We start from the raw sequence: 460,003 nt of genomic DNA, 5'->3' as shown, positions 1-460,003 counted from the left end.
GAACGTTGGGCCGCGGTCGCGCGCGAGCAGCAGGTCCACTCCACCATCCTGACGCCGGCCGAGATCGCCGAACGCATGCCTGGCAATGCCGACAAATGGGTCGGCGGCCTGCACACGCCGAGCGACGGCCGCGCCGAGCCGTCGATGGCCGTGCCCGCGCTTGCCACCGCCGCGCGAAAGCATGGCGTGACCATTCACCAGGGCTGCGCCGCGCGCGGGCTGGAGACGCAGGGTGGGTGCGTCAGTGCCGTCGTCACCGAGAAGGGCACCATCCGCACGCAAGCCGTGCTGCTGGCGGGCGGCGCGTGGTCGTCGCTGTTCTGCCGCCGCCACGGCATCGAGCTGCCGATCGGTCTCGTTAACGCCACGGCATGCCGGACCACCCCCGGACCGGAGATCACCTCGGGCGCGCTCGGCACCGATTTCTATTGCATCCGCCGCCGTCTCGACGGCGGCTTTACGCTGGCGCTGCGCAACCGCGGCACGGTCGAGCTGTCGCCCGACCTGTTCCGCTACGCCCGCACCTTCTGGCCGACCTATCAGCATCGCAAGAACGGGCTGAAATTGTCGTTCGGCAAGTCGTTCTTCGACCAGATCGTACGCGGCACCAGCTGGAGCTTTGATAATCCGTCGCCGTTCGAAGCCGATCGCGTGCGCGATCCGGCCCCCGACATGTCGCTGGTCAATGCGGCGCTGGCGTCGCTGATCCGTTCGAATCCGGAATTGAAGGACATCGAGATTGCGGAAGCCTGGGGCGGCACCATCGACTGCACGCCTGATACCATCCCCGTGATCTCGCCGGTTGATGCCTTGCCCGGCTTCTTCCTCGCCACCGGCTTCTCCGGTCACGGCTTCGGCATTGGTCCCGCGGCCGGCAAGCTCGCCGCCGATATCGTGACCGGCTCGACACCACTGGTCGACCCGGTGGCTTACAGCCACAAGCGCATGATCGACGGCCGGCGGCTCGCGCCGGTCAGCCCGTTTTGAGGCGGCATGACGGTTCTCTACAAGGCCAATATGGTTCGCGGCGCCGAGTGGGCGCGCTTCTTTGCGGAGCGCGCACCCGATCTGCCGTTTCGGCTCTGGCCCGACATCGGCAATCCCGCTGATATCAGCTATCTGGTGGCGTGGGTGCCGCCGGAGGATATCGCCACGACGTTCCCGAATCTCGAACTGGTCTTCTCGGTCGGCGCGGGTGTCGATCAATTCGACGCCACAAAGCTTCCCGCGCATATTCCTCTCGTCCGCATGCTGGAGCCCGGCATTGCCGAGACCATGGTCGAATACGTCACCATGGCGGTACTCGGCCTGCATCGTGATCTCCTCCACTTCATCGCCCAGCAGAGGGAGCAGGTCTGGCGCGAGATCCGGATCACGCCGGCGAAGCGGCGGCGTGTCGGCGTGATGGGGCTCGGCCAACTCGGCCAGGCCGTGCTCGATCGGCTCAAGGCGTTCGGCTTTCCGCTGCTCGGCTGGAATCGCTCGCCGCGCGAGATCGAGGGCGTGACCTGCTATGCGGGCGCGGGCTCGCTGCCGGACTTTCTGTCGCAAACTGACATCCTCGTCTGCCTGCTGCCGCTGACCGACGAGACCCGCTGTATCTTGAACGCGGACCTGTTCGCGCGCCTGCCGCGCGGTGCCTCTCTCGTCAATGTCGGCCGTGGCGCGCATCTCGTCGAAGCCGATTTCCTCGCCGCGCTCGACAGCGGCGCGCTCGCAGGCGCCGTTCTCGACGTCGCCGAGCCGGAGCCGCTGTCCGCGGGCCATCCGTTCTGGAGCCATCCGCGCATCCTGCTGACGCCGCACAATGCCAGCATGACCACGCCGGACACGGCCGTCGATTTCGTGCTCGACGTCATCGCACGCCACCGCCGCGGCGAAGATCTGCCGGGATTCGTTGACCGTAGCCGCGGTTATTGAGGTTGAGATGGTGATGGGAACATCGGCGCAGCCACGAGCTCAGTCCACCTCTCCCGCTTGCGGGAGAGGTCGGCGCGAAGCGCCGGGTGAGGGGTCTCTCCTCTTGAGGGTCCTTCATTGTGGAAGCACCCTCTCCCCAGCCCTCCCCCGCAAGCGGGGGAGGGAGCGCACCTTCCTTGCGGCACGATCCAGTCTCATCTCGCAAAGCTCCTGGTGCTTCGCATGAGCACCGGCGCAAACGCACCTGATCAACTCGTTGCCGAAGCGCAGGCGCCGGTGCTGTCGGTTGCCGGCCTCACCACGTCCTTCATGCTCGAGCGGCAGTGGATTCCCGTCGTCCGCAACGTGTCGTTCGACATCGCCCCCAAGGAAACCGTCGCGATCGTTGGCGAGTCCGGTTCGGGCAAGAGCGTCACCGCGCTCTCGATCATGCGGCTCATTCCGCAGGAGATTGGTCGCGTCGAGGGCCGCATCATGCTGGCCGGCCGCGATCTCCTCGCGCTGCCCGAAGCGGGCATGAAGGACATTCGCGGCAACGACGTCGCGATGATCTTCCAGGAGCCGATGACGAGCCTCAATCCGGTGCTCACCATCGGCTTCCAGATCGCCGAGGCCTTGATCCAGCATCGCGGCCTGTCGCGCGCGGCGGCGGAGGCCGAGACCATCCGCCTGCTCGATCGCGTCCGCATTCCCGCGGCGACATCGCGCTTCCACGAGCATCCGCATCGCTTCTCCGGCGGCATGCGTCAGCGCGTGATGATCGCGATGGCGCTGGCCTGCAAGCCGAAGCTTTTGATCGCGGACGAGCCGACCACCGCGCTCGACGTCACCATCCAGGCCCAGATCCTGGAACTGCTGAAGGAGCTTCAGCAGGAGGAGGGGATGTCGATCCTCTTCATCACCCACGACATGGGCGTGGTCGCCGAGATCGCTGATCGTACCGTGGTGATGTATGGCGGGCAGGCGGTCGAAACCGACGCGACGTCGCGCATCTTCGCCGCTCCGTCGCATCCCTACACCCGCGCACTGCTCGCCGCCGTGCCGCGCCTCGGCTCGATGGACGGACGTGAGCGGCCGATGCGTTTTCCCATCGTCGACAAGGTCACGGGCACCTCGGATCAGCCGATGGAGACGCCCGACACGGTCTCGACCGCCGAGCGTCCGTTGCTCGAAGTCGCCAATCTCACCACGCGCTTTCCGATCCGCTCGGGCCTGTTCGGAAAGGTCTCGGGCCGTGTCCACGCGGTCGAGAACATCTCCTTCACCCTGCGCGCCGGCGAGACGCTGGCGCTGGTCGGCGAATCCGGTTGCGGCAAGTCGACGACAGGCCGCTCGATTCTCAGGCTGCTCGAGCCGGACAGTGGCACCGTCCTGATCGACGGCCAGGACGTGCTCACCATGAACGGCCGAGCTTTACGCGATTTCCGCAAGCACATGCAGATCGTCTTCCAGGATCCGTTCGCGAGCCTCAATCCGCGCATGTCGGTGGGAACGGCGATCGCGGCTCCATTGCTCGCCAACGGGCTCGCGTCGGCGTCGCAGGCGCGCGACAAGGTCGCCGATCTGCTCGTGCGCGTCGGCTTGACTGCCGACATGGCCGCGCGCTTCCCGCATGAATTCTCCGGCGGCCAGCGCCAGCGCATCTGCATCGCGCGTGCGCTTGCGCTGGGGCCGAAGCTGATCGTCGCGGACGAGGCGGTCTCGGCGCTCGACGTCTCGGTCAAGGCGCAGGTCGTGAACCTGATGCTCGACCTTCAGGCCAGCATGGGCCTTGCCTATCTCTTCATTTCCCACGACATCGCGGTGGTCGAGCGCATGAGCCACCGCGTCGCGGTGATGTATCTCGGCGAGATCGTCGAGATCGGTCCGCGCGCGGCAGTGTTCGGCAATCCGCAGCATCCCTACACGAAGAAGCTGATGGCTGCCGTGCCGGTGCCCGATCCATCGCGCCGCGGCACCAGGCGCGAGGCTTCCAACGACGAGATCAGAAGCCCGGTGCGCGCGCCGGACTACCAGCCGCCTCGCCGGCAATATCGCGAATTGTCGCCTGGCCACGTCGTCCAGGTCTGGGGCGAGGAATGGTTGGCCTGATCGAGGGCACCTTTCAGCTCCTGCTCCTGCTGCCGAGTGCGCGACGATACAGGCTCCTGAAATCGTGACTGGATGGAGCGACAGGGAACTGCGGCATGTGAACCGTCTCATATTCCATCAGTTTCTTTTCGAGCTATTACTCCCGCAAGAAATTGCCACACCCGGAGCTAACTGACAGACACGGGTGAGATGCAATGCCTGCGAAGCCGGATGCTCGCAGCTTTGGATTGGCTCTCGTCTTGGTCACGAGCAAGCCAGTCCCAACACTCAGCACAGATCTTTTCAAAAATTGGAATCAGGGCATCGCGAAACGTGTTTACGCAGCTTCTGTTCGGGGTCGGCCGGTAGGCTGCTACTTACCAAGGAGCCCCCAATGAAGATCAGCAACGAAGTTTCCAGTGCATTTTCGCCGACAAGACACGCCGGCAATTATCGGATCGCCCGTTCGAGCCTTATCAAGGCGGCCCATCTTCTTGAAAGAATTGGGCTCGCAGCCGTTGGGGCCACTTGCGGCCTCTATGTGGGGGCGACCGTATTACGTCAGAAAGGCGGACTGTTTGAAAGCGGCTGGATCGTGCTGCTCATGATGATCTACGGAGCCGTTAGCTTCTATATTGGAATTGATTTGTCTCGTACGTTCGCTCGGAAGTCGATTTCGAGCACCCCGGAGCAATACAATGGGTCCGAGGCGATTGAGATCATGAGTGCGGCCGGGACGTTCAGCGCGGCGATCGCAGCAGCTCTGTCCGTCAGCATCCTTGTCCTTGATCAAAGCCTTCCCAATGGCCTGGTCGTCTTTGTTGCGGCCTGTTGGATCGTCGGTTCTTCGCTTCAAGTTGCGGCAGGAGCGATGGCGCGCAGCTACGAAGTGACCATGGACAGGGAGTGAAGACGACTGTCCTCGCGGAAAAAGCGCATGCCGGGCATCTTGGCGTGGGCAAAAGCCCGGGTGCCGGATTCGGCTTCAGATCTGAAGGAGTCATTGACGATCGCAACCTCTGTCGTTCGACGCTACGTGCAGACGATTTTTAGTAGCGCAGACGTTCGCATCGAACGACTTTCCTGCTTGGACGCGTATCGGTCCTGCGCAACCTAAGTTGTCGCGCAACAAACAAGAGTGCCATCATGGTGGCGTTGGGATATTGTCCCTGCGTGCCGTGGTCCAAAATTCTGCTAACCGCCAACCACACGATCGGTGGAGCCAATGCAGATTGCGGAGTGGCTCGAGAAGCTGGGGCTTGGGCAATACGCAGAGCGTTTTGTCCAAAATGGGATCGACATGGGTGTCCTTCCCGAACTGATGGATGACGATTTCGAGAAGCTCGGAGTGCTGCTCGGCCATCGCCGCAAAATGCTCCGTGCTATTGCCGACCTCGATCCAGCCGCGCTGATCGCATCGCCCGCTCCTCCTCAAGACGCCGAGCGGCGTCATCTCACCGTTATGTTTTGCGATCTGGTCGGTTCGACCGCGCTCTCGGCGCGGCTCGATCCCGAGGATATGTGGGAAGTGATCCGCGCCTACCGCGCCGCCTGCGCGAGCGTCATCGCTGCTTACGACGGCAGGATAGCCAGGTTCGTTGGTGACGGAATACTCGTCTATTTCGGCTATCCTCGCGCCCACGAGGATGATGCGGAGCGGGCAGTGCGAGCGGGCCTCGACATCATCTCTGCGGTCGGGCAACTCAAAACAGGCGCGGACGAAAGGGTCGAACTGCGGATCGCAATCGCGACCGGACTTGTGGTGGTCGGCGACCTCGTCAGCGGAGATGCGTCAGAGGAGCACGGAACGATCGGCGATACACCGAACCTCGCTGCGCGGCTCCAGAGCCTGGCGGAGCCGGGAGCGGTCGTCGTTGCCTCGTCGACGCGCCGGCTGCTGGGCGATCTCTTCGCGCTTCGCAATCTCGGCCGCCGCGAGGTCAAGGGGATAGCCGAACCCATTGCGGTCTGGGCGGTCGAGGGAACGACCGCATCGGAGAGTCGCTTCGAGGCGGTTCGTGCTGCGCGCTCGATCGGCTTTGTCGGCCGCAAGCAGGAGATCGAATTCGCGCTCTCACGCCAGCAACTGGCATGGCAAGGGCGAGGCCAGATGCTGTTGATTTCCGGCGAAGCGGGCATCGGCAAGTCGCGCATGGTCGCAACGCTGTCTGAAAGTCCCGCGTTGGGGGTGCACCGCCGGGTGCGATATCAGTGTTCGCCCTACCACACCAACAGTGCGCTTCATCCCTTTGTCGCGCAGCTCGAGCGCGCCGCCGGCATCCGCTCGGATGACACGCCCGGGCAAAAGCTCGACAAGCTCGAGGCTATGCTGGCGCTTGGAACGCAGCAGGTCGCCCGAGCGACACCGCTGATTGCGGCTCTCCTTTCGATTCCAACCGGCGACCATTGTCCGCCGCTTGGTTTGAGCCCGGCGCAGCAGCGGCGACAGACATTTGCCGCCCTGCTCGATCAGCTCGAGGGGCTGGCGCGAGAGCAGCCGCTGTTGATCATCTGCGAGGATATGCACTGGGCCGATGCCACGACACTTGAACTGCTCGATCTTGCGGTTGATCGGATCAGGGGACTGCCGATACTCGTGCTCACGACATCCCGGCCAGAGTTCGAGCCCTCATGGTCGGGCCTTGCCAACGTCAGTCTGTTGCGGCTCGACCGACTAGACCCGCAGGACACGCGTGCGCTGGTCGAGCAGGTAACCGTCGGCCGCCAGCTGCCACGGGAGATGATGAAGCAGATCATCGACAAGACGGATGGCGTCCCGCTATTTGTCGAGGAACTCACCAAGATGGTGCTGGAATCCGGATTGCTCGTCGAGGACGCCGGGCGTTATCGCCTCGATAGTCCGCTCCCGCCGCTCGCTATTCCCGCGACGCTGCAGGATTCGCTGATGGCGCGGCTCGACCGGCTGGCTCCAGTCAAGGAGGTGGCGCAAATCGGCGCCGCGATCGGCCGCGACTTTTCATATGCGCTGCTGAGATATGTGGCAGGACGCGATGATCTGACGCTGACCGCCGCGCTAGCGCAGCTCGAAGAGGCGGAACTGCTGGTGCGTCACGGGGCTCCGCCCGAAGCAAACTACAGCTTCAGGCACGCTCTCGTTCAGGAAGCAGCCTATGAGGGCCTGCTCAGGAGCAAACGGCAGCTGCTTCACAAGCGCATCGGTGATGTCCTGCGCGAGAAGTTTCCGATCGTGGCCGAGACTGAGCCGGAAGTTCTGGCGCATCACTTCACCGAGGCGGGGCTGAGCGAGGTCGCGCTCGAATGGTGGCACAAGGCGGGCCAGCAGGCGCTAAAACGCTCGGCCTATTCCGAGGCGATCGCGCATCTCGGCAAGGCGGTTGCGACGGCGGATCAACTGCCCGATGAGCCCCGCCGGGTGATGAGCAGGCTGCATCTTCAAATCGCATATGGCCGTGCATTGCGGGGCAGCCTCGGGCACAGCGCTCCCGAAACGGTCGCCGCATGGACGCGCGCCCGACAGTTCGCCGCCGACATCAATGATCCCGTTGAACTTGCGCCGATCCATTCGGGCCTCTTCAATGCTTGCCTGACACACGGCGAGCTCGCTCCGATGCGCGAGCTGGCGGATGCCATCATGAGCGCCGCTGAACGACGGCCGAACTCACCGGTGGCCGCCATCGTTGCCCATTGGACGGGCGGGGTTACCTGCTGGTTCGGCGGTGATTACTTGAATGCGCGGGGGCATCTCGAGCAAGCACTGGATATCTATGGTGCCGAGCCGGATCCGGCGATGTTCAGGGCTTCGGCGCTGGATCTTCCGTTCGTGATCGAGAGGTTTCTTGCCTTGGTACTCTGGCCGCTGGGCAGCATCGGCCGCGCACGCCAACTCGCCGCCGAAGCGGTGCGCGCTTCCGGAGAACAACGGGCGCTTTCCCAGGCCAATGCGCTTGTTCATCGCGCTGTGTTCGACGGACTGTGCGGGGGCTTGTTGCAGCAAACAGAGACGATCCTGGCGCTCGGTCTCGCGCGCGACCACACGATGCCGCTCTATGTGGCCGCCGGCACCTACCTGAATGGCCTCGCCAAGTGGCGTGCTGGCGAGCGAATGGCCGGATTGGCAGAAATGCGCCGCGGCTGGACCTTGCTGCACGAGAATGACTGTTACCTCTGTGAACCGTTTTGGGGAATGCACGTCGCCATGGCGGACGCAGAGGTGGGCCAAGTCGAAACCGGGCTCGAAATCTTGAGTGAGCTGATTGCGTGGGCGGAACAGTCCGGTCAGCGTTGGCTCGATGCCGAGCTGCACCGCGTCCACGGCGAGCTTTTGTTGCGCCGTGACCCTCCCGACGATTCCGGTGCCGAGAATGCCCTCAGGCGAGCGCTGGACATCGCACGAAGCCAGCAGACGAAGACTTTCGAGCTGCGCAGCGCCCTTGGACTTGCGCGCCTGCACAAGACGCATGGTCGAGCGTGCGCGGCATCCGAACTGCTCGTTCCCGTCCTCGCCGAATTCGATGTGGAGCGAAATCTTCCCGAAATCACAGAAGCGAAAGAGCTGCTCAAGCAAGAGCATTAGAGCACGTGCCGTTACCCCGGCTGGCGCCTTGGGGGCCAGGCAATGATGGTCATGAATTGACGTGCACGAAATCCCGCAGCAGCGGATAAATCTCGTTGTTCCAGCGCTTGCCCGAGAACACGCCGTAATGGCCGACGCCGGCCTGCATGTGATGGACGCGGCGATAGGCGCGTACGCCGGTGCAGAGGTCCTGTGCGGCGAGGGTCTGGCCGATCGAGCAGATGTCGTCCTTCTCGCCCTCGACCGTCATCAGTCCCATGCGGCTGACGGCTTTGGTGTTCACCGGGCGCCCGCGATGCATCAGTCTGCCCTGCGGCAACAGGTGCTCCTGGAACACGTCGCGCACGGTCTCGATGTAGAACTCCGCCGGCAGGTCCATCACCGCGAAATATTCATCGTAGAAGGTTTTGATGCTGGCGGCCTTGTCCTTCTCGCCCTTGGCGATGTGGTTGGCGAGGTCGAGATGCTGCTTGATGTGGCGCTCGAGATTCATCGAGACGAAGGCGGTGAGCTGCACGAAGCCGGGATAGACTTTGCGCAAGGCGCCGCGGCACTGCATCGGCACGTAGTTGATCAGGTTGCGCTCGAACCACTCGATCGGCTTGCTCTTGGCGAAGTCGTTGACCTTGGTCGGCTGGATGCGGGTGTCGATCGGCCCGGCCATCAGCGTCAGCGTCGCCGGCCGCGAGGGGTGGTTGTCCTCGCACATGATCGCGGCGGCCGCGAGCGCGGAGACCGACGGCTGGCAGATCGCCACCATGTGCGGGCGCGGGCCGAGCTGTCCGAGGAAATCGATGAGATGCTCGGTGTAGTCGTCGAGCCCGAAGCGGCCCTCGCTGCGGGGAATGTCCCGCGGATTGTGCCAGTCGGTGATGTAGACGTCGTGGTCCTGGAGCAGCGTCTTCACGGTGCCGCGCAACAGCGTGGCGAAATGGCCCGACATCGGCGCCACCAGCAGCATGCGCGGCTGCTCGCCCACGCCGTCCTTGCGAAAGTGCAGCAGCGAGCCAAACGGCGTCGCGTAGGCGATCTCCTCGGTGACGGCGATTTCGCGATTGCCCACCATCACGCTGTCGATGCCGTAGGCGGGACGATCATAGGTGAGGGTGGAGCGCGAGATCAGCTCAAGCGCTGCCGAGAGCCGGCCGACCACCTGATGCGAGACGCCCTGCGGTACCAGGTTGAGGAATTTGAGCGCGGACGAGGCCCCCGCCCGCCATGGCGCGGTCAGGTCCATATGGTTCTGGAAGGCCTGATAATACATCGACATCATACTGAAACGCCCACCTGTCCCCCGGCGATTATGCAATATCGAAGCCAAGCGGGAGCGGGACCGCTCTCGAAACTGGCACATCGCTTGCTCCTCAATTTCGCGGCAAGCACAGCTCATGGGCACGCCCGCGGGGCGAGCGGGTGTCGAGATCAGGCGCAGGGAAGGGCCAAATGGCGAAGGCGACACTGACCATCAGCAGCAAGAACTACTCGTCGTGGTCGCTGCGTGGCTGGCTGCTGACGAAATTTTCCGGGCTCGATTTCGAGGAGATCGTCACAGCGCCGGATGATCCCTCGGCGCGCGCCGAAATCCTCTTGCTGTCGTCCTCGATCCTGGTGCCGTGCCTGCGGCACGATGGCGCCGTGGTGTGGGATACGCTGGCGATCGCCGAATATCTCCACGAGGTGATGCCGGACGCCGGGCTGCTGCCTGATGACCGCATTCAGCGCGCGCATTGCCGCTCGATCTCGGGCGAAATCCATTCCGGCTTCACCACGCTGCGCGCCTCGCTGCCGGTCAACCTGAAGGGACACTTTCCCGGCTTCAAGATCTGGTCGCGCGCGCAGGCCGACATCGACCGCGTCTGGTTGATCTGGCGCGATTGCCTGGAGAAATCGGGCGGTCCGTTCCTGTTCGGCGCGCAGCGCACCATGGCGGATGCGATGTACGCCCCAGTGGTGACGCGCTTCGTCACCTATGACGTCAAGCTTGCGCCGCCGCTGAAGGCCTATGCTGACACCATTATGGCGATGACCGAGATGCAGGAATGGATCGCGGCGGCGCGGGAAGAGCCGGCCGAGATCGAGGAGCTCGAGGTGGAATATTAGGCAGGTCTCGCGCTGTCCTGCCCGTTTCGAGGGCTGGAGCCGTCGCCCGGCAGGCACATGGCGTGCCCCCGCCATGCCCTTGATGCGGTTAACTTTTGCCGCCAATACGCGGCCCAGATCCAATCCTGCGCTGCGCAGATATTGTGCGCGCGGGGGGCCGGCTGGCGACATCTAGCCGTGAACAGATGCGTACGAAGCCCTATGGCCGATTCGGACGTGATTTGTTCGGGCCGCGTTCCGAAGGTTAAAGCGGAAGCGCGGCTCCGTCGCATTTTGAAATACAGATCGCCGTCAGGCGGCGCCGCGCTGCTTCACGCGCGGCAGACGCCAGCCGATGACGGTCGCTTCGACCGCGATGCCGGCCTCGTGGTTGCGCCAGCGTCCCTCCACATAACGGCAGGCGAACGGCAGCTGATACGTTCCGCTGTGGTCCTCGCACAACACTTCGACCGCAAGGCCGGGTGGTGGTTCTCCGGTGCCATCGAATTCCGCCAGACGTCTATCCCGCGTTGCCATTCCAAAAATCTCCCCTAAACAAAGCCGCGGAAAGAACGCCCACTTCTTTCCGCGTGCCGATCATCGTTCCCCGTCCCAGGGAACAGGCGCAAGCTCACGCGAGAATGCGGTACGAGTGTGGTAGCCTCACGCGCTTGCGCGCAAAAAGCGCACATTGATGTGATCGATTGACGAGGAACCTTTCATGCTGATCCGAAGCGCCGGCGTCTGTTTCGCAATGTTGCTGCTCGCAGCGCTGGCGCCGCTGTCGCTCCGCGCGCAGGACGTGCCCGGCATTGAGATCTGCACCGTCGAGAAGACCATGGAGCGGCGCACGAGCTGTCTCCAGAGCAATGTCGACTTCCTGCAGAAGACTATCACCAAGCTCACGCTCGATCATCAGCAGAAGCTGGACGCAGCCAATCGCCAGATCGACACGCTGAAGACGAGTCTCGCCGGCTTGCAGAAGACGCTCGCCGATCTCCAGGCCGCGCAAGCGAAGCCGGCCGACGATGCGAAGAAGAAGCAGGACGCGCCGGCGGCGGCGAAGGACGCTGCGAAATAAGCGCGGCGATCACGCGACGCGATATCGCTCCATCACGCCGCGATCGGGCTCGTAGCCAAGTCCAGGGCCATTCGGCACCGCGACATGGCCGGTCGCATCGACATCGGCGCGGCCGCCCCAGAGGCAGGCCTCGCGTTTCAAATAGAAAATCTCGACGAGCCCGTCCTCGCGCAGTGCCAAGAGATGCAGCGTCGCCAGCAGGCCCGGACCGAAATAGGGAGAGTGCGGCACGATCTTGACGCCGAACTGATCGGCCAGCGCCGCGACCTTCAGGAACTCCGTGATGCCGCCGACCTTGATCACTGAGGGCTGGGCATGGCTCACCGCGCCCGCATTCATCATCTGGCGAAATTGATACTCCGTGCAGGCATTCTCGCCGGCGGCAATGTCGAGCCCGCCCTTGCTGCGGACGTCGGCGAGCGCAGCAAAATCCTCCGGCGGCCAGACCGGCTCCTCCAGGAACATCGGTTTCGCGTCCGCACATGCCTTCGCAAACGCGATCGCCTGATCGGCGGTGAGAGGACAGTTCATGTCGACCATCAGCGGAATGGTTGGCCCGATCGCCTCGCGTGCAGCGAACACCGCAGGTGTCGTGGTCTCGTGCAGCTTGATGGCGCCATAGCCGAGCGCGAGCGCCTTCCTGCATTCGGCGGCGATGTTGTCGGGCGAGCCGATCCGCAGCAGGCTCGCGTAAGCGGGAATAGCTGTGCGCCTGGTCTCGCGGAGCAGGCGATGCACGGGCACGCCCTCCACCTTGGCGGCAAGGTCCCACAGCGCGATGTCGAGTCCAGAGATCGCGAACATGGTGATGCCGTAGCGGCCGAACAGATGCAGATTGCGCTGGATCTGCTCCATGACCCCTGGGATGCCGGCCGCATCAGGTACCTTCAGCCCACGCGCCTGCGGCGCGATCATCTCCTCGACGGCGCTGCGCGTGGTGCGGGGGCAGACATAGGCGAAGGCATCGCCCCAGCCGGTCAGCCCGGCATCGGTCGTGACCTCGACCAGCACCATGTCGAGCGCGGTAATTGCGGAAGCGCCCTGGCGAAAGCTGGCGACACCGGCGTCATAGGGGATGCGGATATGGTGCGCCCGCACATCTGTAATTTCCATGACGCGGTTCCTCCGTGCTTTCTGGTGAGCGGTTTCAGCGACCCCGGGAGTGTAGCCACGGATGCCCGGATGTTGCCAGTAGCCGTTGCCCGGCTATCCTCATGTCAGGACCGCAATGCCGATCAAGCGGGCCGGCGGCATTGCTGCGCATCATGACCGCGCTTCGAACGAGGACGACCACCGTGAACCCAGCCCAGCGCGCGCTCTGGTATATCGAGAGCCATCTGGCCGAGCCGATGACGCTCGACGAGATCGCAGCGATCTCAGGCGTGTCGCGGTTCCACATCGTGCGCGCGTTTGCCGCAGCCACCGGTCTTCCGGTGATGCGCTACGTGCGCGCGCGGCGGCTGACGGAAGCCGCGCGCAGTCTTGCGAACGGTGCGCCTGACATCCTGTCACTGGCGCTGGAGGCGGATTACGGCTCGCACGAAGCATTCACCCGCGCGTTCCGCGACCAGTTCGGCACCACGCCCGAAGCGGTGCGGGCCGCGACATGCGCCAGCCACCTCAAGCTTCAGGAGCCGATCCTCATGGACTCCACCATGCTCGACCATCTTGCCCCGCCGCGTTTCGAAACCGCAAAGGCCTTCCTGGTCGCCGGTCCCGCCGAGCGCATCTCCTGCGACAATGGCGCCATGATCCCCGGTCTATGGCACCGTTTTCACCAGGAGGTCGCCGACATTCCCGCGCGCGTCGGTAACGTCGCCTACGGCGTTTGCTGCAATGGCGATGATGCCGGCAATTTCGACTACATCGCCGGCGTCGAGGTCGCCGATTTCTCGGACCTGCCGCGTCGCTTCGGCCGCATCCGCATCCCCGAGCAGCGCTACGCCGTCTTTACCCACACCGATCACGTCGCCTCGATCCGCCGCACTGTCAACACGATCTGGAATCAGTGGCTGCCGGCCTCCGGCCTCAAAGCCGCGGACGCACCGAACTTCGAGCGCTATGACGAGAAGTTCGATCCAGCAACCGGAAATGGCGGCTTCGAGATCTGGATGCCGGTGAGGGAGTAGGGGGCTTCCGCAACGCTGGCATACCGTCCCGCTTGCTTGGCAAGCCCCGGCGACTTTGTCATAACCGCAGGCAAATCTTGCGTGTGGGCCCGTGCCGGACATCCCGTGCAAGTCATAACAAGCAGCCGGGAGGGTCCCAACATGTCCAACGTCCGCGTTCTCGCCACCGACCTCGAATTTCCAGAAGGGCCGGTCGTGATGCCGGACGGCTCGGTCGTGCTGGTGGAGATCCGCGGCCAGCGCCTGACCCGCGTTCATCCCGACGGCCGCAAGGAGATCGTCGCGAAGGTGCCGGGTGGCCCCAATGGCGCCGCGCTCGGGCCCGACGGCAAGATCTACATCTGCAACAATGGCGGCTTCTCCTGGCTTCCGGCCGGCAAGATGATCATGCCGGGCCCGCAACCGGACGATTACCGCGGCGGCTCGATCCAGCGCGTCGATCTGCAATCCGGCAAGGTCGAGACCGTCGTGACCAGATGCGGCGAGCACGATCTGCGCGGCCCCAATGATCTGGTGTTCGACAAGCAGGGCGGCCTCTGGTTCTCCGACCTCGGCAAACGCCGCGCGCGCGAAATGGACGTTGGCGGCATATACTATCTCAAGCCCGGCATGAAAGAGATCGTCGAGATCGTGCATGGCGTGCTGCCCGCGAACGGCATCGGGCTCTCGCCGGACGAGAACACGGTCTATATCGCAGAGACGCCGACGGGCCGGCTCTGGGCCTATGAGCTCTCCGCGCCGGGCACGCTGAAGCCGCGCGAGGTGATCTATCGCGGCGAGCGTGGCAAGCCGATCTGCGGCCTCGGCGGCTACCAGATGTTCGACTCGCTCGCGGTGGAGGCCAACGGCAATGTCTGCGTCGCCACCCTCGTCTCCGGCTGCATCTCGGTGATCGCGCCTGACGGCACGCTGGTGGAACAGGTGCCGACCGGCGACCGCGTCACCACCAACATTGCCTTCGGCGGCCCCGAGCTGAAGACCGCCTACATCACCCTGTCGGGCAAGGGCGAGCTGATCGCCATGGACTGGCCGCGCAGCGGTTTGCCGTTGAATTTCTTGAATAAGTGAGCCAAGCCGTCATTGCGAGGAGCCCGCGACAAAATTGCGAAGCAATTTTGCCCTGGCGACGAAGCAATCCAGGCTGCCTCCGCCGTAAGACCCTGGATTGCTTCGCTTCGCTCGCAACGACGCAAGGAGAGACTTTCAATGCCCTGGCCCGATCCCGTCACCCTGCGTGGACAGCACGCCCGTCTCGAGCCGCTGTCGCATCAGCATCGGGAGAGGCTGGTCGAGGCCGTCAAGGACGGCGAGCTGTCGAAACTCTGGTACACGGCGATCCCACTGCCGGAGAACATGGGCAAGGAGATCGACCGTCGCCTCGGCCTTCAGGCCGCAGGCTCGATGCTGCCGTTCACCGTGTTCGATGCCGGCGGCAGGATCGTCGGCATGACCACCTACATGAACATCGATGCCGCCAATCGCCGCGTCGAGATCGGCTCGACCTGGTACGGCAAGAGCGCGCAGCGCGGCCCGCTCAACACGCAGTGCAAGCTCCTGCTGCTGCGGCACGCCTTCGAAACCCTGAACTGCATCGCGGTCGAGTTCCGCACGCATTTCTTCAACCACCAGAGCCGCCGCGCCATCGAGCGCCTCGGCGCCAAGCAGGACGGCATCCTGCGCAGCCACCAGGTCGGGCCGAACGGCACGCTGCGCGACACCGTGGTCTACAGCATCACCGCCGCCGAATGGCCGACGGTACAGGCGCATCTCGAATTTCAACTCAACGACAAGCCGCGCTAGCTATAATGTGCTCCAGATTTGCTGTTTGCTCGGTCACCTCTCCCATGGGGAGAGGTGAAGAGCGCCCGCTTCCGGCACCGATTCAACTGAGACTCATTGCGCGCCAAGGACGCTGCCACCATGGACAGATTTGATTATGTGATCGTCGGCGCGGGCTCTGCCGGTTGCGTGCTCGCCAGCCGGCTCAGCGAAGACCCCAACACGAGCGTCTGCGTGCTGGAGGCAGGCCCTTCCGACTGGCATCCCTACATCCACCTGCCGGCGGGCTTCATCAAGACCTTCCACATGAAGAGCATCAACTGGGCCTACCAGCAGGAGCCGGGGCCCTGGACCGGCGGCCGCAGCATCTATGCGCCGCGCGGCAAGACGCTCGGCGGCTCGTCCTCGATCAACGGCCACATCTACAATCGCGGCCAGCGCATGGATTTCGACACCTGGGCGCAGATGGGCAATCGCGGCTGGGGCTATGCCGACGTGCTGCCCTATTTCCGTCGGCTGGAGAAGCGCGTCGGCGAGGGCGAGGCGCTCTATCGCGGGCGCGAGGGCAGCCTCACCGTCACCACGATGGAGTGGCGCGATCCGCTCTGCGAAGCCTTCATGGAAGGCGCGGTCTCGCTCGGCATCCCCCGCAACCCCGACTACAACGGCAAGACCCAGGAAGGTGTGTCCTACTGCCAGCGCACCATCAACAACGGCCTGCGCGTCTCCGGTGCCACCGCCTTCCTCAGGCCCGCGATGAAGCGCCCCAACGTGCATGTGCACACCCACGCGCATGCGACCGAGATCATCTTCGAGGGCAAGCGCGCCGTCGGCGTGCGCTACATGAAGGGCGGCCGTGGCGGTCATCCTGTCGAGGTGCGCGCCAACAAGGAAGTGATCCTGTCTGGCGGCACCTATAATTCGCCGCAGCTCTTGCAGCTCTCCGGCATCGGCTCGCCCGATCTGTTGCAGGCCCATGGCATCCAGGTGCGCCACGCGCTGCCGGTCGGCGAAGGCCTGCAGGACCATTACGCGCCGCGCACGGTGGCGCGGGTGAAGGACATCAAGACCATCAACGAGCTTCGCCGCGGCTTCTCTCTGTGGATCGAGGCGCTCAAATGGGCGACCGCGCGCCGCGGCCTGCTCTCGCTGTCGCCGACCATGGTCTATTGCTTCTGGCACTCCGGCGAGAGCGCCGAGAGCTCCGATCTCCAGCTCACCTTCACGCCGGCGAGCTACAAGGAAGGCGTGCAGGGCCAGCTCGAGGACGAGCCCGGCATGACGGTGGCCTCCTGGCAGCAGCGCCCCGAGAGCCGCGGTTATGTCCGCATCCGCTCCAATGATCCGTTCGCGCCGCCGATCATCCAGACCAACTATCTCGACGCCGAGCTCGACCGCCGCGTCATCGTCGGCGGCATGAAGCTCGCACGGCGCCTTTTGAAGTCCGCGCCGTTGTCGCCCTACTACGCCTACGAGGATTTCCCCGGCCCGAACGTCAACACCGACGACGAATTTTTGCACGCCGCCACCCAGCGCGGCACCACAACCTTCCACCCCGGCTGCACCTGCCGGATGGGCCCGGCGGAGAGCACGTGGGCCGTCGTCGATGACCAGCTCCGCGTCCACGGGTTGGAGGGCCTCCGCGTCATCGACGCCTCCGTCATGCCGCGTATGATCTCGGCAAACCTCAACGCCTCCACCATGATGATCGCCGACCGCGCCTCCGACCTGATCCGCGGCAAGCAGCCGATGGAAGCGGCAAGGATTCCGGAGACTGCGGTGGGCACAGCAGCGTAGGGTGGGTTAGCGGGCGGCTGCGCAAAGCGCAGTCCGCTGGCGTAACCCACCATTTCTGTCAGTGTGGAAACGAAAGAGGTGGGTTACGCTGACGCTAACCCACCCTACGAATTTTGCTGTGTCGCTCGTTCGTCAACCCCTCCGCATAAGAATATTCCACTTTACCGAAATTCGGAATTGCGGCATAAGTCGAAACAGCCCGGCCCCGAGGAAGAGGGGCGGTTCGCGAGGTCGTTCGAAACGCGGGCCGGGTTGCGGTGGACGCGGCAGCGTCGTGTGCGAGATGTGCGGGTAGGGCGGATTGCTCTCCGTGAGCCCGAGGCTTTCGTGCGGACGAGCGGCGCTGTCAGGTTCGTCTCGCCAGCAAGTTTCCGGCTCCGTCGACAGGGTTGGAAAAACTGCGGCGCATAGCGAACCGTGCGTACGGCAAAACCGTGTGGTCCTGGCCGTCGTTGCTACGGTCAAGCCTTGGCGGATGCGGCATTGGCGTCAACCGGCGCGATGCCGGCGACTTTCGCTGGGGTGAGGGAGGCCAGAACGAACTCGGCTCCCGGGAGAGCGCGGCATAAGCCGTCCAACCACTGCGCAGGGAAGGCCGTGTGTTGGGCTTCACCTGTATGCCGCTGTGCAGTTTTTCTGCGTGTGCCTTCGCACAGCGGACCGTGGGTGCCAGCCGGCACCCGGCCTTCCCTGCGCCCTCTTTCTTTGGGGGCGATGGAGAGAGCAAAGCTCGGGCGAAATGCGCCGCGAGGATGCGAAGCCGTGTCTGCAACGCAGATGTGAAGTGGAGAACGGCGCCGTTGCCCCTTGCTCCGTCATTGCGAGGAGCCCTTGCGACGAAGCAATCCAGAATCGTTCCGCGGAGGGATTCTGGATTGCTTCCGCCTACGCCAAGGCTTCGGCGGACAAGTCGCTACGCTCGCAATGACGAAGGGGAGAGAACGCGAATGCTTCTGCGACGTCGTCCTGGCGAAAGCCAGGACCCATTACCCCAGGAAGTGGTTTTACCCCAGGAAGTGGTTTTGCGAATATTGGTAGTTCGGTACGCCGACTATCCGCAATCGACAGATCACGCGGTATGGGTCCTGGCTTTCGCCAGGACGACACCGAGAGTGTGGTCGGCAGCGAGGTCTACAGTTCCCTTCGGCTCAAACTACACTTCCCGGCGGCTCAAAAACGCCAGCCGCTCGAACAAATGCACGTCCTGCTCGTTCTTGAGCAGCGCGCCGTGCAGCGGCGGGATCAGTTTTCGCGGATCCCGTTCCCTCAGCTGCTCGACGCTCATGTCCTCGTTGAGCAGCAGCTTGAGCCAGTCGAGCAGCTCCGACGTCGATGGCTTCTTCTTCAGGCCGGGCACCTCGCGCACTTCGAAGAAGATGCGCAGCGCCTCCTCGACCAGGCGCTTCTTGATGCCGGGGAAGTGGACGTCGACGATGCGGCCCATCGTGTCGGCGTCGGGGAATTTGATGTAGTGGAAGAAGCAGCGGCGCAGGAAAGCGTCCGGCAGCTCCTTCTCGTTGTTCGAGGTGATCATCATGATCGGGCGCTGCTTGGCCTTGATCGTCTCGCCGGTCTCGTAGACATGGAATTCCATGCGGTCGAGCTCGAGCAGCAAATCGTTCGGGAATTCGATGTCGGCCTTGTCGATCTCGTCGATCAGCAGCACCGGGCGCTGCTCGCTGGTGAAGGCTTCCCAGAGCTTGCCGCGCTTGATGTAGTTCTTGATGTCGGAGACGCGGGCATCGCCGAGCTGGCTGTCGCGCAGGCGCGACACCGCGTCGTATTCGTACAGGCCCTGCTGCGCCTTGGTGGTGGACTTGATGTGCCAAGTCAAAAGCGGCGCGTTCAGCGCCTTCGCCACTTCCTCGGCCAGCACGGTCTTGCCGGTGCCGGGCTCGCCCTTGATGAGGAGCGGGCGCTCCAGCACAATCGAGGCATTGACGGCGACCTTGAGGTCCTCGGTCGCAACATAGTCCTTGGTGCCGGTAAATTTCATTGCGTGTCCTTGGGTATCGTCGGCGTGAGGCGCAGGCCCCGGTCGCGACAAGGGAACGGCCGCGCGTGGCGGCCGTTCCTGGTTCGGTCAGGCTTTCAGACCCGTCTTATCAGCGAAAGGATGACCAGCACAATCACCGCGCCGATCGTGGCGTCCACGATGGCGCCGACCGTGCCGGTGGCGAGCGCGATATGCAGCTGCGGCAGCACCCAACTCGCCACCAGCGCGCCGATGATGCCGACGACCATGTTGCCGATCAGCCCAAATCCCGCCCCGTGGACAATCTTGCCCGCCAGCCAGCCGGCGATCGCGCCGATGATGAGCGCTGCGACAATTCCCATTGCAAACGTCCCCCAAAACAGCCCCTTGAGAGGGCCAATTCTAGAGCAAAAAGCCTCCCGGTCCAGCGCGGAGCAATGGCCTCCGCCCCTTGACGTTCGCCACCCGACGGGCAATCTGTCATCCATGTTCCTGCAATTCTTCACCTCTCTGCGCGACGCGCAGGTCCCTGTGACGCTGCGCGAATACCTCACGCTGATGGAGGCGCTCGACGCTGATCTCGCGGACTACACGGTCGAGAATTTCTACTATCTGTCGCGCGCCTCGCTGGTGAAGGACGAGCGCAACCTCGACAAGTTCGATCGCGTCTTCGGCACGGTGTTCAAGGGGCTGGAAAATCTGCTCGACGCCATGGAGAAGGCGGAGATCCCCGAGGAGTGGCTGAAGAAGCTCGCCGAGAAGTACCTCACCGAGGAAGAGAAGAAGCAGATCGAGGCCATGGGCTGGGACAAGCTCATGGAGACGCTGAAGAAGCGCCTCGAGGAGCAGAAGGGCCGGCATCAGGGTGGCTCGAAATGGATCGGCACCGCCGGCACCTCGCCGTTCGGCGCGCACGGCTACAACCCTGAAGGCGTGCGCATCGGCCAGGAGAAGAACCGCAACAACCGCGCCGTGAAGGTATGGGACAAGCGCGAGTTCAAGGACTTGGACGGCAATGTCGAGCTCGGCATCCGCAACATCAAGGTGGCGCTGCGCCGCCTGCGCAAGTTCGCGCGCACCGGTGCGCCTGACGAACTCGATCTCGACACCACGATCCGCGAGACCGCCAATCACGGCTATCTCGACGTGCACATGCGCCCCGAGCGGCGCAACGCGGTGAAGCTGCTTGTGTTCTTCGACATCGGGGGCTCGATGGACGCGCATATCGAGCAGGTCGAGGAGCTGTTCTCGGCGGCGAAGAGCGAGTTCAAGCACATGGAATACTTCTACTTCCACAACTGCCTCTATGAAGGCGTGTGGAAGCAGAACAAGCGCCGCTTCACCGACCGCACGCCGACCTGGGACGTGCTGCACAAATACCCGCACGACTACAAGGTCGTGTTCGTCGGCGACGCTTCGATGTCGCCTTACGAGATCATGGTGCCGGGCGGCTCGGTCGAGCACGTCAACGAGGAGCCCGGCTCGGTCTGGCTCGATCGCATCATCCGCACCTATCCACATGCGGTGTGGCTGAACCCGGTGCAGCAGAAGCATTGGGACTATTCGGAATCGACCACCATCATCAAACGCATTTTTGCGGGCCGCATGTATCCGATCACGATCGAAGGTCTGGAAGGTGCGATGAAGGAATTGACGCACTGATGCATAGTTAGTCCGGCTCGATCGGCGACGGGACTGCGCTCCCTCCCCCGCTTGCGGGGGAGGGCTGGGGAGAGGGTCTCTCCACGAGCGAGGCTTCCCCAAGAGGAGAGAGCCCTCACCCGCCGCGCTCGGGACGATGCTTCGCATCGCCCGGGGCGCGTCGACCTCTCCCGCAAGCGGGAGAGGTGACCTCCACCTCCGGCAGATCGCTTGGGGTGACGACGTAACAAGAGGGAGAACCATATGCCCCAGACCATCACCCGCGGCATCAAGGCGCTGATCGACGAGGCCAATGCCGAGATTGAGACGCTCAGCGCCAAGGACGCCATCGAGATCTCCAAGAACGGTGACGTCGTCATCGTCGACATCCGCGACCCCCGCGAGATCGAGCGCGAGGGCCGCATCCCGGGCGCGTTCGCCTGCACCCGCGGCATGCTCGAATTCTGGATCGATCCGCAGAGCCCCTACGCCAAGCCGATCTTCCAGGAGGACAAGAAGTTCGTCTTCCACTGCGCCGGCGGCCTGCGCTCCGCGCTCGCCGCCAAGACCGCGCAGGACATGGGCCTCAAGCCCGTCGCCCACATCGCCGGCGGCTACGCCGCCTGGCGCGATGCCGGCGGGCCGACCGAGCAGTGGGAGCCGAAGAAGAAGGGGTGAGGGCGCACACCACTCTCTCATCCGTCATTCGGGGCGCGACGAAGTCGCGAGCCCGGAATCCATTCATCCACCAACGCCGTCGCACGATGGATTCTCTGATGCGCAATTGCACATCAAAGCTCGTGCTGCGCACGCCCCGGAATGGCAAGGAAGACATCGCATGACCACCCCCACCGACCCCCTCGTCTCCACCGAATGGCTCGCAGCGCACATTGGCGAGGCCAACGTCAAGGTGCTCGACGCCAGCTTCAAGCTCCCCGGCGTGCTGCCGCTGCCGAAGGACGACTATCTCGCCGCGCATCTGCCCGGCGCCGTGTTCTTCGACGTCGATGCGGTGTCGGATCATTCCAATCCGTTGCCGCACATGTTTCCGAGCGCCGAGCAGTTCGGCCGCGACATCGGCAATCTCGGCATTTCCAATGCCGACACGGTCGTGATCTACGATGCCGGCGGTTGGGTCGCGGCGCCGCGTGCATGGTGGATGTTCCTGTCCTATGGCCACGGCAATGTGCGCATCCTCAATGGCGGCCTGAAGAAGTGGCGCGCTGAGGGCCGCCCCGTCGAGAGCGGCGAGGTGAAGCCAAAGCCCGCGACGTTCAAGGCGAGCTACGATTCAAAACGCGTGCGCAGCATGCAGCAGCTGATCGCCAACGTCGCAAGCCACGCCGAGCAGGTAATCGACGCACGCGCCGCCGATCGTTTCGAGGGCCGCGCGCCGGAGCCGCGGCCGGGCATCCGCTCCGGCCACATCCCCGGCGCCCGCAACGTGCCCTACAATCTCCTGTTCGATGCCGCGACCGGCACGATGAAGCCGCTCGACGATTTGCGCGCCGCCTTCACGGGCGCCGGCGTCAAGCTAGATGCGCCAATCGTGACGAGCTGCGGCTCGGGCGTCTCGGCCGGCGTGCTGACGCTCGCGCTCTATCGCCTCGGCATCACCGACACCGCGCTCTATGACGGCTCGTGGTCGGAATGGGGCCAGGCCGGCGGCCCGCCGATCGCAACCGGGCCGGCGTAACCTCGTCGCCATGGCGGCGGTGCGCTCCCTCGCCCCGCGCGGAGAGGCGAAGAAGGAGCGTCAGCGCGTGCGCGCGGTCGTTGTTGTCGCGAAGGCCGGCTGCTGCTGTCTGAACGGATCGAGCTGCTGCTGCAATTGCTGAGGCGGCGGACGCTGCACCACGCGGTGCCGTTTCTTGGCCTTCGCCTTGCGCTTGGTCGCCTTGCTGTCCGCCTTGATGTCCGGCTTGGCTTTCGTCGGTGTGTCCTTCGTCGCCGCCGGATCGTTCAGCGCGGCCATCTTGGCCGCGGCGGCATCGAGCGCCGGGGAGGCCTGGGCAACACTGGCATCAGGGGCAACACTGGAATAAGCCGGCGCCGGCTCGCTGGCGGGCGCGGCGGCAGCAGGCTGCGTCTCGGGAATCGATGCCGTGGTGTCGGCCGGGGTGAGCGTGTCAGTGGCTGCTGGCGCTGCAGCTTCCGTCGTCGGCTCGGGTGTGGCCGGTTCGGTGGTCGGAGCCTGGGCTTCAGGCACGGCTTCAGTGACCTGAGGCTGAACGTCGGTCTCGGTCGTCGGCGTGGCGGCTTGCTCGGGCCCGTTCGCCGGCAAGCCGATGGTCGGTATCTGGTCACGCAGCGACGGCGTGGGCTCGGCGGTCACTTCCGGCTCCGGCTGTAATACCGCGAGCACCGGTTGAGCCGGCTCGGGAGCCTGCGCAAACACCTGCTCCTGGGGGCCGTTCCGCCAGGTGGGGTTGCTGACATACTGCTCATGGCTCGCCCGGAGCAGCGCGGCGGCGCCTAGGCCGAACACCAGGATGGAGGTTGACAGCAGGATCGCGGCAAACAGGAAGCGAAAGCCGGGAAGCATCGGTCGGGTTACGAATTTCCGCCCCGGGTTGGGGCCAGGGCCCATGAGCCATCTGAACGCGGTGACGGTACTGATTGCCGCGTTCGCCACGCCGGGATCGGAGCTCAAAGCGGTGACGAATCAGGCTGATTCGACCATATCGCAACGCCTCTCCGCCGTTCCCTAAAATTCGGTCCCGAAGACTCCGGCAATTGACGGTGCGATGCGATTTCTGCCCCGTGATGCAATGGGGCAACGGTAGTCTTGCGGATCACAAATCGGCAAATCCGGCGCAAATACGCCTGATATGTCTTGAATGTGCCGCTATCTTCGGTCATCTGGCCGTTAACGGTCCGGTCGGGCTTGGGGACTATACAAGAGCGATGATGATCAAACATTTTCTGACGATATGCGCTGCCGCGACAGTCGCTGCGGCGGGAACCTCGCTCGCGCAGGCTCAGAGCTATCCGGTCCAACAGGCGCCGAGCTATGGCGCCCCGGCGGAATATCGCCCAGGCGACCGCACGCCGAATTTCGACGCGCTGGACGAAGACGACGACGCAATGCCCCAGACCTCGCTGCCGGCGCCCGGCCCGGCCGACGATCCGCGCTACGGCCGCCCGGCCGGCGCGCCTCCGGTCTATTCGGCGGCCCCGCCGCAGGGGCCGGTGATGTCACCGGATGATCCGCGTTATGGCCGTCCGGCTGGCGCTCCGGCCTATTCGGCCGCGGCGCCGCAAGGCCCCGTGATGTCGCCCGACGATCCCCGCTACGGCCGGCCCGCCGGTCCGCCCCCGGTGATCTATGCCGATCGTCCGGCTCAGGGCCAGGCACCGGCCAATGACGGCCTGCGTCCGCCGGAGGCCGTCGGTGGTCCCGCCGCGACCGGTACGGTCCAGGCCGGGCAGCCGCCCGTCGGCGCAGACGGTCGGCCGATGACGGTCGCGTCGCTGCCGCCCGAGGAGCAGCCTGATGCTGCGCCGGCACAGTTGCCGCCGAACCTGCGCCGCCAGGAAGTCGCGTTCCAGACCAAGGAGCCGGCCGGCACGCTCGTGGTCGATACGCCCAACACCTACCTCTATTACGTGCTCGGCAACGGCCGTGCGATCCGCTACGGCGTCCGCGTCGGCCGCGACGGCTTCACCTGGACCGGCGTACAGAAGATCACCCGCAAGGCCGAGTGGCCGGACTGGCATCCGCCGACCGAGATGATCGAGCGTCAGCCCTATCTGCCGCGCTTCATGGCCGGCGGCCCCGGCAATCCGCTCGGCGCTCGCGCGATGTATCTCGGCTCGACCGTCTACCGCATCCACGGCACCAACCAGCCCTCGACGATCGGCAAGTTCGTCTCCTCCGGCTGTATCGGCATGCTGAACGAGGACGTCTCCGACCTGTTCGACCGCGTCAAGGTCGGCACCCGCGTGGTGGTGCTGCCGGGCGGCCCGCAGCCGGGAACGGCGACCGCCTCCGCCGCGCCGACACCGGGAGCTGCTGCGCCCGGTGCTGCTGGTCCAGCTCCGATGGCCGCCCAGGCTGGCCCGGTCCCGGGCACGCAGCCGACGGTGGTGCCGCCGTTGCCCGCGCCGGTCACCGTGCGCTAAGCGCTTCGAGAATACTCAGATTGCAAAAGGGCGTGCCGTTGGCGCACGCCCTTCTTCATTCAGGTCAGCTTCCGCGGCAACTCGCCGCCCTTGGTAAAGGCGTCAATTGCTTCGACCATCTGGCCGTAATGGATGCGCAGTCCGTCCGCAGTGGCGTAGCCGAGATGCGGCGTCAGCACGAGATTGTCGAGCTTGCGGAAGGGATGGTCGACCGGCAGCGGCTCGACCGAGAACACATCCAGGCCTGCACCTGCAATCCTCCTCTGCTGCAAGGCCTCGAGCAGCGCCTGCTCGTCCACGATCGGCCCGCGCGCGGTGTTGACGAGGAAGGCGGTCGGCTTCATCCGTGCGAGATCGGCGCGGCCGACCAGCCCGCGCGAGCGATCGCTCAGCACCACATGGATGGTGATGATATCGGCCTTGGCGAACAGCTCCTCCTTGCTGGCATAGCCGACGCCGGCCTCCTTGCACTTCTCCGGCGTGAGGTTCGGGCTCCAGGCGATCACGTTCATGCCGAATGCCTTGGCGATCCCAGCCATCTTGCTGCCGAGCTTGCCGAGCCCGACGATGCCGAGCGTCAGTCCCTCGATCTCGACGCCAGCAAAGGTCTGCCAGGGCTCGCCGGCATGCATGCGCGCATTCTCGCGGCCGATGCCGCGGGTCAGCTCCAGGATCAGGCCCATGGTGAGCGGGGCGGTGGGATCGCGCGAATATTGCGTGCCGCCGATGGCGACGCCACGCGCCTTCGCGGCCTCCATGTCGATGGAGGCGTTGCGCATGCCTGACGTGAGCAGCAGCTTCAGCTTCGGCAGCTTGTCGAACAGGCCCTTGGGGAATGCCGTGCGCTCGCGCATCGCGCAGATGATCTCGAAATCGGCCAGCGCGCTCGCCGCGGCCTGCTCGGAAGCAAATGGGTGGCTGAACACGGTGACGTCGATGCGGTCGGAGAGCTTTGGCCAGTCGGCGACGTCGAGGGCGAGGTTGAAATAGTCGTCGAGAATTGCACAGCGCAGGCGCGTCATCAGCGTTCATCCATGGCGAGAGGTGATGGCGCGAGCGGGGGCGCCCTCGTCGGAACCGGGCCATGGTTGCGCGCAATCAGCCTCGCGCGCAAGCAGCCTGCGTCTTCAAAAATCCGATAGGGGCGGGCTCAGAGGTCGCGGGGCTTCAGGCGGAACGGTGCGTCCATGCCGTGCTTGGCGCGCCAGGCCGGACCGGGGCCGCGCATGTAGTGCAATTCGGGCCGGTATGGGTTGAAGGCGGTGGCGAAGAAGCGTTTCCAGAAGCTCTGGATCTCGGAGACGAATCCGGAGACGCGGCCGGCTTCTGCCGGAACATGAAAAGAGTTGGTCTCGATCAGAGCCATGGTGCGGCCTCGCTGTGCTCCCGTTCGTTCTGATCGGGTGGCGCTGTTTCCGCGCGAAACCGAGCTTTGGCCTGATTTATTAAAAGATGGTTTCAATTGTCCGGATCTGAGTCCGGATGGTGTCCGAACCGTATTCATCCGTGGTGAACGGACGGAAAACATTGCCCTTTGGGGGCGGGATCGCTACATCGGCGGCAAGCAAATTTCCTCAAATCGAAGGTTTCACGGGACCGATGGCGCGCCAGTTCATCTATTTCATGCAGGGCCTGACCAAGAGCTACCCGACCCGGAAGGTGCTCGATAACATCCATTTGAGCTTCTATCCGGACGCCAAGATCGGCGTGCTCGGCGTCAACGGCTCGGGCAAGTCGACCCTGCTCAAGATCATGGCCGGCCTCGACAAGGAATACACCGGAGAGGCCTGGGTCGCCGAAGGCGCCCGCGTCGGTTATCTCGAGCAGGAGCCGCATCTCGATCCCAAGCTTTCCGTGCGCGAGAACGTCATGCAGGGCGTCGCCAAGCAGAAGGCGATCCTCGACCGCTACAACGAGCTCGCCGTCAACTACTCGGACGAGACTGCCGACGAGATGACCAAGCTGCAGGACGAGATCGAGGCGCAGGGCCTCTGGGATCTCGACAGCAAGGTCGACCAGGCCATGGACGCACTGCGCTGCCCGCCCGACGATGCCGACGTGACGAAACTCTCGGGCGGTGAGCGCCGCCGCGTCGCGCTGTGCCGCCTGCTGCTTGACCAGCCCGAGCTCTTGCTGCTGGACGAGCCGACCAACCATCTCGACGCAGAATCGGTATCCTGGCTCGAAGGCCATTTGCGCAACTATCCCGGTGCGATCCTGATCGTCACCCACGACCGCTACTTCCTCGACAATGTCACGGGCTGGATCCTCGAGCTCGATCGCGGCCGCGGCATTCCCTACGAGGGCAACTATTCGTCCTGGCTGGTGCAGAAGCAGAAGCGCCTGGAGCAGGAAGGCCGCGAAGAAGCCGCGCACCAGAAAACGCTGGCCCGCGAGCAGGAATGGGTGGCGTCCTCGCCAAAGGCACGCCAGGCCAAATCAAAGGCGCGCTACCAGCGCTATGAGGAGCTGCTCAAGCAGGCGAGCGAGAAGCAGACCCAGACCGCGCAGATCATCATCCCGGTCGCCGAGCGCCTCGGCGCCAACGTGGTCGATTTCGAAGGCCTCAGCAAAGGCTATGGCGATCGCCTCTTGATCGACGATCTCACCTTCAAGCTGCCGCCCGGCGGCATCGTCGGCGTGATCGGTGCCAACGGCGCCGGCAAGACCACGCTGTTCAAGATGATCACCGAGCAGGAAACGCCGGACAAGGGCACGATCACGGTCGGCGAGACCGTGCATCTCGGCTATGTCGACCAATCGCGCGACGCGCTCGACGGCAAGAAGACCGTCTGGGAGGAGATCTCCGGCGGCAACGAGCTGATCCTGCTCGGCAAGAAGGAAGTCAATTCGCGCGGCTATTGCTCCTCGTTCAACTTCAAGGGCGCCGACCAGCAGAAGAAGGTCGGTGCGCTCTCCGGTGGTGAACGCAACCGCGTCCATCTCGCCAAGATGCTGAAGTCCGGCGCCAATGTGCTGCTGCTCGACGAACCGACCAACGACCTCGACGTCGACACGCTGCGTGCGCTCGAAGAGGCGCTGGAGGATTTTGCCGGCTGCGCCGTCATCATCAGCCACGATCGCTGGTTCCTCGACCGCATCGCGACCCACATTCTGGCCTTCGAAGGCGACAGCCACGTCGAATGGTTCGAGGGCAACTTCCAGGATTACGAGAAGGACAAGATGCGCCGTCTCGGCCAGGACAGCATCATTCCGCACCGCGTGAAGTACAAGAAGCTGACGCGGTGATTTCGGCATGATGTGGGGGGCGCTCATCGCCGCGGTGATCGCGATCACCTGTGCCCTGTCGCCCGCCCGCGCCGCTGACGCCGCGTTCACGCAGTTCATCGCCTCGCTCTGGCCGGAGGCGCAGGCCGAAGGCGTGTCGCGCGCGACGTTCGACGAACAGACGCGCGGGCTCGAGCTGGACTACAAGCTGCCCGATCTGATCCTGCCGGGGCGGCCCGCGACCGGCGCACCGTCGCAGGCCGAGTTCGTGCAGGTTCCCGCCGACTACGTCAAGGAAGGCTCGATCGCGCGGCTTGCAGGCGAGGGGCAGCGACTGCTGCAAAAAAATCGCATCGCGCTGACCGAGATCGAGAGGCGCTCAGGCGTACCTGCGACCGTCATGCTCGCAATCTGGGGCCGCGAGACAGACTATGGCCGCTACACGCTGCCTTACGATCTCGTTCGCGTGTTGGCGACGCAGGCCTATGTCGGACGCCGCAAGGATCAGTACCGCAACGAGTTCATCCTCGCTCTCAAGATCCTCGGCGAGGGTGTGGTCACGCGCAAGGACATGCGCTCGTCCTGGGCCGGCGCGACTGGTCTCACGCAATTCCTGCCTTCCGAATATTACAAGCACGGCGTCGACTTCGACGGCGACGGTCGCATCGACATCTGGCATTCGGTGCCGGATGCGCTGGCGTCCGCTGCGCAGCAGCTCGTCAACAAGGGCTGGCAAAGCGGCGTGCGCTGGGCCTACGAGGTGCAGGCGCCGGCGAAGGTCGATTGCACCGCCGGTGTGCCCGAGGTGACGAAGCCGATCGGCCAGTGGCTGCGCGAGGGTTTTGTGCCGGTGCGTGGGCAGAAGCTCAGCGCCGCCGAACAGGCGCAGCTCGCTTCGCTGCTGCAGCCGGAGGGCATCTACGGGCCGTCGTTCCTGACCACGAAGAACTACTTCGTCATCAAGGAGTACAATTTCTCCGATCTTTACGTGCTGTTCGTCGGCCATCTCAGCGACCGCATGATGAGTCCGCTGCCGTTCGTAACGCCCTGGTCGGCTTCGAAGCAGTTGCGCACGAAAGACGTCGAGACCATGCAGCGTGGGCTCACGCGTGTCGGACTTTACAAGGACAAGATCGACGGCAAGGCGGGCATGCAGACCCGCGCCGCGCTCGGTGCCTATCAGAAGTCGGCGGGCCTCAAGGTCGATTGCTGGCCGAGTGAAGAGGTGCTGCGATCGATCCAGGCTGCGCGATAACTGTTCTCGACTTCGGCCAAAAGAAAAAGCCCGGCCGAGATGCTCGGCCGGGCTTCGATCGCGGCGCGAATGCGCGCGTAACGATCAGATCAGTAGCAGACGCGAACCGGCCGGCTGACCCAGCCGTAGCCGTCCCAATACCGCTCACGACGCCAGTAGCAGGGCGCCGGCGGCGGGGGCTCGGCCACGTAAACGGGGCCGCCATAGGCGGGGCGGCTCGACGCGATGGCGCCGCCGACGATCGCGCCGCCGATCAGGCCGGCTGCGATGCCGGCGCCGACGCCGTCACCGGCTTTGGCGGGCGGAGTGGCGGTCACCAGCGAACCGGCGACCGTCGCAACCGTGAGGGCGGCAACTAAAGTCTTCTTCATGCTCTGGGCTCTCCTGGGAGATGGGCTCCCCTTGTTAGAGGTGCCCGGGTTTCAAAAGTTCACGCACACTCTGATGGAATTGGCCGTTGGGCTAGCAAGCGCGCAAATGGTCAATCCACGGTAAACGCACACGGAGCTGTGACGAGAAAAAGCGGTCTTTTTCAGGCCCAGAGATGAACGGCGCATCCGTAGTGAACCGGTTTCAGGGGCGACTCAGCCGCAGACTCTGACGCGGCGGACGCGCCAGGCGTAGCCGTCCCAGAAGCGCTGCTTCTGCCAGACGCAGCCGCCGCCGTAATAGTCGTCGACAACATAGCCCGGGCCAGGGGCGTAATAGCGGGGCGGATAGTAGCCGGGTTCGTAATAGCCAGGGCCCGGTCCGTAATAATACGGAGAAGCCAGCGCGCCACCGACAATGGCGCCGCCGATGATCCCGGCCGCCACGCCTGCAGCGACGCCGCGCTGCGCATGGGCCGGTGTTCCGGCCGTCAGGGCCAGGGTGACGATGGCAGCAATTGCCAGGAGCGACTTCTTCATTGTTGACCTTTCACGCAATCACGCGGGAACTCTTTGGCAGCAGAGTTCCATACTTCGCTTGAATGATCAATGAACGGCACCCTTGCCGGGTACGACAGATTGGTACGGACCGCAGCTCCACCCAGGAGACGATGATGGGCAACGCGATGGTCAATGCATTGATTGCTGCCGGGATCGTTTTCGCGATTGGCTACGGCTGGATCACACACCTCCAGAACCGCGGTCGGCGCTCCCGCGCCGCGGCCGGCAACGACGGAGGGAGTAGCGGCGGCGACAGCTATTCGGGGACGAGCGATGGCTTCTCGCTGGGAAGCTGGTTTTCCAGTGACAGTTCGGGGAGTTCGACTGATGGCGGCAGCTGTTCCAGCAGCGATAGCGGCAGCAGCGGCGGGGATTGCGGGGGAGGCGGTGGTGGCGGGGGAGGCGGTGGTGGCGACTAGGTCCGCCGCAATCATGATCCAGCGCAACGCTCTATTTTAGAGTCGTTCTAGGTTGTTTGCGGGCCAGTTTGGAATAGCTTCAAATACCGGTTTTTCCTTTTGCATCCGGCCGGCCCCTTAAATATCGATGATGGTGCATCACCGAAGGGCCTGCCGCTTCCATGATCGTTTGTTCCTGTAACGTGCTGAGCGATGACGACATCCGCGCCGCCGTCGCCGAGTCCGACGACGCCGTGCGCCATGCCAAGCAGGTTTATGGATGTCTCGGTTGTAGCGCCGAATGCGGCCGCTGTGCCCGGACCATCAAGACCATCATCGACGAAGCGCTTGGCCCCTGCGCCCAATCCTGCTGTGCCGGCTGTCCGCACAGCCACGCCGTGGCCGCCAACGACGAGACGGCCGAACCGGCCCAGTTCGCGCTCGCGGCCTGCTGAAAACTTCCTCAACGCTGGCTGAGCTTCCCCCGGCTGTATCCCCCCAGCCGGTTGCCGTCGTCCGCAAATTCATTTAGAAGCATTCTAAATTCGGTTTGGGGCCGATTTTGATTGCAAGAGCTGGAGTGAACCATGCAGGCCGACCCAAAAGTCATCGACTATCTCAACAAGGCGCTGCGTCATGAGCTGACTGCGATCAACCAGTACTGGCTGCACTACCGTTTCCTCGATAACTGGGGCCTCCTGGACATGGCCAAGGTCTGGCGCAAGGAGTCCATTGAGGAGATGGAGCACGCCGACAAGCTCACCGCGCGCATCCTGTTCCTCGATGGCTTCCCGAACATGCAGGTGCTCGATCCCCTGCGCATCGGCCAGAACGTCAAAGAGATCATCGAATGCGACCTCGCCGCCGAGATGAGCGCGCGGGCGCTCTACCAGGAAGCGGCGACCTACTGCCATGGCGCCAAGGACTACGTCACGCGTGACCTGTTCGAGAAGCTGATGAGCGACGAGGAGCACCACATCGACTTCCTCGAAACCCAGCTTGACCTGATCGGCCGTATCGGCCTCGAGCTCTACACCCAGAAGCACGTCGGCGGTCTCGAAGGCGAGGGACACTGAGCCCTGGCACTGGCCGCATACTCCCTTGTCGTCCCGGCGAACGCCGGGACCCATAACCACAGGAAGTGGTCGTAGCGCGCAACTGGTAACTCCGAGTCTTCGCCAAACCACTCCCTATGGCTATGGATCCCGGATCTGCGTTGCGCTTGTCCGGGACGACACTGTGGTTGTCGCACCGCCTACAACTGCGTCTTGTAGAGTTCTTCCACGCTCTCCTGACTCTGCGGTTCACCCAAGCCCGTCTGGTCGTGAATGACCTCGATGATGCTTGGCATCACCGAGCGCTGCACCTTCTCGGACGACCATAGCTTCGAGCGCATCAGCGCCTTGCCGCAATGGAAATAGACCTCGCTGACGGCGACACTCAGCACCGCGCGCGGCGGCTTGCCGAATTCCACCATCGCGGCGAGCAGATCCGGATCGGCCGACAGCGTGCCGCGTCCGCCGACGCGCAGTGTCTCGTCGATCCCTGGCACGAAGAACAGCAGATGCACGAAGCCCGAGCCTTCGACGACGTTGCGAAAACTGTCGATCCGGTTGTTGCCGGAGCGGTCAGGCATCAATAGCTGGTTGGGACCGGCCACGTGGACGAAGCCGATGCCGCCGCCGCGCGGCGATGCGTCGACGCTGCCGTCCACTCCCGATGTCGCGAGCACGCAGAACGGCGACATCTCGATGAATTTCTTCGCATGGGCATCGATCGCCGGGCGCGCTTTCGCAATGACGCGCGGCGACGGTTTGGCAATAGATGGTGGCGAGGTCTTCGGCGCTAAGATCGGTCAACGGCGTGCCTCCGCTTTCGGCTTGGCCCCAAGCTAACCGATCGGGCGCCTGCAGCCAACGAAATCCAGCGCGCTACACCGCATCGGCTGGCACGAAGCAGCTGATGATGATGGCGCCGCGGTGGTGGACGTACCACACCACGGCCTGACCGACCGGATTGCCGCGGTCGCGGATGATGGCGCGCTCGGGCACCTCCATCCATTGTCCTTCGATCGGGACCCAATAGGCGCCGCCGCGCACGTCGTATTCGGTACGATGGCCGTCGGAGATGTCGCAGCAGGGCACGCCATTCGGCGCGATCACGCTCTTGAACCAGGCGCGGATGTCGGGCGGGACGTGGTCATATTGTCCATTGTCGAACGCAAACGCGGCGCTCGTCAGCGCGGCCAGCCAAACGCACAGTGCGAGCCTGTGCATGCGATCCTCCTCATCGCGTGTGTACCGATGGCGCGCGATTGTCCCCGCGCATCGATTCGTTTCGTTGGCGCGATTAAGCCCGAGCCGTCAGCGCAATGCATGCTCAAATAATATGCGGCGTCGAGCGCTGCATATGATGCGTTGCGAGATGGCGCGCGTGGTGCTCCTACATGGTCCGCTGCGGCGCGGTCTTCAGCAATTGCCGAATCTGCTCGCTGTAGAATTTCGCATTGCCGGTGGTGCCGTGGCCGCGCGTCTCGGCGCTTGCGGGGATCAGGAAGAGGCGGCCGTTCTTGACCCGCTTCATTGCAGCGTCCGTGATGCCGGTCTCGGGCGGATTGCGCTCGTCATCGGCGGAATTGATCAGCAACAGCGACGCTTCGATCTGCTCCAGCTTCTCGCTGGCATTGTAGTCGTGCGAGGATTCCCACTGATAGACGAAGTCGTTGGCATCGGCCGTGATCGGCGTCGCGAGCCGATCGTCGACGATCTTGTCGGCCTTCGCTGCCGTCGGCGCCTGCGATTGATAGGCCAGCGTGCCGCCGATGCTGGCGATGCCATAGGCCGTGATGGCGTATTTCATCATGCGCGGCTGGCTGGTGTAATTGCCGCCATTGTAGTCGGGATCGTTGCGGATGGTGTCGAGCATGATCCGCCGCAGCATCCAGTTGCGCGAGGCCATCTCGGTTGGCTGCGAGGCCATCGGGATCAGCGCGTCCATTGCTTTCGGATATTTCTCGCCCCACAGCCAAGTGTGCATGCCGCCCATCGAATTGCCGATGACGAGCCGCAGATGCTTGACGCCGAGGCCTTCCGTCACCAGGCGATATTGCGCCTCGACCATGTCGTCGTAGTCGTATTTCGGGAAGCTCGTCTTCATGCCGTCGGACGGTTTTGACGATTTGCCGTGGCCAATGCTGTCCGGAATGATGATGTAATATTTGGAGGCGTCGAGTGGTTGCCCGGCGCCGAACAGCTCGCCGGCAAAAGCAGGCGACAGCATGCTCGCGCCCGAGCCGCCTGTTCCGTGCAGCACCAGCACAGCCTGGCCGCTCGGCTCGCCGACGGTGGTGTAGTGCAGCCGCAGTTCGGGCATGGTCTCACCGGTGTGGAACTTGAAATCCTTGGCGATCCAGTCGCCCTGCTTTGGCGCCGGATAGTCGGCTGCCCATATCGACGTCGAGATGGATAGCAGAACGGCCGACAAGGCCGCGCAAGAAGTTCTCATGTTCCTCTCCCCGTGCGGCTCGTATTCGGCGGCCGCGTTGCCGCGGAACTTAACAGAAGTGCGGGGAAGGATGTAGGATTTCGTCGCCGCCGATCGTCCTTGGACATATCCGGAGAGACTGCATGTGCCGTAACATCAAGACGCTGTTCAACTTCGAACCACCGGCGACGGAGGACGAGATCCACGCCAGCGCGCTCCAGTTCGTGCGAAAGCTGTCCGGCTTCAACAAGCCGTCACAGGCCAATGAGGAGGTGTTCGAGCGCGCAGTGGCGGAGGTGTCGGAGGCCGCACGCCGGCTGTTGAGCTCGCTGCACACCCATGCGCCGGCGCGCGACCGCGAGGTCGAGGCGGAAAAGGCCAAGGAGCGCTCGCGGCTGCGGTTCGGTTAGCGATCCCAGAGAGCCCACTCCGTGATCTGGCTCACGGAAGAGGGCCCACTTACTGCGCGATGATGTCCGCCGGGGTTTTGATAACCCGGAGCATGATCATGAGCCGCCCCCTTCTTCCCTTGAAAGCAGGTGCCGTCACCCTCACGGTACTGTGGACCGCTTGGATGATGTGGTGGAGCGGCTCCTTCTCGAGCGTGAACACGATCATCCTCGCCCTGTGCGGCGCCGCGGTCGGCTATCTCTGGTATCGGGCCATGCGTTGGCAGTTCGAGCGCATGGGCATGCTCCCGCGACGCGAAAACGAGGAATAGGCTCGTCTGCTAGCCCTTGTTGCCGCGCTTCTTCTTTTTCTTCTTCTTCCTGAGATCGTCGCCTTCGCCTTCGTCGCTCCCATCATCGGCGATCGGTTCGTCAGTCTCCTGCACGGCGGCCTCCAGCGCCTCGCGCTCGGCGGCTTCACGCTCGCGCTGGCGGCGCCGTTCATCCCAGGCGTCGAACAGCTGCTCGAGCCATGGCAGCACCTGTTCGATCGACGGCAATTGACCGGGCGGCCCGGCTTCGCCGCGCGGGCCTTGCGGCCCTGCGGGCCCCTGCGGTCCGACAGGCCCCTGCGCGCCAGCCGGTCCGCGCGGACCGGCTTCGCCTTGCTTACCTTGCGGACCGGGCTTGCCTGGCGGCCCGGCCTTTCCGATCGGTCCCGGCTTGCCTTGTGGACCCGGCTTGCCGCGCGCGCCGTCGGGGCCGCGCCGGCCCGGATGACCCTGCGGTCCCGGCCTTCCCGGTTCGCCCTGCCGCCCGCGCGGTCCCTGAGGTCCCTGCCGTCGTCCCTGATCGTCCGCCACGCCACTGCTCCCCTTTCACGGAAGCAAGCTACTTAGCGGCGTTTGACGACAGCAGCAATTCCGCCCGCCCATCGCACGGGATCGCTCAACATCGATCGGCACCGCGCGCTAATCCTGATAGGCGGGCACTTCGATTCCGGAGGCGGCATAGAGCCGGATCTTGTTGCGCAGCGTGCGCACCGACAGGCCGAGCACGCGCGAGGCGCGCGTGCGGTTACCGTCGCATCGCGCCAGCGTCTGAAGCACGAGCTCGCGCTCGACCTCGTCGACGGTGGCGCCGATCAGCAACGGAACGATCTGGTTCGGTGCAAGGAATTGCGCGCCCGGCTCGGACGCAGCGACGTGAACAGTGGTCATCAATACACTCCCCGATCAACGCCCGCTTCCACCGTTGGAAGCGGATCGAGAACAAACGACCCCCAAGCCGTGAATCTACGGTGGTCCGGTTTGGTTAATGAAAAGTTAACCGCGGGCGATCGCACCAATTGACCTCAGGAATGCCGCGAAGCCGCCGCGATTGGCGCGCCTCTGGGATACTGGATCGTCCGCCTGCGCGGACGATGACACTGAGCCAGTGGTAAGAGCTTCCGCGCTCGCTCACACCGTCCGATATCCGCCGTCCACCATCACGATCGTTCCGGTGACATAGGCCGACAGATCCGAAGCCAGGAAGATCGCGGGGCCGACGATGTCCTCGGGCTTGCCGGTGCGCGCCAGCGGAGTGTGATCGACGAAGGCCTGCACCAGCGCCGGATTGGTCGCGCGCACATTGGCGTTGATGTTGGTCTCGATGAAGCCGGGCCCGATCGCATTGACGCGTACGCCTTCCTTGCCGAGCTCGACCGCGAGCGCCTTGGTGAAGCCGAGCACGCCGTGCTTCGAGGTCGTATAGGCCGCCGAGCTCGGCGTGCGCAGATGCACGAAGGACTGGATCGAGCCGATATTGACGATGCGCCCCTTGCTTGCGCGCAGGGGCGCGAGGAACGCCTGCGTCATGTTGAAGACGCCGTTGAGGTTGAGCGAGATGATGTCGTTCCAGTCCTTCGCCACCGTCTCGGTCTCGGCGGTGAAGGCGTTGCGGCGGGTGATGCCGGCATTGTTGACGAGGATCGAGACCTGCCCGACCTTGTCCGCGACTTGCTTTGCCAGTGCGAAGCAATCGTCACGCCTGGTCACGTCCAGCGCAAAGCTCTCGGCCTTGCCGCCAGCCTTGCGGATCTCCTGGGCGGCCTCCGCCACCGTGTCGGCATTGACGTCGAGCAGCACCACTTGCGCGCCTTCCCGCGCATAGCCGGCTGCGATCGCCCGGCCGATGCCGGAACCGGCGCCGGTGACGACGGCGATGTGGTTTGCGAGCAATGCCATGACAGTTTCCTCCCGTTTTCGTTTCGAAGTTTCACGAAAAGCTAACTCGAAATTAAGGGGTCGGAAACGGCGGCCTTGGCATACTGATCTTCATTGCTAAACGTTGCGCGCATGATGGAACGGCTTGAATCCTGGAAACTCGCACTCGAACGCCTGCGGTCGGCGCAATCTGCCGATTGGGCCGAGGCCGGCCGGCTCGTGGCCGAGATCGCGCGGATGAGCACTGATGTCACGCTGCGCCAGGCGGCGGAGCAGGCGCTACCGGTGCTGCGCCAGGCCGTCGACAATGACGATCACAGCGTCGCGCTGGCAGCCCAGCGCCGCATCAGCGTGGTGCTCGAGGTCATTCATGATCTGACCGCGCCGCGCTTCGGTCGCCGCAGTGCCATGCCGAAGAAGCTGTCGAGCGAGGATCGCGCCCGCAAGGTGCTCGGCCTGCCGCTCGCTGTGCAGCTCACGTGCGAGGATATCAATCAGGCCTATCGCCGCGCCGCCAAGGGCATGCATCCCGACCATGGCGGCAGCGCGCAAGCCTTCATCGACCTCGCCGCCGCGCGCGACATCCTGATCCATCCCGGCGCGCACAAGGACGCGTGAGAGCGCCTGGCGATATCTCGTAGGGGTGGGCAAAGGCGCAAAGCGCCGTGCCCACCATTTTCTTCACGGATGGAATCGGTGGGCACGCTTCCGCTTTGCCCGCCCTACGATCTCTGTTCACGCAGCTCGAAAAAAAGCGCGGGCAAGGACGCGAGGTCCTTGCCCGGCTCTTCGTCCGCCGATCTAATTGTTACCAGGTGCAGTGGCCGTTCATGAGCGCCTGATCCTTCAACATCAGCGCATCGCCGAAGGTCGGCACGGTCGCGCTGACGCGGGAATAGTCGGACGGCCACGGCGTAGTCGGGATGCTCTCGTCCCAGATCTGGCAGAAGCCGGTGTCCTGCCAACGGATCAGGTGATAGCTGGCTTCGGCAGGGCTCGCAGCGACGAACGCGGTGACGGCAAGACCGACGGCAGCGCAGAGCACGGAAATACGATGCATGATCAGCTCCTCAAAATGAAAGGTGGGATGCGCCTCCCGACAATGATGGGAGGGCCGGTGCGGGACGCTTTTGGGCCTGCGCCCCGGACAAGATGTGAGTAGTTCCGCCGGCCGGTCAGGTTCAAAGCGGGCGCGCGGGAAAATGCGCAAAACGCCAAGACCGCCGCAAAAGGAAAAGAGCGGATCGCTCGCGCGACCCGCCCTTCAAATTCGATCCGTTGCGTCAGCTCAGAGCGTGCAGCGTCGCTCCGACCGCATCTTGATCTGGAGGTCCGACGCCTCCTGGAAAGTCGGGAGCGGCTTGCTGACGATCTTGTAGGTCGACACCCCCCACTGGAACGGCTTGTACTGCAGGTCCTCGTTCCAGACCTGGCAGATGCCGGTGTTGTCCCAGCGGATCACGTAATAGCCGACCTTCGCCGAGGCGGGCACGGCGAACACGGACGAAGCGATGCCGGCAACGGCACAGAGCGCGAGTGCGCGACGCATGAAATATCTCCTTGTGGGGAAGTGGGATCCGAAAATTCGTGCGGGAAAAGCAGGGTCTTTGCAAGCCGGGGAGCGGCCGTTCACGGACATGTCAGTTGCTGCCGCGCATTTGGTTTGGCCGCGTGCCCGACAAGTCACACGTGCTTAAGCGTTGCTCACTTCGAAAGCGACGCCACCGCCTCGATCTCGATCAGCATCTTCGGATCGGGCAGCGCCTGCACCACGCAAGTCGTGCGCGCGGGATAGGGCGGCGGGCCGAAGGCGCCGGCATAGAGCGCGTTCATGGCGGCCACGTCCGAGGCGCGGGTCAGGAGCACGTTGACCTTGACGAGGTCGTGCATGCTCGCGCCCGCATCGACCAGCACCCGCTTGATGTTGACGACGACGTTGGCGAACTGCGCCTCGAACCCATCGGGCAGCGCGCCATTGGCGTCGAAGCCGGGAATGCCGGAGACGAACAGGAGATCGCCAACGCGGGTGGCAAAAGACAGCGGCGGCGCCTTGACATGCGGCGGGGGCGCGAAATGCTGGATCGGCATGGCATCACCTCGGGGATGGTCGATACACGCATGAGCGTAGCGGCAGGCCGAAGCCGCTCAAAACAAAAAATGCGAAAACAACCCCATGCACAGTAGAAAAGGCCAAGCTTATCAGCGTTTTCGAAAAGTCCGAAATAAAAAGTTGACTCGTCGGGCAAAACACTGGCAGAATTGCATCATGGCGCAGTGCCGGCTTGCTGCTCCAAACTCCGTCGTCATGCCCCGCGCAGGCGGGGCATCCAGTACGCCGCGGCCTCTCGGTTCAGCCACAACCGTCTCGGAGTACTGGATCGCCCGCCTGCGCGGGCGATGACAGTTGAATGCGTTGCCGCATTTCACGCCTCACGCCTCGTGCCTCACTCCTCACGCGCCGCAATCATGTTGCCGCCGCGATCGATCGGATAGATTTGTCGCGTCTGATTCGATTCCTGCCTTGAAAAATAGCCCCCGGAGATCCCCATGAAGCTCGCATCCACCTTCCGCGCCGCGCTGGTTGCCATCGCCGCCCTGGCTGGTCTCTCGACGGCGGCACGGGCCGACAGCGGTTTCGTGACGCTGACGATCTACAAGGCGGGCTGGATCATCGGCGGCTCGGGCGGGAGCGGCGTGCTCAATTTCCGCGGTCGCACCTATGGGCTCTCCACCGGCGGGCTCGACTACGGCCTCGTGTTCGGCGGCTCGAAAACCGTGCTGCGCGGCCGCGTCTCCAACATCAATCGCCCCTCGGATGTCGCCGGCGTCTACGGCGCCGCCGGTGCCGGCCTTGCCGTCGGCGCCGGCGCCCGCGCCATCGTGCTGACCAACCAGAAGGGCGCCGTGCTGGAATTGACCGGCCGGCAGGTCGGGTTGATGGCGAATGCGGATCTCAGCGGGCTTGCGATCACGATGCGGTAGGGCACGCCGCTTCAACGCCGTCATTGCGAGCGAAGCGAAGCAATCCAGTCCGTCCCCGCGGCGAGATTCTGGATTGCTTCGCTGCGCTCGCAATGACGGAATAGTCTACGTCCTGCTCACCGCCGCATGAATCCGCTCGCAATGCGCGACGAGGTTTGCGTGCGCATCGACGAAGGCTTTCAGCGGCGTCGGGATCGGAAAATAGTGGATGTTGGCGATGAAGCCGTAGATGCCGGCATCGATGCTGGTGGGCGCCGCGCCATGCATGTAGCCGGCAGCCGGCACGATCTCGGCCAGCACCTTGAGATCGGCAAGCCCCCGCGCGTAAGCCTGCTCGGGCGTGTAGCGGCCGATGCCCTGGTAATGATAGCGCTGCGCGTTGTAGGCCTTGGCCTTCTCGAAGCCGGCCGCGTCGATCTGCGGGTGCTGCGCGATGAAGGCATCGCGGAACGCCGGATAGAAGCGCTCGTCCTTCCAGCGCGAATACGACATCACCCAGTAGAGATCGTCCAGCATGCGCGTCACGAGATGATTGGTGCGCCGCTGTTCCGGTGAGAGCAAGGCATCGATGGTGAGGAGATATTTCGCGATCGCATGCGCGATGATGGTCTCGCTGTCGCCGATGGTCTCGCCGTCGTCGACGATGTAAGGCAGCTGCCCGCGCGGCGCGGCGGAGGCATCGAAGACGTGCTCGTGCACGAACGGCACGCCCGCGAGCTTAAGGAAGGCATAGACCTTGAGGCCGTAGCCGTTGTTGTCGGCGACGCCGAACAGCTCTGGGTAGGAGTAGAGGGTCAGCATGGGCGGCGGCTCGTCTGTGTTGGCGGAGGCCAGCATGCAGGGGCGCCGTGGTGGACGCAATGGGTGGGCGGGATATCGGTTGCGAACAGTCGCAGTACCGGACCACCAGTCTTCGCCAAACTTTGCGCTGGGGTAATGGGTCCTGGCTTTCGCCAGGACGACGGCTGAACGCGGAGCGGCGCCCCCTACGAACGCGACGCCGCGTTGAACACTGCCAGCTGCGCATCGAACGCCCGCTTGAAAGCCGGCCGCGCCTCACCGCGGGCGACATAGGCGGCGATTTCAGGATATTCACCCAGCAGGCCCGACGTGTTCAACCTCCGCAGCACCGTCACCATCAGGAGATCGCCGGCGCTGAAGGCGCCATCGAGCCAGTCGGCCTCGCCGAGGTGGCGGGACAGTTCGCCGAGCCTGATACGGACGCGATCTTGAAGCATGGGCAGGCGCTCCGCGTACCAGCTCTTGTCGCGCTCGAACAGCATCGCCATCGCGAGCTCGACGATCGGCGGCTCCAGCGTGCTGAGCGCGGCAAACATCCACGCGATCGCACGGCTCCTCGCATTCGCCTCGACTGGCAGCAGTCCGGGATGACGCTCGGCGATATGGAGCACGATCGCGCCGGACTCGAACAAGGCGAGATCGCCGTCCTCAAAGGTCGGGATCTGCCCGAACGGATGCAGTGCGCGGTGCGCCGGCTGCTTCATCTGCTCGAACGAGAGGAGGCGGACGTCGTAGGGCTGGCCGACTTCCTCCAGCGCCCAGCGAACCCGCATGTCGCGGGCCTGCCCGCGGCCGCGGTCGGGGGAGTTTTCGAAGGCGGTGATGGTGGGCATCGGGGCGCTCCGGGCGTGATGTATCCAGAGGACGAACGGGTGGGGCGGATTCCGACAGGGCACTTCATAGAACCTGTAGCCCGCATGAGCGAAGCGACATGCGGGTCAACCGCCGACCCCGGATATCGCTTCGCTCATCCGGGCTACGAGTTGCCAGCCAATCCACCGGTGTCGTCCTGGCGAAGGCCAGGACCCATACCGCGGAATCTATCGATTGCGCACGGTCGCAGTACCGGACCACGAGTCGTTACCAAACTTTTCCCTGGGGTAATGGGTCCTGGCTTTCGCCAGGACGACGAGTGGGCCTGCGGGGTGAGCTGCCCGCCTCGCAAACGGTCTCGTAGGGTGGGCAAAGGCGCGTTCCTCGCGCGCCGTGCCCACCGTTCTACCGTAGGGCTATCGCATATGGCGTGAATAATGCTTCGGCATCGGCAGTGGGCTCCCTCTCCCGCTTGCGGGGAGGGCTGGGGTGGGGGGTGCCTCCGCGTCGGGATTGTCGAGAATTGCGGAGGCGATGCCGGTGCGGTGAGAGCCCTCACCCGCCGCGCTCGGGACGATGCTTCGCATCGCCCGGGACGCGTCGGCCTCTCCCGCAAGCGGGAGAGGCGGAGCAAACTCGCGGGTGGTCCCCGCGAAATCCATATGCGATAGCCCACCGTTCTACCGGATTGCGTGGAGAGATGGTGGGCACGGCGCAAGAGCGCCTTTGCCCACCCTACGACTTGATCCACGCCGCCAGCTCGCGCCACGGCTCCAGCGTCCAATGCCCCGACGCCGCACCCGACGGCGACGGCAGCACGAACACCTCGGCCGGACATTCATCCCGCTTCTGCCGCCCCAGCGCAATCCCACGCGACGGTCTGCCGTAAAACAAGCTCGCCGCCTTCTTGCTCGTGAACGCAATCGTCCTCGGCCGATATTTTTCGATCTTCGCCCTGAAGCCGGGCAGGTCGATCGTCTCCGTCGCGATCTGGTGATCCATGCCGGCGCCCGACTTGGAGAGATCGGTGAAGCCGATCCCGAGCTCGATCAGCGATGCAAACTCACCCGGCTGATAGCGCCGCGGCGTGATGCCGGCCTCATGGATCGCGCGCCAGAAGCGGTTGCCGGGATGGGCATAGTAGTGCCCGAGCTCCGCCGAGCGCGTGGAGGCGGCGGTGCCGACGAAGACGAGGCGGAGGTGGAGGCGGAGCTGGTCGGGGAGGCGGTCCGAGGCGTAAGCGAACAATTCCAACGTCCCAAGAAAGTTAGTTAAGCCGCGGGGCACGCTAGGAGTAGTCCGCCATGCCTCCAAGGAAGTTGCCAACCCATGGATCGGAATTCTTTGGATAAAACCGGACAACCAAACCTTCACGAAACTCGTGCTCACCGCGCTCGGTCAAAGAGATCGCCGGCGGGCCGTACGAGGGCAGTCCTGGCAATATTTCAAACCGCATGGCCGGTTCACACTGCTTTTCCAGCTTTGGGGACGACGGTTGTCGTCCCCAAAGCCAGCATCAGGCGCCTCACAGCACCCGATTGCTCTCCTTCACCTTCTCCGCATCGAGATACACATTGCTGCCCATCTCCTTGAACTTCGCGCTCATCTTGGCCATTCCGTCCTCGACGGTGCCGGCGATCGACATCCCCACCGAGTTCGGATCGTTCAGCGTCGCCGCATAGTCGCGCACGTCCTGCGTGATCTTCATCGAGCAGAACTTTGGGCCGCACATCGAGCAGAAATGGGCGACCTTGTGGGCTTCCTTCGGCAGGGTCTCGTCGTGGAAGTTCTTGGCGGTATCCGGATCGAGGCCGAGGTTGAACTGGTCGGTCCAGCGGAAGTCGAAGCGGGCGCGCGAGAGCGCGTCGTCGCGCAGTTGCGCGGCAGGGTGGCCCTTGGCGAGATCGGAGGCGTGCGCCGCGATCTTGTAGGTGATGACGCCGGTCTTGACGTCGTTGCGGTCGGGCAGACCGAGATGCTCCTTCGGCGTGACGTAGCAGAGCATGGCGCAGCCGAACCAGCCGATCATGGCGGCACCGATGCCTGACGTGATGTGGTCATAGCCCGGCGCGATGTCGGTGGTCAGCGGTCCGAGCGTGTAGAACGGCGCTTCGCCGCACTCCTTGAGCTGCTTGTCCATGTTGATCTTGATCTTGTGCATCGGCACGTGGCCGGGGCCTTCGATCATGACCTGGCAGCCCTTGTCCCACGCGATTTTTGTCAATTCGCCGAGGGTCTCCAGCTCGGCGAACTGCGCGCGGTCGTTGGCATCCGCGATCGAGCCCGGACGCAGGCCGTCGCCGAGCGAGAACGAGACGTCATACTTGCGCATGAGGTCGCAGATCTCGTCGAAATGCGTATAGAGGAAGCTTTCCTTGTGATGCGCCAGGCACCACTTCGCCATGATCGAGCCGCCGCGCGAGACGATGCCGGTGACGCGGTTGGCGGTGAGGTGGATATATTGCAGGCGCACGCCGGCGTGGATGGTGAAATAGTCGACGCCCTGCTCGCACTGCTCGATCAGGGTGTCCTTGTAGAGCTCCCAGGTCAGCTTCACGGGATCGCCGTTGCACTTCTCCAGCGCCTGGTAGATCGGCACGGTGCCGATCGGCACCGGGGAGTTGCGCAAGATCCATTCGCGGGTGGTGTGGATGTTGCGCCCTGTGGAGAGGTCCATCACGGTGTCGGCGCCCCAGCGGATCGCCCACACCATCTTCTCGACCTCTTCCTCGACCGACGAGGTCACCGCCGAGTTGCCGATATTGGCGTTGATCTTGGTGAGGAAGTTGCGGCCGATGATCATCGGCTCGAGTTCGCTGTGGTTGATGTTGGAGGGGATGATGGCGCGGCCGCGCGCGATCTCGTCGCGCACGAATTCCGGCGTGATGAAGGCGGGCACGGAGGCGCCAAAGCTTTCGCCGTCGGCGAGGGCCGCTTCGGCGCGTTCGAGCTGTGCCTTTCGGCCGAGATTCTCGCGCGCGGCGACGTAGATCATCTCCTTGGTGATGATGCCGGCGCGGGCGAATTCGAGCTGCGTCACCTTGTGGCCGTCGAGGCCGCGTAAGGGCTTGTGATAGGCCGAGAAGGCGCGCGCGGCCTTGTCGGTGGAGACGCTGCCATTGTCCTCCGGCTTGATCTGCCGGCCCTCATATTCCTCGACGCCGCCGCGCTCCAGCACCCATTGCTTGCGGTTGCGCGCAAGGCCGGCGTTGACGTCGATGGTCACGCTCGGGTCGGTATAGGGGCCCGAAGTGTCATAGACCGGCAGGTTCGGCTCGCCGGCACCTTCGGAGAGGATGATCTCGCGCAAGGGCACGCGCAGGTCGGGCGCGGCGTCAGGGGATGCGAAGATTTTTCGCGAGGAGGGAAGCGGGCCGGTGGTGACGGCGGGGATGGTCTTTTCGGGGTTGGAGCGGATGTTCATGGGGGCCTCCGTTTAATTCTGTTGTGCGTGCGTCTGGGCGACGCTGGCGACGAAGTTCTCCGTCATTGCGAGCGCAGCGAAGCAATCCAGAAATGTTTCCGCGGAAGCAGTCTGGATTGCTTCGTCGCAAGGGCTCCTCGCAATGACGGGCGGAGAGAGCGGGACATGCATCACGCAGCCTCCACCGTTAGGCCGAGCCACTGCCGCGCGCGGGCATCGGGATCGGCGTTTTGGGTGACGTCGGACACGACGGCGATGGAATCCGCGCCCGCCGCAAAGATCTCCGCGGCGTGCTCGAACTTGATGCCGCCGATCGCGACCAGCGGGATATTACCGATGCGCTGCTTCCACTCCGTGATTTTTGGAATGCCCTGCGGCTCGAAGCGCATCGATTTCAGCGTGGTGAAGAAGATCGGACCGAGCGCGACATAGTCGGGTTTGGCTTCGAGCGCCGTCGCAAGCTCGTCGTCGTCATGGGTGGAGATGCCGAGCGACAGCCCGGCCTCGCGGATCGCCTTGAGGTCGGCGTCGGCGAGATCCTCCTGGCCGAGATGCAGATATTTTGCGCCGGCGACGACCGCCGCGCGCCAATAGTCGTTCACGACCAGCTTGGCCTGGGTGTCCTTGGTGATCGCCAGCGCATCCGTGACGATCTGCAGCGCGTCGGCGTCGTTCAGCTCTTTGGCGCGCAGCTGAATGGTGCCGACGCCGAGTTTCGTCAGGCGCTCGACCCATTTAAGGCTGTCGACGACGGGATAGAAACGATCAGGATACGCGTGGCGATCAGGATACGGCATGCCAGAACGGGGTCCCAACGACAGGGGTGGAAGGGGAGGCGAAGTCGCGGGCGTTCATCAGCCCGGCCTCGTAGGCGGTGCGGCCGGCCTCGACACCGAGGCGGAAGGCGTTGGCCATGGCGACGGGATCGGCGGCTTTGGCGATGGCGGTGTTGAGCAGCACGGCGTCGTAGCCGAGCTCGAGCGCGTGCGCGGCGTGGCTCGGCGCCCCTAAGCCGGCGTCGACCACCAGCGTGATGTCGGGCAGTCGCTCGCGCAGCAGCTTGAGCGCATCGCGATTGATGATCCCCTTGGCGCTGCCGATTGGCGCCGCCCACGGCATCACCACCTTACAGCCGGCATCGACCAGGCGGTTGGCCACCGAGAGATCCTCGGTGCAATAGGGGAAGACCTCAAAGCCGTCTTTGATCAGGATGCTGGCGGCCTCGACCAGGCCGACGACGTCGGGCTGCAGCGTGTCGTTGTCGGCGATGACTTCCAGCTTGATCCAGCTCGTGCCGAACAATTCGCGCGCGAGTTTTGCGGTCGTCACCGCCTCGCGCACGCTGCGGCAGCCGGCGGTGTTCGGCAGCACGGTGACGTCGAGCTCGCGGATCAGCTTCCAGAACGCGTCCCCGGTCTTGCCGCCGGCGGATTCGCGGCGCAGCGACACCGTGACGATGTTGGAGCCGGAGGCGCGGATCGCGGCCTGCATGATCGCCGGCGAGGGATAGAGCGCGCTGCCGATCAGGAGGCGGGAAGCGAAGGTCTTGCCGTAGAAGGTCACCATGAAGGTGTCTCCTCAAATGCAGTGCGCTCCCTCGCCCCGCTTGCGGGGAGAGGGTCGGGGTGAGGGGGAGCCTCCGCGGGGACGGTGAGAGCTGGACTCGCGGAGAGTCCCCCTCACCCGGAATTTGCTTTGCAAATTCCGGCCTCTCCCCGCAAGCGGGGAGAGGCGAAGGAAGGCGGCGACCGCATTCACCATCTCCTCACCCTCCCTGCCGCGGCGTGATGATCTCGATCTCGTCGCCGGCTTTCAGCGCTGTCTCAGCCCAGCGGCTTTTCGGCACGACGTCGTAATTGAGCGCGATGGCGAAATGGGTGCCCTCGTAGTCGAGCTCGGTGAGCAGCGCGTCGACGCTGGCTGAGCTCACCTCGCGCTGCTCGCCGTTGACGATCACCCGCACTGCATCACCTCGTTGTCGATCTGGCCGCGCTGGACGTAGGCAAGCGTCAGCTCGGCGAGCGCCGGCGCGAGCAGGAAGCCGTGACGGTAGAGCCCGTTGACGCTGATCTTGCCGTCGCGAATGCCGATGCGCGGCAAATTATCGGGAAAGGCGGGACGCAGGCCGGAGCCGAATTCGACGATGCGGGCTTCGCCGAAGGCCGGATGCACGGCATAGGCGGCCCCTAACAGCTCCAGCGCCGAGCGCACGCTGACGCCGGTGTCCTCGGCCTCGATCGAGGTCGCGCCCAACATGAACAGATTGTCCTCGCGCGGGATCACGTAGAGCGGCCAGCGCGGATGGATCAGCCGCACCGGACGCGCAAGCTGCACCTCGTCTGTCTCGATCAGGATCATCTCGCCCTTGACGCCGCGCAAGTCAGTCTGCTCGTCGCGCGCGGAAAGGCCACGGCAGTCGATCACGATGCCGTCGAGGTCTTTGGCTGAAACGTCGCTGGAGAATTTGATGGTGCCGCCGGCGGCGCGGATGCGCTCATGCAGCTTGGGCAGCACGCGGCGCGGCTCGACATGACCCTCGCTCGGGAAGAACAGGGCCTCGCGGAAGCGGCCCTCCAGCGACGGCTCCAGCGCGGCGAGGCCGGCGGCATCGAGCCGCTCGTGGCCCTCGGTCATCCGGGCGAAGCGCTCGAAATCGTTGCGCTCGCGGGGATGGGCGACGACGAGCGAGCCGTTGAACGGCGTTTCCGGCAATTCGCGGCGCCAGATGTCGAGGGAGCGCAGGCCGAGGCGGCTGATGATGGGTTCGGCGACCTCCGCCTCGCAATAGGGCGCGAGCATGCCGCCGGCCCAATGGCTGGTGGCGTCGGTCATGGCGGCGTCACCACGCTCGTGTAACGTCACGGCATGGCCGGCCTGCGCGAACAGCAAGGCCTGCCAAGCCCCTGCGATGCCTGCGCCGATGATGGATACCAGTGAGTCCGGTCGCTTGGTGGTCTGGTACATCCCTGTCCCTTCGCCGGCATGACCCGGATCAGGTTCAAAGGGTCACCGCGGTCCTGGGCGGTATTGCCCATTTAGCGGTATCTCAGCTCCTCCTCGGAGCACCCCTCGGAACGGCTCTAATGTATGCCAGTGGGAGCTGGTGTCAACGCGTCAGGCGGGAACCGGGCCGTTCGTGGCGCTTCGAAGACGCGCGTGAACGCGCTCTTGGCACGCTGCAGCGCGTCCGGGACACGCGGAGTTACTTCAAAGCCTGCGCCCGGGCGTTGCGGACGCGCTGGGCGAGCTTCCTGTGCGGGGCGGTGCCGAACATCGGCTGCGGGTTGCCGTTCGGCTCGAGCCAGGTCGCGCCCATATTGGTCTCGCCCATCGTCGCGACCTGCACGGCCTCCTGGCGCTGCCGCTTTGCAACGTAGTAATAGCCGCCCGCGAAATAACGCACGGCTCGGGCGTGATCGCCATTGGCGGCGCGATAGGCGCCGGCGAGATATTTGACCGCATAAGTGAGATTGGTGTTGGGATCGCGCAGGCCGGCGGCATCGCCGGTGTAGCCGACCCCGCGGGCGGTCGCGAGCTTGATCTGCATCAGTCCGATGGTGCCGCCGCGGCCGACGAGGCCGGGTTGATAGCGGCTCTCGCGCATGATCACGCGGTGGACCAGCGCCTCCGGCACGCCGTTGGCGCGGGCATGGGCCGCGACCATCTCGGCATATTCGGCTTCGCCGGCGAATGCGGCCTGCGGCAATGTCAATCCGGCCGCGAGCAGCGCGGCAACGCGTAAAATCTTCATCGAAATATTCCTTGGCAGAGCGGACCTGCACCCGTGCGGGTTAGGCCGTGGGAACACGGCGATGATGTGGCGAAACGCCGCCTCCGGCGATTTTCGTCGGGCCGTCGCTTTTACGACTCAAACCTAGGTTAGGTTTGGAGTTGGCGGGGCGCCTTACGCGACAGCTGGTCTGTCCATTCGTGTCTCCGCCCAAAAATCGCTCGTCAAAACAGCATGCGGGAGGACGTCCATGACCCCGGCAGACATCGACGACATTCCCACACAGAACCCCTGTGCACAGTGCGGCACGCCAATTCCGTTCCCGGACTGGATCGAGCCGGGCGAAGGCCGCGTTTCCTATCTCTGGACCTGCCACGCCTGCGGCTACCGCTTCGAGGCGGTGGCGATCTTCGAGCGTGAGGCTGTCGAGCACCCGCCGCTCGCGGCTTGAGCTAAGCTGCCAGCCGCGGCTCCTGCCAGATCGGCAATTGCATCCGCACGATCAAGCCATGCGGCTCGCGGTCGTGCAGCGACAGCTCGCCACCATGGGCGAGCGCAATCGCGCGCGCGATCGACAGGCCGAGCCCGAAGCCGGTGGACTCGTCCATGGTCCGCGCATCGTCGCCGCGCACGAACGGCTCCAGCATCTCCTGCTTGCGCGCATCCGAGATGCCGGGGCCGTCGTCCTCAACGTCGATGATCAGTGTCGTGCCCGAGACGTCGAGGCGGATCGTCACCTCGGCGCCGAAGCGCACCGCGTTCTCGACGAGGTTGGTGACGCCGCGATGCAGATCGTCGGGCCGCGCAGCGGCGGTCGCGGACGCCGGCCCGTCATAATGCACGACATGGCCCATGTCGCCGAACTGGTCGGCGACGAGCTGCAGCGTGCTGGCGATGTCGACCAGCGTCACCGCCTCGATCTTGCGGTCGTTGCGCAGCAGCGACAGCACGGATTCCAGCATCGAGCGCATCTGGTCGAGGTCGATCAGCATGCGCTTGCGGTTGCCTTCGTCCTCGATGAACTCGGCGCGCAGCCTCAGGCGCGTGATCGGCGTGCGCAGATCGTGGCTGATCGCGGCCAGCATCCGCGTGCGATCCGACATCAGCCGCGCGATCCGCTCGTGCATGCGGTTGAGCGCGCGCGCGACCGAACGGATCTCCTCCGGGCCGCGCTCGGGCAGCGGCTCGGCGGTGCCGTCCAGGCTGAAATTCTCCGCGGCCTTGGCGAAGGACGACAGCGGCGCGGCCAGCGCACGCGCCGCCCACAGGCCGAGCACGGTGATACAGATGAAGGCGGTCATCAGCGTCACCAGCCATGGTGCGCCCCAGAACCACGGCCGCGGGCCGCCGTCGACGCGGCCGGCGATCACGGTGCCGTCGGGCAATTCGACGGCGACGCGGTGTGCGCGACCCTCAGCGGCGAGCTGCATCACCTTGTAGCCGCGCCCGAGATGACGGCGCATCCCGAACAGGTGGGCGCCGTCGCCTGACTCGATCACCGACCCGGAGGCGAGCATCTCGACGCCGAGCCTTGGGAAGGCGCGCGCGAGATCGGCGACGAGGCGCGCTCGCTCGCTGGCATCGGCCGCGCCGAGCAGCAGCGCAGCATCGGTCAATTGATGGGCGCCGTCCGGCGGGGCGTCTGGGCGGTCCGGCCGGCTGATCAGGAAGGCGGTGGTGACGACGAGATGCAGCGCGACGGTCGAAGCCAGCACCAGCGCGGCGATCTGCCCGCCGATCCCCTTGAGGTGCAAGAATCCGAACGGCTTCATCGTCGGCGCGCCCTTCAGCTGCTCAGGGGTGCGGTCACCGCTTCCGTCCTCGGCGTGAACAGATAGCCGCCGGAACGCACCGTCTTGATGATGATGGGATCGGCCGGATTGGGCTCGATCTTGCGGCGGATGCGGCTGACCAGCACGTCGATGGAGCGTTCGAACGAGCCGGTGTTGCGGCCCTGCGTGAGGTCGAGCAAGCTGTCGCGCGACAGCACGCGGCCGGGCCGCTCGCAGAACGTCCTGAGCAGATCGAATTCGGCACTGGTCACCGCGACGCGCGCGCCTTCCGGATTGCGCAATTCGCGCAGGCGCAGGTCGATACGCCAGCCCTCGAATGCGAGCGTGGAGGCGCCCTCGATCGAGCTCGCCGCCTGCGCTGCGGCCTGGCGGCGCAGCACCGCGTTGATGCGGGCGAGCAGCTCGCGCGGGTTGAACGGTTTCGGCAGATAATCGTCCGCGCCCATCTCGAGGCCGACGATGCGGTCGACGTCCTCGCCGCGCGCGGTCAGCATGATGATCGGCGTCTGCGCCTCCGCGCGCACCTTGCGGCACAGGCTGAGGCCGTCCTCGCCCGGCAGCATGACGTCGAGAATGATCAGGTCGACGCGATGGTCGGCCATGGCGCGCGACATCTCGCGGCCGTCGCTCACGGCGGTGACGTTGCAGGCGTTGTTGCGCAGGTACTTCGCAATCAACGTCCGGGTTTCGCGGTCGTCCTCGACGACCAGGATGTTGGGATTGGGAATGGCCATGCGCTTTGTTTGTCCAAGATTCGGGCCAAATGGCGAAGATTTTTGTTTCGGAGTGTTTCCATCAGCCTCGTCGCAATGCCGGGACATGACCGGGCAGTGGAGCGGCAAGATCTCGTTAAGGCCGTTAACCATACCGTGGTGCCGTTCGCCACGAAACCCCGCAAGATCCACGGAGCCATCATGACCTCGATTTCGGCGGCCTCCGCCGGCAGCTATCAGTCGCCGCTGCAGCGGCTGCAGCAGGAATTGCAATCGCAAGTCTCTGCCGGCACGATCTCGTCGTCGGACCAGTCCGCGCTGTCGACGGCGCTCACCGACATCGACACCGCGCTCCAGCAGAGCCGGTCGAGCGACCAATCGAGCGGCACGCGTCCTTCCAAGGACGAGATGCAGTCGAAGATCGACGACCTCATCTCGAACGAGGTGTCGAGCGGGACGCTGACCTCGGATCAGGCCGAGGAGCTGAAGGGCGTGTTTCAGTCCGCCTTCGCCAATGGTCCGGGCGGGGCGGGTGGCCCCGGTGGGGCAGGCGGACCGCCGCCCGGCCCGCCGCCGGATGATGCTAATTCGGATTCGTCGACGACCACGGATTCGACCAACGGCACGTCGGCTGACGCAACGACCGCGGAAATCCTCCAGCAATTGCTCCAGGCGCTGCAGCAATCGCAATCGTCGGCGTCGTCCTACGGTGCCAATGGCAGCGCGTCGAGCGGCTCGAGCTTCTCCGCGCTGCTGATCGACTACAAGAGCTGACCTGGCGACGCTGGGTCGGCGCGTTCCCCGCCGCGATGATGCTTCACCCAGGGCGCATGATCGTCGGCGGGGAACCGTGCGCCGCAACATGTTCCTGGGTGACGCAGGAACGTGCCTTGCCGTCATTTCGGCTCGCGCATTGCGCGACGAAATTGCCGCCCGCACGGAACCGCGCGTGATCAGCGCTGTTTTCTCCGCACGAGGTTTCTGAAGGAGAGGACAACATGATGAAGACGATTGTTGCCGGCCTCGCCGGCACAGCACTGCTTGCGACCGTGGCGTTCGCGCAAGCGCCGACCGCCACCACCGACAAGGCGCCGACCGCGGCCACCGCCACGACGACGAGCGCGTCCGACCAGTGGCGCGTGTCGAAAATGTCGGGCGTCAAGGTCTATAACGAGGCCAACGAGAACATCGGCTCGATCAACGACCTCTTGATGGACAAGAACGGTAACATCAAGATCGCCGTGATCGGCGTCGGCGGCTTCCTCGGCATGGGCGAGCATCTGGTCGCGGTGCCCTACGAGAAGCTGAAGTTCACCAACGAGGCCATCGCCTACAGCGCCCCAGCCACCAGCCCGCCCGGCCGGCCGGCCTCGACCACGACGACTGGCGCAGCGACCGGAACCGACAAGACCGCGACAACCTCGTCCGCGTCGAAATGGTATCCGGATCATGCCGTGTTCAACGCCAGCAAGGACGAGCTGAAGAGCATGCCCGAGTTCAAGTACTCGGAGTAATGCGGCTCGCGTAACTGCCTAGACGAAGCGCGCCCGGTTTTCACTGGGCGCGCTGTCGTGTCTTTTCGTCCCGTCATTGCGAGGAGCTCGCGACAAAATTGCGTAGCTCGCAATGACGACGAGCGCAGTTCAATGCCCCGTCACCATCGGGCAGCCGCCCTTGTCGAGCGGACGGAACGCCTCGTCGCCGGGCACGGTGGCGATCAGCTTGTAGAGGTCCCACTCGCCCTTGGATTCCTCGGGTTTCTTGACCTCGAACAGATACATGTCGTGGACCATGCGGCCGTCGATGCGGATCTTGCCGTTCCTGGCGAAGAAGTCGTTGATCGGTGTCTTGCGCATCTCTTCCATCACCTTCGGCGCCTCGTCGGTCTTGATGGCGTCGATCGCCTTCAGATAGTGCATGGTCGCCGAATAAAGGCCGGCCTGGATCATGGTCGGCATATGCCCGACCTTCTCGTTGAAGCGCTTCGAGAAGGCCCGCGTCTCCTCGTTCATGTCCCAGTAGAAGGCGTCGGTGACGATCAGGCCTTGCGTCGCCTTGATGCCGAGCGAATGCGTGTCGGTGATCTCCTGCAGCAGCGCGATCATCTTCTGGCCGCCCTGGGTCAGGCCGAACTCGGAAGCCTGCTTCAACGCATTGGTGGTGTCGCCGCCGGCATTCGCCAGCGCGACCACCTTGGCCTTGGAGGCCTGGGCCTGGAGCAGGAAGGAGGAGAAGTCCGACGAGTTGAGCGGATGGCGGACCTCGCCGAGCACCTTGCCGCCGCTCTCCTTGACCACGTTGGCGGCGTCGCGCTGGAGCGCCATGCCGAAGGCGTAGTCGGCGGTGACGAAGAACCAGCTGTCCTCGCCGCGTTTGACCATCGCTCTGCCGGCGACGTTCGACAGCGCATAGGTGTCGTAGGTCCAGTGCACCGTGTTGGGCGAGCAGGCGATGCCGGTGATGTCGGACGAGCCTCCGCCGGAATTGATGTTGATTCTGTTCTTCTCGCGCGTCAGCGCCGAGACCGGCAGCGCCACCGAGGAGGTCGGAACGTCGAAGATCGCGTCGACCTTGTCGTTGTCGTACCAGTTGCGGGCGATGTTGACGCCGACATCGGGCTTGTTCTGGTGATCGGCGGCGACGACCGCGACCGGCTTGCCCGCGACCTTGCCGCCGTAGTCGGCGACCGCCATCTCGACGGCGGCGAGCGAGCCCTTGCCGGTCGCATCCGCATAGAGGCTCGACATGTCCGTGAGCACGCCGATTTTGACGATGTCGTCGGAAATCTGCGCCTGCGCGGCGCCGGATGTTGCGGCCAGAGCTAGGCCAGCTGCGATCGCGACACTGAGTTTTTGCATGTTGTTTCTCCCTGTGTGTTGTTGTTTGGGTTTTGTTGCGGGAGGAGTTTTAACGGCTATCTGCAGGCGCAGCTAAGCGATCCGCGCCATAGCAGAATGCAAAAAAGAAAGGGCGGGTGGTGTTCCCGGGAGGAGGAATATCGCAACGTCACGATGGCGCATTGCTGTGCCCTCTCTCCTTGCGGGAGAGGGCAGCGACGCTCGCGGGAAAAGGAAGACGAACGTCGCCTAGGCGCTGCTGCCCTTGAGCCGTTCGTTCCGTCGGCGCAAGCCTTCCATGGTCGCGAGCAGGATGATCGATACCGTCGTCAACATCACCGCCGCGGCCGTGATCGTCGGGCTGATGTTCTCGCGGATGCCGGCGAACATCTCACGCGGCAGGGTGCGCTGCTCGGGACCTGCCATGAACAGCACGATCACCACCTCATCGAAGCTGGTCGCGAAGGCAAACAGCGCACCCGACGCGAGGCCGGGCAGGATCAGCGGCAGGATCACGCGACGAAACGCGTAGAGTGGCGAGGCGCCGAGTGAGGCGGCGGCGCGCGCCAGATTGGTGTCGAAGCTTTGCAGCGTCGCGCCGACCGTGATCACCACAAAGGGCATCGCCAGCGCGGTGTGGGCGAGGATCAAGCCGAGATAGCTGCCGGTCAGTCCGATCGGGGCGAAGAAGAAATACAGACCGACCGCGGTGATGACGCCGGGCACGACGACCGGCGACAGCACGAAGGCCAGCACGAGCGGTTTGAACCGGCTCTTCCACTGCGCCAGCCCCAGCGCGGCCAATGTGCCGAGCACCATGGACAGCAGGGTCGAGGCGACGCCTATGATCATGCTGTTCTTCAGCGAATTCATCCAGCGCGGCGAATTGATGAAATCGTCGTACCAGCGCAAGGAGAGGCCGGGCAGCGGATAGGTCAAGTACGAACCGGAGCTGAAGGACAGCGGCATGATCGCCAGGATTGGCGCGATCAGGAAGATGAACACCAGCGTGGAGATGACGATGGTTGCAGTCCACGCGGCACGCTGGCTGGGCGTGCGGAGGGAAGGATCATCGCTCAATTCTTCATCCCTCCCGTGACCTGCTGTCCCTGCACCAGTTTTCCGTAGAGGAGAGCGAGCAGAACAGTGGCGAGCAGCAGCACCGCACCCAACGCCGAGGCGAGGCCCCAGTTGGCCGTCTCGGTCGTGTAGAGCGCGATGAAGTAGCTGATCATTTGATCGGCGGCGCCGCCGACGAGTGCCGGCGTGATGTAGTAGCCGAGCGCCAGGATGAAGACGAGCAGGCTTCCCGCACCGATACCGGGCAGCGTTTGCGGCAGGTAGATCCGCAGGAAGGCGGTGACCGGCGGCGCACCGAGCGAGGCTGCGGCACGCATGTAAGCTGGCGAGATCGCCTTCATGCTGCTGTAGAGCGGCAGGATCATGAACGGCAGGAGAACGTGGGTCATCGCCACGCAGACACCGAAGCGGTTGTAGATCAGGCGCAACGGCTCGTCGATGATGCCAAGCCAGTGCAGGCTGTCATTCACGACGCCCTTGCTCTGCAACAGTACGATCCAGGCGCAGGTGCGGACCAGAAGCGACGTCCAGAACGGCAGCAGGACGAAGATCATCAGCAGGTTCGACCGGCCGGGCGGCAGCGTCGCCAGCAGGTAGGCGACCGGGAAGCCGAGGATCAGGCAGAGTGCCGTGACGCTGAGACTGATCACGAAGGTACGGGTGAATACGTTGCGGTAAATGGCCTGATCCGGCGGGGCCGCGACGATCGCGCCGTCCATGTTCCGGGTGAGGTCGAGCGCCGCCAGCAGGTAGAAGCTGGTCAATGGGCCACTGGCGTCCTTGATCGTCGTCCAGGTGGCGCGTTCGCGCCAGGCCGGATTGATCTTGCCCAGCGTCTCCTTGGCCGTCCCTCGCTCCGGCACCGCCTTCAGATTGCGTGCCGTGCTGGTCAGGATGGTGCGGAAGCCGTTCAGTGCGTAGTTCAGCCGCTTGGCCGCAATGGCCATGGTGCCGGAGGCGCGCGCCGCCAGGATATCGCTTGCCAGCGCAGCAAAGGCCTTTTCGTCCGGCAGGTCCTTGCCATCCCAGTCGGCGAGAGCAGCTACGGTTTGGGGCAGGATCTGGCGTACCTCCCGATCGTCGACCGAGCGCCACAGCATGCCGGCGATCGGGCCTGCGAAGGTGAAGAGCAGAAACAAAAGAAGCGGCAGAACCAGTGCCAATGCCTTGACCTGGCGCGCCCGCTCTGCACGTCTCAATCGGCGCTTGAGCGGCACCTCGGTCTGGGCATCTGCGCCGATCGCGGGTGTTGCTGTCATGCTGCGAGCCTCTTTGACTGCACATCCTTCGCCACTTCAGGCCGGGCAATCGCATGTGGCCTTGTCGATCGGCCTGAGAAGCGCCTCGTCCTTCGAGACGACCGCTTCGCGGTCTCCTCAGGATGAGGCTCATCGACATCGGCGCCTGCCGTGACACTGCTGCCGCACACTCCGTCCTCATCCTGAGGGCCCGCCGTAGGCGGGCGTCTCGAAGAATGCGTCACGGGCGCGTTGTCCGCGACGCACCCTCTACCTGCGCCGCACGCCGGTTCGACGGCACGCTATTTTGCTGCCCATTTGTTGAAGCGCTCGGTTAAGCGGTCGATGTTCTCGAGCCAGAAGCCAACGTTGATCTCGACCGCGTTCTTGATGTTATCAGGTGCTGTCGGCAGGTCCTTCAGAACGGCGGGCTGCAGCCGGGCGGCTGCGTCCTTGTTCGAGGTGCCATAAGCGATGTTCTCCGATAGCTTGGACTGGTTCTCCGCCTTGCCGACGAAGTCCAGGAACTTGTAGGCCGCGTCCTTGTTCGGGCTCCCCTTCAGGATGACCCAACTGTCGAGGGTGAACAGCGCTCCATCCCACACCATGCCAAAGTTCTTCTTCTCGTTCTTGTTCGCGGTGTCGATGCGGCCGTTGTAGACCGAGGTCATCGCCACCTCGCCGGAAGCGAGCAATTGCGGCGGCTGGGCGCCGGCCTTCCACCAGACGATGTCGCCCTTGATGGTGTCCAGCTTCTTGAAGGCGCGATCGATGCCCTCGTCGGTCGCTAGCACTTTGTAGACGTCCTTCGGTGCGACGCCGTCAGCCATGAGAGCGATCTCCAGCGTGGTCTTCGGGCCCTGACGCAGGCCGCGCTTGCCCGGAATCTTCTTGGTGTCGAAGAAGTCGGTCCAGCCGCCCGGGGCCTGCTTCAGCTTGTCCTTGTCGTAGCCGAGAACGAAATCGTAGAGGATGGCGCCGACACCGCAGGGATTGACTGACGGCGGGATATAGGCGGCCTCGCCGCCGATTTTGGAATAATCCATCTTCTCGAACAGGCCCTCCTCGCAGCCGACCGCGAGTTCGTCGCTCTCGACCTGGACGACGTCCCAGGTTGCGGCGCCACCCTGCACCTTGGCGCGCAGCACCCCGACGCCGCCGTCCCAGGACTCGTCGTTCATCGGAATTCCGGCCGCCTTCTTGAACGGCTCGAAATAGACCTTCTTCTGGGCATCCTGATACGCCCCGCCCCACGACACGACGGTGAGGTCACGCGCCTGCGCGACCGTGGCCAGCGCAGCGCTGGCGGTGAACGCCGCGGCGAAACCCAGAGCAATCTTGCCAATGTTGCGCTTCAGCATGGTCCTTGTTCCTTCTTCATGTGCGTTGCGTTGAGGTTGATCGATGCCGGTCTGCTTGCGCCAAAGACATGCTGCAGGATTGGATCACACGGGATCAAGCGCCAGGCAGTCCTCGGGGCGGAAGGTGATGAACACGCTGTCGCCATGTCTCAGGCTGTCATATGCCCCCGGCTGAAGCTTGACCATGAACTCCCCGTTGCCGGCGACGTCGAGCACGGCAAGCGCGTGGTCGCCGAGATAGATGGTGTTCTGCACCTTGGCCGGCAGGCGGTTCGGTCCCTCGCTGGAGGTGCCATCCGGGACAATGGCGATCCGCTCCGGCCGCACCGACAGGGAGGTCGATGCGCCGCCGCCCGATACGTTGACCGCCCGCGCGGTCACGGCACCGCCACCAGCCAGCGCGACGCGGCAATAGTCGTTGTCGACCGTTTCGACGGTGCCGGCCAGCACATTGTTCTCGCCGATGAAGTGGGCGACGAAGCTGTTCACCGGATGCTCATACAGCGCGTCGGGTTTGTCGATCTGCTGCACGATGCCGTCATTGAACACGGCGATGCGGTCCGACATGGTGAGCGCTTCACTCTGATCGTGGGTGACGTAGACGACGGTGATGCCCATCGTCTCGTGCAGTTGCTTGATCTCCAGTTGCATCTGCTCCCGCAGGCGCTTGTCCAGGGCGCCCAAGGGCTCGTCCATCAGCACGAGTTGCGGGTTGAAGACCAGCGCGCGGGCCAGCGCGACGCGCTGCTGCTGACCGCCGGACAACTGCCCGGGCCGCCGGTGCGCCAGGGTTTCCATCTTGATCATGCGCAACGCCGCCCTCACGCGCTCCTGCGCTTCCGCCTTGTTGATTTTGCGAACGGATAGCGGGAAGGCGATATTCTCGGCGATCGTCAGATGCGGAAACAAGGCATAGTTCTGGAACACCATGCCAATGTCGCGCCTATGTGGCGGCACGTTCTTGATCGGCCGGCCACCGAGGTAGATCTCGCCATGGGTCGGAACCTCGAAGCCAGCCAGCATCATCAGCGTGGTCGTCTTGCCCGAGCCCGACGGGCCGAGCAGGGTGATGAACTCGCCCTTCCTGATTTCGAGGTCGAGGTTCTTCACCACGAGGTGCTCACCATCGTAGGTCTTCTGAATGCCGGAAAAGCGCACCAGTGCCGGCGCAGGTGTGACCATGCCGGCTTCCATGTCGTCCTCGCGTTGTCCCCTACAGTGGTGCGAGATTAGCATCCTCCGGCGAGAATGCCAGCGGTGCAAGCGACGAAGGCGCGCACGAAGCCGGTGAGTGAAAGCGCGCTACATCCCCGACAGCTTCGTCACATAGACGTTCAGCGAGCCGCCGGCTTCGGCGACCACGCGCAGGGTCTTGGAATCGAAGGCGATGTCGGCAAGCGTCAGGCTGTCGATCTTGGCTTCGACCTTGAGGCCGTCCTCGCTCTTCTGGTAGTCGGCGATCGCGGCGGCAATCTTCTCGCGGGCGTTGGCGGCGATCGGCTTCAGGTCGAGCGTTGCCTTCTGCAGCAGGGCCTGCTGCATCTGCGGCACCACGGCGCGCGCCGCTGCGCCTAACAGGCCGAACGCGGCCTCGGATTCCACAGCAAGCTGGATGTCGGCGAGCCGCAGCGTCTGCTGCGCCTGGTCGAGCATCGGCCGGCCCCAGATGTGCACGGTCGCCTCGGCGCCGAGGCCGAACCAGCTTTTCTTCTCCTTGGCGCGCACCAGCAGCGAGATCAGCAGGCGGTCACCCGAGGGTATCACGTTGACGGTCTTGACGGTGACGTCGACCGGACCGGAGCCGTCCTCGGGATAGGTATGGCCGACCATCTGCGCCGCGATCAGCTTGTTGATCTCGGTGAAGGGCACGTCAATCGGCACGCCGATGTTCACGCCGGTGCCGGTCGGCGGCACGATCGAGATCTTGTCGGGAAACGGACACTCCGGCTTGGTCGGGGCGGAGGTCACGCGTGTCTCGGCCTCGAGGCCGAGGAGCAGCGTCACCGCTTGCGCATCGACCCGCGGTTGCGCCGCGATCGCGCGCACCGGCTTCATCTCGAGCCAGAGTGGCGGCAGTGTGGCCGATGAACTCGAGCCTTGCAGCGGGATCGAGCGGCACGCCTTGGCCCATTGCACCCTGGCGTTCTCCCGCAGCGAAGGATCGTTGCGGATGCGTTCGGAGACGGCGTTGATCTGCTCGCCGACATTCTTGTCGATCAGCGGCTTCACCTGCGCCGGCACGTTGACCTTGGCGCCGGAGACGTTGAGGTTGGTATCGCCGAGATTGACCTGAGCGCCGAGATTGGGCTCGAGATGCCAGTTCGCCGCGAGCTTCGGCCGCGAGGTGACGACGACGTTGCCCTTGATCTCGGCGCTGGCATTCAGGTTCTTGATGTTGACCGCGCCGATCCGTTTCGCTGCGTCACCGCCGAGCACGCTGCCGAGTGCGTCACCAAGGGCGCCTGTGGCCTTCGAGGACAGCGAGCCCGTCACGTTGAGCTTGCCGGTGAGCGGCGTCGACAGCGTCAGCACGTCCTTGTCGCCGTTCGCCGCCATCGGACCGCGGGCTGCGGACCAGCCGATGTCGGCGTTCTCCAGGATCTGCGAGATCGGGTTGTCGGCCTTCCCTGCGAAATTGCGCGGCGAGGCCTTCTCCGCCTGCTCGCGGATCGCCGACAGCGCGATCGCGACCGGCGCGATCACGATCGAGCTCTTCGAGACCGGCGGCAGCGGCGGCAGTTGCGCGACCGGCGGCGCCGAATTGGTCGGCTGCGGCGACAGCAAGTCCATCGCCTTCAGGCTGATGAAGAACGACGCCGCGAGCACCACGACGGCGATCAGGATAGTCTTCAAGTTCAGCGTCAGTCCCATCAATCCCCCAGGCCGCCCCGGGCAGAAGTCTATAGGGCAGGCGAGAAGGGCGCTAGAGCGCAAGGATGGGGTGGAATTGGGGCGAACAGGTTAACAGATGCGAAACCGTCGTTGCCGCGCATTCAAACCGTGATCGCGAGGCTAGCTGCGCCGGGGACGGCGGACCGCTCTCACATTGCCGCGACCACCGCCGCCGCAGAAGAAGCGATCGCCGCCATCGGACTCCAAACCCGAAACCATCGTCCCGGCGGGCAGGTCGAGCTGCTCGAGCACCTTGCCCGTATCTGGGTCGATCCGCCGCACGTCGCTCTCTTCGTTCTCCCAGGTGCCATGCCAGAGCTCGCCATCGACCCAGGTCACGCCGGTGACGAAGCGCTTGCTCTCGATAGTGCGGAGGACCTTGCCTGTTTCGGGATCGACCTGATGGATCTTGCGCTCGCGATATTGCCCGACCCAGAGCGAGCCTTCGGCCCAGGCCAATCCGGAATCGCCACCAGCGCCGGGTGAAGGTATCGTGCTGAGCACTTTGCCGCTGGCGGCGTCGATCTTCTGGATGCGATCCTCGGCGATCTGGAACAGGTGCCGGCCGTCGAACGCCGTGCCCGCATGTGCGGCGACATCGATGGAGCGCGCGATCTTGCCGTCGGCCGGATCGACCGCGTTCAGCTTGTCGCCGGATGCGAACCAGACATGCGTGCCGTCATAGGTGACGCCATGCACGGCTTCGACGCCCGCGAAAGGCCCATACTCCTTGATGATCTCGGCGGCTGAACGCTTCATGTGCTCGATCCCTGTGATGTGACCTCACCTTACGTCTTCAGGAGCGGCGTGGGGAGTAACAAGCCTGTCGGGAAACCCGGGACGGGCGGGGTCATCCAGCGCCGCGCCCTTCCGTGTCCGAAGGATTGCACCTTGTGCGATCGCGCGAGCTCTTCGAGCGCGCGCTGCACGGTGCGCGCGCTCGTTCCAAGCGCCAGCGCGAGCGCCGAGCTCGACCAGGGTTCGCCGTCGGAGAGGAAGGCGAGCACCGCGGCGTGCTTCTCCTCGACCGGCCGCGCCAGCACAAGAACCTGTCGCGTCTTGCGCGGTGTCAGCGCAAAGCCGTGCTTGGTCGCGCTCACACCGGCAAGAGGCTTGAGCTTGGCGCGGAGCCGGCCGATCTCGACCCGCAGCCGGGCGCGATGCGATTCATCGACGTGTTTCGCCTGAAATGCCGCGGTCATCAGTGCCTCTCGGGACACGTCCGCGGGCCACGCCTGCGCCAGGGGGCGGGCGAGCGCGAACAGCACCGGCCGGGTCCCGAGTGACACGACGATGCCTCCCTTGCGAATGGTGTGATGGAACGTGTCCACGACAAGCGCTTGGGATGCCGCCAGCGCTTCGATCTGTCCAAGCAACAGCGGATGCTCCTTGCCGCGCGCGATCAGGCGCGCCGCGGGCGTATCGAGCACGAGCTTCGCACTTTCGACTTCGGCCGTGAGCGCTGGAATCCCGGCTAACCGCGCCGCGTCGGCGGCGCGGTCGAGCGCCGCGCGCGCATCCTTGGTCTTGAGCCGCCTGATTGCGATGCCGGCGACCACGAGTTCGCGAATGACCAGAGATGCAGGCGGGAGTGGTGATGCGCCGAGCTCCGCCAGCGTGCGCTCGGCCTCGTCGAGGCGCCCGACCAGAAGAAGGCGACGGGCCTCGATGTGACCGGCATGGGCGGCATTGCCGAGATCGCCATGCTTTGCGAGTGTCGCCCGCGCGGCCGCGAGCGTTTTCACCGGCCAATTCAGCTCGCGCGAGACGAGCGCGATCTCGGCCTCGGCCACGATGCACCTTGCGCGCGCCACCGCCTCTCTCGGACCGAAGGCACGTGCGGCGCTCCGCAGCAGCGTCTTGGCCTTGGCGAGATCGCCGAGCTGCGCCATCGCGATGCCGCGCAGCGCCAGCGACGGTGCGTCGTTGCGCAAGGCGACGCGGTTCAGCGCACCGAGCGGATCGCCCGCTTCGAGCGCGCGCGCCGCGGCCGTGATCAGCGACTCCATGCAAATCCCGCCACACTTGTTACTCCCACCGCGCAACCGTCCGGTGCCAGAAACAGTTTACGACCGACGATGTGCGGTGAGGGGCGAACTGTTCCGCGTCTGTCATAACGCGACGCGGAATGACCGCCCAGGCAAGAGGTTTGGAGAGCCATGATGACATCAGTTGAAAACGCAGGGAATAACGGACATTCCGCCATGCAAACACCGCCAGTGGTATCGCCGCAGGACTGGGAGGCAGCTCGTCTGCAACTGCTCGTGAAGGAAAAGGCGCATACCCGTGCCCGCGATGCCCTGGCCGCCGAGCGGCGGCGTATGCCGTGGATGGCAGTGGACAAAACCTATGCGTTCGAGGGCCCCGGCGGCAAGGTCAGTCTGGTCGACCTATTCCAGGGCCGGCGGCAATTGATCGTCTACCGGGCCTTCTTCGAGCCGGGGGTGTTCGGCTGGCCCGATCATGCCTGCCGGGGCTGCTCCATGGTCGCCGACCAGGTCGCCCATGTCGCGCACCTCAATGCCCGCGACACCACCCTCGTCTTCGCCTCGCGCGCGCCGCAGGCCGATATCGCGCGGCTCAAGAAGCGGATGGGCTGGACCATGCCCTGGGTCACCATCACCGACAGCTTCGATGCCGATTTCGGCGTCGACGAATGGCACGGGACCAACGTGTTCTACCGTGACGGCGACCGTGTCTTCCGCACCTATTTCGTCAAGAGCCGGGGCGACGAGCAGATGGGCGGTACCTGGAACTATCTCGACATCACGCCGCTCGGCCGGCAGGAGGTCTGGGAGGATTCGCCGAAGGGCTATCCGCAGACGCCGACCTACAAATGGTGGAATTGGCATGACAGCTACACCGAAGGCGCGGCGCCCGACAAGAAATGGGTCGAGATCTCGGACGCCGGCGAGAAAGCATTTCGCGAGGAGGCCGCGGGAGAAAGGAAATGACCTCTCCCGTCAGCGCGGCCGCCAGCGTCAACCGCGACAGCGTCGCGGCCGCGCGTCACCTCGCCAGATGGCTGGGGTTGGCGGCCACGCCGACCTTCGCGATCATGGCCCTGCTGACCGCCGTGCTCGGCGGCGGTCAGGCGGACATGCTCTGCTCCGCCGGACATGGATCCGTGCTCGCCGGCATGGTGCCGATGTATCTGTTGATGAGCGCGTTTCATTCCGCGGCGTGGTTTAGGTTGATTGCGGAGCGAAGGCGCGGGGGCGAGGCATCCTGAAGGCGCCGGCCAACGGCGAGCGTCTCGAAGGATGCGCCACACCAAAATGGCGCGGTGTGTCCGGCCTCTTATTGCGAGCCGCCCGCCGCCTGCAGATAGGCAACCACCTTGGCCGCTTCCTCCGCCGAGATGCCGCCATAGGGCTGCATCTTGTGGCCGGACACGACCTCGTCCGGCTTGACCATGAAGCGGGTGAGCTTGTCCTGGTCCCAGACGAAGCCGGCTTCCTTCATTGACGACGAGTAATTGTAGTTCGGCAGCGAGCCGGCCTTGCGTCCGACGATCTTGTTGAGGTTGGGACCGAGGCGATTGTCGCCTTCTTTCACGGAATGGCAGGTGCGGCAGGAATTGTTGAAGGCCTGCTGGGCTTCGTCGCTCGCCGGCTGCTGCGCGAACGAGAGGAGTGGTGACAAGAGCAGCGCCAGCGCCACGGTGCTGATCGCGCGCAGCCAGGCGCTTGACGAACGTTGCAGGCGTGCTCGCATCTGCGCCTCCATCGGGGATCGCGCCGCAGCAAGCGCGCTTCGGGATGTCGAGGGCAAACGAAAACGGCCCCGGTGGGTTCCGGGGCCGTTTGCGTCACAATGTCCTGTCGCTCAGCGCGTCGCGGCTCCGAGTTCCGCTCGCCGCTCCGTCATTGGCAGCACGATCACCTTGGTGCCGACGTTGACGCGGGCGTAGAGGTCGGTGACGTCGTCGTTGGTCATCCGGATGCAGCCGGAGGAGACGTGCTTCCCGATGGTCTCGGGCGCGTTGGTGCCATGGATGCGGTAGATGGTGCCGCCGAGATACATGGCGCGGGCCCCTAACGGATTGCCGGGACCGCCGGCCATGTGGCGCGGCAAATAGGGTTGGCGGGCGATCATCTCCGGCGGCGGGGTCCAATCCGGCCACTCGGCCTTCTTGCTCACCGACTGGATGCCGGACCAGGTGAAGCCGTCGCGGCCGACGCCGATGCCGTAGCGCAGCGCCTGGCCGTTACCGAGCACGTAATAGAGATAGGTGTTGGGCGTATCGATGATGATGGTGCCCGGCGCCTCGCGCGTTGCATAGGAAACGGTCTGGCGGCGGAAGCGGGCCGGCATCTCGACCGCGTCCTGATCCTCGGACGGGGCGGCCTGGTAAGGCGTCGTCTGGTAGGGCTGATAGGGCTGAAGCGGCTGCGGCGCGGTCATCGGCGGCAGCGGCTGGAAGAACGGGAAGAGCTGCACCGGCGCGGCGTTGGCTGCACCTGCGAACGCGAATGCGGAGAACGCCACTGCGCCAAAAGCAACGGCGCGCGAATAATTCTTGAACGTGTCCAGATTGAACATTGATCGCCCCTGTTTGCTCGGTGTTTTGCTCACCGCGGCACCGCTACCGGTGCTCCGTTGGGTAGATCACTTAACGGCAAAACGTTTCGGGACATTTGCGCGGAAAACCGAAAACGGTTTCACGGCGGCAAGGATTGTTTCATGACAGTTTCGTGGCTCCGCGAGGCCATTAACGAACAAAACAGTGGGCCGACACTTCTGTGACGTCATACGCCTGAAATATCCTTCGTTGATGGTCGGAAACCGAGAATCATCAAACTCTCGGGATTTCCCCATGCGGGTATTAATCGCGACCGACGCCTGGCATCCGCAGGTCAACGGTGTGGTACGGACGCTGACCTCGCTGGCGAACGCGGCCAAGGCTCTCGATGTCGAGATCGACTTCCTGACCCCGGACGGCTTTCCGTCATGGCCGCTGCCGACCTATCCAGGCCTGTGCATCGCGCTGCCTACGGGTAAGGAGATCGCGCGGCGGATCGAGAAGGCCGCGCCGGAAGCGCTGCACATTGCGACCGAAGGCCCGATCGGCTGGGCCGCGCGGGCCTATTGCCGGCGCAACCGGCTCGCCTTCACCACCTCCTATACGACGCGCTTTCCCGAATATGTCTCGGTGCGGACCGGCATCCCCGCGAGCATCGGTTATGCCGTGCTGCGCCACTTCCACGATGCCGCCGCCATGACCATGGTGGCGACGCCCTCGCTGCGGCAGGAGCTGTCCGAACGCGGCTTCAAGCGCCTGGGCTTCTGGACGCGCGGCGTCAACACCGAGCTGTTCCATCCCGACAGCCCGGCAGCTCTCGACCTGCCGCGCCCGATCTTCATGACGATGGGGCGCGTGGCGGTGGAGAAGAATCTCGAAGCCTTCCTTTCGCTCGACCTGCCCGGCACCAAGGTCGTCGTCGGCGACGGCCCGCAGAAGGCCGCGCTGGAAAAGAAATATCCCGGCGCCGTCTTCCTCGGCGAGAAGAAGGGGGCGGATCTCACCGCGCATCTCGCCGCGGCCGACGTCTTCGTGTTTCCGAGCCTGACTGACACTTTCGGCGTGGTGCAACTGGAGGCGCTCGCCTGCGGCACGCCGGTTGCGGCCTTTCCGGTGACGGGCCCGAAGGACGTCATCGCCGATCATCCGATCGGCGCGATCGACCAGGATCTGCGCTCCGCGTGCCTGCGCGCGCTCACCATGTCGCGCGAGACCTGCCGCAACTTCGCGCTGGAGCGCTCCTGGGAGAACAGCGCTCGGCAGTTCGTCGGCAATCTCACCTCACTTCAGCCCAGTCGCGTCTTGCGCGCCTCGCCTCGCATGGCGCAGCGACCGGTGCGCGGTTGATCGTCCATTTGAACCACAGCGAGAACCTCACCGATGGCTAAGATCATGAACCTTGACGGCACCCAGCAGCTCGACCTCACCCGCGGCACGGTCGAGCAGGCCTATGACCGTTGGGCGCCGGTCTACGACCTCGTGTTCGGCGGCGTGTTCGCCAAGGGCCGGCAGGCGGCGATCGCGGCCACCAACAAGATCGGCGGCCGGGTGCTCGAGGTCGGCGTCGGCACCGGCATCTCGCTGCCGCTCTACGCCCCGAACCTGCGCATCTTCGGCACCGACATCTCGGAAGCGATGCTCGACAAGGCGCGCCGCCGCGTGACGGAGCAGAAGCTGAAGAACGTCGAGGGACTCGCGGTGATGGATGCCGAGAAGCTCGAATTCCCCGACAATTCCTTCGACGTGGTGATGGCGCAATATGTCGTCACCGCCGTGCCGAACCCGGAGAAGGCGCTCGACGAATTCGCCCGCGTGCTGCGCCCGGGCGGCGAGCTGATCATCCTCACCCGCGTCAGCGCCGACACCGGCATGCGTCGCTTCATCGAGCAGAAGCTCCAGCCGGTGGTGCGTCCGCTCGGCTTCCGCACCGCCGAGTTCGCCTGGTCGCGCTATGCGAAGTGGCTGGCCGGCGCCCACGGCATCGAGCTCGCCGAGCGCCGTCTGATCCCGCCGCTCGGGCACTTCTCGCTGGTACGCTTCCGCAAGGTCGAGGTCGCCAAGGCGGCGTGAGCTTACGCGACCGCGTGCGTCATCGCGCCGCTGCAGATCGTCACATGACAAAATGATGATGTCACACGGCGTACATCGAATCCCTTTAAATCCCGTACCCGAAAGCATTTTGGGGAAGAGCATGATCAAGAATTATCTCGAGCAACTGCGCATCCAGCGCTGGGACGACCATCGCTACTATCACCACAGCCGCATCAATCAGAGCCTGCACTTCGTCAGCGCGCTGAGCTTTCTCTTTGCCTATGTCTGGCTGTTCATCGATCCCGTGGTCTCCGGGCTGGTCGGCTGGCTGGTCTCGATGACCTCGCGCCAGGCTGGTCACTTCTTCTTCGAGCCGCATGATTACGACCACATCAACCAGGCGACGCACGAGTACAAGGAAGAGATCAAGGTCGGCTACAACCTTCAGCGCAAGGTGGTGCTGATGGCGATCTGGGCGCTCTCGCCGCTGGTGCTGGTCGCCGATCCCACGCTGTTCGGCCTGTTCACACCTTGGGCGAGCGCGACCGATTTCATGCGGCAGGTCGCCAAGATCTGGCTCGTGGTCGGCGGCGGTGGCCTCTTGTTCCGCACCGTGCACCTGTTCTTCATCCGCGACGTCGAGACCGGCCTCGTCTGGATGACCAAGATCCTGACCGACCCCTTCCACGATCTGATGCTCTATCACAAGGCCCCGCTGGCGCTGATGCGTGGCGAGCTGATGGACCCCGGCCTGCACCTCAACCCCGAGCACACGCTGGGCCTCATCGGCGAGCCCACGCTCGAAGAGCAGCACGCCTGAGCGCGCTGCGCATATCCAATACTGCGATGTCGATTGGTTGCGTCATGCCCGGGCTCGTCCCGGGCATCCATGTCTTGGGGGCTTCTACGCCTGTCCCCGCGCGCGGGGAGGGGCCGGAGCGCATCGTAGATGTGATCCGGGTGAGGGGGAGTCTCCGCGCGGACGCTGCCAGAGGTTTATCCGCCAACTTTCACCGCACTCGCGGAGAGCCCCCCTCACCCCAACCCTCTCCCCGCAAGCGGGGAGAGGGGGAGGAGAGAGCTCGCCCTGGAATGACGGAGAATGTGCTTGGAGTGTTGGCCTCAGCGCCCGAAGCGCTTCGCCAGCATCTCTTTCAGGATCTGCCGTTTGATGTTCTTGTTGGTGAGCACGCCGTCGTGCCACCAGAAGCCGTCGGCCTTCATTTTTTCGGCCGCGCGGACGAAGCGCTCGGCGACCTCGGTGAAGTCGGCGTCGGTGTAGTTGAGGCTGAAGATCAGCCGGCCGGTGCCGACCCAGCTCAGCGCCAGGCCCTCGGCACGCAGGTAGTATTGCAGCATCCAGTTGTAGCGGGACGGCGTGGTGTATTTCACCGTCCAGATCGACGACAGATTGGCGAACCGCACCGGCAGGTCGGCATCGGTCATCATCCGGTTGAGCTTCTGGACGCGGCCGTTCCAGGTTTCCTCCAGCCCGTCATAGATGGCGCGGAAGTTGCGGCTGGCGAGGCGGCTCAAGAACTCGTCCATCGCCGTCATGACGTAGGGATGCGAGTTGAAGGTGCCGCGGGCAAAGCAGATGTCGGCAGGACGGTCGTCGCGGAAGCGGCGCATCAACTCGCGTTTGCCGCAGACCACGCCGACCGGCAGGCCGCCGGCGAGGCTCTTGCCATAGGTCACCATGTCGGCGCGCACGCCGAAATATTCCTGGGCGCCGCCGGCGGCGAGGCGGAAGCCGACGAATACCTCGTCGAAGATCAGCACGATGCCGCGCTCGGTGCAGACCTCGCGCAACTTCTTCAGCCACTCCGTATACGCTGCGCGGTCAAAGTTGCCGCCGCGGGAGGAATCGACCAGCGAGGAATCGCCGGGCGCATTCGCGTTCGGATGCAGGCCCTGGAGCGGATTGACCAGCACGCAGGCGATGTCCTTGCGGGTGCGCAGCACGTGCAAGGTCTTCTCCGACATCTCGGCGAGGGTGTAGGTCTCGTGCGCGGGAATCGGATTGCCGACGCCGGGCTGCACGTCGCCCCACCAGCCGTGATAAGCGCCGGCGAAGCGGACCAGATGCGTGCGCTTGGTGTGGTAGCGCGCCAGCCGCACCGCCTGCATCACGGCCTCGGTGCCGGACATGTGGAACGAGACTTCGTCGAGACCCGAGATCTGGCGGAGCCGGCTCACGTTCTCGAGGATGACCGGGTGGTAGGGGCCGAGCACGGGACCCAGCGCATGCGCGCGCTTCTCGGCGCCCTCGATGCACTCCTTGTAGAAGTCGTTGCCGAAGATGTTGACGCCGTAGGATCCGGTGAGGTCGTAGGAAGTGTTACCGTCGACATCGGTGACGGTGACGCCGCGCGAGGATTCCATGAAGGTCGAGGTGCCCAGGTGCTCGCGCACGAGACGCGAGAACTGGAATGGCACGCGGTAGCTCTCGGTGAAGTTCAGGTCGGAGATGGTCTCCGCCGCTTCCTTCGTCATCGCGCGGCCCTTGGGGTAGCGCTCGGCGTAAAGCCTGGCGAGGCGGAAGAAGGCGTCCTGGCGCTGGGCCACGATGTTCGCGGGCGCGCCGTCGCAGCCGAAGTACTTGTCGCCCTCGAACTCATAGAACGGGAGCAGCCGCGCCACGCGGCGCGACATCTTGGAATGCCCCGCGAGCGAGCGGTGCTTGGCGCGGGAGAGTTCGACCCGCGCCTTGATCTTCGGGAGGACGGCGGCAGCAGAAGCTGCGGCGGCCACGGACATCGAGAGAATCGGGAGTGTCGTTTCCATGACAACAAGCGCTAATACTGCGAGCTGACAGATTCATGACAGTCAAAGCCCTCATCGCCTCTTTCACCCAGCAGGAAGACCTCAACTTCCTGTTGACCAACCGTATCCCCCGGGCAGCGCTGACCCGCTTCATGGGCTGGTTCTCCAAGGTCGAGAACCCGCTGGTGCGGGACGTCTCGATCGCGCTGTGGAAGCTGTTCTCCGATCTCGATCTGTCGGAGGCGCGCAAGACGCATTTCCAAAGCTTGCACGACTGCTTCACCCGGGAGCTCAAGCCGGGCCTGCGGCCGTTCGATCCGGACCCGGCGATCGTTGCCAGCCCCTCGGACGGCATTGTCGGCGCCCATGGACGGATCGCCGACACCGAACTGTTTCAGGTCAAGGGTGCACCATATTCGCTGCTCGACCTCGTCGGTGATTCCGCTCTGGTCGACCAGCACCGCAACGGCTCCTTCGTCACGCTGCGGCTGACCTCGAGCATGTATCACCGCTTCCACGCGCCTTATGATGCGCATATCGAACGCGTCACGCTGATCCATGGCGATGTCTGGAACGTCAACCCAATCGCGCTGAAGCGGGTCGAGCGTCTGTTCTGCAAGAACGAGCGCGCGGTGATCCGCACGCATTTGTCGACCGGCGAAGCCGTGACGCTGGTGCCGGTCGCCGCCATCCTGGTCGCGAGCATCCGCCTGCACTTCCTCGACATGGTGCTGAACGCGCAGACCCGCGGTCCGGTCAATTTCCCTTGCGACGTCAACGTGACCAAGGGCGAGGAGCTTGGTTGGTTCGAGCATGGCTCGACCATCATCATCCTGGCGCCAGGCGATTTTACGTTCTGCGATGGTATCACCGAGGGCACGCGCATTCGCGCAGGCCAGGCGCTGCTGAACAGAAAGTAGCCTTCAATCCGCCGCGCCCGCCGCCTATATCGTGCGCGGGGATAACGATACTGGATACGAGCGATGGCGCGGGCGCCGGTGATGGCGGCGGGTGGTATCGTGCTGCGGCGTGGTTCGACGCCGCTGATTGCAGTCGTGCGCCAGCGCAAGCGCAATGAATGGGTCTTGCCCAAGGGCAAGCTCGACGACGGCGAGACGCCCAAGGAGGCCGCGCATCGCGAGGTGCTGGAGGAGACCGGCCACGATGTCGCCGTGCACGAATTTCTGGGCACGCTCGTTTATCAGTCCGGCGGGCGCTCCAAGGTCGTGCATTTCTGGCGGATGGAGGCTGACGGCGGCCCGGTCCGCAAGCTGATGAATGACATCAAGGCGGTCGACTGGCTGACGCTGGACGATGCGATCGCCCGCCTCTCGCGCGAGTATGAGCGCGCGTTCCTGACACACGTTGGTCCGATCGCCCTCGCGACTGCGGGGCTGGCGGCCGCTCCCGAGCCGACGCCGCCTGTGCCCGACGGTATCGATGCGGCCCTGCAGAAGCTGACACCTGTCGAGGCCGCGTCGGTCGATGAATTGCGGCATGGTTTGTTGCAGAAAGTGAAGGCGTGGCTCCGCGGCGACGCATGAGCGCGCCGCGTGCTGGGCAAAACGGTATCTGCAAGTTAGGGTGGTTGCGGTAACGCCAGCTCGTTCCAAGTCGTCATTGCGAGCGCAGCGAAGCAATCCAGAATCTCTCCGCGGAAAGATTCTGGATTGCTTCGTCGCAAGGGCTCCTCGCAATGACGGGGAGGCGGCGGAGCGGGCTTCTTTCGCACGATTTCCTCAGAACCGCCGCCGCGCTGACGATGCAGCTTCGCGCACACGAAGGGGAGAAGGAAGAGTCACCGTCGCTCCTTCTCCTTCGGCGCCGGTTTGCGCGGCGCTGCGGGGCGTTGTGCGCCAGGGAGGTGCTGCTGGAAGCCGCCTTGGCGCTGGATGTCGCCTGGCTGTTGGGCCGCAGGTGGCTGTGCTGGCTGGCCAGGCCGCAATCCCGTGCGCGGTGCTTGCGGCTGCGGCTGCTGTACGCCACCGGGCTGCATGCCTTGCTCGGTGCGTGGCGCTCCTTGCCGCGGACGCGCGCCTTGCTGGTCTCGATGTAGCGGTCTCTGTTGCTGCTCGCCTTGTCGCTGCTGTTGCCCCTGACCCGCGCGCTGGCCGCCCGGCTGTACCGTGCCGCCCTGGCCCTGCCGCTGCGGCGGCTGCGCGCCTTGCCGGCCCGGCGTACCCGGCTGCTGTTGACCTGGACGGTTGTTCTGGCCGGGCTGGCCTTTCGGCCTCTGCGGCTGCTGGCTTGGCGGCGTGGTCGGCCGCAATTGCTGCTGTTGCGGCTGGAGCGGTCGCGGAATGCGGCTGAGCGCACCGGGATTGGCGCGGCGGAAGTCGCGCTGCTCGGTGACGATCTGCCGGCCCGTGGTCTGCGCCAGATGCACCTGGCTGACGAAGCCGCGGTCGCGCGCGATCTGCTGCGGGGGAATCGTGATCGGCACCGCGGCAAAGCGCATGACGCCGCCGGCGCCGCCTGCACCCGGCCGGATCGCAAAACCGCTTGCTGCTTGCGTCAGCGCGCCGAGCCGCGCGCCGCTGCTGCGGTCGTCGACGTCGATGTGCCCGACCCGGCCGTCGGCGTCGGGATAGAGCTTGATGTTGACGTTGCTCGCCCTGTTCGCCGCCGCGCCTTCCGGCACGTCGACGACGCCAGTGGTGCCGCGGATGCCGAGCGTCGCGGTCGGCGTCGTGATCTTCATGTCGCCGGTCTTCGCCACCGCTGCGGCAACGAAAGCGACCGTGCCCTTGCCGACGTCGAAGATCGCGGCGTTCTGCTTGCCGCCGTCCTCATAGACGTAATTGTCGATGGTGATCCTGGCGCTGGCCGAGAGGTTGAACGTGGTGGCGTCGTTGAAGGTGATGCCGAGCGAGGAGTTCGACGAGGTCTGCACGACGTCGTTGAGATAGATGTCGTTGCGCACGCGCAGCGGATACGAGTTCTTGTCGCGGATCACGGTCGCGATGCCCGTCACCGTCGCGACGTTGCCGATCGGCTCGACGGCGGCGGGCTGCGCGTCTGTCGCGGGGCTAGGCGAGGCCGACGGTGTCGGGGAGGGTGTGGGTATCGGCTGTGCTTGCGGCTGCGCCTGCGCAAACTCCATCGCATCGGATGCGAATGCCGCGCCCGCGCCGGCCAGCGGCAAGGCCAGCAGGGCGAGCGCAAACACGAAGCGGCGCCAGGCTGCCAATGAAGTCACGAGGAGATCCCGGTGAGAACGCGAGGCGAGAGCTGCGGATTTCAGCCGGGGACAGCTGAATGGCGGATGAACATGTGTGGCAGGGGGGAGCGAATGCTCGAACGTCGTGTCCACAAGACCAGGTCGCGAGCAATGCCAGTGTTATGGGCTCCGGCATCTCCTCACCGTCGTGGCCGGGCTTGTCCCGGCCATCCACGTTGGCGCGCGGTTCGAAGAACGTGGATGGCCGGGACAAGCCCGGGCATGACGATGACTTGTGCTTGCCTGTCGGTGTGACGCCTTCAGTGTCAGCTCACGCGTTTCCAGGTCTGCCCGCCGCAGAACATGCCGCCGAAGGCGCAGCCCTGCACGCGCATTGCATTCGGGCCCTTCATCGCGATGGTCGAGTCGTAATTGCGGCCGGAATCGGGATCGTGGATGCGGCCGCTCCACTTCGAGCCTTCGGGCTTCATGTTGATCAGGATGCGCGCGTTGGTCTTTTCGGCGTAACCACAGAGATTGGGACCGCACTGCTCGACACGGACATTGCCCTTGTTCTCTTCGGTCGCCCACACGCCGATCGGCGAGTTCGGTGCCGCCACAGGCACTGCGGCAGCCGGAGCCGGGGCCGGCGCGGGAGCAGCAGCGACGGGAGCGGGCGCGGCAACGGGAGCCGGCGCGGGCTGCGTATTGTCGACGCCGACGGACGGAGCGGCGGCAACCGTTGCTGCGGGAGCTGCGGGGGTGGCAGGAGCAGTAACGGCCGGCGCGGCGGGCGCAGCCGCCTGGACCGGCGCCTGCGGCACGGGCTGCTGCTGCACCGGAGCCGGCGTGGGCTGCGCAGTCGTGGTCGCCGGAGCCGGCGTGGTGTCGACCTCATCGTCGGTGGAGCCGCCAAGGCCCTTGAGGTTGATGTTGTTCAGCTTGATCGGCTTGTCCGACAGGCCCGGCGCGACGATGGTCACGCAATTGAGCGAGGCGCAGTTGCGCGGCGTCTCGATGCGGATGTGCTGGCCTTCGAACTGGAACGAGATCGAATTGCCGGCATGCGCGGCGGCGGTCGAAGCAAGGAAGAGCGCGGTGGCGGCGATGGCCAGCTTGTTCATGACAACCTCCGAAAATGGCCTGGTCCCGGTATGGACTGATGTCGCTGGTGACTGAGCGTGGTTCGACCCTACGACGGTGCCGTCCTGTCTTCCGTGACAAACGTCACGCCGGCTTGCGGCGGCTTGCGTGAGCCGGCGCACATTCGGCCATCGTTCTCCCGCGTAACGTCGCCGCGACACAGAGGGAGGCGTCGATGCAGCGGCTTGCGACTTCGCTTGGCACATTGATCGCCTTGATGGCGATTGCGCCCGCCGCCCAGGCCGGTTCCTATTCTTTCTCTATCGGTGGCCACCGGATTCATGTCGAGGCACCGCGCAATTGCCGATCTGCTTCCTGTGTTTCGATGTCCAGTCGCAGCCTCCGGCCGACAGAAGACGTCAGCATGACCTCGGCCTCGCGCCCGGCGTCCGCGCCGATGGTCCAGGCACCGCAACCGGTTTGTCCGGCGGCGCCGGTCCGGCCGCCACAAGCGACTGCAGTCGTGCCGCCACCGGCGCCTCCCGTCCTTGCCGCGACGACGTCGCAGCCCGTTGTGTTGCCGCCGGCGCCAAAACTCGAGGCGTCGAGCACTCATATGCCGCGGGTAGATCTCCAGCGCGAAGATCTGCCGAAGATCGTTGCGCTCGATCCGCCGCGCATCGAGCCGCCGGTCATCGTTCCGAGGCCCGAGATCAAGCAGACCGCAACACTCGCACAGCGCAGCGACGACGAGGGCTATACGCCGCTCGGCGAATGGGAGAGCGCCGGCGCCAACGGCACCGTCCGCATCGAGCGCTGCGGACCGGCATTGTGCGGTTACGCGCTGACCGAGGCCTCAAACCGAGGCGAGAGCGTTCTCGTCAACATGAAGCCGAAATCGCACGACGTCTGGAGCGGCAGCATCTATAGCCGCTCCAGCGGCAACACCTATTACGCGACGATGATGCTGAAGAGCTCCGGCAAGCTGCACATCGAAGCCTGTGCGCTCGGCCGCTTCTTCTGCTCCGGCAACGACTGGACGCGTGTTGAGGAGCGGCAGGAGCAACTGATCACGACGTCGCGGCAGTGGAGTGAGCGGTCGTAGCTCTTCGCGATATGCCGTTATCCCTCCCCTCTTGCGGGAGAGGGGGCTGCGAGTGCGGTTGATGAGTCTCTAAATCATGCCGAGCACGATGGCGCCGACGAAGGCTATGGCAAGGTACGCGGCGATAACGCTCAGTCTGCCGGCGAACGTCATGAGATCGCTCCCGCAGTCGCGCCGCTTTGCGCGCGAGTGCTTTATGGTTAACAGAAAGTCTCTTGCCGAAAAAGGCAGTCTTGCTGTCGCTCAGTCCTTGCAGCATTTCGGCGCGCGTGGGCCGGCATGGTTAAGGAAGGCTGAAATCGACACGTTGAAGAGTCTTTAAGTAAATTCGCCGAACGTGCGTTCATGACGCGCGGAGTTCGTTTGTATCTCGTCGGCTCCATCGTCCTTGTTTCGCTAGCGGGTTGCGGACGCGGCTTCTTTCAGGCCGAACGCGAACCGTGGCGGGCCGAGGCGGAAGCGGCGTGCCTGAAATCGGGAGCGGTCAAGGAGAGTGCGGACATCGTCCGCATCGATCCGATCTCCGGCCCCGGCCAGTGCGGCGCCGAATTTCCGCTCAAGGTCGGCGCCATCGGCGAAGCCTCCAGCAGCTACGGCTTTGCCGACGAGGAACTACGTCCGCCGGGGAATATCGGCAACCAGCCGCGCTGGCCGGTGACGCAGCCGCGATCGAACTATCCGCAGAGCCAGAATTATCCGGCACCCTCCTATCCGCAGCGATCGAATTACCCCGAGAGCGCGGTGCAACAGCCTTCCGGCTATGGCAGCTCAACCGGACCGATGTCGCTGAGCGCGCCCGGCGTGGCACCGCAGGAAGACGAGATCGACCTGCCACCCGAGGGCACTGATGCCGCGGGTGCTGCGCGCTACATGAATGCGCCGAGCTATCCGGCGCGGCCCGCCGGTCGGGCACCTTACTCGCAGGCGCCCGCGCAGCAGCCGCTGCCGCGTCTTGGCCCGGCGCAGGGTAATCCCGTCACCGCCGTCGGTCCCGTTGCGATCAAGCCGACTGCGACGCTGGCCTGTCCGATCGTGTCCGAGCTCGACCGCTGGCTCGCCGACACCGTACAGCCCTCGGCCATGCGCTGGTTCGGCGTCCGCGTCGCCGAGATCAAGCAGATCTCCGCCTATTCCTGCCGCGGCATGAACGGCAACTCGCGCGCCCACATCTCCGAGCACGCCTTCGGCAATGCGCTCGACATATCCGCCTTCGTGCTCGCCGACGGCCGCCGCGTCACGGTGAAGGACGGCTGGCGCGGCATGCCGGAAGAGCAGGGGTTTTTGCGCGACGTGCAGTCCGGCGCCTGCGCGCATTTCACCACGGTGCTCGCACCGGGCTCCAACGTCTATCACTACGATCACATCCACGTCGACCTGATGCGCCGCGCCAGCCGTCGCCTGATCTGCCAGCCCGCCGCCGTCTCCGGCGAAGAGGTCGCCGCGCGTGCGCAGTCACGTAGTCCGTATGCGAACGCGCGCGATCCTTCCGTGACCGGTTCGCTCGGCCGCAAGAGCACCGCGCACAAGCGCGAAGAGGACGAGTACGCCGACGATTGAGGCTTGCAAAACCCTGTAGCCGGATGACGCGCAATCCGGGACAGGTATCCCCGCATTCCGCTTCGCTCCATGCGGGCTACGATGGGCGTAGTTCGACCTAATTAGCAGATCATTTCGAAGTCGGCTTCGACAGCACGGGGACCAGCCCCATGCACCGCTGCACCTCGCCGGGGACGTTGTAGGTCCGCATGATGTGGCGGCTGTCGCGCAAGCCGGACGCCTCCCGTTGCACCACGAACATCCAGAGCGCCTGGCCGGCTTCCGCGACCAGCTTGCGCCTCGCCGGTTGCAACGAGGCCGGTGTGTCCGAGAGCGCGTGGGCGGCGTCGAACTCGCGCAGGCGCGTCAGCGTCTGTTCGAGAGCGCGGCCCATCCGTCCGAGCGCCGAGGCCTGTTCCTGGACGATCTCATAATGGAGGATATCGACCGGCGGGCGAAGATCACGAGACATGGCCGCAATATAAGGCCGCGGCGCCGGCCTGCGCAACGCGCCGCCTGCTTGCCGTTACTTCCGGTACGCCGCCAGGAACATCCGCGTCGCGCTGTCGACCACCTCGGTCATCCGTTGTTCCGATGGTGCAGGTGCGGCCTGGAAGACGAAGGGCAGGAAGAGTGAGGCCTTGCAGAGTTCCATGAATTGCGAGGCAGCAAGATCGCAATCGTCGATCTCGAGATCACCGGAGGCGACATGGGCTCTGAGATACTCGGAGAGGCGGTTGATGGTCTTGTCCAACACTCGCCCATAGTAGCGGCGGCCGACGTCGGGCATACGCTCGGCGATCGCCATCACGGTGCGGATCGCCGATCCACCGCCTGGGCGGCAGAGCAGATGGATGTAGGCCCGGCCGAACTCCTTCAGCGTGATTTCGGCATCGCGCGCGGGATCGAAATTGAACACGACCTGGCCGTGCTGGAGCGCCTCCTCTTCGAGGATGGCTTCGAACAGCGCGCATTTGTCGGCGAAGTAGACATAGAGCGTGCCCTTTGAGACCTGCGCGGCGCGCGCGATCTCGCCCATGCTGGCCCCGTCGAAACCGAGCGCCATGAACACCTTGCGGGCACCGTCCAGGATCTGGCGGCGCTTGGAGCTGTCCTCCTCATGGACGACGTGCAGATGTTCGCTGGCAGCTACAACCATTGGTTTAGGGTCTCGGAAGGTTTCTGGATCGGGTCTGACGCCATGAAGCGCAAATAAAGGATTCGAGCCCTTAGGTCCCGGGACAGGAATTTAATGTAGATTGACCGAACGGTTCGGTCAATGATACTTGAGATGAGCGAGAGGGAACAGGCCGCAGGACGGCCTGCCCTTGGGTCGCGCTTTTTTGGGGAGGCCTTTATGGCCGTATCGAGAGACCAGGCCGCGCGCGTTCTTCGCCAGGAAGCGGTGGACGAGCAGACCGGCGGTGACGCTGCGACCGAGAAGCCCGCCGTCCTGGCCGAGCAATTGCGCGCTCATGTGGCCGAGGAAACCAGGCGCCGCACCACCGAGGTGTCCGAGAAGCCCGCCACCGACAGGGCGGCCCCGGCTGTACCTGCCGATAGCGCTGCTGCCGGCGTGCCCAAATCCGGCAAGCGCAAATTCGTCCTGATGGGCGTCGGCTTGCTGCTGGCGCTCGGGGTCGCGAGCTATGCCGGCTACTACACGCTGGTCGGCCGCTTCTACATCTCCACCGACGACGCCTATGTCCGCGCCAACAACACCATGCTCGGCGCGCGCGTCGCCGGTCACATCTCCTCGATCCTCGCCGGCGACAACGCGCCGGTTCGCGCCGGCGACGTCGTCTTCCGCATCGACGACGGCGACTACAAGATTGCGGTCGATGCCGCCGCGACCAAGATCGCGACCCAGCAGGCCACGATCGATCGCATCGGCCGCCAGGTTGCCGCGCTCGAAGGCCAGGTCGCGCAGGCCAAGGCGCAGCTCGTCTCGGCTGAGGCGGGCCTCAAGCGCGCCGATCTCGATTATGAGCGTCAGCAGGCGCTGAGCAACAAGGGCTTTGCCTCGCGCGCCACCTTCGAGAGCTCGGAAGCCGGACGCGATCAGGGCGCCGCCGCGGTCAAGGCTGCGCAGGCCGCCTACGACGTCGCGGTCAGCAATGTCGACGTCGCCAAGGCGCAGCAGGCCGAAGCGCAGGCGCAGCTCGCCGAGCTCAAGACCACGCTCGCCAAGGCCGAGCGCGACCTCAGCTTCACCGCGGTCCGCGCACCTGTCGACGGCACGTTCTCCAATCGCCTGGTCAGCGCCGGCGATTTCGTCGCGGTCGGCCAGCGCCTCGGCAACGTCGTGCCGCTCGATGCCGTCTATATCGACGCCAATTTCAAGGAAACGCAGCTCAAGCGCATCCGTCCCGGCCAGCCGGTGACGATCAAGGTCGATGCCTACGGCATGCGCAAGTTCTCGGGCGTGGTCGACAGCATCGCGGCGGGCGCAGGCTCGGTGTTCACGCTGCTGCCGCCTGACAATGCCACCGGCAATTTCACCAAGATCGTGCAGCGCGTGCCGGTGCGTATCCGCGTGCCGAAGTCAGTGGCGAAGCAGAACCTGCTCCGCGCCGGTATGTCGGTCTACGCCACCGTCGACACCAACAAGGGTGCGGCCGACGCCGACAGTGAGGTCGATCTCGACGATCCCACCGCGATCCACCCGCAGTAGGATTGATCACTCATGAGCCGCGACACTCTAGCTCCGAGTGCAGCTGCGCTCCCTCTCCCGCTTGCGGGAGAGGGCAGGGGAGAGGGTGCCTCCGCAACGGGACAATCCCCTAGAGGAGAAAGCCCTCACCCGCGCCTTCTACGCGACCTCTCCCGCAAGCGGGAGAGGTTCACCGACCTCGCACCCTGCTCGAGCCCGAACTGACACCATGGCTAACGCCACCACCGCTTCGCCTGCCATGATGGCGGATCCCGCTTCGGAGCGCATCGCGCCGAAGCGGCTGTTTGCCTTCATCATCATGGTGTTCGGGATGTTCATGTCGATCCTGGACATCCAGATCGTCTCGGCCTCCCTGAGCGAGATCCAGGCCGGCCTGTCGGCGAGCTCCAGCGAAGTCTCCTGGGTCCAGACTGCCTATCTGATCGCCGAAGTGATCGCGATCCCGCTGTCGGGATTTCTGTCGCGCGCCTTCGGCACGCGGCTGCTGTTCGCGATCTCGGCCGCCGGCTTCACCTTCTCGAGCCTGCTTTGCGGCTTCGCAACCACGATCGAGGAGATGATCCTCTGGCGCGCGCTGCAAGGCTTCCTCGGCGCAGGCATGATTCCGACGGTGTTCGCCTCGGCCTACACCGTCTTCCCGCGCACGAAATTCCACATCGTCGGTCCCATCATCGGTCTCGTCGCGACGCTGGCCCCGACCATCGGGCCGACCGTCGGCGGCTACATCACCGACCTGATGTCGTGGAACTGGCTGTTCTTCATCAACGTCGTGCCCGGCATCAGCATCACCTTGGGCGTGCTGGCGCTGGTCGATTTCGACGAGCCGCATTTCGAGCTGCTCGACCGCTTCGACTGGTGGGGCCTGCTGTTCATGGCCGGCTTTCTCGGCACGCTCGAATATGTGCTGGAGGAAGGTCCGCAGTATGAGTGGCTGCAGGACACTTCGGTGGCGATCTGCGCCTGGATCTGCGCGATCTCGGCGATCGCCTTCTTCTGGCGCGTCTTCACGGCGGCCGAGCCGATCGTCAATTTGCGCACCTTCTCCAACCGCAACTTCGCGATCGGCTGCCTCCTGCAGTTCTGCATCGGTATCGGCCTCTATGGCCTGACCTATATCTATCCGCGCTATCTCGCCGAAGTGCGCGGCTACAGCGCGCTGATGATCGGCGAGACCATGTTCGTCTCCGGCATCACCATGTTCCTGGTCGCGCCGCTGGTCGGCCGTCTCATGGTGAAGTTCGACATGCGCTACATGATCGCGTTCGGCCTCGTCGTGTTCGCGATCGGCTCCTACCAGATGACCTGGATCACCCGCGACTATGATTTCTACGAGCTGCTGGTGCCGCAGATCCTGCGCGGCATCGGCATGATGTTCGCGATGGTGCCGACCAACAACATCGCGCTCGGCACGCTGGCGCCTGATCGGGTGAAGAACGCGAGCGGCCTGTTCAATTTGATGCGCAATCTCGGCGGCGCGGTCGGGCTCGCCATCATCAACACCGTGCTCAACGATCGCACCGATCTGCACATCACGCGCCTCCAGGAGCGCGTGACCTGGGGCAATGCGACCGCGACCGAAACCCTGACCATGTTCATGCAGAAATTCCAGGGGCTCGGCGATTCCACGCTGATGGCGATGAAACAGCTCTCCCAGCTCGTGCACCGCCAGGCCGTGGTGATGAGCTTCGGCGACGCCTTCTTCATGCTGACGCTGTTCTATCTCGGCCTCAGCCTGCTGGTCGCGTTGCTGAACAAGCCGGCCGCGATGACCGGCGGCGGCGACGCGCATTGACGCGGCACTCTCGATGTCATCGCCCGCGAAGGCGGGCGATCCAGTACGCCGCGGCTTATCGATTGAAACACTACCGCCTCTGGAATACTGGATGCCCCGCCTCCGCGGGGCATGACGGCGTTGATGCGCACCAAAGCCGCACCAAATTGCAACACTCATCCGTGATCTCGCGCGAGCCCCGTTGCAAATCGCGAACGACACATCTATAAAGCGCACTTCATTCATTCGAACCGGGGAGAGATTTGCATGATTTCGTCGCAATCGCAGATCGTACGCCCGCGCTCGATGATCTCCTGGCTCGGTATGTACGCGGCCTGTTAGAGGCCTCTTCCGCCAGCTTCGATTGGGCCAAGGTTTCGACCAAGCGCCCCGATCGCTTCGCCTCCCAAGTCAAAATCAGTCTTACGTGACGCCGTTGCGGCCTTCGGCCGACTTGCGTCCATCGATGGAGCCGGCCCGCGCGAAGCGGCCGGATGATGCCATGACCGCTCTGTCCAAGAAGCCCGCCGCGATTCGCGTTGTGCTGCCCTTCGTATTCCGGCACTGGCTGAAGCAGCCGGGGCGCGGCCTCGTCGTGGCCGGCGGCCTATTGGGCGCAACCGGCGCCGATTTGTTCATGCCGGTCTTCTCCGGACACCTGATCGACGCGCTGACCCGCGGTCCGACCGATCCCGATGCGCGGCAGGCGGCGCTGGTCGCGTTTGGCGCCATCGTGGCGCTCGGCGCGGCCTCGGTGGTGCTGCGGCTCGCAGGGCTCCAGGCGATCGTGCCGTTCACGCTGAAGATCATGTCGGACGTTGCGCAGGACGCGTTCACGCGCGTGCAGCGCTTCTCGACCGATTGGCACGCGAACTCCTTTGCAGGCTCCACGGTGCGCAAGATCACGCGCGGCATGTGGGCGCTCGACCTGCTCAACGACACCATCCTGCTGGCGCTGGCGCCCTCGCTGCTGGTGCTGATCGGCTCGATGGTCCTGATAGGCGTGCACTGGGCCTCGCTCGGCCTGGTGATCGCGCTCGGGGCGATCTTCTACGTCACGATCACGGTGGTGTTCTCGACCCGCTACATCGCGCCGGCGGCCCGCGTCTCCAATGCCTGGGACACCAAGGTCGGAGGCACGCTGGCGGATGCGCTGACCTGCAACGCCGTGGTGAAGTCGTTCGGTGCCGAAGCGCGCGAGGATGCGCGGCTCGCCCGCGTCGTTGGCCGTTGGCGCGTGCGCGTGCGGCGGACCTGGCTGCGCTACAATTACACGGCCATGTCGCAGCTTTCCTTGCTGCTGTGCCTGCGCGCGTCCGTGATCGGCGGATCGGTGCTGCTGTGGATGTCAGGTCACGCCTCGCCCGGCGACGTCACCTATGTGCTGACGAGCTACTACGTCATCCACGCCTACTTGCGCGACGTCGGCATGCACATCAACAACCTTCAGCGCTCGGTCAACGACATGGACGAGCTGGTGGCGATCCACGACGAGCCGATCGGCATTGCGGATGCTTCCGACGCGCGGCCGATCGCGATCGAGGGCGGCGAGATCGTGTTCGACGACGTCACGTTCCATTATGGCGGCCATCGCGCGCCGCTATATGACGGGCTGTCGCTGACGATCCGCGCCGGCGAGCGGGTCGGTCTCGTCGGCCGCTCCGGCTCCGGCAAGACGACCTTCGTCAAGCTGGTGCAGCGGCTTTACGACGTCTCCGGCGGCCGCGTGCTGATCGACGGCCAGGACATCGCGCTGGCCACGCAGCAATCGCTGCGCAGCCAGATCGCGATCGTGCAGCAGGAGCCGATCCTGTTCCACCGCTCGCTAGCCGAGAACATCGCCTATGGCCGTCCGGGTGCCAGCCTGCAGGCGATCGAGCAGGCGGCGCGGCTTGCGAATGCGCACGACTTCATCCTGCGCCTGCCCAAGGGCTACGGCACGCTGGTCGGCGAGCGCGGTGTGAAGCTGTCGGGCGGCGAGCGGCAGCGCGTGGCGCTGGCGCGCGCGTTCCTGGCGGATGCGCCGGTGCTGATCCTGGACGAGGCGACCTCAAGCCTCGATTCGGAATCGGAGGCCCTGATCCAGGAGGCGATGGAGCGGCTGATGAAGGGCCGCACCTCGATCGTGATCGCGCACCGGCTGTCGACGGTGAGGAGCCTCGATCGCATCCTGGTGTTCGACCGCGGCGAGATCGTCGAGCAGGGCACGCATGCTCTGCTCGCGGCCAAGCCGGGCGGCATCTATCGCGGCCTGTTCGAGCGCCAGGTGGTGGAGCTCGGGCAGATCGCAGCAGCGGAATGAGGCGCGCGGCCGGGGCGAACGTCCCAATGTTACGGCGCCAAGGATGGACTGACATGAAAGACCTGACAAACGGCTCCATCGTGAGCCACATCCTGCACATGGCGCCGCCGATCATGGTCGGCATGGTCACGATCATGGTCTGCCAGCTGGTCGATCTCTACTTCGTCTCGGGACTGGGCGATGCGGCGGTCGCGGGCGTCGCCGCGGCCGGCAACGCCGGATTTCTCGTCAACGCGCTGATGCAGGTGCTCGGCGTTGGCACCGTTGCGCTGATCGCACATGCGGTGGGACGCAAGGATCGGCAGGACGCCAATTTGATCTTCAACCAGGCGATCGCGCTGTCGGTGCTGTTCGGCTTGCTGACTCTGGCCATGGGAGCAGCATTGTCGCGCCTCTACATGCGTTCGATTGCCGCGGACCAGGCGACGATCGAGGCGGGGACCATCTATCTGTTGTGGTTCATGCCGGCGCTCGCGTTGCAATTCGCCACACAGGTGATGGCGTCTGCGCTGCGCGCGACCGGCATCGTGCGTCCCGCCATGCTGGTGCAGGCGCTCGCGGTCGTCATCAACATTGCGTTGGCGCCGGTGCTGATCGCGGGCTGGGGCACGGGCTACGCACTCGGCGTTGCCGGCGCGGGGCTGGCAAGCTCGATCGCGGTGGCGATCGGCGTCCTGATGCTGCTGGCGTACTTCCGCAAGGTCGAGCGCTACGTCGCGTTCGACGCGACGCAGTGGTGCCCGCAGCCGCGCCATTTGAAGCGCATCCTCAATGTCGGGCTGCCCGCCGGCGGCGAATTCGCGATGATGTTCATCCTCATGGCGGTGGTCTACTACGTGCTGCGCGATTTCGGCGCGGCGGCGCAGGCGGGATTCGGCATCGGACAGCGCGTGCTCGGCCTGATCCAGATGCCGGCGCTCGCGGTCGCGCTGGCGGCCGGGCCGATCGCCGGCCAGAACGTCGGCGCTGCAAACGGCGCGCGCGTGCGCGAAACCTTCGTCAAGGCGGCGCTGATCACCACCGTCGTGATGATCGGCTTCATGATTCTTGCGCAGCTGAAGCCGGAACTGCTGCTCGCCGGATTCTCGAACGACAGGGAGACGATGGAGATCGCCTTCCTGTTCCTGCGGATCATCTCGCTCAACATGGTGGCGCAGGGTCTGATCTTCACCTGCTCGAGCATGTTCCAGGGCCTCGGTAACACCAAGCCGGTGCTGTTGAGCTCGGCGACGCGCGTGTTCACTTATGCTGCCGGCGATCTGGCTGTCGACGCGGCCGGGCTTCCGCATGGAGCACGTGTGGTACTTGTCGATCGCTGCGACGACGCTCCAGGCTGCGCTGAGCTTGTGGTTGTTGCGCCGCGAATTCATGAAGCGACTGGTATCGCCCCGTCCGGAGCAACCCATGGAGCAGGCGGGGGCCGAGCCAGTCGCGCCTCCCGCACGCGTGCCCGCCTAAAGCGCGATGAGATTAGGATGAATCGTCATCGCGCTTTAGGTTGTTGTTTGAGCATGATCCTTTCGGAAAACCGTTACGCACTTTTCCGGATCATGCTTTAGTGCGTGCCAACACTATTCCAGACGAGGCCGAGGCCCGACAGAAATAGGAGGCCGAGCACGACATCGCCAAAATGCTTGTCGCTCAGGGCGTGATAGACCCGCGCGCCTGCCCATGCGCCGATCAGTGTGCCCGGAAACGCGACCAGCGCGAGCCAGACCACTTTGAGTTCGACAAGGCCCGACGCGGTCTGCAACGCGAGCGCGGTCGCGAGCACCGTGAAATTGAAGAGCTGGAAGATGCCGCGTCGCTCGTGCTTGCTCCAGCCGCGGATGTTGGCCCACAGGATCGGCAGCGGGCCCGACAGTCCGGCGAGGCCGCCAAGAATGCCGCCGGCAAAGCCGATCGCGCCGTCGGCGATCCGGCCGCCGAACTTGATCGCGAGCGGCCTCTTATTCAAGTACAGCGCGCTCGAGAAGATCAGGAGCAGCACGCCGACGCTCAGCTTGAACACTTTTGGATCGGCCGAGGCGACCATCATCGTTCCCAGTGGCACGCCGATCAGTCCGCCGATCAGGAACGGCCAGACCAGCGAGAGATCGAAACTCTTCCACATCGACGGCAGCGTCGAGGTCTGCGCGATCACCGAGCAGATCAGCACCAGCGGCACCGCGAGCGATGGCGGCAGCACATAGAGCCAGATGCCGAGCGCCATCAGCGCCGTGCCGAAGCCGGCCAGTCCCGAGACGAAGCCGCCGGCCAGCGCGCCGAACAGCAGCAGCGCGTAAGTGGACGTTTCCACCAATCATTTCCTGTCGTTAGCGGCGATGCCGAGCGCGATCCCGCTTTTGATCGTCATCTGGCGCATAGCACAGATGCGGCCGCGAAGGTCAATTTCAAAACCGCACGCAAGCGTGATCCCCAGCGGCGGGCGTTCGCGGAAGACGTGCCTACATGACGCTCGTACTTTAATCTTGGGGCCTGCCGGGCGTCACGCCGCACCGTCCCTGATGAGATGATGGAGCATGATCATGACCCGCATGAACATTGCCGTTGCGGCCGCGCTGTTATCGGCCGCCGCCCTGACGCCGACATTGGCGCAGGCGCAGTTTTCCGAGCCTGCAGCCTATCAGGCCGCGCATCCCGACCGCGATGTGCTCAATGGCGGCCAGCTCACGCCCGCGGGGCGCGCAGCCCGCGGCGAGGCGGTGGCCCCGAGCGAGGCCTATGCGGCTTATCCTGCAGCCGTTGCGCCGGTGGTTCGCCCACGCCACCGTCGTCATCATCAATAAAGAGTCTAGACGATCTGCCTGGTGTCGGTGCGCTTTTGCAGCGCGCTGACCAGGATGTGCAGCGCCTCGGTCAATTCCGCCCGGTTGCGCGCTGCGCCCAGCGAGAGGCGCGCCGCATGAGGCGGTGTTCCGTCCACGGTGAAGGCTTCGCCGTCGACCACCGCGAGTCCATTCCGCAAGAGATGCCCCACGACATCGGACCGGGCCTCCGGCAGCCGTAGCCAGAGATGATGAGCGGCCGGCTTGGCCAGGAACTGAAACCCCTTCAGCGCCCGCTGCGCGAGCTGTTGGCGGCCGACTGCCTCGTTGCGGATGGCGGTGATGATGCGGTCGGCAATGCCGGTCTCGATCCAATGCGTGACCAGCGCGACCATCAGCGGCGCCGGCATCTGCACGGTGGCCTGCAGATGGCTGCGCATCGTCTGCTGCGCGTCGTTGTCGGGCGCCAGCAAATAGGCGACGCGCAGCGCCGGCGCGATGCATTTTGACAGCGTGGTCGCGAGATAAGTCCGCTCCGGAATGAGGTTCGCGATCGGCGATGCCGAGCGATCGAGCAGCCCGTAGGCGTCGTCCTCGATCAGCGTCGTACCGGCATCGCTGATGATCTTTGCGATCGCATTCCGCCGCTCGGCGGACAATGTCGCCGTGGTCGGATTGTGCAGCGTCGGAATGAGATAGACGGCCTTCGGGCTGTGCGCGCGGCAGGCCTTCGCCAGCGCGTCGGGCAGGATGCCGCCGTCATCCATGGCGACACCGACGAGCTTGACGCCGAGCCGTGCGGCGGCGGCCTTGATGCCGGGAAAGGTGAGCGCTTCCGTCAGCACGATTTCGCGGGGCCGCGCGAGATGGGCGAGCACGTTGAACAGGATCGTTTGCGCGCCCGGAAAGATCACGAGCCTGTCGGCATGTGCATGCGGAACGCGTGCGCGCATCCAGCGCGCTGCGATCTCGCGCTCATGCGCGCTGCCGCCGGGCGGTTGATAGTTGAGATGCGCCGTCAGGCCCGATTGCGCGCGGATGGACTCCATTCCGGCGATGATGCGCTCGTCGAGCTGCGCCTCCAGCGGATGCGGCGGCACATTCATCGAGAGATCAATCGCGACGGGATGCGGCATGTCGACCGCACGGCGCGCGCTGGTCTCCGACACGAACGAGCCCTGTCCGACCCGGGCTTCCATGATGCCGCGGCGCCGGGCTTCGGTGTAGGCGCGCGTCACCGTGGTGAGATCGATGCCGAGTGCTTTTGCGAGTGCCCGCTGCGTCGGCAATTGCTGGCCGCGCACCAGCCTCCCTGCGGCAATGTCGGCCTCCATGGCTTCGACGATGCGCTGGTAGCGCGGGCCCGAGAGCTCCGAGATTGTAGGGGTCCAATCCATGCAATATAGGCTCACATCCTTTGAATGTATGGATGCAATATATTATTGTATGGACCGTTGAAAAGGAAGAGGTGTGGTCATGGCGACGGTCTCTCTGGCAAAGGCGATGTGGCGCGGTTTCGGCGGCAAATGTCCGAATTGCGGGGAAGGGCACCTGTTCGGCCGCTTCCTGAAAGTGGCTCACGCTTGCGACCACTGCGGCGAGGAGCTGTTCCACCAACGCGCCGATGATTTTCCGGCTTACCTCGTGATGGTCATCGTCGGCCATCTCGTGGTGCCGGCCATCCTCGCGGTCGAGACGGCCTACGCGCCGCCGGAGTGGCTGCAACTCGCGGTGTGGCTGCCGGTGACCCTGTTCGCGTCGCTCGCATTACTGCAACCGACCAAGGGCGCCATCGTCGGGCTGCAATGGCAGCTTGGCATGCACGGTTTCGAGGCGAGCAAGCTGCGGCGCGAGGCCGGCGAGCTCGCACCCGTCCTCGTGAAGGCGAATACGGGCGCGGCCTGACGCGGCGACAGAGTCTACATCGCGCGGTCGGCCGCTACATCGTCATTCCGGGGCGTGCGCAGCACGAACCCGGAATCCATTCCTCCACCAACTGTGCCGTCCGATGGATTCCGGGCTCTCGCTTCGCGCCCCGGAATGACACCATTTACCCCGGAATGACACCATTTAAATGGCTGCGCTTGCCCCTAAAATGGTGAGGGGCCCGGCGCATTCACGCCGAACCCCTCGTTGCTTCCTTAGCAAGACGCGTTTTCTTCACGCGAACCGGAAACCCACTTCGCTCGAAAACGCTTTAGAACATCAGCCGGCCTGTAAGCCGGGTTCTGTAGGGCACCGTCCGCTTGCGCGAACGGTACGTGACGGCCATTCCTCTGGGGTCATGTTTGCACATGGCCTCGGGCAACCTACCCGGACGGCGGGCCTGACATCGCCCCGCGGCGTTATCGCTTGCGCGAACAGCCCGCTGCGCCGTCCCTATTCGGTTTTGCTCCCGGTGGGGTTTACCATGCCGGCTCCGTTGCCGGATCCGCGGTGCGCTCTTACCGCACCTTTTCACCCTTACCCGCCTATGCAGCTTGCGCTGCTTCGGCGTGGCGAGCCTCGCGGGCTTGTCACGCCATAGCCCCGAAGGGGCGAAGGCGGGCGGTTCGTTTTCTGTGGCACTTTCCCTGGGGTTACCCCCGCCGGACGTTATCCGGCACCGCATGTCAAGGGAGCCCGGACTTTCCTCCCCGGCGGCCTTTCGGCCCCTGCCGGAGCGGCCGTCCGGCCGACTGACGGTCTACGCATGGAGCATTTGTGACGGTTCCGTCAAGCCGATATCGCCGCGCACGCTTGGCCCGAAATAATTTATCCTGAAGATGTCGTTTGGAGCGTGCCCCGTTCGACTGGATGCCGGCGAGAGAGCCGAACAACAGGAGTGAAGCGATGCAGTATCTGCTGATGATCTACCAGAACGAGGCCGAGTACGCGAAGATTGACACGGGAACCACTCAGAAGATGTCGGCGGAATATGAGGCCTTCACGCAATCCATCATCCGGAACGGCAATTTCAAGGCCGGCGATCGGCTCCGGCCGACCACGACCGCGACCACGGTGCGCGTGCGCGACGGCAAGACGCTGACGACCGACGGCCCGTTCGCGGAAACGCGCGAGCAGCTCGGCGGCTACTATCTGATCGAGGCCAAGGATCTCGACGCCGCGATCGAGATTGCGGCGCGGATTCCCAGCGCGCGCATCGGGTCGATCGAGGTGCGGCCGATCTGGGTGTATGAGAAGTGACAACTCTCACCTTCGTCATTCCGGGCTCGTGGCCTTGCCGCGCCCGGGAATGACGGGAGGAGAGTGATCGTGTGACATGACCCCTTCCGAGATCGAAGCCATCTTCCGTGACGAGGCGGGGCGGGCGCTGGCCACGCTGATCCGCCTCGTCGGTGATTTCGATCTCGCCGAGGATTCGCTTCAGGATGCGTTTGCCGTCGCGCTGGAACGCTGGCCGGCATGTGAGGCCCCCGACAATCCGCGCGCCTGGCTGGTCAATGTCGCGCGCAACAAGGCGATCGACCGCGTTCGCCGCCAGGCCATCTTTCGCGGCAAGCAACAAGCGCTGGTGCACGAGCTCGAGCTGAACGCGCAAGCGCCTGACGAGCCGCCGGCCATGCTCGACGACGACATGCTCAGGTTGATCTTCACCTGCTGCCATCCCGCGTTCGCAGCCGAAGTCCAGGTCGCGCTGACGCTGCGCACCGTCTGCGGGCTGTCCACCGCGCAGGTCGCGCGCGCCTTTCTCGTCAGCGAGGAGGCGATGGCCCAACGCCTCGTTCGCGCCAAGCAGAAGATCCGTCTCGCCGGTATTCCTTACGAAGTGCCGGAGCGCGACGCGCTGGCGCTGCGGCTCGACGGCGTGCTCGCCGTGATCTATCTCGTCTTCACCGAAGGCTACGTGGCGACCTCGGGGACGGGCCTGATGCGGCCCGATTTCGCCGTCGAGGCGATCCGGCTCGGCCGCCTGCTCGACCGGTTGATGCCCGATCGTGCCGGCATCAAGGGCCTGCTGGCGTTGATGCTGCTGCACGATGCGCGCCGCGGCGGGCGCGAGACACCGGCCGGCGATATCGTGCTGCTAGAGGAACAGGATCGCTCGCTGTGGGATCGCGCGCAGATCGAGGAGGGCCTGCTCCTGGTGGAGGACGCGCTGCGCCTGCCGGGCCGGCCGCAACCCTATGCCGTGCAAGCCGCGATCGCGGCGCTGCATGCGCGCGAGATCAGCTTTGAGGAGACCGATTGGCGGCAGATTGCCGGGCTCTATGAGGTTTTGCTGCGCATCAGTCCCTCGCCGGTGATCGAGCTGAATCATGCCGCGGCGGTGTCGATGGTCGATGGACCTTCACGTGCGCTCGCTCTTGTCGACGCGATCACCGCGCGCGGCGGGCTTGATGGCTACGAGCTGTTGCCCGCGGTGCGCGCGGATCTGTTGCGGCGGCTCGGCCGCAAGGACGAGGCGCGCGAGGCGTATCGGGCGGCGACGGAGGCGACGCAGCTGGAGCCGTTGCGGCGGCTGTATGCGCGACGGGTGAGGGAGATGGGATAGTCGCCACGAGCTCCGTCATTGTGAGCCAACGGGTCCGCGCGACGCGCGGCCCGATGACAGGCTCCGCGAAGCAATCCAGCGTCTCTCCGCCGGAACAGTCTGGATTGCTTCGTCGCAAAAGCTCCTCGCAATGACGAGGTATGTGGCCGTCGTCGTCACTTCGACGCGACAGGCGTCCCCTCTTGCGGAAGGCTCGCCAGCAACGCCTGCAATGTCGACAGCGTCGAATGATCGGCGACGCCATCCAGCCGCGCCGGGCGGAAGTGGCGCTGGAAGGCGGTGATGACTTCCATGGTCGCGGCATCGTATTTGCCGGTCAGCGGCACGCCGTAGCCGTATCTGGCGAGCGCCTGCTGCATGCTCAGCACGGCGTCGCTGATGGTGCCGAGCATCAAGGTCTCGCCGCGCACGACCGGGGCGGGCGTCACCCAGTGGCCGACGCCGGAATTGGCAAGCGAATGCCACGGAAATTTTTCGCCGGGATCCTTCTTGCGCGCGGGCGCGACGTCGGAATGGCCGAGCACCCGGTGCGGCGGCACCTTGCGGCGGAGCATGATGCCGCGGCACAGCGCGATCACGGCGGCGATCTGGCGCAGTGGATACTCCGGATAGCCCCAGTCATGCCCGCGATTGATGATCTCGATGCCGATCGAGCAGGAGTTGATGTCGTCCTCGCCGGCCCAGGACGAGACGCCGGCGTGCCAGGCGCGCCTGGCCTCGGGCACGCATTGCACGATGCGGCCGTCCTCCAGCACGACGTAATGCGCCGACACGTCAGTCCCCGCCGTGCACAGCCGCGCCAGCGCGCCCTCGACATCGGGCATGCCGGTGTAGTGCAGCACGATCATGTCCGGCTGCCGTCCCTTGGCGCGCTCGCCATGGTTCGGCGAAGGGATGATATCGGAGACGATCGAGGAATCCGGATCGAACGTCCGCATGCCTGCAGCGGCCTTGGGAACCGGCAGAACGCGTTGACGCTTCGAATCAGATCCAGACGGCGTGGACGAACCGGACGGCATGGACAGCTCGAGTTGGACGGAGAGTGTGGGCCAAGCCCTTCTCTTTACTATTCCTTTACCCTCGGCCGCGCGCAATCGCGCGCCGCGGTTAACGAATGCATTTTGGCGCATGTGTGTGGATGAAGCATCACCACGACGTCACCTTTTAGACTTGTCGCGAGCCGATCAACGCTTTCTTAACGCTAAGGGCCGTTACTGAGAGATGAAGTGCCGACCCGCGTCCGGAGGCGGCCAAAGCGTATTTTTGGCTCGAAATCCCATGGCTGCCCGACAAAATTCGCTGGGAACACTGGGTTTGCCGCCCGGGACGACCGGACTCGGTAATCATGTAGGACGAGGGCCTTGTCGTGGAACCGCCGCGACGCAGAATCATTCGAGGCGTCATGGGCTGTTTCGTTCCCGATCTGGCATCGACGTCAGGCTGGGCGTTCGGCAGGCGTGGCGCATGAGCTCGGCTCCGCACATTCCGGTTCTCGGCCGCGAGGCCATCGACCATCTCGCCCCGCGCGAAGGTGGCATCTATGTCGATGCCACTTTCGGCGCCGGCGGCTACAGCCGTGCCATTCTCGACGTGCCGGGAACCCGGCTCATTGCGATTGACCGCGATCGTACTGCGATCGCTGGCGGTGCCGAGCTCGTCGAACGCTCCGCCGGCCGGCTCACGCTGGTCGAAGACCGCTTCTCCAACCTCGCGGAAGTCTGCGCGGCGCAGGGCGTCGACACCGTCGATGGCATCGTGATGGATGTCGGCGTGTCCTCGATGCAGCTCGATCAGGCCGGCCGCGGCTTCTCCTTCCGTCTCGACGGTCCGCTCGACATGCGGATGGGGCAGGCGGGCCCGACCGCGGCGGACGTCGTCGCGCGTGCCTCCGAAGGCGATCTCGCCGACATCATCTATCTCTTCGGCGAGGAGCGGCATTCGCGGCGCATCGCCCGTGCCATCGTTGCAGATCGGCAGGAGAGGCCGTTCACGACCACGCGCGCGCTCGCCGATCTCGTCGGCAGGGTCGTGCGCTCGAAGCCCGGCGACATTCACCCGGCGACGCGGACGTTCCAGGCGCTGCGCATCTTCGTCAACGAAGAGCTCGAGGAACTCCAGACGGCGCTCGCTGCGGCCGAACGCGTGCTCAAGCCCGGCGGCCGCCTCGTCGTGGTCTCGTTCCATTCGCTGGAAGACCGCATCGTCAAGAATTTTCTCGCCTCACGTTCCAAGAGCGGCGGCGGCTCGCGGCATCTGCCGGAAGTCGCGCAGGCCGCGCCGAGCTTCCAGCTGCTGACGCGGCGGCCGGTCGTCGCCGGTGAAGACGAAGTGGCGCATAACCCGCGTGCGCGCTCCGCAAAGCTGCGTGCCGCCGAGCGCACCTCGGCGCCCGCACATGAAGATGGCGAGCCATCGTCCTGGCCAAGGCTCTCCGACGTCATGAGGGGTGGCTAGCGCATGCGCTTCATCCACCTCCTCGTCATCGGCGCGCTGGTCTTCGCGGCGGCCCATGTCTACCGGATCAAGATGGACTCCACCGCGCGCACCGAGAAGGTGCTGCGGCTGCATGCGGAAATCCGGGAGCAGCGCGATGCGATCGCCTCGCTGCGCGCCGAATGGGCCAAGCTCGATGCGCCCTTGCGCCTGCAAGGATTGTCCGACCGGCATCTGTCGCTGAAGCCGGTCAACGGCACTCAATATGACTCGCTGAAGAACCTGCCGGAGCGCCCGCCGCGGATGTTCAGGCCGGGCGAGCCCGACCCGATCGGAGCGATGCTCAACACCATCGAAGCCGCGAGCGATCCCGAGACCGTGACGGGCTCCGTGCCTCAGCCGGAGGACAATCAATGAGCGCTCCGATCCCGGCAAAACCCATGGAAAAGCCGACCGAGCCTTGGCGGCAGCGGCTGATCCGCAGCCTTCTCTATGGGCGCAATGTCGATCGTGCCGCAAAGGCGCGCGCGCGCGTTGGCCTCGCAATGCTCGCCTTCGCCTCGGTCTATGCCCTGATCGGCGGCCGCCTCGTGATGTTCGCGATCGGCGCCGACGCCCACGGTGCCCGCCGTGCCGCGGCGCAGGAAGTGGTCGCGACCGCGCGGCCTGACATCGTCGACCGCAACGGTGCGATCCTGGCAACCGACGTCAAGGCGGCGAGCCTGTTCGGCGAGCCACGCCGCATCATCGACAAGGACGAGGCGATCGAGCTTCTGACCGCCACCGTTCCCGACCTCGACGAGGCCGAGGTGCGCGAGCGTCTGAAGACGCGCAAGGGCTTTGTCTGGCTCAAACGCGAGGTCACGCCGAAGCAGCAGCAGGACATCCACAAGCTCGGCATTCCCGGCATCGGCTTCCTGCGCGAGAACAAGCGCGTCTATCCGACCGGCAACGAAGTCGCCCACCTCATCGGCCTCGTCAATATCGACAACCAGGGCATCGCCGGCCTGGAGAAGTGGCTCGATAATCAAGGGCTCGCCGATCTCCACCGCGCCGGCTTTGCCACCGACCGGTTGCAAAAGCCGATCGAGCTCTCGGTCGATCTGCGCGTCGAACACGCGCTCCGCGACGAGCTGTTGAAGGCCAAGGACAAGTTCCACGCCAAGGCCGCCTCCGGCATCGTCTCCAACGTCAAGACCGGCGAGATCGTCGCGATGGTCTCGCTGCCGGACTTCGATCCCAACAATCCGAAGGAAGCGCACGACCCCGACCGCATCAACCGTCTGACCACGGGCGTCTATGAGATGGGCTCGACCTTCAAGGCGTTCACGCTGGCGATGGCGCTCGATTCCGGCAAGATCAACCTGAATTCGTCGTGGGATGCGCGCGGAAATCTGCACTACGGCAAGTTCACCATCCACGACAGCCACCCGCTCGGGCGTTTCATCAACACCAAGGAAGTGTTCACCTACTCGTCTAACATCGGCGCGGCGCGGATCGCGCTCAGCCAGGGGGTCGAGGCGCACAAGGCGTTCCTCGCCAAGATGGGCCAGTTGACGCGGCTGCGCACCGAACTGCCGGAGAGCGCGGCGCCGCTGATCCCGCGCCGCTGGAGCGAGCTGAACACGGTCACCGCCGCATTCGGCCAGGGCCTCTCGGTGGCGCCGCTCCAGGCGGTGATGGGCATCAACGCGCTGGTGAACGGCGGCTATCTCATTCCGCCGACATTCATGAAGCGCAGCGAAACCGAAGCGGCGGCGCTGGCCAAGCGCGTGATCAAGCAGGATACCAGCGACAAGATGCGGTATCTGATGCGGCTCAATGCCGAGATCGGTACCGCCAAGACCGCGGACATCAAGGGCTACTACGTCGGCGGCAAGACCGGCACGTCCGAGAAGGTCATCAACGGCCGCTATGCCAAGAAGCGGGTGCTCAACTCCTTCACCGCGGTCATGCCCTGCGACGATCCGAAATATCACATCCTGATCATGCTGGACGAGCCGCAGGCGATTCCTGAAACCAAGGGTTTCATCACGTCCGGCTGGAACGCGGTGCCGACCGGCGGCAAGGTGATCGAGCGAATCGCGCCGCTTCTGGGCGTCGAGCCGCGGTTCGACCTGCCGCCGTCCGACCGCCTTATTCTTGCAGCATCCAGGACAACCCAGTAATCAACCGGGTAGGCCGTTGCCGCTGCTGAGTCGGGACTTTTCCGAAGATTCGGCTTTCCGGCACGGCATGTCGACTGGAACACCATGAAGCTGCGCGAACTGCTAGGCAATGATGCCGCAATCGAGCCCACTGCCGCGGCGCTCGATGTGAGCGGTCTTGCGCTCGACAGCCGGCAGGTCGGGCCGGGCGATCTCTTCTTCGCACTTGCGGGCAGCAAGACCGACGGCACGCGCTTCATCGATGCTGCGGTCGGCGCAGGTGCGGTGGCCGTCGTCGGCGACCATGCGCCTGACGGCAGCAAAGTGCCGTTCGTCACGGTCGCCAATCCACGCCGTGCGCTGGCGCTGGCCGCGGCAAGATTCTTTCCTGCACAGCCCGCGACGATTGCCGCGGTGACCGGCACCAGCGGCAAGACCTCGGTCGCAGCCTTCACGCGCCAGATCTGGGAGCGGCTGGGGCATGCGTCCGCCAGCATCGGCACCATCGGCCTCGTCTCGCCCAAGCGCACCGTCTACGGCTCGCTGACGACGCCGGATCCGATCGCACTGCACCGGCAGATCGACGAGATCGCGCGCGACGGCGTGACGCATCTCGCCTTCGAGGCGTCCTCGCACGGGCTCGACCAGTACCGCCTCGACGGCGTGCGCGTCTGCGCCGGCGGCTTCACCAATCTCTCGCGCGACCACATGGACTATCATCCGACCGTCGCACACTATCTCGCGGCCAAGATCCGTCTGTTCCGCGAGCTGGTCCCGCCTGACGGAGCAGCGGTGATCTCGGCCGATCATGATTGTTCAGTGGACGTCATCGACGCGGCGAAGGCGCGCGGTCTGCGCGTGATGGCGGTCGGCCGCAACGGCGACGGCGCAGGCGAGGGCATTCGTCTCGCCGATGCGGAGGTCGAGGGCTTTTCGCAAGCGCTCGCGCTCGAGCATCGCGGCAAGCGTTACGCGGTCCGTCTCCCGCTGGTCGGCGAGTTTCAGATCGAGAACGCGCTGGTGTCGGCCGGCCTTGCCATCGGCACCGGCAGCGATGCGGCAAACGTGTTCGCGAGCCTCGAACATCTCGAAGGCGCCAAGGGCCGGCTCGAGCGCGTCGGCGAGCGCAACGGCGCGCCGATCTTCGTCGACTACGCGCATAAACCCGATGCGCTGGCGAAGGCTTTGCAGGCGCTCCGTCCCTACGCCAGGCGCAGGCTGGTCGTCGTGTTCGGCGCCGGTGGCGATCGCGATGCCGGCAAGCGGCCGATCATGGGCGAGATCGCGGCCGAGAATGCCGACGGCGTCATCGTCACCGACGACAATCCGCGCAGCGAGAAGCCGGAGGCGATCCGTGCCGCGATCCTCGCCACCGCGAAGGGCGCTCGCGAAATCGGCGACCGCGCTGAGGCCATTCGCGTCGCGATCGAGGACTTGCAGGAGGGCGATGCGCTCCTCATCGCCGGCAAGGGCCACGAGACCGGGCAGATCGTCGGCGGCGAGATCTTGCCCTTCAGTGATCACGAGGCGGTCGCCGCCGCACTAGCATCGAGGGTTGCATGAGCGCGCCGATATGGACGGTTGCCGAGGTGGCGCGCGCGCTGGGTGTCGGCGGATCATTCCCGGATACGCCGATCGATTTCGTCACCCAGGACAGCCGCCTGGTGAAACCGGGCAGCCTGTTCGTCGCGCTGAGCGGCACGCCAAGCGGTGGCTTCGTCTCCGCCTTCGCCAGCGCGCGTGACGGCTGGGAGTTCGCGAACAAGGCGGAGGCCTCCGGAGCGGTCGCGATGATCGTGCCGCACGAGATCGCGGGCATCCGCATTCCCCAGATCGTCGTGAAGGACACACTGATCGACGGCCTGTGGGGCCTTGCGCGCGCCGCGCGCGCGCGTTTTGGCGGTCCAGTGATCGGGCTCACCGGCAGCGCCGGCAAGACCAGCACCAAGGAGTTTCTGGCCGCTTACCCCAACGCCTATGCCAGCCCGTCGAGCTTCAACAATTTCTGGGGCGTGCCGCTGACGCTGTGCAACGCCAGGCCGGACGCCAGCCTCTGGGTCGTCGAGATGGGCATGAACCAGCCCGGCGAAATCGCGCGGCTCAGCGAATTGACGCGGCCGACCGTCGCGCTCGTCGTCAACGTCCAGCCGGTGCATCTGGAAAAGCTCGGCTCACTCGAAGCTATCAGGCGCGAGAAAGTATCGATCGCGCTCGGCCTGCCCGAGGACGGCGTGCTGGTGCTGCCCGCCGGGATCAAGGCGCCGGATTGGAAAGGCACGGTGGTGCGCTTCGGCGAGCATGCCGAGGTGCACGAGATCGCGCACGCCCCGCATGGCGAGAGCTGGCAGGTCGTGGCCAAGCTCGGCAAGAAGGAGATCGCCTTCAGCCTCACGCCGGGCGCGCCGCACCGCGTACAGAATGCGCTGGCCGCGCTCGCCGCGATCCGTGCGGCGAACCTCGATGCGGCAACGCTCGCGATCAAGCTCGACCGGGTCGGCATCATGACCGGCCGCGGCGTCGAGCAGGCGGTCGGCGGCATCACCGTGATCGACGACAGTTTCAACGGCAATCCGGCCAGCGTCGCTGCTGCGCTGCAAAGCCTTCAGGCGCGCAACATGTCTGGCGGGCGCCGCATTGCGGTGCTCGGCGACATGCTGGAGCTGGGTGCTGACGCACCAAGCTACCATACCGGCCTTGCCAAGCATCTCGAAGGTATCGACGGCGTCTATTGCGTCGGGCCCCTGATGCGCCACCTCTTCGACGTGCTGCCGTCAAGCAAGGGGCTCGGCTGGCACGACGATCCCGTCACGCTGAAGCCGGACGAGGTTGCGCGCCTGCTGAAGGCAGGCGACGTCGTGGTTGTCAAGGGCAGCAAGAAGATGTTCTGGGTCAACAAGTTTGTGCCGGGCCTGGTGGCCGCCTTGCAGGCAAAGGCGTAAACTGCTTGGAAGGCGCTGTTCCCGAATCCCCCTTTTGCGGCACGAAGCCGTCCGTTTCCCCAGAGGTCGCGTCCGACCCGATGATGAAGACCAGCGAATGCGCGTGAGGCACGTTGAGGCCAAAGATAAAGGCCGAGAACAAGGCCAAGGCTGCGCGTGCAAAGGCGCCATAGGACCGTCTGAATGTTTTACTGGCTGATCGAGCTCTCCAACACATTTCCGGGCTTCGGTGCAATTCGCACGGTCCTGAACGTCTTCCGCTACATCACTTTCCGCACCGGCGGCGCCGTCGTCACCGGCGCGCTGTTCGTGTTCCTGTTCGGACCCTGGATCATCGATCATTTGCGCATCCGTCAGGGCAAGGGCCAGCCGATCCGCACCGACGGTCCGCAATCGCATCTCGCCAAGAAGGGCACGCCCACCATGGGTGGGCTGATGATCCTGTCCGGCCTCACCGTCGGTACGGTGCTGTGGGCCAACCCGCTCAACCCCTATGTCTGGATCGTGCTCGCAGTGACGCTCGGCTTCGGCTTCGTCGGCTTCTATGACGATTACCTCAAGGTCACCAAGCAGACCACGACCGGATTCGGCAGCAAGCTTCGCCTGCTGATCGAGGCGGCGATCGCGCTGGTCGCCTGCTACGCGCTGGTGCGGCTGAACCGCGATCCCGCGTCCACTGCGCTGACGATTCCGTTCCTGAAGGACACGGTGCTGCATTTCGGCTGGTTCTTCGTCATCTTCGGCGCCTTCGTCATCGTCGGCTCCGGCAACGCGGTGAACCTCACCGACGGTCTCGACGGCCTCGCCATCGTGCCGGTGATGATTGCGACCGCGAGCTTTGCGATGATCGCTTATCTCGCCGGCAACGCCGTGTTCGCCGAATATCTCCAGATCAAATATGTCGCGGGCACCGGCGAACTCGCCGTGCTCTGCGGCGCGCTATTGGGCGCCGGCCTCGGCTTCCTCTGGTTCAACGCGCCGCCGGCCTCGATCTTCATGGGCGACACCGGCTCGCTCGCGCTCGGCGGCATGCTGGGCGCGATCGCGGTCGCGGTGAAGCACGAGATCGTGCTCGCGGTGATCGGCGGCCTATTCGTGCTGGAGGCGGTCTCCGTCATCGTGCAGGTGGTGTCGTTCAAGCTCACCGGAAAGCGCATCTTCCGCATGGCGCCGATCCATCATCATTTCGAGCAGCTCGGCTGGACCGAGCCGCAGATCGTGATCCGCTTCTGGATCATCTCGGTGATGCTGGCGCTCGCCGGCCTGTCGACACTGAAGCTGCGGTGATCGATCGATGATCCCGGTCACGTCCTTTGCCGGCAAGACTGTCGCTGTGTTCGGCCTCGGCGGTTCGGGGCTCGCCTCCTGCCATGCGTTGAAAGCCGGTGGCGCCGAGGTGATCGCCGCCGACGACAATGCCGAGAACGTCGCCAAGGCGGCGCAGGCCGGTTTCGTCACCGCGGATTTGCGCAACATCTCCTGGGCGAATTTTGCCGCGCTCGTGCTGGCGCCCGGCGTGCCGCTGACCCATCCGGTGCCGCACTGGAGCGTGCTGAAGGCCCGCGAGGCTGGCGTCGAAGTGATCGGCGACATCGAGCTGTTCTGCCGCGAGCGGCGGCGCCATGCACCGGATGCGCCATTCGTCGCCATCACCGGCACCAATGGCAAGTCGACCACGACGGCACTGATTGCGCATCTGACGAAAGTCGCCGGCTACGACACCCAGATGGGCGGCAATATTGGCACCGCGATCCTGTCGCTGGAGCCGCCGCGCATGGGTCGCGTCCACGTCATCGAGATGTCGTCCTACCAGATCGACCTCACGCCCTCGCTCGATCCCTCCGTCGGCATCCTGCTCAACGTCAGCGAGGACCACATCGACCGCCACGGCACGGTTGCGCATTACGCCGCGGTGAAGGAGCGTCTTGTTGCGGGCGTGCAGGACGGCGGCACCTCGATCGTTGGCGTCGATGACGGTTTTTGCCGTGACATCGCCGACCGGCTCGACCGCGCTGGCAAGAACGTGGTGCGCATCTCCGTCAAGAATCCGCTGGCCACCGGGATTTACGTCGAGCACGGCAACATCGTGCGCACCTCGGGCGGTGCGCGCAGCGAGATTGCCGCGCTCGGCGGCATCGGCTCGCTGCGCGGCCAGCACAATGCGCAGAACGCGGCCTGCGCCGCCGCTGCCGCGCTTGCGATGGGCATCGGCCTCGACGTGCTGCAGAACGGCCTGCGCAGCTTTCCGGGCCTCGCGCACCGCATGGAGCAGGTCGGCCGCCGCGGCAACGTGCTGTTCGTCAACGATTCCAAGGGCACCAACGCGGATGCGACCGCGCATGCGTTGTCGTCCTTTGCGGATATCTTCTGGATTGCTGGCGGCAAGCCGAAGGCCGGCGGCATCACCAGCTTAACCTCCTTCTTCCCGCGCATTCGCAAGGCCTATCTGATCGGCGAGGCCGCACAGGAGTTTTCGGGAACGCTAGGCAGCGAGGTTGCGCACGAGATCAGCCAGACGCTGGACGTTGCCGTCGAACACGCCGCGCGCGACGCAGAAGCCTCAGGGCTCACCGACGCCGTCGTGCTGCTGTCGCCGGCCTGCGCCTCGTTCGACCAGTACCGCAACTTCGAGATCCGCGGCACCAAGTTCCGCGAGCTGGTGCAGGCGCTGCCGGGTGTGAAGCCGGTGGTGTAGGGAACACGTGCGTCACACTCCACTGTCGACGCCCGGCTAGACCGGGCGATCCAGTATCCCAGAGACGGTGCTTTAGCCGAGGTGCCGCGGCGTACTGGATGCCCCGCCTTCGCGGGGCATGACAGTGTGTTTTGTGGCGGCAGCGAAGATCATCTCCAAACGCCCCCACTTCCTTAACCCCCCGGTAACCAACCTCGGCGACCAATGGACGGACCTCTGTCCGAAAGCGGCCGCCCATGCTCTCCCGTGAAGAACGCACCCCCTTTTCCGAGTGGTGGTGGACCGTCGACAAGCCGCTGATGGGCGCCATCCTGGCGCTGATGCTGACCGGGGTGATCCTATCGCTGGCGGCGAGCCCGCCGGTTGCGACCCGTATCGGGCTCGATCCCTTCCATTTCTTCAGCCGCCACGTGATGTTCCTCCTCCCGTCCTGCCTGGTGCTGCTTGGCGTCTCGTTCCTCTCGCCGCGCGCGATCCGCCGCAGCGCGCTGATCATCTTCACGGTCAGCATCATCCTGATCGTGGTGACGCTCGCGATCGGTCCTGAGGTGAAGGGCTCGCGGCGCTGGATCACGCTGCTCGGCGTCAACATCCAGGCCTCCGAGATCGCAAAGCCGTCGTTCGTCGTCATCGCGGCCTGGCTGTTCGCAGAATCGACCAAGCGGCCGGAGATGCCGGCGACCTCGATGGCGCTGGTGCTGCTCTTGATGTTGGTCGCGCTGCTGGTGATGGAGCCGGACTTCGGCCAGACCATGCTGATCCTGATGGTGTGGGGCTCGCTGTTCTTCATCGCAGGGATGCGCATGATCTGGGTGTTCGGCCTTGCGGGCGCCGCCGCGGCCGGCCTGTTCAGTGCCTACCTTTTTGTTCCCCACGTAGCGGGCCGCATCAGGCGCTTCATGAACCCGGCCTCCGGCGACACCTTCCAGGTCGATACCGCCATGGAAGCCTTCTACAATGGCGGCTGGTTCGGCCTCGGACCGGGCGAGGGCATCGCCAAGCGCAGCCTGCCGGACAGCCACACCGATTTCGTGTTCGCTGTTGCTGCCGAAGAGTTCGGAATCATCCTGTGCCTGGCGATGCTGGCGCTGTTCGCCTTCGTCGTCATCCGCACGCTGTCGCGCGCCTATGCCAATGAGGACATGTTCTCGCGCTTTGCGGCCTCGGGCCTTGCGATCCTGTTCGGCGTGCAGGCGGCGATCAACATGTCGGTGAACCTGCAGCTCATCCCCGCCAAGGGCATGACGCTGCCGTTCATCTCCTATGGCGGCTCCTCGATCGTGTCGCTCGCCTATGGCGTCGGCATGATGCTGGCGCTGACACGGCTACGCCCGCGCACCGAAGTGGAAGCGAGCGGCCGCGCCGAGGCGATGCGGAGTTACGCGTAATTCGTCGTCATTGCGAGGAGCTCTTGCGACGAAGCAATCCAGACTGTCTCCGCGGAGGTAGTCTGGATTGGTTCGCTTCGCTCGCAATGACGAGAAAGACCTTGTAAAAGCCTCCGTCATGGACACGTCCCCCCTGATTCTTCTCGCCGCGGGCGGCACCGGCGGCCATCTGTTCCCGGCCGAGGCGCTCGGCGTCGAATTGATCCGGCGCGGCTTTCGCGTCCGCCTCGTCACCGACGAGCGCGCGCTGCGCTATAGCGGGCTGTTCAGCAAGGACATGATCGACGTCGTCTCGAGCGAGACTGCGCGCGGCCGCAATCCGTTCCAGCTTGCCTATGCCGGCCTCACGCTCGCCGTCGGCACGCTCTCTGCCTACGCTCTGATCAAGCGATTGAAGCCTGTCGCTGTCGTCGGTTTCGGCGGCTATCCGACGCTGCCGCCGCTGGTCGCGGCGAAATTCGCCGGCGTGCCCGGGATCATCCACGATGCCAACGCCGTGCTCGGCCGCGCCAACCGGTTCCTGTCGAGCCGTGTCCGCGCCATCGCGACGTCCTTGCCCGGCGTGCTCGACCGCGATCCGGCGCTATCGGCTAAGACCACGACCGTCGGCACGCCGATGCGGCCGGCGATCCTCGCGGCCGCTGCGGTAAAATATATCACGCCTGAAGTGAACGGTCCGCTCCGCTTGCTCGTCGTCGGCGGCAGTCAGGGCGCGCGCATCATGGCCGATATCGTGCCGGGCGCGATCGAGCGGCTCGAGCCTGCGCTGTGGAGCCGCCTCGTCCTGACCCAGCAGGTGCGCGAAGAGGATATGAGCCGCGTGCGCGCGGTCTACGACAAGCTCAAGATCAGGGTCGAGCTCGCACCCTTCTTCACGGATTTGCCGGCGCGGCTTGCTTCCAACCATCTGGTGGTGTCACGTTCCGGCGCGGGCACGGTCGCCGAGCTTGCCGCGATCGGGCGGCCCTCGATCCTGGTGCCGCTGCCGGGCTCGATCGACCAGGATCAATTCGCCAATGCCGGCGTGCTGGTCAAGGTCGATGGCGCCATCCGCATCCCGCAGACCGAGTTCAGCTCGGAGCGCCTTGCCGCCGAAATCTCCACCTTCGCCGCCGAGCCGGCGCGTCTTGCCGCCATGGCCGAAGCCGCCCGCGGCGCCGGCCGGCTCGACGCGGCCGAGCGGCTGGCGGATCTCGTGGTCAAAGTCGCGGGAATCTGACGCGAAAAAGCCCTTGTCATCGCCTTCTAAAGCGGGGCATCCAGTAGGAAAGGCGCGCGGCTGATTTGGCCGTGACCTTCGCCAGATGCCGCCTTCGGGGGCGGCGAGGTCAGGGAACAGAGTATGAGACTGCCGCGCGAGATCGGACCCATCCACTTCGTCGGAATCGGCGGAATCGGCATGAGCGGCATCGCTGAGGTGCTGGTCAATCTCGGCTATGCCGTGCAGGGTTCCGACGCCGCCGACAATTACAATCTCGACCGGCTGCGCAAGAAGGGCGCGAAGGTCTCGGTCGGCCACAAGGCGGAGAACGTCGACGGCGCCGAGGTCGTTGTGGTCTCTACCGCGATCAAGCGCGACAATCCGGAATTGATGGCGGCGCGCGAACGGCGCATTCCCGTGGTGCGTCGCGCCGAGATGCTGGCCGAGCTGATGCGGCTGAAGAGCTGCGTCGCGATTGCCGGCACCCACGGCAAGACCACGACGACCACGATGGTCGCAACGTTGCTCGATGCCGGCGGGCTCGATCCGACCGTGATCAACGGCGGCATCATCAACGCCTACGGCTCCAACGCGCGGCTCGGCGCCGGCGACTGGATGGTGGTGGAAGCCGACGAGAGTGACGGTACGTTCCTGAAGCTGCCGACCGATGTCGCGATCGTCACCAATGTCGACCCCGAGCATCTCGATCATTTCAAGACCTTCGATGCCGTGCAGGATGCGTTCCGCCATTTCGTCGAGAATCTGCCGTTCTACGGCTTCGCCGTGATGTGCATCGATCATCCCGTGGTGCAGAGCCTCGTCGGCAAGATCGAGGATCGTCGCATCATCACTTACGGCGAGAATCCGCAGGCGGACGCGCGGCTGGTCGACCTCACGGCGGGCGGCGGTGGCTCGAAGTTCAAGGTCGTCATCCGCGATCGCAAGAGTGGGGCTGTGCACGAGATCGCCGACCTCGCGCTGCCGATGCCGGGCCGGCACAACGCCTCGAATGCGACGGCAGCAATCGCAGTTGCGCACACGCTCGGTGTTTCCGACGACAAGATCCGCGGCGCCATCGCAGGCTTCGGCGGCGTCAAGCGGCGCTTCACCAAGACCGGCGAGTGGAACGGCGTGACCATCATCGACGATTACGGCCACCACCCCGTCGAGATCGCGGCCGTGCTGAAAGCGGCGCGCGATTCCTACACCGGCAAGGTGATCGCCGTGGTGCAGCCGCATCGCTACACGCGCCTGCAATCGCTGTTCGAGGAATTCTGCACCTGCTTCAACGATGCGGACGCGGTGATCGTCGCCGAAGTCTATGCCGCCGGCGAAGTGCCGATCGCGGGCGTCGATCGCGATCATTTCGTCGCGGGCCTGCGCGCCCACGGCCATCGCGAGGTGATCCCGCTGCCGGCGGCTTCGGCGCTCGCGGGCATCGTCAAGGGATTGGCGAAGCCAGGTGATCTCGTCGTGTGCCTGGGGGCCGGCAACATCACGCAATGGGCGTACGCGTTGCCGGACGAATTGAAGGCGCTGGGGTAGGGCGGTGAGCTTCCCCGACATCATCCCTTCGCTCAAAGCCGCGATGCCTGATCTTCGCGGTCGGCTGCTCGCCAACCAGTCGCTCGCCGAGCTCACCTGGTTTCGCGTCGGCGGTCCGGCACAGGTGCTGTTCACCCCGGCTGACGAAGACGACCTCGCCTACTTCCTCGCGCATCTCGCGTCCGACATTCCCGTCTATGTCGTCGGCGTCGGCTCCAACCTCATCGTGCGCGACGGCGGCATTGCGGGCGTGGTGATTCGTCTCGCACCGCGCGCCTTCGGCGAGACGAGCGCGAGCGGCGATGTCGTCACCGCGGGCGCGGCGGCGCTCGACAAGCGCGTGGCGGAAGTTGCGGTGTCCGCCAATATCGGCGGGCTCGAATTCTATTTCGGCATTCCCGGCACGATCGGCGGCGCGCTGCGCATGAACGCGGGCGCCAATGGCGGGGAGACCAAGGACGTCCTGATCGAGGCGAGGGGCGTCGGGCGCGACGGCGGCAAGCACGTGTTCTCCAACGCCGACATGAAGTTCGTCTACCGCAACAGCGGCGTCGATCCCTCCATCATCTTCACCTCCGCGCGCTTTCGCGGCGAGATCAGGGATAGTGATGCGATCCGCGCGCGCATGGCAGAGGTGCAAACCCATCGCGAGACCGCGCAGCCGATCCGCGAGAAGACCGGCGGCTCGACCTTCAAGAACCCGCCCGGCCATTCCGCCTGGAAGCTGATTGATGCTGCCGGCTGCCGCGGCCTGCGCGTCGGCGGCGCTCAGGTCTCGGAGATGCACTGCAATTTCCTGATCAACACGGGCGAGGCCACCGCGCACGATATCGAGACGCTGGGCGAGACGGTGCGCGAACGGGTGAAGGCCAATTCTGGAATTGAGCTACACTGGGAAATCAAGCGGATCGGGGTTTCATGAACACCGTCATTCCGGGGCTCGCGAAGCGAGAGCTACGATGCGCAATTGCGCATCGGAGAATCCATCGGGCGGCGGTGTTCGTGGATGAATGGATTCCGGGTTCGCGACTTCGTCGCGCCTCGGAATGACGAATTGGAGAGATTGCGAACTATGAACATGCGCATCACCATCCTCTTCGGCGGCTCCAACCGCGAACGTCTGGTTTCGGTCGCCTCAGCCCAGGCGCTGCATCAGGCGCTGCCCGAGGCCGATCTGTGGTGGTGGGACGTCGAGGACAAGGTGCATGTCGTGCAGTCGAAACAACTGCTCGAACATGCCCGTCCGTTCGAGGACGAGTTCAAGCCCGGCACGCGTGGCATTCCGCTGGCGCAGGCGCTCGACCAGGCCAAGGCGGAAGGCCGGGTGCTGGTGCTCGGCCTGCATGGCGGGCGCGCCGAGAACGGCGAATTGCAGGTGATGTGCGAGGCGCGCGGCGTGGCCTTCACCGGATCGGGCTCGGCCTCCTCGCATCTCGCCTTTGACAAGATCGCGGCCAAGCACTTCGCTGCGCTCGGCGGCGTGACGCCGCCGGCAAACGTCGCGCTCGACAACATTGACGAGGCTTTCGCCGAATATGGTCGGCTGATCGCAAAGCCGGCGCGGGACGGATCAAGCTACGGCCTTATCTTCGTCAACGCCAAGCAGGATCTCGTCGCCGTCCGCAACGCGGCGAAGCACGAGGAGTATGTCATCGAGCCCTACGTCGCCGGCGTCGAGGCGACCTGCGGCGTGCTGGAGCGCACCGATGGCTCGATCATCGCGCTGCCGCCGATCGAGATCATTCCGGGCGAGGGCAATTTCGACTACGCCGCAAAATATCTTTTGAAGTCGACCCAGGAGATCTGCCCCGGCCGTTTCGCACCCGAGATCACCGCCGCGCTGAAGGAGCAGGCGATGGCGGCGCATCGGGCGATGTCCTGTGTCGGCTATTCCCGCTCGGACTTCATCGTCTCGGACAGGGGCCTCGTTTATCTCGAAACCAACACGCTCCCCGGGCTGACGAACTCTTCGCTCTACCCCAAGGCGCTGAAGGCCGAGGGCATCGCGTTCGTCGACTTCCTGCGTGGCCTGATCGAGCTCGCCGAGCAGCGGGCCCGGAAATAATTAGGACTGGTTAACGGCCGAAAGGCCGAAACGGTCCGATTTGGGGTCCAAAACCGGTAAAATGCCGGATATCGCGGCATAAACGCCAGATATCGCGGGGCAAAAAGCATCCCGCGTTAACGAATTTTACCTTTTGTTTACCAGGACGTCCGAAGGTTAACGCTGGCGGCGCATATGGCGCTTCGGCTGCCGGCGCGTGAGCTGTTTGCGGTGATGTCACCTCCAGCGAACGCTTTGAAGGGGAGAGGTTTTCTTCTGCTGAAGACCAGCACCCGGCCCGGCAAGTCCGAGACGTCATGTTCGCCAGGACCCGCGCGATGTCGCGGCCAAACTTGTTGACGAGCTCGTGCAATGGATGGTGCAGGAAGCCTCACCCGGTCGTTTCTGAGATCGCTGAGGCCCCAAGCTGACCTGAAGGCGGCCGCTATCGGAGCGGTCGTGCTTCTGCGCGAGTGGGTGCAGGACAAGCGCGCCGAGGCGCGCGCCGCCGCCAAGGACAAGGCCAAGACCAAGGCCAGGGCCGTCGTCGAGCGCGAACCACCGCCGCGCATGGTCGCGCTGGTCGAGCGCTATCTGCCGCGCCGGGTCGGGATCAGCATGACCGTGCTGCTCCTGATCGGAAGCTGCGGCTTCGGCATCGTCAAGGGCGGCCATCTCCAGGATTTCATCACCGCGGTCAACGACGCCCGCAATGCGCTGGCCAATTCCGCCGGCTTCCGCATCACCTCCGTCGTGATCAACGGCCGCAAGCAGCTCACCCAGGACGAGATCCTCGCGATCGGCGGCGTCAGCGGCCGCTCCTCGCTGCTGTTCCTCGACGCCGACGCGGTGCGCGACAAGCTCAAGGCCAATCCCTGGATTGCGGACGCGACCGTGCTGAAGCTGTATCCGGGCCAGCTTATGATCGAGCTCACCGAGCGCAAGGCATTCGCGCTGTGGCAGGAGGCCGGCCGGCTCTCCGTCATCGCCGATGACGGTGCCGTGCTCGAACCCTATGTCTCCCGCCGCTTCCTGTCGTTGCCGCTCGTGGTCGGCAAGGGCGCCGACACCCAGGCCCGCGATTTCCTCGCCCTGCTGGCGCGTTACCCGCAGGTCAATTCGGTGACGAAGGCCGCAATCTTCGTCGGCGAGCGGCGCTGGAACCTGAGGCTCAAGGACGGCCTCGACATCCGCCTGCCCGAGCAGGATGTCGGCAACGCCCTTGCGATGCTGTCCAAGCTCGACAAGGACGATAGGCTGTTCTCCCGCGACATCGTCGCCGTCGACATGCGCCTGCCCGATCGTCTGGTGGTGCAGCTGTCCGACGACGCCGCCAAGGCGCGCGAGGAGCAGTTCAAGGATAAGAAGAAAAAGAAGGCCGGGGATTCCGCATGACCGGTCTCGATCGCACCCAGACGCCGAAGACACGCCCGATGCCGCACAAGCGCGGCGGCATCGTCGCCTGCCTCGATATCGGCACCAGCAAGATCGCCTGCATGATCGCGCGGCTGAAGCCGTCGCCGCCGAGCGATGCGTTGCGCGGCCGCACCCACGCAGTGGAATTGATCGGCTACAGCCAGATCCAGTCGCGCGGCATGAAAGCCGGCGCGGTGATCGATCTTACCGAATGTGAGCAGGCGGTGCGCCAGGCCGTCGGGCTCGCGGAGAAGATGGCCAAGGTGCGGGTCGAGTCCGTGCTGCTGTCCGTGTCCGGTGGCCGGCTCTCCGGCCAGCTGGTCGAGGCCGCCGCCGACATCCGCGGCGGCGCCGTGACTCAGGCGGACGTCAGCCGCGTCACCTCCACCGGCATGCGCCATGCCACCGGCGAAGGCCGCACCGTGCTGCACGCCCTGCCGGTCGGCTATACGCTCGATGGCGTCAAAGGCATCCGCGATCCCCGCGGCATGGTTGCGCACCAGTTCGGCGTCGACATGAACGTCGTCACCTGCGACGCCACCGTGGCACGGAACCTGATGCTGGCGGTGGAACGCTGCCACATCAATGTCGAAGCGATGGCCGCGAGCCCCTATGTGGCCGGCCTGTCGGTGCTGACCGACGACGAGGCCGATCTCGGCGCCGCCGTCGTCGAGATGGGTGCCGGCACCACCACGATCGCGGTCTATTCCGGCGGCCGTTTCGTGCATGCGGCCGGTTTTGCGGTCGGCGGGCAACACATCACGATGGATCTCGCGCGCGGACTCTCCGCGACCATTGCCGATGCCGAGCGAATCAAGACTTTATATGGGACCGTCATCACCGGCGGATCGGACTCGCGTGAGCTGATGTCTGTGCCGACAGCCGGTGACGAGCAGGATCTGCCGCAGATCGTCTCCCGCGCCACTATCGCGAACATCGTCAAGCACCGTGCCGAGGAAGTCTTCGAAATGGTTCGGGACAAGCTGAAGGATTCGCCCTTCGCCTCAGAGCCCAACGGCCGCGTCGTGCTCTCGGGCGGCGCCTCGCAGCTGACCGGCCTCGTCGAGCTCGGCACCCAGATTCTCGGCCGGCCCGTGCGGGTCGGACGTCCGCTCGGTTTCGGCCGGCTGCCCAACGAGGCGAAGAACGCCGCGTTCGCGGTGCCGGCCGGACTTCTCGTCTACCCGCAATATGTTCACCTCGAACATGTCGAACCGCGGCATACGCGGCAGCAGGTCAAGACAGGGACCGGCGGATATTTTGGAAGGGTCGGACGATGGCTACGCGAGGGCTTCTGATGACCGCTTTCCGCAATTGTCGATTTTCACCAACTCCCGCGGCCACCGGCCGGGGCGAACTCACGCGCGCGTGATCGAGAGGCAGCAACCATGACCATCAGCATCAATGTTCCTGATATTCACGAACTGAAGCCCCGGATCACCGTGTTCGGCGTCGGCGGCGCCGGCGGCAACGCCGTCAACAACATGATCACGGCGGGCCTCCAGGGCGTCGACTTCGTGGTCGCCAACACCGACGCGCAGGCGCTGACGATGTCGAAGGCGCAGCGCATCGTGCAGATGGGCACGGCGGTCACCCAAGGCCTCGGCGCCGGCTCGCAGCCGAATGTCGGCGCCGCGGCGGCGGAAGAGGTGATCGACGAGCTGCGCGACCATCTCTCCGGCGCCAACATGGTGTTCGTCACCGCCGGCATGGGCGGCGGCACCGGCACCGGCGCTGCACCCGTCATCGCCAAGACGGCGCGCGACATGGGCATCCTCACCGTCGGCGTCGTCACCAAGCCGTTCCACTTCGAGGGCGGCCGGCGCATGCGCACCGCTGAAGCCGGCATCAACGAGCTTCACAAGGTGGTCGACACCCTCCTGATCATCCCGAACCAGAACCTGTTCCGGGTCGCCAACGAGAAGACCACCTTCGCCGACGCCTTCGCGATGGCCGACCAGGTGCTCTATTCGGGCGTTGCCTGCATCACCGACCTGATGGTCAAGGAAGGCCTGATCAATCTCGACTTCGCCGACGTCCGCGCCGTCATGCGTGAGATGGGCAAGGCGATGATGGGCACCGGCGAAGCCTCCGGCGACAAGCGCGCGCTGACCGCCGCGGAAGCTGCGATCGCCAATCCGCTGATCGACGATAGCTCGATGAAGGGCGCCAAGGGCCTCCTCATTTCCATCACCGGCGGCAAGGACCTCACTTTGTTCGAGGTCGACGAAGCCGCGACCCGCATCCGCGAGGAAGTCGACCAGGACGCCAACATCATCGTCGGCGCGACCTTCGACGAAGCCCTCGACGGCCTGATCCGCGTCTCGGTCGTTGCCACCGGCATCGAGCAGGCTGCGATCGCCCGCAACAGCCAGGCGACCTCCGCTCCCGTCGCGAACCCGGCACCGCAGGCGCAGCAGGCTGCCGCTCCGGCCGCTGCTGCCGAGAGCCGCCTCGCCGACCTGACCGCGCGGCTCCGTGCCGACAATCAGCGTCTGGCCGAACGCGCCCAGAAGCTGGAGGGGCAGGTCCCGGCGGCCGCGCCGGCTCCGGCCGCTGCCGCGCCCCGTCCGAATGTCGAGCGTGCTGCGCTCGCCGCCATCGCCGCCGCCGTCGCGGACGTCCCGCAGGCGCCCGCGCCGATGCAGACCTACGGCGACGTCACCGTGCGCCCGATCGCGCAGAAGCCGACCCTGTTCCCGGAGCCCGAGCAGGCCCCGCTCGCCATGCAGGAGCCGATGACGCCGGAAACCTTCATCCCGCCGCAGGCCGAGCGTGCACCGGTCCGTGCGCCGCGGATGCCACGCATCGAGGAACTGCCGATGCCGGCCCAGGCCGAGCTTCGCCAGGCTCGCGGCGAGGTCGAGGAAGAGACCCCGCAGAAGACCCGCCTGTCGCTGCTCCAGCGTCTCGCCAATGTCGGCCTCGGCCGTCGCGACGAGGAGAGCGAAGCGCCGATCGCCGCCCGCACCGCCGGTCCCGCGATGCCGCCGCTGCCCGATCGCCGGCCGCAGAAGACCGTGGCGCAGCAGATCGCGCCCAGCGAGCCGGTATCGGAGTATGCCCGCCGGCCCGCGCCGCAGGGCCTGGACATGCATGGCCGCCCCGCGCCTGTTGCGCCGGCGCCACAGGGAGACGACCATCTTGATATCCCGGCCTTCCTACGGCGGCAGGCGACCTGAGGATTGTTACAACAAGGCAGGCGAAAAAAGGTCCCGGCAATAAGCTTGCCGGGACCTTTCCTTTGGTCCCGTGCATATCCGGGTTGCCCAGCCAAGCAACTGATTTTAAATCATTAATTACGCATTCGGTGGTTCAGTAAAACTGCCGATGACGACCCCAAACCTCGGCGCAATTTGGTTAAGCCTTGGCGCGAATACGGCAGGTTTGGGGTAACAATCGGTAAAAAAGCGTGAGTTGGCGCTGTTTGGGGCAGTCACTATGGTTTGCCGTGACTTGGGGATACGGATTCGCGGGACGTCGGCACTGACCGGCCAGGCGGGTCTCGTATAAGTCGCAGTGGTCGTAGTGGGGCGGTTCCTGATGAAATTTAGCCGGCAAACAACGCTTCGTGCGCAAGCCTCCGTGGCAGGCGTAGGCGTTCATTCCGGTCTTCCCGTCACTCTCACGCTTGGGCCTGCGCCTGTCGACGCAGGTTTTATTTTTGTCCGCACCGGGCTCGAGGGAAGTGACCGCGAAGTTCAGGCCACCGCCGAGCAGGTAATTGCGACCGACTTCGCCACCGTCCTCGGCGATCGCGACGGCCCGCTGGTCTCCACCGCTGAGCACGTGCTCGCTGCACTGCGGGGCATGGGTGTCGACAACGCCACGATCGAGATCGACGGGCCCGAAGTGCCGATCATGGACGGCAGCGCCGCCGCCTTCATTGCGGCGATCGACCAGGCCGGCATCGTCACCCAATCGGCCCAACGCCGCTTCATTCAGGTTTTGAAGCCGATCTCGGTCAAGATCGGCGATTCCTTCGGCGAGATCAGGCCCTACGCCAATGGGTTCCGCGCTGAGGTCGAAATCGACTTCACCAACCCCGTCATCGGCCAGCAGAGCTACGCCTTCGACCTCAGCGCCGAGCGTTTCCGCCGCGAAGTCGGCCGCGCCCGGACTTTCGGCCTGATGGGCGATGTCGCGCGGCTCTGGAGCGCGGGTTATGCCCTCGGTGCCTCCTTCGACAACACCGTCGTGTTCGACGATGAGCGGCTGCTCAACACTGAGGGCCTGCGCTACGCCGACGAATGTGCCCGCCACAAGGTGCTGGACGTGATCGGCGACCTCGCGCTGGCCGGCCTGCCGCTGCTCGGCGCATACCGCTCGGTGCGTGGCGGCCACAAGCTCAACCACGCCGTCCTGACCGCGCTGCTGGCCGACCGTACCGCTTGGCGGGTGGTCGAGGGCGAAGCGGCCCGCCGCACCACGCGTCCCCAGGGCGACGTTGGTCGCGGCATCGTCGGTGGCCGGATCGCTGCGGCCTACGGGCCGGACGTGTCCTGACGGACCTGTTGTCGCAGGTACGGGTTGCAACTGACCCCGGGAAATTCCTGGTAACCATGATCGACTAGCATTGCGGCAGTTTCGCCTTAATCCGGGCGAAATGCCTGCCTATCCGGTTCGTTAAAGATCGTTTTTCGGATAGATCGGCGTGGTCGCATGGCAGGCACCACGGTCACATTTCGCGCCCATGACGGGGTTCATGGGCTGGCGGGCACCGCATCACAGGGCGTCAAGGCAAAACTCATGTCGGCACAGCGTATGACGCGCGGATATCTCCCGATCTCGTCTCGAGCCCGCGGTCTGCTTCACGCCGTCACCTTCATCCTGCTCGCGCTGCCGCTAGCCGGCTGTGGCACCGGCTCGCTCTGGGACAAGTTCACCGCCAAGGACGACACCTTCGTCGAGGAGCCCGCCGACAAGATCTACAATGAGGGCCTGTACCTCATGAACGAGAAGAAGGACATGAAGGCGGCGAACAAGAAGTTCGAAGAGGTCGACCGCCAGCATCCTTATTCCGACTGGGCCCGCAAATCGCTGCTGATGTCTGCCTATGCGTCCTACCAGGGCGGCGACTATGACGGCTGCATCGGCGCCGCCACTCGCTATGTCACGCTGCATCCCGGCAGCCCGGATGCGGCCTATGCGCAATACCTGATCGCTGCCTCGCATTACGACCAGATCCCGGACACCAGCCGCGACCAGGCCCGCACCGAGAAGGCGATCGCCGCGCTAGAAGAGGTGGTGCGCAAATATCCGAACTCGGAATATGCCACCTCGGCCAAGGCCAAGATCGAGGGTGCGCGCGACCAGCTCGCCGGCAAGGAAATGAATGTCGGCCGCTACTACGCGCAGAAGCGCGACTACACGGCGGCGATCAACCGCTACAAGACCGTCGTCACGCAGTACCAGACCACCCGCCATGTCGAGGAAGCGCTGTTCCGGCTCACCGAGGCCTATATGGCGATCGGTATCGTCGGCGAAGCGCAGACCGCGGCGGCCGTGCTCGGGCACAATTTTCCTGACAGCCGCTGGTACAAGGACGCCTATAATCTTGTAAAATCGGGCGGTCTCGAACCGAGCGAGAATCAGGGGTCTTGGATCAGCCGGACCTTCAAGAAGATGGGTCTCGGCTAGGAAATTTGGTTCCATGCTGGCGCGTCTGTCGATCCGTGACATCGTCCTGATCGAACGGCTCGATATCGAATTCGCCACCGGCCTTGCGGTTTTGACCGGCGAGACCGGTGCGGGCAAATCCATCCTGCTCGATGCCTTTGCGCTGGCGCTCGGCGGCCGCGGCGATGCCGGCCTCGTGCGCCACGGCGCGGAGCAGGGGCAGGTTACCGCCATGTTCGATGTCCCCAAAAATCATCCCGCGACGAAGATCCTGGCCGAGAACGGCCTGGACGACACCGGTGAGATGATTCTCCGCCGCGTGCAACTCGCCGACGGCCGCACCCGCGCCTTCATCAACGACCAGTCGATCAGCGTGCAGATGCTGAAGGCGGTCGGCGCCGCCCTGGTCGAGATCCATGGCCAGCACGATGAGCGCGCGCTGGTCGATGCCGCCACCCACCGCCGCCTGCTCGACGCCTTTTCCGGCCTCGAAAAGGACGTCGCCGCCGTGGAAGCGCTCTGGGACGCCCGCCGCACCGCCAATACCGAGCTTGAGGAACATCGCGCCGGCATGGAGCGCGCCGCGCGCGAGGCCGATTATCTGCGCCATGCCTCCGACGAGCTGAAGCAGCTCGCGCCCAAGGACGGCGAAGAGACCTCGCTGGCTTCGCGCCGCACCACCATGATGCAGGGCGAGAAGATCGCTTCCGATTTGCGCGAGGCGCAGGAGGCGGTTGGCGGCAATCATTCGCCGGTCGCGGCGCTGTCGGCCGCAGTGCGCCGGCTGGAACGGCGCGGCGTCAACTCGCCGGCGCTGGTCGAGCCGGCGGTGAAGGCGATCGACGCCGCGATCAACGCGCTGGAGGAAGCCGACCAGCATCTCCAGGCGGCCCTGGCCGCAACCGATTTCGATCCCGCCGAGCTCGAACGCATCGAGGAGCGGCTGTTTGCTTTGCGTGCGGCGTCTCGCAAATATTCGACGCCGGTGGATGGCCTTGCCGCGCTGGCCGCCAAATATGCCGCCGACGTCGTGCTGATCGATGCCGGCGCCTCGCGGCTGAAGAAGCTGGAGCAGGCCGCGATCGAGGCAGATAGCCGCTATGCGGCCGCCACCAAGAAATTGTCGCTGGCGCGGCAGAAATCGGCGGAGAAGCTCAACAAGGCCGTCAACGCCGAGCTCGCCCCGCTCAAGCTCGAACGCGCAAAATTCATGACCCAGGTCGAGACAGACGAGGCCGCGCCGGGGCCGCAGGGTTTCGATCGCGTCGAGTTCTGGGTGCAGACCAACCCGGGTACCAAGCCGGGGCCCATGATGAAGGTCGCCTCCGGCGGCGAGCTCTCACGCTTCCTGCTGGCCCTCAAGGTCGTGCTGTCCGACCGCGGCTCGGCGCCGACCCTGGTGTTCGACGAGATCGACACCGGCGTCGGCGGTGCGGTCGCCGATGCCATCGGCGGGCGCCTGGCGCGGCTCGCCGGCAAGGTGCAGGTGATGGCCGTGACCCACGCCCCGCAGGTCGCCGCCCGCGCCGACCAGCACCTCTTGATCTCCAAGGACGCCCTTGACAAGGGCAAGCGTGTCGCCACCCGCGTCAATGCACTGGCCGCCGACCACCGCCGCGAGGAGATCGCGCGCATGCTGGCGGGTGCCGAGATCACGGCGGAAGCGAGAGCGGCCGCAGAACGGCTGCTCAAGGCGGCGACGGCTTGACGCTCTCTTGTCCCGGCCGAAGAGCCGGGACCCAGAATGCCGCGCATGGGCCCCGGCTCTGCAGCGCACCGCCGAAGAAGCGCTGCGCTGCGTCCGGGGCACGCAAACGTAACCACCTTTACCCTCCCGCCCGCTCCGTCGTATCCAAGCACCATGGCCAGAGCAGCAAAATCCAAAGCAACACCGCCTCGCGACGTCGCCGACCTCACTCAGGCGCAGGCCAAGGTTGAGCACAAGCGGCTGGCGCTCGAGATCGAGGGGCACAACGAGCGCTACTATCAAGAGGACGCGCCCACCATCACCGACGCCGAATATGATGCGTTGCGGCAGCGCCTCAACGCCATCGAAAAGCGCTTTCCGGAGTTCGTCAGCGCGGAGTCGCCGTCGCAGAAGGTCGGCGCGGCGCCGTCGGGCCGCTTCAGGAAGGTCCGGCACGCCCTCCCGATGCTGTCGCTCGACAACGCCTTTGCCGAAGAGGACGTGCGCGACTTCGTCGGCCGCATCGCGCGCTTCCTGAAGCTCGGCGACGATCAGGTCAATTTCTCCGCCGAACCCAAGATCGACGGCCTGTCGATGTCGCTGCGCTATGAGGGCGGTGAACTCATCACGGCCGCGACGCGCGGCGACGGCGCGGTGGGCGAGGATGTCACCGCCAACATCCGCACGCTCGAAGACGTGCCGCAGAAGCTGAAGGGCCGCAACGTCCCCGATATCTGCGAGGTGCGCGGCGAGGTCTACATGACCAAGAAGGCCTTCCTGGCGCTCAATGAGCGGCAGAAGGCCGCCGGCGACACCATCTTCGCCAATCCGCGCAACTCGGCCGCAGGCTCTTTGCGGCAGAAGGATCCGACCATCACCGCCTCGCGCCCGCTCGGTTTCTTCGCCTATGCCTGGGGCGAGATGAGCGCGATGCCCGAGGGCACGCAGAGCGGCATGATCGGCTGGTTCGAGCGTTGCGGCTTCAAGACCAATCCGCTGACCAAGCTGTGTCACTCGATCGAGGAGCTGCTCGCGTTCCATCACTCGATCGAAGAGCAGCGCGCAAGACTCGACTACGACATCGACGGCGTCGTCTACAAGGTCGACCGGATCGACTGGCAGGAGCGGCTCGGCTTCGTCTCGCGCACGCCGCGCTGGGGCATCGCGCACAAATTCCCGGCCGAACGTGCCATGACGGTGCTGCGCGACATCGAAATCCAGGTCGGCCGCACCGGCTCGTTCACGCCGGTCGGCAAGCTCGAACCGGTCGGCGTCGGAGGGGTGATCGTGCAGAACGTCTCGCTGCACAATGAGGACTACATCAAGGGCATCGGCAACAAGGGCGAGGTGCTGCGCGAGGGCCGCGACATCCGCATCGGCGACACGGTGGTGATTCAGCGCGCCGGCGACGTCATCCCGCAGGTGGTCGACGTCGTCCTCGACAAGCGGCCGAAGACCGCCAAGGAATTTCACTTTCCGAAGAAGTGCCCGTGTCCGCTGCACACCGACGTCACGCGTGAGGAGACGGCGACCGGCGAAGAGGGCTCGCGCGCCCGCTGCACCGGCGAATTCGCCTGCCCCTATCAGAAGATCGAGCATCTCAAGCTGTTCGTCTCGCGCCGCGCCTTCGACATCGACGGATTGGGGGAGAAGCAGCTCCAGTATTTCTTCGATGAGGGATGGGTGAAGGAGCCTGCCGACATCTTCACGCTGGAGGAGCGCAACTCAAAACTCAAGCTCGAACAGATCGAGGGCTACGGCGCAACGTCGGTGCGAAATCTCTTCGGCGCCATCGAGAGCCGGCGGAAAATCGCGCTGGAGCGCTTCGTCTATGCGCTCGGCATGCGCCATGTCGGCGAGACCACGGCGCTGGCCCTCGCACGCGGCTACGGCTCCTGGGATGCCTTTCACGATGCCTGCCTCAAGGTCGCCAAGGGCGACGAGGAGGCCATGGCGGACATGGACGCGCTCGACCAAATCGGCGACACCGTCATCAAGAGCATCGCCGACTATTTCGGCGAGAGCCACAATCGCGGCATCGTCGAGCGGTTGACCAAGGAAGTCGAGATCGTCGACGCCGAGAAGCCGAAGAGCAATTCGGCCGTCGCCGGCAAGACCGTGGTGTTCACCGGCTCGCTGGAGAAGATGACGCGGGACGAGGCCAAGGCAACCGCGGAGCGGCTGGGTGCAAAGGTGTCGGGATCGGTGTCGAAGAAGACCGATCTCGTCGTGGCCGGCCCCGGCGCCGGCTCGAAACTCGCCGAAGCCAACAAGCACGGCGTGAAGGTACTGACCGAGGACGAGTGGCTGAAGCTGATTGGGGAGTGAGATTTTTCGTCATTGCGAGCGAAGCGAAGCAATCCAGAGTCCCTCCGCGGTGGCGGTCTGGATTGCTTCGCTTCGCTCGCAATGACGGGGATGCAGCGCACCGTCCCCTCACATCATTCCCGTCTCTTCCTCCTCCGCCTGCTCGATCAGCTTCTCGCTGACCATGACCTCGCGGCGCGGGACGACGAACATCATCGTGCAGGCGCAGAGCAGCGAGATCGCGAGGACCGCGGAGGTCAGCGGCAGCGTGGTCGTGGAGTGGCCGCTGAGATAGGCGCCGAATTGCGACATCAGTGCGCCGATGCCCTGTTGCAGGAAGCCCATTGCGCCCGACGCGGTGCCGGCGGCTTCGGGACGGATGCTGATGGCGCCGGCGGCTGAATTCGCCATCACGAAGGCATTGCCAGCCATCACGATCATCTGCGTGCCGAACAGCCAGCCGGGCGCCTCGTTCCAGCCGGCGAAGCTCCATATCAGGTTCAGCAGGCTGCCGCAGAGCTGGAGGGCAAGCCCGAACCAGATCAGCTTCTCCAGCGAGTGCCGCGGCGCAAAGCGCACGCAGAGCAGATTGCCGACGAGGAACGCAAATCCCGAGGTCGCGAACCATGCGCCATATTCGGCGCTGCTGCGTCCCATCTGCGTCACCACGATGTAGGGGCCGCCGCCGGCGAAGGTGAAGATGATCTGCGAGGCCAGCACCTGGCACATCACGTAACCGACGAAGGCGCGGTTGCGGATCAGGATGCCGACGTCGCCGCGAAAGCCGCTGCCGGCGGCGCGGCTGCGGCGTGTCTCCGGCAGCGCCACAGCGATGCCGATGGCGACGATGATCGCGGCGATCGTGATGGCGTAGAAGATCGCGCGCCAGCCGAACGCGGTCTCGATCAGGCCGCCGGTGAGCGGGGAGACCATCTGTCCGATCATCAGGGCGGCGACCACGAGGCTGATCATCGAGGCGACGCGATCGCGCTCATAGATGTCGCGGATGATGGCGCGGCTCACCACCATGCCGGCGGCTCCGCCCAGCGCCTGGAAGAAACGCGCGGCGATCAGCTGCGGCAGGTCTTGCGCGAAGATGCAGGCGATGCTGGCTGCGATCATCAGCGCCAGCCCTCCAAGCAGCACCGGGCGCCGGCCGAACCGGTCCGATACCGGCCCCATGATGAGCTGCGACAGCGCGATGCCGACCATGTAGAGCGACACCGTCATCTGCGCGATCGAGATGTCGCTGCCGAAATTGGTCGCCAGCACCGGCAGCGCCGGAACCAGCATGTAAAGCGAGATCGGCGCGATCCCGGTCATGACCACCAAGAGCAGGAGCACCAAGCGCGACGTCGCGAGGTTTGTCGCCGCTCCCGGCGGCTTGCTGATCATGCCGTGCATGCGTATCCGTCTTTCGAATTCGAATCGACTGTAGCGCGCTCGTGCAAGACGGATATCGGCGTTTTGGAATGCGGCTATACAGATTCCGGGATGGTTATGATGACGGCGCGATGACCGCCCCGGCCTCCGTTGTCATTCCCCGCGAAGGCGGGGAATCCAGTATTCCAGAGGCAGATGTCGTATGCGGAGAAGCTACGGCGACTGGATGCCCGCCTTCGCGGGGGGACGGCTGTAGTGGAGCAGGCAGCGTTGCGCAAATCGCCTAGCGCCATGCGCACCGAACTTACGGCTTCAGCTCCGCCGTTGCCTGATCGAGCCAGGCCTTCGTCGCTTCATCAAGCGCCGGCCGCACCTCGGCCCTGACCCGCGCATGGTACGCATTGAGCCAGTCGAGCTCATCGCGGCTCAGCATCGCCACATCGATCAGCCGGCGGTCGATCGGTGCCAGCGTCAGCGTCTCGAACGCATTCATCGGCTTCTCGGCACCGTTAATGTCGAGAGCGACCACCAGCTCGAGGTTCTCGATGCGGATGCCGAAGCCATCGGTCTTGTAGTAGCCGGGCTCGTTGGACAGGATCATGCCGCGCTTGAGCGGCGTGGTGCCGAGCTTCGAGATCCGCGCCGGCCCCTCATGCACCGAGAGATAGCTGCCGACGCCGTGGCCGGTGCCGTGCTCGAAATCGACGCCGGCGACCCAGAGATATTGCCGCGCCAGCGTGTCGAGCTGCGCGCCGGTGGTGCCGTCGGGGAAGACCGCGCGCGCAATCGCGATATGGCCGCGCAGCACGCGGGTGAAGCGGTCGCGCATCTCCTCCGTCGGCTCGCCCACGGCCATGGTGCGGGTGACGTCGGTGGTGCCGTCTTCATATTGCGCGCCGGAATCGATCAGCAGCAGGTCGCCGGGTGCGATCCGCCGGTTGCTCTTGCGGGTGACGCGGTAGTGCACGATGGCGCCGTTCGGACCGGTGCCCGAGATGGTCGGGAACGAAACGTCCTTCAGCGCGCCGGTGTCGCGGCGGAACGTCTCCAGTGCCTCGACGGCGTCGATCTCGGTGAGCTTGCCGCTTCCCGCCTCGCGATCGATCCATGCGAGGAAGCGCGCCAGCGCCACGGCGTCGCGCACATGTGCGGTCTTCGTGCCCTTGATCTCGGTCGCGTTCTTCACCGCCTTGAGCAGCGCAATCGGGTCGCTGCCGCGCACCGGCTTGCCGCCAGCGCCTGCAATCAGCCGGCTGAGCGCGTCGGCCGCCGTGGCATTGTCGAGCGCGATTGCGGCGCCGCTCTTGGACAGTGCCATCAGCGTCGGCGCCATCGCATCTGGCTCGCGCACATCGGCGGACTGTTCGAGATGGTCGCGCGTGAGGTTGGAGAGCTTGCGGTGGTCGATGAAGATCGTCGGCCGTCCGTCCTTCGGCACCAGCGCATAGGACAGCGGCAACGGCGTATGCGCGACGTCGGCGCCACGGATGTTGAAGGTCCAGGCCACGGCATGGCTGTCCGACACCACCAGCGCATCGACGCCGAGCTTGGCGATTTCGCCTCTGATCTGTGTCAGCTTGTCGGCTTCAGTGAGGCCGGCATGTTGCATTCCGTGCACGGTCACCGGCGCGAGGGGAGGCTGCGGTCGATCGTGCCAGATCGCGTCGACCGGATTGCTGTCGACCGCAACCAGCTCAGCGCCGGCCTTGGCGCAGGCGGCGGACAACCGCTCGGCTGCTGAAGAAGTGTGCAGCCACGGATCAAATCCGAGGCGGTCGCCGGGCTTCAAGTGCGCCGACACCCAGTTCTCCGGCGGCGGATCGATCAGCGATTCCACTGCCCAAGCCTTCACATCGACCTGCTTGGCAGCCTGCAGCGTGTAGCGGCCGTCGACGAAGATCGCGGCCTCCTGGGTCAGGACCACCGCCAATCCGGCCGATCCAGTGAAGCCGGTCAGCCAGGCGAGCCGCTCTTCCGACGGCGGCACATACTCATTCTGCTGCTGGTCGGCGCGGGGGATCACGAATCCGGTCAGCTTGCGGCGGGCGAGTTCTTCGCGGAGTGCAGCAAGGCGCGCCGCCAATGCGACGCCGGCCTCAGGCTCCTCGAATGTCTGGAAGTGCGCTTCGAACATGGTGGATCACTTTAGGATCATGGGGATCAGTCCGCAATCTAGACGCATTTGCGTCGCATCTGGCATGGACTGTGCTTGAAATAGTTCCATTCGAATGGAGTGGAGTAAAGGGTGCGGCAGTTGCGCTTCGTCCGGACAACAGGGAAATTCGAGCAAGTGGTTCATCTCAACGGCGAGGGGACACACGATGGCATCGTTCACATTTGAGAAGATTTCGCCGCCGGTGCGTCGCGCCCCGACTGTGGCGACACCGAAGAAGCCGCGCGGCCTCATCAGCCAGATGATCGATCGTTTCGCCGAGCGCCGCGCGAGGCGGACGTTGCGGGATGAGCGCACGATGCGCAAGGACGAGAAGCCGGCGGAGTAGCGCGGCGAACCGCTCGACTTCACCTCGCCCCGCTTGCGGGGGGAGGTCGGATCGCATCAGAGATGCGATCCGGGTGAGGGGGACTCTCCGCGAGTCCAACTCTCACCGTCCCCGCGGAGACTCCCCCTCACCCCAACCCTCTCCCCGCAAGCGGGGCGAGGGAGCGCAGCGCCATCGCGGGTGCACTCACCCCATCTTCCGCAGCAACAAACTGCTCCATCCCTCGATCCGCAATTGCCGCAGCGGCACGAGACCGCGCGCGCGGTAGGCGGCGATCACGGCGGGGGCCTGATGCGTCAACAGGCCGGAGAGGATGAGGCGCCCGCCGGGCGCGAGATGCCGCGCCATCGGGCTCGCCAATTGCCGCAATGGATTGGCAAGGATGTTGGCCAACACCAGGTCGAACGGACCGCATTTGCCAAAATCCGGTGCGGCGAAGCCGGTGGCACGGATCACCCGCACATGGTTACCAACGTCATTCAGCGCGGCGTTCTCGGTCGCCACCCGCACCGAGGGCGGATCGATGTCGGAGGCAAGCACTGCGCGATGCAACGCCTTGGCTGCCGCGATCGCCAGCACGCCGGTCCCGGTGCCGAGGTCGAGCACGCGCCGCGGCCGCGCGCTTTTCAGGACATGGTCAAGCAGCAGTAAACAGCCGCGGGTGGTGCCGTGGTGGCCAGTGCCGAAGGCAAGCGCCGCCTCGATCTCGATCTTGAGCTTGTTCGCCGCCACCCGGTCGCGGTCATGGCTGCCGTGCACGACGAAACGGCCGGCCGGGACCGGCACAAGGTCTTCCAGGCTCGCTTTGACCCAGTCCTTGGCCTCGACGATATCGAAGGCGAGCGTCTCCGCGATCTCGTTTCCTGCTGAAGTTGCAACGAGTTCGCGCAGCCATGCCTGGTCCGGCGCGGCGGCAAAATGCAGCGTGACGTCCCATTGGCCGTCCGGCCGCTCGAAGGCGGCGACCGCTGCATCCCCCTCGAAAAACACCTCGGTGAGCACGTCGACGACAGGCCTGGCGGCGGCCTCGCTGCCGATCGAGAAGCTGGCGCGATGGGTAGGGGAGGGCTGCATCCTAGGGTTCCGTCGGGTTCAATTTTTGGAACTTTTGTTCTCAATTTTTCAGCATTTAGTCGCGATTCGCAGATCCTGGTCGGACGAGTCCGGTGCAACTGCGATTGAATACGGTCTGATCGCAGCCGGCATCGCGCTCGCGATCATCACCGTGGTGAACAGCCCGTGCAGCACGATGAACCAGAAGTTCGGTTCGATTAGCACCTCTTTGAAGTAATTTCCGCCTCCCATCTCCCAGCCGGGGCCACTTTCTTCATAAGCTGTTTTTGACCCACCGCCCGCGAAGGGGATTGCCTCCTGGCCGGCGAGGTCATTTTTGCTAGGCGTGATTCTCAAGCGGTCTCCACAGGTTGTCCGCAGCTTGTACGACGGCTATCCACGGACTCTTCCCGCGATTGCCCCTTGGTTCTCCACTGCCTTTCCTCAGGCCTGTCCCGCTCGCCCGTCCGTGGGCATCCTCGTCCTGACCACATATCTCTCGACAGCCTGTCCACAGCTCATCCACAGACCTACCCACGGCTTCCGAACAGCGATCGGTGATCCCTCAGAATCGCCTGTGCGGCGTTGTGGCCCGGAGCACCGGTGACGCCGCCGCCGGGATGGGCGCCGGAGCCGCAATGGTAGAGACCCTTCAGCGGGCCGCGATAGTCGGCATGGCCCAGCATCGGCCGCGCCGAGAACAGCTGGTTCAGCGTCAGCGCGCCGTGGAAGATATCTCCACCCAAAAGGCCGAACTGCCGTTCGAGATCGAGCGGCGAGAGGATCTGGCGGCCGAGCACGCTCGCCGCAAAGCCCGGGGCATATTTGTCCACCGTCGCGATCATGAGATCGGCGACCTCCTCGCGATGGTCGTCCCACGACTTTCCATCGGGAAGCTCCGGCGCGACGTGCTGGCAGAACAAGCTCGCGACGTGTTTGCCTTCGGGCGCCAGCGTGTCGTCGAGCGTCGAGGGGATCAGCATTTCGACGACGGGCTCTCGGCTCCAGCCCTGCGCGCGCGCATCGAGATACGCGCGGTCCATGTAGCCGAGGCTCGGTGCCAGGATGATGCCCGAGGTGAGATGATCGCCGTCACCGGGCAGCGCCGTGAAGGAGGGCAGGCGGTCCAGCGCCACGTTCATGCGGAAGGTGCCGGAGCCGTTCTTCCAGTGCCGGATGCGCGCGAGGAACTCGTGGGGCAGGGCGTCGGCCGCGATCAGCCGCGTATAGAGCAGCTTCGGATTGACGTTGGCTGCGACATATTTGGCGCGGATGGCCGTGCCGTTCTCCAGTACGACGCCGACCGCGCGGTCGCGCTCGACGATGATCTCGCGCACGCCCGCGTCGGTGTCGATCACGACGCCGCGGCCCTGCGCGGTGCGCGCCATGGCCTGCGTGATCGCACCCATGCCGCCGATGGCGTGGCCCCAGACGCCCTTCTTGCCGTTCACCTCGCCGAAGGCGTGATGCAGCATCACATAGGCCGAACCCGCCGCGTAGGGGCTGGCATAGTTGCCGACGATGGCATCGAAGCCGAACAGCGCTTTTACGAGGTCGTGCTCGAAACGCTCGTCCAGCATCTCGCCGGCGGAGCGGGTGAAGAGGTCGAGCAGGCTGCGGCTCTGCTCCAGCGTGAGACCGCGCAGGATGTTGGCTGTCTTTAACGCATTCATGGCCTCACGGATCGCGCGCGTGCCAAAGCCGTCAACCAGGTTCGGCGGCGCGCGCAGCACGAATTGCCTGAGCACGTCGGCGATCTCTTCCAGCTCGCGCGTGAAACCGTCGAGCGCATCGGCGTCATGCGCGCTCAGCCGCGCGACGGAATCTTTCGTCCGCCCCTCGCCGGTGAGGAGATAGCTGCCGTCCGGCGCGGGCAGAAAATTCTGCGCGCGCCGTTCGACGATGCGCAGGCCTTGTTCCGCAAGATTCAAGTCGCGGATCACCTGCGGATTGAGCAGGCTCACGGTGTAGGCTGCGACCGAATTCCGGAATCCGGGGTGAAACTCCTCTGTGACCGCCGCACCGCCGACCACCTTGCGGCGCTCGACCACGCGCACGCGCAGGCCCGCCATCGCGAGATAGGCAGCGCAGGTGAGGCCGTTATGGCCAGCGCCGATGATGACGACGTCGGTTTCGCTCATGAAGGGTTCAAATGTTCCACGGTCGTTTTGGGAAGGCCCGAAGGACCGGCCCCAGAAATGACATCTGTATATTAAGCATTCCTCGCTGCAACATCACGCGCCCCTTTATTGCCCGTTCAGGCGCCTTGTGCTCCATTGCGCCCGTCCGGCGCCCGCCGGGGGCATTGTCCGACGCGTTTCCTCGCGCGAACCGGTGCCCACTTCGCTGGAAAACGCTTTGGCCGGAGCTCCCATGGATTCGATCGTGCAGCCTGCCGCCACGGAGCAATCGTCTGCCTCGCGCAACCGGCTGCTGCTGACGGTCTACACCGCCGCGATCTTCGTCAGCGCGCTCTTGTTGTTCTCGGTGCAGCCGCTGTTTACCAAGATGGTGCTGCCGCGGCTCGGCGGCTCGCCGGCGGTGTGGTCGGTGGCGATGGTCTTCTTCCAGTCGCTGCTGCTGGCGGGTTACGCCTATGCGCATCTGTTGATGCAGGTCAAAAACCGCATCGTTCCGGTTGCAGTGCATCTGGTGCTGCTGATTGCGGCCTTCGCGACGCTGCCGCTCGGAATCGCCTCCGCCTACGGCGAGCCGCCCGCTTCGGGCTATGCGGTCTGGCTGCTCGGCCTGTTCGTGGTCTCGATCGGATTGCCGTTCTTCGCGCTCGCCGCCAACAATCCGCTGCTGCAGGCCTGGTTCGTCCGCACCGGCCATCCCGCCGGGCACGATCCGTATTTCCTTTATGCCTCCTCCAACATCGGCAGCTTCCTCGCGCTGCTGTCCTATCCGTTCCTGCTGGAGCCGATGTTCACGCTGCACGCGCAGAACCGGTTCTGGACCGCCGGCTATGGCCTCTTGATCCTGCTGATCGCGGCCTGCGGCACGCTGCTGTTGCGCTCGCCGCAACTGACGGTGGCGGATGCGCGAACGGAGGAGGTGAATGCGCCGGCGCCTGGTCTGGTGACGCGGCTGCGCTGGATCTTCCTGGCCGCGGTGCCGTCGGGCCTGCTCATCGCGGTGACCGCGCACATCTCCACCGACGTCGCGGCGGCGCCGCTTTTGTGGGTGCTGCCGCTGTCGCTGTATCTGCTCACCTGGGTCGTCGTGTTCCAGTCGCGTCCGCTGCTGCCGCACAAATGGATGCTGACGCTCCAGCCTGTTGCGATCGCAGGCGTGGTTGTCCTGCTGGCTTTCGGCGGGGAGCAGAATCTGCTGCTCACACTCGGCGGTCATCAATTGTGCTTCTTCGTCATCGCCATGGCCTGCCACGGCGAACTGGCACGGACGCGGCCGGCGGCCAAATATCTCACCGGCTTTTATGTCGCGCTGTCGTTCGGCGGCATGGTTGGCGGCCTGTTCGCAGGGCTCGTCGCGCCGTTCACCTTTTCGTGGATCGCCGAATATCCGATCCTGATTGCGCTCGCCGCGCTGTGTCGACCGCCTGCTAACGAGCGCCTCGCCGGCCTCGTTCGATGGTATTGGCTGGCGCTCGCCGCGCTCGCGGCGGCGCTCGTTGTGCCGTCCTATGCGACAGGCGGCCTCTCGATCTGGTTCGAGGACCACCGCGTCTGGGTGGCCGGCGCCGTCGGCGTGCTCGCCGCGCTGCTGGCGTTGACGTTCAATGCCGATCGCTGGAAGATATTTGCGACCGTTGCACTCGCGCTGGCGTTGATCCGGGTTTATCCCGCGGACGAGGGGCGCGTCACCACGGTGCGCAGCTTCTTCGGCGTGCACAAGATCGTGGAGACGCCCGGCGGCTATTTCCACGTACTGATGCACGGCACCACGATCCACGGTGCGGAGCGCTTCCGCAACAATGACGGCACGCCGGTCACCGGCCGGCCCGAGCCGATCACTTACTATCACAAGGACGGCGGCATCGGTCAGGCGGTCAGCGCGATCCGCGAGCGCAAGGGCGCGCCGCTGAAGGTCGCCGCGATCGGTGTCGGCTCCGGCACGCTTGCCTGTGCTGCCGAGCGAGGGGAGAGTTGGAAATTCTTCGAAATCGACCAGTCCATGGTCGACGCGGCGCGTGACCCCAAAAATTTCCGCTACATCTCGAGCTGCCTGCCGGATCTGAAGCCGGTGATCGGTGATGCGCGGCTCACCTTTGCCAAGGAGCCCGACGGTGCCTACGACCTCATCATCGTCGATGCCTATTCGTCCGATGCGATCCCGATTCATCTTGCGACCAAGGAGGCGATGAAGATCTACAAGGACAAGCTCGCCCCGCACGGCGCCGTGGTGATGCACGTCTCCAATCGGCATCTCGATCTGGAGACCGTCGTGGTCGGCATTGCGGATGCCAACGATCTCACGAGCTGGGTCTTCAACGAGGATTCCGGGCGCGATTCCGATTACATCTTCTCGACCGACGTCGTCATCTCCGCGCGGGAGGAGGCCGACATCGGCAAGCTCGCCTCCTCGAAGTCATGGGAGCAGACCGAAGCTGACGACAGGGTGCGGGTCTGGAGCGACGACTATTCCAATATTCTGGGCGCGCTGTATCGGCGCTTAAGGGACGGGGAATAGGGACCTTTTCGTAGCCCGGATGGAGCGAAGCGCAATCCGGGGCCGCTTCGGCGTGACGGGCACTGCTCCCGGATTGCGCTTCGCTCCATCCGGGCTACAAGGCGGGGTCGGTTCTAAGGCTCCACTGGCGTGCCCGCCGGCAACGCAATTCCTTTCTCGCCGGCGATCTGCCGCAACAGGTCCGGCCTATCGGAGATGATGCCGTCGACGCCAAGCTCGATCATGTGCGCCATGTCGTCGGGCTTGTTGACCGTCCACACCACGACGCCCAATCCAAGTCCGCGGGCCTCCGAGATGAGCGCCGCGGTCACATCGCCAAAATAAGGCGACCAGACCGCGCCGCCCGCGGCCTTGATCGTCCGCGGCAGCGAGCCGCTGTGATCGGCCGGATTGAAGCCCGCGGTCCAGTTGGTGGCTTTGTCGAGCGCCACGGTCTGGCCTGAGCCGCGCTCGAGCGTGAGGTACACCGTCGGTATCTTCGGTGCTTGCTGTTGCACGAGCTGCAACGTTCTCCAATCGAACGACTGGATCATGACACGGTCGGAAAACTTTTCGGCCTCGATCAGGCGGAGGAGCCTGGTGACGAAAGCTTGCGGGTCGAGAGATTGGTCCGGATGGTTCGGATCGATCTTGGTCTCGATGTTGAAGCCAACGCGGGTGTTGCCGGACTTGCGTACCAGTGCGAACAGTTCGCTCAAGGTGGGAATGCGTGTTCCCGGCACAGCGCGCTGGTCGGGAAATTGTCTCGCGTAGGCGCTGTCCGGTCGGATCCGGCCGACGTCATAGGTCCTGACCTCGTCGAGCCGCAGTTTCACGAACGGGGTGCCGGGCGCAGTGATGTAGGCCCCGTCGGGGCCGCGCGCGAGATCCGGATTGAGCCCGCGTTCATGCGAGACGACGACTTCGCCGTCCGCGGTCACACCGACGTCGAGCTCCAGCGTGTCCACGCCCATCGACAGCGCATTGGCGAAGGCCGGCAGGGTGTTTTCCGGCAGCAGCGCCCGCCCGCCGCGATGCGCCTCGAGGTCGAATCCCATGGCCTCTCCCGCCATCAAAACCCAGAGCGCAGCTAGTGCGGTCGTGGCACGTGTTGGCATGGTGCCTCGAATAGCAATCTATTGTTCGTGCCGACCGCCGAAGGCGGTGACGAAGACGGCTGCCTCAGTTCTGGTAGTAATAGCCGCGCGGCTGATAAACCTGCCGGGGCTGTGGCTGATAGTAGGAGCCCTGCTGGCCATAGCCCTGGTCGTAATAGGGGCGCTGCTGCTGCTGATAGACCTGAGCGTCATAGAGCGGGCGGCCGGCTGAGCGCGGCGCCGGATAGCGCGCGCCGGTGTCGCTGCCGTCAGCCGGATAGATGTAATTGTCGTCCTGCGGCATGTAGCGGCGGGCGGGCTGCGCCGGCGGCGCCAGGTTCACGGGATCGCCGGCAGTGCTGTACTGTTCCTCGGCCGGCTGCGGCGCGCGGGCAACCGCATTGGCGTTGCGGCCGCGGGGATTGCGCGCCAGCGCCACCTGCGCCGAGCCGGTCAGCGTCACCGTGGTGTTGAGCACGCCCTGCTGCTGCACCAGTGCATAGAGCGTCGAGGCATTCTGGCGCGACAGCCGCACGCAGCCATGCGAGGCCGGCGAGCCGAGCCGGCCGACGAAGTCGGTGCCGTGGATGGCATGCCCGATCTTGGTGAAGAAGATCGCGTGCGGCATCGGCGCGTCGTCGAATTCCTTGGAGTAGTGATCCTCTTCCATGCGGAAGGCGCGAAACGCGCCGTTCGGCGTCTCGCGGGAGGGGATGCCGGTCGACACCGGCCAGTGATAGCGCGCGACGCCATCGACCGCGACGGTCATCTGCTGATTGTCCTTGTCGATGGTGATGTCGACCTTGGCCTGCGCAGCGCCCGCGCTCAAAAGCATCAGGGATGTGAAAGCAATCAAAAACGAACGCATCGGACTTCTGGCCTCCGGCCTGTTCATGCTAGGCGCCGCGGCTCTCCGTCCCCCGTCGTGCACTATGCCTGCAATCCGGCTTTCGTTCCAGCGGCCTAGCCGTCCATCGTTAACGCGATGCAGGGCGTAAGCAAGGCCGCTTTGTGCCGCGTGGCTCGCGGCGGCGCTGACATTTTCGCGAGCCGGATTTGCGTTCACAACGCCGACAATTCGTCACAAAGGCGCAACCATTTGGCCGCTCGGTGCGTTGGTCATGGCCACCCTTCACAGGGCAGCGCTCGCTGCCATTCATCCTTTGGGACCGAAGATGAACAAAGCCCGTATCGCCGCCGCGCAATTGCCGGCCGCTCGACCCGTCCGCCTGCTGTTCGCAGCCGCCGCCATCCTGCTCGCGCTGTTGTCGCTACCGCAAGCCGGCCACGCCCAAGGCATCGTGCGCGGCGCGCAGGAAGGCTCTTATGAAGGTAACCGGATTGCCGGCCCCGTAGGCGGTGCGGTTGGCGGTGTCGTTGGTGCCGGTGTCGGCGGCGCCGTTGGCGCGGTCGAGGGCGTGCTCGGCATTCCCCACCGTCACTACCGCCACCGGTGCCACGGCTACTATGACGGCTATCACCGCTTCCATTGCTATCGGTGATGTCGTCGTAGCCCGGATGGAGCGCAGTGCAATCCGGGGCTGCTGTCGCATGAGGCTACGACGGTCCCGGATTACGTCGACGCTCCATCCGGGCTACGTATCTCCGTCAATTCTTCAGCCGATACCCCGTGCGGAAAATCCACCAGATCACGACCAGGCAGGCCACCAGGAACGCCAGCGTCATGCCGATGCTGACGGACACGCTGACATCCGCGATCTCATAGAAGCTCCAGCGGAAGCCTGAGATCAGATAGACGACTGGGTTGAGCAGCGCCACCGTGCGCCAGCCGGCCGGCAGCATGTCGATGGAATAGAAGCTGCCGCCGAGGAAGGTCAGCGGCGTCACCACCAGCATCGGGATCATCTGCAGCTTCTCGAAGCCGTCGGCCCAGATACCGATTATGAAGCCGAACAGGCTGAAGGTCACCGCCGTCAGCACCAGGAAGGCCAGCATCCAGACCGGATGATGGATGTGCAGCGGCACGAACAGCCCGGCGGTGGCGAGGATGATCAGGCCGAGAATGATCGACTTGGTCGCGGCCGCGCCGACATAGCCGAGCACGATCTCGAAATAGGAGATCGGCGCCGACAGGATCTCGTAGATCGTGCCGGTGAATTTCGGGAAGTAGATGCCGAACGAGGCGTTCGCGATGCTCTGCGTCAGCACCGAGAGCATGATCAGGCCCGGCACGATGAAGGTGCCGTAGCTGACGCCCTCGACCTGGCTGATGCGCGAGCCGATCGCGGCGCCGAACACCACGAAATAGAGCGAGGTCGAGACCACAGGCGAGACGATGCTTTGCAGCAGCGTGCGCCAGGTGCGTGCCATTTCGAACAGATAGATGGCGCGGATGGCGCGGTGATTCATGACGTCCTCACGAGGTCGACGAAGATGTCTTCGAGCGACGATTGCGTCGTGTCGAGATCGTTGAAGCGGATGCCGGCGGTGCGGAGATCACCGAGCAGGCTGGTGATGCCGGTGCGCTCGCCCTTGGTATCGTAGTCGTAGACCAGCGTCGCGCCGCTGTCGCAGAGGTCGAGCTTGTAGTGCTTCAGGCTGTCCGGCAGCGCATCGAGCTTGCCCTGCAGATGCAGCGTCAGCCGCTTCTTGCCGAGCTTCTGCATCAAGGTCGTCTTGTCCTCGACCAGCACGATCTCGCCCTTGTTGATGACGCCGATGCGATCGGCCATCTCCTCGGCTTCCTCGATGTAATGCGTGGTCAGGATGATGGTGACGCCGGACTGCTGGAGGGTGCGCACCACCTCCCACATGCCCTTGCGCAGCTCGACATCGACGCCGGCGGTGGGCTCGTCCAGGAACAGGATCTGCGGCTCGTGCGACAGTGCTTTTGCGATCATCACGCGGCGCTTCATGCCGCCGGACAGCGTGATGATCTTGTTGTCCTTCTTGTCCCAGAGCGAGAGGTCCTTCAGGACCTTCTCGATGTGCGCAGGATTTTTCGGCTTGCCGAACAGGCCGCGGGAGAAGCTCACGGTCGCCCACACGCTCTCGAAGGCGTCGGTATGCAATTCCTGTGGCACGAGGCCGATCAGCGAGCGCGCCTTGCGGTAGGAGGTCTGGATGTCTTCGCCGCCGACGAGGACGCGGCCCTCGCTCGGATTGGCGATGCCGCAGATGATGGAGATCAGTGTGGTCTTGCCCGCGCCGTTCGGCCCGAGCAGCGCAAAAATCTCGCCGCGCTTGATGTCGAGATTGACGTTCTTGAGCGCCTTGAAGCCGGACCCATAGGTCTTCGACAGATTGGCGACGGAAATGATGAAGGACATGATGGCCGCAAGGCTAAGAGCAAAGGCTGGGGGAGGGAGGCTGGAACCCTCCGGGAAGGGCGGGTCAGCGGAGCCCTGAGATAGGAACGCCCTTACCGGGCCGCAATTCCCCGGAGAAAAATGATCTCAAAACCGGCCATTCGGTGGCTGGTTTCAGGCAAGTGTTGCGCGATGGTCACGGCGTGCGGCTAAGATTGTCGCTCACGCGGCTCTTTGTTGCGTCTGCGAGCAGGCCGTGGCTACGATTCCGGCCAATCGCGAAGCGTATTGTCCCCAGGGAAAACACCGATGAGACCGAACGGCCGTCACACCGCTGGCGCGAGCCAGTTGTCCGCCCTCCGTGTGTGGGCGATGGCCCTGCTCCTGCTGTCAGTTGTTGCCATCAGCCCGACCGGCGCCAAGGCCGCGCCGAGCCAGGCCGCGACAGCAACCACGCATGTTTACCTGCTCCGGGGCGTGCTCAACATCTTCTCGCTTGGGCTCGACACGATCGGCGCCCGGCTCCAGGCGCAGGGCATCCCGGTGACCGTCGCCAATTTCGTCTCCTGGTCCTCGCTCGCCGATGAAGCCGCGACCGCCTACAAGGCCGGCCGCCTCAAGACCATCATCCTGGTCGGCCATTCCTCCGGCGCGACCGCGCTGCCGGACATGATCGCCAAGCTCAACCAGCTCGGCGTTCCCGTAAAGCTCGCGATCGGCCTCGACTCCGTGTTCAAGACCAAGCTGTCGACCGGCGCCGAGCGCTACATCAACATCTATATCGGCGACGGTCCCGGCGAGCCGGTGCGGGCTGCCGCTGGCCTGCGCGGCAAGCTCGACAATGTCGACGTGCGCGGTACCGGCGTCGGCCATATCTCGATCGACAAGAACGAGGCGATCCAGCGTCGCGTCATCGCCGAGATCGACGCCGCGATCATGCGCTCGCGCGCCCCGGCAGCTCCAGTCGCCCAACCCGGCACAGCCAGGCCGGCGCGCTCGGCGGCCGCAGCGGCTCCGGCGCGGAATTAGCGACTTCTGCCGCGGTGCTGGTTCACCGAGAGTCGACCGGGCGGCCGTCCTCGGCACCCGGCGCCTCCGGCCTCAGATAGACGATCAGGCAGCAGCAACACATCGCAAGCCCGGCGACGGGGAAGCGCAGGGCGACCGCGGCCGCGAGCGCGAAGACGCCGAGGGTCACGATCGAGCGGACGCGCATAATCTTGCGCTCCCGCGGCGCGACCTCGCTGTCCGGCGCTCGTCCGGCAAGATCCCAGATCAGCGCGACATAGGTCGCGTTCACCAGGAAGAACACCGCGGCGTAGAACGCGACCGGCTGCGGTGCGAGCTCGCTCACCGCCATCCAGGCGGTGGAGAGCGGCAGCAGCGACACCGAGAACAGATGCGCGAAGTTGAACCACATCAGTCGCGGCGTCGCTTCGCTCGCATAGCGCATCAGATGGTGATGGTTGGCCCAGACGATCGCGATGAAGACGTAACTGACGGCATAAGAGAGCCACGTCGGCCATAGCGCCAGCAATGCCGCAAAGGTCGGGATTTCCGGCGGACGAAGCTCCAGCACGAGCACCGTAATCAGGACCGCGAACACGCCGTCCGAAAATGCGCTGAGCCGTTCCGGAGATCGTCTCGCATGGGCCATGGCGACAGCTTCCGTTATTTCAAGAACGCGCGAATGCTTTCCGCGATCTCCTTCGCATGGGTTTCCAGCGCAAAGTGACCAGTGTCGAAGAATTGCACCACCGCATTGGGATTGTCGCGCTTGAATGCCTCGGCGCCGGGCGGGATGAAGAAGGGATCGTTCTTGCCCCAGGCCGCGAGGAACGGCGGCTTGTGGGTACGGAAATAGCTTTGGAATGACGGATAGAGCGCGACGTTGCTCTTGTAGTCGCCGAATAGATCGAGCTGCACGTCGTCGGCGCCGGGGCGCGCGAGATAGAAATTGTCGAGGTTCTGGCCGTCCGGCGACACCACGGCCGGATCGGGAACGCCATGCGTGTACTGCCAGTGCGTGGCCTCCGGCGTGAGCAAGGTGCGCAGCGCCTCGCGATTAGCCGGTGAAGGGTCTTGCCAATAGGCCTTGATCGGAGTCCAGCCTTCGCTGAGGCCATCCTCATAGGCGTTGCCGTTCTGCGAGATGATGGCCGTGATCCGCTCGGGATGGCTGAGGGCCAGCCGAAAGCCCGTCGGCGCGCCATAGTCGAACACATAGATTGCGAAGCGATCGAAGCCGATCACTTCGGTGAAGCGCTCGATCACGCGCGCGACGTTGTCGAAGGTGTAGCGGAAGGTGTCGCGTGCGGGCATGTCGGACTGGCCGAAACCGGGAAGGTCCGGCGCCACGATGTGAAACCGGTCTGCAAGCTGCGGGATGAGGTCGCGGAACATGTGTCCCGCGCTCGGGAAGCCGTGCAGCAGGAGGAGCTTCGGTGCGCCGGGCGCGCCGGCCTCGCGATAGAACACCTTGAAGCCGTCGACGACTGCGGTGCGGTAGGTGGTCCGGGTCATGGCCGGTCTCCATTGCTGTTCGTAACCACTCAAAGCGATGCTTTGGGGTTATCCGCCTTTGTCACGTAACTTGTCAATCGACATTTTAGAGGTTACTTAGAGCCCAGCTTTCGGACCGGACAGGGACCGCTCATGGACAGACCGCCCGCCATGTTCATCGCCGACTCGCTCGGCCTTGATTTCCTCAACTCGGTGGCGACACCGGTCGATACGCCGGTCGATTGGCTCGACGATGGCGAGGGTCTGGTCGACTGGCTGGCACAGGCGAAACTGGTGCCGGCGGATGAGCTGGGTGCGCTGAAGGCGCGCGCGATGCCGGGCGAGCTCGATAAGGTCGCCGGTCAGGCCCGTGCCTTGCGCGAGTGGTTTCGCGGTTTCGTTCAGGCGCATGCCGGCCGGCCGCTCACTGCGAAGGCGTTGCATGAGCTTGGCCCGCTGAACGGCGTCCTGGAGCGCGATGAGGCGTTCAGGCAGATCGTGCCGCGCAACGGTGAGCAGGGTGACGGTCTTGCGCTGCTCAGGATGCGGCGCTGGCGATCACCCGAATCCCTGCTGTTGCCGATCGGGGAAGCGTTGGCGAAATTTGTCTGCGAGGAGGATTTTTCCGACGTGAAGGCATGCGAGGGTCATAACTGCACGATGCTGTTCGCCGACCATACCCGGAGGCGCGCGCGGCGATGGTGCACAATGGCGATCTGCGGCAACCGGGCCAAGCAGGCCGCACACCGCAGCCGGCTCAAGAGCCGGCAGTGATCGATCGCGGCGCTACATGCGACGCAGTCAGGCCGCCGCGACGCGAACCGGCATACTCGCAAGGCCACGCAGGGAATTGTTGAGCCTGCGCTTCGGCTCCGCCGTGAGCTCGATGGTCTTCACGCGCCTTGCGAGCTCGCTGAAGATCAATTCGCCTTCCAGACGCGCAATCATCTGGCCGACGCAGGCGTGAATGCCGGCGCCGAAGCCGACGTGGCCGGTCGCGACCCGTTCGACGTCGAACCTATCGGGTCTGTCCCAGCGCGCGGGATCGCGGTTGGCGGAGGCCATGAACAGCAGCACCTTGCGATGCGCCGGGATCACGCCGCCGCCGATCTCGACGTCGCGCGAAGTGGTGCGAAAGAACGTCTGCACCGGCGAATCGTAGCGCAGGCCTTCCTCGAAGGCGTTGCGCGCCAGCTCCGGTCTGTGGTGAAGCTTGCGATATTCATCCGGATGGGTGACGAGCGCGAGCAGAGTGTTGCCGATGCCGTTGACGGTGGTGTCGATCCCCGCGGTGAGGAACGGCCGCACCAGATGCGTTGCCTCGTGCTCGGTGATCTCACCCTCGTCGGCCGCCTGGTAGATCATCATGCCGAGCCCGTCGGGCCGTAGCGCATCTCGCGCGCAACATTCCATGATCCAGCTCTGGGCCGCGAGACCTGCCTTGCGCGATGCGGCCAGCATCTCGTTCTCAGGGCCAAAGCTGTCGAACACGAACGTGCTCCAGGCCAGCAGCTTCTCACGGCCGTCCGGCCGGATGCCGATCGCATCCGGAAAGACCTTCATGGGATAGGCTTCGGCGAGATCGGTAACGGCATCGAACGAGCCTCTGTCGATCAGCTCCGACACCTTCTTCTCCGCTTCCCGCTGAAACGTCTCGCGCAGCTTCCTTGCGACGCCCGGAGACAGGGTGCGGCCGAGAACCCGCCGGCCTTTGTCGTGGTCGGGCGGATCGATCTGGAGCGTCAGCGGCCTTGGCAGTGCCGGGTTCATGCCGTGGAGCCCGACGCCCTCGCCACTGATGAACGTCTTCCAGTCCTTCAGGGCCGGCTCGACCTCGGCATAGCCTGCCATGGCCCACACGCCGTAGCGCTCCAGCGCGAACGCAGGCCCGAGCGCGCGCAGCGCCTCATAGGCAGGATAGGGGTCGATCAGGAAGTCAGGCGCAAACGGGTCAACCGGACTCGATGCAATGCCGCTCATGGTCAGCTCCCAACGGCTATTGTATCGTCAGCGGGCACTGGCCTTCGCTCTCGGACCGGAACGCGTCCTCGCCCTTGACCGTGGCAACCACCTTCAGCAGATCCCAGGCGGAGGTCGAATCGTCGGGAGCCTTGACCTGCAAAAGATAGAGCGGATGGATCTTGCGTCCGTCCTTGCGGATGTAGCCCTTGCCGAACAGCGGATCGTCGGTCGGAATCTCCTTCATCGCCGCCACCACCGCCTTGCCGTCCTTGGCGCCGCCGGCCTTGTCGACCGCTTTGAGATAGTGAATGACCGAGGCATAGACGCCGGCCTGCATGTCATTCGGATAGGCCTTCGAGGGAATGCGTTCGGCGAAACGTTTCGCGAAAGCACGCGTGCCGTCGTTCAGATCCCAGTAGAACGGGTTCATGATCTGCGCGCCCTGCGCAAATTTCAGTCCGAGCGCGGGCAGGCCGTTCATGCCGAGGATCAGTCCGGCCAGCTTGTGGTCCTTGGTCAGCCCGAATTCGGCGGCCTGCTTCATCGACGTGATGGTGTCGTCCCCGGCATTGGCAAAGCCGATGACGTTCGCGCCCGACGCCTGGGCCTGGAGCAGGAAGGAGGCGTAGTCGGCCGTTCCGAGCGGATGCCGCACGCTGCCGAGCACCTCGCCGCCGGACGCTTTCACGGCCTCCGCCGCCTGCTTCTCCAGATCATGACCGAAGGCATAGTCGGCGGTGATGAAGAACCACTTCTTGCCGCCCTGCTGCACGATCGCCTTGCCGAGGCCGCGCCCATAGGCATAGGTGTCGTAGGTCCAGTGCACGGTGTTCGGCGTGCATTTCTCGCCGGTCAGGAGCACCGTTCCGGCCCCCGATCCGACGAAGACCTTGTTCTTTTCGGCGCTCATGCCGGCGACAGCGAGAGCGATCGACGAGTTCGGAATGTCGAAGATCGCATCGACACCTTCGTTCTCGTACCAGCGCCTGGCGATGCCGATGCCGATGTCGGTCTTGTTCTGATGGTCGGCCGCGACGACCTCGATAGGCTTGCCGCCGGCCTTTCCGCCATAGTCCTCGACCGCCATCTTGGCGGCGATGACCGAGCCGATGCCCTGATAGCTCGCGAACGGACCCGATTGGTCGTTCAGGATGCCGATCTTCACGACGTCCTGGGCGAATGCCGGTGCGGCCGTCAGCATCGCGGCCAACATGCATAATTTATGCAGGAATTTGCTGTCCATTGTCTCCCTCCCATGTGCGGTCTTGGTGCCGCTGAATAATAGTTATATTTTATAGCTATTTTTGAGAGTGTCAATTCGGCTGGCTTATGGCCGGCCGCGGCGGATTGAGGATCATGAGCTCGAAAGCGTTACGACCCGGAGCGAAGTCCGCTCAGCAATCGGAGACATCGCTCGATTTGCGCGCGCTTCGGCGGACGCCCGGCTTTATGCTGCGCCTTGCGCAGCTGAAATTCTTCGAAGGCTTCTACGAGGAGTTTGCCGCATTGGGCTTGACGCCCGCGACCTATGCGATCTTCGTCGTCATTCGCGACAATCCGGGGGTTCCCCCCAGCAGCCTTGCCAGCGTGCTCCGCCTGCGCCTGCCGAACCTGATCAAGAATCTGAACGAGCTCGAATCGTCCGGCTTCATCAAGCGCAACCGCTCGAAGTCCGATCGCCGTGCCGTCGAACTGATGCTGACGCCAAAGGGCGCAAAGCTCATTGCCGAGGGGGCAAGGCTGACGCAGCCCTACAATGAAAGAATGTTGGCGCCGCTCAGCGAGGCCGAGCAGCGTACGCTGCTCGACCTCTTGAATCGGATTCTGCCGCTCTAGCCCTTCTGGGACGATCTGAGGCCGATCGCCGCAAAGCTGTCATCTCCCGCCAAGGCGCGGCAGCTCGACGGGTTTCGGAGGGCTGCAGCCGGTTCCGTGCCCCAAAATCCACCCAATCGGTGGTCACTAAGCCCCGCGGGGGAGGCCACTGCCTCCCCGTGGCGGGACTGCTGGACGGATGATTCATGTGAGGCGACTAGTCGTGCTGGCAGCGGTTGCGCTGCTCGCCTTGAGCAGCGGCATGGCCGCGGCCTCACCGGCCAAGTCCAAGACCACTGCGGCCGTCCCCGCCGCGCCGCCGCCTCCGCCGTTCGAGCCATTGCCGCCGCCGAAGGTTTATCTGTTCCGCGGCGCCATGGGGCCGATCTTCTCGACCGGCATGGATCGGCTCGGCGAGAAGCTGACGCAGGCCGGCTTCTCCGCCGACGTCTACGAATTCACCCTGTGCCGGCTGATCGGCAACCGCGTCATCGCCAGCTACAAGGAGAAGGCGGCACCGATCGTGCTGATCGGGCACTCCATGGGCGGGCTGTGCTCGATCGTCATCTCCGAGATGGCGGCCAAGGAGAACATCCCGATCAGCCTCGTCATCGCCATCGATCCCGCGCATGCGACCGGCGACGTGCCGCTCAATGTCGAGCGCTTCATCAACATCTTCCTGTCCGACAGCGTGCTCGGCGGCGGCGACGTCGTCACCGTGCCCGGTTTTCGCGGCCATTATGCCAGCTATGATCTGAAGGAAAATGCGCGCGTCTCGCACATCAACATCGAGAAGTCCGACGACATCCATCGCCAGATCGTCGAGATGGTCACGAAGTTGCCGCGCATCCCACCGCAGACCCAGGCCGATGCCGTGCCGCTGCGCTATCTCGTGCCCGCCGATACGCTGGTCGAATTATGGGACAGCGGCGTTCGGCTGCCGGTTCGTCGCGGCGACACCATGGAGAGCATCGCCGCCGCCAACCGCGTGCCGCTGTGGTCGCTCGCGCAGAGCAATTCGCTTGCAGAGGACGCTCAGCTCACCCCCGGCCAGACCATCATCGTCCCGCGCCATCTGACACCGCCGGAGCCGGCCGCAGCGATGGCGATGCCGCCGCCGGCCGGGCGGAGGTAGGGATTCTAATCGTAGTCGGTGCGCTCCCTCCGCCGCTTGCGGGGGAGGGTTGGGGAGAGGGTGTCTCACCCCCGAGAGGAGAGAGCCCTCACCCGCGCCTTCGGCGCGACCTCTCCCGCAAGCGGGAGAGGTGCAGGGAGCCAGCGGCAAGACTAGTCTCAATAGCGGCAACGACCTCACACATTCGACCCGTGAATCGCGTCGATCACGGCGTCGGTCACTTCCTTCGTCGTCGCCTTGCCGCCGACATCGGGCGTCAGAACGCCGGCGGCGCAGACGCGCTCGACGGCGGCCATCAATCGGCTCGCCGCGTCCTTCTCGCCGAGATGCTCGAGCATCTGCGCGCCGGTCCAGAACGTCGCGACCGGGTTGGCGATGCCTTTGCCGGTGATGTCGAAAGCCGAGCCGTGGATCGGCTCGAACATCGAGGGGAAGCGGCGCTGCGGATCAATGTTGCCGGTCGGCGCGACGCCGAGGCTCCCGGCGAGCGCGCCGGCGAGATCGGAGAGGATGTCGGCATGCAGATTGGTCGCCACGATGGTGTCGAGGCTCTTCGGATGCAGCGTCATGCGCACCGTCATGGCGTCGACCAGCATCTTATCCCAGCTGACGTCGGGAAAATCAGCGGCGACCTCGGCCGCGATCTCGTCCCACATCACCATGCCATGGCGTTGCGCGTTCGACTTGGTCACGACCGTCAGCAGCTTGCGCGGACGCGACTGCGCGAGCTGGAAGGCATAGCGCATGATGCGGCTGACGCCGACGCGCGTGAACACCGCGACTTCCGTGCCGACTTCTTCCGGCAGGCCCTTGTGGGCGCGGCCGCCCATGCCGGCATATTCGCCTTCCGAATTCTCGCGCACGATCACCCAGTCGAGATCGCCGACGCCGACATTGCGCAGCGGCGAGGCGACGCCCGGCAAAATTTTGGTCGGCCGCACGTTGGCGTATTGGTCAAAGCCCTGGCAGATCGGCAGGCGCAGTCCCCACAGCGTGATGTGGTCGGGCACGTCGGGCGCGCCGACCGCGCCGAAATAGATCGCGTCGAATTTCTTCAGCTCGGTGAGCCCATCGGCCGGCATCATCACGCCGTGCTTTTTGTAATAGTCCGAGCCCCAGTCGAACGTTTTGACGTTGAAGGCGAGGTCGCCGCTGCGTTTTGCCAGCGCCTCCAGCACGCGGATTCCGGCTGAGATGACCTCGGGACCGATCCCGTCAGCGGGAATGGCTGCGATCGAATGGGTGCGCATGAGAATGCTCCGTTGAGAGATCAGTGGGATTGCGGGACGGGTTCGACGGGCGCTGGTTGCGCGCGCGACAATAGCAGGGTGAGGACCGCAGAGAGAACGAGCAGGCCGGCGACGAAGTAAAGCCCGCCGACAAAACTGCCGGTCTGATCCTTGATCCAGCCGATCATGGCGGGACCGACGAAGCCGCCGAGATTACCGATCGAGTTGATGGTGGCGATGCCGGCCGCGGCCGCGGGTCCGGACAGGAACAGCGTCGGCATGCTCCAGAGCGGCGGTTTTGCCGAGGAGATGCCGATATTGACCAGCGTCAGCGCGACCAGCACGGCGACAACGCCGGCCGCGAGACCAGCATAGGCGAGACCCGCGGCGGCGATCAGGCAGGCCCACACGACGTGCCAGGTGCGCTCGCCGGTGCGGTCCGAATGCCGCGCCCACAGGATCATGGCGATGACGGCGGCCGTTGCCGGCAGCGCATTGAGAAAGCCGACCTGAAGCGAGGATAGGCCAAACTGCTTGATGATCTGCGGCGCCCAGACGCCGAGCGTATAGAGGCCGGCCGAAGTGCCGAAATAGATCAGCGACAACGCCAGCACACGGGGATCGGCGAGCCCGCGCCAGATGCTGTGGCTCGCAGTCGCGACCTTGCTGGTGGTCTCGACGTTCATGGTCTCGACCAGCCAGCGCCGCTCGTCCTCGGCAAGCCATTTCGCCTTCTCGGGGCGGTCGGTCAGAAAGCCCAGCACGACGAAGCCGAGCAGCACGGCCGGCAGCGCCTCCAGCACGAACAGCCATTGCCAGCCCTTGAAGCCGAGCATTCCGTCCATCTCCAGCAGTGCACCTGAGATCGGCGAGCCCAGCACGGTCGAGAGCGGCGCGGCCGCCATGAACAGAGCCGTCACCGCGGCGCGCTGGCGCGCCGGGAACCAGTAGGACAGATAAAGGATGATGCCGGGAAAGAAGCCGGCTTCGGCAACGCCAAGCAGGAAGCGCAGCACGTAGAAGCTGGTCGGCCCTTGCACGAACGCCATCGCGGCCGAGACGATACCCCAGGTGATCATGACCCGCGCGATCGAGATCCGCGCGCCGATCTTGTGCAGGATGATGTTGGAGGGCACCTCGAACAGGAAATAGCCCCAGAAGAAGATGCCGGCACCGAAGCCATAGACCGCCGGCGACAAGCCGATGTCCTTGTTCATCGTCAGCGACGCGAAACCGATATTGACGCGGTCGATGAAGGCTACGAAGTACAGCAACATGATGAAGGGAACAATGCGCAAGGTGATCTTGCGCAGCACGCGCGTCTGAATCTCGCTCGCCACCCTGGCCTCCTGCAATCCCGGTTTATCGTTGTGTCGGCGGGCCGGAGGGCCCATGCCGGCGACGAGCCTAGGCGGGGGCAAGCAGCAGACTCAATTGGCGCTGGTTTATACAAAAAAATGATATAATCATGAGGAGGATCAGAGGACCGGCGAATGGAATTGCATCAGCTTCGCTGCTTCGTGGCGGCGGCCGAACAGCTGCATTTCGGCCGCGCGGCGCAGCAGCTTCAGATGCTGCCCTCCGCGCTCGGCCGCCAGATCAGGCTGCTGGAGGAGGATCTGGGCACGCGGCTGTTCGCGCGGACGACGCGCGCGGTGTCGCTCACCGAGGACGGCGCGACGCTGCTGCGCGATGCTCGCGCCATCCTGGCCCGAGTCGAGGCGGTTGAGAGCAATTTGCGCAACCGCTCACGCGCAGGCGCGCGGCGGCTCCGCGTCGGCGCCATCGACAGCGCGGCCGCGGGATTGCTGCCGCCGCTGCTGCGCGATTTCCGCGACAAGCATCCTGACATCGCGGTGCAGCTCCTCGAAGACAAGACGATCCGGCTGCTGCCGAAGATCCTGACCGGCGCGCTCGATCTCGCCTTCGTGCGTCCGCCCGACCGCGCCGACAAACGGCTCGAATTCCGCGATCTGCTCCAGGAGACGGCGATCGTGGCGTTCCCGCAGCGGCATCTGCTGGCCAAAAGGACGTCGATCAGGCTGGCTGACATCGCCGACGAGGCAATGCTGGTGCCGGACCGCCGCTCGCGGCCGCACAGCCACGACCTCACGATGAAGCTGTTCGAGCAGGCCGGCCTGACACCACGCATCGTGCAGGTCGCCGATGAGAAGCAGACCATCATCAACTTGGTCGCAACCCGGCTCGGCGTTGCGATCGTGCCGCGCTGGACCGCGCGGATGGCGGTGACGGGCGTACGCTTCGTGCCGCTCCGGCCGAAGCAGGTCGGCCCGGTCGGCCGGCTGCCGCTCGCCGCCGCATGGCTGCGCGGCTCGCGCGATCCGGCCCGCGACGCCATGCTGGCGGTGCTGGAAGCGCGCCTGCGCAGCTATGCGCGGGAGGCCTGAGACGCTATGACGGAAGCTCGGATCAAAGGTGAGTGCGATGTCTGAACAGAGAGTGTCGAGCGAGTTGCGGGTTGCCATTGCGGGGCTGGGCTCGATCGGCACCAAGATCGCAGCTGCGTTGGATCAAGGCATCGAAGGCCTGACGCTGTCGGCGGTGGCCATGCGCGATCCTGCCAAGCATCAGGCGTTTCTCGGTGGCCTGCGCCGCCCGCCGCGGGTCTTGCCGATCGACCAGCTCGGCGAAGTCGCTGACATCGTGGTGGAATGCGCGCCAAGCCGGCATCTGCGCGAGATCGTCGAGCCCGCGGTCAGGCGTGGCAAGACCGCGGTCGTGGTCAGCGTCGGCGGGCTGCTCGACAATTTCGATCTCGTCGATCTCGCCCGCGCCAATGGCGGCCGCATCATCGTGCCGACCGGCGCGCTGATCGGGCTCGACGCCGTCAACGCTGCCGCAATCGGCACCATTCATTCGGTGAAGATGGTGACGCGCAAGCCGATCGACGGCTTGAAGGGCGCGCCGTTCATCGTCGAGAACAACATCGACATCGACAAGCTGCGCGAGCCGCTCAATCTGTTCGAAGGCACCGCGCGCGAGGCGGCGAAAGGCTTTCCGGCGAACGTCAATGTCGCTGTTGCGCTGTCGCTGGCGGGCATCGGACCCGATCGCACCCAGATTCAGGTTTGGGCCGACCCCACCGTGACGCGCAATGTTCATCGCATCGAGATCGAGGCGGATTCGGCGCGCTTCTCGATGTCCATCGAGAACATCCCGTCCGAAAATCCCAAGACCGGATTGATTACAGCATTGTCCGTGATCGCGCTGCTGCGCAAGCAGCGCGCCACACTCTGCGTCGGAACCTGACGCTTAGGCCCCCGTCACGCGCCAGATCACGTTGCCGACGTCGTCGGCCATCAGCAGCGACTTCTTGTCGGGGCCAATCACGACGCCAACCGGACGGCCGTAGGATTCCTTCTCGTCGGGAGACAGGAAGCCCGACAGGATGTCGCGACCGGGGCCGGACGGCTTGCCGTTCTCGAACGGAATGAACACCAGCTTGTAGCCCGACAGCTTGCTGCGATTCCACGAGCCGTGCTGGCCGATCACCATGCCGTCGGGGAAGCCGGGCAGCGTGCCGGCGGGCATCCAGCACAGGCCGAGCGAGGCGGTGTGGCCGCCCAGCGCGTAGTCCGGTTGAATCGCCTTGGCGACCATCGCCGGATCCTGCGGCACGCGGTCGTCCACCGTCTTGCCCCAGTAGCAATAGGGCCAGCCATAGAAGCCGCCGTCGCGCACCGAGGTGAGATAGTCCGGCGGCGTCTCGTCGCCGAGGCCGTCGCGCTCGTTGACGACGGTCCAGAGCACGCCCGTCGTTGGCTCCCAAGCGAGTCCCACCGGATTGCGCAGGCCAGCACCAAAAATGCGATGCGTGCCGGCGACGAGGTCGAGCTCGTAGACCGCGGCGCGGCCCTCCTCGACCTCCATGCCCATCTCGGCGATGTTGCTGAGGGAGCCGACGCCGGCATAGAGCTTCTTGCCGTCGGGGCTCGCGAGCAGGCTGCGGGTCCAGTGGCCGCCCGGCTTGAACGTCGTGAGCCGCTTGCCCGGCGCGGTGATGCGGTCGGCATTGGCGACGTAAGGAAACGCCATCACGCCGTCGGTGTTGCCGACATAGAAGGTGTCGCCGACCAGCGCCATGCCGAATGGCTGGCTGAGGTTTTCCATGAAGGCACCGCGAACCTCCGCAACGCCGTCACCGTCCTTGTCGCGCAACAGCGTGATGCGGTTGGCGGAAACGCCGAGCGCGGCGGCGCGCCGCATCGTCGCCTGCATCGCGTAGTGGAATACGGTGCGCGGGGGGCCTGCGATCTGCGTCGCTTCCGCGATCAGCACGTCGCCATTGGGCAGCACCTCGATCCAGCGCGGATGATCGAGCCCGGTCGCGAACGCATTGACCTTGAGCCCGGGCGCGACGGTCGGCTTCTGGCCCTCGCTCCAGCCACGCGCGGTCGGCATCTTCAGCGTCGGGATCGCGCCTTGCGGCTTCGCCTCGGGGATCGCAGGCGTCTCTCCCCAGGCGGGTGCGGGCTCGGTGCCCGACAGCTTCCGCCATTGCAGCGCGATGCCGCCGAGGAGCGCAACGAACTGCGCAAAGATGCTTGAAAACGTCATGAGAAGCCCCTGTGTGCGCGCGCATCCAACTGGTTGACGGGGCAGACGTCAACCTGTGCGGCATGCCGCCGGGGTCTATTCCCTTGGAATGGCAGCCGATCGAATTTGCATGGGACGAGCACCGACGGGCTGTGCGCTGAGATCAGCGGCTGATTTGCCGCTCGAGCCGCCGTGCCGCGCGAACATCATCGAGGTGACGATGTTCGGTCTGAGCGCGGCCTCCTTGGACAGGAGGTGATAGACCCGCGCCACCGTGCGCTGCTTCCGCTTCGGCCACCCGGGCGGCAACACCCGCGCCTTGCGGACGGCGGCAATCGCGTGCTCGCGAAAATAATCGTAGGCGTCCGCCATGGCTCGATGCTCTGCGGGTGGTTGCATGCGTCGAGAGCTAACGGGGGCAGGGAGCGGCGGTTCCCGGCGAGGCGCACTGCCTCCACAGCGTCGTCCTGGCGAAAGCCAGGACCCATACCGCGGAATCTATCGGTTGTGGCGCGGTGGGAGTACCGGACGCGACTCTCCGCCAAACTCCTCCCTGGGGGTAATGGGTCCTGGCTTTCGCCAGGACGACGTCGGAGAGTGTGGCGGCCTCTTCGTCACCGCGGCGACAGGAACGGGATGATCATCGGCACGCGGCGGCAATAGGCGCCGTAGGCGTCCTCGCCGAGTTCCTTGGACAAGAACACTTCTTCCATCCGGCCCTTCTGCCACATGCCGAGCGAGATCAGGATGGCACCGAGGATCGCGGTCACCGTGCCGACCGCGATACCGGTCGCCAGCATGCCCGCGATCAGGCCGGTGTAGATCGGGTGGCGCACGATGCCATAGGGACCCGTGTCGATGACGCGATGGTCTTCCTTGTGAGTGATGGTGTTGGACCAGAATTTTCCGAGATGCAGCCGTCCCCACCAGGTGAAGGAGATGCCGGCGAGCACGATCAGGGCCGTGATGTAGACGCCGGTATTACTGAACACCCAGAGCGGCTTCTCGTTCAGCACTTCGGCCGTCCACGGCGTGAACAGGATGCCGCCGACCAGGATCGGGATCCGATAGCGGCCGGACTCCAGCGTCATCACCTGCTTCTGGGTGCGGCCCTGCCAGAACGAGGCGCCGACCCAACTGGCGAGCCAGGCGAGCCAGATCAGGGCGAGCAGTTGCGTCGGCCAGGTCGTGGTCCAACCACCCCAGGCGACAGAGAGAAGCTTGCTGAAATCGAAGGACATGAAGGTTCTTTGCGTTGGGCGGAGCGCTCAGCTCGCGCGCGAGGAGAGCGCGTGATGCTCGATGGCGCCGGAGGCGGGCAGGCCGCCGCGGGCGAGAAGGTGGGTGATGGTTTCGCGCAGGACGGGCTCGATCGGACGCGGCGAATAGCCGAGCTCGGTGCGGGCCTTGCCGATCGAGAGATCGCTCGCGGCGAGTGCAATGCGCACGCCCTCGGCGGTGCCGTTCGGCGGCCGGCGCGTGATGCGATCAGCGATGGATTCGAGCATGATCGCGGAGAGCTCGGCGATCCTGCCGGGCACGACGACCGGAAACTGCCGCCGGCCGCTCATCGCCGACATCATGCGCAGGATGTTGCCGAGCGGGACGCAGTCGCCGCCGAGAATGTAGCGGTGGCCGAGGCGGCCACGCTCCATGGTCAGCACGAGGCCCATGGCGACGTCGCGGACATCGACGAGGTTGACCAGGAAGTTGAGATGCGGCTGCACCTTCTTCTGGAGGAAGTACCACAGCATCGCGGTCGGCGGCGTCAGATTGTGATCGGCGGCGCCGATCGGCATGGTCGGCGTGCCGATCACGAGCGGAAAGCCAGCGGCGGCAGCCTTCGCGGCGCAATGCTCGGCGAGCGCCTTCGAGCGCGTATAGGCACCGGGCATCGCATTGGCCGGCTGCAGCGCCTCTTCGGCGGGAACGCCGTTGAGGTCGGAATAGGGGAACAGGATCGATTCGGTCGAGCAGTGCAGGAAGCGAGACACGCCGCGCTTCATCGCGGCCGCGAGCACGATCTCGGTGCCGCGGCAATTGACCTCGTGAAAGTCCTGTTTGTTGGCGGCCCACATGCCGGGCAGGCCGGCGAGGTGATAGACCTGATCGACGCCGGCCAGCGCGGCATCGACCACATCGCGGTCCAGCACCGAGCCATGGGCATATTCAACGTCCGCGTTCGCCGCGGCCGGAGCGCGGACATCGAGAACACGCACCCGCTGCCCACGGGCGCGGAGCGCTTCTACGAGATGATGTCCGATGAAGCCGCTGCCACCGGTAACCAGTACGAGAGCCATGAAGACGGTTTGCTGTTTCGCTTCTGGAAGTTATCGAGTCGAAAGGGAATTGGTCGGAAGAGGCCCCAGAATCGCGGCAAGGTCGCGACGGAAGCCCAGTGCAATGAATAATTTTGCCATCACGAACATCGGTCCAAGCAAAAGATGCGAGGGAAAAGTGAACAACGAGGCCTCGCGCCCCTCAAAAACCTTGTGGCCGATGGTCTGCGCGGCGAGGCCGAGCACGACCAGCGTGGCAAAAATCGCCCACATCGCCACCGTGCCGACTTGCGCCGCGATGGCGGTCGCAATCGAAAACAGCACAATGGAGACGGCCAGAATGCCGAGCCCGAGCCCCAGATCGAGCAGCAGCCAGTAAATCAGAACCGGCAGCGCCAGGATTACCGCGAGGCTGACATCGAATCCGAACAGCGGCAGCCTGACCAGTGTCAACGGCATGACGGCGCCGGTGAACAGCAGTAGGATGCCGACCACATGCATCGCCGTGTTCCGGGGATCGCGATGGTACTCGACGTAGACGGCAAGTTGGCGCTGAAAAAAGCCACCCATTTCGGTCTCATGCAGCACGGGGTCGGGGGAAGGGGCGAACAGAGGCTATAGCACCTGATAGGGCGGTGCACAAACCGGCGCTATTGTCGCGCGAGACCGCGCTGTTGCGCTGTGAGACAGATCACAAAATGGCCAGAACTTCAAAGGGTTCCGTCAGCGCGAAGCCGCGTTCGCTCAGTGTTTCTTGGCGGGCTTTTTCGCCGCAGGCGCAGGTGCCGCAGCCGGACGCGCAGGCTCCTCCGGCAGCTTGGCATAGGTCAGGATCTGCAACTGGCCGTTGACGGCCGAGGTCGGCTTGGCCCGGTCGAGAAACTGCTCCTCGCCGAGGCCGATCGGATGCAGCCGCTTGGTCGAGATCTTGAAGGTGTTCACCAGCACGTCGCGGATCGCATCAGCCCGGCGCTGACTCAGGATCGCATTGGCCTCGCGCGTCTTCGAGTTGGACTCGACATGGCCGACGATCAGGAAGGTGTAGGGCAGCAGCGAGGAATGCACCAGCGCATCCGCGATGCGGCCCACAGTCTGGTAGGACGCCGGCTGGATGATCGGCGTGTCGGCGTCGAACTGGATCTGTGCGTTGAAGGCGGGCAGCTTGGCGAGGTCAGGCGCGATCAGCGGCCGGTTCACCGGACCGGGATCGTTCTTGATCCTGGCCTTGGCGCGCTCCATCACCTGCTGCTTCAGCGCGGGAAGATCGACTTCGGCGGCTTCCTCGAAATGGTTGAGCTTGCCGACGATGTCGTCGCGGGTCGGCGCCGCCGTCTGCGCGCGGGCGGCGCCCGCGAGCAGGGCGAAGCCCAGCGCGATGCCTAGTCCGGCGGTGGAGAGCCCCTTCGCGCACATCAGCGATACCCCGCGTCGTCGACGGCCTTCAGGCAGTTGTTGCTGATGCCCTTGGGCGTCGAGACCAGACAGGGGATCGATTTGCTGGTCTCCTTGGTCGAGCCGCCGCAGACCTTGACGATTTCGCGCTGGCAGGCGTTCGCCACCGTGACGCGCGCGGCGACGCGCTTCTGGATGGCGTCGAAGACGCCGAGATAGTCGCTCTGGCATTGCGGGGACAGCACGTCGCGGTTGCGCGACAAGCACTCCTTCAGCCGGGTCGAATCCGGATTGACGCCGCGGCAATTGGCGACGATTTCCGCACCGCAGCTCGCCGCCAGCTTTCCGATCGAATCGCCAAAGCTCATGGTCTCCGCCGCCGCAAGCGACGGCATCCCCAATACAAGCACGATCAGTGTGATGGAGCCCCGGACCATGGGTTGCATCTGATACGGGGAAGTTCGCGATGGTCAAGAGCTGTTCGGACCAGAACTGTCGAGAGTCCGGCCAGTGCGGCGAACAGTCCTCACTCGGTGGCGTCGGCGCGGGGTGGCCATTCGATCTGGGCGACCATGTGGTTCCTGAGATCGTCGGCAAATTCCGGATCGGCTTCGAGCTCGGCCAGCGTCCGCGGCGGGGGAAGCTGCTGGCCGTCCTCGATCAGGTCCTGCGCATAGAGCGCGAGCGCCTCGGGCGCATTCTCAAGGGCCTCGTCGACGTCGTCACCGCCGGAGATGCAGCCGGGCAGGTCCGGAAACCAGACGCCGACGGCATCGTCCGGGCCGGCATCCTCGATGATGGCGATGTAGTGAGGCATGGCCTCACGCCCGCTGCACAAAGCTGTCCACGACCTTCTTCTCGCCGGCCTTGTCGAAGGCGATGGTGAGCTTGTTGCCGTCGATCTTGGTGACGCGGCCGTAGCCGAATTTCTGGTGGAAGACGCGGTCTTCCAGCGAGAATTCCGAGGTCGTGCCGGTCGATTTGGCGACCAGCTCGCCCTCGATGGTGAGGGGACCGCGGCGGCGCGATGAGAAGCTGCCGAAATCGGGTGAGGACGATGCGGAGGAGAACGAGGCGGCCTCTTCCTCGAAACCGCCGCGGCCGCCTTGGCCGCCGCGGTTGCGGTTGGCCTGGGCGCGCTGCCAGCCCGGCGTCGAATAGCTGGAGCCGAACGCCTCCATGTCGTCGAAGCGGGAGGCGCCGTAGCCGCCGGTGCCGCCCCAGGCCGAGCCGCCCTTGGATTCCGTGATCTCGACATTGGCCGCCGGCAATTCGTCGAGAAAGCGCGACGGGATCGTGGTCGACCAGGTGCCATGGATCCGGCGGTTGGTCGCAAAATAGATTTTCGCGCGGCGTCGGGCGCGCGTGAGACCGACATGGCCGAGCCGGCGCTCTTCTTCCAGCCCGGCGCGGCCTTGCTCATCCAGCGTGCGCTGGCTCGGGAACAGGCCTTCCTCCCAGCCGGGCAAGAATACGTTGTCGAATTCGAGTCCCTTGGCCGAATGCAGCGTCATCAGCGACACCGCGTCGTCCTCAGCGCCGCCGTCGCGGTCCATCACCAGCGAGATGTGCTCGAGGAATCCCTGCAGGTTCTCGAACTCCTCCATCGAGCGCACGAGTTCTTTCAGGTTCTCCAGCCGGCCCGCGGCGTCGGCTGAACGGTCCTTCTGCCACATCTCGGTGTAGCCGCTCTCGTCGAGCACGATCTGGGCGAGGTCGGTATGCGTGGTGACCTCGCGCTGGGCACGCCAGCGGTCGAACTGCGTGATGAGATCGCGCAGCGAGCCGCGCGCCTTCGGCTTCAGCTCGTCGGTCTCGACCACCGCGCGTGCCGCTTCGAACAGCGGGATGCGGCGCTTGCGCGCGTGGTCGTGCAGCATCTGCACGGTGGCGTCGCCAAGCCCGCGCTTGGGCGTATTGACGATGCGCTCGAAGGCGAGATCGTCGGCCGGCGAGTTGATGACGCGCAGATAGGCGAGCGCGTCGCGGATCTCGGCGCGCTCATAGAAGCGCGGGCCGCCGATGACGCGATAGGGCAGGCCAAGCGTGACGAAGCGGTCTTCGAACTCGCGCATCTGGTAGGAGGCGCGCACCAGGATCGCGATCTCATCGAGCTTCTCGCCCTGGCGCTGGAGCTGCTCGATCTCCTCGCCAATGCCGCGCGCTTCCTCTTCGGAATCCCACGAGCCCGTCACCGTGACCTTCTCGCCGTCCTGGTCCTCGGTGCGCAGCGTCTTGCCGAGCCGGCCTTCGTTATGTGCGATCAAATGCGAGGCGGCGGCGAGGATGTGGCCGGTCGAGCGGTAATTGCGCTCGAGGCGAATGACCTTGGCGCCCGGAAAATCGTGCTCGAAGCGCAGGATGTTGTCGACCTCGGCGCCGCGCCAGCCATAGATCGACTGGTCGTCGTCGCCGACGCAGCAGATGTTTTTGGTGGGGCCCTTCTGCTCCCTCTCCCCGTCCTTCACGGGGAGAGGGCTGGGGTGAGGGGCTGTCTCCAAGAGCGCGGTGCTCGGAGAATCCCCCTCACCCGCATCGCTTCGCGATGCGACCTCTCCCCGCACGCGGGGAGAGGTGGACGACGGCGCCTGCGATAGCAGCCGCAGCCAGAGATACTGCGCGACGTTGGTGTCTTGGTACTCGTCGACTAGGATGAATTTGAAGCGCTGCTGGTATTGCCTGAGGATGTCCGGATGCTCGCGGAAGATGCGGATGTTCTCCAGCAGCAGATCGCCGAAATCGGCGGCGTTCAATATCTTCAGCCGCTCCTGGTAGCTCGCATAGAGCTTGCCGCCTTTGCCGTTGGCGAACATCGCGGCCTCGCCCGACGGCACCTGCGACGGCATCAGGCCGCGGTTCTTCCAACCGTCGATCAGCCCGGCCAGCATGCGTGCCGGCCAGCGCTTGTCGTCGATGTTCTCGGCCTGCAGCAGCTGCTTGAGCAGCCGGACCTGGTCGTCGACATCGAGCACGGTGAAGTTCGACTTGAGCTGCGCCAGTTCGGCATGGACGCGTAGGATGCGGCCACCGATGGAGTGGAAGGTGCCGAGCCACGGCATGCCCTCGACGGCATGGCCGAGCATCTGGCCGAGCCGGTGCTTCATCTCGCGCGCGGCCTTGTTGGTGAAGGTCACCGACAGGATCTCGGCGGGGCGGGCGCGGCCCTGGCTCAGGATGTGGGCGATGCGCGTGGTCAGGACACGCGTCTTGCCGGTGCCGGCACCGGCCAGCACCAGGACCGGACCGTCCAGCGTCTCCACCGCCTCGCGCTGCTCCGGATTGAGCCCGGAGAGATATTTCGGGCCCACTGAGGCGCGCGCACGCGCGGCGATGCCGCCGGCTGCGGGCTGGTGGTCGGGAACGCCTGTGATCTTGCTCGGCTCGGTCATGCGAATCATTGGCCCCACGATGGCACCGCGGGGTGACGGAAGGGAGCCTTCTTAACAGGGATTGGTCCTTATATGGGGCGCCGGGACAGGGTTTTCCACGTGCGCGGCAGGCCGATTTGTTCCTGCGAAGGCTGCGAATTTCGCTCCTGCGTGGGCCGGAACCATCGTTCTCGCGTCGAGATTGTCTGGGCAGGTGGCGCGGCAGCCGCGCTGGACGCAGACAGACATCAAGACGAGGGTTTGACCATGCTTGGCTGGGTTGTGACGTTTCTGGTTATCGCACTGATCGCCGGTATCCTGGGCTTCGGCGGCATCGCCGGCGCCTCGATCGAGATCGCCAAGATCATCTTCTTCATCGCGGTCGTCCTGTTCCTGGTCTCGGCCGTGGTCGGCTTGGCGCGCGGCCGCAACAGGGTATAGCGCGGCTACCGCTTCGAGGGCATCGCCACGTTCCGGCCGATGCCCTCGGGTCGGGCTACCGCGCTGTGGGCCTTTGTGACCGCAGCGATGCGCTCGCGGATATCAGGCGGAAACGGCGCAACGCGCCGCGCATTCATGTCCATGTGCAGCGACATGTTCTCGGACGTGGCCGACAACCAGCCCTCGGTCGCGTGACGCATCTCCTCAAAGGTGTGCAGCCGCTTGTCGTCGGCCTCCAGCAGCCAGACGAAGATCTGCACGGGATCGCCGAGATGGATCTCGCGCAAATAGCGCACATGGCATTCGGCGGTGAAGCTCGAGCCGCCTCGCTCCTTCATGTAGGCCGGCCCCATCCCGAGCTCGAGCCAGAGCTGGTCGATCGCCCGGTCGAACATCACGTTGTAATAGGCCATGTTGAGATGGCCGTTGTAGTCGATCCATTGCGGCTCGATCTGCATGATCGAGGCGCGGAATGGCTGCGCTTGGGGCGCTGAGGCGGTAGTCTCCGGCATATGTCCTTCCCTAGCCATGCGTCCGGTCCCTTGACTTGACCGGTTTTATGTCCTTTGCCACGCTTCTTCTCTCGGGAGGAATGTCCGTGGGCACGACCATCACCAATAATCCGCCGCGGCCGGAGCCGAAAGCCCTCGCAAGTGCGCTGGAACAGCTTGCCGCACGCTTCGGCAACCGCCTCATCACCTCGCAGGCCGTTCGCGAACAGCACGGCCATACCACGACATGGATCGTCAACCAGCCGCCCGACGGCGTGGTGATGGCGCAGGAGACCGCCGACATCCAGGACGTGGTGCGGATCTGCGCCAACAATCGCGTGCCCGTCATTCCCTTCGGCACCGGCACCTCGCTTGAGGGCCAGGTCAACGCGCCCGCGGGCGGCATCTCGGTCGACCTGCGCGACATGAACAAGGTGCTCGCCGTGCATGCCGAGGATCTCGACTGCGTGATCCAGCCCGGCGTCACCCGCAAGGCGCTCAACGAGCACCTGCGCGACCAGGGCCTGTTCTTCCCGATCGATCCCGGCGCGGACGCTTCGCTCGGCGGCATGGCCTCGACCCGCGCCTCCGGCACCAATGCGGTGCGCTACGGCACCATGCGCGAGAGTGTGCTGGCGCTGAAGGTCGTGCGCGGCGATGGCGAGATCATCACGACGGGCACGCGCGCGAAAAAGTCGTCCGCCGGCTACGACCTGACGCATCTGTTCGTCGGCGCCGAAGGCACGCTCGGCATCATCTCGGAACTGACGATCCGCCTGCGCGGCATTCCCGAGACCATCGCGGCCGGCGCGGTGTCGTTCGAGACCGTGCACGGCGCCTGTCAGGCGGTGATCCTGGCGATTCAGACCGGCATTCCCGTCGCGCGCATCGAGCTGCTCAATGCCGCACAGGTGAAGGCCTGCAACGCGTACTCGAAGCTGACGCTGCCGGAGACGCCGCTGCTGCTGATGGAATTCCACGGCAGCGAGATCGAGGTTGGCGAGCAGTCCAAGGCCTTCGGCGAGATCGCGAAAGAGTGCGGTGGCGGCGAGTTCTCCTGGACCACCAAGCCGGAGGATCGCACCAAACTGTGGCAGGCCCGGCACGACGCCTATTGGTCGGTGAAGGCGCTACGCCCCGGCGACAGCATCGGCGTGGTCGCAACCGACGTCTGCGTGCCGATCTCGCGTCTCGCCGACTGCGTCAGCGAGACCGAGGAGGATCTCAAGCGCCTCAACCTGTTGTCGCCGATCGTCGGCCATGTCGGCGACGGCAATTTCCACTGCTCGCTGGTGTGTGACGTCAATGATCCCGGCGAGATGGCGCGCGGCGAGGAGTTCATGCATCGCCTGGTCGAGCGTGCGCAGGCAATGGACGGTACCTGCACCGGCGAGCACGGCATCGGCCAGGGCAAGCAGAAATATCTCAAGGCCGAGCTCGGCCCCGAAGCGCTGGATGCGATGCGGGCGCTGAAAAAGGCGCTCGATCCGCTCAATATCTTCAACCCCGGCAAGATCGTGCCGGAGGCCTAGGGCCTGCGTGGCCAGCGACCGGGAACTTTCGGCAGCGTTGCCGGTTCCAATTCCCGCCAAGTTCCGATGCCTCAATGGCAGGGCTTTGCGCGGGAGGGTGTAATGATGCGACCGGTCGTCGGAATTGCCGCGGTGGCGTTTGCCTGCATGCTGGCAGGCGCGGCGCTGGCCAAGGGTGGACATGGCGGCGGTCACGGCGGTGGCCATGGAGGCGGGCATGGCGGTGGTCATCACGGTGGCGGCCATTTCCGCGGCCATGGCGGTGGGCACGCGCACGGCGGCGGGCATCATCGCGGGATGCGGTTCACCACCGGCGCCCGGCATGGCGGCCCGAATTTCGGTCAGATTCGCAATGCGGCGATACGGCCGGCGAACTTCCGCAATGCCCTGAACTCCAGCGCATTCCGGAGCGGCCGGCTGATCAGCAATCCGGCGGCGCGTGCGCAGCTCGCCGCCGCAGCCGCACTCGCGGGCTGGAGCGGCGCAAGCAGCGGATGGTGGCAACATGCGGGTGGCGGCTATGGCTGGGTCGGACCGCTGTTCTGGCCGTTCGCCTACAATGATCTCTACGACTACACGATCTGGGGCGACGGGCTGGGCTTCTGGGGCTACGGCTATCCCGACATCTATGCCGGCATTTTCGGCCCCTACGGCTATGATCGCCTGTCGGCCTATCTGCCGCAGCAGCCGCAGGGACGACGGCGAGCGCGCGGCGCGCCGCTCGATCAGCTCTGCGGCAGCGACCGCCGTGCAATCGTCGGTCTGCCGATCGATCAGATTGCAGCCGCGGTGCAGCCGAGCGATGCGCAAGGCGCCGCTCTCGATGCGCTCGGCAACGCCTCGATCGACGCGGCAGCGCTGATCCGCACATCCTGTCCGACGCAAGCCGCAGCGACGGCGCCCGGCCGGCTCGCGGCGATGCAGCAGCGTGTCGAGGCCATGCAGAAGGCCGTCGATCTGGTCCAGCCCGCGCTCGACCAGTTCTATGGTTCGCTGACCGACGAGCAGAAGGCACGCTTCAATGCGCTGGCTGACGACCAGCGGCGCGCGACCGCATCGAACAATGCGAGCGGATCGTCGGTGCAGAGTTGCAGCGCGTCCGCCGCGTTCGATTGGCCCGGCGCCACGATCGAGGAGAGGATTCATCCGAACGATACCCAGCGTGCGGCGCTCCAGGTGCTCCAGGATACCAGCGCCAAAGTCAGTGCATCGCTCAAGGCGGCCTGCGAGCCCAATGACGTGATGACACCGCCGGCACGCATGGCCGCAATCCGCAAGCGCCTCGACGTGATGCTGGATGGCATCAAGTCGGTGCGCGCGGCGCTCGATGATTTCTACGCGACGCTGAATGACGAGCAGAAGGCGCAGTTCGAGGCGATCGGCCCGCGCCGCATGTCGTGAACGCCGCAAGCAATCGAAGACCAGGGGTGGGGCAATGAAGTGGTTCGCAAGGCCAGCACCGGCTGACATCTGGGACGAGCCGATCCAGGGACCGATCGGCGACATCGAAGCAGCCGACCGCATTCGCAATATCTGCCAGGCTGCGCGGGCGATCGCCGAAGCCGCCGGAAGTTCAGCGCCGACCGGCACGCGCGGGCGCTATGAACGCGCGGCCCGCGTCGCGATGGAAATCGCGATGAAGATCTCCGACGACCTGATGCGCGACGACGCTGTCCGCCGCATTGTCGATCTCTGCATGAAAGCCGACGACATCAAGACTGCGCAGATACTCTCGCGCGCGATCCAAGCTGGCTGGATCCGGGAGGCCGTGCAGCAGGATTATCCGGTGCTGTCGCAGTAGATCCGGCTCGCGCCATTGGCGAGCCAGATTTCTGTTTGTGCCGGACCGGCTTAATATCTGCGGTCGTCGCCGCGGTAGTGATCTCCGCCGCGGCCGCCCATTCCCATGCCGATCCCGATTCCGATGCCGATGCCCTGCATCACGGCGCCGGGCGGCGGCCCCGGGGGCGGCGCGCGCTCGTAGACCACTTCCTCGGGCGGAGGGGCGGGCCGGCGCTTCGGCGGCGTCTCGACCACCTTGCGCTTCGGCGGCGTGTCGTCGACGCGCTTCTTGATGATGGGCGCGACGCTCGGATTGACCGGCGTTGCCGGTGCCGATGGCGTCGAGCACGGGCAGGTCGGCGCCATCGCGACGGCGACCGGGGCTGGCGTCGCAGCGGCGGCAACGGGCAGCCCATAGTTGCGGTTCTGGACGCGGAGCAGCAGCCTGCGCGCGGTCGCGGCGAGATCGCTGTTGTCCCAGTTCGCAAGATAAGCTTCGAACGAGGCGCGGGTGTTGATCGAGACCGCGCGTTCCCAGGCCAGCATCTGCCGCCGCCGTTCCAGCACGGTGCGCAGGCGCGGCGTGCGGGCATCCTGTGCGTAGAGCTCGATATAGGCCTGATAGGCCGGCACCGTGTCCTCGGTGATCACGAGCTCATAGGCGACCTTGGCAGGCTTGCCCTGCAATTCCTTGCGCCAATCCTCGACGCTGCGGGTGGCACTGGCGAGCGCCATCGAATCTGCGCCTGGAAGGGACGACGGCTGGCTGCTTTCGCCGAAGAACTTGAAGTCGGTGGTGAGCGACGAGCTTTCCCAGGGGATCTGCCGCCCGTCGGTCGATTGCGCCACCGCGACGCGGATGCGCTTGAACACCTCCTCGATCGGCAGATTGGGCTGCTTGGCGATGGTCAGCGCGGCCGTGGTGTAGGGGCTGTCGATGCCATTGCCGTCCTCGGCTTCGGCGCCGGGCGAGGTCGAATAGGAGATGAAGGAGCCGGGCGCGCCGGCCTTGGTATCGACGATCGCAAGCCCATGGCCGGCGCCGCTGAGCGCGGGGAACGGATTGTTGCGGCAGGCATCGAGCATGAAGATGCGCGCCCGCGTCGGCAGCGCGCCGAGCGTGTTGAGCAGATCGTTCAGCCGCACGCCCTGGAGCGGAATGTCGGCCTCGCGCTTGGGATCGAGATCGACGGGCACGAGATAGTTCTCGCCGTCGATCTGCAGGCCGTGGCCGGCATAGAATACCAAAGCGACGGTATCGGCACCGCTGGCGCCGACCTTGCCGGCGAAATCCGAGATCGCCGCGCGCATCTCGTTCTGTGCCAGATTGGCCGCCGTGGTGACGGTGAAGCCGGCATTGCCGAGCAGCTCCGTCATGCCCTTGGCGTCGTTGGCGGCGTTGGGCAGTTCCGGCACTGTGCGATAGGCGGATTGGCCGATCACGAGCGCGAGCCGCGCTTCGGCGGCGGCGTCGCTCGGCGTCATCACCTGTGCGAGCGCAAGAAAACCGGATGCAAGCAGCAAATTGGAAAAGGCTGGACGGCGCATGGTGTCACCTCCATTGGCAATGCGCACGATGATGGCACCTTTTCTAAGTCCCTGCCATGACACCGTATGTGCGCTGGCTCACGTTGGGCGTGCGACAAATCGGGCAGTGGGTCTGCCGGAGCTGGCGCGTCCGGCCGTGCGCCGTCATGGCAGTCCGCGATCCCAGGGTGTCACAGGCGCAAAGCGCGCGGCGAGAAAGTCGATGAAGGCGCGCACCTTGGCCGGCGGGCGGCGGTCGGGCAGGTAGACCGCATGCACTGCGGAAGTCTGGATCTCCGGCTGGTCGAGCGCGAGTGCGACGAGCGCGCCGCTGCGAAGATCGTCGGCGATGATGAAGGTGGGTTGTCGCGCGAGGCCAAGGCCGGCCAACGTCGCCGCGCGCAGCGCATCGCCATTGTTGGCACGCAAGGTGCCGCTGACCTGGACGCGGATCTCGCCCTCGACGCCGAACAGCCATTCCGCCGCGCTCGCCTGCTGCGAGAGCGTGTAGCCGAGGCAATTATGTCCGGCGAGGTCGGCGACGGTGCGCGGCGTGCCGTGCTTGGCAAGATAGGAAGGTGCGGCACAGACCACGAGGCGGTTCGGCGCGAGCTTTCGGGCCACCATGCTGGAGTCGCGCAAGCTGCCGATGCGGATCGCGAGGTCCCAACCTTCCTCGGCGAGGTCGACGAGGCGGTCGTTGAGACCGAGCTCGACGGTGACCTCGGTATGGGCTGCCGAAAACTCCGCGATCAGCGGCGCAATCTGCCTTGTGCCGAACACGACGGGGACGTTGACGCGCAGCAGCCCGCGCGGCTCGACGCGTTCGCGTGCGATCGCGGCGTCGGCGGCCTCCATGTCGGCGAGAATGCGCTCGGCAGATTCAAGATAGCTCCGTCCGGCCTCGGTGATGGAGAGCCGCCGCGTGGTGCGGTGGAACAGTTTTGCGCCGAGCCGCGCCTCCAGCGAGGCGACATGCTTGGTCACCATGGTCTGCGACAGGCCCATGGCCCGGGCCGCGCCGGAGAGGCTGCCGACTGCGGCGACCTTGGCGAAGATCTCCAGACTGGTCAGGCGGTCGAGCAAAACCTATCTCACTCTGTCAGTGTGAGGTATATTTCGAAAATAGCAGATTATCGTCGATATGAGAATAGATCATGTTGCGCCGCAAAGGAGACCTGCCATGATCGAATCCCGTACCGCCCCTTATGCCGCGCTGGTGCTGCGCGTGACCCTGGGCGCCCTGTTCCTCGCCCATGCCAGCCTGAAGCTCTTTGTCTTCACCCCGGCTGGCACCGCAAAGTTCTTCGGCAGCCTCGGTTTCCCGCCCGAGCTCGCCTATCTCATCATGACCGTGGAAGTCCTCAGCGGCGTCGCGTTGATCCTCGGCGTCCGGACCCGCTATGCGGCGCTCGCCGGAATCCCGATCCTGCTCGGCGCGATCTTCTCGGTGCACGGCGCGGCCGGCTTCTTCTTCACCAATCCGAAGGGCGGCTGGGAATTCCCCGCCTTCTGGGCGATCGCGCTCGCGGCGCAGGCCCTGCTCGGCGACGGCGCCTACGCGCTGCGTCCCTCGCGTGACGTCGAAGCGGCCGGCGGCCAACTCAGCGGCGCGCATTCGCGCTGATATCGGCCATCGTTGAAACGCGGGAGCTGCGGGATCACGATCCCGCGGCTCTTTTTGTTGCGCGGGTTATCTGGGCCGGTTGATGCTATGTCTGCTCGTCATTGCCTTCGTGCCGTGGCTCTCGACCGTGCTGCCGCGCGCGTTCGGCTATTGAAGGAGTCTTGCCCTTGAAAGTCCTGCTGGCCCACACGCCGGAGATGCGGCGGAACTATTATGGCGATCGCAGCCTGAACGGCCTGCGCGCGGCCGCCGAGGTGATCCTGCACGAAGGCGACGAGCCGCTGGACGCAGCCGGCCTCGTGCGTGCGGCCAAGGATGCCGACATCATCGTCGCCGACCGCATGACGGAGGGACGCGGCGAGATCTTTGCGCAGCTGCCGCGCCTGCGTGCCTTCGTCCGCTGCGCCGTCGACATTCGCAACGTCAATGTCGATGCGGCCTCAGAGGCCGGCGTGCTCGTGACTCGTGCCGGCCCCGGCTTCGTTCAGGCGGTGGCCGAGCTCGCGCTCGGCTTCATGGTCGATCTCTCCCGCGGCGTGTCGCGCACCACGGCGGACTACCAGGCCGGCCGCAAGCCTGAGGCGCGGATGGGCCGCCAGCTCGCCGGCAGCCGCATCGGCATCATCGGATATGGCAGCATCGGGCGCTATCTCGCCGAGGTGGCAAAGGTGCTGCGCATGGAGGTGCTGGTCGCCGATCCCTACGCGACCGTCAGCGACGCCGCGATCCGGCATGTCTCTCTCGACGATCTCCTCGCCGCATCGGACTACGTCGTCTGCCTCGCCATCGCCAACGAGCAGACCGAGAACCTGATTGGGGAAGCGGCACTGGCGCGGATGCAGAAGCACGCCGTCTTCATCAATCTCTCGCGTGGCAATCTCGTCGACGAGGCGGCGCTCGCGCGGGCATTGCTCGAGCATCGCATCGCCGGCGCGGCCATGGATGTCGGTCGCGCGCCCGACCAGATGCCGACACCGGAGCTCGCAAAGCTGCCGAACGTGATAGCCACGCCGCATGTCGGCGGCTTGACCCCGCAGGCGATCGAATATCAGTCGCTGGAAACGGTGCGTCAGGTCGAGGCGGTCGTCAAAGGCGAGATCCCGCAAGGCGCCGTCAACGCCGACCGCTGGACGCGGCGGCCTTGATCCGCGCTAAAGCCGATCCACGGCCTTGAACGACCCGTCCTTCTGGATCACCGTCAAATATACCTTCGGCGGCGCGTCGATCATGCGCGTGCCGACGGTGACGATGCTGCCGCTGATATCGAAGCGGCCGACGTCGTTGATGGCGCGCAAGAGGCTCGCGCGCGTCGGGTTCGGTCCGGCCTTCTCCAGCGCGGCGGCCGCGAGGCGGCCGGAGAGATAGCCTTCGAGCGACACGAAATCGGGCGTCAGCGCGGGGTCGAATGCTGTCTGGGCTGCCTGGTAGTCGGCGACGAGCCGCAAGGAGCGATCCCAGGGAGACGGCACGACCTGCGAGACGATGACGCCTTCGCCCTCGGGGCCGAGCTCCTTCGCGAGCGCATTGGCGCCGACGAAGGAGATGTTGACGAAGGTCGGACGAGCGCCGCTGCGGTGAGCGAGCTTGATGAACTCGGCACAGGGACCATAGGTCCCGACCATGACGATTGCTTCGGGGTCGGCACGCTTGATCATGCGCCAGGTCTGAGCAACCGCGCGGGTGTTGCGCTCGAAGGTGCCTTCGGCAGCGAGCTCGAGGCCGCGCCTGGCGAGCGCGCGCTTCACGCCAGTCAGACCGTCACGGCCGAAGGAATCATCCTGATAGAAGATGCCAATGCGGGTGAACTTGCGATCCTCGGTGAGGTGCTTGATCCAGGCTTCGGCTTCCGCGCCGTAGCTCGCGCGGATGTTGACGACGTTTGCAAGTTCGAGATCGCGCAGGAATTCGGCGCCGGTGAACGGGCCGATGAAGGGCACGTTCCTGACGCTGGTGATGGGAATCGTCGCCATCGCAGTCGGCGTGCCCACCGCGCCGATCAGCGCGAACACCTTGTCGTCCTCGATCAGCCGCAGCGTCTGCGCCACCGAGCGGTCGGGGTCGTAGCCGTCGTCGCGGCTGATCAATTGCAGCTTGCGGCCGTGCACGCCGCCTTTGGCGTTGATCTCGGTGAACGCCGCGACGATGCCTTGCCGCATGCGCTGTCCGAGCGCGGAAGAGGGACCCTCGAGCGCGGCGGCCTGGCCGAACAGGATCGCATCCGCGCTGACGCCGGCCTCGTCGGCTTTGGCCGCGAGCATGGTTGCGGCCAAAAGCGCGATGGCCAGGACGACGCATGGCGCCGATCGAAATCGATACATCGGGGAGGTCTTGCCGGATGAACGGAGAAGCTCCGCGAAGCATATCCCGGCAGCCTGAATAGCTCGCTAATTGGGCGATGCACCGGCGGACCGTAGTACTCCGGGTAAAACCGGCAAGTTACTTCCACAATGCCGCGCCATTGGCGCACTTCATTAACTAAGCCACGCAATGCACAACGGCCCGGTTCCGAAATTGTGCAGTTCTTAACCGCGTCCTTGTTCCGATAGTGGTTCCGGCACCTCAACCAGAGGTTCGGTGCGTCGCGAAGAGGGGACGGGGGCGGTTTCAGGATGGGCGACCGCGATCAGAACGATCAGGATCGGAAACGCATGACCGGACGGTGGCGTGCCGCGGCGCAGCTCGGGCTGTATCGTCCTGCGCTCGTCGCGATCGGCGTCGGTGTCTTGTTCTCGCTGGTTGGCGCGGCCGCCGTGGCGCGATGGGAGGACCGCGTCAACAAGATCGAGTTCGAGAACGCGGCCGAAACCGAAGCGATCGTCATGCAGAACGGCATGAACGAGTATATCTCCAGGCTCGTCGCGCTGCGCACGCTGTTCGAGTCCACCAACGAGGAAATCACCCGCAGCGAATTCGAGACCTTCAGCGCTCGGCTGTTTGAGCGCCATCCCGGCATGCTGCGCATCGCCTGGCTGCCGCGCGTGAACCGCAAGGAGCGCGCCGACTACGAGGCCGCGGCGATCACCGACGGCGTGTCCGGCTATCGCATCAAGGCGCTCCAGGACAAAGGCTTTGTGACCGCACCGCAGAGCGACGAGTATTTTCCGGTGTTCTACTCGACCCAGCCGAAGACGTCTTCGGTCTACGGCATGGATTATTCGACGGTGCCGGAGCGCCGCGCAGTCCTGGAACGCGCGCGCGACAACGATCGGTTGGCTGCCATTCGCACCCGCCTCTATGAGCCGAAGGAGGGCGGCCAGCTGCCCGACGTCCTCGTCGCCATTCCCGTCTACGCCAAGGGAACCTCGCGCGAGACGGTCGCGGACCGCCGCCGCAATCTCGCCGGCTTCGTCGTCGGCATCTTCGATCTGCCGCTGCTGATCCAGACCATTCGCGTGACGACCGGAGCAAGCCCCGCCATCAGCGTGAATGTCTATCCGCCCTTCACGGGGCAGATCGTCAGCCTGGAGCAAACGCAGCCAGATTATTCGTCGGCTGCAAAGGCGCCGCAGTCGATGCGCGATGTCGCACGCACCCTGCACTGGTCGGGCACTCTCAAGATCGGGGATACCGATTGGCAGGTGCGCGCCATGCCGTCAGCGGGCGGTTCACTGGAGACGTCCTACGATCGCGCCGCCGCAGTCCTCATCGTCGGCATGCTGCTGACGTTGTCGCTGTCGACCTATCTCATGCTCGCCAGCCGCAATTCACGCCGGCTGTCGGTTGCGAACCGGCGGGTGCTCGAGCTCGCCCAGACCGACATTCTGACCGGCCTGCCGAACCGCGCCTTCTTCCTCGCCCGGCTCGACGAGCTCAATGGCCGATTGAAGGACGATGGCCCGACCTTCTCCATTCTGATGCTCGACCTCGACCGCTTCAAGAACGTCAACGATTCCCTCGGTCACGGTGCCGGCGATGCACTGCTGCGCCAGGTGGCGCAGCGGCTGAAATCCGCGGTGCGGGCGAGCGACGTGCTGGCGCGGCTCGGCGGCGACGAATTCGCCATCATCCAGGAGCGGTGTCAGGATCAGCGCGCCTGCTCGACCGAATTGGCGGGACGGATCGCCAAGCTGGTGGCCGAACCCTTCCTGCTGCCCGGGCATCGCGTCGAGATCGGCACCAGCATCGGCATCGCGATCGCGCCCGATCACGGTAGCGATCAGGAACAGCTGTTGAAGAAAGCGGACCTCGCGCTCTATCGCTCGAAATCGGCGGGCCGCAACTGCTTTACCATCTATGACGAGGCGATGTCGGCCGAGCTCGAGGCGCGCAACACGCTGGAAGGCGACTTGCGCGACGCCATCGCGCAGTATCAGCTCGAGGTGCACTACCAGCCGTTCGTCGATGCCCTCAGCGGCGCGCGGCGCGGCTTCGAGGCGCTGGTGCGCTGGCGGCATCCGACGCGCGGACTGATCCCGCCGGACCAGTTCATTTCGCTCGCCGAGGAGACCGGACTGATCGTGCCGCTCGGCGAATTCGTGCTGCGCCGCGCCTGCGCTGACGCCGCCAACTGGCCGCCCGATCTGATGGTTGCCGTGAACCTGTCGCCGATCCAGTTCAAGGAGGCGGAGTTGTTCGAGATGATCTCGGCGGCGCTCGCAGATTCCGGTCTGCCGCCGCAGCGGCTGGAGATCGAGATCACGGAATCCGTGCTGCTGGAGCGCGGCACCGAGAACCACGCCTTCATGGAGCGGCTGAAGCATCTCGGCATCGAGCTCGCGCTCGACGATTTCGGCACCGGCTATTCCTCGCTCAGCTATCTGACTGCGTTCCCGTTCGACAAGATCAAGATCGACAAGTCGTTCATTCGCAACCTCACGCATCAGCCGCGCAGCTCCGCCATCATCTCCTCGATCGTCACGCTGGCGCGCGGGCTGGACATGTCGGTCACCGCGGAAGGCGTCGAGACCCGCGAGGAGTTCGAGCGGCTGAAGGCGCTTGGCGTCAATTTTGCGCAAGGCTATCTGTTCGGCCGTCCGCAGCCGATCGAGCGGATCCTGTTCGACGCGCCCGCCAAGCGCTCACGGCGCGACGCCGCCTGAGCGCGCGCCTCGAAGGATGGACGCAGGGCCGCTCTCAAATGCGACCGCGCTGTCGCTCAGCGGGCATGCATGAAAAGCGCTTGACCCGGATTTCCCGAGATGGTCCCAAGGACCGTCCAGGAATGAAATAAAAATAACATGCGGCTTCCATTCTTCTACGGCTGGGTCGTGGTCGCCGTGACCTTCGTCACCATGGCCATTGGCGTCAACGCACGCACCGCCTTTTCATTGTTCTTTCCGCCCATCATCTCCGAATTCGGCTGGGAGCGCGGCATCACCGCGGGCGCCTTCTCGTTCGGCTTCGTGGCCTCGGGCGTGGTCAGCCCGCTGATCGGCCGGTTGATGGACCGCGCCGGCCCGCGCGCCGTGATGGAGCTCGGTGTGGTGCTGATGGGTGGAGGCCTGCTGCTCGCACCGCTCACGAGCTCGCCCTGGCATCTCTATGTCACCATCGGCGTCATGGTCGGCGCCGGCTCGGTGTGTCTCGGCTATTCCGGCCAGTCGCTGTTTTTGCCGAACTGGTTCATCCGCAAACGCGGCTTCGCCATTGGCATCGCGTTTGCCGGCGTCGGCATCGGCTCGGTGACGTTGCTGCCATGGGTGCAGCACATGATCGAGCAGACCGGCTGGCGCACCGCCTGCACCGCGATGGGACTGCTCGTCGTGATCGTGCTGACGCCGATCAATCTGCTGCTGCGCAAGCGCCCCGAGGACGTCGGCCTTCAGCCGGACGGCGATGCTGCTCCGGCCGCGGGAGCGGCAAAGCCCGTCTCCAACGTCGTCGATCCCGTCTGGGCCCACACCGAGTGGACGCTGAAGCGCGCCGTCGCAACTGCACGATTCTGGTGGATCGCGCTCGGCTATTTCTGCGGCCTGTACATCTGGTACGCGGTGCAGGTGCACCAGACCAAATTCCTGCTCGACATCGGTTTCAGCCCTGGCGTCGCGGTGTGGGCGCTCGGCATCGTCAGCCTGCTCGGCATTCCCGGCCAGATTCTGCTCGGCCATGTCTCCGACCGGATCGGGCGGGAATGGGTGTGGGCGATCAGCTGTGCGGGTTTTGCAATTTGCTTCGCGGCGCTGATGGCGCTGAAGTTCCAGCCGTCATTGTGGCTGGTCTACATCATGGTGTTCACGCAAGGCGCGCTCGGCTACGGCCTCACCTCGATCATGGGCGCCGTGGTGTTCGAGATTTTTCAGGGAAGGCACCAGGGCAGCATTTTTGGCACGATCATGCTGGCCGCGCTGGCGGGCGGTGCCGCCGGTCCGTGGGTGACCGGCTTTCTCTACGATCGCGCCGGCGACTACACGCTCGCCTTCGGAATCGCCATGATCGTGAGCGGATTGTCGGCGCTTTCGATCTGGCAGGCCGCGCCGCGCAAGGTGCGGGCCGTGGCCGGCCGGCTGCACGAGCTTCAGAGCGAAACAGGTGCGTGACAGGTTCCTCATGCACCGCATTGCCGTCGTCTCCTTGGCGGAACGTTAAGCACGTCGCGTCTTGGTGGGACGCGACCGGATGCAAAAAAGATATTGCACACCACCGGAGCGTTAGCGTCGGTTGATTGCCGCTCCTTCCGATACCCTCCGGTTCCCACGATGTCTGCCTCCGATTGCCTAGTGACCGAAATGCCGGACGTACTATTGGCTGCGCTCGAACGCGCCGACGATGCCATCATCATCGTCGACAGCGCGCGTCGCATCACGCATTTCAACGCCGGTGCGGAGCGGATCTGGAAGCTTGCGCGCGCTGAGGTGCTCGGCCGCGACGCCGAACTCCTCACTCTCAAATGCCTGCACGCCGACCCGATCGCGGAGTTCCGCGACGAGATCAGCCTCACGCGGCATGACGGCAGCCGGATCAGGACCGCCATCTCGCTTTCGTCCGTTGCAAACGGCGGCGTGACTCATCACGTCGTGTTCGCGCGCGACGTCACCACTGAAGCGGAACGCCGCGCGCGCATCGCGCTGCTCGACACCGTCTCGGACCAGACCAACCGCGCCGTGCTCATTACCGACACCGAGCTCGACATCCGCTACACCAATGCGGCGTTCACGTCGTTGTTCGGCTATTCAGCCGCGGAAGCTGAGGGGCGGCGCGCAACCGACCTGCTGGCCGGCCGTCACACCAACCGCAAGGCGCTGACGAGGATCGGACGGCGCCTCATCAGGGGCGGTCCGGGCGGTGAAGCCGAGGTCCTGATCTACACCAGGGACGGCGAGGAGATCTGGGTCGCCGCCCGGATTGACGCCTTTCGCGACAGGAAGGGCCGGGTCAAGCACATCTTCGCGCTGCTCGAGGACATCACCGAGACCAAGCAGCTGCGCTCGCTCCAGCAACTCATCATGGGCGCGCTCGCCGACGAGGTGCCGATCGGCGAGATCGCCGACCGGCTCTGCCGCCGCGTCGAGCAGATTGCGCCCGACGTCGTCTGTTCGCTGCTTCACGTCGATGCCGCCGGCCTGATCCATCCGCTCGGCGGCCCAAGCCTGCCCGACGATTATTCCCGCGCGCTAGACGGCGTGGCCATCGGCCCCGACGTCGGCTCCTGCGGAAGCGCCGCCTTTCATGGCGAGCCGGTGCTGGCGACCGACCTCGACACCGATCCGCGCTGGCAGCCCTACAAGGCGATGCCGCTCGCGATCGGGCTGCGTGCCTGCTGGTCGACGCCGGTCAAGGCCAAGGACGGCCGCGTCATTGCGACCTTCGCCTTCTACTATCGGGAGCCGCGCGCGCCGAGCAGCTGGCACCGGCGCATCGTCGAGGCCTGCGTCAATCTCGGCGCCTTCGCCATCGAGCGCAAGGAGGCGCGCGCCGAGATCGCGCGGCTCGCCTATCACGACATCCTCACCGGGCTGCCGAACCGCGCGCAGCTGCGGCACCTGATCACCACCGCGATCGACGCCTGCCCGACCGGCAGCCATGTCGCGCTCGCCTTCCTCGACGTCGATCATTTCAAGGATGTCAACGACACGCTGGGTCATGCCGCCGGCGACGAGCTTCTGGTCCAGCTCGCGCAGCGGCTGCGCGAGCAGATCGGGCCCGAAGATATGTTGGGGCGGCTCGGCGGCGACGAATTCGTCATCCTGCTGCCGCAACGCAATGCCGAGAGCGCCGAGCGCGTCGCGGCCGGCATCACCGAAGCGCTCGCCGCGCCCTTGAGGCTTGGATCGAAGCTGATGCCGATGTCGGCCAGCATCGGCATCAGCCTCTATCCCGATCTTGCCACCGACATCGATACTTTGATGCAGCAGGCTGATGCCGCCATGTACATGGCCAAGCAGGCCGGGCGCTCGACCCATCGCCTATTCAGCGCCGAGATGAACCTACTTGCCGAGCAGCGGCTGGCGCTGATCGCAGCGCTGCGCCGCGCCATCGCGGAAGGCGCGCTGAGCCTCAGCTACCAGCCGCAGATCCGCAGCTGCGACGGCGCCATCCACGGCGTCGAGGCGTTGGCGCGCTGGCACGATGCCGTGCTCGGCGACGTCTCGCCGGCGAAGTTCATTCCGCTTGCCGAGGAGTGCGGCCTGATCGAGCAGATCGGCCTGTGGTCGGTGCGCGAGGCCTGCCGGCAGCTGGCGAGCTGGCGTCGCGCCGGACTCAACATTCCCAGTGTGTCGGTGAACCTGTCGCCGATCAATTTCCGCAACGTCACGCTGGCTGCGCGGCTCAAGGACATCCTCGCCGAATACGAGCTGCCGCCGAATGCCTTGATGCTCGAGATCACCGAAGGCGCGTTCATGCAGGACGGCGCTGCCGCGCTGGAGACCATGAACGCAATCCGCGAGCTCGGCGTCGGGCTCGCGGTCGATGATTTCGGCACCGGCCATTCCAGCCTCAGCCGGCTCGTGCATCTGCCGATCCGCGAATTGAAGATCGACCGCAGTTTCATGCGCGACATCGAGAACGACGCTGGCGCGCTCGCCATCGCCACCGCGGTGGTGCGCGTAGGCCAAGGCCTCGGCATGACCGTCGTCGCCGAGGGCGTCGAGACCGAGGGCCAGCGCAGGACGCTTGCCGAGCTCGGCTGCGACGTCGTGCAAGGCTTCCTCTACGCCCCCGCGCTTCCCCCCGCCGCCTTCGAGCGCTGGGTTATCGAGTACTGCGCCGAGCAGGGGAGGGCGATGCTGGGTCGATTCGACATCGCGTCGGTGGACCGCGGCGCGGCGAAGCGGTCGGCGTAGAGCGTTGCTGTGGGCCGGTAATGTCCTGGCTCAGGCATTCGGTTGCAGGAACGTGCCGTATTGCCTGCTCGCGGCGACCGAGGCCGCGGCCTGTCCAATGATGCGCATCGCCGCCATCATGGGCCACGGCCCAAGGCTCACCCGCCGAACGCCGACTCGAGCAAGATCCCGGATTTCGGGAACACCTTGCGTCACCATGATGTTGACCGGCAAGGGCGTGAGTTGGACGAGCTTCTCGATGTAGGCGAGGTCGTTGAGGCCGGGCACGAAAATCCCGTCAGCGCCGGCCTCGGCATAGACCTTCGCGCGCCTGGCCGCTTCATTCAGGCACTCATCCGGCGATCCAATTTTCAGCAGGAACGGGTCGGTTCTCGCGTTGATGAAGAGATGAACTCCCAATTCTTGCGCAGTATCCCGCACCGCCTTGATCTTCGCTGCATGCTGTTCGGGACCGACGAGTTGCCGCTTTCCGCCCGATAGCCCGTCTTCGATGTTGATGCCGATGGCGCCGGCTTTCAACACCTCGCTCGCCGACTTCGCAGCGGCCTGCGGGGTGTCGCCATATCCTGCCTCCAGATCGATTGAGACCGGAACCGACACGGACGCGGTGATCCGCGACACCAGACCTGTGACCATGTCGAGCGGGACATTTTCTCCGTCCGCATACCCGAGCGCAGACGCGACCGCCCCGCTGCTGGTCGCTATCGCCGGAGAGGTCTTTGCAATCGTTTTAGCGGTGGCGGCGTCCCAGGCGTTGAACAGGACGAGCGGATCCCCCTTCCTGTGAAGCCCGCGAAACGTCTCGGCGTATTGCTGCTGTGTCTTGGCGTCCATCGTGCTCACTCCAATGAAAATGTGCATTCAGTCGGGTGCGTGCGTCCTGAACCAGTCCATGATCAGACCGGTGACTTCGGCCTCACGCTCAAGGTGCGGGAAGTGGCCGACATCGGGCAGGACAATCCGCTGGTGCGGCCCCTTGAAGAGCGGCTCCTCCTTCAAGGAGTACCTCGCTGTCGGATCGTTGCTGCCATAGATCGTCAGCGTCGGCGTATGCATCTCGTTGATCGGCAGCCGGCCGGCATGTCCTGCATCGGTCAGGCCCCCGTAGTATTTGAGCGCCGCCGCCATGGTGCCGGGAGAGCTGAGCGTCTGCTTGATCGAACGGAGATGCTCGACATCGTCGAATGTCGGTGACCACAGCTTCCAGAGGTAGTCGACGAAGGGGAGTCCCTCGATGTTCACCGCCGACTCGGCGCCGGGCATCTGGAAAAAATAGACATGGAAGATGGATCGGACGAGGTCCGGATCCCTCCTGATGCTTGAAAATGTGATCGGGTGTGCGGTGTTCATGACCACGGCGGCTTTGATCGCCGACGGCGCCGTAGCCAGGGCCTGAAAGGTCGAAGTGCCGCCCCAATCCATGCCGACGACCCGTGCTTGTCCGTCGTCGCTCAGCGCCGCGATGAGCGCTTCGAGATCCTCGCCGAGCGCGATGGGATCGAACACCCCGTCGGCGGGGATCTCGGTCGGCGCATAGCCCCGCAAGAACGGCGAGACGACCCGATAGCCAGCATCCGCGAAGACCTGCAATTGCTTCCGATAGGACCAGGCGTTGTCGGGAAAGCCATGCATGAACATGACGAGCGGTCCGCTCCCCTGTTCGAGATAGGCGAACCGCAAGCCATTGGCGTGCACGTGTTTCAGGACGGGTTCACTGCCGGTGTTCGGCTTTGCAGCTGCGGTGGCTCGGGCATTCATCGCCATTCTCCATGTCATCGTCTGCGCTTGACCAAATATGTGCGTAGCGCACATGTTTGGTCAAGTTGTTTTTTGTGCGCAGCGCACATATTGTTCGGTTCATGGAAACCGGAATCGCGAATTTACTGGGGGCGCTTTCGCTCGCCGTCATGGATCGTATCGAGCAGGGCGCGCGCGAGGTCATAGGCCGCGGCGGTGAGACGCCCGCGGCACTCGTCGTGATCGGCTACGGCCAGGGCATGACCAACGACAAGCTCCGGCGGATCCTTGGCCTGTCGCATTCCGGAACCGTCCGTCTGGTCGACCGTCTGGTTTCGGATCGACTGGTCGAACGCAGGCCAGGAAAGGACGGCCGCGAGATCGCCTTGTACCTGACGGCCACGGGCGCGGCGGCCCGGAATGATCTGATGGCATCCCGGATTTCGGCCGTTGCGTCACTCCTGGATGTGTTGTCGCCGGCTGAAACCAAACGGCTGGGAACGCTGATCCATGACCTGCTGGCAAGGCAGGACACCTCCGAGATGGACCGCTTCACGATCTGCCGCAGGTGCGACGACAGGGTGTGCACCAATTGCCCGTTGCCGACGAACAAGAGCAAACGCGACCGCTAGCGCAAGGCGGCGCACGCGGCGGCCGCGAGCTGAAGCCTACTTCGCGGGCACCTCGCTGGTGGCAACGATCGTAAATAGTATGATGTATGCAAGACGCTATTTCGCGGCGAGGAATGCAGTCAGCTCTCCGCAATTATCCGCGCTTGATCTCGCCTGATGGCTCTGTTTGGATGAGTTTGGTCGGGGCAATCGTATTTCGGATAATCATGGTGGATGAAATCAACGGATACCGTCGGTCATTGGATGCTCGTTCGCGGGAAAGCATCGCGACCGTCCACCGCACTGGCATCGGCAATCGGCTGCTGGCGGCGTTGCCGCCTGCGGATCTCGCTCTGCTGACGCCCTACTTCCAGAAGGTCTCGTTCGAAGCCGATGCCGTCCTGGTGCGGTCGGGCGACGAGCTCGACCCGGTTTATTTTCCCCATAGCGGCGCAATCGCCTTCATGCTCGATATGCCGGACGGGCAATCGGTCGCAACCACCTTGATGGGACGGGAAGGGGCTTTGGCATCGTTTTCCGTGCTCGGCCCGGCGCTTTCATCCGTGACCGCGATTGCTCGCATGGCCGGCACGGCGTCGCTGATCTCCGCCGCCAAATTCAGGGCTGCCTATGCACAAAGTGCGGCCATCAGGAATGTCGTGCAGGTCCACGCCCGCGCGCTGTTATTGCAGCTCCAGCACGTCGCTGCTTGCAACGCGCTGCACCGGGTGGATGGCCGCCTGGCACGGTGGCTGCTGCAGCTTCACGACCGCGTTCCCGACGACCCTCTTCCGGTGACGCAGGAGGCGCTCGCGCAATTGCTCGGGGTGCGGCGCACGACCGTGACTCTGACGATGAACAAGCTACGCGAGGCCGGCGCCGTCCCATACGACCGGCGCGGGCTCATCAAGATCGATCGCGCTCGGCTCGAGAAGGTCGCATGCGATTGTTATGCGCTCATGCAGCACAACATCGATCGAATGTATTGCCAGGAATTGTCGGTGCCGCAGCCTGCCCATCCGCCGTTCCGGCAAAGCGCCTTCGTCGCCTCCGACGGAGCGAGTGGTGAATCCAGAGCCGTTTCGCGGGCGGGAAAATAGAGAGCAGAGCCTGGAATCGCGCTTGGCAATGCTCGACTGCACGCCAGCGACGAAAATGGCACTACAACTCTCCAGCCGCTTTCAGCCCGACGCCAACCCCGTCCTCCGCCGCAAATCCGTGATCGCGCGCAGAAAGCTGTCGGCCGGCGTGGTCTCGGGATCGATCAGCCGGTGCAGGCGAAAACCGTCTTCGAGCGCGAGCACGACGGAGGCCATCCAGGGCGGGTTCAGGCTGTCATTGCGGCCGTTGCTCTTCAACGTCGCCTCGACGATGTCGGCGATCAGCTTGCGCCGCGCGCGCAGGCGCTTGGCAAGTTCCGGGCGGCGCTTCTCGGCGCGCGCGACGAACAGGATCATCTCCATGTGCAGCAGCGGCGAGCGGCCGAGCGGATCCTGCTTGCTGCGATCCATCGTCTTCAGTGCCGCGATGAAATCGTCGAGATTGTCGTGCTGCGCGAGGATGTCCAGGTTGCGGCGGATCGACTGCTCGACATGGTCCTCGAGCATGGCGATGATCAATTCCTCCTTGCTCCTGAAGTTGGAATAGAACGCGCCGCGGGTGAAGCCCGCCGCGGCCGCGATCGCCTCGATGCTGGCGCCGCCGATGCCGTCTTCCTCGAACACGCGCGCGGCCGCCTCGAACAGTCTGTCGCGCGTATCGTCCCTGGTCGGCCTGGTTCTCACCCTTGACATCCCGGCAGCTTAGGGCAGAATGCAACTCGATACAACAATGTATCGAGTTGATTTCCAGGGATGGTTACGCCGGGCTGTCGGGCAGCCTTGCGTATTCGTGTCATGCGGCAACCGATTGAGGTCACCATGAACGAGCAAGTGCAAGGCGCGAACGGCGATCCGTTGTTCAACCCGCTGTCGCCGGACTTCATCCGCGATCCCTATCCGCATTACGACCGGCTGCGCACACGATGGATCCGATCCATGTGACGCCGTTCGGCCAGTTCGTCACCAGCCGCCACGCCGATGTCAGCCTCGTGCTGCGCGACAGGCGTTTCGGCAAGGATTTCGTCGAGCGCTCCAAGCGCCGCTATAGCGAAAAGATCATGGACGAGCCGGTGTTCCGCAGCATGAGCCACTGGATGCTGCAGGCCGATCCGCCCGATCACACCCGCCTGCGCGGCCTGGTCGTGAAGGCCTTCACCGCCCGCCGCGTCGAGGACATGCGCCCGCGCATCCAGGAAATCGTCGATCAGACCATCGACGCCGTGATCGATCGCGGCCACATGGACCTGATCGCGGATTTCGCCTTCCGCCTGCCTGTCACCATCATCTGCGACATGCTCGGCATTCCCGAGGAGCACCGCGAGACCTTCTACAAGAGCTCGCGCGACGGCGGGCGGCTGCTCGACCCGGTGCCGCTCTCGCCGGAGGAGATCAGCCAAGGCAACGCCGGCAACCTGATGGCGCAGATGTATTTCCAGCAGCTGTTCGAGCTGCGCCGCCGCAATCCCGGCGACGATCTCATCACCCAGCTCGTGCAGGCCGAGGAGGACGGCAACAAGCTCACCAACGAGGAGCTGACCGCCAACATCATCCTCTTGTTCGGCGCCGGCCACGAGACCACCGTCAATCTGATCGGCAACGGCCTCCTGGCGCTCCACCGCAATCCGGACCAGCTCGCGCTCCTGAAGGCGCGGCCCGAGTTGATGGTGGGCGCGATCGAGGAATTTTTGCGCTACGATTCCTCGGTGCAGATGACCGGGCGCGTCGCGCTGGAGGACATCGACGATCTCGGCGGCGTGAAGATCCCCAAGGGCGAGACCGTGCTCTGCCTGCTCGGCTCGGCCAACCGCGATCCGGCGGTCTATCCTGACCGGCCCGGCCGGCTGGACGTCACCCGCCAGAATGTGAAGCCGCTGTCGTTCGGCGGCGGCATCCATTTCTGCCTGGGGGCCCAATTGGCGCGCATCGAGGCCGAGATCGCCATCGCGACGCTGCTCCGCCGGCTGCCGGATTTGCGCATCGACGACGTCGTAAACCCGCAGTGGCGGCCGACCTTCGTGCTGCGCGGCCTGACGCGGCTGCCGGCGAGCTGGTGAGGGCGCTCAGCGTTAACCTCCGCGCGCAACAGTCGCTGTGACTTCGCCACACTTCCCCCTATATAAGGGGCTGTTCCGGCCCGCCTGAAGCCTTCCCAGGGCAAGGTCTGGTCCGGGCGCCGTTTTGGCCGAGGGGAGACCCGTGCAGACGACGCTGCTCGGATTGGCGATTGCCTTCATCATTGCGCTTTTGGCCGCGCTGATCGGGCCTTACTTCATCGACTGGAACCAGTTCAGGCCCCAGTTCGAGGCGGAGGCCAGCCGGATCATCGGCGTGCCGGTGCGGGTGGCGGGCGCGCTCGATGCACGGCTGTTGCCGGCGCCGACGCTGCGGCTGCGTTCGGTCACCTTCGGCGGCAACAACGATCTCGGCCGGCTGCGCGCCGACAAGCTCGACGTCGAGTTCAGCCTGGGCCCCCTCATGCGCGGTGAATGGCGTGCCACCGAGCTTTCGGTCGGCGGCATGGCGGTCGATCTCGGCCTGGACGCGCGCGGGCGGGTCGATCTGCCGTCCACTGCGAGCGGCGCCTTCAATCTCGGCTCACTCGCCATCGAGCGGCTCAATCTCACCGGCCGCATCGCCCTGCACGATGCCGCCAGCCGCTCGACGCTGGAGCTGAGCGACATCGCCTTTTCCGGCGACGTGCGCTCGCTCGCGGGCTCGGTGCGCGGCGACGGCCGCTTCACCGCCAACGGCGTGCGCTACCCGTTCCGCATCTCCTCCGGCCCGACCGCCGACGGCAATGCCACCCGCCTCCATCTCAACATCGATCCGGGCGAGCGCGCCATCCTCGCCGATCTCGAAGGCGTGCTCGCCTTCGACAACCGCCTGCCGAAATTCGACGGCGCGCTGACGCTCGCCGCGCCCGCGACAAAGAAAGCAGGCGAGCCGGGGCCGACGCCCTGGAAGCTCACGACGAAGCTCAAGGCCGATCCGGCCGGCGCCAAATTCGACCAGATCGAGGCCAGCTACGGCGTCGAGGACGCCGCGCTGAAGCTCGGCGGTGTCGGCGACCTCAAATTCGGTGCCTCGCCGCTGCTGCGCGCGGTGCTCTCGGCGCGGCAGGTCGATGCCGACAAGCTGACGGCCAAGGATGCTGCCAAGGATGCTGCCAAGGACGATGCCGATCCGCAGCGCGTCCTGCCGGCGCTGCGCGCAGGGCTGGCCGCGATCCCGCAGGCGCCGATCCCGGCGCAGCTCGAATTCAACTCCGACCAGATCATGCTCGGTGGCCGTCCGCTCCAGAACATCAGCGCCGAGCTTCAGACTGACGGACGGTCCTGGACCTTCCAGCGGCTCGAGCTGCGTGCGCCGGGCATGACGCAACTTTCGCTCAACGGCGCAGCTCCCGGCGCCGACAGCTTTAGCGGCCGCCTCAACGTCGAGTCCTCCGATCCTGACACGCTGGTGGCTTGGCTTCAGGGCCGCAGCGAGGTCAACCGCCGCAGCACGCGGCCGCTGCGCCTTGCGGGCGACGTGACGATTGCCGCCAACCATCTCGCCATCGACAGGCTGAAGGCCGAGATCGAGGGCGGCGCGGTCGAAGGCCGTATCGCCTTCGTCCAGACCGGCGCCAGCAAGGGCTCGCGGATCGATGCCGAACTCAAGGCCGACCGTCTCGACCTCGACGCCGCCGCAAGTTTTGTGCGCGCGCTCGCCGGGCCGCAGGGCGAATGGCCGGAGGAGGCAAAGCTCTCGCTCAATATCGGCCGCGCCATCTCCGCAGGACAGGAGCTGCGGCCCTTCATGGCAAAGCTCGGCTACGGCCCGGCGTCGCTGTGGCTGGAACAGTTGCGGTTCGGCCAGGCCAGCGGCGTGACCACGGAGGCGAACGGCAGTTTTGATCGCAAGAATGCCACCGGCAAGCTCGCCTTGAAGTCGTCAGCGAATTCGCTGGGCGAGCTGACCGCGCTGATCGAGCCGTTTGCGCCCGCGGTGCATGCGCGCTTCGATGCCATGCCGGCATTGCCAGGTGCGACGCGCCTGAAGCTCGACCTCAGCCTCGACAAGAACGCCGAGCATGCCGATCGCAGCAACGCCCGCGTTGTGTTCGATCTCGACGCGCCGCAGCTCAAGGCGACCGCGACGCTGGCCGCGCAGACGCCGGTGGCCGCCGTCAGCGGCATCGACATCGACCGCCTGCGCAACAGCGACTTCACGCTCGATTCGAAAGTATCGACGCCGCAGGCCGGCGCACTGGTGGCGCTGCTCGGTCTGGATCGCATCGTGGCCGCAGGTGAGGGCGCTTCGCAGTTCGAAGGCAAGCTGACCGGCACCTGGCAGAAGCCGCTGCAATTGAGTGCAAAACTCAGCGGCGGCGGGCTGGACGCGGATGCGCAAGGCAATTTTGACTGGTCGGCATCCAAGGGCAGTGCGAACCTGCGCGTGCGCAACGCCAATCTGGCGCCGCTGTTCGGAACCAGCTCCGTCGGCAAATCAGCGCAGAGCGTCAACCTGTCCGCGCGCGTTGGCCTGTCCGGCAATCGGCTGATCTTCGACGATCTCGACAGCACCGTTTCAGGCTCGCATCTGCGCGGTCATCTTGCGGTGACGCTGGATCAGGAACGGAGTGTCGATGGCGAGGTGGGCCTCGATTCGCTCGATGTTGCGCCGACGCTCGCGATGGCGATCGGAGCGGCCGGACATGATGCCGGCGAGCCGCTGAATGCGGGGCTCATCGGTGGCTGGCGCGGCCGCATCGCCTTCCAGGCGCTGCGCGGAACGCTGCCCGGCGGCATCGAGCTGCGCCCCTTCGCGGGCACGATCCGCGGCGACGGCCAGTCGCTTGCGCTCGATGCGCTCAAGGGCGGCATCGGCGGCGGCGAGATGTCGGCAAGTCTCGATGCGCGCAACGGCGCCAATGGCCTGGCGTTGAATGCGCGCATCGATCTCAGCAATGTCGATGCGGCGACGCTGCGCTACCGCGACCTCGCGCTGCCCAAGGGACGCGCCTCGGTGCAGATGGCGCTGACCAGCCAGGGCCGCAGCGTCTCGGCGCTGACCGGTGCGCTCGCCGGCAACGGCACGGTGACGCTCGACTCCGCCGAGATTGCAGGCCTCAATCCCCGCGCGTTCGAGATCGCCATCCGCGCCAGCGACGGCGGCCAGGTCAGCGACGACAACAGGCTGCGGCAGCTGGTCGAGCCCGCGCTATCGGCAGGCCCGATCGCGGTGGCCTCGGCGCAGATCCCGTTCACGATCCGCGATGGGCGCCTGCGCGTCGGCGCGACGCCGCTGGAAGCGAAGAACGCCCGCGCCATCGTCTCCGGCGGCTACGACATTCCCGCCGACCAGGCCGACATCCGCGCCAGCCTGACGCCGATCATGACCGGGCTCTCCGGCGCTCCGCCGGAGATCCAGCTGTTCGCGGCAGGCCCGCCCGACAAGCTGAGCCGCACCGTCGATCTCGCGCCGCTGTCCTCGTGGCTCGCGGTGCGCACGATCGACCGCGAGACGCGCCGGCTCGATGCGATCGAGCGTGGCGAGCCGCCGCCCGCGACCGCCGCACTGCCGACGCTGGTCTCTCCCGATGCCGCGCCGGAGCAGGCGCCGGCCAATGTGCCGCTGCCAGGGCCGGATCCGCGCCGCGCGCCGGCAAAGTCAAAGGGACCACCGACGCCGAAAGCCCCGCACGCCGCCCCCGCCGCGCCGAGCCCACCGCTCGCAAGCCGGCAGCTTGCGCCGCTGCCGCCGCCGATCGACGTGAAGCCCGCTCCGGGCCCGCCGCCCGCCAAGCCCAAGCCAAAACCGCCGCTGGTGCTGACGCCGCAGAATCCGTAGCCAGATCAGTTTGCGCGGATTGGCCGCGAGCTCGCCCACCTCTCCCGCTTGCGGGAGAGGTGGGCGCGCTCAAAGAGCGCGGCGGGTGAGGGCTCTTTCCTACGGGGAATATCCCGGTGGGGAAGCACCCTCTCTCCAGCCCTCTCCCGCAAGTGGGAGAGGGAGCGCACCTGCTTTGTTGCCTGCCGGTAAACCCATTCCCGCGCATTTGAATGAATTTTGGTCGGCAAAACTGATTTGCCGATTTTACTGAATTCTCGCGTTTGATCTCTAGCGTCAGTTCCTGAGGAATTCGGTGTCCTGCCACGAGCGGCGGGACAGCTCCCGAAGCGCTACCAAGAACTGGGGTTATCGAGATGAACGGGGCGAAGACGCTTCTACAGGATCTGGACGACGCGATCGCGCGCGGCACCGACGAAAGCCGGGCGAAGGCGTTGTGGCATGCGACCGACATCCTGATCACCGGCCGCTACAGCGATGACGAGATCAGCACGTTCGGCGAGGTCATCGGGCGGCTCGCCGACGAAATCGAGGTTGCTGCGCGGGTGCAGCTCTCGGAAGTGATGTCGGCGTGCGACCACGCCCCGTTCAACGTCATCGCAAAGCTCGCGCTCGACGACGAGATCGAGGTCGCCGGCCCCGTTCTGCGCGACTCCACGCGTATCGACGAGAAGATGCTGGTCGAGAGCGCCATGACCAAAGGCCAGGCGCATCTGCTCGCGATCGCCCAGCGCCAGTCGATCGGCGAGGCCGTGACCGACGTGCTGGTCAAGCGCGGCAACCAGGAGGTCGTGACGTCGGTTGCGAAAAACGAGGGCGCGCGCTTCTCCGGCTCGGGCCTGTTGCACATGGTGCGCCGCGCCGAGGGCGACTCGATCCTCGCCGAGCAGCTCGGCCTGCGCAAGGACGTGCCGCGCCACATCTTCCAGCAGCTGATCGCAAAGGCGTCGGAAGACGTCCGCCGCCGCCTCGAGACCGAGCGGCCCGAGATGATGGCGCAGATCCAGAGCTCGGTGACCGAGGTCACCGGCGACCTTCAGTCCAAGTTCGGTCCGTCCTCGCGCAGCTATTTCGTCGCCAAGCGCGTGGTGACGACGCAGTACCGCCAGGGCAACCTCAACCAGGATTCGATCTCGAACTATGCGCGCCAGCACCGCTTCGACGAGGTGCAGATCGGCCTGTCGCTGCTGTCGGCGCTGCCGGTCGACGTGATCGAGCGCGCGCTGATGGACCGCAACCGCGAGATGATCCTGGTGCTGTGCAAGGCGCTCGATTTCTCCTGGGACACGACCATGTCGCTGCTGTTCCTCGGTGCCAAGGATCATCTGATCACGGCGCGCGAGCTCCAGGACAATGAGCGTGAGTACGGCCGCCTCAAGATCGAGACCTCGCGCAGCATCTTGAAGTTCTACCAGTCGCGCAAGAACAGCGCGGGTGCCGATGCGGGCCGTCAGCCCGAGCTCCAAGTTCACTGACAGGTACACTGAGGATAAGGGAGTATCTGCAATGTTGCCTCAATTCGGCACCGCGGTTCGCAAGAAGATCAACAAGTCGCCGGCCGCCGATCTCGGCGGCGGTGCGCCGGACAAGGCGTCGGTCGACGTCGCCTGGCTCGTGCTGGAAGCCGCCAACGACCTCGGCGACCACGCCGCGATCGAAGCCTGCCGCCGCGTCATCGACGCTGAGCTGAACGGCACGGTGGCACGCAGCGCGGATGTCGATCTCGTGCTGGGCTATTTCAGGTAAGGCTCGACCGTCGCGTCCGTAGCGGCTGCTTCCACGCCGTCATTGCGAGCGCAGCGAAGCAATCCAGAATCTTTCCGCAGCAGGCAGTCTCGATTGCTTCGCGGAGCCCGTCATCGGGCTGCGCTGCGCGCGGACCCGTTGGCTCGCAATGACGGTGGTTGTCCCTGCTCACCGTCGGATGCGGTAGATCACGACGTCCTCGCCGTGACGGTTCGTGTTCCGCTCCAGCAGATAGTGCGACTTCTCCAACACGCGGCGCGATGCGCCATTCCCGATATCGACGACGCCGATGAGGGATGACAGTGCGAGCTGTGACAGCCCGATGTCCGTCAACGCGCTCGCGATCTCGCTCGCAAATCCCTGGCCCCAGAATTCCCGCTTGAACGCGTAGGCAATCTCGATCTCGTCGACGTCGTCGACGAGGATATGCCGGATTCCCGCCCGCCCGGCGAATGCCCCGTCTTTCGATCGCAGCGTCCACAGCCCGAAGCCATGCTCGTCCCAATGCGCCATGTTGGTGGCGAGATAGGTCTTCGTGACCTCGGGCGCTCGCACCCCGCCGAGATAGCGGGATACCTCGGCATCGAGATGCAGCGCGACGAGGTCGGCGAGGTGATCTTCGTTCAACCTCTCGGCGGTCAGTCTGTCGGTGCTGAAGTGATCCATTGAAGACAGATAGCTGCATTTTGCACCGGATGTCACCACGCCAGCGGGGCACGAAAACTCCCGGAGCGTGTGAAGTGCTTCACACACACGTAGGCGCGCCGGATTTACGGTGTGCTCCAATTCCGCTCGCCAGGGGGCGATGACGGCGTCCTACACTCCGTTGCCACGCTGTTTCCGCGGAGATGGTCTTCATTGCTTCGTTGCAAGGACTCCTCGCAATGATGGGTGGAAGCGGCCATAGCCTAGACCGGGCCGTGCGAGCCGGGTGGGACCATGTAGAGCGTCATCGCGAAGATCGCGTAGATGCAGAGCAGGAGCGCTCCGACGAACCAGGCAGATTGTCCGCCGTTGGTGATGAAGCTAGTCACCACGGCGGCGATCATGACCATGGTCACGGCTCCCGGCCAGAATTGAAGGTCCATGGGCTGCGGGCCGACGAAATAGCTCAGCAACACGAGAACGGGTGCGACGAACAAGGCGATCTGGGATGCGCTTCCGAGCGCGATGCTCACGCTCATGTCGAGCCGGTTCCGGCGTGCCGCGGAAAACGCCACGGCCATTTCGGCCGCAGCGCCGACCAGGGCAACCACGATGAATCCGACGAAGGCGGGGGTCATGCCGAGCGTTTCCGCAGCCTTCTGCACCGACTCGACGAAAATCTCGCTCACGAGCGCAACGAGCACCGTGACAATCCCCAGTGTCGGAACGGCGACCGCAACCGGTAGCGCCGGGCCGCCGCTCTCGCCATGGTCGCTGCTCGCAAACAGCTCCTTGTGCGTCTTCAGCGAGAACAGCAGGCTGAGACCGTAGGCCGCAATCAGCAGGACCGCCAAGGCGACGCTCAAGCGCTGCACCGTCGCCTCGTGTCCGGGAAAGTTGAGGTCGGCCACGGCCGAAGGGGATAACAGGGCGATCGTGGCCATCAGCAGCAGCGCGGAATGGAGCCTGCCGCCCGCCCGGTTGTACTCCTGTACGCGATGCCTCAGTCCGCCCAGAAACAGCGATGCGCCCAGCATGAAGAGCGAGTTGGTCACGATCGCACCCGCGATCGAGGCTTTGACCAGCATGTATTGCCCGGCCTGCAACGCCGTGACGGCGATGATGAGCTCCGTGAGATTGCCAAGCGTGGCATTCAACAATCCGCCGACTGCATCACCGGTCTTCTCGGCCACGGCCTCCGTTGCGTGGCTAAGCAGGCTCGCGAGCGGCACGATGGCGATCACGGCCAGCACGAACAGCAGCGTATGCGCGTCCGGCATGATGTGCTCGAGCGCGATCACCACCGGCACGATGACCAGCATCCACAGAAGCGGGCTGTGCCGGATTTCCTTGAGCAGCGAATGCATGGTCCGTCCTTCGCGGTCAGGCCTCGACGCTGCCGCCGCAGATGGCTCCGGTATTGATCTGGCTCAACGACCTGCGGGCCCTCGAACCGGCGCGAGGTTCGTCGATCCGACGAGCCTCGCACGCGTCTCAATAGCAGGGCGGATAGGGGTAATATCCACAAGCCCGGCGATAGCCATAGGCACCATAGGCTGCAGCTCCGGCCGCTGCTGCACCATAGTAGGCGCGCCGATGGACCCTGCGATTGACGCCAGCAACGCTTCCGGGCGTGAGCGGGCGTCCGACGCGGGCCTCGGCGGTGTCAACGGACACGGCGAGCGCATCCACCGGCGAGGTGCGGAACGACAGAGGCGCTGCCGTGAACAGCGCGGCGGTGACGAACAGTCCGATCAGCTTGGCATGTCCAGTCATGTGCTCTCTCCCTTTGCAGGACGAGGAGAAAGCGTGACAGGCCGGTGAGGTGGACCATTGACCGAAATCAATGCGGTCGTAGTTCGAGGGGATCGCAAGCATCGCGCCGAGGGCGCATCTTGCCTCTCTTTCCACGATGCCATCATGCCGGTGTTTTGCCCGACGGGTCAACTGATTTTCCGAATTTAGGCCCAGTTGCCCCATCGACGGTCGGATGACGTTCGCACCCGCGTAAGCCATTGATTTCACGACCCCCGTCTACTGTGCATGGGGTTGTTTTCGCAGTTTTTGTTTTGGAACGGGCTTTAGCCCGCGCCTAGCGCGACCGCGGCATTGTAGGTGACGAGGCTCGCCGCATAGGCCAGCACCAACATGTAGGTGAAGGTCACGGCCATCCAGGCCCAGCTTCCGGTCTCGCGCCGGATCACGGCGAGGGTGGAGGCGCATTGCGGGGCGAAGATGTACCAGGCCAGCATCGACAGGGCGGTCGCGAGCGACCATTTCGTCGCCAGCACCTGGCCGATCTGCTCGGCCGCCTCCTTGCCGCCCTCGATCGCATAGACGGTGCCGAGCGCTGCGACCGCGACCTCGCGCGCCGCCATGCCGGGGATCAGGGCGACCGCGATCTGCCAGTTGAAGCCGACGGGCGCGAGCAGTGGCGCGAGCGCCTTGCCGATCATCGCAGCCAGGCTGAAGTCGATCGCCGGCTCGGTGGCGCCCACCGGCGGCTGCGGAAACGAGGCCAGGAACCAGATCAGCACCATCATCGAGAAGATCGTGGTGCCGGCACGCTGCAAGAACATCTTGGCGCGGGTGTAGATGCCGATCGCGATCGATTTCAGCCGCGGCATCTTGTAGTCCGGCAGCTCCAGCATGAACGGCGCCGGCGCATAGTCGCGCAGCATGAAGAATTTGATCAGGAACGAGACCACAAGCGCGCTGGTGATGCCGGCCGCATAGAGGCCGAACATCACGAGGCCTTGCAGGTTGATGAAGCCCCAGACGTCCCTGGCCGGGATGAAGGCGGAGATGATCAGCGTGTAGACCGGAATACGCGCCGAGCAGGTCATCAGCGGCGCGATCAGGATCGTGGTCAGTCGGTCGCGCTTGTTGTCGATGACGCGCGTTGCCATGATGCCGGGAATGGCGCAGGCAAAGCTCGACAACAGCGGAATGAAGGCACGGCCGTGCAGGCCGGCGCCGCCCATGATGCGGTCCATCAGGAACGCGGCGCGCGCCATGTAGCCGAAATCTTCCAGGAGCAGGATGAACAGGAAGATGATGATGATCTGCGGCAGGAACACGATGACGCTGCCGACGCCCGCGATCACGCCGTTCTGAAGGAAGCTCTGCAACAGACCGTCGGGGAGGGTGGCGTGGACGAACCCGCCGAGTACATCGAAGCCGGACTGCAGCAGCTCCATCAGCGGCTTCGCCCAGGCGAACACCGCCTGGAACATCACGAACAGGATCAGCGCGAGCACGATGAGGCCGGCGACCGGATGCAGCACGACGGCGTCGATCCGCGCGGTCCAGGTGTCGGGGCTAGCAGGCAGGCTGACGCAGTCGGCGATGATGCGGTCGGCCTCGCGCTGGGTCGCGCGCAATTCGCTGACGCTGAGCGCGCGCCAGCTGTTCTCCTGGGGCTCGGCGGCGAGTTTTGCCGCAATCTCGTCGGTCAGAGCCAGCAGATCGGCCGTGCCGCCCTTGCGCACCGCGATCGAGGTGACCACGGGCACGCCGAGCTCCTTGGCGAGCCGCTCCACGTCCACATCGATGCCGCGACGCGTCGCGATGTCGAACATGTTGAGCACGAGGATCATCGGCCGTCCCGTGCGCTTGAGCTCGAGCAGCAGGCGGATGGTCAGGCGCAGATTGGTCGAGTCGGCCACGCACAGCACGAGATCGGGCACTGTCTCGCCGGAGGCCTTGCCGAGCACGAAGTCGCGGGTGATCTCCTCGTCCGGGCTGCGGCCGCGCAGCGAATAGGTGCCGGGCAGGTCGACCACGGAGACCTGGCGGCCGAGCGGGGTGACGAAGAAGCCTTCCTTGCGCTCGACCGTGACGCCCGGATAGTTCGCGACCTTCTGCCGGCTGCCGGTCAGGGCATTGAACAGCGAGGTCTTGCCGCTGTTTGGCGTGCCCACCAAGGCGAGATGCAGCAGGGGTAATTCCATGGGAGAAAATATCCGGCCGCTACCTAAGCGACGATGATGGCCATGGCTTCGCGACGACGGACCGCGATGGTGATGTTGTCGACCCGCACGGCGATCGGGTCGCGTCCGACCAGCCCCTCATGCAGGACCTCGACCTGGGCGCCCTCGACGAAGCCGAGCTCGATCAGCCGGCTCTCGAGCTCGATGTCCGAGAGCGCCGAGCCTGCCTCGCGGGCGGACAGATGCTGGATGACGCCGGTATAGCCACGCTGGGCCAGACCCAGCGGCATGTGCGGGCGCATGTCATTGGTGTCGGTCATGCCCTGTATTTTCAATGCAGGGCATTGAGGTCAAGCGCGCTCGCCCGCCGAAGCTGCACCTTAGAGTGATTTTAAAGTGCAGATCGCAGGGCGCTCCGGGAAAGCGCTCCGGCGGCTACTGGGCCGGGACCTTTTCCGGCTGGACGGCCATGGCGCGGCTCTTGAAGTAGTCCAGGACGAACAGGCGGATCGCCGACGACAGATTGCCCTGCTGGCGGGCGCCGTCGATCTCGCCGACGAGCTCGGACAGCGTCATGTTGCGCAGGCCCGAGATCTCCTTCATGCCGTTCCAGAACGCCTCTTCCAGGCTGACGCTGGTCTTGTGGCCGGCGACGACGATCGATCGTTTCACGACGGGCGACTTCATGGCTGCTCCTCGCGATCGATCCGGTGCCGGTCCAGATGCTCCTTCGCCTGGTCCGCCCGCTTCTCCGCCGCCGACCGCTCCGCCTTCGTGCGACCGAACTTCGCCCGGTTGGCGTCCGCCTGCTTCGCCGAGGCTTCCCGCTCGGCGCGCTTCCTGAAACGATTCAGGTTGATGACGTTCCCCATGCCGTGTCTCCATCACCCGATCCTCTCTGCGCCGGATGAAACATTCAGAAACAGGGCGCCGCATTGCGCCCCAAAAGACTTGATCGCCATTAGCTCGTCCTCGTCAATCGGCCCCTCGGGCCATCAAACGATGAATTAGCCCCGTCAAGGGCAGAGGGCTGCGTAACACGCCGCCCCGCCGCAACATTGACGGTAATCAAATCCCGCGCTCAAAGCCCTATATTTCTGCGGGTCCGGCGTCCGTATCACTACGGATGGCTATCGGAATTCGGAATTTTATCCCGGGCTGGTCATCTTCTCGGGGCGTACCAGGCGGTCGAATTCATCCGCCGAGACGAAGCCGAGTCGCAGCGCCTCTTCCTTCAGCGTGGTTCCGTTGGCATGCGCCGTCTTGGCCACCTTGGCCGCATTGTCGTAGCCGATTTTGGGCGCGAGCGCCGTCACCAGCATCAGCGAGCGCTGCATCAGCTCCTTGATGCGCTTCTCGTCGGCGCGGATGCCGCTGACGCAATGTTCGGTGAAAGAGCGCGCAGCGTCCGCCATCAGGCGGATCGAGTGCAGCATGTTGTAGGCCAGCACCGGCTTGAAGACGTTGAGCTCGAAATGGCCCTGGCTGCCGGCGACGGTGATCGCGGTGTGATTGCCGAACACCTGGCAGCAGACCATGGTCATCGCCTCGCACTGGGTCGGATTGACCTTGCCCGGCATGATCGAGGAGCCCGGCTCGTTCTCCGGCAGGATCAGTTCGCCTAGCCCTGAGCGCGGGCCGGATCCGAGCAGGCGGATGTCGTTGGCGATCTTGAACAGGCCCGTCGCCATCGAATTGATGGCGCCGTGCGCCAGCACATAGGCATCGTTCGAGGCCAGCGCCTCGAATTTGTTGGCGGCGCTGGTGAAGGGGAGCTTCGTGATCCCGGCAACGTGCTTAGCGAACAGTTTTGCAAAGCGCGGCTTCGAGTTGAGGCCGGTGCCGACGGCGGTGCCGCCCTGCGCCAGCGGATAAAGCTCCTTCACCGCGCCCTTGAGGCGGGTGATGCCGCTCTCGACCTGCGCGGCATAGCCGGAAAACTCCTGGCCGAGCGTCAGCGGCGTCGCGTCCTGGGTGTGGGTCCGGCCGATCTTCACGATTCTGGCGAACTCCTTCTCTTTCTTGCGCAGCGCGCGGAGCAGCTCACCGAGCGCAGGAACGAGATCCGCAATGATGCGGCTTGCCGCCGCGATGTGCATCGCGGTGGGAAAAGAGTCGTTCGACGACTGGCTCATGTTGACGTGGTCGTTGGGATGCACCGGCTTCTTGGTGCCGAGCTCGCCGCCGAGCAGCTCGTTGGCGCGGTTGGCGATGACCTCGTTGAGGTTCATGTTGGTCTGGGTGCCCGAGCCGGTCTGCCACACCACCAGCGGGAAATGATCGTCGAGGCTGCCGTCGATCACCTCGCGCGCGGCACGGATGATGGCATTGGCGCGGCGCTGGTCGAGCAGGCCGAGCTCGCGGTTGGACTGTGCCGCGGCGAGCTTGACGATGCCGAGGGCATGCACGAGCGAGATCGGCATGCGATCCGTCCCGATGCGGAAATTCTGCCGCGAGCGCTCGGTCTGCGCCCCCCAATAGCGGTCGGCGGCGACCTCGATCGGACCAAAACTGTCGGTCTCGGTGCGGGTGGCGGGGCGAGCAGTCTTCGAGCGGGCAGTTTTGGCCATGAGCACATCCATTCCGCCGCGCGAAATGCCGCGCGGGCCTCTTGATATGCTCTTCTATATAGGGAGTCTGGCCGTGTGCGACGGGGGCGGGCCCAACCTAGATCATTTCTTGCGGAAACGATCGAGCCGCACGACTTCGGCGCCGCCCTGGTTCGGGGCCGCCGGCTCCTCCGCGCTTTCCGCCGGCTCAGCGGCAGACGCGGGGACCGCGACGGCCGATGGCGCGGGTGCTGCCGGCAAACTCTCGGGCGCCACCTCGGCGACGTCGGACGTGTCGAACTGGAGACCGAATTTCACGGACGGATCGAGGAAGCTCTTGATGGCGCTGAACGGCACCACCAGTCGCTCCGGAATGCCGCCGAAGGACAGGCCGACCTCGAAACGGTCCTCGAGCACGGTCAGATCCCAGAACTGGTGCTGGAGGATGATCGTCATCTCTTCCGGATATTGCGCGAGCAACCGCGACGACAGCTTCACGCCCTCGGCCTTCGACACGAAGGTGATGAAGAAATGGTGCTCACCCGGCAGGCCATGGGCCGCGGCATCGGTCAGCACCTTGCGCAGCACACCGCGCAGCGCGTCGCGGGCCAGCACATCGTATCGGATATGATCGGTCGCCATGGTGGTCCTGTTGCATCCCCGAAGCCGGACCCTGCCGGTCCGACTCGCCAAGCCGCAATAGTATCGCGCCTGACGGGTCAGCAGGAGCCCCCGCCGTGGAAGAAATCAAAAAGCAAAGTGGAGGCTTCTGTTGCCAGGTGCCTCCGAACCCCGCCTAGCGGAGCTTAACCCGCTAGGACTTTAGAGTGGTCTTTCAAACTGCGTTACGCAGCCTGAGCAACCGGAGCAAAGTTGTCGTTGGCAACTATTGCAGTAGCCCGATAACGGCGGAACAATACCGGGAAAAAGTACGCCCTTTACGCCCTCGTCGATCCTATTTCGCCCCCGCCAAAGCCCGCTTCTAGGCCTGCCCCGTAGGTGGGCTTTGGTGGAGGCGCCGGGTACCGCCCCCGGGTCCGAATGGTTTATTGCGACGACCGTTTATTTCCATAGCCGGCGAACCGGCATCCCCAATATAGGGCGCAAAGCTTTCGAAAAACAGGGGTTTCGAGCGAATTGGCTGCGGTTCCTTTGGATAGGTTCGGGCCCGTCTTGGCCGTGGCGCGACCCTCGTTCCTAAGCGTCTGACATGTCCCCGGATTTCAGCACCGGCCGTCCAAGACCGCGACTGCGGTGCCGGAGATGCACCGTATCGCGGTCGAGGTGCATCACTGGATGAGCGACAAGCCGTTCACTGACGCCTATGCGATCGCGTAGCTCTCGCCCGCTCCGAACGTGCTTATCGTGACGTTAATAGGCTACGGCGGCGAGTGCCCTGCGACCGATCGCACAATTGCTGCACTGCTCCTGACCGCGATGGTTGCGGTGATCGCACCGGTTTCGCGCATCAATCCGCTCTGGTTCCTGCATGCTGGGGGGTGTTGGGTTTTGCTGGCATTGTGTGATGAAAATCGCTAGGCAGTGATCCGGGCGGGGGATCCAGTTCCAGCCGATTTAGAACAACAGTGCTCGTGACTTACGGGTCGCGGAGGAGACAGGCATGGCCGACACGATGGGCCACTCAGCGACAGCCACTCGAAACACAAAGCTGGCGCTCGGTTTTTGTCTGCTGGCGATTGCGCCGCAGATTTTCGAATTGATCTGGTCGATCGGGACGATCTTCGGCTGGGGCACCGGCCGCGGCCCGGCAACGGTCGTCACCAGCCACGCGACGGCGCTGCTCGCCGGAGCGCCCAGCGCGATCTTCGGATCGCTCGGTGGCGGTGCCAAGAAGGTGTCGTCCGAGGTGCTGCTGGCACTGATCTATTCCTATCCGCTATTTGTGGTGGCGATCCTCACGCTGTTCATGACGATCCGGTCGGCGCAGGACTATGTCGGCGGCATCGTCCTGATGGCGGTCGCCCTGTTCGCGCTATGGGCGTCGAGTGATTTGCAGGGCATGCGCGGCTTCTCCTTTGGCGCGGGGACCGCGCCGCGCATGTTCGGCGGCCTGCTGGTCGCCTTGTCCGCCGGCATCGCCTTGACGGGCCTCCTGACGGAGGGAGCCCCGCTTTCCCATTACTCCTGGCGGGGACCGCTGTTTGTGGTGGCGGCAATCCTCTTCTTTGCGCTGGCGATCCGGCCCCTCGGCCTCGTGGTCACGGCCTTCCTAAGCTTCATGATCGCGGCGACCGGATCGAATGAGACGCGCTGGCTTGAAGCGGCGATCGTCGGCGCCTGCCTGACGGTTGGTTGCGCGATCCTGTTTCCATACGTGCTCGGGCTGCCGATGCCGATGTTTCCGCGTTTCCTGATCCAGTGAGGGCGTGATGGATATCTTTGCCAACCTCGCTCACGGCTTCGCCGTCGCGTTCTCCCCGATCAACCTTCTGATGTGCCTGATCGGCGCCCTGGTCGGGACGCTGGTCGGCGTGCTCCCGGGCATCGGCACCATCGCAACGGTCGCGATGCTGCTGCCGATCACCTTTGGATTGCCGCCAGTCGGCGCGCTGATCATGCTCGCCGGCATTTATTACGGCGCCCAGTACGGCGGCTCGACCACGTCGATCCTGGTCAACATACCCGGTGAGGCGACATCGGTCGTCACCGCCATCGACGGCCACCAGATGGCGAGGCAAGGCCGCGCCGGCCCGGCGCTGGCGATCGCCGCGATCGGCTCGTTCTTCGCCGGCTGCGTCGCGACCGTCTTGATTGCCGTCCTCGGCGCGCCGCTCACGAAACTCGCGCTGGCGTTCGGCCCGGCCGAATATTTCTCGCTGATGGTACTCGGCCTGATCTTCGCGGTGGTGCTGGCCAAGGGCTCGGTGCTGAAGGCGATCGCCATGATCGTATTCGGTCTGTTGCTCTCGATGGTCGGCTCGGACATCGAGACCGGCGCCTCGCGCATGGCCTTCAACATTCCGGAACTCGCCGACGGCCTCGGCTTTGCGACGGTGGCGATGGGCGTATTCGGTTTTGCCGAGATCATCCGCAATCTCGACGCCGGCGCCGAGATGAGCCGCGATCTCGTGCAGCAGAAGATTACAGGTCTGATGCCGACCAGGAAGGATCTGGTCGACTCGACGCCCGCCATCCTGCGCGGCACCGTGCTCGGCTCGATCCTCGGCATCTTGCCCGGCGGCGGTGCGACCATCGCATCATTCGGGGCCTATACGCTCGAGAAGAAGCTCGCCAAGAACCCGTCGCGGTTCGGCCGCGGCGCGATTGAAGGCGTGGCCGGGCCGGAGAGTGCCAACAACGCCGCGGCGCAGACCTCCTTCATCCCGCTGCTTACCCTCGGCATCCCGCCGAACGCGGTGATGGCGCTGATGGTGGGCGCGATGACCATTCACGGCATCGTGCCGGGTCCGCAGGTGATGCAGAAGCAGCCGGATCTCGTCTGGGGCATGATCGCCTCGATGTGGATCGGCAATCTGATGCTGATCATCATCAATCTGCCGCTGGTCGGAATCTGGGTGCGGCTGCTGCGCGTGCCGTACCGACTGATGTTCCCCTCGATCGTGATCTTCTGCGCGATCGGCATCTATTCGGTGAACAACGCGCCGGTCGACGTCATCCTCGCAGGTGTATTCGGCCTCGTCGGTTACTGGCTGATCAAGCACGATTTCGAGCCGGCGCCGCTGCTGCTCGGCATGGTGCTGGGACCGCTGATGGAAGAGAACCTGCGCCGTGCGCTGCTGATCTCGCGCGGCGACTGGAGCGTGTTCCTGACGCGTCCGTTGTCGGCAGTGCTGCTCGCGGTCGCGGCGACTCTTCTTGTCCTTACGGTGCTGCCGGTCTTGCGCGCCAAGCGCGATGAGGTGTTCACCGAGTCCGAGAACTGAGGCGTTGCGCCCTGCGTCGGCGCCGTGCCCTGCGTCGGCGCGCCGCATTCGGAAGTCGAATCGACTTGTGTGACGGCTTCGTGAAATGAAAATGCCGGCCTTGTGGCCGGCATTTTTGTTTGTTTCCCGGAGATCGAGATGACTGTCATTCGCGCGCTTGCGGGCGCATGTGCCGCGGCGTTCGCATCGTTGTGCGTCCTTGCCGCACCGGCTGAGGCGCAGACCTATCCGACGCGCAGCATCACCATGATCGTGCCGTTTGCGGCCGGCGGACCGACCGACGTCGTCGCGCGCATCGTCACGGCACACATGGCGCAGACGGTGGGGCAGAGCATCATCATCGAGAACGTGGTCGGCGCGGGCGGCACCACCGCCACAACGCGCGCCGCGCGTGCGGCCAATGACGGCTATACGCTCATCACCGGACATATGGGCACGCATGCCGCCTCCGTGCCGCTCTATCCGAAACTCGCCTATCATCCCGAGAAGGACTTCGAGCCGGTCGCGCTGCTCGCGGGCACACCGATCCTGATCCTGGCGCGCAAGGATTTTTCGCCGAAGGACCTCAAGGAGTTCGTCACCTATGTGAAGGCGAATGCCGAGAAGGTGAATGCCGCGCATGCTGGCGTCGGCTCGGTCTCGCACGCCTCATGCGAGCTTCTGCACTCCATCCTCGACATCAAACCGGTCGGTGTGCCCTTCAATGGCACGGGTCCCGCGATGAACGCGCTGGTGGCGGGACAGGTCGACTACATGTGCGACCAGATCATCAACGCCGTCCCGCAGATCAATGCCGGCACCATCAAGGCCTATGCGATCGCAACGGCGGAGCGCAATCCGTCGCTGCCGAGCGTGCCGACGACGGCGGAAGCCGGCCTGCCGGCATTCCAGGCCCAAGCCTGGAATGCGATGTTCGCACCGAAGGGAACCTCGCCGGCGATCGTGGCGAGCCTGAACGCCGCCGCCATCAAGGCGCTCGATGACGAGACCGTGCGCAAGCGCCTGCTCGAGCTCGGCAGCGTCATTCCGGGGCCTAAGGACCGTACGCCGGAGGCGCTGGCGACCCTCGTCAAGAACGAGATCGCGAAGTGGAGCCCGGTTCTCAAGCCGGCAACTTAGCCAGCAGGATCAAGCTGATAGGTGAGGGGCGGAATGCCGAGTTCCGCCCCTTGTCGTTTGCGCCGGGAACGCTCACTTTTTCGGGTATAATCGGTGCGGGCAGCGAATCGCCGCTGTCGCAGCGCAGAGGCGGCCGTTAAGTTTCCCGCCTCCCAAAGGCTCACGACACATGCACCAGTATCAGGACCTGCTCGAGCGGATTCTTTCAGACGGCGCCGAGAAGACGGACCGGACCGGCACCGGCACGCTGTCGGTGTTCGGCCACCAGATGCGCTTCAATCTGTCCGCCGGCTTCCCGATGCTGACCACCAAGCGGCTGCCGCTGAAGGCGATCGTGCATGAGCTGCTCTGGTTCCTAAAGGGCGACACCAACATCAAATATCTGCGCGACAACGGCGTCACCATCTGGGACGAATGGGCCGATGCCAATGGCGATCTTGGCCCGGTCTACGGCCATCAGTGGCGCTCCTGGCCCGCGCCTGATGGCCGCAGCATCGACCAGATCGCGAACGTTATCGACATGATCAAGCGCAATCCGGACTCGCGCCGCCTGATCGTCTCGGCCTGGAATCCGGCCGAGGTCGACAAGATGGCGCTGCCGCCGTGCCACTGCCTGTTCCAGTTCTACGTCGCCAATGGCAGGCTGTCGTGCCAGCTTTATCAGCGCTCGGCCGACGTGTTCCTCGGCGTGCCCTTCAACATCGCCTCCTATTCACTGCTGACGATGATGGTCGCGCAGGTCACCGGCCTCAAGCCGGGCGACTTCGTGCATTCGTTCGGCGATACGCATCTCTATTCCAACCATCTGGAGCAGGCGAAGCTACAGCTCACCCGCGCGCCGCGCGCGTTGCCGGTGATGCGGATCAACCCCGAGGTGAAGGACATCTTCTCCTTCCGCTTCGAGGATTTCGAGCTCGTCGGCTACGATCCGCATCCGCACATCAAGGCGGAAGTCGCGGTCTAGCGCCCTATGTCGCTCAACATCCGTCGTGCACAGCCCGGAGAAGCCGGGCTCGTTCTTTCCTTCATCCGCGAACTCGCCGAATACGAGAAGCTTTCACACGAGGTCGAGGCGACCGAGGCTGACATCGCGGACGCGCTGTTCGGCGACAGGCCGCAACTCTATTGCGCGATCGCCGAATGGAACGGCGAGGCGGTCGGTTTTGCGGTGTGGTTTGCGAATTTCTCCACCTTCAGCGGCCGGCACGGCATCTATCTCGAAGATCTCTATGTGCGGCCGTCGCATCGGGGCAGGGGCCTCGGCAAGGCGCTGCTGGTCTATCTCGCGAAGGAATGCGTCGATAACGGCTGGTCGCGCCTGCAATGGGCGGTGCTCGACTGGAACGCGCCGTCGATCGCGTTCTACAAATCGCTCGGTGCCGTCATGATGGACGACTGGACGCTGTGTCGCGTCACCGGGCCGGCGCTGACACGGCTTGCCGGGAGCGCGACCTGATGGAGATCGTTTTCGTCGTCGCGATCGCCGAGAACGGAGTCATCGGCGCAGGCAACGCGATCCCGTGGCGCTTGAAATCCGACATGGCGCGCTTCAAGGCGCTCACGATTGGCAAGCCCGTGATCATGGGTCGCAAGACCTTCGAATCCCTGCGCCGTCCGCTGCCGGGCCGCACCAACATCGTGATCACGCGCGATGCGGGGTATCGCGCCATCGGGGCCATCGTCACGACATCGGCGGGGGATGCAAACGACGTTGCGCGGGGCGACGCCCTGCGGCGTTCGGTCGCCGAGATCGCGGTGATCGGCGGCGCCGAGATCTATCGGCAGTTGCTCGATCGCGCCGATCGCCTCGAAATCACTGAAGTGCATGCGCGGCCCGAAGGCGACACGCATTTCGACATCGACAAGGCGGAGTGGGATGAGGTGGCACGCATCCGGCATCCTGCCGGCCCCGACGACAGCGCCGACTTCTCCTATGTGACATATCGTCGGCGGGCAGCCCATTAACCGCATTCGCCAATGTTTACATTGACTTTTTCGTGCCCGAGCATAGCTCGGAAGACAGTCAGGGCTGCGTTGTAAGGGACCTGCCCGTCCCCTATAAAGCCGGACCGGACAAGCGGGCGGGGGTCATTTCCACCCTGCCGAGGAGAGCGTCGTATGCCGTGGAAGAATCAGGGCGGTGGCCCGTGGGGCTCGGGTCCAAAGGGACCATGGGGCTCAGGCCCGCAACCGGTCGGGCCGAGGCCGCCGGATCTGGAAGACCTTCTGCGACGCGGCCAGGACCGCCTCCAGCAGATCATGCCCGGCGGCTATTTCTCCGGCGTGGGCATCACGCTGATCATCCTGCTCATCGTCGCGTTCTGGCTGCTGTCGGGCTTCTTCCGCGTGCAGTCCGAAGAGCTCGGTGTCGTGCTGCGCTTCGGCAAGCATGTCCGTACGGTGCAGCCTGGCCTGAATTACCATCTGCCCTATCCGATCGAGACAGTACTGCTGCCCAAGGCGCTACGCGTCAACACCATCTCCATCGGCATGACGCTGATCGACGATCCGGCGCGGCGCGGCCGCTCCATACGTGACGTCCCGGAAGAGAGCCTGATGCTGACCGGCGACGAAAACATCGTCGACGTCGACTTCACCGTGCTCTGGCGCATCAAGCCGGATGGCGTCGGCGACTTCCTCTTCAACATCCAGAATCCCGAAGGCACCGTGAAGGCAGTCGCCGAGAGCGCGATGCGCGAGGTGATTGGCCGCTCGCAGATCCAGCCGATCCTGACCGGCGCGCGCAATGTCACCGAACAGGGCGTGCAGGAGCTGATCCAGAAGACCCTCGACAGCTATGGCGCGGGCATTCTCATCACCCAGGTGCAGATGCAGAAGGTCGATCCGCCGGCGCAGGTGATCGACGCCTTCCGCGACGTGCAGGCTGCGCGCGCCAATCTCGAGCAGCTGCAAAACGAGGCGCAGACCTACGCCAACCAGGTGGTCCCGCAGGCGCGCGGACGGGCGGCCAAGATCCTCCAGGACGCCGAAGGCTACAAGGAGCAGGCGGTCGCCGAGGCCAAGGGCCAGAGCGCGCGCTTCCTGAAAGTGTACGACGAATACAAGAAGGCGCCCGACGTGACGCGAGAACGGATTTATCTGGAGACGATGGAGCGCGTGCTCGGCGGCGCCGACAAGCTCGTCTATGACGGTGGCCCCTCGGGCCAAGGCGTCGTGCCCTATCTGCCGCTTCCCGAACTGGCGCCCAAGCGGGCACCTATGACCGGTCCGCAGTCGAGCGGAGGCAGCCGATGAGGTCTCCGGTTACAGGTTTCGTCTCGCTGCTCGGGCTGCTTCTGATCCTGATCGTGGCCTACATGTCGCTGTTCACGGTGCAGCAGACTGAGCAGACCATCGTCCTCCAGTTCGGCAAGCCTGTCGACGTCGTCACCGTGCCCGGCCTGCATTTCAAGGCGCCGTGGAATTCGGTGATCAACATCGACAAGCGGATCCTCGACCTGGAGAACCCGTCGCAGGAAGCGATCGCCTCCGACCAGAAGCGGCTGGTGGTCGACGCCTTCGCGCGCTACCGCATCAAGGACGCGCTGCGCTTCTATCAGAGTGTCGGCTCGATCCAGGCTGCCAACATTCAGCTGACCACGCTCTTGAACGCGGCGCTGCGCCGCGTGCTCGGCGAAGTCACCTTCATCAACGTGGTGCGCGACGACCGCGAAAAGCTGATGCTGCGCATCCGCGACCAGCTCGACCGCGAGGCCGATGGCTACGGCATTCAGGTCGTCGACGTCCGGATCCGCCGCGCCGACCTGCCGGAGCAGAACAGCCAGGCGGTCTACCAGCGCATGAAGACCGAGCGTGAGCGCGAGGCCGCCGAGTTCCGTGCACAGGGTGGCCAGAAGGCTCAGGAGATCAAGTCCAAGGCCGACCGCGAGGCGACCGTCATCGTCGCAGAAGCCAATTCGCAGGCTGAGCAGACCCGCGGTGCGGGCGATGCCGAGCGCAACCGCCTGTTTGCGGAAGCCTACAGCAAGGACGCCGACTTCTTCGCCTTCTACCGGTCGATGACGGCCTATGAGAACGGGTTGCGTTCGAACGACACCCGCTTCCTGTTGCGGCCGGACTCGGATTTCTTCCGGTACTTCGGTAGCCCGTCCGGCAAGACGGCGACCGAGACGCCGGCGAAGCCGTAAGCTAGACAAGGGCGGCCGGTCTGGCCGCCCTTTGTCCAGACAAGAACAGCATAACGGGAGGTTCCATTCCGATGAGGTCCATTGCGTTCGCCGACTTCCTCATCGGCCTAGGCATCCTGTTCGTGCTCGAAGGCTTGATGTTCGCGGCAAGTCCCAACTGGATGCGCAAGGCCATGAAGAGCGCCATCGCCACGCCGGACAACATCCTGCGGGCGGTCGGGATCGGTTCGGCCGTGGCCGGCCTGATCCTGATCTGGGTGATGCGGCGCCCGGTTTAGGCGTCATGCCAACGCCAAAGTGAAGGCGAACGACTGGTTTTCGCCGTATTATCGGGGTGTTGAGACCCGTTAAGCTCTGCGCTTGCGCCGTCCCCCCGTTCGAGCGCAGTCTGGCGCCGAACCCCCTATTCTCTGGAGATTACAATGACCGCTGCCACCATTGCCCCGTCCCGCTTGCGCCATTGGGTGCGAACTGGGCTGGCCGCGCTCGCCATCGGTGCTTTCGGCGCGTTCGGCACGCCGGCTCATGCGCGTGGACCGGACGGCATCGCCGACGTCGCCGAGAAGGTGATCGACGCGGTCGTCAACATCTCCACGTCGCAGACCGTCGATGCCAAGGGCGGCGGCAGCAACACCATGCCGCAACTGCCGCCCGGCTCGCCCTTCGAGGAGTTCTTCGACGACTTCTTCAAGAACCGCAGGGGTCCCGGCGGTGGCAGCAAAGGCGGTGACAACAACCCGCCGCGCAAGACCAATTCGCTCGGCTCCGGTTTCATCATCGACACATCAGGCGTGGTCGTCACCAACAACCACGTCATTGCTGATGCCGACGAGATCCACGTCATTCTCAACGATGGAACCAAGATCAAGGCCGAACTGGTCGGCGTCGACAAGAAGACCGACCTCGCCGTGCTCAAGATCAAGCCGCCGAAGCCGTTGGTCGCGGTGAAGTTCGGCGACTCCGACAAGCTGCGCCTCGGCGACTGGGTGGTCGCGATCGGCAACCCCTTCAGTCTCGGTGGCACGGTCACGGCCGGTATCGTCTCGGCCAAGAACCGCGACATCTCCTCAGGGCCATATGACAGCTACATCCAGACCGACGCCTCCATCAACCGCGGCAATTCCGGCGGCCCGCTGTTCAACCTCGACGGTGACGTCATCGGCGTCAACACGCTGATCATCTCGCCCTCGGGCGGCTCCATCGGCATCGGCTTCGCCGTGCCGTCGAAGACCGTCGTGGGCGTCGTCGACCAGCTCCGGCAGTTCGGCGAGCTGCGCCGCGGCTGGTTAGGGGTGCGCATCCAGAGCGTCACCGACGAGATCGCCGAGAGCCTCAGCATCAAGCCCGCGCGTGGCGCGCTGATCGCCGGCGTCGACGACAAGGGCCCGGCCAAGCCCGCCGGCATCGAGCCCGGCGACGTCGTCGTCAAGTTCGACGGCAAGGACGTCAAGGACCCGAAGGACCTGTCCCGCGTCGTCGCCGACACGGCGGTCGGCAAGGAGGTCGACGTGATCATCATCCGCAAGGGCCAGGAGCAGACCAAGAAGGTCACGCTCGGCCGTCTGCAGGATCCCGAGAAGGTTCAGGCCGCGGTGAAGACCGACGAACCCGCGCCCGAGAAGCCGGTGACGCAGAAGGCGCTCGGTCTCGATCTGGCAACGCTGAGCAAGGATCTGCGCACGCGCTACAAGATCAAGGACACCGTCAAGGGCGTGGTTGTCACCAGTGTCGACGCCAATTCCGACGCTGCCGAGAAGCGGCTGTCCGCCGGCGACGTCATCGTCGAGGTGGCGCAGGAGGCGGTGTCTAGCGGCGCCGAGATCCAGAAGCGGGTCGACCAGCTCAAGAAAGACGGCAAGAAGTCGGTGCTGCTGCTCGTCTCCAATGCCGACGGCGAGCTGCGCTTCGTGGCGCTGAGCGTGCAGTAGGAGACGCTTAGCACTCACTGTCATGCCCCGCGAAGGCGGGGCATCCAGTACGCCACGGCCTCTCCGTATCCTCGCATGGTCTCTGGAATGCTGGATCACCCGCTTTCGCGGGTGATGACAGCGGAGAGGAGGCTCTAAGCCTCCACGAACTCCTCGCGCCGATATCCCTGCGCATAGAGCAGCGCAGTGAGATCGCCGTGATCGATCCGCGCCGCCGCAGCAGCAGCCACCGCCGGCTTGGCATGATACGCCACGCCCAGCCCGGCCGCCTGGATCATCCCAAGGTCATTGGCGCCGTCGCCGACCACGACCGACTCGAGGTCGTCGAGATCGAACGATTCCATCAGATCCACCAACGTCGCGAGTTTCGCGGCGCGGCCCAAGATCGGTTGCTTCACCTCGCCGGTGAACTTGCCGTCGCGCACCACGAGCTCGTTGGCGCGGTTTTCCTGAAAGCCGAGCTTGGCGGCGACCGCGGTCGTGAACAGCGTGAAACCGCCCGAGACGAGGCAAGTGTAGGCGCCGTGCGCGCGCATGGTCGCGACCAGCTCACGGCCGCCGGGGGTCATCGTGATGCGCTTGGCCAGCACCTCGTCGACCGCGCTGGCGGGCAGATCCTTGAGCAGCGCAACGCGCTCGCGCAGCGCCGGCTCGAACTCGATCTCGCCGCGCATCGCGCGTTCGGTGATGGCGGCCACATGCGCCTTCACCCCGACAAAGTCGGCGAGCTCGTCGATGCATTCCTGGCCGATCATGGTGGAATCCATGTCGGCGAGAAAAAGCTTCTTGCGCCGGAAGCCGACTGGCTGCACGACGATGTCGATGGGCAGGTCGCCGCGAAGCTCGCGGAGCCGCTGCTCGATGGCGTGGCGGTCGCCTTCGAGGTTACTGTCGGCGCCGAAGGGAATGTCGACCGCAACCCCGTCGAACAGCCAATGCGCGGGAGCTGCCTTTGGCAGCACGGCGCGGGCGCCGTCGACGATGGTAGAGTCGAGCGCAGGATTGTCAGGATTGCAGATCAGCGTGGCGACGAGGGACATTTGAGGTTTTCGTGAGCGAGGGGCAAGTCAGCAGAGGGCATGTTGGCAAGGCCGTGCTTATCGCAGGCCCGACCGCCAGCGGCAAGTCGGCGCTGGCGCTCGAGCTTGCGCTCGCCACCGGCGGTGTCGTCATCAACGCCGATTCCATGCAGGTCTACCGCGACCTGCGCATCATCACGGCACGGCCGACAGGGGCGGATGAGGCGCTCGCGCCGCATCGTCTCTATGGCCACGTCGATGCGGCCGTGAATTTCTCGGCCGGTGCCTGGGTGAGCGACGCGGCGAGGGTGCTGGAAGCGGCGACGGCCGAAGGCCGCCTGCCGATCTTCATCGGCGGCACCGGGCTCTATTTCAAGGCACTGACGGCGGGCCTTTCCGTGGTGCCGCCAATTCCCGCCGAGGTGCGCGGGGACGTGCGCGCGCGGCTGGAACGGAACGGCGTCGAGGCGCTGCACGCGGAACTCGCACACCGCGATCCGCGCGCGGCCGAACGATTGAATCTGCGCGACCGCACCCGGATCGCGCGCGCGCTCGAAGTGGTCGAGGCGACCGGCCGTTCGCTGCTCGACTGGCACGGCGAGGGCCAGCCGCCGTTGCTGTCGAAGGGTAGTTTTCGCGCGGTGTTTCTCGCCCCCGGGCGCGACGAGCTCTATGCCCGCATCGATGCCCGCTTCGATGCCATGCTGGGCGCCGGCGCGCTGGGGGAGGTCGAGCGGCTCGCCGCCCGACATCTCGATCCACTGCTGCCGGCCATGAAGGCCCATGGCGTGCCGGCGCTGATCCGGCATCTGCGCGGTGAGCTCAGCCTGGACGAAGCAGCCACAATCGGCCGTGCCGACACCCGCCATTACGCCAAGCGCCAGTTCACCTGGTTCCGGCACCAATTGCCGGAGTTCGAATGGGTCAAGCCGGAGGAGGCGAGGGGATGGCTCGCGGCGGCGACGGACTGACGTGCTTTTGTGCCCGGTTCCCGAATTTACCTCTCGCCGAACCCCGGGAACACCGCTACACTGCCAAAATCGCGCGGGAACGGCCGCATTGCCTTGACATCCGGGCTTTGGCCGCTATGTTTCGCGCAACCTTTGAGAAGCCGGGCGCTGCCATGCGTAACATTATTACCAACCTCCTTATCGCCGTCGTACCCAGGCACACCGCCGGGGGTGGCTAGCTGCCATCCACAAGACAGGCGGTGTGCGTGGGCCCTCTTCGGGGCCTTTTTTATTTCCCGAACCCGACACGAACGAAGCCGCTGACAACAGCGCATCCGGAGCAAGCCTATGAGCGACAAGAGCCACGATCCGAACCAGATGACCGGCGCCGCGATGATCGTCCGCGCGCTCATCGATCACGGCGTGACCGACATTTTCGGCTATCCCGGCGGCGCGGTGCTTCCGATCTATGACGAGATCTTCCAGCAGAGCGAGGTCCAGCACATCCTGGTCCGCCATGAGCAGGGCGCGGGCCACGCCGCCGAGGGTTATGCGCGCTCGACCGGCAAGCCGGGCGTCGCTCTGGTGACTTCCGGCCCCGGCGCCACCAACATGGTGACGCCGCTGACCGACGCATTGATGGACTCGATCCCGCTGGTCTGCATCTCCGGCCAGGTGCCGACGCATCTGATCGGCAACGACGCCTTCCAGGAATGCGACACCGTCGGCATCACGCGCCCCTGCACCAAGCACAACTGGCTGGTCCGTGACGTCAACGATCTCGCCAAGGTGCTGCACGAGGCGTTCTACGTCGCGACCTCCGGCCGGCCAGGCCCGGTGCTGGTCGACGTTCCCAAGGACGTGCAGTTCGCGACCGGCACCTATCATCCGCCGCGCAAGTCCGACGTGCATCGTTCCTATGCGCCGCGCGTGAAGGGCGATGCGACGCAGATCCGCAAAGCCGTCGCGCTGCTCGCCAACGCCAAGCGCCCGGTGATCTACAGCGGCGGCGGCGTCATCAATTCCGGTCCCGAGGCGACCAAGCTGCTGCGCGAGCTGGTCGAGGTCACCGGCTTCCCGATCACCTCCACGCTGATGGGCCTCGGAGCCTATCCGGCGTCGGGCAAGAACTGGCTCGGCATGCTCGGCATGCACGGCACTTACGAAGCCAACATGACCATGCATGATTGCGACGTCATGCTGTGCGTCGGCGCGCGCTTCGACGACCGCATCACCGGCCGCGTCGATGCGTTCTCCCCTAGCTCGAAGAAGATCCACATCGATATCGACCCGTCCTCGATCAACAAGAACATCCGCGTCGACGTGCCGATCATCGGCGATTGCGGCAACATCCTCGGCGACATCCTCCAGGTGTTCAAGGCAGAGGCGAAGAAGCCCGACATCAAGTCGTGGTGGCAGCAGATCGCGCAGTGGCGTGCCCGCAACTCGCTCTACTACAAGAAGAGCAACGACGTCATCCTGCCGCAGCACGCGATCCAGAGCCTGTTCGAGCTGACGCGTGGCAAGGATACCTACATCACGACCGAGGTCGGCCAGCATCAGATGTGGGCGGCGCAGTTCTACGGCTTCGAGGAGCCGCATCGCTGGATGACGTCGGGCGGTCTCGGCACCATGGGCTACGGCCTGCCGGCGGCCATCGGTGTGCAGGTGGCCCATCCTGACAGCCTCGTCATCGACATCGCGGGTGATGCCTCGGTGCAGATGACGATGCAGGAGATGTCGACGGCAGTGCAGTACGAGCTGCCGATCAAGATCTTCATCCTGAACAACCAGTACATGGGCATGGTGCGGCAGTGGCAGCAGCTGCTGCACGGTAACCGCCTGTCGCATTCCTATTCGGAGGCGCTGCCGGATTTCGTCAAGCTCGCCGAAGCCTATGGCGGCGTCGGCCTCCAGGTGCACAAGCCCGCCGATCTCGAGGGCGCCATCAAGGAGATGATCGCGGTCAAGCGCCCGGTGCTGTTCGACTGCCGCGTCGCCGCGCTGGAAAACTGCTTCCCGATGATCCCCTCCGGCAAAGCGCACAACGAGATGCTGTTGCCCGAGCAGGCCAACGACGAGGCTACCGCGAAGGCATTCGCCGCCGGTAAGGCGCTGGTGTGAGCGCGATATACACAAACTCGCTGTCATCGCCCGGCTTGACCGGGCGATCCAGTACGCCGCGGCCTGTGTGAAGATCTCGCAGGTCATGACGAGAGACATTTGAGGGGACGACAATGAACCAGCCGGCATCTGCCTACTTCATCGAGGACCGCCACGATCCCAACGAGACGCACACGCTCGCGGTGCTCGTGCAGAACGAGCCGGGCGTGCTCGCACGCGTCATCGGCTTGTTCTCGGGCCGCGGCTACAACATCGAGAGTCTCACGGTCTCGGAGACCGAGGCCCAGAAGCATCTGTCGCGCATCACCATCGTCACCACCGGCACGCCGATGGTGATCGAGCAGATCAAGCATCAGCTCGATCGCATGATCCCGGTCTACCGCGTCGTCGACATGACCCAGACCAAGCGCTCGATCGAGCGCGAGCTCGCCATGGTGAAGGTGCGCGGGCAGGGCGAGCACCGGGTCGAGGCGCTCAGGCTGGCGGACGCGTTCCGCGCCCGCGTGATCGACGCCACCACCGAGAGCTTTGTGTTCGAGATCACAGGCAATACGGACAAAATCAACCAGTTTATCGACCTGATGCGTCCGCTCGGCCTCGTCGAGGTGTCGCGCACCGGCGTTGCCGCGATTGGTCGCGGGCCTGAAGGGATGTGAACCATGCTGGCGCGCGACTGGTACTATAACGAGCGGAACCGGATGGGGATCGAGCCCGCGGTGGCCTCGATCTACGACAGCCATGACGATGCCGATCTGCGAGCGCGCGCCGCGCTGAAAATGCTCGGAGTCCAGCGCGGCTGGCGCATCGCCGACATCGGCTGCGGCAACGGCGTGCTCGCGACTGAAGCAGCGCTGATGGGCGCCGAGGTCGATGCCATCGACATCTCGCCCGCGATGCTGGCGCTCGCCGAAATCTATGCGCGTGACCGCAAGGCGCCTGTCCGCACCCAGTCGGCGGGCCTGCTGAGCTTCTCCTACCGCCCGGAATCCTACGATTTGATCGTCAGCGAGTTCACGCTGCATCATCTGCCGGACTTCTGGAAGGCGGTGGCGATATCGCGGATCTATCGCGCGCTGAAGCCGGGCGCGAGCTTCTACCTGCGCGACATCGTCTACGCCTCGATGCCGGATGCGATCGAGCGCGATGTCGAGCAATGGGCGGACTTCCAGATCAAGAACCACGACTTTTCGTGCGAAGGCGTCGTCACGCACATGCGCGACGAATATTCCACCTTCGGCTGGGTGATGGAGCGGATGCTGACCGACGTCGGCTTCACGCTGATCTCGGCCGATTATCACGCCCCCATGCACGGCACTTATCTGCTGCGGAAACCGAAAGCCGGCGAGCAAGGCTAGACAGAAAAAGTAACAGGGCTGCACGATAGTGCAGAACCGGGAACAACAATGAAGCCGGCTGACATCCTCATCGCCATCCTGGTGGCGATCATCTGGGGGCTTGCCTTCGTGGCGAGCCGGATCGCGCTCGACGAACTGTCACCGGAGTTGATGACGGCGCTACGCTTCACCGTCGCTGCGGTCCCATGCCTGTTCATTCGCAAGCCGAAGATTGCCTGGTCGCTCCTGATCGCGATCAGCTTCACGCTGTTTCTCGGCCAGTTCCTGTCCCAGGCCTATGGCATCGCCCATGGCGTGCCGGTGGGGCTGACCAGTGTCGTCGTGCAGAGCCAGGCGCTGTTCACCATCGGCTTTGCCGCGCTCGCATTCGGCGAGCGGCCGACGCCGATGCAGGCACTCGGCACCGGCATTGCTGCGATCGGTCTTCTGATGATCTGCGGCACTGTCGGCTATGATTTCAGCGTTGCTGCGTTTGCGGTGCTGATGATCTCGCCAGTCAGCTTTGCCGTCGGCAATCTCTTGCTGCGTGGTGCCCGCGGCGTGCCCATGTTCGACCTGTTCGCGTGGTTGTGTCTCGCCTCGGCGATACCGCTGTTCGCGCTGGCGCTTATCGCTAACGGCCCGGCGTCGACCTGGACATCGCTGACCCACATCTCGCTGACGTCGGCTCTCTGCATGCTGGCGCTTGGCGGCGTCTCGACAAGCATCGCCTATTGGCTGTGGGGTCGGTTGCTGCGCGACTATCCAGCCGCCCAGGTGGTGCCGTTCGCGCTGCTGGTGCCATTCGTGGGATCGGCGGCCTCCAGCGTCGTGTTCGGCGAGCGGTTCGGACCCCTAAGGCTCGCCGGCATGCTGACCGTGATCGGCGGTATCGCGGTGATGGTGCTCGCGAAGCGACCCAAGGCGCTGCCTGAAGAGCCGCTGCCCAAAGTCGCGTGAGGTGAGCATGTCCCAATCGCTGTTCTATGCCTTTCTCATCTTCATGGTCGTGATGTACTTCACGCCCGGGCCGAACAACATCATGCTGCTATCCTCGGGCCTGACCTACGGCTTCCGGCGCACCATTCCCCACATCGTCGGGATCGTCATCGGCTTTGCCTTCATGGTGGCCGCGGTCGGCCTCGGGCTCGGCACCGTGTTCCTGGCGTATCCGATCCTCCAGACCATCTTGAAATATGCCGGTGCGGCCTACCTGATCTATCTCGCCGCCGCGATCGCCATGTCCGGCCCGACCAAGCCGGGTGAGGGGGGCGGCCGCGGCCCGATGACCTTCTGGGGCGCGGCGATGTTCCAATGGATCAACGCCAAAGGCTGGGTGATCGTGATCGGCACCATCACCGCCTACGCGGCGATCGCCCGATTCCCGCTCAACATCGCAATCCAGACCCTGATCAGCCTGCTCGTCGGCACGGTTTCGACCGTGGCCTGGGCTCTGTTCGGCTCCGCATTGCGGCCGGTCCTGACCTCAGAGCGGCTGGTCCGCGCCTTCAATATCCTGATGGCGGTGCTGCTGCTCGCTTCCCTCTACCCCGTCTTCATGGATGCATGATGCCGCAGATTTCCATGCAGAAACGGGTTTCCCAGGGGCCCTAAAATGCTCTAGACAGCCCCCGAAATCCGTCAATTCACCTTCGAAAGACCTGACCATCGGCCGATTCCGGCCCCGAACGAGGAAACGAACTATGCGTGTTTATTACGATCGCGACGCCGACCTGAACCTGATCAAGGGCAAGAAGGTCGCCATCGTCGGCTATGGCAGCCAGGGCCACGCCCATGCGCTCAACCTGAAGGACTCCGGCGTCAAGGAAGTCGCCATTGCGCTGCGCAAGGGATCGGCCTCGGCCAAGAAGGCGGAAGCTGCCGGCTTCAAGGTCATGGAAGTCGCCGAAGCCGCCAAATGGGCCGACCTCGTCATGATGCTGACCCCGGACGAGCTCCAGGGCGACATCTACCGCGAGCACCTGCACGACAACATGAAGAAGGGCGCCGCCCTCGTGTTCGCGCACGGCCTCAACGTCCACTTCAACCTGCTCGACCCGCGCGCCGACCTCGACGTGCTGATGATCGCGCCGAAGGGCCCCGGCCACACCGTGCGCTCGGAGTATCAGCGCGGCGGCGGCGTGCCCTGCCTGATCGCGATCGCCAAGGACGTCTCGGGCAATGCCCACGACCTCGGGCTGTCCTATGCGTCCGCCATCGGCGGCGGCCGTGCCGGCATCATCGAGACCACCTTCAAGGAAGAGTGCGAGACCGACCTGTTCGGCGAGCAGGTGGTGCTCTGCGGCGGCCTGGTCGAGTTGATCAAGGGCGGCTACGAGACCCTGGTCGAAGCCGGTTACGCCCCGGAGATGGCCTATTTCGAGTGCCTGCACGAAGTGAAGCTGATCGTCGACCTGATCTATGAAGGCGGCATTGCCAACATGAACTACTCCATCTCCAACACCGCCGAGTACGGCGAGTACGTCACCGGTCCGCGCATCATCACCGACGAGACCAAGAAGGAGATGCGGAAGGTTCTCGCCGACATCCAGGGCGGCAAGTTCGCCCGCGACTGGATGCTTGAGAACAAGGTCAACCAGACCTCGTTCAAGGCGACCCGCGCCAAGCTCGCGGCACACCCGATCGAGGAAGTCGGCGCGAAGCTGCGCGACATGATGCCCTGGATCAAGAAGGGCGCGCTGGTCGATAAGAGCAAGAACTAAGCCGTTCTGCCCCGGACGCAGCGCAGCACTCTGGTGATGCGCTGCTGATCCGGGGTCCAATGCGGCCTCTGGGTCCCGGCTCTGGGCTCCGCTTCGCTGCGCTTGTCCGGGATACGAGCGAACACGAGCTTCGCTCGTCACACCAAATCTTAAACCTTCGCGAATAGGCTCGAGCAAGATCGCAGACAGCGGTCTCGCTCGTTCCTTCTCGCGCGAAGCATAGTTGCTTCATTCAAATTCTTCGCGAGTTGACGCGCTGCTTGAGCGCCAAGAACTGACGCTTAAACCACATTCTTGGTCTCGCGTCGTTTTTCAAGGCTTCTTAGAACTTCCTGATCGTCAAAAGTGCTGCGTCGTGAAAGCCAAGGATTCGGCTCTTCATCCGCCTTTTTAACGCGCCTTTCGACGTCATGTCGCAACGCTCGCGCGCCGCTTCATCTCAAGAACCGACACCTGCTGCGCGGACTTGCGGGCTGGGCGGCATTGCGCACGGGCAGCTTCCTCCTACATGATCGCGGGAACTCGAGGGGAGGGACCATGCGATCTGTCGTCGTTACCGGTGCGTCCACCGGCATCGGCTGGGCCGTTGCGAAATATCTGATCGGGCGTGGCTATCGCGTGTTCGGCAGTGTCCGCAAGCAGGCCGACGCCGACCGGCTCAAGAGTGAGTTCGGCACCAATTTCACGCCATTGCTGTTCGACGTCACCGACGAGGCAGCAGTCCTCGCTGCTGCGCGAAAAGTTCGCGATGCGCTGGGCGGCGAGACGCTGGCGGGGCTCGTCAACAATGCAGGCATCGCGGTCGCCGGCCCCGTGCTCGAATTGTCGGTCGACGATTTCCGCCGCCAGATGGACGTCAACGTCATCGGTCCGGTCATCGCGACGCAGGCGTTCGGGCCGCTGCTGGGCGCAGATCCCGCGCTGAAGGGGCCGAAGGGCCGGATCGTGATGATCAGCTCGGTCGCCGGCAAGAACGGCAATCCGCTGTCGGCACCTTACAGCACCTCCAAGCACGCCATCGAGGGCCTGTCGGAGAGCCTGCGCCGCGAGCTGATGCTGTTCGGCATCGACGTCATCATCGTCGCTCCCGGCGCGGTGAAGACGCCGATCTGGAGCAAGGCCGAAGAGATCGACCTCTCCGTCTACCAGAACTCGCCCTATCTGCCGGCACTAAACAAGGCGATGGCGTTCATGATGGACATCGGCGCCAAGGGCCTGCCTGCCGAGCGTATCGCCGAAGTGGTGTTCGAGGCGCTGACGGCGGCAAGCCCAAAGGTGCGCTACCAGATCACGCCGGATCCGCTCCGCCATCTGATCGGCGCCGTGCTGCCGAAACGGACGCTGGACCGCATCATCGCCAAGCGCCTCGGGCTGCTGCCGCAGGGGTAACCGACGTTCAGCTCGCCTCGACCGTCGGTCCGATCGCCAAGCCCTGACGTTGCGAGCAGCGGCCTGCCGGGCCTGCGGCCCACGTCTCCCGCTAACAATAAGCGAAAGTCGAATCGCCGGACGCGTTGCCTGACCGTGACTGTTCCGTTACAGTTTTGTGACACGGTGCAGACTTCCGGCTGCGCCGGGCGCCGCTAGCTGCCTCGAGGCCGGCCAGATGGCTTGGCATCACCGCGCCGGACCAGAAGTTGCGTGTCGTCGATGGCGTCCGCGCCCAATCCAGGTCCTTCTGCCACCGCCGCCGTCCTGGCGAGCGTCGCCGCGCTCGGCATCTGGCGGCTGCTCGCGGTCACAGCGCCCCATTTCGCAGCGCTCGCGCTGATGTACGAGACCGAGACCGATTTCGGCTCGCGCCTCTCCTTCGCGCTGGCGTGGGGCATCCTCAACTTCTTCTGGATCACGCTGCTGCGGCGGCCGGCGCTGTCGGGTGCGCTGTCGCTGACCATGGTCGTCGTGCTGGTGCTGCTGTCCCGGCTCAAGCACGACGTCGTGCAGATGACGGTCAACTTCATCGACCTGATGATGATCGACCGCGACACCGTCGCGTTCCTGTTCACGATCTTTCCGAATCTGCGCTGGTCGGTGATCCTGGCCGGCCTCGTCACGCTGCCGCTGATGTATGCGCTGTGGTGGCTCGATCCGTTCCGCATCCGCCGTCTGCCGGCGTTCGCCTGCAAGCTCGCCTGCCTTGCTGCGCTGGTGGGCTATTCGCTCTATCATCCTGATGAAGCCTGGCGCGGCTATTACGACGACGGCTATCTCTCGAAATTCTTCCGCTCCGGCGTCACCGCGGTCGCCGATTTCGTGCAGTACGGTTTCATGGAATCCGCCGCCGCGACCAACGAGCGGCTCAACGTGCCGCTGGTCGATGAGTGCCACCCTGCGGGTCGCCGGCCCAACATCATCATGATCCACGATGAATCGAGCTTCGACATCCGCGCCGCGCAGGGCATCAAGGTGCCGCCGCACTATGGCGACCACTTCAAGTCCTGGGACGGCAAGCAGCGCACGTTCCTGGCCGAGAGCAATGGCGGGCCGAGCTGGTTTACCGAATACAACGTGCTTGCGGGGCTCTCCTCGCGTTCGTTCGGCCGCTTCGCCTATTTCGTGACGCGCATCGCCTCGAACCGCGTCGAGCGCGGCCTGCCGCTGGCGCTGCGTCGTTGCGGCTACGACACGATGTCGCTGTATCCCGCCCATGGCGGCTTCATGGGCGCGCGCAGCTTCCAGATGACGACCGGCATCGAACGCTTCCTCGACTCGAAGGATCTCGGCGCCAAGGACGTCGAACCGGACTCCTTCTTCTACGACAAGGCGCTTCAGCTGATGGGGCAACAGCCGCCGAACAAGCCGCTGTTCACCTTCATCTATCTCGGTGCCAATCATTTCCCCTGGGAGACGCGCTTCCGTCCCGACCTGCTGCCGAACTGGCGCGCGCCGGGCAACGTGCCGTCGATCGACGAATATCTGCGCCGCCAGGCGATGAGCGCCGAGCAGTACAGGACTTTCGTCGCCGGCCTGAAGAAGAATTTTCCCGGCGAGCCTTTCCTGATCGTGCGCTACGGCGATCACCAGCCGGAATTTGCGCCGAACCTGCTCGAGCCCGGGCTCGACGAGGGCGCTCTCGGCAAGAAGCTCGACGCTTACGATCCGCGTCTCTACGCAACCTATTATGCGATCGACGCCGTCAATTTCGAACCGGTGAAGAGCGACGCCGTGATGGACACGATCGACGGCCCGTATCTGCCGCTGGTGATCCAGGAGGCCGCCGGCATCCCGCTCGATCCGTCCTTCGCCGAGCAGAAGGCGATCATGCTCCGCTGCAAGGGCATCTTCTACGGCTGCAAGGACGGCGCCGAGGCGCGGCGGCTGAATCGGCTGCTGATCGAAGCGGGGATGATCCGGGGGCTGTAGCTGTCTTGCTGTACCCCCAAGCGCTACTCATTGACCGTCACCCTGAGGTGCGAGCCCTGCGGCGCAAAGGCGCCGCTGGGTGAGCCTCGAAGGGCGACGGTCCGGCTGCATCGGGGCCGCTTATCCTTCGAGGCTCCCCGCGCGCTGCTTTGCAGCGCACGGCTCGCGCCTCAGGATGACGGGTCGTCTGCGCGCCTACGGATTAATTTTTCCCCACAGCCACTTCGCCACCGCATCGGGTGATGAATTCGCATCGTTGCCGCTGGCGCGCAAATTGGCTTCGCGCATGGTCGCGATGTCGATCTTGCCGAGCAGCGGCTTGAGTGCCGCCTGTAGCCGCTCGTCACCGGCTCGCTTCGGTGCGAGCAGCAGGATCGCGTCGTAGGGCGGGATCGCATGCCTGGGATCGTCGAGCGCAACGAGATCGTATTTCGCGATCAGGCCGTCGCTGGTGTAGCCGGCGATCACGTCGACCTCGCCGCTGGCGACCGCGGCATACATGAAGTCCGGCTGCATCTGGCGTTGGGCGCGGAAGGTAAGGCCGTAGGCCTTTTGCAGCGCGGCCCATTCGGGGCGCGAGAAGAACTCGTAGTCGCCGGCGATCGACATCGTCGATGTGTGCGCGGCGAGATCGGCGATGCTGCGGATGCCTAGCGCCTCGGCGCGCCTTCTCGGCATCACCAACGCATAGGCATTCTCGAATCCGAGCTCGCCGAGCAAGGTGATGTTCTCTTTCGCGAGGGCTGTCTTCAGCTCCGCGAGCAGCTCCGCGCGCGGCTTGATGTCGGTGCGATGCAACTGGTTGGTCCAGAGCGTACCGGAATAGTCGACATAGAGATCGATGTCCCCGGCCTTCAGTGCCTCGAAGATCACGCTGGAGCCGAGGCCGGATCGCGCGGCGGCGGAAAGCCCGGCCGCCTGGAGGCGGTCCCTGAGCAGCGCCGACAGCACATATTGCTCGGCGAAGGTTTTGGCGCCGACTACATAGCTCTGCGACGAGCGTCCCAGCGTCGGCACCAGTGTGGCAGCGACAAGTGCGGCGATCCCGATCGCGCCGAGTCCGGCGCGCAGGCGCCTGCGTTGGCGCAGGCCTGTCTCAATCAGGCCGAGCAACTCATCGACCGCAAGCGCGAGCAGGGCCGAGGCCAGGCAGCCGAACAGCACGAACACCCAGTTCTGGGTCTGAAGCCCGGCGAAGATGTAATTGCCGAGGCTGGTCTGCCCGATCGGCGTCGACAGCGTCGCCGTGCCGATCACCCACACCGCGGCGGTGCGGATGCCCGCCATCATCACCGGCAGCGCCAGCGGGAGTTCGACCATGAGAAGAGACTGTCGTGCGGTCATTCCGACACCCTTGGCGGCTTCGAGCAGCGCCGGATCGATGCCGTTGAGACCGGTGATGCCATTGCGCAGCACCGGCAACATCGAATAGAGCGCGAGCGCCAGCATCGCTGGGAGGAAGCCGAAAGCGGAGAAGGAGACGCCGAACCAGGCGAGCGTGACGGAAGCCGCCAGCAGCAGCAGCGGATAGAACAGCGCAAGCAGCGCCAGCCCAGGCACGGTCTGCACGATGCTGGCGAACGCGAGCAGCATGCCGCGCGGCGCCGGGCGATTGCGCGTCAGGATGGCCAGTGGCAGGCTGACGGCGAGACCGAGCGCGAGCGCGGCAAGGCTCACCCGCACATGGTTGCCGAGATAGTCGGGCAAATGCGACAGCGCCTCGCCCCAGCGCGGGTCGATGAAGAAGCTCATGCCCCACCGCCCTGCGGCAACAGCGCGTTCAATCGCTCGACTTGGCGCCGGGGCGTGCGCAACAGCTCCAGCACATAGGCGTCGCCGCTCTTCGACAGCTCTGCCGGCGTGCCCTGGGCCAGCAGCGTTCCAGCGCGCATCACCGCGATGCGGTCGGCCAGCAAAATCGCCTCCGTCATGTCATGCGTGATCATCACGGTGGTCAGGCCGAGCTTGCGGTGCAGGTTGCGAAAATCCTCGCCGAGCGCATCGCGGGTGAGGGGATCGAGCGCGCCGAACGGCTCGTCCATCAGCATGATGCGGGGCTTTGCCGCGAGCGCCCGCGCCACGCCGACGCGCTGGCGCTGGCCACCCGAGAGCTCTTCGGGCAGCCGGTCGCGATGCGCGGCACGGTCGAGCTGCACGAGCTCCAGCAGTTCGTCGACACGCACGGCGATGTCCGTAGCCGACACGCCCAGCAGTCTTGGCGTGATCCCGATATTGTCGGCAACGCTCAAATGTGGAAACAGCCCGCCGGCCTGGAACACGTAGCCGATCCGCCGCCGCAGCGCGACCGGATCGACGTTTTGCACGTCCTCGCCCTCGACCGTGATCGTGCCGCCATCCGCCTCGATCAGCCGGTTGGCGAGCCGCAGCAGGGTAGTCTTGCCGGAGCCCGAGCCACCGACGATCGCCACAAATTCGCCTTCGGCGATGTCGAGCGATACATCGTCGACGGCCTTGAGCGGGCCGAAGCTCTTGGTGACATGCGCATAGCTGATCATCGGCCTGGAGGGCATACGGGTGGGCTCGCTTTTCTCTTACCCTCCCCTGGAGGGGGAGGGTCGATCGCGCGCAGCGCGAGCGGGGTGGGGTGATCTCTCCACTCGGGCACTGTTCTTCGCAGAGAGACCTTCACCCCACCCCGTCTCACATTTCGCTGCGCTTATGTGAGCCGACCCTCCCCTCCAGGGGAGGGTAAGAGCACGGCAAGACCCCATGCGTAGCACGCTTGGCGCCTTGATTGAACTTGGCTGCGCGAGCGGCTAAGGCATCGGTCCAGGTTTGGAGGAAGCACATGACGACGCCCACGGCGGTGGCGCTGGAAGATGCCAAGGTCGCGTTCCGCCTCGGGGACGGCCGGGTCTATACGGCGGTTGAGAAAGCCCATCTCGCGGTGGCGCAGGGCGAGTTCGTCGCCATTGTCGGCCCGACCGGCTGCGGGAAATCCACGCTGCTCAACGTTGCCGCCGGGCTGCTCAGGCCCGCGGCCGGCAGCGTCAGGATATTCGACCAGCCGCTCGCGGGGCTGAACCGGGATGCCGGCTACCTGTTCCAGGCCGACGCGCTGTTCCCGTGGAAGACCGCGCTCGACAATGTCGCCATCGGGCTCGAGATCAAGGGCACGCCCCGCTCCGAAGCGCTGCCGCGGGCGCAGCAATGGCTGACCTCCGTCGGGCTCGGCGCCTTCGCGAACCGCTATCCGCACATGCTCTCCGGCGGCCAGCGCAAGCGCGTGGCTTTGGCGCAGGTGCTGATCCGCGATCCAAAAATCCTGCTGATGGACGAGCCGTTCGGGCCGCTCGATGCGCAGACGCGCCAGGTCATGGGCAACCTGCTGCTCGACCTCTGGAACGCCGACCGCAAGGCGGTGCTGTTCGTCACCCACGACCTCGAAGAGGCAATCGCGCTCGCCGATCGCGTCGTGATCATGTCGGCGGGGCCGTCCTCGCGCATCATCGGCGACTGGCGCGTCAGCTTGCCGCGCCCGCGCGACATCTTCGAGGTGCGGCTCGATAAGGAGTTTCACTCACTGCATCGCGAGATCTGGAGCGTGCTGAAGGACGAGGTGATGAAGGGTTACGAGCAGTCCACTCACGCGAAGGAGACGGTCTGATGTCGCGCCCGACGCTGCTTGCGCTGCAAGTCCTGGTCGCGGTCGTCTGCATCGTGCTGTGGCAAGTGCTCTCGACCGTCCCCGTATTCGGCAAGATCCTGCTGCCGCCGTTCTTCTTCTCCAACCCATTCGACGTGTTCAGCCAGATCGTGAAGTGGTTCGCATCCGGCGTGATCTGGAAACATCTCGGCATCACGCTCGCGGAATCGATCCTGGCGTTCTTGATCGGATCGCTCGGCGGCGTGTTGGTCGGCTTCTGGTTTGCGCGCCAGCCACTGGTCGCAGCCGTGTTCGACCCTTACGTCAAGATGGTCAACGCGCTGCCGCGCGTCGTGCTGGCGCCGATCTTCGCGCTGTGGCTCGGACTTGGCATCTGGTCCAAGGTCGCGCTCGGCGTGACGCTGGTGTTCTTCATCGTGTTCTTCAACGTCTATCAGGGCGTGAAGGAAGTCAGCCGCACCGTGCTCGACAACGGCCGCATGCTCGGCATGAGTGAGCGGCAGCTGATGCAGCACGTCTATTGGCCCTCGGCGCTGTCCTGGATGTTCTCCTCGCTGCACACCTCGGTCGGCTTCGCCGTGGTCGGTGCGGTCGTCGGCGAATATCTGGGATCGGCGGCTGGGCTCGGTTATCTCATTCAGCAGGCCGAAGGCATCTTCGACGTTGCCGGCGTGTTCGCCGGCATGTTCGTGCTGTCGGCCTTCGTCATCCTGATCGACTTCGGCGTGACGCTGGTGGAGCGCCGTCTGTTGGTGTGGCGGCCAACTGCGTCGGATGGGCGGGGCTAGGGCGCAAATTCATTTGGATTGGTGCGCGCCGCTGCAGGAGTTCACCTCTCCCGCTTGCGGGAGAGGTCGGCGCGTAGCGGCGGGTGAGGGCTCTTTCCTCTCGGGGGTTCTCGCGTGTGGAGACACCCTCTCCCCAGCCCTCTCCCGCAAGCGGGAGAGGGAGCCCACCGTCATCAATCCAGCAGCTTGGTGTCGTCGGGCGCCTGCGGCGGCGTCTTGATCGCGATCGCCTTGACCTGGCCACTGATCGGCTTGGTGCCGCCATGCGGCGTCCCCTTCGGGATGATCACGAGGTCTCCGGGCTTCACCGTCACTTCCTTGTCGCCGAGCCAGATCGTCCCCGTGCCGTCCAGGATGTACTGGATCTCATTGGTGTTGGGATGCAGGTGCTTGGGGACGTTGCCGACCTGGATCGAGATGGTGGCACCGTCCGCGCTCGCGAACATCTTGGAACGGTAGCCGACGGCGTTCGCGGACCCGAGCGCGTCGCCTTCCATCTCGCCGGTATGGATGATCTGCGCGGTGATGTTTTCAGCGGCGAGCGCCGGCCGGAGCAGATGGGTGGCGCCGCATCCGGCGGCAAAGGCGGCGGCGATCGACAGCCCGGCAGCAAGGCGATTCATGGATGATCCTCCCCATCAGGAATTGTTCTTGTTTAGGCATGCTATTGCGCCGAAAGGCCGATGGCCAGCCCACATAGGCGGTGCTTCTCAAGCCAGCCCCGCTGCTCTATGGTGCCGCCGGCCGAACGGAGGAAACCAATGAAGAACACGATTGCCAGGCTCGCCGGCGCGCTGCTCGCGCTGACGCTCACCACCTCGCTTGCCGCGGCGCAAAGCAAGGTCACCATCGCGGTCGGCGGCGGCTCTTGCCTGTGCTATCTGCCCACCGTGCTGGCCAAGCAGCTCGGCGAGTACGAGAAGGCCGGCGTCAATGTCGAGCTGGTCGACCTCAAGGGCGGCTCTGACGCGCTGAAGGCCGTGCTCGGCGGCAGTGCCGACGTCGTTTCCGGCTATTTCGATCATTGCGTCAATCTCGCTGCCAAGAAGCAGGAGCTTCAGGCCTTCGTGGTCTATGACCGCTATCCCGGCCTCGTGCTGGTGGTCGCGCCTTCTCGGACCAACGACATCAAGTCGGTGAAGGACCTTGCCGGCAAGAAGGTCGGCGTGAGTGCCCCCGGCTCCTCCACCGACTTCTTCCTCAAATATATGCTCAAGAAGAACGGGCTCGATCCCGCCGGCACCGCCGTGATCGGCGTCGGCCTCGGCGCCACCGCGGTCGCCGCCATGGAGCAGGGCCAGATCGACGCGGCCGTGATGCTCGATCCTTCCGTCACCGTGCTCCAGGGCAGCCACAAGGATCTGCGCATCCTTTCGGACACCCGCACCCAGAAGGACACGCTCGAGACGTTCGGCGGCGAATATCCGGGCGGCGCGCTGTACTCGACGGCGGCCTGGGTCAACGGTCACGAGAAGGAAACGCAGGCGCTCACCAACGCGATCCTGGCGACGCTGACCTGGATCCACTCGCACTCGCCCGAGGAGATCATGGCGAAGATGCCGGATGAGGCGGTCGGCAAGAACAAGGACCTCTATCTCGCCGCGCTGAAGAACACGATCCCGATGTTCTCCGAAACAGGCAAGATGGACCCGAAGGGCGCCGATGCCGTGCTTGCGGTGTTCAGCGTCGGTTCGCCCGAAGTGGCGAACGCCAAGATCGACGTCAGCAAGACCTTCACCAACAAATTCGTCGATCAGGCCAAGAAGACGACGGGGAATGCCAAATAGCTGATGCGAAGGCGAAGTAGTCAGGCGTCATGACGTCACCGGTCATTCATCGCGTTGCGACGCTTGATCTTGCGGTGCGGCCGATCGTGTGGCCGTTCGCGGAGGAGCGCCGCGCCGAGATTGCGGCGCATTTCGCCGAGATGCAGCGCGAGCGGCCGAAGATCTGGAACGGCCGCGTCCTGCTCGGGCGCGATGCCGTGTTCACGGACGGCCATCTCGCCGCGACTTATTTCGAGACCGATTTCGCCAGCTTCCTCGCCTGGCGCGACTGGGGCTTTCCTGATCCGGCCGTGTTCAACGGCTTTGGCATGGGCGCGCTGCGTACCTCCGACGGCGCCTTCGTGATGGGCGAAATGGCGCAGCACACCGCCAATGCCGGCCGGGTCTATTTCCCGTCGGGAACGCCCGACCTCGACGACATCAGGGCTGGTGCCCTCGACATCCCCGGCAGCGTCGTCCGCGAGATCGCGGAGGAGACCGGCCTCACCGTGGCCGACTATGCCGCGGAGGCAGACTGGCACTGCGTGGTCTCGGGCCGTGCGATTGCGATGATTCAGGTCCTCAACCTGGATATGCCGGGCGAGGTGGCCCGCTCCCGGATCGAAGCCAATCTGGCGCGCGAGGTCGAGCCCGAACTGTCGGCCATTCATCTCGTGCGCGGGATGGATGATCTCACGCCGACCATGCCGCGATTTGTCACGGCCTTTATTGCGCAGCAGTTCGCCTCTCGCTGACGCGCGAGGCTTGACATCGCTTCGCTCACCCCATGTGATGGGCGAAAAAGCAAGACCAACAAGAATGCGATGCACAATCGTCCAGGGAGGTTTTGATGCGCCTGCGCATGGCTGCCCGTTTGGTACGTGGGCTGTTGGTCGCGATTGCAGCGACGGGCTTGGCGGTGTCCGCCCAGGCCCAAGATCAAGCCAAAGAGAAAAAGATCAAGATCGGCGTCGTCTTTGATTTGACCGGACCTCTCGCGGGCGGCGGGTCCGAGCTGAACTATGTCGGCGCAAAGATCATCCTCGATCATTTCGCCAAGACCGGTGTCGAGGGTTACAAGATCGAGGCCGTCTACGCCGACGCGCAAAGCAAGCCTGACATCGCCATCAACGAATCCGTCCGCCTGCTCGAGCAGGAGAAGGTCGACATGGTGCTCGGCTTCTTCTCCTCGGCGCAATGCGTGCCGGTCGCGGCCCGTGTCGAGCAGCTCAAGAAATTCATGTGGATCACGACCTGCATCTCGTCGGCCGTGTTCAACGAGAAGGGTTACAAATACGTGTTCCGCCCGCAAGCGAGCGGCGACCAGTTCGGCATGATGACGATGGATTTCATCGCGCAGAACGCCAAGGAGAAGTTCGGCAAGGAGCCGAAGGACCTGCGCGTCGCCATCATCCACGAGGACGGCGCCTATGGCGTCGACGTCTCCAAGGGCAATGAGGCCGGTGCGAAGAAGGCCGGCTTCAATGTCGTGCTGAAGGAAGGTTACTCGGCAACCGCGCCTGATCTCTCCGCGCTGGTGACCAAGCTGAAGCGCGCCAAGCCCGACGTCATCTTCCACACCGGCTACAACCCCGACATCACGCTGTTGCTGCGCCAGGCCCGCGAGCAGGGATTGAAGTTCGGCGCGCTGATGGGACATGGCGCCGGCTACGGCGTCTACGAGAAGCTGAAGGAAGGCATGGGCGCAGACGCCGCCTACATCTTCAACGCCGACCCGATCTCGATCTGGCTCGCCAACCAGAAGACCATGGATCCGAAGCTGCCGCCCGTCATCAAGATGGTCGGCGAGGAGTTCGATAAGATCAAGCCCGGAGTCGCGATCCGCTCGGCCCATGTCGGCATCGGCGCGTCCAACACGTATTTATTCATGAGCGACGTGCTGCCGCGCGCGATCAAGAAGTATGGCGGTGTCGATCCCGACGCGCTGCGCAAGGCGGCGCTCGACACCGACATTCCCGAGGGCGGCACCATGCTCGGCTTCGGCGTGAAGTTCTACGGTGAGGGCACGCCGATGGCCGGGCAGAACGAACGCTCCTTTCCCGTCGTGATCCAGTACATCGACGACAAGTCCTCTGTGGTGTGGCCCAAGAGCCAGGCGCAGCGCGAGGCGGTGCTGCCGCTGCCGAAAGGCACCACCTACAGCAACCAGTAGCGGCGGAGTGCTTCGGTGTTGGAAGTCAGCGGGCTGGTGAAGCGGTTTGGCGGCTTCACGGCCGTCAACAACGTCTCGTTCAGGGTCGACCAGGGCGAGATCCTCGGCCTGATCGGACCCAACGGTTCGGGCAAGAGCACGATCTTCAACATGCTCTCCGGCACGCTGGTGCCGAGCTCCGGATCGATCCTGTTCGCCGGGCATGAGATCGCAGGCCTTGCACCGCACCGGATCATCAACCGCGGCATCGGTCGCACCTTCCAGATTCCGCGGCCCTTCCGCCGCCTGACCATCTTCGAGAATGTCGCGCTGGCCGGCTTCTACGGCCAGGGACGCCACAGTCGCGTCAAGGCCGAGGAAGCGGCCGAGCGGTCGCTGGCGATGGTCGGCCTGCCGACCGATCGCCATGCCAGTGTCGATGGCCTCGGCGCTGCCGGCTTGAAGAAGCTCGAGCTTGCGAAGGCCCTCGCCACCGCGCCGAAGCTGTTGCTCGCCGACGAAAGCCTCGGCGGCCTCGACGAGGCCGAGATGGATCAGGCCGCCGACATGCTGCGCAACATCCGCGACGAGCTCGGTATCACCATCATCTGGGTCGAGCACATCATGGGCGTGCTGATGCGCGTCGTCGACCGCGTCATGGTGCTCGATCACGGCGAGAAGATCTCCGAGGGGCTGCCCAGCGCGGTCGCCGGCGATCCACGGGTGATCGAGGTCTATCTCGGCACCGATGCCGAGACCACGCAGGCCGCGGCCGCCGAGGCGCGCCGCCGCGCGGGAGGTTAGCCGATGCTGGAACTCCGCGGCGTCAATGCCGGCTATGGCACGTTCCAGGCGCTGTTCGATGTCAATCTCGACGTCAAGGCCGGCGAGGCCGTCGGCGTCATCGGGCCGAACGGCGCCGGCAAGACCACCTTGATGCGCATCATCTCCGGCCTGATCCGGCCGTCGCGCGGCTCGATCAAAATGGAGGGCATCGACGTCGTGGCGACGCCGGCGCACAAGATCGTCAGCCTCGGCATTGCGCATGTGCCGGAGAACCGGCGGTTGTTTCCGCGGCTTTCGGTCGACGATAATCTCAAGATGGGCGCCTTCATGAAGGAGGCGCGCGCCCACTATGCCGAGCGGCTCGACGTCGTGTTCGATCTGTTTCCGCGCCTGAAGGAGCGACGCCACCAGATGGCCGGCACCATGTCCGGCGGCGAGCAGCAGATGTGCGCGATCGGCCGCGCGATGATGTCCAATCCGAAACTCCTGCTGCTCGACGAGCCGTCGGCAGGCCTCGCGCCGGTCGTGGTGCAGCAGGTGTTCGAGCTGGTGAAGCGAATCCGTGCCAGCGGCCTGACCGTGCTGATCGTCGAGCAGAACGTACAGCAGGTGCTGAAAGTGGTCGATCGCGCCTATCTGATCGAGGCGGGCACGATCCGCGCCTCCGGCACCTCGGCCGAGATGCTGGCGAGCGACACGGTCAAGGAAGCGTATCTCGGGGTGTGAGCGGGCATGCAGGCATTTCTGGACGTCTTCGACATTTATCTGCTGGAGGCCGTGATCAACGGCATCCTGCTCGGCGGCGTGCTGGCGCTGCTCGCGCTCGGTCTCAACCTGATCTTCGGCGTCATCGACGTGACCTGGATCTGCTATGCCGAGCTCGTGATGATCGGCATGTACGCCATGTACTTCATGGTGCAGTATTACGGGGTCAGCTATTTCATCGCCGCTCCCTTTACCGTCCTGCTGGTCGCGCTCCTCGGGGCGGCGCTGCACTACCTCGTGATCGCGCCGCTGCTCACGGCACCGCCGATCAATCAGTTGCTCGCGACCGGCGGCGTGCTGTTCGTGCTGCAGAGCTTTGCCACCGTCGCCTTCGGCATCGACTTCCGCAACCTCGGCATCCGCCTGCCGGTGCTCGCCTTCGGCGACATGAATTTCAGCTACGCACGGCTGCTGTCCTTCGTGGCGGCACTGGTCGGCATGGTCGCGGTCTATCTGTTCATGACGCGAACCTTCACCGGCACCGCGATCCGCGCCATCTCGCAGGACCGGCAGATCATGGCGCTAATGGGCGTCGACGCCAAGCGGATCTATCTCATCACGTCCGCGCTCGGCGGCGCGCTGGCCGGGCTCGCTGCCTGCCTCCTGGTGCTGCAATATGACGTGCATCCCTTCGTCGGCCTCTCGTTCGGGCCGATCACCTTCCTGATCTGCGTGCTCGGGGGCTTAGGCAATTTCATCGGCGGCTTCATTGCCTCCTTCTTGTTCGCCGAGATCATCTCCCTCGGCGGCCTGTTCTCTGATCTCGAATGGGGCTATGTGCTCGCCTTCGCCTTCTTCATCGTCATGATGTTCATCCGGCCCGCAGGGCTCCTGGCGAGGCGCCGATGATGGGGCAGGGGCGGCTTGCAGCCTGGGGGATAGGGCTGGCGGCGCTGATCGCGCTGCCCTTCGTCTATCGCGATCCTTATCACCTGCACATCCTGGTGCTGATCCTGATCTGGTCATTCGCCTACACATCCTGGTCGATGATGGGACGGTTCGGCCTGGTCTCGCTCGGGCACGGCGGCTTCATGGGGATCGGCGCCTATGTCACCGCGCTCTTGTGGAATCACCTCGGCCTCTCGCCATGGATCGGCATTCCCGTCAGCATGGTCGCGGCCGGTGCGCTGGCGCTGATCGTCGGCTATCCCTGCTTTCGTTTCCGCATCACCGGGCACTATTTCGTGCTGGTGACGCTGGCGCTGTCAGGCATCGTGCTTCAGGTCATCACCGCGACGCGCGACTATACCGGCGGCTCGCTCGGCTACACGCCGAACCGTGCGTCCGGCAACAAGCTGCTGGCGCTGCAATTCGACGACAAGACCACCTGGTATCTGATCGCGCTTACGATTTGGCTGTTCGGCATCGTGGTCTGGCACTGGGTCGACCGCAGCATGGCTCGCCATGCGCTGGAGGCGATCTCGGAGGACGAGGACGCCGCGGCCGCGGCCGGTGTCGACGTCACCGCCGAGAAGCTGAAGATCACGCTGCTCAGCGCGCTGATGACGGCGCTCGCCGGCGCGATCTACTGCCAGTACCAGATGTTCATCACGCCCGACACCGTCAGCGGCATCGCGGTGTCGCTGCAGATGGTGTTCGCGGCCATCGTCGGCGGCCTGTTCGTCTCGCTCGGCCCGACCGTCGGCGCCATCATCACCATTCTGCTCGCGGAGAGCTTGCGTATCGGCTTCGGCACCAAGGCGGTCGGCTGGGACAATCTCGTCTATGGCGTGCTGCTCGTGCTTTTCATCATATTTCTTCCCAAGGGCATCCTTGGTAGCGTGCTCGACCGACTGAAGCCGCAACGCAAGGTGTCCCCGAACTCATGAGCAAGAAGCCGTCCAAATCGATCGCCGACCAGCTCGACCGTTACATCACGCCGTTCCGTTACGACGGATCCGGCAAGTTTCACCTCAAGGATCACAAGACCGACGAGAAGGGCGATCTCGACAAGGAGACGGCGCAGGAGATCCTCGATGCCAACAAGAAGCGGCTGATCTCGTTTCAGGAGAAGCTCTACGCCCAGGACCGCTGGTCGCTCCTGATCGTATTCCAGGCCATGGACGCCGGCGGCAAGGACAGTGCGATCAAGGCGATCTTCGAAGGCATCAATCCGCAGGGCTGCGAGGTCCGTGCCTTCAAGGCGCCGAACAGCAAGGAGCTCGACCACGACTTCCTCTGGCGCCACGTGGTCGCGCTGCCGGAGCGCGGCCATATCGGCATCTTCAACCGCTCCCATTACGAGGAATGCCTGGTGACGCGCGTGCATCCGGAGATCCTCGCCAAGGAGAAGCTGCCGGCAAAGCTCGTCACCAAGAGCATCTGGAAAGAGCGGTTCGAGGACATCTCCGCCTTCGAGCGCTATCTCGGCCGCAACGGCACCGTGGTGCTGAAGTTCTTCCTCAACGTCTCCAGGGAGGAGCAGCGCCTGCGCTTCCTCGACCGGCTGGAAGAGCCGGCCAAGCAGTGGAAGTTCTCGATGGATGACATCAAGGAGCGCGCGCTGTGGCCGCGCTACCAGGCGGTCTATCAGGACATCGTCCGCCACACGTCGACACCTCATGCGCCGTGGTACGTCGTGCCCGCCGACCACAAATGGTTCGCGCGCGTCGTGATCGGCTCCGTGATCAATGCTGCGCTCGAAAAACTGGACCTGCGCTTTCCGCGTGCCGACAGGGCCTCGCTGCAGGAATTCGAGCAAGTGCGCATGGCGCTGGAGAAAGAGGGGACGGGAGGCAAGAAGCGGGCAAAGTGACAGCCAACGGGACCGCGAACCGCAAGAACGTCAACTTCGCGCTGCAGGGCGGCGGCGCGCACGGCGCCTTCGTCTGGGGCGTGCTCGACCAGGTGCTCGAGGATGGCCGGCTCGCGATCGAGGCGATCAGCGCCACCAGTGCCGGCGCGATGAATGCGGTGGCGATGGCCTCCGGCATGGCGAACGGAGGTGCGGAGGCGGCGCGGCAGAGCCTGCACGCATTCTGGTACGAAGTGTCGCGCATGGACTTGGCGTACGATCTGCTCTCGCCGCTGAACCAGTGGATCCAGGCCCTGAAGCTGCCGCCGGAATATCACCCGGTCCACGCCTTCATCCACACGCTGACGCACACGCTGCCGCCGAACCTGCTCAATCCCTTCAACTTCAATCCGCTCCGCGCGCTGCTGCAGCGCGTGATCGATTTCGACCGGCTCAACTCCTCGCCCGAGGCGCCAGAGCTGTTTCTCAACGCCACCAACGTCCGCACCGGCAAGATCAAGGTGTTCCAGAGCCCGTTTCTCACCGCGGAAACCGTGCTCGCCTCGGCCTGCCTGCCGCCCTATTTTCAGGCCGTCGAGATCGACGGCGAGCATTATTGGGATGGCGGCTATCTCGGCAATCCCGCGATCTTTCCGCTGATCTACCGCAAGGGCAGTCACGACGTCATCATCGTGCAGGTCACGGCGATCCGGCGCGATGAGCTGCCGACCAGCGCGGCCGATGTCCTCCACCGCATCAACGAGATCAGCTTCAATTCGTCCTTGATGCGCGAGATGCGCGCGATCGCCTTCGCCACGCGGCTGATCGACGACGGCGAGCTCGACAGCGACAGGCACAGCCGCATGTACATGCACTGGATCGGCAACGATCAGCTGATGTCGCAGCTCGGTACGGCCACGCAATTCCATCCCGAATGGAGCCTGTTGTGTCGCCTGCGCGACGAGGGCCGCGAGGCGGCGCGAAGCTGGCTGGCGCGAAACTTCGACCGGGTCGGAAAGTCCTCGACGGTCGACCTGACAGACATGTTTCTCTAGGCGGCGCGAGCCGGCCATGGACAATAATTGCGAAAACAACCCCATGCACAGTAGCCGGGGATAGCGGAATCAATGGCTTGCCGGCCATGTCGTGCTTATGCGGATTTTACGAAATTCGCTTGACGCGTCGGGCAAAACAGGCGCATAATGTCACCATGCCCCGTCCAGGGAACTCGCGCGTTCAAATGTGATCCTTCAGGTCATCGATCCTGCTTGACAGTTTTGTGTCTCGGGAGGAGCATCACAGAGGTCGCAAACAAGCGACGCGCAACGTCCACCTCATGAGCAAGGGGAGGTCTATGACACCACCTCCGCAAATCCAGCCGCTAAGTGCGATGGAGCTCGTTCGGACTATCGCATAGCGGCGAAAACCGCGAACGGCACGCCGGGTCAAGGTTTAGCGGGCTACATCAGTGAGGCAAAGCCCCTACCTTCCCGGCGCTGTAATTTGCATCACGTCGATCATTGGCTGGCGATGCCGAGGCCGTCACGACGAACGCATTAAAGTTCTGCTTTGTCCCTCCTCCCTCCTTGCCGTCATTCCGGGCCGACGCCCGGAATGACGCTGGGCTATCGCTCGTGGCACTTGAGGCGGCCTGCGCGCGCGCCTCGTCCTTCGAGACGCTTGCTCCGCAAGCTCCTCAGGATGAGGCTAAGCGGCAGCGGTGCTCGTTGAAACTGTCGCCGCGGATTCAGTCCTCATCCTGAGGTGGCCGCATAAAGCAGGCGTCTCGAAGGATGGCCACAGGGAAACCGCCCTCAAAAGCAACTGCTCTGCGGAACGGCGGGAGCGCGCTCAGCGTTCTTAAGCCGTCTCGCTGCGCTGAGCCTATGCCGTCTCCAATCCTGCATGGCCAAATGCCAAGAGAATGTCGCCTCAAAGGCCAACTTCCGACACAGGTCCGAGGCGAATAACGGTCATCCGACATGACGCATGTGCTTCGGTGGTGACGGTCCCGGCACCGCCAGCGCATTCATTTTTTTCAGGGAATCCGCGTGTCGCATAAGCTTGCCCCGGCGCTCCTCGCCGCTCTCTTCCTCGCGATCTCATCTCTCTGCGGCGCCCGCGCCGAGACGCCGGCCGCGAGCAGCGCGGCCGCGCTGTCGCCTGACGAGGCCAAGCGTGCGCTGGAGACGTTGCAGGACGACAAGAAGCGTGCGCAGATGATCGATACGCTGCGCGTGATCGCGAATGCGTCCGGTCAGCAGCAGCCTGCACCCGCTGCGCCGGAGCAGAAATCGCCGATCCCGCTCTCGGCCGACGGCCTCGGTGCGCAGCTCCTGCTCACGGTGTCGGAGGAGATCGGTGCGATCTCGAGCGAGATCGCCAGCATGGCGCGGACGCTCACGCATTTTCCGACGTTCTATTACTGGATCATGCGGACCGCGAACGATCCCGCCGCCTACAATCTTCTGATCGAGATCGCCTGGAAGCTGGCGCTGGTGCTCGGTTGCGCCCTTTCGGCCGAATGGGTCATGTTCCGCCTGATCCGGCGGCCGGTCGCCTTCCTGGAAGGGCGCGTGCCCCAGACTGCGCGCCTGCCGGCACAGGCCCTGCCGATCGCCGATCCGCCGTCATCGGTAGCCGATGTCACCTCCGCGCCCGAGCTGAACAAGCGCCACCACAGTCTGGTAAGGGTCTGGCAGGTCCTGCTGCGGCTGCCCTTCGTGCTGGGACGCCTCGTGCTCGAACTGCTGCCGGTGGTCGTCTTGGTGGGCATCGCCACGGCGCTGCTCGGGACCGAGATCGGCGAGCCCACGACCGTTCGCCTCGTGATCCTCGCTGTCATCAACGCCTATGCGTTCTCCCGCGGACTCATCTGCGTGATCCGGGCGCTGGCGGGACCGTTCGGCCTGTTTCCGGTTCGGGCCGAGACCGCAGCCTATATCGAGATCTGGGCGCGCCGCATCGTCGGCGTCGGTGTATCCGGCATCGCCTTCGCCAATGTGGCGCTGCTGCTCGGCCTGCATCGCGCCGGTTACGCTGCGCTGCTGCGCATGGTGATGCTGATCGTGCACCTCTTCATCGTCGTCATCATCTTGCAATGCCGCCGCCAGGTCGCCGAAGCCATCCGCGCGCCGGCCGATCGGCAGGGCATCGCGGCTCGTCTGCGCAACCGCATCGCCGGCGGCTGGCACTATCTTGCCATCGCGCTCGATCTCGCGCTGTGGGCCGTGTGGGCGCTCAACATCCGCAACGGCTATTCGCTGCTCTTGCAGTATTTCGTCGGGACGGTCGTGGTGGTGCTGATCACGCGCGTCGCCATCATGCTGACGCTGAGCCTGATCGACCGCGGCTTCCGTATCAAGCCGGAGATCCTCCAGCGCTTTCCCGGTCTCGAGATCCGCGCCAACCGCTATCTGCCGCTGCTGCGCAAGATCGTATCTGGCGTGATCGCCTTCATCGGCTTCGTGGCGGTGCTAGAAGTCTGGGGCGTGGACGCGATCGTCTGGTTCTATGGCGGCCAGATCGGCAGCCGGCTGATCTCGGCCTTGGTGACGATCGGGCTCGCCGTGTTCATCGCGGCCGCGATCTGGGAAGCCAGCAACGCGCTGCTGGACCGCCAGATCAATGCGCTGTCCCGGGACGGCCATTATGCCCGCGCCGCTCGCTTACGCACCTTCCAACCGATGCTGCGGACGGCGCTGCTCTGCCTGATCGCCACCGTCGTCGGCCTTACCGCGCTGAGCGAGATCGGCGTCAATGTCGCCCCGCTGCTCGCGGGCGCCGGCATCGTCGGCATTGCCATCGGCTTCGGTTCGCAGAAGCTGGTGCAGGACCTCATCACGGGTCTGTTCCTGCTCCTGGAGAACACGGTGCAGGTCGGCGACAATGTCAGCGTCTCAGGGTTGTCAGGCGTGGTGGAGAACGTCTCGATCCGCACCATCCGCCTGCGCGCCGGCGATGGCGCCGTGCACATCGTGCCGTTCAGCGCGGTCACGACCATCACCAATGCCAGCCGCGGCGCCGGCAACGCCTCCGTCAGCGTCAACGTCGCCTACAAGGAAGACACCGACCGCGCCGGGCAGATCCTCAAGGACATCGTGGAGGAGATGCGCCGCGAACCGGAATTCCGTGCATTGATCCGCGGTGACCTCGAGCTCTGGGGTATCGACAAGGTCGATGGCGCAATGGTGTCGATCGTCGGCCAGATCCGCTGCACCGAGGCCGGCCGCTGGCCGGTCCAGCGCGAATTCAACCGTCGCATGAAACTGCGCTTCCAGCAGAGCGGCATCGAGGTCGCCTCCGCCACCCAGACCATCTTGATGCAGATCGCGCCACCGGCCGACGGCGCCGCCAATCTGACGCCAAGGCGGGCGGCCGGATAGCGGCTCGATATCGCGCTGGGGCCGGAGATTCCGCCAGGGGATCAGCAAACGCCGGCAGCGCTCATGGCCTTCCAGAAGGCCGAGACCGAGAAATGGTGACCGATCGTAAAGGCCGCCAACATCAAGCCTAAATAGTGCTGCCGCCTCATAACACTTCCTAATCCCAAGAGCGTGTGAGGTTTTCTCGTCATTCCGGGGGGCGACGAGGTCGCGAGCTATGGTGCGAAATTGCGCACCTGAGAATCCATCGGGCCGCAGAGACGGCCGCGCCATGGATTCCGGGCTCGCGCTGGCGCGCCCCGGAATGACGAGAGGAGAGAGCAGGCTCTCAATCCTCATCATGAGGAGCAAGAGCTTTGCGGCGTTAACCTTTGCGTCGCGCGCGACCTGCGATCTCGGGCGACAATCTCGCTGCGGTGCGAGATCACAATCGATGCCTCAGTCCCAACGTCCTTGATCTCCGGGGAGCGCTGGCCGACAATGTCCGCGGTTCAATAAGAAACTCCTTGGGGGAATTCGTGAATAGACCTGCCCGTGTCGCTGCCCAAGCGACATCATCCGATCAATCGCAAGGCATGACGCTGCTGCGCGATCCTCTGCTCAATAAGGGCACCGCCTTCACGGAATCCGAGCGCGAGGCGCTGGGTCTGCGCGGCCTGCTGCCGCCCTGCGTGCTGACGATGGAGACGCAAGCCCAGCGCGTGCTGACCAATCTGCGCACGCTGCCGACGGACCTGGAGAAATACGTCGCGCTGAATGCGCTGCATGACCGCAACGAAGCGCTGTTCTTCCGCGTCGTTGTCGACAATATCGACGAGATTCAACCGATCATCTACACCCCGACCGTCGGGCTCGCCTGCCAGAAATACGGCCTGATCTTCCAGCGGCCGCGCGGCATGTTCATCTCCTCGCGCGATCGCGGCCAGATCGCCGAGATCCTGAAGAACTGGCCTTATCCGGCCAAGCTGATCGTCGTGACCGACGGCGAGCGCATCCTCGGCCTTGGCGATCTCGGCGCCAACGGCATGGGGATTCCGGTCGGCAAGCTCTCGCTCTATTCGGCCTGCGCCGGCGTGCATCCCGAGCTGTGCCTGCCGATCGTGCTCGACGTCGGCACCAACAACGAAGAGCTCTTGAACGACCCCTATTATCTCGGGCTGCGCGAGCGACGGCTGACGGGCGAGGCCTATGATAGCTTTGTCGACGAATTCATGCAGGCCGCGCGAAAGACGTTTCCGGGCGTGCTGATCCAGTTCGAGGATTTCGCCAACCATTCGGCGTTCAAGCTGCTGCACAAATACCGGGATGAAGCCTGCGTCTTCAACGACGACATCCAGGGCACCGCGGCGGTGGCGCTCGCCGGCCTGTTCTCGGCTCTGCGCGTCTCCGGCGGCAAGCTCAGGGATCAGCGCATCCTGTTCCTCGGCGCGGGCGAGGCGGCGACCGGCATCGCCGATCTCGTGGTCTCCGCCATGATGGCGGAGGGGCTGGCGGAGGCCGAAGCGCTCCGGCGCAACTGGCTGGTGGATTCCCGTGGCCTCGTCGTCGGCGGCCGCGATGGCCTGTCCGGCCACAAGCTGCGCTATGCCCATGCCGGCCAGGCGCCGATCGCTGATTTCCTCACTGCGATCAACGCGCTTAAGCCGACGGCGATCATCGGCGTTGCCGCGGTCGGCGGCGCCTTCACACCCGAGGTGCTCAAGGCGATGGCCGAGCTCAACGAGCAGCCGATCGTATTCGCGCTCTCCAATCCGACCTCGAAGGCCGAGTGCTCGGCGGAGGATGCCTACCGCTACACCGAGGGTCGTGCGCTGTTCGCCTGCGGCAGTCCGTATGATCCGGTGACGCTCAACGGCCGCACCTTCGTGCCGCGCCAGGGCAACAATTCCTACATCTTCCCCGGCGTCGGCCTCGGCGTCATCGCGAGCCGCTCGCGCCTCGTCACGGACGAAATGTTCATGGCGGCTGCCCACACGCTCGCCGATTGCGTCGGCAAGGAGGACCTCGCGCAGGGCAGCCTCTATCCGGCGCTGCCGCGCATCCGCGAGGTCTCGGTCCGCATCGCCGCCGCCGTCGCAGACGTCGCCTTTCAGCGCGGCCTCGCCGACGGACCCGCGCCCAACGACGTGAAGACCCTGGTCCAGTCGCAGATGTACGAGCCGCATTATTGAGGCCGCTGCGCGCCTAGAGCGGCGCGGTTATTGCGCTGACGTCTCAACATCGTCATGGCCGGGCTTGTCCCGGCCATCCACGTGTTGCCCCGCAGAACGAAGAACGTGGATGCCCGGGACAAGCCCGGGCATGACGGTCTCGCGATACCATTTCAGGTGGAATCGCCGTTGCGCGGCGCGGCCGCATATGCGACGATCTGTAGCGTTACAAGAAAACTCTATCTGCAAGGTAAGTGCCATGGACGATCGTTTGCCCGAACTGGGGGACCTCGAGCGCGAGGTCATGCAATTGGTTTGGGCCCATGGTCCGGTCACGGCCGAAATCGTGCGTGAGCGCCTGCCGCGGCGTCTGAAGGAATCCACGGTCCGCACGGTGCTGCGCCGGCTGGAAGAAAAGGGCTATGCCAACCACACCGTGGACGGTCGCACTTACGTCTACCACGCCGCCGAACCACGCGCGCGTGTGGCGGCCAAGGCGGTGCAGCGCATCGTCGACTGGTTCTGCAACGGTTCAATTGAAGAAGTTCTCGTCGGCATGGTGGACAACAAGATGCTCGACCAGCAGCAGCTGCGCACGCTGGCCGACCAGGTGGCCAAGGCGAAGAAGGCGAGGGGAGTGAAGAAGGATGATCGCAACTCTGGCTGAGGCGGCGCTGCGCTCCTTCGTGCTGGGAGGCATCGTCTGGTTCGGTCTCACCCTGTTTCGCGTGCGCAATCCGCACGTCCACATGACGGCGTGGGTCGTCGTGCTGCTGGCGTCGCTGGCGATGCCCTTCGTGATGCATTGGCCGACGCTCACGATCACCCGGCCGCCTGTGCCGATGCCGGCGCCGGACGATTTTCTGCCGGCTGACCTTTCGATGCTGGAGCTGCCGCAGCCGTCGCTGCCGGTCGCATCAGGCGGGGCGATCGTTCCGCCGGCCGGAAGCGGGCTCTCGATCAATTGGTGGCTGGTGGCCACCATCATCTATGCCGGCGTCACCGCTTGCCTGCTGTTGCGGCTGATGATCGGCCTCTGCCTGACCTGGCGCATGGCACGGGCGGCGGCGCCGATGAAGGGTACGCAGCTGATCGCTGCCGACGTCCGCATCAGCCGTGACGTCGGCGGTCCCGTCACCTTCGGCTCGACCATTCTAGTGCCGCCGCAATTCGCCGGCTGGGATGCGAAGAAGCGCCTCGCCGTGCTCGCGCATGAAGGCGCGCATGTCGCCAATCGCGATTTCTACGTCCTGCTGCTGGCCTCGCTCAATCGCGAGGTGTTCTGGTTCAGCCCGTTCTCGTGGTGGCAGCTTGCGCGCCTCGCCGAGCTCGCCGAGATCATCAGCGATGCCCGGGCGATCGAGGTGATCGAGGATCGGCTGTCCTATGCGGAGATCCTGCTCGATTTTGCCAGCACCGTAAGACCGCGCCCGGTCGAGCTCGCGATGGCGCGGGCCTCGACGGTGCGCGCTCGCGTCGAGCGCATCATCGCGGCCGCCGCGATGCCGGTGGCGGTCGGCTGGCGCAAACGGTTGTCGATCGCGGCCGCGATCGTCCCCGCCGTGGTCGTGTCCGCCGGCATGATCGCCTATCGCACGCCGGACGCGGCGCCGGTGGCCGCGGATGCCGGCGAGATGCCCGCCCGGCATTACCGCCCGTTCGTCAATTTCTACGCCATGGGTCCGGCCTCAGTGTTCGCCGTCTTCCGTGAGGGCGACGAGCTCTACGGCCAGCTCACGGGCCAGCGTCGATTGCCGTTGACGGTCGCAAAGGACGGCACGGCATCCTACGCGGCCTCCTCGGGCGAGATCATTTTTGCGTTCGATGCGGAGCGCCGCTCCTCCGAGCTGATGCTGCGCATGAACGGCCGCGACATTCGCGCTGTCCGTGTCGCGGAGATGCCGACGCAGGCTGCGCAGTCCCCGCCGCTCGATCAGTATGTCGGCTGGTACAGGCTGGCGCCGAACCGCGTGCTCACCGTGCGCCGCGACGGTGACCGTCTCTCATTGCAGGAGACCGGGCAGGGCACGACGCAGCTGTTCGCCGAGGGCACTGATGCCTTCTCGTTCCGCGGCGATCATCTGGTGATCTTCCTGCGCGACGAGCAGGCGAAGGTCTCGCGCGTGCTGCTGCAGAGCGCGGCCTTCGGTGCCCGCCTGGGAGCCCGCACCGACGCGGCGGTGGCTCAGACGGTCGAGGCGGACTTCGCGCGCCGCCTCGCGAAGGTTTCCGACAGATTTAGGGAGCAGGTGCCGGCGCCCGGCAGCAAGGAAATGATCTTGCTCGGCATCGAGGGTTTGCGCCGCGGCACGCCGGACTATGATCGCATGAGCGCGCCGCTCGCGGCCAAGGTCCACCGGTATCTCGCCGAAATGCAAACGACGTTCGTGGCGCTCGGCGCGGTGCAATCGATCTTCTTCCGCGGCGTCGGGCCCGGCGGCTACGACATCTATGGCGCGAAGTTCGAGAATGGCAGCGCAGAATTTCGCCTGTTGATCGAGCCGGACGGCAAGGCCGGCGACGTGTTCTTCCGCGCCGACGGCAATGACGAACTCGGCGGTATCTTGCCTTGCGCGGAGGAGGCGAGCGTTCGCGGTCGCGCCGGCACCTCGCCGATCAGGATCATGCTCTATAACGAGTTGGCCGACGACATCCAGGTCTTCAATCTCAATGCGGACGGCAACCGCAAGGCGCAGATCGTCAGGCCCAACATGACCTGGTTCACCACCACCACTGTGAACAATCCCTGGATGATCGCCGACAAGTCCGGACGGTGTCTGGAGATTGTGATGCCGGGCCGGCAGACCCGCTTCCACAATGTCGAAGCCTCGAATATCGGCGCGCATCCCGGTCGCGCCGCGCGCCGCGCTGTTCCGATCGCCAATGGCGAAGAGATGCTGCGCCGCTATATCGAGGGCGTCGGCAGGGGGCAGCCGGACTACGAGCACATGACGTCGGAGGTGGCCGACATCACGCGTCAGCAATTGCCGTTCGACCAGGCGATCCTGGCGCGGCTTGGCGCGTTGCGTGCGGTTTCCTTCCGCGGCGTCACCGCGCTCGACAGCGACATCTACATCGCCCAGTTCGCCAACGGCTCGGCCGAATGGCGCATCGGTGTCAGGAACGACACCATCACGAAGATCGCGCTCGGGCCGAATTTCTAGGGGCGCCGGCTGCTCCCGTTGTCTTGATGGAGAGATGTTGCAATCTCCGCTTGTCGGCCCGCATCGTGAATGTTACAATATGTAGCATTACAGTTCGTAGCATATAACCAGGCATTCGCCATGAGCAATTCCGCAAAGGCCGAGGGCGTGCTGGCGCTCCATCGCTTCGGGATGGGGCCGCGGCCGGGATCGATTGCCGCTCTCGGGAGCGACCCGCGCGGCGCGCTGATCGCCGAGCTTGAGCGGCCGCTCACGCTGAGCGCTGCAGCCAGCCTCCCCACCAGCGCGAAGGCCTATCGCACCGTCGCCGATGCCAACGCCCGTCGAACGGCGCGCGCTAAGCAGGCGCAGCAGCAGCAGGCCAAGAAGCAGCAGATGGCGTCGGGTGCCCCGGGGGATCAGGCCCAAGTGCGGCCTGAAGGGCAGGCGCAAGGCTATCGCCAGGAGAAAGATGCGGCCGAGATGGCGGCGAAGCAGGCGGCCGACGCCATTCCCGATCCGGGCCGTCCGATCTATTTGCAGGAAGCCAAGCTGCGCACGGAAGCTGCACTTGCCGCCGACATCGGCTTTGCCGAGCGGCTGGTGTGGTTCTGGTCCAACCATTTCTGCGTCTCGGCCAACCGGATCCAGAGCATGTCCGGTGCCTATGAGCGCGAAGCCGTTCGCGCCCATGCGCTCGGCCGTTTCGTCGACCTGCTCCAGGCCGTCGAAGGCCATCCGGCAATGTTGTTCTATCTCGACAATCTGGAATCGATGGGCGCCAACTCGACGGCCGGCATCAACCGCAGCCGCGGCCTCAACGAGAATTTTGCGCGCGAGATCATGGAGCTGCATACGCTCGGCGTGCGCACCGGTTATACCCAGGAGGACGTCATCAGCTTCGCCAACGTGCTGACCGGCTGGACGCTGGTGCCGCCGGGCGCCGACCCCCAGCACGGCGGCGAGTTCACCTTCAATCCACGCCTGCACGAGCCCGGCGGCCAGACCGTGCTCGGCAAGCGCTATGAGCAGGACGACGCCGAGCAGGGCCGCGCCGTGCTGCGCGATCTCGCCGCGCATCCGGCAACCGCAACCTATGTCGCGACCAAGCTCGCACGCCATTTCGTCGCCGACGAGCCGCCGCCGGTGCTGGTCGAGCAGATGGCCAAAACCTTCCGCGACACCGACGGCGATCTCAAGCAGGTCGCGATTGCGATGGTGTCGTCGGATGAGGCGTGGCGCGGGCCGCCGTCAAAGCTCAAGCGTCCCGGCGAATGGGTGATCGGCATGGTGCGCGCGACCGGCATCACGGTCGTCGATCCGGTGCGCTACACCGGAGGTCAGGAGCTGCTCGGCGAGGCGCTGTGGCGTCCGCCGGCGCCAAAAGGCTATCCGGACGACGAGGCGAGTTGGATCGACGGCGTCGGCCGACGGCTCGACGTCGCCAACAATTTCGCCGAGCGCATCACCGCCATGGCCGATCCGCAAGCCATCATCGAGGACGTCTTCGCATCGCAGATCGCGCCCGAGGTGAAACAGGCGGTCGGGCGCGCCGAGAGCCGGCAGCAGGCGCTGGCGCTCCTGTTCATGTCGGCGGATTTTCAGAGGAGGTGAACATGGGCTTCGTCAATCACCTGCCCACGCGGCGCAAGCTTCTGGTCGGCTGCGGTGCGCTGTTCGCATGGAGCCAGATGCCGCGGATCGCGCGCGCCGAAGGACGCGATCCGCGTCTGCTCGTCATCGTCCTGCGCGGCGCGCTCGATGGCCTCGGTGCCGTCGCGCCGGTCGGCGATCCCGATTGGACCTCCTTGCGCGGCGATCGCGCGCTGGTGCTGGACGGCAAGCTGCCGGCGCTGCCGCTCGATTCCTTCTTCGCGCTCAATCCGGCGATGCCGAACCTGCACCGGCTCTACAGAAGCGGCAAGGCCGCGATCGTCCATGCCGCTGCGACGCCCTATCGCGAGCGTTCGCATTTCGACGGCCAGGACGTGCTGGAGAGCGGGCTCGTCAAGCCGGGCATGACCAGTTCGGGATGGCTCAACCGCGCGCTGCTCGCACTGGAATCGGGCGGCCGCGTCGATCCGCGCGGCAGCCGCGCGCTCGGCATTGGCTCGGTGACGCCGCTGGTGGTGCGCGGCTCAGCGCCTGTCATGACATGGGTGCCGCAGAAACTGCTGCCGGCGAGCGAGGATACGCAGAACCGCCTGCTCGATCTCTATCAGCACACCGATCCGAAGCTCGCGACCGTGCTCCAGGCGCGCATGAAGCTTGCTTCACTCGGCGGCGCGCCTGGCGCGGGCGATCCGATGTCGGACGATCCGACGCTGGCGCCTCCGGGCATCGCGCGCGTGCGCGCCTACTTCGCCGAGGCCGCCGGCACCGCCGCGCGCTATCTCGCCAAGCCCGACGGCCCACGTGTCGGCGCCATGGGCTTCGTCGGCTGGGACACACACATTGCCGAAGGCGCGGCCTCGGGTCAGCTCTACAACCTGCTCGGCGCGCTCGACGGCGCCTTCGCGGCGATCGAGAGCAACATGGGCGAGGCGTGGCGGGAGACGGTCGTCGCCGTCGTCACCGAGTTCGGGCGCACAGCCCGGATCAACGGCACGCAGGGGACGGACCACGGCACGGGCACGGTCGCTTTCCTGATCGGTGGCGGACTTGCCGGCGGCCGCGTGATCGCGGACTGGCCGGGGCTGAAGCCGGCGCAGCTGCTCGAGGATCGCGACCTCAAGCCCACCACGGATCTGCGCGCGGTGCTGAAGGGCCTGCTGAGGGATCACCTGCGCGTCGAAGAGAAGGTTCTCGCCGAGGCGGTCTTCCCCGGCAGCGCCGACGTCAAGCCGATGGGAGGCCTCGTGGCCTGAAGCGCGATGTGCACGCTGACACAACGAGAGCTCGATTTTCTTGCCGGCCTGAAAACCGGCTGGCGGCAGCTCTATCGGCGTGAGCTGATGCGGCTCCTGAAGCGCGACGCCGAACATGGCGAGGTTCAGCCGGAGACACGCCCGATCATCTGGCGCGCCCGGTCCGGCTGATCCTTTGCGAGTCTGTCCCGATTCAGGACAGGCACTGTGGTGGAATCGTCACAGCTGGCGTGAAACGGCCGCGGCCCCAGGCCCGCTTTTGTTCCGACAAGGTTCTGCCCTCATTCCCCACCGAAAATCCGGCCGTTCGGAGGGGCGTACCATGTCTCGCATTGCACGTGCCGAAACTGCCCGGATTTCCCTCGCAACCTCGTGCCGGCTGCTGCTCACCATTGCCGGCGCCGCCTCGCTCGCCGCCTGCGCGCAATCGCCGGTCGGCCGTCAGAAGGCCGATCTCGCCGCGACCGGCCGGCAGGCCGCGGTGGAACGCCCGCACCGGGTGGCGGCGCTGCATCCACGGCCGATCAGCCGGCCGCGCGCCTCTGGCGGTGACGCAAAACAGGCAGCTTCGCGTGGCGTTGCCAGCTTCTACTCGGACACGGAGACCGCGAGCGGCGAGAAGTTCGACAAGAACGAATTGACCGCGGCCCATCCCACCCTGCCGTTCGGCACCAAGCTGCGCGTCACCGATACCTCCTCGGGCCGCTTCGTCACCGTCAGGGTCAACGATCGCGGGCCCTATGTTCGCGGGCGCGTGGTCGATATCTCCCCTTCCGCGGCCGAGGCGCTCGGCATGGTCGACAAGGGCATCACCAATGTCCGGCTCGACGTCGTGCAATGAGCCTCAAGCCCATCGCAGCGCTTAACCGGCTGTTAGCTGCTCTGTCGCACCATGGCTGTCCAACAATTCGGGGCTTTGGGGGAGGCGGCGCTTGAACACGATCCAGTATCTCGAAGATCAGGCCGCGCGCGCCGAGCGGCTGGCCAAACGGATCACGGATACGCTGACGATCGAAAAGCTGCTGACCTTCGCCGGCGAGCGCCGCCGCGAGATCGAGGTCATCGCCGGCAAGCACCGGCGCGCCTAACTCTGCGAACCACGCGCTAAGCGCATCCGCTCTTGCTTCCCTATCTGCGCAATTGAGACAACGCCCGCTCAGCGGTGGGTCTCGACGAAGTCGCTGAGATAATCGGGCAGCTCGATGCCGTAAATCTCGCAGCGCGCACGAATCTCGCCGGCGACGTCGGTCGAGATGTCCTTCATCCAATGCTCAAGCGTATTGAACGAAATCACCTTGATCGGGTCGTTGAAGCATCCGGCGACAAGCTCGCCGATGGTGGCTTCGAGATCGCTACGCTCAATGCGGATTTCGGTCGCCTCGTCGCGGCGATCGATCACCACGAAGAGGGTCTCGTCTGCGCCGTAGGGTACGATCGGTGATGATACGTCGGCGTCAAACATCTGAGGCGCTCACGTCTTTGCTTCCGATCCCTAACAACGGGAAAAGCCGGAAGAAGGTTCCTGCTCGCGTGCTTGTGAAGGCCGTCAGAGAAATTCTCTTAAGCGTGATAGCTCGATGACGTGCTCGGGCGAGAGGATTTCGGTGACGAGCGGTGGCTGCGCCACGGTGCGGATCTCGTAGAGGTGCCGGGTTGCCGCAGGCTTCTGCATGAAGGCCGAGATACACTCGTCGAGCGTGCCTTCACTCACTTGATAGGAGTCTCTGTCCGGCCTTCGCTGGTTTGCCAGCGATGGCCATTTATGCAACACCGCAAGCGCGCCGAAATCGACTTTTGAATCTCCGGCCACGTCCCCCATCGTCCCGCCTCACACAAAAAACGACCCCAGCACACGCGTTCGCGTGCCGGGGCCTACACACCTGTCGCTGCATCTCAATGCCACGAACACTCAACGCGGCAGCCGGGAAAAGGTTCCCGGCGGCGTTGTGCCGCTTCAGCTCGCGGCGGCCGCGATTCTGTGCTCCGGGCTGTCATGGCCCTTGCTGCCCTCGTCGCCGCGGCTGACCTCCGGCAGCCCCGCGAAGCGCCGCAAGGCCCCGGCCATCTGCGCCCGGCCTGGCACGCCGGTGATCACCACGTCCACCATCGCAAAGGACGAGTGGAAATGGCCGCGCGCACGGAGCTGCTCGACCGGGACGCCGGCGGCGGCCATCGCCTCGGCATAGGCGATGCCCTCGTCGCGTAACGGATCGAACTCGCAGGTGACGACAAAGGCCGGCGGCAGGCCGGCGACCTTGCCGCGGAGTGGCGAGACGCGCGGGTCGGTGCGGTCGGCCGGCGAGCAATAGAGGTCCCAGAACCAGTACATCAGCGAACGCGTCAGGAAGTAGCCGATCGCATTGTCGTTGTAGGACGGACGATCGAAGGTGCAGTCGGTGACCGGGCAGACCAGGAGCTGGCCGGCGATGTCAGGCCCGCCGCGGTCGCGCGCAAGCTGGCAGGTGACGGCGGCGATGTTGCCGCCGGCGCTCCAGCCTGCGACCAGCACCGGGCCCGGCGTGCCGCCGAGCTCGGCGGCGTGCTCGGCGATCCAGCGCGTCGCCGCATAGCCGTCCTCGGCCGCGGTGGGGAAACGATGCTCCGGCGCATGGCGATAGCCGACGCTGACGAAGATCATGCCGGTCCGCCGCACCATGTCGCGGCAGAACGGCTCGTCCGACTGCTCGTCACCGAGCACCCAGCCGCCGCCGTGGAAATAGACCACGATCGGATGCGGTCCTGCTGTTGCGGGCTTGTAGACGCGGTAAGGCAACGCGCCGTCGGTAACTGGCAGGGTGCCGTCGACGATGCCGCCGATCGGCCGCCCCGCAGGCCGGCCCTTGTTGAACTCGTTGACGAAGGCACGCGCGCCGAGCGCGCCCATCGACTCGATCGGCGGCAGGTTCAGCGACACGAGCAGGTTCAGCACCAGCCGCACGTCCGGCTGCAGGCGCACCACTTCGCCGTCATTGCATTGCGCGGCGCTGTTGGGGCCGGTGAGCCTGAAGCCGAGCATGCCGCGGCTGACCACCTCGTCGCAGATGCTGCGATAGGGGCCGACGCCGCCGGTATAGGGCATCAAGCCCTGGACCTTGCCGGGCACGTTGGCGCCCGTGTACCAGGTGTTGGCGAGCCGGTGCAGCGTCAGCATCGAGCAATCGGCCATGTGCCGGCCCCATGCGGCCTGCGCCGTCTCGGTCGGCTCGATCGTGTTGAAACCGGCATCGCGCAGCGCGGCAAGGCGATCGACGACCCAGTCGACATGCTGCTCGATCGACACCGCCATGTTCGAGAGCACCGACGGGCTGCCGGGGCCGGTGATCATGAAGAAGTTCGGGAAGCCTTCGACCGTGAGGCCGAGATAGGTCTGCGGTCCCTGCGCCCAGACGTCGGAGAGCGACCTGCCGCCCCGCCCGGTGATCGGATGCACGGCACGGATCGCGCCGGTCATGGCGTCGAAGCCGGTCGCGAACACGATGATGTCGAGATCGAAGCTGCGGCCGTTCGTGGAGATGCCGCTCGCGGTGATCGCCTTGATCGGCTCCTCGCGCAGATTGACCAGCGTGACGTTCGGCCGGTTGTAGGTGGCGTAGTAGTTGGTATCGAGGCAGGGACGCTTGGCACCGAAGGGATGATCGTGCGGCGTCAGCGCCGCAGCGGTTTCGGGGTCGTTGACGGCGGCGCGGATCTTCTCGCGGATCAGGTCCTGGACGATCTTGTTGCCGTCGACATCGACGGCCTGGTCGGCCCAGAGCTGCGTCAGGATGTGGACGAGGTCGCCGGCTGCCCAGGCGCGTTCGAACCGCTCGCGACGCTCGGCATCGCTCAATTGCCAGCTCACGACGGTCTGCTGCGGGTAGGGGACGCCGGCCATCGACTGGCGCGCCTGCTCGCGATAGGCCGCGCGATCGCCTTGCAGCAGGCTCATGCGGTCTGCTGGCGCCGGGCCATTATGTGCAGGCAGCGCGAAATTCGGCGTACGCTGGAACACGGTCAGATGCGCGGCCTGCTCGGCGATCAGCGGGATCGACTGGATGGCCGACGAGCCCGTGCCGATCACAGCGACGCGTTTTCCCGCGAGATTGACGCCGTCATGCGGCCAGCGTCCGGTGAAATAGATCTTCCCCTTGAAGTCCTTGACGCCGTCGATCTCCGGCGGCTTTGGCGCGGAGAGGCAGCCGGTGGCCATGATGTAGTGGCGGCAGGAGACCGGCGCGCCGTTATCGGTCGTGAGCTGCCAGCGCTCCGTCGCCTCGTCCCATTTGGCTTCGGTCACCCTGGTCTTGAAGCGGATGTCGCGCCTGAGGTCATAGCGATCGGCGACGAAGCCGAGATAGCGCAAGATCTCGGGCTGAGTCGCGTATTTCTCCGACCAGGTCCAGGCGGTCTCGAGATCCGGATCGAAGGTGTAGCTGTAATCGATGGTCTGGATATCGCAGCGCGCGCCGGGATAGCGGTTCCAGTACCAGGTGCCGCCGACGTCGCCGGCCTTATCGAGGGCGATCGCCTTGAAGCCGGCCTTGCGCAGGCGATGCAGGAGATAGAGCCCGGCAAATCCGGCGCCCACCACGGCGACGTCGACCTGCTGGGCTGTTCCGCCCGCCGCTTGGGATTCACGTGCGGCGACCATTGCGTCAGGCATGGCATTCCTCCCGTGGATTTGTTTTGCCGGCAGGCTATCGCTGCAGGTTCGGCTTGTCATCAGGACAAGTGCAATCTTCGGTAGTCGTTTGCGGCGGCATCGTGGCCGCGGGAAGGTTATGGCGATACACGCACCGCGATGCACAATCGCCGGGATTGTCCGGGCTAATCAGACCACATCCTTCTGTGTATGCTTGCGCTTACAAGCCACGCGTACCGACCGGGCGTCATGACAGAGTTGAGCGAGCGAACCAAAGCGAACATGGACGTCGTCCTGGAGGAGACGTGCCGCCAATTGCCACATGGCGGCGATCACGACAGCCGCAGATTCATCGCCGAGCGCCTGATCGAGGCGGCACAGTCAGGGCACTCCACGCTCGGTGAGCTCGGCATCATCGCGCGCCGCGCGCTGGCGGAGCTCCTCGCCAAGAGTGGTTAGGTCGCAGGCGCGATTGAGCCAAGCGTCTGGCCGCATCGAAGGTGCGCTCCCTCGCCCCGCGCTTACGGGGCCGCGACGAGCTTCGCTCGCGCTGGGAGGTAAGACCTAGCTTGCCTCGCTGGCGGCCGCGGACGTAACCTGCTGGAACCGTTCCGCGCATCGAGATGCTCCGAAGATGCGATCCGTGCTCGCGCTTCTTGCGGCTTCCATTGTCCTGTGTGGCGCCGGCTCGGCCGCGGCCCAGCCGGTCGGACAGTTTCCATTCGCGCTGACGCGTGAAGGACAGATGCTTGGCGCCGTCGAGGGTGAGGTGGCCTCCTTCAAGGGGCTGGCTTACGCGGCGCCGCCGATCGGCGCGCTGCGCTGGCGCCCGCCGCAGCCGACGGCCGAGAGTTCGGAGATGCACACCGCCTACGACTACGGCGCGCCGTGCCTTCAACCGTCACTGCCGGCCGCGCGCGAGGATTGCCTCACGCTGAACGTGTTTCGTCCCTTCGGGGTCGATGGTCCGTTGCCGGTGATGATGTTCATCCATGGCGGCGCGTTCGTCACGGGCACCGCGAACGATGCGGTGTTCGACGGCGCCAGGCTGGCACAGGCCGGCCTCATCGTCGTCACCGTGAATTATCGCCTCGGTGTGCTCGGCTGGCTCACTCACCCGGCGCTGTCGGAGGGCGGCTCCGGCAATTACGGCCTGATGGACCAGATTGCGGCGCTGCATTGGGTGCAGGACAATATCGCGGCATTCGGCGGCGATCCAAACAACGTCACTCTGTTCGGCAACGGCGCAGGCGCGACATCGATCGCACTGCTGATGCTGTGCCGGCAGGCGCGCGGTTTATTCCAGAAAGCCATTCTGCAATCGGTGCCCGGCCGCGCAGCTCTGCACTCGCCGCAGGAGGCGGAGGTCGTGAGCGCGTATTTCGCCGCTGGCCTCGCTTCCGAGCCGGATTTGCGGGCGGTCCCGCCGGCACGATTGCTGGCTGCCGAAGATCGCCTGCTGGCGAAGTTCGCGCGCGCCTTTGTGCCGGTCATGGATGGGAGCCTGGTGACGGAGAACATCGCTGCGGGATTCACGGCGGGGCACGAGAGCCGCATTCCCCTCATCATCGGCTCGAATGACGACGAGACGGGTTTCGGCGATGAACTCGACGACCAAGACGATCTTGCATCATCGGGCCGCACGATCGATGGGCTGCGCGAGCTCTATCCCAACCTTTTGAAACCTTCGGAGCTGAAAGCTCGGTTCTATACCGACAAGGTCTTCTCCGAGCCGGTCAGACTGCTGGCCCGTCTTCACGCGGCCACGGGCGCGCCGACCTTTCGCTATCGCTTTGGCTATGTGCCCGAGGCGCGGCGCGCAAATCCTGATCGTGGGCACGGACGCGAGTTGCAGTTCATCTTCGGTGCGGAAGGCGTGCCCGGTGCAGGAATCTTCTCGCGAGGCGATCGCGAGGTCGCGAGCCGCATGCGCGGCTACTGGATCAACTTTGCAAGAAGCGGCGATCCCAATGGTCCCGGTTTGCCCCATTGGGACGCGGCCGCAGACCGTGATCGCCTGCTGCTGATCACCGACGACCGCATCGCGAGCGGAGACGACCCCTTCGCGGAGCGTCTCGATCGGATGGCAGGTGAGGGCAGGAAATGAGTTGGATTATGCCGCGAGCTCGACGCGCGGCGCCGGGCTCAGCCGGTCTTCTTCCAGATAGTCGATCGCGCCGTCCTTTTCGACGGCGTAGAACTGCTGGCCTTCCCGCGACTTGAAGGCGGCGCGAACGACGCCGCGGCGGCCCTTGTCACTGTTGACGACGTCCCCCAGCGCAAACTTCCTCATCTTCCGTCCTCGTCTTCTGGCCGACTGCTTCGGCCACGCCGGAGATTTTGGAAGGCAAATCGTTAACGGCTTGCTAACCATGCCGGTTTGCCTATGCTCGCCGCTGAGCGCGCGGGCAGCTCGCACGCGCCTGTTGCCAACGAGACACGAGCCTATGACGCGACTTCCGACCTTGTTCCTGTCGCATGGTGGCGGCCCCTGGCCGTTCATGGAGGACAGGCGGGTGCAATATGCGAAGACCGCCGCGGAGTTCGGCCGGCTGCCGCAGCTGCTCCCCGAAAGGCCGAAGGCTGTGCTCGTCATCACCGGACATTGGGAGGCCGACGCCTTCACCGTGTCGACCTCGGCGCATCCGCCGATGGTGTACGACTATTACGGTTTCCCCGAGCATACCTATCACCTCAAATATCCGGCGCCGGGCCAGCCCGAGCTTGCCGCAGAGGTGAAGACGCTGCTCGCGCGCGCCGGCCTCGATTGCCGGGAGGATCCCAATCAGGGTTTTGACCACGGCACCTTCGTGCCGCTCGGCCTGATGTATCCGAATGCGGACATGCCGATCGTGCTGCTGTCGCTGAAGTCGAGCTATGACGCGGCCGAGCACATCAAAGTGGGGGAGGCGATCGCGCCGCTGCGCGACAAAGGCGTTCTGATCGTCGGCAGCGGGCTGACCTATCACAACATGCGCGGCTTCAATCGACCGGAGTCCAAGCCGGTTTCGTATGACTTCGAGGCCTATCTGAACGAGGCCATCAGCACTCCGGATGCGGCGTGCCGCAATGCCATGCTGGTCGACTGGGAGAACGCACCCAGCGCGCGCCTTGCGCATCCGCGCGAGGACCATCTGCTGCCGCTGATGGTCGCAGCCGGTGCCGCCGGCAGCGATTTCGGCCGCCGTGTCTTCGTCGACGAGGTCGCGGGCGTGGCGATGGCGTCGTATGTGTTTGGTGCGTGACTTTTCTCCCCCACCCCGCTTGCGGGGAGAGGGTCGGGGTGAGGCGGAGTCTCTGCGAGCGAGGTGAGAGTTGGATTCGTGGAGAGTCCCCCTCACCCGGAATCCGCGCTGCGCGCGAATTCCGACCTCTCCCCGCAAGCTGGGAGAGGTGAAGGGCAGCTCATCCGTATTTCAGCTTCATGAACAGAATGCCGCCGGCGAGCAGCATGGTGATGGCGTTGGCGGCGACCAGCGGGGCGTCGCCAGAGAGCAGGCCATAGAGGAGCCAGAGCGCCAAGCCCAGCACCATGACCAGGAACATGCCGAGCGAGATGTCGCGCGCCGAGCGCGTTTTCCAGACTTTGATGAATTGCGGCGCGTAGGCGACGGTGGTGCAGGTGGCGGCGGCAAAGCCGAGCAGCTTGATCACGAAGGGGTCCATGCCGGGCTCTATAGCATGGATTCGACAATGGCCATGCCTAGAGTCCCGTTCCGATGAAATCGGAACGGGACTCTAGATTCTAGTTTTGACGCGTTTTCTTCACGCGAACCGGCATCCACTTCGCTCGAAAACGCTCTACGTGCGGCGCGCCGCCATGAGGTCGCGGTAGAGCGCGGCGTAGTCGCCGGCGCGGTTGCGCCAGGAGACGTCGGTCGCAAGGCCGCTTCGTTGCAGCCGGCGCCAGGTCAGCTTGTCGTGGAAGGTGGTGTTGGCCTTGCGCAGCGTGCCGGCGAGGGCGTCCGCCGTCACGGGGCCGAACTTGAAGCCGGTGGCATCGTGGCCGGACGCGTCGGCCTCGCCGATGTCGACGATGGTATCCTCGAGGCCGCCGACACGTGACACGATTGGGACAGCGCCATAGCGCAGCGCGCAGAGCTGGGTCAGGCCGCATGGCTCGAAGCGCGACGGCACGATCAGCGCGTCCGAGCCGGCCTGGATCAGATGCGCCAAGATCTCGTCGTAGCCGATCACGACTCCGATCCGGCCGCGATTGGCGCGTGCGGCGGCCTGGTAACCGTCCTGGAGATCGCGATCGCCACTGCCGAGCAGCGCGAGCTGCATGCCTTGGTCCAAAATGGTCGGAATGGCTTCGAGCAGGAGATCGAGCCCCTTCTGCCAAGACAGGCGGCTGATGACGCCGAGCAATGGCGCCTCGTCCGAGGAATCGAGATTGAACTGCTGTTGAAGCGCCGCCTTGTTCGCGGCCCGAAAGGTGAGGTCTTCCGCGCCGAAGCGGTAGGCGATGTGCGGATCGGTTTGCGGATTCCACACGGAAATGTCGATGCCGTTGAGGATGCCGCTCAGCACGCCCGCGCGTGCACGTAGCAAGCCGCCGAGCCCCATGCCGCCTTCGTCGCTCTGGATCTCCCGCGCGTAGGTCGGCGACACCGTGGTGATGCGATCGGCGAATTGCAGGCCCGCTTTCAAAAAGCTGATGCCGCCGAAATATTCGATTTCGTTGACATTGAAGGAGTGCCAAGGCAGGCCGATTGCACCAATCAGGTCAGAAGCGAACTTGCCCTGATAAGCCATATTGTGAATGGTCATCACGGTGCCGGGCCGCGGCCGGTTATCATAGTGCAGATAGGCCGGCGCGAGCCCCGCCTGCCAATCGTGGGCGTGCACGATGTCGGGCACGAAGGCAGGCACGAGGCCGTGACCGATATCGGCGGCGACGCGCGAAAGCGCGGCGAAGCGCACGCCATTGTCCGGCCAGTCGACACCATCGCTGGTGACGTAGGGGTTACCGGGCCGCGCGTAGAGATGCGGCACGTCGAGCACGAACAGATCGAGGCCGTCGTGCGAGCCCGCGAGCAGCCGGCCCGGCCCGCCGAAATAATCCGGCCAGCGCCGGATTTCCTCCGCGCCGGCGAGCATCCGTGTCACGTCGGGATAACCGGGCATCAGGGTGCGCATCTCGACGCCATGCGCCTTCAGTGCAACCGGGAGCGCGCCGGCGACATCCGCGAGGCCGCCGGTCTTGACGATGGGATAGACTTCAGAAGCGACCGCGAGGACGCGAACAGGTGTCATGTATTCAGCTTGTCGATCATCGGCTGGGTGATCAGCGAGATGCCCTGCTCGGTGGTGCGGAAGCGCTTGGCGTCGAACTCGGGATCTTCGCCGACGACGAGACCCTCGGGGATGTCGACGCCGCGGTCGATCACGACGTTCTTCAGGCGAGCGCCGCGGCCGACATTGACATAGGGCATGATCACGGCGTTCTCGACATTGGCGTAGGAGTTGACCCGCACGCCGGTGAACAGCAGCGAGCGGCGGAGTGCGGCGCCGGAGATGATGCAGCCGCCCGAGACCAGCGAGCTCACGGCCTGGCCGCGCCGGCTCTCCTCGTCGTGGACGAATTTGGCCGGCGGCGTGATCTCCGCATAGGACCAGATCGGCCAGGCGCGGTCAAACAGATCGAGTTCCGGCACGATATCGGTGAGATCGATATTGGCGGACCAATAGGCGTCGACGGTGCCGACATCGCGCCAATAGGCGCCGTTGTGGCTGCTGGAGCGCACGCACGAAGTCGAGAACTGGTGCGCGAACGCGCGGCCGTTCTTGACGAGGTATGGAATGATGTCTCTGCCGAAATCGTGGTTCGAGTTCGGGTCCTCGGCGTCGCGCTTGAGCTGGTCGAACAGGAATTTCGCGTTGAAGACGTAGATGCCCATGCTGGCGAGCGAGACGTCCGGCTTGCCGGGCATCGGCGGCGGATCTTTCGGCTTCTCCAGGAACGAATGGATCCAGCCTTTCTCGTCGATATGCATGATGCCAAAGCCCGAAGATTCCGCGCGCGGCATCTCGAGGCAACCCACCGTGACGTCGGCGCCGCTCTCGACATGCTCGCGCAGCATCACCTCGTAGTCCATCTTGTAGATGTGGTCGCCGGCCAGCACCACGATGAAGCGGCAGGCGTGGGATTCGATGATGTCGATGTTCTGGTAGACGGCGTCCGCCGTGCCGACATACCACATGTTCTCGGAGACGCGCTGGCTGGCCGGGAGAATGTCAAAACTCTCGTTTCGCTCCGGGCGGAAGAAGTTCCAGCCCATCTGAAGGTGCCGGATCAGGCTGTGCGCTTTGTATTGGGTCGCGACCGCGATACGGCGGATGCCCGAGTTCACCGCGTTCGACAGCGCGAAGTCGATGATGCGGGACTTGCCGCCAAAATAGACCGCCGGCTTGGCGCGCCGGTCGGTCAGCTCCAAAAGCCGGCTGCCGCGTCCACCGGCGAGGACGAACGCCAACGCTTGGCGGGCAAGCGGCTCACTACCGACGGCACTCATGTCATCCTCCCACACTCTGGCATGCCGGGGCTTTTGTCGCGAGAAGCCCCGCGGTCCCGCGCCCATTGGAACCGATAGTAACGGTACGAATAGTAAATCGGGAAGTGGGTTGTTGGTTGCGCGCAACGGGAAGCTTAATGCTTTGCCTTGATGTCTTTGCCGTGGCCGAAGTGCTACAGCGTCGCGCCGCTGTCATATCGGGCGGAGCAGATCGTTGGGCCTCGCGTGCCGGCGACCATTTCGCAGCGGGGTGTGAACGGGACTTGTGCGCCGCACGCAAAGTCCGGGCTTTGACTTGGCGCAAGGATGTCCGATCATGGTGTTGCGATCCTTTTCCAAGCGAAACGTCAGACAGGGAGTAGGACGATGAGGATCTGGACAACGGCAATTGCCTGTTCGCTGGCCGGCGTGGTCATGGCCGGCCAAATCGAGCAGGCCGCGGCGGGACCGATGCCGACCAACGTCGCGACCATGAAGGCCGCGGCCGGTGATGATGTCACGCAGGTGCATTGGCGCGGCGGCGGCTGGGGATGGGGCCTCGGTGGCCTCGCGGCCGGCGCGATCATCGGCGGCGCCATCGCCAGCGGCGCGCCCTACGGCTATGGCTATTATGGCGGCCCGTATTACGGCGGCTATGGATATCCGGGATACGGCTATGGTTATGCGCCGGCCTATTACGGCTACGGGCCGGCCTACGCCTATCCGCGGTACTATGGCTATCGCCGGTACTATCGGCCTTATTACGGCTATCGGCCGTATCCGCGTCCGTACTACCGCGCCTATTGGTGATTTCACGCAGCTAAAGCGAAAGCCACACGATCAGGCTCATGCAGGCCAAATGCGCGAGCACGATCGCGGCGAGATGCAGCGGGCCTGGCTTGAGGCGAAAGCCGCGCATCTCGCCGCCCTTTGCCTTGCGGGATTTGCCTATTGCCGCGAACACAGTGCGCTCCCTCTCCCGCTTGCGGGGGAGGGTTGGGGGAGTCTCCACGGGCGAGAACCCCCAGAGGAGAAAGCCCTCACCCGGCGCGCTGCGCCGACCTCTCCCGCAAGCGGGAGAGGTTGAGCGAGCCCGCGGCGCAGTCCGAAGGCATTCCAACCGCCGCGCCACAGAACTGGCTCTCGCGCGCAAAGATCCGCATCGCGCCGATCGACGACGGCGTGGTCGCGGACGAGCAGAGCACGATCGACCTCTATTTCCGCTGGGGCCTGATCAAGCAGAAGCTGGATGCCGCGGAGATCGTGGATCGTTCGTTCGCCGATGCAATTGCGAAGGTGGGGTTGTAGTAGCGGCTCTCGTGTCCCGGACGCGGCGCAGCGTGAAACGCTGCTCCGCAGAGCCGGGACCCATGCCGCACAGAATGCTCTCTCGGTTGGATAGGCCCCGGCTCAGCAGCGCATCGCTGAAGAAGCGCTGCGCTGCGTCCGGGGCACGAAACCTCACGAAGTTCTCAAGCATCCGTGAGTCGAGACAGTGCTTCCATGGTACTCGCATCCCTCGACGTTTTCCTTCTTCGTTCTTCACGTCTGACAACATCGTCATTGCTATTTGCACCTGCTCCCTTGCACCCCGCGGCTCCGCGGCAAAAATCAATCCGACGACCACATCGGGAGACCGGCCATGGGCCTGCAAGAAACAAAAATCGAATCGCTTCCCTTCGTCACTGCCGAACTCAACTATCTCGCACCGACATCAGCCAAACCGCGTACCTACGCCTTCGATCCGCCCCCGGGCGAGCCGAAGAGCACGGCGCTTGCCGAGCCGCATCAGGTCCCGATCTTTGACGCGCGGCTGATTGCGCAGAATTTCTCGCTCGATCGCGAAGGCTTTGCGCTGGTGCGCCATCCGACGCAGGTGAAGGATTTTTACAACGACGAGGAAATTCGCGCCGTCTACTATCCCGCCGTCGAGGCGTTCCTGCGGGCGACGCTGAAGGCCGATCGTGTCGTCATCTTCGATCATACCGTGCGCAAGCGCGTCGAGGGCGCCGCCGACATTCGTGGTGGCAGCCCGCGCCAGCCCGCGACCCGCGTGCATGTCGACCAGACCGGCGTCTCCGGCGCCAATCGCGTGCGCGAGCACTTGCCTGACGAAGCCGAAGAGTTGCTGAAGGGGCGCGTGCAGGTGATCAATCTGTGGCGGCCGATCCGCGGCCCCTTGCGCGATTCACCGTTGGCGATGGCCGACGGCACGACGGTTGCGCCCGATGATCTCGTCGCCTCCGATTTGATCTATCCCAATCGCCGCGGCGAGACCTATTCAGTGAAGTACAATCCGAACCACCGCTGGTTCTATTTCCCCGAGATGACGCCGGACGAGGCGCTGCTGCTCAAGTGTTATGACTCCGCTACCGACGGCCGCACGCGGTTCGGGCCGCACACGGCCTTCGTCGATCCGACCTCACCGCGAGATGCTGCCCCGCGCGAGAGCATCGAGGTGCGCACGTTGGTGTTTCACAAAGTGTGATGGCACTGCCGGGCACCGCCCGGCAGACTGTTGGGAACCTTAAGGAACAAAGCGACGTTGGCAGCGCCGGGCAGGTAACCGGGAGGGTGCCGTGCAAGCGCAGACGACGCTATTGATCTCTCTTGCCAGCTTTTTGCTTTTTGCCTTTTCCGTTGCCCACGCCGAAAGCGGGCTTGCTTCGTACTACGGATATGGAAAGGCCGGTAAAGGTGGCGAGCTGACATGCGCGCACCGGACGCGTCCTTTCGGCACCGTGCTGAGGGTATCCTTCAGCGGACGAACGATCCAGTGCCGCGTCAACGATCGCGGCCCGTTCATCCGCGGCCGCATCGTCGATCTCTCCGTGCCCGCCGCCCGCGCACTGGGCATGATGAGCGCCGGCGTGGTGCGGGTCTCGGTGGATTAGGCCGGCAAGCGGGCTATAGTGCCACCCAAAGCAAGGGGTGAGGGCGCTATGGCAAGAATCAGAGTGGGACTCGTCGGCTGCGGCTTCGTGTCGGAGCTGCACATGTATGCGTTCCGGCGCGTCTATGGCGTGGACGTCGAGGTTGCGGCAGTGGCTGCGCGCGGCGATCACGTGGTCGACTTCGCGACCCGCCACAACATCCCGCGCGTCTACCGCAGCTTCGCGGAAGTGATCGCGGACCGCGAGCTCGATGTCATCGACATCTGCACCCCGCCCAACCTTCATGCCGAGATGATCGTCGCCGGCATACAGGCGGGCAAGCACGTCATCTGCGAAAAGCCGTTTGCGGGCTATTTCGGCCGCGAGGGCGATGCGCGGCCGATCGGCAAGCATGTGCCGAAGGCGCTGATGTACGAGCGCGTGCTGGAGGAGATGGACGCGACGCGGGCCGCGATCGAGCGTAGCGGAAAATTGTTCATGTATGCCGAGGACTGGATCTACGCGCCCGCGGTGACCAAGACCGCCGAGATCATCAAGGCGACGAAAGACAAGATCCTGTTCATGAAGGGCGAGGAGAGCCATTCCGGCTCGCACGCCGCGCATGCCGCGCAATGGGCGATGACGGGCGGCGGCTCGCTGATCCGCATGGGCTGTCACCCGCTCTCGGCCGTGCTTTATCTGAAGCAGGTCGAAGCCAAGGCGCGTGGCGAGACTATCGGCGTCGCCAGCGTCACTTGCGATGTCGGCAACGTTACCGCTGGCCTCAAGAGCGAAGAACGCACTTACATCAAGGCCAATCCGGTCGATGTCGAGGATTGGGGCACGCTGACGGCGACCTTCTCCGACGGCACCAAGGCGACGGTGTTCTCCGGCGACATGATCATGGGCGGCGTGCGCAACCTGATCGAGACCTACACGTCCGGCGGCTCGCTGTTCGCCAACATCACCCCGAACACGCATCTGATGAGCTACCAGACCAGCGAGGAGAAGCTCGCCAGCGTCTACATCACCGAAAAGGTCGATCGGAAAGCCGGCTGGCAATATGTCTGCCTCGAGGAGGAATGGACGCGCGGATATTTGCAGGAGATCCAGGACTTCATGGAATGCGCCGCGACGGGTCGGCTGCCGCTCTCGGACCTCGCGCTGGCCTATGAGACGATCAAGGTGAACTATGCCGGGTATTGGGCGGCGGAGGAGGGAAGAAGGGTGGTGTTGTAGGGAGTGCTGCTCTTTACCCTCCCCTGGAGGGGGAGGGTCGATCGCGCGAAGCGCGAGCGGGGTGGGGTGATCTCTCCAATCGGGCAGTGCCCGTGTGGAGAGATCACCCCATTTCGCCACGCATTCCGCTTCGCTGCATGCGTAGCGACCCTCCTCCGGGGAGGGTGGACCGCTCGCGCCGCGCCTCACGCCCCGTAGGTCGAGCCCTTCGGCAGCGGGAAGACCGGCTCCCGCGTCCGGATATTCGTCGGCCACACCACCGAGATGTGCTCGCCGGCATTCTGCATCACGACCGGGGTCGAACGCTCGTTCTGGCCGGAGAGCGGCGTGCCCGGCGGGAAGAATTTCACGCCATAGCCCTGGATGGTGCCACCGGCGGGGATGTCGACGTCGAGCGCTGCTTTGCGAACGGCCTCGGGCTCGAAGCTACCGTACTTCTCCTTGGCGACCGGCAGCACATTGTTGAGCAGCACCCAGGTCTGGTTAAAACCCATCGAGCAGTGTGGCGGCACGTCGGTCGCGCCGGTCTTGGCCTGGTAGCGCGAGACCATGGTCTTGATCAGATCGCCCATGCCCGGCGCGAGCTTGGCGGGATCGAGCAGCTGCGCCGGCACCGGATCGATGTTGCAGAAATTGTCGATGTCGGAGCCGAAAGTCGCACGCAGCTTGTCGAGCTGGCTGTAGCCGGCACCGGCCCCGAACAGCATCTTGAAACGCAGGCCGCTCTCGCGGGCCTGGCGCAGGAACAGGGTGATGTCGGGGTTGTAGCCTGCGTGCGAGATCACGTCGGCCTTGGCGCGCTTGATCTTGGTGACCAGCACCGAGAGATCGGGCGCCGAGGCCGAATATCCCTCGCGCAGCACCACCTGGATGCCGGCCTGCTTGGCGTAGGCCTCGTCGGCGGAGGCAACGCCGACGCCATAGGGGCCGTCCTCGTGGATCAATGCGACCTTGACCTCCTTGGGGTCGATGCCGAGCTTGGCTTTCGCATGCTCGTTGATGAAGCTTGCAAAGGCCTGCCCATACTGGTCGGAATGAATCTGCGCGCGGAAGACGTATTGCAGATTCTTGTCCTTGAACACGGCGGTCGAGACCGCGGTCGTGATCCAGAGGATCTTCTTCTGCTGCTCGACCCTGGCGGCGAGCGGCACGGCATGCGAGCTCGCATAGACGCCGTTGAGGATATCGACCTTCTCCTGGTTGATCAGGCGTTCGGCCTCGTTGATGGCGACGTCCGGCTTGCTCTGGGAGTCGGCGGCAACAGGCACGATCTTGGTCTTGCCTCCGATCCCGCCCTTCTCGTTGACGAGATCGATGGCAATCTGCGCACCGATCGAAGAGGCGACCGAACCGCCTGCGGCGAACGGGCCGGTCAGATCGTAGATGACGCCAATTCGCAAATTCTCGGCTTGGGCCTGGGCCCGTGTCCAATCGAGGCTGAGTACGGCGGCGGCAGCCGCCGAGGTCTTCAGCAGTTGCCTGCGTGAAGTCGGCATCCTATCCTCCCTCAATTAATTTGGATATTTGGCTGTTATTTTTGCGAAGTATTGGGAGCGGGATGGCGAAAGTCAACATCGCCCAAGGTCGATAGGGCAGGCGGCGGCGTAGAACGCATCTGCGAAAGGCAGCAAAAAGCCCATCACTCCGCGCGGAGCGATGGGCTTCCTGTCGATGCGACTGGTTACTGCGACAGCTTGACGAAGGTCGGAAACTTCATCTTGCCTTCCGCGATCTTCTCGGGCCAGACCACGACCTGCTTGGAGTCCTGCCACTGGAAGACGAGGCCGGTGACAGCGCCGGGGCCTGACTTGATGCCGTGGGTGAACTCGTCGTTCTTGCCGTAGAACTGGATGCGGCCGATCGTGCCCTCGTAATCGGTCTTCTCGAGCTCGGCGACCATCTTGTCGGGATCGGTCGAACCGGCGCGCTTGATGGCTTCCGTGATGAAGTAGACCTCGTCATAGGCGGTGTAGCCGGTATAGGCCGGCGGCGTGCCGAACTTGGCCTTGAAGGCGGCCGCGAACGGCTTCGTCTTGGGAGTGACGGCGACGTCGGGCGTGGCCACCGCCAGCGACGGTATGCCGTCGGCCGCGCCATTGGTGTCCTTCCAGAAGGTCGGGCTCAGCGCCTGCGCGCTGATGCCGAACATCGGGATCGGCACCTGCTGGTTCTTCCACTGCACCGTCGGCTGCACGCCGACATGCGAGATGCCGGTGACGATCACGTCGGGCTTCTTGCCTTCGATGTTGTTGAAGATCGGCGTGAAGTCGGTGGTATCAGGTGAGAAGCGGACGTGCTCGACGACCTTGAGGCCGGCCTTCGGCAGGCATGCCTCGTAGCCGACATCGAGCGGCTTGGTCCAGGCGGCGTCCTCGCTCATGATCGCGACGGTCTTGAACTTGAGCTTGTCGACGAGCAGGTCCTTGGCGGCGTCGCAGACGAGCTGGGCTTGGGCTGCCGAGGTCAAGTAGCCATGAAAGGTGTACTTGTTCTTGTCGTAGTCGTTGTGGATCGCCTTGGTGATCTCGTTCGAGGCGGCGCCTGGCGTGATCAGCGGCATCTTCAGCCGCGCCGCCCAGGGCTCCAGCGCCAGCACGACCTCGCTGATATAGCTTGCGATCACTGCGGAGACCTTGTCCTCGCTGACCGCGCGCTGGAAGGCGCGCACGGAATCCGCCGACGAGCTCTTGTTGTCGTAGGTGACGATCTCGATCTTGCGGCCGAGCACGCCGCCCTTGGCGTTGATCTCGTCGGCAGCGATCTGCGCGCCGCCCGGCGTCGCCGCACCGGCGATCGACTGCACCTCGGCGATGACGCCGATCTTGATCGGATCGGTCGACTGCGCGTAGGCGGGTGCCGCGAGGCACAGCGCCAGCGCGGAGGCGAGCAGGCTGCTGTTGAGAACTAATGGTCGCATGGTCGTTTCCTTTTCCACGTTTTTTGTTGATGTTGACGGACTCAAAGAAAATCGGCGCCGGCCTCGCTCGCGAAGCGGCCGGGATCGCCTTCCCAGACGATCCTTGCATGCTCCAGCACATAGACCCGGTCGGCATGCGGCAGCGCGAAGGTCACGTTCTGCTCGCCGAGCAACACCGTGATCGACGTGGTCTGCCGCAACTTGGTCAGCGCCTTGGACAGTTGCTCGAGGATGACGGGGGCAAGGCCCAGCGTCGGCTCGTCCAGGATCAGGATCTGCGGCTGCATCATCAATGCGCGGCCGATCGCCAGCATCTGCTGCTCGCCGCCGGAGAGCGTCTGTGCCAATTGCCCCTGGCGCTCCTTCAGGATCGGGAACAGCTCGAACAGCCAGGCGAGCTGTGCCGCGCGCTTGTCATCGGAAAGGTGCTGGCCGCCGAGATCGAGGTTTTCCCGCACGCTCATCTCGCCGAACAGCTCGCGCGATTCCGGGCATTGCACGAGGCCGCTGCGTGCGATCCTGGCTGGGCTGATGCCGCGCAGCTTCTCGCCGCCACGGACGATCTCGCCACTATAGGGCAGGAAGCCGGAGATGGTGTTGAACAGCGTGGTCTTGCCGGCGCCGTTGAGGCCAACGACCGAGACGAACTCGCCCTCATGGACGTGGATCGAGACGTTGTCCAGCGCCTGGGCCTTGCCGTACAACACGCTGACATTCTCGACCTGGAGCAGCGGCACCTTGTCCTTGAAGCTGGTCTCGGGCCGCGCATGGGTCTCGATGGCGCCGCCGAGATAGACGCGACGCACGGTCTCGTTCTTCATGACCTCGTCGGCCCTGCCGGTGACGATCTCCTCGCCGAGATACATCGCGAGCACGCGGTCGACGAGGGCGGCGACGCTCTTGACGTTGTGGTCGACCAGCATCACCGCGCGGCCCTCGTCGCGAAAGCTGCGGATCAGGTTGGAGAAGATGTCGACCTCGGCCCGCGTCAGGCCGGCGAAGGGCTCGTCGACCAATACGACCTTGGGGTCACGCGCGATCGCCTTGGCAAGCTCGAGCCGGCGCAGATCGGCAAACGGCAGCGTCGGCGGGCGGCGGTTCATGACTGCGCCGAGCCCGACGCGCTCGGCGATCCATTTGGCGCGCTCGACCAGCGCCTTGTCCGGAAACAGCATGAACAGGCTGTCCGGCAGCAGCGCCACCATGATGTTTTCCAGCACTGTTTGCCGGTTCAGCGGCCGCGAGTGCTGGAACACCATGCCAAAGCCTTTGCGCGCGATCTTGTGCGCGGGCAGGCCGGCGACGTCCTCGCCCTCGAAGACGACTTCGCCCGATGTCGGGCGCTCGATGCCCATCACGCTCTTCATCGCGGTCGATTTGCCCGAGCCGTTCGGCCCGATCAGTCCAAAGATCTCGCCGGCGTTGACCTCGAAGCCGAGGTTCTTCACCGCGGTTAAGCCACCGAAGCGTTTGGTCAGGCCGCGAACTTCGAGCACGGCCCGGTTTGAAAGCCTCATGTCCATCACGTGCGCGCCTCGCGCGAGAGGGCCGCTCCGAGGAAGCCGCCGGGGAAGAACAGCACGACGAGAAGCGCGACCGCCGAGACGATGAAGGTCGCGAGCTCACCGGTCGGGCGTAAGAACTCGCCGGCGACGATCAGGAAGATCGCGCCCAACGCCGCGCCAAGCACGGTGCGGCGGCCGCCGAGCACGGCCGAGACGATCACGTTGACGCCGACCGCGACGTCGACGACGGTGCCGACCGAGGCGGTGCCGAAGTAGAACACCAGCAGCGCGCCCGACAGCCCCGAGAAGAACGCGCTGACGATGAAGGCGGCGAGCTTGTGCTTGACGATGTTGAAGCCGAGCGCACCGGCCTGCACCGGATCCTGGCCGCTGGCCTGCAGCACGAGTCCAACAGGCGATTGCGACAGGCCGTAGAGGATTGCGGCCGAGATCGTCATGAAGCCGAGCGCGATCCAGTAGTTCGTGCCGGCATTGATGGAGATGACATCGGGGATGGTGAGCCCGATCTCGCCGCCGGTGAGGTCGGCGAACACCACGATGAAATTCTGCAGCATCAGCACCGCGACCAGCGTGGTCAGACCGAAATAGGGCCCGCGCACCCGCAAGGCCGGCAGCGCCAGCACGAGGCCGGCGATGACGGCGGCGAGGGCGCCGAGGACGATGCAGAGATAAACCGACCAGCCGAACTGGGCATTGAGGATGCCGGCGGCGTAGGCGCCGACGCCGATCAGGAACGTGGGGCCAAAGTTCACTTCGCCGGCAAAGCCGAACAAGAGGTCCCAGGCCATCGCGAACACACCGAAATAGAACGCGACGGTGAGCAGCCCGAGCACATAGCCGGAGACGTAGAGCGGCAGCGTCGCCGCGATGATGACGAGCGCGAGCGAGATGAAGAACAGGCGCGAGGTGAAGAAGCTGGACATCTCAGCGCCTCCCCAGAAGGCCCTGGGGCCGGATGTACATCACGAAGACGAGCAGCAGCAGCGCCGGGATGGTGCGGTAGGCCGGCGAGAGCAGGTAAGCCGTCAGGGTTTCGAGATAGCCGACCACGAAGGCCGCGATCAGCGAGCCGGACACGCTGCCGAGCCCGCCGAGCACGACGATCGAGAACGCGCTCGCGGTCAGCGGACCGACGCTGTAGGAGCTGACTCCTAGGAACATGCCGAGCAGCACACCGGCAATGCCGGCCAAGATGCCATAGATCGCCCACACCACGATGTAGATGTTGGTGAGCTCGAGCCCGAGCAGCGTGACACCGCGCGGGTTCATCGACGCCGCCAGCACGGCCTTGCCGGTGCGGGTGCGGTTCACCAGGAGCCACAGCAGCGCGATGACCAGGCAGCAGACGATCGCCGTAAAAATCTCGTTGCGCGGCGTGCGGACGCCGAGGATCTCGACCACGCCATCGACGATCGGCAGCACCGTCTTGGCGTTGTTGGTGAAGAAATAGGCGATCAGCTCCTGGATCATGATGCCCCACAGCAGGGTGCCAGTGAGGACGAAGATCTCCTTCTCTTCATTCGGGATGCGCCGCGAATCCTGGATCGGCTTCACCACCGCGAAATAGGTGGCGAAGGCGGTGAGAAGCGCGACGCCGACGCCGATCAGCGCGCCGGCATAGGTGCCGACATTGAGGATGCTGGCGGCGGCCCAGGCCGCCACCGCTGCAGCCACCATGATGGCACCGTGAGAGAGGTTGAGCACGCCGGAGACGCCGAAGATCAGCGTGAAGCCGGTGGCACCGAGAGCGTAGAGAGCGCTGATGGCAAAGCCATCGATCAAAATCTGGAATGCTCGCATTGAGAATTGGCCGGGCAGTCTGGCTGCCGCTTGGAGGAAAAGCTGCTGCGTGCACCGCATGCGGAATGCTTTCCGGGCAAGGCCCGGATGCCGTTCCGTTCAATTTGCGGTGGGCTTGATGGAGGCCTGGAGACTGACGTCAGTCCTGACGACGTCTTCCGGCGCGCCGGTCACGGCGGCGTCGAGCGAATTCGCAACGCAACAGAGAGTCTTTTCTTCATGTTGTTTTTCTCCCTTGAGCAAGCCTCTTGTGAGCTATTGGGGCGCGACTATACCGGCGAGGGCATTCTCGGCAAGTGAAACTGCATTCAGGATTGTGAGAGGCGGACTAAAGTCTAGCGTCGCGCAAATAGAGAGTAGCGCAGGCATGCAGATTTCGTCGGCGCCTATGCATGTACGCTGCCAACATGCCACCGTCCAGGTCAGCGCGCTTGCAGTAGCGACGGATCAAGTGGACTAAGCCGCACGGGATCGAATGGTGAGAGGTCGATCTGCGTTGTCCCCTCGGCGATCAGCTGCGCCAACGCCTCACCGGTGGCGGGTGCGTTGAGAATGCCCCAGACATTGTGTCCGGTCGCAACGTAGAGACCCTCGCTCTGCGGCACCTTGCCGATCAACGGCAAGCCGTCCTGCGTCACCGGGCGGAAGCAGGCCTGCCGCGCGATGATCTTCTCGGGCCGGAACAACGGCGACAGCCGCTCGCTCATCGCCTGCAGGCGCGCGATCGCGTCCTGGTCCGGCGTCACGGCTGCAGGATCGAGCGGCAGCGATGCGATGTCGGAGAGTGCCGTGATATGCGTGCTACCATCGGCGCGCGGGAAAACCTCGATCGACACGGCGCTGCCGCCGTCCTCATGCTCGAGGAACAGCGCATCGGCCGGCACGTCCGCGCCGGTGTCGTACACGATGCTCGGGCTGCGATGGCCGTAGACCGCGGGCAGGCTCATCCATTGTGCGGCCAGCAGCGACCATGGTCCCATGGCGATGACGACGGCGTCCGCCTCGATCACGCTGCCCTCGACCTCGACGCCCTTTGCGGCTATTTCATCTGCGTCGCGCACGATGCCGGTGACGCGGCCGAGGCGAAGCTCCGCACCTAGCGCGAGTGCCCCGTTCATCGTGGCCGACGTGAATTTTCCGGGATGGACCGTCGCAGTGGTTTTTGGCGTGCCGATGCGCTGTGCGATGATGACGCCGTCACTCAGCCAGCCGAGCGCGGATGGTGAGTCCCGGCGAGGATCACTATCGGCTGCAACGAATCCGCTATATGCGGACATCGCGCGATAGCCCCAATCGCCCGCGATCTGCTCCGGCAGTTGTGCGTGAAGCGCAAAGCTACGACGCGCCAGCGCATCGAGCGGCGTGCCGGCGCACCAGTCGCCCGCCAGGAAGCCACCAGCCTTGCCGGAGGCTGCGGCCGCGACCTCTGTCCGCTCCACCACAATGACGTCGATGCCGCAGCGCCGCAGAAACCAAGCGGTGCATGCGCCGATCACGCCGCCGCCGCAGATCACGACACGCATGGTTTTCTCCTCGAAGTGCACTCGCGCGCCGAAGGATTATCAAAACAATTCGGCGCCGGCGAGGAGCGCCGGCGCCGCTTCGCAATGGAGCTTGCATCGCTCAGCCCGGGCCTGCGCCTTGCGTCGCCGTGTAGACCGCGTAGAGCGACTGGCTCGCCGCCATGAACAGGCGGTTGCGCTTGGGGCCACCGAAGCAGACGTTGCCGCACACTTCCGGCAGGCGGATGCGGCCGAGCAGCTTACCGTCAGGTGACCACACCGTCACGCCGTTGTAGCCGACGGCGCGCCCGGCATTGCTGGAGGCCCAGACATTGCCGTTGACGTCACAGCGCAGGCCATCCGGCCCGCACTTCACGCCGTCGATCACGCAATCGCTGAACTTCTTAGGGTTGGAGAGCTTGTTGTCGCTGCCGACGTCGAACACGAAGATCTCGCCCTTGCCGCCCGCTCCGGTGTCGCCCGGTCCCTTGCCGGTCGAGGCGATGTAGAGCTTCTTGTAATCGGGCGAGAAGCAGAGGCCGTTCGGATCTGGCACCTGGTCTTCGGTGACGACGAGGTCGATGCGGCCCGAAGGGTCGATGCGATAGCAGTTGGTCGGCAACTCGCGCTTGCCTGCCACGAAGCCGGCGGGTTGTCCGATCCGCGGATTGAGCTTGCCGCCTGCATTGCTCGGGCCGCCTGCGACATCGGGCTCGCCTTCGTAGAGCTGGCCGCCATAGGGCGGATCGGTGAACCAGTAGCTGCCGTCGGGATGCGCGGCGATGTCGTTCGGCGAGTTCAGCTTCTTGCCCTGATAGGAGTCCGCGAGCACGGTGGCGGTGCCGTCATGCTCATAGCGGGTCACCCGACGCGTCAGGTGTTCGCAGGAAAGCTGGCGGCCCTGGAAGTCGAATGAGTTGCCGTTGGAATTGTTGGACGGCGCACGAAACACGCTGACGCGACCGTCGTCCTCGCTCCAGCGCATCTGACGGTTGTTGGGAATGTCGCTCCACAGCAGATAACGTCCTTGCGCGCTCCAGGCCGGGCCCTCGGCCCAGAGCACACCGGTGTAGAGCCGCTTGATCGCGGTGTTGGGCTGCGCGAGATCGTCGAAGGACGGATCGACGGCGATGATGTCGGGGTCCCAGAAATAGGTGGTCGGCGCGCCACTGGGGCCGAAGTCGCGCGGCGGGGTGGTGATCGTCGTTGGCGGTGCGGCGGGGCCGGCCTGCGCCAGCGCGGAGCCGGCTCCAGCCATTGTGGCGGCGGCGCCGAGCGCAAGCCCTTGTACAACTCCTTGGACGAGTGTTCGTCGTGACAGCGCACCATCGTGGTCACGCTGCTCTCCGTCACGAGCCTCTTGGCGTGTCATCGCGTCCTCCCGATCATGTTCGCTGGCCGGTTGATCCGGCCGAACGGGCGGAGGTTAATGCGGTCCGCAGCCGGTTGCGAGTGGTGGAATCGAAACCGCTGCGCGAGGCGGGTCGCAATTTCGTCACCTTCGAATGCGTTTGGGTTGGAGGCTGACGGGGATAAAGCCGGAGCTCATTGTGCAAATTGTCGTCCTGGTCATTCTGCTCGCGATCCCATTTGCGGCCGGCTACTTCACGCGCGACTACGTCTCCCGCAAAAGGCGGGCGGAGGCACGCCGCTGGCGTGAATACACTGAGCCGGATTGGCTCTCCGCCCACGCGCCGGCAAACACCAACGAGATCACGAACGCCGGCGCCGCCGTGGTTACCACCGGCGAGCTTGGCCAGATGCTGAACCGCTGGGAGAGCAGGGCCCGCGCCCGTCGCACCGGCACCGGATAGCCGGCAGTCGCGCGCTAGCCGACAAATTCCCCCTACTAGGTCAGTTCTCCTGACCATCTTTTGGCGTTGCAGTTGCGGCCGTTTCTCGTCTAGAAACGGGCGTATCGAGCCCCCGGCAACCAACCGTCAACGGTTTTGACCGAGGATTGTGGGCTCAAAAAGGGTCTGGCAATGCTGATTCGCGGCCAAATCGATGGGATTTCGGGGGAGGTGGCTGTGGCCGCCGCCACGATCCCGGCCGCGCTGCTGCCCACCCTCCTCCTTGGCGGGCTTCTTCTTAGCTGCCCCTGAGGGCCGGCTGGGCGCCACGCGCCTGGGCGCTCAGGGGTTGGTCGAGATCACCAGACACCTCAAGCGCCCAGCAGACTGAACGGCGCAAAAGCTCAAAAGGAAATTTGGAATGGCCACCGTGAACAAGTCCGACAAGGACCGCGTCATCATTTTCGACACCACGCTGCGCGACGGCGAGCAGTGCCCCGGCGCCACCATGACCTTCGAGGAGAAGCTCGAGGTTGCCGAGCTCCTGGACGATATGGGCGTCGACGTCATCGAGGCCGGCTTCCCGATCACCTCCGAAGGCGACTTTCAGGCGGTCAGCGAGATCGCACGCCGCTCCAAGAATTCGGTGATCGCCGGTCTGTCGCGCGCGCACCCGGCCGACATCGACCGCTGCGCCGAGGCGGTGAAGTTCGCCAAGCGCGGTCGCGTCCACACCGTGATTGCGACCTCGCCGCTGCACATGCGGGTGAAGCTGAACAAGACCCCGGAGCAGGTGATCGAGACCTCGGTCGCCATGGTCGCGCGCGCCCGCAACCAGATCGACGACGTCGAATGGTCGGCCGAGGACGGCACCCGCAGCGAGATGGACTTTCTGTGCCGCATCGTCGAGGCCGTGATCAAAGCCGGCGCCACCACGGTGAACATCCCCGACACCGTCGGCTATACGGTGCCGGAGGAATACACCCACTTCATGAAGACGCTAATCGAGCGCGTGCCGAACTCGGACAAGGCGGTGTTCTCCGTGCACTGCCATAACGACCTCGGCATGGCCGTGGCGAACTCGCTGGCCGGCGTGGTCGGCGGCGCGCGCCAGGTCGAGTGCACCATCAACGGCATCGGCGAGCGCGCCGGTAACGCGGCGCTCGAAGAGATCGTGATGGCGATCAACGTGCGCAACGACAAATTCCCGTACTGGAACAAGATCGACACCACGCAGCTGACCCGCGCCTCGAAGATGGTATCGGCGGCGACCTCGTTCCCGGTGCAGTACAACAAGGCCATCGTCGGCCGGAACGCGTTCGCGCATGAGAGCGGCATCCACCAGGACGGCGTGCTGAAGGACGCCTCCACCTACGAGATCATGCGCCCCGAGATGGTCGGCCTGAAGCAGTCCTCGCTGGTGCTGGGCAAGCATTCCGGCCGTCATGCCTTCGTGCACAAGCTCGAGGAGATGGGCTACAAGCTCGGTCCGAACCAACTGGAAGATGCGTTCACGCGGATGAAGGCGCTGGCCGACCGCAAGAAGGACATCTACGACGAGGACATCGAGGCGCTGGTCGACGAGGAGATCGCGGCCTCGCACGACCGCATCAAGCTGACCTCGCTGACCGTGATCGCCGGCACCCATGGCCCGCAGCGCGCGACCATGAAGCTCGACGTCGACGGCCAGATCAAGATCGAGGAGGCCGAGGGCAACGGTCCGGTCGACGCGGTGTTCAACTGCATCAAGCGCCTGGTGCCGCACGAGGCCAAGCTCGAGCTGTACCAGGTTCACGCGGTAACCGAAGGCACCGACGCACAGGCCGAGGTCTCGGTGCGGCTGTCGCAGGACGGCCGTTCGATGACGGCGCGTGCGGCGGACCCGGATACGCTGGTGGCCTCCGCAAAGGCCTATCTCGGCGCGCTCAACAAGATCGTCATGAAGCGCCAGCGCGATACGGTGACGGCGGCAGCGGCGAGCTGACGCGGCTGACTTCGCCTCTCCCGCTGGTGGGAGAGGCCGACGCGCTCGGCAGCGCACTTGCGCGCCGGAGCGAGGCGGGTGAAGACTCCGTTCTCACAGGGAATGTCCCCGCGCTCTCCCCAACCCTCTCCCGCAAGCGGGAGAGGGCGCAGCGATGCTCGCGGCATTCACCATGAATACCTGCCCTGCTAACGGCCAATAGCCGTGCAGGCTGCCGGCTTGTATTGATGCTGTCGGCATGAGGATAGGCCGCTCGGCATGCCGAGCGGCCCAATAACACCAGGGAGAGATTATGCGCACCTTTGCGATCGCGGCCTCCGTCGCGGCTTTGGCCTTGGGCCTTGTCGGCCCCGCCAGCGCCGACCCGATCATCATCAAATTCAGCCACGTCGTCGCCACCGACACGCCGAAGGGCAAGGGGGCGGAGAAATTCAAGGAGCTCGCCGAGAAGTACACCGGCGGCAAGGTCAAGGTCGAAGTCTATCCGAACTCGACCCTCTACAAGGACAAGGAAGAGCTCGAGGCGCTCCAGCTCGGCAGCGTGCAGATGCTGGCGCCGTCCAACTCGAAATTCGGTCCGCTCGGCATCCGCGAGTTCGAGGTGTTCGATCTGCCCTACATCCTTCCCGACCTGAAGACGCTGCGGAAGGTGACGGAAGGCCCGCTCGGCGCAAAGCTGCTCAAGCTGCTGGACGCCAAGGGCATCACGGGACTTGCCTATTGGGACAACGGCTTCAAGCAGATGAGCGCCAACAAGAAGCTGATCGCGCCTGCCGACTATCAGGGCGTGAAATTCCGCATCCAGTCCTCGCGCGTGCTCCAGGCCCAGTTCAAGGCGCTCGGCTCGCTGCCGCAGGTGATGGCGTTCTCGGAAGTCTACCAGGCACTCCAGACCGGCGTCGTCGACGGACAGGAGAACACCTGGTCGAACATCTATACCCAGAAGATGCACGAGGTGCAGAAGTACATCACCGAGACCAATCACGGTTACATCGGCTACGTCGTGATCGTGAACAAGAAGTTCTGGGACGATTTGCCGGCCGACATCCGCGACCAGCTTTCGAAGGCGATGAAGGAGGCAACCGCCTTCAGCAACGCGCAGTCGCAGAAGGAGAACGACGACGCGCTCGCCGAGATCAAGAAGAGCGGCAAGAGCGAGATCATCAAGCTCACGGGCGAGCAGGACGAGGCGATGCGCAAGGCGATGGAGCCGGTCTACAAGGACGCCGCAAGCCGCGTCGGCCAGCCGCTGATCGACGAATTCCTGAAGGAAGCCAAGAGCACGACCAACTGATCTGGAAAGACGATGAAGGGGGCTTCCGTGCGAGCTGCACGGAAGCCTTTTGTTGCGAATGATTTCCAATTGTGGCTGGCGGTAAAATCAGGCGTCACGTCGTCGTAAGAGCGCCGCTTCCTGTCCAAGTTGTAAGTTGCGCGTCAGCCGCACCGCGCTCATCCTCAGGGCATCCTTCCAGAGGAGGTCCGTATGAGGAAGTTCACCATCGCTGCCATTGCCGTGCTCAGCATCGCCGGCTCGGGCGTGGTCTATGCTCAATATCATCGCCCGTGGATGGAGCGCTTCCATCACATCCGCATGAACCCCGAGGACCGCGCCGCCTTCGTCGACGCGCGGATCGCCGCCGTCCATGCCGGCCTGAAGCTCAATGCCGATCAGGAGAAGCTGTGGCCGCCGGTCGAGGTCGCCGTGCGCGATTTCGCCAAGCTGCGCATCGACCGCGCCAATGCGCGGATGAATGCCGGCCCGGGCGATACCGACAAGCCGGAGGATCCGATTGCGCGCCTGCGCCAGCGCGCCGAGGACATGGGCGCCAGTTCCGCGGCCCTGAAGAAGATCGCCGATGCCGCCGATCCGCTCTACAAGACGCTGGACGAGGGCCAGAAGCGGCGCCTCGCGGTGCTGACCCGCCACCGCGGCCCATTCGGCGGCGGCGAGGACAGCCCGCCCCGCCACTTCATGGAACGCGGCATGGACCGCATGATGGAGCGCGGCATGGAGCACTTCCACCGTGACCGTTTCGACCGGGACGGCGGTCCGGACCGGGACCGCGAAGGCCGACTCTGAGCCGGGCCGGATTGTCCCCGGATTAACCCTGGCGAAGCCGCTGGAATCCGGCGGCTTTTCGCTTTTTTGGACGTGTGGACGAAGCCTTGGAAAACTTGCGTCCCATCGCTTGCCATACCCGGATCGCTTTGCTAAACGACCGGCCTCGCAAGGCCTTAACCGCCTTTCGGGCGCATAGCTCAGTTGGTAGAGCAGCTGACTCTTAATCAGCGGGTCCCAGGTTCGAGCCCTGGTGCGCCCACCATCTTAAGGGATTGGCCCGCAAGGGCTTTTTTTAATTCCTCGGCAGAACAAACCGGGTCTCGTGCGACGCTTTTGATGGTCGTACGTCGCACGCCGTGCGACGAGTCGGATAATTAGGGCCCAAGATCCACCGCTGACACGCGCAGCCAAATGAGACCCACCAGCCTGCGTTCAGCTCTTCATTCCTTCCTTTCGCACCTGCAATTCAAGCCTGTCGATACCGGAATCAGCGCGAGCCGCGTTGCGGGCGCGGTAGTGCTTCACGATAGTCTGCGCGCTTCGGTATGAATGCCCAGTGATGTCGCAGATCGTCAGCAAGTCACAGCCAGCCCGATCGAGAAGCATGACGCAGGTATCGCGTAGGTCCTGGTCGTGCTTTTGGTCGAGTTCGCCGGCCACGTTGACGAACATTAAGGTCGGGCAAGGCTTCACGCGCCATGCTGTATCGTCGCCATTGCTGTCGCGAGCGGTCTTAGCATCCAGCCATTCCGCTAATGCGCGCTTGCGCTGATCGACCGCTCGAGTGCGCTGCGCTTTATTCTGCTCATCGAGGGGGAACGGCGCGAAGAGCTTGTCGACATCTTTAATCAGGTCAGCGTTCAATCGTTCTGCGCGTACGATTGCCTGGCGCGCGTCGTCGCGCGTCAGAAAACCGAATACAGCGACAGCTCGGGCGGTCGACACCCAATGGCGGTAGGTACTCTCGTCATAAGGCTCGCCATTGGCCTCATTGACCACTAGCTCGGGCGGCACCCTATCCAGTTGAAGCCGAAGCTTGAGCTCCTTTACTCGTGCACGAGAGGCATTTAGCCGTGCGCTGAGTTGGGGCGCCTCTTTGATGTCGACAAGCTCGCCAGTTTTGCTCTGCCGGAATGCGTGCCGGCCCTCGACGTCGCTCTCATTGCGCATAATTAGACGGTCGGTCTGGCGCTGCCCCGTGAACAACGCCAGGTGAAAGCTATCGCCGACGGAAGGCCGTTCGATCGCATCCGCTGCAGCGACCCAGGCGGAAAATTCGGGCATCGCAACCTGCACGATGCGTCCCTCTGGATGATCGAACTCCATGCCTTCTCGCGGGTTGGGACCGAGACGCCACAGGGTGCTTTCCTGCCCCCAAGTGAACGCCGCCGAGAGCGTCGCTATCATCGAAAGGGCCATATGATGGCCGCGAGCCGATTTCGCGTAATTATAGAAGGCGCGAAATTCCGGTTTGCCGATTGATGTCGGAGTGGCAGTTGCAATCGCCTCAAGTTCTCGTACGGGCTCGGCCACACCTAGCAGCTTGGCGGCACGGATCTCTGCACGCATCCTAGCCGCAGATTCACGTGATTGCGGTCGGTACAAGATGGCGGAGATACATTTGCGATAGGAGGATTGCGAGGCGGACGACAGCGCCTTGAATTCAACCGATTTACTCCAATCGTCCAATAGGTCTTCGATAGTAGAACGCTTCCGGATCGTAATTTTCTTCGGCAGCTTGCCAGCGCGGCGCGCCGCCTCGATTTCTGACTTTCGTTTGTCTGAAAAGTCCGATGCTTCTTGGAGATTGAACCACGCACCGACCGGACGTCCTTTTTGATCGTAGGGCGGGTGGCGCAAGTCGGCATCGACAAAGCCGAGAGCTCTGGCATAAGCGCCGTGCGACGACCGAGGACGGCCATCACGCCACTTCACGTGCGGAAACTTTGGATCGGCCATGGAAAGCCTCAGTGTCAGTAGGAGATGGCGCCCATTGGAATCTAGCGCGATCTAGTCTGTCAAGAGTCGTGCTGGCCGTAAGCTCTCCGCAGCCGCTCGCGGTGATCCTCGTCGCTTGCTGCTGGCGGCGGCGCGAATGCGTCATTGGCAATCGTCTTTGGGCGCATAGGATGATGTCGGGTAAGCCAAGCATCGAAGCCAGTGCGTTCCCATTTCAGCGGTCCTCGCTCGCTGATCGGCGAAGGCAGGCCATCGCGCTGGTGCCTGAGGCGGCGCGTGCGATAGAATGTATCCAGAGAGACGCCAATCGCCGCCGCGACCTCCGTCGAAGAGTAGGGTGGCTGCATCCTCTCGTCCCGCAAATGCATAATGCCTCGCCGCTCTCGGCCTTTTGACCGAAGACTTGGTGAAGCAAAATGAGCAGATAGGAATACAGCCGAGAAGCATTGCCCACGGCGCGGAGGGATTTCGGCTTCTTTGGAGTGCGAATAGGACGCCCGGGTGCTAACATGTCGGACATTCGTCCGCCGCTCCGGCATCAGACTCTCTTTACTGACTCTTAATTAGTCGCGGCGTCTGGAGTTCAGGGCGGTTAGGTCAAGACGCTCTTCTATACTTTACAGCACGAGCAAAGCAGGTCCAAAAAGGCAGTTGTGTTGCTCAGTCACTCCTTCAAGTCGCTTAGCTTGCTCAAATTTGCGACGAAACCGCCGATCCTGCGATGGAACGAAGGAAAGCTTTACTCTCAATAAGGCGCCGACATCCTATTTCGGTCTTTAACAGCCGCGCCGTGGGCGTCGATGCCAAATCGAACGCAACCTGAAATTACACCTGACACTCCTCTTCGCCTTGCTGATGCCGTGAAGATCGCATTTCCTTTGGGAGGAATGACGGTCGCGGGTTTGCGTCGTGAGCGCGATCGTAATCGATTGGTTATCGAGAAGATTGCCGGCAAGGAATTTACAACGGTGGCTCATATCGAACGGATGCGAGAGCTATGCCGCGAAGAAGCAAGGGAGCCCGACTTCAGCTCAAGGCTGCCCGCCGAAACAAGAGCGGAAAGATCACTCACCAGGCAATCTGGATCATCAGAGACAACGGCCGGGATGTCAGCACAGGCTGCGCTGCAGATGAGATTGCGGCCGCGGAGGAAACCCTACCGAAAATCATTCACTGCTAGCAAGACTACCAATTCATACTTATTGGACGACAAATTACGACCGATTGATCGAGAAGGCGCTGGAGGCCGGCGGCCGGCGCGTGGATTCCAAATATACGGTCAATCAGCTCGCCACAACGCGCCGTGGGCGCGATGCCGTCGGCTACAAGATGCACGGAGATATTGAGCACCCCACAGAGGCCATCTTGAGCAAGGACGACTACGAACGATATTCGTTGACTCACGGTCCCTTCATTACAGCCTTGTCGGGCGACCTCGTAGAAAAGACCTTCCTTTTCCTAGGATTTAGCTTCACCGATCCCAATCTCGATTTCGTTCTCTCGCGCATTAGAGCGCGCTTCGAAAAGCACCAGCGGCAGCATTTCTGTGTGATGAAGAGGCGGACCCGAGGCAGGGGGGAAAGCAAAACCGAGTTCGAATACGCCGAAACAAAACAAAAACTTGTCACGCAAGACTTGATGCGATTCAACATCAAAACGATCTTTATTGACGATTACGGCGATGTCACGCGGTTGCTCGCGGATATGGACCGCCGTTTCAGGAGAAGGACAGTCTTCATATCGGGAAGCGCGTCCGACTATGGAGCTTGGGGGCAAGGCGCCACCGAGGAATTCATGTCCAAGCTGGCGGCGGAGCTGATTAACAGGAATTTGCGAATCACGAGCGGATTCGGCCTTGGGATTGGCAGCGCCGTCGTAAAGGGTGCGGTTCAACAAATCTATTCAACCAGCCACCGCAGCATAGACGAGCAACTTGTCCTGCGTCCCTTTCCCATTGGCATAAGCGATGAGACGGTGCGGGCGCAGACTTACAAGTGCTATCGGGATGAACTCGTCGCCCAAGCTGGTATCGCCATTTTTGTGATGGGCAATAAGTCGGTCGATGGAAAAATCGTGAGCGCGGACGGTGTGCGCCTGGAATTCGAGGCTGCGAAGGCGCACGGACTCCACCTGATACCCATTGGCTCATCGGCTTGGGTGGCGGAAGATCTATGGGAGGAAGTCACTGAGAAAATCGGATCATACTTTCCGAAGGACACGTCAAAGATCAGCACGTTGATGCGGCCGCTTGGGAAGGCGGTCAAGAACCCCAACGATTTGATCGCACCAATACTCAAGCTGATTGAATATCTAACGAAAGGTTGAACGATGGCCCGCAAATGTTTTTATAGCTTTCACTACGTGCCGGACAATGCGCGTGCCAGCCAGGTGCGCAATATCGGTGCGATCGAAGGTAACAGGCCTGCGCCGGACAACGACTGGGAAAAGGTTACGAAAGGCGGCGATGATGCGATCAAGAGGTGGATCGCCGAGCAGATGAAAGGCAGAACGTGCTGCATCGTCCTGGTCGGTAGCGCCACTGCTAATCGAAAATGGATCAATCACGAGATTATAAAGGCCTGGGACAACGGATTGGGCGTCGTCGGAATTCATATTCATGGACTAAAGAATCTCAACGGAGATTCGCCGTTCAGTGTAATCGATCATTCGCTGAAAGAAGCTGCGCCGGAGAAAGACTGGAAAGAAAAGGCGCGCCGCGCCATAAAGCGCGCGGATGTCGTCATTGTTATGGTTGGTCCCAAGACGCACCAGGCTTCTGGAGTTTTGGCGGAAGTCGCTATTGCGCGCGACGAAGACAAGAAAATTATCCAAGTTATCGGGTACAAGGACGGAAACTACACCGCTGTTCCAAACGCTGGTCGGCTATATAGTTGGAATTGGGACAACCTGAAGAAGCTGCTTTCTTGATCCAAAAGTGTGCTCGGCATCTTAATGTTAGTTAAGTGCTCTTGCCGCGCTCTGGAGGAAGTCTGGGTGATGATGGCCGTATACTCGCTCTAGAGTTTCCCGGCTCATCCCGAGGAAGCCGGAGGCGTCCCAGATAGAGACCCCTCTTTGCATTAGCCAAGTTGCGCAGGTCTGCCGGCGCGTGTGCGGCGTCACATCCGTCAGGCCCGCCCGTAGACAAGCCGAAGAAGCCGCGCTTAATATCCTTTTAGGCGTTGGCCGTTCTCGTGGACGATCGGTTACGCGCACAAAGCGCGGACGTCCAAAATCGGGAGGCTCGCGAAAAGTGTGCTAAGCTTTTGAATAATTTGGCGCACCCGACACGATTCGAACGTGTGACCTTTGCCTTCGGAGGGCAGCCATCGCACCGCTGGTGCAGATGCGCGCGAGGTACTAAGCGGCTTTGTCGATCGGACCAATCGCGTCTTGCAGCTCATTGAAGGTTTCATGCCGGAATGCGGCTGGCTCGATGACGAAGGAACGCTGACGTACCTGCACTCCACGATTTCGACCAAACGGCATCGCGTTCGCGTGCCTGAGATTCCGATGCATCTCGACGCGCTGCTTGCGGACCAGCCTCTGACCGGCGGGCTCGAGCCGGTGTTGGGCGAGGCGCATCTTCGCGTTTTGACCATAATCGGGTTTCCGACGGCGACCACGCCCGGAATTCTCGACGACCTCAATCGGCTGGCATTTCCGTATCGCTGGTCGACCCGGGCAATCATGCTCGACAAGACGGATGCCACCAAGCTGCTTACAAGAATTCGCCGCCAATGGTTCGCCAAGCGGAAGTCGATCGCGGCGATCTTGAAGGAGGTGATGACCAACGAAGCATCGGCGCTTCTCGACACCGATATTCTTCTGCCTCAGGCGGCCGCATTACCGATGGTCAACCCGCCGCAAACGTAGAGGGTCTGCCCTGTCACAAAGGAAGCTTCGTCGGACAAGCCTCGTCTGCCTTGAACCGATGCAATGAAAGCTTGTCTTCTTCCGCATAAATCGCCACCGTCGTCTTGCTCAGCTCGGTCGCCGCCCGCATAACGCGAATTGCAATTTCGCTTCGGTTTGCGACCAGGATCTTGTTGAACTTGCGCACGTTCAAGCATCCTCTTGCTCAAGGTTGTTGGAAAGGAAAACGGGCACTACAACTGACGCCGTCGTGCCCGTCACTATGCTTTTCCTGCTAGACGGATGGCGTCGCGAAAGTTCGTAACGTCCGATGCTATGGCAAATTAGATCGTGATAGCTATTTTTCCGAAGTGTGCGCCAATCTTCATGTAGTTAAAGGCGCTTGCGGCCTCGGACAGATCGAAAGTCTTGTCGACGACCGGTTTGATCCCAGCCGTCGCGATCGCGCGATTCATGTCGACGAAACCACGCCTCGAACCAACAGCGATCCCTTTGATATTCACCAAAGGGCCAATCAGCTGTCGGATGTTCAATTCCGTCGAATAGCCAGCGACAAACCCGACGACACTGATCGTTCCCCCAAAAGCAACGGCGCTCAACGACTTGCCCAAGGATGATCCAATGGTCTCGACCACGATGTCTGCACCGCGGCCGTTGGTGAGCCGTTTCACTTCGACATCCCATTCCGGACTGGTGCGATAGTTGACGCCAAAGTCGGCGCCAAGCGCTTTCGCTCGCGCCAGCTTTTCGTCGGACGACGACAGAATGGTAACTCTGGCCCCGGCCAGCTTGGCAAACTGAAGCGCGAAGAGCGAAACACCCCCAGTTCCTTGAAGGAGAACGTCGTCGCCGGATTTGATGTTTGCTTCGTTCAGAGCTGACCACGCTGTAAGACCAGCGATGGGAAGCGTGGCGGCCTCCACGTCGGTCAAGTGCGATGGAGGCGTGACCGCGTCCTCTTCCGGGATGACGATGTAATCCTGAAGAACGCCGGCCAGAGGTGCGCCAAGTGTACGCTTCGCGCGTTGCTCGGGAGTAGGTTTGCCGTCATGCCAACCCTGGGTGTAGATCGGAATAATTCGATCTCCCTTCTTGAACCGGCTGACGCCAGGCCCGATCTCGGCCACGGTGCCGCACGCATCGGAGGCGGGGACATAGGGTAACGGAAGGCCCTTGATGTAGTCACCGCCCAGTACGGCCAAGTCGCGATAGTTCAGCGTCGCCGCCTCCACCTTGACCAACACCTCTCCCTTGCCAGGCGTTGGAATAGGGACCTCGGTCAATCTTAGGCCTCGGATCTCGAACTGGTGAGCTTGCATAGCCCGCATTGTCGCCGACATGATTGTTCCTCGTCTTCTTTGGCGGCTCCGAGCTATCGGATCAGAGCCGCCCGGTTAGCGATCAAGCGTGCTTGATCACGAGTGTCTTGAGGTTCGAATAGTCGTCCATCGCCACAAGACCCTTTTCGCGTCCATGACCGCTCTTGCCGGTGCCTCCGAAGGGCAACTCGATGCCCGCACCCGCCCCGTAACAGTTCACGAACACCTGGCCCGAGCGCAGCCGCTTCGCAAGATGCATTTGTCGGCCGCCATTCCTCGTCCAAACCGCTGCAACAAGGCCGAATTCAGTTCCGTTGGCGATGCGGACCGCATCATCTTCGTCATCGAACGGAATGGCGGCTAGCACGGGACCGAACACCTCCTGTTGCGCCAGCTCGTGATCCGTCGGCACGGGCCCGAATAGCGCGGGCTTGACGAAGAACCCGCCCGGGTCGACTCCTTCTGCAATCTGGCCTTCGGCGAGGAGGGGGAGACCGCTGGCGGTGGCGCGATCGATGAAGCCAAGGACGGTCTTCCTCTGTCCGGCGGTGATGATCGGACCGCAGTCGAGATCCATCTCCGGGCTGCCGACCCGCACGGCCTTGAAACGCTCGCTAAGCCTTGCGATGAACTCGTCGAAGATACGCTTTTGAACAAGCACACGGCTTCCGGCGGAGCAGGTTTGGCCGCTATTCTGAATGATCGCGGCGCAGATGGTTTTGCTAGCCGCATCGAAATCGGCATCCTCGAACACGAGCTGAGGCGACTTGCCGCCGAGTTCGAGCGTGCAATTGATGTAGTTGTCCGCAGCCAGCTTCTGGATCTTCTGCCCAACCTCAGGGGAGCCCGTGAACGAGACGAAGTTCACACCGGGATGGGTCGTAAGTGCCACCCCAACTTTGCTTCCAAATCCGGTCACGATATTGATCGCGCCGTCGGGAAGCCCAGTTTCCGTCGCGAGCTCCGCGAGGCGTAGAATGGACGCGGATGCGGCCTCGGCCGGCTTGAGGACCGTTGCGTTGCCGACGGCCAGCGATGGAGCAAGTGTCCGGCCGAACATCTGGGCGGGGTAGTTCCAGGGAAGGATGTGACCGGTCACACCTTTCGGCTCGCGCACGACGGCAACGAAATGGTCGTTGAGGTAGGGAATCGTGTGTCCATAGACCTTGTCGGTTGCGCCGCCATAGTACTCAAAATACCGTGCAACCGCGTTGATGTCATTTCTCGCCACCGTCATTGGCTTTCCGGTGTCGCGCGCTTCGATGGCGGCAAGCTCCTCCTTTTTTTCGAGGATGCGCTGCGAAATGGCGATCAGAATGCGGCCCCGCTCCGCCGCGTTCAATTTGCCCCATGCGCCGGTTTCGAAGGCGCTGCGGGCTGCCTTGACGGCCAGATCGACATCCTCAACAGTGCCCGCCGCGATCTTGCCGTAGGCCTTTCCTGTGCTGGGATCGATCATATCGGTCGTCTCGCCATTGGATGCCCCGACCCATTTGCCACCAATGAAGTGCTTCGACATGATGTCAACTCCTGTCTGTTGCCGCCACGGTCTAGAAGCACGGGCAGGAGAACGCACTCAATGGTGTCTATCATCTACCTGCTATTACGTTGCCCTATGGGGCGCCATCATATGGTGCACGCCCTTTGATCCACGCCCATTTGATCGTGTCGACGGAGATCGATCCGAACTCACTATCGCCGTTGGTTTCCAACTTGCGGGTCGGACGCGAATTCTCCGGCGTTCTACTTAGTAAGGACCTTGGTTTCGAGGTCGATCCGGGCTTTGGGCTTGCCGCCTGTCAGGGTGGTAACCATGGCATTCATGCCCTCATAACCAACCTGAAGGGATCCTGCACGATGACGCCCAAAAGCTTTCACTCCTTTATCAGGTCGTACGCGCGTGCACTCAAGTCGAAGGTCACGAGCTTGACATCCTGACGCTTCGCTGCCTCTAGGGTCGCGGCGGCCCCTTGCGCTACGATTTCGTTTTCGAAGAAGACCCCGGCGATGTCGGGGCTCTCGACCAGAACATCCTCCATCGTGCGCCGGCCTTCTTCGAGGCTCAGCTTGATCACCTTGCGCGGAAGCACCATAAGACCAAGCGCCTTGGCCTCCGTCTCGAAGCCTCGTACACGAGCTTGCACGTTGTCGTTCGCCGGTCCAAAGTCGAAGACGATGACCTTCGCACCCGGCTTGACATTCTTCGCCATCAGCTGCGCGGCTTGTCTGCCGCCCGTCACGTTGTCGGTGATGATGAAGAAATCCCATGATCCCGATTGCAGACCGATATCGGTGACCACCACAGGGATGTGGTTCGCATTGAACACTGTCTTGACCGGCTCGGCGAGAACAATGCTGTCGCCAGGAAAGAGCAGGAGACCGTTGATCCCTTGTGTATGGAGGACTTCGAGGTCGGCCACTTGGCGGGTGGTATCGGTATTGCCGCCATTGGTGACGATGAGATCGATGTCTACCCCCTTGGCCTTCCATTCCTCCATGGCTTTCCGCGCTCCGGCGACCTGTGTTCGCGAGAACGGAATGGTCCCCCAGAATTGCGAGTAGCCGACGGACAATTTATCCGCGGCATCAGACGGGCCGGTGGATATGCCAAGGGCACATATGGCGGCCAGCAGCCGGGCGCGGCGAACCGCCGTCGGTTTGATCATCAATTCCTCCAACAATTTGTATCGCGAAGCTATGGGCGAGAAGGTCGCCGTTGCTCGCGCGACATCGCTTCGCATCTAACGATTGAAGTCATAGGGTACCGTGTTGTACTTCTGGCCGTGATTGGCCTGCGCACTAGCTCGTGTTCCGATGCCCTGCATCGATGCTTATCCAAGGCGTCGCTTTGACGACTACTTCGCGGCCTGCGCCAGCGAGAGTTCTTTATTCACCTGGACGAGTCTCGGAGACAATCTCGTGAGGCGGTCATCCGCAGCGCTTATCCGGGAACGCTTCACGCGCGTAGCGAGCCAATCCCCCCGGCCGATGAGATCCCACGCGATGTTTGTCAGGGTTTCGGCGGCCTTGACTGACGCGCGCGTGACGAATTGGGCCGGATTGCGTGCCAGGAATATCCCGCGCCGGAAGACGGGCTTTACGATTCGCGCTGCAGACAACTCGCCTCGTTTTAGTTCGTCGGAGATGGCTGCGTGCGCAAGCAAGGTGTAGCCATGGCCGCCCTGCACCAGCTGCTTGATGACGGTGAGGGAGTTGATCTCGTGTTGCACCTTGAGTTTCAGCTGGGACGAGCGCGCTCGCTCGTCGACGAAGCGCCGAAGGCCATGTTGTCCTGTCGGCAGAACAAGGGGGAAAGTGTCGACTGCACTGAGATCAACAGCCTCATCTGCAAAACCGTGGCGGTCGCAGTGCCTGAATGCGCTCGGCGGGCCCACCAGAAAGAGCTCCTCGACGGCGATTTGCTCCAGTAACAGATGTCGGCTGTCTTGAATTCCGTAGAGAACGCCGACGTCGAGGTCACCCTTTGTCAGCCACTCGCGAATATGACCTGACATCGCCTCGAATAGTCGCAGCTGCACGCGGGGCGTTTCATGTGCAGCTGCAGCAATGAGGGGGGCGCCGATCAATGTGGCAAAAGAGCTCGGCAGGCCTATCGTGACCTCCGATCGGACATAGCTATCCTCGGCCTTGATCTCATCCCGAGCGCGATCGATGTCCGCGATGATGTTGCGGGCATGCTCGCGGAAAACCTGTCCGGCCTCGGTGAGAACGACCCCGCGTGAGGTCCGCTGGAAGAGCTTCGAGCCCAATTCCTCCTCGAGCCGAAGGAGCAACTGGCTCAACGAGGGCTGCGCGATGTCCAAGCGCTCGGCGGCTCCCGTGACGGAGCCGGTCTCAGAGATGACTAGGAAACATTTAAGTTGGCGCTCGTCCATTGCGCCGCCCTACCATTTGAATTAACGATTCAAGTCTAGCGCGAATTAAGACCTAGCCCGTCATCGGCTGGCCAGATGAAGCGCTCCTCATAGGCGATCACCCCGCATATCGTAGAAGTGAAATTGGGAAGATCGGCCAACAATGTTTTGCCTTCGGGGCTCGACAGGGACGCGTCATGGGCCTCCTTGCTTTCGAACCAGAGCTCCGAAAAGCCGTCATAGGCCGCGCTAGGATAGACATCGCGATCAATGAAGTTGATGGCGTAGCGTTTGAGCCCGGGAATCTTCTGGCACAGCTCCGCATGAACGGTTCGCCAATGCTGGACGAACTGCTCCTTCGTCATGTCTTCGCGCTTTGTGAGAAAACCTACACGTTTCGCGTACTTCGCGGTCACGTTGTTAACCTCCCGATGCTGATTTTTGTCGCCAACTACAGACGTCTTGTCCGAAACCGTTACGATAGTTGGCGACTGATGGTTATTGGAAATTCTTCTAGGTTGGAATTGAAGCTAGGCCATTTTCCAGACGAACGAGAAGCGGTATGTTCCGAATGAAGCGTTCGTCAGAGCCGAACGCGGTACAAACCGATGGCAGAAGATGCGTTACGATCTGGTCGATTTGAGAGTGTTTCTCGCGGTGCTCGACGAAGGAAATCTGTCGCGCGGTGCTCAGCGATGTAACTTGGCGCCATCCTCTGTCAGCCAACGCATTAGGCAGCTTGAGGATACTCTCGGTACCGTCCTTCTCGAGCGAAACCGCGAGGGGGTCAGCCCCACGCCTGCCGGTACAGTTCTAGCTGACTACGCTCGTAAGTCGTTCGAGCTGCTTGAGCAGATGCATGCCGATATGCTGCCCTTCTCTGCCGGTATGCCCGGAAGGATCACACTGTTTGCGAATACCAACGCGATTAATTCGTTTGTCCCGGATGATCTTGCAATCTTCTTCAAGCATCATCCATCGGTTCGCATCGCACTCGAAGAGAAGAACAGCCACGACATACTTGCGGCGGTCGCAGACCGTCGAGCCGATGTCGGGATCGTCGCGCTTCAAGCCAACCATAAGGAATTAACGTTCTTTCCGTATCGCGATGACGATCTGGTTGTCCTCGTGCCGCTGAGCAGCCCGATCAATAGAGGCAGGCCGGTTCGCTTTGAGGAATGTCTTCGCGAGCCATTCGTTGAACTGCAGCGAGGCGCCGCGATCAACACTTTCCTATTGAGCCATGCTGCAGCTCTTGGCGCCACCCTCGATATCCGCGTGCAGGTTCCCGGTTATCGGGCCGTCGTTCATCTTGTCGCATCTGGGGCTGGCGTCAGCGTTGTGCCCCGCTCGGCTGTTGAGAAGGAAGACGAGAAGCGACTGGCGGTGTTGCCTCTGGCCGAGCCGTGGGCGCAGCGAAACCTGCGAATTTGTGTCCGGCAAGATGCCCCGGCCAACCATCACCGCGACGAGCTTGTGAGGATCCTTGTCGAGTGCGCTGCCGCAGCAGCGACTCCAGCCTAGTCGCAATATGCTCGTCTTTTTCGTGGGCGAAGGCATAGAACTCCGGCTGTCTCGGGTCTACCTCGTGGGCATCGAGTCGCTTTGCGACCTTGGCGCAAGGGGACACGCGTTTGGCGCCAATTGGCTGAGTGATCGGCGAGGCAGGTTCGGGAGTTCTAGCTGAGGTGTCCCCACCCCCCGCGAACGGGGGATGGGGGTGGCTCCTGTCGTGGTGTCTCCCATGAACTACCATGGAAGCTTACAGTTGCGGCAACGCGCCGACGCTCGCGGACACGATTTCAAAGCCGATAGACACGTAGGGCGTTATCATGAAAGAGCTTCTTCTTGTCGGTATCGGATAGGTCCTTCACGATCTCGAAGAAAGCCTCGTAGATCCGGTCGAAGCTGGCGTAGATCTTGTCGACCGGGAAGTTGCTTGCAAACATGCACCGATCGACCCCAAAGTAATCGATCGTCTTGAGGACGAATGGCCGGATGCTTGCGACCGTCCAGTCAGGGTCGACCATTCCGAGGCCTGAGATCTTGGCGTGGACGCTTGGAACGGACGCCAGGGCCCGCATGCCGTCTTGCCAGCTCTGAACGCCTTCGGCATCCCGTCGAAGGGGCATTCCGGTGTGGTTCAGGATGATGGTCGTGTCCTCGTGGTCACGGGCAACGCGGGCTGCGTCCATCATCTGGTGGGGATAGAGTTGAAGGTCGAAAGAGAAGTCGTAATTCTTGAGCAGGCCAAAGCCCTTCAGCCACTTCGGGTCTCGCAGCAGGTCTGAACGGTCGATGAAGCTGTAACGAGGGTCGGGATGCCAGTTCAGGATCTGGCGGATGCCGCGGACCGCCTTGCTTTCAGCGTGGCTTGCAAGAACGCTATCGGCATTGTCGGCCTCCAGATCCGCGTGGGCTATGATGGCCGTCGGGAAACCCGTCTTGTTTTTCATATCCTGAAGCCAACGTGTCTCGGCGAGAATATCGGCCGAGAGCGCGTCGAGATGGACGTCCTTCACGACATTCCATCGCTTGGAATCCTCGCGGTAGTCCGCGAGTGAGTAAGACTTCATGATGGACCGGAGGCTACCTGCGATCGGAGCCACCGGCTCGCCGGCTTGGCAAAGCCAGGGATAAGAATAGTTTTCGAGATCCCAGAGGTGATGATGGGGGTCGATGATGGCGCTGACGGACATGACGTCTCTCCAATCGGAATGAATCTATCTATGGGTCAGCCCGCAACGTACCCGCCATCGACCATCAGGATATGGCCGGTAATAAAGGCGGCATCGTCGCTTGCGAGGAAAACCAGGGCCTTTGCGACTTCGTCGGGTTCGGCCCATCGCTTCATCGGATGAGCGGCTTTCACTGCATCGGCGCCTGCCTTCGGGTCGGGAAGACCATTCAGATAACGCGTGAGGAACGGCGTATTGATGGCTCCCGGGCCAACTGCATTTACGCGCACACCCGATCCGGCATACTCAACGGCCAGTTGCCGTACCAGCTGCAGAACGGCGCCTTTTGAAGCACAGTAAGCCGCCTGGGAAGGTAGTCCAACGACACTGGAGATGGAGCCGGTCGCTGTAATCGATCCCTTCTTGGCGGCGAGCATGTTCGGAAGGGCCCGCTTTGCGGTCAGGAAGAAGGATTTCGCGTTCCCTGCGAGGACCGCATCCCAGTCTTCCTCGGCGGTTTCGTGCAGCGCCTTGGCAATCATGTAGCCGGCGTTGCTGATGAGGGCTTGAACGGCACCGAACTTGTTCTCACCAGCACTGAAAATCTTCTCGACATCGGCGCTCTTCGATACGTCGCCGGTGATCGTCGTGATCCGGGCGCCGGAGAAGTCCTTCTCCAGGTCATGAACCTGATCGGCAATGTCCGTCGCGATGATCTTGGCATCGTTCTCGGCAAGCTGACGGATGACTTCCATGCCGACGCCTCCGGCAGCTCCCGTCACGAGCACGACGCAATCCTTCATACCATTCCCTTTTGCCTGCATGAGCTAGTCCTCCCAAAGGTTAATGTGAGGATGCGACGTAATCCCAGGTGGTGCGTGGGCAGCTAGGCAGCATTCATTCTGATGGCAATTGGTGCTGGCTATGGCCGGCTGCCATCGGCTGGCGCCAGCGATATCAAATTCTAATCGGCGCCAGAACGTAGGGATAATTGCCGATCGGGGATCCAATCGTCATGCTCGGACCGTGCCGGCTTTGAGTTAGGAAGCTGGCGTCATTGCCGTGTGGCATGGCGCCGACGTTTCCTAAGCAGAGCGATCGGGCCGGCTCGAGAACAAATAGTCCTTTGCATAGGGAGGTGGGAATGACTGTTAGCAAGCGCGATCTATTGAAGTTTTCGACACTACTTGGCGCATCCGTACTTGGGGCATCCGTCTTGACGGCCCCGTTCGCCGGTAGCGCGATGGCTGCGGGCAATAAGTTCAAGCTCGGATATTCCCAATTCTGGGGCACGAATACCTTCCTCCGCACACAGATCGCCGGTGCCCGCAAGGCGATGGCCGAATGGGAAAAGAAGGGCGTGAAGGTCGAGCTGCTCGTGACCAACGGCGGCGACACCGATACCACCAAGCAGGTCGGGGATCTCGAAGATCTCTACACGCAGAACATCGATGGTCTGCTGATCTTCCCGGGCGATTCCGTCGTTCTCGCCGATCCGGTCAAGAATATCTATAACAAGAACAAAATTCCGGTCGTCGTCACCGACATCGGCCTGAATTCCGGCGACTGGGTGACCTACGTGGTGACGGCCAACGAAATGGGTGGTCGCATGGCGGCGGATCACATGGCCACGCTGGTGCCGAAGGGAGCCAAGGTCATCGTGTTCGACCACGGTCCGGCTGTGCAGTGCATTATCGACCGCAATCGCGGCTTTGAGCAGCGTGCCAAGGAGCTTGGCCTGACCGTCCTCCCGCGCAAGGTGATGAAGCTTTCCCTCGAGGACGGCCGGCGCACGATGGAAGATACTCTGACCGAGATCCCGGATATCGCTGGTGTCTTCTTCCAGAACCACGCGCCGACAATCGGTGCTGAGGCAACGCTCGAGGCAGCGAAGCGCCTGGACGTGAAGCTTGTCAACTTCGATACCGATCCCACGGCCTACCGCCTCGTCAAGGAAGGCAAGATCGCGGGCACGATCGTCCAGAACCCCTTCGAGATGGGATATGTCGGCATGAACTCGATGCTGTCGGCTTTGACCGGTGGGAAAACCGAGAAGCTGGTCGAGTTGCCGCCGAAACTGATGACCAAGAACAACGCTGCCGAGTTCGTCAATGAACCGCAGGTTCTCGACGCCAAGGTCAACTGAAGCACCAACAGATCACGGAGTGTCCGGCGAATGCCGGACACTCCGGACGGGGGAAACAATGGGTGACTTGGCACTCGTCTGCAAGGACGTCAAGAAAACCTTCGGCAGCATCAAGGCTCTTCGAAGCGCGAGTTTCACGCTGGAAAAGGGGCAGGTGGTCGGACTCGTCGGGGAGAACGGAGCCGGCAAGAGCACCCTTCTCAAGATTCTTGCCGGCGTGTACCAGGCGGACTCCGCCGAGAGCATCAAGTTACTCGGGAAAGATTATAGCCCACATAATGCGATCGACGCGCTCACGCGCGGCATCGTGACCATCCACCAGGACATCAATCTTGTGGAAGGAATGACCGTTGCGGAAAACATCTTCCTGAACAATGAGCCGACGGGTCGCCTTGGCGTTCTTACCGCTGGCGGCCTTAACGCCAAAGCGCAACAGCTTCTCGACCACTACGGAATCGAGGTCGACGCCAGTCAGCAGGTCAGCCGGCTGCCAAACGACTTGAAAAAGATGGTGCAGATCATCAAGGCGATGACTTGGAAACCCGCCATTCTGCTGATGGATGAGCCCACGTCCTCGCTGACTGCAACCGAGGTCGATGTCGTTCTCCAGCTCATTACTGAGCTGTCTCGCAGAGGCGTAGCGATCGTCTTCGTTTCCCATTACTTGTCCGAAGTATTTCGGATCTGCGACACGATTACGATCCTGCGCGACGGCCAGACCATCGCCAATCTGCAGAAGGAGTCGACCTCCATTCCGGAGGTCGTGCAGCATATGCTCGGGCGCAAGCTGGCCGAAGTCGACGCCAGGAGCAAGCGAGGTGCGGTCGCGAGCAATGAAGTGCTTCTGTCCGTGCGCGGGCTGAGTGTATCCGGGATGCTTCACGACGTTTCGTTCGATCTTCATCGCGGGGAAATCCTGGGCTTCACCGGATTGACCGGTTCGGGTCTGACTGAGCTCGCAAAAACCTTATTCGGCGTCGAGGGATATCAGCCATCCAAGGGGGCGATCGCGATAAGTGGTGCCACAAAGAGCAATTGGAATCCCAGCAAGGCCATTAAGGAAGGGGTTGCCCTGTTGACCGGTGACCGCCTGCGCGAGGGGATTCTTCCGGATTTTACCATCGCGGAGAATGTTGGGCTACCCATCATCGGCAAGTTACGCAATGCACTGGGCTTGCTGTCGAGGAGCAAGATCGATGCAATGGGAACACGGTGCGTTCGTGAGCTCAACGTTAAGGCGCCGAGCGCGCATGTTCCGATCAGGACTCTAAGTGGTGGAAACCAGCAGAAGGTGCTCATTGCGAAGTGGCTGGAAACCCGTCCCAAGATCTTCATTCTGGATGATCCGACCGTCGGCATCGACGTCGGCTCCAAGGACGAGATCAGAAAGATCATCGAACGCATTGCCTCCGAAGGTGTCGGAGTCATCATAATCAGCACCGAGATGCCGGACATCGAGAAGCTCTGTGACCGGGCTATCGTGATGTTCCGCGGCTCCATCGTTGGAGAGTTTGCCGGCGCGCAGCTGGAGCACAATCGAATTCTCGAAACTTCGGTCAGTGGGAGGAAAGCGGCATGAGCACATATACCCTAGAGGCTGGGCGCTCGAATTTGCAGGAGAGTATTCGACGCTCGTACGGTCTCATCCAGTCCGTGGCTGTCCTGCTCGTTCTGGTCGTGGTGATGTCGATCGTCTCACCGCGATTTGCGTCCGTGATAAACATTCAGAACCTGATGGCTCAGATGTCGGCAGCGCTAATCGTGGCTGCAGGCATGACCATCGTGATGATAAACGGCGAGTTCGATATCAGCGTGGGTGCCGTCCTGGCCCTGACGGCATCCATTGCCGGCAAGCTGATGCCCGAGATCGGAATCACGGCAACGTTTGCGCTTGCGCTGGTGGTGGGGCCGCTATTCGGCCTTTTCGCCGGCGTTGTCGTGACAAAGTTCGGCATCCCGTCGTTCATAACCACGCTCGGAACGATGATGATCGCCCGAAGCCTAGCGTTCGTGACAACTCAAGGACAGGTGGTGTCCAACGTCCCGGAGTCATTCAGGATTATCGGCCTTGGGCGACCCCTTGGCATTCCGATGCCCTTCATCATCGCAATCCTGACGATTCTGGCGGGTTACGTCCTCCTCAACCACACGGCTTTCGGAAAGAAAGTCTATGCCATCGGTGCGAATCGAAACGTGGCCGCGCTGTCCGGAATCAACGTTGATCGCATCAAGATCATTTGTCTGATGATTTGCGGTCTTTGCGCGTCCTTCGCCGGGATGGTCCTGCTCGCGCGCATCGGATCGATCCAAGCCGACACGGCCCGCGGATTGGAATTCGAGGTCATTGCCGGCGTCGTTATCGGGGGGGTCAGCCTCAGCGGCGGCCAAGGCAATATCCTGAGGGTGATCATCGGTGTCGTCGTCATCGCGCTGATCAGAAACTTCCTCAACCTCGCGCGCATCGACATCTTTTGGCAGGACTTCGCGACCGGCTCGATCATTCTTGCCGCGGTCCTGCTGGACGCTCTCCAGAAGCGTATTGCGGGGTCGCGTTGAGCCCATAGGGAGGGCTCTGCTGGGGAAACCGGGGGCAGTGTGCGCAGGGCCCGAGGAAGGATACTTGCGGGCGACACCGCTATCAATTCAGCCGTTTGAAAAAGTCGTCGATGCACAAGCGTCGAGTTAGAACGAGGAGGATTCCATGAATACAGGCACAAAAGATGTAGTGGACGCCGTTATCGTGGGCTCAGGACCAAGTGGCGCGATCGCGGCTCGCCGGCTTGCGGAGGCGGGATTGTCCGTCGTTTGCCTCGAGCAGGGTGAGTACCCGAACTACACGTCGATCAATTTCGACGAGCCAACATTCGAGCTCAAGCGGGACCAGGTGTTCAGCTGGTACCCGAACAGGCGCATGAATGGGGCCGACTATCCGATCAACGACGAGGAATCCGACGTTGCGCCGTTCATGTGGAACGGCGTTGGAGGAAGCTCGGTCATCTATGCCGCGGCGTGGCACCGGTTTCAGCCGAGCAATTTCCGCGTGAAGACTTTGGATGGGGTCGGGGCGGATTGGCCGCTGACCTATGATGAGCTAGCTCCATACTATGCGCGGGCAGAGGAGCAGATGTCCGTGTCGGGCGTGGGCGGAGATCCATCCTATCCGCCGTTCGATCCGCCGCTCCCGCCCATGCCGATGGGAGTGATCGACAAGAAACTGTTCGCTGCTCACAAGCGTCTGGGGTGGCATATTTGGCCTGGCACCAACGCCATTGCAACGGTGAAGCACAATGGCATGAACCCCTGCGTGCGGCGTGGTGCATGCATGGCCCCTGCCTGCTTCGACGGCGCGAAAGGGTCCGTGGACCGGACGCATTGGCCCACCAACATTAAGCTCGGTGTGAAGCTTGTGCAGCGGGCACGTGTGTCACGGGTCGAGACAGATGCATCGGGTCTCGCGACCGGCGTCACCTATATTGATCGTGAGACCGGCAGGACGCATTTTCAGGCCGGGCGAATCGTCATCATCAGCGCGAACGGCATCGGCAGCCCGCGGATCCTCTTGAACTCGCATAGCGCGAGATTCCCCAAAGGGCTCGCCAATAGCTCCGACATGGTCGGACGCCACCTGATGATGCATCCGCACGGCATGGTCATGGGCCTGTTTGATGATCACTTCGACAGTTGGCAGGGGCCAACCGGTCAGAGAGCCTACTCGCAGCAATTCACCGAGACGCAGCCAGGTGTTGGCTTTGTGCGTGGCGCAAAATGGCAGCTCATGGGCACCGGTGGTCCGCTTGGGACGATCGGCGTCTGGCCTTGGGGCAAACGGGCGGGCTGGGGCGCGGAATTCCACAAGACGGTTTACAAAAGGTTCGGTCGCTCCGCGATGTGGTCGATTATCGGCGAGGATCTGCCAAATCCGGAGAACAGGGTCGTGATCGATCCCGTCTTGAAGGACGCAGACGGCATTCCGGCTCCCAAGGTCATCTACCGGTGCGACGATAACTCCCGAAAGCTGGTCAAGTGGCACGAGGAGCACGCCTCGATCTCGATGCGTGAGGCGGGGGCGTACGAGACCGTTGTCGCGCCGGACTCGCGTGAAACAGGCTGGCATATTCTCGGGTCGGTTCGCATGGGGGCAGATCCGACAACATCGGTGGTCGATGGATTCGGACGTGCCCACGATGTCCCGAATTTGTTCGTGATGGACGGCAGCGTGATGCCGACATCGGGGCCGGTGAATCCAACCGGAACCGTGGCCGCACTCGCCCTACGCAATGCCGAAGCGATCGTGAACAGCCGTCGCGATCAGAAAGTCTCATCGAAAGTCGCCTGAGGAGCATTTCTCATGTCCACAACATACGAAGACGTTAGCGCTCAGCTGGGCTGGCTGTGTGATGCCATGATCCCCGGGGACCGCGAGCTCGGCATGCCCTCCGCGACGGGCGCCGGCGTTCTGGAGACGCTGCTGCCGCGGGCGCTGAAAGCACGCCCGGATCTGGCGCCACGGTTCTATGAAATCGTCTCCAAACTGCCCGTAGAGAAGCCTCGCGATCCGCTCGCGTTCGTCAATGCTATCCCGGTGGAAGAAATGGACGTCGTCGGTCGGTTCGTCGCGGGAGCGTATTTTTCGGGAGAAGAGGTATCCAAGAATCTCGGATTTACCGGCTTCCAGGCCCTTCCCATGAACCCCGACTACGATGAGATCATGGAGACGGTCGAGCCCATCATTGCCCGCGGACCTTGCTACGTTAAGGTCTAGGTCAAGTCGCTCCGGAGTTTGAAAGGGGCAGGTCGTTGTCGTGTGCGACTGGCCTGCCTGTCGTACAAGTCGGACCTGCCGCAGCATCCAAGTCCCGACGCCAAGTTCATCGAGAACCGGCGATCGAAAAGCAGTTCCGTCGCATATCTCAGTCCATACTGTTGGTAAAGGATCGGGAGAATTCTATCGATGAAGATTCTCGTCGCGGTGAAACGCGTCGTCGATTTCAATGTCGCTATCCGTGTTAAGCCGGACGGCTCGGGCGTGGACATTGGCAACGCGAAGATGTCGATGAACCCGTTCGATGAAATCGGCGTGGAGGAGGCGGTGCGTCTTAAGGAGGCCGGAAAGGCCACCGAAGTGGTGGTCGTTTCAATGGGCCCCGCCCAAGTCCAGGAGACGCTACGCACTGCGCTGGCCATGGGCGCCGATCGGGCCATTCTCGTCAAGCACGAGGACTACGTGGAGCCGCTCGGCGTGGCGAAGGTGCTCAGGGAAGTCGTCGCGGCTGAAAAGCCCGACCTCGTGATTTTGGGTAAGCAGGCCATTGACGATGACTGCAATCAAACCGGCCAAATGCTTGCCGCGTTGCTCGGCTGGCCACAAGGTACGTTCGCCTCGAAGATCGACATAGAGGATTCAGCATTGACCGTCGTGCGCGAGGTGGATGGCGGCCTGCAGACCGTCAGGCTCACGATGCCGGCCATCGTTACGACGGATCTCCGGCTCAACGAGCCGCGCTACGCATCGCTGCCCAACATCATGAAGGCGAAGAAGAAGCCATGCGGCGAAGTGACCACGGCAGATTACGGTGTGGAAGTTAAACCGCGCCTTAAACTGATCAAGACGGAGGAACCGTTAAGACGGCAGGCCGGCATGAAGGTGCGTTCGGCGAGCGAGCTCGCGGCGAAGCTTAAGGAAACGGGTGCGATTCAATGACCGTTCTACTCATCGCGGAACACGACAACACCTCCCTGAAACAAGCAACCAACAAGGCGCTGTCTGCCGCCGCCAAGATAGGCGGTGATATTCACGTGCTTGTGGCAGGCTACCGCGCTGGGGCAGCGGCGGAGCATGCAGCAAAGTTGAGCGGCGTGACGAGGGTTCTGCATATCGACAGTGCGGAGCTCGAGCGTCCGCTGGCTGAGCCGATGGCGGCGAATATTGTCAAGCTTGCGGCCGATTACGATCACATCGTCGCGCCGGCCACCAATAGCGGCAAGAACTACATGCCGCGCGTGGCCGCGATGCTCGATGTGATGCAAGTGTCTGAAGTGTCGGAGGTGAAGGCTGCCGACATATTCGTCCGGCTGATTTATGCGGGCAACGCCGTCCAGACGGTGCAATCGACCGACGCGAAGAAGGTGATCACGGTGCGTCTCGCCTCGTTTCCACCGGCAAACGAGAGCGGGAACGCCGCAATTGAGCGTAGAGAGGCCGTTGCCGATCCAGGCCTGTCCTCCCACGTGGGTGAAAGCATCTCTCGATCTGACCTACCTGAACTCACTTCGGCCAAGGTTGTCATCTCGGGCGGACGGGGCATGCAGTCCGGTGAAAATTTCAAACTGCTCGAAGCGGTGGCGCGGAAGTTGAACGCCGCGGTGGGGGCGTCTCGTGCGGCCGTCGATGCGGGCTTCGTGCCGAACGAATATCAAGTGGGTCAAACCGGCAAAGTGGTGGCACCTGAGCTTTATGTTGCGGTCGGTATTTCGGGCGCCATACAGCACCTTGCTGGAATGAAGGATTCCAAGATCATCGCCGCGATCAACAATGATCAGGATGCGCCCATTTTCCAGGTGGCGGACTTCGGTTTGGTTGCCGATCTATTCGACGCCTTGCCGGAGCTGGAAAAGGCGCTGTAAGGATGATGGAGTTCTGCCGTGAAGAAGGGACCGATAAGTCCCTTCTTTCAGGCAGGCGATGAGCTTCGGCCTAATTTATGTTATGACATGCTTCTGAAGCAGAGTGGCCTGCTGGGGCATGTATGCGTTTCCTTCGCCACAGCGAACCAGACCATCGAGGGTGTGATAGATACTAGCGGCGATCAAATGCGAGGCACCGAGTTCATCAGCCATCTGATTGTAGTACGAAAAATCCTTGCAAGCATTTGCCACCGTGAAGCGAAGTTGTTCCGTTTGTTCCTTTTGAATGTAAGGAATGAGCCGATCGAGGGCGACCCCGGCGCCGCCACCGCGGCTCAAGCAGTCCACAAGTGCCCCCATCGAGACACCTCCTTTGGCGGCGCAGGCCACGGCTTCCGTGATCAATGTGACGGTGCCGAGCGACACAAAATTGTGCAGCAACTTGAGCCGGTGCCCTGACCCGACGCCGCCGGCATAAAAGATGTTTTCCGCGAATGACGAAAGTAGAGGGTGTAAGGACTCGACCACAGCGGCGTCCCCGCCAACCAGGAGGTTGAGCCGGCCCTCTTCGGCCTCTTTGGGAGTGCGCGTCATTGGAGCGTCGACAAAATGGCAGCGTCTTGCGGAGACCAACTGCGCCAGCCTGGCTGTCGAACTCGGAATCGCTGTCGAGCAGTCGATCACAATTGTACCGGGGCGGAGGGCATCAAGTACGGCGCCGCTCCCCGTCAGGACGTCCTCAACTTGAGGAGTGCCCGTAACGCATAGGATGAGAACGTCCGATGTTCTCGTGAGGTCTGACGCCGAAGGCCAGCCCACCGCCCCCTTTGCATCGAGATCGTCTGTCGGTTGGTTGCCCGCGTGTCTAAGATAGCTGATCTTCCACCCTCGGAGGAGGAGATTTTTGGCAATGCCGTGCCCCATCAGGCCGATCCCGATAATACCGATCTGTTTCTCCATATCTGCTCCTCTCTGGCGGCAGAACTCGCCGCAACCTTTCCTCGCGTTCTTTAGTTCACAGGTTTGGGCAGGCTTGCGGATCAGCTACGATGGCAAGGCGGATCTGCGCGCAATGGCGTCGATCCGGCGATGTATTCGGTCGTAGTCCTCAGCAATGCGTTTTGCGGCCTCGATAACCGGTGCATCCACCATCTTCCCGTCGACCCCGTGGGCGGAATCGTGGCCTGCCGCGATAACCGCGCAGGCATGCGCGAAATCGGTTGCCGCAGGGGCCATGCCACGTAGCGCCGGCACGACTTGCTTCGGGTGGATCAGCAATTTTCCCGTAAAGCCGAGCTCTCGCGCTGCGAAGGCGTCGGACTCGATTTCAGACTCGTCTGCTATCGACGTTGTCACACCATCCAGCGGTCCGGCCGCACCCGAAAGTGCCGAGGCGAAAACCAGTTCCGACCGGGCCGCCAACAGGGCGCGCGCCGAATGAGCGGCTCCGATCGAGTTCGCGTAGTCGATCGATCCGAATGCCACTCGGGTGCATAGTGGTGCGAGATAGCGGGCATTGACGATGCCTGTAACCGTTTCAACCAGACCTATTGTCAAGCGACCAGGAAGCAGGTCGGTGAGGCGTGAGACGTCGTCGCATTGCTCCGTTTTGGCCAGCATGAGGCCGACCCAGCTCGGCAGATCCAAAAGGAGACGAACATCTTCATCGTGATCCGCCGTTCGAGGTCCGTTCATGCGGATGATGACCTCGCCGGGAAATGCCTGCGTTCGAAGAACGGCGCGCAGCGTTCTCCGGGCGGAGGCGCGCTCATGTGCCGCAATTGCATCCTCCAGATCAATGACGATCGCATCGGCACCGGATGCAGCCGCCTTGTAGAAGCGTTCAGGTCTCGTGGCGGGAACGAACAAGGCAAGAAACGGATCGCTCATCGTCATGTCCAACCGAAAGGCATCGTGGTTAGGTTCGGGCAGCGTTAAGCATCCGCCTCCGTGACCGCAACACGAAATCGATGACCACCGATATTGCGAAAACCAATGGCTGACAGTGGCGGGACTCTCGATTGGGTAAGCCAATAGCACCCATCGGCACAACGCGGTTGCAGAGAAGGCAGGTTGCGCCTCAATCTCCAGGGGCAGCAATGGAGGCAACATACGATGACAGATCTCTCAAACATCATTGTTGTTGCCGTGGAACACGCTGTCGCCGCACCCTACGCATCAGGCAAGCTTGCTGACGCCGGCGCAAGGGTGATCAAAGTGGAGCGGCCCGAGGGAGACTTTGCCCGGGCGTATGATGCACTCGTTAACGGACAGAGCGCCTATTTCGTCTGGCTCAACCGCGGAAAGGAATCGATCGCTCTGGACCTGAAAGCGACCGAGGATAAGGCTCTTCTCAAGAACATGTTGAGGCGAGCCGATGTCTTCATTCAAAACCTCGGTCCCGGCGTGATCGAATCCCTCGGCTTCAGCTCCGATGAGCTCATGGCGCTCAATCCGCGGCTGATCGTGTGCAATATCAGCGGCTATGGGCGCGAGGGGCCAAGAAGCGAGCAGAAGGCGTATGACCTGCTGATTCAGGCAGAAACGGGCCTTTGCGCCATCAATGGCATCGGCGAAGAACCCGCGCGGGTCGGCGTCTCTGTCTGCGACATCGCGGCTGGCATGACCGCGTATCAGGCCATTCTTGAAGCATTGCTCGGGCGCGAGAGGTGCGGCCAGGGTCGCGTGATCGACGTCTCTCTCTATCATGCGATGGCCGATTGGATGAATGTGCCCTTTCTTCAGCACAAGTACGGGCAGTTCACGCCGCAGCGACTTGGACTGCGCCATCCCTCCATCGTGCCGTACGGGAAGTTTGCGTGCCGCGATGGGAAGACCGTCCTGATATCGGTGCAAAACGAGCGTGAGTGGAAGTCCTTGTGCACTGACGTCTTCGGAACGCCGGCACAGGCCCGTGAGCCGGGGTTCGAGACCAATCAGGCACGCATAGAGAACCGGAGTCACGTCGAGACGTGGTGCGCCGAGCAAATAGCAAAGCTCGATTCCGAAGAGTTTGTCGCCCGTCTGTCACGCGCCCGCATCGCGTTCGGACACTTTTCGGAACTCAAGGATCTGCTCGATCATCCGCAAAACAAGTACATTTCTGTGTCGACCGATGGTGGCGACATAGAGCTCTTGGCACCGGGCAGTTTGGTGCGCAGCGAGTCGAAGCGCTATGGTACGGTTCCCGGCCTGGATCGCGATGGAAACAGAATAAGAGCCGAGTTTTCGACGGAGCGTGTCCGGGCCGCAAGGAATGTGTAACTCCAGCAATTGGGACCAATGGCTCTTTGGGCGATGGGTTCCAGGGACGTTGCAAGCTTCGTGTGATACCAGAGGGTCGGAGAATCGGATCGTCTCATTGCCGTCGACAGCATCGGCATTATCGGCTCGTCTGGATATTACCGGCAGCACTAAAGGTAGGCAGCCGAGCCTTGAAGATGCTTTGGTCGGAAGTGCCCTGATTGCGGCGCTTGCATGTCTATCGTGCTAACACGAACGTCGTATCGCGCGCGCCCGAGCAAGTGAGGTCGGCGCGAGTAAATTGGCCGGGTACAAGAGCAATAAAGAAGCCCGGCGCGACTGTGCCGGGCTCAAGTCAGTGGCACCCAGGAGGATGCGCGGGAGAAACGTCGTGAAGATGGCAGCCCAACGGCTCCAGACCAATTAGCAAATCGTTCTCGTTGCCATTGCGCTTTGCAATACGTCCTCGTGAAAGGGGTGCGCAGGGCTGTGAAGGAGAATCGAGCCGATGGATGACGATTCCTTTCGGAGCGCGCCGTCAGCTCAGGCAGATGCCGCGGGACACTGGTCCCTTCACCCAGCTGCGGCTGGATATGAACCAAACGCTCGCTCGAGTGACTGATGGCCGAATGATCAAGTGCTTGCGGAAAGCGCCAATAGGGCAGCGCCGGACGAGGAGTTACGGGTCGCGCATCATCGCGGTTTGCGTGTGCCCTGCGGTGCCCGCTTCCATGTTCGAGAAACGAGGACCTCAATTTACATCCTGGATCGAAATCTGCGCCACCTCGCCGGGCCGATTTCGTGGATCGAATTGCCATTGACATCGACGGCAACTGTTACCGGCATATCTTCGACCTTGAATTCATAGATGGCTTCCATGCCCAGATCCTCGAACGCGACACGACGCGACGATCGTACTGCCTTGGCCACCAGATAAGCCGCCCCTCCGGCGGCGACCAAAGAGGCCGCGCGGTGACGCCTGATGGCTTCGATCCCCTGAGGCCCTCGCTGACCCTTTCCGATCATTGCAATGAGACCAGTTTGGGCGGGCATGACCTCCGTGAATTTGTCCATTCGAGTCGCAGTCGTGGGGCCGCCGGGGCCTACGATTTCGTCCCCAACCGGATCTACCGGGCCGACATAATAAATGACTCGATTGCGGAAATCTGTCGGCAAGGGCTCTCCGCGGCGAAGGAGGTCGAACAGACGTGCATGCGCGGCGTCGCGACCGGTTAGCAAATGGCCGGACAGGAGCAGAGTTTCGCCTGGCTGCCATCGTGCAACGTCTTCAGGAGTGAGGGTATCGAGGTTGACCCGCCGAGCCGCCTGCGCCGTCCTCTCGAGAGTGACCTTGGGCCAGTCCTCTAGATCGGGGGCTTCGAAGTTTGCAGGCCCTCCTCCATGAAGCGAAAGGTGAATGTGACGATTGGCGGCGCACTGCGGCACAAGTCCCACGGGCAAAGACGCCGCATGAGACGGAAACGTCTTGATCTTCACATCGACGACTGTCGTAAGTCCTCCCAATCCCTGAGCGCCGGTTCCAAGCGCATCGATGCCTTTACAGCGTCAAGCGCATCTCCTCCTCTGGGGTACTGGCACCGCGCAGGAGAAGGTCGGACATATCGATCGGCTCGAGTAACGCTTCCTTGGCAAGCAAAAGTGACTTCTCGCAGCTTCCTCCGATTCCGATTCCTATGATGCCGGGCGGACACCAGCCGGCTCCCAGCGTCGGTACAGTGTCCAATACCCAGTCAACGACGGAATCGCTTGGATTGAGCGTGACGAATCGCGCCATGTTTTCCGACCCCGCCGCCCTTCGCGCAAAGAGTGATGTCGAGGTGTTCGCCGGGCACAAATGGACCACCGCCGGCGTATTGTCGCGTGTGTTGTTGCGCGCGAACGGCGGATCCAACACGATCGATGCTCGTAGCGGATTGTCCCGATTCATGTAGGCACGCCTCAAGCCCTCGTTGATCAGGTCGGAAAGGCTTCGCGAAGCCGCGAAGCGCGCGTTCATGCCCCCTTCACAAATGCACTTACCAAACCCGTATCTTGGCACAGGGGCCGCTTACCGAGCGCGGACATCGCGAATTTACAAGAATCTGGGCGATTGCATCCTTGGCCGCCGGGCTCTTTTCGGTTTCATAGGCGTAGTTCGGGTGACGAATGTAGTCTGGCGGATGGTAGTAGGAAATGTACTGGAGAGCGCCCGCGACGCTGCTAATGTATCATCGTCGCTAATGAACGCGGTCATTATTGATCTTCTCCTCGAGGAAGCGCTAATGCTGGGCGACAGAAAATGCTTGGCCAAAAATCCGGCCTAGCCGCGGTCTGGGCTTTCATCCCCTCTCCAGGTCTTTGCCGTCGACATCGTCGATACGGCTCTAACAACGTCAATGACGGTGCCATCTCTGTATTCGACCACGGCGACGATCCTATTGTTCTCGACGGCACGCGCCTGCACCGGCCCTGCCTTCCGTATTGCGTCCTCCTTCAGTCGCTCGATTGAGACCAGAGGTATGTTTGCGCATTTCAGACGATCGAGCAGATCGGTACGCTGAGGATTGACCGCGACACCGGATTCCGTGATGACGACGTCGACGGTTTCCCCCGGTGTGGTCAACGTTTTGACGCGATCCACTATCTTAGGCAGGTTGCCAGCCGTCAGTTGCGTGGTGATCACGGTGAGCTTGGCCCCAGCGGCGGTGTCCGCATGATCTCCTGATCCTCCGAGGATCATGCCTTCATTTCCGGTTGTTACGTTGACATTGAACGCGAGATCGACTTCGGCGGCCCCAAGGATGACTGCGTCCAACTCGTTCACGACACATCCGCGATTGTGCGGATTGGCATACATTGAAGCTGACATACCGTGATGAGCCGGGCTGCGGCGGTAGGATGCCACGGCTTCGAGATCGAAGGCCTGAACATCGAGCAACGCACGAAACAACCCCTCGTCGAACATTTGGACGATCCCGCCAGTGATACCTCCGGAAGCGAAACTGCCTTGCACCTTGCGTCGGATCATGATGTCTCGAAGGTAAGCCGCTGCGGCTAGCGACACGCCGCCGGCACCGGTCTGAAACGAGAAGCCCTCGTTCAACAATCCCGATGCGTCGATTATCTTGGCTGCCGTTTCGGCAATCTGCAAACCAATGGGATTTGTCGTCAGGCGCGTGGTTCCCGAGACGATGTGCTCCGGGTCGCCGATGGAATCGATGGAGACGACGAAGTCGACGCTGTCTTGTGAAATCTCTATAGGCGTTGTCGGATATTCGACCAGATTGTCTGTGATCGCGACGACACGGTCCGCGTACTGAACGTCAGAAATTGCGTAGCCAAGCGGACCGCAGGAGGCCCTGCCCTGGACGCCGTTGAGATTCCCGCACTTGTCGGCGGTCGGCGCTGCAACGAAGGCGACGTCGATGTGAAGTTCACCGGACTCGATGCAGCGCGCACGGCCCCCGTGCGTAAACATCAGTACGGGCTTGGCCAGTGCGCCCCTCGAAACCGCATCGGCAAGTGGTCCGTAGATGGTGCTCGCCGCCAGTCGAGTGACAACCCCGCGATGTATGTGCTGGACCAGAGGAGCATGGACGGGAAACAGCGCGCTTGCCGCTACCGTGATGTCTTTCAGACCCTTCGCAGCAACCTCTGACAGCACCAGATTCAGGACGCGATCGCCATTGCGGAGATGGTGGTGGAATGAAATGGTCGCACCATCTCGAAGTTCACATGCGTCGAGCGCCGCCCTAATGCTTGGCAGTGTCTTGGGAACTCCGCGCGTGGCGCTGCGGAGCATGGTCGCGGCGCGCGATATGAACCCCGGCACCTCCAATGCCCCAGCGAAGGGGTTCACGTTGCCGTAGCCTTCTATGGAGCTGGGTAACCCTCGTCCAAGGATGTCCGGCATCTGCAACTTTCCTCAATCAGTCGGAGGTCTGCCATGCAGCGTCGTTTGGCTTGAGAACGAGGACTAATACCCGCGTGCCAAGATCAGGAGGTCAATTGCCATATGTGATGGTGCGGAGAAATAGCGAAATCGTTTCAAGAGCTAGAGCAAATTCCAATGGCGGCAGCTCGCTGCTCGCCTAGCAACGCGCTTGCAAGATGAGCGACGCAGTATGCAGGGGCTCTGTCGAGCTGCGAGGCCAAGGGGCGGATGGTCCCGGCAATACAGGCAGGGAGCTCAAGTCCGTTAAGGACTTCTAGGGCCAGAAGATCAGGGTAATCTCGCCCGATCAAGGCTACTAACGAGGGACTCGCGACCGCGCTGGACGACAACCCAAATTGATCCCCCGATGATCGACCGCTTCACGGCACCTACCGCGCTTTACGAAGTCCTGGCGAATTGGCGCTGATTCCATCCCTGGAGGGGCCGAGAGATTCGGATAGCGCTCGCGAAGCAGCCCGAGTAAACCTACGTAGCGAAACGTAGCGAGGGATTACATTCTAAATCAACGGCTTAGATGGCTTTGGGACGCAGAATCGCCGGTTATAGTCAATTATGCAGCGAGCCTAGGAATTTCCTGTTCTACCAATCGCAACAATCGGGTGTTGCGTGTCCTCGATCTGAACCTTCTATATCCTCCGAGGGCCTAGCCGGTTCCTTTCTAGGAGTCGAACCGGGACTGCCTTATGGCCTCACTGTCAGAAGGGCGGAGACCCTCACTCGCCCTGTCCTGCTGATAGGGCTCTCGGCGGGGCGGCTCGATCCTTGCTGCCGTCGGCGGACCATCCTGGCTGGTCGCCACGTGAAGATGACTTGCTTTGAGATTTCGATGTGGGAGGGTCTTAAGGTTTTCTGCCCAGCGTTCGAGCGCCTCGCGCATCTCGGCCGCATACCGAGCACGATTGTACACCCCGGCAACGCCAGCCCGATGGCCGCTGACGTGGTTTAGGATCGCCTCCACGATGTGCGGCAATACGCCAAGTTGGTCGGCCATCACCGTGGACGCCGATCTCCGAAGATCGTGAACTGTCCAATGGGGCAGGGGTTCGCCCAGGGCTTCCGTGATCCGTGCATCAAGTGCTGTCTTAGACTTGGACCAGCCCGAGAAACCACGATGCGGATCACCACTGCGTCGGGGTCCGTCACCAAAAAGGAAGTCTCGGTCGTTACGGCGGTGCGGAAGTAGAGCTAAGGCGGCGGGAACCAATGGCACCGAGTGCTCGCGATGGTTTTTGGTCCGGCCGCTTGGGAGCGTCCAGAGTCCCGAAATAGTGTCAAGTTCGGCCCACTGCATGCTCCCGACTTCATCACGGCGTTGGGCTGTGAGCAGCAACAAACGCACAATGCGTCCATAATCGTCATCGCCACAGGCCTGCCAGATAGCTGATAGCTCGCTCTCCTTAAGGACCCGTGCGCGACCTCCCGGCTGCGCGGGTCGGTTAGTGCCGAGAACCGGGTTCGAAGCAATGTCGAGACCCTCCCGTATTGCCCAGTTGAACATTGAGGACAGGGCTGTACGGGCTCGGGCTGCTGAGACCGCTCCGTGAACTGATGCGAGATCAGCGATACGAGCCGAGATATGGCGGCGGGTGATCTGGAAAACTGAGACGGGATGCAGGGGTTTCCAACTGACCAACAGGTAACGTTCTATTTCCGAATAGCTCCGGGGCTTCAGCCTTAGTTTGGCGCTCGGGAGATATTGATCCGCGACTGCTCGGAGTGTATCGGCTGCCTGCAGGCGCGCCTTGGCCTTCTCGTCCGCCGGGTCTTTGCCATTGGCAACCAGGCCCAAAAGCCGCTTGGCTTCCTTGCGTGCAAGCTCTGGTGTCCAGGGGGCACCGTGAGGGCCGATGGTGAAGAAGCGCTGCCGACCGAACACTCGGTACTTGAGGACGTAAGTCGCTTGGTCGCGTTGACGCCGAACGCCAAATCCCCGCACCGCTTCGCGGTGGTCTGAATCCCAAATAGTCTCGCCCGGCTTGAGTGCTTGCACTGCGCGGATCGTTATACTGGAAACGGCCATCCGTTACCCCTGTAGCTACCACGTAGCTACCACCGTAGCGCCAATTGCAGCGCAGATAAGGCGGGGAGCGGCGAGCTTGTACATTGATAATGTTGCGATTTTCGTATGAAAGGTGGGGCCAGCGTGGTCCCGGCGGAGCCCTGGCGGTGTCTGTGGAACAGGAGGTCGGTGGTTCGAGCCCACCCAACTGTACCAATGATTTCAATTGCTTAGCTGATGTCCGCCCACTGCCCGGTTCTGCTTAGCAAATGCTATAGCAAATGCGTGCCGGCTGTTCCGGGTAATGTCTGTGGTCTCTTTGGGACGCGAATGATTGCTTGGCTGGTAATCGTCAGTCCTGATGCCGCGATAGCAATGCCAATGTAAGGCATCCTCCAAGAGGTCAACTCGACTTGCCCTGCCATGAGATGCCGGTACTGACGCTTAAGCTGCGTCAGATCGGCGGCTGCCGGCGCCTTATCAGGCAGCAATGATATCACGTCCTCAATTAGGTAGTGCCGTACGTCATAGGACTCCCAGTACTGTCGGAAGAGGCTTCGCGCATTGGCGAGACCATGCGCCTTCCAGAATTGCGAATGCCGGAGTTGTCCTCTTCGCTCTTTTTGCAAGATTTCAACTAGCGAGCAGCCGAGCAGTTGAGAAGTGACCCGCTCCGAACAAGTGATAACTGCTAACCTGATGCGGGATTTGCTCATGGTCGATCCTCTTTCACGCGAACCGCCGGATAGCGGGGGCTATCCATTCATGCTGGTGCGGTGGCGTCGAGGCTAAGACCAATCAGACGTTAAACTGCGCAAAGGCCTGCGCTACAATTTGCGCACTTTTTTGACCCGGCTAGGATTTTTGAGAAGCCGCAGCACCTCCTCGACATCGGATAGCTCAAGTGGCGAGCCAGAAACCTTGGAGCGTTTGATGAAAGCAACGGTCGCTGCCCTCGGGACGTTGCCGCGTTGATTCTTCTTCTTGAAATCGGCCTTGAATTCCTGGGCTCGCTCTGCGATGCGTCGCAACGTGCTCTCGCGCTTCGATCGTGGGTGGCGCTGTCGTGACCTTGGCATCAACTTGTGTGTAAGGAACCATGCAAGCTCCTCGCGCTCGGTCAGTGATAATTGATGCTTGCGAATATACGCGATTAGGTCCCCCGGATCCTGACGATCAGCTTTGGCGATCAAGAAGGCGAAGCCCTCGGCGTGCTCATAGGCCAAGATACGTTTCATCTTCTTCTCGCGGCGAAGACGAAATTGAGGATCATCGAAATCTGGAATTCTGCCTAGTCGCGCCAATGAGTGCCCCTGTGCGGTAACCGCTCTCAGCGAGCAGAACGGTCCTTCGCAATAGTCATTGCACAGCCTGAATGAAATCACGAAATCCTGTCGGTAGGCTCGACTTCGAGGCTAACATTCCAAGGGTTATGCCCTGGATGTTGACAACCCGCGCCTTGTTCAATCCAGGGAACATGTTCGAATTTGCGTCTCGTCGTTCACAGCAAAGTAAATCGAGCCATTTCATTAAGAAGAGGTGATTGAATTTGCCGCGGTATCTAGTCGGCGGATCGAGCTGTGAGAACTCATCAGCAAGCCGATCTTCATCTTGCTTACACGGCGCGCTTGAAAATGCCACGATTGCATCTGGCTGATGTGTGCTCGCGGTGACACTGTTCAGCGCGACCACTGCAAGATGATTGATGCTATCTGGAAGCTGCTTCGTAAGTCGAATTCCGAGTCTTCGCGCAATATAGAGCCGCTTGTTCACCTCTTTAATGATCTGCAAAAACTCTGAATAGCGCCGCTCGAATTCGGCCAAAAGGTGTTCACGCACCTGTGGCTCGGCATGACAGTGAAATTCGTCCTTAAGGAGCTCCTCGAAGACTTCTTTGGTCACCAAGTAATTTTCCACCGAATACTGATCTGTCATGAACGTGTCGGCACTTTCTTCATTGCCGGCCATATCATCGAAATCCCGGTCGACGAAAAAGTAAACACGGGACGCCAAGCTGGTTAAGTCCCGCCGCAGCATCTCGCGGACCGAGAACACCTGCTTCTTACCGTCGCAGGGGAAGGGCTCGTAGCATAATTCTTCCCGAACGCGCCGGACCCATTGGAAATATACCGCTTTGTCGGCGTCGCCCTCGAATGCGAACACAAGGCAGTTCGGCCGCCTACTCCGCAAGTTGGCTAATCGGATTTTTAGTACCGCTGGGCTCTTTCTCGCTTCCTTCAGCCTGGAAATGTATCCGTCTTGCGGCTGTTTTGCGCCCTCACTCATGCGCATCTTCCTCAGTGTCGTCGATTACGGGGTCAATTGTTGACACGAAGGATCGGGCAAACGGCTCCAGCGCATTGTCAAAGATAAATGGAGAGTGGGTGATGGCGATTACCTGCTTGCAAAGAGGAGCATTCATCACGTCGAGCAGGATTTGCTTCTGCCAGTCTATAGACAGCGACAGCTCGGGTTCATCGATAAGAATGATTTTATTGTCGGGATACAGAAACAGCTTCGCCAAAAGCGAGATCATTTGTTTCTCACCCGAAGAAAGGGCATCCAGTGGTATCGTCTTGTTAGCTTTGATGCTGCGGACCGTCACCTCCAAATTCCGTCGGCTCAAAGTGAGTTCCTTGTCGTCCATATCGCCGCCGCCTTCGGACATGGGATCTCGCGGGAGCGACGTGCTGGGATCAACCGATGAGAGATAGCGGTTACAGTTGTCGATGAAGTCCCGAACTAAGCCCTCAATATCTCGGGTCGCGAGAATGACCGTGTTAAGTTTTGCGAGAAAATATCTAAGAAACTTGTTTCTCTCGTCGGAAATGTCCTCGCCGTGTAGATGCGGTCGATGTTCGGTAACGATAGCTCGTCGATATAGGGGCCAAATCTCGACCGTTGGCGCTGATCCTTCAATCGGGAAAAGAAAAGCTCTAGTTCAGCCTTGTCAGGAATATCCTCGGGAGTTGGGCTGACTTGGTCAAATCGGCCGTCGATTAGTTCGTTGATGATGCTAGCGCTGATTTCGCGATAGCCAAGGTTTGAGTCTAATACAATGCGCTGGTTCAGTTGCGACAATCTCTCGAGAATATCGGAGAGGCCGAACTGGATCTCGCCTGAGTAAAGACTGGTTCTGATTGAGGGGATTGGCGGCCTCCGCGATCTTCCCATGCGGTCCGGCACTGGCGCAATCGAGAGCTCAATTCGTCTATAAGTCGGCAAGTAAACTACTTCGGTGTCGCCCAGTGCCCTGTTTAGTGCTGTCAGAACTGAGCTTATCTCGGGCGCATTGTTTAGGAGTCCAGCCCTCAGTTGATTACAGAACGCAAGAACTTCGGCCCTAGTGTAGTTGAGCTTTTGATACAGTTTGGTGCCAACATCGTCTTCAAGGTCAAACCGACCAGAGTTTCGTGCATTCTCCTCCAGGAAAAGCAAAAGGCTGAACGGATCGATATCAACCCTCCGAGCTTCCAGCGCCAAGCGATCGAAGTTGAGATAGTCAAGAAGTTGCTGGCGTGTGAGTACGATTTCATCGATACCTCGCAACTTGCATCGTATCTGGCGGAAGTTGAGATCGCGAAGCCTAGAAAATTGACCTCGCAGAAAAGCATCTAGCGATGCGAGCAGAGTCGTTTTGCCAGAACCATTCTTGGCGATCAGAATTGTCGCGGCATATTCGGAGGACAGAGAGATCGAGCGGTACCCATAGAGACCTTCGATGCAAAATCCTTCCACGATGGACGGCTCCGCGCCTCGTGAGGCAACATCTTGCTCAGTCATGTAATCTCCAGATGTGAGCTAGAGCGTCGTAAATGCGATCCCCCGAGCGATCTGTGTACGAAAATGTTACACGGTCAAGTAGAATGATCATCTGGCACCCCTATTCCAAAGTCTATCCGATGCATCGACTCGCGAGCCGCTCGACGCCGGACAATCACCGACAGGGCCGAGCCGGTCCGCTTGCGGCTGACAAGCTCCATCTGCAGGATGCCGCAGAGCCAGAGCAGTGGCGTGTTCACCGACAGGATCAGCGCCATCGGCCCTGCGGCCTCATTGCCAAGCGCCGAGAGCGTCAAGGGAATGCCGAGCATCACGATGTTGCCGTAGACCGAGCCGATCGCGAACACGACGCCGTCCTCGCTGTCCTCGCGCCGCTGGCGCAGCAGCGCTGACAGGGCCAGCGCCGCGATCCAGGTGAGGGCGAGCGCGCCGTAATAGGCGCCCCACATCCGGTAAGGGCTGACGTCGGGGAATTCCGAGACGACGATGGTGCGGAAGAGCAGGGCAGGGATGGCGATGCTGAAGGCGAATTCGCTGATGCCCTTGTGCGCGCTGTCCGAGACGAAGCGAAACAGCACCGCGGCATAGCCGGCTGCAATGAGCGCAAACACCGGCGCGACGATCAGCAATGTGGCCATGCACCCCTCACCTCACGGGGATCTGGCTGACCACCCCACGCATTCTCGATCATGCCATCATGCCACTGTTTTGCCCGACGCGTCAAATTGATTTCGTAAAATCCGTAAAGGCCAATCCGCAGCTGGACTTGGCTACTGTGCATGGGGTTGTTTTCGCGGTTTTTGGTTGGATGGTCGCTGGAGCGGCGGGCTGGAGCTCGATCTCGTCCCACCCACACCCGTCATCCCCCGCGAAGGCGGGGGATCCAGTACGCCGCGGCTCCTCTGGGAACGTCAGGCGTCTCTGGAATACTGGATCCCCCGCCCCAGTGCGCAATTGCGCACAAGGCGGGGGATGAAACCTGTTTTGCAGCAGCTCCGTGCCGACACCAGACCGCCCACCTGTTGCCGAGACCGCACACGTGCCGGCTTTCGCATCTCCCCTCGGTTGCCAACCAACGCCCGTTCACCCACTATTCCCACTGAAACTCGACATGTGGGGGGATCGATGCTGGCGTTTCGCTTGAAGAAGTCAAAACCCTTGGCCGCTGCAACCCTCGGGATTGCGCTGGCCGTCCTGGTCCTGCCGCGCGCCGGCTTCGCCTACACCCAGGAAGAGCAGCAGGCCTGCACGCCCGATGCGATGCGGCTGTGCGGCGAGTTCGTTCCGAACGTCGATGCCATCACCGCCTGCATGATCGCGAAGAAGTCGCAGCTCTCGCCGCAGTGTCGGGTGTTCTTCCGGCCGGGACCCGAACCGGGCGAGGTGCGTGCCGGCAAGCCGACCCACATCGCGCCCAAAACCGCGAAGAAGAGCACCAAGCCGGCAGCGAAGGCGAGCAAGAAGAAGAAATCCAGCGAAGGCTGAGCGCGACGGCACGTTCATCCTTGAAACCCGGCAGCTGCGTTTGCCCCGCCGGACTCGTTTTGTTCGCGCGCTAGCCTTGCGGCGATGACGCGCGCGCGATGGAAAAGAGTCGCAGGGCGGTTTGCCCGGCAAGGTTGCATTCCACTTTATCCCGCCTCGCTGCTCAAAAAACGCACGATTGCAGGCGTTGTCCTGCAGTTTTCATCGGGCGTCGTACCAGGCAGTGTGACTCAAAAGCCAACACGCCTTGTTATTTCGTGGCGGCAACGCAACTCCCGATAAATTTTTCTTTCACGAATCACCGCGCTGATTCATTTTCGAGCCACGGGGTCAATCTGGAGGCCGAAGGTATGAACGTTATTGTTTTTGCATCGCGTAAAGGCGGCTCGGGCAAGAGCACCCTGGCTGCACATCTCGCCGCGCAGATCAAGGCGAGCAAGCAGGTCATGCTGGTGGACGCGGATCCGCAAGGCTCGCTCACGCTGTGGCACAAGCTGCGTGGCACCAACGAGCCGCCGATCAAGCCGGCCGTGAACTCCGTCAGCGGCATCGTCTCCGCGGCCAAGCGCGACGGTTATGAATGGGTGTTGATCGACACGCCGCCGAACCTGTCGGCCGTCGTCGACGACGCCATCAGGAACGCGACGATGGTGATCATTCCGGCGCGGCCCGGCGTGTTCGACGTCAACGCGGTGCAGGAAACCATCCAGATGTGCCGCGCCGCGCGCAAGCCCTACGCGGTCGTGCTCAACGGTGCGCCGGCGCGCCGCGACGAGTCCGAAAGCCCGATTGTCACCATCGCCCGCGAGGCGCTGGCGAAATTCCGCGCTCCGGTGTGGGGTGGCCAGATCACCAACCGTTCCGATCTGCTGATGGCGCTCAGCCACGGCGAAGGCGCGCGGGAGTATCAGGCCGAGAGTCGTGCGGCTCAGGAAATTGCACGGCTGTGGGCGGCGATCGAGCGTTCAGTGAAGGCTATTCGCGGCACGGCGTCGGCGTCCGGCGCAATGCACAAGCAGGCGGCATAATTTCATCATTCATTTCCCCGGACGAAAACGCGCGGACGAGCCGCGCGTTTTGCGTTTTTCGGGTCTGCTGAAGGAGGCTATGCCACCATCAGCATGTAGAACACGATGACCGGCGACAGGCTGAGGATCACCGACCAGATGCCGGCGGCCCAGAGAATGTCCTCGGTGGTAAAGCTCTGCTGTCCGGCGTCGTAATGCGACGCCATCTCATTATGATTATTCACAAACGCCCCCGCGATTTCTTCGCTTATGGGCGTCAGTGATACGCGGGATGTTTTAAGATTCCGGGGCGCAGCTAGCTGCACATTTGAACACAGCTGCTACCACGGGTTAACCATCCGCGCCGCGCTGTCAGCCCGCCAGCCAGACGCGAAACAGCAGCACCGGCATCAGGCCGAGCATCACCGCCCAGAACCCGAACGACGACACCACCAGAATTCCCTGCAAGAGATCGGCCGGCGCGAATTGGCTCGCGGCCGTAGGCCGGGTGCGATGTCCCATGGTCATTCCCCCTTTGGAAGGTCTCAGGCAGAAACGATAGGTTTGGTTCGGTAAACGAGGCGTGGATGCACGATGCGGCGAATGCAAAGGCCGTGTGGGGTGGGATTAACCACGGGCGCCTCTTACCCTCCCCTGGAGGGGAGGGTCGCTCCGCATGAAGCGAAGCGAAATGCGGAGCGGGGTGGGGTGATCTCTCGACATAGGCAGTGTTCGATGCCGAGAGACCGTCACCCCACCCCGCTCGCGCTGCGCGCGATCGACCCTCCCCTCCAGGGGAGGGTAAATGAAGCCCTACGCCGCGACCTTCATCCTTCGCTCGATCTCGCGATCGATCGTTGCCGCGAGCTCGCTGCTCACTTCCACCATCGGCAGGCGCACCTCAGGGCTGTCGATCAGGCCGCTCCGCCACAGCCAGTACTTCGCCGGTGCGGGGCTCGGTTCGGCAAACAGCAGCCGCGTCAGCTCCGCGACATCCTGCCAGCGCGCCTGCGCGGCGTCGTGGTTGCCGCGCTTCAGCTCCGCATACACGGCCGCAAATGTCGCGGTCTCGACATGGGCGGACAGCACGATGCCGCCGTCGGCGCCGTCGGTGAGCGCCTCGAAATAATTCGCGTCCTCGCCGGTCAGCACGCGAAAGCCCTTCGGCCGGTCACGCAGCAGCGCGATCGATTGCTCGCGGCTCGCGCCGCAATCCTTGAGGCCGACGATGTTCTTATGTTCGGCGAGCCGCAGCAGCGTCTGGTTGGTGATGTTCACCGAGGTGCGATAGGGGATGTTGTAGAGCGCAATCGGCCAGGCAGCGTGATCGGCGAGCGCCTCGAAATGCGCCAGCAGCCCGCGCTGTGACGGCCGCACATAGTAAGGGCTCGCGATCAGGTAGCCGTCGATCGGCCAGTCCGCGGTTTCATCAAGGCGATCCTTCAGCCGCGAGGTGTCCGCGCCTGACAGTCCGAGGAAGATCGGCAAGGTGCGGCGGCCCGCCGCGATCTCGTCGCGGACGATGGCGACGAGGCGCTCGAGTTCAGCCTCGCGCAGCGTCATGCCTTCACCCGAGGTCGCCCCCAGGATGAAGCCGTCGACGGCTTGTGTGCCGTAGTGCCGCGTCAGCCGCCGCAATGATGTCTCGTCGAGACGGCCATCGCGAAATGGCGTCACCAGCGGCAGCCACAGCCCGTGCAATTGGTCTCGTAGTCCGGTCATGTTTCCATCTCCTTCTCGGGAAAAAACCTGAGACGGAGGGCACATGAAAAAACCCCGTCCAGGCGGCGGGGTTTTCGGGATCAGCTCGCGATGACGAAGTCAGCCTAGCGCGCGCAACATTCCGAGGTCCCCGGATGGGGGCCTTTTTTCGAAACGAGTGCGCACGACTTCGTGATCATTTGCAAATGATGCGAGGTATGCCTGGAACTGTCAATACACGCGGAAGGCGAAGCGCCATTTTGACGAAAAAAAGCCGGACCCGAAGGCCCGGCTTAGGTATTGGCCACGTGAGGCCGACACAATCACCTTCCAAGAGGGATTACTGAACTCCCGCGCCACTGGAGGAGGGGGACAAATGCGCAACGCGAAGGCTCAGCGTGCAAACAGTATGAGCTTGACGAGCGCCCTGCAGCAACAGCCGAGGCCGCATGTCAGTCATGCGGAAATCAGGACGGCCAGCGCTGCGCCTTGCTCACCACGAAGTCGCGGAACACCTGCACGCGTGCGACCGTCTTCAACTCCTCGGGATAGACGAAATAGGTGTCGAGCTGGATCGAATCCGATTCACCGAACAGCTGCACGAGCTTGCTCTGCTCCTCGACGAGGTAGTCGGGCAGGGCCGCGATGCCGAGGCCCTGCTGGCAGGCGCGCACGAGGCCGAGGATGTTGTTGACCTTGAAATAGGCTTCGCGCGGACCCGACCCGTTGCGACCGGCTTCGACCAGCCAGTTGCGGTTCTGCAGATGCGGCGCGAAGTTGCCGTCAGCAAGCGTGATGATGCGGTGGGAGTCGAGCTCCTCCAGCGTGCGCGGCGTGCCGAAGCGCTTGATGTATTCCGGCGAGCAATAGGCGTGAAAGCCCATCGCGAACAGCTTGCGCTGGATTAGATCGGGCTGCGTCGGCTTGCGGGTGCGGATCGCGACGTCTGCCTCGCGCATCGACAGGTCGAGCTCCTCATCGGTGACGATCAGCGAGATCCGGATCTCGGGATAGAGCGCAGTGAACTCGCCGAGCCGCGGGATCAGCCAGTTGATGCCGACGCCGGGCGTCGTGGTGATCTTGAGGTCGCCGCTCGGCCGCTCGCGGCTGTCGGTCAGCTTGGCGCGCGCCGCCTGCAGCTGCATGAATACGTCATGCGCAGTGCGGAACAGCAGGTCGCCCTGCTCGGTGAGGATCAGGCCGCGGGCGTGGCGGTGGAACAACGAGACCGAGAGCTCCTGCTCCAGCGCCGAGACCTGGCGTGACACCGCCGATTGCGACAGGCCGAGCTGCTCGCCCGCATGCGTGAAGCTGCCCGCTTCCGCCGCCGCGTGAAACACCTTCAGCTTGTCCCAGTCCATATCCGTAAATCCGTCGCGTGTTCGGGGCATGATTCTATTCCGCTGCGGCGCGCTCGCTGGCGCGCAGGGCCAAGAAACGTTCGGCTTCGAGCGCTGCCATGCAGCCGAGGCCGGCGGCCGTCACGGCCTGGCGATAGGTCTCGTCGGCGACGTCGCCGGCGGCAAACAGGCCGGGCACCGAGGTGGCGGTCGAGTTCGGGGCGACCTCGACATAGCCCGACGGTTTGAGCTTGACCTGGCCTTTGACGAGTTCGGTCGCCGGCGCGTGGCCGATGGCGATGAAGATGCCGTCGGTCTTCAGGTCCCTGAGCGCGCCGGTCTTGACGTTCTTGAGGCGCACATGGGTGACCTTGTTCGGGTTCTCGGTGCCGCAGATCTCGTCGACGGCAGAGTCCCAGACCACCTTGATCTTCGGGTGCTTGAACAAACGCTCCTGCAGGATGCGCTCGGCGCGGAAGTGATCGCGACGATGCACGATGGTCACCTGCGAGGCATGGTTGGTGAGGTACAGGGCTTCCTCGACCGCGCTGTTGCCGCCCCCGACCACCACGACTTCCTTGTTGCGGTAGAAGAAGCCGTCGCAGGTGGCGCAGGCCGAGACGCCGCCGCCCTGGAATTTCCCTTCGGACGGCAGCCCGAGCCAGCGCGCCTGGGCGCCGGTGGCGAGGATGACGGTGTCGGCGAGATAGACGTCGCCGCTGTCGCAGGTCAGGCGGAACGGCCGCTGCGCAGTCTCGAGCTTGGTGACCAGGTCGGTGACGATCGTGGTGCCGACATGGACCGCCTGCTTCTCCATCTGCTCCATCAGCCAGGGCCCCTGGATCACGTCGGCGAAGCCCGGATAGTTCTCGACGTCGGTGGTGATGGTGAGCTGGCCGCCCGGCTGGATGCCCTGGATCAGGATCGGCTCGAGCATCGCACGCGCGGCGTAGATCGCCGCCGTGTAACCGGCGGGGCCGGAGCCAATGATGATGACCTTTGCATGAACAGGAGCGGACATTTCGATGGACGCCTTTCACGGGGGATTTTGCAGCGCGGGCGCGGAACGTGCCGGGAGGCCTCGCGGAGGCGCTGAAATATCAGAGCTAATCTAAGCCTTCTTGTGAGCTATGCAAGAATTGCATTCCCTGTCGGCGGATTTTTCCAACAAGGAACAAAAGTCGATTGCGCTGCACGCGCAATAAAATTGCGCTGCGCGCGTGGACTAGGTATGACGATTGCGACAAACCACCCAATACCGCCGCAAAGGGCAGGAGTTCCAATCACGTGTCGCGGAACCTAGACGAGATCGACCTGAAGATTCTCACCGAGATTCAGGCCGACGGTCGAATCACGAATGTCGAACTGGCCAAGCGCGTCGGCATCTCGCCGCCGCCCTGCCTGCGCCGCGTCCGGGCGCTGGAGGAGGAGGGCTACATCCACGGCTATCGGGGCCTTCTGGACGCCCGCAAGCTCGGCTTCGACGTCACTGTGTTCGCCGCCGTGCACCTGTCCAGCCAGGCCGAGACGGATTTGCGCGCCTTCGAGGAATTCGTCCGCGCCGAGCCCTTGGTGCGGGAATGCTGGATGCTGTCGGGCGAGGTCGATTTCATCCTGAAATGCGTCGCCCCCGACATGGCGACCTTCCAGGATTTCGTCACCCATCTCACCGCCGCGCCCCATGTCCGCAACGTGCGGACGTCGCTGGTGCTGCATAATTCGAAATATGAGGCGGCGGTGCCGTTGGACGTGAAGGGACGAAGGTAACCTCTCTAAGCGTCCCTGCCGTCATCCTGAGGTGCGAGGCATCGGGCGCAAAGCGCCCGATGGGGAGCCTCGAAGGATGCACGGCCCGTATATGTAGCGGCGCGCGGCAACAGTTGGGCCGTCGCCCTTCGAGGGCCGCTGAAGTAGCGGCCACCTCAGGATGACGGTGATGGAGTGATGCTCGCTGCATCAACATCGTCATTGCTGTCGATGACGAGTGGAGAGAGCGCGACTTCATCTCGTGCACCGAGCAATGCGCAGACACAAAAAAGGCCGCGCAGCGCGCGGCCTTTTTCGAAACGTCGTCACAGGCAACGGCAAATCCTTACCGCCACTCCACCTTGGTGATCTCATACGCCTTGGCGCCGCCCGGCGTGTTGACCTCGACGGAGGCGCCCTTCTTCTTGCCGATCAGTGCGCGGGCGAGCGGCGAGGTGATGGAGATGCGGCCCTTCTTGGCGTCGGCCTCGACCTCGCCGACGATCTGCCACACCGTCTTCTTCTCGGTGTCCTCGTCGACCAGCGTCACGGTGGCGCCGAACTTGATGGTGTCACCGGAGAGTTTCGAGATGTCGATGATGTCGGCGCGCGCAAGCTTGTCCTCGAGCTCGGCGATGCGGCCTTCATTGTGGGACTGCTCTTCCTTCGCGGCATGATATTCCGCGTTCTCCGACAGGTCTCCGTGCGAGCGCGCCTCCGCGATATGCTCGATGATCCGCGGACGATCCACGGACTGGCGATGCTTCAATTCTTCCCCGAGCGCGGCAAATCCGGCCGAAGTCATCGGAACCTTTTCCATCTTCTCTCTCGTCCTTCGGTCGCGCGCCCCAGAACATGAATGAGCGCCCAACCTTGATTCGTCGGTCTTTCCGGGGCTCGACACGCGGGCCGCCGGACGTTGACAGATATGGGCTTAGCGTCGGAACAGAACACCCCCATGGCCGGACAGTTCCTCCGGCCATTGTGGCTTCATTGCCAATCACTTAGCGGAAAGCTTGAGCCCCCAAGGCCTTGGCCCCCCGCTAGCGATCAGGTTTCCGAAAAGTAGCTCTGCAGGGTACGAACCTCAAGGTCCCCGCCCAGATAGGCGCGGATGCCCTGCGCGGCCGCCACGGCCCCGGAAAGAGTGGTGTAATACGGCACTTTATGCAAGAGGGCCGCGCGCCGCAGCGAGCGGCTGTCGGCGAGCGCCTGCGGACCTTCGGTGGTGTTTAAGACGAGCTGGACGTCGCCATTGGTGATGGCGTCGACGATGTGCGGCCGGCCCTCCAGCACCTTGTTCACCTTCTCGGTCGGGATGCCCTGATCGGTCAGGAAGCGCTGAGTGCCCGACGTCGCCAGCACCTTGAAGCCGAGCGAATGCAACTCGCGAACGGCGTCGGCGATCCGCGTCTTGTCGCTCTCGCGAACCGAGACGAACACCGTGCCCTTGCGCGGCACCCGCGTGCCGCCGCCGAGCTGGCTCTTGGCGAACGCCACCGCAAACGAGCGGTCGATGCCCATCACTTCGCCGGTCGAACGCATCTCGGGGCCGAGCACCGTGTCGACGCCGGGGAAGCGGGCGAAGGGGAAGACCGATTCCTTGACGCCGACATGCTTGAGCTCTGCCTTCTTCAATTTGAAGTCGGCGAGCCTCTCGCCGGCCATGATGCGCGCGGCGATCTTTGCGACCGGCGTGCCGATCACCTTGGCGACGAACGGCACCGTGCGCGAGGCGCGCGGATTGACTTCAAGCACGTAGATCTCGCCGTCCTTGATGGCGTATTGCACGTTCATCAGGCCGACCACGTCGAGGCCGAGCGCGAGCTCGCGGGTCTGCCGCTTCAGCTCCTCGATCATCCCGGCATCGAGCGAGTGCGGCGGCAGCGAGCAGGCGCTATCGCCGGAATGGATGCCGGCTTCCTCGATGTGCTCCATGATGCCGACGATGAAAGTGTCCTTGCCGTCGCAGAGGCAGTCGACGTCGACCTCGGTCGCATCCGACAGGTAGCGGTCGAACAGCAGCGGGTTCTTGCCGAGCACGGTGTTGATCTGCCCGGTCTTGTCGTTGGGATAGCGCGCCTTGACGTCGGCCGGCACCAGCTCCGGCAGCGTGCCGAGCAGATAGTCGTTGAGCTGGTTCTCCTCGCGGATGATCTGCATGGCGCGGCCGCCGAGCACATAGGACGGTCGCACCACCAGCGGCAGGCCGAGATCGGCGGAGACGAGCCTCGCCTGCTCGACCGAATAGGCGATGCCGTTCTTCGGCTGCTTGAGCCTGAGCTTGTCGAGCACGCGCTTGAAGCGGTCGCGGTCCTCGGCAAGGTCGATGGCGTCCGGCGAGGTGCCGAGGATCGGCACTTCGGCGGCTTCCAACGCGTGCGCCAGCTTCAGCGGGGTCTGACCGCCGAACTGCACGATCACGCCGTGCAGCGTGCCCTTGCTGCGCTCCTTGGCAATGATCTCCAGCACGTCCTCGGCGGTGAGCGGCTCGAAATAGAGCCGGTCGGCAGTGTCGTAGTCGGTCGACACGGTCTCCGGGTTGCAGTTGACCATGATGGATTCGTAGCCGGCGTCATGCAGCGCGAAGCAGGCGTGACAGCAGCAATAGTCGAACTCGATGCCCTGGCCGATGCGGTTCGGCCCGCCGCCGAGGATGATGACCTTCTTCTTGTCAGACGGGGTGCTCTCGTCCGCAGGCGCACCCGCAAACGGCGCCTCATAGGTCGAATACATATAGGCGGTGGGGGAGGCGAACTCGGCCGCGCAGGTGTCGATGCGCTTGTAGACCGGGCGAACGCCGAGCGCGTGGCGCTTCGCCTTGACTTCGGCCTCCGTCGTCTCGGCGAGCACCGCAAGGCGCGCATCAGAGAAGCCCATGGCCTTGAGCGAGCGCATGCCGAAGGCATTGCCAGGAAGGCCGTTCTTGCGAACCTTCTCCTCCATGTCGACGATGCCGCGCATTTCGCCGAGGAACCACGGATCGATCTTGCAGGAGTTGAAGATGTCCTCGTCCGACCAGCCGAGCCGCATGGCCTGGGCGACCTGAAGCAGCCGGTTCGGCGTCGGCGTGCCGAGCGCGGCGCGGATCGCGTTCTTGTCGTCGTCGCGGCCGAGACCTTCGATCTCGATCTCGTCGAGGCCGGTCAATCCGGTCTCGAGCCCGCGCAAGGCCTTCTGAAGGCTTTCCTGGAAGGTGCGGCCGATCGCCATGACTTCACCGACCGACTTCATCGAGGTCGTCAGCGTGGTGGAGGCACCCGGGAATTTCTCGAAGGCGAAGCGCGGCACCTTGGTGACGACGTAATCGATGGTCGGCTCGAACGAGGCCGGCGTGGCGCCGCCGGTGATGTCGTTGGCGATCTCGTCGAGTGTGTAGCCGACCGCGAGCTTGGCGGCGACCTTGGCGATCGGAAAGCCGGTGGCCTTGGAGGCCAGTGCGGACGAGCGCGACACGCGCGGATTCATCTCGATGACGACCATGCGGCCGTCGTCGGGATTGACGCCGAACTGCACGTTGGAGCCGCCGGTCTCGACCCCGATCTCGCGCAGCACCGCCAGCGAGGCGTCGCGCATGATCTGATATTCCTTGTCGGTCAACGTCAGCGCCGGCGCTACCGTGACGGAATCGCCGGTGTGCACGCCCATCGGATCGAGGTTCTCGATCGAACAGACGATGATGCAATTGTCCTTCTTGTCGCGCACCACCTCCATCTCGTACTCTTTCCAGCCGAGCACGGATTCTTCGATCAGCACTTCGTTGGTGGGCGATGCATCAAGGCCGCGTTCGATGATGTCGAGGAACTCTTCCTTGTTGTAGGCGATGCCGCCGCCGGTACCGCCCATCGTGAAGGAGGGGCGGATGATCGCGGGCAGGCCGATCTCGGACAGCGCCATCATCGCCTGGCCCAGCGCATATTCCTGATAGCGCTTGCGGCGGTCGCCTTCGCCGAGCGTCCATTGCCGGTCGAGCTCTTCGAGAGCCGCGCCCGACAGCTTCTCGCGTTCGGCGTGGTATTTGTCGCGGAACGACTTCTTCAGTTCGGACGCGTTGGCGAGCCGCGACTTCGGCGTCTGCAGCCCGATCTTCTCCATGGCGTTGCGGAAGAGCTGGCGGTCCTCGGCCTTGTCGATCGCGTCAGCGGTGGCGCCGATCATCTCGACGTCGAACTTCTCCAGCGTGCCCTGTCGGCGCAGCGACAGCGCGCAGTTCAGCGCGGTCTGGCCGCCCATGGTCGGCAACAGCGCGAAGCCGCCGGGAATGACGTGGCGTTCCTTCTCGATGATCTTGGCGACGATCTCGGGCGTGATCGGCTCGATATAGGTCGCATCGGCCAATTCCGGGTCGGTCATGATGGTGGCCGGGTTGGAATTGACGAGGACGATGCGATAGCCCTCTTCCTTCAGCGTCTTCACCGCCTGTGTGCCCGAATAGTCGAACTCGCAGGCCTGGCCGATCACGATGGGACCGGCGCCGATGATGAGGATGGTCGAGATGTCGGTTCGTTTAGGCATCACCGCTCGCGGGCTGGATTTTGGGCACAAAAAAAGGGCGCGCTTGCCGCGCGTCCCCTTTAGCCGAGAGCGCGGGTTTCCCTCGCGCGCGGGTGGGTCTTAGACCAGTTTTCGGGGCGGCGAAACCCCGAAAAACGCCCATCAACCGGCAATTTTGACCGGTTTTGGCCGCGCCTGCCAGCCGCGGGCGAGGTGCACCAGAAGCGAGGCCGCAACGCTCGTTCCGCCGATCCAGCCGAGGTCGTTGGGCGAGAGGGTGGCCAGCACCGCGCCGCCCAGCGCGCCGCCGATCGCGAAGCCGAGATACATCGCGGAAGCGTTGAGCGAGAGCGCGATCATCGAGGCCTGCGGTTCGATCCGGATGATGCTGGCGATCTGGGCCGGATAGAACGCCCAGCCCGAGAGGCCCCAGAGGAAGATCGCGCCCAGCACCGCATAATGCGCCTGTCCCGGCATCAGCTTCAGGACCAGCGAATGCAGGATCAGCGCGCTCGCCATGCCGGCAAGCCCGAGGGCCGCGGTGGCGAGCGTGCCGAGCCGGTCGGCCAGGACGCCGCCGAGCATGTTGCCGATCGCGGCGGCGCCGCCGAACACCAGCAGCGCCAGGCTGATCTGCGACGCGTTGAAGCCGAGGCCGCGCAGCGGAATCGCGAAATAGGTGAATACGGTGAAGCCGCCGAGTGCCCAGAGAATGGTGATCACAAGCGCGACCAGCACGTTGCTGTGACGCGCCACCGCCAGCCGCTCGCTGAGCGAGGCCGTGTTGCGCGGCAGGCCTTTGGGTAGCCCGAGCAGCAGGCCCGCCAGCGCCACCGTGCCGATCAGCGCGACCATGGCGAAAGTTGCGCGCCAGCCGAGCAGGCTGCCGACGAGATTGCCAAGGGGAACGCCGATGACGGTCGCGACCGTGAGGCCCGAGGTGACGAGGGCCACCGCACGTCCGCGCCGTTCGGGCGAGGCGACCGCCACGGACACCGCGAGCGCCGTCGGCATACACAGCCCCGAGCCCAGCGCCATCAGCATGCGCGGGGCCAGCAGCAGGGCGTAGTTGGATGCCACCACCGCGGCGAGGTTACCGGCGATGAAGGTCGTCAGTGCCAGCGCCAGCACGGTGCGGCGGTCGATGTTGTTGAGTGTCACAGCCAAGATCGGCGAGCCCACGGCATAGGTGAGGGCGTAAGCCGTGACCAGTTGCCCGGCGGCCGAGACCGAAATCGTGAGGTCGGTGGCGATCGCGGGCAAAAGCCCTGCAATAACAAAGCCTTCCGTGCCGATCGCGAAGGCCGCCAAGGCCAGCCAGAATACGCTCATGGAGAAATCCTTATGTTCAACGTTTATTGAACTATTGGCTCGGCTGATCCAGGAGTCAATTGGTTCAAGAACTATTGAACATCGCGGCCTTTTCGCTATGATTGATCCATGAGCCGCACGCCCCTTCACCCGACCCGCGAGCAGATCGAGCTGCCGATGGTCCTGGATTGCCTGAGCGATCCGATCCGATTGGCAATCGTCTATCAGCTCGCGCAGCAAAAACGTGTCAGCAGCGAGCTCTGTTGTGGCGATTTCAGCGGCCTCGGCGGCAAGTCCAACCTCGCCTATCACTTCGCCAAGCTGCGCGAATGTGGGCTGATGCAGACCCGCGTGGCCGGAACAAACCGCTTCATGCGGCTGCGCCGCGAGGATCTGGACGCGCGCTTCCCCGGCCTGCTCGATGCCATCATCAGCTCCGCAGCCAGGGATGCCCGCCGGCTTCAGCTTCTGTCCGAGTGCGATCTGATTGGGGCAGATTGAGCGGCGGATACAGTCCGTCTACGCTTCAGCTTCGCTTCAGTTACGCCGGACACGCTTCGCCCCTGGGGGTCTCACGAGGCTGCGCCACGCCCGCCTTCGCCCTTCGGGCTTCGCCCCGGCAGCCTTCACTATGAAAGGGCTTGCCTAGCCGAACCCGCCTTCGCTCTGCGAGCTATGGCGAGGCGAGGCTGGCTTGCCAAGCCGAAGCTGCGGTAGCAGCGAAGGCTGGAGACCCGGCCTGGATTTGAACCAGGATGAAGAGCGTTGCACCGCCCTCGCGTAGACGCTTCCGCCACCGGGCCAGGGCGATCATTACCGATTGCAGTGCGACAGGCCACAACGGCTGATTGTTATGCTTAACGAATAAGAGGCGGCCGCGCGACGAAGGTCATGCGCCAGCGATTGTGGCCGATATTGCTGTGTGCGCGTTGGACCACGAACCCGGCCGCGGTCAGCTTGGCGGTGATCTCCGCCTCGCTGTAGCGCTGGAGCCCGATGCGCGTGCGCAGCTGGCGGTAATCCGACAGCGCGGTGCTGATCAGCCCGACCAGCGCGTCTTTCAGGAAACCGTGCCGCAGGCCGAAGCCGAGCAGCGCCAAGACGTCCCTGACCATGCCGACATTGGGCTGGAGGATGTCGCCGAGCACAAGCTTGCCGGAGGGTTTCAGAATCCGGCGGATGTTGAGGAGGGCGGCATCGAGCTCCTCCGGCGTCATGTATTGCGCGACCGAGTTCATCACGACGAGATCGACCGACTGGTCCTGCATCTTGCGGACGTCGTCGAGCGAGCGGACGCGGATCTTGGTGTTCGGGGCGAACCGCGCGATCAGTCGGCCGCGCACCCCGGGCGCGGGCTCCGCCAGGATCAGCTTGCCGCAGGCGGATGCCACCTGGTTCGCCGACAGCGCCTCGCCGCAGGCATAGTCCAGCACTACGGCCTCGGGCGAGGGGATATAGCCGATGATGTCCCGCGCAATGATCTGGAAGTGCAAGTCGCGATGCAGCTTGCTGACATAGATCGTATGCGTGGAGTCGTAATAATCGATCCAATCGTCCATGGTACTCGAGGGTCCCGGCCAAATGGTTCCGCTAAAAGGAACCGGCGCTGCCCGCCTTGCGTTAGGGGTGCGACGGCGCGCCGTCAATGTCCGCGTCCTAACAGGAAGGTCTCCCGTGAGCAAAACCAACAACAAGGTCTCGCCCGATCTCGACACCCCCACCGATCTGTCGCCCGATGGGGTCAAGAAGGTCTCGGAGGCGCTCAACGTGCTTCTGGCCGACGCGTTCGCGCTGTATCTGAAGACCAAGAATTTCCACTGGCACATCAGCGGGCGGCATTTCCGCGATTACCATTTGCTGCTCGACGAGCAGTCCGATCAGATCTTCGCCACTACCGACCAGCTCGCCGAGCGCGTCCGCAAGATCGGCGGCACCACGCTGAAGTCGATCGGCCAGGTCGCAAAGCTCCAGACCATCAAGGACAACAACGAGAACTACGTCCCGCCGCGCGAGATGCTGCGCGAGCTGATGCAGGACAACAAGCATGTCGCCGCTGCGATGCGCAAGGCACACGACGTCTGCGACGAGGCCGGCGATGTCGCCAGCGCCAGCATCCTCGAAGTCTTCATCGACGAGACCGAGCGCCGCACCTGGTTCCTGTTCGAAGCGACACGGCAGGAGGGCAGCAACGCGGCGTAGGGGCCGCAACTGCCGTAGGTGGGCAAAGGCGCGCCATTGCGCGCCGTGCCCACCATCCATCCTTACGGTCGATGTGTTTGGTGGGCACGCTTCCGCCTTCGCTCTTCGAGCTACGGCGGACGAGTCGCTTTGCCCACCGGCACCGCGCTTTGGCTATCGCCACAGCCGCATCAACGCGCCATCCTTGCCCGTCACGGGATCGGCCGGCGGCAACGCCACGTTCGGAATCGTCTTCAGCGCCTTGGCGTGGTTCTCGGGCGTCGCGCGCGTGATCTCCATCTTGGCGCCCGGCGGATAGGCGCCGATCACGCAGAAATCGTCGCTCGCCTTGATGCATTGATGGCCGGTACCGGCCGGAAGGATCGCGACATCGCCGGCCTTGATCTGAAGTTCCTGGCCATGATCGCCGCCGAAGCGGACGCGAGCACTGCCGCGCGCAACGCCGAGCACCTCGTGCACGGTCGAATGATAGTGCAGATACTCGTAGACGCCGTTGCGCCATGTGCCGCCCCAGCCGTTCGCTTCGAACAGCTCTTCGATGGTCTCCTCCGGATGCTCCGGATCGAGCTTCACCGCGCTCTGGTAAACCAGGAACGGGAGGATGTTGTTCGGCACGAGCCCGTCATCCTCGAACACGATGGCAAGCGGCTCGGCCTTGTCGCGGACGACGGACATGGTGGGGCTCCGGCTAGACGAAGATGCGGGGACAACATTGAAGCGGGAGGAGGCGTTCCTCTACCGTTCTCGTGTCCCGGACACGATGCAGCGCGCAGCGGTGCGTCGCTGAGCCGGGATCCAGAAAGCCCAGCGTGGGCCCCGGTTCAGCAGCGCATCACGCCGCGAAAAGCGGCGCGCTGCACTGCGCCCGGGGCACGTGAGCCGTAGTGTTCCTTAAGCGCTCTTCTTTTGCCGCATCAGCTCCGCGAAGCGCTGGAACAGATAGTGCGAGTCGCGCGGACCCGGGGATGCCTCAGGGTGGTACTGCACCGAGAACACCGGCTTGCCGTCGAGCTGGATGCCGCAATTGGAGCCGTCGAACAGCGAGATGTGGGTCTGCGTCGCTCCCCTCGGCAGCGTCGTCTCGTCCACGGCAAAGCCGTGGTTCATCGAGGTGATCTCGACCTTGCCGGTGGTCTCGTCCTTGACGGGATGATTGGCGCCGTGATGGCCCTGATGCATCTTCTTGGTCTTGGCGCCGACGGCGAGGCCGAGCATCTGGTGGCCGAGGCAAATGCCGAAGGTCGGCGTGCCCGACTTGATCACGTCCCGGATGACGGGCACGGCATATTTGCCTGTGGCGGCGGGATCGCCAGGGCCGTTCGACAGGAACACGCCGTCCGGCTTCATCGCCAAAATGTCTTCGGACGAGGTCGTCGCCGGCACCACCGTCACCTTGCAGCCGACGCCGGCGAGCAGGCGCAGGATGTTGCGCTTGATGCCATAGTCGATGGCGACGACGTTGAACTCCGGCTCGTCCTGGCGGCCAAAGCCCTTGTCCCACAGCCAGGGCGTCTCGTCCCAGGTGAAGCGCTGGCCGGAGGTGACCATCGGCACGAGGTCCATGCCTTCGAGGCCCGGCCATTCGCGCGCCTCTTCCTTGAGGCCATGCAGGTCGAACTCGCCGGTCCTGGAATGGGCGATCACGGCGTTGGGCATGCCCTTCGAGCGGATCAGCGCGGTCAGCGCGCGGGTATCGATGCCGGAGAGGCCGATGATGCCGCGGGCCCTCAGCCACTGGTCGAGATGCTTGGTGGCGCGGTAGTTTGAGGGATCGGTGATCGCGGTGCGCAGGATCACGCCGCGCGCGCCGGGCGTCGCCGCCATGTTCACCGTCTCGATGTCGTCCTCATTGGTGCCGACATTGCCGATATGCGGGAAGGTGAAGGTGATGAGCTGGCCGGCATAGGAGGGATCGGTCAAAATCTCCTCATAGCCGGTCATCGCGGTGTTGAAGCAGACTTCACCGACGGCGTGGCCTTCGGCGCCGAGACCAAAGCCTTCGAGCACCGTGCCATCGGCAAGCACGAGGAGCGCGGTCGGTTTGTGGTCCGGCCAAGCGGGATCGTTGTCATGTTGTGTCATGAGCGCGTTTCATAGTCTGCGCAAACGCCGCCGTCAAAGCGGGAGAGGCCGGATTCACATGCGTTTTTGCATATTTGGCGGGCGGCTTCAGGTACTTAAGCCGGAACTGGCAATTTTGAGCCATTTCGAGCCCTGGCAAGGAAACAATGCACCGGCGCCCGGACCGGTATGGCCTCTTGCCCGCGAACGGCTTAGATCAGGCGCGACAGATTGAGAGGATCCGACCATGCTGCGCGACGACATCAACAATGCGGTCAAGGAGGCCATGAAGGCCAAGGACGAGCGCAAGCTGTCCACGCTGCGCATGGTCAACTCGACCATCAAGAATGCCGACATCGACGCTCGCGGCAGCGGCAAGCCGCCGCTGTCGGACGCCGACATCCTCGCCGTGCTGCAGAAGATGATCAAGCAGCGCCAGGAGGCGGTCGAGCTCTACGACAAGGGCGGCCGCGCCGAGCTCGCCGCTCAGGAGCGCGAGGAGATCGCAGTGATCTCGGCGTACCTGCCGAAGCAGATGTCGGACGACGAGGTGAAGAAGGCGATCGCGGATGCGATCGCTGAAACGGGCGCCGCCGGCATGAAGGACATGGGCAAGGTGATCGCGGTATTGCGAGCGAAATACGCCGGACAGATGGATTTCGGCAAGGCGTCCGGCCTGGTGAAGGCCGCGCTGTCGGGCTAGCTCGTTCTTCCCCTCTTCCCTTTGTGGAGAGGGTGGCATAGGCGGCCTTCGGCTGCCGGCGCTTCGCGCGTCATGCCCGGGCTTGTCCCGGGCATCCATGGCCTTAAACTGGTGGCAACGAACAAGAACGTGGCTGGCCGGGACAAGCCCGGCCATGACGCCGACCGCGGAAACGACCCCATGCTCACCGAAGCCGCAACCTACGACGAGCTCTATCGCAATTTCCGCTGGGACATCCCCGCGCGCTTCAACATGGCGGAGGCGTGCTGCGATCGTCATGCCGATGGCACGGGCGGGCTCGCGCTGATCTATCTCGACGACAACGGCGCCACCACGCGCACGTCCTTTGACGAGGTCGCCGAGATGTCGCGCCGCTTCGCCAATGTGCTGACGGCGGATGGACTTGCGCGCGGCGACCGCGTCGCGGTGTTCCTGTCGCAGTCGCTGGAGCTGCCGATCGTGCACATGGCGGCTTTCCGTGCAGGCCTGATCTCGATCCCGCTGTTCGCGCTGTTCGGCGAGGACGCGCTGGAATTCCGCCTGTCGAATTCCGAGGCCAAGGCGATCGTCACGGACGAGGGCGGCTGGGACAAGCTTGCAAAGATCCGTGATCGCCTGCCGGAGCTGAAGAATGTCTATGTCGTCGGCGCGCGCGCACCCGAGGGCGCGAAATCATTCTGGGACGCGGTGAAGGCAGCCTCGCCCGACTTCACGCGGGTCGATACCTCCGCCGATGATCCCGCGCTGATCATCTATACCTCGGGCACGACCGGAAACCCCAAGGGCGCCCTGCATGCGCACCGCGTCGTGCTCGGCCATCTGCCGAACGTCGAGATGTGCCACAACTTCCTGCCGCGCCCCGGCGATCTCATGTGGACGCCGGCGGACTGGGCCTGGATCGGCGGCCTCGTCAATGGCCTGCTGGCGTTCTGGTATCACGGCATTCCCCTGGTCGGTCATCGTGCGCGCAAATTCGAGCCGCAGGCGGCGATGCAGATGATGGCGGACCTCGGCGTGCGCAACGTCTTCCTGCCGCCGACCGCATTGAAGCTGATGCGGCAGGCCGGTGTGAAACATCCGGGTGTGAAGCTGCGCAGCATTTTTACCGGCGGCGAGTCTCTGGGTGGCGAATTGCTCGGCTGGGTGCGCGACACCTTCGGCATCGATGCGCACGAAGTCTTCGGCCAGACCGAGTGCAATCTCGTGATCGGCAGCAACTCCAACCTGTTCCCGATCCGACCCGGCGCGATGGGCAAGGCGACGCCGGGCTTCGACGTCCGCATCGTCAACGACAAGGGCGAAGAGCAGAAGCGCGGACAGCGCGGCATCATCGGCGTGCGCCAGCCATGTCCCGTCACCATGCTCGAATATTGGCGCAACCCGGAGGCGACTGCGAAGAAATATGCCGGCGAATTCCTGCTCACCGGCGATCTCGGCGTGCAGGATGAGGACGGCTATTTCTGGTATGTCAGCCGCGAGGACGACGTCATCACCACCGCCGGCTATCGCGTCGGCCCGTCCGAGATCGAGCACACGCTGATGAAGCATCCGTCGGTGGCGATGGCCGCCGTGGTCGGCATTCCCGATCCGATCCGCACCGAATCGATCAAGGCCTGGATCGTGCTGCGCCCCGGCTTTACCGGCAGCGACGCGCTTGCGCGAGAAATCCAGGAGTTCGTGAAGGTGCAACTCGCCGCTCACGAATATCCGCGCTTCGTCGCGTTCGCGGAGACGCTGCCGATGACCGCCACCGGCAAGGTGCTGCGGCGCGAGCTGCGGGCGAAGGGTTAGCTTCCGACAATGGCAAAGACGTCTCAAGCCGCGGGGCTTCACCGCGCCTCACTGCCGAAGCTGCACGATCTGGATGCGGCGCTGGAGCTGATGTATTACGGCTGGCGCGGCATGACGCTGGAGGCCGACGCATATCTTGCGAAGCAGGGCCTGTCGCGTCCGCACCACCGCATCCTCTACGTGGTGGCGCGCCGGCCCGACATCGCGATCGGGTCGCTGATCGAGATCCTCGGCATTTCCAAGCAAGCCCTCAACCGGCCGCTCAACCTGCTGCTGGAGCGCAAGCTCGTGACGTCGAAGCGCTCGCCCGAGCAGCATCGCTCGAAACTGCTGCGCCTCACGACGGCGGGACAACGCATCGAGCAAAGGGCATCGGACCACGAACGCAAGGTGCTGCGCGAAGCGTTCGACCGCGTCGGCGCGCCGGGCACGGCGGCATGGATGGGCGTCATGGAGGCGATCGCCGACAACAACTGATCGAAATCTAAAGTCAATATAGTTGACATGAGGTTCTGGCTTTGCCATTTTCCCGGCCAACGAGCCAGGGAGGGCGCCGATCATGGGTGCACAGGCAATGAATCGCGCGACCATCGAACGCTTTGTCGCGGCATGGTGCGCGAGCTGGTGCAGGGTCGATATCGATGCGGTCGTCGCGCATTTTGCCGACAATGCACAGATGCGCAGTCCTCTTGCTCTCACACTGACGGGCTCTCCACTCGTCACGGGCGCCGAGAACATCCGCGCCTATTGGCGGAAGGCCTATGGCCACATCGAGAGCGCCGACCTGAAGATCCTGGGCTGGAGCTGGGATGAGGCGATCGCGCGACTGACCGTGTGGTGGCAGCTTGGCGACACACGCGCCAGCGAGTTCATGGACTTCGACGATGCGGGCCGTGTGGTGCGCAGCGAAGCTTTTTACGGAAAATAGTCATGCGCTTTTCGGATATCGTCCTGCTCCTCAACACGCTCTGGTTCGTCGGCGCCTTCATCCAGTTCAGCATCGCCCAGCGCAACACGCTGAAGATCCTGCTGCCGCGGGAAGAGCGCAGCAATCCGATCGCACCGACCCTGGCGGCCAGCGTCGCGTTCCTCGGCGGGATGAATCTACCGATCGGACTGTTGTCGTTCTATCTTTTGGCCGCGCGTCCGTCCTTCTTCCAGCCGGTCGAAGCCCAGCTCGCGCTGTTCCTGTTCTTCGCCGCCTGCCATTTCAGCCAGTTCGCCTACAACGTTCCGGTGCTGATGCGCGGCGGCCGCGTCGGGGTGGCCTACTGGCCCGTGCTGAAAGGCCCGATGCTCAGGATCTTCGTCATCGATGCGGCTCTGTTCGTGGCAAATCTCGGTGTGGCGCTGCTGCTCACATCGCGCGCCTGACAAGCGCTACGTTTTCCGGTGGCGGATGGCGGTATCAGCCGACCGTCAACTCTTCCAATGCAAGGATCGCGAGAGCGAGCTAACATCAGCCCAACAGCACGCGGCGAAGATCGCGTGAGGGAGGAAGCTGATGTCCATCTCGGGCAAGGTTGATCCGGTGGTGCGTCCCGTTGCGGCGACCGACATCGCCGAGGCGCTGGTCGAGGGCCTGCGCGATTTCCAGGCGCTGCCGCTCTACGGCGTCTGCTTCGGCGCGCTCTATGCCGCCGGCGGCATCGTCATCATGCTGTGCCTCACCGCCTTCGGCATGGTCTATCTGGTCTATCCCCTGGCGGCGGGCTTCGCGCTGATCGGACCGTTCGTCGCGATCGGTCTCTACGAAGTGAGCCGCCGCCGCGAGCGCGGCGAGCCGGTCTCCTTCGGCGCGATCTGGTCTGCGGTGCGCTCGCGCAGCGAAATCGGCTGGATGGCGTTCGTGACGCTGTTCGTGTTCGTGGTCTGGATGTACCAGGTGCGGCTCCTGATCGCGCTGCTGCTCGGCCTGCATGCCTCGTTCTCGAGCCTTCAGGAATTCATGACGGTGGTGTTGACGACCAACGAGGGCTTACTGTTCCTCGCCATCGGCAACGTGGTCGGTGCCGTGCTGTCGCTGATCCTGTTCTCGCTGACCGTGGTGTCGTTTCCGCTGCTGCTCGACCGCGACGTCGATTTCGTCACGGCCATGGTGACGAGCGTGCGCGCGGTGGTGACGAGCCCGCTGCCGATGATCTCATGGGCCGCGGTGATCGTGATGCTGCTGATCGTCTCGGCGCTGCCTTATTTTCTCGGCTTGATCGTGACGCTACCGGTGCTGGGGCATGCGACCTGGCATCTCTATCGGCGGCTTGTGGTGCCGATTCCATAGTCGTGTCCTGGCGAAAGCTAGGACCCATTACCCCGGGGAGCAGTTTGGCGCGAACTGGTCATGACCAGCCTTCGTCAAATCGGCTTTGGTGGCAATGGGTCCTGGATCTGCGCGCCACTTCGCGGCACTTGTGCCGCAACTACGGCGTCTTGATCCCCATCGCCTTCAGCGCATCGAGCATCCGTTGCGGCGGGCCCAGCTTGACGACCAGCGGCTTGCCGGTCTCGAGCAGGCTCTTGAGGCTGGACAGGATCGCCGGCCAGCCGGAGCGCCCGCCTGCAAGAATATCATCGCTGAGCGGGCGATCGTGGCCTTCGCTCATGGTGAGCCGGACCGCATCGCCGACCTGTTCGATCTCGTAGGTGACGAGGGTCGGGCCGAGCTTCTCGATCAGATCGGGCCAGTTGACGTTGAACGTGACCGCGAGCTTCCGTGGCGGGTCGTAGCCGAGAACCTCGCCGTTGATGTGCAGGGCGCCGTCAGGCGTGCGCACGATGAAGGCACCGCCGAGCCGTGGCTCGACCTCGACGGCATTGCCGAAGAAATATTGCTGGCTGAACTCCGCCGAGGTCAGCGCCTCCCACACCTTCTCCGGCGTGGAGGCGATGTAGATGGTGTAGACGGTGAGCGGCGTGAATTGATCGAGGCTCATCACTCAAATCCTTCGATACCGAGTGCGGCGGGCGGAATCGTGGGCGCCTTGCCGGTCTCCAGCAGGCTCTTGAGCCCGGACAGGATCGCGGGCCAACCCTTGGAGATGCCGTCGAGCAGCTTGCTGCCGGCGGCGAAGCCTTCATGCGTCACCGTCAGCTTCACGAGATTGCCGTGAGGCACGATGGTGAAAACGACTTTCGTCGCCGCCTCGTTCCGCATCTCCTCCATCAGCTCGTGCTTGAACGTATAGGAGAGCCGCCGCGGCCGGTCGGCCTCGAGGATCTCGCCGGTGTCCGTGACCTTGCCGCCCATCACGAGGGCGAGGGGCGAGCCGACCTTCCAATCGGACCTAACTTCGGTGTCGAACCAGTACTGCCGCGTGAACGCGCTGTTGGTCAGCGCCTCCCAAAGCTTCTCCGGCGTGGTCTCGATATAGGTGACGTAGACGAACTCCGGCTTACTCATCGCGCTTCTCCAACTGACGTTTCAACTCGCTGAGCGCGGCGAGCTTGCCGCGCTCGAACTTCCTGATCCAGCGTTCGCCGATCTGATGGATCGGCACGGGGTTGAGATAGTGTAGCTTCTCGCGGCCATGCCTGATGGTGCTGACGAGGTTGGCTTCCTCCAGAATGGCAAGATGCTTGGTCACGGCCTGACGCGTCATCGCAAGTCCCTCGCAGAGCTCGTTCAGCGTCTGGCCGTTCCGGGCGTGAAGCCTGTCCAAGAGCGAGCGTCGTGACGCATCGGCGAGCGCTTTGAAGACCTCATCCATGGCCGTGATAATAGGCAACCAAATGGTTGCATGTCAAGCGCGGCTTGAGAAATCGTGTTTTGGTCGCGCGCAATCCGCCGTGTTAGCCTCACGCCTCAGCCAACGCAGATTGGTTCCGGGAGGACTTCATGTTCCGTTGCGTCTTGACTGCTGCCTGCCTCGTCTTTTTTGCCGGCAGCACGGCCGTTCACGCCCAGAAGCAGCAAGTGATCGGCGCGCCGCCGGAATCTTCCAACATGAAGCTGGTCGGCACCAACGATCTCCAGGCGCGCAGCGCTTATCAGCCGACCATCCATCATCAGGGCGATCGCTGGATCGCCTATATCGGCCATCACGGCGGCACTGACGACGTGCCCGCGCCCGTCAACCCGATGACCGGCAAGGCCGAACCGAACGGAACGTCCATTGTCGACGTCACCGATCCCGCGCATCCAAAATATCTGCGGCATCTGCCGGGGCAGGAAGGCAAGTACGAATCCGGCGGCGCCCAGATGGTGCGGGTCTGCGACGGCAAGGCGTTGCCGAAGGGCGATCCAAACGCTGTCTACATGCTGCGCACCTTCGGCAGCGAGGCGCATGAGATCTGGAACGTCACCGATCCCGCCAGCCCCGTGCTCATCAGCCGCATCGGCGGCTTGAAGGACACGCATAAGAGCTGGTGGGAGTGCGATACCGGCATTGCCTTCCTGGTCTCGGGCGCACCGGACTGGCGCACGCGGCGGATGACGCAGGTCTATGATCTCTCCGATCCCGCGCATCCGCAGAAGATCCGCGACTTCGGCCTGCCCGGGCAGGAGCCCGGTTCGACCGGCGCGGTGCCGACCGAATTGCACGGTCCGATCTCGACCGGGCCCGATGGCAATCGCGTCTATTTCGGCTATGGCACCAACAAGGGCGGCATCCTGCAGATCGTCGATCGCGAAAAGCTCTTGAACGGGCCGAAGGAGCCGACGGCGGACAATCTGCGCTATCCCGAGATTTCGCGTATGCCGATGTCGGCCTTCAACGGCGCGCACACCACGTTCCCGATGCTCGACATGCCCATCGCCGAGTTCGGCGAGGACAAGGACGGCAAGACCCGCGACATCGTGATGATCGTGGACGAGGCGATCTTGAACGAATGCGGCGAGGCGCGGCAGATGGTCTGGTTCGCCGACGTCACCACCGAGGCGCGGCCGATGATGATCTCGAGCTACACTGTGCCGGAGGCGAGCGGGCAGTTCTGCCAGCGCGGCGGCCGCTTCGGCTCGCATTCCTCCAACGAGAGCATGGCGCCGGTCTACTACAAGAAGATGGCCTTCATCGCCTTCTTCAATGCCGGCGTGCGCGCGCTCGACATCCGCGATCCCTATCACCCCAAGGAAGTCGGCTATTTCATTCCGTCGATCACTGCTGCCACCGACAAGCGTTGCATCCCCGTCGAGGGCGGCGAGCGCTGCAAGGTCGCGATCCAGACCAACAATGTCGAAACCGACGACCGTGGCTACATCTACATCGTCGATCGCGCCAATACCGGCTTGCATATCCTCGCGCTGACAGGACCTGCGCGCACCGTCGCCGGCCTGCCGAAGAATTGACGATGCGGCGCGCGGCGATGATCGCGGCCGTGATGATCGCGTGTGGTGTGTCCGGTGTCGCCGCCTACCAGCTCGCGCCGCCGCCGGTGCAGGACTTGGCGCATTGGCGCGAGATCGCCTGGCCGTTTCCGCGCGATGGTTGGCCGGTGGGCCGTGCATTCCGCTGCGACGGCGCCTGCGCGGGCACCGAGCTCTACGTGCGCGCCAAGCGGGGCTTCTGCAATTGCGACCGCGGTGTCGCCGACGATGATGAGGTGGATCGTGTTGCGGACGTCGATCTGATCAGCCCGCGGTTTGCTGCGGCCGCACCGGGTGAGGAGGTGGGGTTTGGCGAGATGCGCGGTCGCGCAAGGCGCTACGATCTCGACATGTACGATGGCGCTCGTCGCGCCGCGATCGGTATCGCCGTCTCGCGCCGCTGCGATCTGCTCGTCGCGGTCGCGCAAGGCGCGGGCGATGCGAATGCCTTGCAGCGCGCGACGCTAGCGTTTCTGGAAACGGAGGAGATGAAGCAATGGATGGTCGCTGCGCTCGATGGAAGGTGATGTTGGTGCGCCGCTTCCACATTCTCCGCTGTCATCCCCCGCGAGAGCGGGGCGATCCAGTATTCCAGAGACGCTGGTGGGGATACGGAGAGGCCGCGGCTTGCTGGATGCCCGCCTCCGCGGGGCATGACGGCTGTGATTGAGGAGCCTTCCGTTCCTGCCCTTCCCATGCATTAATGCGCACAAACCGCAGCGAGTCCTCCCCCATGATGTCCATGCAAGCCTATCTCGCCTTCGTCGCCGCCTGCATTGCGCTGGCGCTGCTGCCGGGGCCGATCGTCACCCTCGTCATCGCCAACGGCCTGCGCCACGGCACGCGCGCGGCGCTTACCAACGTTGCCGGCGCGCAAGCGGGTCTCGCCATCGTGATCGGCGTCGTCGCGGTCGGCCTGACCTCGCTGATGGCGACCATGGGCTACTGGTTCGACTGGGTGCGCTTTGCCGGCGCCGCTTATCTGGTCTGGCTCGGCATCAGGCTGATCTGGGCGCCGGTCGAGGGCGTCGGCGTCGACGCGCCGCCTCCGCCGCCGCGCGGCGGCTTCTTCCTGCAAGGATTTCTGGTGCTGCTGTCGAACCCGAAAGTCCTGGTGTTCTTCGGCGCCTTCATCCCGCAGTTCATGGACATGAACCAGCCGCACGTTCCGCAAGTCGCACTGCTGGGCGCCACCTTCATGGTCACGGCGGTCATGACGGATGCGCTCTACGCCATCGCCGCCGGACGCGCCCGCAAATTCTTCTCGGCGCGCCGCACGCGCATGATGTCGCGCATCTCCGGCGGCTTCATGATCGGCGGTGGCATCTGGCTGGCGCTGACCAGGGCCAAGTGAGGCCTACACCAACAGCTCCGCCTTCAGCTCGACCTCGATCTCGGCAAAGATCCGCGCCAGCCGCTCGGCCCATTGCCGCTGGCCGGATTGATCGGCGATCAGATCCTGGCGGATCTCGATGCCGGTGTTGACGAGGCCGCGCGCCTCGCCGTGCACGGGAATGGTGTAGTCGGTGTGGTCACTCACCGCATAAGGCTCGTTGTCGCCGACGACGAGATCGCTTTCAGCGCGGAGATGTTTCAAGAGCAGCTGCGGCAGGATCGTGTCGCGGTTATACAGGGCGCCGATGTGCCAGGGCCGCGCGACGCCGGCATAGACCGGCGTAAAACTGTGCAGTGACACCAGCACCGTCGGTTGCTTGCCGTGCAGGCGGCGGGCAATCGCGGCATCAATGCGATGATGATAGGGTACAAAAATCTCGCGCCGCCGCGCCTCGCGCTCCCATTCCGAAATGCCCTCGTTGCGCGGAATCGCGGTGGCTTCGGAAATCACGGGAATCGAGCTCGCCACGGCGGGCGGGCGGTTGCAATCGATCACGAGCCGCGAGTAGCGCTGCGCGATCAGATGCGCGTCAAGCATTTTGGCGAGCCGCTCGGCGACGCCGGCAATGCCGATGTCCCAGGCAATGTGCCTGACAAGATCGCTTTCCGCGACGCCGAGACCGCCGAGCGCGCGCGGCAGCACCCGCCCGTAGTGATCCGCGGTGAGCAGGAAGGGCGATATTCCTCCCGTATTCACCTCATGCACTGGCGCAATGTCGCCCTCGCCGAGGAGCTGATCGGTCGCGTCGGCCGTGTCTAAAGCCATCCTGATTGCCTATGGAAAAAGTCGCCCCGAAAGTCGGATGGAAATCGGTATAGATTGGTTCGCTTCAAATCACCATGCTTCACCGAGGATGCCGTTGAGAGCGTCATTGCCTACACATCGTCGTCCTGGCGAAGGCCAGGACCCATTACCCCGGCTGCCCGTGTGGCCCGAAGCTGGGACGATCAGATTGCCCATTGCTGCGTTCGGTGGCTATGGGTCCTGGCCTTCGCCAGGACGACAGCGAATATGCGGCGCTGTCGTTCCGCATCATTGCCAGCTATAGATTCCCCATGACCACCGATCGTCTCTTCGTCTACGGCACCCTGATGCGCGGCTTCGATCATCCGATGGCGCGACTGCTCTCGGCGCATGCGGATTTCCTGGGGGAAGCGACCTGCCGCGGCAGGCTCGTCCTGGTGAAGCATTATCCGGGGCTGCTGCTGTCGGACGCGCCGTCCGACATCGTCCATGGCGAGCTCTTTCACTTGCGGGCGGGCGACGAGCTCCTGCGCGAGCTCGACATGTATGAGGCGTGCGGCGAGGGCTTTCCGGAGCCGACCGAATATCTGCGCAGGCTGATCGACGTGACGCTGCCAGACGGCACCACCGAGAAGGCCTGGACATACATCTACAACTGGCCCGTCAGCGATCTGCCGCGCATCGAGTCTGGCCGCTTCCTCGATCACTAAGCCGACAGCACCTCCTTCACCATGCGCAAATCGACTTCGCGCTCGACGTAACTCCATTCCTCGGTCCGTCGCAGCATCGCCACGAGCTCTTCGAACAGCGCGGCATCAACCGGAGCGAACTCGAACCAGGTGAGGAAGTCGAAGGGCTCGCCGAGGTCGCGGCAGTGATAGAGCTGCCGCGCGATCGCGGGCAGGTAGCGCAGGCTGCTCGCGATGTGGTGCGATCTGTCCTCGAAGATTTTGCGGCGCTCTTCCTGCGTCAGCTCCCACCAGGCCTGCGACTTGCGGATCGGGATCAGCGCTGCGCTGGTCGCCTCTAACCGGCCGAGGCCGGCCTGCACAGCTACGAGCTGCTCCTTCTCGGGCCGCTCGGTGTAACGCAAGCTGCTCGTGACGCCGACCAGCCGCCAGGCATTGCGCGAGGGCACCAGCGGCAATGAGACGGCTTCGCTGTCGGTGACCGACAGCGCCGGCACGAAGGGCAGGGGCTCGCCCGTCACAGGCGAAATCGAGGTGACGCGCCAGCCCCCGCTCTGGCCGCCTCGAAAGGTTCTGAACATGGGGATATGGAAGCGCGGAACCGGGCGCGGTTCAAGCTTTTCCGCGGCCTCCGTCATCTCCGGACGCGATCCCAGCAACGACAATGGCCTGTGCATAGGTCGAATAACCCGGATAAGCCCGACAAACCTAGCCGTTAGCCCAGCCGCACCTATATCCCTAACCTTTCGCCCGACTCACACGGTTTCGCGCTACACACACACGCCATGCGCTTCACGCCTCAATTCCTCGACGAGCTTCGTGCCCGGCTTTCGGTCTCCGAAGTCGTGGGCAAGCGCGTCAAGCTGAAGAAGGCGGGGCGGGAGTGGAAGGGGCTGTCGCCGTTCCAGCAGGAGAAGACGCCGTCCTTCTACGTCAACGACCAGAAGGGATTTTACCACGACTTCTCCTCCGGCAAGCACGGCGACATCATCACCTTCGTGATGGAGACCGACGGCGTGCCGTTCGCGGAGGCCGTCGAGCGGCTCGCGGGCATGGCGGGTCTGCCGCTGCCGGCGGTGACGCCCGATGCGGCCCGGCACGAGCAGCGGCGCAAATCGCTGCATGACGTCATGGATCTCGCGGCAAAATTCTTTGCGGAGACGCTGGCCTCGCGCGTGGGGGCGAAAGCGCGCGGCTATCTCGCCGACCGCGCCATCTCACCGGCGACGCAATTGCAGTTCCGCCTCGGCTATGCTTCGCCTGACCGCTTCGCGCTGAAGGAGCATCTCGGCAAGCTCGGCGTCTCCGTCGACGACATGGTCGAGACCGGCCTGCTCGTGGGCGGCGACGACATTCCCGTGCCGTACGATCGCTTCCGCGACCGCGTGATGTTTCCGATCACCGATTTGCGCGGCCGCGTCATCGCCTTCGGCGGGCGCGCGCTGGAGAAGGACGTTCCGGCCAAATATCTGAACTCGCCGGAGACGCCGCTCTTCCACAAGGGCGACAATCTCTACAACCACCAGACCGCGCGCGCCGCATCCCACAACGGCGCGCCGCTGATCGTGGTCGAAGGCTATGTCGACGTCATCGCCATGGTCACCGCGGGCTTCGCAGGGGCCGTCGCGCCGCTCGGCACCGCGCTCACCGAAAGCCAGCTCGCGCTGCTCTGGAAGATGGCGGACGAGCCGATCCTGTGCTTCGACGGTGACCGCGCCGGACAGAAGGCGGCGTATCGCGCCGCCGACCTCGCGCTGCCCTTCCTCGCACCCGGCAAGAGCTTGCGCTTTGCGCTGCTGCCGGAAGGGCAGGACCCCGACGATCTCGTGCGCTCGGGCGGGCGCGGCGCGATCGAGGAGGTGATCGCGGCGGCACGTCCGCTCGCCGACATGATCTGGTCGCGCGAGCTCGAAGGCGGCAATTTCGCCACGCCCGAGCGCCGCGCCGCACTGGAGGCGCGCATCAAGGAGCTGTCCAACGGCATCCGCGACGAGGTGGTGCGGCGCTATTACCGCGACGACTTCGCCGACCGGCTGCAGCGCGCCTTCGCGCCCGAGGGCGGGCGCGGCGGCTTTGGTGGCCGGGGCAATTTCCGTGGCAATTCCGGCCGGTCCTTCCAGCCCAGGGGTGGGGGAGGTGCGAATCGATTCGGTGGCCAGGGATTTGGCGGAGGCCGCCGCGGCCCGCCCGGTCCCGTGCCGCTGCCCTCGGGTCCCTACCAGGCGGCGAGCCCGCAGCTGGCGGCGAGCCCGATCATGCGCGGCCAGCGCAGCGCCATCTCCCGCCGGGAGGCCCTGATCCTGCAATGCCTGATCAACCACCCCTGGCTGCTGCATGAGCACCTCGAGGAGGTGGCCGCCCTGGAGCTGGCCCATCCCGAAGCTCATAAGCTCAGGGCCGGCATCATCGCCGCCTTTGCCAACGACCATCACCACTCAGCGGACCCCGGCGAGCAGGCCGAGAAGATGCGCGCCGATCTCGAAAAGGGCGGATTTTCTCAAACACTTCAAAGGGTTGAGAACGGTATCACGACCGCGGCGGTGTGGGGCGCCCGCGAGGGCGCGGCGCGGGACGACGTTCTTGCCACCTGGCATCAGCTGGTTGCCTTGCATCGGCAATGGCATTCACTACTTAGAGAGCTGAAAGACGCCGAGCTGGCCTTGGGGGAGGACCCCAGCGAGGCCAATTTGGCATGGCTGCGTGACGTCAAGGCTCGGATAGGCGAAGTCGACGGTACCGAGGCCCTGATCGAGGGTTTTGGTGAGCTGTCGGGCCGGCTCCAGAAGAGCATGTGATGAAGAATCATGCGGACGGCCGCGGCCGAAACCGCTAAAAGACTCGCCAAATCCTGGGTTTGGCGGCAAAAACAGGGTTAATCGAGGCTTAACGGTCTTGTAGCACTTTGGCCCAGAGGCGGCCGCAGGCAGAACAGACGCGTCAGGAATGAATCCGCGCGAACACTGTTGGCACTACACCTGCATCCGCTGCGGCAAAGAGGCTCACGAAGCGTTAGGCAAATCCGGCGAGAGAAAGTTGGGGGTGGCGAGAGACATGTGCGCCGCCCTTTCCGTGTCGAGAGCTGCCGAAGCGAGAGCGTCGAGCAACAGGTTCATGTGAATTCAGGCAGGCGGGGCGCGCCGTCTGCATTGAAGCGCGTTTAGGAGCAATGGATGGCCACCAAGGCAAAGACGCTGCAGGCGAAGGACAAGGAAAAAGACGACAAGGCAGCGGATGCGCCGGAGAAGGACTCCCAGGACGCGCCCTCGCCCTTGCTCGACCTGTCCGACGCCGCCGTGAAGAAGATGATCAAGCAGGCCAAGAAGCGCGGCTTCGTGACCTTCGATCAGCTCAACGAAGTCTTGCCGTCCGACCAGACCTCGCCCGAACAGATCGAGGACATCATGTCGATGCTCTCGGACATGGGCATCAACGTCACCGAAGCCGAGGACACCGAAGGCGAGGACGAGAAGGACGAGGCCGACGACGAGACCGATAACGAGCTCGTCGAGGTCACCCAGAAGGCTGTCACCGAGGTCAAGAAGAGCGAGCCGGGCGAGCGCACCGACGATCCCGTGCGCATGTATCTGCGCGAGATGGGCACGGTCGAGCTGCTCTCCCGCGAAGGCGAAATCGCCATTGCCAAGCGCATCGAGGCCGGCCGCGAGGCGATGATCGCAGGGCTCTGCGAAAGCCCGCTGACCTTCCAGGCCATCATCATCTGGCGCGACGAGCTCAACGAAGGCAAGATATTCCTCCGCGACATCATCGATCTCGAAGCGACCTATGCCGGCCCCGACGCCAAGGGCGGCATGAACACCGCGATGATTGCCGGCCCGAACGGCGAGGGCGGCGAAGCGTCGACTGAGGGTGGCGACGCCACCGCGTCCACAGCTGCCCCCGCGCATGTCGCCCCGCCTGCTGCGCCCCCGTCGCCGACCCCGTTCCGCGCCGCACCGGCCGCCGCTGGCACCGAGGCCGGCGAGGAGAAGGATCCGGGCGAGGCCGCCGCCGAAGCCGACATGGACGACGACGAGTTCGAGAACCAGATGTCGCTCGCGGCGATCGAGGCCGAGCTCAAGCCGAAGGTGGTCGAGATCTTCGACAAGATCGCCGACAGCTACAAGAAGCTGCGCAAGCTTCAGGAGCAGGACATCCAGAACCAGCTCCAGAACGAGTCGCTCTCGCCGCACCAGGAGCGCAAGTACAAGAAGCTGAAGGACGAGATCATCGTCGAGGTGAAGTCGCTGCGCCTAAACCAGGCCCGCATCGACTCGCTCGTCGAGCAGCTCTACGACATCAACAAGCGCCTCGTCTCGCACGAGGGCCGCCTGATGCGCCTTGCCGACAGCCACGGCGTCGCGCGCGAAGACTTTTTGCGCAACTACACCGGTTCTGAATTGGACCCGCGCTGGCTCAATCGTGTCTCAAAACTGTCGGCCAAGGGCTGGAAGAACTTCGTCCACCACGAGAAGGACCGCATCAAGGACCTTCGTCACGAGGTGCATCAGCTCGCAGCCCTGACCGGCCTCGAGATCGTCGAGTTCCGCAAGATCGTGCACTCCGTGCAGAAGGGCGAGCGCGAGGCTCGCCAGGCCAAGAAGGAGATGGTGGAAGCCAACCTCCGTCTCGTGATCTCGATCGCGAAGAAATACACCAACCGCGGCCTGCAGTTCCTCGACCTGATCCAGGAAGGCAACATCGGCCTGATGAAGGCGGTCGACAAGTTCGAGTACCGCCGCGGCTACAAGTTCTCGACCTACGCCACGTGGTGGATCCGGCAGGCGATCACCCGCTCGATCGCCGACCAGGCGCGCACCATCCGCATTCCCGTGCACATGATCGAGACGATCAACAAGATCGTGCGCACGTCCCGCCAGATGCTCAACGAGATCGGCCGCGAGCCGACCCCGGAAGAGCTCGCCGAGAAGCTCGGCATGCCCCTGGAGAAGGTCCGCAAGGTCCTCAAGATCGCCAAGGAGCCGCTGTCGCTGGAGACGCCGGTCGGTGACGAAGAGGATTCACATCTCGGCGATTTCATCGAGGACAAGAACGCGATCCTCCCGATCGACGCCGCGATCCAGTCGAACCTGCGCGAGACCACCACGCGCGTGCTGGCCTCGCTCACCCCGCGCGAAGAGCGCGTCCTGCGCATGCGCTTCGGCATCGGCATGAACACCGACCACACGCTGGAAGAAGTCGGCCAGCAGTTCTCGGTGACGCGCGAGCGCATCCGCCAGATCGAAGCGAAGGCGCTGCGCAAGCTGAAGCATCCGTCGCGGTCGCGGAAGCTGCGGAGCTTCTTGGATAATTGAGGTATACCACAGACCCTTTTCATAAACGTAGATTGGTTCGGAGATTCGAGAACTCTGCTGGGCGTGCATTCTGATCACCATAGAAGCGCTCGCCCGGCGGAGAATAGGCTTGCCTTACTTCAGGTTTTGACGGAGATGCCGGATGATCTCGCGCGATCGTTTTGAGCTCGCCCTGGAAAGGTTGAAGAGCAGCGACTGGGGGCGCTTCGAGCGCCTAGCATCAGGATTTTTGATATCTGAATTTCCATCTCTTCGCACCATGGCGTCTCCCAGCGGAGATGGTGGGCGAGATGCTGAATTATGCGCGCCAGTTGCCCATGTCATTCTACAATACTCAATCCGAATGGATTGGGACGCCAAGATTAAGGAAACCATAAAGCGGATCAAGGAAACGAAACCAGAAGCTAAGGTGCTCATATTCGTTCAAATCAATCGATTGGGGCGCTGGCTGACACAGTCAAGACTTATGCTACTGGGCAGGGTCTATTTTTGGATGTGCGCGATAGAAGTTGGTTTGGTGATCGCCTCCATCACACGTCTGGCAACGAAGAGTTTGCCGAGGAGTTGGCAAAGGCGATTGTTGATCCGATACTAGCTGAGCGAGGTATAGTCAGCACTGATCAGCTAAAACTAACGGGTGGCGAAGCGCGGACTGCTCTCTTCTATTTGGAGATGCAATGGCGCGACGAAAATACCGCGAAGGGCCTGACTCGCTCTTGTTATGAAGCGTTGGTGAAGGTTGCGTTGCGCGGTACAGATAGCGAGCATCGAATATCTCGGGAAGAGGTCTACGAACGGGTACGTGATTTGCTACCTCACTACTCGATCGAACAACTCAAACCCTTCGTTGACACTGCGCTTGGCAGATTGAGCAAGCAAGCCATTAGACACTGGCCGAAGCTTGACGAGTTTAATTTGAGCTTTGAAGAGCTGCAGAGAATTGGAGACAGCGCAGCTGGCATCGAGCTCCTGCGAAGCGATTTTAAGAAAGAAATCTTGACTGCTCTGACCGAAGCCGAAGGGGTTACGATCCGAGATATTGATGCGATTGCCGAACTGACAATATCACTGGTTGAGAAGCTATTTCTGAGGCGAGGCGAGGAGTTTGCGGCTTGCGTTGCCCGTGACACTCCACCCGAGGTTAACGAGATTGATCTGAAGGACGTTATTGTCGCTAATCTACCAGCGAAAGTAGACATAAAGGGACGCAATGCCGTTTCAGTCCTTCAAAGTGTCATCTCAAATCTCCTGAATAGTCCTTCGTCGGCTACTGCCGAGTACGTAAACATATTGTCCGATGCGTATACCCTTTTCGCCTTTTTGGCCGAAACGCCAGATGTGCAAGCTGTCACGAAGAAGCTGTTCAGCTACGGTGAGATCTGGCTGGATACATCGGTGATCCTTCCCGTCATCGCGGAGCAGGCCTATCCAGAGGGGCTACGTCCATTCGCAACGATGCTGCTGCAAGCCCGAAAGATCGGGCTAAAGTTGCTTATTACGCCGGGTATCATTGAGGAGATTGAGCGTCACCTGAACCGCTGCGTAGTCTACGATAAATCTCCCAGCTGGGAGGGACGTGTTCCATTCGTCTATGGACAATATGCTCTGGCGGGGAGGCCGACAGGTGGATTTCGCGCTTGGGCGGAACAGTTCTTCGGGAATCAAAATCCTGAGAAAGATATTGCTGATTATCTGAGCGGGGAATTTGGGGTTGAGCTCGAAGAGATTCCGCCAGAGAGTTATGCAACCTTCCTGCGGAACTTGTGAGCGAAATAAAGCTCTATTGGGAAAATGTTCATAGTAGACGGCGACATGAGAGCGAATTCTCGCTTACATCTCTACGATTAGCGGAGCATGACACCGAGAACTATTTGAATGTCCTTGCTGAGAGGCAGATTGTTGCGCCCCATTCTGGTCTAGGGTTCAAGAGGTGGTGGCTAACTTTGGACAGCGCTACGCGAGCTTTACCATCGAAATTAAGTCGAGACATGAGAAGGTATACGCGATTTCAGCCAATTATGTCTGTCGACTTTCTCCTGCGATACATGACCTTCGGACCGAATAGGGATCGGTTAAACTCGGCCACACAAACGGCTCGCGTCTTTTCATCAGCCATATTCGAAAGCATGCCAGCGAATCTCGTCGCTGCCGCTCGGGAAACACGCGAAAGGTCGGGGCGGCTTCCAGAGCGCATTTTGCAGCGCAGGATTCGTGACTCTCTAGATCATCAGAAGGCGACTGCTGGAACCATCGATAGGGCGGGTTTGCCGGGCGTAGATGAAGCAATGGATACGAAGTTCTGAAAATAGACGGTAAGCAGTGGGCCGAAGGCTCGCTGTCCACACCGAGCTGCGAGCAGCCTACTTCTTCTTCGCCCCGACCCGCTCGATCCGCTTGATCTCGAGCGCAGGCCGCCCAGACTTCTCGGCGATCTCGCGGTCTTGCTCCATGATGAAGCCGCGCGCGGGCTCATCGCCGTCGAGACCGCCGAGCAGCTCAGCGGGCACGCGGCGGTTGGAGCGTTGTGAGCCGTCTTCATAGACGACGTTGAAAAAGGCGAACTCGCCTTTGGGATTGGTTCCGGGTTTTTTGGCCATGGCGGCTTGTCGTCGATCAGGAGGCCGCAGTCAAATGACTTCGGCGGCTGTCGACAGATGCGTCGCGCCGGAGCGTTAGATTGACCAACAATGGAGCCGCGATTGCCAAGCGCCTGCCGCGCCTCTCAGCCTCAATAAACGGCGGGCCGCAAAGCCCGCCGTTTATTTGGTCTTCAGTGTCGCCCGGGGCTGGCGGGGCGACAACTTAAAATAGAAGACTATAGAACATGCCCTGCGATGGCAAGGCAAATCTTGGCGGCGTCGATGTCGCAGCGGGTGGATCAGATATGCGTTGGTCGCGGCATGCGGTTTTGAAGCGCGTCGCAACAATTGCTTGGATCATTCAATCACTTTGTTCATCTTGCCTGCCGTCGCAGTGCAGCGCGGTTGGCGCGCTTTGTAGCAAAGCGCGCCAACCTGCACGCCTTCCCGCCTGCGTGCAGGTGATGTGATCCGATGTGCAAAAGCGAGTTCCATCACCCCCGCATATCTCAGGGTGTGCGCCTGCGCGGCGCAAGTTCCTGCGCGGCGAGCCGCGATCCGTGTCCGCCGTCATGCCCGCTGCGCTCTTCCTTGCGACCCTGCGCCATGATCGCGCTGCCCATCGCGGCGGAGCCGAAGGTGATGAGGAAGGACGCGAGCAGCAGCGCAAGCGCGATGCCGGGCGAACGGTCGGCGAAGATCAGCTCGCGCAGATGTCCGGGATTGAGCCAGAGCAGTCCGCCGACGAGCAGCGCCGCAGCGCAGGCGCCGATCGCGAGGTTGATGGCGAGCAGGCGGAAGAGGGGGATGCGGAGGAGGGCGCCGCGAGGTGGATGAAAAGGCCGCTGGCGGTGGGACATGGGTGATTGCCTCACGGGCACCTGACGCAGAAGTCGAACGCGTCGTCCGACCATTGGCATCATAGCGGCTCGTTTCTCATTCGTCCTTGCGACGCGCCCCGAAATGACCGGGGTGTGCGCCGCCCTTTATCTCACGCCGCCGGCGCAACCCGGCTGTCGGCCTCGGGCTCCTGCGCCGCCTGCTGCCGCTCCATCATGGTCTGCCACAGCGTTGCGATGCTCACCTGCGTCTGCGGCGCAATCAGGCAGTGGCCCTCATTGTCGAAACCGCAAAACCGCACCGACGGATCCTTCTTCACCTCGGTCAGCGCCTGGTTGATCATCTCCAGGCAGGTCATGACCTGGCCAACGTCCTGAAGTCGCGTGTGGTGCAGGATGTCCATCAGGCGGACCATCATCACCGCGGGCTGGCCGAAGCTGATGCCGGGACGGCCGAGCTCGAACAGTACGTTCACCGCGGGAAATACGCCGCGGATGTGCTCGAGCACGCTGGCCATGTCCTCCACGCTACAGGCGACGAGATGGGCGGCCTGCGGCGGGGCGGCGGCCGGCGTCCGCGGCGCGAGGCCGAGCGCGGCGATGACCTCATGCTCGATCCATTGCCGCACTGGTGCGGGGGCATTGCGAATCTGCTCGGCGGTCAAGGTAATTCCGGTCATGGGCTAGTCTCCTGGGCGGCTCTCCTGTTCGCTGCAATCTAGAAAGCAGGGCGCGAGACACGTTGGTGCGGATCAAGCGCGCCGCTTTGACGGTTCCCGCTTTCCCGGGCATGATCCGCGCCGCTTCACGTCAGGATTTTTGGGGGATTGCTCCACATGCTGAGACTGCTTCTCGCCGCCGCTTTCGTCGTTTGTCTGGCCGGGTCGGCGCAGGCCGCGCGCTGCGGCGGCGACTTCAACAGCTTTGTCGCAACCATGGCGTCAGAAGCGCAAGGAGCCGGCGTCTCGGCAAGCGTGACCAATGCGGCGCTCAGCGGTGTGACCCCCGATGGCGCCGTGCTCGCCTTCGACCGCCGCCAGCGCCACACCTTCAATAAGAGTTTTGAGCAGTACGTCTCGACCCGCGTCGGCCCCGGCCGCATCAACGGCGGGCGGGCGCTGCTCCAGCGTCATGCCGCACTGCTCTCGCGCATCGAGCAGCAGTTCGGCGTGCCGCGCTATATCCTGGTGGCGATCTGGGGACTGGAGAGCGATTTCGGCAAGGGCGACACCGGCAAGCTGCCGGTGATCAAGACGCTGGCGACGCTCGCGCATGACTGCCGCCGCACCGATCTGTTTCAGGGCGAGCTGCTCGCCGCGCTCAAGATCGTGCAGCGCGGCGACCTGCCGCTGCGCGACCTCATCGGCGCCTATGCCGGCGAGATCGGCCAGACCCAGTTCCTGCCGTCGTCCTACATCAAATACGGCGTCGATTTCGACGGCGACGGCCATGTCGACCTCCGCCACAGCGTCGCCGACGTGCTCGCCTCGACCGCGAACCTGCTCCACACCAGCGGCTTCAAGATGGGCCAGCCCTACGGCGAAGGCACCGCCAATTTCGAGGCGATGCGCGAGTGGAATAGGGCGGTGGTCTATAGGAAGACCATCGGATATTTTGCGGATCGTTTGATGGGGCAGTGAGGGGCGATAGCCGCGGTCGTCATTGCGAGCGAAGCGACTTGTCCGCCGAAGCCTTTGGCGAAGCGGAAGCAATGCAGAATCTTGCCGCGGAGGCAGCCTGGATTGCTTCGTCGCAAGAGCTCCTCGCAATGACGGTTGAGAGTCGCGCGCGATCTCTTCCCCCATCGTCGTCCTGGCGAAAGCCAGGACCCATTACCCCAGGGAGGAGTTTGGCGACGACTGGCATTCACTTGCATTGGCTGAGCAACTGCCAGTCTTCGTCAAATGGGATTCGGTGGCTATGGGTCCTGGCCTTCGCCAGGACGACGGCGGAGGATGTCGTGCCGCTGTCGTACCAAGCGACTACTTGCCTTTCGCCATCTTCTCCAGCCTCCGCAGCAACGGAGGTCACAGCCGCGCTGCGCAAGCTCAATGGCCAACGTACGGCCGATGCCGCTTGCCGCTCTCATGATGGCCGGCCTGCGAATCCCAGTCATGAGGTTCCCCGCCAAGCCCTTAGAGCGGGAACCATGATTTACATTTTTTCAGAATGGAACTGAACAATGGCCGAGTTGGACCTTTAACATGTGTTACGTGAGTAAATATTGGAGCCGCTGATGGGACAGGCACAACCATTTCGTGCAACAGCGCTGATCGTTGAAGACGACGTCATGCAGCGGGAGATGCTGAGTCTTCTGCTCGAAGAGAGCGGCTACCAGGTCATCCAGTGCGAGAGCGCCGAGGACGCCGAACGCGTCCTCGACAAGGACGCGGGCGCGCTTTGCCTGATGCTGACCGACGTCCAGCTCGCCGGAAGCATGAGCGGGGTCGAGCTCGCGCATGTCGCCAAGGAGCGCAATCCCAAGCTCGACGTTGTCGTCACCTCCGGCCGTCCCTTGAAGCAGCCCTTGCCTGCCGGCGCAAAATTCTGGGCAAAACCCTGGGCACCGCTCGACGTGCTGCGCGAGGCCGAGATCGCGCAGATGTCCTGACGACTATTCCGCAGGCTCGCTTTCTCGCCGCGAGCTGGTAAGGTCGGCCCAATGACCTGGTCCTTCCTGCTCACCTCGCTCATCGTCGTCGCTTCGCCCGGCACCGGCGTGCTCTATACGCTCGCCGCGGCGCTCACCCGCGGCTCACGCGCCAGCGTCGCGGCGGCCTTCGGCTGCACGCTGGGCATCGTGCCGCACATGATCGCGGCGATGCTCGGCCTTGCCGCGGTGCTCCACACCAGCGCGCTCGCCTTCGCCGCGCTGAAATGGTGCGGCGTCGCCTATCTGCTCTACATGTCCTGGCAGGCGCTGCGCGAGCGAGGCGCGCTCGCGGTCGAAGGCAAGATCGCGGAGCGGTCGAGCGGCCGCGTCATTGTCACCGGCTTCCTGATCAACATCCTCAATCCCAAACTGTCGATCTTCTTCCTCGCCTTCCTGCCGCAGTTCATCGCGCTGGATGAGGCCCATGTGCTGGCGCGGATGCTGGAATTGAGCGGCGCTTTCATGGCGATGACCTTTGCCGTGTTTGTCGTCTATGGCCTCTGCGCCGCCTCGGTGCGCGAGCGCGTCATCTCCCGTCCCACCGTCATGGCCTGGCTGCGCCGCAGCTTTGCCGCCGGCTTTGCCGCACTCGGCGCCAAGCTGGCGTTTGCGGAGAGGTAGGCTTTCCTTCAGTTTTCCCGCTTGCTTCCTTCACCTCTCCCCGCTTGCGGGGAGAGGTCGTGAACCTCCTCCGAATGAGTGGACACCTGTAGTAGGCTCATTGAGCCCGGAGGTGTCGAATGGAACGTCAACGTCGGTCATTTACCGAAGAGTACAAGCGCCAGGCCGTTGAGCTGGTGGTGTCGAGCGGTCGCTCGATCACGTCGGTAGGCAAGGAACTCGGGCTGCGCGACTCGGTGCTGCGGCGCTGGGTGGATAAGGCCGGGCAGCAGCCGGCATCGGCGGCGTGGCGCCCCACCACGCAGGCGACGCCGATGTCGGCGGACCAGGCTTCGGAGATCGCCCGGTTGCGCCAGGAGAACGAACGGCTGCGCATGGAGCGCGACATTTTAAAAAAGTCGATCGCGATCTTTGCCGGAACCCGGACATGAGCTTCCGCTTCATCGAGGACCATCGCGACGCCTATCCGGTACGATTGATGTGCGCCGTGCTCGAGGTCTCGCCGGCCGGCTATTACGCCTGGCGCGATCGCCCGGCGAGTCAGCGGACCAAATCCAATGCCACGCTGCTGGCTGCGATCCGGCAGGCCCATCACGACAGCAGCGGACGCTACGGCAGTCCCCGCGTCCATGCCGTGCTGCGGACGCAGGGCCGTGGCGCCAGCCGCGGCCGGATCGAGCGGATGATGCGCCGGCACGGTATCCGCGCCATCACGGCGCCGCCGCGCCGGGTGCGCACCACCGACAGCCGTCACGACCTGCCGATCGCCCCGAACCTGATCGCGCGCGACTTCACAGCGGAAGCCCCGAACCGCGTTTGGCTCGCCGATATCACCTACATCCCGACCGCGGAGGGCTGGCTGTATCTGGCGGCCGTCATGGATCTCTTCAGTCGAAAGATCGTCGGCTGGGCCATGCGGGATCACATGCAAGTCGAACTCGCATCCGCGGCGTTGACGATGGCCATCCAGCAGCAACGGCCGCAGGCCGGATTGATCCACCACTCCGATCGCGGCGTGCAGTATGCCTCACACGCCTATCGCGACGCTCTCACGGGCGCCGGCATCGTTGCATCGATGAGCCGCAAGGCCGATTGCTACGACAATGCCCCGATGGAGAGCTTCTTCCATACCCTGAAGACCGAGCTCGTTCACCATCGCGACTACCAGACCCGCGCCGAGGCCCAGCGCGATATCTTCGCCTTCATCGAGGGCTTCTACAACCGCACCCGGCTCCATTCCGCGATCGGATATATCGCCCCGATCGAGATGGAGCTAAAAGCCGCTTAAACCCCTCCACTTTTTCGGGGGAAGATCAGGCGCATCCCATCGCAGATGGGATGTCGGTGAGGGGGTACAGGTCCATCGACAATCTCATGCGGGGACAGAGGCCTCTCACCCCAACCCTCTCCCCGTAAGAACGGGGAGAGGGAGTAAACTCAGCCAATAAAAAAGCGAGCCTTGCGCCCGCCACCTTCAAACACGCTCGACTTCCCGACGCCCGGGCGGAGCGAGGCTCCACCCGGGCAAAGAAAAAGAAGCCGCGTTACTTCTTCTTCGCCTTCTTGGCCTTCTTCGCCTTCTTCTTCGCCGCCTTCTTCGCTTTCTTAGCCATAGTATCCTCTTAGGGGTTAATGGTGGAACGCGACACGAGGGATGCTCGGCGGAGGGCCAGCCTCGCAACATCCTCGACGGCAAGCTCAGCAGATTCGCAGGTCTCTGCCCCGCGCCGTCACATCCGTGTCATCGTGTTATCCACAGCTCAGATGCATTTTCAGGTGATTTTGGTGCGCGAATCCGCATCGCCGCGCCAGCGCGGCATCGCCGGCGACAGGCTTAACGATCCGACAACAGCCGCGCGCCGTTCATGAATCCAAAACCAAAGGCGCGTTTTCGGGGATCGCAGTGAGACTCCGTTAAGCGCAACCGCCGCATTGTCCCCCGCAAGAAAACGGGGATGGGTGATGGACGGACGGCTGCCAGGGACGGGGGGCGCGACGCCGCGTGTGCCGCACGCGCCATGCTGAACGTACCGACATTGTGGATGGTCTTCGTCGTCAACTTCCTGGCGCTCGGCGTGATCTGGGCCTACGTGACGCGCTCCTATCCGAAATTCGCGGCTGCGCGGTTCTGGATGGCCTCGTCCTTCGTCGGCGCGGCCGGAGCGATGACGGCCCTGATCCGTCTGTTCGTTGCCTCTCCCCTGCCGCTTCTGCTCGGCGCTGGCGGCGTCATTGCCGCGAGCTGCCTTGCCGCCATGGGCATTCAGCGCTTCTATGATCGGCCGGTCTCCTGGCGCCTCATGACTGCAACGGGAGGCTTGAGCCTCGCCGGCGTCGTGGTCTTCATGGTCGGCTTCGAGCACATGCAGCTGCGCATGCTCAGCTACACGCTCGGCCAGGCCCTGCCGCTGGTGCTGGCGCTGCGTCTGTTGCTGTCGCCGGAGGGGCGCGTCAGTCCGGGCGCGCGGCTATCCGGCATCGTCATCCTCACCATCATCGCGATCCTGCTCGTGCGCACGGTGGGCAATCTGCTCGGCCATGATCTGTCGGCGCGCGCCGGTGGTCAGCCCCATGCCGTGATCGTGCTGGGGCTGCTATTCCTATCGATGACGCTGAATTTCGGCTTCCTGCTGATGGCGATGGACAGCTTGCGCAACGAGGTTGCCGACCTCGCGCTGCTCGACGATCTCACCGGCGTCGCCAACCGGCGGCATCTGCTGCAGCGCCTGACCGAGGAATGCGCCCGCTCGGAGCGCGGCGGCGCGCCGTTCTCGCTGCTGGTGATCGATCTCGACGGCTTCAAGACCATCAACGACACCCATGGCCATGCCGCTGGCGACGCCTGCCTGCGGCACTTCACCTTGATGGCGCAAACGCGGTTGCGGCCCGGCGACATGCTCGCCCGCACCGGCGGCGACGAGTTCTGCATCGTGCTGCCGTCGTCATCGCTGTGTGAGGCCGCCGCGATCGCCCGCCGCGTGCTCGAGGTCTGCCGTCAGGACGCCGCGACCTGCACCGGCGGCGACATCCCGATCGCGATCTCGATTGGCGTCGCGCAGTGGGACCGCGGCATCGGTCAATTCCCGGACCGACTGATCGCGCATGCCGACCACGCCCTCTATGCCGCCAAGAAGAACGGCAAGAACGATTTTGCCGTCTACGATCCGGCGCCGCCGCTCTCGCCCGAGCCGCTCGGTCCCGGCGAGCCTGTGCGCAACTTCGCGTAGAGGCGTGCTACATCAGGGTCCGCATTGGATCCGCATCATGATGTCTCGCCTGTTCGCGGCCGTTCTCGCCGCTCTGTTTTTGACAGCCCCCGCCACCGCTGAGGACGCCGAACTGGCCAAACTCGCGCGCGCCTCCGGTACGCCCGACATTCCCGGCCTGAAGATCGTGTGGCTGACGCCATGGGGCGACGTCGGCAGCGCAACCCCCTGGCGCAACATCATCGTGCATCAGACCGAAGGGCCGGCGGGGTCGGCGCGCGGCGGCGCGCTGGCGCAGGCGAAGAACCCGACCCGTCGCGGCGTCACGGTGTGGGTCGAGACCGACGGCACGGTCTATTGGGCGGTGGCGGAGAATTTGGTGCCGACCCATGGCGACGGCGCCAACCGCAACGACAACAAATACATCGATAACAGGCCGACCTATCGCCAGGTCGTGCGCGACAATTCGATCGGCGTCGAGTTCGCCGGCAATTATCCCGACGTCGCGGCCGGCCCGACCGAGGCGCAGGTCGCGGCCTGGAAGATCCTCGTCAAGGTGCTGCGCGCGCGCTACGGCATCCCGACTAGCCACGTCTATGCGCACAACTGGATCGACTACAAGGATGCCCGCTATTGCGAAGGCTGCTGGCTCGCCACGCTGGCGCGGGTTTGGGGGGGGTAGGGTTGCCTGTCATTCCGGGCGCGCGCAGCGCGAGCCCGGAATCCATTCATCCACCAACTCTGCGGCCTCATGGATTCCGGGCTCGCGCCAAGTGACGCGCCCCGGAATGACGGGAGCCAGCTAAACCGCCTGCGACATCCAGCCGAAAAACCGCCGGATCAAGCCCGGCCGCCGCGGCAGTTCCGGCGGTTCGTCCACGGCCAGCACGCGCTTGAAGAAATAATCCAGAAACACCATGTCGTTCGGCTCGGTGACGGTGAATTGCTCCTCGCCGAAGAACACGCTGTAGCTATAGAAGAACGGACCCATGAGCGGGATCGTCGCTGTGCCCGCATAATCCTTCGAGATCACGAACTCCGACGGCTCGAGCCCGTGCTCGCGCATCGCCTGCTCGACCAGCGGCAGCTTGCGCATGAACTGGGCTTCGAAGCCGCCGACGGTGGATTGCAGGATGATCGACACGGTGTCCGTCCAATCGATGCTGTCGGTCCGACAGTTTTGGGTCTGCTGACCGGCAACGCGGGTTCAAGACGAGTCAGTTCTACATCGCAGCCACAACCACCGCTGTCATCGCCCGGTTCAACCGGGCGATCCAGTATCCCAGAGGCGTAGAGCCTGTGAGCCAATTCGTTTGTTTCGGCATGGACCTCAAGGGGCGTTAGCGTCCCTTGAGGTCGAAGCCGGCGGCGTCAGGCCGTCGGTATGCTGCCGCGGTCTATGCCTTTACGAGACGGTGTCCCTGCAGGATGTTGTTGGTGAGGGCGTACCAGAGCACAACGGCACGGACCTTCGCGATACCGCGCACGGTTAATTGCCTGAGGTCCCAGTTCCGCCATCGGGCATGGATGCATTCGCAGATTGTGCGGGCTTGGTACTGTGCCTTGCCGGCTTCGCTGGCCATGCGAGCACGCCAGGCCGCTACGCCAGGACCGTCGTTGCTCCGGGGTAAAAAGGGATCGACACCGCTCCTGGATTTGGGAGGAGGACAGTAAACCTCGATACCTTCGCCATGCGCCCATTCGATGTCCTCGCCACTGCAAAACCCGCCATCGGCGAGGTAGCGGCGTGGCAAGCGCTTCAGCCGAGCGCGCGTTCGCTCCAGCATCGGTCGCATCAAGCCGCGATCTGAGCCGCTGTTGTCGACATCGATCGCGACCACGATCAGTTCGCCGGCCGCGCTAGCCACCTGCACATTGTAGGCCGGACGGAAGCCGGCATCCGCCATCTTCATCACCCGTGCCTGCGGGTCGGTGGTAGAGGCCCGTGGCTCTTTTGGCTTTTTGCCGTTGCCGCCCTTGTCATCGAGCTGTTTTCGCTTGCGCTTGATCTCAGCCAGCGCCGCTTGCGCGGCCTGCACCCGCTCGCTGCGTTCCCGCGCCGCGCGCTCCTTAGCGGCCCGGATCCGCCGATTGCTGGCTTCCGGATCCGCATCGACCTCGCGCTTGAGCTCTTCCACCACGGCCCCGGCCTGTGCCATCTGCCGATCCAGCGTCGCCTCCCGCCGGAACGATCCGGTTCCCGCACTCGCCCGTATCCGCACCCCGTCCTGGGTCAGCTTCTCCAGATCAACCAACCCTGCCTCGTTCAGGGCCACCAGATGTTCGACCAGCAAACGGTCAAGCAAGTCGGCACAGCCGACCCGGAAGTCCGATAGCGTATGATGGTTCAAAGACACGCCGCCGCAGAGCCAGCGGTAGACGTCGTGACTGTCGCAGAGCCGGTCCAGCGCCCGCGCGCTGCCAACGCCATCGCTCGTGGCGTACAGCCAAAGCGCCAGCAGCAACCGTGGCGATGGCGCCGGATAACCCGGCCTGTTCTCCCGCGCCTTGACGCGATCTTCCAGCTCGCTCAAGTCGAGCCCTTCGACATAAGCCCAGATCACCCGCACCGGATGATCCTGCCCGATCAGGCTATCGATATCGACCGCTCGCAATTCGACCTGATCGCGCACAGGCTCGCGCAGCCGAGGTGCCCCCCGCGGCACCACTTCGGTGCATGGCGCCGACTGTTCCGGCAATTCGCCAAAAAGTCCGTCGTCAGCCATCATTCTCTCCAGCAAATCAATCTGCTTAGAGAATCATATCCGCCTGACGCTCGATACGGAAAAGAGTCACAGCCTCGTAGGTTGGATATCTCGCTGTCGCTACGCTCGCTGCGGCGTACTGGATGCCCCGCCTGCCGCCTTCGCTGAAGCTTCGGCGCCCCTGGACCTTCACCCCGGCGAAGCCTTGGCGTAGCCGGGTCGCGGGGCATGACAACGAATGTAGTGACGCTCAATCTCCACCCCAAACAAAAAAGCCGGCGTTGCCGCCGGCTTTTGTCTCTCTTCGATCCGCCAATCTCTCTGGCGCCGTAACGCCGCTTAATGCGCGGCTTCCAGCGCGGCTTGTTCCTGCCTTGCGATCGTGCCCTTGACCGCGGACTGCACCTTCTCGAAGGCGCGGACCTCGATCTGGCGGACGCGCTCGCGCGACACGCCAAACTCGGCGGCAAGGTCTTCCAGCGTCATCGGCTCATCGGCGAGGCGGCGGGCCTCGAAGATGCGACGTTCGCGCGGGTTGAGCACGCCCATGGCGCCGTTCAGCGCGTCACGGCGGTGATCATACTCCTCGTGCTCCGCCATCAGGGCTTCCTGGTTCGGCGTATTGTCGACCAGCCAGTCCTGCCATTCGCCGGCTTCGCCGTCGTCGCGGATCGGCGCGTTGAGCGAGGCGTCGCCGCCGAGGCGGCGGTTCATGTCGATCACGTCCTGGTCGGTCACGCCCAGCCGCTTGGCAATGGTCGCGACCTGGTCGGGGCGGAGATCGCCCTCGTCCAGCGCGTTGATCTTGCTCTTCGCCTTGCGCAGGTTGAAGAACAGCTTCTTCTGGTTCGCGGTGGTGCCCATCTTCACGAGCGACCAGGAACGCAGAATGTACTCTTGAATCGACGCCTTGATCCACCACATCGCATAGGTGGCGAGACGGAACCCCTTCTCGGGTTCGAATCGCTTCACGGCCTGCATCAGGCCGACATTGCCTTCCGAGACGACCTCGGAGATCGGCAGGCCGTAGCCGCGATAGCCCATGGCGATCTTGGCCACGAGGCGGAGGTGGCTGGTGACGAGTTGGTGCGCCGCGTCGCGATCGTCATGCTCGCGCCAACGCTTGGCGAGCATGTATTCCTGCTGGGGTTCCAGCATCGGAAACTTGCGAATCTCGGCGAGGTAACGGGAAAGGCCGGATTCTCCATTGAGGACCGGCAAAGTAGCGGTACGGGCCATAGTGCGCCCTCCAAAAGGTTCAGGCCCCCGATAGCGGCGGGCCAGGCAGACGACCGCTGTGTCAAAGCCGGCCGGGCTGCGATGTTCCGCGTTGGTCATTTCCAACGCAGGCGCAATATACCCCATCGGGGGTCAAAAAGGGAAGGATTGCTGACGTCACGTCCCCGTGTGGCAGCTATAACATTTTGTAATGTAACGCTTTTCTTAAAATGGCTGCGTCATAGCGCCGCTTTCAGGCAGCTTTCGAGGAGAAGCAAATCCTCCGACAGGGGCGCCTCCCAGTGCAGAAGTTCTCCCGTCCTTGGGTGCTGCAATACCAGCAGGTATGCATGTAAGGCCTGCCGCCCCAACGCCGCCAAAGCGGCCTGCGACTGAGGCCCGAGCTGGTTCGCCTTGGTCTTGAAATGCGGGCCGTAGACGGCGTCGCCCAGCAGGGGATGGCCGATATGGGCGAGGTGGACGCGGATCTGGTGGGTGCGCCCGGTCTCGAGCTCGCAGGCGAGCAGGGCGGCGACGCCCTTGCCGTCGCGCCCATCAAAACTCTCCAGGATTTCCCAATGCGTCACCGCCTCGCGGCCGCCCTGGCGCACCGCCATCTTCTCGCGCGCATGCGGATGGCGGTCGATCGGCGCGTCCACCGTGCCGCGATGTCGGTTCGGTACGCCCCAGGCAAAGGCCATGTAGCCGCGCCGCATCTCACCGGTGCGGCCGTGGTCGGCGAATTGCGCTGACAGCGAGGCATGGGCGAGGTCGTTCTTGGCCACCACCATCAGCCCTGTGGTGTCCTTGTCGAGCCGGTGCACGATGCCGGGTCGGCGTACCCCGCCGATGCCGGAGAGCGAAGCGCCGCAATGGGCGATCAACGCATTCACCAGCGTGCCGGTCTCGTGGCCGGCCGCGGGGTGCACGACCAGGCCCTTCGGCTTGTTGATGACGATGATGTCGTCGTCCTCGAACACGATGTCGAGGGCGATATCCTCGCCCTTCGGTTCCGCCGGCGCCGCCTCGGGCACGTCGATTGTGATCGTATCGCCGGATGCGACGTGATAAGCGGGGTCGCGGACCGCGGAAGCCTTCAAACTCACTGCGCCCGCCAAAATCAGGGCTTTCAGCCTCGATCGCGACAGGTCGGTGAGGTGCGCCGCCAGCACGCGGTCGAGCCGGGCCGAGCCCTCGTCGCCGGCGACCACGACCTCCAACCTTTGCGCAGAGCCAAAATTGTCCATGACGACGTCTGATACCGCTATTCCCGAACCGACCCCCGAGCAGGCCGCGCTGTTCGCGCGGGTGCGGCGGATGATGCTGATCGCGGGGTTGACCACGGCGCTGGCAATCTGCGCCGTCCTGATCGCGGTGGGCTACCGCCTTTTCAAGTCGGAGGGAAGGGCGGTTGAGGTGGCCAGCGACGTCACCGCCACCCTGCCGAAGGGCGCCAAGATCGTCGCAACTGGCGTGGCCGGCGACCGCGTCGTGGTCACGCTGGACGTGGGCGGCGTGATCGAGATCCGCACCTTCGATGCCCACACCTTGAAGCCGGCCGGAAAGCTGAAATTTGCCAATGAACCGTGAGGGCTGGCCCGCATGCCAGCCTCCATCGCCGTCCTGGCGAAAGCCACGACCCATAACCACCGAATCCAGTTGCCTGAATGAGATCGTGGCCACGATTTCATTCAAACACGACCATTTGGGGTAATGGGTCCTGGCTTTCGCCAGGACGACGGCCAAGAGAGGACCGTCGAACCCCCAATCTCACCTTGCCGCCGGCAAAATTCGCGGCTATGTCGTACCCCTCACGCTCCCTTCGTCTAGCGGTTAGGACGCGGCCCTCTCAAGGCTGAAACAGGGGTTCGATTCCCCTAGGGAGCGCCAGCCTTTTTCTAGCCCCCTGTTTTCACCTCCCTTTTCGCCAACTCCCCAAATTTGAAGCCGCGTGTTGGGGAAGGCTTGTGCCGGTTCTGTTCGAGCTTGGTGATCGCGTTCTCGGCAAGTTGCCGCTGCTTGGCTCCTTGCGTGTAAATGCGCAAGCTCGTGGCCGAGCGATGCCCGAGCACCGCCATCATTTCCTCGTCGGTACATCCGGCTTCCGCCATGCGCACCCCTGCCAAGTGACGAAGTCCGTGCGGCTTGCAGTCAAGCGGCAGGCCCGCTGCCGTGATCGCGTCACGAAGCCAATCCGAGAACCCTGCCACTGTGAAGCCGATCCCGGCTTCCGTTTTGATGATTGGATCATTCAGCCCCACCACCGTGCCGCGCCGCGCGTGGGCGTCGTCGAGCACATACAGCAGGTCCTCGTGGATCGGAATTTCCAGCTTGGCCTCAGTCTTCTGCTGCACCACCTTGATGCGTCCGGTACGCGGGTTGATGTCGCTCCAAGCCATGCGATGGGTGTCGCTGCGCCGCTGCCCCAGATACTCGGTCAGGCAAAACGCAAGACGCTGGCGCGTGCCGAGCGGCCACCGCTCTTTGAACTGCTCGACTTCGTCCTCGGTCCATGACCGGATCGAGCCGCCCTTGGGCCGCTTCAGCCCGACCATCGGGTCGCCCGTCATCCACTTGATGTCGATGGCGTGCTTGATCAGAATTTTGAACTTCTTGTGGGTGTCGAGACCTGAACCGGGGCGGTCATCGAAGTCATCAAGAAAGTCGATGATGCGCTCGCGGGTAAAGCCGATCAGCGGGCAATCGCCATAGTCGCGATCAATGGCATTGAGCCGTGAGCTGTACCCCTTCTTGGTAGTACCGTCGCGATTGGCTTTGAACTGTGTGTTGTTCGCTTTGTAGTGCGCGATCAGCGTCGAGATCGTGCGCACTTCGGTGGAGCGGCGCGTCAGCAAAGGCATAGCGATGCCGGTGCGCCCTTCCGCGGCCGCCTTGTACGATAACATGAATTCGTCAGTGTATGGCACACCGATCAGTGGTGTGCGCGGGCCTTTGCCGACGCGGTAATAGTACCGGACGGTTTCCTGCCCATTGCGCCGGTCAACAACGGCGTCAATGTTGGGCAAAAGGTTTTTGCGCCTTGGCGGCTTTGCGGACTGCATCAAATCGCTCCAGTGCATGCTGGTCCTTGTCGCTCATTGCGACAGGCGCGACAGCTTCAATGTGGTCTTTTCTCGGAAGTGCCGCAATGGCTACATCAAGCTCCCGCTGTATCCAGCCGAAGCGCCGCTCCGATAAGACGACCGCCTTGGGCATGCGCCCAACGGATACCATCTCATCGAACAGGCTTGGACTGACGCAGACATACTCGGCGGCTTGCTCGCGACTGAGCACGCCGAGGATGTAACCAATGGGCAGGGACGACCCTTTCATGTTCGTTCAGTAACCTATTCGATAGCTGCGGCCTCGCCGACCTTGACCCCCCAAAGGAACCGACACAGCGGGGAGGTTGGCTTTCCGTTGTTGGGCTGGCCGCTTCGCCCGCATTTGCCCTGTGCCGAAGCTCAATAACCTTTCATGGAGCGCACGACGGCAACGGTCGGCGTCGTCGTGCCCGTAATTTGCGCTATCTCGTTCTGGAGCGAGGCGATGGCCGCGCGCATCTCCTCGCCGCTGGTGTAGGTGATCGAACGGCCGTCGTACTCCAGCGAGCGCGTGCCGGAACGGTAGGCGCTCTTCAGCGTGTCGAGTTGCGCCTGCAACGCTGCAACGTCGGCCATATTACTGGCCCGCGTTGGTGACGAGGCCGCGCCACTCCACGGCACCACAGCCGTAGTCGAGACGCACCTTGGTCTGCACGCCGTCAACCTCGAAGCCCGCGCGGCTCTCGGTCTGCGGACCCGGCGCACCCGCCAAATAGGCGAATTCGATGCACGGCAGCAGCGCCGGATCGGCGGCGAGATACCAGCGATGGGTATCGGCCAAGCGCGGCTCGACGATCAAATCGAGGAACGCAAACGGGTTGACGTTGGCCGTCTGCGTTGCCTGCACCGACGTGATCAGCTTCTCGGCGCTGGTCTCCAACGCGCTCGGCACGATCAGGTAGCGCGGCACAACGCTGATGCCGCCACCGCCGGGACCCGTCTGATTGCGCATCAACAAGCGTGCTTCCGACAAGGTCGTCTCGCTCGGCACGCCGCCGGTGCCGACGTTGCCATGGCTCGCGTGGAACAGCGTCAGGCTGTCCGACATGGTCGGGCCGAGACCCGAGTTCTGGACGATCAGGTCAACGAGCTTATGCCGCTCGAATTCAGCGGCAGCGAGGCCGAGACGCTGGGTGATATCGCCAAGACCGCCGAGATCGTCGTTGACCAGCGCTTTGCGCGTGATCGCAAAAATCTTGCCGTAGGTCGCGACGCTATAGCTCTCGGCGCTGTCGATGAAAGCGCCAAAGGGGTACTCGGCGCTCTCATTGATCAGGTCGAGCGTGAAGCCGGAATGATCGATCAGAATGCGGCTCTTGGCGCGGAAGTCGTTGGCTTCCGTCTGACGGGCGACGCGGCGGATGCCGCTCGGCGCGATCTGGTAGGCTTCGCGCAGCGACTTGTTCATCAGGTTGGCAAGCAGCGCCGGATAATCCGACGTTGTCTGCAACGCGCGGGTGATCACCGTCGGCGGTGCCATGCCGAGCGACGAAATGCCAGCGCGATGCAGACATTCGCGGGCAATATCGGCGCAGCTCATACCGACATACTGGCGAGCCTGCGGCATCGGCGTGAAGTTCGGCGCGATGCGCGTGTACATGGCTTCAGCCGTGGCGCGCTGAAAGATTTCAGGATTATCGAGCGTCATCGTGTTGTGCATATTGGCGGTTCCTGCGCTGCGAACCGTCACGGAACGGTCGAGCATGTCATTGAGAAAAGCGCGGCGAGCATCGTCGATGCTTGCGCCGCATTCGATCAGGGTATTGACGCGGTCCGCCGCAACACCGGCACGGCGGCCGAGTTCACGGATGGCGCGGTCGTCGTTGGCCGCGCGGGTGCGCGCCGTCGGATCGGCAGGCACGGCGACAAAGCTCGCCTCGCGCACCGACCAGCGGACGGCGGTCATGGTGCGCACGCCGTTGGCGTCCTTACCGGCACGCCACTCGCCGACTTCATAGCCGACAGACAAATTGCGGATGATGCCGTTGCGGATGTCGGTGACGACCGGCGCGATCTCGGGACGTGACGAGAAGCGGATACGGGCAATGACTTCGTTGCCCTCAACGCGCACGTCATCAATCACGCCGATCACGTTATCGATGCCGCCCTGTTGGTGGCTGTCGAGAACCGACGCACCACGGGTGACGGCGAGGTCGAGCCCCGAAGGATCGAGGATTTCGAGGAAGTCGCCACGCACATCACGACGCCGAACCGGCGTGGTTGATGCGATGACGGCTTCGACGGTCATCGCCTCGCCGTCGAACGTGCGCGGACGCGGGATCGCGTCACGGCGGGTCAGGTCAACCGCGCTCTCGCGCAGCAGCAGTGCAGTAGAACTACGCATCTTCATTCTCCGTATCGGTTTGATTGCTGATGTTCGTGGCGGCCGAAGACAGGTCCTCTTCGGCGAAAGGATCGGCGGCGATCTCGGTATCGACATCGGTGATGTCGCGGCCTTGCTCGGCAATGATGTCAGCTCGCGACCGCAGCTTTGCTGCGACCGCCAGCGTGTCGGCTTTTGCCTTCTTGAGTTCGTCAATGGCAGGCCAGCCGGGGAAAAGGAACGACGCGGCATAGCGCTCAGGGTTGCTCTCGTAATCCGGCGCGCGCATGCGGCCGGACAGCACTTCGAGCATGACGATGCGATCCCAGATCGGGTTGAGCAGTTGCGCGACCAGATGGTTTTGCTGAATGGCTTTGACGCGGCGCTGGAACGAAGCCAGCGCCAACTTACCGGCCGAGTAGTTCACGCTGCCGTAATCGCCCGTCGCAAAGAAGGCGGGGACGCCAGCGCCGCTACAGATCATGCGCTCGATGTGGGTCAACACCTCGCTGAGCGACGCCATGTCCGAAGTCGGCGAGAACTGGACATCTGCGCCTTCCGGCAGACGCATGATCGCGCCGGGCTCCAGCATCGGGAGCATCGGATGATCCTGGAACATATAGCCTTCGGGATCGCGGACGAACGCCGTTAGAACCGCCGACACCTTCATCTTGACGTTCGCTGCGTCGAGGCAGTCGTCGAGGTCGCGCGCAAGACCAGCGACCGGCGTCAACGGGCTGATGCCACGCGGCACGCCCGGCCATTGCGGTTCGAAAAGATGACAAATATCAAGCGCGGGCACGCGGACGGGCGGCGCAACCGATGCCCAAGGGCTATCCGGCGGGGTCGGCAAGACCCAATAGGCCGAGCGGCGGCCGGTGCTATCGAATTCGATGCCCGCAACGATGTTCGGCGTATCGCCAGTCATGCCCAGCGACGGGATCGTTTTCGCGTTGTCCACCTGATCAGCCGACAGAAGCTGCAACTTCAACGTCGTGGTGTCGGGATCGACGACCAACTTGGTGAAGCTCTCGCCATCGACGTAGAACGCGCGCGCCTTGCGGGACAAGTAGCCGCCGAGCGACATGCCGCCTTCGACCGAACAATCGGCGAAGAACTTGTTCCAAGCCGCGTGAAGCTGCGCCGCGATCTCGGGATCGGGATGCGCAGAGCGAACGGACGGGCCGTCACCGACGATGGCCGTGACCGCGTGCTGGATGATGCTCGCCATCAAAGCATTGTTCTGAGACTGATGGCCAATCTTACGGGCCGCGACCCGGCTGGCCGCGAGCTGCTGCGAGATCGGCGCGGGCATGGAATAGCTATGCGGCCAGCGAGCGCTGCCGCTGGCCGCGTCATAGCCAGACGACCGGCGCATCAAGGCGCGGAAGGCGTTGCGGGCGCGCGTGATGATACCCATCACGATTACTTCTTATTCTGCTGTTCGAAGTGATTGAAAACGTGCTCGGCGATAACGGTCAGGTCAAGAACCGTCATAACGCCGCCGCTACGCTCCATCTCGTAGTAGAAGTGTTCAGGGCCAAACAGGCTGAACTCGAACGTTTTGTTCTTGCTCTTGCTCGACCGAATGCTCAGCAAGGTCTGAACGCGATGGGATTTGCTCAAGAACGCGGCGAACAGCCGGCGCAAGCCCATGGGATGATTGGCGAGAGAAATCGCGTCGCGAGCGCTCAGGCCGTAGTCGGTCAAAACCTTGATGGCGCGAACGACGCAAATATCAGACAGAGAGAAGCGCTTGACTTCCATGCCGCCGGTAACGGTGTTCTCAAGAAATTCGTAGCGGTTTCGCCATTGACGAAGCGTGGCTTCTGAGCAGCCAGCCGCAGCGGCCACTTTGTCCGACGTGAACACCTCTTCATTGGTGTCGATCTTCATGAGAGTTTTGCCCCGTTAATACGAATAGATTGTCACGTATCACGATTTGTAATACGTTTCAAGCTATTCGTAACGGAAAACCCGCCTACGGTTGTCGGACCGGAAGCGGGCTAGAAAGGCAAATCACTCATGGAAGCAGTACCTTACAAGTCGGTCGTGGAGTTGTCCACGGACGGGCCGACGCAAGTCGGCCCATTCCGTGTTTGTGCGAATGGTCTCGACGGCGGTCATCGCCGTTACGGCTCCCGCATCAAGCCGGTGCCGGAGGCGGAGCGTCAGCCGGTGCGCCGCGATCAGGTCGAGATCGTCAAGGAACTCCTGCGCGGCTGCCGTCCCACCCGGTGGGCGCGCAACCTGCTGTCGCCGGTGTCGTCCGATCTGAAGCATTGGGCAGAGAATTGGGCTGGTCCCTACATCAGCACGGGCGCGGCCATCGTCGCCGCCATCGAACTCGGCTTTGTCTGCATCCCTACCGCCGAAGGCTCGCGCAACGTCTTCATCGGCGTGCACTTCGACGACGTTGCCGCGCGCATGGCGGAGCGCGGCTGGTATATCGCGCGCGGCCATGAGGGCGCGACGCGCATCCAGCCGCCCAAGCCGAAGCCCGAGATCGATCATGCGTTCTGGGAGCAGTGGGCCGCAGAGAACGGCATCAAACTCGGCGAAGAGACCGTCGCAGGCGACGGCGATGACGACAGCGATCCATTCGCTGTTGAGCCGCCGACCGCGCCGCCGCCCGATCCGCATCCGTTCTGGGCGCGCTGGGTCGAGGAACACGGCATGGATGCTAACGCCGATCTTGTTGCCGACGAAGTCGAGGAGGGCTAGACCATGCACGGCGGCTTCAAGAAGCTCGATCCCGACCACCTGCTTGAGATGATCAAGCAGGAGATGCGGCGCGGTTGCAGCGATGAAAATATCCGGGAGCGGATGGCTGCGGCCGGGTTCGCACGCGACATCTACATGCAGCGCATGATCGACGGCCTGATCGCGCAAGCCCGCAACGAAACCCGCATTCCGGACCCCACCGATCAGGCCGCTGTTGCGGCGGCCCAGCCGATCAAGTTCATGAGCATGAGCGGCTGGGATGACGAGCCGCCGCCGCGCCGTGAGTGGGCGGTGTTGAACCGCGTGCCGCTGCGCCAAGTGACGCTCTTCTCGGGCGAGGGTGGCGCTGGCAAATCGCTGTTGCTGTTGCAGTTGCTGTGCTCCACGGTGTTGAACCGTGACTGGATTGGTAGCCTGCCGGAGCCCGGTCCTGCGATCTATCTTGGCGCTGAGGACGAAGAGGACGAGCTGCATCGTCGTCTCGATGCCATTGCACGCCATTATGACGAGCCGTTCTCGGAGCTGGTCGCGAACGGCCTCTATCCCGCCTCCTACGCAGGCGAGGATATGACGCTGGCGCGCTTCGACCGCAACGGCAACATTCAGCCGACCTTGCGTTATGATCGCCTGCACGAGCAGGCATGCGACATCCATCCGACCATCGTCGCGCTGGATACGCTCAGCGACATCTTCGGCGGCAACGAGAACGACCGCGTGCAGGTGTCTGCGTTCATCGGCTTGCTGCGCAAGTTGGCGATGACGGCCAACTGCGCCGTCATCATCAACAGCCATCCGTCGCAGGCGGGCAGCAACAGCGGCACCGGCCTGAGCGGATCGACGGCGTGGCATGGCAAGGTCCGTGGCCGCATGTACCTGCGTGCGGCCACCCAGGACGAGGGTGGCCTGACCGATCCCGATCTGCGCGTGCTCGAATTCAAGAAGAACCAGTATGGTCCGCTCAGCGACAGCATCCCGCTGCGCTATAAGAACGGCGTGTTCGTTCCCGAGCCGCGCGGCGGAACGCTCGATCCGCAGATCGCCGAGCAACGCGCCGAGCAGGTGTTCCTGATGTTGCTCGACCGCTTCACGCGGGAAGGCCGTAACGTCACCGACAAGAAGGGCACCAGCTACGCCCCGGCACAGTTCGCCAAGGAGCAAGAGGCCAAGGCCGTCAACCTCAACAACAAGGCGCTCGAAGAGGCGATGCGGCGGCTGTTCACGCAGGGCAAAATCCGCGTGGTGACTGAGGGACCGGCCTCGAAGCTGCGCTCGCGTATGGTCAAGGTGTAGGCGGCATGGCCGCTTCCACCAACCCATTCCACCAGCCTTCCACCATGCTTCCAGCTACTTCCACCAACCCTTCCACCTCTCCCCCCTATAACCCCCCGGCTGGTGGAAGCGCACCAGCGGTGCTGGAAGCACCGTGCGCGCCCACCACCACACACGTCGGTGCGTCGGAACATCAACAGGCAACATCCGGCGCGGCGGCGTCGAACCGCACCTAGCTGACTAACCGGGCACAGACGCAGCGCCCTCAGAAAGGACACAACAATGCAGACCTACGTGATGAACCCGAACCTGTTTGAGCAATACTTCCTGCACTTCGCTGGCAAGCTCGCTGATGCGCCCGGCGCGGGCCACCTTGCGGAGCTGGCCCAGACCGCGAAGGCCATTCCTGTGCCGGTTCTGGCGAGCCTGACGGCCAAGATGGCGCGGCTCAATCCGCGCGCGGTCAACTGGGCCTTGGCGACGCTCGCCGAAGAGATCGCGGACGGCTGCGCCCACTACGGCGATGCGACCGGCTTCGCGCGTGCTCTGGACCGCGATCTGGAGTGGCCGGAGTTGATGGAGCTGGCGACGACGGAGGTGGAGCGCCGGGAGCGCGGCAGCCTGCATTAGGAGGGGTATGGCGGCCCGAGGGTCGTCTCGGTGGAACAGCCTTACCCTTTCCTGCCGTGCAAGTGCTCTGCTATATTACTTGGAGAGAGCGGCAGTTATGGGGGAGCAGCATATGCCGACCGCATCTGAGTTCCGCCAGCTCGCGCTCGACTATAAGGCGCAGGCGAAAGAAATCGGGATTACTTCGAGGCGGGCCGCCCTACTCAGAAACATCGCTCATAGCTATAGCGGCTTAGCTCATCAGCTCGACATGTTGGCCGAAGATGTTGAGGCGGAGAGACGCGACCTTTCCCAAAACCGCATCGAACCATCGATCTGAGCCACCCCACAACAACGAAACGAGGGTCCTGTGTCCCCATGGTGAATGCGGTTGCGGCCGCAGCCCCCGGGGTGGCTAGGGTCAGAAATTTTCACGAGGGTTTAGGTTTATTTTCCTAAGCACCCCGACCGAACTATAAAAGTTGACAACGACACTTTAATGGTGGATAAAGTGCCTCATTGGAGGTGGCGTCGTGCTGTCTCAGCATTTGGAGGATTTATATGTCTAATTCTATCACTTTTAACGTAACTGATCCGGTTCTTGCCATGCAGGTGGCAGAACTAATCGCCCGATATGAAGGTAAAAGCACCGCCCCGAAGGCCGAGCAGCAGCCGACCGAGGGCAACAAGCCTTTGGTAGGAATTACCAATGGTCGCCGCGTCGAGATCCCGCATGGCGAGCAACTGTGGCACAACTATCTTGGCACCGACCTGCACGCGACCGTCGAGAACGGAATGATCCGCTTCGAGGACAAGATTTATGATAGCCCAAGCAAGGCCGCGCTGGTCGCGGGCCTGACTGTGAACAAATCCTGCAACACCCCGAATGGTTATAAGTGGTGGAACGTCAAGCGCGATGGCAAATGGATCCCCATCGAGAAGTTGGCGGAGTGAACAAGCAGCCCCGGGACAATTCCCGGGGTTCTTTTTTGCGCTCTAGGAAACACAATGAGCACCACGAAAGATAAATATTCCCGGCCAACTGCAATCCACGAAGCTGGCCACGCCGTCGTCGCGTGGTCTTTCAACTTGCCGGTAGGCGCGATCTGGGTCAGCGCCGAGGATGCGAGCGGCGGAACGCAGATAGGTCCGGCGGGTCATCTGAAGCTCGAAGACCAAATTGCCGTGCGGTGTGCTGGCGGCATTGCGGAGGAGGTCTTCGAATGTCCCGGCCATGAACTCGCGACGTTCCAAGATAATGTCGCAATCATGAAATTGTTAGGTGAGCACGGTTTTACGGAAGAAAACGGCGGCCCCGCCTTGCGTGTGCGAGGTTACGACATTGCTGCAACAGCGCTAGAAAAGAACCGTGCCAAAGTGATGGCTCTAGTCGAGCAGCTTGTGGAGCACGGTTGCGTCGAGGCGACCGCCTTTTTGATGTTGATGAATAATGAAGCGTCGGATCATGGAGTGGATGAAACGGCTCAAAATCCGTCAGCATAACGCTCGGCACTGGCGGCTAAGCGGTCTCACGTAAAGCCACACTCGTGGATATGGTCGGCGCGATCCGCTTTGGGAGGCGTTGCCCTTGGCGAATTAGTCTCGTCGAGCCATTGCCCGATGATTTTCAGCTTCGTTTCATTTTCCGGGATCAGCATGCCGAGCGCCTTCCGCTTTCTCGTATCTCTGTCGTCGTCTGGATCAAGCTGCCATTGCTGAACATGCAGGAGGCGATCAGTAATCTTGGCGTGATGGCACCAAAGGCCCTGATGTATCCACACCCGGGCGTACTGGTGACAGATGGAAACTGACGCGCGAGCCCAGTAGCGACGGCGGTATCGGTCGGCTTGCACAAGGCTTTCCGCGAGCTTCGTTAGATGTTCGAGCGCGTAAGCGTTAGCGGCCTCGCCTGTGTCAAGCGAAAGATAGTATTGCGCACGATAGCCACCGCGCGAATTGTGCCAGAGATCGATGGCTTTGGAACTGGTTCGCAAAGTAACTGACCAGCGATGCAAGCCGACCTTGTCGCCTTTTCTTCCCTTTTCGCATGCGATGTGAAACAGCTCGGCGCTTACGCAGGTTTTAGCAACGATCTCATCAAAATCGGTCGCGCACAGCAATCGCTCGCGACGGCTGTATTTCACAGAATGATCGATATTCCAGTTGCGTCTTGGGGCAAGATAAAATCGCGACATCTCGCGAGAGCAAGCTAAGGTCAGGCAGCTAAACGATACTGATCGTCAGTCGCGTCCACAGGCAAAATGCGAGATGTTCTGCCAAGAACAAGCAATCTTGGCGTCCGGTCCTTGTTAGTAACCACCGAAACTCGATGGGGCGCGGTGTCCCCCAAGTCGCGAACGTCGAGAAATTTAGTCACTGCGCTGTTTACGGAATTGGCATTGGGCGTGACGACTTGGAACAGCGTCAAGTGCCCTTGCGCCTTCACAGCCGCATCGAAATCGTAACTTTCCGAAGACGCGCCATTGAAGGAAACTGGTTCGCGCGAGAAGGAAGAGCCAAAAACGCTCTGTAGGCGATCCCAGAGAAATGCCCTGTGATCCGCGTGCTCGGTCGTTGCCAAATGAAGAGCAGTGTTTTCGACGGCGGTCTTTGCGGCATTTGCAACCGCCATCACCGCTGGCACTAGGTGATCCTCGGGAACATCCAAGTCGAAAATCATATTGTGATCGAAGCGAATTCCAAAACGTTTCGCCACTTCGACGGCGATGCGTTGGAACGCCCTCTCGCCGCCGAGAAGACCGGCTTCGCGCCGAGCGCTTCCAGTATCGGACACAAGAAACCCATTCCGCAGGCGCGATATTTCAACACCGACCATAGCGCCGCCGGGATACAACAGGGGAAGAGCAAGGCGCACTCCCTGGTCGCGTGCCGTCACACGGACGAGCGCGCGGGCGACTTCATTGGCGGTTTCTTCAATCGATAGCGCAGCTACTGCCATCATACCAATGCCTGCCAAGTTTCAGGACCGGGAAACTCATCCAGATCATCTACGTTGAACTCGGTTCCCACAGAGCGCAGAAATTCTCTGAAACTTTGTAAACTATTAGGGAAGGGCGCCGCGACAGGCAAGTTCCCCTCCGGACCTGACCCGAATGCCTCGGGTCCATATCGGACATTATCGTCTAGTCGGTGAACATGACAGCCAGCGACAGAGTGTGGGAGGGCCTTAAGCCCGGGCGTCTGAAGCACCTTGTAGCTGTTTTGGTGTGGGTCGGAAGGCCATGCATCAATTCTCGATATGGTTACGAAAGAGCGACCTCCAGCGACCTCTAAGGTTGCGGTTACATCCTCTTGCCGTCGATAAGCCCAGGCTTTGAGCCGTAGCCTCACACCTTCCAAACCTGTGCCAGTCTCATCGCCGAGCTGGAAAATGACCTGCGTTATCTCAGTCGAAACCGTGTGAACGTCAGCGCGCGAAGTCCGCACGCCCTTGCCGGTAGGCAACGCCGCAACTTTCGACCATTCAGGCCACCCTAGAAGGGTCTTTTTACGCTGGACTATCTCCCGCCATGCCGTCGGCACAGCTGGGATAACCTTTCGCTTACTCTTCGACATTCCCCGGCCCCGCTGGGCCGATTGTCTACAACTTCAGGAATACTGCAAGGAGATCGCACGCGAATTGAGAGACCCTAATCGATGTGGGCCGATGACAAGACGAGGTCGCCGCCGCGTTGGGAAAGCCTGAAAATAAGCATTAGAAAACAGTAGAAGAAACCCTCCCCAACAATGCTGTTAACTCATTGATTTTGCAGGAAATGGCGGCTCCCCTAGGGAGCGCCACCCAGTACTCATCTGCGAACCCGAGACCGTGCCGCTCCGGCTGGCCAAGACCGCCCTTTCGAGCACATCCTTGCTGCCCTTGATTCGGACCGCGGTGTCATCGACCTCGACAACGCTGATGAGAGACTGCAGGTAGGCTTTCCGGAACGGGATAGAGCCCGAGGCGAACTTCTCTCGCATCGAGCGGCCGAACTGTTCCAGCAATGCAGAATCGATTTGGATTGCGTTCGAGTGGTGTGACTTGGCACGTTCGAGAGCTGCTCTTGAGCGATCCCGATCAGCCTTGAGAACGTTCAAGCGATCCTTGAGGACATCGTCGACTTCGGTAACGCCGTCTTCGATGAGTTTGTAAAGGCGCTTTAGCTTGTCGTCCGCGTCGGTGACCTCCCGCTGGAGGGCCGTGATGCGCGCGTTCACAGCGTCTGCCTTTTCCGCGCGCCGCGAGGAAAGGGAGGAAAGGATTTCAGCCAACCGCTCGGACTGGAACAATCGCTCCGTCAGATGGGTCGTGACCAGCGCGTCCAGCTTGTCCATGCGGATCGACCGGCCTTTACAGACGGTCTTTCCCTTTCGGCTACAGGTCGAACAGGAATAGTAGCGATGGACCAGGCCGGTCTTCGAGGTACCGGTCCGCAACGTCATGGCGCCTTCGCAAGCCGCGCAGACCGCCAGTCCCGTCAGCAGGATCGGCCCGGTCGTGACGCGCGGCGCCACAACCTTCGGGCTGCGGGCATGAAGTTGGCGGCGAACCTGTTCGAAGAGGTGGGGCTCAATGATCGCTGGAACCGCGGTGGTGATAACCTCCTCGTCTGGCTTGCGCTTGCCGGTCCGCGAGGACATCTGGTTGAACTTCCACTCACCGATGTACGTCGTGTTGGTCAGGATCTTGTAGATCGTGCCGGTGCCGAATGTCTTGCCCTTCCGTGTGCGGTACCCCCGGCTGTTGAGCCATTTGACGACCTCCTTGACGCCGAGGGCGCCGGACGACCCATCCCCGTAAAGGTAGAGCTTGTAGATGAGCTGGACCGTCTCGCAGTCAATCGGGTCGATTGCCAGCGTTTTCTTGATCTTGGTGCCTCGCTTCTCGACTTCGACCAGCACATAGCCCAAGGGGACGGGCGAGCCGTTCCAGAAGCCGTGCTGAGCGTTCGCTTTCATATTTCTGATAACGTGCTTTGCGTTTTCTTTGGACTGGTACTCGTCGAATAGTGCGATGACCTTGCGCATCATCGCCTGCACGGGATCGTCGTCATCACCAAGGGGCTGCGTGATCGAAACGAGCTTGACGCCGTGCTTCGCCAGCTTTCGCAGATAGAATTCCTGACCGAAAGCATCGCGGAAGAATCTGCTGTAGCTGTGCACCGCGATGACATCGAACGCATGTTCGCCGTCGCAGGCGCGCTCGATCATCTGCTGGAACACAGGGCGCTTGTCGTCGGTGGCCGAGGCGCCTGGCTCGATAAACTCAGCGACGACCTGGTGGCCCTTGGCCTCACACCAGGCGAGCATCTGCGCCCGCTGATCTGGAATCGAGAGATCGTGCTTTGCCTGACGATCCGTCGAGACGCGCAAATAGAACGCAATGCGGGGCGCGTTGGGATCGATAGCGATATTCGGTTTACGCCTCTGTTTACTCATGTCATCAAACCTCTACTTCTCTGACTTTCGCAGCTCTGGAAGACGCTGGAAAGCTAATTTTGCAGTCGATCACGGATCTTCACGTTGGCTCGAAGGGGTATCGCGCAGAACGGCCATTGGCCTATGGCTCTTCGTCGATACTGCGCGGCCTGCCTACTCGAAGCAGAATTCGTGCAAGCCAGGCGCAGACGCTGCGTTCGGTCGCGGCGTTGCGACCGAAGAATACGAATTCCGGATTCGCAGCTGCGATCTCCGCCGCCCTGCGCGTACGCTTCGTGGCAGTGGCGCACTGCATCAGCCCTACGATTTCCGGATCATTAACGATGAGTTTTGCTGCCTCGATCAATTCCATCGTCGAGGATCCCTGCTGGATCACGTCGACGAAGTCGCGAAGCTCAGGCCGACCGCCAATGTCGACCGTTACGCGGCGCAGGTCTTGGTCGGCCAATAGCAATTCGACGGCGCGATGGAAACTCTCGTTTTCGATCGCGGCGGCGGCACTGCGAATAGTCGCGCGCGAGCGATCGTCATTACCGACCCAGATATTGATCTGACGCTTGTGCGCGTCTAGCTGCTTCTTGCGGTGCCTTTCCTTGCGGATCGAAGCCTTCGACCTGTCGGTCCGAACAAAGGCTACGACGCTCTTCATGCCGCCGGCCCGGAGTTCCTCGTCCGTGAGGGGGCCGACGATCGTGTTGGACTGCGCAGCCCGATCGGCGTCAGCTTCATCAGAGTGTTCGTCAGGAGGGCACATGGCGTTCCTAGTCACGATCTAGGGCCGGGGCCCCGATGGGCTTTCGGCGTTGGGGGTGGAAGCGGGTTGGAGTCGGTCGCGGAGGCGGCGTCTGCGATCAGCCGATCAATCAGGTCGCCCAGGTGGATCTGGATCGTGTCCAGCTCCCGCACGGTCACAGGAACCACCTCGGGCAGGTCGTCGAACACGATCGGTCCGTCCGGCGTCGCGCCTCTGGGGGGCCAGCACTCCCGTCGAGGGCGATCGGGCGACGCGATCCGCGGCGGCGGCCGTGTCTTTTGCGACTTAGCCACGGTCGCAACTCCGTGGCCGGTCGCGCTCGCGGATACGGGCAGAGGTCTGTCCAGCCAAATCGAGGGTTGGACCGAGCATCGAGGTTTTGACTTCGAACCGCGACAGCCGGCTGGGCCAACAGATCGGTCGTCGCGCGCCGACCGGCCACTTGGGGGCGGTCCCCGCCGCGCTATGAGCCGCAATTGTCGCAACCACGAAAGCCTCCATCGAAGGAGGCATTCAGTAACCGCGCCCGTCAGGTCACGTTGCAGAGCAATTGAAAGAGATCGGCGCCTTTCCGTGGACCCCACGTATTGGCGAAAGCCGACACGGTCAAGTTTGAGACAAAACGTCGGAACGTTTTCGCCGGCTCACAATGCGTTGGCGATTTCTGTCGAGGCCGCCCAATGTGGCTCGGCACCTGTACAAGCCTGGGTTCGGGCACGATTACTGCGCGTCAACCACGCGGCTATTACGAGGAAATGCCGGGCCGGGCGAGTAACTGATCGTCAATGATGCGCGAGCTACCGAATTTGCTGACGCATCGCCGCGAGGTGCTCGCCGAGCTCAGGCATGAGCCAGGCGACACTAATCACTAACATGATCGTCAACCCGCGCGACATCGAGGCGGGCAAAGCCGATGGGGTTCGAAAGACCCGAGGGGGAAAGCTGCAGTGACGACCTGGTTCTACGCTGATCCACATTTTTTCCACGCATCGCCGGACAAAGCGGACGGCATTATTCGAGTGTGTAACCGGCCGTTCGCGAACGGACGCGAGATGAACGAGGCGATGGCTGCGTCGTGGCGCGCCGTCGTGCGGCCGGACGACGAGATCATCGTCGTAGGTGACTTCGCCCACAGAGCCGATCCGGCTGAGCTCCGCAACCTGTTCGACAGCCTGCCAGGCCGCAAACATTTGGTAGCAGGCAATCACGACGGCGAGGCCACAAAGGGCCTTGGTTGGGAATCGGATGGCCGTTGGCTTGGTAAGCTCTTTTGTCGAAGCTCCTTACGGGATAGCGGACGCGTGCGGCGGTCGTAGGTCTGCCGATCGATATACGCTGGCCATTCCTGCCTGATCACATTCGCCGTTCAGGAAGCGAGCGGTCTCCCGGCTGCTCTCTAGCGTTTGGGATGGCTTGGCCCAGTTCGTGTGGAAAGAGCCACCGGCATAGGCGCGGGCCTCTTACGGATCGCCTCGCGGCCGGTACTGTCGCAGTCCACAGCGCAGATCTTGACCAGTGCACGTCGGCCGCGGTCACGTCTCAGCTGATTATCCCGCAACTGACGCCGTTATCCCGCATCGCTGTCTTCAGCAACACAGGAGGTGCAATGGAAAATGGAATCCAAGGCGACATCGGCTTTCTTGTGCATCCGGAAGAACGCTCTTGGTCAGCTAGCCGTCAGCCAGGCGGTCTATCCAGAGAGGCTGCGCATTCTCGACTTTAGCGGAGATAAAATATGACAGGCATTGGCCGAGCTGGCACATCGCAGGTTGGGGCCGCAGGAGCCGACAGCACCGGGCAAATGAGCAGTGCCAGCCTTGAGCCCGGCCTCTTCGCTGGGGAACGCAGTCGTTCCTTCGACGCCGTGGTGGAGCGGATGCGCTCCGGACCTCAAGATAGAACTGCGGCGCTTGCGAACCCGCCACCAACTTCGGATGTGGCGGCGCCAACGCGGGATGAGATCAAGGCAGCAAAGCGAAAATTGGGCAGCCTGCTTGAGGAGTTTGAAACTTGCCGTCAAGCGGCCATGCGCGCCCGGAACTTGCCAGAGGCGCAAGAGCTGATCGATCAAGTGGTCAAAGCAGGCTCAACAGTTCTGGAGTACTACGCGAATTTGCCCCCCAATCTGGCGCGTCGCATTCTGCCCGACGATCGGGCTCGCCGGCTACGCGACGACACGCTGGATGCGGCGAACCAGTGTAACGAAGTGGCCACCAAGATTATCTACGCCCTGGAGAAGAGCAGAGAGAAAGCAGCGGGCTGGCTCGAGAAGATCAGAGACACCGCTACGCCCGACCAGCTAAGCCGCGTGGTTGCAGGCGTGGCGGAACACTATGGGGCCTGCATGGAGTGGTGGGGAAAAAAGGCATTGCGCTCGGAGCGGATGCAGTCCGTCTGCGCGGCTACTGCCGACTTGCCAAGCAGCACGCCCGAGATGCGCAACGCCGAAGAGGCCGCACTAAGGCTGCATACCGGCTGGGCGCTCAATATGAAGTGCTTGTATCTGCAATCGCGGATCGCTCTCGCGCAGCTCTTGATTAACTCGCAAGCGAGCACGTTGGAACCAGACGTGCGCGGCGCCCTCATGGACGAGAGCGGGCGGGTGCGTCTGCTCGGGACCTTCATCGAAGATGTTTTTCCGGCATTCGTCTCGACCGCCGAGGCCGTTCTGAACAGCAACGGGGCGTCGCTCGACGTTGAGCATCGCGCCGTTTTGGAAGGAGTCATGGAGCGGCTTTCGGAATTCGCATCGGGGGTGAGCTCCATGGTCGCCACGCTGAGGGCGGCCGGAACGGGAGCTGACCTTCCGTTGCAGTTGCTGGACGAGATCGTGGAAGGTGCGTGGCTTACGGCGAACGAAGTCATGCGGCTGTTGGCAGTGCAGCCACAGACGCCAGCCACGATTGAACCGCCGGCTTGGGCTGCGCTGCCGGAAAATACTGCCCTCGTGGGCGAAGGCAGTCCAGCGCGCAGAAAGGGCAAGGGAAGACGCGCAGCGGCCGCAGGCGAGGGGAGTTCGACGGCCCGCCCGCCCGAGCCGCAACTCGCAAGACCCGATGCCGCCACGGCCCCGACAGGCAAGGTTATCGTGCTCTCGGATCTCGGTACCAAGAAACTCGCGACCGCGGAGGAGGCACGCGCGAGGGCGTCAACCTCTGCCACCGAGCACCTCCAGATGTGGCAGGCTCCGCCCTCCAGGAAAGCCCTGGCGGGATTGCTCGAGCGACTGGACGAGCTGCTGCAGTTTAATCTGCCGGCTCAGCAAAGCGCCGTCTCGCAAGCGCGCCAGATGAAGCCCGAGGACGCCGAACACGTCTTGGACCTCGTCATTAATCGCTTGCAAACGCAGGCCGCCGAGATTGAGGCCTGTGTAGCCGCGCTGGAGGAGCCTCGCCGACGTGGCCTGCTCACGGCTGCGCAAGTGCCCGAAGTGCACGAAAAAATAGTCCGGCTCAAGGGGATGTGGTCCGAGGTGCAGGGACAGGCAAACTCATTGAACGCTCGAAAGGCAGCAATCACGAGCGATTGCATGAAGACCTATGCGTTTCCGTCGCAAAAGTACCTTGAGCAGTTGCGGGCGGCGGGGGAACTGGCTTCAGTGGATCCACCGCGCGCCTTGAAGGGAGAGCCAGGGACGCTGTTCGAGATCAAGCTGCAGCCCAGGGCGCTGCGCGGTGGCGCGATGCCAAATCCGATGTGGGTGCACATCCATACCAAGCGGCCGGTACATGCCTGGCAATTGGCAACGCTCGGCGATCGTGAATTCGCCGCTTGCCACGTAAAGTCCGACCAACAGCGCGGCTACAATCAGCACTGGCAGAGCGCTCGAGCCGCCGAGGGGCACGAGAACATCGTGATCCATCGCGGCAAGCTCACCCCTGCGTTCTGTAGGTCCTTGTTGAGCACCGCCGGTGGCCGCCATCCGTGGCACCCCCTTCCCGATCCGGAGGTGTCGGCGCAGATGGCTCGACTGGGGATCTAGTGAGCTGGTTGTCTTGCGGCAGTGTGCCGTTCGGTGGCAGCTTCATGCCTCCGGATCGGCTCGGCGGATTGCCTGAGCAGCATCGTTCAGGCTCCATCTCGCAACAGGATGGAGCCCGGGGAAGAGAACACGCACCACAGAGGCTTGTCAGCCGGCGATCCGCGTCGCCGACAAGCAAGCTGCCATTACGAGGCGTGGCGAAGATCGGCGCTCGGGCGAGAAGCTAGACTAGGGTCTGTTGAGATTCACCTGGAATGGATGATGGCGGTGGCGAGGTAGATCATTGCCTCGAAGCTGCTGTCTGTCTTGTCGCACCGCATCGCTACCCGTTTGAATTCCTTCAGCTTGCCGAAGAAATTCTCGACCAGGTGGCGCCATTTGTACATGTCCTTGTCGATGTCCAGAGGCTGGGCGCGCCTTTGATGCTGCGAGATGACGATCTTGGCCTTGCGTGCGTTCAGCTCTTCGATAATCCAGTTGGAATCAAAAGCCTTGTCGGCGATCAAGCCGCCGAATTCGAGGTCCTTGATCAGGGGCGCGATGCCGACGGTGTCAAAGCGATGGCCGGGGAGCAGGATGAACCGCACCAGGTTCCCAAGCGCGTCTGTCAGCGCGAGGATTTTGGTGGTCCAGCCGCCCTTCGACTTGCCGATGGCCTGACTTTTGGTCCCCCTTTTGCGCCCTGCGCATGGCGGTGAACTTTGACGATTGTCGCGTCGACCATGGCGAACTCCATATCCGGATCATCCGATACAGCATCGAAAATCCGCTTGAAGACGCCGGCCTTCACCCAGTCGCGATAGCGCTTGAACACTGTATTCCAGTTGCCGAACGTTGGCGGCAGATCTCGCCATGGGCTACCCGTGCGGGCGATCCAGAGCACAGCTTCGAGAAACAAACGGTTGTCACCACCTGTGCGGCCGGGGTCGGTGATCTTACCCAAACAAAGCGGCTCCATCTTCACCCATTGAGCGTCCGTCAAAACGAATCGGTGCATTCCAAACTCCTTTCGGAGCTTGAATCACGGACGTTCCAATCTGTGAATCTTGAATCTCAACAGACCCTAGGCCACTGAGTGCGGCAGGCGGAGAAACATGTGCCTGATGCCGGCGGCGATCCGCTCGGATGTACCAGCGCTTTCGCCTGTCTGCCCGCCGCGAACTGGCCGCAAATCCTCGGCGGAGCTTGCGCGTGGTCCGGATGCAGGGGAGCTGAGCATCCCGGGCGCTTTGACGAATCGAATCGGGCGGTACACAACAACGCTGCCTGTTTGCTACTCTTGCATAAGGCTACGATGGCCCCAGCATCCCACCTCCATGGCCCCCGGAAGATGCTGGGGCTCGTCGTTCTTCGTTGAGCGCCTCAAGCCGAAGACGTCGGAGCTGCTTCTCTTCAAATGACAATGGCGCCGAGCGCCGCCGAGAAAATTCCGTACATGGGCCTATGGTCAGTCATGTCCCTGCTTTCTTCAGTCGCCATCACGAGCGACCAACGGTGGCATCGCCGGAACAGTAGGCGGTGTCTCCGCAGCCCGATCAGCTTGGCGGGGGCTGTCCATTGAGTCATGGCGCGAGCTCACGACAGCAATTCAAATTCTGGGTCTGAGCGATCTTTACAGCTCGAGCCGTGCCCCCCAAGCACCCGGTGCATCACGTCGCTTTTGATCTCCCGGGCGATCTCGTTGACAAGTTGAGTTCTCGACCATAACGGCCTTTGCAGGTTCCGAGCGGCTTAAGATAAAGCCATATGGTGATGTCCGAACTTATCCATTCCGTAGATAGATCAAATCAAGAAAATCAATTTTACCACTTGCAGCTTCGTCATATAGACGTCGAGGACGGCTGGGGCCAACCTAGGGAAGCGATTTCTCGAATGAAAAGATTCGTGTTTGTGACTACGAGCGCCCTCGCGCTTGCAATGGCGGCGGTGCCGACTTTTGTTGCAAAGGTTGCCGCGCAACCGGCCACCACCAAGGTGCAGGTAGCGGATACGTCATATCCCCAGTGCGCGGATGATCCGTTGGATGGTATTTGCGACCTGTTTTTTTGTTTGACCGATCCGTCGTGCGTACAACACTGAAAACGGAAGACAATCAAGCAGAGAATGAGGATCGAGCCTCGTGCGGCCGCTTGCTCCGATAGCGGCCGCATCCTCTTCTCGTACGGGTACACTGCCAGATGGAGCAATCCGCGCCATCGTCTTCTGTAAGAGGATCTGAGCGACTGCTCACTAACATCCAGTCGAGTGACGATCGCCAATCGCGCAAATGCTCAATCGGCGTAGGTTAAGTGAACGGAAAAGTCGTTTTTTGAGCAGCGACGCTGCGTTCCGACCCGAGCCCCTGCACGATGTGCAACTGGTCGAATTCTCAGGATAGATGCTTTTCGATACTACGCCCGAAAGCATCCATCGGCTCGATGTTTCGGTTTTCGGACGTCATGGCTGTCGTGCTTTGCTTTTTTTCTTCAGGCGAACGGGCGTGGGGGCAAGAAATTCTGGCAAGATCGTGCGGACTCGTCGGAACCCGAGAGCCCCGTATGATGCACGGTTCACGGCGGTGCATCGCGGGGCCGTCAACCGCGAGCAATCGTGGGGCGGCGAAAGTGTTTCAGATGCGTCGCCGGGTCGCTCGCGCTCATTGACCGCAAAGTGTCCAAGCTAGATGAATGATCGGGTGAAGAGGTAGCTTCTAGCGTCGCGGCTCCGCCCGCGAGTGCCCCTCCGCTGAAAATGTTCCTTGATGTCTCTTTCCATCGGGTCGACTAACGTGAACGCCCAATTTCATTCCTTCTCCGCCCGTAACGCCTGTTCCGACCCGTACTTCTCGTGCTGTCGAGCTAGGCTCCAGAAAATGACGGATAGGGTGGCGCGGCAGCGGTTTCGAAGCCACAAAATATGATTTCTCATGTGAGAAGACGCACGGCAACCTACTAGGGTTGGTGAGTTGATGGCGGTGCTGGACCGATTGATTTGAAGCCAAGCAATGGTACACAAAAGTAAATTCCGGCGAGCTTGCATGGAGCGTCTTTATGTGAGCTCGCATGGAATCGAAACCGTGCGAACAAGACTATGTCGGCTCTTTCAGCCTAAGCAAAGCCCATTTACTCGATCCGCCGCAGGTCATGTCGAACGACAGCACGTTGTCACCGATTTCCGAAATTTTGCATGCGTACTGGCGGTCTGATCGGTGGTTGCTTCTCGTCGTTGTCGCAGTGGCGCTGATCTCCAGCGCGAGCAGCGTCGCAGCGCCCTATGTATTTTCGTGTCTCATTGACCGTCTCCCGCGCGAGGGAGACATGTCGGTGCTTGCGTGGGGGTTCGCTGGCTATGCGGTCCTGCTCGGCGTGGCCTCCGCATTGCAGCGCATGCTCCAGTATCTCTCCTTTATGACAGCCGAGAACCTGGGCTTCATCGCTGCAACAGGCTTCTTCGATCGCATCCTGAGGAAAACCGCGGCATTTTTTCTTGAGCACAATCCAGTGGAGATACAGAGTGCGGCCGCTCGCGGGCGTAGCGCGCTGACGGCGTTGCTCCAGCTTGTGACCATCGTCTTCATCCCTGCTGCAACGCAACTTCTACTTACGTTCACTACTCTCGGTGCGCGCCTCAATATCCAGATTGCTGCAATCGTTGTCGTCTATGGGGCAGTCGCGATTACATTGACGTGGAGTTCCACGCGTCGGGCGTACGTGTTCCTGAATGGGGCCAGCGAGGCCCGACAGGAGAATGAGCGTTTCGTTGGCAACGTCATGAACGCCATGGACACCTTGCGCTATTTCGGCAGTCATACCTGGATGAGCCAGCGTTTTACGATGAAGGCGCGGGAGGTGCGTGATAACTGGCGATCCTATGTGTTGCAACGCCTTGCCTACATCGCCGTGCTCGGCCCAGCCGTCGCGCTACAATTTGCGGTCACGCTTTTCCTTCTTATACCTGAATACCAGGTTGGGGCGGTCACCATCGGGGATATGGTGCTATTCAACACGCTTCTACTCCAGCTCAATATGCCATTCGAGATGGTTGCGCGAGCGATCTCTGACGTGGCGAGGTCGCGAGCCGACCTCATCCCTCTAGCGAGACTGTGGGCCGCCCCCGAAGAGCGGCGAACATTTCACGCTCATGATTTTACGCCCTCCGCTGGCCAGCTATCTTTCGAGGGCATTGGTTATGCCTACGACAACGGTCGTGGCGTTACGAACGTCTCGTTTATGGCTGGGCGCGGCGGGATCACCTTCCTTGTCGGTGAATCCGGATCGGGAAAGTCGACAATTTTTAAGCTCGTCTTGAAATCGATTGAACCAGACTGCGGTCGTATTCTGGTAGATGGAACCGATATAGCGGGGGTCGATCGCGCGGATTGGTATGCCGCAGTTGCTGTCGTGCCGCAGGACGTGATGTTGCTCAATGAGTCGCTGGCCGACAACATCCTACTAGGACGGCCCCGCAACGAGGTGCGCCTTCGCGCTGCCTCGGAAAAAGCCGCTATTCTCCCCTTTATCGAGACTTTGCCGGCAGGATTTGACACAGCCGTTGGAGAACGCGGTTTGAAACTTTCCGGCGGGGAGCGCCAGCGAATTGCTATTGCCCGGGCGCTTTATGGCGAGCCGGCGATCCTTCTTCTCGACGAGGCCAGCTCGGCGCTCGACGAACAAACCGAGCGGGACATTATGGACCATATGCGCGCTCTAGCCAAGGATGTGACCGTGTTGGCGATCACTCATCGCAAAGGCGTCGTTTCTACAACCGACGTCGTGGTCGACCTGACCGACTGCGGCTTGTCAGTGACATAGGCGAAGTGAATGAACAGCCCGGGCGTTGACTGTCTGCACTTGAGGTTGCATTCCTGGACGAGATGCTTTCGCAGGTCACGGAGCTACCCAGGCGTAGAGACGATCCTCGGCGTCTATGACGGAGTTCGCGACCCCTGCTCCGGTGGATGTGAAATATTCTAGGGCGCCGATTACTAACATTCGATCCCAGGCGGCAGGGACAGGCGTGCGATTGGCGATCGGCCGACTTGCTGTCGGAACAGGCTCTTCTTGAATTCAGGCTGCCCTAGACCGGAGTTCTGCATAAATGCGCCGAGATTGATGAGTTCGTCGACAAGGCAGCATCGACAAGCTGGCGAAGCGAACCGCTCGCGAGATCAGCAATCGGCAGGCTCGGAACGCCGCAGCCGAATTGAAAAGGAACAGCTGCGCCGAGAGGCCGATCGTCTGCGGGAGGAGTCGGCCAGGTAAAGGGATCGAGAACGGCGCGAGAAGGCGAGGGCGAAAGCGCAGGCGGCGCTGCGCGAGCGCGAGCACACAGAAAAGCTTGCGGCCATCCAGGCCAAGATCGAGGCTCTCGAGAGCGCTCACGGTCCGAGGACGAGCATTGGGAAAAGCAGCGCCAGCCTGCAGGCCGCTCTGCGGCCCGCCCGGGAATAGGCGGCTCGCGACCAATTGACCGTTGCGCTTCCTCGCGCAAGAATTCAGCTCCCCCGTCCTGAAAAGAGTTGGATATGAGGCGCACTTCTGTGAAGGATGTCCGAAGACGTCAGATCGACATTCTCGCAATCGCCTTCGTTGGAAGAAAGATTGCGGATGTAGCGCGCGCAGTGCGAGAGTGGCCGGGTGCTGTGGTCACTGGTTCGATAGCTCCTGTTTTGGCGCATATGCTGCAAGCGCGCTTCAGTCGCGTCCGATGAAAAGAATCGTCGATCTTTGGCTTCCATTTACCTGGCATCAGTTCAGGGACGAAGTGAGAAGCGTCTGGCGCGGTACTTACTGATGTCGCAGGCCGGCGTAGCGTCATAAATGCAGTCTGCTAGCCGCCATCGATCATTGGGTCAGGTCAAGTGGTGCGGCCTATACCTGGCCGGCCACTACGGATCTCACGATCGGGTCGCTGGCTTCAGGGCCCCTGGAGGATCGTGGTGTGTACGATTGCGCGCCGCCCGTGCAGTCAAGTGGGCGTCGTAAGCCTTGGTCTTGCCTGCTGTGAAGGGCCCTGCGGTCTCGGTACCAAGCTTAGATATTTTGCGCCACTCAACTTTCTTCTTCATTGGTCGGCCGGGGCCGGGGGTGGAATTGAAAGCTCAAGGTCCTCTGGGGAAGATTTCTCCGTAGGCCGCGCTTTCTTGGGCCGCTTTAGGCGCTCTTGGATCTTGGCGGTGGCTGGATCCGGACACAACTATGTTTTCATGGCTTCCTTCAGAGCGTCGGCGCCGCGGCGACGTACATTCTGGGCGGCCCGCGCGAGGCAGCGCGCGATATCATCCGGAAGGGCCCCGTGATCACATTATCCGGCGCTATGACGGGCTTTTACTTGTGCGCCGCGCTCTAAATTTGAGTGGGGCCGTCTCCGGCATCATGAGCATGGCAAAGAGCCCGGCCGCGCCAGCAACAAGCATGTACCAGGCGGGCGCGAGCGCGCTCCCGGTAAGGTGGATCAGCCAGGTGACGACTGGTTGAGCTGTGCCTCCGAAAATCGCTATCGCAAAAGCGTAGATCGTTGCGAAGGCGCGACCACGAATGTTCTTGGGCAAACCTTCGGCCATGCTCACATAGAAGGCGCTATACGGAATCGTTCCGATCAGGGTAAGCGCGCCGAGACCTCCGAGAAGTGCGAGGGCACTGCGGCTCTCTGCAATCCACAAGAATACCGGATAAGTCATCAGCAATGCAGTGACCTGCGGCCATATCATGATGTGCCGACGGCCTGCGCGGTCGGCGAGCCAGCCGCCCAGCAGTGCGGCAGCAATTCCTACCGTATTGCTGACGAGCGTAGTACCAAAGGCGAGAGGCGCGGAAACGTGCAGGGTGTTCAGCGCATAGGTGGTCATATATCCCGTGACATAAGTAATGATCGTGCAGCTGGCCAAGATGACAAAGCCCAAGCTTATGATGCGGCGAGCGGCAGGCGATCTCCCTACAGGTTGGATGACCAGAGCTGGCGTCTCGGGGCGGTGCAACGTTTCGGGCAGGGTGCTCCGCAACCAAAGTCCGAACGGTAACGTAGCGGCGCCGAGCAACAGCGCGATTCGCCATCCGTACGCATTGAGTGCCTCGCTCGTCATGGTGAGGGAGAGTATTTCTCCAACGAGCGCTCCGGCCGTCGCGGCGATCTGTTGGCTGGCGGGTTGAAATGAGACAGCAAGACCGCGCCCTTCGCTCGGGGCCGCTTCCATCAAATACGCGGTCGTCGGACCAACCTCACCGCCCAGCGCGAAGCCCTGCACTAAACGTGCGAAAATAACAAGCAGCGGAGCTGCAATTCCAATTGTCTCGTACGAGGGCGTAACAGCCAACAACAGGATCGCGGCGCTCATCATGGCAAAGCTGGCGGTCATCGCGGGCCGGCGCCCGGCCCGATCCGAATACGAGCCGAGCACGATGGCCCCGATCGGTCTGGTCACAAAGCCCGCGCCGAAGGTTGCGAGCGACAGCATGAGGCTGGCGAACGGGTCGCTTGCCGGGAAGAACGCTTGGCCGATCTGGATCGCGAAAAAGCCATAGGTCCCGAAGTCGTAGAATTCGAGAATATTGCCGATCGTTGCACCCAACACGGCGCGGCGGGTCAAGCGTTGGTCTGCGGCATCGAGGACCGAGTCCGGCGTTTCCTGACTAAATTGCCTGGCCATCCTCGATCCGTGTGAAGCGCGATCGCTGGCCTGAACATTTCGACCAGTCAGGCCGCGCACGTTGGCACTTGCCGCACACGTCTTTACCTTGATGACCTGGCACGGCCAGTGCGCCAGTCCACATGTAGACTGAAGCATTGTCAGGACGAAGCTCATGATAACGTGTGCAATAAAAATGCCAGTCTCTTGCGACCCCATTGAACCCTTGAACTGATCGCGGCCCTTGCCAGCAAAGACAAATAAGAGAACCCGCTGCAGTTGTCGCGCGGCCCCAGACATTGCGCTGCTGTGCAGTGGCGGGTTTGCGACAAAATTGGCGGGCGCCGAACAGGTGGCGCCTGCTCTGATCTTGCGATCGCAGCCGTCAGGAAGCAATCGGCGACGACTCCGCACCAAAGGTGCGATCGGCCAAGCTCGAGCTGCTTCAACCGTCGCATCTCGGTCGGCAGCAATCCGTGGTACTTCCTTTTCCAGTTGAAATAGATCGCCTAGCTGACTCAGGCCCTGCGGCAGATCTCCGCAACCGCAACCGCTTGAGAATGAACGCCTTCTGGGAAAATTTTGAGGCCTTCATCATCTGTCGCTCCTCCCAGCCGAGAGGATTCGGCGGCGAAAACTCCAGCCAAAAATGTCCAGTTTGCCGGCCTCAGATCACTTGAATCGCACGCAGCGTCAAGTTGTATCTCAGATAGGTGAGGACGGTCCCCGACCACGCGAAGGCTGTCCAACGACAAGGATTGCAAATGTCTCAAACTTAGGCTCACGCCGCGGGAATCCCGTTATCAGCGAAAAGCAGGGCGGTTTGGACGGTCTCAACGCTCTTCATTAGCAATGGTGGCGGTGTTGTTCACCCGATGCAAGTTCCTTCCGCCTTCGCGGCATTCCAAGCAGTGCGGGATCGAACAGCTGGTTTAGTCCGCACATTGCCGAGCCATTTGGAATATCTTCAGCATCTTCGGCGAGCGAGGAACTGAACTGGACTCCTGATTTTCGACCAGCGGATTAGGTGGTGCGGAATGCCGTTCCATTTTGACAACGAGCGGACCATGAAAAGGAACGGCGGAACTCAATCTGTCAACGCCACCCGGCTCGTTGGTCATGATCACGGAGGACCGCGAGTGCCGACGCAACATCATGAACAGCGAAACCAACATATTGGCGCCGACGTTGGCAATAGTGGCTGCGACGCTGCTTCTTTGCGCGAGTTGCACAATAGCAGAAATGCCGCTCGATCATCGCCTCTACCCGTTCCGACCGCCTATTCCGCTTTGGACATACCCACGTCGTGCTCGGCGGCAGAGCTTCGTGGCCCTGGCGGAAGGCCTGCCATGGCGGCCTACCCCAGTAGCCATTTCGCCACGCACCGGACCGCGCATGGCTTCCGGGGCGGCATGAGCTGTGCCAAGAGGTGAGGCCCACTTGGCCGCCTCAGTCAGGACGGTTGAACGGGCGAGTAATCATGGCTTTTGAGACAGAGCATCCGGTATTCCAGGCCTTGCGCGAGCGCCTACTGCTGGGCCATTGGCTGCCCGGCACAGCCTTGAAGCCTGCCGACATTGCCGATGAGCTTCGCGTCGGCATTTCGCCCGTACGAGAGGCTTTGATACGGCTGACTGAGCGCGATGTGGTGCAAAATGTCGACCACAAGGGGTTCAACGCCCGGCCGATCGACCCACACCAAGCCATCCTGTTCTGCAATATGCTGTCGCAAATGTATGTCGATAGCATCAGCGATTTCACCAAGGCGAAGCTAATTGACGAAGTGGCGGCAAGCTTCTGCGGTGAAATTAAGCCCATTTACGCGAGCAATGAGGATCCCGCCAAACTCTTCTTGAAAGTAGGCGAGTGCTATCGGCGCGCGTTGCTGGTCAAACAGCATCGCCACATTGCGGATCACGTCGCGGACGTCGTTTATGTCTACCTTTCACGCGCAATGGGAACGCGTACGTACTACAGCGATTTGCTTGTCGAAAGCCAAAGTATTAGTGCGTTGATGGTAGAAGGGCAGCATAAAGCCGCAGCCCGTGCCATCCAGGACTTTTTCAGACGCCGGGTCACGGAAGTTATGCGAGCACATGCGAGGCTCTCGCGGATGCCGACCACGACAAATCTAGCACGTAGTCATGTGGACTTATCACGCCCCGGCGATGCGTGATTGCTATGATCGTCGTGTCCGACGCGAGTTGCCGAAGTTCGTCGAAGATTCCGCGCTCGGTCTGCTCGTCCAGTGCGGAACTGGCCTCGTCGAGGAGCAACAGCCGGGGCCTTGCGATCAGTGCACGGGCGATCGCAAGGCGCTGCCTCTCGCCGCCGCTTAGCAATTGACCCCGCTCGCCGACCCGGTAGCCCAAACCGTCCCGCAAGGAAGTCACCTTATCAGCCAGATGGACGCATTGTAGCGCGTGGAACACGTCCGCATCGGAAAACGGGCGGCCCAGCAGAACGTTTTCGCGGATACTCAGATTCATCATCATGGGCTCTTGGGGCACGTAACCTACGTGCGCCAAGTAATCTTCCGGATCGATCGTGGCCAGGTCGAGGGAGCCAACGCGTACCAGGCCGCTGTAGCCATGATGCATTTTTAGCAGGAGTTGCATAAGCGTCGATTTGCCAGCGCCCGACCGTCCGACGACGAAGTTGATCACGCCGGGCTTGAACTCGCCCGTTATCCCAGACAGAAGCGGCGAGGCGGCTCGCTCGTAACGAAACGAAAGCGCGCTGATGGAAATGGTGATTGAGCCCGATATCGGCATAGTACGCTTGAGCATAGCGGGTCGTGCCGCTGGGGCATGTGCATCAAGCAGCGCCTGCAGCGGCCCGGTCATGCCACGCGCAACGATGATGTCCCGAATTGACATGCCGATAAGCTCGAAGGGCCGGTTCAGTTGAACCAGGATCATGCTCACCATGACGAGCCCACCTATCTCGCCTGACCGATCATAGAGCCACAGCGAAAGTCCCAAGATCGAGGCATACTGAACGAACAAGAGGGTCGCTTGCAAAGCGCCATAGCGCAACCGGATGCTATAGAACGTGAGCCAGGCTCGGCGCGTGGCGGCGGTCTGGCGGTCATACAACGCAGCTATCCAGGGCTGAGCGCGGAACACCCTAATCGACACGATGTTTTCGATTGCATTTCCTAAAACGTTCGAGCCCTCGTTACTTGAGGCCTGCGCCTGAGCCTGATACACCTTTGTAACCGTATTGCTCTTCCACGTTATCAATACGAGGAGGGCGCCGTAGGCTACGACGAACAGCGCCACAAACCAATTGGCTGCTCCACCGACGGCAAGGAACGAGAACGCAACATCGGCGACCCCGCCCATCAGGACCATCAAATAGAGCTGGATGTAGATCTTATTGGACTGGTGCCAACTCTCTACCATTGCCGAAATCTTGCTCGGATTGTTTTGAGCAAACAGCGATCCCTCAGCGCTCACCAGAGCGGCCATGATCTTCTTGCTGGAGAGATTACGAACGTCCTGTTCGAGCCTGCTTGACAGAACCGCCTTGAGCTCCTGCAAGCACCGAGCAAGCGCGGCCGTAACGGCAAACAGCAACAACAAACTGAGCGTATAAAGCGGCGGCGCGCTGGCCAGCCGGGCGACGGCCCGTGAGAACAAGAGCGGCCCGGCGACCGTGCAGCCGGACGCTGCAATGGTCGTGAGCAGGAAGCCCGCGACAAGGAGGCGGGAAGATTGCAGGCTCGTCTTGATGATGTCCCATTGGAGCGGGGGCAAGAGCGGCTTACCCGAGTTCATAAAGATCCATCCAATCGGCAACAGCGCAGATACGAACGAGTGCAAACGCTGAGCCGTAAGACAAATTGTCGATAGCAGAACGGAGGAGATCGCGGGAGATCAAGCCGTACCGATACAATGCACTACGCTCGACACGTGACGCCAAGGCGCTATATTCGTACCGCATTAGCATGTCGCGCCCGGCACCTTTGCCAACCCGATGATAGATCACGTCGGGCAAGTCTTCCCGGAAGGCCTCGCGCTCAAGTGCACGATCAATTCCATTTGAGTGATGATGTCGGCGAGCCGTGACGAGACCTGCCTTGATGAGCGGCCAGAATACAAACGCCTTTCGCTCTTCTACCGCAATGTCTTGTAGTGCGATGCGATTGAGCTCCGCATTACGCATGCCGAAGAACTGAAACAGTCGCGACGTCGGCAGGTGGCGTAGGGACCTGGCGCCAGGTACGAGCTCTGTACGGATATCCGGCGGCACTGATGCGACAGGCGACTGCGGAAATCGAAGATCACCGAACATATGCCGGCGTAAGTCCCGGCTGCTCTGACCGGTGATCACGTCGCGAAGAACACGCCAGACAGACGCTCGAGCCTGAATCGCAAGGCCGGCGAGCTCGCGCAATGCCTCTCGTGGCGATCGGGATTCGGCAAGCAACTCTCTAGCCATCGTCAAGCGGCGCATTCTGAGAAATAGTTGATCGCCTCCATCTCCTGTGAGCACCAAGCGCGATCCTGCAGCCTGCGCAGCCTCGTGAAGTTGAGCCGTTGTGGCGATCGTGGCGGCTAGCTTACAAGGTCGCGGCGTTGGAGCCAGCAATTCTGACGATAGGTGGGTCATCGACGAGCGAGCATTTGCTTCGACATAGGTTGGCGCGCCGCCCACCTGCTCGGCTAGCGCGGCAAAAAAGAAGCGTTCGTCACCATTGACGTCCGTCTCTGAGTAGCTGTTCAGGAGGGAGAGGGGCCTATCTCGATGGAGGTCGGCCGCAGCCAACGCCACTACCGACGAATCAAGGCCCCCGGAACATTCAATGCTGAAAGCACCGCCATAGCGGCGCGTCTTGTGAGCGACGCTTGCCGAGATCAATTGGCGAAAGCTGGCCACGTCATCCTCGAAGGAGGCCGCCGACGCGTTGAGCCTGGCCACGGCGCCCGCCAGAAAATCGACTTGCCGAAAGGTGCCATTCGAGACGATGAGCGCCGCGCCACTCAGTAGCTCGAAAATCCCACACAACCCTGTTTCCGAGGTCAACCAGGACGCGTTGCATATCAGGCCGGTCAAATAGCCAAAGTTGAAGGTGCGGCGTTGCGCCAAGGCGGCATCTGGCAGCTTCAGTCCTGCCCAGCACTCAATCACATCATGTCTGACCTGGTAGAAGATGGGGATTTCCGAGAAAGCGGGGCGTACGATCGCGATGCCACTTGGCGCGCGAACAATGAAAGCCGCATCGCCAGCGTACCGCTCCTGCAGCAGAGCCACAATCTCCGGCAGAGACGTGCCTTTGAAGTGTGTTGGTTCCAATTCACTCGGCATGCCGGTCTCGGCGTCAACAATATCGTTGAGGACCGTAATTTCCACGCGGCCGTTTACAACGATGGTGGCAAGCTCCTTGGCTGAATCCAAGAGCGCGTCTGCATTGAGTCTCATTTCTCGAATCTCAAGATGACGCTGTAGTCCTCCACAGCACGCTTCGCGTCGTTCAAAATGAGGTCGCCAGATTGCAGCCAGGCGTGGGCTGTGAAAGGTGGCTGCTTCACACCCACGAGGAGCTCGAGCGATGCGATGTAGGGATAGAAAAAAAGATAGCCCCCCACGGAATCCTCAAGACAGCGCGGGCGGCGGAACCGAAGATTGCGCAGATGTTGGAATACGCTGGCGTAGTAACGGATTGTTTCGACTCCCACGGACACCGGTGCCGTACCGCGACGCGAGGCACGTAAAAAGTCGAGTTGACGAGCGATGGTCTGGCTGCGAATGAAGCGAGCAGCATGAGCCGCACGCGCATAGTGCCACACCAGATGGAGGGGTGGGAGAAAGGCTGGCGGTGAACTCAGGCAATCGCGCAACTTTGCCGTCGTCTCGGTTAGCCGTTCACGTTCCTGCGGACAAGCTACAGATGTGGTAGTCATGCTGTAACGATTGGATTGCAGGTCGAGGCTGATCCAACGCCCGTTAGACCACGCACGTAATATGTCGCTCACAGCAGCGATCCCTTGCCCACCGCGCCCTCAAACTGATGGGATGGGCCGAAGCCCCATCCCATCAAGACGGTCCGCGTCAATCGGAATCATCCATGTAATAATAATCGCCCGTGGTGTGTTCTGCGCGCCACGAGCCCCCAAAGCCTTTTGTGAGCTCGGTAGCGTCCCCGAGGTCCTGCACCGTGTCCTTGATAAGGGTGTCATTGATAGCGGTTGTATTCATCCACTTTCTCCAGAGTGACCGGCATATCGCCAGCGCGCGGAAGCTAACATCGTGATATAAAATAGGGCTTTTATTTTTTGAGTATTATGTCGATCGATTCGAAAAATAGTTTGACGTTGCGGAGGATGCGGGATTGGGCGACGAGGCAATTAGGTGGCGCGTTTGCGGCCAGCGTCCGGCGGACGATGAGTCAATCACCTATCATCATGCGTACCCTGAGCCTTCCAGGGTTAGTTCGAGAAGAAGGTTTCGTCGCCAGTTTTCATCAACAGTCGCGTCTTACGAATTCCGACAGGCGTTAACCGCAGGTCTCCCCACTCTGGCCCACAACATTGACCGTAGCCGCTGTTCGCAAGAGCTGGGGTATTCGGTCCCGATCGCCTGGCCTATTTGCCGAGTAGCCCCTTTGCCTGGCGATCATGAATCCGTTCCATCCGAGGGGGACAGCCATGATCTACGTCGGCCTGGATGTTTCCCTAAACTCCTTGCGATATGCGAGGTCGACGGGACCGGAAAGCTTGTTCTGCGCCATCGATTGTGGGGTACCTTGAGCCTTGGATCAGTCAAGTTGAGCGGGTGGCGCTGGAGGCAGGACCGACTTCAGAATGGCTGACGCGAATGGTACGAGGGCCGACCGGTGGCCGCCGCCTTCGCAACCTCAAAGCCCATCTCGGCCAAACCGAGCGCAGCGACAAATACGTCGATCACGCGAACCGGGTTGCTCTCGTCAATCAAGTCATCGAGGCATTCGGGCAGCAGTGTCCGCTGCCCACGATCTGCCTCTTCATAAAGAGCCTCATCAATTCCCCTAAAATCACAAGGGACTCGTAACAGCAGCCGAGTGTTTTCACTGCCAGGACCCGTTGCGGACATTAGCCGGTAAAGCGAGTCAGTAACGAAGCCTTAGGTTGGCACAACAGATGTAGCGAACTCCGCGTAGAGGGCTACCAACGTCATCGAAAGCGCGTTCGCGAGCGTGCGCCACCGCGCGCCAAGGAATGTCTATCGAACAAAGGGGATCTCTATCGAGCATTTGGCGGCAACGTCGGCGCAGCACTGGCTCAGCTGCGGAAGTCGTCGCTCGGCGCTAAAGCGATGGAGATCGTGCACGGTATCCCGACCACTGCTGATCTCGAGGACACGGCACTGATAGACTCGAGCCGGATCGACGACGCCGCTGCAGCCCGGCGTTGGCCAGAGGAGCTTTCTGCGGAAGGCGACGACCAGGATGTGTATCTGGGGCTGATGGACGACTAGACCGTCGTCATCGGCCTTGCAGCCAGCTCAGTCGACGGGGACCTCAATGGGGCGCGGGAAGCAGCCTCTTCACTCCGAGGATGCTTCCCTGATTTCAGGGCTTGAGGAGGCCCTCATCGGGCAATGCCGCCAAACGTACCGTCAAGAACACCGTAGGTTTCTTCGCAGCTTTGGCCGCTGGCTCTTCGCAAATGACAAACGGGCCATGGCTGTTCGGCTCAACGAGCGAGTCGCTGAGCGATGCTGCGCGCAAGTTCATCGGGACGGGTAGCGCTCAGTTGCACCGCCCGCCCCATTGCCAAGGTCGCAAGAGTCGCTGGAGCAATTTATCGTCCAATAACAACCCCGATATCAGAGCTATCTGGACGGGCTGCTAGCGTCGGGCGTGTTCCTCGGCGTCTACATTCGTGGATGATGGATGAGCCGAACGTCGTTGGGCCCTCCAGGCCCCAAGAGGGCGGTGTAGCGCTCGCCGCGAATGTCATATTGTTTTTCCGGCTGCGCCGTGTCCGGCAAGAGGCCCCAGCGGCCGAGCTTCGAGACCATCGTGTGCGGGGCGGGTTGGGTGCCGTGCGAAAAGCTCTCGGGAACGGCCCATGATGCAGCATAAATCTCGCGGACCGCTGGGGACGTCGTCTCAGCCCTGGAGGACGTCGGAGCGGCTTTTTCCGTCGACCGTCCAAGCCGCGCTTGCGAGGCCCGATTCGCCGGCTGCGCACTGGGCTGCGGAACGTCTTCCGGTCGAAAGCCGGGACGAATGGCAGCGCCTGGCGGATTGAGTGGCGTGCTTTGCCTCATCGCCGCCGCGGGCACGAACAGCGCGGTGTAGCGGTCAGTGTCAACCACGAAACTGTTGGGTCGGCTGTCCTGGCTCGGCGGGATGCTGCTACCTTCAAGCGCAGCCGACGCGTGCTGGTCGCCCTGCCGGAAGTTGAAGGGACGAACGACCACTCCTAAATCCGGGGTCTGCTGATGGCGCGCGGTTGGCTCGAGAGACGATGATGGGCCGGCGTCTTTCACCATCGCCCACAGCTGATCCTGATCGTAATCTTGCTCAGGAAGGACCAATGGCGAACCGACCGCTGGCCCGAAAGGCGACGGTGCGCCGGCGCTTTCCATCAGCACACGAGCCATTGAATTGCCCGGCTCGCTCAGCTGGCGCTCAATTGCATCCAGTTCCGCATGGCTTAGCGTCCTCTGCCTCTTCGCAGGACTCAACTGCCCGCTGTAATCCTCACCCATGAGGGCCGCGTGACTTGAAAGGGAGGCGCTCCCGGTCAGTTCATTCGGAGCCGGCTGGTAGCCGTCGCTCCAGTTGAAGTGACGAACGGGATCCGGTGTCTGGTGGTCGCGCGCGATTGGGTTGAGAGACGATGCTAGGATGGCTTCGCCCATCATCCCTCGCAGCGGATCCTGATCGTGATCTTCCGCAGTCAGCTCCTTCGGCCAACTCAAAGCTTCCTGCGGCGCGCTGTGCTGCGCAGCCGCGTCCCCGACGCGTCTGGCGACCGCGTCTTCGGGATGAGGACCGCGGGCCCTATGGTGCCCAAGTTCCAACGCCTCGGTGAGTCTGCGGTCTTCGTCAGACAGATGAGGATAGTAGCGATCTGGAGAAACAGGAATCCCTGCGACGACAGTGGTATCAAGCTGCGGCACTTCATCCAAGTACGGCTCAAACTCCGCTTGCTGCTGTTGCGGTTGTGGCACCGCGGCGTTGTAAGCAGCGAAATCTCGGTCGAATGGGTTGATGCTGTTAAATGGGTCCATGTCCCCTCCCGCTTTGAGTCGGTTCGCAATCCTGAGCAGATAGTGTCGCTCTCTGGTTCTCACTCTATTAGGATCAGCTGTCGACAAGCTGACGGGCTTAGAGACTTAAGTGAGCCATTGGCCAGCCCGACCGCCACACTCACTCGAGGAACGCGCCAAGGATGCCGGGATTGCTATTTTTCGGAAACACTAGCTGGGTAAGTCGGAGCCGGCACGAACAGATTCTATTTGTGGAGCTAAGTGGCTTCGTTCCGAGGCTCTGCGCGACTTCCAGCCGCGTGAAGGATGTGGGGTAGCACGGCTGTGGGCACTCTACCAGCGGCTGTGTGGAGCTACACAGCCGCAACGTTATCCCATAACCCATCAGGCGCGCCGAAGACGCGGGATTACCTGGCGGTACGCAGGTTCGTGGGACGCTCTCCCGCAGCGTCGGTAGCCGAGCGGGAAGCCCCCGAAAAGTTGGCGGTCGGTCGCATTCCTTTCCTCTTGTCAGCTTCTCGAAAGCCGCACCTGCCAAGATCAAACTGAACGTCCCATGCGCGAGGGGAATAGATGAATATCGATACACCGGGCGGCGCTATAAGCGCACAAACCAGCTCACCAGCACCCCCGTCGCCGGATCAAGCGGACTTTGAGCAGCAGCTGAGCGAACTGCGCTCACACCGAACATCAGATTCAGCTGCCGCTTCGATGGATTCCCGGATTGGATCACCCTCGACCGTGACGAGGGGCAATCGGAGAGCGTGCGCCATCCAGGAAAGCGAGCGGTGCCCGGCCGCATCCTTCGTCAGGGGGCGCGCCGAACTTGCCGCATCGCTAGCCGGAGCGAGCGTTAAGGCGCTGAAGAACGAGATCAAACTCGCTGCGCAGCGAGCCGCACAGTGGCCACGAACCACCGGATCTTCTGCCGGCAGTGTCGACGTCGACCGCATCTTCGACGATGTGGTGGCATCATCGTATCTGCCGCTGCACCGTTTTCAGAACGAGGACATCGATTGTGAGCCCATTCTAGACGAGGAGGTGAGTGCCATCGCGCATGTGCGTTCCCTAGCGGCTTTGCGTGCTCAGGCTAGCCCGCATGTTTATAAGGCTGCTATCTGCTCGGACGACGAAAGGGAGGACGAAATTGATATGGCGCGCCTCGCGGCATGGCACACGAAAGGCGTTACAGAGAGTGCTTTTGTGTCATTGTCCCAGACCCCCTCGCGACTGCTCCTTTCAAAAGACCACAGCGAGAATGGCGCGAACGCGATTGCAAAGAACGCTAAGAAGCTGCACACTTATACGGTACCAAGCGTCACCGCCTGGCCGATCAAAAAGATCAACGATATTCTAGGGTCTGTTGAGATTCAAGATTCACAGATTGGAACGTCCGTGATTCAAGCTCCGAAAGGAGTTTGGAATGCACCGATTCGTTTTGACGGACGCTCAATGGGTGAAGATGGAGCCGCTTTGTTTGGGTAAGATCACCGACCCCGGCCGCACAGGTGGTGACAACCGTTTGTTTCTCGAAGCTGTGCTCTGGATCGCCCGCACGGGTAGCCCATGGCGAGATCTGCCGCCAACGTTCGGCAACTGGAATACAGTGTTCAAGCGCTATCGCGACTGGGTGAAGGCCGGCGTCTTCAAGCGGATTTTCGATGCTGTATCGGATGATCCGGATATGGAGTTCGCCATGGTCGACGCGACAATCGTCAAAGTTCACCGCCATGCGCAGGGCGCAAAAGGGGGACCAAAAGTCAGGCCATCGGCAAGTCGAAGGGCGGCTGGACCACCAAAATCCTCGCGCTGACAGACGCGCTTGGGAACCTGGTGCGGTTCATCCTGCTCCCCGGCCATCGCTTTGACACCGTCGGCATCGCGCCCCTGATCAAGGACCTCGAATTCGGCGGCTTGATCGCCGACAAGGCTTTTGATTCCAACTGGATTATCGAAGAGCTGAACGCACGCAAGGCCAAGATCGTCATCTCGCAGCATCAAAGGCGCGCCCAGCCTCTGGACATCGACAAGGACATGTACAAATGGCGCCACCTGGTCGAGAATTTCTTCGGCAAGCTGAAGGAATTCAAACGGGTAGCGATGCAGTGCGACAAGACAGACAGCAGCTTCGAGGCAATGATCTACCTCGCCACCGCCATCATCCATTCCAGGTGAATCTCAACAGACCCTAGAGCGTGGGCATGCTCCCGGAGATGAGGAGCTGCGAGATTGGTTAGGGGGAATACCGAGCGAGGAGACCGAGGTCCTGTTTCTGGGCGGCAATCTAGCTGATTATTGGACAGCCAGCGTGGATAATCCGAACATGGCTAGCACACCGCAAGATCGTACGCCGATCAAGAAAGCAAGGCTCAACTTCGATACGCCCGAGATGATGACGGACTCTCGAACTCATTGCCCCTCGGATTCCGGCCACTGACCCTCTCAGTCCTGACGAGCTATCGACTGCGGTCGAATCGGCCGGGACTGGCGCCCCTGCTTTCTGCTATTTGGAAGTCAAGCGTGCCGGGCGCATGCGCGTCCGGTCCGAAGGCCGCGCCCCTCGTCAGGTCGATAGCCAAGTCAGCGAAAGCGATCATGCTTCGCCGAGAAGGACGTGTTTCACGAACCCGACCGTGTGCTGTCTTACCTATCAGGTGCATCGTCGGCCCCAAGCGTGAATTTGGATCTTACCCAATGTTACCCAACGTTGGTTTGAAAACCGCCTCAAGGTGGAAAAATGACGGATTAGCATCCCTGCACCGCGGCCCTGGAAGAGGAGGGCGCGTGGATTTACGGGCCAAAGAGCCTAGAGGAGGGAATGATGACAAGGAAGCTCGCCGCTTCTCGCGGTTATTGGATGAGTTTTGCCCGAAACGTGCTCATCTGTTCCACGCTTTTGGCTGGAATGGCCGTGGTCTTCACCCAAGCCAAGGCGGACGACATCAATTGGCGCCAGTTTGAAGGCGCCTCGATCGTCTGGGCCTATGACATTCATCCGTATGCCGACGCGGTCGCAGCCCAGTTGCCGGAGTTCGAGAAGCTCACGGGCATCAAGCTGACGCCCGAGCTTTATCCGGACGATGCCTATTGGAATAAGTTGACAATCCAGCTCAGTACCAAGTCACCGAGTTGGGACGTCGTGGGGACGGGCATTCAACCAGCTTGGGATCTTGCGCCAGGTCAACTGCTTGAGCCGCTCGACAGATATCTGAACGATCCGAAACTCACGGCGGCGGGCTACGACTACCAGGATTTCTTCCCTGCACTTCGGGATGCGCTGACCTGGAAGGTCAAAGAAGGGCAGATCGAGCCGGGAAGCGGACAGGTCTGGGCCATTGCGCATGGCTTTGAGAACATCCAGCTGTTCTACCGCAAGGACATCCTCGACAAGTACGGCATTAAAGTCCCGACGACTCCGCCGGAGATGTCCGCCGCCTGCGAAAAACTGAAGGCCGCGGACCCCGCGATCACACCTCTGGGCGTGCGCGGCGTGCGATTTTGGAGCAGCATGCACACGGCTGCGATCTCGATTGCCAGGTCCTATGGGGTGCATGATTTCGTTCTCAAGGATGGCAAGGCGGACACTGGCCTCGACTCGCCGGAGTCGATCGCGTTCCACAAGGACTATGTGGACATGATCAAGAAGTGCGCGGCTCCATCCTTTGCCAACGACAATTGGTACCAGGTGGTCGATGGCATCAGTTCGGGACGGACGGCGATGGCGATCGATTCCAATATGTTCGGTTTCTGGAATGACGTGGCCGGCAAGCCCGGTTCGGGGAAGATCGCATTCGCGCCTCCGCTGCACGCCCCGAACAGCAAGAATTTCGAATCCAACATCTGGATCTGGTCTCTTGCGATGAATGCCGCGTCAAAGAAGAAGGGGGCAGCCTGGCTGTTCATCCAATGGGCAACGTCAAAGCAGGTCGGACTGAACGGCGCCGTTGCCGGCAAGCTCGTTAACTCTCCGCGTGCCTCTACCTGGAGTGACAAGGCCTGGCTCGAATATGCGGCAAGACCAGAGTTCAACAACTTCGTGGACACGTTCAAGACCGTGCAGGACAGAGCGAAACTCGCATTTACAGCTCGTGTCGGCTTTGCAGAAGCAATGAATGCTTGGGCCGTCGCGATGCAAAAAATGGTCAATGGAGCTGACGTGAAGGCCACGCTGGCCGACCTCGCCTCCGAGATCCGCTCGTCGATGTGAAACGCGCCTGGGGCAGCGAGCATCATCGCCGCCCCCTGCATTGTAAAGACGAAGTGAGATGGACATTCCTGGATCCCACGGAATAGTGACGCTACAGTCTTCGACCAGTCAACTTGCCTTGTCAAAAGACAAGGCGGTCAGGAGCGCGCAGGATTCGCGCCTTGATTGGTGGAGCATTGCCGCAATCACCCCTGCTATCATCGTCCTTCTTGGCTTTCTTTTCCTGTTTTTGTATGGCGTCTTTCAGTCTCTGACCGATCTCAAGTTCGGTCGGCCTCTCGTCCACTTCATCGGCCTCAACAACTACGCGGCATTGATCAAGACAGGAGATTTTTGGAACAGCGTTCGTGCCACTCTTGTTTACGCCGGATCGGCGGTGCTTGCGGAAGCTGTATTCGGTCTGGCGCTTGCCAAGCTGTTCGCGACTGACGTCTTCCTTGCGCGTGTGATGCGGCCCGTCATTCTCTTGCCGCTCGTCCTGCCTCCGATGAGCGTTGCGCTCATGTGGACGACAATGATGGACCCGCAAAACGGGATTATGAACTACCTGCTCTCCCTTGCGGGCATAAGCCGATTTGCATGGATTTCAGATCCAAACACCGCGATGTTCTCGCTCGTCCTTATTGACGTCTGGACCTATACGCCATTCTTCGCGCTAATCATCTTCGCCGGTCTCCAGGGCATCAATGAAGAGATCAAGGAGGCCGCGCGTGTAAATGGCGCGAAGGCGTGGGCAACCTTCCTGCACATCGAGTTTCCGCTGATTGCGCCATACATTCTGATCGCCGCAGTGTTTCGGCTGATCGAATCCCTCAATCAGTTCGACATCATTTTCGGGACAACGCAAGGTGGGCCTGGGAATAGCACCTCCGTACTTTCGGTGCGAGCTTACATTACCGCGTTAGAGAACCTCGCCTTTGGGCGTGGTGCCGCATTGATGGTCGTCAATTGGATGATCGTGTTGATCGGAACGTTTGCCCTGGTGAAGCTATGGCGCTTCGTTCGGCAGCGCGTAAGCTGAGGATGCAATCATGCGATTGAAGCGCTCGACCTGCACCAATTTGCTTCTGAACCTGCTCGTCGGCATTTGCGCATTGATCCTGGCCTTTCCACTCGTCTGGATCGCGATGACCTCGCTGAAGCAGCAGGCTGAAGTGATGACCTGGCCGCCAACCTTCCTGTTCGTGCCGACGCTGGAAAATTTCCGTGTCCTGTTTGATGTCACCCAGGCCGGAGCGACCAGCTATGGCACCATCAAAGTCGACTTCTTAACGCCGATCACGAACAGCGTCGTCATTGCGGTGGGCTCAGTAATCATCTCTCTGCTCATTGGGGTGCCAGCCGGCTACGTCCTAGCCAGGCGAGACATACCCTTCAAGGAAGACATTGCCTTCTTCATTTTGGGCTTCCGCTTTGCCCCGGTCCTCTTGGTCGTCATCCCGCTCTTCAGCGTCTTTCAGACGATCGGATTGTATGACACCTATATCGGGATGATCTGGGTCTACCAGGTCGTTACATTGCCGATGATTGTTTGGCTGAGCCGCTCCTATATCGAAGACATCCCAAAAGACATAGAGGAGGCAGCCGCCATGGATGGGGCCAAACCGGTTCGAGTCGTGGTGCACATCGTGCTGCCGCTTTTGAAGCCGGGCCTCATCGGGGCATCGTTGCTCATCTTCCTACTCGCTTGGCACAACTTCGCCTTAGGTCTGATGCTCAGTTCGACCAAGGCGCCGGTAACGGTGGCTCTTCTCAAACTGCTAAACCCAGGCGTGCAGTTCTACCCGGTCATGGCCGCAGGGCTGGTCGTGACGATGATCATTCCCGTCATTCTGATCGTGATCGGTCAGCGTCATCTTGAACGCGGCCTAACCTTCGGTGCCGTAAAATGAGCGTCAGGCCATTGATGTTCTTCGGAACGACGAATCTCGATCTGTGCTTCAATATCGAGCGGCTTCCAACGCCGGGTGAAAGCCTGATGGGTACGGTGACCCGTCACCCTGGAGGAAAGGGCGCGAACCAAGCCGTTGCTGCCGCCCGGCTCGGCCTGGAACCACACTTCTACACGCATCTCGGTGATGATGGTGCCGGTCAGTCGCTTTTAAAATCGCTTATGGAAGCTGGCGTTTGCACTGACGCAATCACGGTCTGTGCAGGCGAAGTCTCGGGCTTGGCCTTGGTTATGGTCGCTGACGACGGCTCCAACATGATCGTCATAGACCCAGGCGCCAATTCCAAGGTGGCGCCGGACATGATCGAGAGCGCAACCAAATTCATAGAGCCCGATACAATCGTCGTCGCCGAAATGGGTATGCCGATAACTGCGCTCAATCGACTCTTCGAGCTGAAGCGTAAAAAAGGCTTCGAGCTTATTTTCAATCCGGCCCGGTAAGACCAGGTCTTCCATCGGCTGCGTGGAAAAGCGTTGATTTCGTCACGCCGAACCAGACGGAAGCTTTCGAGCTGACAGGCATCGAGGTATGCGACTTCGATAGCGCCGCGTGTGCGGCGGGCAAGCTGCTTGATCTCGGGCCCGGTGCCGCGCTGATCACGCTCGGGGCGCAGGGAGCTTACTATGCTGATGCCACGCGCTCCTTTGCTCTGCGGGCGTTTCCCGTCAAGGTCGTCGATACCACGGCCGCAGGAGATGCTTTCAATGGGGCATTCGCAGCATCGCTCGCTCAGCGGCTGCCTTTAAAGGAAGCAGTGAGGAAGGCGCTAGCGGTTGCAGCCTTATGTGTGACACGGCGCGGTGCTCAAAGCTCAATGCCGACAGCCCAGGCTGTTGACGAGTTTCTACAGTCTCAAACGATCTTGGAGTTGGAATGACCGAACAGTTCTCAGTTGCAGACCGAACGGTGCTCGTCACCGGGGCAGGCGGCGGTATTGGCTCTGCCATTGCTAATGCGTTTCGCCAGGCAGGTGCGAACGTCGTTGCCACCGATGCCAATCTGGAGAACCTCAGAGACACTTTGCCAAGACTGCCCTATGGCAACGGTATAGTGCCCATGGCTATGGATGTCGCGCGCGAGGAGGACGTCGGAAGGGTCCTCGAACAGATCGACGAACACTTTGGCCGGCTCGACGTGCTGGTCAATAATGCAGGCATCAAATCTGCCCAGCCGTTGCTTAGCGGCAGCGCTGAAAAGATCGAACGTACGATCCAGATCAACTCGATCGCTGTCCTGCGCTGTTCAAAACTGGTCGTCGAGCGCTTCATGAAAAGCAAGGGCGGACGCATCGTCAATATCGGCTCCTCGCTGTCCTCGCAAGGTGCAGTGTTCAACTACCAGGCCGGCGGAGGCGACTATTGTCTTTCGAAGGCAATCGTTCACGACGTGACCAAACTACTTGCCTATGAATGCGCGCCCCTCAGCATCAACGTGAACGCGATCGCTCCTGGCATCATTGATACTCCAATGCACGGTCGCCCGCGGGAGGAGACTGAAGCGCGCCATGGTGGCCGGATTCCGTTGGGACGGGTTGGAGTGCCTGAGGATATCGCAGGGCTAGCCGTCTTCCTCGCGAGTCCTGCGGCTTCCTACATGACAGGGCAGATCGTTCACGTGAACGGCGGGATGCTGATGAATGGCTAGCCCAAGCTCTCACCTCAACTGGCCGTCAGTCGCTGGGATCATTTCGGACCTCGATGGCGTCCTCTATCGTGGAGATGCCGCAATTGTCGATGCCATAGAAGCGTTTGCGCGATGGCAGGCGGCCGGACTGCCGTTCTGCTTCGTGACAAACAATTCGACCCACACGCCGGAGGACGTCGTCCGCAAATTGGAAGCGTTTGGCCTTGCAATTGCGCCCAGCGAAGTGGTTACCAGCGCGATTGCGGCCGCAGAACTCGCACGCGCGAAGTACCCGGACGCGAGGCGTGTATATGTCATCGGCGCGCCCTCGCTTGCGAATGCAGTCGCCGCGGTAGGTCTGGACGTTACTGACCAAGAGCCGGAGATCGTCGTGATGGGTCTCGATCGCGGCATCACGCATGAGAAGATGCGGATTGCGGTTAAGGCGATCTTGAACGGAGCCGCCCTCATCGGCACCAACCCTGATCTTCTCTTGCCGACCGCCGATGGCTTCGAACCGGGAGCAGGAGCAACAATTACGGCTGTGGCTGTTGCTGCCCAGGTCAAGCCCCTGATCGTTGGTAAGCCCGAGCCGCACATGATCAAAACGGCGCTTTCCCGTCTAGGGACGGAGCGCAGCGCCACACTGATGATCGGTGACCAGATTGCGACGGATATTCAGGCCGGTAAACGAGCTGGCCTTCCAACCGTGCTGGTCACGACCGGCGTTCCGCCCCGAGAGAATCCTGCCCTGGCGCGACCAGATTTCATCGTATCGAGCGTGGCAGAGATTGAGATCCCGGCCTTGGTTGGAAGCCCGCGACAGAGGAGAGCGTGATGGCCGATGTTCGTCTGGAAGGCGTCAGCAAGGCGTATGGGACTATCCAGATCCTGCGGAATATCAACCTGACAATCGACCATGGCGAATTCGTCGTCTTCGTCGGGCCATCCGGGTCGGGTAAGTCGACGCTGCTGCGCATGATCGGAGGGCTGGAGCCAATTAGCGGTGGGCGGCTGCTGATCGATAACGAGGTCGTCAACGATGTTGACGCGGCTGATCGTAACCTTGGCATGGTGTTTCAGAGCTACGCTCTCTATCCGCATATGACAGTCCGCGAGAATCTCGCCTTTCCTCTACGCATGGCGAAAGTTAGCAAAGCCGAGATTGATACCAGGGTTGCACAGACTGCGTCGCTGTTGCAGATGGATCATCTGTTGGATCGTAAACCTCGACAACTCTCCGGCGGGCAGCGGCAGCGCGTGGCAATCGGGCGGGCCATTGTGCGCGAGCCCAAGGTGTTTTTGTTCGACGAGCCGTTGTCCAGCCTGGATACGGAATTGCGCGTCCAAATGCGGGTTCAGATTGCCAAGCTTCACAAGCAGCTTGGCAACACGATGATTTATGTGACGCACGACCAAATCGAAGCGATGACGATGGCTGACAAGATCGTCGTGCTCAAGGAAGGTGTCATCGAGCAGGTGGGTAGCCCCCATGATCTCTACCACAATCCGGCGTCGCGGTTTGTCGCGGGATTCATTGGCTCGCCCGAAATGAACTTCCTAGGCGGCAAGGTCGAAGCAGCGAATGAGTTCGGCATGGACGTTAGACTGGACGCGGGCATGGTGGTCTGCGTCCCCGTGGAGCCGGACAAATCGCTCATCGGCAAGCCGATCACGCTTGGGATTCGGCCCGATGATTTCTCCCCATCGTCCGTAGATAAGGATATCGCGATCGATCTCGATCTCGATTTCGTCGAGCATCTTGGTAGCATCACTTACGTTTACGGCAACGCCGGAAAGGAGGCAGTCGTCGCAAAAGCGTCAAAGCCCGAGCCGCACAAAAGCTCCGGTAAAGTTCGGCTTGCGGCTTCCCCGGCGGACTGCCATCTTTTCATGGCGAACGGAAAAGCCCTGCGGCGGTTGCATGCGCCCGCAAATTGGAGCTAATTTTAGTTAGTGCCGCGCCAGGAGCGAATGCGGTCTATAGACACGGACGGATGAGGTGAAGGGAGGCGGTATCAGGCAGTTCTTCCGGAACCCCCGTTCGTTTGTGCTGGGGGCTGGGATCGGATCGGGCATGGCTGCGAGAGCGGCCGAACGAGCAGGAGCGGATTTCGTGCTTGCGCTCAATGCCGGCCGATTTCGCGCGATGGGCGGTTCTTCACCCGCCTCAATCCTCCCAATCCGCAATAGCAATGAATTCGTGGCCGGCTTCGGTCGGACCGAGATCCTGCCCAGCACGAAATTGCCGGTATTCTTCGGCGCTTGTACCTTTGATCCGCAGCTCGATATTGATCGTTGGCTCGATCGGATCAGCAGATGGGGTTTTTCGGGGGGCACTAACTTCCCTTCCGTCATCCACATTGATGACTACAGAAGGTCGTTGCTTGAGAAATGCGGCCTAGGTTACGCCCGCGAAATAGAGCTGCTGGTGAAGGCGGCAAAACGTGGCCTGATGACGATCGCCTATACTCGAACCCAATCCGAAGCACGGCGCATGGTTGAAGCTGGTACTCAAGCCATCTGCATCAACTTCAATCTCAATCGTGGCGTTGAAAGCGCATCCGACCCATCGATTAGCCTGTCGGAGCTTGCCGCGCGCACGAGCGCAGTCGCGCGCGTGGCTCAATCCGTCGACCGAAACGTGATCTGCCTACTTGGCGGCGGGCCGATAACGAAGAGCAGGTTGGCGTGGTCGTCGATCCAGCGGCCCTCGACGAGGCTGGCGAAGAGCGCGCGAGGTGCCGACATGCTGGTGGTCTACTCGACCGGCCTGTCGCGTCTGATGGGACTTCCCACGAGCCGGATCGGCGATTCCAACGCACGCACGCTGGAGCTTGCGGCGGAAATTCGGAACGTGGTGTCTTCCGTGCCGGTGGTTGGCGGTATCGAGGCTTGGGATCCTCTCCGGCTCGACCTCGATGCTCTTTTGGACAAGTTTTGGGCTGCTGGGTTCTCCGGCGTCATCAACTATCCGACGATCTCGACCATGGGTGACACCTGGCGTGACCGCCGCGGCCGCGTCGGCCTCGGCTTTGAACGTGAGGTCGAACTGATCGCTCTCGCGCGCAAGAAGAATATCTTTTCGCTCGCCTATGTTGCAAGCCCCCAAGACGCCAAAGCGATGGCAAGTGCAGGGGCCGACTGCATCGTCCCACATGTCGGCGCAACGCGCGGCGGCTTGGTCGGTCATGAGGACGGGCAATCCATAAAGGAGGCGATCCGGCGCATCAATGAGATCAACGCGGCGGCGCTAACCGTCCGGTCGGACGTCCTCTCGCTTTGCCATGGTGGGGCAATTGCCGAGCCTGAAGATACGATCGAGGTCTATCGGACGACCGCGTGTGTCGGCTTTGTTGGCGCATCCTCAATCGAAAGGCTTCCAATTGAACGGGCGGTGAAAACAGCGGCGGCGGATTTCAAAGCTGTCCCGCTTCCGCAAGCTCATTGATGTTCACTGCAACGTGCAGCGAGGCCGCATGAACACACCAAATGACCGAGCTAAACCGGACCCGATCGCTTTCGCCTCCAAAGGGGGCACGAGGCCGGATCAGGACTGGGAGACAGATGTACTCGTGGTCGGCAGCGGCGCGGCTGGACTGTCGGCGGCGCTCTATGCGGCAAAGGCCGGACTGCGCGTCATTGTATGCGAGAAATCGCCGCGACTTGGCGGAACGACGGCCCTGTCGAATGGCATGATCTGGGTTCCTTGTTCTGCTCAGGCGCGCGCGGCTAACATCGATGACACCATCGCCAATGCGAGGACATACCTGCAGCATGAACTCGGCGTTCATTACCGTGCGCAATTCATTGATACTTATCTCGAAGACGGCCCGGCGGCGCTAACCGCGCTCGAGAACGGCACGAGTGTCAAGTTTAACTTGGCCTCTACGCCCGATTATCACTCGAGCCAACTTGGCGGCATTGATAGGGGACGGGCACTGAGTCCCGCTCCCTATGATGGGCGGCTTCTAGGCAAGGACTTCGATTTGATTGGTGACCCCATTCGGGTTGTGCTCGGGGGCATGATGATCTCATCGAGCGAGGTGAGAAGCTTTCTCAACCCGCTCCACTCTATTGCCTCGCTCAAGCACGTCTTAACTCGCCTTTGCCGCTATGCGCGGGATCGGCTCAGCTTCAGGCGTGGTACTGAGCTCAGCGGCGGGAATGCCCTGATTGCGCGGCTGCTGGTGAGCCTGCGCGAGTACGGCGTAGAAATTTGGCCATCTTCTCCAGCGCTCGAACTCATGAAGGAAGGCGGGCGCGTCACGGGTGCCGTTGTCAAGCGGATCAATCTTGACGTCCGCGTTCGCGCCTCGCGTGGTGTTGTTCTCGCAACTGGCGGCTTTGCCCGGGACGCGCAGTTGAGGGCGGACCTCAGTGGTGCACACCAGCATGACGTTACGTTGGCCCACGTCGATGTTAACGGTGACGGCATTGGGCTTGCAACCACGCTCGGGGCCGCCATCGACAAAGATGTTGCATCCGCCGGCTTCTGGACCCCAGTTTCAATCCTGAAACGCGGCAGCGGCTCGCAGGTCGTGCCATACGGCTGGCTCGACCGTGGCCGTCCTGGGGTCATTGCTGTCGGTCCAAATGCCAGACGCTTCGTCAATGAATCGAATTCGTACCACGATATTTGCCTGGCAATGTTTGAAAACGGATATCCAGGAGATAAGCGGTTCTACTTCATCTGCGATCACCAGTTCGTGCGATTGAGGGGTATGGGACACCTGCTGCCATGGCCCTCGACGTTGAGCATCGGTAAATATGTCCGCCTTGGCTACATCAAGGCAGGTGCAACGATTTCGGAGCTCGCAAAGCAGCTGGGACTAGATGCCGCTGTGCTTCAAAAGACGATCGAGGAACACAACGCGCACGCTGCCCAAGGACGCGATCCACTCTTCAAGCGTGGGGAATCGGCTTTCAATCGGACGCTCGGCGATCCGACCATGGGAAAAAATCCAAATCTTGGACCAATCAAAGACGGACCATTTGTCGCGTTGCCGATCGTTCCGGCAACGCTTGGCACGGCGACCGGGTTGGCGACCGACAGTTACGGAAACGTCCTGGATGCACAAGGCAACGCAATCCAGGGTCTTTATGCTTGCGGCAACGACATGACGTCGCCGATGCGTGGAATTTATCCCGGGGCAGGGATAACAATCGGTCCCGCCATCGTATTCGCATATCGCATCGTCAACGCAATAATGCTTTCCGCTGATCAGGAGCAAAAAGCCGTCGCTTCCGGAGCTTGACCATCTACCACACTCGTCTGTGGCGGGGAAATATGTGCTCGGGTCCGGGGCGCGTATCGATAGCACTGGAGTCGGACAGCCTTCATCAGCAGCTCTCAGCGGTCGTGGGTCCCGATCCGCGACATTCTCGAGATGGCGGCCGGGTTCGAGCGTGGTGAGCCCTGTCTTCGGTAGATCGCAAAGAGCTGGGCTCCCATAGGTGTTCCAAGGCACATGACAGCGGGAGAAATCGATCGTTCAACAGCTGGGCTGCGTCGTGACGAATCGAAAATGTCAGGACAAGCCGCGCAGGCGTCTGCTTCCCCGATGCGATCGCAATCCGCCGGCCGCGAGGCAGTGATGCAACTTGACAAGATCGATTTTCGTCTTCTTGATCTCATCCAACGAAACAATCGCCTCTGTAGTGAACAACTTGGAAGTAAGGTCGGCCTATCCGCATCCGGAGTTCAACGTCGGCTGAAGCGCCTTCGATCCAAGGGTGTCATAGAGGCCGACGTTTCCATCATTTCTCCAAAAGCAATTGGGCGGCATGTGACGGCAGTGGTTCTCATTTCCTTAGAGCGCGCGCGTGCCGACACCGTTGATCGCCTAAAGCGGCAAACTCGCAAGATGCCTGAAGTGATGAGCGCATTCTACGTTACTGGTCTGGCCGACGTCGTCTTGCTCGTTACGGTAAACGATATGGAAGATTACGAGCGGTTTGCCCGACGTCTTACAGAGGAAAGTTCAGACATAAAGCGCATTGAAACAATGGTTGTCATGGATCGGTTCAAAGCAGGATTTACTTTGCCAATAGCGTCGATCGCATGGTGTTAACCCACTGACGAAGAGGACATCGGCTTGCTCAACTGCTGTCGAAGGCAGTCCGCAAGGGTCGGCTTTGGTCTTTATGGCTAGATCGATCACATTCTTTCAGAGGGGGATACATTGCGTCGCTCGCGTCACGCCAAGATCGCGGCAACCGTCGGTCCGGCAAGTGCCGAGCCTGAGAAGATACGTGCTCTCTACCTTTCCGGGGTCGATATCTTTCGGCTAAATTTCAGTCACGGTGCCCACGAAGACCACGCCAAGAGTTATGTGTGTATCCGTGAACTCGAGCGGGAATTCGGCCGGCCGATAGGCATTCTGCAGGATCTCCAAGGTCCAAAGCTCCGCATCGGCTCCCTTGAAGAAGGCAGGCTGGTTTTGCGGGCTGGTGAAACGGTCCGCTTTGTGATCGACGGAGCCAAAGGAGCAAAGCAATCGATACCCTTGCCTCATCCGGAGATTTTTGCAGCCGTTCATCCCGGGCAAGAACTTCTCATTGACGATGGCCGGGTGCACTTGAGGGTCACCGAACCAAGAGACGGAGAAATCGTTGCGCAAGTGGCGGTCGGAGGCCTGATCTCGGACCACAAGGGGGTCAACGTGCCGGGGGCTATGCTCGACTTATCTCCGCTCACCAAGAAAGATCGCGCCGACCTCGCGTTCGGCATTGACCTTGGGGTCGACTGGGTGGCCTTGTCCTTTGTTCAGAAACCGTCGACCTGATCGAGGCGCGCGCCATCATTGGCCAGGCCGCAGGTCTGATCGCCAAAATCGAGACGCCGATGGCGCTCGATCGCATCGACGACATCATTGGCTTGTCGGACGCCATTATGGTAGCGCGCGGTGATCTTGGCGTCGAAATCCCGGCCGAGGAGGTACCTGGCCGACAAAAGGAGCTCGTGCGTGCCTGTCGGCGTGCCGGAAAGTCCGTCATCATCGCAACGCAAATGTTGGATTCCATGGTGGCTGGGCCGACGCCGACGCGGGCGGAAACCTCAGATGTCGCAACCGCCATCTATGATGGAGCCGATGCAGTGATGCAATCTGCTGAATCGGCAAGCGGGGCCTACCCGATTGACGCTGTTGCCATGATGGATCGCATCATCAAAAGCACGGAGCGGCATCATCTCTATCGGTCGCTGATCGACGCTTCTCGAGCTGACGTGGAGAGCACCCCTTCGCATGCCGTCGCGGCCGCAGGGGCAGATCTTGCCGCTACAATTGGCGCCAAGGTCATCATCGGGTTCACGGCAGGCGGGACGACAGCCGCTCGGATCTCGCGCAGCCGGCCGCCAGTGCCGATTCTTGCCCTTACTCCGGACGAGAAAGTGGCTCGGCGCATGTGCTTGTTGTGGGGGGTGCACAGTGCCGTGTCCAGCGATCCTTCTGGTTATGAGGAGATGACGCGGATCGCCTCGGCGGCCGCGCACCACGAAGGCTATATTCGATTGGGCGACTTGGCCGTGATTGTCTCTGGAGTCCCGTTTGGACTTAGAGGCGCGACAAACAATCTTCGCGTTGTCGCTTGTTAAGACAATGCCCTTGAATCGAGCTGCGGAACGCCACTCGATCGCCATATGGGCCACACTCAGGATTCAGCTGTGACCGGGAGCCGATATTGCTTGAGTTCGAGGCAGCATCAGCCTTCCAAGCTGAATACGAGGGTTCGATTCCCTTCACCCGCTCCATCGAGCTTTCCTCGTCAAAAACAAGAGCTGGCGGTCTTTTCGGAGCACAATTTTTGGCGTCGTTCTCGATTTTCATACAAACCCGGTACAACGAAGCACGAGTCCTTCGTCTGCATTAGCGAGTCCTTGCTCAACGAATAGCTAGCGGTTGGCATTCGAATCCTACAATCACGACGACAGTCGCGGTCATTCGTCATCGGGTGCAACGATCGACATCCTCATCCAATGTCCTTCGGGCGCCAAGGCCTGCCCACCAGCCATCGCCGCCTCTTGCGAGGAAGACCGAGCTTCCGGCGACGTTATTCCGTCTGACGTCTCGCCACGTCTTTCGGATCTATCGCGGATGGTCCCGACAAAAATCCGGGATGCGTATGCCACTCACCAAACAAATGTGTGAGTGCGCCCGCTCGCGGTCCATCGCCTGTTGGCGAGACCCGGATGTCCGGGATCGTCTCAATCAAACCGAAGCCGTGGGCGCTGTCGCGCCGCAGAGGCTCCGAACGCTCCGTGATCGCGATATGAGGACCGCTATAGCAGCCGATCAGGATCCCTCCAGCCTCCGTCGCATTCTCGAGAACGTGGAGGTAGCGATCGATCCTCATCTCGCCTCGTTGTGGACGACGACGAGCCGCATGCCAGCCCGCAAGATCATTGAGCCCGTGTTTGGCAAGCCGGGCACACGGGAGCGGGGTTAGGTTCATGTCCTTGATCTGGAAGCTGCGGTCGGATCGAGCACACGGGGTTCGGTAGCTATGCCTTGGATCGCCGCTATTCCAGGCGAGAATGAGGTCGAGCTCCAAGCCCGCGGCCGACATGGGATGCCGACACCGGGAACGGTGCGTAAGTGCACTCGCTGGTCTTACCGTATTGCCTCCACTCCCGCGTAGCGGGTTCGTTCAATCAGTGGCCGCCTTGCATCGGATTACGCAAATGAAGACCCACAGCGGCACTAGTTGCGGCCTCTAGGTAGTTGAAGTCGACTTGGTGAGCGGCTTAAGTGGTAGTAGTAGCTTCCCTTGCTCAAGGCCGGGCCGATGCTGGTATCGCGATAGGTCGCACCCGAGCCGCATCAGGTTAAGTTTCGATTTGGGTGCATGTCGAGAATACAATTACGAGCTGAATCCTGCGGAGTTTATTCATATTCACAATGAGCGCTATCTTACGTACTGGAAGTTGCTTAATCCTTGGCCGGAAAGGCGGCGTATCAACGGCAACATCGATCAAACAATTCATCCGCTCGCAAAATATCTTCAGGAGCGAGTCGTCGGTACAAATCGAGTAGCGATCGTTCGACCTACAGATTGCCACCAGATTTCGAACAACTTCTGAAGACTGAAACGAATGTAGCTCCAGAATTTCGGACCGATCATTCTAAAAGTATTTTCCCCCGTCCGGGCAACTAGCCCTCGTACTGGCGCTGGGGCAACAGCGCATTTCATGCGGCGAGCTTATCTTCCTTGTCCACGCCACGCGCGTGATAAGGTCAGCACCCAAGTTGGACGGCTCGAAGTGGTTGAGACGGGTCGGCGCCGACGCTGGTCCGAGGATGAGAAGCTCAAGACCGTCCTTGAGAGCTTACAAGCGCCGCGCCAGGTGGCGGCGACGGCGCGGCGATATGGCATTTCGCGGTCCTTGCTGCTGCGATGGCGGCAATTATTTCGTACACATCCGGTGACGCTTTCAATTACCCACATTTCCAGCAGCTGCGATTTCGGCGCCAAGTTCGATATCTGTGAGTCTCGAGAGGCCGCGCCAGATGACAACATTTCCAGGCGGCGGATCGCCCGCCCTGGCCAGGTAGCCACCCAATCGTGCAAGTTTGGTAAGATAAAATGCAAGGGTTCCAGGGCGACATCGTCGATGGCTCGCGGCGCTGATGAGTCGATCGAGCAATGCGATCTCGGTGTCCGTCAATGCGAGCTTCGGTGACGCGTCTGGGGCGATGCGATTGAGCATGGTGAGCCAGAGGACGCGCCAACTGAGAATGCAGAAGACCGCCATTAGATTGGCAAGTCGCTCCGCGGTCCGGAGTTTTGAGTCTTCCGCCTTGCAGCCCGATTTCAGGATCTTGTGGAACACCTCGATTTTCCACCGCATGGCGTACCAGTTAATCTTCTCGATTGCTTCGGAGCGACTGCGGACGGCTAGGTCTGTGATGAGCTTCCACTCAATCGGTTTACGGCCCTTTGGCGTACCGCGCTCGGTCGCATGGATTATCGTCAGATCGAGGGCTGGATAACGTTTCTGCTTGCCGATGGGAGGCAAGACCGCGATCCGCTTGAACTTGATTTCCAGCGCGACCTTCGTCGTCTCACCCTTGTCGTTGCGCACGTCGATGTAATGCAAGCCTTTGACGCTGGTCTCTTCCATCTCGGTTGCAATCGTATGACCGCCATCGCCTGCCAGCCGATCGACGCAGGCGCGGACAAGGAAGTGAGCGCCAAGCTCCTGCGTCAGGCAATACAATTCGTAGATGTCGCTTTCGCGGTCACCAATATGAATGCAACGCTCCGGTTGTCCGAGCCGCTCGATTGATTGCCTGAGATTGTCGAGCCAGCGAACGCTTTCCTTCTTCTCAATCGGAACGCGGGTCGGGTTAATCTTCTTCTTGAGCTGCGCCGTGCCTTTGAACTTTTTCCGTGTCCAGAACTTCACCGCCGCCAATCCCAGCGGCAGGCCCTCGACAGTCACGGCGAGACTGGAATGCATCAGCATTCCGCAGACCGTGTGATGGCGCCAACGGCCGTCCTTGTCCCGGCCGCTGTTGACGCTCTTGGTCAGGCCAATAGCGCTCGTGTTCGCGCGCTGGTAGGAGAATTCCGTCGTGTCCTGAATAAGGAGGATCGGGCCTCTACAATCATCGTAACGCGCGCGCGTGGCGGCGAAGTGACCGCTGAGGATGTCGGCCTCCTCCACGCGCTCGTTGGCGAAGAAGCGGTAGGCCGCCTTCGTGTTCGCCCAGTCCTGGCACGCGAACGGTATGCTCCCGCCCATGCCGTCACCAATTTGCTTCAACAGCTCGCTAAATCGTTGACCGAGACGGGCATCCTTGAACGCTGTCTTGTCGATCTCGCGCTCCGTCCAATGTTCGACGGCACTTTCATCACCATCATCCGGGCCGGCCGAGCAACGACACGCCGTTCCGCTTGAACACATCAAGTCACCTCGCCGTCGCGATTCAGGTGCCCGACAATGAATCACAAGCGATTCATCCGATTCAAGATTTTTCGATCAGGACTATCGCCATCGAATCAAGCATTTGTGGGTAATTGAAAGCCGGTGACGACCTCTGGTCAGGTGGCTTCCGAAGGATGGCTGGAGGGTCTGGGCTATGCCAATTTCTCATCTTCCTAATCGGGATCGCCGCCGAAACGGCGTCACCACTCTCAAGCCCGCATGCGCCCATGGACCACGTTTTTTAACGGGGACAGTGTGCCTCCAATAAGCTGACGGCCCAAAGTCCGCCGCTACATTGGTACCGATAACGGAGGTCGATTGCCATGCCAGCACTTTGGGTCGGGTCACAATGGATGGTTACGAAGAACGGCGTCGATACCACTGATCGAAAGTATTTCATCGCAAAAGAGCGCGTGCACGAGGAAGATCCTCCTGGATATACCTGGGAACGACACATGGAAGAGAAGGACTGGGTCGATATGACCGTCGTGTCGATGCCGCGATGCCGAAGGACGAGGCCGATCTTGTCGAGCGGCACGCCATGGCGCAGCATCTCGGTCGCCGCGGTGTGCCGCAGAGCGTGAGAGCAGCGCGATCAAGGTCGCTTGCGTGTGCGGGCGCAAGCCCCGCGTTGGCCGAAGCCGCAGCGCAGCTTCGACCAGCCGACTGATCTCGTCTGTCGTGTAGATGTGCGGCGTGCGACGCTTTTTGCAGGCGCCGAAGTGATTTGCCGGCGGCAGCTCGTGCCCGACGTCCTCCACCCGGACATGGCGTACGAAGCGACAGACGGCTCTGAGGCGTGCATCGCGTTGCGCGACGGATGGTCCGAGCGCGGCCCAGTCGATCGCTGTTTTTGTCTCGACGTACATTTGTCCGCGCTCGGCCGCGAAGGCGGCAAAGCTCTTCAGCAGGTACTCCGCGGTCGACATCGCGAAGCCCGTGGTGCGGCGGAGCGCGAGATAGGTCTCGATGGCGTCGAGCATCAGAGCGCCTCCGGCCAGGGCTGAGCAACCTGCTTCAGCAGCGCGACGTCGGCCTTTGCGTAATAGGCCGACTTCCGCCGCGCGATGACATTTGCGCGCGCGACATGGCCGAAGAAGTGAGGTCTGCGCGCACAAAAATCGAGCCCGTCCGGACGGAGTCAGGGTCCAATGCCTAACCGATCGGCCAAGTGCGCTATAGATGGCGAGGCGCGTGCGCGCCGCGGGTTCTTGACATCCATCCCAGCGATCAATGCTGTTGAGTGGCGGTGCAAAAAAAATACGGCTCGATGTCTTTTCCGTACCTCACGCAGAATCAGTTGCAGGTTGTCGAATTAGTTGTAAGCTTACCTTCCACTCAATTTTTGGAGGTGGAGTTATGAAATCCATTTATTCACTTGCAATTTTTTGTGTGCTCGCCGCGTCGTCTGCCTTCGCTCAGTAAGCTACTGAGGAGCGCCTAAGTGGTAACGGAACTCAATTTACTGGAAACATCGTTCCGTCGGGGCCAACGACTGGTTCATGGACTAGCGGCAACCCGGGGCAATCAAGTAGCAAATGCCAGCCGGGCGAATATGCAATTGGAGTCGATGTCATCGGCTCTTCGCCTGGACGAAATACTGCATAAGATGCGTCAGCCAGCTACGTGTCGTCTGCCAGCGCCTACCGTAAGCTATTAAACAGAGGCCGCCTCACTTGGCGGCCTTTGTCTTCAGAGCCGGACATAGGTCTTTCTCGATCGCGCATTTGATGCTAGCGCTGAACTCCGGGCACTAGCCTTGAGCGTATAGAGAAACGGCGCGTTGAGCTTCTCAATATGGATGCGGCTCTCTTGGGCGGACTCAAGCTGATGGCGAGCTGGACAAAGCTCGAGGGCGGCGGCTCGGTCTATTGTCTCAGTAGACAAAGACAAAGACGCTGGGCAGGCCACTGCGAACTTCGTAGCTGCCGGCATCGGGACGGCTCCGTGCTTGAGCAGGCGGACAGGATGACAGTTCAGCGTCAGCCGTACTGGCAAACCATTGCTATCGACCACCGCGTGGATTTTACTCGTCAAGCCGCCGCGTGACCTTCCCATCGATTGGCGCCGATTCCTAGTGATGCAGGCTCCATGCTGATGCACGCGGACAATCGAGGTGTCGATCATTTGGACAGTGTTCGTGCGCAGCAGCAAGTGCATCTTTGATGCGGCCCAGACACCAGCCCGCCGCCAATGGACGAAGCGGTTGTAGCAAGTGGTATACGGACTAAACATGTCGGGCAGATCACGCCAAGGTGCTCCAGAGCGCAAGACCCAGAAGACGCCATCGAGGACACGACGGTCGTTACGTTAACCGTGAGCGTCATCCCGGGACCACGGGCTGAGGGCTGATCTGGTGGGTTAGGAAGATCTCGTGGAATGGTTAGTCACGAGGCCTGCATGTCAAAGGATAGTCGTAAGGATAGCGATAAGGATAGGCATACACCTATCCTCGAAGACGGCGCCGACACGCTGCAGCGTGTCGAGATCATCACCGGGACCGGCCGGCGCCGACGCTGGTCGACCAATGCGAAGGGGGCGATTATCGCGGAGAGTTTTGCGCCGGGTGCAAGCGTGTCCGCGGTGGCGCGGCGACATGACATCAGCCCAAGCCTGTTGTTTCTGTGGCGTCGTCAAACGACGCGGGCGAAGGTCGCGGAGCGTGGGGCTGGAGACGTGCCACCTGGCTTTGTGCCGGTCGCGATCACCGGCTGCGGGAGCAAATTACGGTCGTGTGAGGAGCAGGCGGCAATCGAGATCGAGGTCGGCGCGGTTCGCATCCGTGTCAGGGGGACGGTCGACCGGCGGGCGCTGTGCGAGGTGCTGGCGGCAGTCGGGACGGTTTGCCGATGATCGGGCTGCGACCCGGATTGTCGATCTGGATCGCGACGCAGCCGGTCGATTTCCGTCGCGGCATGGACTCACTGGCGATGCTGGTGAGCGAGGCGTTTGGAGCCGATCCGTTCGACGGCGGACTTTATATCTTCCGCTCCAAGCGCCGAGATCGCGTGAAGATCCTGACCTGGGACGGAAGCGGCCTTGTCCTTTACTACAAGAGAATCGAGGGGCAATTCACCTGGCCGCCGATCAAGGAAGGCGTCATGCCGCTATCTCATGCTCAGCTCTCGGTGCTGCTCGATGGCTCAGACTGGAAGCGTGTGCCAATGCGTGTTGTGGATCAGCCAGCACGAGCTGGTTGATCCTTATCAAGAGTAGTTCGTCATTCATGCAGAGTTGTTGTACGATTACGCTGCATGATTGATTTGCCTTCCGATCCAGCCGTGCTCCGACAAGCCGTGATGAAGCTATCGTCACGGCTTGCGGCGTTGTCGGCGGAATGCGGCACGCTGGCGGCCGAGCGTGATGCGGCGATCGCCCAACGCGACGCTGCGGTTCAGGAGAACGACAAGCTCCTGATGATCCTGTCCCAGTACAAGCACACGATCTTCGGTCCCCGCTCCGAGACACTGGATTCCGGACAGCTGTCTCTCTTCACCATCACGGCGCAGGCGGCTGGTGCCGCCGCCAACGACGACGTGACCGGAGGCAGGCTGCCTGATGGAGCGGAAGGCCGTAGCAAGCGACCGGCGCGACGCAACCGGGGGAAGCTTCCGGAGCATTTGCCGCGCATCGACGTCATGATCGATATCGAGAGCCACATCTGCCCCTGCTGCGGCGAGCCGCTGCACAAGATCGGGGAGACCGTCAAGGAAGCCTTCGACGTCATTCCGATGCAGTACCGGGTCAAGCGCATTGTGCGTCCGCGGTACGGCTGCCGGGGATGCCGCCAGAGTGTGCAGCAGGCACCCGCGCCGGCCCAGGCGATCGACGGCGGGATGGTGACGGAAGCCTTGCTGGCCCACATCGCGGTGATGAAATACGGCTACCAGCTGCCGCTGTATCGGCAGGAACAGATGTTCGCCGCGCAAGGCATCACGCTCGACCGGCAGACGCTGGCCTCGTGGATGGGCCGCGCCGCCTGGTGGCTGAAGCCGCTTCACACGCTGTTGCGCGACACAGTGATGTCCTACCCGCGGCTGTTTGCCGACGAGACGCCGCTGCCGGTTCTCGATCCCGGCCGTGGCAGGACCAAAGTCTGCCAGTTCTGGGCGATCGCCACCGACGACCGTCCGTGGAGCGGCCTGGCGCCGCCGGCGGTGGTCTACATGTTTGCCGAGGATCGCAAGGCGATCCGCGCCAAGCAGCTGTTCGGGAACTACCACGGCATCCTGCAGGTCGACGGCTATGCCGCCTACAAGGGCCTGATCAAGAACGGCGGCCGTCTGGTGCAGCTGGCGTTCTGCTTCGCGCATGCGCGGCGGAAGTTCTGGGACGTTCACGTCGCGACGAAGTCGCCGATTGCCGCGGAAGCGCTGCAACGGATCGCGATGTTCTACGCCATTGAGGATCGCATCCGCGGTCTGCCGGCGACGCATCGGGCTGTGGTGCGGCGAACCGACACCAGGCCGCTGATCGAGGACTTCAAACCCTGGCTCGAGGCGCGACTGCTGGAAGTCTCGAAGAAGTCCGGTCTGGGCAAAGCCATCCGCTACACCCTCAACCATTGGGACGGCCTGACGCGCTTCATCGATGACGGACGCATTGAAATAGACAACAATACGGTCGAGCGCAGCATCAAGCCGATAGGCCTGGGAAAGAAGAACTATTTGTTCGCCGGCAGTGAAGGCGGTGCCGAGACATGGGCCATTCTCGCGTCGCTTATCAACACGGCAAAGCTGCAAGACATCGACCCGCGGCACTATCTGACCGATGTTCTCGATCGCGTCGTCTCCGGTCGTACAAAGATCAATCAGCTGCACATGCTGTTGCCGTGGAATTGGAAGGCCGAGCGCGATAGTCCGCAGGCAAAGCTCGCCGCCTGATCAGTTCGACGGCAGGGCATCTGGAACTTCCTGCGCATCGCTGGTGTCGTCATAGATCTCTTCGCGGATCACGCGTTGCGTCACCTCGTGCAGATAGACTTGCAGCGCCCTCTCCAGCTCGGTGAACTCCGGTAGCAGAACCTTGTCGACGAAGCCTCGTGAGGCACGGATCATCACCGTGTTGCGTCGCTGGCGGTGATAACGAAACGGCCGCAGCCCGTACCGGCGGCAAAGCGCCAAGAACAGGTGCCGCGACCATTGGTCGGGAAGTGACAATTGCTGCTCGATTGGCGGATCGTGGCGAGCCAGCTCCTCGACCCGAGCACGCACCCGCTGTAGCGCAGCTTCCGCCGCGAGGCGCTCACCGGCAGTTCCCGCACCCGCGAACAACGCCTCGATCTTCCGAAGCTTCTCGCGCAGCTGCGACTCGCTGGTCATTCCGAGGTCCCCCGTCGCCCGCTCTAACCCGCGGTCACCCCATCATCACGCAACGGCAGCGTCAATCACCTCGATCGGGCAATCCAAAGCATTCCGCGCAAGTCAAGGCCGGGCACGGTGATCCTCTCGTGACGCTCACCGTTAACCCGAGGAACGCCACGCGGTTTGTTCGGCAACATGGGCTTGTTGGCAATCCCTTCATAATCGGCGAGTTCGTAGCGCATGATGCAACCCCGAGTTTGGAAGCTTGAATCACAGGGATCCGGCCAGACGCAACGCTTCCGGGCACGCTCCGGTTGGACGCTTACGGGGTAGAAGCGGACATCAGCTAGCCGACAATCTCCGCTCAAACCGTCAAAAATGACCAAAGGCGACCTCATGAACTGGCACCAGATTTCTACGTTGGCGGGTCAATGCTGGACGGAACATTGGTGCTATGATTTTGCCGTCAAGGCCCGCAGAGCTTCTGGACCAGGGGATCATCCCTATGACGCGAAAAAGCGACTTTAAAAATGCACTTCGCGAAAGTGAGCAACGGTTGCGCTGGCTCGCCTCCATAGTCGAATCCAGCGACGACGCGATTGTGAGCAAGAATCTCGATGGCATCATTTTGAGCTGGAACAGGGGGGCCGAGCGCATCTTCGGCTACTCGCCCAGTGAGGCGATTGGTCAGCCCATTACGCTTGTTATCCCTGAGGACCGCCAAAGCGAGGAGCGCGAGATACTTACTCGCATCAGGCGAGGTGAGCGCATCGACCATTTTGAGACTGTTCGCCAAACTAAGCACGGCAGCCTCATTGTCGTTTCGCTGACCGTTTCTCCTGTCAAAGATTCCAGCGGCAAGATCGTTGGCGCATCAAAGATCGCGAGAGATATCACCGAGCAAAAGAAAAATCAGGAGATGATCACGACATTGGCACGCGAGGCCGAGCACCGCAGCAAGAACATGCTCGCGAGCGTTCTGGCGGCAGTGAATCTTTCTCAATCAAGCTCGCCGGAAGATCTCAAACAGGCGATTGTTGGGCGGATCGAAGCGCTTGCGAGGGTTTGCTCGCTCTTTGTCGCGACACGCTGGATAGGCGCCGATCTATCGGCGATTGCCGAACAGGAACTCGCTCCATATTCGGGGAAGGGACTGCTGATGGATGGACCGCATATTGTGTTAGAACCCGGCGTCGCTCAGGCAATTGCCATGACGCTGCACGAGCTGGCCACCAACGCCGCGAAGTACGGTGCTTTGTCTCAGTCCAACGGCCAGGTCCGCTTGCAATGGTCGCATGAGGCTCGCGGTCAATTGGATCTACGCTGGACCGAGACAGGTGGTCCTGCCGCGCAGGAACCCACGCGAAAGGGCGTTGGTGGCCGCATCATTGAAGGAATGATCACTCAGTTAAAGGGAAAAGTTCACTTTGACTGGCGCAAAGACGGACTTGTCTGCGAAATTACACTGCCGGTCTGAGATCGCAACAAGCCCGATAGAGCCGGAAGGGTAGGTGGGAGATTGAGATGGATGATCGAACCGTGCGACTGGCGTTGGAGCGCCATTGGGATGCTTCGGACACGAGCGACTTCAAGACCGAACACGAGATCTATCACGAAGATGCTGTGCTTGATTATCCGCAATCCGGCGAGCAGATACGGGGCCGGCACAACATTCAAGAGAGCAGGTTCCTCCAGCCAAACAAGAAGCGTTTTACGGTCCGGCGAATTATCGGGAGCGGTAATCTCTGGGTCACTGAATTCGTGCTTACCTACGACGATATGCCATCATACGCGGTGAGTATCATGGAATTCCGCGAAGGGCTGGTCGCCAACGAAACGCAATATTTCGCCGATCGGTTTGACCCTGCACCCTCGCGTGCGCATCTTGTAGAGCGAGTGAGCTAGCAACGCCCTGCCTTCGCGACTGCTCATAGCCCATCGCGACATACTGCGCTGCCGCACGAACTTGGTCGCTATAGGACCAAAGCGGGCGTGGTCACCCGTCACATGACGACGCCGTTTATAGGTACACGGCCTTCTGTAATGGGCCCGATGATGTCAAGCCTCCCGAGTAGACGTCACGCCGCCGAGCTCATGCTTCTGTCCGTGGTCAACGCCTGGCCGCCACCTCATGCTGTCAGAGGGAGCGGTGAGCCTATCTAGATACGCGTGGTTCGTCAGATGACGACCACTGGCCGTGTAACGGCTTCACCGGATCCACCGTCCCGGCGACGGGACTTCGGGCACTGGGCTTCAGTTCAGCCCGGTTGCGTTCTTGATCTCCTCCACGTCTTCTATGCTGCGATCGGCCCCGCTTCGGTCCATCGGTAAGTTGTGCCGTCGACCCAGATCCGATGCAGGATCACTGCCAGCTTACGTGCTAGAGCGACTTTTGCGCGCTTCGAACCTCGCCGCTTGGCGACGTCCATCCCCCAGCGCTTGAGTTTTGAGAACCGCGTGATGCGCGATAACAGAACGTTGGCAGCCTCATACAACACCGTGCGCACTATCTCGTCTCCGGCCAGCGTGATTCCGCCCGTGACGTCCTTTTCTCCTGATTGGTATTTCTTTGGTGTGAGCCCGAACAGCGCGCCTGCTGCCTTCGATTTTACGATGCGATGAGGGTCATCAATCGCCGATTTGTAGGTAACAGCCACCAGGGGACCAACGCCCGGCACTGTCATGAGCCGGCGACAAACCGCATCGTGACGCACAATTGCCAGCACAGCCTTGTGTAGCCTTCCGTACTCTGCCTTCAAGGCCGATCGTGCCGAAAGCATCGCTGTAGCAATGCGTTCCAATGTCGCCTGACCCGCAACTAACTCTCGGATCCGCGCTTCGAAATTCTTGCGCGTCACCGGGCCAACCTTCAGCCCAAAGCCACGCAAAATCCCGCGGATACTCAACTCCACGTCGATCAGCCGCCCGAGAAGCTGTTTGCGCGCGATCAGGAGGGCCCGGATCTCCTGCGCATCGACCGACTTTGCGTGCACCGGCCGGAACCAGCCCATCCGGATCAACTGGGCGATCCCGCGCGCATCCTTGCGATCAGTCTTCACCGTCATCGCAGACAATGCGGCCTTCACATGTCGCGTTTCGAGCAGAACCGTCTCGAACCCTGCTCTTTTCAGCCCCGAGTGCAGCCATTGCGACAGCGGCCCAGCCTCCAGCCCGATCCGCTTCACTGCAAAGCCAAGCGTCTCGAAAAATTCAACCAAGGCGTCGGGTTCGCTCGCGACCTTCGCTTCCTTCAGGATTTTACCTTGGGCATCCACAACGCATACGCTCGACAGTTCCAATGACACGTCGATTCCGGCATAGTTCTCCACGGCTGTCCTCCGTCTCCAGATGCTTGGGGCCGACTCAAGTCGTGACCCCGTTTCATCATCTATCGGGGGACAGCCACCATCATCACCCCTTGCTCCGAGCAGGGCCCATTACGGCATCTAGCCTAGTTCGGTTGTGCACCTCCTCTTGTTTCTCTGATCTCAACCAGCCTGCGGATTCCCACTCCGCGATCGTGGTGTTACAGCCGCGGTGTTGACGTCTCGTCCCGGTATCACCGGACAGCGCGCGAGATGAGGGCGGCGAATCCTATAGGCATGGCGAGCCGGATCGATACGCGAAGCTTTGGCAGATAACAGGAGCGTTGATCCGATACCGAAGAGAACCGCCGATCCCATAGGCACCGGTGGCCAAGTGAGGAGTGGAAACACCCGTAAGCCAGAAGATGACCCCGACTTACCGAATGGAGGTGATGCGAAGAGGCCGACGGTTCCAGGTAATTCAATTGCAAAGTTGCGTACGTAGCGTACCATCTGAGCTATTCCGCTTTCTGGTTACATCTTGTCCGACCTCTGCGGCGCGATTCACGAATACGCAGCTCGCCACGAAGTCTCCGATCTCACGCTTTGAAAGTGGCCGCCAATTGCAAGAAATTCATAAGCAACACGTGCCCTTGTTGAGTAAGTACTGACTCGGGGTGGAATTGCACGCCATAGGTTGGGTGATGCCTATGTGCCAAAGCCATGATCTCACCTTCAATTGAACGGGCTGTCACCACGAGATGCTGCGCGTCTGACTCCTCGAGTTCGACCGCCAGAGAATGATAGCGTCCAACAGGAAGTGGAGACGGGAGTTCCTTGAACAACCCTCGGCCGTCATGAGTAATGTGTGAGGCGCGGCCGTGCATGGGACAACGCGCGCGCGCCACGCGACCGCCGAAAACGCTCCCAATACACTGGTGCCCAAGACAGATGCCAAGAATTGGAACGCGACCCGACAGTTCGCGGACAACGGTAGTGGATATGCCGGCCTCCATTGGCGTGCACGGCCCGGGAGAGATCACGATTGCACGCGCCTGGAGCGCGACGAGATCGGTGAAGCTGATCGCGTCATTCCGGACGACTTGCGTCTCTTCTCCGAGCTCGCGGAAATAGCGCGCAATATTGAACACGAAGGAATCGTAATTGTCGACGATGAAGATCAAAACACACCAGATGGATCGGCACCAAAGGCGTCGAAGAGTCGCTGTGCCTTGGCAAGCGTCTCCTCGTACTCGGCTTCAGGATCCGACATCGCCGTTATTCCACCCCCTGCATGAAACACAGCTAGGTCGTCGTCGATCATCACGGTGCGGATCGCAATGTTCGTGTCCATCTGTCCATTGAATCCAATGAAACCGATCGCCCCGCAATAGACCTCTCGTGCCACTCCCTCGATGTCCGCAATGATCTCCATTGCTCGCACCTTCGGAACGCCGGTAACGGAGCCGCCCGGAAAGCAGGCGCGAAGCAGGCCGACGGCGTCTTTGTCCGCAGCAAGTGCGCCCCTGACGATCGAGACGAGATGGTGCACTGACGCATAGGATTCCAAGTTGCACAGTGCGGTAACCTCGACCGAATTGTCGGTACAAACGCGTGACAGATCGTTGCGCAGCAGGTCGACGATCATAATGTTCTCGGCGCGATCCTTCTCGGACGCAAGAAGGAGTTCGGCACGGCGCCCATCTTCCGCGGAATCGGCGGAACGCGCGATCGTGCCCTTGATCGGGCGCGTTTCGACCTGCCGTCCGTCAAGTTTCAGAAATCGCTCAGGAGAGCTCGATGCGATCGTCAGCTTATCGTAGCGCAAGAGCGCTGCGAACGGTGCCGGGTTCAATGACCGGAGCTGGCAATAAAAAGTGAGCGGATCGAACAGGGGCGAAACCCTGGCACTGAAGCGTTGCGCGATGTTCGCTTGGAATATATCTCCAGCCAGGATCAAACCGACGACGCGCTGGACCGCTGCGATGAAGCGTTCACGGCTATAGTTCGAATGCCAAGCGCCCGCCGTGCTGGGGATTATGATCCGCGGCGACTTTGGCCTGGCAAGCAGTGCTGCAAACTCGTCGGCGCGACGAAGCGCGCGATCGGCTCTTCGGGTGGGGTCCTGCTCGGGCCATCCGGTCGAGACGATCCAGCACCTTTGGTCCTTGTGATCGAAGCTGACCACCACATCGTAAAAATGCAGGATTGATTGAGGCAACCGGAGGCCGAGAACTGACGGCCGCGGCAGCCGCTCCAGTGTTCGGTTCAGATTGTAACCAAGGAAGCCGGCTGCGCCGCCCTGGAATGGGGGGAGATCGGGGCGATGCGCTCCTTTGTATCTCGCAAGAAGGCCGCGGAGGACCTCCCATGGATCGCCTGAAAGTGCCTCTCCATTCCAACTTGCCTGTTCATCGGCGACCCAAATAGGTGCTGAACGGCTCGCAGGCCAGATATGAGTAGCGCCCAAGCAGCTCATGGCCTGCCGCGCTATCGAGAAAGGTAAGCTGCGGCCGCTGCGCAAAGCATCGCAGCGCCTTGACAGGCTCAATCCACTGCAACTCGCGGACGTGCATAGCTATCTGTTACCGACGTCCGGCAGGTTGTGAGGCCTGCGCCGCGTGATGCCCTTCCGAAGGAGCGTTGTTTCCGATGTTCGCGGGGTACGCAGCGCGCGCCGGGTGCCGAACGCCTGAGCGGACAAGACCTTGTGGCTGATCATCCAGCTACCCACGGCCAGCTGGTCCGTTGCGCCGAGCGACTTGCGTTAGCCCTGCCGTTCCAGCGAAACGCACGTCTGTTGACAGCTCATAGTCAGCGGCAAAGCGCAACTCCCGGAGTGGCCGTACGCATCGGATCGCTTCTCGATACAAATTGTGCGTTTTGTACGCAGTGAGATCCGTCTCGCTATCAAACTCCCCGTACACCACGACGTCGATGTCATTGCCGAGCTGATCGCTCTTGCGGTTGCGCGCAATCTCGAGCCGGCGTGCATATGGGATTGAGGTGAGAACCGATAGACCTTCGACGATTTGGTCGATACCGGCCTTATCCCTGGCTGTGAAGAAGACGATGTGACGGATCATGGGGGCCGCAAACGTGACGCCGCAACTTGGCCGCGTTCATATATCGGGATCGAGCTCAAGGCAATGCTTGAACAGGCACCGGCAGCAGGGCGGTCTTTGACGCTGTACAATGCCTCGACTGTGCAGCAGAACTTCCCAAGATATTTGAGCAGGATCTGACAATTATCGTGCCTCATGCTCTGAATGTTGCTTACGCAGGTGAGGCGTGATCGACGTGCCGCGCTCTGAGCCCTTTAAAGGCGCTGCTGCCACCTCAAATATCGAACGTTTCCGGGACTCGTCCCGTTCGAAAACGGACACTCGCTGCATATCGCGCCACCAGCGAGGGGCCGACGCGTTGTTTGGCAGGATCATCGTGATCGATTATGCGAGTCGGCGGAGCCCGCTCGTGCCTCGGCGGAAACTCCGGCGCGCAAAGTGGAAAATGCAAAAATCACCGCCGTTTTTCTAGGCAGGACGACTCCGCGCTAATTCAATGACCACAGATCAGGTGAAGTCAGTCATCAATCGTAGGGCTATTGTTCGAAGCGTACCGTTCTGCATCTATTAGGGTACATTCTGGGACACGTGAATGCCTCCGTCCGATCCGGACGGTATTTGTGCGCCAATGACAATCTTAACCTGCCACAACGCAGGAAAAGCAACCCTCGGAGGGCGCAATGGCGCGCGCGGCAACCATCTATGGTTCAACGTAACAGTCGGCATCCGGAAGCCTTTTAAGACGGGTGCGGCGGGCACGGATCGCGACGGGTATCTTGCATGAATTGTGCTGTTCGTAGCCTTGACGGGGTGATACCCGCAGTAGGGTTGCTGGGCAGCCGTTGCTCGAACCCGGGAGGTGAGGGCGCCGTGCGTTCAAGTCTGCCGAAGAGTAAGGCGGTCCTGTCGACCGGCGCCCGCTTTGCGAGCTGTCGCTGCATATAATGGAGAATGAGGTGCGTACAACGCTGGACAAGAGGTCAAGCTCGACGAGCCAGCAGCGGATCGTGGTCACAGGTACAGGCGCCGGCGTCGGAAAGACGGTGTTCTGCGCAGGACTCGTCAATCTCCTCGGTGCGAAGTTTTGGAAACCGATTCAAGCCGGCCTCGAAGGAGAAACGGACACCGAGTGCGTCGCTCGGCTTGCAAATCTTTCGCCAGATCGCATCGTGCCTGAGGGGTGCCGACTGCAAACAGCCGTTTGGCCGCACTATTCCGCGGAGCTTGACGAGGTTCGCATCAAAATGGAATCGCTGGACCTGCCGGACACCGGCGGACAGCCGCTCGTGATCGAGGGGACCGGGGGACTAATGGAGCCGCTGAATTGCGGCTCGCTTTACATTGACGTCTTGGAGACATGGCGACTTCCTGTCGTGCTCTGCGCGCGCACAACTTTGGGCACGATTAATTGTTCACTGCTGTCCATAGAGGCGCTCCGAAGGCGCCAGATTGACATTCTTGGAATCGCTTTCGTTGGCGAAAAGAATTCGGATGCTGTGAGGGCGATTTGCGAGATTGGACGGGTGCGGTGGTTAGGGCGACTGCCCTGGATTGCGCCTCTGTCGGCAGACACGCTGCAAGCTGCGTTCAAGACCTCCTTCTTGCGCGATGATTTCAAGTCATGACGCTAAAGATGAAATCCACCGAGGCGGACTTCATCTTGCGCATCACGTTGATACAGTCACCGTGAACGACGGAGTTGTGAAGGAGGGCGCTCATTGGAGCACCTCCAGACCGAGGGCGCTGGCGTCCCAGTCAACTGCTCTTGGGCTGGTGGACACTTGGCCGAGGCCGGTCAGGTCGTTGATGGCGATTGCCTTGGCAATGGCGGCTTCCTTGCTGACGGCGAGGACGATCATGTCGTGAGACTCCCAGTGCGTTGAGACGGACGCGGTAGTGCCGCGTAGCGGCGGGGCTCATCGCCCCGCCTCCTCGTCGTCCTCGGCGACCTTCGGATCGCGGAGAACTACGCGCCCGTTCACGGGCAGGCAGCTTAGCTGGATGTTGAAGCCCTTGCCGTCCCGGTGCGTCCAAGCTGCGCCGATCTTGGTCCAGAAGGTCTTGTCACCTTCTCCTTCGACCACATAGACTGCGTGCGGCGCCGGTTTCTTTTCGTTGCGTTTCATCTTTCGTACTCCCGTTTGGTTTTACCGGCTTCGCCAATCGCGGCCGGACGGGAATTCCTTGAGGAGCGAAGGATGAGCGGCAGGGCAAGGAGGCTCCGACCGAGGGACCCTCCGGGATACGGTTGGATGCCTTGCGCTGACGCGCTTCGGTCCCGAATTCCCCGTCCTACTGGCCGCTCATTGGATGCTGCCTCCACAGCCTTGAAACCAGATCCCGATCCTTCGGCCAGGCCCCAACGTTGTGACCGGGAAATGGATGCGCGACAGATTGACCATCCTCATGGGGACTGCTCGCTCACGAGATCGATCGTGGTCGATGGCCCAGGTCGAATCTGTTCAATCCTGTATCTGTGTCCGGCTTCCGCTCCGCGATCGAAGAGACTGCGCGACAGCGGGTTGATAAGGTGAGATTCAACCTGATTGCGGATGCCGCGGCCGCCGTTTGAAAGATCAGGAAGGCACAGGCCGCGAAGGATCTCGCGGGCAGCTCCGGTCAAAGTCACGCCATAGCCGAGCGAGCTGACGTCCTTGAGCAGGTTGTCGACCATCTGATCGAATATCTCGTTTGCAACCTCGGGCCGGACGAAATCGAAGACGATGACGTTCTCTCCGATCCGGTTCAATATCTCGGGCCGGTTGAGGACCTGTTTGAAGTGCTTTTCGATCTCGCTTCGGACCTTTCTCCGCACGCCGTCGAAGGTCTCTTCGAGCGTGACGTTGGCAATTCTCTCACCAGATGGCCCCGGTACGTAGATGCCTAAATTTGAGGTGAAGACAATGAAGGCTTCGGAGAAATAGACACGATCGCCTCGTCCCGAGGTGAGGACGCCGTCGTCGAGGACCTGCAGGAATTTGTCGAGAATCCTCGGATGGGCCTTTTCGATCTCGTCGAACAGGACGACGCTGAACGGCTTTTCACGGATCGCGTTCGTGAGCTCGCCGCCGACATCATATCCGATATAGCCGGGCGGTGCGCCGATCAGCCGCTGGTCCGAGTGCTCGGCACTGAACTCCGACATGTCGAAGCGGATATACGCGGATTCATCGCCGAAAAGCAGGCTGGTAATGGTCTTGGCGAGTTCCGTCTTGCCGACACCGGTCGGCCCGGCAAGAAAGACGACACCTCTTGGCCGGCCGCCGCGCGGCGATTGTCCGATCCCCGTCACCGCGCGCTTGACGATATCGAGCATATGCGTGACTGCGTGAGACTGTCCCTTGACGCGGCGTCTGACGAATTCTTCACCCGAAGTGATCTTGTCGCGACTGATCTTGCGCCAGGGATCCTCAGTCACGCCCACTTTGAAGCGCCGCACGGCATCCCCGATCCGATCGAACTGCACGCCTTCGCTGCGGGCGAGCTGCGCGACCGCGCTGACGTCGAGCAACAGAAGGCCTTCAGTCTCGTCCACGAATCCTTGAGTACACTTTTCTAGGGCAGATTGGTCCGCGTTCTGCGCGCCGGGTAGACTTCGGACAAGGGAGCGGATCATGCTCCTTCTCGCAAGATGATCCGGTCGCCCGATGGGCACGTGTCTGATCTTCGGGTTTCCGATCAGGAACCAATCAGGCAGATCACCCTCCTTGTCGACGATCCAGACGACCGTATTGAAGAAGGGCAGCCGCTTATCGCCCGCCGGACGCGCGCGCGCCGCATGAGACAGGATCAGCGCCCGGGAGAAAAGCTGGTGCTCGGCAGGTGATAAGGCATCGTTTCGCGCGATCAGCCTTGAGGCAAAGTCGACGATAAGGGCGGAGGGCTGGCCTTCAGCCATGACGTGCCGTTCGAGCGTCGTCGACAATAGATCGATCCCGCCCGCCGCTGTGCCAGCAGTCGGCACTAGACCCAGTTGAGTGAGGTAGCTTCCGTCGGCAGTCTCGACGTCCCGAAATCCGTTCAGAAGATCGAACCATGCGATCCGCCCATAACCAGCTGCCCTTAAAACGTCCGGCAGGACCCTCGATAGCGGCGCTGCGGTCAACTCGCCCGGACCGACCTCGTGGATCTGAAGGTCCCGCGTATTGCCGGAGAGTACGAATTGGCTGCGCAGAGGCAAAAAGCGCAGCAAATTGCGGAGCCATCTGGCTCTTTCCACCGAACTGTCGTGCACCGAGAAGCCCCCTTGTACGCGTAGCGCGCGACTATAAGCTATCCTACTCGCCGATTTCGAGAGTATTTCCCAAGAATCCATAGGGAAATGGGATAAGGCGACGCAGGACGAGAACGGCGGCCTCGATCGATATCGGAAGAAGACATCCAGAGCATCGGGGACATCATTAATGTTAGCGATCTGCTCGGCCAAACGGTTCAGATCGTGTGCGACGGCAACCGCTATCTCTGGGAGATCGTCTTTCGGCCAGGCGGCGAGTTTTTGAAGGCAATTCGCACCCGTTAAAAGAGAAGCCCACCTTCGGCGCCGTGAGCGATCGGAAGGCAGCGCGAACTCGGGCGTTTAGGATCTTTTGGGCTTCTTCACGCATTTAAGGACACGGTCGTGAAGCGACGCATCCGATGAACAACACAGCTTGCCCAAAAGCCTGGAACTACGGCGCTGGCGAGGGAGACACACGGACGTGACGAGCGCGCCGCGCGTTCAGAAGCAGGTCGCCTTCGTGTAAGCTCCGCCCAACCGTCGCCCGCCAAGGTTTCGCTGACGAGCTAGGCTTCGCGGCTTTGCGGGATCAAGCTTTGCATTGAAATCCTTGTCAGTACGACCAAACCGAAGCGCAGGTATTCTAGGAAGTCGCTTTTGCCGGAGCTCGCCCGCCGATGATGGCATTGAAGCCGTCGTTGAAGCCGATTGTCACGGCTGTTCGAACATAAGCGGCACACTCCAGTGGGGTGACAAAGGCCATGAGGTCATGGCTTTGCGGCGCACGGTTATCCGGGCGCACTGGCACTCCATCCTCCTATGATCGCCGACGAGATGTGCCGGCAAGCCGACGTGTTCGCCGATCTTACGGAGCTCCAAGCTAGGATTAGTCGCAATCCGTCGGAACGCCCCCCGCGCCTCGTGAGCGCGAGTCACGCTATCGCCCGCAGCAGGTCCCACAGCGTGAGACCATCGCAGGACTTAAAGGGAAACGATAGCGTGCTCGAGGACTGAGCTGCGAAGCGAAAACCCCTGGTGTGTGATCCAGACGGTAGTATGACTGGGTCGCCGGCGCACGTGCTCATTCCTGCGAGCTGTGCTCTGGAGACGAGGGCAACGCCCGGCATTTGCGCCGGGCTGATCGCTAATATAGTTCGGTTCTCAGCAACGGACGAATTAGACAGGCGTCAGTCGCGTCCAGTCGGTTCGGATTCTGCCATTGCATGCTTGCCCACGACCTTCGCATGTCGGATTCCGGAAGAGGTCATGTTGCGCTCTTGAGTTTGCCGTCCGACCGTGCCCCAATGCATCGTATCGTGGAGTTCTCCGTATGCGGTTCAATTGAACATGTCCGTTAGATGCCTGGCGCCGGCCATCCTGGTCGCGGGGCTACTCGCGGGGACGCATGTTTTCGCGCAGGAGGACAAGAAGACGGACGAAGACAAGCCCGCCGATCCGGACACCGGCGAAAGCACGGTCGAGGAGAAGATGCTCGGTCTTCTGCCGAATCCCTTCCAGAAATACGGGATCAAGTTCGCCGCGACCTACATCGGCGAGACGCTCGGAAATGTCTCCGGCGGACTGAAGCAAGGAGCGATCTACGAAGGCCGGCTGAACCTCGCGGTCGATGTCGACTTGCAGAAGCTCGCCGGCATCGACAAGCTGACCTTCCACGCCAACATGTTCCAGATTCACGGCGAGGGACTGTCGCGCAACTATCTCGATAACCTCTTCGTCGTCAGCGGCATCGAAGCGTTGCCCTCGACGCGCCTATACGAAGCCTATTTCGAAAAGCAGTGGGGTGACAAAAAGGTCTCTCTGAAGTTCGGGCAGCTCGCCGCCGACAGCGAGTTCTTCAACACGAAATACACCGACGTCTTCACCAACGCCTCGATGGGGTGGCCGGCGATCACATCGCTCGACCTGCCCAGCGGCGGCCCGTCGCCGCCGTTGGCGGCAATGGGTACCCGGGTGCTGCTCAACATCACGGATCAGCTATCCGTCCTCGGAGGCATCTTCGACGGCAATCAGGCAGGTCCAGGCCCGGGCGACCCGCAACAACGTAACCGATATGGCGTCAACTTCCGAATCAACGATCCACCTCTCGTGCTCGGCCAGATCCAGTACGCCTGGAACAACAAGAAGGGCGATCCCAATCTGGCGGGCCAGATCAAGTTCGGCGGATGGCGTCACTTCGGGCCATTCTCCGATCTTCAACTCGCCAACAACGGCGTTTCGCTTGCGGCACCGATCAGCAGCAGCACTCCGCTCATGTTGGCGGGCGACGTCGGCGGATGGGCGGTCTTCGAGCAGCAGATCTATCGCGTGCCCAAGAGCGATGACCGGGGAATTGGCGTATTCGCTCGCGTCTCCGGCGCTCCCGCCGACCGCAACCTGATCGATCTCTACGCCGACGCCGGGCTCGAATTCATCGGCCTCAGCGAAAAACGGCCGGACGACAAGTTCGGCGTCGCGGCGGGCTATGCGCACGTCTCGAAACGCGCCCAGGCGCTCGACGCCGACTATCGCGCACTCGTCGGTCCGGCGTGGCCGGTACGCAGCTTCGAAGCACTGTTAACGGCCGTGTATCAGTACCAGCTAAGGGACGGCTGGACGGTCCAGCCCAACTTCCAATATGTCATCCACCCCGGCGGCGGCGCGACGGATCCGGCGGGACCGATGCGGGGCAAAGCGCTCAAGAACGCGGTAGTCTTCGGTCTGCGTACGACGATGAAATTCTAGGTGGAGGCCCCCGACTGAGGAGGCTCCTCCTACGCGGAAGAACTATCCGCGCATGAAGGATTTCGGAGGTGCGCCGCGGACGGCTACGGTTGTTGTATGCCGCGGCCGGGGAATTGATCTTGTGAGTCCCGGAGATGAAAGCGCGCTGGCAGACTGCAGCCGGCAACGTTCCAGACCCACTTGGCGATAGGCCTAAGCGGCCGTCCCGCTTCAGGCGGTATGACCGGGGTCGATGTGCTTGGGCGTGTTCGTCTCGACTTGCGGGACCATACGAGCTGGGTCGGGAGCTCCAGGAACGCCGCGTGGGCCAAGCTGCTCGCGCGCAATGTCATCTTCAGTTTTTCAGGCGCTACGCCGTTGATCGGGCGTGGACGCATGATCCTTTTCCCCAGGCGTACCGACCGTCAATCTCGCGATGCGGCGAGCTCCGCTCCAGACCTCCATTACCATATGTGCTTCGAGGAATTTTACGGCTCGACGCCGTGCGTCCACTTTGTGTCATGGCAAAGGGTAGCTATCTAACGTTCGAAGGCGACAACCTCGTCCATGCGGTAATGTCATCGGCCAGGCCACGTCAAGCTCGGGGTTTGCGCTGGGCTCTCTGACTTATGGGAGACTTTTGAAGAGCGGGCCCAGTTTGCCTGGACGCCCGGGCCCATAGCCTCAGCGACCTGAGCGGCAGGTTGTTCGGCTACACCTTTACTTTAAGAAAAATGAACGCAGTCGGGTTGCGATTACGTCAAAAGCCATCCGGCGTGAGCCGCATCTACCATGGATTAAGGGCTTGCCGGTTTTTCCCGGTCTGCTGTAGAATCTTCTTCGTGTGAGGATTTCGAATAGCCTCCGTTTAGTTCCAGATTTCGCAAATTCATTTGAAACACTCTGTGGGGGACATTGCGATGGCTAAGCCTTCCGTTTCCCGTGAGGCCTTTCGTGGGTTGTTCGCCTTTTATGCGGCCAAGGCCCACCATGATCATAACGGTGTCGCCGAAGGCCGGCTCCTCAAACTATTTGCATCGAGCGAACACATCCCGGACGGGCTGTTGGAGTTGTGGTCATCACGGACCGAGCTGATTGGCCCTGAGGCTGTTGGCAACATAATGGCACCACTCGCTCATCAGATCCTGGACGGCGGGGCACAATATAATCACGCGAGCGACTTCCTTCATCGACTGTTGCGAGAGTTAGACCGAGACGTTCATTAAGCGCTTAAAGCAGGCTCAGGGTCCGAGTTGGGCGGACAACAGACGTAGCTTTCGCGGAGACGGCGAGTAGTTTTCCTCCATTGAGGAGGAGCGGGTGGCGATCAGCAGTTCAATCAGTATAAGCGCGTGGTCGCTCGGTTTCCGCAGTCTCGTTTGGGGCTAAGCAACGGCGTGCCCGCTCGATCTGTGCGTCGGTAGCGCCATGGTTACGAGCGTACATCTCGGCCACTGGTGCCGAATATTTCGCAACGTAGTATCTGACCTCGCTGCAAGAGATGCGCCCTGTGGGCCTATGGTGACGCGAAGCGAAGGCTTCGGATCCCAGCGGGATCAGCAACAAGGCAACAATGGCCCCGGCCCGTACGATCATTTTCTCTGTCCCCCAATATTCTGTCTGGTTCGTACAGATAGCAGGCCTGAATCGCGCACACGACGCAAACTAAGAATCGTGCACTGGTCCAAAGTGCTGTGAGACTGTTGCCCCAATGCTTCGGTGCTGCGCAGGCAAAGGCTGAATATGTAGGTGTCGGTAAAAGCGATCCGATGCGAGCTCCCCAACAATGGCGAGGTGGCAAGCTCGATCGTCGTATGAACGGCTCTACGAGCTTGCGATACCTAGCTCCGCCGAAGAACTCTTCTTCTACGGCTGGCCTTGGGGATACGGCTAGTCGTGGCAATCCTTCTCGCCTGAGCGGCTCGTAGGCGACGCCGCAGGGTCTGCAGTTCTCGAAATAGTGCGACCAGTCCCTCGACCCGTTCGCCCAGAATAGTCGAATAATTGCAAAACCGACCTCGATCACTCATTACTGCCCAAACCATGATTGTTGAAAGCAATAGGCGGTCGACAATGGGAAAAATATGCAATCCAGGGTAGGAGCATACAACCCATAAATGACGATGGCATTAACAGGGGACGGCGCAAACGTCCTACACCATTGTTCAGAGTGCGCTACTCTTTCGCTTTATCTTTCGGGTTAGTTTCGCTTCGAAAGTTGAGCCTAGCTGGCAAAGCTGCAGGCCTGGTACGGCGGCACTTTCGCGCGGCGATCTTCCAGCCCTGGTGGTCCCCTTCTGCCCTTAATCGCGTGACGGCTGCCTAGCGGCAGCGCGTCGACCAGCGTGCGCGGCAAGAGGATGGCCAAGACCATGGCACGAGTTAGAGGCCACACAGGCTTGGGAAAAAATCGTACAACAGCTCAGCGAAGCCGCAGACGGCGAATGATCTCGCTGCGCCTCCCATCGAGCCGAATGAAAGCGGCAGGCGGTCTCATGAAGCGGATCGTTAGCGTCTGTATGCCAAATCTCGTTGCGTGGCGCCTACCGCCGATCGCGGCACGTGGAATGGGAATGCCGGTCCCGGCTGCTTACCCCATCCTGCGGCTGGGGCCGTTTTGAGCTTTGTCAGCATCGTTCAATCCGGGCCACAACCATGTTTCGAGGCATTGCTATCGCGCTCTTTGGAATGGGCATCTTTTCTCAGCTCGATGCAGCGCTCTTCAGGCAGCGCAATACTGACGCCCCGATTAGGCTTATCCGGGAGATCATAAACCCGGCCATCATCGGAAAACAATTCCAGACCCTGCAGCCCGACGTTGCGGCGCAATTGGCCAATCCTGAATGCGCAGTTTCAGTGCCGGGACATGAGGCTACTTCGGCCCATGCTTGCCAGCCAACTCACGACTAGCCAAGTTGAGCTCCAGCTCTCTGAGCTGTTCGATCAACTGCTCTATGATCTCGTCATGGTCGGATGGCAAGAATGCACGCCGCGCAATGCCAGCTGTGGCCTACTTCAATGCGTTGTTGATCAGGTTGGCGAGCCTTGCTGCCGCCAAAGCCGCTTGGCTGCGCGCGATGTTCCGGACGTTGGTCTCATAGTCGCGGGTCAGGAGAACCGGATTGTTTCCAAGGCTTACCGGTGCGGCGTAAGCATACTGCTTGGCGAGTTCAGCGCTCTCATCGATCCATTTTTGCGGGTCCGCGACCTTAGCCGCAACCTCGTTGACGGCGAGACTTGCAAGCCCTTCCCTGGCGTCCGCGTCAAATATGGCTCCGTAAGGCGACACGTAACCTCCAAAAAGACTGTCCCAATAGGCATGAAGGGCCACGGGCTCACCGGTTGCCGGTATCACCTGTTCGGCATTGCCGCCGGCATCGCCATCCGGAATTTGTCGCGTGTACCGGCCGCTGCCATGGAGTGGCTGATGCGCATCGCCAACGAGATGCAAAATCCAGACAAGGTCATACGAGCGAACATCATCCGACGCGCCCGAACTTGCCGGAAGGGCTGCAATCATCAATTTCAGCTGCGTGACGAGATCGACAGCGTCCGGAGGCGGAAGCGGCGTTCCGTCCGGCGTCCAATTCAAGTCCTTATAATGCCAGTAAGCGTGCTGGTTCTTGTCCGAATAGCCGATGTTCTGGCCGGCCGTCGGACTATCCACCTTGTCACGCGTATAGTTGTATTCCTTGGTCTTGATGTCGTCCGCCCAGGTCGCCGCATGGACGAATGCGTAGAGCTTGGCGGTCTTGGGGTCTGTGATGCCGGATGTCCATTTTTCATAGTCCGGATTTAGCCGCAGCAGGACGTCGACCTTGTCTTTAACTGACGCATCGAGCTTCTTATAGGCCACGTAGGCAATCTGCATGTGACCGGCATCCCACCAGGCCGAGGCAGGGCCCGTGAGGCTCCCCAAAATCAAGGCGATGCAAGCAAGAATACCAAGCGAGCGGCGCGGGGTCATAAATTTCTCCTAACAAAAAAGACTTTACCGACATTCTAAGTTCGTGGCCGGCCAAGTTAGTATGAAACGCTTCACAATTCTAGATAGCAGGCCAAGACGACAGTGTGGATGTCCGCTTCGTCTGTTGCGACAGATTACGCTGCCGTACGGCAGCGACCGTCCGTTTGCCCATGCTCGATCGATACTCCGCCATTAGGCAGAGGCGCGCTGAACTCCGGATCTCGACCCGAAGGGGGCGTGTTAGTTTGCTAGGCGCCCGCGGATCCGGCGAGCGTGCTTTTCGGCAACGAGACCATGGCGATCGCCGCGGCGCCATCCCGTACCGCAATCGCGCCTGCGACTCGCCTCGCGTCGATATCGAGCACCGTGACCGTGCCGTGAAGACTCGCCACATAGGGACGGTTGCCATCCGGCGCAAACGCAACGCCGGCACTGGGATTTGCGCGATCAGCATTTTCTTGAGCGCATTGATGATGTTGATGCTGCCAACCGTGCACCACAGACACGTCATTTCATCCGGGCTAACCGCGAGTCCATCGGGCTCGCTCGATGTTATCGTGGTCAGCAGCTTGTTTGAGCCGTCGCGAATACGCTAGATTCATTGGCCGCTTGGTACGAAGGCCTGTCTCTGCCATTCCGATTATGCCACCCCGCTGGCGAGCGGGAGCACTGGGATCGTGGTCACCACCGCATTGTCCATCGTATCAACCACTAGAAGAGTGTCGCCGCCGCTCGTCACATAGGCGCTTCCTCAATCGGCCGTCGGGGCCGCTCCCATGGGGGACGTGGCTTCCGTCAATTGTTCCGATCGCGATCGTGGCGGTCACGCATTGTAGCTTGCTCCGTTAATGCTGGCGGAAGCCCCATCACCAGTTTGTGTTTGAATTGATTTCATACTCGCCAGCCTAATTCTTCAAGACAAACCAATACAAACCACGCAATCAGGACCAGAGGCTGCTCACCACCGTCATCTTCGTTCTTGAGTTCGCGCTCTGGATGAACTATGTTAGGTTTGCGACCCGACTTCTGGCTATTTTGTTTCAGATCTTTCATTTTAGAGGGCGCTTCAAATGGACAATGAACCTGGCGCAGCTGTACTCAGCATTTTTGAGCAATTGATTGATCGCATAAAGCAAATGTCGCCCAAAAATAGCGGCGGCAAGCCAATCAATACGAGGGTTTACTCCCAACTCACGTTGGGAATGCCGATATCTCCAGATGATTATGCGAGACCCTGGACTCCGATAGGAGGATCATCGCTCGCGCAACAGTTCGCCGGCGGGCGACCGGGCACGCTGCCTGGCGCAGCTCCTGGCGGTGGGACGGAGCCTGACGTGCCGTCGCCGACATTGCCGGTTTTGCGATCGCTTGAAGCCGCCTGGAAGACAGCACTGCTAGGCAGGACAATGCTTCAAGTCGTGAAGGACGATGATTATCGCGAATATCCAACGGGCAGGCATTTGGACTTCGCGTATGAGAGCCTCATCATGGGAATGAGGGCGCCCCCGGCTACCGAACTCTCGGACGAACTGAAGGCGCGGATCAAGGCCGCTGAGCGGGTGCTCTACAAGTTCGATGAAGAGGGCAATCGGATTGGCAAGACCGAAGTCCATGCAAACTACCTGCGAAACGTTATCGCCGCGGAGGATGCCCGCACGACCCTGGATATGGCACGTGCGGCTGCAAACCGGAATCCGGAGAAGCTTGAAGCGTTTCCCTTTACTTCCATTCCATTGATCAATGCTGTGAACCGGGCGCAGGAGGCCATTCTCGCTGAAGGTGGCGATCGTGTCGAAGCCGCATTCGATACGCTCAATGCCATCGGTGTGCCGGTCCAGGCTCACATGATCGCCAAAGCGAAAAGGGAATTCGAGGCTTGGAACCTGGGGTTGACAGGCGTTCCGAGCAAGATCCCGTATTCATTTATCCTGCCGACGAATTGGTGCGACCCGGACCAGCCTGAAGGCTTTTCGCGCCTGCAAGTGACGCAACGCGACTATCAGAGCTTCACCAATTTCAATCAGACATCCGGAAGCCAGTTCTCCTGGCATCAGCGCGCGGAGCGAAACAGCGGCGGCGGCGCCGTGTCCTTCGGGTTCATGGCATTCGGCGGGCGCCACTCCAGCTCGGAATCGAGTGCGGGCTGGCAGAGCACTTCGAATGCACAGTTCAGGAACAGCTTCAGCCAATCCGCCAAGGGGCTCACCATCGACCTGGAATATGGCCTCTGTACAATCATGCGCCCATGGCTGATCAGCGATCTGTTCTACATGCGGAAATGGACCATGGCGGAGATGGAAAAGGGCGACATCAGCGACGGCACGATAGATGGGCAGGTGAACGACCCGCACAAGCTGTTGCCCATGATTCCGCAACAATTCCTGGTCGTGCGGAACGTCAGGATCAGTGCCGAAGAATGGGGCGCCGACGGCAACCAGCTCGAGGAGCGCTACGGTTCGGCGCAGGGGTCGACGATGTCCGATCAGTCCGAATTCGGTGCTGCCGGAGGCGTGTGTCTCGGTTTCATCAATTTTGGAGGGACGGCCAGCCACGCTCAGTCAAGCGCCAGCGGGCAGGGCTCGCAGTTTGAGAGCCGATCCGGGAGCGGCTTCTTCGGAACGACGTTCAAGAATAACACGTTGACAATCAAGGGGGCTCAGATCGTGGCTTTCCTTAGTGACATCGTTCCCGTCAGTCCCCCCGAATGATCCGGGTTTGCAATAGGTCTCTTGGTCTGGAGTCGGAACGATGTCGACCCTTGCAGGAGCGCTGCAGGAGTTTCGGGATACAATAAAATCCCAATTCGCGCCGCATGGTTCAAGTTCGACCATCGGTTTCGAGATTGGATCTCCGCTTACAGTGCCTGATCAGTTGCATGCACGCGCGGTCGAGATCCTGTCGCGCGTTGCCAACGTCGTTCCGCGTATCGTCGATTCCTATTTTGAGCGCGGCGATCGAACACTTGACGGGATGTACCAGATTTTGCTGCTCGGCTCTCAGTCGGCCCCGGGCACCGACCCGGCGCTGTTCGAGGCCATCAAGAGCCAGGCCAGGATCGCGTTCGCGAACGAGATTGGCTCGCTGGATGGACCAAGCACGTTTCATCCGGTGGCTGCGATTCCCGACACTTGGTTCAATCCCCAGGTTGCCGGCAACTGGTCTCATCATCGCATCGTCGGCAGCGACAACGCTCCCTCTGGATCGGCCCCGGTCAATCCCAAGCTCGAAAAATGGTTGGTCGCGCCGGAGGCCATCCGGCCGCTGCTTCCCGAGAAGGTTACGCCGGAGCAACTTCAGAAGATTCACTCGCGCTTCCATGAAATCGTCAATCCCGAACCTCCGGTGGCCCACGGGGCGAGATTTGTCCGCGGAGCCGGCAACATCCACCTGAGCCGCGAAGCCCTGCGGACCGTTTTCACCGCTCTCAATCCGGGCGTCGCCGTGAACGAAAACCAGTTTGGCGATCTTATACGGCATGTCGAGACGCCGCAGGCAGCCGCGAGTTTCCGGCGGTTGCGGCTTGGGCACGTTCCGCTGGTGATGGCGGCGGCGGCAGCGCAGAATGGGGCCGCCCATACCCAAGGGCCAAATGATGGTCATGCAGTTATCCGGCCGACAAGAGAGCCGGCTAATTTCTCCGAGCTCATTGCGGCCGGTACAACGCCCAAACAGGTCGCGGCACGTGGCGTCTCAATTGAATTCGACCTCTGCGTCCTCAGTCTGTCCCGCCCCTGGTATTCGAGCGGTTTGCTCGTGCTTCCCAACTGGTTTGTGCCGGGCTTCCGGCAAGGTGACTTCTCGGAGGGGCTCGACGGCCCTGACAATGACGGGCTTCTCAATGCGATCCCGATCGCGTGCATTCTGACGCGTGACGTCCGTATCACGGCCAACTGGACGCCAGCTGATGTTGATGCCGCCACTACATCGGTTGCGGTTGGACCGTTCAGCCTTTTCGGACGCACGTTCGATATGGCTTCGGGCTCGTTGACAATTCCTGGAATTCAGGCGGTCGCGTGGGTGTGCACCAATCCCAAGCGGCTGCCACCAATGGATCCACCCTGAACGGACATTGAAGTAAGACGAAAGGTAGCCTGCAAATGATTGTGAAATTGTTGTTCTTCGGTGAAGCCGTCAACATCCCGTCAACCACAATCGGCCTGGGTATCGGTGCCGTCTCGGTCTGGATCGACGGCGCCGGCTTCACCAGCGCCACGAACGACCTCGGCACGTTGGGCTACATGCTCCTGGAAACCCAAGAGGTCGACATCGGCGAGCCCGAGCCGGAGGTGCGGGACCTGTTCTCCAATTTGCATGGACAGGTCGTCAGCTATCAGATCAAGACCAATCTGTTCGTCAGGAGCGGCGGCATTGCCCGTATTACCATGACGCGCTCCGTCGAGCAGGACGGGGTCTTGCTCGACAAGAGCATCGAGTTCCAGGCGACGGACTGCAGAGGCATCTCGGTCGTCAGCAATCCGGTCAACTTCTCCACCGAGATGTTGCAGTTGGAGCGGTCCGTGGCTTCGCTCGACGAGATCGTTGCGGACGACGATCTTATTGCGATCGTGGAGGCGGCTCCGCCAACCGAAGGGGTCGGCTGACCTCGGCATTGCACCTCTTGGGCTGAACCCGGCAGGGCTTGCGTTGCGCAGGTCGTGATGACCGCTCCCAACAATTCAAGGAGTCGATATGTCAGCGATGTTTGAGTTGATTGGGGGAGGCATTGGGGTGATGCCAGACCCGGAGGATAACGAGGCTGGACATGTCGTGCCCCATCATGAGTCAGGCACGCGGGTCAGTTTTTCCGTCGTGAATGTCGGCGACGCCGGCGGCAACGCTGAAGTCGGCATCGAACTCGATGATGTTTTCACCAACAACTGGACCTCGGACTTTCTTGATCCAGGTCAACAACAAGCCGGTTTCGTTGGCCTGGGGAGACTCTCTGCGGGGGAGCATGAGGTGCTCATATTTGTGAATCCTGGTTCTGGCCAGGCGGATCACGAAACAAATACCTTCACCGTTGAGTAAAGTAGCCGTAGCGAATTCCTCGTGGGGTTCTTCTTTCTGTGTGCATCAGCCCTGCGACTTCCGACAAGTTGGTGCACCGGACGGCGGCCTACATACTAGGGGTCGATCCGTCGGAGGCTTCGCCGCGCATCGCACGAATGCAAGGGCGGTCCAGCAGCTCATGGTTGCAAACACAGTCCGGCCGTCTTGGCGTTGAGCTCCCGGGCGACCGCCAGGCATCACGCCTTTTTTGGTTTCTTGCGCGATCCACCGCTGTCTTATTCGTGCTGAGGGACATCGGCTGTTAAGAGTTGGTTTAGTTCCCGGCATGATCATTGGGGACCACAAGGGGCCCGAGCATGCAACTGCATCATGCCAATACCTTGGAAAGGATTGAGACGGTCGCGGATCAAGGCAGTGGCGAGGTCGCGACGTGGCCCGTCACTCTCGACCAATCAGATTTCTCGACCTCCAATCGAGATGAGATCCTGGCGCTATTAGAGCCAAGCGGCCATCCAAATCGCACCATTTGGCTCGTCGTGGCCGCTTTGGCTGGGGGCTTCGGATTGGGATGGGCTGGGGCTTTGTACGGTCCTGCAACTATCTCGGCTCTCAACCCAATTGCTCAGATAGATACGGCTTCGCGCTGGATGCCTGACAGAAAGTCAGGCGGTAAGGCCGAAAGCGTCCGAAAGATAGCATCAGCACCAGGCTCGCGAGCACCGTCTGGTTTAGGTCAGCCCTCCACAGTCAGCGCGAGCCTTGCTCCGAAGCCTGTCGCCAAAGCGTCGAGTGCGGCGCAATCGGCGGAAGTTTCGAATCAAGCTTCCTCTGCTGTGGAGGCGGACATGTCTGTGACCGGCTCGCTCGAGCCCGCGGGGCCGCTCCTGTCGGTTCCCGAGACAAGACCAGCGACTATTGGGGGTTGGACAGTCCTTGAGGTTCGCGGCGGAACGGCGGTGCTCGAAGGGCCCGATGGGATTCGAATGGCAGCACGGGGCGACGTGGTCCCAGGCATCGGGCGAATCGATTCTATCGTCCGTTGGGGCAACCGCTGGATAGTGGCAACAGCTCGTGGATTGATCTCGACGCCCTAGGCGTCAACGGTTGCGAGGAGCGTGTCACTGTGCTCGCGCATTCCCCGACTTCGGGAGAATGACGGAATGATGCCCACACTGCGGTTGTATTTGGAGTCGCGATTATGTGCCGCTATTGCCGATCAGGCCCATACTCGTCGAGCAAACCGAGCGATCGCTAAGTGTTATACGAAGGTGAAACCGCGCAAATATAAGTAAAAGAAGGCCCTCGGTCGTCCCGAAAGGTGCGTTTCTCGACGGCTCGTTTGAATGATATCAGGCAGCTGTCGAAGTCGACATCGGCCGGGCAGAGCTGTTACTTATCTTGTTGTTCGTGCCGATCCACGTTCATTCGGGCCATGTATTTGTCCTTGACCTGCTCCGAAGGACAGAGACAAGGCGGCTTGCTGCCATAGTGGATCCTCCAACATTCGCGCGGAGGCATCAATGAGCTCCCAAGCAATGACATTCTCCGTCTGCACGAGAACGCCAGGCCGGTGCGCGGCGGCGATCAGGGTGAGACTCCAGCGACAATCAAGGTGAGACTGCGCCGATGGGGACGGACCGAAGGGAGGGCGTAGCCCGACCGGAGGACCGTCCCCATCGGCGTGGCGCGTTTTTGGACCCGTCTGGCGGCTGGGCGGGGCTGGTGCAAGCTTTTGATTCGTCTCGACAAGAGGGAATCGATGCCTTGCCTGGCCTTCACATCACCGACCACCAGATGAGGCTGTACATGACCTACCGACTGACATTGTCCCCCGAAGCGGCCGCGGCCAAGGCGGGGTTCTCGAAAGCGAGTGCGTATCGGATTGAGGGCGATGCGCGCCCGCCATCGCAGAAGAAGGCGCCGAGGGGCCGGCGACGATCCGATCCACTCGCGCCCTATTGGGACGCCGAGATCGTTCCGATCCTGAAGGCTGCTCCCGGCATCCGCGTGATCGGTGTGCTGGACGAACTGCGCCGGCGGCATCGCGACCTCAACCCCAACATCCGACGCACGCTGGAGCGGCGCATCAATGCGTGGCGGGCGCTCAACGGCCCCGAACAGGACGTGATCTTCCGCCAAGAGCACGAGCCCGGGCGGCTGGGTCTGTCCGACTTCACCGACGTGAGCGCGCTCGGCATTACCATCGTAGGTGAGCCACTCGATCACCGGCTCTATCACTTCCGGTTGGCGTTCTCCGGCTTCGAGCATGCCCATGTCGTGCTCGGGGGCGAAAGCTTCGTCGCCCTGGCGGAGGGCTTGCAGAACGCCCTGTGGGCGCTTGGCGGCGTTCCACGGGAGCATCGCAGCGACAGCCTATCGGCGGCGTTCCGCAATCTGGCGGCTGACGCGCGTGAGGATCTGACACAGCGCTACGCTGCGCTGATGGGCCACTATGGCATGGCACCAACACGCAACAATGCGGGCATTGCACACGAGAACGGCTCGATCGAGAGTGCGCACGGCCATCTCAAGCGCGCACTGGAAGATGCGCTGTTGCTGCGGGGGACGCGCGACTTCGCCAGTCTCGATGCCTACCGGGCTTTTGTCGACGAGATTGTCGGCCGGCGCAACGCCAATCTCGCCAAGCCGATCGCGCTCGAGAAGGAGGCATTGGCGCCGCTGCCGAAAGGCCGCACGACCGACTTCGACGAGAAAGTGATCCCGGTGACGTCGTCAGGCGGCTTCATCCTGCGGCGCGTGTTCTACACCGTTCCTTCAAGGCTGATTGGCCATCGCCTGCGTGTGCGCATCTTCGACGACCGGCTCGAATGCTTCCTCGGCGTCACGCCGGTTGTGACGTTGCGGCGCGGTCGGCCTGTGTCGGAGAGCCAGGGCGGGCATGTCGTCGATTATCGGCACGTCATCCATGCCCTGCGGCGCAAGCCGATGGCGCTCCTCAACCTCGTCTATCGCGACCAGCTCTTCCCGCGCGCCGCTTACAGACGCCTGTTCGAGACCTTGCGGGAGCACGGTGACGATCGGCGCGCCTGCAAGGTGACGGTCGAACTTCTAGCGCTGGCCCACGAGCGAGCCTGCGAAGCCGAGCTCGCCAAGGCGATCGCGATGGATCTGGACGCCGGACAGTTACCCGATCTTGCCGCGCTGCGCGACCGCTTCCGACCCGAGGCGGCCTCGATCCCGCGCGTCGCCGTCAAGCTGGCGCCGCTCGACGTCTACGATGAACTCGCCTCCGTCAGCGTCATGTCGGGCCGCTCGAATCTGGGAGAGGCAGCATGACCAGCATCGCCACCTCCGTCGATGCTGCTCGTGTCGAGTTGCTTCTCAATGAGCTCCGCCTGCCGGGCGTCAAGGCGATCTGGCCGAAGCTCGCCGCACAGTCGGACAAGGAAGGGTGGCCTGCCGCCCGCTTCCTCGCCGCCCTTGCCGAGCACGAGGCATCCGATCGTACCCGCCGTCGGATCGAGCGACACATGGTGGAAGCGCGTTTGCCCGCCGGCAAGACGCTCGCCACCTTCGACTTCGAGAGCGTGCCGATGCTATCAAAGGCACAGGCGATGGCGCTCGCTGCCGGCGACGCCTGGTTGAAGGCCGGCGCCAATTTGCTCTTGTTCGGTCCACCGGGCGGCGGCAAGACCCATCTCGGCGCGGCGATCGGCCTGGCTCTCGTCGAGAACGGTTGGCGCGTTCTCTTCGCGCGCACCACTGATCTGGTGCAACGGCTGCAGGTCGCGCGGCGCGAGCTGGCGCTGGAGTCCGCGATCGGCAAACTCGATCGCTATGACCTCCTGATCCTCGACGACATCACATATGTGAGCAAGGATCAGGCGGAAACCAGTGTGCTGTTCGAGTTGATCGCCGCCCGCTACGAACGACGCTCGCTGCTGATCACGGCCAATCAGCCATTTGGCGAATGGGGGCGTATCTTCCCGGACCAAGCAATGACGTTGGCTGCCATCGATCGTTTGGTCCACCACGCCACGATCCTCGAGATGAACGTCGAAAGTTACCGTCGAAAAGTTGCCCTCGATCGCAAGCGCGGTCCAGGCCGGCCGCCTGTTCACACTACCCCCAACGAACTCGACAAGACTGCGATTGACGCTGGCAGCGCCGCTTGATTGTCGCGCAGCGTCAATCAACGCTTGCCAAGCCGGCGGCCAGCGTCAATTATCTCCTGACTCGGCCGCCTCGTCTCATCTTGATTGACGCGCCGCTCTCATCCTGATTGTCGCGCTATAGGCCGGGAATCGCCGTCGTCCTGGTTCCGCCCACCTTACACGCGGACGATAGAAAGACCTGGGGGGATCAAGTTCGGTCGGATAAACGCGGATAAATCCTTCGACGGTCGCATAATCCTTTACGACCGCTCGCACCATCGCCTTCGTATAGACCAGCGTGTTGTTCTCTCGGGCATCGATCGGACGCACAGCCACACAGGTGAAGCTCTTCTTTAACACATATAGAAGCGGGATGCAGAGGGACAGGTCCTGAATGGAAATGGGGGCCGATCGCAGGTCTTTATGCCTGCGGCAATGATATGACTTCGCCGATGCGTGGAATCTATCCTGGGGCAGGCATTACGATCGGGCCGGCAATTGTGTTCGCCTACCGCGCGATCGACAGCATCGTGCGGTCGGCGCGACAAGGGCAGCCCGCGGCGGCATCGGGAGTGTAAGCCGAGTGTTCTCTCCTGTTCGCCCTGCGTCGACGGACCAGCGGCAAAGCAAGGATGCGCATGGTCAACCAGCACCACTTAAACACCTTATGAACAGCCCTGCAGGGCTTCATACAGTTATGATCTTCTAAGCTGGAGGGGCACGATGCGCCGCTCACGCGATGCTAAGATCGTCGCAAGCGTCGGCCCGGCAACCTCGTCACCTGAGTCGAGGGCTGATACTTTCAGGCTGAACCTCAGCCAGGGGGCCCATGACGATCACGCCAGCGTGCTCGCCTCCATCCGCGCGCTCGAGCGGGAATTCAATCGACCGATCGGCATGCTACAGGATCTGCAAGGCCCGAAGATCCGCGTGGCCGGCTCGATGAAGGCAAGCTCGCGCTGGATGCCGGCGAGACCGTCTGCTTCACACTAAGCGAAAGGACGGGCGGGAAGCAGTCGATCCCGCAGCCTCATCCGGAAATATTCGCAGCCGTTTATCCCGGTCAGGATTTGCTCATCGATGATGGGCGCGTTGGTCTGTTCGTCGAAAAGCTGACGTCCGATGCGCAGGATTTGCGCCCGAGCCGAGCCGTTGCTGGATCGGGCCGGCAAGCCGCAATGGCTGCTTGGGCTTGCTGCCGATGTCACCGAAAAGAACAACTTGTCGGAGGCTCTCAACATTGTGGGATGGTGCGGGCGGCCGGGCTCGAACCGGCACAGCTCTTCGAGCCGAGGGATTTTCGTACCACTACGACTTTCGTCGCCTCGCCTGGGCGCGTTCGCACGTCCGGCTAGTTTGTGGTCTGGACTATACCTTCACCGTTGCGCTTCGCGCTTTAGGTGCTGCTCGTCTAGTCTCTACACCTTCGAGCCGTTCGTTCGAACGGCGCGCTTGGCTCGGGATTGCCTGTTTCCGGTTTCCCCGAGTTTGGGCAGTTCTGCACCTCGGGTTTCCCCGGGGGCACTCAAATGCTTAAGTCCCTTGCGTCTACCAATTTCGCCACGCCCGCGTTGCGCCATTCTAGCGGGCTAAGTGCCCGTAAGCCAACGCAGAATTGCTATAGCGGATTCTCCGACGATTGCAGAGCTTTTTTGCGTTTTGTGCGCTTCTTGGGGCGCCGGACGTTGACGACCGCCGGATCGACCATGCTCTCAATATGCGAGGCGTAGAAATCCTCAATCATCTGCACGCTGGTCCGGCAGTTCTTGGCGATCTGATAAACGTCGGCGCCTTCCATGAGGCGAAAGCAGATGTAGTATGCCGCAGACCGTAGAAGGTGCGGCGTTGCCCCTCACGATCCAGCCTCAGAGTCAGCTCTTTGAGGATGATGTTGGAAAGCCCGTGGTGCTTGCGAAGAAAGACTAGCCCGTCTTCTTTCGGCTGCATCGACAAATCCAACCAGAGCGTGGCCGCTCAAACAATGGCAGCGGCCGGGCGAGCGATCACCTTGCCGAAAACAGCCCCTTCCCTGTGCCACGTGCGCATTCTGTCAGAATACAAGCGTGCTTATGTCTGAAACCCGCCTCCGACTGTCTTCGAAAGCCACATTGCGTAAAAAAGACGCGAGAGTGCCCCTTCTATAGTACTGGCCCAAATCCTGCACCGGCTCTCGGCGCCAGGAAGTTTGGCGCCGGCAACAAGATGGGAGTCGAGTTTGGGCCTCGATCCGTCAATCGACAATGCGCTTGCCGCACCGGAGGTCGTTTATCTGTACCACGCTGGGAGAACGGAAGATGTTCCTGCTTGCCACGGCCTCGCGCGGCATCGGTCATCCCACCGGAAAACTGCTTTCAGAAGAGGGCCGGCGTATCTTCACTTGCACGCGGCACCCCTTCGGTGGCGGGCGATGTCGGTGGGATTCGGAGACAGACAACCATGTCCACGTAAATCTAGGCATTCGTCGACCGGTGCCGCGCGCCACCGCCAAGGTCGCGGAACGGCTTGCTGGCGCACCGCTACACCTATTGAGTCACAATGCCGGCATTTCGCCATAGACACCGGACCATACGTTGATGGCGTCATTCGAAAGCTGGATGAGGCGGATCCATCTCAATCTGCCTGGCCTGACCTTCCTCCTGCAAGACCTCTTTCCCGAGTTCAAGGCGGCCTCGGTCGTGATCGTCGACATGACTCGATCAGAAACCTAGCCGCGCGCAACCGTTTCCCAGCACCGCCATTGCCTCCCGCGTCAAGGCTGACGGTTGCCTGCTCACCCTGAAGTGAGGCGTCAATACATGATCGATGAACTGGATCTGCGAACCTTCACGCCACATCCGCAACGCGACGCTGTGCTCGGCGAAGTGCACGCGCGCCCCTTCACGCGCCTTGTTTCGCCCTTCAGCGTGATCCACTTCGCTTTTCTTGCACAGGGCGAGGCGGCCACAAGCGATCGCTGCCGTTTTATCGATTTTTGCCTCGATCGCAATCTTACGCCGCCTGAGCAATCGGCGAAACTTCATCAGATTGTCATCGGGCCCGCTACGCTACGCTGGGAGCAGCATTCAGAATTTACAACATTCACCTGGATCTGGACTGACGCAAATTGTTCTGCCGCAGACCATTTTGACAAAGTTGATGGCACCGTCCGATCGCTGATCCGCGCGTTACGTCAGACCGGACAGTTGCTGGTCGCGATCAGGCTAGAAGTGGAGCGGGACGCCTCGCCGACCAGGCGGGCCGAACAGATTTTTGACAAGAACAGCCTGGCCATGGTTGCCACAAAGAGCGGCGCAGCCGTTGCCGCTTCAGACTTCCGCGTAGACGAAAAAGGCTTCACGAAAATCCTCGTCTGCGACCTCGGGTTGACGTCGCACGATCTCGGAGCGCTGGTGCAACGGCTCCTGGAAATCGAGACCTACCGTCCATTAGCGCTGCTTGGCCTGTCGGCGGCCCTTGAGCTTGCACCATCTGTTGATCGCATCGACCGCCGTCTTGTTGAGGCGCTCGAGAAAATGCAAAGCGGTGAGGGGCTGCAGTTCAACAACCATCTGCTTGCCGAGCTGACGGCTCTGGCCGCATCCTTCGAAAGAGGCGCGACCGGCAGCCTGTTTCGATTCGGCGCCAGCAGGGCCTATAACGAGCTGGTCCAATCGCGACTATCCATTATTGAAGGCAACGATGTCTCGGGCTATCCAACCTGGTCGTCGTTTCTGGCACGCCGCATGGCGCCGGCGATGCGAACCTGCGCAACCGTGGAGGATCGCCAGGCGACTCTGTCGGTCAAGCTCGCGCGCGCCGCCGATCTGTTGCGAACCCGGGTCGACGTTGAAATCGAACGACAGAATCGTGACCTGTTGCAGGCTATCAACGAGCGCGCGAGACAGCAACTTCGGCTGCAGTGCACGGTCGAAGGATTGTCGGTCGGGGCGATAGGATATTATGTGGTCAGCCTGTTTAGCTATCTTGCCAAGGGCGCGCATGATGTCGGACTGCGAGTAGAGCCCTCGTTCCTGACCGCAGCCTTCGTGCCGATCGCGGTCGGCGTGATCTGGCTGGTGAGTTACAATGTCCGAAAGCGACACCTCAAGCACGACGACACGCCCTCGGTTACTTGCGACTAAAGCTCCTTGAGGGAATCGGTGCGTCCGTCCTGCGAAGCTCGCATGGTCGGGTGCGCCGCTGCCGCAAGATCGCGGCCTGGCTCCTGCGCAAGGTAATGCCCCGCCCGGACCAGCCGGGCGAGGCATTGTGGATCGGGTCAGTCGCCGTTGCGACGGCTGGGACGGGACCAGATCAGGCTGAAGCCCTCACCTTCCTCGTCGGCGAAGAGGTTGGCGAAGATCCCTGATCCTCGATCGACTTGGCGGTCTGCGTTTCCTTGTCACTAAACCTTGTGTAGATCGCCGCTCTCATCATCATCGCCTGCACTGGTTTGACGGTTCTGCTGATTCTGCGCGGCTATCGCTGCGGCGCGGGCAAGGGCGAGCACGAGTTTGCGCATTGCCTCGCTGGGCGCGCGTTTGTCCGCTGTACCAACGGGCACTGAATGTCGGCCGGCCATGAATCAGCATCCCCGCGCCCGCGGCCGCGAGGGCCACGTGGCGAATCCTGAAACGATCTCCACAGGCGGCGGGCCCAGCGCCGGAGTGCAGGACGATATGTTCCTGGGCCGGTCCATAGCACTCTGGTGGAAATCGCTGCTCACTAAGCGTAGCCCGCGACAAGAGTAACGCCCCATGACAGGATTGAAGCAATTCAGCCAAGATTGCATCAAACACGTTCGATGTCCTTCAAACAAATGTCCACGAGACCGCAACGGACATCCGCGCCGGCTCGGAGGATCTGGCACCCTTACATGCCACTTGAAACCGCGTGCTGTTGGCGCAGCTGTGCAAGGTCGCGTGTGCTTGTATGCCCTCGCACTCGCGTCCGAAGCGGGTTGATATTTCTCGAGAGTCACGGCTGCGGGAGATGACCGCTGCCTAACCTTGCTCGCTCGACCTCCCGATACTGCCGAACTCGATTCTGTGTTTGATTTTACACATTCGTGTTCGCGTTACTCTTCTTATGCTCTAGCCGCCAAGGGGATCAGATAACAACGTAATAACGCCTGCAGCTTCGATGGCATCATTTCTGCAGGGAGGACTTGGAACGGAGCTCAAGAGGATTGAACCGAAAGGACACTGGAGATCTTTCGGCCCACGACTTAGCAGCACCCTACCAGCGAGCCTTATTGCTCCTTTCGTATACGGGGCACCTTAACCATCGCTCCGTTAGCTCAGAGGAGGAGGAAGCCGTGAACCGCCGGAAAGACACACTGGGACACGAGATCCTGCAGGTGGCGGATTACGAACGAGCGCTCTCGATCAACGGCTACTATGCTCAGCTCACGGTCAATGTCGCGGACGTGCCGTTCTGGATGTCAGATGGTGAGGCCTTTGCTTTTTGCCGAACGGTAAGGGGCCGGCGCCAATTCATCCTCGTGAACGTTGTCAAGGGCGCAAAACAGCTGGCCTTTGATCATGATAAGCTGGCTGCCGCCCTGACCCGAGCAAACCCAGAGGCATTACGACGCTGACAATCTGCCATTCCGTCGCTTTGACCTGGCTAGCGATGGTCGCGAGATCAGCTTCCAGATCAAGAGCACCAGGTGGAGCTGCGATCTTGTGAGCTACTCTTGTCTAACCCAGAACGCTTCCTCCAAAGTCCATGAGGAGAACCCCTATGGCAGCCCTCCGGTAGAAAATGATCCGAAGGAAAAAAGCGCATCTCCTGATGGTAAATGGCTGGCCTATATCAATAGGCACAATCTGTTCCTGTGCAGCAAGGATCGCAGGACATGCCCTTGACCTGGGACGGATCCGAGAGCAACTACTATGGGTTGTCGACACTGAGTTGGTCTCCCAACTCGCGCTATCTTGCGGGATACCGGTTCCGCCCCGGATACGAGCGTTAGATTCATTTCGTCGAATCGTCGCCGACCGACCGTTCATCCGAGGCGCCGGACGATGACGTACCCTAAACCTGGCGACCTGTTGACAGTATCACACCCGGTGCTCTTTGAGATCGGCAGCCGACGTGAGATCCAACTCGACAACAATCTATTCCGAAATCCTTACGAACTTTCGCCGATCGAGTGGTGGGAGGACAGTCGAGCTTTCACTTTTAAGTACAATCAACGAGGTCATCAGCTCTATCGCCTGCTAGAAGTGGTAGCAGCCACCGGAGAAGTCCGCTCGCTGATCGATGAGTGCAGCAAGACCTTCATCGACTATCAGCCGCTGAACATGGACCAGGAGTGCACTGGCAAAATCTTTCAGTATAACGTCGCAGACGGGAAGGAGATCATCTGGGCGTCCGAGCGCGACGGACACGAGCATCTCTACCTTTTCGATGGCCGAACCGGCGAGCTTAAAAATCAGATCACCAGAGGCAAGTGGGTGGTCCGCACGGTCTATTTTGTCGATCCGGTGAAGCGCCAGATCTGGTTTGGCGCGAGCGGAATGAACGCAAGCGAAGATCCTTACTTCATCCATGGCTATCGAATCGACTTTGACGGGATGGGCCTGACTGCGCTCACGCCTGGAGCGGCAAATCATCACATCGAGTTCTCGCCAGATGGCCGCTACTTTGTAGACCTGTGTTCACGAATCGACCTTCCGCCGAGCCTGGTCTTATACCGAACCAGTGACAATTCGAAGCTCATGCAGATCGAAAGCGCCGACATTTCGGAGCTCGTGGCTGCTGGCTGGACGCCGCCGCTCAGCTTTCATGCGAAGGGGGGAGATGGCGAGACTGATATTTGGGGTGTCATTCACCTTCCCATTAATTTCGATCAAACCAAGCGATATCCGGTCGTAGAGAGAATATATGCTGGCCCTCACGGTTCTTTCGTTCCGAAGTCATTCTCAGCCTCGGCCGAGCCGCTCGCGCAACTTGGATTCGTCGTTGTACAGATCGATGGGATGGGGACGAACAACCGCTCGCGAGCGTTCCACGACGTCGCCTGGAAAAATCTGAAGGACGGTGGCCTTCCCGATCGAATCCTGTGGCACAAGGCAGCAAGCGCAAACTATCCGTGGTACGATATTTCAAACCTTGGCATTTTTGGTGCGTCCGCCGGTGGTCAGAATGCTGTGAGCGCACTCCTCCTCCATTCTGAGTTCTACAAGGTTGGGGTCGCTAATTGTGGTTGCTATGACAACCGAATGGACAAGATCTGGTGGAATGAGCAGTGGATGGGCTGGCCGGTCGGCATCGAGTATTCACAATCCTCCGCCGTCGACAACTCGCACCGATTACAAGGTAAGCTGTTGCTGATTGTCGGCGAACTGGATGAAAACGTCGATCCGTCATCCACGTTCCAACTTGCCGACCGTCTTATCGACGCAGGAAAATTCTTCGACATGCCTGTGGTGCCGAACGGAAACCACGGAGTGCCAGGCAATTACTGCAAACTAAAGCTCGTGGATTTTTTCGTTCGCAACATTCTGTGGCAGACACCCCCTAACTGGAACGCGGCTTCGATCGAGCCGCTGAGCCGGTGCTGGATGCGAGGACGCGATCGCCAACTAATTAGCTCGATCGAATCTCACAAGTGATGTCCACGTTCTACGGCGGGACGAGTTTGGCCCGGTCAGCGTTCGTGTGAAGCGCGGATGACGGTAGGTCATGGGCACCTTCAGTTCGCGGGCAGATCCGAAGACGCCGCGTAGAAGCTCAACAGCAGAGAGAGGAATGGTTTACCTCTTGGATGTAACGGAACATGAGTGGGGGATGTACCAAGTCCTTCGCACCAACTCATAGATAAGCATATTGATGGCGTTGCACTTCAACAGGATCCCGTGGCTGGGTACCTAACAGTTGATGACACCTTCGCGTTTCCCGACATCTGCAGGCCAACCAGCCGCTCTTTCTTTGTTTCGGATTGCGCGTGCGGCGCTGGAGCACTTGACACCGCGGAGCGTCGCGTTCTTTCCACTTAAGGTGACGGCGCCCGAGAGGATGCATCCCGCAAAGGTCTATTTCTTCATTGACGTGCTGCGGCGCGCCCACTGGATTGACTGGGATCGATCCGAGACGACGCGGCGCGTGGTAAGCGCGCCTGGCGACCGCGAGAGCCGAGGAAGGGCGTTGTTTGGAATCCCTCAGCGAAGTTCAAAGCAGTCGATCCTGACATGTTTAATATGGCGAGAGGCGGACGTTGATCGTCCGACACCTCACTTCTTCCACAACAAGAAGGACGCCCTAATGCGAGACGAGGTGTGGGATGAGTTGAACAGCAGATCGAGACCCGGAAGAAAGAACGGGATCATCGCGACGAGCCGCTTACTGCAGAGCCGGTCAGAGGCGTCCCATAGCACAATTAGTGCAACGTGAATGAAAGCTCCGTAGCTCCGGCCCCATCGCCGCGGCACCGCCGAACCCGACAGTGCTCGGATCGCGTGCTGACGATGCCGTCCCGTACCGGCGCACAGCTCGTCTAAAATCCGTTCCTTCTTGAGCTGCCCGCTCGCCCGATAACGCTCCGCCAGCGCTGATGTGATCTCGCGCTTTGCGCGCGTCCTGATCTTTCCTGCCATGGCCGCCACCGAACTGACTCGGCAGCTCCGCCCAGACACGACAGGGAAGTTGTCCGGTAACATCTTTAGTGCGCAATGGCGCCTTAAATCCAGATGTCGCTTCACAATTCTCGTCCCACCGGCGCAAGCAGTCTCGCATTGCAGCGCAAATGCCTCGAGGGTGGCCCTGCCTCTTCAGCGCACTGCCGAATGCCGGCGATGTTCGGCACAAAGAACCAAAATGCCGCAGCTGTCGGTGCATTATGCGACACCGCCTCGCCGATACCGCTAGCTTTTCTTGATTGCCGAGGCCCCATGCCGCCCATTATCCACCACATCAGCAGTGATGAGGCGCAGCCCAAGTCAGCGGACATCGTGGTGATCGGTGGTGCGGTTGTTAGCGGCAGTGCGGCCGTATCGTGGCGCGGCGGGGCCTATCGCTAGCGCTTATCCAAAAGGAGGGATGTCGGTTGCGAAAAGTCCGGCCAGAGTGTGGCTAGTGCCGTTGACCGCGATGCGTGTGAATTTCCGCTCGCTCATCTGGCAACTAGCGAGCTTCAAGGAAGCGAAGCTCATGCTCCTGGGCAGGTGCCGATTCTCCTGCGAAGAACAGTTTGAGAGTCGTTTGCGCGACCGGCATGCAATTTGCTGAAAGACCCGGAAACTAGAGAGGCTGGATGACAAGCAGTGACATCATTCGCCCTTTACACCAACACGGGCGCGTAAGGACGTAAGGACTGTAGGAGAGAGCACAACTGTGAGGATACTGACAAAGCCCAAACATGCCGTCGCCCAGGTCCACGACGCGATTGTGCGTTTGGTCCGCTGGGGCCTGCGTGTCCTTACTCGGCTATCCCAGTCGATTGCGCCATTCGGCCCAATCGACGCCGGCGTTGATGGGGCGCACCGTGAGCCGCCAATGAGTTCTCCGGCAGTCCATGCGGCTGAATGGCGCCTGGACGGCAAAGCGCAAGTTCCTCTAACAACCGTGCGTCGAATGGAGCGCATCAGGCGAAGTAAGGCCAACGACAAACCGTTTCACTCATACTAAGAGCTTCAAATGAGTCATCAAGTTTGCACTGTGCCCGAGTCTGTACAGCTGGTTTTTCAAGATGGCGGTAAGACGCCGCGCGGTTTCGTGGTGAATCTATTCCGAAAGGTGTTCGGCAGACATCAGCGCGATGCCTACGCCCTTTCCATGTTGATCGAACGGCAGGACAAGGCCGCGTGCGGCCCCTTCCCACCGTCAGTTGCAAAGGCGCTCTTCGATGCGGCGCAGGAACGAATCCGAGCTGAAGGACATACGTTGCAAATCACCTCCGAGCCTGCTGGCGAAACCGAGGCGCCAGATCCGTCCGAAATCCAGTTCGAATGGGCCCGTGATGCGATTGCCTGGCATTTCGCCGATATCCCGCCGAACAGCCTCGTGACTATGGTGCGGCAATTTCCCGGCCACATGCGCGCGGACATCCAGATCGCAATCGACAAGCTGTTCACTTCGCCGGTCCGCTTCTTTGGCCTGCAGCAGCGATGGACTTTGGAGAAGCTGTCATTCGCGCAGCTCCGGCGCGCCGGAGACGATCCCGTCTGGCTGGCGTCGCCACAATACCACGAGATCGACATCGGCGAGGCTACGCCAATCAAATGCCTGCGTATTCCGACGATCGCGACCACCCGCTACGACGGATTGCGACCACCCATTCCGATCGATCGCGACCAGCGTGATGGTGCCGTCAGGTGCATTTTCTGATCTCAGTGTTTTGGCTCGGCGTCAAGCGCGGCGGAGGCCGTCCCCGCAGTCAACAGGAGGGACCCGCGCGCGCTGCGGAGTGCCCCCACGGCTGACGCAGCAGCGCGCGCGGGAGGTGCCTGTTGACCCACGGGGGCGGCCGGTGGGCTGGCGATGCGCTTCATATTTTTGCTCCCGTGGGCGGCTTGCCGTTGGCTGGCGTTGTGGCCGCGGCCGGCGTCAGCCGCTCCTCGTCGGCTTTGAGCTTGCGCATGGACGGGCCGTCGAGCTCGATCCGATAAGCGTTGTGGACAATACGATCCAGGACGGCGTCGCCGACAGTGGGCTCGCCAATAACCTCGTGCCAAGTTGCCACAGGGAGTTGGCTGGTGATGAGGATGGAGCCGCGGCCGTGGCGGTCCTCGACGATCTCCATGAGATCGCGCCGCTGGCTGGCTGAGAGGCGGTCGGGTCCCCAATCGTCCAATACAAGCAGATCAACCTTGACCAGCATCCGGAACAGTCGCGGGCAGCGGCCGTCGCCGTGAGCGAGATCGAGATCAGCGAACAGGCGCGGTACGCGCGCGTAGTGGACCGTGTAGCCGTCGCGGCAAGCCTTCAGCGCGAGCGCGCAGGCTAACCACGACTTGCCGATTCCGCACGGGCCGGTGACCAGCAGGCCGCGGTGCTCGGCTATCCAGCGGCAGCTGGCCAACTGCTGGAACAGCGCCTTGTCGAGCCGGCGCGGCGTGCGGTAGTCGACGTCCTCGATCGCGGCTTGGCTGTGCCGCAGCCGAGCGGCGCGTAGTCGGGCCTGGAAGCGGCGGGTGCTGCGATAGGCGACCTCGCGGTCGAGCAGCAGAGCCAGCCATTCGGCGTGCGCGAGATTGCGAGCCTCCTCTTGCACCTCGAGCTCGGTGAAGGCTTGCGCCATGCCGTCGAGCTTGAGCGCTCTGAGCTGGTCTAGAGTGGGATGTGAGAGCATCAGTCGTCATCTCCTCAATGGAAGTAGGTCGGGCCACGGATGTTGTCGTGCTCTATCGCTGGCCCGTCCGTGGGCGTTGCGGGCCGCTGGCGATCGAGATTGTTCTTGAGGATCGAGTTGACTGAACTGTAGGAGCGCGCGCCGATCTCGAGCGCGCGGCCGCACGCGGCTTCGAGCCTCTCGTGGCCGTATGTCTTGGCAAGCCGCAGGATGCCGACACAGGCGCGGAAGCCTTGCTCGGGATGCGTGCGCTCCCGCAGGATAGTCGCGATCAGTGCCGACGTGTGGCGGCCGATCTCGGCGGCGCTTCGCCGGAGGCGCTCTGGCGTCCAGTCGGCATAGCGCCGGTGGCTCGACGGCATGTGCTCGCGCACCGTCGTATGCTTGCGGTCGGAGGAAGAGCGCAGATGGGCGGCAACGCGTTTGCCGCAGTGGAAGACTTCGATCGTGCGCGCCGTGATGCGCGCCCAAACCTTCTCGCGCAGCAATTGGTGCGGCACCGAGTAGTAGTGCTTCTCGATCTCGACGTGGTAGTCGAGCCCGACCCTGCATTCCTTCCATTCGGCAAAGACGTAGGGCTCGGCCGGCAGCGGCTTGAGCGCCGAGCGCTCGATCTCGTCGAACAACGCGCGGCGGCTCGCGCCGAGATGGCGCGACACGCGGTTGTTGAGCTGCGCGACAAGCTCGGCGATGGCCACGTTCAATGCGGAGAGCGAGAAGAACTGCCGGTTGCGCAGCTTCGCGATGATGAATCGAGTCGCGATTTGGACCGCAACCTCTACTTTCGCTTTGTCGCGGGCGCGATACGGCCGCGCCGGGACAATGGCGGTGTTGTAGTGAGCCGCCATCTCGGCGTAGGTGCGATTGACCGCCGGCTCATAGAAGCAAGCCTTGGTGACGCCCGAGCGCAGATTGTCGGACACCACCACGGCCGGAACCCCACCGATGAACGCAAAGGCGCGCGTGTGCGAGCCGATCCAGTCGGACAGGCCCTGCGTCCAGGTGACCTCCGCGTATGTGTAGCTCGTCGCGCCGAGCGAGGCGACGAACAGCTGGGCTGTCAGCACCTCGCCGCTCGAACCATCCATCACCTCAAGCGTCGTGCCGGCGTAATCAACGAACATGCGCTCGCCAGCGACATGGCTCTGTCGCATCGTCGGCGACAGGCGCGCCGCCCAGGCACCATAGAGCTCACAGTAGCGGCTGTACCCGTAACTGTCCGGGTAGGCCGCGCGATGCTCCTCCCACAGTAGCTGCAGCGTCACCCCTGGCCGGCGAAGCTCGCGGTGGACCGATGCCCAGTCTGGCTGCGTCGACGATTCTTTGCGCCGACCGTTGGCGGTCGGTAGAGCCGGGCCTCCAACGCCTCGTCCGTCAGGCCTCCAATGCGGGGCAAGTAAAGTAGCTCTGCACCTTGCGGCTCATCAGCTCTCAGCGGACTTCAACCATTCCAAGGCTTGAGGATGGTCTTCCTTGCCACGCCAGCGGGCCTCGCCGCTGCTCGGGGAAGAATCGCACAGAGCCACGTCGGTGTCCTCAGGCTTCTGACATGATCAGCCGGTGGCTTCCTTACGCACGCGGATGGCGCGCCGTCCGCCGCCGGGTAGGCCGATCAGATCGACGTTGAAGCCCTTGCCGTCGTCATGCGCGCGCTCGGCACCATTACACGATTGCAACGAGCCCGTGGTGCAGGAATAGCTGGCGTCGCTGCGCTGGCGCTGCTGCCGTTGAGCCGGCTCTGGGCGAGAAAACGGCACGGGCAGGCGCACCTTCGCCTTTGGCTGGATCATCAGCAGCAATCGGACGCTTGTGGCGCATGCCTCAAGAACTGGGCCCCGAGCGGCCACTCGCCGGAATCGGATTCTGGCCGCGCGCAGCGACCCCTGAGAAACGACAGGACAGCGACTGTTTGGAATTCTGCAAGATGCCCTCGGAGAGCGAAGATTCTCGCCGTTATGCCGCCCGTTCTTCCCGATTTTGCAGAGAAACAACTTGGCCTTTCGACTAGAAGGGGGGCGTCCAACGAGGAGATTGCATATGAAGGTAGGGGTGCCTAAGGAAATCAAGACGCACGAATACCGCGTGGGTCTAACCCCTGGCGCCGTGCGAGAATATGTAGCTGCCGGTCACAGTGTACTGGTCGAGACCAATGCGGGTGCCGGCATTGGCGCGAGCGATGACAATTATCGCAACGCCGGCGCATCGATTGTCGGCTCAGCTCGTGAGATCTTCGCATCGAGCGAGATGATCGTAAAGGTGAAGGAGCCGCAACCTTCCGAATGGACTGAGCTGCGAGAGGAGCAGATCCTTTTCACCTACCTGCATCTGGCGCCAGATCCGGAACAGGCGAAGGGACTCCTCGAATCCGGATGCACCGCCATCGCCTATGAGACGGTGACGGATGCGCATGGCGGGCTTCCGCTGCTTGCGCCGATGAGCGAAGTTGCAGGAAGGCTTGCGGTCGAAGCGGCAGGCCACGCCCTGACGCGCTATACCGGCGGGCGGGGGCTGTTGATTGGCGGCGTTCCTGGCGTGCAGCCGGCTCGCATCGTCGTTATCGGAGGCGGCGTCGTTGGGACTCACGCAGCCCGAATAGCCGCCGGCCTGGGTGCCGAGGTCACGATCCTCGACCGCTCGATCCCGCGCCTTCGCGAGTTGGATGAACTGTTCGAAGGCCGCGTGCGTACCAGATTCTCGACCATAGACGCCGTCGAAGAGGAAGTCTTTGCAGCAGACGTTGTCATCGGCGCGGTCCTCGTTCCCGGTGCAAGCGCGCCGAAACTCGTCAGCCGCAGCATGCTGGCCTCAATGCGCAAGGGCTCCGTCATCGTTGACGTCGCCATCGATCAAGGGGGCTGCTTCGAAACATCGCGCCCGACCACGCACGCGGATCCAACTTACGAGGTCGATGGCGTAATTCACTATTGCGTCGCCAATATGCCCGGAGCCGTCCCGCTCACGTCGAGCCAAGCACTGAACAATGCCACACTGCCGTTCGGGTTAGCGCTCGCCAACAAGGGTTTCGCGGCGGTCCTCGAAAATCCGCATCTGCGCGCTGGCCTCAATATCTATCGCGGCCGGCTCACTTACAAGACTGTAGCCGAGAGCCTTGGCCTGCCATTCTCCCCGATCGAACAGGCTGCGGCCTGATCCCAGAAGTCCCTATGGGACGTTTCCTCCCTCACTTAAGGGCCGCTCCTTGGAGTGGCCCTTTTTTTAAGGACGCGAAGGGCATGCGGCCTGCAACCTTGCCCACCCGAAGCCGAGAATTCGTGTTTGTTGGCTTGGCCCCTTTTAAAGGGTGATTGAATCTACGTGAAGCATCCTCCGGGCTCTTCCTCAGAACCGGCGCGGATGATCAGGGCGTAGGTGCATCAGAACGAGTAGATCCGAAGCAGACGCATCAGACCAAGCGCCTCGTCGCGGGTGTCACGGCTCGATACGTTCCGACCAGACCGATACCGTCTTCGATTTATCCAAATGCTTCTCGTAAAGGTCGTCGATCAGTTCCTTGCCGGCGACAGCGAGTTCAGCCTCGCAGACCGCACGCTCCGGTCTACGCTCAATATAGTCCCGCGGGCCACAGGAGAGGTCGTTTCGGTGATTCGATGCATGCGATAGCTCACGATCGACTTCAACTTCGAAGCAAACACGCAATCCACGTCGCGTTCGACTCGTTCATAGTCAACTGCGCTGACCTCAAGGCTTCAATGCCGCAAAAACAAACTGGACAACAGCCATCTTGAACTCGAGCTCCTCAGCACCGCGGCTCTAACATTTATAGACGTCCTTATCAGACCAGGTGACAGGCCACGAACCTGCCGGGCGCAACCTCCTTCAAAGGCGGTCTTTCCGCGCACACAGGTTTGGCCAACGGACAGCGACCTCTCAGCCTGCATCCAGGCGCGATATCGATAGGACTTGGAATTTCGCCCGACAAAGCGAAATCGTCGCGCTTTGCGTCGGGATCCGGAACTGGAACGGCCGCTAGCAAAGCGCGCGAGTAGGGATGCAAGGGCTTTGCAAACAGATCCTTGGTGCCCGACATCTCCACTATGCTGCCGAGATACATCACCGCAACGCGGCTCGCCAGGTACTTCACAGTGGCCAGATCGTGTGAAATGAACAGGTAAGACAACCCGAGTTGCTCGCGCAGTTTCTCCAACAGGAGAATTGCCCGCGAGCGTAGCGATACGTCGAGTGCGGAGGTTGGCTCGTCAAGAACAACGAAGCGGGGATTCGTTGCAATCGCCCTGGCGATATTGACCCGCTGGCGTTGACCGCCCGAAAGCTCGTGCGGATACCGATCCAACAGATCGCGGCCGAGCCCCACCTCCTGCATGAGCTCCTCGACGAGCTCGCGCCGCTCCTTCGCCGGAAGCTTGGTATGGAGCGTGAGGGCCTCCTCGACCATCCGTCTCACCGATAGTCTAGGATTGAGCGAGGCAGTAGGATCCTGAAACACCATCTGGATATCGCGGCGCAAGGGCTTCATGGCATGGGCATCAAGCCTCGCTATGTCCGTGCCATCATAGCGGATGGATCCCGCCGTCGGCTCGACTAGCCGAACCAAGCAACGCGCGACGGTCGATTTTCCACAGCCGGATTCGCCAACCAATCCAACCGTTTCGCGGGCTTCTATATCGAAGGAGACTGAATCGACCGCACGCACGACGGGCTGTTCCTGACCGCGTAGGCGCGCGAAAGTGCCGGCCACCCCGCCTAGCGGAAAATGCATCTGCAGATCACGTATCTCAACAAGTGCCACGGCGTTCCTCGAATCCATAACATGCTACAACATGGCCGGGGCCGGCCTCGATCATCGTAGGGCGTGCGGCACGACAGCGATCCATCACCCACTCACAGCGCCCTGCGTAACGGCACCCGCTCGGCGGGTTGACCAGGGACGGAACCGACCCTGGTATGGGCTGTAGAACGACGTCGCGATCGACCCTCGGTATCGATCGGACGAGCGCCTTCGTGTAGGGATGGGCCGGATTATGAAACAGCTCCCGCACGGGCGCGCATTCAACCACCTGGCCGGCATGCATAACGGCGACGCGATCGCAGATCTCGGCAACGACGCCAAGATCGTGCGTGACGAGCATGATCGCCGCACCTGTTTTCGCGCTCAATTCGCGCAGCAAATCAAGAATCTTGGCCGCGATCGAAACGTCGAGCCCGGTCGTTGGCTCGTCCGCGAGCAGGAGCTGAGGTGAGGTTGCAAGCGCCATAGCGATCATGATCCGCTGACACATTCCTCCCGAGAGCTGATGCGGGTATTGCTTGGCTCGCTTTTCGGGCGCCGGAATGCGGACAAGGCGCAGCATCTCGAGCATCTTCTTGTCGGCCTCTCGTGGCGACAAGCCGGCGTGCACCATCAGCAAGCGTGAAATCTGCTTTCCAACAGTCAGGAGCGGGTTGAGCGCGGTTCGCGGCGTCTGCGATACCATCGCGATCTTTGCGCCGCGCATGCGCCGCATCTCTTCCTCAGAAAGCGTGCCAAGGTCTACGCCGTCAAAGTGAACGCTTCCGGAGATACGCCCTGGCGGACGGATCAGGCGCAGAATGGCAAAAGACGTGACCGACTTTCCCGACCCGGACTCGCCAACCAGCCCGAGAACTTCGCCCCGACGGATCGTCAGGTTGATGTGGTCGACTGCTTCGATGGCGCCCTGGTTGATCTCAAAATGCACGGTCAAATCAGAGATCTCAAGCAGCTCGGTCATCTCAAACCCCTCATGCGCGGGTCCAGCAAATCACGCAATCCGTCGCCGATAAGGTTGAATGCGAGAACGGAAGTCATGATCGCAAGGCCGGGAAACAGGAACAGCCACCATTCTCCGGTAACGATCTGTGAGGCACCTTCCGCGGTCATCACGCCCCATTCGCTCTGTGGCGGCTGAATTCCAAGTCCAATGAAGGAGAGCGAGGCCATCGTCAGAAGGGCAAAACCCGTCGAGAGCGTCGCCTGCACAATCAGCGGCGGAAGACAGTTCGGCAGCAGGTGAATCAACACAATCCTCCAGGTCGGATTGCCGAGAGTGCGAGCAGCATCGGCATATTCCATCTCGCGGAGCCGAAGCATCTCTCCACGGGTCAGCCGCAGGTAGGCCGGGATTTGCGTGATCGAGATAGCAATTGCGACATTGGTGGTGGAATTGCCAAGCCCCGCGGTGATGCCCATAGCCAGTACAAAGGCCGGGAAGGCCATCAGAGCATCGACGACGCGCATCGCGATCGTATCAGCCCACCCCCGGCTGTAGCCGACGACCGCTCCAAGCAACCCTCCGATCGAAACGGCAACAAACGTTGCCGCAAAGGCAACCAGGAGGTCGACACGTGCGGCAAAAATGATCCGCGAGAGTTGATCGCGGCCGAACTCGTCAGTGCCGAGCGCATGATGCCAGGAAGGCGGCTGCAAAGAGGCTGCGGGGTCGGTGGCGTCGGGCGCGTAGGGCGCCACGATCGGGGCCGATATCGCCGCCGCCGCGATCAGCACGATCACGCACAGTGCCGCAAAGGAGACGGGATTGCGCTGAAGCCGCTGCCACACCAGTGATGAAGCCGCTGGTTGCGAAATCGAAGAGGAGATAGACAATGATGAGGACATCAGCTGAACCTAATCCGGGGATCTACGAGACCGTACGCAATATCGACCGCCAAATTGACCATGACACACGTCACTGCGACGAACAGGATGAAAGACTGGATCGGAGCCGAGTCCTTCGTAAGCAATGCGGTCACCGCGTAATTGCCGATACCAGGCCATGAGAACACGCTTTCGACGACCGCATTCCCGGCCATTAGAAATCCAAAAACAATTCCGGAAATCGTGATGACGGGTATCAGCGCATTTCGCAGCGCGTCCCGATAGATCACCGTTCTTCGCGGCAATCCGGCCGCCCACGCGGCCTTGATGTAATCGGACTCGAGGATCTCAAGCATGGTGGACCGCACCATGCGCGCGACTGGCGCGATTGCGCTAAGCCCGAGGGTCGCTGCAGGCAGCATGAGCTGATTCAGACTTGATCGTAAGGTGGTCCAGTTGCCGGTAAGCAGGGAGTCGATCACATAAAGCCCTGTTATATGTGCGGGAGGTTCTATGCCGGATCCCAGGCGACCCAGCGGTGAGGGGGCCACGTTGAGCATGTAGAAGAAGACGTAAACGAACAGGAGCCCAGTCAGGAAGCTCGGCATTGCGACACCCATGATGCCGACCACGCGTCCGATATGGTCAACCAATGTGTCGCGATGCACCGCAGAAAGGACCCCAAGCGGCAGTCCGATCACGATCGCGATGAGAAGGCTCGCAAGATTGAGCTCGAGAGTGGCGGGCAGGCGCTGAAGAAAGTCCTGCGAAACCGGCCGTCCCGTCGAGGCACTCTCACCAAGATCGCCTTTGAAGATGCCGGATACGTAGCGGTAGTATTGCTCCGGGAACGGGCGATCCAGGCCCATTTGGTGCTCCATTTCAGCGAGATGTTCGGGCGTGGCGAACGGGCCCGCCTTGACCATGGCCGGATTGCCAGGGAGCAGGTAGGTGAGGGTGAAGCAGATCACGCTAACGCCGAACAAGGTCGGCAGAGCCAGCGCAAACCGTCGCATGACATAATTGAAGAAACCCATTGAAGCGCTCTCCCTATTGAGACGAAGATGACGTGCTCAGGCGAGCTTCATGCTGAAAAAGCGCTCATAACTATCCCAGCGCTTCTCAATACCAATGAGGTCGGATCGCATGACGCGGGTCCAGTTCTCGTACCAGAGATGCCCCCAGACGGCGTCGCCGATAATGATCTCCTGCAGGCGTTTTGCCGCGGCCAGACGCTTGCTGGTGTTGGTTTCATGCATGTTCTCATCGATCAGCTTGTCGACTTCCGGATTGGAATAGAATGAGGTGTTGGTGCCTTTCGCTGTGCTGTGGAAGTTGAAGAACAGGTGATAAAAGGGATCGTTGATCCACGACTGCCAAGACTCGATCGAAAGCTGGTGATCGCCCTTGGTTGCGATTTGGCGGAAGGTGGCTTCGGTTTCCTTGACGATGTTCACCTTGAAGCCGATCTTCTCCAGCTCGGTCTGAAGCCAGACCGAGGCCTGCTCGTGCGGCTGCCATCCAGCGCGTACCGCAAGATCGATCGGAATAGGCTCATTGCTGAAGCCCGCTTCGCGCATCAACTCCTTAGCCTTTGCGATGTCGTACTTGTAGGGACTGATCGTGCTGTCGTAACCGGGTGTCAAACTCGGCACAGGGCTCCTCATCTCGGTGCCAAAACCATACAGCACGCTCGGTATGATGGCTTGCACCGGGATGGCGTAGTTGATGGCCTGGCGCACTTTAACATTGTTAAGCGGCGCCTTCTGCGTGTTCATGCAAAGCCAGTGACACAGGGTGTCCGGCACGGAGACGGTCTTCAAACCTGGCTCCGCCTCGAGACTCTTCACATTGCGCGGAGATAGCGTTGATCTGCCGACCACCATGTCAATGGCCTTGCGCTTGAGCAGCAGCACGCGGTCAGCTTCGTTCGGCACATATTTGAGGACGACCCGATCGAAATAGGGGCGACCACGCCAGTGATCGGCCTTCGCTTCCAACACGACCTCGACGCCTGGCTGGTTCTTCACCAGCTGGTACGGCCCGAGCCCGGCTGTGTTTCGCTTCAACCAGTTGGCGGCCCAGGGATCATCGGCGGTCGCATTCGCCTTGACCTCTTCCGGATCAAGCAGCGCGTTGTTCATAAGCGCCATCATGTCCAGCGCCATCGGGCTTGGCGAGGGCATGTTGATTTCGATCGTGAAGTTGTCGCGCACCTTGAATTGCTCGGGCTTGGTTACCGCGAGAAGGCGCGGAAACAGGAGGCGCATATAACCGGGCGACTGCAGCCCGCGGTCGAGGAGATACTTCAGGGTCGTGGCGTTGACGTCGCGGCCGCTCGGTAATTTCAAGCCTTTGCGGATGTTCAGCACCAGCGTGGCGTCGCCATTTTCAAAGGACCAGGACTGGGCGATGCCACCCTCGATCTCGCCAGGCTTTGCTTGCGACACCCCCGGCTTTCCTTCGACCGGCTGCACCTTCCACATCAGCGGGCTGTCGTAAACGTTGGCCTGCACGGTGTAGCCGGCCGACGTCTTGAAGGACGCCGGATCGAGCGTGTCGATATCGGCATCCCAGGCGACTGTCAGCGTTCGCTTTTCCTGAGCGGCAGCCAAGCGAGCTGTGCTCGTGAATGTAAGGGCTGCGACGCTCGTTGCGGCAACCTTCAAGAAATCCCGACGGCGTGTGTCGCTTGTCATCTCATTCCCCTCCTGACTTTACGCGAAGATTTGCCGGTCATCCGGTGCGCGATGGCTTGCATTATTGTCATCGTTCTGTTATTGTCAACTCAGTTTCAATATACGAAACCTGGTGATTAAAAAGTGGGCTCAATAGAAAACGCAGCGCAAATCCTTAGACTTTTTGGGCCCGGCAGGCTCGAGGTCTCGGTAACGGACGTCTCGCAACTGTTGAATATGCCTAAAAGTTCGGCATCTCGTTTGCTGAAGACGATGCTGGTTGAGGGGCTGCTGTCCCGCTCGGAAAATCCGCCGCGCTACAAGGTTGGAAATCTGCTTTTCGAGATTTCGCGTCTCTACAAGCTTAACTCTTCCCTGATTGATGCCGTCGATGAGGCCGTAAAGGAGATCACTCGAGAGACCGGACACACCGGTTATGTCTCGATCCTTGATGGTGCGGATGTTCTAGTCATCCGGATGCATCAGGGCTCCCACGCCTTGCGTGTCTTCACGCCGCTGGGTCAGCGTGCTCCTGCCTTTGCGACTGCGATTGGACGCAGTCTGCTCTCGCGCTTTCCCGATAGTGTGGTGCGCTCGCTGCATGCTGAGGGTGTCACTCCGCCTTCGCCGCGCGCGCCTCAAAATGTCGACGAGCTGGTGGCGGCGCTGGATCAGCCGCGCCGGTTCGGCTGGGCCGAGGCCCTCGATGAGGCGATCCCCGGGGTTGGCTCAATCTCGGTAAGCGTCTCCGATCCAGAAATCCGCGAGACCGTGGGGTTCTGTATTTCGTATCCGGCCTCGCACATGAGCGATGAGGAAAGGAATCGCGCAATCGCGCTGCTTACAGCCGCCGCTCAGCGCATAGCGCACCGCTTCGGTGATCAGTTTCTGTTGCAGCGGGCGCAGCGCGCTCTTGGCGGAGGCGGCGGCCCAGTTGCTGCTTGATCTGTTTTTTATCGCCGCAATCGGTGCGGCTTGGAGGATATAGATGAAGCAATTGAGTCCAGAGGATATCGAGGCGCTCTCGGTCGGTGCCTGGATTCTCGGAACAGGCGGGGGCGGGAGTCCGTATCACGCGCTCTTGAATTTGCGACGTTTCTACGATGCGGGCGTTCGCGTCGATCTGATCGATCCCGACGAGCTCGACGATGATGATGCGATCGCGGTTGTCTCCATCATGGGCGCGCCGCTTGTCTTCCAGGAGCGTTTGGTCGACAGCAGGCTGATCGCTCGCGCCGTTTCGGCCATGGAGGAGCATCTTGGCCGCAAGTTCAGGGCGGTTATGGCGGTCGAGATCGGCGGCGGCAACGGCATGCAGTCCTTGCTTGCAGCCGTTCACCTGAAAATTCCAGTTGTCGACGCCGATGCGATGGGCCGGGCCTATCCCGAAGCGCAAATGACAAGCTTTGCAGTGGGCAATCTCGCTCCTTATCCGCTGACCTCAGTAGACCCGCGCGGTAATGAGGCCATCGTTGGCAAAACCTCCTCCTGGAAATGGATGGAGCGCGTGAGCCGAAAGCTTTGCACTGAGTTCGGATCCATCGTTGCGACCTGCAAGGCGCCGCGCACCGGTGCTGAGGTGAAAAAGTGGGCCATTCCCCATACCACATCCAAGGCCATTAATCTCGGACGGGCGGTTGCTGAGGCCAACCGGCAACACGCCGACCCGATTGCGGCCATTCTGAAGGCGGAATCCGGCAAGTTCCTGTTCTCCGGCAAGGTCGTTGAAGTCGAGCGGCGGACAACGGAGGGCTTCCTGCGCGGCCGCACAGTCGTGGAGGGGCTTGGCGATGACCACGGCAGCCAGATCCGGATCGACTTCCAGAATGAGTGGATCGTCGTGTGGCGTGATGGGCAGGCGCTTGTCTCGACGCCGGACCTTATTTGCGTTCTCGACAGCGAATCCGGCGAAGCGATCGGAACGGAAACCATTCGCTACGGGCAGCGGACGACGGTGATCGCGCTGCCGGCGGCTCCAGTCTTCCTCTCGCCGCGCGGACTCGACCATGTCGGCCCCCGCGCCTTTGGTTATGACATCGATTTCAAGTCGGTATTCTGCTCATGAGACGCATTGGGATTGACGTAGGTGGCACCAATACGGATGCCGTGCTGATCGACGGCGGAAAGGTCGTGCAGGGCGTGAAGGTCGCGACCACGGCCGACGTCACCAGTGGTGTGGCTGCGGCCATCGAGGCACTTGATCTGAGTGCCGAGCATGGGAGCGATCTCGACGCGCTGATGATCGGCACGACCCACTTCATCAATGCGGTCGTTCAGCGCCGTCATCTGACGAAAGTGGCGGTGATCCGGGTCGCGCTCCCCGCCACGAGCTCCTTGCCGCCCTTCACCGATTGGCCGGCTGGCCTCGCTGAGCTCGCCAATGGCGGGGTCTTTCAAATCGAAGGCGGCCACGATTACGACGGGCGCAGGTTCGCCCCTCTGGATACTGCCGCAGCCCGAAGAATTGCGCGCGAAATACGCAATCTCGGCCTCAAATACGTCGTGGTCAACGCCCTGTTCTCTCCGCTTGATCCGTCCGACGAAGAAGCGGTCGCCGCCATCCTGCGCGAAGAAATCCCCGATGTGTCGGTGACCTGCGCACATTTGCTCGGCGGGATCGGATTGCTCGAACGTGAGAACGCGGCAATTCTCAATGCCTCTCTCATTGCGCTTGCGCGGGAGACCATCACGGCCTTTGAGCATGCCAAATCAAAAGTCGGGCTGAACGCGCCGCTTTTTGTCACGCAAAACGACGGCACGGTCGCGGAGGCCTCGCGTGCCGCTACGTACCCGGTGTTCAGCTTTGCCTCCGGTGCGACCAACTCAATGCGCGGTGCGGCCTACCTTTCGGGGCTCAAAGATGCGGTAGTGGTCGACGTCGGCGGCACGACGGCGGACTTTGGCCACCTGAGGAATGGCTTTCCCCGTGAAGCCAACGCGGTCGTTCATATTGGCGGCGTCAGGACCCTGTTCCGTATGCCGGATCTCGTTTCGATCGGACTAGGTGGCGGCAGCCATATCGACCTTGAAGCGGCAACCATCGGGCCGCTTAGCGTTGGGTATCGCCTGTCCACGGAAGCGCTGGTGTTTGGCGGCAATAGAGTGACGGCGACGGACATCGGCGTTGCCGCCGGACTGATCGATCTCGGCCATCGCAAGCGTGTGGCACACATCGCTGCCGATGACGTGAAAAGGATTCTGCGCCGCTGCAAGGAGATGCTGGAAGAGAACGTCGACCGGATGAAGACAAGCGCTTCAGACATCACGCTAATTGCGGTCGGTGGCGGCGCGTTTCTTGTTCCGGAAGAATTGCAGGGCGTCGGGCGTGTCGTCCGGGTTCAGCATGGTGGTTGCGCGAATGCGGTTGGCGCAGCCATTGCCCAGGTCAGTGGTGAAGTCGACCAGGTGTTTCAGGGACTGACGCGAGACGAGGCGGTTGCTTCAGCACGCAAGCTTGCCGAATCCCGGGCAGTGGAGGCCGGCGCGGATTCAGAATCGCTCGCGCTGGTCGAGGCGGAGGATACGCCGATCGCCTATCTGCCCGGAAATGCCATGCGCGTGCGTGTCAAAGTGGTCGGCAATATTCGATCAACCCAAATGGGGCAAACAGCCAAGGAGAAAGTCACATGCCAGTCCGTTTCCTGATCAGCACGCTCAAGGAAGGGGTCGACCCGGCGGAATATGAGGCTTGGGTGCGCGAGCGCGACTACGCTCTCGTGCGTAGCCTCGACAATTACGTGAGCTACAAGGTTCATCGCATTCGCCGCCCCATCCAGGGCGCCGAAAACTCAACGTGGCAATATATCGAAAGGATCGAAGTCAAGAGCCTGGAGCAACACGACAAGGACCTTGCCTCACCGGCTGGTGTTGCACTGCGAGAAGAGCTTTATGGCAAGTATCTCGATCGCTCGAAGAACATCTATTTCGTCAGCGACGAGATAGAATGATCCCTTCTTCGCGTTGAGCTCTGCCTGATTCAAGACGTAAGCGCAAACAGGACACCAACAAGATGACCCTCGACCTGCTGATTCTCGGCAACGCGCCCATGGTCAAGATGCTTGATCGCGTCAAGCTCGCCGAAGCGAGCGGATACGACACGGTCTGGCTTGCCGATGAACGGTTCTATCGGGAGGTCTATTCGTGCCTGGGATATTTCGCGCAAAATACGTCTCGGGTCAGGCTCGGACCTTGCGTGACAGATCCCTACGCCAGACATCCTGCACTGACGGCCATGGCGATTGCGACACTCGACGAGATTTCCAACAAGCGCGCAATTCTCGGCCTCGGCGCCGGTATTTCCGGATTCGCTGAGCTTGGCATCGATCGGAAGAAGCCGGCGCGCGCTATCAGCGAAGCGGTCGAGGTGATCCGGATGCTCCTGCGTGGTGAGACCGTCACGTACGAGGGAGAGGTCATTCAGTTCAAGGAGGGCAAGCTAAACTTCACTCCTGTTCGCGCTGATATCCCAATCTATGTGGCCAGCAACGGTCCACTCGGCCAACGGACGGCAGGCGCTTGCGCCGACGCTGCGTTCATGGAGGCAGGCGGCAATGCTTCGGAAGTCAAGGCGTTCCGTGCGAGACTGGATGATGGAGCGAAGAAGGCAGGTCGCGATCCCAAGTCCGTCAGGCTTATCGTCCGGCTCAACGCCTGTGTTGCCCCAGACGGTCAGGCCGCCCGCGACGCGCTGCGGCCGACGGTTGCAAGATTGCTCGGTGCAGGGCGTCTCAAATTCGAAACGGCCGAAGAGCAGGGGCTGACCTTGCCGGAGGATATACTCGCCTCGGTTCAGGGCGCCCATTACGCCGCTGGCGTGACGCCTTATCTTCCTCTGCTGCCATATGTGACCGATCGCCATATCAATGCCTTCACTCTGGCCGGCAATGTCGAGGAGGTGACCGCGCGTGTGATCGAGCTGCGCCAGGCCGGCGTCGACGGGATCATCATCATGCCCTTCGCGCCTGAAAGAGGTACGATCGAGGAGACGATCGCGACGATGGGCTCCCAAGTGTGGCCTGCTGTGGCCCAGGCGAAGGGAAGGTAGCAAGTCATGAGCTTTGATCTGCATCGTCCAGCCAGTGTCACCGAAGCTATCGATCTTGCTCAACGGTTTGCGCCCACCGCACGCTATGTTGCCGGCGGAACCGATACAGTCATCCAGATCAATCGGAAGAAGATCGATCCGGTCCATCTGATCGATGTCGCGTGCCTGCCCGGCATGAACGAAATCACCGAGACTGCCGACGCGTTCACTCTTGGAGCGCTGACGAGGTACCGCGCGATCGAAACGCATCCTGCGTTTCGGGTTAACCTGCGGGCGCTGCAAGAGGCCGCCAGCGTGGTCGGTGGCCATCAGGTACGAAACATCGCGACCATCGGCGGCAACATCGTCAATGCGTCGCCAGCCGCCGATTTTGTGCCGCCGCTGCTCGCGCTCGATGCCAGTGTCGACATGGCAGGTCCCAATGGACAGCGCTCTTCCCCGTTGCGCAACTTCATCGTCGGTCCGAGAAAGACAGCTCTCTTGCCCGCCGAGATCGTGACCAACATCCGGTTTGCCAAGCTTCCAGCCAGATCCGCAACCGCCTT

Annotated in this window: 410 protein-coding genes, 4 tRNA genes, 2 other RNA genes, 21 pseudogenes and 1 riboswitch (2 of these 438 running past the window's edge); of the genes and pseudogenes, 235 read left to right on the top strand and 202 right to left on the bottom strand. The window is 62.8% G+C overall.

What is annotated here, in order from left to right; genetic code table 11:
• The 5 genes from LRP30_RS35670 to LRP30_RS35650 form a co-directional block, all read left to right on the top strand.
• On the top strand, positions 1–987 hold the 3' portion of the coding sequence (locus LRP30_RS35670; RefSeq protein ID WP_249757845.1) for an FAD-binding oxidoreductase. It extends 342 nt beyond the left edge of the window; the window shows 987 of its 1,329 coding nt (coding positions 343–1,329); its start codon lies off the left edge, out of view; the stop codon is at positions 985–987.
• A 6-nt stretch (positions 988–993) separates the two neighbouring features.
• Positions 994–1,920, top strand: a complete 927-nt coding sequence (locus tag LRP30_RS35665) for a glyoxylate/hydroxypyruvate reductase A (RefSeq protein WP_249757844.1) — start codon at positions 994–996, stop codon at positions 1,918–1,920.
• Positions 1,921–2,142: 222 nt separating this feature from the next.
• The gene (locus LRP30_RS35660) at positions 2,143–4,011 is read left to right on the top strand and encodes an ABC transporter ATP-binding protein (protein WP_249757843.1); all 1,869 of its coding nucleotides are present in this window, start codon (positions 2,143–2,145) and stop codon (positions 4,009–4,011) included.
• Positions 4,012–4,384: 373 nt separating this feature from the next.
• Entirely contained in the window at positions 4,385–4,900 is a 516-nt protein-coding gene (locus LRP30_RS35655) for a hypothetical protein (RefSeq protein ID WP_249757842.1), read from the top strand.
• Positions 4,901–5,215: 315 nt separating this feature from the next.
• Positions 5,216–8,545 (top strand): adenylate/guanylate cyclase domain-containing protein, encoded by a 3,330-nt coding sequence (locus LRP30_RS35650; RefSeq protein ID WP_249757841.1) that lies wholly within the window; start codon positions 5,216–5,218, stop codon positions 8,543–8,545.
• A gap of 49 nt (positions 8,546–8,594) precedes the next feature.
• Here LRP30_RS35650 and phaZ read toward each other — a convergent pair whose 3' ends face one another.
• A complete protein-coding gene (phaZ, locus tag LRP30_RS35645) occupies positions 8,595–9,818 on the bottom strand; it encodes a polyhydroxyalkanoate depolymerase (RefSeq protein ID WP_249757840.1) in 1,224 nt (407 codons plus the stop codon).
• A 170-nt stretch (positions 9,819–9,988) separates the two neighbouring features.
• Here phaZ and LRP30_RS35640 point away from each other — a divergent pair, with 170 nt between their 5' ends.
• The gene (locus LRP30_RS35640; RefSeq protein ID WP_249757839.1) at positions 9,989–10,645 is read left to right on the top strand and encodes a glutathione S-transferase family protein; all 657 of its coding nucleotides are present in this window, start codon (positions 9,989–9,991) and stop codon (positions 10,643–10,645) included.
• A gap of 291 nt (positions 10,646–10,936) precedes the next feature.
• Here the strand turns inward: LRP30_RS35640 and LRP30_RS35635 are convergent, their stop codons facing one another.
• Complete coding sequence (locus LRP30_RS35635; RefSeq protein WP_091879473.1) at positions 10,937–11,161, bottom strand: hypothetical protein; 225 nt, start codon at positions 11,159–11,161, stop codon at positions 10,937–10,939.
• 184 nt (positions 11,162–11,345) lie between these two features.
• On the opposite strand from LRP30_RS35635, the gene LRP30_RS35630 reads away from it, so the two are divergent.
• A complete protein-coding gene (locus tag LRP30_RS35630) occupies positions 11,346–11,705 on the top strand; it encodes a hypothetical protein (RefSeq protein WP_128936111.1) in 360 nt (119 codons plus the stop codon).
• Positions 11,706–11,714: 9 nt separating this feature from the next.
• Here the strand turns inward: LRP30_RS35630 and LRP30_RS35625 are convergent, their stop codons facing one another.
• On the bottom strand, positions 11,715–12,818 hold the full coding sequence (locus LRP30_RS35625; protein WP_249757838.1) for a mandelate racemase/muconate lactonizing enzyme family protein: 1,104 nt from the start codon (positions 12,816–12,818) through the stop codon (positions 11,715–11,717).
• 182 nt (positions 12,819–13,000) lie between these two features.
• Between LRP30_RS35625 and LRP30_RS35620 the strand changes: the two genes are divergently transcribed.
• From LRP30_RS35620 to LRP30_RS35605, 4 genes are all read left to right on the top strand, one after another.
• Positions 13,001–13,834 carry an AraC family transcriptional regulator gene (locus LRP30_RS35620; RefSeq protein WP_164934340.1) on the top strand — a complete coding sequence of 278 codons (834 nt, stop codon included), beginning with the start codon at positions 13,001–13,003 and terminating at the stop codon, positions 13,832–13,834.
• A gap of 141 nt (positions 13,835–13,975) precedes the next feature.
• Complete coding sequence (locus LRP30_RS35615) at positions 13,976–14,902, top strand: SMP-30/gluconolactonase/LRE family protein (RefSeq protein WP_249757837.1); 927 nt, start codon at positions 13,976–13,978, stop codon at positions 14,900–14,902.
• Positions 14,903–15,040: 138 nt separating this feature from the next.
• Complete coding sequence (locus LRP30_RS35610; RefSeq protein WP_249757836.1) at positions 15,041–15,634, top strand: GNAT family protein; 594 nt, start codon at positions 15,041–15,043, stop codon at positions 15,632–15,634.
• Positions 15,635–15,754: 120 nt separating this feature from the next.
• Positions 15,755–17,410, top strand: coding sequence for a GMC family oxidoreductase N-terminal domain-containing protein (locus LRP30_RS35605; protein WP_249757835.1), 1,656 nt, complete (start codon positions 15,755–15,757; stop codon positions 17,408–17,410).
• 1,153 nt (positions 17,411–18,563) lie between these two features.
• Here LRP30_RS35605 and LRP30_RS35600 read toward each other — a convergent pair.
• Both LRP30_RS35600 and LRP30_RS35595 read right to left on the bottom strand, forming a co-directional pair.
• A complete protein-coding gene (locus LRP30_RS35600) occupies positions 18,564–19,406 on the bottom strand; it encodes a MoxR family ATPase (RefSeq protein WP_249757834.1) in 843 nt (280 codons plus the stop codon).
• Between the two features lie 95 nt (positions 19,407–19,501).
• The gene (locus LRP30_RS35595; RefSeq protein WP_091879455.1) at positions 19,502–19,747 is read right to left on the bottom strand and encodes a GlsB/YeaQ/YmgE family stress response membrane protein; all 246 of its coding nucleotides are present in this window, start codon (positions 19,745–19,747) and stop codon (positions 19,502–19,504) included.
• A 124-nt stretch (positions 19,748–19,871) separates the two neighbouring features.
• On the opposite strand from LRP30_RS35595, the gene LRP30_RS35590 reads away from it, so the two are divergent.
• From LRP30_RS35590 to sseA, 3 genes are all read left to right on the top strand, one after another.
• Positions 19,872–21,047, top strand: a complete 1,176-nt coding sequence (locus LRP30_RS35590; RefSeq protein ID WP_249757833.1) for a VWA domain-containing protein — start codon at positions 19,872–19,874, stop codon at positions 21,045–21,047.
• 243 nt (positions 21,048–21,290) lie between these two features.
• Entirely contained in the window at positions 21,291–21,704 is a 414-nt protein-coding gene (locus LRP30_RS35585) for a rhodanese-like domain-containing protein (protein WP_091879449.1), read from the top strand.
• 160 nt (positions 21,705–21,864) lie between these two features.
• Positions 21,865–22,722, top strand: coding sequence for a 3-mercaptopyruvate sulfurtransferase (gene sseA / locus LRP30_RS35580; RefSeq protein WP_128937834.1), 858 nt, complete (start codon positions 21,865–21,867; stop codon positions 22,720–22,722).
• Between the two features lie 60 nt (positions 22,723–22,782).
• Here the strand turns inward: sseA and LRP30_RS35575 are convergent, their stop codons facing one another.
• On the bottom strand, positions 22,783–23,571 hold the full coding sequence (locus tag LRP30_RS35575) for a hypothetical protein (RefSeq protein WP_249757832.1): 789 nt from the start codon (positions 23,569–23,571) through the stop codon (positions 22,783–22,785).
• Between the two features lie 43 nt (positions 23,572–23,614).
• On the opposite strand from LRP30_RS35575, the gene LRP30_RS45120 reads away from it, so the two are divergent.
• Together LRP30_RS45120 and LRP30_RS35570 are read left to right on the top strand one after the other, a co-directional pair.
• The gene (locus tag LRP30_RS45120) at positions 23,615–23,737 is read left to right on the top strand and encodes a hypothetical protein (protein WP_256477639.1); all 123 of its coding nucleotides are present in this window, start codon (positions 23,615–23,617) and stop codon (positions 23,735–23,737) included.
• 199 nt (positions 23,738–23,936) lie between these two features.
• The gene (locus tag LRP30_RS35570; protein WP_249761907.1) at positions 23,937–25,151 is read left to right on the top strand and encodes a L,D-transpeptidase; all 1,215 of its coding nucleotides are present in this window, start codon (positions 23,937–23,939) and stop codon (positions 25,149–25,151) included.
• A gap of 59 nt (positions 25,152–25,210) precedes the next feature.
• On the opposite strand, the gene LRP30_RS35565 is transcribed toward LRP30_RS35570, so the two are convergent.
• The gene (locus LRP30_RS35565) at positions 25,211–26,173 is read right to left on the bottom strand and encodes a D-2-hydroxyacid dehydrogenase family protein (RefSeq protein WP_249757831.1); all 963 of its coding nucleotides are present in this window, start codon (positions 26,171–26,173) and stop codon (positions 25,211–25,213) included.
• A gap of 128 nt (positions 26,174–26,301) precedes the next feature.
• The gene (locus LRP30_RS35560) at positions 26,302–26,517 is read right to left on the bottom strand and encodes a hypothetical protein (protein ID WP_128936099.1); all 216 of its coding nucleotides are present in this window, start codon (positions 26,515–26,517) and stop codon (positions 26,302–26,304) included.
• 233 nt (positions 26,518–26,750) lie between these two features.
• Between LRP30_RS35560 and ettA the strand changes: the two genes are divergently transcribed.
• On the top strand, positions 26,751–28,400 hold the full coding sequence (ettA, locus tag LRP30_RS35555) for an energy-dependent translational throttle protein EttA (protein ID WP_091879432.1): 1,650 nt from the start codon (positions 26,751–26,753) through the stop codon (positions 28,398–28,400).
• A 7-nt stretch (positions 28,401–28,407) separates the two neighbouring features.
• A complete protein-coding gene (locus tag LRP30_RS35550; RefSeq protein ID WP_249757830.1) occupies positions 28,408–29,634 on the top strand; it encodes a lytic murein transglycosylase in 1,227 nt (408 codons plus the stop codon).
• Between the two features lie 89 nt (positions 29,635–29,723).
• Here the strand turns inward: LRP30_RS35550 and LRP30_RS35545 are convergent, their stop codons facing one another.
• Together LRP30_RS35545 and LRP30_RS35540 are read right to left on the bottom strand one after the other, a co-directional pair.
• A complete protein-coding gene (locus tag LRP30_RS35545) occupies positions 29,724–30,005 on the bottom strand; it encodes a hypothetical protein (protein WP_091879425.1) in 282 nt (93 codons plus the stop codon).
• 213 nt (positions 30,006–30,218) lie between these two features.
• Complete coding sequence (locus LRP30_RS35540; RefSeq protein WP_128945790.1) at positions 30,219–30,542, bottom strand: hypothetical protein; 324 nt, start codon at positions 30,540–30,542, stop codon at positions 30,219–30,221.
• A 131-nt stretch (positions 30,543–30,673) separates the two neighbouring features.
• On the opposite strand from LRP30_RS35540, the gene LRP30_RS35535 reads away from it, so the two are divergent.
• The 3 genes from LRP30_RS35535 (at position 30,674) to bfr (ending at position 32,037) form a co-directional block, all read left to right on the top strand.
• The gene (locus tag LRP30_RS35535; RefSeq protein ID WP_249757829.1) at positions 30,674–30,982 is read left to right on the top strand and encodes a hypothetical protein; all 309 of its coding nucleotides are present in this window, start codon (positions 30,674–30,676) and stop codon (positions 30,980–30,982) included.
• A gap of 161 nt (positions 30,983–31,143) precedes the next feature.
• Positions 31,144–31,416 carry a (2Fe-2S)-binding protein gene (locus LRP30_RS35530; protein ID WP_128937826.1) on the top strand — a complete coding sequence of 91 codons (273 nt, stop codon included), beginning with the start codon at positions 31,144–31,146 and terminating at the stop codon, positions 31,414–31,416.
• Positions 31,417–31,548: 132 nt separating this feature from the next.
• Positions 31,549–32,037, top strand: a complete 489-nt coding sequence (gene bfr / locus LRP30_RS35525) for a bacterioferritin (RefSeq protein ID WP_091879416.1) — start codon at positions 31,549–31,551, stop codon at positions 32,035–32,037.
• A gap of 179 nt (positions 32,038–32,216) precedes the next feature.
• On the opposite strand, the pseudogene LRP30_RS35520 reads toward bfr, so the two are convergent.
• From LRP30_RS35520 to LRP30_RS35510, 3 genes and pseudogenes are all read right to left on the bottom strand, one after another.
• Positions 32,217–32,820 (bottom strand): annotated as a pseudogene (locus LRP30_RS35520) (MSMEG_1061 family FMN-dependent PPOX-type flavoprotein).
• Positions 32,821–32,892: 72 nt separating this feature from the next.
• Positions 32,893–33,237 (bottom strand): hypothetical protein, encoded by a 345-nt coding sequence (locus LRP30_RS35515; RefSeq protein ID WP_249757828.1) that lies wholly within the window; start codon positions 33,235–33,237, stop codon positions 32,893–32,895.
• A 166-nt stretch (positions 33,238–33,403) separates the two neighbouring features.
• A complete protein-coding gene (locus LRP30_RS35510) occupies positions 33,404–34,465 on the bottom strand; it encodes an alpha/beta fold hydrolase (RefSeq protein ID WP_249757827.1) in 1,062 nt (353 codons plus the stop codon).
• Between the two features lie 122 nt (positions 34,466–34,587).
• Between LRP30_RS35510 and LRP30_RS35505 the strand changes: the two genes are divergently transcribed.
• Positions 34,588–34,854, top strand: coding sequence for a DUF2277 domain-containing protein (locus LRP30_RS35505; protein ID WP_091879404.1), 267 nt, complete (start codon positions 34,588–34,590; stop codon positions 34,852–34,854).
• Positions 34,855–34,952: 98 nt separating this feature from the next.
• Entirely contained in the window at positions 34,953–35,165 is a 213-nt protein-coding gene (locus tag LRP30_RS35500; protein ID WP_091880329.1) for a hypothetical protein, read from the top strand.
• Between the two features lie 9 nt (positions 35,166–35,174).
• Here the strand turns inward: LRP30_RS35500 and LRP30_RS35495 are convergent, their stop codons facing one another.
• From LRP30_RS35495 to fabG, 3 genes are all read right to left on the bottom strand, one after another.
• Complete coding sequence (locus LRP30_RS35495) at positions 35,175–35,696, bottom strand: collagen-like protein (RefSeq protein ID WP_128937823.1); 522 nt, start codon at positions 35,694–35,696, stop codon at positions 35,175–35,177.
• Positions 35,697–35,804: 108 nt separating this feature from the next.
• Positions 35,805–36,053 carry a helix-turn-helix domain-containing protein gene (locus LRP30_RS35490; protein WP_091879398.1) on the bottom strand — a complete coding sequence of 83 codons (249 nt, stop codon included), beginning with the start codon at positions 36,051–36,053 and terminating at the stop codon, positions 35,805–35,807.
• Positions 36,054–36,293: 240 nt separating this feature from the next.
• Positions 36,294–37,061 (bottom strand): 3-oxoacyl-ACP reductase FabG, encoded by a 768-nt coding sequence (fabG, locus tag LRP30_RS35485; protein ID WP_128945793.1) that lies wholly within the window; start codon positions 37,059–37,061, stop codon positions 36,294–36,296.
• A 111-nt stretch (positions 37,062–37,172) separates the two neighbouring features.
• Here fabG and LRP30_RS35480 point away from each other — a divergent pair, with 111 nt between their 5' ends.
• On the top strand, positions 37,173–37,658 hold the full coding sequence (locus tag LRP30_RS35480; protein WP_249757826.1) for a J domain-containing protein: 486 nt from the start codon (positions 37,173–37,175) through the stop codon (positions 37,656–37,658).
• 190 nt (positions 37,659–37,848) lie between these two features.
• On the opposite strand, the gene LRP30_RS35475 is transcribed toward LRP30_RS35480, so the two are convergent.
• From LRP30_RS35475 to LRP30_RS35465, 3 genes are all read right to left on the bottom strand, one after another.
• The gene (locus LRP30_RS35475) at positions 37,849–38,100 is read right to left on the bottom strand and encodes a hypothetical protein (protein WP_249757825.1); all 252 of its coding nucleotides are present in this window, start codon (positions 38,098–38,100) and stop codon (positions 37,849–37,851) included.
• A 228-nt stretch (positions 38,101–38,328) separates the two neighbouring features.
• A complete protein-coding gene (locus tag LRP30_RS35470; protein WP_128937821.1) occupies positions 38,329–38,589 on the bottom strand; it encodes a hypothetical protein in 261 nt (86 codons plus the stop codon).
• A 155-nt stretch (positions 38,590–38,744) separates the two neighbouring features.
• A complete protein-coding gene (locus tag LRP30_RS35465; protein WP_091879384.1) occupies positions 38,745–39,128 on the bottom strand; it encodes a RidA family protein in 384 nt (127 codons plus the stop codon).
• A 459-nt stretch (positions 39,129–39,587) separates the two neighbouring features.
• Here LRP30_RS35465 and LRP30_RS35460 point away from each other — a divergent pair, with 459 nt between their 5' ends.
• Positions 39,588–40,022: a hypothetical protein gene (locus LRP30_RS35460; protein ID WP_091879378.1), complete on the top strand. Its 435-nt coding sequence runs from the start codon at positions 39,588–39,590 to the stop codon at positions 40,020–40,022.
• Positions 40,023–40,127: 105 nt separating this feature from the next.
• Here the strand turns inward: LRP30_RS35460 and LRP30_RS35455 are convergent, their stop codons facing one another.
• The 9 genes from LRP30_RS35455 to LRP30_RS35415 all read right to left on the bottom strand — a co-directional run bounded on the left by LRP30_RS35455 (position 40,128) and on the right by LRP30_RS35415 (position 48,811).
• Positions 40,128–40,823 carry a glutathione S-transferase family protein gene (locus LRP30_RS35455; RefSeq protein ID WP_164934338.1) on the bottom strand — a complete coding sequence of 232 codons (696 nt, stop codon included), beginning with the start codon at positions 40,821–40,823 and terminating at the stop codon, positions 40,128–40,130.
• A 185-nt stretch (positions 40,824–41,008) separates the two neighbouring features.
• Entirely contained in the window at positions 41,009–41,656 is a 648-nt protein-coding gene (locus LRP30_RS35450; protein ID WP_249757824.1) for a glutathione S-transferase family protein, read from the bottom strand.
• A gap of 715 nt (positions 41,657–42,371) precedes the next feature.
• A complete protein-coding gene (locus LRP30_RS35445; RefSeq protein WP_128937818.1) occupies positions 42,372–42,884 on the bottom strand; it encodes a mismatch-specific DNA-glycosylase in 513 nt (170 codons plus the stop codon).
• A 277-nt stretch (positions 42,885–43,161) separates the two neighbouring features.
• Complete coding sequence (thiC, locus tag LRP30_RS35440; RefSeq protein WP_128937817.1) at positions 43,162–45,060, bottom strand: phosphomethylpyrimidine synthase ThiC; 1,899 nt, start codon at positions 45,058–45,060, stop codon at positions 43,162–43,164.
• A 170-nt stretch (positions 45,061–45,230) separates the two neighbouring features.
• Positions 45,231–45,857 (bottom strand): thiamine phosphate synthase, encoded by a 627-nt coding sequence (locus tag LRP30_RS35435; RefSeq protein WP_249757823.1) that lies wholly within the window; start codon positions 45,855–45,857, stop codon positions 45,231–45,233.
• Positions 45,844–46,626, bottom strand: coding sequence for a thiazole synthase (locus tag LRP30_RS35430; protein ID WP_128937815.1), 783 nt, complete (start codon positions 46,624–46,626; stop codon positions 45,844–45,846). The genes LRP30_RS35435 and LRP30_RS35430 overlap by 14 nt, the downstream gene beginning before the upstream one ends.
• Positions 46,627–46,825: 199 nt before the next feature.
• The gene (gene thiS, locus LRP30_RS35425) at positions 46,826–47,023 is read right to left on the bottom strand and encodes a sulfur carrier protein ThiS (protein ID WP_128937813.1); all 198 of its coding nucleotides are present in this window, start codon (positions 47,021–47,023) and stop codon (positions 46,826–46,828) included.
• Positions 47,014–48,024, bottom strand: coding sequence for an FAD-dependent oxidoreductase (locus tag LRP30_RS35420; protein WP_249757822.1), 1,011 nt, complete (start codon positions 48,022–48,024; stop codon positions 47,014–47,016). Before LRP30_RS35420 ends, thiS begins: the two co-directional genes overlap by 10 nt.
• Positions 48,012–48,140, bottom strand: a riboswitch (TPP riboswitch). It overlaps the preceding gene by 13 nt.
• Positions 48,141–48,262: 122 nt before the next feature.
• Positions 48,263–48,811 (bottom strand): lytic transglycosylase domain-containing protein, encoded by a 549-nt coding sequence (locus LRP30_RS35415; RefSeq protein ID WP_128936077.1) that lies wholly within the window; start codon positions 48,809–48,811, stop codon positions 48,263–48,265.
• Positions 48,812–49,040: 229 nt separating this feature from the next.
• On the opposite strand from LRP30_RS35415, the gene LRP30_RS35410 reads away from it, so the two are divergent.
• The gene (locus LRP30_RS35410) at positions 49,041–49,241 is read left to right on the top strand and encodes a hypothetical protein (RefSeq protein ID WP_128936076.1); all 201 of its coding nucleotides are present in this window, start codon (positions 49,041–49,043) and stop codon (positions 49,239–49,241) included.
• A gap of 1 nt (position 49,242) precedes the next feature.
• On the opposite strand, the gene LRP30_RS35405 is transcribed toward LRP30_RS35410, so the two are convergent.
• Positions 49,243–50,562, bottom strand: a complete 1,320-nt coding sequence (locus LRP30_RS35405; protein WP_249757821.1) for an ATP-binding protein — start codon at positions 50,560–50,562, stop codon at positions 49,243–49,245.
• Between the two features lie 14 nt (positions 50,563–50,576).
• Complete coding sequence (locus LRP30_RS35400) at positions 50,577–51,317, bottom strand: response regulator (protein ID WP_249757820.1); 741 nt, start codon at positions 51,315–51,317, stop codon at positions 50,577–50,579.
• A 180-nt stretch (positions 51,318–51,497) separates the two neighbouring features.
• On the opposite strand from LRP30_RS35400, the gene LRP30_RS35395 reads away from it, so the two are divergent.
• Together LRP30_RS35395 and LRP30_RS35390 are read left to right on the top strand one after the other, a co-directional pair.
• Positions 51,498–52,070 (top strand): hypothetical protein, encoded by a 573-nt coding sequence (locus LRP30_RS35395; protein WP_249757819.1) that lies wholly within the window; start codon positions 51,498–51,500, stop codon positions 52,068–52,070.
• A gap of 224 nt (positions 52,071–52,294) precedes the next feature.
• The gene (locus tag LRP30_RS35390) at positions 52,295–52,810 is read left to right on the top strand and encodes a PRC-barrel domain-containing protein (RefSeq protein WP_128937807.1); all 516 of its coding nucleotides are present in this window, start codon (positions 52,295–52,297) and stop codon (positions 52,808–52,810) included.
• Between the two features lie 129 nt (positions 52,811–52,939).
• On the opposite strand, the gene LRP30_RS35385 is transcribed toward LRP30_RS35390, so the two are convergent.
• From LRP30_RS35385 to LRP30_RS35350, 8 genes are all read right to left on the bottom strand, one after another.
• A complete protein-coding gene (locus LRP30_RS35385; protein ID WP_249757818.1) occupies positions 52,940–54,154 on the bottom strand; it encodes an ABC transporter substrate-binding protein in 1,215 nt (404 codons plus the stop codon).
• Positions 54,155–54,382: 228 nt separating this feature from the next.
• Entirely contained in the window at positions 54,383–55,213 is an 831-nt protein-coding gene (locus LRP30_RS35380; protein WP_249757817.1) for an ABC transporter permease, read from the bottom strand.
• Positions 55,210–56,472, bottom strand: a complete 1,263-nt coding sequence (locus LRP30_RS35375) for an ABC transporter permease (RefSeq protein ID WP_249757816.1) — start codon at positions 56,470–56,472, stop codon at positions 55,210–55,212. The genes LRP30_RS35380 and LRP30_RS35375 overlap by 4 nt, the downstream gene beginning before the upstream one ends.
• Positions 56,473–56,753: 281 nt before the next feature.
• The gene (locus LRP30_RS35370) at positions 56,754–57,812 is read right to left on the bottom strand and encodes an ABC transporter substrate-binding protein (RefSeq protein WP_249757815.1); all 1,059 of its coding nucleotides are present in this window, start codon (positions 57,810–57,812) and stop codon (positions 56,754–56,756) included.
• A gap of 84 nt (positions 57,813–57,896) precedes the next feature.
• Positions 57,897–59,006, bottom strand: coding sequence for an ABC transporter ATP-binding protein (locus LRP30_RS35365; protein WP_128937803.1), 1,110 nt, complete (start codon positions 59,004–59,006; stop codon positions 57,897–57,899).
• Positions 59,007–59,114: 108 nt separating this feature from the next.
• Positions 59,115–60,683, bottom strand: coding sequence for a DUF4403 family protein (locus tag LRP30_RS35360; RefSeq protein ID WP_249757814.1), 1,569 nt, complete (start codon positions 60,681–60,683; stop codon positions 59,115–59,117).
• A gap of 141 nt (positions 60,684–60,824) precedes the next feature.
• Complete coding sequence (locus tag LRP30_RS35355) at positions 60,825–61,463, bottom strand: PQQ-binding-like beta-propeller repeat protein (RefSeq protein ID WP_128945807.1); 639 nt, start codon at positions 61,461–61,463, stop codon at positions 60,825–60,827.
• A gap of 29 nt (positions 61,464–61,492) precedes the next feature.
• Positions 61,493–62,713, bottom strand: coding sequence for a helix-turn-helix domain-containing protein (locus tag LRP30_RS35350; protein ID WP_249757813.1), 1,221 nt, complete (start codon positions 62,711–62,713; stop codon positions 61,493–61,495).
• A gap of 150 nt (positions 62,714–62,863) precedes the next feature.
• Between LRP30_RS35350 and LRP30_RS35345 the strand changes: the two genes are divergently transcribed.
• Together LRP30_RS35345 and LRP30_RS35340 are read left to right on the top strand one after the other, a co-directional pair.
• On the top strand, positions 62,864–63,658 hold the full coding sequence (locus LRP30_RS35345) for a DUF899 domain-containing protein (RefSeq protein ID WP_128936064.1): 795 nt from the start codon (positions 62,864–62,866) through the stop codon (positions 63,656–63,658).
• Positions 63,655–63,936 (top strand): hypothetical protein, encoded by a 282-nt coding sequence (locus LRP30_RS35340; RefSeq protein WP_249757812.1) that lies wholly within the window; start codon positions 63,655–63,657, stop codon positions 63,934–63,936. Before LRP30_RS35345 ends, LRP30_RS35340 begins: the two co-directional genes overlap by 4 nt.
• Before the next feature lie 68 nt (positions 63,937–64,004).
• Here the strand turns inward: LRP30_RS35340 and LRP30_RS35335 are convergent, their stop codons facing one another.
• Together LRP30_RS35335 and LRP30_RS35330 are read right to left on the bottom strand one after the other, a co-directional pair.
• Positions 64,005–64,421: a c-type cytochrome gene (locus tag LRP30_RS35335; protein ID WP_245508648.1), complete on the bottom strand. Its 417-nt coding sequence runs from the start codon at positions 64,419–64,421 to the stop codon at positions 64,005–64,007.
• 111 nt (positions 64,422–64,532) lie between these two features.
• Positions 64,533–65,249, bottom strand: coding sequence for a L,D-transpeptidase (locus tag LRP30_RS35330; RefSeq protein ID WP_249757811.1), 717 nt, complete (start codon positions 65,247–65,249; stop codon positions 64,533–64,535).
• Positions 65,250–65,523: 274 nt separating this feature from the next.
• Here LRP30_RS35330 and LRP30_RS35325 point away from each other — a divergent pair, with 274 nt between their 5' ends.
• The 3 genes from LRP30_RS35325 (at position 65,524) to LRP30_RS35315 (ending at position 68,080) form a co-directional block, all read left to right on the top strand.
• Positions 65,524–66,576, top strand: coding sequence for a glycosyltransferase family 1 protein (locus tag LRP30_RS35325; RefSeq protein ID WP_249757810.1), 1,053 nt, complete (start codon positions 65,524–65,526; stop codon positions 66,574–66,576).
• Between the two features lie 33 nt (positions 66,577–66,609).
• Entirely contained in the window at positions 66,610–67,299 is a 690-nt protein-coding gene (locus LRP30_RS35320; RefSeq protein ID WP_249757809.1) for a methyltransferase domain-containing protein, read from the top strand.
• A 121-nt stretch (positions 67,300–67,420) separates the two neighbouring features.
• Positions 67,421–68,080, top strand: a complete 660-nt coding sequence (locus tag LRP30_RS35315; RefSeq protein ID WP_091879295.1) for a hypothetical protein — start codon at positions 67,421–67,423, stop codon at positions 68,078–68,080.
• Positions 68,081–68,382: 302 nt separating this feature from the next.
• Here LRP30_RS35315 and LRP30_RS35310 read toward each other — a convergent pair whose 3' ends face one another.
• Positions 68,383–70,047, bottom strand: coding sequence for an aminotransferase class III-fold pyridoxal phosphate-dependent enzyme (locus LRP30_RS35310; protein ID WP_249757808.1), 1,665 nt, complete (start codon positions 70,045–70,047; stop codon positions 68,383–68,385).
• A 35-nt stretch (positions 70,048–70,082) separates the two neighbouring features.
• Between LRP30_RS35310 and asd the strand changes: the two genes are divergently transcribed.
• Entirely contained in the window at positions 70,083–70,946 is an 864-nt protein-coding gene (gene asd / locus LRP30_RS35305; RefSeq protein ID WP_249757807.1) for an archaetidylserine decarboxylase, read from the top strand.
• Between the two features lie 63 nt (positions 70,947–71,009).
• The gene (locus LRP30_RS35300; protein ID WP_249757806.1) at positions 71,010–71,570 is read left to right on the top strand and encodes an NUDIX hydrolase; all 561 of its coding nucleotides are present in this window, start codon (positions 71,010–71,012) and stop codon (positions 71,568–71,570) included.
• 254 nt (positions 71,571–71,824) lie between these two features.
• Here the strand turns inward: LRP30_RS35300 and LRP30_RS35295 are convergent, their stop codons facing one another.
• Entirely contained in the window at positions 71,825–73,216 is a 1,392-nt protein-coding gene (locus LRP30_RS35295; RefSeq protein WP_249761906.1) for a FecR domain-containing protein, read from the bottom strand.
• A gap of 296 nt (positions 73,217–73,512) precedes the next feature.
• The gene (locus LRP30_RS35290; RefSeq protein ID WP_249757805.1) at positions 73,513–74,310 is read right to left on the bottom strand and encodes a DUF2147 domain-containing protein; all 798 of its coding nucleotides are present in this window, start codon (positions 74,308–74,310) and stop codon (positions 73,513–73,515) included.
• 383 nt (positions 74,311–74,693) lie between these two features.
• On the opposite strand from LRP30_RS35290, the gene LRP30_RS35285 reads away from it, so the two are divergent.
• Complete coding sequence (locus LRP30_RS35285; protein ID WP_249757804.1) at positions 74,694–75,374, top strand: DUF2147 domain-containing protein; 681 nt, start codon at positions 74,694–74,696, stop codon at positions 75,372–75,374.
• A gap of 345 nt (positions 75,375–75,719) precedes the next feature.
• Positions 75,720–76,931 carry an extensin family protein gene (locus LRP30_RS35280; protein WP_249757803.1) on the top strand — a complete coding sequence of 404 codons (1,212 nt, stop codon included), beginning with the start codon at positions 75,720–75,722 and terminating at the stop codon, positions 76,929–76,931.
• A 109-nt stretch (positions 76,932–77,040) separates the two neighbouring features.
• Here the strand turns inward: LRP30_RS35280 and LRP30_RS35275 are convergent, their stop codons facing one another.
• Positions 77,041–77,382, bottom strand: a complete 342-nt coding sequence (locus LRP30_RS35275) for a DUF6665 family protein (RefSeq protein ID WP_128937786.1) — start codon at positions 77,380–77,382, stop codon at positions 77,041–77,043.
• 54 nt (positions 77,383–77,436) lie between these two features.
• The gene (locus LRP30_RS35270) at positions 77,437–78,069 is read right to left on the bottom strand and encodes a TetR/AcrR family transcriptional regulator (protein WP_249757802.1); all 633 of its coding nucleotides are present in this window, start codon (positions 78,067–78,069) and stop codon (positions 77,437–77,439) included.
• Between the two features lie 198 nt (positions 78,070–78,267).
• Between LRP30_RS35270 and LRP30_RS35265 the strand changes: the two genes are divergently transcribed.
• The 4 genes and pseudogenes from LRP30_RS35265 (at position 78,268) to LRP30_RS35250 (ending at position 85,115) form a co-directional block, all read left to right on the top strand.
• Positions 78,268–79,584 (top strand): HlyD family secretion protein, encoded by a 1,317-nt coding sequence (locus LRP30_RS35265; RefSeq protein ID WP_249757801.1) that lies wholly within the window; start codon positions 78,268–78,270, stop codon positions 79,582–79,584.
• 208 nt (positions 79,585–79,792) lie between these two features.
• Positions 79,793–81,376: a DHA2 family efflux MFS transporter permease subunit gene (locus LRP30_RS35260; RefSeq protein WP_249757800.1), complete on the top strand. Its 1,584-nt coding sequence runs from the start codon at positions 79,793–79,795 to the stop codon at positions 81,374–81,376.
• Between the two features lie 481 nt (positions 81,377–81,857).
• Positions 81,858–83,657, top strand: a complete 1,800-nt coding sequence (locus LRP30_RS35255; protein WP_249757799.1) for an ABC transporter ATP-binding protein — start codon at positions 81,858–81,860, stop codon at positions 83,655–83,657.
• 53 nt (positions 83,658–83,710) lie between these two features.
• Positions 83,711–85,115, top strand: a pseudogene (locus LRP30_RS35250) (MATE family efflux transporter).
• A gap of 97 nt (positions 85,116–85,212) precedes the next feature.
• Here LRP30_RS35250 and LRP30_RS35245 read toward each other — a convergent pair.
• Positions 85,213–85,956 (bottom strand): sulfite exporter TauE/SafE family protein, encoded by a 744-nt coding sequence (locus LRP30_RS35245; protein WP_249757798.1) that lies wholly within the window; start codon positions 85,954–85,956, stop codon positions 85,213–85,215.
• A gap of 229 nt (positions 85,957–86,185) precedes the next feature.
• On the opposite strand from LRP30_RS35245, the gene LRP30_RS35240 reads away from it, so the two are divergent.
• Positions 86,186–86,446: a hypothetical protein gene (locus tag LRP30_RS35240; RefSeq protein ID WP_164934369.1), complete on the top strand. Its 261-nt coding sequence runs from the start codon at positions 86,186–86,188 to the stop codon at positions 86,444–86,446.
• Positions 86,447–86,451: 5 nt separating this feature from the next.
• On the opposite strand, the gene LRP30_RS35235 is transcribed toward LRP30_RS35240, so the two are convergent.
• Positions 86,452–87,822 (bottom strand): PLP-dependent aminotransferase family protein, encoded by a 1,371-nt coding sequence (locus LRP30_RS35235; RefSeq protein ID WP_249757797.1) that lies wholly within the window; start codon positions 87,820–87,822, stop codon positions 86,452–86,454.
• Between the two features lie 79 nt (positions 87,823–87,901).
• Between LRP30_RS35235 and LRP30_RS35230 the strand changes: the two genes are divergently transcribed.
• Positions 87,902–88,330 (top strand): DUF983 domain-containing protein, encoded by a 429-nt coding sequence (locus tag LRP30_RS35230; protein ID WP_249757796.1) that lies wholly within the window; start codon positions 87,902–87,904, stop codon positions 88,328–88,330.
• 296 nt (positions 88,331–88,626) lie between these two features.
• On the opposite strand, the gene rnpB is transcribed toward LRP30_RS35230, so the two are convergent.
• Positions 88,627–89,107, bottom strand: an RNA gene (gene rnpB, locus LRP30_RS35225) — RNase P RNA component class A.
• Between the two features lie 150 nt (positions 89,108–89,257).
• Between rnpB and LRP30_RS35220 the strand changes: the two genes are divergently transcribed.
• A complete protein-coding gene (locus LRP30_RS35220; protein WP_091879244.1) occupies positions 89,258–89,611 on the top strand; it encodes a YciI family protein in 354 nt (117 codons plus the stop codon).
• Between the two features lie 76 nt (positions 89,612–89,687).
• Positions 89,688–90,920 (top strand): RNA polymerase sigma factor, encoded by a 1,233-nt coding sequence (locus LRP30_RS35215; RefSeq protein WP_249757795.1) that lies wholly within the window; start codon positions 89,688–89,690, stop codon positions 90,918–90,920.
• 155 nt (positions 90,921–91,075) lie between these two features.
• Here LRP30_RS35215 and LRP30_RS35210 read toward each other — a convergent pair whose 3' ends face one another.
• Positions 91,076–91,939: an N-acetylmuramoyl-L-alanine amidase gene (locus tag LRP30_RS35210; RefSeq protein ID WP_206734844.1), complete on the bottom strand. Its 864-nt coding sequence runs from the start codon at positions 91,937–91,939 to the stop codon at positions 91,076–91,078.
• Positions 91,940–92,384: 445 nt separating this feature from the next.
• Between LRP30_RS35210 and rsmH the strand changes: the two genes are divergently transcribed.
• From rsmH to ligA, 19 genes are all read left to right on the top strand, one after another.
• The gene (rsmH, locus tag LRP30_RS35205) at positions 92,385–93,374 is read left to right on the top strand and encodes a 16S rRNA (cytosine(1402)-N(4))-methyltransferase RsmH (RefSeq protein WP_249757794.1); all 990 of its coding nucleotides are present in this window, start codon (positions 92,385–92,387) and stop codon (positions 93,372–93,374) included.
• Between the two features lie 3 nt (positions 93,375–93,377).
• The gene (locus tag LRP30_RS35200; protein WP_249757793.1) at positions 93,378–93,770 is read left to right on the top strand and encodes a hypothetical protein; all 393 of its coding nucleotides are present in this window, start codon (positions 93,378–93,380) and stop codon (positions 93,768–93,770) included.
• Entirely contained in the window at positions 93,767–95,521 is a 1,755-nt protein-coding gene (locus LRP30_RS35195) for a penicillin-binding protein 2 (RefSeq protein WP_128944668.1), read from the top strand. The genes LRP30_RS35200 and LRP30_RS35195 overlap by 4 nt, the downstream gene beginning before the upstream one ends.
• 84 nt (positions 95,522–95,605) lie before the next feature.
• Positions 95,606–97,063, top strand: a complete 1,458-nt coding sequence (locus LRP30_RS35190) for a UDP-N-acetylmuramoyl-L-alanyl-D-glutamate--2,6-diaminopimelate ligase (protein WP_249757792.1) — start codon at positions 95,606–95,608, stop codon at positions 97,061–97,063.
• Positions 97,060–98,439: a UDP-N-acetylmuramoyl-tripeptide--D-alanyl-D-alanine ligase gene (gene murF, locus LRP30_RS35185; RefSeq protein WP_249757791.1), complete on the top strand. Its 1,380-nt coding sequence runs from the start codon at positions 97,060–97,062 to the stop codon at positions 98,437–98,439. Before LRP30_RS35190 ends, murF begins: the two co-directional genes overlap by 4 nt.
• A 183-nt stretch (positions 98,440–98,622) precedes the next feature.
• Entirely contained in the window at positions 98,623–99,726 is a 1,104-nt protein-coding gene (mraY, locus tag LRP30_RS35180) for a phospho-N-acetylmuramoyl-pentapeptide-transferase (protein ID WP_122401968.1), read from the top strand.
• A 7-nt stretch (positions 99,727–99,733) separates the two neighbouring features.
• Entirely contained in the window at positions 99,734–101,134 is a 1,401-nt protein-coding gene (gene murD / locus LRP30_RS35175; RefSeq protein WP_249757790.1) for a UDP-N-acetylmuramoyl-L-alanine--D-glutamate ligase, read from the top strand.
• A 236-nt stretch (positions 101,135–101,370) separates the two neighbouring features.
• Positions 101,371–102,522, top strand: a complete 1,152-nt coding sequence (gene ftsW, locus LRP30_RS35170) for a putative lipid II flippase FtsW (protein WP_128936032.1) — start codon at positions 101,371–101,373, stop codon at positions 102,520–102,522.
• Positions 102,523–102,640: 118 nt separating this feature from the next.
• Complete coding sequence (gene murG / locus LRP30_RS35165; RefSeq protein WP_249757789.1) at positions 102,641–103,741, top strand: undecaprenyldiphospho-muramoylpentapeptide beta-N-acetylglucosaminyltransferase; 1,101 nt, start codon at positions 102,641–102,643, stop codon at positions 103,739–103,741.
• A gap of 123 nt (positions 103,742–103,864) precedes the next feature.
• Complete coding sequence (murC, locus tag LRP30_RS35160) at positions 103,865–105,268, top strand: UDP-N-acetylmuramate--L-alanine ligase (protein ID WP_249757788.1); 1,404 nt, start codon at positions 103,865–103,867, stop codon at positions 105,266–105,268.
• A gap of 4 nt (positions 105,269–105,272) precedes the next feature.
• A complete protein-coding gene (gene murB / locus LRP30_RS35155; RefSeq protein ID WP_249757787.1) occupies positions 105,273–106,190 on the top strand; it encodes a UDP-N-acetylmuramate dehydrogenase in 918 nt (305 codons plus the stop codon).
• 156 nt (positions 106,191–106,346) lie between these two features.
• Positions 106,347–107,333, top strand: a complete 987-nt coding sequence (locus LRP30_RS35150; protein ID WP_249761905.1) for a D-alanine--D-alanine ligase — start codon at positions 106,347–106,349, stop codon at positions 107,331–107,333.
• 351 nt (positions 107,334–107,684) lie between these two features.
• Entirely contained in the window at positions 107,685–108,707 is a 1,023-nt protein-coding gene (locus LRP30_RS35145) for a cell division protein FtsQ/DivIB (RefSeq protein WP_128936027.1), read from the top strand.
• On the top strand, positions 108,704–110,026 hold the full coding sequence (ftsA, locus tag LRP30_RS35140; RefSeq protein ID WP_249757786.1) for a cell division protein FtsA: 1,323 nt from the start codon (positions 108,704–108,706) through the stop codon (positions 110,024–110,026). The genes LRP30_RS35145 and ftsA overlap by 4 nt, the downstream gene beginning before the upstream one ends.
• A 90-nt stretch (positions 110,027–110,116) precedes the next feature.
• Positions 110,117–111,910: a cell division protein FtsZ gene (gene ftsZ / locus LRP30_RS35135; RefSeq protein WP_128936025.1), complete on the top strand. Its 1,794-nt coding sequence runs from the start codon at positions 110,117–110,119 to the stop codon at positions 111,908–111,910.
• Between the two features lie 361 nt (positions 111,911–112,271).
• Complete coding sequence (lpxC, locus tag LRP30_RS35130) at positions 112,272–113,234, top strand: UDP-3-O-acyl-N-acetylglucosamine deacetylase (protein WP_128936024.1); 963 nt, start codon at positions 112,272–112,274, stop codon at positions 113,232–113,234.
• Between the two features lie 243 nt (positions 113,235–113,477).
• Complete coding sequence (locus LRP30_RS35125; protein ID WP_128938004.1) at positions 113,478–114,368, top strand: outer membrane protein assembly factor BamD; 891 nt, start codon at positions 113,478–113,480, stop codon at positions 114,366–114,368.
• A 13-nt stretch (positions 114,369–114,381) separates the two neighbouring features.
• Positions 114,382–116,055, top strand: a complete 1,674-nt coding sequence (gene recN, locus LRP30_RS35120; RefSeq protein WP_249757785.1) for a DNA repair protein RecN — start codon at positions 114,382–114,384, stop codon at positions 116,053–116,055.
• Positions 116,056–116,208: 153 nt separating this feature from the next.
• Positions 116,209–118,362, top strand: a complete 2,154-nt coding sequence (gene ligA / locus LRP30_RS35115; RefSeq protein WP_249757784.1) for an NAD-dependent DNA ligase LigA — start codon at positions 116,209–116,211, stop codon at positions 118,360–118,362.
• A 108-nt stretch (positions 118,363–118,470) separates the two neighbouring features.
• On the opposite strand, the gene LRP30_RS35110 is transcribed toward ligA, so the two are convergent.
• Both LRP30_RS35110 and LRP30_RS35105 read right to left on the bottom strand, forming a co-directional pair.
• Positions 118,471–119,745 carry a multidrug effflux MFS transporter gene (locus LRP30_RS35110; RefSeq protein ID WP_249757783.1) on the bottom strand — a complete coding sequence of 425 codons (1,275 nt, stop codon included), beginning with the start codon at positions 119,743–119,745 and terminating at the stop codon, positions 118,471–118,473.
• A gap of 283 nt (positions 119,746–120,028) precedes the next feature.
• Positions 120,029–121,858, bottom strand: coding sequence for an aminopeptidase P family protein (locus tag LRP30_RS35105; RefSeq protein WP_249757782.1), 1,830 nt, complete (start codon positions 121,856–121,858; stop codon positions 120,029–120,031).
• Positions 121,859–122,045: 187 nt separating this feature from the next.
• Here LRP30_RS35105 and LRP30_RS35100 point away from each other — a divergent pair, with 187 nt between their 5' ends.
• Positions 122,046–122,225 carry a hypothetical protein gene (locus LRP30_RS35100; protein WP_128936019.1) on the top strand — a complete coding sequence of 60 codons (180 nt, stop codon included), beginning with the start codon at positions 122,046–122,048 and terminating at the stop codon, positions 122,223–122,225.
• A gap of 186 nt (positions 122,226–122,411) precedes the next feature.
• On the opposite strand, the gene LRP30_RS35095 is transcribed toward LRP30_RS35100, so the two are convergent.
• Positions 122,412–123,299: a 50S ribosomal protein L11 methyltransferase gene (locus tag LRP30_RS35095; RefSeq protein WP_249757781.1), complete on the bottom strand. Its 888-nt coding sequence runs from the start codon at positions 123,297–123,299 to the stop codon at positions 122,412–122,414.
• Between the two features lie 43 nt (positions 123,300–123,342).
• On the opposite strand from LRP30_RS35095, the gene LRP30_RS35090 reads away from it, so the two are divergent.
• Entirely contained in the window at positions 123,343–123,516 is a 174-nt protein-coding gene (locus LRP30_RS35090; RefSeq protein WP_249761904.1) for a Flp family type IVb pilin, read from the top strand.
• A gap of 292 nt (positions 123,517–123,808) precedes the next feature.
• On the opposite strand, the gene LRP30_RS35085 is transcribed toward LRP30_RS35090, so the two are convergent.
• Positions 123,809–125,419 carry an NAD(P)/FAD-dependent oxidoreductase gene (locus tag LRP30_RS35085; protein WP_249757780.1) on the bottom strand — a complete coding sequence of 537 codons (1,611 nt, stop codon included), beginning with the start codon at positions 125,417–125,419 and terminating at the stop codon, positions 123,809–123,811.
• Between the two features lie 232 nt (positions 125,420–125,651).
• Between LRP30_RS35085 and LRP30_RS35080 the strand changes: the two genes are divergently transcribed.
• Positions 125,652–127,931, top strand: a complete 2,280-nt coding sequence (locus LRP30_RS35080; protein ID WP_249757779.1) for a fused MFS/spermidine synthase — start codon at positions 125,652–125,654, stop codon at positions 127,929–127,931.
• A gap of 113 nt (positions 127,932–128,044) precedes the next feature.
• On the opposite strand, the gene LRP30_RS35075 is transcribed toward LRP30_RS35080, so the two are convergent.
• Both LRP30_RS35075 and LRP30_RS35070 read right to left on the bottom strand, forming a co-directional pair.
• A complete protein-coding gene (locus LRP30_RS35075; protein WP_249757778.1) occupies positions 128,045–128,968 on the bottom strand; it encodes a glycerophosphodiester phosphodiesterase in 924 nt (307 codons plus the stop codon).
• A gap of 124 nt (positions 128,969–129,092) precedes the next feature.
• Entirely contained in the window at positions 129,093–129,902 is an 810-nt protein-coding gene (locus tag LRP30_RS35070) for a L,D-transpeptidase (protein ID WP_128944682.1), read from the bottom strand.
• Positions 129,903–130,182: 280 nt separating this feature from the next.
• Between LRP30_RS35070 and LRP30_RS35065 the strand changes: the two genes are divergently transcribed.
• Positions 130,183–130,509: a hypothetical protein gene (locus LRP30_RS35065; RefSeq protein ID WP_130220097.1), complete on the top strand. Its 327-nt coding sequence runs from the start codon at positions 130,183–130,185 to the stop codon at positions 130,507–130,509.
• A 106-nt stretch (positions 130,510–130,615) separates the two neighbouring features.
• On the opposite strand, the gene LRP30_RS35060 is transcribed toward LRP30_RS35065, so the two are convergent.
• Both LRP30_RS35060 and LRP30_RS35055 read right to left on the bottom strand, forming a co-directional pair.
• A complete protein-coding gene (locus LRP30_RS35060; RefSeq protein WP_091879164.1) occupies positions 130,616–131,377 on the bottom strand; it encodes an ABC transporter permease in 762 nt (253 codons plus the stop codon).
• Positions 131,374–132,297: an ABC transporter ATP-binding protein gene (locus LRP30_RS35055; protein ID WP_249757777.1), complete on the bottom strand. Its 924-nt coding sequence runs from the start codon at positions 132,295–132,297 to the stop codon at positions 131,374–131,376. Before LRP30_RS35055 ends, LRP30_RS35060 begins: the two co-directional genes overlap by 4 nt.
• A 288-nt stretch (positions 132,298–132,585) precedes the next feature.
• Between LRP30_RS35055 and LRP30_RS35050 the strand changes: the two genes are divergently transcribed.
• Positions 132,586–133,305 carry a hypothetical protein gene (locus LRP30_RS35050; RefSeq protein ID WP_249757776.1) on the top strand — a complete coding sequence of 240 codons (720 nt, stop codon included), beginning with the start codon at positions 132,586–132,588 and terminating at the stop codon, positions 133,303–133,305.
• Positions 133,306–133,327: 22 nt separating this feature from the next.
• On the opposite strand, the gene LRP30_RS35045 is transcribed toward LRP30_RS35050, so the two are convergent.
• Both LRP30_RS35045 and LRP30_RS35040 read right to left on the bottom strand, forming a co-directional pair.
• Positions 133,328–133,933: a TMEM175 family protein gene (locus LRP30_RS35045; RefSeq protein ID WP_249757775.1), complete on the bottom strand. Its 606-nt coding sequence runs from the start codon at positions 133,931–133,933 to the stop codon at positions 133,328–133,330.
• Between the two features lie 14 nt (positions 133,934–133,947).
• Positions 133,948–134,799, bottom strand: coding sequence for an alpha/beta hydrolase (locus LRP30_RS35040; protein ID WP_249757774.1), 852 nt, complete (start codon positions 134,797–134,799; stop codon positions 133,948–133,950).
• Between the two features lie 132 nt (positions 134,800–134,931).
• Between LRP30_RS35040 and LRP30_RS35035 the strand changes: the two genes are divergently transcribed.
• Complete coding sequence (locus LRP30_RS35035) at positions 134,932–135,552, top strand: ABATE domain-containing protein (RefSeq protein ID WP_249757773.1); 621 nt, start codon at positions 134,932–134,934, stop codon at positions 135,550–135,552.
• A 27-nt stretch (positions 135,553–135,579) separates the two neighbouring features.
• Here LRP30_RS35035 and LRP30_RS35030 read toward each other — a convergent pair whose 3' ends face one another.
• Both LRP30_RS35030 and LRP30_RS35025 read right to left on the bottom strand, forming a co-directional pair.
• Positions 135,580–136,758, bottom strand: a complete 1,179-nt coding sequence (locus tag LRP30_RS35030) for a cytochrome P450 (RefSeq protein WP_249757772.1) — start codon at positions 136,756–136,758, stop codon at positions 135,580–135,582.
• A gap of 16 nt (positions 136,759–136,774) precedes the next feature.
• Positions 136,775–137,983: an ABC transporter substrate-binding protein gene (locus LRP30_RS35025; RefSeq protein ID WP_249757771.1), complete on the bottom strand. Its 1,209-nt coding sequence runs from the start codon at positions 137,981–137,983 to the stop codon at positions 136,775–136,777.
• A gap of 113 nt (positions 137,984–138,096) precedes the next feature.
• Between LRP30_RS35025 and LRP30_RS35020 the strand changes: the two genes are divergently transcribed.
• Both LRP30_RS35020 and LRP30_RS35015 read left to right on the top strand, forming a co-directional pair.
• Positions 138,097–138,576, top strand: coding sequence for a MarR family transcriptional regulator (locus tag LRP30_RS35020; RefSeq protein ID WP_249757770.1), 480 nt, complete (start codon positions 138,097–138,099; stop codon positions 138,574–138,576).
• A 178-nt stretch (positions 138,577–138,754) separates the two neighbouring features.
• Complete coding sequence (locus LRP30_RS35015) at positions 138,755–139,690, top strand: LysM peptidoglycan-binding domain-containing protein (RefSeq protein WP_249757769.1); 936 nt, start codon at positions 138,755–138,757, stop codon at positions 139,688–139,690.
• A 176-nt stretch (positions 139,691–139,866) separates the two neighbouring features.
• Here LRP30_RS35015 and LRP30_RS35010 read toward each other — a convergent pair whose 3' ends face one another.
• Together LRP30_RS35010 and LRP30_RS35005 are read right to left on the bottom strand one after the other, a co-directional pair.
• Complete coding sequence (locus LRP30_RS35010) at positions 139,867–140,940, bottom strand: tartrate dehydrogenase (RefSeq protein WP_249757768.1); 1,074 nt, start codon at positions 140,938–140,940, stop codon at positions 139,867–139,869.
• A gap of 20 nt (positions 140,941–140,960) precedes the next feature.
• A complete protein-coding gene (locus LRP30_RS35005; RefSeq protein WP_249757767.1) occupies positions 140,961–142,259 on the bottom strand; it encodes an MFS transporter in 1,299 nt (432 codons plus the stop codon).
• Positions 142,260–142,412: 153 nt separating this feature from the next.
• Here LRP30_RS35005 and LRP30_RS35000 point away from each other — a divergent pair, with 153 nt between their 5' ends.
• Both LRP30_RS35000 and LRP30_RS34995 read left to right on the top strand, forming a co-directional pair.
• Complete coding sequence (locus LRP30_RS35000) at positions 142,413–143,327, top strand: LysR family transcriptional regulator (protein ID WP_128944693.1); 915 nt, start codon at positions 142,413–142,415, stop codon at positions 143,325–143,327.
• A gap of 37 nt (positions 143,328–143,364) precedes the next feature.
• Positions 143,365–144,189: an aspartate dehydrogenase gene (locus LRP30_RS34995; RefSeq protein ID WP_249757766.1), complete on the top strand. Its 825-nt coding sequence runs from the start codon at positions 143,365–143,367 to the stop codon at positions 144,187–144,189.
• Positions 144,190–144,192: 3 nt separating this feature from the next.
• On the opposite strand, the gene LRP30_RS34990 is transcribed toward LRP30_RS34995, so the two are convergent.
• From LRP30_RS34990 to LRP30_RS34950, 9 genes and pseudogenes are all read right to left on the bottom strand, one after another.
• Complete coding sequence (locus LRP30_RS34990) at positions 144,193–145,497, bottom strand: sorbosone dehydrogenase family protein (protein WP_249757765.1); 1,305 nt, start codon at positions 145,495–145,497, stop codon at positions 144,193–144,195.
• A gap of 142 nt (positions 145,498–145,639) precedes the next feature.
• A pseudogene (locus tag LRP30_RS34985) lies at positions 145,640–145,848 on the bottom strand (hypothetical protein).
• A 242-nt stretch (positions 145,849–146,090) separates the two neighbouring features.
• The gene (locus LRP30_RS34980; protein ID WP_091879119.1) at positions 146,091–146,717 is read right to left on the bottom strand and encodes an isoprenylcysteine carboxylmethyltransferase family protein; all 627 of its coding nucleotides are present in this window, start codon (positions 146,715–146,717) and stop codon (positions 146,091–146,093) included.
• Between the two features lie 27 nt (positions 146,718–146,744).
• Positions 146,745–147,776 carry an NAD-dependent epimerase/dehydratase family protein gene (locus LRP30_RS34975; protein ID WP_249757763.1) on the bottom strand — a complete coding sequence of 344 codons (1,032 nt, stop codon included), beginning with the start codon at positions 147,774–147,776 and terminating at the stop codon, positions 146,745–146,747.
• Between the two features lie 30 nt (positions 147,777–147,806).
• Positions 147,807–148,325: an Mpo1-like protein gene (locus tag LRP30_RS34970; RefSeq protein WP_164940315.1), complete on the bottom strand. Its 519-nt coding sequence runs from the start codon at positions 148,323–148,325 to the stop codon at positions 147,807–147,809.
• A 174-nt stretch (positions 148,326–148,499) separates the two neighbouring features.
• On the bottom strand, positions 148,500–149,168 hold the full coding sequence (locus LRP30_RS34965) for an OmpA family protein (RefSeq protein WP_249757762.1): 669 nt from the start codon (positions 149,166–149,168) through the stop codon (positions 148,500–148,502).
• Complete coding sequence (locus LRP30_RS34960) at positions 149,168–149,584, bottom strand: hypothetical protein (protein WP_091879108.1); 417 nt, start codon at positions 149,582–149,584, stop codon at positions 149,168–149,170. The genes LRP30_RS34965 and LRP30_RS34960 overlap by 1 nt, the downstream gene beginning before the upstream one ends.
• A gap of 89 nt (positions 149,585–149,673) precedes the next feature.
• Entirely contained in the window at positions 149,674–149,964 is a 291-nt protein-coding gene (locus LRP30_RS34955; RefSeq protein ID WP_249757761.1) for a type II toxin-antitoxin system HicB family antitoxin, read from the bottom strand.
• Positions 149,965–149,968: 4 nt separating this feature from the next.
• Positions 149,969–152,545, bottom strand: a complete 2,577-nt coding sequence (locus LRP30_RS34950; RefSeq protein ID WP_249757760.1) for a UvrD-helicase domain-containing protein — start codon at positions 152,543–152,545, stop codon at positions 149,969–149,971.
• 237 nt (positions 152,546–152,782) lie between these two features.
• Here LRP30_RS34950 and LRP30_RS34945 point away from each other — a divergent pair, with 237 nt between their 5' ends.
• A complete protein-coding gene (locus LRP30_RS34945; RefSeq protein ID WP_018319670.1) occupies positions 152,783–152,956 on the top strand; it encodes a DUF1328 domain-containing protein in 174 nt (57 codons plus the stop codon).
• A 5-nt stretch (positions 152,957–152,961) separates the two neighbouring features.
• On the opposite strand, the gene LRP30_RS34940 is transcribed toward LRP30_RS34945, so the two are convergent.
• Positions 152,962–153,468 carry a thioesterase family protein gene (locus LRP30_RS34940; protein WP_249757759.1) on the bottom strand — a complete coding sequence of 169 codons (507 nt, stop codon included), beginning with the start codon at positions 153,466–153,468 and terminating at the stop codon, positions 152,962–152,964.
• Between the two features lie 86 nt (positions 153,469–153,554).
• Between LRP30_RS34940 and LRP30_RS34935 the strand changes: the two genes are divergently transcribed.
• The 3 genes from LRP30_RS34935 (at position 153,555) to LRP30_RS34925 (ending at position 156,780) form a co-directional block, all read left to right on the top strand.
• Positions 153,555–154,979 (top strand): FAD-linked oxidase C-terminal domain-containing protein, encoded by a 1,425-nt coding sequence (locus LRP30_RS34935; protein ID WP_249757758.1) that lies wholly within the window; start codon positions 153,555–153,557, stop codon positions 154,977–154,979.
• Between the two features lie 102 nt (positions 154,980–155,081).
• Positions 155,082–156,380: a Spy/CpxP family protein refolding chaperone gene (locus tag LRP30_RS34930; RefSeq protein WP_249757757.1), complete on the top strand. Its 1,299-nt coding sequence runs from the start codon at positions 155,082–155,084 to the stop codon at positions 156,378–156,380.
• Positions 156,381–156,414: 34 nt separating this feature from the next.
• A complete protein-coding gene (locus tag LRP30_RS34925) occupies positions 156,415–156,780 on the top strand; it encodes a hypothetical protein (protein ID WP_249757756.1) in 366 nt (121 codons plus the stop codon).
• A 50-nt stretch (positions 156,781–156,830) separates the two neighbouring features.
• Here LRP30_RS34925 and LRP30_RS34920 read toward each other — a convergent pair whose 3' ends face one another.
• A complete protein-coding gene (locus LRP30_RS34920) occupies positions 156,831–158,309 on the bottom strand; it encodes a caspase family protein (protein WP_249757755.1) in 1,479 nt (492 codons plus the stop codon).
• Between the two features lie 144 nt (positions 158,310–158,453).
• The gene (locus tag LRP30_RS34915; protein WP_128935989.1) at positions 158,454–159,374 is read right to left on the bottom strand and encodes a LysR family transcriptional regulator; all 921 of its coding nucleotides are present in this window, start codon (positions 159,372–159,374) and stop codon (positions 158,454–158,456) included.
• A gap of 97 nt (positions 159,375–159,471) precedes the next feature.
• Here LRP30_RS34915 and LRP30_RS34910 point away from each other — a divergent pair, with 97 nt between their 5' ends.
• Both LRP30_RS34910 and LRP30_RS34905 read left to right on the top strand, forming a co-directional pair.
• On the top strand, positions 159,472–159,915 hold the full coding sequence (locus LRP30_RS34910; protein WP_249757754.1) for a DoxX family protein: 444 nt from the start codon (positions 159,472–159,474) through the stop codon (positions 159,913–159,915).
• Positions 159,916–160,082: 167 nt separating this feature from the next.
• On the top strand, positions 160,083–161,060 hold the full coding sequence (locus LRP30_RS34905) for a hydroxyacid dehydrogenase (RefSeq protein ID WP_249757753.1): 978 nt from the start codon (positions 160,083–160,085) through the stop codon (positions 161,058–161,060).
• A gap of 6 nt (positions 161,061–161,066) precedes the next feature.
• Here the strand turns inward: LRP30_RS34905 and LRP30_RS34900 are convergent, their stop codons facing one another.
• A complete protein-coding gene (locus LRP30_RS34900) occupies positions 161,067–162,233 on the bottom strand; it encodes an ABC transporter substrate-binding protein (RefSeq protein ID WP_249757752.1) in 1,167 nt (388 codons plus the stop codon).
• Positions 162,234–162,563: 330 nt separating this feature from the next.
• Between LRP30_RS34900 and LRP30_RS34895 the strand changes: the two genes are divergently transcribed.
• From LRP30_RS34895 to LRP30_RS34885, 3 genes are all read left to right on the top strand, one after another.
• A complete protein-coding gene (locus LRP30_RS34895) occupies positions 162,564–164,954 on the top strand; it encodes an EAL domain-containing protein (protein WP_249757751.1) in 2,391 nt (796 codons plus the stop codon).
• A 138-nt stretch (positions 164,955–165,092) separates the two neighbouring features.
• Complete coding sequence (locus LRP30_RS34890; protein WP_249757750.1) at positions 165,093–166,391, top strand: MFS transporter; 1,299 nt, start codon at positions 165,093–165,095, stop codon at positions 166,389–166,391.
• Positions 166,392–166,550: 159 nt separating this feature from the next.
• On the top strand, positions 166,551–169,136 hold the full coding sequence (locus LRP30_RS34885) for an EAL domain-containing protein (RefSeq protein WP_249757749.1): 2,586 nt from the start codon (positions 166,551–166,553) through the stop codon (positions 169,134–169,136).
• Between the two features lie 30 nt (positions 169,137–169,166).
• Here the strand turns inward: LRP30_RS34885 and LRP30_RS34880 are convergent, their stop codons facing one another.
• The gene (locus LRP30_RS34880) at positions 169,167–169,970 is read right to left on the bottom strand and encodes an isocitrate lyase/phosphoenolpyruvate mutase family protein (RefSeq protein ID WP_249757748.1); all 804 of its coding nucleotides are present in this window, start codon (positions 169,968–169,970) and stop codon (positions 169,167–169,169) included.
• A 27-nt stretch (positions 169,971–169,997) separates the two neighbouring features.
• Positions 169,998–170,894 (bottom strand): alpha/beta hydrolase, encoded by an 897-nt coding sequence (locus LRP30_RS34875; RefSeq protein WP_249757747.1) that lies wholly within the window; start codon positions 170,892–170,894, stop codon positions 169,998–170,000.
• A 56-nt stretch (positions 170,895–170,950) separates the two neighbouring features.
• Between LRP30_RS34875 and LRP30_RS34870 the strand changes: the two genes are divergently transcribed.
• Together LRP30_RS34870 and LRP30_RS34865 are read left to right on the top strand one after the other, a co-directional pair.
• Entirely contained in the window at positions 170,951–171,505 is a 555-nt protein-coding gene (locus tag LRP30_RS34870; RefSeq protein ID WP_245473509.1) for a MarR family winged helix-turn-helix transcriptional regulator, read from the top strand.
• A 239-nt stretch (positions 171,506–171,744) separates the two neighbouring features.
• The gene (locus tag LRP30_RS34865) at positions 171,745–172,584 is read left to right on the top strand and encodes a Crp/Fnr family transcriptional regulator (protein ID WP_249761903.1); all 840 of its coding nucleotides are present in this window, start codon (positions 171,745–171,747) and stop codon (positions 172,582–172,584) included.
• An 81-nt stretch (positions 172,585–172,665) separates the two neighbouring features.
• Here the strand turns inward: LRP30_RS34865 and LRP30_RS34860 are convergent, their stop codons facing one another.
• Positions 172,666–173,277, bottom strand: coding sequence for a TetR/AcrR family transcriptional regulator (locus tag LRP30_RS34860; RefSeq protein WP_249757746.1), 612 nt, complete (start codon positions 173,275–173,277; stop codon positions 172,666–172,668).
• A 126-nt stretch (positions 173,278–173,403) separates the two neighbouring features.
• Between LRP30_RS34860 and LRP30_RS34855 the strand changes: the two are divergent.
• The 4 genes and pseudogenes from LRP30_RS34855 to LRP30_RS34840 all read left to right on the top strand — a co-directional run bounded on the left by LRP30_RS34855 (position 173,404) and on the right by LRP30_RS34840 (position 180,165).
• A pseudogene (locus LRP30_RS34855) lies at positions 173,404–174,638 on the top strand (cytochrome P450).
• Between the two features lie 142 nt (positions 174,639–174,780).
• A complete protein-coding gene (locus LRP30_RS34850) occupies positions 174,781–178,419 on the top strand; it encodes an AsmA-like C-terminal region-containing protein (RefSeq protein ID WP_249757744.1) in 3,639 nt (1,212 codons plus the stop codon).
• Positions 178,420–178,775: 356 nt separating this feature from the next.
• Positions 178,776–179,894: a DUF2336 domain-containing protein gene (locus tag LRP30_RS34845; protein WP_128935978.1), complete on the top strand. Its 1,119-nt coding sequence runs from the start codon at positions 178,776–178,778 to the stop codon at positions 179,892–179,894.
• Positions 179,895–179,925: 31 nt separating this feature from the next.
• Positions 179,926–180,165: a hypothetical protein gene (locus tag LRP30_RS34840; RefSeq protein WP_100234818.1), complete on the top strand. Its 240-nt coding sequence runs from the start codon at positions 179,926–179,928 to the stop codon at positions 180,163–180,165.
• Between the two features lie 168 nt (positions 180,166–180,333).
• Here LRP30_RS34840 and LRP30_RS34835 read toward each other — a convergent pair whose 3' ends face one another.
• The 10 genes from LRP30_RS34835 to ssrA all read right to left on the bottom strand — a co-directional run bounded on the left by LRP30_RS34835 (position 180,334) and on the right by ssrA (position 188,417).
• Entirely contained in the window at positions 180,334–180,831 is a 498-nt protein-coding gene (locus LRP30_RS34835) for a GNAT family N-acetyltransferase (protein WP_249757743.1), read from the bottom strand.
• Positions 180,832–181,073: 242 nt separating this feature from the next.
• Positions 181,074–182,177, bottom strand: a complete 1,104-nt coding sequence (gene cax / locus LRP30_RS34830; RefSeq protein ID WP_249757742.1) for a calcium/proton exchanger — start codon at positions 182,175–182,177, stop codon at positions 181,074–181,076.
• A 127-nt stretch (positions 182,178–182,304) separates the two neighbouring features.
• The gene (locus LRP30_RS34825; protein ID WP_128937720.1) at positions 182,305–182,586 is read right to left on the bottom strand and encodes a hypothetical protein; all 282 of its coding nucleotides are present in this window, start codon (positions 182,584–182,586) and stop codon (positions 182,305–182,307) included.
• A 305-nt stretch (positions 182,587–182,891) separates the two neighbouring features.
• Positions 182,892–184,763 (bottom strand): ferrous iron transporter B, encoded by a 1,872-nt coding sequence (locus LRP30_RS34820; RefSeq protein WP_249757741.1) that lies wholly within the window; start codon positions 184,761–184,763, stop codon positions 182,892–182,894.
• 23 nt (positions 184,764–184,786) lie between these two features.
• The gene (locus LRP30_RS34815; RefSeq protein WP_091879050.1) at positions 184,787–185,062 is read right to left on the bottom strand and encodes a FeoA family protein; all 276 of its coding nucleotides are present in this window, start codon (positions 185,060–185,062) and stop codon (positions 184,787–184,789) included.
• 115 nt (positions 185,063–185,177) lie between these two features.
• The gene (locus LRP30_RS34810; RefSeq protein WP_084805126.1) at positions 185,178–185,429 is read right to left on the bottom strand and encodes a ribbon-helix-helix domain-containing protein; all 252 of its coding nucleotides are present in this window, start codon (positions 185,427–185,429) and stop codon (positions 185,178–185,180) included.
• Positions 185,426–185,614, bottom strand: a complete 189-nt coding sequence (locus LRP30_RS34805; protein ID WP_249757740.1) for a DUF4169 family protein — start codon at positions 185,612–185,614, stop codon at positions 185,426–185,428. Before LRP30_RS34805 ends, LRP30_RS34810 begins: the two co-directional genes overlap by 4 nt.
• Positions 185,615–185,890: 276 nt before the next feature.
• Positions 185,891–187,324 (bottom strand): class II fumarate hydratase, encoded by a 1,434-nt coding sequence (gene fumC, locus LRP30_RS34800; RefSeq protein WP_249757739.1) that lies wholly within the window; start codon positions 187,322–187,324, stop codon positions 185,891–185,893.
• Positions 187,325–187,414: 90 nt separating this feature from the next.
• Entirely contained in the window at positions 187,415–187,933 is a 519-nt protein-coding gene (locus LRP30_RS34795; RefSeq protein ID WP_091879040.1) for a ClpXP protease specificity-enhancing factor SspB, read from the bottom strand.
• A gap of 116 nt (positions 187,934–188,049) precedes the next feature.
• Positions 188,050–188,417, bottom strand: a transfer-messenger RNA (tmRNA) gene (gene ssrA / locus LRP30_RS34790).
• A 119-nt stretch (positions 188,418–188,536) separates the two neighbouring features.
• Between ssrA and LRP30_RS34785 the strand changes: the two are divergent.
• The 11 genes and pseudogenes from LRP30_RS34785 to LRP30_RS34735 form a co-directional block, all read left to right on the top strand.
• Positions 188,537–188,817 (top strand): annotated as a pseudogene (locus LRP30_RS34785) (chromate transporter); the annotation flags it as partial.
• A 95-nt stretch (positions 188,818–188,912) separates the two neighbouring features.
• Positions 188,913–189,674, top strand: coding sequence for a tripartite tricarboxylate transporter TctB family protein (locus LRP30_RS34780; protein WP_128937717.1), 762 nt, complete (start codon positions 188,913–188,915; stop codon positions 189,672–189,674).
• A 7-nt stretch (positions 189,675–189,681) separates the two neighbouring features.
• Positions 189,682–191,196 (top strand): tripartite tricarboxylate transporter permease, encoded by a 1,515-nt coding sequence (locus tag LRP30_RS34775; RefSeq protein ID WP_164939538.1) that lies wholly within the window; start codon positions 189,682–189,684, stop codon positions 191,194–191,196.
• A 138-nt stretch (positions 191,197–191,334) separates the two neighbouring features.
• The gene (locus tag LRP30_RS34770) at positions 191,335–192,315 is read left to right on the top strand and encodes a tripartite tricarboxylate transporter substrate binding protein BugD (protein WP_249757738.1); all 981 of its coding nucleotides are present in this window, start codon (positions 191,335–191,337) and stop codon (positions 192,313–192,315) included.
• A gap of 169 nt (positions 192,316–192,484) precedes the next feature.
• Positions 192,485–193,279 (top strand): thymidylate synthase, encoded by a 795-nt coding sequence (locus LRP30_RS34765; RefSeq protein WP_128937714.1) that lies wholly within the window; start codon positions 192,485–192,487, stop codon positions 193,277–193,279.
• A 6-nt stretch (positions 193,280–193,285) separates the two neighbouring features.
• Positions 193,286–193,771: a GNAT family N-acetyltransferase gene (locus LRP30_RS34760; RefSeq protein ID WP_128937713.1), complete on the top strand. Its 486-nt coding sequence runs from the start codon at positions 193,286–193,288 to the stop codon at positions 193,769–193,771.
• Positions 193,771–194,280 (top strand): dihydrofolate reductase, encoded by a 510-nt coding sequence (locus tag LRP30_RS34755; protein WP_249757737.1) that lies wholly within the window; start codon positions 193,771–193,773, stop codon positions 194,278–194,280. Before LRP30_RS34760 ends, LRP30_RS34755 begins: the two co-directional genes overlap by 1 nt.
• Before the next feature lie 153 nt (positions 194,281–194,433).
• Complete coding sequence (gene hflK / locus LRP30_RS34750; protein WP_128935965.1) at positions 194,434–195,570, top strand: FtsH protease activity modulator HflK; 1,137 nt, start codon at positions 194,434–194,436, stop codon at positions 195,568–195,570.
• Positions 195,567–196,463: a protease modulator HflC gene (locus LRP30_RS34745; RefSeq protein ID WP_128935964.1), complete on the top strand. Its 897-nt coding sequence runs from the start codon at positions 195,567–195,569 to the stop codon at positions 196,461–196,463. The genes hflK and LRP30_RS34745 overlap by 4 nt, the downstream gene beginning before the upstream one ends.
• Before the next feature lie 71 nt (positions 196,464–196,534).
• A complete protein-coding gene (locus LRP30_RS34740) occupies positions 196,535–196,741 on the top strand; it encodes a DUF2065 domain-containing protein (RefSeq protein ID WP_027560516.1) in 207 nt (68 codons plus the stop codon).
• Positions 196,742–196,885: 144 nt separating this feature from the next.
• Positions 196,886–198,391, top strand: a complete 1,506-nt coding sequence (locus tag LRP30_RS34735) for a Do family serine endopeptidase (protein WP_128935963.1) — start codon at positions 196,886–196,888, stop codon at positions 198,389–198,391.
• Between the two features lie 134 nt (positions 198,392–198,525).
• Here LRP30_RS34735 and serB read toward each other — a convergent pair whose 3' ends face one another.
• On the bottom strand, positions 198,526–199,431 hold the full coding sequence (serB, locus tag LRP30_RS34730) for a phosphoserine phosphatase SerB (RefSeq protein ID WP_128945976.1): 906 nt from the start codon (positions 199,429–199,431) through the stop codon (positions 198,526–198,528).
• A gap of 11 nt (positions 199,432–199,442) precedes the next feature.
• On the opposite strand from serB, the gene miaA reads away from it, so the two are divergent.
• From miaA to LRP30_RS34685, 9 genes are all read left to right on the top strand, one after another.
• The gene (miaA, locus tag LRP30_RS34725) at positions 199,443–200,381 is read left to right on the top strand and encodes a tRNA (adenosine(37)-N6)-dimethylallyltransferase MiaA (protein WP_249757736.1); all 939 of its coding nucleotides are present in this window, start codon (positions 199,443–199,445) and stop codon (positions 200,379–200,381) included.
• A gap of 327 nt (positions 200,382–200,708) precedes the next feature.
• Positions 200,709–202,484, top strand: a complete 1,776-nt coding sequence (locus LRP30_RS34720; protein ID WP_128935960.1) for an acetolactate synthase 3 large subunit — start codon at positions 200,709–200,711, stop codon at positions 202,482–202,484.
• Positions 202,485–202,597: 113 nt separating this feature from the next.
• Entirely contained in the window at positions 202,598–203,140 is a 543-nt protein-coding gene (ilvN, locus tag LRP30_RS34715; RefSeq protein WP_027572493.1) for an acetolactate synthase small subunit, read from the top strand.
• Positions 203,141–203,143: 3 nt separating this feature from the next.
• Positions 203,144–203,839, top strand: a complete 696-nt coding sequence (locus LRP30_RS34710) for a class I SAM-dependent methyltransferase (RefSeq protein WP_249757735.1) — start codon at positions 203,144–203,146, stop codon at positions 203,837–203,839.
• 48 nt (positions 203,840–203,887) lie between these two features.
• Positions 203,888–204,778 (top strand): EamA family transporter, encoded by an 891-nt coding sequence (locus LRP30_RS34705; RefSeq protein WP_249757734.1) that lies wholly within the window; start codon positions 203,888–203,890, stop codon positions 204,776–204,778.
• A 7-nt stretch (positions 204,779–204,785) separates the two neighbouring features.
• The gene (locus tag LRP30_RS34700; protein WP_249757733.1) at positions 204,786–205,388 is read left to right on the top strand and encodes a LysE family translocator; all 603 of its coding nucleotides are present in this window, start codon (positions 204,786–204,788) and stop codon (positions 205,386–205,388) included.
• A 133-nt stretch (positions 205,389–205,521) separates the two neighbouring features.
• The gene (ilvC, locus tag LRP30_RS34695; protein WP_128937706.1) at positions 205,522–206,541 is read left to right on the top strand and encodes a ketol-acid reductoisomerase; all 1,020 of its coding nucleotides are present in this window, start codon (positions 205,522–205,524) and stop codon (positions 206,539–206,541) included.
• Between the two features lie 537 nt (positions 206,542–207,078).
• Positions 207,079–207,930 (top strand): SDR family oxidoreductase, encoded by an 852-nt coding sequence (locus tag LRP30_RS34690; RefSeq protein WP_249757732.1) that lies wholly within the window; start codon positions 207,079–207,081, stop codon positions 207,928–207,930.
• A 261-nt stretch (positions 207,931–208,191) separates the two neighbouring features.
• Entirely contained in the window at positions 208,192–209,904 is a 1,713-nt protein-coding gene (locus LRP30_RS34685) for a sulfatase-like hydrolase/transferase (protein WP_249757731.1), read from the top strand.
• A gap of 195 nt (positions 209,905–210,099) precedes the next feature.
• Here LRP30_RS34685 and LRP30_RS34680 read toward each other — a convergent pair whose 3' ends face one another.
• On the bottom strand, positions 210,100–211,656 hold the full coding sequence (locus LRP30_RS34680) for a glycine betaine ABC transporter substrate-binding protein (RefSeq protein ID WP_249757730.1): 1,557 nt from the start codon (positions 211,654–211,656) through the stop codon (positions 210,100–210,102).
• Positions 211,653–212,435: an ABC transporter ATP-binding protein gene (locus tag LRP30_RS34675; RefSeq protein WP_249757729.1), complete on the bottom strand. Its 783-nt coding sequence runs from the start codon at positions 212,433–212,435 to the stop codon at positions 211,653–211,655. The genes LRP30_RS34680 and LRP30_RS34675 overlap by 4 nt, the downstream gene beginning before the upstream one ends.
• 278 nt (positions 212,436–212,713) lie before the next feature.
• On the opposite strand from LRP30_RS34675, the gene LRP30_RS34670 reads away from it, so the two are divergent.
• Both LRP30_RS34670 and LRP30_RS34665 read left to right on the top strand, forming a co-directional pair.
• Positions 212,714–213,532 (top strand): ABC transporter ATP-binding protein, encoded by an 819-nt coding sequence (locus LRP30_RS34670; RefSeq protein WP_249757728.1) that lies wholly within the window; start codon positions 212,714–212,716, stop codon positions 213,530–213,532.
• Positions 213,532–214,320 (top strand): ABC transporter permease, encoded by a 789-nt coding sequence (locus LRP30_RS34665; protein ID WP_128945966.1) that lies wholly within the window; start codon positions 213,532–213,534, stop codon positions 214,318–214,320. Before LRP30_RS34670 ends, LRP30_RS34665 begins: the two co-directional genes overlap by 1 nt.
• 173 nt (positions 214,321–214,493) lie before the next feature.
• Here the strand turns inward: LRP30_RS34665 and LRP30_RS34660 are convergent, their stop codons facing one another.
• Positions 214,494–214,943 (bottom strand): cupin domain-containing protein, encoded by a 450-nt coding sequence (locus LRP30_RS34660; RefSeq protein ID WP_128935949.1) that lies wholly within the window; start codon positions 214,941–214,943, stop codon positions 214,494–214,496.
• Positions 214,944–215,081: 138 nt separating this feature from the next.
• On the opposite strand from LRP30_RS34660, the gene LRP30_RS34655 reads away from it, so the two are divergent.
• From LRP30_RS34655 to LRP30_RS34570, 18 genes and pseudogenes are all read left to right on the top strand, one after another.
• A complete protein-coding gene (locus LRP30_RS34655) occupies positions 215,082–216,107 on the top strand; it encodes an ABC transporter substrate-binding protein (RefSeq protein ID WP_249757727.1) in 1,026 nt (341 codons plus the stop codon).
• A gap of 29 nt (positions 216,108–216,136) precedes the next feature.
• Positions 216,137–216,841, top strand: coding sequence for an NUDIX hydrolase (locus LRP30_RS34650; protein ID WP_128937700.1), 705 nt, complete (start codon positions 216,137–216,139; stop codon positions 216,839–216,841).
• Positions 216,842–216,936: 95 nt separating this feature from the next.
• On the top strand, positions 216,937–218,259 hold the full coding sequence (locus LRP30_RS34645; protein ID WP_128937699.1) for an ABC transporter substrate-binding protein: 1,323 nt from the start codon (positions 216,937–216,939) through the stop codon (positions 218,257–218,259).
• A 15-nt stretch (positions 218,260–218,274) separates the two neighbouring features.
• Positions 218,275–219,042, top strand: coding sequence for an ABC transporter ATP-binding protein (locus tag LRP30_RS34640; RefSeq protein ID WP_128935945.1), 768 nt, complete (start codon positions 218,275–218,277; stop codon positions 219,040–219,042).
• 3 nt (positions 219,043–219,045) lie between these two features.
• A complete protein-coding gene (locus LRP30_RS34635; RefSeq protein ID WP_249757726.1) occupies positions 219,046–219,750 on the top strand; it encodes an ABC transporter ATP-binding protein in 705 nt (234 codons plus the stop codon).
• Positions 219,751–219,756: 6 nt separating this feature from the next.
• Complete coding sequence (locus LRP30_RS34630; protein WP_091878951.1) at positions 219,757–220,638, top strand: branched-chain amino acid ABC transporter permease; 882 nt, start codon at positions 219,757–219,759, stop codon at positions 220,636–220,638.
• Positions 220,635–221,637 (top strand): annotated as a pseudogene (locus tag LRP30_RS34625) (branched-chain amino acid ABC transporter permease); the annotation flags it as partial. The gene LRP30_RS34630 and the pseudogene LRP30_RS34625, both read left to right, overlap by 4 nt.
• Complete coding sequence (locus LRP30_RS34620) at positions 221,615–222,544, top strand: polyphosphate kinase 2 family protein (RefSeq protein ID WP_128937695.1); 930 nt, start codon at positions 221,615–221,617, stop codon at positions 222,542–222,544. The pseudogene LRP30_RS34625 and the gene LRP30_RS34620, both read left to right, overlap by 23 nt.
• A complete protein-coding gene (locus tag LRP30_RS34615) occupies positions 222,541–223,578 on the top strand; it encodes a patatin-like phospholipase family protein (protein ID WP_249757725.1) in 1,038 nt (345 codons plus the stop codon). Before LRP30_RS34620 ends, LRP30_RS34615 begins: the two co-directional genes overlap by 4 nt.
• Positions 223,579–224,574: 996 nt before the next feature.
• On the top strand, positions 224,575–226,908 hold the full coding sequence (locus tag LRP30_RS34610) for a mechanosensitive ion channel domain-containing protein (RefSeq protein WP_249757724.1): 2,334 nt from the start codon (positions 224,575–224,577) through the stop codon (positions 226,906–226,908).
• A gap of 575 nt (positions 226,909–227,483) precedes the next feature.
• Entirely contained in the window at positions 227,484–229,079 is a 1,596-nt protein-coding gene (locus tag LRP30_RS34605) for an NAD-dependent malic enzyme (RefSeq protein WP_249761902.1), read from the top strand.
• Between the two features lie 238 nt (positions 229,080–229,317).
• Positions 229,318–229,725 (top strand): BlaI/MecI/CopY family transcriptional regulator, encoded by a 408-nt coding sequence (locus tag LRP30_RS34600; protein ID WP_128945956.1) that lies wholly within the window; start codon positions 229,318–229,320, stop codon positions 229,723–229,725.
• Positions 229,706–232,222 carry a M56 family metallopeptidase gene (locus LRP30_RS34595; protein WP_249757723.1) on the top strand — a complete coding sequence of 839 codons (2,517 nt, stop codon included), beginning with the start codon at positions 229,706–229,708 and terminating at the stop codon, positions 232,220–232,222. The genes LRP30_RS34600 and LRP30_RS34595 overlap by 20 nt, the downstream gene beginning before the upstream one ends.
• A 120-nt stretch (positions 232,223–232,342) precedes the next feature.
• Positions 232,343–233,815, top strand: a complete 1,473-nt coding sequence (locus LRP30_RS34590) for a DUF1800 domain-containing protein (RefSeq protein WP_249757722.1) — start codon at positions 232,343–232,345, stop codon at positions 233,813–233,815.
• Between the two features lie 2 nt (positions 233,816–233,817).
• Positions 233,818–235,068 carry a DUF1501 domain-containing protein gene (locus LRP30_RS34585; protein ID WP_249757721.1) on the top strand — a complete coding sequence of 417 codons (1,251 nt, stop codon included), beginning with the start codon at positions 233,818–233,820 and terminating at the stop codon, positions 235,066–235,068.
• Positions 235,069–235,074: 6 nt separating this feature from the next.
• Positions 235,075–235,239, top strand: coding sequence for a hypothetical protein (locus LRP30_RS34580; RefSeq protein ID WP_249757720.1), 165 nt, complete (start codon positions 235,075–235,077; stop codon positions 235,237–235,239).
• Positions 235,240–235,390: 151 nt separating this feature from the next.
• A complete protein-coding gene (locus LRP30_RS34575; RefSeq protein ID WP_128935937.1) occupies positions 235,391–235,909 on the top strand; it encodes a septal ring lytic transglycosylase RlpA family protein in 519 nt (172 codons plus the stop codon).
• 91 nt (positions 235,910–236,000) lie between these two features.
• Entirely contained in the window at positions 236,001–236,156 is a 156-nt protein-coding gene (locus tag LRP30_RS34570) for a hypothetical protein (protein ID WP_164934324.1), read from the top strand.
• A 68-nt stretch (positions 236,157–236,224) separates the two neighbouring features.
• On the opposite strand, the gene LRP30_RS34565 is transcribed toward LRP30_RS34570, so the two are convergent.
• The 3 genes from LRP30_RS34565 to LRP30_RS34555 all read right to left on the bottom strand — a co-directional run bounded on the left by LRP30_RS34565 (position 236,225) and on the right by LRP30_RS34555 (position 239,710).
• Positions 236,225–236,530 carry a hypothetical protein gene (locus tag LRP30_RS34565; protein WP_128935936.1) on the bottom strand — a complete coding sequence of 102 codons (306 nt, stop codon included), beginning with the start codon at positions 236,528–236,530 and terminating at the stop codon, positions 236,225–236,227.
• Positions 236,531–236,614: 84 nt separating this feature from the next.
• A complete protein-coding gene (locus LRP30_RS34560; protein ID WP_128937565.1) occupies positions 236,615–236,887 on the bottom strand; it encodes a hypothetical protein in 273 nt (90 codons plus the stop codon).
• A 135-nt stretch (positions 236,888–237,022) separates the two neighbouring features.
• Positions 237,023–239,710: an alpha/beta hydrolase fold domain-containing protein gene (locus tag LRP30_RS34555; RefSeq protein ID WP_249757719.1), complete on the bottom strand. Its 2,688-nt coding sequence runs from the start codon at positions 239,708–239,710 to the stop codon at positions 237,023–237,025.
• 189 nt (positions 239,711–239,899) lie between these two features.
• On the opposite strand from LRP30_RS34555, the gene LRP30_RS34550 reads away from it, so the two are divergent.
• Entirely contained in the window at positions 239,900–240,148 is a 249-nt protein-coding gene (locus LRP30_RS34550) for a hypothetical protein (RefSeq protein WP_128935934.1), read from the top strand.
• A gap of 175 nt (positions 240,149–240,323) precedes the next feature.
• Positions 240,324–241,796, top strand: a complete 1,473-nt coding sequence (locus LRP30_RS34545) for a carboxylesterase family protein (protein WP_249757718.1) — start codon at positions 240,324–240,326, stop codon at positions 241,794–241,796.
• 6 nt (positions 241,797–241,802) lie between these two features.
• Here LRP30_RS34545 and LRP30_RS34540 read toward each other — a convergent pair whose 3' ends face one another.
• Positions 241,803–241,982: a hypothetical protein gene (locus tag LRP30_RS34540; protein WP_027572935.1), complete on the bottom strand. Its 180-nt coding sequence runs from the start codon at positions 241,980–241,982 to the stop codon at positions 241,803–241,805.
• Between the two features lie 154 nt (positions 241,983–242,136).
• Here LRP30_RS34540 and LRP30_RS34535 point away from each other — a divergent pair, with 154 nt between their 5' ends.
• Positions 242,137–242,934 carry a class III extradiol ring-cleavage dioxygenase gene (locus LRP30_RS34535; protein ID WP_249757717.1) on the top strand — a complete coding sequence of 266 codons (798 nt, stop codon included), beginning with the start codon at positions 242,137–242,139 and terminating at the stop codon, positions 242,932–242,934.
• A gap of 160 nt (positions 242,935–243,094) precedes the next feature.
• Here LRP30_RS34535 and LRP30_RS34530 read toward each other — a convergent pair whose 3' ends face one another.
• The 3 genes from LRP30_RS34530 to glgC all read right to left on the bottom strand — a co-directional run bounded on the left by LRP30_RS34530 (position 243,095) and on the right by glgC (position 246,207).
• Entirely contained in the window at positions 243,095–243,355 is a 261-nt protein-coding gene (locus tag LRP30_RS34530; RefSeq protein WP_091878893.1) for a SemiSWEET transporter, read from the bottom strand.
• A gap of 135 nt (positions 243,356–243,490) precedes the next feature.
• Complete coding sequence (gene glgA, locus LRP30_RS34525) at positions 243,491–244,948, bottom strand: glycogen synthase GlgA (RefSeq protein ID WP_249757716.1); 1,458 nt, start codon at positions 244,946–244,948, stop codon at positions 243,491–243,493.
• Entirely contained in the window at positions 244,945–246,207 is a 1,263-nt protein-coding gene (gene glgC, locus LRP30_RS34520; protein ID WP_249757715.1) for a glucose-1-phosphate adenylyltransferase, read from the bottom strand. The genes glgA and glgC overlap by 4 nt, the downstream gene beginning before the upstream one ends.
• A 366-nt stretch (positions 246,208–246,573) precedes the next feature.
• On the opposite strand from glgC, the gene LRP30_RS34515 reads away from it, so the two are divergent.
• Positions 246,574–246,996 (top strand): hypothetical protein, encoded by a 423-nt coding sequence (locus LRP30_RS34515; RefSeq protein ID WP_091878885.1) that lies wholly within the window; start codon positions 246,574–246,576, stop codon positions 246,994–246,996.
• A gap of 10 nt (positions 246,997–247,006) precedes the next feature.
• On the opposite strand, the gene LRP30_RS34510 is transcribed toward LRP30_RS34515, so the two are convergent.
• Positions 247,007–247,150 carry a hypothetical protein gene (locus LRP30_RS34510; RefSeq protein ID WP_164935213.1) on the bottom strand — a complete coding sequence of 48 codons (144 nt, stop codon included), beginning with the start codon at positions 247,148–247,150 and terminating at the stop codon, positions 247,007–247,009.
• A 149-nt stretch (positions 247,151–247,299) separates the two neighbouring features.
• On the opposite strand from LRP30_RS34510, the pseudogene LRP30_RS34505 reads away from it, so the two are divergent.
• From LRP30_RS34505 to LRP30_RS34490, 4 genes and pseudogenes are all read left to right on the top strand, one after another.
• Positions 247,300–247,494 (top strand): annotated as a pseudogene (locus LRP30_RS34505) (ABC transporter substrate-binding protein); the annotation flags it as partial.
• Positions 247,495–247,828: 334 nt separating this feature from the next.
• Complete coding sequence (locus LRP30_RS34500; RefSeq protein WP_249757713.1) at positions 247,829–248,674, top strand: CmcJ/NvfI family oxidoreductase; 846 nt, start codon at positions 247,829–247,831, stop codon at positions 248,672–248,674.
• Between the two features lie 91 nt (positions 248,675–248,765).
• Complete coding sequence (locus LRP30_RS34495) at positions 248,766–249,080, top strand: septal ring lytic transglycosylase RlpA family protein (protein ID WP_128942820.1); 315 nt, start codon at positions 248,766–248,768, stop codon at positions 249,078–249,080.
• A 48-nt stretch (positions 249,081–249,128) separates the two neighbouring features.
• Positions 249,129–250,298 (top strand): Gfo/Idh/MocA family oxidoreductase, encoded by a 1,170-nt coding sequence (locus LRP30_RS34490; protein WP_249757712.1) that lies wholly within the window; start codon positions 249,129–249,131, stop codon positions 250,296–250,298.
• Between the two features lie 185 nt (positions 250,299–250,483).
• Here LRP30_RS34490 and LRP30_RS34485 read toward each other — a convergent pair whose 3' ends face one another.
• The 5 genes from LRP30_RS34485 to LRP30_RS34465 all read right to left on the bottom strand — a co-directional run bounded on the left by LRP30_RS34485 (position 250,484) and on the right by LRP30_RS34465 (position 256,541).
• Positions 250,484–251,794: an ABC transporter substrate-binding protein gene (locus LRP30_RS34485; protein WP_249757711.1), complete on the bottom strand. Its 1,311-nt coding sequence runs from the start codon at positions 251,792–251,794 to the stop codon at positions 250,484–250,486.
• Positions 251,795–251,979: 185 nt separating this feature from the next.
• Positions 251,980–253,215, bottom strand: a complete 1,236-nt coding sequence (locus LRP30_RS34480; RefSeq protein ID WP_249757710.1) for an ABC transporter substrate-binding protein — start codon at positions 253,213–253,215, stop codon at positions 251,980–251,982.
• A gap of 41 nt (positions 253,216–253,256) precedes the next feature.
• Positions 253,257–254,738: an ATP-binding cassette domain-containing protein gene (locus tag LRP30_RS34475; RefSeq protein WP_249757709.1), complete on the bottom strand. Its 1,482-nt coding sequence runs from the start codon at positions 254,736–254,738 to the stop codon at positions 253,257–253,259.
• On the bottom strand, positions 254,738–255,664 hold the full coding sequence (locus LRP30_RS34470; RefSeq protein ID WP_249757708.1) for a branched-chain amino acid ABC transporter permease: 927 nt from the start codon (positions 255,662–255,664) through the stop codon (positions 254,738–254,740). The genes LRP30_RS34475 and LRP30_RS34470 overlap by 1 nt, the downstream gene beginning before the upstream one ends.
• Position 255,665: 1 nt before the next feature.
• Positions 255,666–256,541 (bottom strand): branched-chain amino acid ABC transporter permease, encoded by an 876-nt coding sequence (locus tag LRP30_RS34465; protein WP_091878870.1) that lies wholly within the window; start codon positions 256,539–256,541, stop codon positions 255,666–255,668.
• 30 nt (positions 256,542–256,571) lie between these two features.
• Between LRP30_RS34465 and LRP30_RS34460 the strand changes: the two genes are divergently transcribed.
• Entirely contained in the window at positions 256,572–256,841 is a 270-nt protein-coding gene (locus LRP30_RS34460; RefSeq protein WP_128942814.1) for a hypothetical protein, read from the top strand.
• A 122-nt stretch (positions 256,842–256,963) separates the two neighbouring features.
• On the opposite strand, the gene LRP30_RS34455 is transcribed toward LRP30_RS34460, so the two are convergent.
• Together LRP30_RS34455 and LRP30_RS34450 are read right to left on the bottom strand one after the other, a co-directional pair.
• Entirely contained in the window at positions 256,964–258,064 is a 1,101-nt protein-coding gene (locus LRP30_RS34455; protein WP_249757707.1) for an FAD-dependent oxidoreductase, read from the bottom strand.
• 100 nt (positions 258,065–258,164) lie between these two features.
• Positions 258,165–259,415 (bottom strand): SMP-30/gluconolactonase/LRE family protein, encoded by a 1,251-nt coding sequence (locus LRP30_RS34450; protein ID WP_249757706.1) that lies wholly within the window; start codon positions 259,413–259,415, stop codon positions 258,165–258,167.
• Between the two features lie 175 nt (positions 259,416–259,590).
• Here LRP30_RS34450 and LRP30_RS34445 point away from each other — a divergent pair, with 175 nt between their 5' ends.
• The 5 genes from LRP30_RS34445 to LRP30_RS34425 all read left to right on the top strand — a co-directional run bounded on the left by LRP30_RS34445 (position 259,591) and on the right by LRP30_RS34425 (position 264,147).
• The gene (locus tag LRP30_RS34445; RefSeq protein WP_128942825.1) at positions 259,591–259,857 is read left to right on the top strand and encodes a hypothetical protein; all 267 of its coding nucleotides are present in this window, start codon (positions 259,591–259,593) and stop codon (positions 259,855–259,857) included.
• A 400-nt stretch (positions 259,858–260,257) separates the two neighbouring features.
• Positions 260,258–261,820 carry a 2-isopropylmalate synthase gene (locus LRP30_RS34440; protein ID WP_128942811.1) on the top strand — a complete coding sequence of 521 codons (1,563 nt, stop codon included), beginning with the start codon at positions 260,258–260,260 and terminating at the stop codon, positions 261,818–261,820.
• A gap of 292 nt (positions 261,821–262,112) precedes the next feature.
• Positions 262,113–263,114, top strand: a complete 1,002-nt coding sequence (locus LRP30_RS34435) for a TRAP transporter substrate-binding protein (RefSeq protein WP_128935916.1) — start codon at positions 262,113–262,115, stop codon at positions 263,112–263,114.
• Between the two features lie 192 nt (positions 263,115–263,306).
• Positions 263,307–263,903 (top strand): Spy/CpxP family protein refolding chaperone, encoded by a 597-nt coding sequence (locus LRP30_RS34430; RefSeq protein ID WP_249757705.1) that lies wholly within the window; start codon positions 263,307–263,309, stop codon positions 263,901–263,903.
• Positions 263,904–264,071: 168 nt separating this feature from the next.
• Positions 264,072–264,147: transfer RNA gene (locus tag LRP30_RS34425), tRNA-Lys, on the top strand.
• Between the two features lie 170 nt (positions 264,148–264,317).
• Here the strand turns inward: LRP30_RS34425 and LRP30_RS34420 are convergent.
• Positions 264,318–265,844 carry a hypothetical protein gene (locus tag LRP30_RS34420; RefSeq protein WP_249757704.1) on the bottom strand — a complete coding sequence of 509 codons (1,527 nt, stop codon included), beginning with the start codon at positions 265,842–265,844 and terminating at the stop codon, positions 264,318–264,320.
• 1,224 nt (positions 265,845–267,068) lie between these two features.
• Between LRP30_RS34420 and LRP30_RS34415 the strand changes: the two genes are divergently transcribed.
• Both LRP30_RS34415 and LRP30_RS34410 read left to right on the top strand, forming a co-directional pair.
• Positions 267,069–268,169 (top strand): SIR2 family protein, encoded by a 1,101-nt coding sequence (locus LRP30_RS34415; RefSeq protein WP_249757703.1) that lies wholly within the window; start codon positions 267,069–267,071, stop codon positions 268,167–268,169.
• 3 nt (positions 268,170–268,172) lie between these two features.
• Positions 268,173–268,772 (top strand): TIR domain-containing protein, encoded by a 600-nt coding sequence (locus LRP30_RS34410; RefSeq protein WP_249757702.1) that lies wholly within the window; start codon positions 268,173–268,175, stop codon positions 268,770–268,772.
• Positions 268,773–268,799: 27 nt separating this feature from the next.
• Here LRP30_RS34410 and LRP30_RS34405 read toward each other — a convergent pair whose 3' ends face one another.
• Together LRP30_RS34405 and LRP30_RS34400 are read right to left on the bottom strand one after the other, a co-directional pair.
• On the bottom strand, positions 268,800–269,060 hold the full coding sequence (locus LRP30_RS34405; protein ID WP_249757701.1) for a tyrosine-type recombinase/integrase: 261 nt from the start codon (positions 269,058–269,060) through the stop codon (positions 268,800–268,802).
• Positions 269,061–269,120: 60 nt separating this feature from the next.
• Positions 269,121–269,194 (bottom strand) — tRNA-Arg (locus LRP30_RS34400).
• Here LRP30_RS34400 and LRP30_RS34395 point away from each other — a divergent pair.
• A pseudogene (locus LRP30_RS34395) lies at positions 269,175–269,666 on the top strand (conjugal transfer protein TrbE); the annotation flags it as partial. The gene LRP30_RS34400 and the pseudogene LRP30_RS34395 overlap by 20 nt on opposite strands.
• Positions 269,667–269,733: 67 nt before the next feature.
• Here the strand turns inward: LRP30_RS34395 and LRP30_RS34390 are convergent.
• The 6 genes from LRP30_RS34390 to LRP30_RS34365 all read right to left on the bottom strand — a co-directional run bounded on the left by LRP30_RS34390 (position 269,734) and on the right by LRP30_RS34365 (position 275,330).
• On the bottom strand, positions 269,734–269,907 hold the full coding sequence (locus LRP30_RS34390) for a biotin carboxylase N-terminal domain-containing protein (RefSeq protein WP_249757700.1): 174 nt from the start codon (positions 269,905–269,907) through the stop codon (positions 269,734–269,736).
• A 136-nt stretch (positions 269,908–270,043) separates the two neighbouring features.
• Positions 270,044–270,964: an NAD(P)-dependent alcohol dehydrogenase gene (locus LRP30_RS34385; protein WP_249761901.1), complete on the bottom strand. Its 921-nt coding sequence runs from the start codon at positions 270,962–270,964 to the stop codon at positions 270,044–270,046.
• A gap of 157 nt (positions 270,965–271,121) precedes the next feature.
• Positions 271,122–272,498: an aldehyde dehydrogenase family protein gene (locus LRP30_RS34380; protein WP_249757699.1), complete on the bottom strand. Its 1,377-nt coding sequence runs from the start codon at positions 272,496–272,498 to the stop codon at positions 271,122–271,124.
• Between the two features lie 415 nt (positions 272,499–272,913).
• Positions 272,914–273,705 (bottom strand): substrate-binding domain-containing protein, encoded by a 792-nt coding sequence (locus tag LRP30_RS34375; RefSeq protein WP_249757698.1) that lies wholly within the window; start codon positions 273,703–273,705, stop codon positions 272,914–272,916.
• A gap of 189 nt (positions 273,706–273,894) precedes the next feature.
• Positions 273,895–274,935: a LysR substrate-binding domain-containing protein gene (locus LRP30_RS34370; RefSeq protein ID WP_249757697.1), complete on the bottom strand. Its 1,041-nt coding sequence runs from the start codon at positions 274,933–274,935 to the stop codon at positions 273,895–273,897.
• Between the two features lie 35 nt (positions 274,936–274,970).
• Positions 274,971–275,330 carry an EthD family reductase gene (locus LRP30_RS34365; RefSeq protein WP_249757696.1) on the bottom strand — a complete coding sequence of 120 codons (360 nt, stop codon included), beginning with the start codon at positions 275,328–275,330 and terminating at the stop codon, positions 274,971–274,973.
• Between the two features lie 202 nt (positions 275,331–275,532).
• On the opposite strand from LRP30_RS34365, the gene LRP30_RS34360 reads away from it, so the two are divergent.
• Positions 275,533–276,438, top strand: coding sequence for a LysR family transcriptional regulator (locus LRP30_RS34360; protein WP_249757695.1), 906 nt, complete (start codon positions 275,533–275,535; stop codon positions 276,436–276,438).
• A gap of 278 nt (positions 276,439–276,716) precedes the next feature.
• On the opposite strand, the gene LRP30_RS34355 is transcribed toward LRP30_RS34360, so the two are convergent.
• Together LRP30_RS34355 and LRP30_RS34350 are read right to left on the bottom strand one after the other, a co-directional pair.
• Positions 276,717–277,613 carry an amidohydrolase family protein gene (locus LRP30_RS34355; RefSeq protein WP_249757694.1) on the bottom strand — a complete coding sequence of 299 codons (897 nt, stop codon included), beginning with the start codon at positions 277,611–277,613 and terminating at the stop codon, positions 276,717–276,719.
• Positions 277,614–277,648: 35 nt separating this feature from the next.
• On the bottom strand, positions 277,649–278,416 hold the full coding sequence (locus LRP30_RS34350) for an SDR family oxidoreductase (RefSeq protein WP_249757693.1): 768 nt from the start codon (positions 278,414–278,416) through the stop codon (positions 277,649–277,651).
• Between the two features lie 245 nt (positions 278,417–278,661).
• On the opposite strand from LRP30_RS34350, the gene LRP30_RS34345 reads away from it, so the two are divergent.
• The 7 genes from LRP30_RS34345 (at position 278,662) to LRP30_RS34315 (ending at position 286,362) form a co-directional block, all read left to right on the top strand.
• The gene (locus LRP30_RS34345) at positions 278,662–279,738 is read left to right on the top strand and encodes a substrate-binding domain-containing protein (RefSeq protein ID WP_249757692.1); all 1,077 of its coding nucleotides are present in this window, start codon (positions 278,662–278,664) and stop codon (positions 279,736–279,738) included.
• Between the two features lie 58 nt (positions 279,739–279,796).
• Complete coding sequence (locus tag LRP30_RS34340; RefSeq protein WP_249757691.1) at positions 279,797–281,317, top strand: sugar ABC transporter ATP-binding protein; 1,521 nt, start codon at positions 279,797–279,799, stop codon at positions 281,315–281,317.
• On the top strand, positions 281,314–282,294 hold the full coding sequence (locus LRP30_RS34335; protein ID WP_249757690.1) for an ABC transporter permease: 981 nt from the start codon (positions 281,314–281,316) through the stop codon (positions 282,292–282,294). Before LRP30_RS34340 ends, LRP30_RS34335 begins: the two co-directional genes overlap by 4 nt.
• A 145-nt stretch (positions 282,295–282,439) precedes the next feature.
• Positions 282,440–284,074, top strand: coding sequence for a GMC family oxidoreductase (locus LRP30_RS34330; protein WP_249757689.1), 1,635 nt, complete (start codon positions 282,440–282,442; stop codon positions 284,072–284,074).
• 12 nt (positions 284,075–284,086) lie between these two features.
• Positions 284,087–284,500 carry a hypothetical protein gene (locus tag LRP30_RS34325; RefSeq protein ID WP_249757688.1) on the top strand — a complete coding sequence of 138 codons (414 nt, stop codon included), beginning with the start codon at positions 284,087–284,089 and terminating at the stop codon, positions 284,498–284,500.
• A gap of 189 nt (positions 284,501–284,689) precedes the next feature.
• Positions 284,690–285,439, top strand: a complete 750-nt coding sequence (locus LRP30_RS34320) for an electron transfer flavoprotein subunit beta/FixA family protein (protein WP_249757687.1) — start codon at positions 284,690–284,692, stop codon at positions 285,437–285,439.
• The gene (locus tag LRP30_RS34315) at positions 285,436–286,362 is read left to right on the top strand and encodes an FAD-binding protein (RefSeq protein WP_249757686.1); all 927 of its coding nucleotides are present in this window, start codon (positions 285,436–285,438) and stop codon (positions 286,360–286,362) included. Before LRP30_RS34320 ends, LRP30_RS34315 begins: the two co-directional genes overlap by 4 nt.
• Positions 286,363–286,437: 75 nt before the next feature.
• Here the strand turns inward: LRP30_RS34315 and LRP30_RS34310 are convergent, their stop codons facing one another.
• A complete protein-coding gene (locus tag LRP30_RS34310) occupies positions 286,438–287,322 on the bottom strand; it encodes an NAD(P)-dependent oxidoreductase (protein WP_249757685.1) in 885 nt (294 codons plus the stop codon).
• 84 nt (positions 287,323–287,406) lie between these two features.
• A complete protein-coding gene (locus LRP30_RS34305) occupies positions 287,407–288,252 on the bottom strand; it encodes a CoA ester lyase (protein WP_249757684.1) in 846 nt (281 codons plus the stop codon).
• Positions 288,253–288,477: 225 nt separating this feature from the next.
• Here LRP30_RS34305 and LRP30_RS34300 point away from each other — a divergent pair, with 225 nt between their 5' ends.
• Entirely contained in the window at positions 288,478–289,626 is a 1,149-nt protein-coding gene (locus tag LRP30_RS34300; protein ID WP_249757683.1) for a CaiB/BaiF CoA-transferase family protein, read from the top strand.
• A gap of 735 nt (positions 289,627–290,361) precedes the next feature.
• Here the strand turns inward: LRP30_RS34300 and LRP30_RS45110 are convergent.
• The 8 genes and pseudogenes from LRP30_RS45110 to LRP30_RS34255 form a co-directional block, all read right to left on the bottom strand.
• A pseudogene (locus LRP30_RS45110) lies at positions 290,362–291,830 on the bottom strand (fumarate hydratase).
• Between the two features lie 95 nt (positions 291,831–291,925).
• Positions 291,926–293,518 (bottom strand): citrate lyase subunit alpha, encoded by a 1,593-nt coding sequence (gene citF / locus LRP30_RS34285; protein WP_249757682.1) that lies wholly within the window; start codon positions 293,516–293,518, stop codon positions 291,926–291,928.
• A 700-nt stretch (positions 293,519–294,218) separates the two neighbouring features.
• A complete protein-coding gene (locus LRP30_RS34280) occupies positions 294,219–295,580 on the bottom strand; it encodes a site-specific integrase (RefSeq protein WP_249757681.1) in 1,362 nt (453 codons plus the stop codon).
• Positions 295,581–296,386: 806 nt separating this feature from the next.
• Positions 296,387–296,797 carry a hypothetical protein gene (locus tag LRP30_RS34275; protein WP_249757680.1) on the bottom strand — a complete coding sequence of 137 codons (411 nt, stop codon included), beginning with the start codon at positions 296,795–296,797 and terminating at the stop codon, positions 296,387–296,389.
• Between the two features lie 121 nt (positions 296,798–296,918).
• Positions 296,919–297,845: a DUF4435 domain-containing protein gene (locus tag LRP30_RS34270; RefSeq protein WP_249757679.1), complete on the bottom strand. Its 927-nt coding sequence runs from the start codon at positions 297,843–297,845 to the stop codon at positions 296,919–296,921.
• On the bottom strand, positions 297,838–298,227 hold the full coding sequence (locus tag LRP30_RS34265) for an AAA family ATPase (protein ID WP_249757678.1): 390 nt from the start codon (positions 298,225–298,227) through the stop codon (positions 297,838–297,840). Before LRP30_RS34265 ends, LRP30_RS34270 begins: the two co-directional genes overlap by 8 nt.
• 74 nt (positions 298,228–298,301) lie before the next feature.
• The gene (locus LRP30_RS34260; protein ID WP_249757677.1) at positions 298,302–299,342 is read right to left on the bottom strand and encodes an ATP-binding protein; all 1,041 of its coding nucleotides are present in this window, start codon (positions 299,340–299,342) and stop codon (positions 298,302–298,304) included.
• Between the two features lie 74 nt (positions 299,343–299,416).
• Complete coding sequence (locus LRP30_RS34255) at positions 299,417–299,980, bottom strand: AEC family transporter (protein ID WP_249757676.1); 564 nt, start codon at positions 299,978–299,980, stop codon at positions 299,417–299,419.
• A gap of 487 nt (positions 299,981–300,467) precedes the next feature.
• Between LRP30_RS34255 and LRP30_RS34250 the strand changes: the two genes are divergently transcribed.
• Both LRP30_RS34250 and LRP30_RS34245 read left to right on the top strand, forming a co-directional pair.
• Positions 300,468–300,827 (top strand): hypothetical protein, encoded by a 360-nt coding sequence (locus LRP30_RS34250; RefSeq protein ID WP_249757675.1) that lies wholly within the window; start codon positions 300,468–300,470, stop codon positions 300,825–300,827.
• 350 nt (positions 300,828–301,177) lie between these two features.
• The gene (locus LRP30_RS34245; protein WP_091886574.1) at positions 301,178–301,855 is read left to right on the top strand and encodes a ParA family protein; all 678 of its coding nucleotides are present in this window, start codon (positions 301,178–301,180) and stop codon (positions 301,853–301,855) included.
• Between the two features lie 77 nt (positions 301,856–301,932).
• Here LRP30_RS34245 and LRP30_RS34240 read toward each other — a convergent pair whose 3' ends face one another.
• The 5 genes from LRP30_RS34240 to trxB form a co-directional block, all read right to left on the bottom strand.
• The gene (locus LRP30_RS34240; protein WP_164934659.1) at positions 301,933–302,079 is read right to left on the bottom strand and encodes a hypothetical protein; all 147 of its coding nucleotides are present in this window, start codon (positions 302,077–302,079) and stop codon (positions 301,933–301,935) included.
• A 127-nt stretch (positions 302,080–302,206) separates the two neighbouring features.
• On the bottom strand, positions 302,207–302,356 hold the full coding sequence (locus LRP30_RS34235; RefSeq protein ID WP_164934661.1) for a hypothetical protein: 150 nt from the start codon (positions 302,354–302,356) through the stop codon (positions 302,207–302,209).
• Between the two features lie 291 nt (positions 302,357–302,647).
• Positions 302,648–303,556, bottom strand: a complete 909-nt coding sequence (locus LRP30_RS34230; RefSeq protein ID WP_249757674.1) for a 4-hydroxy-tetrahydrodipicolinate synthase — start codon at positions 303,554–303,556, stop codon at positions 302,648–302,650.
• Positions 303,557–304,002: 446 nt separating this feature from the next.
• Positions 304,003–304,926, bottom strand: coding sequence for a LysR family transcriptional regulator (locus LRP30_RS34225; protein WP_027575284.1), 924 nt, complete (start codon positions 304,924–304,926; stop codon positions 304,003–304,005).
• A 4-nt stretch (positions 304,927–304,930) separates the two neighbouring features.
• A complete protein-coding gene (trxB, locus tag LRP30_RS34220) occupies positions 304,931–305,896 on the bottom strand; it encodes a thioredoxin-disulfide reductase (protein ID WP_128931483.1) in 966 nt (321 codons plus the stop codon).
• Positions 305,897–306,162: 266 nt separating this feature from the next.
• Between trxB and LRP30_RS34215 the strand changes: the two genes are divergently transcribed.
• Entirely contained in the window at positions 306,163–306,642 is a 480-nt protein-coding gene (locus LRP30_RS34215; RefSeq protein WP_091886563.1) for an Lrp/AsnC family transcriptional regulator, read from the top strand.
• A gap of 325 nt (positions 306,643–306,967) precedes the next feature.
• Here the strand turns inward: LRP30_RS34215 and greA are convergent, their stop codons facing one another.
• From greA to LRP30_RS34200, 3 genes are all read right to left on the bottom strand, one after another.
• A complete protein-coding gene (gene greA / locus LRP30_RS34210) occupies positions 306,968–307,441 on the bottom strand; it encodes a transcription elongation factor GreA (RefSeq protein ID WP_027525218.1) in 474 nt (157 codons plus the stop codon).
• A gap of 230 nt (positions 307,442–307,671) precedes the next feature.
• Positions 307,672–311,136 (bottom strand): carbamoyl-phosphate synthase large subunit, encoded by a 3,465-nt coding sequence (gene carB / locus LRP30_RS34205; RefSeq protein WP_128931484.1) that lies wholly within the window; start codon positions 311,134–311,136, stop codon positions 307,672–307,674.
• Positions 311,137–311,277: 141 nt separating this feature from the next.
• Positions 311,278–312,447, bottom strand: a complete 1,170-nt coding sequence (locus LRP30_RS34200) for an MFS transporter (protein ID WP_249757673.1) — start codon at positions 312,445–312,447, stop codon at positions 311,278–311,280.
• 108 nt (positions 312,448–312,555) lie between these two features.
• Here LRP30_RS34200 and LRP30_RS34195 point away from each other — a divergent pair, with 108 nt between their 5' ends.
• Positions 312,556–312,927: a helix-turn-helix transcriptional regulator gene (locus LRP30_RS34195; protein WP_249757672.1), complete on the top strand. Its 372-nt coding sequence runs from the start codon at positions 312,556–312,558 to the stop codon at positions 312,925–312,927.
• 226 nt (positions 312,928–313,153) lie between these two features.
• On the opposite strand, the gene LRP30_RS34190 is transcribed toward LRP30_RS34195, so the two are convergent.
• Both LRP30_RS34190 and LRP30_RS34185 read right to left on the bottom strand, forming a co-directional pair.
• Positions 313,154–313,229 (bottom strand) — tRNA-OTHER (locus LRP30_RS34190).
• A gap of 54 nt (positions 313,230–313,283) precedes the next feature.
• On the bottom strand, positions 313,284–313,985 hold the full coding sequence (locus tag LRP30_RS34185) for a class I SAM-dependent methyltransferase (protein WP_249757671.1): 702 nt from the start codon (positions 313,983–313,985) through the stop codon (positions 313,284–313,286).
• A gap of 115 nt (positions 313,986–314,100) precedes the next feature.
• On the opposite strand from LRP30_RS34185, the gene LRP30_RS34180 reads away from it, so the two are divergent.
• Positions 314,101–314,625 carry a DNA starvation/stationary phase protection protein gene (locus LRP30_RS34180; protein WP_128947292.1) on the top strand — a complete coding sequence of 175 codons (525 nt, stop codon included), beginning with the start codon at positions 314,101–314,103 and terminating at the stop codon, positions 314,623–314,625.
• A 153-nt stretch (positions 314,626–314,778) separates the two neighbouring features.
• Here LRP30_RS34180 and LRP30_RS34175 read toward each other — a convergent pair whose 3' ends face one another.
• Together LRP30_RS34175 and carA are read right to left on the bottom strand one after the other, a co-directional pair.
• Positions 314,779–315,300 (bottom strand): cupin domain-containing protein, encoded by a 522-nt coding sequence (locus tag LRP30_RS34175; RefSeq protein WP_249757670.1) that lies wholly within the window; start codon positions 315,298–315,300, stop codon positions 314,779–314,781.
• Positions 315,301–315,516: 216 nt separating this feature from the next.
• Positions 315,517–316,707 (bottom strand): glutamine-hydrolyzing carbamoyl-phosphate synthase small subunit, encoded by a 1,191-nt coding sequence (carA, locus tag LRP30_RS34170; RefSeq protein WP_091898753.1) that lies wholly within the window; start codon positions 316,705–316,707, stop codon positions 315,517–315,519.
• A gap of 226 nt (positions 316,708–316,933) precedes the next feature.
• Between carA and LRP30_RS34165 the strand changes: the two genes are divergently transcribed.
• The 6 genes from LRP30_RS34165 to LRP30_RS34140 all read left to right on the top strand — a co-directional run bounded on the left by LRP30_RS34165 (position 316,934) and on the right by LRP30_RS34140 (position 321,458).
• Positions 316,934–317,389, top strand: coding sequence for a GatB/YqeY domain-containing protein (locus tag LRP30_RS34165; protein ID WP_128931490.1), 456 nt, complete (start codon positions 316,934–316,936; stop codon positions 317,387–317,389).
• Between the two features lie 180 nt (positions 317,390–317,569).
• Positions 317,570–319,180, top strand: a complete 1,611-nt coding sequence (locus tag LRP30_RS34160) for an acyl-CoA synthetase (RefSeq protein ID WP_249761899.1) — start codon at positions 317,570–317,572, stop codon at positions 319,178–319,180.
• A gap of 9 nt (positions 319,181–319,189) precedes the next feature.
• The gene (locus tag LRP30_RS34155) at positions 319,190–319,657 is read left to right on the top strand and encodes a MarR family transcriptional regulator (RefSeq protein ID WP_249757669.1); all 468 of its coding nucleotides are present in this window, start codon (positions 319,190–319,192) and stop codon (positions 319,655–319,657) included.
• 82 nt (positions 319,658–319,739) lie between these two features.
• Positions 319,740–320,108 carry a nuclear transport factor 2 family protein gene (locus LRP30_RS34150; RefSeq protein WP_128931492.1) on the top strand — a complete coding sequence of 123 codons (369 nt, stop codon included), beginning with the start codon at positions 319,740–319,742 and terminating at the stop codon, positions 320,106–320,108.
• A gap of 2 nt (positions 320,109–320,110) precedes the next feature.
• Positions 320,111–320,554 (top strand): hypothetical protein, encoded by a 444-nt coding sequence (locus LRP30_RS34145; RefSeq protein ID WP_128947289.1) that lies wholly within the window; start codon positions 320,111–320,113, stop codon positions 320,552–320,554.
• Positions 320,555–320,684: 130 nt separating this feature from the next.
• Positions 320,685–321,458, top strand: coding sequence for a DUF2189 domain-containing protein (locus LRP30_RS34140; RefSeq protein WP_249757668.1), 774 nt, complete (start codon positions 320,685–320,687; stop codon positions 321,456–321,458).
• Between the two features lie 139 nt (positions 321,459–321,597).
• Here the strand turns inward: LRP30_RS34140 and LRP30_RS34135 are convergent, their stop codons facing one another.
• The 3 genes from LRP30_RS34135 to LRP30_RS34125 are packed head-to-tail and all read right to left on the bottom strand — an operon-like array spanning position 321,598 to position 322,884.
• Positions 321,598–322,110, bottom strand: a complete 513-nt coding sequence (locus LRP30_RS34135) for an SRPBCC family protein (protein ID WP_249757667.1) — start codon at positions 322,108–322,110, stop codon at positions 321,598–321,600.
• On the bottom strand, positions 322,110–322,577 hold the full coding sequence (locus LRP30_RS34130; protein WP_128931496.1) for an SRPBCC family protein: 468 nt from the start codon (positions 322,575–322,577) through the stop codon (positions 322,110–322,112). Before LRP30_RS34130 ends, LRP30_RS34135 begins: the two co-directional genes overlap by 1 nt.
• The gene (locus tag LRP30_RS34125) at positions 322,570–322,884 is read right to left on the bottom strand and encodes a metalloregulator ArsR/SmtB family transcription factor (protein WP_249761898.1); all 315 of its coding nucleotides are present in this window, start codon (positions 322,882–322,884) and stop codon (positions 322,570–322,572) included. The genes LRP30_RS34130 and LRP30_RS34125 overlap by 8 nt, the downstream gene beginning before the upstream one ends.
• Positions 322,885–323,012: 128 nt before the next feature.
• Between LRP30_RS34125 and LRP30_RS34120 the strand changes: the two genes are divergently transcribed.
• The 3 genes from LRP30_RS34120 (at position 323,013) to LRP30_RS34110 (ending at position 325,833) form a co-directional block, all read left to right on the top strand.
• Positions 323,013–324,461, top strand: coding sequence for a hypothetical protein (locus tag LRP30_RS34120; RefSeq protein WP_249757666.1), 1,449 nt, complete (start codon positions 323,013–323,015; stop codon positions 324,459–324,461).
• Between the two features lie 2 nt (positions 324,462–324,463).
• Positions 324,464–325,006 carry a hypothetical protein gene (locus LRP30_RS34115; protein ID WP_249757665.1) on the top strand — a complete coding sequence of 181 codons (543 nt, stop codon included), beginning with the start codon at positions 324,464–324,466 and terminating at the stop codon, positions 325,004–325,006.
• Positions 325,007–325,212: 206 nt separating this feature from the next.
• Positions 325,213–325,833 carry a LysE family translocator gene (locus LRP30_RS34110; RefSeq protein ID WP_176946147.1) on the top strand — a complete coding sequence of 207 codons (621 nt, stop codon included), beginning with the start codon at positions 325,213–325,215 and terminating at the stop codon, positions 325,831–325,833.
• Between the two features lie 3 nt (positions 325,834–325,836).
• On the opposite strand, the gene LRP30_RS34105 is transcribed toward LRP30_RS34110, so the two are convergent.
• A complete protein-coding gene (locus LRP30_RS34105; protein ID WP_249757664.1) occupies positions 325,837–326,640 on the bottom strand; it encodes an N-formylglutamate amidohydrolase in 804 nt (267 codons plus the stop codon).
• A 290-nt stretch (positions 326,641–326,930) separates the two neighbouring features.
• On the opposite strand from LRP30_RS34105, the gene LRP30_RS34100 reads away from it, so the two are divergent.
• Positions 326,931–327,329: a gamma-glutamylcyclotransferase family protein gene (locus tag LRP30_RS34100; RefSeq protein WP_249757663.1), complete on the top strand. Its 399-nt coding sequence runs from the start codon at positions 326,931–326,933 to the stop codon at positions 327,327–327,329.
• Here LRP30_RS34100 and LRP30_RS34095 read toward each other — a convergent pair.
• Positions 327,326–327,889 (bottom strand): chlorite dismutase family protein, encoded by a 564-nt coding sequence (locus tag LRP30_RS34095; RefSeq protein WP_249757662.1) that lies wholly within the window; start codon positions 327,887–327,889, stop codon positions 327,326–327,328. The two genes, LRP30_RS34100 and LRP30_RS34095, sit on opposite strands and share 4 nt — an antisense overlap.
• Before the next feature lie 204 nt (positions 327,890–328,093).
• Here LRP30_RS34095 and dnaG point away from each other — a divergent pair, with 204 nt between their 5' ends.
• The 4 genes from dnaG (at position 328,094) to LRP30_RS34075 (ending at position 334,387) form a co-directional block, all read left to right on the top strand.
• The gene (gene dnaG, locus LRP30_RS34090) at positions 328,094–330,103 is read left to right on the top strand and encodes a DNA primase (RefSeq protein WP_128941591.1); all 2,010 of its coding nucleotides are present in this window, start codon (positions 328,094–328,096) and stop codon (positions 330,101–330,103) included.
• Between the two features lie 375 nt (positions 330,104–330,478).
• Positions 330,479–332,620, top strand: a complete 2,142-nt coding sequence (gene rpoD, locus LRP30_RS34085; protein ID WP_249757661.1) for an RNA polymerase sigma factor RpoD — start codon at positions 330,479–330,481, stop codon at positions 332,618–332,620.
• 142 nt (positions 332,621–332,762) lie between these two features.
• The gene (locus LRP30_RS34080; protein ID WP_249757660.1) at positions 332,763–333,215 is read left to right on the top strand and encodes a hypothetical protein; all 453 of its coding nucleotides are present in this window, start codon (positions 332,763–332,765) and stop codon (positions 333,213–333,215) included.
• Complete coding sequence (locus tag LRP30_RS34075) at positions 333,185–334,387, top strand: hypothetical protein (protein ID WP_249757659.1); 1,203 nt, start codon at positions 333,185–333,187, stop codon at positions 334,385–334,387. Before LRP30_RS34080 ends, LRP30_RS34075 begins: the two co-directional genes overlap by 31 nt.
• A gap of 593 nt (positions 334,388–334,980) precedes the next feature.
• Here LRP30_RS34075 and LRP30_RS34070 read toward each other — a convergent pair.
• From LRP30_RS34070 to LRP30_RS34060, 3 genes are all read right to left on the bottom strand, one after another.
• Positions 334,981–335,217: a hypothetical protein gene (locus LRP30_RS34070; RefSeq protein ID WP_128931503.1), complete on the bottom strand. Its 237-nt coding sequence runs from the start codon at positions 335,215–335,217 to the stop codon at positions 334,981–334,983.
• Between the two features lie 491 nt (positions 335,218–335,708).
• A complete protein-coding gene (locus LRP30_RS34065; protein ID WP_128947283.1) occupies positions 335,709–336,059 on the bottom strand; it encodes a hypothetical protein in 351 nt (116 codons plus the stop codon).
• Between the two features lie 131 nt (positions 336,060–336,190).
• Positions 336,191–336,718, bottom strand: coding sequence for a hypothetical protein (locus LRP30_RS34060; RefSeq protein WP_249757658.1), 528 nt, complete (start codon positions 336,716–336,718; stop codon positions 336,191–336,193).
• 156 nt (positions 336,719–336,874) lie between these two features.
• On the opposite strand from LRP30_RS34060, the gene LRP30_RS34055 reads away from it, so the two are divergent.
• The 6 genes from LRP30_RS34055 (at position 336,875) to LRP30_RS34025 (ending at position 343,200) form a co-directional block, all read left to right on the top strand.
• A complete protein-coding gene (locus tag LRP30_RS34055) occupies positions 336,875–337,678 on the top strand; it encodes a lytic murein transglycosylase (protein WP_249757657.1) in 804 nt (267 codons plus the stop codon).
• Between the two features lie 596 nt (positions 337,679–338,274).
• Entirely contained in the window at positions 338,275–338,649 is a 375-nt protein-coding gene (locus LRP30_RS34045; protein ID WP_128941588.1) for a response regulator, read from the top strand.
• Positions 338,650–338,700: 51 nt separating this feature from the next.
• The gene (locus LRP30_RS34040; protein ID WP_249757656.1) at positions 338,701–339,312 is read left to right on the top strand and encodes a LysE family translocator; all 612 of its coding nucleotides are present in this window, start codon (positions 338,701–338,703) and stop codon (positions 339,310–339,312) included.
• A gap of 119 nt (positions 339,313–339,431) precedes the next feature.
• A protein-coding gene (locus LRP30_RS34035; RefSeq protein WP_249757655.1) for an IS3 family transposase occupies positions 339,432–340,600 on the top strand; the annotation gives its coding sequence in 2 pieces (ribosomal slippage) (positions 339,432–339,720 and positions 339,720–340,600; 1,170 coding nt in all).
• Positions 340,601–341,330: 730 nt separating this feature from the next.
• On the top strand, positions 341,331–342,539 hold the full coding sequence (locus LRP30_RS34030) for a GGDEF domain-containing protein (protein ID WP_249761897.1): 1,209 nt from the start codon (positions 341,331–341,333) through the stop codon (positions 342,537–342,539).
• Positions 342,540–342,573: 34 nt separating this feature from the next.
• Positions 342,574–343,200 (top strand): peptidoglycan recognition family protein, encoded by a 627-nt coding sequence (locus LRP30_RS34025; protein ID WP_249761896.1) that lies wholly within the window; start codon positions 342,574–342,576, stop codon positions 343,198–343,200.
• A gap of 120 nt (positions 343,201–343,320) precedes the next feature.
• Here the strand turns inward: LRP30_RS34025 and LRP30_RS34020 are convergent, their stop codons facing one another.
• The 4 genes from LRP30_RS34020 to LRP30_RS34005 form a co-directional block, all read right to left on the bottom strand.
• The gene (locus tag LRP30_RS34020; RefSeq protein WP_249757654.1) at positions 343,321–343,662 is read right to left on the bottom strand and encodes a hypothetical protein; all 342 of its coding nucleotides are present in this window, start codon (positions 343,660–343,662) and stop codon (positions 343,321–343,323) included.
• A 253-nt stretch (positions 343,663–343,915) separates the two neighbouring features.
• Positions 343,916–345,247, bottom strand: coding sequence for an IS1182 family transposase (locus tag LRP30_RS34015; RefSeq protein ID WP_091895192.1), 1,332 nt, complete (start codon positions 345,245–345,247; stop codon positions 343,916–343,918).
• A gap of 315 nt (positions 345,248–345,562) precedes the next feature.
• Positions 345,563–346,462, bottom strand: a complete 900-nt coding sequence (gene rpoH, locus LRP30_RS34010; RefSeq protein WP_091896948.1) for an RNA polymerase sigma factor RpoH — start codon at positions 346,460–346,462, stop codon at positions 345,563–345,565.
• 218 nt (positions 346,463–346,680) lie between these two features.
• Positions 346,681–347,688 carry an RluA family pseudouridine synthase gene (locus tag LRP30_RS34005; RefSeq protein ID WP_249757653.1) on the bottom strand — a complete coding sequence of 336 codons (1,008 nt, stop codon included), beginning with the start codon at positions 347,686–347,688 and terminating at the stop codon, positions 346,681–346,683.
• Here LRP30_RS34005 and LRP30_RS34000 point away from each other — a divergent pair.
• Both LRP30_RS34000 and LRP30_RS33995 read left to right on the top strand, forming a co-directional pair.
• Positions 347,687–348,031 carry a hypothetical protein gene (locus LRP30_RS34000; RefSeq protein WP_091896954.1) on the top strand — a complete coding sequence of 115 codons (345 nt, stop codon included), beginning with the start codon at positions 347,687–347,689 and terminating at the stop codon, positions 348,029–348,031. The genes LRP30_RS34005 and LRP30_RS34000 overlap by 2 nt on opposite strands.
• Before the next feature lie 225 nt (positions 348,032–348,256).
• Positions 348,257–348,331, top strand: a tRNA-Glu gene (locus LRP30_RS33995).
• An 8-nt stretch (positions 348,332–348,339) separates the two neighbouring features.
• Here LRP30_RS33995 and LRP30_RS33990 read toward each other — a convergent pair.
• From LRP30_RS33990 to LRP30_RS33965, 6 genes are all read right to left on the bottom strand, one after another.
• Positions 348,340–349,503: a tyrosine-type recombinase/integrase gene (locus LRP30_RS33990; RefSeq protein WP_249757652.1), complete on the bottom strand. Its 1,164-nt coding sequence runs from the start codon at positions 349,501–349,503 to the stop codon at positions 348,340–348,342.
• Positions 349,454–349,774 (bottom strand): hypothetical protein, encoded by a 321-nt coding sequence (locus tag LRP30_RS33985; RefSeq protein WP_249757651.1) that lies wholly within the window; start codon positions 349,772–349,774, stop codon positions 349,454–349,456. Before LRP30_RS33985 ends, LRP30_RS33990 begins: the two co-directional genes overlap by 50 nt.
• Before the next feature lie 131 nt (positions 349,775–349,905).
• Positions 349,906–350,121, bottom strand: coding sequence for a hypothetical protein (locus LRP30_RS33980; RefSeq protein WP_249757650.1), 216 nt, complete (start codon positions 350,119–350,121; stop codon positions 349,906–349,908).
• Position 350,122: 1 nt separating this feature from the next.
• A complete protein-coding gene (locus LRP30_RS33975) occupies positions 350,123–351,889 on the bottom strand; it encodes an HK97 family phage prohead protease (RefSeq protein ID WP_249757649.1) in 1,767 nt (588 codons plus the stop codon).
• Positions 351,882–353,183 (bottom strand): phage portal protein, encoded by a 1,302-nt coding sequence (locus tag LRP30_RS33970; protein ID WP_249761895.1) that lies wholly within the window; start codon positions 353,181–353,183, stop codon positions 351,882–351,884. Before LRP30_RS33970 ends, LRP30_RS33975 begins: the two co-directional genes overlap by 8 nt.
• A 110-nt stretch (positions 353,184–353,293) precedes the next feature.
• Positions 353,294–353,764 (bottom strand): MerR family transcriptional regulator, encoded by a 471-nt coding sequence (locus LRP30_RS33965; protein ID WP_249757648.1) that lies wholly within the window; start codon positions 353,762–353,764, stop codon positions 353,294–353,296.
• Between the two features lie 129 nt (positions 353,765–353,893).
• On the opposite strand from LRP30_RS33965, the gene LRP30_RS33960 reads away from it, so the two are divergent.
• From LRP30_RS33960 to LRP30_RS33935, 6 genes are all read left to right on the top strand, one after another.
• On the top strand, positions 353,894–354,592 hold the full coding sequence (locus tag LRP30_RS33960) for a hypothetical protein (protein ID WP_249757647.1): 699 nt from the start codon (positions 353,894–353,896) through the stop codon (positions 354,590–354,592).
• 3 nt (positions 354,593–354,595) lie between these two features.
• Positions 354,596–355,882 carry an AAA family ATPase gene (locus tag LRP30_RS33955; protein ID WP_249757646.1) on the top strand — a complete coding sequence of 429 codons (1,287 nt, stop codon included), beginning with the start codon at positions 354,596–354,598 and terminating at the stop codon, positions 355,880–355,882.
• Between the two features lie 261 nt (positions 355,883–356,143).
• Positions 356,144–356,491 carry a hypothetical protein gene (locus LRP30_RS33950; protein ID WP_249757645.1) on the top strand — a complete coding sequence of 116 codons (348 nt, stop codon included), beginning with the start codon at positions 356,144–356,146 and terminating at the stop codon, positions 356,489–356,491.
• A gap of 112 nt (positions 356,492–356,603) precedes the next feature.
• Positions 356,604–356,810, top strand: a complete 207-nt coding sequence (locus LRP30_RS33945) for a hypothetical protein (protein WP_249757644.1) — start codon at positions 356,604–356,606, stop codon at positions 356,808–356,810.
• Positions 356,811–357,031: 221 nt separating this feature from the next.
• On the top strand, positions 357,032–357,424 hold the full coding sequence (locus tag LRP30_RS33940) for a hypothetical protein (RefSeq protein WP_249757643.1): 393 nt from the start codon (positions 357,032–357,034) through the stop codon (positions 357,422–357,424).
• Positions 357,425–357,478: 54 nt separating this feature from the next.
• On the top strand, positions 357,479–357,973 hold the full coding sequence (locus LRP30_RS33935; protein ID WP_249757642.1) for a hypothetical protein: 495 nt from the start codon (positions 357,479–357,481) through the stop codon (positions 357,971–357,973).
• A gap of 26 nt (positions 357,974–357,999) precedes the next feature.
• Here the strand turns inward: LRP30_RS33935 and LRP30_RS33930 are convergent, their stop codons facing one another.
• From LRP30_RS33930 to LRP30_RS33910, 5 genes are all read right to left on the bottom strand, one after another.
• Complete coding sequence (locus LRP30_RS33930; protein ID WP_249757641.1) at positions 358,000–358,665, bottom strand: hypothetical protein; 666 nt, start codon at positions 358,663–358,665, stop codon at positions 358,000–358,002.
• 20 nt (positions 358,666–358,685) lie between these two features.
• Positions 358,686–359,432 carry a hypothetical protein gene (locus LRP30_RS33925; protein WP_249757640.1) on the bottom strand — a complete coding sequence of 249 codons (747 nt, stop codon included), beginning with the start codon at positions 359,430–359,432 and terminating at the stop codon, positions 358,686–358,688.
• A gap of 791 nt (positions 359,433–360,223) precedes the next feature.
• On the bottom strand, positions 360,224–361,909 hold the full coding sequence (locus LRP30_RS33920; protein ID WP_249757639.1) for a recombinase family protein: 1,686 nt from the start codon (positions 361,907–361,909) through the stop codon (positions 360,224–360,226).
• Between the two features lie 121 nt (positions 361,910–362,030).
• Positions 362,031–362,558, bottom strand: a complete 528-nt coding sequence (locus LRP30_RS33915) for a hypothetical protein (protein ID WP_249757638.1) — start codon at positions 362,556–362,558, stop codon at positions 362,031–362,033.
• Between the two features lie 116 nt (positions 362,559–362,674).
• Positions 362,675–362,851, bottom strand: a complete 177-nt coding sequence (locus tag LRP30_RS33910; RefSeq protein WP_249757637.1) for a hypothetical protein — start codon at positions 362,849–362,851, stop codon at positions 362,675–362,677.
• A 759-nt stretch (positions 362,852–363,610) separates the two neighbouring features.
• Here LRP30_RS33910 and LRP30_RS33905 point away from each other — a divergent pair.
• Both LRP30_RS33905 and LRP30_RS33900 read left to right on the top strand, forming a co-directional pair.
• Positions 363,611–363,979, top strand: coding sequence for a metallophosphoesterase (locus LRP30_RS33905; protein ID WP_249757636.1), 369 nt, complete (start codon positions 363,611–363,613; stop codon positions 363,977–363,979).
• Positions 363,980–364,398: 419 nt separating this feature from the next.
• Complete coding sequence (locus tag LRP30_RS33900; protein ID WP_249757635.1) at positions 364,399–366,645, top strand: hypothetical protein; 2,247 nt, start codon at positions 364,399–364,401, stop codon at positions 366,643–366,645.
• A 245-nt stretch (positions 366,646–366,890) separates the two neighbouring features.
• Here LRP30_RS33900 and LRP30_RS33895 read toward each other — a convergent pair.
• Positions 366,891–367,603, bottom strand: a pseudogene (locus LRP30_RS33895) (IS5 family transposase).
• Positions 367,604–368,391: 788 nt separating this feature from the next.
• On the opposite strand from LRP30_RS33895, the gene LRP30_RS33890 reads away from it, so the two are divergent.
• Entirely contained in the window at positions 368,392–368,724 is a 333-nt protein-coding gene (locus LRP30_RS33890) for a hypothetical protein (protein ID WP_249757634.1), read from the top strand.
• A 962-nt stretch (positions 368,725–369,686) separates the two neighbouring features.
• Positions 369,687–371,435, top strand: a complete 1,749-nt coding sequence (locus LRP30_RS33885; RefSeq protein WP_249757633.1) for an ABC transporter ATP-binding protein — start codon at positions 369,687–369,689, stop codon at positions 371,433–371,435.
• A 1,502-nt stretch (positions 371,436–372,937) separates the two neighbouring features.
• On the opposite strand, the gene LRP30_RS33880 is transcribed toward LRP30_RS33885, so the two are convergent.
• Entirely contained in the window at positions 372,938–374,269 is a 1,332-nt protein-coding gene (locus LRP30_RS33880; protein WP_249757632.1) for an MFS transporter, read from the bottom strand.
• Between the two features lie 413 nt (positions 374,270–374,682).
• Positions 374,683–374,843 (bottom strand): annotated as a pseudogene (locus LRP30_RS33875) (transposase); the annotation flags it as partial.
• Between the two features lie 885 nt (positions 374,844–375,728).
• Here LRP30_RS33875 and LRP30_RS33870 point away from each other — a divergent pair.
• Complete coding sequence (locus tag LRP30_RS33870; RefSeq protein WP_249757631.1) at positions 375,729–376,424, top strand: GntR family transcriptional regulator; 696 nt, start codon at positions 375,729–375,731, stop codon at positions 376,422–376,424.
• On the opposite strand, the gene LRP30_RS33865 is transcribed toward LRP30_RS33870, so the two are convergent.
• The 5 genes and pseudogenes from LRP30_RS33865 to LRP30_RS33845 form a co-directional block, all read right to left on the bottom strand.
• Positions 376,333–378,030: an ABC transporter ATP-binding protein gene (locus LRP30_RS33865; RefSeq protein ID WP_249757630.1), complete on the bottom strand. Its 1,698-nt coding sequence runs from the start codon at positions 378,028–378,030 to the stop codon at positions 376,333–376,335. The two genes, LRP30_RS33870 and LRP30_RS33865, sit on opposite strands and share 92 nt — an antisense overlap.
• The gene (locus tag LRP30_RS33860; protein WP_249757629.1) at positions 378,017–379,675 is read right to left on the bottom strand and encodes an asparagine synthase-related protein; all 1,659 of its coding nucleotides are present in this window, start codon (positions 379,673–379,675) and stop codon (positions 378,017–378,019) included. Before LRP30_RS33860 ends, LRP30_RS33865 begins: the two co-directional genes overlap by 14 nt.
• Positions 379,672–380,229, bottom strand: a complete 558-nt coding sequence (locus tag LRP30_RS33855) for a lasso peptide biosynthesis B2 protein (RefSeq protein WP_249757628.1) — start codon at positions 380,227–380,229, stop codon at positions 379,672–379,674. The genes LRP30_RS33860 and LRP30_RS33855 overlap by 4 nt, the downstream gene beginning before the upstream one ends.
• Positions 380,230–380,305: 76 nt before the next feature.
• The gene (locus tag LRP30_RS33850) at positions 380,306–380,452 is read right to left on the bottom strand and encodes a hypothetical protein (RefSeq protein ID WP_249757627.1); all 147 of its coding nucleotides are present in this window, start codon (positions 380,450–380,452) and stop codon (positions 380,306–380,308) included.
• Between the two features lie 618 nt (positions 380,453–381,070).
• A pseudogene (locus tag LRP30_RS33845) lies at positions 381,071–381,256 on the bottom strand (IS5/IS1182 family transposase); the annotation flags it as partial.
• Positions 381,257–381,547: 291 nt separating this feature from the next.
• Between LRP30_RS33845 and LRP30_RS33840 the strand changes: the two are divergent.
• Positions 381,548–381,709 (top strand): hypothetical protein, encoded by a 162-nt coding sequence (locus LRP30_RS33840; protein WP_249757626.1) that lies wholly within the window; start codon positions 381,548–381,550, stop codon positions 381,707–381,709.
• A 399-nt stretch (positions 381,710–382,108) separates the two neighbouring features.
• Here LRP30_RS33840 and LRP30_RS33835 read toward each other — a convergent pair whose 3' ends face one another.
• A complete protein-coding gene (locus tag LRP30_RS33835; RefSeq protein WP_249757625.1) occupies positions 382,109–383,476 on the bottom strand; it encodes a hypothetical protein in 1,368 nt (455 codons plus the stop codon).
• A 552-nt stretch (positions 383,477–384,028) separates the two neighbouring features.
• Here LRP30_RS33835 and LRP30_RS33830 point away from each other — a divergent pair.
• From LRP30_RS33830 to LRP30_RS33765, 15 genes and pseudogenes are all read left to right on the top strand, one after another.
• On the top strand, positions 384,029–384,940 hold the full coding sequence (locus LRP30_RS33830; RefSeq protein ID WP_249757624.1) for a hypothetical protein: 912 nt from the start codon (positions 384,029–384,031) through the stop codon (positions 384,938–384,940).
• Positions 384,879–385,630, top strand: a protein-coding gene (locus tag LRP30_RS33825) for an IS5 family transposase (RefSeq protein WP_249757623.1) whose coding sequence is annotated in 2 segments (ribosomal slippage) — positions 384,879–385,209 and positions 385,209–385,630 — 753 coding nt in all. Because the reading frame shifts where the segments join, the coding sequence is not laid out codon by codon here. Before LRP30_RS33830 ends, LRP30_RS33825 begins: the two co-directional genes overlap by 62 nt.
• 643 nt (positions 385,631–386,273) lie before the next feature.
• Positions 386,274–387,662, top strand: a complete 1,389-nt coding sequence (locus tag LRP30_RS33820) for an extracellular solute-binding protein (RefSeq protein WP_249757622.1) — start codon at positions 386,274–386,276, stop codon at positions 387,660–387,662.
• A gap of 58 nt (positions 387,663–387,720) precedes the next feature.
• On the top strand, positions 387,721–388,683 hold the full coding sequence (locus LRP30_RS33815) for a sugar ABC transporter permease (protein ID WP_249757621.1): 963 nt from the start codon (positions 387,721–387,723) through the stop codon (positions 388,681–388,683).
• A gap of 10 nt (positions 388,684–388,693) precedes the next feature.
• Positions 388,694–389,554, top strand: a complete 861-nt coding sequence (locus LRP30_RS33810) for a carbohydrate ABC transporter permease (protein WP_249757620.1) — start codon at positions 388,694–388,696, stop codon at positions 389,552–389,554.
• Positions 389,551–390,054, top strand: a complete 504-nt coding sequence (locus tag LRP30_RS45105; RefSeq protein ID WP_256477637.1) for a PfkB family carbohydrate kinase — start codon at positions 389,551–389,553, stop codon at positions 390,052–390,054. The genes LRP30_RS33810 and LRP30_RS45105 overlap by 4 nt, the downstream gene beginning before the upstream one ends.
• A gap of 71 nt (positions 390,055–390,125) precedes the next feature.
• Entirely contained in the window at positions 390,126–390,491 is a 366-nt protein-coding gene (locus LRP30_RS45100; RefSeq protein WP_256477668.1) for a PfkB family carbohydrate kinase, read from the top strand.
• Positions 390,488–391,258, top strand: coding sequence for an SDR family oxidoreductase (locus LRP30_RS33800; RefSeq protein ID WP_249757619.1), 771 nt, complete (start codon positions 390,488–390,490; stop codon positions 391,256–391,258). The genes LRP30_RS45100 and LRP30_RS33800 overlap by 4 nt, the downstream gene beginning before the upstream one ends.
• A complete protein-coding gene (locus LRP30_RS33795) occupies positions 391,251–392,075 on the top strand; it encodes an HAD-IIA family hydrolase (RefSeq protein ID WP_249757618.1) in 825 nt (274 codons plus the stop codon). Before LRP30_RS33800 ends, LRP30_RS33795 begins: the two co-directional genes overlap by 8 nt.
• Entirely contained in the window at positions 392,075–393,184 is a 1,110-nt protein-coding gene (gene ugpC / locus LRP30_RS33790) for a sn-glycerol-3-phosphate ABC transporter ATP-binding protein UgpC (RefSeq protein ID WP_249757617.1), read from the top strand. The genes LRP30_RS33795 and ugpC overlap by 1 nt, the downstream gene beginning before the upstream one ends.
• 130 nt (positions 393,185–393,314) lie before the next feature.
• Positions 393,315–394,688: a phosphoenolpyruvate hydrolase family protein gene (locus LRP30_RS33785; RefSeq protein WP_249757616.1), complete on the top strand. Its 1,374-nt coding sequence runs from the start codon at positions 393,315–393,317 to the stop codon at positions 394,686–394,688.
• 28 nt (positions 394,689–394,716) lie between these two features.
• On the top strand, positions 394,717–396,495 hold the full coding sequence (locus tag LRP30_RS33780; protein ID WP_249757615.1) for an FAD-dependent oxidoreductase: 1,779 nt from the start codon (positions 394,717–394,719) through the stop codon (positions 396,493–396,495).
• 339 nt (positions 396,496–396,834) lie between these two features.
• The gene (locus LRP30_RS33775) at positions 396,835–397,311 is read left to right on the top strand and encodes an Lrp/AsnC family transcriptional regulator (protein WP_249761894.1); all 477 of its coding nucleotides are present in this window, start codon (positions 396,835–396,837) and stop codon (positions 397,309–397,311) included.
• Positions 397,312–397,422: 111 nt separating this feature from the next.
• A pseudogene (gene pyk / locus LRP30_RS33770) lies at positions 397,423–398,834 on the top strand (pyruvate kinase).
• A gap of 1,593 nt (positions 398,835–400,427) precedes the next feature.
• A pseudogene (locus LRP30_RS33765) lies at positions 400,428–400,643 on the top strand (transposase); the annotation flags it as partial.
• Between the two features lie 27 nt (positions 400,644–400,670).
• On the opposite strand, the gene LRP30_RS33760 reads toward LRP30_RS33765, so the two are convergent.
• Positions 400,671–402,146, bottom strand: coding sequence for an IS4 family transposase (locus LRP30_RS33760; RefSeq protein WP_276017381.1), 1,476 nt, complete (start codon positions 402,144–402,146; stop codon positions 400,671–400,673).
• 262 nt (positions 402,147–402,408) lie between these two features.
• Positions 402,409–402,720, bottom strand: a complete 312-nt coding sequence (locus LRP30_RS33755; protein ID WP_249757613.1) for a hypothetical protein — start codon at positions 402,718–402,720, stop codon at positions 402,409–402,411.
• A gap of 190 nt (positions 402,721–402,910) precedes the next feature.
• On the opposite strand from LRP30_RS33755, the gene LRP30_RS33750 reads away from it, so the two are divergent.
• Entirely contained in the window at positions 402,911–403,174 is a 264-nt protein-coding gene (locus LRP30_RS33750; RefSeq protein WP_249757612.1) for a hypothetical protein, read from the top strand.
• 967 nt (positions 403,175–404,141) lie between these two features.
• On the opposite strand, the pseudogene LRP30_RS33745 reads toward LRP30_RS33750, so the two are convergent.
• Positions 404,142–404,474: pseudogene (locus tag LRP30_RS33745) on the bottom strand (IS5 family transposase); the annotation flags it as partial.
• Between the two features lie 141 nt (positions 404,475–404,615).
• Between LRP30_RS33745 and LRP30_RS33740 the strand changes: the two are divergent.
• The 3 genes and pseudogenes from LRP30_RS33740 to LRP30_RS33730 all read left to right on the top strand — a co-directional run.
• Positions 404,616–404,804: pseudogene (locus LRP30_RS33740) on the top strand (transposase); the annotation flags it as partial.
• 212 nt (positions 404,805–405,016) lie between these two features.
• The gene (tnpB, locus tag LRP30_RS33735; protein ID WP_249757165.1) at positions 405,017–405,367 is read left to right on the top strand and encodes an IS66 family insertion sequence element accessory protein TnpB; all 351 of its coding nucleotides are present in this window, start codon (positions 405,017–405,019) and stop codon (positions 405,365–405,367) included.
• Between the two features lie 99 nt (positions 405,368–405,466).
• Positions 405,467–407,050, top strand: coding sequence for an IS66 family transposase (locus LRP30_RS33730; RefSeq protein WP_249761861.1), 1,584 nt, complete (start codon positions 405,467–405,469; stop codon positions 407,048–407,050).
• Here LRP30_RS33730 and LRP30_RS33725 read toward each other — a convergent pair whose 3' ends face one another.
• Complete coding sequence (locus LRP30_RS33725) at positions 407,051–407,488, bottom strand: hypothetical protein (RefSeq protein ID WP_249757164.1); 438 nt, start codon at positions 407,486–407,488, stop codon at positions 407,051–407,053. It abuts the gene before it with no gap.
• A gap of 140 nt (positions 407,489–407,628) precedes the next feature.
• Positions 407,629–407,712: pseudogene (locus LRP30_RS33720) on the bottom strand (IS5/IS1182 family transposase); the annotation flags it as partial.
• A 263-nt stretch (positions 407,713–407,975) separates the two neighbouring features.
• Between LRP30_RS33720 and LRP30_RS33715 the strand changes: the two are divergent.
• Positions 407,976–408,947, top strand: a complete 972-nt coding sequence (locus LRP30_RS33715) for a PAS domain S-box protein (RefSeq protein ID WP_249757611.1) — start codon at positions 407,976–407,978, stop codon at positions 408,945–408,947.
• A 47-nt stretch (positions 408,948–408,994) separates the two neighbouring features.
• Positions 408,995–409,375, top strand: a complete 381-nt coding sequence (locus LRP30_RS33710; protein WP_249757610.1) for a nuclear transport factor 2 family protein — start codon at positions 408,995–408,997, stop codon at positions 409,373–409,375.
• A gap of 389 nt (positions 409,376–409,764) precedes the next feature.
• Here the strand turns inward: LRP30_RS33710 and LRP30_RS33705 are convergent, their stop codons facing one another.
• The 4 genes and pseudogenes from LRP30_RS33705 to LRP30_RS33690 all read right to left on the bottom strand — a co-directional run bounded on the left by LRP30_RS33705 (position 409,765) and on the right by LRP30_RS33690 (position 413,861).
• Positions 409,765–410,799 carry an IS110 family transposase gene (locus LRP30_RS33705; RefSeq protein WP_249757609.1) on the bottom strand — a complete coding sequence of 345 codons (1,035 nt, stop codon included), beginning with the start codon at positions 410,797–410,799 and terminating at the stop codon, positions 409,765–409,767.
• A 575-nt stretch (positions 410,800–411,374) separates the two neighbouring features.
• Positions 411,375–411,959, bottom strand: coding sequence for an aminodeoxychorismate/anthranilate synthase component II (locus LRP30_RS33700; RefSeq protein WP_249757608.1), 585 nt, complete (start codon positions 411,957–411,959; stop codon positions 411,375–411,377).
• Positions 411,956–413,351 (bottom strand): annotated as a pseudogene (pabB, locus tag LRP30_RS33695) (aminodeoxychorismate synthase component I). The gene LRP30_RS33700 and the pseudogene pabB overlap by 4 nt, the downstream one beginning before the upstream one ends.
• A 150-nt stretch (positions 413,352–413,501) precedes the next feature.
• On the bottom strand, positions 413,502–413,861 hold the full coding sequence (locus LRP30_RS33690; protein WP_249757607.1) for a Dabb family protein: 360 nt from the start codon (positions 413,859–413,861) through the stop codon (positions 413,502–413,504).
• 935 nt (positions 413,862–414,796) lie between these two features.
• Between LRP30_RS33690 and LRP30_RS33685 the strand changes: the two genes are divergently transcribed.
• The gene (locus LRP30_RS33685) at positions 414,797–415,465 is read left to right on the top strand and encodes a dethiobiotin synthase (RefSeq protein ID WP_249757606.1); all 669 of its coding nucleotides are present in this window, start codon (positions 414,797–414,799) and stop codon (positions 415,463–415,465) included.
• Positions 415,466–415,555: 90 nt separating this feature from the next.
• On the opposite strand, the gene LRP30_RS33680 is transcribed toward LRP30_RS33685, so the two are convergent.
• From LRP30_RS33680 to LRP30_RS33665, 4 genes are all read right to left on the bottom strand, one after another.
• Positions 415,556–415,699 carry a hypothetical protein gene (locus LRP30_RS33680; protein WP_249757605.1) on the bottom strand — a complete coding sequence of 48 codons (144 nt, stop codon included), beginning with the start codon at positions 415,697–415,699 and terminating at the stop codon, positions 415,556–415,558.
• A gap of 57 nt (positions 415,700–415,756) precedes the next feature.
• The gene (locus tag LRP30_RS33675) at positions 415,757–415,966 is read right to left on the bottom strand and encodes a hypothetical protein (protein ID WP_249757604.1); all 210 of its coding nucleotides are present in this window, start codon (positions 415,964–415,966) and stop codon (positions 415,757–415,759) included.
• Between the two features lie 278 nt (positions 415,967–416,244).
• A complete protein-coding gene (locus LRP30_RS33670; RefSeq protein ID WP_249757603.1) occupies positions 416,245–418,074 on the bottom strand; it encodes an AAA family ATPase in 1,830 nt (609 codons plus the stop codon).
• A 625-nt stretch (positions 418,075–418,699) separates the two neighbouring features.
• Positions 418,700–418,864 (bottom strand): hypothetical protein, encoded by a 165-nt coding sequence (locus LRP30_RS33665; RefSeq protein WP_249757602.1) that lies wholly within the window; start codon positions 418,862–418,864, stop codon positions 418,700–418,702.
• Between the two features lie 539 nt (positions 418,865–419,403).
• Here LRP30_RS33665 and LRP30_RS33655 point away from each other — a divergent pair.
• Both LRP30_RS33655 and LRP30_RS33650 read left to right on the top strand, forming a co-directional pair.
• Positions 419,404–420,798 carry a carbohydrate porin gene (locus LRP30_RS33655; RefSeq protein WP_249757601.1) on the top strand — a complete coding sequence of 465 codons (1,395 nt, stop codon included), beginning with the start codon at positions 419,404–419,406 and terminating at the stop codon, positions 420,796–420,798.
• 899 nt (positions 420,799–421,697) lie between these two features.
• A complete protein-coding gene (locus LRP30_RS33650; protein ID WP_128947695.1) occupies positions 421,698–422,003 on the top strand; it encodes a hypothetical protein in 306 nt (101 codons plus the stop codon).
• Between the two features lie 109 nt (positions 422,004–422,112).
• Here LRP30_RS33650 and LRP30_RS33645 read toward each other — a convergent pair whose 3' ends face one another.
• The 4 genes from LRP30_RS33645 to LRP30_RS33630 all read right to left on the bottom strand — a co-directional run bounded on the left by LRP30_RS33645 (position 422,113) and on the right by LRP30_RS33630 (position 425,797).
• A complete protein-coding gene (locus LRP30_RS33645; RefSeq protein ID WP_249757600.1) occupies positions 422,113–422,373 on the bottom strand; it encodes a hypothetical protein in 261 nt (86 codons plus the stop codon).
• A 1,041-nt stretch (positions 422,374–423,414) separates the two neighbouring features.
• The gene (locus LRP30_RS33640; protein WP_249757599.1) at positions 423,415–423,606 is read right to left on the bottom strand and encodes a hypothetical protein; all 192 of its coding nucleotides are present in this window, start codon (positions 423,604–423,606) and stop codon (positions 423,415–423,417) included.
• A gap of 181 nt (positions 423,607–423,787) precedes the next feature.
• Positions 423,788–424,744 (bottom strand): S1/P1 nuclease, encoded by a 957-nt coding sequence (locus LRP30_RS33635; protein ID WP_249757598.1) that lies wholly within the window; start codon positions 424,742–424,744, stop codon positions 423,788–423,790.
• 891 nt (positions 424,745–425,635) lie between these two features.
• Positions 425,636–425,797 carry a hypothetical protein gene (locus tag LRP30_RS33630; RefSeq protein WP_249757597.1) on the bottom strand — a complete coding sequence of 54 codons (162 nt, stop codon included), beginning with the start codon at positions 425,795–425,797 and terminating at the stop codon, positions 425,636–425,638.
• A 17-nt stretch (positions 425,798–425,814) separates the two neighbouring features.
• On the opposite strand from LRP30_RS33630, the gene LRP30_RS33625 reads away from it, so the two are divergent.
• From LRP30_RS33625 to LRP30_RS33595, 7 genes and pseudogenes are all read left to right on the top strand, one after another.
• Entirely contained in the window at positions 425,815–427,452 is a 1,638-nt protein-coding gene (locus LRP30_RS33625; protein WP_249757596.1) for a hypothetical protein, read from the top strand.
• 40 nt (positions 427,453–427,492) lie between these two features.
• Entirely contained in the window at positions 427,493–428,806 is a 1,314-nt protein-coding gene (locus LRP30_RS33620) for a hypothetical protein (protein ID WP_249757595.1), read from the top strand.
• A gap of 35 nt (positions 428,807–428,841) precedes the next feature.
• On the top strand, positions 428,842–429,345 hold the full coding sequence (locus LRP30_RS33615; protein ID WP_249757594.1) for a hypothetical protein: 504 nt from the start codon (positions 428,842–428,844) through the stop codon (positions 429,343–429,345).
• Between the two features lie 88 nt (positions 429,346–429,433).
• Entirely contained in the window at positions 429,434–429,772 is a 339-nt protein-coding gene (locus LRP30_RS33610) for a hypothetical protein (RefSeq protein WP_249757593.1), read from the top strand.
• Between the two features lie 1,776 nt (positions 429,773–431,548).
• The gene (gene istA / locus LRP30_RS33605; RefSeq protein WP_249761693.1) at positions 431,549–433,051 is read left to right on the top strand and encodes an IS21 family transposase; all 1,503 of its coding nucleotides are present in this window, start codon (positions 431,549–431,551) and stop codon (positions 433,049–433,051) included.
• Positions 433,048–433,890, top strand: a complete 843-nt coding sequence (gene istB / locus LRP30_RS33600; RefSeq protein WP_249756397.1) for an IS21-like element helper ATPase IstB — start codon at positions 433,048–433,050, stop codon at positions 433,888–433,890. Before istA (LRP30_RS33605) ends, istB (LRP30_RS33600) begins: the two co-directional genes overlap by 4 nt.
• A 702-nt stretch (positions 433,891–434,592) precedes the next feature.
• Positions 434,593–434,975: pseudogene (locus LRP30_RS33595) on the top strand (pyruvate kinase); the annotation flags it as partial.
• Here the strand turns inward: LRP30_RS33595 and LRP30_RS33590 are convergent.
• Entirely contained in the window at positions 434,859–435,110 is a 252-nt protein-coding gene (locus LRP30_RS33590) for a hypothetical protein (RefSeq protein WP_249761993.1), read from the bottom strand. The pseudogene LRP30_RS33595 and the gene LRP30_RS33590 sit on opposite strands and share 117 nt — an antisense overlap.
• 377 nt (positions 435,111–435,487) lie before the next feature.
• On the bottom strand, positions 435,488–435,667 hold the full coding sequence (locus tag LRP30_RS33585; RefSeq protein ID WP_249757592.1) for a hypothetical protein: 180 nt from the start codon (positions 435,665–435,667) through the stop codon (positions 435,488–435,490).
• Between the two features lie 997 nt (positions 435,668–436,664).
• Here LRP30_RS33585 and LRP30_RS33580 point away from each other — a divergent pair.
• The gene (locus tag LRP30_RS33580; protein ID WP_249757591.1) at positions 436,665–437,990 is read left to right on the top strand and encodes a DUF3422 domain-containing protein; all 1,326 of its coding nucleotides are present in this window, start codon (positions 436,665–436,667) and stop codon (positions 437,988–437,990) included.
• Between the two features lie 137 nt (positions 437,991–438,127).
• Here LRP30_RS33580 and LRP30_RS33575 read toward each other — a convergent pair.
• Positions 438,128–438,217, bottom strand: a pseudogene (locus LRP30_RS33575) (DUF736 domain-containing protein); the annotation flags it as partial.
• Between the two features lie 984 nt (positions 438,218–439,201).
• Between LRP30_RS33575 and LRP30_RS33570 the strand changes: the two are divergent.
• Positions 439,202–441,470 (top strand): annotated as a pseudogene (locus LRP30_RS33570) (DPP IV N-terminal domain-containing protein); the annotation flags it as partial.
• Between the two features lie 618 nt (positions 441,471–442,088).
• Here LRP30_RS33570 and LRP30_RS33565 read toward each other — a convergent pair.
• Positions 442,089–442,451, bottom strand: a complete 363-nt coding sequence (locus LRP30_RS33565; RefSeq protein WP_249757590.1) for a hypothetical protein — start codon at positions 442,449–442,451, stop codon at positions 442,089–442,091.
• A 1,039-nt stretch (positions 442,452–443,490) separates the two neighbouring features.
• Between LRP30_RS33565 and LRP30_RS33560 the strand changes: the two genes are divergently transcribed.
• Entirely contained in the window at positions 443,491–444,180 is a 690-nt protein-coding gene (locus tag LRP30_RS33560) for an ATP-dependent Clp protease adaptor ClpS (protein ID WP_249757589.1), read from the top strand.
• A gap of 160 nt (positions 444,181–444,340) precedes the next feature.
• On the opposite strand, the gene istB (LRP30_RS33555) is transcribed toward LRP30_RS33560, so the two are convergent.
• The 3 genes from istB (LRP30_RS33555) to LRP30_RS33545 all read right to left on the bottom strand — a co-directional run bounded on the left by istB (LRP30_RS33555) (position 444,341) and on the right by LRP30_RS33545 (position 446,943).
• Entirely contained in the window at positions 444,341–445,144 is an 804-nt protein-coding gene (gene istB, locus LRP30_RS33555; protein WP_249757588.1) for an IS21-like element helper ATPase IstB, read from the bottom strand.
• Positions 445,145–445,158: 14 nt separating this feature from the next.
• The gene (istA, locus tag LRP30_RS33550) at positions 445,159–446,409 is read right to left on the bottom strand and encodes an IS21 family transposase (protein WP_249757587.1); all 1,251 of its coding nucleotides are present in this window, start codon (positions 446,407–446,409) and stop codon (positions 445,159–445,161) included.
• A gap of 288 nt (positions 446,410–446,697) precedes the next feature.
• Positions 446,698–446,943, bottom strand: a complete 246-nt coding sequence (locus LRP30_RS33545) for a hypothetical protein (RefSeq protein WP_249757586.1) — start codon at positions 446,941–446,943, stop codon at positions 446,698–446,700.
• A gap of 238 nt (positions 446,944–447,181) precedes the next feature.
• Between LRP30_RS33545 and ald the strand changes: the two genes are divergently transcribed.
• Positions 447,182–448,294 carry an alanine dehydrogenase gene (gene ald, locus LRP30_RS33540; protein WP_249757585.1) on the top strand — a complete coding sequence of 371 codons (1,113 nt, stop codon included), beginning with the start codon at positions 447,182–447,184 and terminating at the stop codon, positions 448,292–448,294.
• 643 nt (positions 448,295–448,937) lie between these two features.
• Here ald and LRP30_RS33535 read toward each other — a convergent pair.
• The 5 genes from LRP30_RS33535 to LRP30_RS33515 all read right to left on the bottom strand — a co-directional run bounded on the left by LRP30_RS33535 (position 448,938) and on the right by LRP30_RS33515 (position 454,213).
• Complete coding sequence (locus tag LRP30_RS33535) at positions 448,938–449,912, bottom strand: ABC transporter ATP-binding protein (RefSeq protein WP_249757584.1); 975 nt, start codon at positions 449,910–449,912, stop codon at positions 448,938–448,940.
• Positions 449,899–450,873, bottom strand: a complete 975-nt coding sequence (locus LRP30_RS33530) for an ABC transporter ATP-binding protein (protein ID WP_249757583.1) — start codon at positions 450,871–450,873, stop codon at positions 449,899–449,901. Before LRP30_RS33530 ends, LRP30_RS33535 begins: the two co-directional genes overlap by 14 nt.
• Positions 450,870–451,652 (bottom strand): ABC transporter permease, encoded by a 783-nt coding sequence (locus LRP30_RS33525; protein WP_249757582.1) that lies wholly within the window; start codon positions 451,650–451,652, stop codon positions 450,870–450,872. Before LRP30_RS33525 ends, LRP30_RS33530 begins: the two co-directional genes overlap by 4 nt.
• Positions 451,653–451,756: 104 nt before the next feature.
• The gene (locus LRP30_RS33520) at positions 451,757–452,773 is read right to left on the bottom strand and encodes an ABC transporter permease (RefSeq protein ID WP_249757581.1); all 1,017 of its coding nucleotides are present in this window, start codon (positions 452,771–452,773) and stop codon (positions 451,757–451,759) included.
• Positions 452,774–452,809: 36 nt separating this feature from the next.
• Positions 452,810–454,213, bottom strand: a complete 1,404-nt coding sequence (locus LRP30_RS33515; RefSeq protein WP_249757580.1) for an ABC transporter substrate-binding protein — start codon at positions 454,211–454,213, stop codon at positions 452,810–452,812.
• A 462-nt stretch (positions 454,214–454,675) separates the two neighbouring features.
• Here LRP30_RS33515 and LRP30_RS33510 point away from each other — a divergent pair, with 462 nt between their 5' ends.
• From LRP30_RS33510 to LRP30_RS33485, 6 genes are all read left to right on the top strand, one after another.
• Complete coding sequence (locus tag LRP30_RS33510) at positions 454,676–455,359, top strand: IclR family transcriptional regulator (protein WP_249757579.1); 684 nt, start codon at positions 454,676–454,678, stop codon at positions 455,357–455,359.
• A gap of 43 nt (positions 455,360–455,402) precedes the next feature.
• Positions 455,403–456,479, top strand: coding sequence for a DUF917 domain-containing protein (locus LRP30_RS33505; RefSeq protein WP_249757578.1), 1,077 nt, complete (start codon positions 455,403–455,405; stop codon positions 456,477–456,479).
• On the top strand, positions 456,476–458,059 hold the full coding sequence (locus LRP30_RS33500) for a hydantoinase/oxoprolinase family protein (protein ID WP_249757577.1): 1,584 nt from the start codon (positions 456,476–456,478) through the stop codon (positions 458,057–458,059). Before LRP30_RS33505 ends, LRP30_RS33500 begins: the two co-directional genes overlap by 4 nt.
• Positions 458,041–458,361: a hypothetical protein gene (locus tag LRP30_RS33495; RefSeq protein WP_249757576.1), complete on the top strand. Its 321-nt coding sequence runs from the start codon at positions 458,041–458,043 to the stop codon at positions 458,359–458,361. Before LRP30_RS33500 ends, LRP30_RS33495 begins: the two co-directional genes overlap by 19 nt.
• A 62-nt stretch (positions 458,362–458,423) precedes the next feature.
• On the top strand, positions 458,424–459,458 hold the full coding sequence (locus tag LRP30_RS33490; protein WP_249757575.1) for an LLM class flavin-dependent oxidoreductase: 1,035 nt from the start codon (positions 458,424–458,426) through the stop codon (positions 459,456–459,458).
• 6 nt (positions 459,459–459,464) lie between these two features.
• Positions 459,465–460,003: the 5' portion of a xanthine dehydrogenase family protein subunit M gene (locus LRP30_RS33485; protein WP_249757574.1), read on the top strand. It continues 337 nt past the right edge of the window; 539 of the gene's 876 nt are visible here — the first part of the coding sequence; its start codon is at positions 459,465–459,467; its stop codon lies beyond the right edge, outside the window.

Origin of the sequence: Bradyrhizobium sp. C-145 (assembly GCF_023375135.1) — a bacterium.
Classification (GTDB): Bacteria; Pseudomonadota; Alphaproteobacteria; order Rhizobiales; family Xanthobacteraceae; genus Bradyrhizobium; species Bradyrhizobium zhanjiangense.
Note: the sequence above shows the minus strand (reverse complement) of the source record. Positions and strands in the feature narration are given on the sequence as shown.

Coding starts and splice junctions, on each gene's coding strand:
- LRP30_RS34270 (WP_249757679.1), bottom strand. CDS start 297,845: ATGAGTGAGGGCGCAAAACAGCCGCAAGACGGATACATTTCCAGGCTG.
- LRP30_RS35100 (WP_128936019.1), top strand. CDS start 122,046: ATGGCATCGTTCACATTTGAGAAGATTTCGCCGCCGGTGCGTCGCGCC.
- LRP30_RS34740 (WP_027560516.1), top strand. CDS start 196,535: ATGAGGTCCATTGCGTTCGCCGACTTCCTCATCGGCCTAGGCATCCTG.
- LRP30_RS33800 (WP_249757619.1), top strand. CDS start 390,488: ATGACCGAACAGTTCTCAGTTGCAGACCGAACGGTGCTCGTCACCGGG.
- LRP30_RS34410 (WP_249757702.1), top strand. CDS start 268,173: ATGGCCCGCAAATGTTTTTATAGCTTTCACTACGTGCCGGACAATGCG.
- LRP30_RS34745 (WP_128935964.1), top strand. CDS start 195,567: ATGAGGTCTCCGGTTACAGGTTTCGTCTCGCTGCTCGGGCTGCTTCTG.
- LRP30_RS34775 (WP_164939538.1), top strand. CDS start 189,682: ATGGATATCTTTGCCAACCTCGCTCACGGCTTCGCCGTCGCGTTCTCC.
- LRP30_RS35050 (WP_249757776.1), top strand. CDS start 132,586: ATGAGACCGAACGGCCGTCACACCGCTGGCGCGAGCCAGTTGTCCGCC.
- ettA (WP_091879432.1), top strand. CDS start 26,751: ATGGCGCGCCAGTTCATCTATTTCATGCAGGGCCTGACCAAGAGCTAC.
- LRP30_RS33610 (WP_249757593.1), top strand. CDS start 429,434: ATGTCAGCGATGTTTGAGTTGATTGGGGGAGGCATTGGGGTGATGCCA.
- LRP30_RS34545 (WP_249757718.1), top strand. CDS start 240,324: ATGCGATCCGTGCTCGCGCTTCTTGCGGCTTCCATTGTCCTGTGTGGC.
- LRP30_RS35085 (WP_249757780.1), bottom strand. CDS start 125,419: ATGAGCGAAACCGACGTCGTCATCATCGGCGCTGGCCATAACGGCCTC.
- LRP30_RS35370 (WP_249757815.1), bottom strand. CDS start 57,812: ATGCTGAAGCGCAACATTGGCAAGATTGCTCTGGGTTTCGCCGCGGCG.
- LRP30_RS33520 (WP_249757581.1), bottom strand. CDS start 452,773: ATGGGTTTCTTCAATTATGTCATGCGACGGTTTGCGCTGGCTCTGCCG.
- LRP30_RS34065 (WP_128947283.1), bottom strand. CDS start 336,059: ATGTCCCACCGCCAGCGGCCTTTTCATCCACCTCGCGGCGCCCTCCTC.
- LRP30_RS34710 (WP_249757735.1), top strand. CDS start 203,144: ATGCTGGCGCGCGACTGGTACTATAACGAGCGGAACCGGATGGGGATC.
- LRP30_RS34235 (WP_164934661.1), bottom strand. CDS start 302,356: ATGGGACATCGCACCCGGCCTACGGCCGCGAGCCAATTCGCGCCGGCC.
- LRP30_RS35665 (WP_249757844.1), top strand. CDS start 994: ATGACGGTTCTCTACAAGGCCAATATGGTTCGCGGCGCCGAGTGGGCG.
- LRP30_RS34340 (WP_249757691.1), top strand. CDS start 279,797: ATGGGTGACTTGGCACTCGTCTGCAAGGACGTCAAGAAAACCTTCGGC.
- LRP30_RS35550 (WP_249757830.1), top strand. CDS start 28,408: ATGATGTGGGGGGCGCTCATCGCCGCGGTGATCGCGATCACCTGTGCC.
- LRP30_RS35260 (WP_249757800.1), top strand. CDS start 79,793: ATGGCTAACGCCACCACCGCTTCGCCTGCCATGATGGCGGATCCCGCT.
- LRP30_RS34755 (WP_249757737.1), top strand. CDS start 193,771: ATGGAGATCGTTTTCGTCGTCGCGATCGCCGAGAACGGAGTCATCGGC.
- bfr (WP_091879416.1), top strand. CDS start 31,549: ATGCAGGCCGACCCAAAAGTCATCGACTATCTCAACAAGGCGCTGCGT.
- LRP30_RS33890 (WP_249757634.1), top strand. CDS start 368,392: ATGGTGATGTCCGAACTTATCCATTCCGTAGATAGATCAAATCAAGAA.
- ilvC (WP_128937706.1), top strand. CDS start 205,522: ATGCGTGTTTATTACGATCGCGACGCCGACCTGAACCTGATCAAGGGC.
- LRP30_RS35350 (WP_249757813.1), bottom strand. CDS start 62,713: ATGGAGTCGCTGATCACGGCCGCGGCGCGCGCGCTCGAAGCGGGCGAT.
- LRP30_RS34475 (WP_249757709.1), bottom strand. CDS start 254,738: ATGGACATGAGGCTTTCAAACCGGGCCGTGCTCGAAGTTCGCGGCCTG.
- LRP30_RS34840 (WP_100234818.1), top strand. CDS start 179,926: ATGTTGCCTCAATTCGGCACCGCGGTTCGCAAGAAGATCAACAAGTCG.
- LRP30_RS35045 (WP_249757775.1), bottom strand. CDS start 133,933: ATGGCCCATGCGAGACGATCTCCGGAACGGCTCAGCGCATTTTCGGAC.
- LRP30_RS35545 (WP_091879425.1), bottom strand. CDS start 30,005: ATGAAGAAGACTTTAGTTGCCGCCCTCACGGTTGCGACGGTCGCCGGT.
- thiC (WP_128937817.1), bottom strand. CDS start 45,060: ATGAACATCCGCTCCAACCCCGAAAAGACCATCCCCGCCGTCACCACC.
- LRP30_RS34685 (WP_249757731.1), top strand. CDS start 208,192: ATGGCGTCCGCGCCCAATCCAGGTCCTTCTGCCACCGCCGCCGTCCTG.
- LRP30_RS34595 (WP_249757723.1), top strand. CDS start 229,706: ATGATCGCAACTCTGGCTGAGGCGGCGCTGCGCTCCTTCGTGCTGGGA.
- ugpC (WP_249757617.1), top strand. CDS start 392,075: ATGGCCGATGTTCGTCTGGAAGGCGTCAGCAAGGCGTATGGGACTATC.
- LRP30_RS35660 (WP_249757843.1), top strand. CDS start 2,143: ATGAGCACCGGCGCAAACGCACCTGATCAACTCGTTGCCGAAGCGCAG.
- LRP30_RS35285 (WP_249757804.1), top strand. CDS start 74,694: ATGACCTCGGCCTCGCGCCCGGCGTCCGCGCCGATGGTCCAGGCACCG.
- LRP30_RS33500 (WP_249757577.1), top strand. CDS start 456,476: ATGAGACGCATTGGGATTGACGTAGGTGGCACCAATACGGATGCCGTG.
- LRP30_RS35490 (WP_091879398.1), bottom strand. CDS start 36,053: ATGACCACTGTTCACGTCGCTGCGTCCGAGCCGGGCGCGCAATTCCTT.
- LRP30_RS34605 (WP_249761902.1), top strand. CDS start 227,484: ATGACGCTGCTGCGCGATCCTCTGCTCAATAAGGGCACCGCCTTCACG.
- LRP30_RS35455 (WP_164934338.1), bottom strand. CDS start 40,823: ATGCTGACCCTCTACTCCTACCCAGAGCTGTTCGGCGTCGCCGACAAC.
- LRP30_RS35400 (WP_249757820.1), bottom strand. CDS start 51,317: ATGGCCATTCCCAATCCCAACATCCTGGTCGTCGAGGACGACCGCGAA.
- asd (WP_249757807.1), top strand. CDS start 70,083: ATGACAGTCAAAGCCCTCATCGCCTCTTTCACCCAGCAGGAAGACCTC.
- LRP30_RS35575 (WP_249757832.1), bottom strand. CDS start 23,571: ATGCTTCCCGGCTTTCGCTTCCTGTTTGCCGCGATCCTGCTGTCAACC.
- serB (WP_128945976.1), bottom strand. CDS start 199,431: ATGTCCCTCGTCGCCACGCTGATCTGCAATCCTGACAATCCTGCGCTC.
- LRP30_RS34015 (WP_091895192.1), bottom strand. CDS start 345,247: ATGATGGCTGACGACGGACTTTTTGGCGAATTGCCGGAACAGTCGGCG.
- glgC (WP_249757715.1), bottom strand. CDS start 246,207: ATGAGTGCCGTCGGTAGTGAGCCGCTTGCCCGCCAAGCGTTGGCGTTC.
- rpoH (WP_091896948.1), bottom strand. CDS start 346,462: ATGGCCCGTACCGCTACTTTGCCGGTCCTCAATGGAGAATCCGGCCTT.
- LRP30_RS45105 (WP_256477637.1), top strand. CDS start 389,551: ATGAGCGTCAGGCCATTGATGTTCTTCGGAACGACGAATCTCGATCTG.
- trxB (WP_128931483.1), bottom strand. CDS start 305,896: ATGTCCGCTCCTGTTCATGCAAAGGTCATCATCATTGGCTCCGGCCCC.
- LRP30_RS35585 (WP_091879449.1), top strand. CDS start 21,291: ATGCCCCAGACCATCACCCGCGGCATCAAGGCGCTGATCGACGAGGCC.
- LRP30_RS45120 (WP_256477639.1), top strand. CDS start 23,615: ATGAGCCATCTGAACGCGGTGACGGTACTGATTGCCGCGTTCGCCACG.
- LRP30_RS34070 (WP_128931503.1), bottom strand. CDS start 335,217: ATGGCCAAAAAACCCGGAACCAATCCCAAAGGCGAGTTCGCCTTTTTC.
- LRP30_RS33710 (WP_249757610.1), top strand. CDS start 408,995: ATGGATGATCGAACCGTGCGACTGGCGTTGGAGCGCCATTGGGATGCT.
- LRP30_RS33530 (WP_249757583.1), bottom strand. CDS start 450,873: ATGACCGAGCTGCTTGAGATCTCTGATTTGACCGTGCATTTTGAGATC.
- LRP30_RS35595 (WP_091879455.1), bottom strand. CDS start 19,747: ATGGGAATTGTCGCAGCGCTCATCATCGGCGCGATCGCCGGCTGGCTG.
- LRP30_RS34490 (WP_249757712.1), top strand. CDS start 249,129: ATGGCAAGAATCAGAGTGGGACTCGTCGGCTGCGGCTTCGTGTCGGAG.
- LRP30_RS34540 (WP_027572935.1), bottom strand. CDS start 241,982: ATGAGGAAGTTTGCGCTGGGGGACGTCGTCAACAGTGACAAGGGCCGC.
- LRP30_RS33930 (WP_249757641.1), bottom strand. CDS start 358,665: ATGTCGCGATTTTATCTTGCCCCAAGACGCAACTGGAATATCGATCAT.
- LRP30_RS33990 (WP_249757652.1), bottom strand. CDS start 349,503: ATGCAGTCCGCAAAGCCGCCAAGGCGCAAAAACCTTTTGCCCAACATT.
- LRP30_RS33625 (WP_249757596.1), top strand. CDS start 425,815: ATGGACAATGAACCTGGCGCAGCTGTACTCAGCATTTTTGAGCAATTG.
- lpxC (WP_128936024.1), top strand. CDS start 112,272: ATGAAATTTAGCCGGCAAACAACGCTTCGTGCGCAAGCCTCCGTGGCA.
- LRP30_RS35020 (WP_249757770.1), top strand. CDS start 138,097: ATGAGCTCGAAAGCGTTACGACCCGGAGCGAAGTCCGCTCAGCAATCG.
- LRP30_RS33635 (WP_249757598.1), bottom strand. CDS start 424,744: ATGACCCCGCGCCGCTCGCTTGGTATTCTTGCTTGCATCGCCTTGATT.
- LRP30_RS34305 (WP_249757684.1), bottom strand. CDS start 288,252: ATGAGCGATCCGTTTCTTGCCTTGTTCGTTCCCGCCACGAGACCTGAA.
- LRP30_RS34140 (WP_249757668.1), top strand. CDS start 320,685: ATGTCCATCTCGGGCAAGGTTGATCCGGTGGTGCGTCCCGTTGCGGCG.
- LRP30_RS35480 (WP_249757826.1), top strand. CDS start 37,173: ATGATGGAACGGCTTGAATCCTGGAAACTCGCACTCGAACGCCTGCGG.
- LRP30_RS34920 (WP_249757755.1), bottom strand. CDS start 158,309: ATGCGCCGTCCAGCCTTTTCCAATTTGCTGCTTGCATCCGGTTTTCTT.
- LRP30_RS35590 (WP_249757833.1), top strand. CDS start 19,872: ATGTTCCTGCAATTCTTCACCTCTCTGCGCGACGCGCAGGTCCCTGTG.
- LRP30_RS33860 (WP_249757629.1), bottom strand. CDS start 379,675: ATGAGACTCAATGCAGACGCGCTCTTGGATTCAGCCAAGGAGCTTGCC.
- LRP30_RS34650 (WP_128937700.1), top strand. CDS start 216,137: ATGACGTCACCGGTCATTCATCGCGTTGCGACGCTTGATCTTGCGGTG.
- LRP30_RS35460 (WP_091879378.1), top strand. CDS start 39,588: ATGAAGCTCGCATCCACCTTCCGCGCCGCGCTGGTTGCCATCGCCGCC.
- LRP30_RS34165 (WP_128931490.1), top strand. CDS start 316,934: ATGCTGCGCGACGACATCAACAATGCGGTCAAGGAGGCCATGAAGGCC.
- rsmH (WP_249757794.1), top strand. CDS start 92,385: ATGAGCTCGGCTCCGCACATTCCGGTTCTCGGCCGCGAGGCCATCGAC.
- LRP30_RS34930 (WP_249757757.1), top strand. CDS start 155,082: ATGATGCGACCGGTCGTCGGAATTGCCGCGGTGGCGTTTGCCTGCATG.
- LRP30_RS33980 (WP_249757650.1), bottom strand. CDS start 350,121: ATGGCCGACGTTGCAGCGTTGCAGGCGCAACTCGACACGCTGAAGAGC.
- LRP30_RS35125 (WP_128938004.1), top strand. CDS start 113,478: ATGTCGGCACAGCGTATGACGCGCGGATATCTCCCGATCTCGTCTCGA.
- tnpB (WP_249757165.1), top strand. CDS start 405,017: ATGATCGGGCTGCGACCCGGATTGTCGATCTGGATCGCGACGCAGCCG.
- LRP30_RS34135 (WP_249757667.1), bottom strand. CDS start 322,110: ATGAGCCTCGATCAATTCACGCCGCTCACCGTCTACACCATCTACATC.
- LRP30_RS35415 (WP_128936077.1), bottom strand. CDS start 48,811: ATGAAGATTTTACGCGTTGCCGCGCTGCTCGCGGCCGGATTGACATTG.
- LRP30_RS35230 (WP_249757796.1), top strand. CDS start 87,902: ATGGCGACGGTCTCTCTGGCAAAGGCGATGTGGCGCGGTTTCGGCGGC.
- LRP30_RS35360 (WP_249757814.1), bottom strand. CDS start 60,683: ATGGGACTGACGCTGAACTTGAAGACTATCCTGATCGCCGTCGTGGTG.
- LRP30_RS34955 (WP_249757761.1), bottom strand. CDS start 149,964: ATGCCTCACTACATCGCCATCATCGAGGATGCCGGCCCGGACGATGCC.
- LRP30_RS33690 (WP_249757607.1), bottom strand. CDS start 413,861: ATGATCCGTCACATCGTCTTCTTCACAGCCAGGGATAAGGCCGGTATC.
- LRP30_RS35220 (WP_091879244.1), top strand. CDS start 89,258: ATGCAGTATCTGCTGATGATCTACCAGAACGAGGCCGAGTACGCGAAG.
- LRP30_RS34560 (WP_128937565.1), bottom strand. CDS start 236,887: ATGGGGGACGTGGCCGGAGATTCAAAAGTCGATTTCGGCGCGCTTGCG.
- LRP30_RS35640 (WP_249757839.1), top strand. CDS start 9,989: ATGGCGAAGGCGACACTGACCATCAGCAGCAAGAACTACTCGTCGTGG.
- LRP30_RS34100 (WP_249757663.1), top strand. CDS start 326,931: ATGACCACCGATCGTCTCTTCGTCTACGGCACCCTGATGCGCGGCTTC.
- LRP30_RS34325 (WP_249757688.1), top strand. CDS start 284,087: ATGTCCACAACATACGAAGACGTTAGCGCTCAGCTGGGCTGGCTGTGT.
- LRP30_RS33755 (WP_249757613.1), bottom strand. CDS start 402,720: ATGCTGCGCCATGGCGTGCCGCTCGACAAGATCGGCCTCGTCCTTCGG.
- LRP30_RS33760 (WP_276017381.1), bottom strand. CDS start 402,146: ATGTGTTCAAGCGGAACGGCGTGTCGTTGCTCGGCCGGCCCGGATGAT.
- LRP30_RS34330 (WP_249757689.1), top strand. CDS start 282,440: ATGAATACAGGCACAAAAGATGTAGTGGACGCCGTTATCGTGGGCTCA.
- LRP30_RS35235 (WP_249757797.1), bottom strand. CDS start 87,822: ATGGATTGGACCCCTACAATCTCGGAGCTCTCGGGCCCGCGCTACCAG.
- LRP30_RS35540 (WP_128945790.1), bottom strand. CDS start 30,542: ATGAAGAAGTCGCTCCTGGCAATTGCTGCCATCGTCACCCTGGCCCTG.
- LRP30_RS34655 (WP_249757727.1), top strand. CDS start 215,082: ATGAAGAACACGATTGCCAGGCTCGCCGGCGCGCTGCTCGCGCTGACG.
- LRP30_RS35110 (WP_249757783.1), bottom strand. CDS start 119,745: ATGCACGGCATGATCAGCAAGCCGCCGGGAGCGGCGACAAACCTCGCG.
- LRP30_RS33865 (WP_249757630.1), bottom strand. CDS start 378,030: ATGAACTCGGGTAAGCCGCTCTTGCCCCCGCTCCAATGGGACATCATC.
- LRP30_RS34770 (WP_249757738.1), top strand. CDS start 191,335: ATGACTGTCATTCGCGCGCTTGCGGGCGCATGTGCCGCGGCGTTCGCA.
- LRP30_RS34225 (WP_027575284.1), bottom strand. CDS start 304,926: ATGCCCCGAACACGCGACGGATTTACGGATATGGACTGGGACAAGCTG.
- LRP30_RS34950 (WP_249757760.1), bottom strand. CDS start 152,545: ATGATTCGCATGACCGAGCCGAGCAAGATCACAGGCGTTCCCGACCAC.
- LRP30_RS34465 (WP_091878870.1), bottom strand. CDS start 256,541: ATGCGAGCATTCCAGATTTTGATCGATGGCTTTGCCATCAGCGCTCTC.
- LRP30_RS34345 (WP_249757692.1), top strand. CDS start 278,662: ATGGCGCCGACGTTTCCTAAGCAGAGCGATCGGGCCGGCTCGAGAACA.
- dnaG (WP_128941591.1), top strand. CDS start 328,094: ATGCGCTTCACGCCTCAATTCCTCGACGAGCTTCGTGCCCGGCTTTCG.
- LRP30_RS34690 (WP_249757732.1), top strand. CDS start 207,079: ATGCGATCTGTCGTCGTTACCGGTGCGTCCACCGGCATCGGCTGGGCC.
- LRP30_RS35600 (WP_249757834.1), bottom strand. CDS start 19,406: ATGAAATTTACCGGCACCAAGGACTATGTTGCGACCGAGGACCTCAAG.
- LRP30_RS34125 (WP_249761898.1), bottom strand. CDS start 322,884: ATGGATGAGGTCTTCAAAGCGCTCGCCGATGCGTCACGACGCTCGCTC.
- LRP30_RS34030 (WP_249761897.1), top strand. CDS start 341,331: ATGCTGAACGTACCGACATTGTGGATGGTCTTCGTCGTCAACTTCCTG.
- ftsZ (WP_128936025.1), top strand. CDS start 110,117: ATGACCATCAGCATCAATGTTCCTGATATTCACGAACTGAAGCCCCGG.
- LRP30_RS35565 (WP_249757831.1), bottom strand. CDS start 26,173: ATGACGCGCCTGCGCTGTGCAATTCTCGACGACTATTTCAACCTCGCC.
- LRP30_RS34900 (WP_249757752.1), bottom strand. CDS start 162,233: ATGTATCGATTTCGATCGGCGCCATGCGTCGTCCTGGCCATCGCGCTT.
- LRP30_RS35470 (WP_128937821.1), bottom strand. CDS start 38,589: ATGCGTCGCGCACTCGCGCTCTGTGCCGTTGCCGGCATCGCTTCGTCC.
- LRP30_RS33650 (WP_128947695.1), top strand. CDS start 421,698: ATGGCTAAGCCTTCCGTTTCCCGTGAGGCCTTTCGTGGGTTGTTCGCC.
- LRP30_RS33815 (WP_249757621.1), top strand. CDS start 387,721: ATGGACATTCCTGGATCCCACGGAATAGTGACGCTACAGTCTTCGACC.
- LRP30_RS35270 (WP_249757802.1), bottom strand. CDS start 78,069: ATGGTTGTAGCTGCCAGCGAACATCTGCACGTCGTCCATGAGGAGGAC.
- LRP30_RS34885 (WP_249757749.1), top strand. CDS start 166,551: ATGTCTGCCTCCGATTGCCTAGTGACCGAAATGCCGGACGTACTATTG.
- LRP30_RS33880 (WP_249757632.1), bottom strand. CDS start 374,269: ATGGCCAGGCAATTTAGTCAGGAAACGCCGGACTCGGTCCTCGATGCC.
- recN (WP_249757785.1), top strand. CDS start 114,382: ATGCTGGCGCGTCTGTCGATCCGTGACATCGTCCTGATCGAACGGCTC.
- LRP30_RS34895 (WP_249757751.1), top strand. CDS start 162,564: ATGACCGGACGGTGGCGTGCCGCGGCGCAGCTCGGGCTGTATCGTCCT.
- LRP30_RS34005 (WP_249757653.1), bottom strand. CDS start 347,688: ATGGACAATTTTGGCTCTGCGCAAAGGTTGGAGGTCGTGGTCGCCGGC.
- LRP30_RS35105 (WP_249757782.1), bottom strand. CDS start 121,858: ATGTTCGAAGCGCACTTCCAGACATTCGAGGAGCCTGAGGCCGGCGTC.
- LRP30_RS34975 (WP_249757763.1), bottom strand. CDS start 147,776: ATGGCTCTCGTACTGGTTACCGGTGGCAGCGGCTTCATCGGACATCAT.
- LRP30_RS33680 (WP_249757605.1), bottom strand. CDS start 415,699: ATGATCGTCCTCGCCGTCAGCAAGGAAGCCGCCATTGCCAAGGCAATC.
- LRP30_RS35530 (WP_128937826.1), top strand. CDS start 31,144: ATGATCGTTTGTTCCTGTAACGTGCTGAGCGATGACGACATCCGCGCC.
- LRP30_RS35535 (WP_249757829.1), top strand. CDS start 30,674: ATGATGGGCAACGCGATGGTCAATGCATTGATTGCTGCCGGGATCGTT.
- LRP30_RS35365 (WP_128937803.1), bottom strand. CDS start 59,006: ATGGAAGCCGGCATGGTCACACCTGCGCCGGCACTGGTGCGCTTTTCC.
- LRP30_RS34835 (WP_249757743.1), bottom strand. CDS start 180,831: ATGGATCACTTCAGCACCGACAGACTGACCGCCGAGAGGTTGAACGAA.
- LRP30_RS34300 (WP_249757683.1), top strand. CDS start 288,478: ATGACAGATCTCTCAAACATCATTGTTGTTGCCGTGGAACACGCTGTC.
- LRP30_RS35065 (WP_130220097.1), top strand. CDS start 130,183: ATGAACAAAGCCCGTATCGCCGCCGCGCAATTGCCGGCCGCTCGACCC.
- LRP30_RS33975 (WP_249757649.1), bottom strand. CDS start 351,889: ATGCGTAGTTCTACTGCACTGCTGCTGCGCGAGAGCGCGGTTGACCTG.
- LRP30_RS35200 (WP_249757793.1), top strand. CDS start 93,378: ATGCGCTTCATCCACCTCCTCGTCATCGGCGCGCTGGTCTTCGCGGCG.
- LRP30_RS35505 (WP_091879404.1), top strand. CDS start 34,588: ATGTGCCGTAACATCAAGACGCTGTTCAACTTCGAACCACCGGCGACG.
- LRP30_RS35190 (WP_249757792.1), top strand. CDS start 95,606: ATGAAGCTGCGCGAACTGCTAGGCAATGATGCCGCAATCGAGCCCACT.
- LRP30_RS33775 (WP_249761894.1), top strand. CDS start 396,835: ATGCAACTTGACAAGATCGATTTTCGTCTTCTTGATCTCATCCAACGA.
- LRP30_RS35510 (WP_249757827.1), bottom strand. CDS start 34,465: ATGAGAACTTCTTGCGCGGCCTTGTCGGCCGTTCTGCTATCCATCTCG.
- LRP30_RS35215 (WP_249757795.1), top strand. CDS start 89,688: ATGACCCCTTCCGAGATCGAAGCCATCTTCCGTGACGAGGCGGGGCGG.
- LRP30_RS35095 (WP_249757781.1), bottom strand. CDS start 123,299: ATGCAGCCCTCCCCTACCCATCGCGCCAGCTTCTCGATCGGCAGCGAG.
- LRP30_RS35325 (WP_249757810.1), top strand. CDS start 65,524: ATGCGGGTATTAATCGCGACCGACGCCTGGCATCCGCAGGTCAACGGT.
- LRP30_RS34150 (WP_128931492.1), top strand. CDS start 319,740: ATGGGTGCACAGGCAATGAATCGCGCGACCATCGAACGCTTTGTCGCG.
- istA (WP_249761693.1), top strand. CDS start 431,549: ATGAGGCTGTACATGACCTACCGACTGACATTGTCCCCCGAAGCGGCC.
- LRP30_RS33900 (WP_249757635.1), top strand. CDS start 364,399: ATGACAGGCATTGGCCGAGCTGGCACATCGCAGGTTGGGGCCGCAGGA.
- LRP30_RS34335 (WP_249757690.1), top strand. CDS start 281,314: ATGAGCACATATACCCTAGAGGCTGGGCGCTCGAATTTGCAGGAGAGT.
- LRP30_RS34555 (WP_249757719.1), bottom strand. CDS start 239,710: ATGCCTGACGCAATGGTCGCCGCACGTGAATCCCAAGCGGCGGGCGGA.
- fumC (WP_249757739.1), bottom strand. CDS start 187,324: ATGGATGTGCTCATGGCCAAAACTGCCCGCTCGAAGACTGCTCGCCCC.
- LRP30_RS35075 (WP_249757778.1), bottom strand. CDS start 128,968: ATGGGATTCGACCTCGAGGCGCATCGCGGCGGGCGGGCGCTGCTGCCG.
- LRP30_RS34550 (WP_128935934.1), top strand. CDS start 239,900: ATGCTTGCGCTTACAAGCCACGCGTACCGACCGGGCGTCATGACAGAG.
- LRP30_RS35340 (WP_249757812.1), top strand. CDS start 63,655: ATGACCTCTCCCGTCAGCGCGGCCGCCAGCGTCAACCGCGACAGCGTC.
- LRP30_RS33620 (WP_249757595.1), top strand. CDS start 427,493: ATGTCGACCCTTGCAGGAGCGCTGCAGGAGTTTCGGGATACAATAAAA.
- LRP30_RS34810 (WP_084805126.1), bottom strand. CDS start 185,429: ATGAAGTCGCCCGTCGTGAAACGATCGATCGTCGTCGCCGGCCACAAG.
- LRP30_RS35475 (WP_249757825.1), bottom strand. CDS start 38,100: ATGCATCGTATTTCCGTGCTCTGCGCTGCCGTCGGTCTTGCCGTCACC.
- LRP30_RS34780 (WP_128937717.1), top strand. CDS start 188,913: ATGGCCGACACGATGGGCCACTCAGCGACAGCCACTCGAAACACAAAG.
- LRP30_RS34275 (WP_249757680.1), bottom strand. CDS start 296,797: ATGAAACGTATCTTGGCCTATGAGCACGCCGAGGGCTTCGCCTTCTTG.
- LRP30_RS34470 (WP_249757708.1), bottom strand. CDS start 255,664: ATGTCCAGCTTCTTCACCTCGCGCCTGTTCTTCATCTCGCTCGCGCTC.
- LRP30_RS35605 (WP_249757835.1), top strand. CDS start 15,755: ATGGACAGATTTGATTATGTGATCGTCGGCGCGGGCTCTGCCGGTTGC.
- LRP30_RS35355 (WP_128945807.1), bottom strand. CDS start 61,463: ATGAAGCGTTCAGCCGCCGAGATCATCAAGGAGTATGGGCCTTTCGCG.
- LRP30_RS34480 (WP_249757710.1), bottom strand. CDS start 253,215: ATGCGACCATTAGTTCTCAACAGCAGCCTGCTCGCCTCCGCGCTGGCG.
- LRP30_RS34255 (WP_249757676.1), bottom strand. CDS start 299,980: ATGGCCACATTGCTGATCGTCGCGCCGGTGTTTGCGCTCATTGCAGCC.
- LRP30_RS35040 (WP_249757774.1), bottom strand. CDS start 134,799: ATGACCCGGACCACCTACCGCACCGCAGTCGTCGACGGCTTCAAGGTG.
- LRP30_RS34265 (WP_249757678.1), bottom strand. CDS start 298,227: ATGTCCGAAGGCGGCGGCGATATGGACGACAAGGAACTCACTTTGAGC.
- LRP30_RS33715 (WP_249757611.1), top strand. CDS start 407,976: ATGACGCGAAAAAGCGACTTTAAAAATGCACTTCGCGAAAGTGAGCAA.
- LRP30_RS34040 (WP_249757656.1), top strand. CDS start 338,701: ATGACCTGGTCCTTCCTGCTCACCTCGCTCATCGTCGTCGCTTCGCCC.
- LRP30_RS35015 (WP_249757769.1), top strand. CDS start 138,755: ATGATTCATGTGAGGCGACTAGTCGTGCTGGCAGCGGTTGCGCTGCTC.
- LRP30_RS35000 (WP_128944693.1), top strand. CDS start 142,413: ATGGAATTGCATCAGCTTCGCTGCTTCGTGGCGGCGGCCGAACAGCTG.
- LRP30_RS35035 (WP_249757773.1), top strand. CDS start 134,932: ATGGACAGACCGCCCGCCATGTTCATCGCCGACTCGCTCGGCCTTGAT.
- LRP30_RS35625 (WP_249757838.1), bottom strand. CDS start 12,818: ATGGAAATTACAGATGTGCGGGCGCACCATATCCGCATCCCCTATGAC.
- LRP30_RS33885 (WP_249757633.1), top strand. CDS start 369,687: ATGGAATCGAAACCGTGCGAACAAGACTATGTCGGCTCTTTCAGCCTA.
- greA (WP_027525218.1), bottom strand. CDS start 307,441: ATGGAAAAGGTTCCGATGACTTCGGCCGGATTTGCCGCGCTCGGGGAA.
- glgA (WP_249757716.1), bottom strand. CDS start 244,948: ATGACACCTGTTCGCGTCCTCGCGGTCGCTTCTGAAGTCTATCCCATC.
- LRP30_RS33925 (WP_249757640.1), bottom strand. CDS start 359,432: ATGATGGCAGTAGCTGCGCTATCGATTGAAGAAACCGCCAATGAAGTC.
- LRP30_RS34120 (WP_249757666.1), top strand. CDS start 323,013: ATGTTCCGTTGCGTCTTGACTGCTGCCTGCCTCGTCTTTTTTGCCGGC.
- LRP30_RS34315 (WP_249757686.1), top strand. CDS start 285,436: ATGACCGTTCTACTCATCGCGGAACACGACAACACCTCCCTGAAACAA.
- LRP30_RS34820 (WP_249757741.1), bottom strand. CDS start 184,763: ATGGAATTACCCCTGCTGCATCTCGCCTTGGTGGGCACGCCAAACAGC.
- LRP30_RS33495 (WP_249757576.1), top strand. CDS start 458,041: ATGCCAGTCCGTTTCCTGATCAGCACGCTCAAGGAAGGGGTCGACCCG.
- LRP30_RS34670 (WP_249757728.1), top strand. CDS start 212,714: ATGACGACGCCCACGGCGGTGGCGCTGGAAGATGCCAAGGTCGCGTTC.
- LRP30_RS34635 (WP_249757726.1), top strand. CDS start 219,046: ATGCTGGAACTCCGCGGCGTCAATGCCGGCTATGGCACGTTCCAGGCG.
- LRP30_RS34965 (WP_249757762.1), bottom strand. CDS start 149,168: ATGTGCGCGAAGGGGCTCTCCACCGCCGGACTAGGCATCGCGCTGGGC.
- LRP30_RS35375 (WP_249757816.1), bottom strand. CDS start 56,472: ATGACAGCAACACCCGCGATCGGCGCAGATGCCCAGACCGAGGTGCCG.
- LRP30_RS33835 (WP_249757625.1), bottom strand. CDS start 383,476: ATGGACCCATTTAACAGCATCAACCCATTCGACCGAGATTTCGCTGCT.
- LRP30_RS35060 (WP_091879164.1), bottom strand. CDS start 131,377: ATGAATCACCGCGCCATCCGCGCCATCTATCTGTTCGAAATGGCACGC.
- LRP30_RS34940 (WP_249757759.1), bottom strand. CDS start 153,468: ATGCCGGAGACTACCGCCTCAGCGCCCCAAGCGCAGCCATTCCGCGCC.
- LRP30_RS34880 (WP_249757748.1), bottom strand. CDS start 169,970: ATGGACGCCAAGACACAGCAGCAATACGCCGAGACGTTTCGCGGGCTT.
- LRP30_RS35655 (WP_249757842.1), top strand. CDS start 4,385: ATGAAGATCAGCAACGAAGTTTCCAGTGCATTTTCGCCGACAAGACAC.
- LRP30_RS34110 (WP_176946147.1), top strand. CDS start 325,213: ATGATGTCCATGCAAGCCTATCTCGCCTTCGTCGCCGCCTGCATTGCG.
- LRP30_RS34130 (WP_128931496.1), bottom strand. CDS start 322,577: ATGAGTAAGCCGGAGTTCGTCTACGTCACCTATATCGAGACCACGCCG.
- LRP30_RS34200 (WP_249757673.1), bottom strand. CDS start 312,447: ATGAGCGTATTCTGGCTGGCCTTGGCGGCCTTCGCGATCGGCACGGAA.
- LRP30_RS34530 (WP_091878893.1), bottom strand. CDS start 243,355: ATGGACCCCTTCGTGATCAAGCTGCTCGGCTTTGCCGCCGCCACCTGC.
- LRP30_RS33725 (WP_249757164.1), bottom strand. CDS start 407,488: ATGACCAGCGAGTCGCAGCTGCGCGAGAAGCTTCGGAAGATCGAGGCG.
- LRP30_RS35335 (WP_245508648.1), bottom strand. CDS start 64,421: ATGCGAGCACGCCTGCAACGTTCGTCAAGCGCCTGGCTGCGCGCGATC.
- LRP30_RS33935 (WP_249757642.1), top strand. CDS start 357,479: ATGAGCACCACGAAAGATAAATATTCCCGGCCAACTGCAATCCACGAA.
- LRP30_RS34860 (WP_249757746.1), bottom strand. CDS start 173,277: ATGTCAAGGGTGAGAACCAGGCCGACCAGGGACGATACGCGCGACAGA.
- LRP30_RS33960 (WP_249757647.1), top strand. CDS start 353,894: ATGGAAGCAGTACCTTACAAGTCGGTCGTGGAGTTGTCCACGGACGGG.
- LRP30_RS34260 (WP_249757677.1), bottom strand. CDS start 299,342: ATGACTGAGCAAGATGTTGCCTCACGAGGCGCGGAGCCGTCCATCGTG.
- LRP30_RS34995 (WP_249757766.1), top strand. CDS start 143,365: ATGTCTGAACAGAGAGTGTCGAGCGAGTTGCGGGTTGCCATTGCGGGG.
- LRP30_RS34155 (WP_249757669.1), top strand. CDS start 319,190: ATGGCAAAGACGTCTCAAGCCGCGGGGCTTCACCGCGCCTCACTGCCG.
- rpoD (WP_249757661.1), top strand. CDS start 330,479: ATGGCCACCAAGGCAAAGACGCTGCAGGCGAAGGACAAGGAAAAAGAC.
- LRP30_RS34245 (WP_091886574.1), top strand. CDS start 301,178: ATGAACGTTATTGTTTTTGCATCGCGTAAAGGCGGCTCGGGCAAGAGC.
- LRP30_RS34430 (WP_249757705.1), top strand. CDS start 263,307: ATGAGGAAGTTCACCATCGCTGCCATTGCCGTGCTCAGCATCGCCGGC.
- LRP30_RS34440 (WP_128942811.1), top strand. CDS start 260,258: ATGGCCACCGTGAACAAGTCCGACAAGGACCGCGTCATCATTTTCGAC.
- carA (WP_091898753.1), bottom strand. CDS start 316,707: ATGACACAACATGACAACGATCCCGCTTGGCCGGACCACAAACCGACC.
- LRP30_RS33985 (WP_249757651.1), bottom strand. CDS start 349,774: ATGAAAGGGTCGTCCCTGCCCATTGGTTACATCCTCGGCGTGCTCAGT.
- LRP30_RS35055 (WP_249757777.1), bottom strand. CDS start 132,297: ATGTCCTTCATCATTTCCGTCGCCAATCTGTCGAAGACCTATGGGTCC.
- LRP30_RS34145 (WP_128947289.1), top strand. CDS start 320,111: ATGCGCTTTTCGGATATCGTCCTGCTCCTCAACACGCTCTGGTTCGTC.
- LRP30_RS35025 (WP_249757771.1), bottom strand. CDS start 137,983: ATGGACAGCAAATTCCTGCATAAATTATGCATGTTGGCCGCGATGCTG.
- LRP30_RS34585 (WP_249757721.1), top strand. CDS start 233,818: ATGGGCTTCGTCAATCACCTGCCCACGCGGCGCAAGCTTCTGGTCGGC.
- LRP30_RS33940 (WP_249757643.1), top strand. CDS start 357,032: ATGTCTAATTCTATCACTTTTAACGTAACTGATCCGGTTCTTGCCATG.
- LRP30_RS34175 (WP_249757670.1), bottom strand. CDS start 315,300: ATGTCCGTCGTCCGCGACAAGGCCGAGCCGCTTGCCATCGTGTTCGAG.
- LRP30_RS33965 (WP_249757648.1), bottom strand. CDS start 353,764: ATGAAGATCGACACCAATGAAGAGGTGTTCACGTCGGACAAAGTGGCC.
- LRP30_RS35515 (WP_249757828.1), bottom strand. CDS start 33,237: ATGCACAGGCTCGCACTGTGCGTTTGGCTGGCCGCGCTGACGAGCGCC.
- LRP30_RS34675 (WP_249757729.1), bottom strand. CDS start 212,435: ATGCCCTCCAGGCCGATGATCAGCTATGCGCATGTCACCAAGAGCTTC.
- LRP30_RS34590 (WP_249757722.1), top strand. CDS start 232,343: ATGAGCAATTCCGCAAAGGCCGAGGGCGTGCTGGCGCTCCATCGCTTC.
- LRP30_RS34350 (WP_249757693.1), bottom strand. CDS start 278,416: ATGCAGGCAAAAGGGAATGGTATGAAGGATTGCGTCGTGCTCGTGACG.
- LRP30_RS34455 (WP_249757707.1), bottom strand. CDS start 258,064: ATGCGTGTCGTGATCTGCGGCGGCGGCGTGATCGGCGCATGCACCGCT.
- ilvN (WP_027572493.1), top strand. CDS start 202,598: ATGAACCAGCCGGCATCTGCCTACTTCATCGAGGACCGCCACGATCCC.
- LRP30_RS34355 (WP_249757694.1), bottom strand. CDS start 277,613: ATGTCCGTCAGCGCCATCATCGACCCCCATCATCACCTCTGGGATCTC.
- ald (WP_249757585.1), top strand. CDS start 447,182: ATGAAGGTAGGGGTGCCTAAGGAAATCAAGACGCACGAATACCGCGTG.
- LRP30_RS34765 (WP_128937714.1), top strand. CDS start 192,485: ATGCACCAGTATCAGGACCTGCTCGAGCGGATTCTTTCAGACGGCGCC.
- LRP30_RS35280 (WP_249757803.1), top strand. CDS start 75,720: ATGACGCGCGGAGTTCGTTTGTATCTCGTCGGCTCCATCGTCCTTGTT.
- LRP30_RS33950 (WP_249757645.1), top strand. CDS start 356,144: ATGCAGACCTACGTGATGAACCCGAACCTGTTTGAGCAATACTTCCTG.
- LRP30_RS33810 (WP_249757620.1), top strand. CDS start 388,694: ATGCGATTGAAGCGCTCGACCTGCACCAATTTGCTTCTGAACCTGCTC.
- LRP30_RS34115 (WP_249757665.1), top strand. CDS start 324,464: ATGCGGCGCGCGGCGATGATCGCGGCCGTGATGATCGCGTGTGGTGTG.
- LRP30_RS34095 (WP_249757662.1), bottom strand. CDS start 327,889: ATGTTCAGAACCTTTCGAGGCGGCCAGAGCGGGGGCTGGCGCGTCACC.
- LRP30_RS33675 (WP_249757604.1), bottom strand. CDS start 415,966: ATGAAACGCAACGAAAAGAAACCGGCGCCGCACGCAGTCTATGTGGTC.
- sseA (WP_128937834.1), top strand. CDS start 21,865: ATGACCACCCCCACCGACCCCCTCGTCTCCACCGAATGGCTCGCAGCG.
- LRP30_RS33830 (WP_249757624.1), top strand. CDS start 384,029: ATGAATATCGATACACCGGGCGGCGCTATAAGCGCACAAACCAGCTCA.
- LRP30_RS35010 (WP_249757768.1), bottom strand. CDS start 140,940: ATGCGCACCCATTCGATCGCAGCCATTCCCGCTGACGGGATCGGTCCC.
- LRP30_RS35410 (WP_128936076.1), top strand. CDS start 49,041: ATGACCCCGGCAGACATCGACGACATTCCCACACAGAACCCCTGTGCA.
- LRP30_RS34960 (WP_091879108.1), bottom strand. CDS start 149,584: ATGGTCCGGGGCTCCATCACACTGATCGTGCTTGTATTGGGGATGCCG.
- LRP30_RS34815 (WP_091879050.1), bottom strand. CDS start 185,062: ATGACCGACACCAATGACATGCGCCCGCACATGCCGCTGGGTCTGGCC.
- LRP30_RS34375 (WP_249757698.1), bottom strand. CDS start 273,705: ATGATCAAACCGACGGCGGTTCGCCGCGCCCGGCTGCTGGCCGCCATA.
- LRP30_RS35145 (WP_128936027.1), top strand. CDS start 107,685: ATGGATGGTGCAGGAAGCCTCACCCGGTCGTTTCTGAGATCGCTGAGG.
- LRP30_RS35435 (WP_249757823.1), bottom strand. CDS start 45,857: ATGCCGTATCCTGATCGCCACGCGTATCCTGATCGTTTCTATCCCGTC.
- LRP30_RS35420 (WP_249757822.1), bottom strand. CDS start 48,024: ATGTACCAGACCACCAAGCGACCGGACTCACTGGTATCCATCATCGGC.
- LRP30_RS33615 (WP_249757594.1), top strand. CDS start 428,842: ATGATTGTGAAATTGTTGTTCTTCGGTGAAGCCGTCAACATCCCGTCA.
- LRP30_RS34485 (WP_249757711.1), bottom strand. CDS start 251,794: ATGCCGACTTCACGCAGGCAACTGCTGAAGACCTCGGCGGCTGCCGCC.
- LRP30_RS34620 (WP_128937695.1), top strand. CDS start 221,615: ATGAGCAAGAAGCCGTCCAAATCGATCGCCGACCAGCTCGACCGTTAC.
- LRP30_RS34760 (WP_128937713.1), top strand. CDS start 193,286: ATGTCGCTCAACATCCGTCGTGCACAGCCCGGAGAAGCCGGGCTCGTT.
- citF (WP_249757682.1), bottom strand. CDS start 293,518: ATGCCGGACATCCTTGGACGAGGGTTACCCAGCTCCATAGAAGGCTAC.
- LRP30_RS34660 (WP_128935949.1), bottom strand. CDS start 214,943: ATGAATCGCCTTGCTGCCGGGCTGTCGATCGCCGCCGCCTTTGCCGCC.
- LRP30_RS34185 (WP_249757671.1), bottom strand. CDS start 313,985: ATGGACGATTGGATCGATTATTACGACTCCACGCATACGATCTATGTC.
- LRP30_RS34910 (WP_249757754.1), top strand. CDS start 159,472: ATGATCGAATCCCGTACCGCCCCTTATGCCGCGCTGGTGCTGCGCGTG.
- LRP30_RS35390 (WP_128937807.1), top strand. CDS start 52,295: ATGATGAAGACGATTGTTGCCGGCCTCGCCGGCACAGCACTGCTTGCG.
- LRP30_RS34580 (WP_249757720.1), top strand. CDS start 235,075: ATGTGCACGCTGACACAACGAGAGCTCGATTTTCTTGCCGGCCTGAAA.
- LRP30_RS34320 (WP_249757687.1), top strand. CDS start 284,690: ATGAAGATTCTCGTCGCGGTGAAACGCGTCGTCGATTTCAATGTCGCT.
- LRP30_RS33945 (WP_249757644.1), top strand. CDS start 356,604: ATGCCGACCGCATCTGAGTTCCGCCAGCTCGCGCTCGACTATAAGGCG.
- murG (WP_249757789.1), top strand. CDS start 102,641: ATGGACACGTCCCCCCTGATTCTTCTCGCCGCGGGCGGCACCGGCGGC.
- LRP30_RS35300 (WP_249757806.1), top strand. CDS start 71,010: ATGGCGCGGGCGCCGGTGATGGCGGCGGGTGGTATCGTGCTGCGGCGT.
- LRP30_RS33585 (WP_249757592.1), bottom strand. CDS start 435,667: ATGGAAGGCGCCGACGTTTATCAGATCGCCAAGAACTGCCGGACCAGC.
- LRP30_RS34825 (WP_128937720.1), bottom strand. CDS start 182,586: ATGACTGGACATGCCAAGCTGATCGGACTGTTCGTCACCGCCGCGCTG.
- LRP30_RS35255 (WP_249757799.1), top strand. CDS start 81,858: ATGACCGCTCTGTCCAAGAAGCCCGCCGCGATTCGCGTTGTGCTGCCC.
- LRP30_RS34060 (WP_249757658.1), bottom strand. CDS start 336,718: ATGACCGGAATTACCTTGACCGCCGAGCAGATTCGCAATGCCCCCGCA.
- LRP30_RS33850 (WP_249757627.1), bottom strand. CDS start 380,452: ATGAATACAACCGCTATCAATGACACCCTTATCAAGGACACGGTGCAG.
- ligA (WP_249757784.1), top strand. CDS start 116,209: ATGGCCAGAGCAGCAAAATCCAAAGCAACACCGCCTCGCGACGTCGCC.
- LRP30_RS34875 (WP_249757747.1), bottom strand. CDS start 170,894: ATGAATGCCCGAGCCACCGCAGCTGCAAAGCCGAACACCGGCAGTGAA.
- LRP30_RS34435 (WP_128935916.1), top strand. CDS start 262,113: ATGCGCACCTTTGCGATCGCGGCCTCCGTCGCGGCTTTGGCCTTGGGC.
- LRP30_RS35150 (WP_249761905.1), top strand. CDS start 106,347: ATGCGCATCACCATCCTCTTCGGCGGCTCCAACCGCGAACGTCTGGTT.
- carB (WP_128931484.1), bottom strand. CDS start 311,136: ATGCCTAAACGAACCGACATCTCGACCATCCTCATCATCGGCGCCGGT.
- LRP30_RS35265 (WP_249757801.1), top strand. CDS start 78,268: ATGGCCGTATCGAGAGACCAGGCCGCGCGCGTTCTTCGCCAGGAAGCG.
- LRP30_RS33565 (WP_249757590.1), bottom strand. CDS start 442,451: ATGGCAGGAAAGATCAGGACGCGCGCAAAGCGCGAGATCACATCAGCG.
- LRP30_RS33840 (WP_249757626.1), top strand. CDS start 381,548: ATGGAGATCGTGCACGGTATCCCGACCACTGCTGATCTCGAGGACACG.
- LRP30_RS35210 (WP_206734844.1), bottom strand. CDS start 91,939: ATGCCGTCCGGTTCGTCCACGCCGTCTGGATCTGATTCGAAGCGTCAA.
- LRP30_RS35070 (WP_128944682.1), bottom strand. CDS start 129,902: ATGAACAGGCCGGAGGCCAGAAGTCCGATGCGTTCGTTTTTGATTGCT.
- cax (WP_249757742.1), bottom strand. CDS start 182,177: ATGCATTCGCTGCTCAAGGAAATCCGGCACAGCCCGCTTCTGTGGATG.
- LRP30_RS34450 (WP_249757706.1), bottom strand. CDS start 259,415: ATGACACGCCAAGAGGCTCGTGACGGAGAGCAGCGTGACCACGATGGT.
- LRP30_RS35330 (WP_249757811.1), bottom strand. CDS start 65,249: ATGTTCAATCTGGACACGTTCAAGAATTATTCGCGCGCCGTTGCTTTT.
- LRP30_RS35345 (WP_128936064.1), top strand. CDS start 62,864: ATGATGACATCAGTTGAAAACGCAGGGAATAACGGACATTCCGCCATG.
- LRP30_RS34160 (WP_249761899.1), top strand. CDS start 317,570: ATGCTCACCGAAGCCGCAACCTACGACGAGCTCTATCGCAATTTCCGC.
- LRP30_RS33795 (WP_249757618.1), top strand. CDS start 391,251: ATGGCTAGCCCAAGCTCTCACCTCAACTGGCCGTCAGTCGCTGGGATC.
- LRP30_RS35465 (WP_091879384.1), bottom strand. CDS start 39,128: ATGCCGATCCAGCATTTCGCGCCCCCGCCGCATGTCAAGGCGCCGCCG.
- LRP30_RS34500 (WP_249757713.1), top strand. CDS start 247,829: ATGGGCCTGCAAGAAACAAAAATCGAATCGCTTCCCTTCGTCACTGCC.
- murC (WP_249757788.1), top strand. CDS start 103,865: ATGAGACTGCCGCGCGAGATCGGACCCATCCACTTCGTCGGAATCGGC.
- istB (WP_249756397.1), top strand. CDS start 433,048: ATGACCAGCATCGCCACCTCCGTCGATGCTGCTCGTGTCGAGTTGCTT.
- LRP30_RS35275 (WP_128937786.1), bottom strand. CDS start 77,382: ATGTCTCGTGATCTTCGCCCGCCGGTCGATATCCTCCATTATGAGATC.
- LRP30_RS34630 (WP_091878951.1), top strand. CDS start 219,757: ATGCAGGCATTTCTGGACGTCTTCGACATTTATCTGCTGGAGGCCGTG.
- LRP30_RS34105 (WP_249757664.1), bottom strand. CDS start 326,640: ATGGCTTTAGACACGGCCGACGCGACCGATCAGCTCCTCGGCGAGGGC.
- LRP30_RS35195 (WP_128944668.1), top strand. CDS start 93,767: ATGAGCGCTCCGATCCCGGCAAAACCCATGGAAAAGCCGACCGAGCCT.
- LRP30_RS34565 (WP_128935936.1), bottom strand. CDS start 236,530: ATGTTTGACGCCGACGTATCATCACCGATCGTACCCTACGGCGCAGAC.
- LRP30_RS35310 (WP_249757808.1), bottom strand. CDS start 70,047: ATGGAAACGACACTCCCGATTCTCTCGATGTCCGTGGCCGCCGCAGCT.
- LRP30_RS33560 (WP_249757589.1), top strand. CDS start 443,491: ATGAGTCATCAAGTTTGCACTGTGCCCGAGTCTGTACAGCTGGTTTTT.
- LRP30_RS35615 (WP_249757837.1), top strand. CDS start 13,976: ATGTCCAACGTCCGCGTTCTCGCCACCGACCTCGAATTTCCAGAAGGG.
- LRP30_RS34600 (WP_128945956.1), top strand. CDS start 229,318: ATGGACGATCGTTTGCCCGAACTGGGGGACCTCGAGCGCGAGGTCATG.
- LRP30_RS33820 (WP_249757622.1), top strand. CDS start 386,274: ATGATGACAAGGAAGCTCGCCGCTTCTCGCGGTTATTGGATGAGTTTT.
- ftsW (WP_128936032.1), top strand. CDS start 101,371: ATGCTCTCCCGTGAAGAACGCACCCCCTTTTCCGAGTGGTGGTGGACC.
- LRP30_RS33590 (WP_249761993.1), bottom strand. CDS start 435,110: ATGTTGAGAGCCTCCGACAAGTTGTTCTTTTCGGTGACATCGGCAGCA.
- LRP30_RS34250 (WP_249757675.1), top strand. CDS start 300,468: ATGCTGGCGTTTCGCTTGAAGAAGTCAAAACCCTTGGCCGCTGCAACC.
- LRP30_RS33955 (WP_249757646.1), top strand. CDS start 354,596: ATGCACGGCGGCTTCAAGAAGCTCGATCCCGACCACCTGCTTGAGATG.
- LRP30_RS33490 (WP_249757575.1), top strand. CDS start 458,424: ATGACCCTCGACCTGCTGATTCTCGGCAACGCGCCCATGGTCAAGATG.
- LRP30_RS34280 (WP_249757681.1), bottom strand. CDS start 295,580: ATGGCCGTTTCCAGTATAACGATCCGCGCAGTGCAAGCACTCAAGCCG.
- LRP30_RS35320 (WP_249757809.1), top strand. CDS start 66,610: ATGGCTAAGATCATGAACCTTGACGGCACCCAGCAGCTCGACCTCACC.
- LRP30_RS35450 (WP_249757824.1), bottom strand. CDS start 41,656: ATGCCCACCATCACCGCCTTCGAAAACTCCCCCGACCGCGGCCGCGGG.
- LRP30_RS34055 (WP_249757657.1), top strand. CDS start 336,875: ATGCTGAGACTGCTTCTCGCCGCCGCTTTCGTCGTTTGTCTGGCCGGG.
- LRP30_RS34705 (WP_249757734.1), top strand. CDS start 203,888: ATGAAGCCGGCTGACATCCTCATCGCCATCCTGGTGGCGATCATCTGG.
- LRP30_RS33645 (WP_249757600.1), bottom strand. CDS start 422,373: ATGATCGTACGGGCCGGGGCCATTGTTGCCTTGTTGCTGATCCCGCTG.
- murF (WP_249757791.1), top strand. CDS start 97,060: ATGAGCGCGCCGATATGGACGGTTGCCGAGGTGGCGCGCGCGCTGGGT.
- LRP30_RS33780 (WP_249757615.1), top strand. CDS start 394,717: ATGAACACACCAAATGACCGAGCTAAACCGGACCCGATCGCTTTCGCC.
- LRP30_RS35315 (WP_091879295.1), top strand. CDS start 67,421: ATGATCAAGAATTATCTCGAGCAACTGCGCATCCAGCGCTGGGACGAC.
- LRP30_RS35500 (WP_091880329.1), top strand. CDS start 34,953: ATGAGCCGCCCCCTTCTTCCCTTGAAAGCAGGTGCCGTCACCCTCACG.
- fabG (WP_128945793.1), bottom strand. CDS start 37,061: ATGGCATTGCTCGCAAACCACATCGCCGTCGTCACCGGCGCCGGTTCC.
- LRP30_RS33915 (WP_249757638.1), bottom strand. CDS start 362,558: ATGAAGAGCGTCGTAGCCTTTGTTCGGACCGACAGGTCGAAGGCTTCG.
- LRP30_RS35290 (WP_249757805.1), bottom strand. CDS start 74,310: ATGAACAAGCTGGCCATCGCCGCCACCGCGCTCTTCCTTGCTTCGACC.
- hflK (WP_128935965.1), top strand. CDS start 194,434: ATGCCGTGGAAGAATCAGGGCGGTGGCCCGTGGGGCTCGGGTCCAAAG.
- LRP30_RS34980 (WP_091879119.1), bottom strand. CDS start 146,717: ATGTCCTTCGATTTCAGCAAGCTTCTCTCTGTCGCCTGGGGTGGTTGG.
- LRP30_RS34680 (WP_249757730.1), bottom strand. CDS start 211,656: ATGAGCTTCTTCATCGACCCGCGCTGGGGCGAGGCGCTGTCGCATTTG.
- LRP30_RS33970 (WP_249761895.1), bottom strand. CDS start 353,183: ATGCCCGCGCCGATCTCGCAGCAGCTCGCGGCCAGCCGGGTCGCGGCC.
- LRP30_RS35385 (WP_249757818.1), bottom strand. CDS start 54,154: ATGCAAAAACTCAGTGTCGCGATCGCAGCTGGCCTAGCTCTGGCCGCA.
- LRP30_RS35080 (WP_249757779.1), top strand. CDS start 125,652: ATGGATTCGATCGTGCAGCCTGCCGCCACGGAGCAATCGTCTGCCTCG.
- LRP30_RS34945 (WP_018319670.1), top strand. CDS start 152,783: ATGCTTGGCTGGGTTGTGACGTTTCTGGTTATCGCACTGATCGCCGGT.
- LRP30_RS34665 (WP_128945966.1), top strand. CDS start 213,532: ATGTCGCGCCCGACGCTGCTTGCGCTGCAAGTCCTGGTCGCGGTCGTC.
- LRP30_RS34515 (WP_091878885.1), top strand. CDS start 246,574: ATGAGGATCTGGACAACGGCAATTGCCTGTTCGCTGGCCGGCGTGGTC.
- LRP30_RS33630 (WP_249757597.1), bottom strand. CDS start 425,797: ATGAAAGATCTGAAACAAAATAGCCAGAAGTCGGGTCGCAAACCTAAC.
- LRP30_RS34845 (WP_128935978.1), top strand. CDS start 178,776: ATGAACGGGGCGAAGACGCTTCTACAGGATCTGGACGACGCGATCGCG.
- LRP30_RS34990 (WP_249757765.1), bottom strand. CDS start 145,497: ATGACGTTTTCAAGCATCTTTGCGCAGTTCGTTGCGCTCCTCGGCGGC.
- ftsA (WP_249757786.1), top strand. CDS start 108,704: ATGACCGGTCTCGATCGCACCCAGACGCCGAAGACACGCCCGATGCCG.
- LRP30_RS34080 (WP_249757660.1), top strand. CDS start 332,763: ATGATCTCGCGCGATCGTTTTGAGCTCGCCCTGGAAAGGTTGAAGAGC.
- LRP30_RS35570 (WP_249761907.1), top strand. CDS start 23,937: ATGATCAAACATTTTCTGACGATATGCGCTGCCGCGACAGTCGCTGCG.
- LRP30_RS34360 (WP_249757695.1), top strand. CDS start 275,533: ATGCGTTACGATCTGGTCGATTTGAGAGTGTTTCTCGCGGTGCTCGAC.
- LRP30_RS34420 (WP_249757704.1), bottom strand. CDS start 265,844: ATGGCCGATCCAAAGTTTCCGCACGTGAAGTGGCGTGATGGCCGTCCT.
- LRP30_RS34230 (WP_249757674.1), bottom strand. CDS start 303,556: ATGACCGGACTACGAGACCAATTGCACGGGCTGTGGCTGCCGCTGGTG.
- LRP30_RS33730 (WP_249761861.1), top strand. CDS start 405,467: ATGAAGCTATCGTCACGGCTTGCGGCGTTGTCGGCGGAATGCGGCACG.
- LRP30_RS33870 (WP_249757631.1), top strand. CDS start 375,729: ATGGCTTTTGAGACAGAGCATCCGGTATTCCAGGCCTTGCGCGAGCGC.
- LRP30_RS35395 (WP_249757819.1), top strand. CDS start 51,498: ATGACCTCGATTTCGGCGGCCTCCGCCGGCAGCTATCAGTCGCCGCTG.
- LRP30_RS33785 (WP_249757616.1), top strand. CDS start 393,315: ATGGCTGCGAGAGCGGCCGAACGAGCAGGAGCGGATTTCGTGCTTGCG.
- LRP30_RS34045 (WP_128941588.1), top strand. CDS start 338,275: ATGGGACAGGCACAACCATTTCGTGCAACAGCGCTGATCGTTGAAGAC.
- LRP30_RS34000 (WP_091896954.1), top strand. CDS start 347,687: ATGACGACGTCTGATACCGCTATTCCCGAACCGACCCCCGAGCAGGCC.
- LRP30_RS35405 (WP_249757821.1), bottom strand. CDS start 50,562: ATGAAGCCGTTCGGATTCTTGCACCTCAAGGGGATCGGCGGGCAGATC.
- LRP30_RS34195 (WP_249757672.1), top strand. CDS start 312,556: ATGAGCCGCACGCCCCTTCACCCGACCCGCGAGCAGATCGAGCTGCCG.
- LRP30_RS35630 (WP_128936111.1), top strand. CDS start 11,346: ATGCTGATCCGAAGCGCCGGCGTCTGTTTCGCAATGTTGCTGCTCGCA.
- LRP30_RS34535 (WP_249757717.1), top strand. CDS start 242,137: ATGACGCGACTTCCGACCTTGTTCCTGTCGCATGGTGGCGGCCCCTGG.
- LRP30_RS35240 (WP_164934369.1), top strand. CDS start 86,186: ATGACCCGCATGAACATTGCCGTTGCGGCCGCGCTGTTATCGGCCGCC.
- LRP30_RS35650 (WP_249757841.1), top strand. CDS start 5,216: ATGCAGATTGCGGAGTGGCTCGAGAAGCTGGGGCTTGGGCAATACGCA.
- LRP30_RS33655 (WP_249757601.1), top strand. CDS start 419,404: ATGTCCGTTAGATGCCTGGCGCCGGCCATCCTGGTCGCGGGGCTACTC.
- murD (WP_249757790.1), top strand. CDS start 99,734: ATGATCCCGGTCACGTCCTTTGCCGGCAAGACTGTCGCTGTGTTCGGC.
- LRP30_RS34645 (WP_128937699.1), top strand. CDS start 216,937: ATGCGCCTGCGCATGGCTGCCCGTTTGGTACGTGGGCTGTTGGTCGCG.
- LRP30_RS34720 (WP_128935960.1), top strand. CDS start 200,709: ATGAGCGACAAGAGCCACGATCCGAACCAGATGACCGGCGCCGCGATG.
- LRP30_RS35030 (WP_249757772.1), bottom strand. CDS start 136,758: ATGAGCGGCATTGCATCGAGTCCGGTTGACCCGTTTGCGCCTGACTTC.
- LRP30_RS35610 (WP_249757836.1), top strand. CDS start 15,041: ATGCCCTGGCCCGATCCCGTCACCCTGCGTGGACAGCACGCCCGTCTC.
- mraY (WP_122401968.1), top strand. CDS start 98,623: ATGTTTTACTGGCTGATCGAGCTCTCCAACACATTTCCGGGCTTCGGT.
- LRP30_RS34890 (WP_249757750.1), top strand. CDS start 165,093: ATGCGGCTTCCATTCTTCTACGGCTGGGTCGTGGTCGCCGTGACCTTC.
- LRP30_RS34925 (WP_249757756.1), top strand. CDS start 156,415: ATGAAGTGGTTCGCAAGGCCAGCACCGGCTGACATCTGGGACGAGCCG.
- LRP30_RS34700 (WP_249757733.1), top strand. CDS start 204,786: ATGTCCCAATCGCTGTTCTATGCCTTTCTCATCTTCATGGTCGTGATG.
- LRP30_RS35635 (WP_091879473.1), bottom strand. CDS start 11,161: ATGGCAACGCGGGATAGACGTCTGGCGGAATTCGATGGCACCGGAGAA.
- LRP30_RS33920 (WP_249757639.1), bottom strand. CDS start 361,909: ATGAGTAAACAGAGGCGTAAACCGAATATCGCTATCGATCCCAACGCG.
- istB (WP_249757588.1), bottom strand. CDS start 445,144: ATGCTCTCACATCCCACTCTAGACCAGCTCAGAGCGCTCAAGCTCGAC.
- LRP30_RS34805 (WP_249757740.1), bottom strand. CDS start 185,614: ATGGGGAACGTCATCAACCTGAATCGTTTCAGGAAGCGCGCCGAGCGG.
- LRP30_RS34970 (WP_164940315.1), bottom strand. CDS start 148,325: ATGGGTGGCTTTTTTCAGCGCCAACTTGCCGTCTACGTCGAGTACCAT.
- LRP30_RS34380 (WP_249757699.1), bottom strand. CDS start 272,498: ATGATCGATCCCAGCACAGGAAAGGCCTACGGCAAGATCGCGGCGGGC.
- LRP30_RS33580 (WP_249757591.1), top strand. CDS start 436,665: ATGATCGATGAACTGGATCTGCGAACCTTCACGCCACATCCGCAACGC.
- LRP30_RS34795 (WP_091879040.1), bottom strand. CDS start 187,933: ATGGCGACCGATCATATCCGATACGATGTGCTGGCCCGCGACGCGCTG.
- LRP30_RS34735 (WP_128935963.1), top strand. CDS start 196,886: ATGACCGCTGCCACCATTGCCCCGTCCCGCTTGCGCCATTGGGTGCGA.
- LRP30_RS33505 (WP_249757578.1), top strand. CDS start 455,403: ATGAAGCAATTGAGTCCAGAGGATATCGAGGCGCTCTCGGTCGGTGCC.
- LRP30_RS34575 (WP_128935937.1), top strand. CDS start 235,391: ATGTCTCGCATTGCACGTGCCGAAACTGCCCGGATTTCCCTCGCAACC.
- phaZ (WP_249757840.1), bottom strand. CDS start 9,818: ATGATGTCGATGTATTATCAGGCCTTCCAGAACCATATGGACCTGACC.
- LRP30_RS34310 (WP_249757685.1), bottom strand. CDS start 287,322: ATGGAGAAACAGATCGGTATTATCGGGATCGGCCTGATGGGGCACGGC.
- LRP30_RS34370 (WP_249757697.1), bottom strand. CDS start 274,935: ATGGACGAGCGCCAACTTAAATGTTTCCTAGTCATCTCTGAGACCGGC.
- LRP30_RS35560 (WP_128936099.1), bottom strand. CDS start 26,517: ATGGCTCTGATCGAGACCAACTCTTTTCATGTTCCGGCAGAAGCCGGC.
- LRP30_RS35430 (WP_128937815.1), bottom strand. CDS start 46,626: ATGGTGACCTTCTACGGCAAGACCTTCGCTTCCCGCCTCCTGATCGGC.